The sequence below is a fragment of the Pseudomonas sp. KBS0707 genome, assembly GCF_005937945.2.
GTDB lineage: Bacteria > Pseudomonadota > Gammaproteobacteria > Pseudomonadales > Pseudomonadaceae > Aquipseudomonas > Aquipseudomonas amygdali.
This window is the reverse complement of sequence record NZ_CP041754.1, coordinates 2,101,055-2,562,427: the sequence shown is the minus strand read 5'-3', so window position 1 is coordinate 2,562,427 and position 461,373 is coordinate 2,101,055. Positions and strand designations below refer to the sequence as shown.

General features: G+C 58.7%; 374 protein-coding genes, 5 tRNA genes, 29 pseudogenes and 2 riboswitches (2 of these 410 only partly in view). Of the genes and pseudogenes, 166 read left to right on the top strand and 242 right to left on the bottom strand.

Annotated features, from left to right (window positions below; genetic code table 11):
• The 3 genes in view from ehuC to FFH21_RS12090 are tightly spaced (at most 3 nt apart) and all read left to right on the top strand, a layout consistent with a single transcriptional unit that may run on beyond the window.
• Window positions 1–659: the 3' portion of an ectoine/hydroxyectoine ABC transporter permease subunit EhuC gene (gene ehuC, locus FFH21_RS12100; protein WP_004667560.1), read on the top strand. The gene continues 19 nt to the left of window position 1, outside the view; only the last 659 of its 678 coding nucleotides appear in the window; its start codon lies off the left edge, out of view; its stop codon occupies window positions 657–659.
• Window positions 660–662: 3 nt separating this feature from the next.
• A complete protein-coding gene (gene ehuD, locus FFH21_RS12095) occupies window positions 663–1,313 on the top strand; it encodes an ectoine/hydroxyectoine ABC transporter permease subunit EhuD (RefSeq protein WP_011168471.1) in 651 nt (216 codons plus the stop codon).
• Window positions 1,306–2,103, top strand: coding sequence for an amino acid ABC transporter ATP-binding protein (locus FFH21_RS12090; protein WP_011168470.1), 798 nt, complete (start codon window positions 1,306–1,308; stop codon window positions 2,101–2,103). Before ehuD ends, FFH21_RS12090 begins: the two co-directional genes overlap by 8 nt.
• Before the next feature lie 67 nt (window positions 2,104–2,170).
• Here the strand turns inward: FFH21_RS12090 and FFH21_RS31035 are convergent, their stop codons facing one another.
• Both FFH21_RS31035 and FFH21_RS31030 read right to left on the bottom strand, forming a co-directional pair.
• The gene (locus tag FFH21_RS31035) at window positions 2,171–2,875 is read right to left on the bottom strand and encodes a methyl-accepting chemotaxis protein (protein ID WP_371217796.1); all 705 of its coding nucleotides are present in this window, start codon (window positions 2,873–2,875) and stop codon (window positions 2,171–2,173) included.
• Window positions 2,876–3,076: 201 nt separating this feature from the next.
• A pseudogene (locus FFH21_RS31030) lies at window positions 3,077–4,099 on the bottom strand (methyl-accepting chemotaxis protein); the annotation flags it as partial.
• A gap of 315 nt (window positions 4,100–4,414) precedes the next feature.
• Between FFH21_RS31030 and mexE the strand changes: the two are divergent.
• From mexE to FFH21_RS12055, 5 genes are all read left to right on the top strand, one after another.
• On the top strand, window positions 4,415–5,656 hold the full coding sequence (gene mexE / locus FFH21_RS12075) for a multidrug efflux RND transporter periplasmic adaptor subunit MexE (RefSeq protein ID WP_011168468.1): 1,242 nt from the start codon (window positions 4,415–4,417) through the stop codon (window positions 5,654–5,656).
• Window positions 5,657–5,668: 12 nt separating this feature from the next.
• Window positions 5,669–8,860, top strand: coding sequence for an efflux RND transporter permease subunit (locus FFH21_RS12070; protein WP_011168467.1), 3,192 nt, complete (start codon window positions 5,669–5,671; stop codon window positions 8,858–8,860).
• A complete protein-coding gene (locus FFH21_RS12065; RefSeq protein WP_011168466.1) occupies window positions 8,860–10,257 on the top strand; it encodes an efflux transporter outer membrane subunit in 1,398 nt (465 codons plus the stop codon). The genes FFH21_RS12070 and FFH21_RS12065 overlap by 1 nt, the downstream gene beginning before the upstream one ends.
• Before the next feature lie 143 nt (window positions 10,258–10,400).
• Window positions 10,401–11,495 (top strand): tetratricopeptide repeat protein, encoded by a 1,095-nt coding sequence (locus FFH21_RS12060; protein ID WP_019741181.1) that lies wholly within the window; start codon window positions 10,401–10,403, stop codon window positions 11,493–11,495.
• A 485-nt stretch (window positions 11,496–11,980) separates the two neighbouring features.
• A complete protein-coding gene (locus FFH21_RS12055; protein WP_004642509.1) occupies window positions 11,981–12,343 on the top strand; it encodes a histone-like nucleoid-structuring protein, MvaT/MvaU family in 363 nt (120 codons plus the stop codon).
• A 485-nt stretch (window positions 12,344–12,828) separates the two neighbouring features.
• Here FFH21_RS12055 and FFH21_RS12050 read toward each other — a convergent pair whose 3' ends face one another.
• On the bottom strand, window positions 12,829–13,437 hold the full coding sequence (locus tag FFH21_RS12050; RefSeq protein WP_041924528.1) for a DUF4946 domain-containing protein: 609 nt from the start codon (window positions 13,435–13,437) through the stop codon (window positions 12,829–12,831).
• Between the two features lie 101 nt (window positions 13,438–13,538).
• On the opposite strand from FFH21_RS12050, the gene gloA reads away from it, so the two are divergent.
• Window positions 13,539–14,060 carry a lactoylglutathione lyase gene (gloA, locus tag FFH21_RS12045; RefSeq protein ID WP_002553300.1) on the top strand — a complete coding sequence of 174 codons (522 nt, stop codon included), beginning with the start codon at window positions 13,539–13,541 and terminating at the stop codon, window positions 14,058–14,060.
• A 102-nt stretch (window positions 14,061–14,162) separates the two neighbouring features.
• On the opposite strand, the gene ahpF is transcribed toward gloA, so the two are convergent.
• The 3 genes from ahpF to FFH21_RS12030 all read right to left on the bottom strand — a co-directional run bounded on the left by ahpF (window position 14,163) and on the right by FFH21_RS12030 (window position 17,483).
• On the bottom strand, window positions 14,163–15,725 hold the full coding sequence (gene ahpF, locus FFH21_RS12040) for an alkyl hydroperoxide reductase subunit F (RefSeq protein WP_004658541.1): 1,563 nt from the start codon (window positions 15,723–15,725) through the stop codon (window positions 14,163–14,165).
• A 124-nt stretch (window positions 15,726–15,849) separates the two neighbouring features.
• On the bottom strand, window positions 15,850–16,413 hold the full coding sequence (ahpC, locus tag FFH21_RS12035; RefSeq protein ID WP_002553298.1) for an alkyl hydroperoxide reductase subunit C: 564 nt from the start codon (window positions 16,411–16,413) through the stop codon (window positions 15,850–15,852).
• A 110-nt stretch (window positions 16,414–16,523) separates the two neighbouring features.
• Window positions 16,524–17,483, bottom strand: coding sequence for a site-specific integrase (locus FFH21_RS12030; protein WP_011168463.1), 960 nt, complete (start codon window positions 17,481–17,483; stop codon window positions 16,524–16,526).
• Between the two features lie 176 nt (window positions 17,484–17,659).
• On the opposite strand from FFH21_RS12030, the gene FFH21_RS12025 reads away from it, so the two are divergent.
• The gene (locus tag FFH21_RS12025; protein ID WP_011168462.1) at window positions 17,660–18,670 is read left to right on the top strand and encodes a DNA-binding protein; all 1,011 of its coding nucleotides are present in this window, start codon (window positions 17,660–17,662) and stop codon (window positions 18,668–18,670) included.
• Window positions 18,671–18,680: 10 nt separating this feature from the next.
• Here FFH21_RS12025 and FFH21_RS12020 read toward each other — a convergent pair whose 3' ends face one another.
• The 3 genes from FFH21_RS12020 to galU all read right to left on the bottom strand — a co-directional run bounded on the left by FFH21_RS12020 (window position 18,681) and on the right by galU (window position 22,350).
• Complete coding sequence (locus tag FFH21_RS12020) at window positions 18,681–19,979, bottom strand: PAS domain-containing sensor histidine kinase (protein WP_011168461.1); 1,299 nt, start codon at window positions 19,977–19,979, stop codon at window positions 18,681–18,683.
• A 70-nt stretch (window positions 19,980–20,049) separates the two neighbouring features.
• On the bottom strand, window positions 20,050–21,408 hold the full coding sequence (gorA, locus tag FFH21_RS12015) for a glutathione-disulfide reductase (protein WP_004664951.1): 1,359 nt from the start codon (window positions 21,406–21,408) through the stop codon (window positions 20,050–20,052).
• Between the two features lie 102 nt (window positions 21,409–21,510).
• Entirely contained in the window at window positions 21,511–22,350 is an 840-nt protein-coding gene (gene galU, locus FFH21_RS12010) for a UTP--glucose-1-phosphate uridylyltransferase GalU (RefSeq protein WP_002553293.1), read from the bottom strand.
• A 396-nt stretch (window positions 22,351–22,746) separates the two neighbouring features.
• On the opposite strand from galU, the gene FFH21_RS12005 reads away from it, so the two are divergent.
• The gene (locus FFH21_RS12005; RefSeq protein WP_172680998.1) at window positions 22,747–23,028 is read left to right on the top strand and encodes a hypothetical protein; all 282 of its coding nucleotides are present in this window, start codon (window positions 22,747–22,749) and stop codon (window positions 23,026–23,028) included.
• A 55-nt stretch (window positions 23,029–23,083) separates the two neighbouring features.
• On the opposite strand, the gene FFH21_RS12000 is transcribed toward FFH21_RS12005, so the two are convergent.
• Entirely contained in the window at window positions 23,084–23,434 is a 351-nt protein-coding gene (locus tag FFH21_RS12000; RefSeq protein ID WP_002553291.1) for a hypothetical protein, read from the bottom strand.
• A gap of 166 nt (window positions 23,435–23,600) precedes the next feature.
• Between FFH21_RS12000 and FFH21_RS11995 the strand changes: the two genes are divergently transcribed.
• The 3 genes from FFH21_RS11995 to alkB are packed head-to-tail and all read left to right on the top strand — an operon-like array spanning window position 23,601 to window position 24,814.
• Entirely contained in the window at window positions 23,601–23,906 is a 306-nt protein-coding gene (locus tag FFH21_RS11995) for a DUF1883 domain-containing protein (protein ID WP_002553290.1), read from the top strand.
• A gap of 14 nt (window positions 23,907–23,920) precedes the next feature.
• Complete coding sequence (locus FFH21_RS11990; protein ID WP_002553289.1) at window positions 23,921–24,103, top strand: hypothetical protein; 183 nt, start codon at window positions 23,921–23,923, stop codon at window positions 24,101–24,103.
• A gap of 24 nt (window positions 24,104–24,127) precedes the next feature.
• The gene (gene alkB, locus FFH21_RS11985) at window positions 24,128–24,814 is read left to right on the top strand and encodes a DNA oxidative demethylase AlkB (protein ID WP_004664950.1); all 687 of its coding nucleotides are present in this window, start codon (window positions 24,128–24,130) and stop codon (window positions 24,812–24,814) included.
• Here alkB and FFH21_RS11980 read toward each other — a convergent pair.
• The 4 genes and pseudogenes from FFH21_RS11980 to gnd form a co-directional block, all read right to left on the bottom strand.
• Window positions 24,815–26,632 (bottom strand): annotated as a pseudogene (locus FFH21_RS11980) (glycoside hydrolase family 15 protein).
• 51 nt (window positions 26,633–26,683) lie between these two features.
• Window positions 26,684–27,493, bottom strand: a complete 810-nt coding sequence (locus FFH21_RS11975) for a Cof-type HAD-IIB family hydrolase (RefSeq protein ID WP_011168459.1) — start codon at window positions 27,491–27,493, stop codon at window positions 26,684–26,686.
• Window positions 27,486–29,019 (bottom strand): annotated as a pseudogene (zwf, locus tag FFH21_RS11970) (glucose-6-phosphate dehydrogenase). Before zwf ends, FFH21_RS11975 begins: the two are co-directional and overlap by 8 nt.
• A complete protein-coding gene (gnd, locus tag FFH21_RS11965) occupies window positions 29,019–29,993 on the bottom strand; it encodes a phosphogluconate dehydrogenase (NAD(+)-dependent, decarboxylating) (RefSeq protein WP_004664947.1) in 975 nt (324 codons plus the stop codon). The pseudogene zwf and the gene gnd overlap by 1 nt, the downstream one beginning before the upstream one ends.
• Window positions 29,994–30,308: 315 nt before the next feature.
• On the opposite strand from gnd, the gene FFH21_RS11960 reads away from it, so the two are divergent.
• Window positions 30,309–30,482 (top strand): DUF6026 family protein, encoded by a 174-nt coding sequence (locus FFH21_RS11960; RefSeq protein ID WP_011168458.1) that lies wholly within the window; start codon window positions 30,309–30,311, stop codon window positions 30,480–30,482.
• A 157-nt stretch (window positions 30,483–30,639) separates the two neighbouring features.
• On the opposite strand, the gene FFH21_RS11955 is transcribed toward FFH21_RS11960, so the two are convergent.
• The gene (locus FFH21_RS11955) at window positions 30,640–31,131 is read right to left on the bottom strand and encodes a GNAT family N-acetyltransferase (protein WP_004658555.1); all 492 of its coding nucleotides are present in this window, start codon (window positions 31,129–31,131) and stop codon (window positions 30,640–30,642) included.
• A gap of 635 nt (window positions 31,132–31,766) precedes the next feature.
• Here FFH21_RS11955 and glgA point away from each other — a divergent pair.
• The 10 genes from glgA to FFH21_RS11905 all read left to right on the top strand — a co-directional run bounded on the left by glgA (window position 31,767) and on the right by FFH21_RS11905 (window position 45,840).
• Window positions 31,767–33,365: a glycogen synthase GlgA gene (gene glgA, locus FFH21_RS11950; RefSeq protein WP_004658556.1), complete on the top strand. Its 1,599-nt coding sequence runs from the start codon at window positions 31,767–31,769 to the stop codon at window positions 33,363–33,365.
• A gap of 15 nt (window positions 33,366–33,380) precedes the next feature.
• The gene (gene treZ, locus FFH21_RS11945; RefSeq protein ID WP_011168456.1) at window positions 33,381–35,204 is read left to right on the top strand and encodes a malto-oligosyltrehalose trehalohydrolase; all 1,824 of its coding nucleotides are present in this window, start codon (window positions 33,381–33,383) and stop codon (window positions 35,202–35,204) included.
• Window positions 35,194–37,272 carry a 4-alpha-glucanotransferase gene (gene malQ / locus FFH21_RS11940; RefSeq protein ID WP_004664945.1) on the top strand — a complete coding sequence of 693 codons (2,079 nt, stop codon included), beginning with the start codon at window positions 35,194–35,196 and terminating at the stop codon, window positions 37,270–37,272. Before treZ ends, malQ begins: the two co-directional genes overlap by 11 nt.
• Window positions 37,269–40,052, top strand: a complete 2,784-nt coding sequence (locus tag FFH21_RS11935) for a malto-oligosyltrehalose synthase (protein WP_011168455.1) — start codon at window positions 37,269–37,271, stop codon at window positions 40,050–40,052. Before malQ ends, FFH21_RS11935 begins: the two co-directional genes overlap by 4 nt.
• A 17-nt stretch (window positions 40,053–40,069) precedes the next feature.
• Complete coding sequence (locus FFH21_RS11930; protein WP_011168454.1) at window positions 40,070–40,456, top strand: DUF2934 domain-containing protein; 387 nt, start codon at window positions 40,070–40,072, stop codon at window positions 40,454–40,456.
• Between the two features lie 158 nt (window positions 40,457–40,614).
• Window positions 40,615–42,798, top strand: coding sequence for a glycogen debranching protein GlgX (gene glgX / locus FFH21_RS11925; protein ID WP_011168453.1), 2,184 nt, complete (start codon window positions 40,615–40,617; stop codon window positions 42,796–42,798).
• A complete protein-coding gene (locus FFH21_RS11920) occupies window positions 42,795–43,808 on the top strand; it encodes an acyl-CoA dehydrogenase family protein (protein WP_004664940.1) in 1,014 nt (337 codons plus the stop codon). Before glgX ends, FFH21_RS11920 begins: the two co-directional genes overlap by 4 nt.
• 13 nt (window positions 43,809–43,821) lie before the next feature.
• Window positions 43,822–44,595, top strand: coding sequence for a PIG-L deacetylase family protein (locus FFH21_RS11915; protein ID WP_011168451.1), 774 nt, complete (start codon window positions 43,822–43,824; stop codon window positions 44,593–44,595).
• The gene (locus FFH21_RS11910; protein WP_004658565.1) at window positions 44,592–45,218 is read left to right on the top strand and encodes an SAM-dependent methyltransferase; all 627 of its coding nucleotides are present in this window, start codon (window positions 44,592–44,594) and stop codon (window positions 45,216–45,218) included. The genes FFH21_RS11915 and FFH21_RS11910 overlap by 4 nt, the downstream gene beginning before the upstream one ends.
• The gene (locus FFH21_RS11905) at window positions 45,187–45,840 is read left to right on the top strand and encodes a glycosyltransferase family 2 protein (RefSeq protein WP_002553273.1); all 654 of its coding nucleotides are present in this window, start codon (window positions 45,187–45,189) and stop codon (window positions 45,838–45,840) included. The genes FFH21_RS11910 and FFH21_RS11905 overlap by 32 nt, the downstream gene beginning before the upstream one ends.
• 7 nt (window positions 45,841–45,847) lie before the next feature.
• Here the strand turns inward: FFH21_RS11905 and FFH21_RS11900 are convergent, their stop codons facing one another.
• From FFH21_RS11900 to pcaD, 4 genes are all read right to left on the bottom strand, one after another.
• A complete protein-coding gene (locus FFH21_RS11900; RefSeq protein WP_041924785.1) occupies window positions 45,848–46,888 on the bottom strand; it encodes a dienelactone hydrolase in 1,041 nt (346 codons plus the stop codon).
• A 362-nt stretch (window positions 46,889–47,250) separates the two neighbouring features.
• Window positions 47,251–47,859: an FMN-dependent NADH-azoreductase gene (locus FFH21_RS11895; protein ID WP_011168449.1), complete on the bottom strand. Its 609-nt coding sequence runs from the start codon at window positions 47,857–47,859 to the stop codon at window positions 47,251–47,253.
• A gap of 74 nt (window positions 47,860–47,933) precedes the next feature.
• On the bottom strand, window positions 47,934–48,893 hold the full coding sequence (locus FFH21_RS11890; RefSeq protein WP_011168448.1) for a LysR substrate-binding domain-containing protein: 960 nt from the start codon (window positions 48,891–48,893) through the stop codon (window positions 47,934–47,936).
• A 79-nt stretch (window positions 48,894–48,972) separates the two neighbouring features.
• Entirely contained in the window at window positions 48,973–49,764 is a 792-nt protein-coding gene (gene pcaD, locus FFH21_RS11885; protein ID WP_011168447.1) for a 3-oxoadipate enol-lactonase, read from the bottom strand.
• Window positions 49,765–49,890: 126 nt separating this feature from the next.
• Between pcaD and FFH21_RS11880 the strand changes: the two genes are divergently transcribed.
• Window positions 49,891–50,247, top strand: coding sequence for an MmcQ/YjbR family DNA-binding protein (locus FFH21_RS11880; RefSeq protein ID WP_004658570.1), 357 nt, complete (start codon window positions 49,891–49,893; stop codon window positions 50,245–50,247).
• On the opposite strand, the gene FFH21_RS11875 is transcribed toward FFH21_RS11880, so the two are convergent.
• Window positions 50,242–50,676, bottom strand: coding sequence for a DUF1294 domain-containing protein (locus FFH21_RS11875; RefSeq protein WP_004664931.1), 435 nt, complete (start codon window positions 50,674–50,676; stop codon window positions 50,242–50,244). The two genes, FFH21_RS11880 and FFH21_RS11875, sit on opposite strands and share 6 nt — an antisense overlap.
• Window positions 50,673–51,503 (bottom strand): undecaprenyl-diphosphate phosphatase, encoded by an 831-nt coding sequence (locus FFH21_RS11870; protein ID WP_004664929.1) that lies wholly within the window; start codon window positions 51,501–51,503, stop codon window positions 50,673–50,675. Before FFH21_RS11870 ends, FFH21_RS11875 begins: the two co-directional genes overlap by 4 nt.
• Before the next feature lie 251 nt (window positions 51,504–51,754).
• Between FFH21_RS11870 and pnuC the strand changes: the two genes are divergently transcribed.
• Together pnuC and FFH21_RS11860 are read left to right on the top strand one after the other, a co-directional pair.
• A complete protein-coding gene (gene pnuC, locus FFH21_RS11865) occupies window positions 51,755–52,318 on the top strand; it encodes a nicotinamide riboside transporter PnuC (RefSeq protein WP_004664927.1) in 564 nt (187 codons plus the stop codon).
• Window positions 52,315–52,848: an AAA family ATPase gene (locus FFH21_RS11860; RefSeq protein ID WP_011168445.1), complete on the top strand. Its 534-nt coding sequence runs from the start codon at window positions 52,315–52,317 to the stop codon at window positions 52,846–52,848. Before pnuC ends, FFH21_RS11860 begins: the two co-directional genes overlap by 4 nt.
• Here the strand turns inward: FFH21_RS11860 and FFH21_RS11855 are convergent.
• Complete coding sequence (locus FFH21_RS11855; protein ID WP_011168444.1) at window positions 52,836–54,161, bottom strand: sigma-54 dependent transcriptional regulator; 1,326 nt, start codon at window positions 54,159–54,161, stop codon at window positions 52,836–52,838. The genes FFH21_RS11860 and FFH21_RS11855 overlap by 13 nt on opposite strands.
• A 327-nt stretch (window positions 54,162–54,488) precedes the next feature.
• Here FFH21_RS11855 and FFH21_RS11850 point away from each other — a divergent pair, with 327 nt between their 5' ends.
• Window positions 54,489–54,755 (top strand): hypothetical protein, encoded by a 267-nt coding sequence (locus FFH21_RS11850; protein ID WP_003315350.1) that lies wholly within the window; start codon window positions 54,489–54,491, stop codon window positions 54,753–54,755.
• Window positions 54,756–54,850: 95 nt separating this feature from the next.
• Here FFH21_RS11850 and FFH21_RS11845 read toward each other — a convergent pair whose 3' ends face one another.
• From FFH21_RS11845 to cobW, 4 genes are all read right to left on the bottom strand, one after another.
• Window positions 54,851–55,438 (bottom strand): VWA domain-containing protein, encoded by a 588-nt coding sequence (locus FFH21_RS11845; protein ID WP_004658576.1) that lies wholly within the window; start codon window positions 55,436–55,438, stop codon window positions 54,851–54,853.
• A gap of 77 nt (window positions 55,439–55,515) precedes the next feature.
• Complete coding sequence (locus FFH21_RS11840; RefSeq protein ID WP_004667550.1) at window positions 55,516–56,544, bottom strand: ATP-binding protein; 1,029 nt, start codon at window positions 56,542–56,544, stop codon at window positions 55,516–55,518.
• Window positions 56,544–60,308: a cobaltochelatase subunit CobN gene (gene cobN, locus FFH21_RS11835; RefSeq protein ID WP_041924784.1), complete on the bottom strand. Its 3,765-nt coding sequence runs from the start codon at window positions 60,306–60,308 to the stop codon at window positions 56,544–56,546. The genes FFH21_RS11840 and cobN overlap by 1 nt, the downstream gene beginning before the upstream one ends.
• Before the next feature lie 4 nt (window positions 60,309–60,312).
• Window positions 60,313–61,377: a cobalamin biosynthesis protein CobW gene (gene cobW / locus FFH21_RS11830; protein WP_004664916.1), complete on the bottom strand. Its 1,065-nt coding sequence runs from the start codon at window positions 61,375–61,377 to the stop codon at window positions 60,313–60,315.
• Between the two features lie 114 nt (window positions 61,378–61,491).
• Window positions 61,492–61,715, bottom strand: a riboswitch (cobalamin riboswitch).
• 58 nt (window positions 61,716–61,773) lie between these two features.
• A riboswitch (cobalamin riboswitch) is annotated at window positions 61,774–61,988 on the top strand.
• A gap of 94 nt (window positions 61,989–62,082) precedes the next feature.
• Here cobW and FFH21_RS11825 point away from each other — a divergent pair.
• The 4 genes from FFH21_RS11825 to cobM are packed head-to-tail and all read left to right on the top strand — an operon-like array spanning window position 62,083 to window position 64,195.
• Window positions 62,083–62,268 (top strand): CbtB-domain containing protein, encoded by a 186-nt coding sequence (locus FFH21_RS11825; protein ID WP_019741962.1) that lies wholly within the window; start codon window positions 62,083–62,085, stop codon window positions 62,266–62,268.
• Between the two features lie 10 nt (window positions 62,269–62,278).
• Entirely contained in the window at window positions 62,279–62,986 is a 708-nt protein-coding gene (locus FFH21_RS11820; protein ID WP_004664914.1) for a CbtA family protein, read from the top strand.
• Window positions 62,964–63,413 (top strand): cobalamin biosynthesis protein, encoded by a 450-nt coding sequence (locus FFH21_RS11815; protein WP_004658584.1) that lies wholly within the window; start codon window positions 62,964–62,966, stop codon window positions 63,411–63,413. Before FFH21_RS11820 ends, FFH21_RS11815 begins: the two co-directional genes overlap by 23 nt.
• 32 nt (window positions 63,414–63,445) lie before the next feature.
• Entirely contained in the window at window positions 63,446–64,195 is a 750-nt protein-coding gene (gene cobM / locus FFH21_RS11810) for a precorrin-4 C(11)-methyltransferase (protein WP_004658585.1), read from the top strand.
• An 83-nt stretch (window positions 64,196–64,278) separates the two neighbouring features.
• Here the strand turns inward: cobM and FFH21_RS11805 are convergent, their stop codons facing one another.
• Window positions 64,279–67,764 carry an indolepyruvate ferredoxin oxidoreductase family protein gene (locus FFH21_RS11805; protein ID WP_011168438.1) on the bottom strand — a complete coding sequence of 1,162 codons (3,486 nt, stop codon included), beginning with the start codon at window positions 67,762–67,764 and terminating at the stop codon, window positions 64,279–64,281.
• Window positions 67,765–67,948: 184 nt separating this feature from the next.
• On the opposite strand from FFH21_RS11805, the gene FFH21_RS11800 reads away from it, so the two are divergent.
• From FFH21_RS11800 to FFH21_RS11790, 3 genes are all read left to right on the top strand, one after another.
• Window positions 67,949–68,416, top strand: coding sequence for an Lrp/AsnC family transcriptional regulator (locus tag FFH21_RS11800; RefSeq protein ID WP_002553253.1), 468 nt, complete (start codon window positions 67,949–67,951; stop codon window positions 68,414–68,416).
• 493 nt (window positions 68,417–68,909) lie between these two features.
• The gene (locus FFH21_RS11795) at window positions 68,910–69,443 is read left to right on the top strand and encodes a DUF4880 domain-containing protein (protein ID WP_004664910.1); all 534 of its coding nucleotides are present in this window, start codon (window positions 68,910–68,912) and stop codon (window positions 69,441–69,443) included.
• A 101-nt stretch (window positions 69,444–69,544) separates the two neighbouring features.
• Window positions 69,545–70,681, top strand: a complete 1,137-nt coding sequence (locus tag FFH21_RS11790; protein WP_041924527.1) for a M14-type cytosolic carboxypeptidase — start codon at window positions 69,545–69,547, stop codon at window positions 70,679–70,681.
• Window positions 70,682–70,715: 34 nt separating this feature from the next.
• On the opposite strand, the gene FFH21_RS11785 is transcribed toward FFH21_RS11790, so the two are convergent.
• On the bottom strand, window positions 70,716–71,945 hold the full coding sequence (locus FFH21_RS11785; RefSeq protein ID WP_011168436.1) for an MFS transporter: 1,230 nt from the start codon (window positions 71,943–71,945) through the stop codon (window positions 70,716–70,718).
• Between the two features lie 106 nt (window positions 71,946–72,051).
• Here FFH21_RS11785 and FFH21_RS11780 point away from each other — a divergent pair, with 106 nt between their 5' ends.
• Entirely contained in the window at window positions 72,052–72,597 is a 546-nt protein-coding gene (locus FFH21_RS11780) for a TetR/AcrR family transcriptional regulator (RefSeq protein WP_011168435.1), read from the top strand.
• A 79-nt stretch (window positions 72,598–72,676) separates the two neighbouring features.
• Window positions 72,677–73,981 (top strand): leucine-rich repeat-containing protein kinase family protein, encoded by a 1,305-nt coding sequence (locus tag FFH21_RS11775; protein WP_004664905.1) that lies wholly within the window; start codon window positions 72,677–72,679, stop codon window positions 73,979–73,981.
• 20 nt (window positions 73,982–74,001) lie between these two features.
• On the opposite strand, the gene FFH21_RS11770 is transcribed toward FFH21_RS11775, so the two are convergent.
• Window positions 74,002–74,706, bottom strand: coding sequence for a YebC/PmpR family DNA-binding transcriptional regulator (locus tag FFH21_RS11770; RefSeq protein WP_002553245.1), 705 nt, complete (start codon window positions 74,704–74,706; stop codon window positions 74,002–74,004).
• Window positions 74,707–75,092: 386 nt separating this feature from the next.
• Between FFH21_RS11770 and FFH21_RS11765 the strand changes: the two genes are divergently transcribed.
• Window positions 75,093–76,673: a type VI secretion system Vgr family protein gene (locus tag FFH21_RS11765; protein WP_011168434.1), complete on the top strand. Its 1,581-nt coding sequence runs from the start codon at window positions 75,093–75,095 to the stop codon at window positions 76,671–76,673.
• Here the strand turns inward: FFH21_RS11765 and FFH21_RS11760 are convergent.
• Window positions 76,613–77,386, bottom strand: coding sequence for an enoyl-CoA hydratase (locus tag FFH21_RS11760; RefSeq protein ID WP_004667546.1), 774 nt, complete (start codon window positions 77,384–77,386; stop codon window positions 76,613–76,615). The two genes, FFH21_RS11765 and FFH21_RS11760, sit on opposite strands and share 61 nt — an antisense overlap.
• Window positions 77,387–77,478: 92 nt before the next feature.
• Entirely contained in the window at window positions 77,479–78,687 is a 1,209-nt protein-coding gene (locus FFH21_RS11755) for an acetyl-CoA C-acyltransferase (RefSeq protein WP_011168433.1), read from the bottom strand.
• Between the two features lie 174 nt (window positions 78,688–78,861).
• Between FFH21_RS11755 and FFH21_RS11750 the strand changes: the two genes are divergently transcribed.
• Window positions 78,862–79,341 carry an LEA type 2 family protein gene (locus FFH21_RS11750; protein WP_004664897.1) on the top strand — a complete coding sequence of 160 codons (480 nt, stop codon included), beginning with the start codon at window positions 78,862–78,864 and terminating at the stop codon, window positions 79,339–79,341.
• Window positions 79,342–79,530: 189 nt separating this feature from the next.
• The gene (locus tag FFH21_RS11745) at window positions 79,531–80,349 is read left to right on the top strand and encodes a glycoside hydrolase family protein (protein WP_004664896.1); all 819 of its coding nucleotides are present in this window, start codon (window positions 79,531–79,533) and stop codon (window positions 80,347–80,349) included.
• Window positions 80,350–80,386: 37 nt separating this feature from the next.
• Here FFH21_RS11745 and FFH21_RS30835 read toward each other — a convergent pair.
• Window positions 80,387–80,705: pseudogene (locus FFH21_RS30835) on the bottom strand (hypothetical protein); the annotation flags it as partial.
• Between the two features lie 551 nt (window positions 80,706–81,256).
• Here FFH21_RS30835 and FFH21_RS11735 point away from each other — a divergent pair.
• Window positions 81,257–81,499 carry a hypothetical protein gene (locus FFH21_RS11735; RefSeq protein WP_002553239.1) on the top strand — a complete coding sequence of 81 codons (243 nt, stop codon included), beginning with the start codon at window positions 81,257–81,259 and terminating at the stop codon, window positions 81,497–81,499.
• Complete coding sequence (locus FFH21_RS11730) at window positions 81,496–84,237, top strand: glycoside hydrolase family 3 protein (RefSeq protein WP_054073184.1); 2,742 nt, start codon at window positions 81,496–81,498, stop codon at window positions 84,235–84,237. The genes FFH21_RS11735 and FFH21_RS11730 overlap by 4 nt, the downstream gene beginning before the upstream one ends.
• A 16-nt stretch (window positions 84,238–84,253) precedes the next feature.
• Here the strand turns inward: FFH21_RS11730 and FFH21_RS11725 are convergent, their stop codons facing one another.
• From FFH21_RS11725 to FFH21_RS11715, 3 genes are all read right to left on the bottom strand, one after another.
• Window positions 84,254–84,904 (bottom strand): TetR/AcrR family transcriptional regulator, encoded by a 651-nt coding sequence (locus FFH21_RS11725; RefSeq protein WP_004664892.1) that lies wholly within the window; start codon window positions 84,902–84,904, stop codon window positions 84,254–84,256.
• A gap of 22 nt (window positions 84,905–84,926) precedes the next feature.
• Window positions 84,927–86,288 (bottom strand): MATE family efflux transporter, encoded by a 1,362-nt coding sequence (locus tag FFH21_RS11720; protein ID WP_041924525.1) that lies wholly within the window; start codon window positions 86,286–86,288, stop codon window positions 84,927–84,929.
• 140 nt (window positions 86,289–86,428) lie between these two features.
• Window positions 86,429–86,683 (bottom strand): hypothetical protein, encoded by a 255-nt coding sequence (locus FFH21_RS11715; protein WP_002553235.1) that lies wholly within the window; start codon window positions 86,681–86,683, stop codon window positions 86,429–86,431.
• A gap of 153 nt (window positions 86,684–86,836) precedes the next feature.
• Here FFH21_RS11715 and FFH21_RS11710 point away from each other — a divergent pair, with 153 nt between their 5' ends.
• A complete protein-coding gene (locus FFH21_RS11710; RefSeq protein WP_003400563.1) occupies window positions 86,837–87,154 on the top strand; it encodes a YqjD family protein in 318 nt (105 codons plus the stop codon).
• Window positions 87,155–87,242: 88 nt separating this feature from the next.
• On the opposite strand, the gene FFH21_RS11705 is transcribed toward FFH21_RS11710, so the two are convergent.
• Window positions 87,243–87,599: a hypothetical protein gene (locus FFH21_RS11705; protein ID WP_004658600.1), complete on the bottom strand. Its 357-nt coding sequence runs from the start codon at window positions 87,597–87,599 to the stop codon at window positions 87,243–87,245.
• A 267-nt stretch (window positions 87,600–87,866) separates the two neighbouring features.
• Here FFH21_RS11705 and FFH21_RS11700 point away from each other — a divergent pair, with 267 nt between their 5' ends.
• The 7 genes from FFH21_RS11700 (at window position 87,867) to FFH21_RS11670 (ending at window position 93,796) form a co-directional block, all read left to right on the top strand.
• A complete protein-coding gene (locus FFH21_RS11700; RefSeq protein WP_011168427.1) occupies window positions 87,867–88,937 on the top strand; it encodes a M4 family metallopeptidase in 1,071 nt (356 codons plus the stop codon).
• Window positions 88,938–88,958: 21 nt separating this feature from the next.
• Window positions 88,959–89,258: a protealysin inhibitor emfourin gene (locus tag FFH21_RS11695; protein ID WP_002553232.1), complete on the top strand. Its 300-nt coding sequence runs from the start codon at window positions 88,959–88,961 to the stop codon at window positions 89,256–89,258.
• A gap of 275 nt (window positions 89,259–89,533) precedes the next feature.
• A complete protein-coding gene (locus FFH21_RS11690) occupies window positions 89,534–90,163 on the top strand; it encodes a paraquat-inducible protein A (RefSeq protein WP_004664884.1) in 630 nt (209 codons plus the stop codon).
• On the top strand, window positions 90,160–90,774 hold the full coding sequence (locus FFH21_RS11685; RefSeq protein WP_041924524.1) for a paraquat-inducible protein A: 615 nt from the start codon (window positions 90,160–90,162) through the stop codon (window positions 90,772–90,774). The genes FFH21_RS11690 and FFH21_RS11685 overlap by 4 nt, the downstream gene beginning before the upstream one ends.
• On the top strand, window positions 90,767–92,446 hold the full coding sequence (locus FFH21_RS11680; RefSeq protein ID WP_004667542.1) for an intermembrane transport protein PqiB: 1,680 nt from the start codon (window positions 90,767–90,769) through the stop codon (window positions 92,444–92,446). The genes FFH21_RS11685 and FFH21_RS11680 overlap by 8 nt, the downstream gene beginning before the upstream one ends.
• Window positions 92,443–93,066, top strand: a complete 624-nt coding sequence (locus FFH21_RS11675) for a membrane integrity-associated transporter subunit PqiC (protein ID WP_004658604.1) — start codon at window positions 92,443–92,445, stop codon at window positions 93,064–93,066. The genes FFH21_RS11680 and FFH21_RS11675 overlap by 4 nt, the downstream gene beginning before the upstream one ends.
• Before the next feature lie 292 nt (window positions 93,067–93,358).
• Window positions 93,359–93,796 (top strand): helix-turn-helix domain-containing protein, encoded by a 438-nt coding sequence (locus FFH21_RS11670; RefSeq protein WP_002553227.1) that lies wholly within the window; start codon window positions 93,359–93,361, stop codon window positions 93,794–93,796.
• Between the two features lie 31 nt (window positions 93,797–93,827).
• Here FFH21_RS11670 and FFH21_RS11665 read toward each other — a convergent pair whose 3' ends face one another.
• Entirely contained in the window at window positions 93,828–94,739 is a 912-nt protein-coding gene (locus FFH21_RS11665; protein ID WP_004667541.1) for a LysR family transcriptional regulator, read from the bottom strand.
• 113 nt (window positions 94,740–94,852) lie between these two features.
• Here FFH21_RS11665 and FFH21_RS11660 point away from each other — a divergent pair, with 113 nt between their 5' ends.
• Entirely contained in the window at window positions 94,853–95,689 is an 837-nt protein-coding gene (locus FFH21_RS11660; RefSeq protein ID WP_004658605.1) for a pirin family protein, read from the top strand.
• 14 nt (window positions 95,690–95,703) lie between these two features.
• Window positions 95,704–95,850, top strand: a pseudogene (locus tag FFH21_RS11655) (LysR family transcriptional regulator); the annotation flags it as partial.
• Here FFH21_RS11655 and FFH21_RS11650 read toward each other — a convergent pair.
• The 6 genes and pseudogenes from FFH21_RS11650 to FFH21_RS11625 form a co-directional block, all read right to left on the bottom strand.
• The gene (locus FFH21_RS11650; protein WP_005731750.1) at window positions 95,847–97,376 is read right to left on the bottom strand and encodes a sodium:solute symporter; all 1,530 of its coding nucleotides are present in this window, start codon (window positions 97,374–97,376) and stop codon (window positions 95,847–95,849) included. The pseudogene FFH21_RS11655 and the gene FFH21_RS11650 overlap by 4 nt on opposite strands.
• Complete coding sequence (locus FFH21_RS11645; RefSeq protein ID WP_004664870.1) at window positions 97,373–97,633, bottom strand: hypothetical protein; 261 nt, start codon at window positions 97,631–97,633, stop codon at window positions 97,373–97,375. Before FFH21_RS11645 ends, FFH21_RS11650 begins: the two co-directional genes overlap by 4 nt.
• Window positions 97,634–97,769: 136 nt before the next feature.
• Window positions 97,770–98,300, bottom strand: a pseudogene (locus tag FFH21_RS11640) (phosphotransferase family protein); the annotation flags it as partial.
• Between the two features lie 38 nt (window positions 98,301–98,338).
• Window positions 98,339–99,097 carry a DeoR/GlpR family DNA-binding transcription regulator gene (locus FFH21_RS11635; RefSeq protein ID WP_002553219.1) on the bottom strand — a complete coding sequence of 253 codons (759 nt, stop codon included), beginning with the start codon at window positions 99,095–99,097 and terminating at the stop codon, window positions 98,339–98,341.
• An 80-nt stretch (window positions 99,098–99,177) separates the two neighbouring features.
• The gene (locus FFH21_RS11630) at window positions 99,178–100,581 is read right to left on the bottom strand and encodes an amidase (RefSeq protein ID WP_019740817.1); all 1,404 of its coding nucleotides are present in this window, start codon (window positions 100,579–100,581) and stop codon (window positions 99,178–99,180) included.
• Window positions 100,582–100,920: 339 nt separating this feature from the next.
• On the bottom strand, window positions 100,921–102,528 hold the full coding sequence (locus tag FFH21_RS11625) for a M10 family metallopeptidase (protein WP_004664861.1): 1,608 nt from the start codon (window positions 102,526–102,528) through the stop codon (window positions 100,921–100,923).
• Between the two features lie 513 nt (window positions 102,529–103,041).
• On the opposite strand from FFH21_RS11625, the gene FFH21_RS11620 reads away from it, so the two are divergent.
• Both FFH21_RS11620 and FFH21_RS11615 read left to right on the top strand, forming a co-directional pair.
• The gene (locus tag FFH21_RS11620; protein WP_004660593.1) at window positions 103,042–104,346 is read left to right on the top strand and encodes a sensor histidine kinase; all 1,305 of its coding nucleotides are present in this window, start codon (window positions 103,042–103,044) and stop codon (window positions 104,344–104,346) included.
• Window positions 104,347–104,683: 337 nt separating this feature from the next.
• Window positions 104,684–105,807, top strand: a pseudogene (locus FFH21_RS11615) (polysaccharide lyase family 1 protein).
• Window positions 105,808–105,909: 102 nt separating this feature from the next.
• On the opposite strand, the gene gspF reads toward FFH21_RS11615, so the two are convergent.
• The 7 genes and pseudogenes from gspF to gspG all read right to left on the bottom strand — a co-directional run bounded on the left by gspF (window position 105,910) and on the right by gspG (window position 114,026).
• Window positions 105,910–107,121: a type II secretion system inner membrane protein GspF gene (gspF, locus tag FFH21_RS11610; RefSeq protein WP_011168422.1), complete on the bottom strand. Its 1,212-nt coding sequence runs from the start codon at window positions 107,119–107,121 to the stop codon at window positions 105,910–105,912.
• On the bottom strand, window positions 107,121–108,539 hold the full coding sequence (gene gspE, locus FFH21_RS11605) for a type II secretion system ATPase GspE (RefSeq protein WP_011168421.1): 1,419 nt from the start codon (window positions 108,537–108,539) through the stop codon (window positions 107,121–107,123). Before gspE ends, gspF begins: the two co-directional genes overlap by 1 nt.
• On the bottom strand, window positions 108,536–110,872 hold the full coding sequence (gene gspD, locus FFH21_RS11600) for a type II secretion system secretin GspD (protein WP_011168420.1): 2,337 nt from the start codon (window positions 110,870–110,872) through the stop codon (window positions 108,536–108,538). Before gspD ends, gspE begins: the two co-directional genes overlap by 4 nt.
• On the bottom strand, window positions 110,872–111,420 hold the full coding sequence (gene gspM, locus FFH21_RS11595) for a type II secretion system protein GspM (RefSeq protein ID WP_011168419.1): 549 nt from the start codon (window positions 111,418–111,420) through the stop codon (window positions 110,872–110,874). The genes gspD and gspM overlap by 1 nt, the downstream gene beginning before the upstream one ends.
• 4 nt (window positions 111,421–111,424) lie before the next feature.
• A complete protein-coding gene (gene gspL / locus FFH21_RS11590) occupies window positions 111,425–112,597 on the bottom strand; it encodes a type II secretion system protein GspL (protein ID WP_041924523.1) in 1,173 nt (390 codons plus the stop codon).
• Window positions 112,594–113,589, bottom strand: a pseudogene (gene gspK / locus FFH21_RS11585) (type II secretion system minor pseudopilin GspK). The gene gspL and the pseudogene gspK overlap by 4 nt, the downstream one beginning before the upstream one ends.
• Window positions 113,577–114,026: a type II secretion system major pseudopilin GspG gene (gspG, locus tag FFH21_RS11580; RefSeq protein WP_004664843.1), complete on the bottom strand. Its 450-nt coding sequence runs from the start codon at window positions 114,024–114,026 to the stop codon at window positions 113,577–113,579. The pseudogene gspK and the gene gspG overlap by 13 nt, the downstream one beginning before the upstream one ends.
• 168 nt (window positions 114,027–114,194) lie before the next feature.
• Here gspG and gspI point away from each other — a divergent pair, with 168 nt between their 5' ends.
• The gene (gene gspI, locus FFH21_RS11575; protein ID WP_004660604.1) at window positions 114,195–114,587 is read left to right on the top strand and encodes a type II secretion system minor pseudopilin GspI; all 393 of its coding nucleotides are present in this window, start codon (window positions 114,195–114,197) and stop codon (window positions 114,585–114,587) included.
• Window positions 114,588–114,592: 5 nt separating this feature from the next.
• On the opposite strand, the gene FFH21_RS11570 is transcribed toward gspI, so the two are convergent.
• Window positions 114,593–115,027: a type II secretion system protein N gene (locus FFH21_RS11570; RefSeq protein ID WP_011168417.1), complete on the bottom strand. Its 435-nt coding sequence runs from the start codon at window positions 115,025–115,027 to the stop codon at window positions 114,593–114,595.
• Between the two features lie 147 nt (window positions 115,028–115,174).
• Here FFH21_RS11570 and FFH21_RS11565 point away from each other — a divergent pair, with 147 nt between their 5' ends.
• Together FFH21_RS11565 and FFH21_RS11560 are read left to right on the top strand one after the other, a co-directional pair.
• Window positions 115,175–115,594 (top strand): type II secretion system protein GspH, encoded by a 420-nt coding sequence (locus FFH21_RS11565; protein WP_050772261.1) that lies wholly within the window; start codon window positions 115,175–115,177, stop codon window positions 115,592–115,594.
• Entirely contained in the window at window positions 115,591–116,202 is a 612-nt protein-coding gene (locus tag FFH21_RS11560) for a type II secretion system protein J (RefSeq protein WP_004664836.1), read from the top strand. The genes FFH21_RS11565 and FFH21_RS11560 overlap by 4 nt, the downstream gene beginning before the upstream one ends.
• A gap of 76 nt (window positions 116,203–116,278) precedes the next feature.
• Here the strand turns inward: FFH21_RS11560 and FFH21_RS11555 are convergent, their stop codons facing one another.
• Window positions 116,279–116,923: a glutathione S-transferase gene (locus FFH21_RS11555; protein ID WP_011168415.1), complete on the bottom strand. Its 645-nt coding sequence runs from the start codon at window positions 116,921–116,923 to the stop codon at window positions 116,279–116,281.
• 42 nt (window positions 116,924–116,965) lie between these two features.
• Window positions 116,966–117,151: pseudogene (locus FFH21_RS11550) on the bottom strand (LysR substrate-binding domain-containing protein); the annotation flags it as partial.
• Between the two features lie 53 nt (window positions 117,152–117,204).
• Between FFH21_RS11550 and FFH21_RS11545 the strand changes: the two are divergent.
• The gene (locus FFH21_RS11545) at window positions 117,205–118,464 is read left to right on the top strand and encodes an IS256-like element ISPsy17 family transposase (RefSeq protein WP_004666928.1); all 1,260 of its coding nucleotides are present in this window, start codon (window positions 117,205–117,207) and stop codon (window positions 118,462–118,464) included.
• A gap of 63 nt (window positions 118,465–118,527) precedes the next feature.
• On the opposite strand, the pseudogene FFH21_RS11540 reads toward FFH21_RS11545, so the two are convergent.
• Window positions 118,528–119,244, bottom strand: a pseudogene (locus FFH21_RS11540) (LysR substrate-binding domain-containing protein); the annotation flags it as partial.
• A gap of 158 nt (window positions 119,245–119,402) precedes the next feature.
• Here FFH21_RS11540 and FFH21_RS11535 point away from each other — a divergent pair.
• The 3 genes from FFH21_RS11535 to FFH21_RS11525 all read left to right on the top strand — a co-directional run bounded on the left by FFH21_RS11535 (window position 119,403) and on the right by FFH21_RS11525 (window position 123,202).
• Window positions 119,403–120,968: an MFS transporter gene (locus FFH21_RS11535; RefSeq protein ID WP_011168413.1), complete on the top strand. Its 1,566-nt coding sequence runs from the start codon at window positions 119,403–119,405 to the stop codon at window positions 120,966–120,968.
• An 11-nt stretch (window positions 120,969–120,979) separates the two neighbouring features.
• Window positions 120,980–121,942 carry an LLM class oxidoreductase gene (locus tag FFH21_RS11530; protein ID WP_004664832.1) on the top strand — a complete coding sequence of 321 codons (963 nt, stop codon included), beginning with the start codon at window positions 120,980–120,982 and terminating at the stop codon, window positions 121,940–121,942.
• A gap of 81 nt (window positions 121,943–122,023) precedes the next feature.
• Window positions 122,024–123,202, top strand: coding sequence for an LLM class flavin-dependent oxidoreductase (locus tag FFH21_RS11525; RefSeq protein WP_011168412.1), 1,179 nt, complete (start codon window positions 122,024–122,026; stop codon window positions 123,200–123,202).
• A gap of 49 nt (window positions 123,203–123,251) precedes the next feature.
• Here the strand turns inward: FFH21_RS11525 and FFH21_RS11520 are convergent, their stop codons facing one another.
• From FFH21_RS11520 to FFH21_RS30830, 11 genes and pseudogenes are all read right to left on the bottom strand, one after another.
• Window positions 123,252–124,109, bottom strand: a complete 858-nt coding sequence (locus tag FFH21_RS11520) for a DUF6282 family protein (RefSeq protein WP_004664829.1) — start codon at window positions 124,107–124,109, stop codon at window positions 123,252–123,254.
• Window positions 124,106–124,879: a hypothetical protein gene (locus FFH21_RS11515; RefSeq protein ID WP_004664826.1), complete on the bottom strand. Its 774-nt coding sequence runs from the start codon at window positions 124,877–124,879 to the stop codon at window positions 124,106–124,108. Before FFH21_RS11515 ends, FFH21_RS11520 begins: the two co-directional genes overlap by 4 nt.
• 72 nt (window positions 124,880–124,951) lie before the next feature.
• Window positions 124,952–125,923, bottom strand: coding sequence for a nitronate monooxygenase family protein (locus FFH21_RS11510; RefSeq protein WP_011168411.1), 972 nt, complete (start codon window positions 125,921–125,923; stop codon window positions 124,952–124,954).
• Window positions 125,924–126,000: 77 nt separating this feature from the next.
• Window positions 126,001–126,363 carry an antibiotic biosynthesis monooxygenase gene (locus FFH21_RS11505; RefSeq protein ID WP_004660621.1) on the bottom strand — a complete coding sequence of 121 codons (363 nt, stop codon included), beginning with the start codon at window positions 126,361–126,363 and terminating at the stop codon, window positions 126,001–126,003.
• 40 nt (window positions 126,364–126,403) lie between these two features.
• A complete protein-coding gene (locus FFH21_RS11500) occupies window positions 126,404–126,886 on the bottom strand; it encodes a flavin reductase family protein (protein WP_004660622.1) in 483 nt (160 codons plus the stop codon).
• Window positions 126,887–126,963: 77 nt separating this feature from the next.
• Window positions 126,964–127,677 (bottom strand): RraA family protein, encoded by a 714-nt coding sequence (locus FFH21_RS11495; RefSeq protein WP_011168408.1) that lies wholly within the window; start codon window positions 127,675–127,677, stop codon window positions 126,964–126,966.
• Entirely contained in the window at window positions 127,661–128,851 is a 1,191-nt protein-coding gene (locus FFH21_RS11490; protein WP_011168407.1) for an isocitrate/isopropylmalate dehydrogenase family protein, read from the bottom strand. The genes FFH21_RS11495 and FFH21_RS11490 overlap by 17 nt, the downstream gene beginning before the upstream one ends.
• Window positions 128,848–129,876, bottom strand: a complete 1,029-nt coding sequence (locus tag FFH21_RS11485; protein WP_011168406.1) for a nucleoid-structuring protein H-NS — start codon at window positions 129,874–129,876, stop codon at window positions 128,848–128,850. The genes FFH21_RS11490 and FFH21_RS11485 overlap by 4 nt, the downstream gene beginning before the upstream one ends.
• A gap of 277 nt (window positions 129,877–130,153) precedes the next feature.
• A pseudogene (locus FFH21_RS11480) lies at window positions 130,154–131,059 on the bottom strand (LysR family transcriptional regulator).
• Window positions 131,060–131,391: 332 nt separating this feature from the next.
• Window positions 131,392–132,651, bottom strand: a complete 1,260-nt coding sequence (locus tag FFH21_RS11470) for an IS256-like element ISPsy17 family transposase (protein ID WP_004666928.1) — start codon at window positions 132,649–132,651, stop codon at window positions 131,392–131,394.
• Window positions 132,652–132,763: 112 nt separating this feature from the next.
• The gene (locus FFH21_RS30830) at window positions 132,764–133,054 is read right to left on the bottom strand and encodes a hypothetical protein (RefSeq protein ID WP_041924781.1); all 291 of its coding nucleotides are present in this window, start codon (window positions 133,052–133,054) and stop codon (window positions 132,764–132,766) included.
• Between the two features lie 185 nt (window positions 133,055–133,239).
• On the opposite strand from FFH21_RS30830, the pseudogene FFH21_RS11460 reads away from it, so the two are divergent.
• Window positions 133,240–133,365: pseudogene (locus FFH21_RS11460) on the top strand (integrase); the annotation flags it as partial.
• 7 nt (window positions 133,366–133,372) lie between these two features.
• Here the strand turns inward: FFH21_RS11460 and FFH21_RS11455 are convergent.
• From FFH21_RS11455 to FFH21_RS11435, 5 genes and pseudogenes are all read right to left on the bottom strand, one after another.
• Window positions 133,373–135,232, bottom strand: a pseudogene (locus FFH21_RS11455) (host specificity protein J); the annotation flags it as partial.
• A 55-nt stretch (window positions 135,233–135,287) separates the two neighbouring features.
• Complete coding sequence (locus FFH21_RS11450; protein WP_095211515.1) at window positions 135,288–135,692, bottom strand: tail assembly protein; 405 nt, start codon at window positions 135,690–135,692, stop codon at window positions 135,288–135,290.
• Window positions 135,658–136,254: pseudogene (locus FFH21_RS11445) on the bottom strand (replication protein P); the annotation flags it as partial. The gene FFH21_RS11450 and the pseudogene FFH21_RS11445, both read right to left, overlap by 35 nt.
• Entirely contained in the window at window positions 136,251–137,027 is a 777-nt protein-coding gene (locus tag FFH21_RS11440; protein WP_162885664.1) for a helix-turn-helix domain-containing protein, read from the bottom strand. The pseudogene FFH21_RS11445 and the gene FFH21_RS11440, both read right to left, overlap by 4 nt.
• Window positions 137,028–137,222: 195 nt before the next feature.
• The gene (locus tag FFH21_RS11435) at window positions 137,223–137,435 is read right to left on the bottom strand and encodes a Cro/CI family transcriptional regulator (RefSeq protein ID WP_041924519.1); all 213 of its coding nucleotides are present in this window, start codon (window positions 137,433–137,435) and stop codon (window positions 137,223–137,225) included.
• A 105-nt stretch (window positions 137,436–137,540) separates the two neighbouring features.
• Between FFH21_RS11435 and FFH21_RS11430 the strand changes: the two genes are divergently transcribed.
• Genes FFH21_RS11430 through FFH21_RS11420 form a run of 3 tightly spaced genes read left to right on the top strand, consistent with a single transcriptional unit; the run spans window position 137,541 to window position 140,090 of the window.
• Complete coding sequence (locus FFH21_RS11430) at window positions 137,541–138,401, top strand: S24 family peptidase (protein ID WP_011168402.1); 861 nt, start codon at window positions 137,541–137,543, stop codon at window positions 138,399–138,401.
• A gap of 46 nt (window positions 138,402–138,447) precedes the next feature.
• A complete protein-coding gene (locus FFH21_RS11425) occupies window positions 138,448–139,260 on the top strand; it encodes a hypothetical protein (RefSeq protein ID WP_041924518.1) in 813 nt (270 codons plus the stop codon).
• Window positions 139,261–139,262: 2 nt separating this feature from the next.
• Entirely contained in the window at window positions 139,263–140,090 is an 828-nt protein-coding gene (locus FFH21_RS11420) for a DUF3037 domain-containing protein (protein WP_041924517.1), read from the top strand.
• Between the two features lie 79 nt (window positions 140,091–140,169).
• On the opposite strand, the gene FFH21_RS11415 is transcribed toward FFH21_RS11420, so the two are convergent.
• Window positions 140,170–140,469 (bottom strand): DUF1654 domain-containing protein, encoded by a 300-nt coding sequence (locus FFH21_RS11415; RefSeq protein ID WP_041924516.1) that lies wholly within the window; start codon window positions 140,467–140,469, stop codon window positions 140,170–140,172.
• 337 nt (window positions 140,470–140,806) lie between these two features.
• Here FFH21_RS11415 and FFH21_RS11410 point away from each other — a divergent pair, with 337 nt between their 5' ends.
• The 5 genes from FFH21_RS11410 to FFH21_RS11390 all read left to right on the top strand — a co-directional run bounded on the left by FFH21_RS11410 (window position 140,807) and on the right by FFH21_RS11390 (window position 143,738).
• Window positions 140,807–141,208, top strand: a complete 402-nt coding sequence (locus FFH21_RS11410; RefSeq protein WP_003364229.1) for a helix-turn-helix transcriptional regulator — start codon at window positions 140,807–140,809, stop codon at window positions 141,206–141,208.
• A 590-nt stretch (window positions 141,209–141,798) separates the two neighbouring features.
• Window positions 141,799–142,137 carry a hypothetical protein gene (locus FFH21_RS11405; protein ID WP_041924514.1) on the top strand — a complete coding sequence of 113 codons (339 nt, stop codon included), beginning with the start codon at window positions 141,799–141,801 and terminating at the stop codon, window positions 142,135–142,137.
• Window positions 142,137–142,727 carry a hypothetical protein gene (locus tag FFH21_RS11400; RefSeq protein ID WP_011168399.1) on the top strand — a complete coding sequence of 197 codons (591 nt, stop codon included), beginning with the start codon at window positions 142,137–142,139 and terminating at the stop codon, window positions 142,725–142,727. The genes FFH21_RS11405 and FFH21_RS11400 overlap by 1 nt, the downstream gene beginning before the upstream one ends.
• A 1-nt stretch (window position 142,728) precedes the next feature.
• The gene (locus FFH21_RS11395; RefSeq protein WP_011168398.1) at window positions 142,729–143,040 is read left to right on the top strand and encodes a hypothetical protein; all 312 of its coding nucleotides are present in this window, start codon (window positions 142,729–142,731) and stop codon (window positions 143,038–143,040) included.
• Between the two features lie 59 nt (window positions 143,041–143,099).
• Window positions 143,100–143,738, top strand: coding sequence for a hypothetical protein (locus FFH21_RS11390; RefSeq protein ID WP_011168397.1), 639 nt, complete (start codon window positions 143,100–143,102; stop codon window positions 143,736–143,738).
• Window positions 143,739–143,770: 32 nt separating this feature from the next.
• On the opposite strand, the gene FFH21_RS11385 is transcribed toward FFH21_RS11390, so the two are convergent.
• Window positions 143,771–144,097: a hypothetical protein gene (locus tag FFH21_RS11385; RefSeq protein WP_041924513.1), complete on the bottom strand. Its 327-nt coding sequence runs from the start codon at window positions 144,095–144,097 to the stop codon at window positions 143,771–143,773.
• Between the two features lie 84 nt (window positions 144,098–144,181).
• Between FFH21_RS11385 and FFH21_RS30540 the strand changes: the two genes are divergently transcribed.
• Window positions 144,182–145,117, top strand: a complete 936-nt coding sequence (locus FFH21_RS30540; RefSeq protein WP_011168396.1) for a hypothetical protein — start codon at window positions 144,182–144,184, stop codon at window positions 145,115–145,117.
• A gap of 88 nt (window positions 145,118–145,205) precedes the next feature.
• Here the strand turns inward: FFH21_RS30540 and FFH21_RS11375 are convergent.
• From FFH21_RS11375 to thrS, 9 genes are all read right to left on the bottom strand, one after another.
• A tRNA-Pro gene (locus FFH21_RS11375) sits at window positions 145,206–145,282 on the bottom strand.
• An 88-nt stretch (window positions 145,283–145,370) separates the two neighbouring features.
• Complete coding sequence (locus FFH21_RS11370; RefSeq protein WP_002553165.1) at window positions 145,371–145,727, bottom strand: MerR family transcriptional regulator; 357 nt, start codon at window positions 145,725–145,727, stop codon at window positions 145,371–145,373.
• A complete protein-coding gene (gene ihfA, locus FFH21_RS11365; RefSeq protein ID WP_002553164.1) occupies window positions 145,708–146,010 on the bottom strand; it encodes an integration host factor subunit alpha in 303 nt (100 codons plus the stop codon). Before ihfA ends, FFH21_RS11370 begins: the two co-directional genes overlap by 20 nt.
• A gap of 3 nt (window positions 146,011–146,013) precedes the next feature.
• Complete coding sequence (gene pheT / locus FFH21_RS11360; protein WP_004667669.1) at window positions 146,014–148,392, bottom strand: phenylalanine--tRNA ligase subunit beta; 2,379 nt, start codon at window positions 148,390–148,392, stop codon at window positions 146,014–146,016.
• Window positions 148,393–148,420: 28 nt separating this feature from the next.
• Complete coding sequence (gene pheS, locus FFH21_RS11355) at window positions 148,421–149,437, bottom strand: phenylalanine--tRNA ligase subunit alpha (protein WP_003367019.1); 1,017 nt, start codon at window positions 149,435–149,437, stop codon at window positions 148,421–148,423.
• 104 nt (window positions 149,438–149,541) lie between these two features.
• Window positions 149,542–149,898 (bottom strand): 50S ribosomal protein L20, encoded by a 357-nt coding sequence (gene rplT, locus FFH21_RS11350; protein WP_002553161.1) that lies wholly within the window; start codon window positions 149,896–149,898, stop codon window positions 149,542–149,544.
• A 29-nt stretch (window positions 149,899–149,927) separates the two neighbouring features.
• Complete coding sequence (gene rpmI, locus FFH21_RS11345) at window positions 149,928–150,122, bottom strand: 50S ribosomal protein L35 (RefSeq protein ID WP_002553160.1); 195 nt, start codon at window positions 150,120–150,122, stop codon at window positions 149,928–149,930.
• A gap of 60 nt (window positions 150,123–150,182) precedes the next feature.
• A complete protein-coding gene (infC, locus tag FFH21_RS11340) occupies window positions 150,183–150,734 on the bottom strand; it encodes a translation initiation factor IF-3 (protein WP_170855886.1) in 552 nt (183 codons plus the stop codon).
• Entirely contained in the window at window positions 150,734–152,656 is a 1,923-nt protein-coding gene (gene thrS / locus FFH21_RS11335) for a threonine--tRNA ligase (protein ID WP_011168395.1), read from the bottom strand. Before thrS ends, infC begins: the two co-directional genes overlap by 1 nt.
• Window positions 152,657–153,016: 360 nt before the next feature.
• On the opposite strand from thrS, the gene FFH21_RS11330 reads away from it, so the two are divergent.
• Together FFH21_RS11330 and FFH21_RS11325 are read left to right on the top strand one after the other, a co-directional pair.
• Window positions 153,017–153,322 (top strand): hypothetical protein, encoded by a 306-nt coding sequence (locus FFH21_RS11330; protein ID WP_004662375.1) that lies wholly within the window; start codon window positions 153,017–153,019, stop codon window positions 153,320–153,322.
• A gap of 295 nt (window positions 153,323–153,617) precedes the next feature.
• Window positions 153,618–153,830 carry a cold-shock protein gene (locus tag FFH21_RS11325; RefSeq protein ID WP_002553156.1) on the top strand — a complete coding sequence of 71 codons (213 nt, stop codon included), beginning with the start codon at window positions 153,618–153,620 and terminating at the stop codon, window positions 153,828–153,830.
• Between the two features lie 66 nt (window positions 153,831–153,896).
• On the opposite strand, the gene FFH21_RS11320 is transcribed toward FFH21_RS11325, so the two are convergent.
• Window positions 153,897–154,244, bottom strand: coding sequence for an I78 family peptidase inhibitor (locus tag FFH21_RS11320; protein ID WP_005779800.1), 348 nt, complete (start codon window positions 154,242–154,244; stop codon window positions 153,897–153,899).
• Window positions 154,245–154,553: 309 nt separating this feature from the next.
• Here FFH21_RS11320 and FFH21_RS11315 point away from each other — a divergent pair, with 309 nt between their 5' ends.
• The gene (locus tag FFH21_RS11315; RefSeq protein WP_002553154.1) at window positions 154,554–154,748 is read left to right on the top strand and encodes a hypothetical protein; all 195 of its coding nucleotides are present in this window, start codon (window positions 154,554–154,556) and stop codon (window positions 154,746–154,748) included.
• 27 nt (window positions 154,749–154,775) lie between these two features.
• Here the strand turns inward: FFH21_RS11315 and FFH21_RS11310 are convergent, their stop codons facing one another.
• The 8 genes from FFH21_RS11310 to FFH21_RS11275 all read right to left on the bottom strand — a co-directional run bounded on the left by FFH21_RS11310 (window position 154,776) and on the right by FFH21_RS11275 (window position 162,167).
• Window positions 154,776–155,801 carry a nucleoside hydrolase gene (locus FFH21_RS11310; RefSeq protein ID WP_011168393.1) on the bottom strand — a complete coding sequence of 342 codons (1,026 nt, stop codon included), beginning with the start codon at window positions 155,799–155,801 and terminating at the stop codon, window positions 154,776–154,778.
• A 22-nt stretch (window positions 155,802–155,823) separates the two neighbouring features.
• A complete protein-coding gene (rbsD, locus tag FFH21_RS11305; protein WP_004644075.1) occupies window positions 155,824–156,228 on the bottom strand; it encodes a D-ribose pyranase in 405 nt (134 codons plus the stop codon).
• Complete coding sequence (gene rbsK, locus FFH21_RS11300) at window positions 156,225–157,145, bottom strand: ribokinase (protein ID WP_004665169.1); 921 nt, start codon at window positions 157,143–157,145, stop codon at window positions 156,225–156,227. The genes rbsD and rbsK overlap by 4 nt, the downstream gene beginning before the upstream one ends.
• A gap of 30 nt (window positions 157,146–157,175) precedes the next feature.
• Window positions 157,176–158,192, bottom strand: coding sequence for a LacI family DNA-binding transcriptional regulator (locus FFH21_RS11295; RefSeq protein ID WP_011168392.1), 1,017 nt, complete (start codon window positions 158,190–158,192; stop codon window positions 157,176–157,178).
• A 1-nt stretch (window position 158,193) separates the two neighbouring features.
• Window positions 158,194–159,186: an ABC transporter permease gene (locus tag FFH21_RS11290; RefSeq protein WP_002553148.1), complete on the bottom strand. Its 993-nt coding sequence runs from the start codon at window positions 159,184–159,186 to the stop codon at window positions 158,194–158,196.
• Complete coding sequence (locus FFH21_RS11285) at window positions 159,183–160,736, bottom strand: sugar ABC transporter ATP-binding protein (protein WP_011168391.1); 1,554 nt, start codon at window positions 160,734–160,736, stop codon at window positions 159,183–159,185. The genes FFH21_RS11290 and FFH21_RS11285 overlap by 4 nt, the downstream gene beginning before the upstream one ends.
• 53 nt (window positions 160,737–160,789) lie before the next feature.
• Window positions 160,790–161,710: a sugar ABC transporter substrate-binding protein gene (locus FFH21_RS11280; RefSeq protein ID WP_371217791.1), complete on the bottom strand. Its 921-nt coding sequence runs from the start codon at window positions 161,708–161,710 to the stop codon at window positions 160,790–160,792.
• Window positions 161,711–161,942: 232 nt separating this feature from the next.
• Entirely contained in the window at window positions 161,943–162,167 is a 225-nt protein-coding gene (locus FFH21_RS11275) for a YgdI/YgdR family lipoprotein (RefSeq protein ID WP_002553145.1), read from the bottom strand.
• 133 nt (window positions 162,168–162,300) lie between these two features.
• Here FFH21_RS11275 and FFH21_RS11270 point away from each other — a divergent pair, with 133 nt between their 5' ends.
• The 3 genes from FFH21_RS11270 (at window position 162,301) to FFH21_RS11260 (ending at window position 163,729) form a co-directional block, all read left to right on the top strand.
• A complete protein-coding gene (locus FFH21_RS11270) occupies window positions 162,301–162,552 on the top strand; it encodes a DUF1654 domain-containing protein (RefSeq protein WP_004662361.1) in 252 nt (83 codons plus the stop codon).
• A gap of 4 nt (window positions 162,553–162,556) precedes the next feature.
• Window positions 162,557–163,258 (top strand): endonuclease, encoded by a 702-nt coding sequence (locus tag FFH21_RS11265; protein WP_004665158.1) that lies wholly within the window; start codon window positions 162,557–162,559, stop codon window positions 163,256–163,258.
• Between the two features lie 234 nt (window positions 163,259–163,492).
• On the top strand, window positions 163,493–163,729 hold the full coding sequence (locus FFH21_RS11260; RefSeq protein ID WP_032704161.1) for a DUF6555 family protein: 237 nt from the start codon (window positions 163,493–163,495) through the stop codon (window positions 163,727–163,729).
• A gap of 77 nt (window positions 163,730–163,806) precedes the next feature.
• Here the strand turns inward: FFH21_RS11260 and map are convergent, their stop codons facing one another.
• The 4 genes from map to FFH21_RS11240 all read right to left on the bottom strand — a co-directional run bounded on the left by map (window position 163,807) and on the right by FFH21_RS11240 (window position 166,283).
• On the bottom strand, window positions 163,807–164,598 hold the full coding sequence (gene map / locus FFH21_RS11255) for a type I methionyl aminopeptidase (RefSeq protein WP_004665156.1): 792 nt from the start codon (window positions 164,596–164,598) through the stop codon (window positions 163,807–163,809).
• Window positions 164,595–164,852 (bottom strand): ParD-like family protein, encoded by a 258-nt coding sequence (locus FFH21_RS11250; RefSeq protein ID WP_002553140.1) that lies wholly within the window; start codon window positions 164,850–164,852, stop codon window positions 164,595–164,597. The genes map and FFH21_RS11250 overlap by 4 nt, the downstream gene beginning before the upstream one ends.
• 87 nt (window positions 164,853–164,939) lie before the next feature.
• Window positions 164,940–165,149: a hypothetical protein gene (locus FFH21_RS11245; protein ID WP_004662355.1), complete on the bottom strand. Its 210-nt coding sequence runs from the start codon at window positions 165,147–165,149 to the stop codon at window positions 164,940–164,942.
• A 102-nt stretch (window positions 165,150–165,251) separates the two neighbouring features.
• A complete protein-coding gene (locus tag FFH21_RS11240) occupies window positions 165,252–166,283 on the bottom strand; it encodes an Ldh family oxidoreductase (RefSeq protein ID WP_011168387.1) in 1,032 nt (343 codons plus the stop codon).
• A 255-nt stretch (window positions 166,284–166,538) separates the two neighbouring features.
• Here FFH21_RS11240 and FFH21_RS11235 point away from each other — a divergent pair, with 255 nt between their 5' ends.
• Window positions 166,539–167,567 carry a FecR family protein gene (locus tag FFH21_RS11235; RefSeq protein ID WP_004665154.1) on the top strand — a complete coding sequence of 343 codons (1,029 nt, stop codon included), beginning with the start codon at window positions 166,539–166,541 and terminating at the stop codon, window positions 167,565–167,567.
• Between the two features lie 228 nt (window positions 167,568–167,795).
• Window positions 167,796–168,188: a Fe2+/Zn2+ uptake regulation protein gene (locus FFH21_RS11230; RefSeq protein WP_002553137.1), complete on the top strand. Its 393-nt coding sequence runs from the start codon at window positions 167,796–167,798 to the stop codon at window positions 168,186–168,188.
• A gap of 33 nt (window positions 168,189–168,221) precedes the next feature.
• Here FFH21_RS11230 and FFH21_RS11225 read toward each other — a convergent pair whose 3' ends face one another.
• Window positions 168,222–168,410, bottom strand: a complete 189-nt coding sequence (locus FFH21_RS11225; protein WP_005779813.1) for a hypothetical protein — start codon at window positions 168,408–168,410, stop codon at window positions 168,222–168,224.
• A 243-nt stretch (window positions 168,411–168,653) separates the two neighbouring features.
• On the opposite strand from FFH21_RS11225, the gene FFH21_RS11220 reads away from it, so the two are divergent.
• A complete protein-coding gene (locus FFH21_RS11220; protein ID WP_011168386.1) occupies window positions 168,654–170,462 on the top strand; it encodes a monovalent cation:proton antiporter-2 (CPA2) family protein in 1,809 nt (602 codons plus the stop codon).
• 42 nt (window positions 170,463–170,504) lie between these two features.
• On the opposite strand, the gene FFH21_RS11215 is transcribed toward FFH21_RS11220, so the two are convergent.
• From FFH21_RS11215 to moaB, 3 genes are all read right to left on the bottom strand, one after another.
• A complete protein-coding gene (locus FFH21_RS11215) occupies window positions 170,505–171,431 on the bottom strand; it encodes a glycosyltransferase family 2 protein (protein WP_004665151.1) in 927 nt (308 codons plus the stop codon).
• A gap of 87 nt (window positions 171,432–171,518) precedes the next feature.
• Window positions 171,519–172,730, bottom strand: coding sequence for a gephyrin-like molybdotransferase Glp (gene glp, locus FFH21_RS11210; RefSeq protein WP_011168385.1), 1,212 nt, complete (start codon window positions 172,728–172,730; stop codon window positions 171,519–171,521).
• Between the two features lie 6 nt (window positions 172,731–172,736).
• Window positions 172,737–173,276: a molybdenum cofactor biosynthesis protein B gene (moaB, locus tag FFH21_RS11205; RefSeq protein ID WP_002553131.1), complete on the bottom strand. Its 540-nt coding sequence runs from the start codon at window positions 173,274–173,276 to the stop codon at window positions 172,737–172,739.
• A 75-nt stretch (window positions 173,277–173,351) separates the two neighbouring features.
• Between moaB and mobA the strand changes: the two genes are divergently transcribed.
• Entirely contained in the window at window positions 173,352–173,957 is a 606-nt protein-coding gene (gene mobA, locus FFH21_RS11200) for a molybdenum cofactor guanylyltransferase MobA (RefSeq protein WP_005753525.1), read from the top strand.
• Between the two features lie 97 nt (window positions 173,958–174,054).
• Complete coding sequence (locus FFH21_RS11195) at window positions 174,055–174,279, top strand: YgdI/YgdR family lipoprotein (RefSeq protein ID WP_002553129.1); 225 nt, start codon at window positions 174,055–174,057, stop codon at window positions 174,277–174,279.
• A gap of 77 nt (window positions 174,280–174,356) precedes the next feature.
• Here the strand turns inward: FFH21_RS11195 and FFH21_RS11190 are convergent, their stop codons facing one another.
• A complete protein-coding gene (locus tag FFH21_RS11190; RefSeq protein WP_011168384.1) occupies window positions 174,357–175,247 on the bottom strand; it encodes a pseudouridine synthase in 891 nt (296 codons plus the stop codon).
• 184 nt (window positions 175,248–175,431) lie between these two features.
• Here FFH21_RS11190 and FFH21_RS11185 point away from each other — a divergent pair, with 184 nt between their 5' ends.
• The gene (locus FFH21_RS11185) at window positions 175,432–176,286 is read left to right on the top strand and encodes a shikimate dehydrogenase (protein ID WP_004665147.1); all 855 of its coding nucleotides are present in this window, start codon (window positions 175,432–175,434) and stop codon (window positions 176,284–176,286) included.
• 3 nt (window positions 176,287–176,289) lie between these two features.
• On the opposite strand, the gene FFH21_RS11180 is transcribed toward FFH21_RS11185, so the two are convergent.
• The gene (locus tag FFH21_RS11180) at window positions 176,290–176,961 is read right to left on the bottom strand and encodes a TetR/AcrR family transcriptional regulator (protein WP_011168383.1); all 672 of its coding nucleotides are present in this window, start codon (window positions 176,959–176,961) and stop codon (window positions 176,290–176,292) included.
• A gap of 107 nt (window positions 176,962–177,068) precedes the next feature.
• Window positions 177,069–178,976 carry a 3-dehydroshikimate dehydratase QuiC gene (gene quiC / locus FFH21_RS11175; protein WP_011168382.1) on the bottom strand — a complete coding sequence of 636 codons (1,908 nt, stop codon included), beginning with the start codon at window positions 178,974–178,976 and terminating at the stop codon, window positions 177,069–177,071.
• Window positions 178,977–179,593: 617 nt separating this feature from the next.
• Between quiC and FFH21_RS11170 the strand changes: the two genes are divergently transcribed.
• Complete coding sequence (locus tag FFH21_RS11170; protein ID WP_005732573.1) at window positions 179,594–180,922, top strand: MFS transporter; 1,329 nt, start codon at window positions 179,594–179,596, stop codon at window positions 180,920–180,922.
• Between the two features lie 683 nt (window positions 180,923–181,605).
• On the opposite strand, the gene FFH21_RS11160 is transcribed toward FFH21_RS11170, so the two are convergent.
• The gene (locus tag FFH21_RS11160; RefSeq protein ID WP_004665144.1) at window positions 181,606–182,493 is read right to left on the bottom strand and encodes a DMT family transporter; all 888 of its coding nucleotides are present in this window, start codon (window positions 182,491–182,493) and stop codon (window positions 181,606–181,608) included.
• 260 nt (window positions 182,494–182,753) lie between these two features.
• On the opposite strand from FFH21_RS11160, the gene FFH21_RS11155 reads away from it, so the two are divergent.
• Complete coding sequence (locus FFH21_RS11155) at window positions 182,754–184,010, top strand: OprD family porin (RefSeq protein ID WP_004665143.1); 1,257 nt, start codon at window positions 182,754–182,756, stop codon at window positions 184,008–184,010.
• A gap of 252 nt (window positions 184,011–184,262) precedes the next feature.
• Here the strand turns inward: FFH21_RS11155 and pcaC are convergent, their stop codons facing one another.
• The 8 genes from pcaC to FFH21_RS11115 all read right to left on the bottom strand — a co-directional run bounded on the left by pcaC (window position 184,263) and on the right by FFH21_RS11115 (window position 191,291).
• Window positions 184,263–184,661, bottom strand: coding sequence for a 4-carboxymuconolactone decarboxylase (pcaC, locus tag FFH21_RS11150; protein ID WP_004665142.1), 399 nt, complete (start codon window positions 184,659–184,661; stop codon window positions 184,263–184,265).
• On the bottom strand, window positions 184,658–186,019 hold the full coding sequence (locus FFH21_RS11145; protein WP_004665141.1) for a 3-carboxy-cis,cis-muconate cycloisomerase: 1,362 nt from the start codon (window positions 186,017–186,019) through the stop codon (window positions 184,658–184,660). The genes pcaC and FFH21_RS11145 overlap by 4 nt, the downstream gene beginning before the upstream one ends.
• 24 nt (window positions 186,020–186,043) lie before the next feature.
• Window positions 186,044–187,393, bottom strand: coding sequence for an MFS transporter (locus FFH21_RS11140; protein WP_011168380.1), 1,350 nt, complete (start codon window positions 187,391–187,393; stop codon window positions 186,044–186,046).
• A gap of 86 nt (window positions 187,394–187,479) precedes the next feature.
• On the bottom strand, window positions 187,480–188,082 hold the full coding sequence (pcaG, locus tag FFH21_RS11135; RefSeq protein ID WP_004665140.1) for a protocatechuate 3,4-dioxygenase subunit alpha: 603 nt from the start codon (window positions 188,080–188,082) through the stop codon (window positions 187,480–187,482).
• An 11-nt stretch (window positions 188,083–188,093) separates the two neighbouring features.
• Entirely contained in the window at window positions 188,094–188,813 is a 720-nt protein-coding gene (pcaH, locus tag FFH21_RS11130) for a protocatechuate 3,4-dioxygenase subunit beta (RefSeq protein ID WP_011168379.1), read from the bottom strand.
• Window positions 188,814–188,938: 125 nt separating this feature from the next.
• Entirely contained in the window at window positions 188,939–189,868 is a 930-nt protein-coding gene (gene pcaQ / locus FFH21_RS11125) for a pca operon transcription factor PcaQ (protein ID WP_011168378.1), read from the bottom strand.
• Between the two features lie 52 nt (window positions 189,869–189,920).
• On the bottom strand, window positions 189,921–190,163 hold the full coding sequence (locus FFH21_RS11120) for a glutaredoxin family protein (protein WP_005732565.1): 243 nt from the start codon (window positions 190,161–190,163) through the stop codon (window positions 189,921–189,923).
• 57 nt (window positions 190,164–190,220) lie between these two features.
• Window positions 190,221–191,291, bottom strand: coding sequence for an acyltransferase (locus tag FFH21_RS11115; protein WP_004661601.1), 1,071 nt, complete (start codon window positions 191,289–191,291; stop codon window positions 190,221–190,223).
• 242 nt (window positions 191,292–191,533) lie between these two features.
• Here FFH21_RS11115 and FFH21_RS11110 point away from each other — a divergent pair, with 242 nt between their 5' ends.
• The 6 genes and pseudogenes from FFH21_RS11110 to FFH21_RS11080 form a co-directional block, all read left to right on the top strand.
• Entirely contained in the window at window positions 191,534–191,848 is a 315-nt protein-coding gene (locus tag FFH21_RS11110; RefSeq protein ID WP_002553118.1) for a YqjD family protein, read from the top strand.
• Window positions 191,849–191,852: 4 nt separating this feature from the next.
• A complete protein-coding gene (locus FFH21_RS11105; RefSeq protein ID WP_011168376.1) occupies window positions 191,853–192,245 on the top strand; it encodes a phage holin family protein in 393 nt (130 codons plus the stop codon).
• Window positions 192,242–192,604 carry a hypothetical protein gene (locus FFH21_RS11100; protein ID WP_011168375.1) on the top strand — a complete coding sequence of 121 codons (363 nt, stop codon included), beginning with the start codon at window positions 192,242–192,244 and terminating at the stop codon, window positions 192,602–192,604. Before FFH21_RS11105 ends, FFH21_RS11100 begins: the two co-directional genes overlap by 4 nt.
• 173 nt (window positions 192,605–192,777) lie before the next feature.
• Window positions 192,778–194,109 (top strand): deoxyguanosinetriphosphate triphosphohydrolase, encoded by a 1,332-nt coding sequence (locus tag FFH21_RS11095; protein WP_004661594.1) that lies wholly within the window; start codon window positions 192,778–192,780, stop codon window positions 194,107–194,109.
• A 165-nt stretch (window positions 194,110–194,274) separates the two neighbouring features.
• A pseudogene (locus FFH21_RS11090) lies at window positions 194,275–194,922 on the top strand (IS256-like element ISPsy17 family transposase); the annotation flags it as partial.
• A 259-nt stretch (window positions 194,923–195,181) separates the two neighbouring features.
• Window positions 195,182–195,556: pseudogene (locus FFH21_RS11080) on the top strand (response regulator); the annotation flags it as partial.
• Here FFH21_RS11080 and FFH21_RS11075 read toward each other — a convergent pair.
• Together FFH21_RS11075 and FFH21_RS11070 are read right to left on the bottom strand one after the other, a co-directional pair.
• Window positions 195,518–196,045 (bottom strand): annotated as a pseudogene (locus FFH21_RS11075) (glycoside hydrolase family 19 protein); the annotation flags it as partial. The pseudogenes FFH21_RS11080 and FFH21_RS11075 sit on opposite strands and share 39 nt — an antisense overlap.
• Window positions 196,046–196,104: 59 nt before the next feature.
• The gene (locus FFH21_RS11070) at window positions 196,105–196,434 is read right to left on the bottom strand and encodes a hypothetical protein (protein ID WP_050772289.1); all 330 of its coding nucleotides are present in this window, start codon (window positions 196,432–196,434) and stop codon (window positions 196,105–196,107) included.
• Between the two features lie 112 nt (window positions 196,435–196,546).
• Here FFH21_RS11070 and FFH21_RS11060 point away from each other — a divergent pair, with 112 nt between their 5' ends.
• The gene (locus FFH21_RS11060; RefSeq protein WP_230383578.1) at window positions 196,547–197,626 is read left to right on the top strand and encodes a tyrosine-type recombinase/integrase; all 1,080 of its coding nucleotides are present in this window, start codon (window positions 196,547–196,549) and stop codon (window positions 197,624–197,626) included.
• Between the two features lie 78 nt (window positions 197,627–197,704).
• Window positions 197,705–198,286 (top strand): annotated as a pseudogene (locus tag FFH21_RS11055) (Hpt domain-containing protein); the annotation flags it as partial.
• A gap of 82 nt (window positions 198,287–198,368) precedes the next feature.
• Here the strand turns inward: FFH21_RS11055 and FFH21_RS11050 are convergent.
• Complete coding sequence (locus tag FFH21_RS11050; protein WP_005732557.1) at window positions 198,369–198,713, bottom strand: YggL family protein; 345 nt, start codon at window positions 198,711–198,713, stop codon at window positions 198,369–198,371.
• Window positions 198,714–199,043: 330 nt separating this feature from the next.
• Between FFH21_RS11050 and dacB the strand changes: the two genes are divergently transcribed.
• Window positions 199,044–200,510 (top strand): D-alanyl-D-alanine carboxypeptidase/D-alanyl-D-alanine-endopeptidase, encoded by a 1,467-nt coding sequence (gene dacB / locus FFH21_RS11045; RefSeq protein WP_002553058.1) that lies wholly within the window; start codon window positions 199,044–199,046, stop codon window positions 200,508–200,510.
• A 52-nt stretch (window positions 200,511–200,562) separates the two neighbouring features.
• Here the strand turns inward: dacB and FFH21_RS11040 are convergent, their stop codons facing one another.
• Window positions 200,563–202,953, bottom strand: coding sequence for a diguanylate cyclase (locus tag FFH21_RS11040; protein WP_011168368.1), 2,391 nt, complete (start codon window positions 202,951–202,953; stop codon window positions 200,563–200,565).
• Between the two features lie 140 nt (window positions 202,954–203,093).
• A complete protein-coding gene (gene rlmKL, locus FFH21_RS11035) occupies window positions 203,094–205,346 on the bottom strand; it encodes a bifunctional 23S rRNA (guanine(2069)-N(7))-methyltransferase RlmK/23S rRNA (guanine(2445)-N(2))-methyltransferase RlmL (protein ID WP_011168367.1) in 2,253 nt (750 codons plus the stop codon).
• Window positions 205,347–205,936: 590 nt separating this feature from the next.
• Here rlmKL and rmf point away from each other — a divergent pair.
• Window positions 205,937–206,152 carry a ribosome modulation factor gene (gene rmf / locus FFH21_RS11030; RefSeq protein ID WP_002553055.1) on the top strand — a complete coding sequence of 72 codons (216 nt, stop codon included), beginning with the start codon at window positions 205,937–205,939 and terminating at the stop codon, window positions 206,150–206,152.
• A gap of 138 nt (window positions 206,153–206,290) precedes the next feature.
• On the opposite strand, the gene FFH21_RS11025 is transcribed toward rmf, so the two are convergent.
• Window positions 206,291–207,322: a quinone-dependent dihydroorotate dehydrogenase gene (locus FFH21_RS11025; RefSeq protein WP_004659287.1), complete on the bottom strand. Its 1,032-nt coding sequence runs from the start codon at window positions 207,320–207,322 to the stop codon at window positions 206,291–206,293.
• A 251-nt stretch (window positions 207,323–207,573) separates the two neighbouring features.
• Between FFH21_RS11025 and FFH21_RS11020 the strand changes: the two genes are divergently transcribed.
• Together FFH21_RS11020 and FFH21_RS11015 are read left to right on the top strand one after the other, a co-directional pair.
• Window positions 207,574–208,785: a CmpA/NrtA family ABC transporter substrate-binding protein gene (locus tag FFH21_RS11020; RefSeq protein WP_041924512.1), complete on the top strand. Its 1,212-nt coding sequence runs from the start codon at window positions 207,574–207,576 to the stop codon at window positions 208,783–208,785.
• Window positions 208,786–208,799: 14 nt separating this feature from the next.
• A complete protein-coding gene (locus tag FFH21_RS11015) occupies window positions 208,800–209,375 on the top strand; it encodes an ANTAR domain-containing response regulator (RefSeq protein WP_011168364.1) in 576 nt (191 codons plus the stop codon).
• A gap of 63 nt (window positions 209,376–209,438) precedes the next feature.
• On the opposite strand, the gene FFH21_RS11010 is transcribed toward FFH21_RS11015, so the two are convergent.
• Window positions 209,439–210,686, bottom strand: coding sequence for a glycoside hydrolase family 68 protein (locus tag FFH21_RS11010; protein WP_011168363.1), 1,248 nt, complete (start codon window positions 210,684–210,686; stop codon window positions 209,439–209,441).
• Between the two features lie 888 nt (window positions 210,687–211,574).
• Between FFH21_RS11010 and FFH21_RS11000 the strand changes: the two genes are divergently transcribed.
• From FFH21_RS11000 to cobA, 5 genes and pseudogenes are all read left to right on the top strand, one after another.
• On the top strand, window positions 211,575–212,786 hold the full coding sequence (locus tag FFH21_RS11000; protein WP_002553050.1) for a NarK/NasA family nitrate transporter: 1,212 nt from the start codon (window positions 211,575–211,577) through the stop codon (window positions 212,784–212,786).
• A gap of 7 nt (window positions 212,787–212,793) precedes the next feature.
• A complete protein-coding gene (locus tag FFH21_RS10995) occupies window positions 212,794–214,455 on the top strand; it encodes a bifunctional protein-serine/threonine kinase/phosphatase (protein WP_054073183.1) in 1,662 nt (553 codons plus the stop codon).
• 276 nt (window positions 214,456–214,731) lie between these two features.
• Window positions 214,732–215,937: pseudogene (locus tag FFH21_RS10990) on the top strand (NAD(P)/FAD-dependent oxidoreductase); the annotation flags it as partial.
• 20 nt (window positions 215,938–215,957) lie between these two features.
• Entirely contained in the window at window positions 215,958–218,678 is a 2,721-nt protein-coding gene (locus FFH21_RS10985) for a nitrate reductase (protein WP_011168360.1), read from the top strand.
• 10 nt (window positions 218,679–218,688) lie between these two features.
• Window positions 218,689–219,450 (top strand): uroporphyrinogen-III C-methyltransferase, encoded by a 762-nt coding sequence (gene cobA, locus FFH21_RS10980; RefSeq protein ID WP_005746075.1) that lies wholly within the window; start codon window positions 218,689–218,691, stop codon window positions 219,448–219,450.
• Window positions 219,451–219,537: 87 nt separating this feature from the next.
• Here cobA and FFH21_RS10975 read toward each other — a convergent pair whose 3' ends face one another.
• The 8 genes from FFH21_RS10975 to ppsA all read right to left on the bottom strand — a co-directional run bounded on the left by FFH21_RS10975 (window position 219,538) and on the right by ppsA (window position 227,631).
• The gene (locus FFH21_RS10975; protein ID WP_002553044.1) at window positions 219,538–220,572 is read right to left on the bottom strand and encodes an OmpA family protein; all 1,035 of its coding nucleotides are present in this window, start codon (window positions 220,570–220,572) and stop codon (window positions 219,538–219,540) included.
• Between the two features lie 105 nt (window positions 220,573–220,677).
• Entirely contained in the window at window positions 220,678–221,268 is a 591-nt protein-coding gene (gene sigX / locus FFH21_RS10970) for an RNA polymerase sigma factor SigX (protein ID WP_041924511.1), read from the bottom strand.
• Between the two features lie 82 nt (window positions 221,269–221,350).
• The gene (locus tag FFH21_RS10965) at window positions 221,351–222,175 is read right to left on the bottom strand and encodes a mechanosensitive ion channel domain-containing protein (protein ID WP_002553042.1); all 825 of its coding nucleotides are present in this window, start codon (window positions 222,173–222,175) and stop codon (window positions 221,351–221,353) included.
• Between the two features lie 2 nt (window positions 222,176–222,177).
• Window positions 222,178–222,426 (bottom strand): hypothetical protein, encoded by a 249-nt coding sequence (locus FFH21_RS10960; protein WP_002553041.1) that lies wholly within the window; start codon window positions 222,424–222,426, stop codon window positions 222,178–222,180.
• Window positions 222,427–222,512: 86 nt separating this feature from the next.
• Window positions 222,513–223,508, bottom strand: coding sequence for a zinc transporter ZntB (locus tag FFH21_RS10955; protein WP_002553040.1), 996 nt, complete (start codon window positions 223,506–223,508; stop codon window positions 222,513–222,515).
• Window positions 223,509–223,519: 11 nt separating this feature from the next.
• A complete protein-coding gene (gene rraA / locus FFH21_RS10950) occupies window positions 223,520–224,014 on the bottom strand; it encodes a ribonuclease E activity regulator RraA (RefSeq protein ID WP_011168359.1) in 495 nt (164 codons plus the stop codon).
• Window positions 224,015–224,101: 87 nt separating this feature from the next.
• Window positions 224,102–225,094 carry an alpha/beta fold hydrolase gene (locus FFH21_RS10945; protein WP_011168358.1) on the bottom strand — a complete coding sequence of 331 codons (993 nt, stop codon included), beginning with the start codon at window positions 225,092–225,094 and terminating at the stop codon, window positions 224,102–224,104.
• Between the two features lie 161 nt (window positions 225,095–225,255).
• Entirely contained in the window at window positions 225,256–227,631 is a 2,376-nt protein-coding gene (ppsA, locus tag FFH21_RS10940) for a phosphoenolpyruvate synthase (protein WP_011168357.1), read from the bottom strand.
• A gap of 205 nt (window positions 227,632–227,836) precedes the next feature.
• Here ppsA and FFH21_RS10930 point away from each other — a divergent pair, with 205 nt between their 5' ends.
• Window positions 227,837–228,655, top strand: coding sequence for a pyruvate, water dikinase regulatory protein (locus FFH21_RS10930; RefSeq protein WP_002553036.1), 819 nt, complete (start codon window positions 227,837–227,839; stop codon window positions 228,653–228,655).
• 53 nt (window positions 228,656–228,708) lie between these two features.
• Here the strand turns inward: FFH21_RS10930 and prpF are convergent, their stop codons facing one another.
• From prpF to FFH21_RS10900, 5 genes are all read right to left on the bottom strand, one after another.
• The gene (prpF, locus tag FFH21_RS10925) at window positions 228,709–229,890 is read right to left on the bottom strand and encodes a 2-methylaconitate cis-trans isomerase PrpF (RefSeq protein WP_004667523.1); all 1,182 of its coding nucleotides are present in this window, start codon (window positions 229,888–229,890) and stop codon (window positions 228,709–228,711) included.
• Window positions 229,891–230,008: 118 nt separating this feature from the next.
• Entirely contained in the window at window positions 230,009–232,600 is a 2,592-nt protein-coding gene (gene acnD / locus FFH21_RS10915) for a Fe/S-dependent 2-methylisocitrate dehydratase AcnD (protein WP_011168356.1), read from the bottom strand.
• A gap of 69 nt (window positions 232,601–232,669) precedes the next feature.
• Window positions 232,670–233,797, bottom strand: coding sequence for a 2-methylcitrate synthase (prpC, locus tag FFH21_RS10910; RefSeq protein WP_054088542.1), 1,128 nt, complete (start codon window positions 233,795–233,797; stop codon window positions 232,670–232,672).
• Between the two features lie 297 nt (window positions 233,798–234,094).
• A complete protein-coding gene (gene prpB, locus FFH21_RS10905; RefSeq protein ID WP_004664762.1) occupies window positions 234,095–234,988 on the bottom strand; it encodes a methylisocitrate lyase in 894 nt (297 codons plus the stop codon).
• Window positions 234,988–235,692 carry a GntR family transcriptional regulator gene (locus FFH21_RS10900; RefSeq protein WP_011168354.1) on the bottom strand — a complete coding sequence of 235 codons (705 nt, stop codon included), beginning with the start codon at window positions 235,690–235,692 and terminating at the stop codon, window positions 234,988–234,990. Before FFH21_RS10900 ends, prpB begins: the two co-directional genes overlap by 1 nt.
• Before the next feature lie 296 nt (window positions 235,693–235,988).
• On the opposite strand from FFH21_RS10900, the gene FFH21_RS10895 reads away from it, so the two are divergent.
• The 4 genes from FFH21_RS10895 (at window position 235,989) to pabB (ending at window position 240,476) form a co-directional block, all read left to right on the top strand.
• The gene (locus FFH21_RS10895; RefSeq protein WP_011168353.1) at window positions 235,989–236,540 is read left to right on the top strand and encodes an ATP-dependent zinc protease; all 552 of its coding nucleotides are present in this window, start codon (window positions 235,989–235,991) and stop codon (window positions 236,538–236,540) included.
• 4 nt (window positions 236,541–236,544) lie between these two features.
• Complete coding sequence (locus FFH21_RS10890) at window positions 236,545–238,080, top strand: inactive transglutaminase family protein (RefSeq protein ID WP_004659234.1); 1,536 nt, start codon at window positions 236,545–236,547, stop codon at window positions 238,078–238,080.
• On the top strand, window positions 238,080–239,057 hold the full coding sequence (locus FFH21_RS10885; protein ID WP_162885690.1) for an alpha-L-glutamate ligase-like protein: 978 nt from the start codon (window positions 238,080–238,082) through the stop codon (window positions 239,055–239,057). Before FFH21_RS10890 ends, FFH21_RS10885 begins: the two co-directional genes overlap by 1 nt.
• A gap of 75 nt (window positions 239,058–239,132) precedes the next feature.
• On the top strand, window positions 239,133–240,476 hold the full coding sequence (pabB, locus tag FFH21_RS10880; protein WP_011168351.1) for an aminodeoxychorismate synthase component I: 1,344 nt from the start codon (window positions 239,133–239,135) through the stop codon (window positions 240,474–240,476).
• Between the two features lie 117 nt (window positions 240,477–240,593).
• Here the strand turns inward: pabB and thrH are convergent, their stop codons facing one another.
• Entirely contained in the window at window positions 240,594–241,211 is a 618-nt protein-coding gene (gene thrH / locus FFH21_RS10875; protein WP_011168350.1) for a bifunctional phosphoserine phosphatase/homoserine phosphotransferase ThrH, read from the bottom strand.
• Between the two features lie 139 nt (window positions 241,212–241,350).
• Between thrH and FFH21_RS10870 the strand changes: the two genes are divergently transcribed.
• Window positions 241,351–242,085: a phosphoadenylyl-sulfate reductase gene (locus FFH21_RS10870; protein ID WP_011168349.1), complete on the top strand. Its 735-nt coding sequence runs from the start codon at window positions 241,351–241,353 to the stop codon at window positions 242,083–242,085.
• Between the two features lie 91 nt (window positions 242,086–242,176).
• Here FFH21_RS10870 and cysB read toward each other — a convergent pair whose 3' ends face one another.
• The 4 genes from cysB to FFH21_RS10850 all read right to left on the bottom strand — a co-directional run bounded on the left by cysB (window position 242,177) and on the right by FFH21_RS10850 (window position 245,771).
• A complete protein-coding gene (gene cysB, locus FFH21_RS10865; RefSeq protein WP_002553024.1) occupies window positions 242,177–243,151 on the bottom strand; it encodes an HTH-type transcriptional regulator CysB in 975 nt (324 codons plus the stop codon).
• Between the two features lie 159 nt (window positions 243,152–243,310).
• A complete protein-coding gene (locus FFH21_RS10860) occupies window positions 243,311–243,799 on the bottom strand; it encodes a universal stress protein (RefSeq protein ID WP_005746089.1) in 489 nt (162 codons plus the stop codon).
• A 76-nt stretch (window positions 243,800–243,875) separates the two neighbouring features.
• Window positions 243,876–244,796: a 5'-nucleotidase gene (locus tag FFH21_RS10855; RefSeq protein WP_011168348.1), complete on the bottom strand. Its 921-nt coding sequence runs from the start codon at window positions 244,794–244,796 to the stop codon at window positions 243,876–243,878.
• Between the two features lie 3 nt (window positions 244,797–244,799).
• Window positions 244,800–245,771, bottom strand: coding sequence for a putative 2-dehydropantoate 2-reductase (locus FFH21_RS10850; RefSeq protein ID WP_004659215.1), 972 nt, complete (start codon window positions 245,769–245,771; stop codon window positions 244,800–244,802).
• A 243-nt stretch (window positions 245,772–246,014) separates the two neighbouring features.
• Here FFH21_RS10850 and FFH21_RS10845 point away from each other — a divergent pair, with 243 nt between their 5' ends.
• Window positions 246,015–247,091: a 3-deoxy-7-phosphoheptulonate synthase gene (locus FFH21_RS10845; protein ID WP_011168347.1), complete on the top strand. Its 1,077-nt coding sequence runs from the start codon at window positions 246,015–246,017 to the stop codon at window positions 247,089–247,091.
• 85 nt (window positions 247,092–247,176) lie between these two features.
• Here FFH21_RS10845 and FFH21_RS10840 read toward each other — a convergent pair whose 3' ends face one another.
• Window positions 247,177–247,464 carry a GNAT family N-acetyltransferase gene (locus FFH21_RS10840; protein WP_004659209.1) on the bottom strand — a complete coding sequence of 96 codons (288 nt, stop codon included), beginning with the start codon at window positions 247,462–247,464 and terminating at the stop codon, window positions 247,177–247,179.
• A gap of 474 nt (window positions 247,465–247,938) precedes the next feature.
• Here FFH21_RS10840 and oprI point away from each other — a divergent pair, with 474 nt between their 5' ends.
• The gene (gene oprI / locus FFH21_RS10835) at window positions 247,939–248,190 is read left to right on the top strand and encodes an outer membrane lipoprotei OprI (protein WP_002553018.1); all 252 of its coding nucleotides are present in this window, start codon (window positions 247,939–247,941) and stop codon (window positions 248,188–248,190) included.
• 1,076 nt (window positions 248,191–249,266) lie between these two features.
• Here oprI and FFH21_RS10815 read toward each other — a convergent pair.
• The 3 genes from FFH21_RS10815 to FFH21_RS10805 all read right to left on the bottom strand — a co-directional run bounded on the left by FFH21_RS10815 (window position 249,267) and on the right by FFH21_RS10805 (window position 251,288).
• A complete protein-coding gene (locus FFH21_RS10815) occupies window positions 249,267–250,232 on the bottom strand; it encodes a L,D-transpeptidase family protein (RefSeq protein WP_002553017.1) in 966 nt (321 codons plus the stop codon).
• A 112-nt stretch (window positions 250,233–250,344) separates the two neighbouring features.
• Complete coding sequence (locus FFH21_RS10810) at window positions 250,345–250,626, bottom strand: hypothetical protein (RefSeq protein WP_002553016.1); 282 nt, start codon at window positions 250,624–250,626, stop codon at window positions 250,345–250,347.
• Window positions 250,627–250,682: 56 nt separating this feature from the next.
• Entirely contained in the window at window positions 250,683–251,288 is a 606-nt protein-coding gene (locus FFH21_RS10805) for an arylesterase (RefSeq protein WP_011168346.1), read from the bottom strand.
• A gap of 10 nt (window positions 251,289–251,298) precedes the next feature.
• Here FFH21_RS10805 and FFH21_RS10800 point away from each other — a divergent pair, with 10 nt between their 5' ends.
• Both FFH21_RS10800 and FFH21_RS10795 read left to right on the top strand, forming a co-directional pair.
• Window positions 251,299–251,982, top strand: a complete 684-nt coding sequence (locus FFH21_RS10800; protein ID WP_004664748.1) for an ABC transporter ATP-binding protein — start codon at window positions 251,299–251,301, stop codon at window positions 251,980–251,982.
• A complete protein-coding gene (locus tag FFH21_RS10795; protein ID WP_011168345.1) occupies window positions 251,982–254,498 on the top strand; it encodes an ABC transporter permease in 2,517 nt (838 codons plus the stop codon). Before FFH21_RS10800 ends, FFH21_RS10795 begins: the two co-directional genes overlap by 1 nt.
• Window positions 254,499–254,535: 37 nt before the next feature.
• Here FFH21_RS10795 and greB read toward each other — a convergent pair whose 3' ends face one another.
• The 5 genes and pseudogenes from greB to FFH21_RS10765 all read right to left on the bottom strand — a co-directional run bounded on the left by greB (window position 254,536) and on the right by FFH21_RS10765 (window position 258,184).
• Window positions 254,536–255,009, bottom strand: coding sequence for a transcription elongation factor GreB (gene greB, locus FFH21_RS10790; protein WP_004667519.1), 474 nt, complete (start codon window positions 255,007–255,009; stop codon window positions 254,536–254,538).
• Window positions 255,010–255,055: 46 nt separating this feature from the next.
• Complete coding sequence (locus tag FFH21_RS10785) at window positions 255,056–255,385, bottom strand: hypothetical protein (protein ID WP_004659197.1); 330 nt, start codon at window positions 255,383–255,385, stop codon at window positions 255,056–255,058.
• Between the two features lie 104 nt (window positions 255,386–255,489).
• A complete protein-coding gene (locus tag FFH21_RS10780; protein ID WP_019742433.1) occupies window positions 255,490–255,798 on the bottom strand; it encodes a hypothetical protein in 309 nt (102 codons plus the stop codon).
• 495 nt (window positions 255,799–256,293) lie between these two features.
• Window positions 256,294–256,656 (bottom strand): annotated as a pseudogene (locus FFH21_RS10770) (DoxX family protein); the annotation flags it as partial.
• A 106-nt stretch (window positions 256,657–256,762) separates the two neighbouring features.
• A complete protein-coding gene (locus tag FFH21_RS10765; RefSeq protein WP_011168344.1) occupies window positions 256,763–258,184 on the bottom strand; it encodes a transglycosylase SLT domain-containing protein in 1,422 nt (473 codons plus the stop codon).
• A gap of 181 nt (window positions 258,185–258,365) precedes the next feature.
• Between FFH21_RS10765 and FFH21_RS10760 the strand changes: the two genes are divergently transcribed.
• The 3 genes from FFH21_RS10760 (at window position 258,366) to FFH21_RS10750 (ending at window position 261,129) form a co-directional block, all read left to right on the top strand.
• A complete protein-coding gene (locus tag FFH21_RS10760; protein ID WP_011168343.1) occupies window positions 258,366–259,202 on the top strand; it encodes a TatD family hydrolase in 837 nt (278 codons plus the stop codon).
• 84 nt (window positions 259,203–259,286) lie between these two features.
• A complete protein-coding gene (locus FFH21_RS10755) occupies window positions 259,287–260,762 on the top strand; it encodes a methyl-accepting chemotaxis protein (protein WP_004664740.1) in 1,476 nt (491 codons plus the stop codon).
• Window positions 260,763–260,886: 124 nt separating this feature from the next.
• Window positions 260,887–261,129 (top strand): hypothetical protein, encoded by a 243-nt coding sequence (locus FFH21_RS10750; RefSeq protein ID WP_004659188.1) that lies wholly within the window; start codon window positions 260,887–260,889, stop codon window positions 261,127–261,129.
• A gap of 13 nt (window positions 261,130–261,142) precedes the next feature.
• On the opposite strand, the gene FFH21_RS10745 is transcribed toward FFH21_RS10750, so the two are convergent.
• The 12 genes and pseudogenes from FFH21_RS10745 to kdpF form a co-directional block, all read right to left on the bottom strand.
• The gene (locus tag FFH21_RS10745) at window positions 261,143–261,940 is read right to left on the bottom strand and encodes an acyl-CoA thioesterase II (RefSeq protein WP_041924508.1); all 798 of its coding nucleotides are present in this window, start codon (window positions 261,938–261,940) and stop codon (window positions 261,143–261,145) included.
• A gap of 121 nt (window positions 261,941–262,061) precedes the next feature.
• Window positions 262,062–262,823: a CHAD domain-containing protein gene (locus FFH21_RS10740; protein ID WP_011168341.1), complete on the bottom strand. Its 762-nt coding sequence runs from the start codon at window positions 262,821–262,823 to the stop codon at window positions 262,062–262,064.
• Window positions 262,824–262,847: 24 nt separating this feature from the next.
• Window positions 262,848–264,857 (bottom strand): DUF3488 and transglutaminase-like domain-containing protein, encoded by a 2,010-nt coding sequence (locus FFH21_RS10735; protein ID WP_004664734.1) that lies wholly within the window; start codon window positions 264,855–264,857, stop codon window positions 262,848–262,850.
• Window positions 264,854–265,837 carry a DUF58 domain-containing protein gene (locus FFH21_RS10730; RefSeq protein ID WP_038819861.1) on the bottom strand — a complete coding sequence of 328 codons (984 nt, stop codon included), beginning with the start codon at window positions 265,835–265,837 and terminating at the stop codon, window positions 264,854–264,856. Before FFH21_RS10730 ends, FFH21_RS10735 begins: the two co-directional genes overlap by 4 nt.
• Window positions 265,807–266,724, bottom strand: coding sequence for a MoxR family ATPase (locus FFH21_RS10725; protein WP_004664728.1), 918 nt, complete (start codon window positions 266,722–266,724; stop codon window positions 265,807–265,809). The genes FFH21_RS10730 and FFH21_RS10725 overlap by 31 nt, the downstream gene beginning before the upstream one ends.
• Before the next feature lie 393 nt (window positions 266,725–267,117).
• Window positions 267,118–267,396 (bottom strand): hypothetical protein, encoded by a 279-nt coding sequence (locus tag FFH21_RS10720; protein WP_002552999.1) that lies wholly within the window; start codon window positions 267,394–267,396, stop codon window positions 267,118–267,120.
• 96 nt (window positions 267,397–267,492) lie between these two features.
• Window positions 267,493–268,185: a response regulator gene (locus tag FFH21_RS10715; RefSeq protein ID WP_011168338.1), complete on the bottom strand. Its 693-nt coding sequence runs from the start codon at window positions 268,183–268,185 to the stop codon at window positions 267,493–267,495.
• Complete coding sequence (locus FFH21_RS10710) at window positions 268,182–270,845, bottom strand: sensor histidine kinase KdpD (protein WP_011168337.1); 2,664 nt, start codon at window positions 270,843–270,845, stop codon at window positions 268,182–268,184. The genes FFH21_RS10715 and FFH21_RS10710 overlap by 4 nt, the downstream gene beginning before the upstream one ends.
• Window positions 270,846–270,911: 66 nt before the next feature.
• A complete protein-coding gene (gene kdpC, locus FFH21_RS10705) occupies window positions 270,912–271,484 on the bottom strand; it encodes a potassium-transporting ATPase subunit KdpC (protein WP_004664723.1) in 573 nt (190 codons plus the stop codon).
• Between the two features lie 54 nt (window positions 271,485–271,538).
• A pseudogene (gene kdpB / locus FFH21_RS10700) lies at window positions 271,539–273,617 on the bottom strand (potassium-transporting ATPase subunit KdpB).
• A gap of 10 nt (window positions 273,618–273,627) precedes the next feature.
• Window positions 273,628–275,322: a potassium-transporting ATPase subunit KdpA gene (gene kdpA, locus FFH21_RS10695; RefSeq protein WP_011168334.1), complete on the bottom strand. Its 1,695-nt coding sequence runs from the start codon at window positions 275,320–275,322 to the stop codon at window positions 273,628–273,630.
• Window positions 275,323–275,324: 2 nt separating this feature from the next.
• The gene (kdpF, locus tag FFH21_RS10690; RefSeq protein ID WP_003406089.1) at window positions 275,325–275,420 is read right to left on the bottom strand and encodes a K(+)-transporting ATPase subunit F; all 96 of its coding nucleotides are present in this window, start codon (window positions 275,418–275,420) and stop codon (window positions 275,325–275,327) included.
• A 242-nt stretch (window positions 275,421–275,662) separates the two neighbouring features.
• Here kdpF and FFH21_RS10685 point away from each other — a divergent pair, with 242 nt between their 5' ends.
• The 6 genes from FFH21_RS10685 to FFH21_RS10655 all read left to right on the top strand — a co-directional run bounded on the left by FFH21_RS10685 (window position 275,663) and on the right by FFH21_RS10655 (window position 282,734).
• Window positions 275,663–275,926, top strand: coding sequence for a helix-turn-helix domain-containing protein (locus FFH21_RS10685; protein WP_004659166.1), 264 nt, complete (start codon window positions 275,663–275,665; stop codon window positions 275,924–275,926).
• Between the two features lie 80 nt (window positions 275,927–276,006).
• Entirely contained in the window at window positions 276,007–277,266 is a 1,260-nt protein-coding gene (locus FFH21_RS10680; RefSeq protein ID WP_004666928.1) for an IS256-like element ISPsy17 family transposase, read from the top strand.
• A gap of 340 nt (window positions 277,267–277,606) precedes the next feature.
• Entirely contained in the window at window positions 277,607–278,164 is a 558-nt protein-coding gene (locus FFH21_RS10670) for a fimbrial protein (protein ID WP_011168333.1), read from the top strand.
• A gap of 107 nt (window positions 278,165–278,271) precedes the next feature.
• Window positions 278,272–279,018, top strand: coding sequence for a molecular chaperone (locus tag FFH21_RS10665; RefSeq protein ID WP_041924507.1), 747 nt, complete (start codon window positions 278,272–278,274; stop codon window positions 279,016–279,018).
• 36 nt (window positions 279,019–279,054) lie between these two features.
• Complete coding sequence (locus tag FFH21_RS10660; protein WP_011168331.1) at window positions 279,055–281,571, top strand: fimbria/pilus outer membrane usher protein; 2,517 nt, start codon at window positions 279,055–279,057, stop codon at window positions 281,569–281,571.
• 47 nt (window positions 281,572–281,618) lie between these two features.
• A complete protein-coding gene (locus FFH21_RS10655) occupies window positions 281,619–282,734 on the top strand; it encodes a fimbrial protein (RefSeq protein WP_011168330.1) in 1,116 nt (371 codons plus the stop codon).
• Window positions 282,735–282,775: 41 nt separating this feature from the next.
• Here FFH21_RS10655 and FFH21_RS10650 read toward each other — a convergent pair whose 3' ends face one another.
• The 5 genes and pseudogenes from FFH21_RS10650 to FFH21_RS10630 all read right to left on the bottom strand — a co-directional run.
• Entirely contained in the window at window positions 282,776–284,308 is a 1,533-nt protein-coding gene (locus FFH21_RS10650; RefSeq protein ID WP_041924506.1) for a hypothetical protein, read from the bottom strand.
• Window positions 284,309–284,415: 107 nt separating this feature from the next.
• A pseudogene (locus FFH21_RS10645) lies at window positions 284,416–286,610 on the bottom strand (autotransporter outer membrane beta-barrel domain-containing protein).
• 321 nt (window positions 286,611–286,931) lie between these two features.
• Window positions 286,932–288,086, bottom strand: a pseudogene (locus FFH21_RS10640) (hypothetical protein); the annotation flags it as partial.
• Between the two features lie 20 nt (window positions 288,087–288,106).
• Window positions 288,107–289,210, bottom strand: a complete 1,104-nt coding sequence (locus FFH21_RS10635) for an IS5-like element ISPsy19 family transposase (RefSeq protein WP_004663854.1) — start codon at window positions 289,208–289,210, stop codon at window positions 288,107–288,109.
• A 60-nt stretch (window positions 289,211–289,270) separates the two neighbouring features.
• Window positions 289,271–290,167: pseudogene (locus tag FFH21_RS10630) on the bottom strand (hypothetical protein); the annotation flags it as partial.
• Between the two features lie 365 nt (window positions 290,168–290,532).
• On the opposite strand from FFH21_RS10630, the gene FFH21_RS10625 reads away from it, so the two are divergent.
• The 3 genes from FFH21_RS10625 (at window position 290,533) to xopAW (ending at window position 293,178) form a co-directional block, all read left to right on the top strand.
• On the top strand, window positions 290,533–291,282 hold the full coding sequence (locus tag FFH21_RS10625) for a response regulator (RefSeq protein ID WP_004661894.1): 750 nt from the start codon (window positions 290,533–290,535) through the stop codon (window positions 291,280–291,282).
• Window positions 291,279–292,304, top strand: a complete 1,026-nt coding sequence (locus FFH21_RS10620) for a HAMP domain-containing sensor histidine kinase (RefSeq protein ID WP_011168326.1) — start codon at window positions 291,279–291,281, stop codon at window positions 292,302–292,304. Before FFH21_RS10625 ends, FFH21_RS10620 begins: the two co-directional genes overlap by 4 nt.
• 115 nt (window positions 292,305–292,419) lie before the next feature.
• Window positions 292,420–293,178 (top strand): XopAW family type III secretion system calcium-binding effector, encoded by a 759-nt coding sequence (gene xopAW / locus FFH21_RS10615; RefSeq protein ID WP_004664711.1) that lies wholly within the window; start codon window positions 292,420–292,422, stop codon window positions 293,176–293,178.
• 45 nt (window positions 293,179–293,223) lie between these two features.
• Here xopAW and FFH21_RS10610 read toward each other — a convergent pair whose 3' ends face one another.
• The 8 genes from FFH21_RS10610 to FFH21_RS10575 form a co-directional block, all read right to left on the bottom strand.
• Complete coding sequence (locus FFH21_RS10610) at window positions 293,224–294,273, bottom strand: AI-2E family transporter (RefSeq protein WP_011168325.1); 1,050 nt, start codon at window positions 294,271–294,273, stop codon at window positions 293,224–293,226.
• A 91-nt stretch (window positions 294,274–294,364) separates the two neighbouring features.
• Entirely contained in the window at window positions 294,365–295,183 is an 819-nt protein-coding gene (locus FFH21_RS10605) for a DUF4892 domain-containing protein (protein WP_032707053.1), read from the bottom strand.
• 139 nt (window positions 295,184–295,322) lie between these two features.
• Complete coding sequence (locus tag FFH21_RS10600) at window positions 295,323–296,177, bottom strand: alpha/beta fold hydrolase (protein ID WP_004667514.1); 855 nt, start codon at window positions 296,175–296,177, stop codon at window positions 295,323–295,325.
• Window positions 296,174–296,983 (bottom strand): alpha/beta fold hydrolase, encoded by an 810-nt coding sequence (locus FFH21_RS10595; protein ID WP_019741835.1) that lies wholly within the window; start codon window positions 296,981–296,983, stop codon window positions 296,174–296,176. Before FFH21_RS10595 ends, FFH21_RS10600 begins: the two co-directional genes overlap by 4 nt.
• Window positions 296,984–297,102: 119 nt before the next feature.
• A complete protein-coding gene (locus tag FFH21_RS10590) occupies window positions 297,103–297,546 on the bottom strand; it encodes a hotdog fold thioesterase (protein WP_004664705.1) in 444 nt (147 codons plus the stop codon).
• Window positions 297,547–297,606: 60 nt separating this feature from the next.
• Complete coding sequence (sixA, locus tag FFH21_RS10585; protein WP_004658919.1) at window positions 297,607–298,062, bottom strand: phosphohistidine phosphatase SixA; 456 nt, start codon at window positions 298,060–298,062, stop codon at window positions 297,607–297,609.
• Window positions 298,059–298,403, bottom strand: coding sequence for a DUF4389 domain-containing protein (locus FFH21_RS10580; protein WP_004658921.1), 345 nt, complete (start codon window positions 298,401–298,403; stop codon window positions 298,059–298,061). The genes sixA and FFH21_RS10580 overlap by 4 nt, the downstream gene beginning before the upstream one ends.
• A 25-nt stretch (window positions 298,404–298,428) precedes the next feature.
• On the bottom strand, window positions 298,429–299,454 hold the full coding sequence (locus FFH21_RS10575; RefSeq protein ID WP_004658923.1) for an NAD(P)H-dependent glycerol-3-phosphate dehydrogenase: 1,026 nt from the start codon (window positions 299,452–299,454) through the stop codon (window positions 298,429–298,431).
• A 285-nt stretch (window positions 299,455–299,739) separates the two neighbouring features.
• Between FFH21_RS10575 and FFH21_RS10570 the strand changes: the two are divergent.
• The 5 genes and pseudogenes from FFH21_RS10570 to fabB all read left to right on the top strand — a co-directional run.
• Window positions 299,740–300,294: pseudogene (locus FFH21_RS10570) on the top strand (hybrid sensor histidine kinase/response regulator); the annotation flags it as partial.
• Window positions 300,295–300,348: 54 nt separating this feature from the next.
• Window positions 300,349–301,608: an IS256-like element ISPsy17 family transposase gene (locus tag FFH21_RS10565; RefSeq protein WP_004666928.1), complete on the top strand. Its 1,260-nt coding sequence runs from the start codon at window positions 300,349–300,351 to the stop codon at window positions 301,606–301,608.
• 50 nt (window positions 301,609–301,658) lie between these two features.
• Window positions 301,659–303,002: pseudogene (locus FFH21_RS10555) on the top strand (ATP-binding protein); the annotation flags it as partial.
• Window positions 303,003–303,280: 278 nt separating this feature from the next.
• Entirely contained in the window at window positions 303,281–303,796 is a 516-nt protein-coding gene (gene fabA / locus FFH21_RS10550) for a 3-hydroxyacyl-[acyl-carrier-protein] dehydratase FabA (RefSeq protein ID WP_002552989.1), read from the top strand.
• Window positions 303,797–303,806: 10 nt separating this feature from the next.
• Complete coding sequence (gene fabB, locus FFH21_RS10545) at window positions 303,807–305,030, top strand: beta-ketoacyl-ACP synthase I (RefSeq protein WP_002552988.1); 1,224 nt, start codon at window positions 303,807–303,809, stop codon at window positions 305,028–305,030.
• Between the two features lie 287 nt (window positions 305,031–305,317).
• Here the strand turns inward: fabB and FFH21_RS10535 are convergent, their stop codons facing one another.
• Together FFH21_RS10535 and htpG are read right to left on the bottom strand one after the other, a co-directional pair.
• Window positions 305,318–306,046: a dienelactone hydrolase family protein gene (locus FFH21_RS10535; RefSeq protein ID WP_011168321.1), complete on the bottom strand. Its 729-nt coding sequence runs from the start codon at window positions 306,044–306,046 to the stop codon at window positions 305,318–305,320.
• Between the two features lie 90 nt (window positions 306,047–306,136).
• A complete protein-coding gene (gene htpG / locus FFH21_RS10530; RefSeq protein WP_011168320.1) occupies window positions 306,137–308,044 on the bottom strand; it encodes a molecular chaperone HtpG in 1,908 nt (635 codons plus the stop codon).
• A 313-nt stretch (window positions 308,045–308,357) separates the two neighbouring features.
• On the opposite strand from htpG, the gene FFH21_RS10525 reads away from it, so the two are divergent.
• A complete protein-coding gene (locus tag FFH21_RS10525; protein WP_002552985.1) occupies window positions 308,358–308,618 on the top strand; it encodes a lipoprotein in 261 nt (86 codons plus the stop codon).
• Between the two features lie 108 nt (window positions 308,619–308,726).
• Here FFH21_RS10525 and brnQ read toward each other — a convergent pair whose 3' ends face one another.
• The 10 genes from brnQ to sdhC all read right to left on the bottom strand — a co-directional run bounded on the left by brnQ (window position 308,727) and on the right by sdhC (window position 321,857).
• Window positions 308,727–310,040 carry a branched-chain amino acid transport system II carrier protein gene (brnQ, locus tag FFH21_RS10520; protein ID WP_011168319.1) on the bottom strand — a complete coding sequence of 438 codons (1,314 nt, stop codon included), beginning with the start codon at window positions 310,038–310,040 and terminating at the stop codon, window positions 308,727–308,729.
• Window positions 310,041–310,411: 371 nt separating this feature from the next.
• The gene (gene sucD, locus FFH21_RS10515) at window positions 310,412–311,293 is read right to left on the bottom strand and encodes a succinate--CoA ligase subunit alpha (RefSeq protein WP_004664700.1); all 882 of its coding nucleotides are present in this window, start codon (window positions 311,291–311,293) and stop codon (window positions 310,412–310,414) included.
• Window positions 311,293–312,459 (bottom strand): ADP-forming succinate--CoA ligase subunit beta, encoded by a 1,167-nt coding sequence (gene sucC, locus FFH21_RS10510; RefSeq protein ID WP_011168318.1) that lies wholly within the window; start codon window positions 312,457–312,459, stop codon window positions 311,293–311,295. The genes sucD and sucC overlap by 1 nt, the downstream gene beginning before the upstream one ends.
• Before the next feature lie 208 nt (window positions 312,460–312,667).
• Complete coding sequence (gene lpdA / locus FFH21_RS10505; RefSeq protein ID WP_004664698.1) at window positions 312,668–314,104, bottom strand: dihydrolipoyl dehydrogenase; 1,437 nt, start codon at window positions 314,102–314,104, stop codon at window positions 312,668–312,670.
• Between the two features lie 170 nt (window positions 314,105–314,274).
• A complete protein-coding gene (gene odhB, locus FFH21_RS10500; RefSeq protein ID WP_011168317.1) occupies window positions 314,275–315,495 on the bottom strand; it encodes a 2-oxoglutarate dehydrogenase complex dihydrolipoyllysine-residue succinyltransferase in 1,221 nt (406 codons plus the stop codon).
• 41 nt (window positions 315,496–315,536) lie between these two features.
• A complete protein-coding gene (locus FFH21_RS10495) occupies window positions 315,537–318,368 on the bottom strand; it encodes a 2-oxoglutarate dehydrogenase E1 component (protein ID WP_004658941.1) in 2,832 nt (943 codons plus the stop codon).
• Between the two features lie 259 nt (window positions 318,369–318,627).
• The gene (locus tag FFH21_RS10490) at window positions 318,628–319,332 is read right to left on the bottom strand and encodes a succinate dehydrogenase iron-sulfur subunit (protein ID WP_004658943.1); all 705 of its coding nucleotides are present in this window, start codon (window positions 319,330–319,332) and stop codon (window positions 318,628–318,630) included.
• Window positions 319,333–319,344: 12 nt separating this feature from the next.
• Window positions 319,345–321,117: a succinate dehydrogenase flavoprotein subunit gene (gene sdhA / locus FFH21_RS10485; RefSeq protein ID WP_002552976.1), complete on the bottom strand. Its 1,773-nt coding sequence runs from the start codon at window positions 321,115–321,117 to the stop codon at window positions 319,345–319,347.
• 3 nt (window positions 321,118–321,120) lie between these two features.
• Window positions 321,121–321,489 carry a succinate dehydrogenase, hydrophobic membrane anchor protein gene (sdhD, locus tag FFH21_RS10480; RefSeq protein ID WP_003382006.1) on the bottom strand — a complete coding sequence of 123 codons (369 nt, stop codon included), beginning with the start codon at window positions 321,487–321,489 and terminating at the stop codon, window positions 321,121–321,123.
• Window positions 321,483–321,857: a succinate dehydrogenase, cytochrome b556 subunit gene (gene sdhC / locus FFH21_RS10475; RefSeq protein WP_002552975.1), complete on the bottom strand. Its 375-nt coding sequence runs from the start codon at window positions 321,855–321,857 to the stop codon at window positions 321,483–321,485. The genes sdhD and sdhC overlap by 7 nt, the downstream gene beginning before the upstream one ends.
• Window positions 321,858–322,219: 362 nt before the next feature.
• Here sdhC and gltA point away from each other — a divergent pair, with 362 nt between their 5' ends.
• Window positions 322,220–323,509, top strand: a complete 1,290-nt coding sequence (gene gltA / locus FFH21_RS10470) for a citrate synthase (protein ID WP_002552974.1) — start codon at window positions 322,220–322,222, stop codon at window positions 323,507–323,509.
• Window positions 323,510–323,573: 64 nt separating this feature from the next.
• Here gltA and FFH21_RS10465 read toward each other — a convergent pair whose 3' ends face one another.
• From FFH21_RS10465 to FFH21_RS10425, 9 genes are all read right to left on the bottom strand, one after another.
• Window positions 323,574–324,185, bottom strand: a complete 612-nt coding sequence (locus FFH21_RS10465) for an START domain-containing protein (RefSeq protein WP_054073122.1) — start codon at window positions 324,183–324,185, stop codon at window positions 323,574–323,576.
• Window positions 324,186–324,242: 57 nt separating this feature from the next.
• Window positions 324,243–324,500, bottom strand: coding sequence for a YkgJ family cysteine cluster protein (locus FFH21_RS10460; RefSeq protein WP_004664678.1), 258 nt, complete (start codon window positions 324,498–324,500; stop codon window positions 324,243–324,245).
• A gap of 94 nt (window positions 324,501–324,594) precedes the next feature.
• The gene (locus tag FFH21_RS10455) at window positions 324,595–325,236 is read right to left on the bottom strand and encodes a hypothetical protein (protein WP_019742127.1); all 642 of its coding nucleotides are present in this window, start codon (window positions 325,234–325,236) and stop codon (window positions 324,595–324,597) included.
• 116 nt (window positions 325,237–325,352) lie between these two features.
• Complete coding sequence (locus FFH21_RS10450; protein WP_002552970.1) at window positions 325,353–326,792, bottom strand: PLP-dependent aminotransferase family protein; 1,440 nt, start codon at window positions 326,790–326,792, stop codon at window positions 325,353–325,355.
• A 217-nt stretch (window positions 326,793–327,009) separates the two neighbouring features.
• Window positions 327,010–327,825, bottom strand: a complete 816-nt coding sequence (locus FFH21_RS10445; protein ID WP_011168312.1) for an OmpA family protein — start codon at window positions 327,823–327,825, stop codon at window positions 327,010–327,012.
• On the bottom strand, window positions 327,822–328,175 hold the full coding sequence (locus FFH21_RS10440; protein WP_004658957.1) for a DUF4398 domain-containing protein: 354 nt from the start codon (window positions 328,173–328,175) through the stop codon (window positions 327,822–327,824). Before FFH21_RS10440 ends, FFH21_RS10445 begins: the two co-directional genes overlap by 4 nt.
• A gap of 10 nt (window positions 328,176–328,185) precedes the next feature.
• Window positions 328,186–329,013 (bottom strand): ABC transporter substrate-binding protein, encoded by an 828-nt coding sequence (locus FFH21_RS10435; RefSeq protein ID WP_011168311.1) that lies wholly within the window; start codon window positions 329,011–329,013, stop codon window positions 328,186–328,188.
• A 119-nt stretch (window positions 329,014–329,132) separates the two neighbouring features.
• Complete coding sequence (locus FFH21_RS10430) at window positions 329,133–330,062, bottom strand: electron transfer flavoprotein subunit alpha/FixB family protein (RefSeq protein WP_004658959.1); 930 nt, start codon at window positions 330,060–330,062, stop codon at window positions 329,133–329,135.
• Entirely contained in the window at window positions 330,063–330,812 is a 750-nt protein-coding gene (locus FFH21_RS10425; RefSeq protein WP_011168310.1) for an electron transfer flavoprotein subunit beta/FixA family protein, read from the bottom strand.
• 519 nt (window positions 330,813–331,331) lie between these two features.
• On the opposite strand from FFH21_RS10425, the gene FFH21_RS10420 reads away from it, so the two are divergent.
• Window positions 331,332–332,987 (top strand): electron transfer flavoprotein-ubiquinone oxidoreductase, encoded by a 1,656-nt coding sequence (locus tag FFH21_RS10420; protein WP_005745246.1) that lies wholly within the window; start codon window positions 331,332–331,334, stop codon window positions 332,985–332,987.
• Between the two features lie 47 nt (window positions 332,988–333,034).
• Here the strand turns inward: FFH21_RS10420 and FFH21_RS10415 are convergent, their stop codons facing one another.
• On the bottom strand, window positions 333,035–333,928 hold the full coding sequence (locus FFH21_RS10415) for an AraC family transcriptional regulator (protein ID WP_011168309.1): 894 nt from the start codon (window positions 333,926–333,928) through the stop codon (window positions 333,035–333,037).
• A 179-nt stretch (window positions 333,929–334,107) separates the two neighbouring features.
• On the opposite strand from FFH21_RS10415, the gene FFH21_RS10410 reads away from it, so the two are divergent.
• Window positions 334,108–335,160, top strand: a complete 1,053-nt coding sequence (locus FFH21_RS10410; RefSeq protein WP_011168308.1) for an NAD(P)-dependent alcohol dehydrogenase — start codon at window positions 334,108–334,110, stop codon at window positions 335,158–335,160.
• Between the two features lie 11 nt (window positions 335,161–335,171).
• Here the strand turns inward: FFH21_RS10410 and FFH21_RS10405 are convergent, their stop codons facing one another.
• The 9 genes from FFH21_RS10405 to leuC form a co-directional block, all read right to left on the bottom strand.
• Window positions 335,172–335,981, bottom strand: a complete 810-nt coding sequence (locus tag FFH21_RS10405; protein ID WP_004664661.1) for an IclR family transcriptional regulator — start codon at window positions 335,979–335,981, stop codon at window positions 335,172–335,174.
• A 76-nt stretch (window positions 335,982–336,057) separates the two neighbouring features.
• Window positions 336,058–337,368, bottom strand: coding sequence for an MFS transporter (locus FFH21_RS10400; protein ID WP_011168307.1), 1,311 nt, complete (start codon window positions 337,366–337,368; stop codon window positions 336,058–336,060).
• Window positions 337,369–337,671: 303 nt separating this feature from the next.
• Window positions 337,672–338,850, bottom strand: a complete 1,179-nt coding sequence (dgoD, locus tag FFH21_RS10395; protein ID WP_255872618.1) for a galactonate dehydratase — start codon at window positions 338,848–338,850, stop codon at window positions 337,672–337,674.
• 23 nt (window positions 338,851–338,873) lie between these two features.
• On the bottom strand, window positions 338,874–339,509 hold the full coding sequence (locus FFH21_RS10390) for a 2-dehydro-3-deoxy-6-phosphogalactonate aldolase (RefSeq protein ID WP_005753318.1): 636 nt from the start codon (window positions 339,507–339,509) through the stop codon (window positions 338,874–338,876).
• Window position 339,510: 1 nt separating this feature from the next.
• Window positions 339,511–340,515, bottom strand: a complete 1,005-nt coding sequence (locus FFH21_RS10385; protein WP_011168306.1) for a 2-dehydro-3-deoxygalactonokinase — start codon at window positions 340,513–340,515, stop codon at window positions 339,511–339,513.
• Window positions 340,516–340,695: 180 nt separating this feature from the next.
• The gene (asd, locus tag FFH21_RS10380) at window positions 340,696–341,808 is read right to left on the bottom strand and encodes an aspartate-semialdehyde dehydrogenase (RefSeq protein WP_002552957.1); all 1,113 of its coding nucleotides are present in this window, start codon (window positions 341,806–341,808) and stop codon (window positions 340,696–340,698) included.
• A gap of 70 nt (window positions 341,809–341,878) precedes the next feature.
• Window positions 341,879–342,961 (bottom strand): 3-isopropylmalate dehydrogenase, encoded by a 1,083-nt coding sequence (leuB, locus tag FFH21_RS10375; RefSeq protein ID WP_004658980.1) that lies wholly within the window; start codon window positions 342,959–342,961, stop codon window positions 341,879–341,881.
• 147 nt (window positions 342,962–343,108) lie between these two features.
• Window positions 343,109–343,750 carry a 3-isopropylmalate dehydratase small subunit gene (gene leuD, locus FFH21_RS10370; RefSeq protein ID WP_005732380.1) on the bottom strand — a complete coding sequence of 214 codons (642 nt, stop codon included), beginning with the start codon at window positions 343,748–343,750 and terminating at the stop codon, window positions 343,109–343,111.
• Window positions 343,751–343,760: 10 nt separating this feature from the next.
• The gene (gene leuC / locus FFH21_RS10365; protein ID WP_002552954.1) at window positions 343,761–345,185 is read right to left on the bottom strand and encodes a 3-isopropylmalate dehydratase large subunit; all 1,425 of its coding nucleotides are present in this window, start codon (window positions 345,183–345,185) and stop codon (window positions 343,761–343,763) included.
• Window positions 345,186–345,330: 145 nt separating this feature from the next.
• Here leuC and FFH21_RS10360 point away from each other — a divergent pair, with 145 nt between their 5' ends.
• Window positions 345,331–346,200 (top strand): LysR family transcriptional regulator, encoded by an 870-nt coding sequence (locus tag FFH21_RS10360; protein ID WP_002552953.1) that lies wholly within the window; start codon window positions 345,331–345,333, stop codon window positions 346,198–346,200.
• 70 nt (window positions 346,201–346,270) lie between these two features.
• On the top strand, window positions 346,271–348,460 hold the full coding sequence (locus tag FFH21_RS10355) for a bifunctional diguanylate cyclase/phosphodiesterase (protein WP_011168305.1): 2,190 nt from the start codon (window positions 346,271–346,273) through the stop codon (window positions 348,458–348,460).
• 45 nt (window positions 348,461–348,505) lie between these two features.
• Here the strand turns inward: FFH21_RS10355 and FFH21_RS10350 are convergent, their stop codons facing one another.
• The 9 genes from FFH21_RS10350 to uvrB form a co-directional block, all read right to left on the bottom strand.
• Window positions 348,506–348,949 (bottom strand): Hsp20 family protein, encoded by a 444-nt coding sequence (locus tag FFH21_RS10350; RefSeq protein WP_011168304.1) that lies wholly within the window; start codon window positions 348,947–348,949, stop codon window positions 348,506–348,508.
• Window positions 348,950–349,078: 129 nt separating this feature from the next.
• A complete protein-coding gene (locus FFH21_RS10345; protein ID WP_004658988.1) occupies window positions 349,079–350,044 on the bottom strand; it encodes a tRNA-dihydrouridine synthase in 966 nt (321 codons plus the stop codon).
• 29 nt (window positions 350,045–350,073) lie between these two features.
• Window positions 350,074–350,535, bottom strand: a complete 462-nt coding sequence (locus tag FFH21_RS10340; RefSeq protein ID WP_004658990.1) for a thioesterase family protein — start codon at window positions 350,533–350,535, stop codon at window positions 350,074–350,076.
• A 318-nt stretch (window positions 350,536–350,853) separates the two neighbouring features.
• Window positions 350,854–350,929: transfer RNA gene (locus FFH21_RS10335), tRNA-Glu, on the bottom strand.
• Between the two features lie 46 nt (window positions 350,930–350,975).
• A tRNA-Ala gene (locus FFH21_RS10330) sits at window positions 350,976–351,051 on the bottom strand.
• A gap of 52 nt (window positions 351,052–351,103) precedes the next feature.
• Window positions 351,104–351,179 (bottom strand) — tRNA-Glu (locus tag FFH21_RS10325).
• Window positions 351,180–351,267: 88 nt separating this feature from the next.
• Window positions 351,268–351,343: transfer RNA gene (locus FFH21_RS10320), tRNA-Ala, on the bottom strand.
• A gap of 148 nt (window positions 351,344–351,491) precedes the next feature.
• Entirely contained in the window at window positions 351,492–352,973 is a 1,482-nt protein-coding gene (gene gltX / locus FFH21_RS10315) for a glutamate--tRNA ligase (protein WP_011168303.1), read from the bottom strand.
• A gap of 655 nt (window positions 352,974–353,628) precedes the next feature.
• The gene (uvrB, locus tag FFH21_RS10300) at window positions 353,629–355,644 is read right to left on the bottom strand and encodes an excinuclease ABC subunit UvrB (protein WP_011168302.1); all 2,016 of its coding nucleotides are present in this window, start codon (window positions 355,642–355,644) and stop codon (window positions 353,629–353,631) included.
• A gap of 379 nt (window positions 355,645–356,023) precedes the next feature.
• Here uvrB and FFH21_RS10295 point away from each other — a divergent pair, with 379 nt between their 5' ends.
• Entirely contained in the window at window positions 356,024–357,220 is a 1,197-nt protein-coding gene (locus FFH21_RS10295; RefSeq protein ID WP_011168300.1) for an amino acid aminotransferase, read from the top strand.
• Between the two features lie 235 nt (window positions 357,221–357,455).
• On the top strand, window positions 357,456–357,779 hold the full coding sequence (locus FFH21_RS10290) for a hypothetical protein (protein WP_005745232.1): 324 nt from the start codon (window positions 357,456–357,458) through the stop codon (window positions 357,777–357,779).
• Window positions 357,780–357,834: 55 nt separating this feature from the next.
• Here the strand turns inward: FFH21_RS10290 and FFH21_RS10285 are convergent, their stop codons facing one another.
• Window positions 357,835–360,174, bottom strand: a complete 2,340-nt coding sequence (locus tag FFH21_RS10285; RefSeq protein ID WP_011168299.1) for an acylase — start codon at window positions 360,172–360,174, stop codon at window positions 357,835–357,837.
• A gap of 203 nt (window positions 360,175–360,377) precedes the next feature.
• On the opposite strand from FFH21_RS10285, the gene FFH21_RS10280 reads away from it, so the two are divergent.
• The 3 genes from FFH21_RS10280 to FFH21_RS10270 are packed head-to-tail and all read left to right on the top strand — an operon-like array spanning window position 360,378 to window position 364,917.
• Window positions 360,378–361,550 carry an efflux RND transporter periplasmic adaptor subunit gene (locus FFH21_RS10280; RefSeq protein WP_011168298.1) on the top strand — a complete coding sequence of 391 codons (1,173 nt, stop codon included), beginning with the start codon at window positions 360,378–360,380 and terminating at the stop codon, window positions 361,548–361,550.
• Entirely contained in the window at window positions 361,551–363,521 is a 1,971-nt protein-coding gene (locus FFH21_RS10275; protein WP_004664640.1) for a MacB family efflux pump subunit, read from the top strand. It abuts the gene before it with no gap.
• A 7-nt stretch (window positions 363,522–363,528) separates the two neighbouring features.
• The gene (locus FFH21_RS10270; RefSeq protein WP_041924504.1) at window positions 363,529–364,917 is read left to right on the top strand and encodes an efflux transporter outer membrane subunit; all 1,389 of its coding nucleotides are present in this window, start codon (window positions 363,529–363,531) and stop codon (window positions 364,915–364,917) included.
• A gap of 403 nt (window positions 364,918–365,320) precedes the next feature.
• On the opposite strand, the gene FFH21_RS10255 is transcribed toward FFH21_RS10270, so the two are convergent.
• Complete coding sequence (locus FFH21_RS10255; protein ID WP_019742136.1) at window positions 365,321–366,955, bottom strand: hypothetical protein; 1,635 nt, start codon at window positions 366,953–366,955, stop codon at window positions 365,321–365,323.
• 183 nt (window positions 366,956–367,138) lie between these two features.
• On the opposite strand from FFH21_RS10255, the gene pvdM reads away from it, so the two are divergent.
• The 6 genes from pvdM (at window position 367,139) to FFH21_RS10225 (ending at window position 377,601) form a co-directional block, all read left to right on the top strand.
• Entirely contained in the window at window positions 367,139–368,533 is a 1,395-nt protein-coding gene (gene pvdM, locus FFH21_RS10250; protein ID WP_004667505.1) for a pyoverdine-tailoring dipeptidase-like protein PvdM, read from the top strand.
• Entirely contained in the window at window positions 368,526–369,806 is a 1,281-nt protein-coding gene (locus FFH21_RS10245; protein ID WP_004659020.1) for an aminotransferase class V-fold PLP-dependent enzyme, read from the top strand. The genes pvdM and FFH21_RS10245 overlap by 8 nt, the downstream gene beginning before the upstream one ends.
• 48 nt (window positions 369,807–369,854) lie before the next feature.
• The gene (locus FFH21_RS10240; RefSeq protein ID WP_004664631.1) at window positions 369,855–370,721 is read left to right on the top strand and encodes a formylglycine-generating enzyme family protein; all 867 of its coding nucleotides are present in this window, start codon (window positions 369,855–369,857) and stop codon (window positions 370,719–370,721) included.
• Window positions 370,722–370,790: 69 nt separating this feature from the next.
• Window positions 370,791–372,467, top strand: a complete 1,677-nt coding sequence (locus FFH21_RS10235) for a cyclic peptide export ABC transporter (protein ID WP_005753277.1) — start codon at window positions 370,791–370,793, stop codon at window positions 372,465–372,467.
• Window positions 372,468–372,774: 307 nt separating this feature from the next.
• Window positions 372,775–375,006 carry a TonB-dependent siderophore receptor gene (locus FFH21_RS10230; RefSeq protein WP_004667503.1) on the top strand — a complete coding sequence of 744 codons (2,232 nt, stop codon included), beginning with the start codon at window positions 372,775–372,777 and terminating at the stop codon, window positions 375,004–375,006.
• Window positions 375,007–375,195: 189 nt separating this feature from the next.
• Window positions 375,196–377,601 carry a TonB-dependent siderophore receptor gene (locus FFH21_RS10225; protein ID WP_011168295.1) on the top strand — a complete coding sequence of 802 codons (2,406 nt, stop codon included), beginning with the start codon at window positions 375,196–375,198 and terminating at the stop codon, window positions 377,599–377,601.
• A gap of 145 nt (window positions 377,602–377,746) precedes the next feature.
• Here FFH21_RS10225 and FFH21_RS10215 read toward each other — a convergent pair whose 3' ends face one another.
• The 5 genes from FFH21_RS10215 to FFH21_RS10190 all read right to left on the bottom strand — a co-directional run bounded on the left by FFH21_RS10215 (window position 377,747) and on the right by FFH21_RS10190 (window position 405,586).
• A complete protein-coding gene (locus FFH21_RS10215; RefSeq protein ID WP_011168294.1) occupies window positions 377,747–386,374 on the bottom strand; it encodes a non-ribosomal peptide synthetase in 8,628 nt (2,875 codons plus the stop codon).
• 1 nt (window position 386,375) lies between these two features.
• On the bottom strand, window positions 386,376–392,831 hold the full coding sequence (locus FFH21_RS10210; RefSeq protein WP_011168293.1) for a non-ribosomal peptide synthetase: 6,456 nt from the start codon (window positions 392,829–392,831) through the stop codon (window positions 386,376–386,378).
• Between the two features lie 14 nt (window positions 392,832–392,845).
• On the bottom strand, window positions 392,846–400,786 hold the full coding sequence (locus FFH21_RS10205; RefSeq protein ID WP_011168292.1) for a non-ribosomal peptide synthetase: 7,941 nt from the start codon (window positions 400,784–400,786) through the stop codon (window positions 392,846–392,848).
• A complete protein-coding gene (locus tag FFH21_RS10200) occupies window positions 400,783–404,193 on the bottom strand; it encodes a non-ribosomal peptide synthetase (protein WP_041924503.1) in 3,411 nt (1,136 codons plus the stop codon). The genes FFH21_RS10205 and FFH21_RS10200 overlap by 4 nt, the downstream gene beginning before the upstream one ends.
• A gap of 415 nt (window positions 404,194–404,608) precedes the next feature.
• Window positions 404,609–405,586 carry a TauD/TfdA family dioxygenase gene (locus FFH21_RS10190; RefSeq protein ID WP_004664616.1) on the bottom strand — a complete coding sequence of 326 codons (978 nt, stop codon included), beginning with the start codon at window positions 405,584–405,586 and terminating at the stop codon, window positions 404,609–404,611.
• A 296-nt stretch (window positions 405,587–405,882) separates the two neighbouring features.
• Here FFH21_RS10190 and FFH21_RS10185 point away from each other — a divergent pair, with 296 nt between their 5' ends.
• Genes FFH21_RS10185 through FFH21_RS10150 form a run of 8 tightly spaced genes read left to right on the top strand, consistent with a single transcriptional unit; the run spans window position 405,883 to window position 412,086 of the window.
• Complete coding sequence (locus FFH21_RS10185; RefSeq protein WP_011168290.1) at window positions 405,883–407,109, top strand: PepSY domain-containing protein; 1,227 nt, start codon at window positions 405,883–405,885, stop codon at window positions 407,107–407,109.
• Window positions 407,106–407,648 carry a hypothetical protein gene (locus tag FFH21_RS10180; RefSeq protein WP_004660192.1) on the top strand — a complete coding sequence of 181 codons (543 nt, stop codon included), beginning with the start codon at window positions 407,106–407,108 and terminating at the stop codon, window positions 407,646–407,648. Before FFH21_RS10185 ends, FFH21_RS10180 begins: the two co-directional genes overlap by 4 nt.
• Entirely contained in the window at window positions 407,645–407,977 is a 333-nt protein-coding gene (locus tag FFH21_RS10175) for a hypothetical protein (RefSeq protein WP_004664615.1), read from the top strand. The genes FFH21_RS10180 and FFH21_RS10175 overlap by 4 nt, the downstream gene beginning before the upstream one ends.
• Window positions 407,974–408,540, top strand: coding sequence for a DUF6162 family protein (locus FFH21_RS10170; RefSeq protein ID WP_011168289.1), 567 nt, complete (start codon window positions 407,974–407,976; stop codon window positions 408,538–408,540). The genes FFH21_RS10175 and FFH21_RS10170 overlap by 4 nt, the downstream gene beginning before the upstream one ends.
• A gap of 35 nt (window positions 408,541–408,575) precedes the next feature.
• A complete protein-coding gene (locus tag FFH21_RS10165) occupies window positions 408,576–409,508 on the top strand; it encodes a metal ABC transporter substrate-binding protein (protein ID WP_004660181.1) in 933 nt (310 codons plus the stop codon).
• Window positions 409,505–410,269 carry a metal ABC transporter ATP-binding protein gene (locus FFH21_RS10160; RefSeq protein WP_004664611.1) on the top strand — a complete coding sequence of 255 codons (765 nt, stop codon included), beginning with the start codon at window positions 409,505–409,507 and terminating at the stop codon, window positions 410,267–410,269. Before FFH21_RS10165 ends, FFH21_RS10160 begins: the two co-directional genes overlap by 4 nt.
• On the top strand, window positions 410,269–411,168 hold the full coding sequence (locus FFH21_RS10155; RefSeq protein WP_011168287.1) for a metal ABC transporter permease: 900 nt from the start codon (window positions 410,269–410,271) through the stop codon (window positions 411,166–411,168). Before FFH21_RS10160 ends, FFH21_RS10155 begins: the two co-directional genes overlap by 1 nt.
• Window positions 411,169–412,086, top strand: a complete 918-nt coding sequence (locus tag FFH21_RS10150) for a metal ABC transporter solute-binding protein, Zn/Mn family (protein ID WP_041924502.1) — start codon at window positions 411,169–411,171, stop codon at window positions 412,084–412,086.
• A 267-nt stretch (window positions 412,087–412,353) separates the two neighbouring features.
• Here FFH21_RS10150 and FFH21_RS10140 read toward each other — a convergent pair whose 3' ends face one another.
• The 4 genes from FFH21_RS10140 to FFH21_RS10125 form a co-directional block, all read right to left on the bottom strand.
• Entirely contained in the window at window positions 412,354–412,572 is a 219-nt protein-coding gene (locus tag FFH21_RS10140; protein WP_004660170.1) for an MbtH family protein, read from the bottom strand.
• 81 nt (window positions 412,573–412,653) lie between these two features.
• Window positions 412,654–414,066 (bottom strand): aspartate aminotransferase family protein, encoded by a 1,413-nt coding sequence (locus FFH21_RS10135; RefSeq protein WP_041924771.1) that lies wholly within the window; start codon window positions 414,064–414,066, stop codon window positions 412,654–412,656.
• 163 nt (window positions 414,067–414,229) lie between these two features.
• Window positions 414,230–427,240, bottom strand: a complete 13,011-nt coding sequence (locus FFH21_RS10130) for a non-ribosomal peptide synthetase (RefSeq protein WP_054088570.1) — start codon at window positions 427,238–427,240, stop codon at window positions 414,230–414,232.
• 96 nt (window positions 427,241–427,336) lie between these two features.
• The gene (locus FFH21_RS10125; RefSeq protein WP_004664605.1) at window positions 427,337–428,095 is read right to left on the bottom strand and encodes a thioesterase II family protein; all 759 of its coding nucleotides are present in this window, start codon (window positions 428,093–428,095) and stop codon (window positions 427,337–427,339) included.
• A gap of 316 nt (window positions 428,096–428,411) precedes the next feature.
• Here FFH21_RS10125 and FFH21_RS10120 point away from each other — a divergent pair, with 316 nt between their 5' ends.
• On the top strand, window positions 428,412–428,948 hold the full coding sequence (locus tag FFH21_RS10120; RefSeq protein WP_002552913.1) for an RNA polymerase factor sigma-70: 537 nt from the start codon (window positions 428,412–428,414) through the stop codon (window positions 428,946–428,948).
• Between the two features lie 72 nt (window positions 428,949–429,020).
• Here the strand turns inward: FFH21_RS10120 and FFH21_RS10115 are convergent, their stop codons facing one another.
• On the bottom strand, window positions 429,021–429,545 hold the full coding sequence (locus FFH21_RS10115) for an SgcJ/EcaC family oxidoreductase (protein WP_011168281.1): 525 nt from the start codon (window positions 429,543–429,545) through the stop codon (window positions 429,021–429,023).
• Between the two features lie 193 nt (window positions 429,546–429,738).
• Between FFH21_RS10115 and FFH21_RS10110 the strand changes: the two genes are divergently transcribed.
• Genes FFH21_RS10110 through FFH21_RS10095 form a run of 4 tightly spaced genes read left to right on the top strand, consistent with a single transcriptional unit; the run spans window position 429,739 to window position 434,382 of the window.
• Window positions 429,739–430,923 (top strand): sensor histidine kinase, encoded by a 1,185-nt coding sequence (locus FFH21_RS10110; protein WP_004664601.1) that lies wholly within the window; start codon window positions 429,739–429,741, stop codon window positions 430,921–430,923.
• The gene (locus FFH21_RS10105; protein WP_002552911.1) at window positions 430,920–431,588 is read left to right on the top strand and encodes a response regulator transcription factor; all 669 of its coding nucleotides are present in this window, start codon (window positions 430,920–430,922) and stop codon (window positions 431,586–431,588) included. Before FFH21_RS10110 ends, FFH21_RS10105 begins: the two co-directional genes overlap by 4 nt.
• Window positions 431,585–433,921 carry an ATP-binding protein gene (locus FFH21_RS10100; RefSeq protein WP_011168279.1) on the top strand — a complete coding sequence of 779 codons (2,337 nt, stop codon included), beginning with the start codon at window positions 431,585–431,587 and terminating at the stop codon, window positions 433,919–433,921. The genes FFH21_RS10105 and FFH21_RS10100 overlap by 4 nt, the downstream gene beginning before the upstream one ends.
• Entirely contained in the window at window positions 433,918–434,382 is a 465-nt protein-coding gene (locus FFH21_RS10095; RefSeq protein WP_004664597.1) for a response regulator, read from the top strand. The genes FFH21_RS10100 and FFH21_RS10095 overlap by 4 nt, the downstream gene beginning before the upstream one ends.
• A 7-nt stretch (window positions 434,383–434,389) precedes the next feature.
• Here the strand turns inward: FFH21_RS10095 and FFH21_RS10090 are convergent, their stop codons facing one another.
• Window positions 434,390–434,821, bottom strand: a complete 432-nt coding sequence (locus tag FFH21_RS10090) for a universal stress protein (protein WP_002552909.1) — start codon at window positions 434,819–434,821, stop codon at window positions 434,390–434,392.
• Between the two features lie 293 nt (window positions 434,822–435,114).
• Window positions 435,115–436,374: an IS256-like element ISPsy17 family transposase gene (locus FFH21_RS10080; protein ID WP_004663377.1), complete on the bottom strand. Its 1,260-nt coding sequence runs from the start codon at window positions 436,372–436,374 to the stop codon at window positions 435,115–435,117.
• 68 nt (window positions 436,375–436,442) lie between these two features.
• On the opposite strand from FFH21_RS10080, the gene FFH21_RS10075 reads away from it, so the two are divergent.
• Together FFH21_RS10075 and FFH21_RS10070 are read left to right on the top strand one after the other, a co-directional pair.
• The gene (locus FFH21_RS10075) at window positions 436,443–437,921 is read left to right on the top strand and encodes a glucosyltransferase domain-containing protein (protein ID WP_041924501.1); all 1,479 of its coding nucleotides are present in this window, start codon (window positions 436,443–436,445) and stop codon (window positions 437,919–437,921) included.
• 25 nt (window positions 437,922–437,946) lie between these two features.
• The gene (locus tag FFH21_RS10070) at window positions 437,947–439,449 is read left to right on the top strand and encodes a glucosyltransferase domain-containing protein (protein WP_011168277.1); all 1,503 of its coding nucleotides are present in this window, start codon (window positions 437,947–437,949) and stop codon (window positions 439,447–439,449) included.
• A gap of 19 nt (window positions 439,450–439,468) precedes the next feature.
• Here the strand turns inward: FFH21_RS10070 and FFH21_RS10065 are convergent, their stop codons facing one another.
• Both FFH21_RS10065 and dusA read right to left on the bottom strand, forming a co-directional pair.
• Entirely contained in the window at window positions 439,469–440,956 is a 1,488-nt protein-coding gene (locus tag FFH21_RS10065) for a glucan biosynthesis protein (protein ID WP_004659871.1), read from the bottom strand.
• A gap of 194 nt (window positions 440,957–441,150) precedes the next feature.
• Window positions 441,151–442,170: a tRNA dihydrouridine(20/20a) synthase DusA gene (gene dusA, locus FFH21_RS10060; RefSeq protein WP_011168276.1), complete on the bottom strand. Its 1,020-nt coding sequence runs from the start codon at window positions 442,168–442,170 to the stop codon at window positions 441,151–441,153.
• A gap of 101 nt (window positions 442,171–442,271) precedes the next feature.
• Between dusA and FFH21_RS10055 the strand changes: the two genes are divergently transcribed.
• Entirely contained in the window at window positions 442,272–443,399 is a 1,128-nt protein-coding gene (locus tag FFH21_RS10055; RefSeq protein WP_011168275.1) for a tyrosine-type recombinase/integrase, read from the top strand.
• 346 nt (window positions 443,400–443,745) lie between these two features.
• Here FFH21_RS10055 and FFH21_RS29940 read toward each other — a convergent pair whose 3' ends face one another.
• The 10 genes and pseudogenes from FFH21_RS29940 to FFH21_RS09985 all read right to left on the bottom strand — a co-directional run bounded on the left by FFH21_RS29940 (window position 443,746) and on the right by FFH21_RS09985 (window position 453,312).
• On the bottom strand, window positions 443,746–447,621 hold the full coding sequence (locus tag FFH21_RS29940; protein WP_168203951.1) for a calcium-binding protein: 3,876 nt from the start codon (window positions 447,619–447,621) through the stop codon (window positions 443,746–443,748).
• Between the two features lie 24 nt (window positions 447,622–447,645).
• Window positions 447,646–447,819 carry a hypothetical protein gene (locus FFH21_RS29935; protein ID WP_155007597.1) on the bottom strand — a complete coding sequence of 58 codons (174 nt, stop codon included), beginning with the start codon at window positions 447,817–447,819 and terminating at the stop codon, window positions 447,646–447,648.
• Between the two features lie 204 nt (window positions 447,820–448,023).
• On the bottom strand, window positions 448,024–448,347 hold the full coding sequence (locus tag FFH21_RS10025; protein ID WP_050772260.1) for a hypothetical protein: 324 nt from the start codon (window positions 448,345–448,347) through the stop codon (window positions 448,024–448,026).
• Between the two features lie 160 nt (window positions 448,348–448,507).
• Complete coding sequence (locus tag FFH21_RS10020) at window positions 448,508–449,302, bottom strand: DNA adenine methylase (protein ID WP_011168272.1); 795 nt, start codon at window positions 449,300–449,302, stop codon at window positions 448,508–448,510.
• 180 nt (window positions 449,303–449,482) lie between these two features.
• A complete protein-coding gene (locus FFH21_RS10015; RefSeq protein WP_011168271.1) occupies window positions 449,483–450,028 on the bottom strand; it encodes a glycoside hydrolase family 19 protein in 546 nt (181 codons plus the stop codon).
• A gap of 44 nt (window positions 450,029–450,072) precedes the next feature.
• Window positions 450,073–450,843 (bottom strand): annotated as a pseudogene (locus FFH21_RS10010) (phage late control D family protein); the annotation flags it as partial.
• A 727-nt stretch (window positions 450,844–451,570) separates the two neighbouring features.
• Window positions 451,571–451,759: a hypothetical protein gene (locus FFH21_RS30320; RefSeq protein WP_230851398.1), complete on the bottom strand. Its 189-nt coding sequence runs from the start codon at window positions 451,757–451,759 to the stop codon at window positions 451,571–451,573.
• A complete protein-coding gene (locus FFH21_RS09995) occupies window positions 451,719–452,105 on the bottom strand; it encodes a hypothetical protein (RefSeq protein ID WP_004663049.1) in 387 nt (128 codons plus the stop codon). Before FFH21_RS09995 ends, FFH21_RS30320 begins: the two co-directional genes overlap by 41 nt.
• Window positions 452,102–452,425: a phage holin, lambda family gene (locus FFH21_RS09990; RefSeq protein WP_003377395.1), complete on the bottom strand. Its 324-nt coding sequence runs from the start codon at window positions 452,423–452,425 to the stop codon at window positions 452,102–452,104. The genes FFH21_RS09995 and FFH21_RS09990 overlap by 4 nt, the downstream gene beginning before the upstream one ends.
• Before the next feature lie 527 nt (window positions 452,426–452,952).
• Window positions 452,953–453,312 (bottom strand): hypothetical protein, encoded by a 360-nt coding sequence (locus tag FFH21_RS09985; RefSeq protein WP_011168267.1) that lies wholly within the window; start codon window positions 453,310–453,312, stop codon window positions 452,953–452,955.
• 153 nt (window positions 453,313–453,465) lie between these two features.
• Here FFH21_RS09985 and FFH21_RS09980 point away from each other — a divergent pair, with 153 nt between their 5' ends.
• The 3 genes from FFH21_RS09980 (at window position 453,466) to FFH21_RS09970 (ending at window position 456,086) form a co-directional block, all read left to right on the top strand.
• Complete coding sequence (locus FFH21_RS09980; protein ID WP_041924499.1) at window positions 453,466–453,825, top strand: hypothetical protein; 360 nt, start codon at window positions 453,466–453,468, stop codon at window positions 453,823–453,825.
• A gap of 84 nt (window positions 453,826–453,909) precedes the next feature.
• Window positions 453,910–454,545, top strand: coding sequence for a hypothetical protein (locus FFH21_RS09975; protein WP_041924498.1), 636 nt, complete (start codon window positions 453,910–453,912; stop codon window positions 454,543–454,545).
• A gap of 281 nt (window positions 454,546–454,826) precedes the next feature.
• Window positions 454,827–456,086, top strand: a complete 1,260-nt coding sequence (locus tag FFH21_RS09970; protein WP_004663377.1) for an IS256-like element ISPsy17 family transposase — start codon at window positions 454,827–454,829, stop codon at window positions 456,084–456,086.
• Window positions 456,087–456,325: 239 nt separating this feature from the next.
• Here the strand turns inward: FFH21_RS09970 and FFH21_RS09965 are convergent.
• The 7 genes and pseudogenes from FFH21_RS09965 to FFH21_RS09930 form a co-directional block, all read right to left on the bottom strand.
• A pseudogene (locus FFH21_RS09965) lies at window positions 456,326–456,633 on the bottom strand (hypothetical protein).
• Between the two features lie 534 nt (window positions 456,634–457,167).
• Complete coding sequence (locus FFH21_RS09955; protein WP_011168266.1) at window positions 457,168–458,145, bottom strand: hypothetical protein; 978 nt, start codon at window positions 458,143–458,145, stop codon at window positions 457,168–457,170.
• 9 nt (window positions 458,146–458,154) lie between these two features.
• Window positions 458,155–458,643, bottom strand: coding sequence for a type VI secretion system tube protein Hcp (locus tag FFH21_RS09950; RefSeq protein WP_005739928.1), 489 nt, complete (start codon window positions 458,641–458,643; stop codon window positions 458,155–458,157).
• A 159-nt stretch (window positions 458,644–458,802) separates the two neighbouring features.
• Window positions 458,803–459,170, bottom strand: a pseudogene (locus FFH21_RS09945) (glycoside hydrolase family 19 protein); the annotation flags it as partial.
• A 6-nt stretch (window positions 459,171–459,176) separates the two neighbouring features.
• The gene (locus tag FFH21_RS09940; RefSeq protein WP_011168265.1) at window positions 459,177–459,971 is read right to left on the bottom strand and encodes a DNA adenine methylase; all 795 of its coding nucleotides are present in this window, start codon (window positions 459,969–459,971) and stop codon (window positions 459,177–459,179) included.
• 203 nt (window positions 459,972–460,174) lie between these two features.
• Window positions 460,175–460,720, bottom strand: coding sequence for a glycoside hydrolase family 19 protein (locus FFH21_RS09935; protein ID WP_011168264.1), 546 nt, complete (start codon window positions 460,718–460,720; stop codon window positions 460,175–460,177).
• A gap of 38 nt (window positions 460,721–460,758) precedes the next feature.
• Window positions 460,759–461,373: the 3' portion of a phage late control D family protein gene (locus FFH21_RS09930; protein ID WP_011168263.1), read on the bottom strand. 426 nt of this gene lie beyond the right edge of the window; the window shows 615 of its 1,041 coding nt (coding positions 427–1,041); its start codon lies off the right edge, out of view — the gene reads right to left on this strand; its stop codon occupies window positions 460,759–460,761.

Genomic DNA, 461,373 nt, shown 5'->3' with positions numbered 1-461,373 from the left:
CACTGCAAACCGCAGGTTTCATTGCCAGACAACTGGCCCACGGTGCCTGGATCACCCTGCAGATCACTGTGCTTGCTGAACTGCTGGTGCTGGTGCTCTCGTTTGTAATCGCCCTGATGCGCCTGTCGCCATTCAGGGCGTTACGCTGGTTCGCCACGGTATATGTCGAAGTGCTGCGTGGCATCTCGGCATTGGTGTTGCTGTTTTATCTGTTCTTCATCCTTCCGCTGTTCGGCATTCGCCTGTCACCCATGACCACGGGTGTGCTGGGGCTGGGGCTGACGTTTTCGGCGTATGGCGCGGAAATCATTCGCTCGGCACTGATCAACGTCAGCCAGGGTCAACGTGACGCTGTGCGTGCGCTGGATTTCGGGCCGATAAGCGCGTTTCGGCGAATAATTCTGCCGCAGGCCCTGCCGTTCATGATCCCGCCGATGGGCAACCAATTGGTCGAGCTGCTGAAAACCACCTCACTGGTTTCCCTCATTACCCTCACCGACCTGACCTTTACCGGCAGTCAATTGATCACCACGCTGGGCCAGCAAACGCTGATCTGGAGCATCGTGCTGGTCTGCTACTTCGTGATGGCCTGGCCGTTGAGCTGGCTGGTCAAGCGTTATGAGCAGCACGCCACCGCGTGGCGCACGGCCAGGGGATGAACGATGGAGTTTGATATCGCATTCGCCTGGTCGATTCTGCCGGAGCTGTTTCAGGGCTTGCTGGTGACCGTGCAGGTCGTGGTGCTGGGGTTCCTGCTCGCGGTTTTGCTCGGTCTGATCCTGGCCCTGACACTGCGCTCGCAGATAACCATCGTGCATCGCCTGAGCAAAGGCTACCTGAGCTTTTTCCGTAATACGCCTTTGGTGGTCCAGTTGTATGTGCTGTTCTTCGCGCTGCCGCTGGCGGGCATCACCTTCCCGGCCATAACCACCGGTGTGATAGGTCTTGGTTGCTATTACGCGGCCTACATTGCCGAAGCGTATCGCGGTGCCATCGATGACATCCCTGCCGGGCAATGGGAAGCCGCACGCGCGCTGGACTTCAGCCGTGGCGACACCTGGCGGCGCATTATCCTGCCGCAGGCGTTGAAACCCATGCTGCCGGTGCTCGGCAATTACCTGATCGGCATGTTCAAGGAAACGCCGCTTCTGGCGGTGATTACCATCCCTGAACTGTTTCAGGCTGCCAAGCAGATCGCCGGCATGACCTATCGATACAACGAACCGTACACAGTGATGGCGCTGATGTTTCTGGCGATCAGTGTGCCGACCTCGTTGCTGTTCAAATACCTGGAAAGGCGCAGCCATGTCTGATCTCGCACACACCGCAATCCCACCCGTCACCACTGCGCAGATACAGCTGAAACACGTGGTCAAGGACTTCGGCCGCAACCGGATCATCGACCATCTGGACCTGAGCATTCCTCAAGGTCAGAAAGTCGCCTTGATCGGCCCCAGTGGCTCGGGTAAATCAACGGTATTGCGCCTCATCAAGGGGCTGGAAAACTATCAGCAAGGCAGCATAGAAGTCGCAGGCGAAACAGTGCCCGCGCGCAAATCCCGATGGCACTGGCCCGGCGCGCGCAAGGCTCCGGTCGAACATCGGGTTGGCATGGTGTTCCAGCAGTTCAACCTGTTCCCACACCTCACTGTTCAGGAAAATGTCACCGAAGCGCCGTTACGGGTACTCAGACTGCCTCGCGAAGAGGCCCTTGGGCGCGCGCATCAATACCTTGGGCTGGTCGGGCTCGCTCACAAGGCCGATGCCTACCCGAGCCAGCTTTCCGGTGGTCAGCAACAACGTGTAGCGATTGCCAGAGCGCTGGCCATGCGCCCGCAGGTCATGTTGTTCGATGAAGTCACCTCGGCGCTCGACCCGGAGCTGGTCGGCGAGGTGCTGTCAGTGATTCGCTCGATTGCCCACGAATTTCAGATGACCATGTTACTGGTGACCCACGAGATGAAATTCGCTCAGGACATCGCTGACCGAGTGCTGTTCATGGAGGGAGGCCGCATCGTGGCAGACGGCACCCCGGGCGAAATTCTGCTGAATCCGCAAAACGAGCGAACCCGAAGGTTTTTGCAGTTGGTGGAGCAGCGCTGATTGCCAGCGCTGCTCTTTTTGCAGGGTGAGACTTTTGGGCCTCGCGACTTTTTGAAAGTGGCGGCAATCAGATCCGGAAGCGCGCAACCATGTCCTGCAGGTTGCTGCCCAGGCGCGCCAGTTCCACGGTAGACGCCGCGCTCTGCTCAGTGGCCGTGGCCGACTGATCGGCGATGTCCCGTACGCTGATGACACTGCGATTGATTTCGTCGGTGACGGCGCTCTGCTCTTCAGCGGCAGCAGAAATCTGTTGGCTCATCTGTTCGATGGTCCCAATCGAATGAGTGATTTCAAGCAGCGATTCTTCGGCCTGCCGCGCCAGCGCAACTGTGCCTTCGGTACGTTGACGGCTGGCATTCATCAGCTCCGATGCCGCGCCGGTGCCATCCTGCAAGGACTTTATCAGCGCCTCGATTTCAGTCGTGGATGACTGTGTACGCTGAGCCAGCGAGCGCACCTCATCGGCCACCACGGCAAAGCCGCGCCCCTGCTCACCCGCACGTGCGGCTTCGATCGCCGCGTTGAGGGCCAGCAGGTTGGTTTGTTCTGCGACCGCCTTGATCACATCGATTACACCGCCAATCTTGTCACTGTCCTGAATCAGGCGCTGCATGGCCTCGCCCAGTTGCCCCACTTCACCGGCAAGCTGGCTGATTTCACGCGTGGCGTGTTGCACCACGCTGCTGCCATGAGCAGCACGATCACTGGCCTGTCTGGCGGCCTGCGATGCATCTTCAGTGTTCTGCGCCACTTCCTGAACGGTAGACGCCATCTGATTCATGGCGGTCGCTACCTGATCGACTTCCAGTTTCTGCTGAGTGACGCCCGCGCTGGTCTGCTCGCTGACGGCTGAAAGCTCCTCGGCCGCCGTGGCGATCTGTGTCACACCATTACTGATACCGCCAATCAGGGTGCGCAACGATACGGTCATCTGGTGCATGGTGTTTTGCAGCAGGCCCAGCTCATCCTGGCGAGTGGTGCTGAGGTCATTGGTCAGATCGCCGTCGGCAATTCGACGCGCAGCGATCACCGTGGAATCGAGCGGACGAGTAATCTGACGGGTAATCAGGATCGCCGCGAAGATGCCCAGCAGCAATACGATCACCGCCACCGTGAGCAACTGGGTGACCGCGCTGTCTTTTTCTTTATTGGCACTGACCACCTGGCCCGCCATCAGCTTTTCGGTACTGGTGACGATGTCCATTGACTGCTGGCGAAGGCTGTAGCGAATCTGATCGCTCTGTTGCATCAGTTGCGAGATGGAGACCATCAACGATTTGTACTGTTGCAGTGCCCTGAGCGCTTCGTCCACTGCCGGGCCGGCCTTGTTCGGCAATTGGTTGCGCGCACTGCTCACCTGAGCGATCAGTGAGTCGGCGGCATCGAAGGTGATCTGCCTGTTTTCAGCGGTCGGGATACTGATATAACGGCGAAACACCAGGCGAAAACTGGTCATGCCATTGCGCAGGTCGCCGGCAATCTTTACCTGGTCGATACCGCTTTGATCCAGCGAGCGGGAAACGTCGTCGAAGGTCTTTTGCAGGAGTGTCTCGAAGCTTCCGCTTACCTGCTCGGAAATGGTGATCAACGGCTGCATGGCCTGGTCAATTTGCCGATTATTATCGACCAACTGATTGAACGTTTGTCTCAAGCCACCCACCTGATCGCGAATACCTCTGAGAATATCGGCATTGGCCGGAACAGTCAGAAGCTTCAGGCCGTCCTCGATGGTCTTGCCCAGGTTGTCCAGAGCGACCGTGTAGCCCTGCGAATTGCTCGCGTCAGGCTTGGCAGTATAGGCCTGCGCAGCGATCCTGAGGCTTAGCGCATCAGCCTTTACTTCAGAAACTTTGGCTGCCTTGCCCAGCCGCTCGATCAGCAGGTTGGTGCTGAGGTAGCCGATCGCGGTGACCGTCAGCACACCCAGTAGTATCAGACCGAAGCCTATACTCAGCTTTTTGCTGACCTTCAAATTGTCCAGCCATGTCGACTTCATCAAACTTTTCCTCGGGATTTATCGTAATAACCAAGGATCGACTGTTCGCTGGACAACTTGATAGCGGCGGCGATTGCAAAGATTGATCGAAGAGATAGCAATATGACATGAGCTTTTTGGCTCGCCATAAGGGGAGCATTCTCAGCCCCGAATGCCTGGCCACCATCCACCTTGCGGGTCATCCGGAGGCAGGTTTTCGAAGACCTATGGGTACTCATCATTGCCAGTGATAGTAACCTTCGGTTTATTCGATTCGTTAATAACACCCTGTGCGCAACAGAATCCGCCCATTCTTTACTATCGGCGGAACTTCCCATGCACCAGACACTCAGCCATCTGCGCTACCCCCTCACCGCCCTCGCCCTTATCGTTATCAGTGCTTGCGGCCGCGCGCCGGAAGCCACCAGTGCGCCTGGCGCAGCCAAGGTCAGCGTGGCCAAGGTGCTGGAGCAGCCGATCAACGAATGGGATGAATTCACGGGTCGTCTTGAAGCACCGGAAACCGTCGAGGTTCGCCCAAGGATGTCTGGTCAGATCGATCAGGTAGCGTTCACCGACGGTTCGCTGGTCAAAAAAGGCGATCTGCTGTTCCAGATTGACCCGCGCCCGTTCCAGTCCGAAGTTCGTCGTCTTGAGGCACAGCTGCAGCAGGCCCGTGCCGTTGCACTGCGCAGCGACAATGAAGCACAGCGCGGCGAGCGTCTGCGTACCAACAACGCGATTTCCGCCGAGCTGGCCGACTCGCGCACCACCTCGGCGCAGGAAGCCAAGGCCGGTGTCGCGGCCATTCAGGCGCAGCTGGATCTGGCTCGACTGAACCTCAGTTTTACCCGTGTTACTGCACCGATTACAGGTCGTGTCAGTCGCGCAGAAATCACCGCCGGCAACATTGTGACCGCAGATGTCACCGCGCTGACCAGCGTGGTCTCCACCGACAAGGTCTACGCCTACTTCGACGCAGACGAACGCGTGTTCCTCAAGTACACCGAGCTGGCCCGCAAAGGCCAGCGCGGCCAAACCACTCCGGTGTACCTGGGCCTGTCCAACGAAACCGGTAACCCGCACCTGGGCCAGATGAACTTTGTCGACAACCAGGTCAACCCCAGGACCGGCACCATTCGCGGTCGTGCGGTGTTCGATAACGCCGACGGTGATTTCACCCCCGGCCTGTATGCCCGTCTGAAACTGGTGGGCAGCGGCACTTACTCGGCGGTGCTGATCAATGACGAGGCGGTGGGCACTGATCTGGGCAAGAAGTTTGTGCTGGTGATGGACAAGGACAACAAACCTGCCTATCGGGCTGTCGAGCTGGGCCCGAAAATCGAAGGTCTGCGCATTGTGCGCAACGGTCTGGGCAAGGACGACACCATCGTCGTCAAAGGCTTGCAACGCGTGCGTCCCGGCCAGCCTGTGGACCCTGAAGTGACACCGATGGCCAGCGCCGACACCCTCGCAGCATTGCTCAAACAACGCCAGGCCCTCGAAGCCAGCAACCTGCCACAAGTGGCGCCCAAAGCGGCCGTCAAAATCGCCAGCGCCACTGCGCCGCGCGGCTAAGGGACTTGTCCGATGAACTTCTCCAAATTCTTTATTTCCCGGCCGATCTTTGCCGCAGTGCTGTCGCTGCTGATCCTGATCGCCGGTGCTATCTCACTGTTCCAGTTGCCAATCAGTGAATACCCGGAAGTAGTGCCGCCCACGGTAGTCGTGCGCGCCAACTTTCCCGGCGCCAACCCCAAGGTGATCGGCGAAACCGTAGCCGCGCCTCTGGAACAGGCCATCACCGGTGTGGAAGGCATGCTCTATATGTCGTCCCAGGCCACTGCCGACGGCAAGCTGACCCTGACCATCACCTTTGCGCTGGGCACTGAACTGGACAACGCGCAGGTGCAGGTACAGAACCGTGTGACGCGTACCGAGCCCAAGCTTCCGGAAGAAGTGACGCGCATCGGCATTACCGTGGACAAGGCCTCCCCCGACCTGACCATGGTTGTGCACCTGACCTCGCCGGACCAGCGCTACGACATGCTGTACCTGTCCAACTACGCTGTGCTCAACATCAAGGATGAGCTCGCGCGACTGGGCGGTGTCGGTGACGTGCAACTGTTTGGTATGGGCGACTATTCGCTGCGGGTCTGGCTGGACCCGAACAAGACGGCCTCACGCAACCTGACCGCCACCGATGTGGTCAATGCGATTCGCGAACAGAATCGTCAGGTAGCCGCTGGCCAGCTGGGCTCCCCGCCCTCGCCGAATGCCACCAGTTTTCAGATGTCGATCAACACCCAGGGCCGTCTGGTCACCGAGGAGGAGTTCGAAAACGTTGTGGTTCGTGCAGGCGCTGATGGCGAAATCACTCGTTTGAAGGACGTTGCACGCATCGAGCTGGGCTCCAGCCAGTATGCGCTGCGCTCGCTGCTGAACAACCAGCCCGCCGTGGCCATCCCTATTTTCCAGCGGCCCGGCTCCAACGCCATCGACATCTCCAACGATGTACGGGCCAGAATGGCCGAGCTGAAAAAGAGCTTCCCGGAAGGCATGGACTACAGCATCGTCTATGACCCGACGATCTTCGTGCGCGGCTCCATCGAAGCGGTGATTCACACCCTGTTTGAAGCACTGATCCTGGTCGTGCTGGTGGTGATACTGTTCCTGCAGACCTGGCGCGCTTCGATCATTCCGCTGGTGGCCGTTCCGGTCTCGCTGATCGGCACCTTTGCGGTCATGCACATGTTCGGTTTCTCGCTGAACGCGCTGTCCTTGTTCGGTTTGGTACTGGCGATCGGTATCGTGGTCGACGATGCCATCGTGGTGGTGGAGAACGTCGAACGAAACATCGAGCTGGGGCTTGAACCGGTCCAGGCCACGCACAAGGCCATGGCCGAAGTGACCGGGCCTATCATCGCCACTGCACTGGTGCTATGTGCGGTGTTCGTACCGGCAGCGTTCATTTCCGGCCTGACCGGGCAGTTCTACAAGCAGTTCGCACTGACCATCGCCATCTCGACAGTGATTTCGGCCTTCAACTCGCTGACCCTGTCGCCTGCGCTGGCCGCGGTACTGCTCAAAGGCCACGATGCGCCCAAGGATCGTTTCTCGCGTTTCCTCGACAGAATCCTTGGCGGCTGGCTGTTCCGCCCGTTCAACCGTTTCTTCGAAAAAGCCAGCCATGGCTACGTCGGCACCGTCGCCCGGGTTATTCGCAGCAGTGGTATCGCACTGTTGGTGTATGCAGGCCTGATGGTCCTGACCTGGCTGGGTTTCGCCAGCACGCCGACCGGTTTTGTACCCAGCCAGGACAAGCAATACCTGGTGGCCTTTGCCCAGCTGCCTGACGCTGCCAGCCTCGACCGTACCGAAGACGTCATCAAGCGCATGTCCGAGCTGGCACTTAAACAGCCGGGCGTGGAAAACGCGATTGCCTTCCCCGGCCTGTCGATCAACGGCTTTACCAACAGCCCGAACAACGGTGTGGTATTCGTCGCCCTCAAACCGTTTGAGGAGCGCAAGGACCCCAGTCTGTCAGCCAACGCCATTGCCGGCGCCCTGAACGGCCAGTTCGCGTCGATCCAGGAAGCGTACATGGCGATCTTCCCGCCACCTCCGGTACAGGGGCTGGGCACCATCGGCGGTTTCCGCCTGCAGATAGAGGACCGTGGCAACCTGGGTTACGACGAGTTGTACAAGGAAACCCAGAACATCATTGCCAAGAGCCGCAGCGTGCCGGAACTGGCCGGGTTGTTCACCAGCTATACCGTGAACGTGCCGCAGGTGGATGCCGCCATCGACCGCGAGAAGGCCAAGACGCATGGCGTTGCGGTCAGCGACATCTTTGACACCCTACAGGTTTATCTGGGCTCGCTGTATGCCAACGACTTCAACCGTTTTGGCCGCACGTATCAGGTCAATGTCCAGGCAGAGCAGCAGTTCCGTCAGGATGCCGACCAGATCGGTCAGCTCAAGGTGCGCAACAATCTGGGAGAAATGATCCCGCTGGCAACCTTCGTCAAAGTCAGTGACACCGCAGGTCCCGACCGCGTAATGCACTACAACGGCTTCATCACGGCAGAAATCAACGGTGCTGCCGGTCCGGGCTTCAGCTCTGGTCAGGCTCAAGCGGCGGTCGAGAAACTGCTGCGTGAAGAGCTGCCCAACGGCATGGTTTACGAGTGGACTGACCTTACGTACCAACAGATTCTTTCAGGCAACACGGCGCTGTTCGTCTTCCCGCTGTGTGTTCTGCTGGCATTTTTGGTACTGGCGGCTCAGTACGAAAGCTGGAGCCTGCCGCTGGCGGTGATCCTGATCGTACCAATGACCCTGCTTTCGGCGATTGCCGGGGTGATGATTGCCGGTAGCGATAACAACATCTTCACCCAGATCGGGCTGATCGTACTGGTGGGCCTGGCGTGCAAGAACGCGATTCTGATCGTCGAGTTCGCCAAGGACAAACAGGCCGAGGGAATGAGCCCGCTGGATGCAGTGCTGGAGGCATGCCGACTGCGCCTGCGTCCGATTCTGATGACGTCCTTCGCGTTCATCATGGGCGTAGTACCACTGGTGCTTTCCAGCGGTGCAGGTGCGGAAATGCGCCATGCCATGGGGGTCGCCGTGTTCTCCGGGATGCTGGGGGTCACGTTCTTCGGCCTGCTGCTGACGCCGGTGTTCTACGTGCTTATCCGTAATTACGTCGAACGCCAGGAGGCCCGCAAGGCCGCCAAGGCACAAAGACTGCAAAACCTGCCTGCGGAGATGCATTGATGAGCGCGTTTAAACTTTTCTTCCCGAGCCTGCTGGTCATGGCGCTGGCGGCCTGCGCCGTCGGCCCGGACTACAAGGCACCGGTTACGGTGCCAGCCCAACTGGCGTCCGCAGCCCAGGGCAACTATGACCGCAGCAAAGTGGACACCGTCTGGTGGCAGCAGTTTGAGGACCCTACCCTCAACAAACTGGTAGCCAGGTCGCTGGACGGCAACCGCGATCTGCGTGTTGCCTTTGCCCGCCTGAAAGCCGCACGGGCGATTCGCGATGACGTTGCCAACGACGCCATGCCGGTGATCACCAGCCGGGCCAGCAGTGACCTGGGCAAGGGTCAGCAACCTGGTGTTACTGAGCGGCGCGTCAATAGCGAGCGGTATGACCTTGGGCTGGACATGGCCTGGGAGGTCGACCTGTTCGGACGTATTCAGCGCCAACTGGAAGCCAGCGATGCCGATCAGGAAGCCGCCGAAGCCAACCTGTATCAGCTTCAGGTGACTCTGATTGCCGAGGTGGTCGACGCCTACGGGCAGCTACGCGGCGCACAGCTGCGTGAAGCCATTGCCCGCGACAACCTGAAAAACCAGCAGAGCTCTCAGGACGTGACCACCCAGTTGCGTGATGCCGGCGTGGGCAATGAACTGGACGTGGTGCGTGCCGAGGCACGACTGGCAGCCGTTGAAGCGACCGTGCCGCAGTTGCAGGCCGAACAGGTTCGCCAACGCAATCGTATCGCCACGTTGCTGGGCGAGCGCCCGGGAAACCTCAGCGTCGACCTGAGCCCGAGCAAACTGCCTGCTATCGCCAAGGCTCTGCCGATTGGCGATCCGACACAGGTGCTGCGCAATCGGCCCGACATCCGCGCCGCCGAACGCCAACTGGCCGCCTCGACCGCACGCATCGGCGTGGCGACCGCCGACCTGTTTCCGCGGGTCAGTCTGAGCGGCTTTCTGGGCTTTACCGCTGGCCGTGGGTCGCAGATCGGTTCGTCAGCGGCCAAAGCCTGGTCACTCGGCCCCAGCATCACCTGGGCGGCTTTCGATCTGGGCAGCGTCCGGGCGCAGATTCGCAGCGCCGATGCCGATGCCGAGGGCGCGCTGGCCAACTATGAGCAGCAGGTATTACTCGCCCTGGAGGAGTCGGAGAACGCTTTCAGCGATTACGACAAACGCCAGCAACGGCTGGTTTCGCTGATGCGCCAAAGCGATGCGAGTCGTTCCGCAGCCAGGCTGGCGTCAGTGCAGTACCGCGAAGGCACAGCGGACTTCCTGGTCCTGCTGGATGCCGAGCGCGAGCGTCTGGCGGCCGAAGACTCTCAGGCACAGGCAGAAATCGAGCTGTACCGCGGCATCGTGGCCATTTACAAGGCACTGGGTGGCGGCTGGCAACCTCAGGCCTGATACGCCAACAGGCCGTAAACCCGCCCCGCGCCCATTCAGGACGCGGGGCTTTTTTTGTCCGTAAGCCGACGGCATCATGATTGCCGTTTGACAGCTGCCACCCACTCCCCGAAGCTGCAACCCGTCAAGCATTGGAAATCGATATGCCCAGACTTTCTACCAAGGGGTTATCGCCTCAACCCACTACTCGACATCGCTGGCTGATCGGCGCAGCGGCTGCGGCAATGCTGGCGCTATCACTGGCTTTCTGGTGGTGGCGCTTGCCTGTTCAGACAGCTCCCGCCAGGTTGAGCCACACCTACGCTCAGGCACTGGAACAGGCACACGATGGCAAGCCCGGCGCTGCACGCGTGCTGTACCAACAACTGGCACGAACCGACCTGTCTGACGAGCAGCGCATCAACCTGCTCGCCGAATTGAGCGACTACCCCAGCCCTCAGGCCCTCAAATTGCTCGATGCCGCGCTGGGTGACCGATCCGCACAGGTGCGTGAAGCGGCTATCGATGTCAGCGTCAGACTGGTCTCCAACAGCCAGCGCAGCCTGCTGCTGGGCCCATTACTGGACGACGACGAACAATCCGTCAGATTCCGCGCCACCAGTGCCCTGCTCGGCCTGTCACCTGATGAGCTGGGCCTGTACTTTGCCGTGCTGCAGCAAAGTGCCGAGGCGTTTCAGGAGTCGCTAAAGAGCCAGCTGCAAAACGCACAAAATCAGTTGCAACTGGCCAGACTGTACCTGCAGACCGGCGACCTGGAGCCGGCAGTCGCCGCGCTGCAGAGGGCCACAGCACTGGACCCGGGCAATATCGAAGCGGCGCTGGCGCACATCGAGCTGCTGGACCGCAAGGGCCAGGCCGAGCAGGCACGCAGCCTTTTTGCACAGTTGCTGGAACATAATCCTGGTTCATCCATGCTTCAGCACGCGCTGGGCATGTGGCTGCTTAACCACGGGCAGGCAGAGTTTGCTGTGCTCAGCCTGGCAAAGGCTACAGAGCTGGCGCCTGATAACACCGACTACCGCTATGACCTGGCGGTTGCCCTGCATTCGTTGCACGAGCTTGAGGCGGCGCAGAGGCAGTTGACGCAGATTGTTCAGAGCCAGCCTGCGAACCGAAAGGCCAGAGTGCTACTGATTCAATACTGGAAAGAAAATGGTCAGTTGCAAAACGTGCAGATTCTGCTGGCAGAGCTCGAGCAGCAGAACCCCGACGACCCGGTGCTGCAACAGGGACTGTAGGGTCAGAAAGGCAAAAAAAGGCAGGCCAAGGGCCATCTTTTATGCCGCTACACGCCCTTTCATCCGCTGCCTTCAGACACTTCTGCTCTTTCCGCATCGGCCAGCCTTCATGTCTGTCAGATGTTTCTCCTTTTAAGCCGTCAAGTGTCGCATGGCTCGTTTTCCATCTGCGACTAATGTCGGAAATAACTTACACAACAGCTCGCCTGATAACGCCGGTTTCATCGCGTATATCCAACACCCTCCACCACGACTATTTAACGAATTTGAAAAAGGCTATTTTCTAACTGAAAAAAAAGGTGCATCATTTGCGGGCTACTGAGTTATAACTATCCTCTGTCTGCGCAATGACAAGCCGCAAAGGCCATGTTTCAGCATAGAAACCGCAGGTACAGGGCAGCATCGAGTGAGCGAATCGGCCAATCAGTTTTGTCTCATCGCTTTATAGGGCTGACAACAGCCATTACATTGTTGGAGTGTATTACTTGTCCAGACTTGCCGAGTTTCGAGCAGCAGAGAAAGCCCTTCAAGAACAGCTTGCACAGCTGGAATCCTTGAAGAATGACGCCGGGTTGAAGAAGGAAATCGAGTTCGAGCAAAAGCTCCAGGACCTGATGGGCACCTACGGCAAAAGCCTGCGTGACATCATCGCAATCCTTGATCCTTCAAGCGCCACGTCGCTGGTCGCACCCGTCGGACCAAAGCGTCGTCGTGCACGCGTGGTCAAGGTTTACCAGAACCCCCACACCGGTGAGCTGATTGAAACCAAGGGTGGTAACCACCGCGGTCTCAAAGCGTGGAAAGAGCAGTACGGTGTAGACACTGTTGATTCGTGGCTTCGCGCCTGATTAAAACTTTGTCAATTGAAGCCCTGCACTTGCAGGGCTTTTTTTATCGACCCATACGTCAACTGAGCGTCTGCACACTGCATCTGCCTGATCAAACGCCCATACACAGTTGACTGTCTGCCCGCCGCCGACATTCATATATATGATTAAGTGAACTGCTCGGTACATGTACTTCCAGCGCGTCAGGTATTAATACCGTTGAAATAATGACGCCAATAAAAATTCATCGATTATTCGATTCAGCGCACAGTTACAAACCTGAACAGTTGCTGAAATGTGTAGAGTAATTGTTCAGTTTATTCGGTCTAATGAGCGATAAGAGAATTTGTTACTGCGTGCTTCGCCGGATCGAAAATCGGCGGATGGCCGACACCGCGCAGCTTCACACTTTTTTCACATGGATTCTCGGATGATGAAGACCGCTAAAGGAATAGCGCCCCATGCCCGCCTCGGCGGGCTTCTTTTTGCCTGCGAAAAAGCAGGTATCACTGCGCATCGTCCAGACGCAAACTCTCGCGGATACGCAACGCCTCTTCCTTGTTGGCCGTGTACCCATCTGCCGATCCCGCGTAGGAAAGCGACCAGGCCATCTCTTTACTGGCAGCCGCTACCAGTGTCTGGGTCAATACATGTACGCCGTTCTGGGTGATCGTGCAGGTGGTTTCCAGTGCAGGCACGACGCTGAGCCGGCTCTCACGCACATGCGTGCAGACGCTCTGCAGGCCGCTTCGGGCAAAATTGACCTGAACCGACTTGCGCATCTCCAGCAATACACCCGGGACATTAACCTCATGCCCGGGCGTCAGGCGTGTCTGAGTCAGCTCCATGACCATCAGCGGGTTTCCACTTTGATCGTTTTTCACCCCGCGCTGTCTGACTTGCACGGACGGTTGCACGGGCTTGCCCGACTCGGTCGGCAGCGACTCTATCTCCCAGCCTGCGGGCCAGATGATCATTGCGTCGGCGGCGTGAGTCTGTGCGGCGCCCAGCAGCAGGAACAGGCACAGACCTGGCAAGGAGCATCGGTATTGCGAAAGGATCATGGTCAGGTCGCCAGAACAGTTGACCGGAAATTCTGAGCCTGTTGCCGGCATCGAGCAAGACCGAAGCGACGTTATCCGAACGAGGGTTTGGCACTGCCCGCCCTGCCCCGTATCATTTGGCATTATTTGTACATTCTGTTGGAGACACATTGATGAGCTTGCACGAACTCAACACACTACCGGGCGTTACGGCCGACCCTGAAGCGGCTACCCGGCAGTTTGTATTCAACCACACCATGCTGCGCGTCAAGGACATCACAAAATCGCTGGATTTCTACACCCGCGTGCTCGGCTTCAGCCTGGTTGAAAAGCGTGATTTCCCGGAAGCCGAATTCAGCCTCTACTTCCTCGCACTGGTGGATAAGGCGCAGATCCCGGAAGACGACAAAGCCCGCAACGAGTGGATGAAATCGATCCCCGGCATTCTCGAGCTGACCCACAATCACGGCACCGAGAGCGATGCGACAGCTTCGTACCACAACGGCAACAGCGACCCGCGTGGCTTTGGTCACATTTGCGTCTCGGTACCAGACGTGAAGGTTGCCTGCGAGCGATTCGAGACTTTGGGCGTCGACTTTCAAAAGCGTCTGTCCGATGGCCGCATGAACAGCCTGGCCTTCATCAAGGACCCGGATGGCTACTGGGTAGAGATTATCCAGCCAACCCCGCTCTGAGGCCTTGGTTGCCCTGAGTGATTGCTCCCGCTCGGGAACGATCACCCAGATAACAAAAAGCCCCGTGATCGCTCACGGGGCTTTTTGTTTAGCGCTGCCTGATCAGGCCGGTGCGGAGGTACGGATCAGGTGGTCAAAGGCACTCAGGGAGGCTTTGGCACCCTCGCCCAGGGCGATGATGATCTGCTTGTACGGAGTTACCGTCACGTCACCGGCAGCGAAGATGCCCGGCACCGAGGTTTCACCACGTGCATCGACCACGATCTCACCACGCGGCGACAGCTCGATGGAGCCTTTGAGCCATTCGCTGTTAGGCAGCAGGCCGATCTGCACGAAGATACCTTCCAGCGGCACGGTGATTTCTTCGCCGGTGGTGCGGTTCTTGTAACGCAGGCCGTTGACCTTCTGCTCATCGCCGGTCACCTCAGTGGTTTGCGCACTGGTGATCACGGTAACGTTGGGCAGGCTGTGCAGTTTGCGCTGCAAGACGGCATCGGCACGCAGTTGCACATCGAACTCCAGCAGCGTCACGTGTGACACGATACCCGCCAGATCGATTGCCGCCTCGACACCCGAGTTACCGCCACCAATCACGGCAACGCGCTTGCCCTTGAACAATGGACCGTCGCAGTGCGGGCAATAAGCCACGCCCTTGTTACGGTACTGCTGTTCGCCCGGTACGTTCATCTCCCTCCAGCGTGCACCGGTGGCAAGAATGACGGTCTTGGCCTTGAGGCTGGCACCGCTGGCAAATTTAACTTCGTGCAGCTCACCGGCCGCGCCCGGAATCAGCTTGTCGGCGCGTTGCAGGTTCATGATGTCGACTTCGTACTGCTTGACGTGCTCTTCCAGCGCAACGGCCAGTTTTGGGCCCTCGGTGTGCTGTACCGAAATGAAGTTTTCGATGGCCATGGTGTCGAGCACCTGACCGCCGAAACGTTCGGCTGCAACGCCGGTACGAATGCCTTTGCGGGCTGCGTAGACCGCAGCCGCCGAACCAGCAGGGCCGCCGCCGACTACCAGCACATCAAAAGCCTGTTTGGCGTTGAGTTTTTCTGCCTGACGCGCACCGGCACCGGTGTCGATCTTCGCGAGAATTTCTTCCAGGCCCATGCGGCCCTGACCGAACAGCTCGCCATTCAGATAGATGCTGGGCACCGACATGATCTTGCGATCTGTGACTTCGTCCTGGAACAGTGCACCGTCGATAGCGACATGCTTGATGCCAGGGTTCAGTACTGCCATCAGGTTCAATGCCTGGACAACGTCCGGGCAGTTCTGGCAGGACTGCGAGAAATAGGTTTCGAAATGGAATTCGCCTTGAAGAGCGCGAACCTGTTCGATCGTTTCCGCACTGACCTTGGGCGGGTAGCCGCCAACTTGCAGCAGTGCCAGGACCAGCGAGGTGAATTCATGGCCCATGGGGATACCGGCGAAACGCAGGCTGATATCGTGGCCAGGGCTGCTCAGCGAAAACGACGGAGTACGCGCATCGTTGCCACTGTCATTCAGGGTGACATCTTTGGAGACACTGATCACATCATTGAGCAGTGCAAGCATTTCCTGAGACTTCGCGCCGTCATCAAGGGACGCGACGATCTCGATGGGGCGAGTAACCCGCTCCAGATAGGATTTCAACTGGGCTTTAAGATTGGCGTCCAACATGTGGCGGCTTCCTGTTTCCAAAGGGTAGAAATAACAACGCCCAGGCGATTACCGCCCGGGCGTTTTTTGGGGCGATGCGGTTTACTTGCTCAAGAGCTCAACGCCCCCAGCCGATTCATGCGACTCAGATCTTGCCAACCAGGTCCAGGGACGGAGCCAGAGTAGCTTCGCCTTCTTTCCACTTGGCTGGGCAGACTTCGCCCGGGTGAGCAGCAACGTACTGAGCAGCCTTGATCTTGCGCAGCAGCTCGGAAGCGTCACGGCCAACACCACCGTCGTTCAGCTCGACGATTTTGATCTGACCTTCAGGGTTGATCACGAACGTACCGCGATCCGCCAGACCGGCTTCTTCGATCAGCACGTCGAAGTTGCGCGAGATAGTCAGGGTCGGGTCACCGATCATGGTGTACTGGATCTTGCCGATTGCAGGCGAAGTGTTGTGCCATGCAGCGTGGGCAAAGTGGGTGTCGGTCGAAACGCTGTAGATCTCGACGCCCAGCTTCTTGAACTCTTCGTAGTTGTCAGCCAGGTCTTCCAGCTCGGTCGGGCAAACGAAGGTGAAGTCGGCCGGGTAGAAGAATACGACAGACCACTTGCCTTTGAAGTCGGCGTCCGAAACGTCAACGAAAGCGCCGTTCTTGAACGCGGTAGCCTTGAACGGTTTTACTTGGCTGTTGATGATAGGCATCGGTATATCTCCTGATGGGTTGGATGGGTTGTTAATTCGATGGAGTGAAGCTTACGCATGATCAGTGACAATCGCTCATTGGCAAACCTGATGTCACTGATTGCTTTTCACTATGAAGGCAGCTTATCGATAGAAGAAACCTTCGACCCGTTCCCTGTCTCCAGGTTGCCCGGGAACGGCGCGGCGTCAATGTAGCGCATCGCCGACTTGATGTCCCTCCAGCCTACATAAGACATCAGTGACTTGAGGTCCCAGCCGTTGCTTTGCGCCCAACTGGCGAAGCCGCGGCGCAGCGAGTGACTGGTGTAGTGCTCGGCGGCAATGCCCGCACGCTGAAGAGCCTGACGCAGCAACGGGATAACGCTATTGGCGTGCAGCCCCTCCTCGCCAAGATTACCCCATCGATCCACCGCCCGAAACACCGGACCGCGCACCAGCGCCGCGCAATTGATCCACTCTATATAAGCCTGCACCGGGCACAGCCGCTGCAAGGCGGGCGTCTGATACGTTCTGCCCAGGTTATCGCGATCCCCCTTGCTGCGCGGCAGATAAAGGCTGATGCCCGAGTGGGCGATGGCCTTGACGTCCTGCACTTGCAGGCGACACAGCTCGTCGCTGCGAAAGCCGCGCCAGAACCCCAGCAGAATCAGCGCCGAGTCACGACGACAACGCAATAGGCGCGGCTGATCGTGTTGCGCCTCTGCATCACCTATCTCGATCTCCAGCCAGGCAATGACTTTCTCCAGGTCCTGCAACTGCAAAGGCTCGGCCTGTTTCTCTTGTGCCGGATGCAATGCACGAATGCCCTTGATGACCTTACGCACCATGGGCGCCTTGGTGGGATCGGCAAAACCCTGACTGGCATGCCATTGCGCCAGTGCTGACAGGCGCAGTTTCAAAGTGTTGACCGATAGCTTTCCGGCATGGCTGGCCAGGTAACGCGCCACGCTTTCGCTGGTCGCCGGCAGAAACCCGCCCCATGTCACTTCGAAATGCTCGATGGCCGCCCGATAACTGCGGCGTGTGTTGTCGCGAGTTGCGGCATCGATAAAGCGATCAACGTCATTCATGGCTCGAACCTGCGCGGTGTACCGGAAAGAGCGCCGAAAAATGAACTGACAACGCCCGACACGGGATAATACGCCAATATCCCGGGTTAATTAATTCAAAAAATGGCAAATTATTTCTAGTAATATAGTATGTAATTACAGGGTACATACCACAGCACGAAATCGTAGGGGGACACATGGCTCGGGGCGGCGTAAACAAGGCGTTGGTGCAGAAAGCAAGGGTTTCCCTGCTGTCCAGAGGTGAAAATCCCAGCATTGATGCAGTACGTATCGAAATGGGTAATACAGGCTCGAAAACCACGATTCACCGGTACCTCAAAGAGCTGGACGCCACGCATACGCCAGCGCCGGACATCAATGAGGAGTTGAGCGGTCTGGTAGCTCATCTCGCCCAGCGTCTTCAGGAACAGGCTCAGGAACGCATTGATCAGGCCTGCGACACGTATCAGGCTTATCGCGCCACCCTGCAGCAACAATTGGCGACGACTCAACAACAGATCAGCGAACTGCAGGAACATGCGCAGCAACGTAATGAGACTCTGGAACAGCAGGCTGCCGCCCTGCTTCGCACGCAAAATGACCTGCAAACCGCACAGACCGAGCACGCCAGACTGTCTCAGGCCAACCGGGATCTGGAGTCGCGCCTGCACGACAAGGACGGCCAGATCCACTCGCTTGAAGAAAAACATCAGCACGCTCGCGAAGCCCTGGAGCACTACCGCAACTCGATCAGAGAGCAGCGCGAGCAGGAACAGCAACGCCACGAAGGCCAGGTTCAGCAACTGCAAATGGAGCTTCGACAGGCACAGCAAGGCATCGCCATGCGCCAGGAAGACATCACACAGCTGAATCGTGACAACGAGAGATTACTGGCTGAAAACCGCAGCACCCTGCGTGAACTGCACGAACGAAAAGACCTGCTGAACCAGACCACTACTCAGGCTGCCGCCCTGGCAGAACAACAGCATCACGCCCGCACCCAATGCGCTCTGCTGGAAGAACGGTTAGGCAGCCTGCAGGAAGAGAGCTCCACGCTCAAACAAGCCATGACAGAGGTTCGGCAACAGAACCGGATGCTGGAACTGCTGCTGACCAAAAAGGAAGCAGCATTGGAAAACCTGCAGAACGGCCTCATCCAGCCAGATAAACCCACTACCCCCAGAAACAAGCCAAAAGGCAAGGCATGACAAGCAACACTCAGGCAGTCGTCATCGCGCAAGGCAAGAGCAGGTGAACCTGAGTGCCTTGACCTTCATGGCTTTTTATCTGCACATGCCCGCCCGCCTGCTTGATGAAACCGTAGACCATGGACAGCCCCAGCCCCGTGCCCTGTCCTACGGGTTTGGTGGTGAAAAACGGGTCGAACGCCCGGTCGATGACGTCTTGAGCCATTCCACAGCCGTTATCTTCTACACTGAGCCGTACGTAATCACCAGGTGCCAGCCCGTCTTTCTGAGCGGCAAGCGTTAACAGCTGGCTGCGCACCCGGAGCCGCCCTCCGACCGCAACAGCGTCACGCGCGTTGATCACCAGGTTCAACAAGGCATTTTCCAGCTGATGCTCGTCCGTGCACACACTGCTCAACCCCTCTTCCAGCTCGATATGCAATTGCGCGCGAGCACCCACTGTACCTCGCAACAGCTCTTCCATAGACCGGACCATGCGATTGATATCCACTGCCGTGACATTCAGCGACTGACGGCGAGCAAATGTCAGCAGCCTCCGGGTCAGCGCAGCCGCACGATTTGCGGAACTGGTTGCAGCGTCCAGATAGCGATCAATGTCCCCCACCCGGCCTGCCGCGACACGGAGCCGGATCATATCCAGAGCACCCATCACGCCGGAAAGCACATTGTTGAAGTCGTGGGCGATGCCGCCCGTCAACTGGCCAATTGCGTCCATTTTTTGCGCATGGCGCAAGACCTCTTCAGCCATTGCTCGCTCGACGATCTCGGCCTGCAACAATTCATTGGCAGTTGCCAGCTCGCGAGTGCGCTCGGCAACGCGCAACTCCAGACTTTCATTGAGTTCGCGCAGCGCCTCTTCAGCGTTGACCTGAGCCGTAATATCGGTATGAGTGCCCAGCCAGTGGGTGATGTGGCCCTGCGCGTCGCGCATGGGCAGTGCACGCGACAGAAACCAGTTGAAGGCACCGTCCTTGCCGCGCAGTGGAAAGGTATCTTCCCAGATCGAGCCCGTCGAAAAGCAGTACTGCAAACGCGCCAGCACACGTTCGCGATGCTCGGGATGCAGTAACGAACGCCAGCCCAGAGCCTTCATCGCCTCGAGCGACGTCCCGGTGTATGCGTACCAGCGCTCGTTATACCAATGGGCCTGCCCGCGAGGACTTGCAGTCCAGGCCAGCTGACTCATGTTGTCAGCCAGGGTTCTGAACTGATGCTCGCTTTCACGCAATGCATCAATGTGCAGCGCGATTTTACGATTCTGAACGGCCAGATGCAGGCGCATTCCGGCCGATGGTTTTTCTCTGTTCACGTCGGGATCCGTCCTTTTCAAGCCTTGTCCCGGAGCTCTTCCTGACCTCCGGGTATTGCGCTGCCTGACGTTAGCGTTTGGCAGGCGTGCGCATGGTTACAAACTCTTCTGCAGCAGTCGGGTGTACGCCGATAGTGTCATCGAACACCTGTTTGGTCGCGCCAGCCTTGATGGCAATTGCCAGACTCTGGACGATTTCGCCCGCATCCGGCCCTACCATATGGCAGCCCAGCACGCGGTCGGTTTTCGCATCCACAACCAGTTTCATCAAGGTGCGTTCCTGATCGTCAGTCAGGGTCAGCTTCATCGGCCGAAAACGGCTTTCGAACACCTGCACATCGTGACCAGCCTTGATCGCATCCTCTTCAGTCAGCCCGACTGTACCGATGTTCGGCAGACTGAAAACCGCAGTCGGAATGTGATTGTAGTCTACCGGGCGATACTGCTCCGGCTTGAACAGCCGACGTGCGACGGCCATGCCCTCAGCCAGCGCAACCGGAGTCAGTTGCACGCCACCGATGACATCGCCGATGGCCAGAATGGAAGGCTCGCTGCTCTGATAATGCTCATCGACCTTGATATAGCCATGCTCATCGAGCTTGATGTCGACACTGTCCAGCCCGAGGTTGTCGAGCATCGGCCGACGGCCAGTTGCGTAGAACACGCAATCGGTCTCGAGTGTGCCGCCGCCTTTCATGGACAATAGCAGGCTGCCGTCGGCCTGCTTGTCGATACGCTCGATATCGCTATTGAAGCGAATCGTCATGTGACGCTTGAGCAGTTCCTCATGAAGATGAGTACGGACCCCGCCATCGAAACCGCGCAAAAACAGCTCGCGACGATAGACCAGCGTGGTATCTGCACCCAATCCATTGAAGATCGAGGCAAATTCCACAGCAATGTAACCACCCCCTACGACCACAACTCGCTTTGGCAACGTCTTGAGGTAAAACGCCTCATTGGACGTAATGGCATGCTCGCGTCCTGGCACATCAGGCACCTGTGGCCAGCCGCCGGTTGCGATCAGAATGCGCTCGGCGCTGTAGGACTGGCCGTTGATCTCGACCCGCTGCGGGCCGACCAGCCTGGCGTGGCCTTCGAGCAGGGTAACGCCGCTGTCGACCAGCAGTTTGCGGTAGATGCCATTGAGGCGATTGATTTCGCGATCCTTGTTGGCGATCAGTGTGGACCAGTCAAAACTGGCCTCACCCAGCGACCAGCCGAACCCTTTGGCATGATCGAAATCTTCGGAAAAATGCGCTCCGTAGACCAACAGCTTTTTGGGCACGCAACCCACGTTGACGCAGGTTCCACCCAGATAGCGGCTCTCGGCCACGGCAACCTTGGCACCGAAACCGGCAGCAAAACGTGCCGCCCTGACGCCGCCGGAGCCGGCGCCAATTACAAACAGATCAAAATCAAAGGCCATCGATATCTCCTTGGCAGAGGCACAGCATAACCGCTTGGCGGCCAGTCAGAAATGACAAAGCCACCCGAAGGTGGCCTTGTCCCGAGCGTCATCAATCGAAAATCAATGCGCTTTGCCGGTTTTGTAAAAGTGTTCGAAGCAGAAGTTGGTAGCCTGGATGTAGCCTTCAGCGCCACCGCAGTCAAAGCGCTCGCCCTTGAACTTGTAGGCCAGTACGTTGCCTTCTGCAGCCTGCTTCATCAGGGCGTCGGTGATCTGGATCTCCCCACCCTTGCCTGGCTCAGTCTGTTCGATCTTCTCGAAAATATCCGGAGTCAGGATGTAGCGGCCGATGATCGCCAGGTTGGAAGGCGCATCTTCAGGCTTCGGTTTTTCAACCATGTTGGTCACGCGAAACAGGCCCGGCTTGATTTCTTCACCGGCGATCACGCCATACTTGTTGGTTTCCTGCGGATCGACTTCCTGAATGGCAATGATCGAGCAGCCATAATGCTTGTGCAGTTTGACCATCTGCGCCAGCACGCCATCACCATCAGGATTTACGCACAAGTCATCCGCCAGAACCACGGCGAATGCTTCATTACCAATCAGCGGACGACCGCTGAGAATGGCATGACCCAGACCTTTCATTTCAGTCTGGCGAGTGTAGGAAAAGCTGCACTCGTCGATCAGTTTGCGAATACCAACCAGGTACTTTTCCTTGTCCGTGCCCTTGATCTGATGCTCAAGCTCGTAGCTGATATCAAAGTGATCTTCAAGAGCACGCTTGCCACGACCGGTCACGATGGAAATTTCGGTCAGGCCTGCCGCGAGGGCTTCCTCAACACCGTATTGGATCAGTGGCTTGTTGACCACCGGCAGCATTTCCTTGGGCATGGCCTTAGTCGCTGGCAGGAAGCGAGTGCCGTAACCGGCTGCTGGGAACAAGCATTTCTTGATCATAAAAGTCCTTGGTAAGGGCTGTTGGTGTTAACGGCGCAGTCTAATCAGGAGGCGGTCACCTTACAATGCCCCGCCTTTGGCCGTACGATGCCATGATAGAGGAATCCTCAGGCAGATAGTTCCGCACTTCCTGGATATTGCCTACAGCCAATTGCAGACTGGACCATGCTCAAGTCACCGCCAAAGCCCGGCGTAACAGCCTTGTGCACGCTCTTTCGACGACCGAAGCATTTATGCTCTGCTCCCAGAGAGCTGCAACAGTGGCCAGCAAACGACGAGCTATTTATCGAGCTATCTATGATGAAAAACATGGCGGAACGATGGCACTTGTTACCAGTCCAACGTTCGCATTTGTCAATTCTCTGACCTTATCTTGAAGCGAAAAACATGATCAGAATCCTTTCCCTACTGTCCATTATTGTTGCGCTGGGCCTGACCGGCTGCGCAACCGCCTCCAACACTTACCTGAAAAACGGCAGACAGGGCTTGAGCATCGACTGCTCCGGCGAGGCGATGTCCTGGGCCAGCTGCTACGAAAAAGCGGACGCTTCCTGCGCGGGTAAAGGTTATGAAATTGTCGGTACGGACGGCACTCCGCAGCCTGCGGAAAGCGAGAAAACACTGGGTGTGGACGTAGGCAACTACAAGAGCCGCAGCGTGCTTGTAGTGTGCAAATAATCAAGCCTGCCGCCCTGTCCGAAGCGGACAGGGCCGGTTGAACCCGCCAGAGCGATCAGCCTGAAATGCACGCTTCGGCAGCGTTCTGAACATCCCTGAAGCGGATCGGCACGTTGGAAAGTCGTTCATAAACCTTGATCGTACTGCCACCCGAGCGGCTCTCGACATCGACGACCGCCGCAGGCGATTTGCTGAGCTTTTGCGCCACAATTACGCGCAGGCCATCATGACGAGGCTCGATAAGCGGCGGCTTGCGACTGCTGGCGATCTTGCCGACGAAGCAATCGGCATACTCCTTGGGGTTCTTGCCCGACATCACGTTCATGGTGGGGGGTGTATGTTCGATGTCATTTACTGTGGCACAGCCAGTCATTGCCAGAGCCAGGACTACTACAGCCAGTTTCATACAAAGCCTCCAAATAAAGGTGCTACGACAAGCTCGCGCGCAATTAAATCCCTACTGAGGCAATATTTGCCAGAAACACGGCAAATTAGTGTCCACCGACGTCAAATTGCGGGCATCACATGCTATCGTTTTGATTTTTCAGAAAAACCCTCATTCGGAGCCCGTCATGAAATTCGTACACCAGCGTGAGCATCTCAACGAGGACGACCTGGTCGTTATCGAGTGCTCGCAAACCTGCAATATTCGTCTGATGAACGATGCGAATTTTCGCAGCTTCAAAAATGGCGGTCGACACACCTATCATGGCGGTGCATTTGACACGTTTCCGGCCAAGATCGCCGCGCCGAGCACCGGTTTTTGGAACATCACCATCGATACCGCAGGCCGCAAGATAGATACCAATGCAGGCCGCAAACCGCCTTTCACCCACAAGATCAAGATCGTCCGGCGCTCTACCTCACGCCTGGGATGATGCAAGGAGTCACCGTGAACAATCCAGTCCCGCGCACCACTAAATTTGCTGTCAGCTACAAGCTCAACGGCGAACGCCGCTTCGAGTTCGCCCAACTGCAATCGGCCTCAACCGAAGAAGCCGAAGCCGCCTTGAAAAAAATGCACGGCCAGAGCGACGATCAAATCACTGACGTGAAGGTCAGCAAAGCGCTCTGATACCCGCAGGAGCTTGATCCGACCATGCAACGCAAAGGTGAAACTCCCGCCAATCTGGATCTGTTTGCCGACCAGACGACCCAGCCTGCAAGCAATGAGCTGATCGGGCCTGGGTCATGGCTGCTCAGAGGCTTTGCGCTGCCTGTCATGCCACAACTGCTGGACTCTCTTGAGGCGACACTGGCCCTTTCTCCATTCAGGCACATGCAGACCCCCAGTGGCTTGAGCATGTCTGCAGCGCTGAGCAGTTGCGGACAACTGGGCTGGATAACCGACCGTCATGGTTATCGATACACCGCAACCGACCCACAAACAGGCCTGGTATGGCCTGCGATGCCGGACGTCTTCATGCAACTGGCAAAGGATGCTGCGCACGCGGCAGGCTATGCCGAATTTATGCCCGACGCCTGCCTGATCAATCGATACATCCCTGGGGCGAAGATGTCTCTGCATCAGGACAAAAACGAGTACGACCATCGCTGGCCAGTGGTATCAGTGTCACTGGGTATACCGGCCACCTTCCAGTTCGGCGGCCTGCTGCGCAGCGACAAGACCCAACGCATATCACTGTTTCATGGAGACGTGGTGGTCTGGGGCGGCGAGGACCGGTTGCGCTTTCACGGCATCCTTCCCGTCAAACAGGCCGAGCACCCTCTGCTCGGCGAACAGCGGATCAATCTGACGTTTCGCAAGGCTGGCCGCGACGACTGATCATGCGCCTTCAAGCTCGCTCGATGTGCGAGCCAGTGCGGGGCACACCGCTCGATGCAGATTCAATGCGGTGTTGATAATGCCGATGTGACTGAACGCCTGAGGGAAATTGCCCAGCATGCGGCCGTCCTTCGGATCATATTGTTCCGCCAGCAGACCAACGTCATTGCACAGATCACACAGCCTCTCAAACAGCCGTGCAGCATCATCAGCCCGCCCCAGCAGCACGTAAGCGTCAGCCAGCCAGAACGAACACACCAGAAACGTCCCTTCGTGGCCGGCGACACCATCAACACTGCGCTCGTTGTCGTAACGCAGCAACAGGCCATCCTGCATCAGCGTGCGCTCTATTTGCGCGACAGTGCCGGTGACACGAGGATCTTCCGGCGCAAGAAAACCGGTCAACACAATTTGCAGCAGACTGGCGTCGACCTCTTTGGAGCCATACGTCTGCACGAAACTGCCAAGATCAGCATCGAAACCGCTGCGACAGACATCAGCATGGATTTCATCTGCCACACGCCGGTAGTGGCTCGCCAATGCACGATCCTCATCGTTTTCGGCAGCCTTGGCGATCTGAGTGGCGTTTCGGTCGAAGGCCACCCAGGCCATGACTTTTGAATGGGTAAAGTGACGTGGTTCTGAACGAATCTCCCAGATGCCCGCATCCGGCAGGTGCCAGATCTTTTCCAGATAGGGCATGACCACCTTGGAGATCGCCACGCTGCGCGGATGCTGCGGCATGCCGCCTCTCAGCGCCTGGATCATGGCATCGGCAACCTCACCATAAACGTCCAGTTGCACCTGAGTCGCTGCGCCGTTGCCGACACGCACCGGCAGCGAGTTCTCTTAGCCACTCAGCCACGGCAGCTCGTACTCCTGCAAACGTCGCTCACCGCCTACGCCGTACATGATCTGTATCTGTTCCGGGTTGCCGGCAACCGAGCGCAGCAGCCAGTCTCGCCAGGCAGTCGCCTCCTCGAAATAGCCCAGATTCATGAACGCCAGCAATGTCATGGTGGCATCGCGCAGCCAGCAATAGCGGTAGTCCCAATTGCGCTCGCCACCCAACTGCTCGGGCAATGAAGTGGTCACGGCGGCAACAATGCCACCGGTAGGAGCGTAAGTCATGGCTTTGAGAGTGATCAGCGAGCGCTTTACCTGAGCCGTCCACGGCCCGACGTCAGGGCAGCGATCAGAAAACTCCCGCCAATAAGCTGCTGTAACCTCCAGCGCCTGATCGGCATCAATCTGCGCAGCCAGCGGCTCGAACGACGCCTGATACGCCAGCGTGAAAACCTTGCGCTCGCCCTCATCGACGTGAAAACGGCTGGCGGTGTGATGATCCTGCGGGTGCAAGGCCACAGGGCTGCGCAGCACCAGCATTTCCGGCCCGGCCACGGCAGTCAGGGTATGTTCATCCTTGCGCTCGACCCAAGGCACACTGCTGCCGTAATCGAAGCGAATGGCGAGGTCCACGCCGAACTCGACACGCCCGGACAGCCCGACCACGATGCGCACCACATGACCAGTCGTCTTCATGGGCATGAAATCGATCAGCATGGCGCGACCGTCACGGGTTTCGAAAACAGTTTCAAGAATCAAGGTGCCGTCGCGGTAACGGCGCTCGACAGCGATGACCTCTGCAGTCGGCGCAATCTTCCAGCGGCCCTGATCGTCGTTACCCAGCAACGCGGCGAAACAGGCAGTCGAGTCGAAACGGGGGAAACACAACCAGTCCAGCGAACCATCACGGGCGACGAGCGCCGCTGTCTGACAGTTGCCCAGCAATGCATAGTCTTCGATCAGTGCAGCCATTCAGAAATGCCCGTCGTGATGATGATTCGTCCGCATGCGCAAACCGCTCGATCAAGCTGGAAGAATGTAACGCTCGATGGCGACAGCAACGCCGTCCTGCTCATTGCTATCTGTAACATGATCAGCCTGTCCCTTGACTGTCTGCTCGCCCTGCCCCATCGCAATCGACAAGCCAGCCTTATGGAACATCGCCACGTCGTTACCACCGTCGCCAATGGCCGCCGTGCGAGAAAGATCGACTCCCAGGTACTTTGCCAATGTAACCAGCGCGGAGCCCTTGTTGGCCTCCAGCGCAGTCACGTCGAGGTAGTATTTTTGCGAACGCGCAGCCAAGGCCAATTCTTCGATCTGCGGGTTGATGCGAGCTTCCAGAGTCTTCAGCAGCTCGAAATCAGCGCTGGCCGCAACGATCTTGTCGACGCGATCAAGGTATGGCTCGAAACTCTCGACCTGAACATAGCGGTACCCCAGTGCGTCGAGCTCATGATCAACGTAATCGGCGTGAGGATCGAGCAACAGCCATTGATCGTCGGCAAACACCCAGATCGCAACGTTCTGGCCGGTGAACAGCTCAAGACACATCCTGACCGCTTTAGGGTCAATGCGATGAGCCACCATCAGGCTGCCATCGGGATGAGTGATGGTGCCGCCATTGAATGCCACAGTGGGCAAATCCACACCCAGCGCTTCGATCACCTGGCGCATGGCCCTGGGCGGACGACTGCTGGCAAGCGTGAAGTGAATACCCACCTCGCGCAAGCGCCTGATCGCGTCGATATTGGCCTGGCTAAGGCTGTGATCACGGCGCAGTAACGTGCCGTCGATGTCGGACAACAGGAACTGTACGGGCAGTTCAGACATTCAATTCTCTCCATTCGCGGCCATCACGGCTCAGCAGCTCTTCACCCGCTTGCGGGCCATCCTTGCCAGCTTCGTAAAGCTGCACTTGCGGCTGCGCGGCCCAGGCGTCGAGGAACGGCTGCACGGCACGCCAGCCGTTCTCGATATTGTCGGCCCGCTGGAAGAGCGTCTGATCACCGGTCAGGCAGTCATAAATAAGGGTTTCGTAACCTGTGGAGGGCTGCATCTCGAAGAAATCCTTGTAGGCGAAGCCCAGCGCGATATCTTCCATTTTCAGTTCCGGGCCAGGACGCTTGGCAAACAGATCGAACCACATGCCTTCGTTGGGCTGGATCTGAATCCTCAGGTAGTTGGGCTTGAGGCGGTCGACTTCGGTGTCGCGAAATTGCGCATACGGCGCGGGCTTGAAGCAGATGGCGATTTCCGTGCTGCGAGCACTCATGCGCTTGCCTGTGCGCAGGTAGAACGGCACCCCGACCCAACGCCAATTGTCGACCATGACCTTGAGCGCGACATAGGTTTCGGTCGTGCTGTCGGGCTCCACGCGATCCTCCTGACGATAACCGACAACCTCCTTGTCACCCATCGCGCCTTTCGCATACTGGCCACGCACCGAGTTTGCCAGAGCCTCCTCCTGACTCCAGGGCCGGATCGCTCCAACCACCTTGGCCTTCTCGCCGCGAACGGCATCGGCACCGAAAGCGGCCGGCGGCTCCATGGCAACCATAAGCCAGCAACTGGAACAGGTGATTGGGCACCATGTCACGCAATGCGCCGGTGTGTTCGTAAAAACTGCCACGGGTTTTGACGCCTACGGTCTCCGCCGCCGTAATCTGTACGTGGTCGATGTAGTGGTTGTTCCAAAACGATTCGAACAGACCATTGGAGAAACGGCTGACCAGAATGTTCTGTACCGTTTCCTTGCCCAGGTAGTGGTCGATGCGGTAGATCTGCTTCTCGCTCATGACCTTGAGCAGGCAGCCATTGAGCTCGACCGCACTGGCCAGATCGGAACCGAACGGTTTCTCGATCACTACCCGGCGAAACCCGTCGCCGTTTTCCTGCAACAAACCTGACGAGCCCAGCCGCTTGGCTACTTCGCTGAAAAACCGGGGTGCGGTGGCCAGATAGAACACCGCGTTCGCGGTGCCGGTGCTCTCGATCTTGCTGGCGATGTCCTGATAGGTGGAGTCGTCGAGGAAATCACCCTGCACATAACTGATACGCTCGGCCAGCTTGCTCCACAGCGCAGGATCGAGTGGATCCTTGCCGCCACCGGCAACCTTCCCGGCGGCTTCGTCGCGAATGAAGTTCTCGAGCTTTTTCGCAAAGTCGGCATCGCTGATCGCATTGTGATCGACGCCGACGATGTGCAGCCCTTCATCCACCAGACCGTCGCGTGACAGGTTGTAGAGTGCCGGCATTAGCAGGCGCTTGACCAGATCTCCATGGGCACCAAACAGAAACAGGGTCGTGGGGGGCGCCACTTCGGCTTTTTGCTCGGCGCTGCCGCGCGACAGGCCCATTACTTGGGTTCCTTGTGGCCACCAAATCCGAAGCGCATGGCCGACAGCATTTTATCTGCGTAGGAACTCGCCTGACGTGAGCGGAAGCGCGCAAACAACGCACTGGACAGTACAGGAACCGGAACCGCCTGCTCGATGGCGGCTTCGATGGTCCAGCGCCCTTCGCCACTGTCGGCAACCGAACCGGAAAACGCATCCAGTTGCGGGTCTGTCGCCAGGGCATCAGCGGTAAGGTCCAGCAGCCAGGAAGACACCACACTGCCACGACGCCAGACCTCGGCGATATCAGCCGTGTTCAGATCAAACCGCTGCTCAGCTGGCAAATGCTCGGAGTTTTTCTGCTTGAGAAGATCGAAGCCCTCAGCGAAGGCCTGCATCATTCCGTACTCGATACCGTTATGGATCATCTTCACGAAATGACCGGAACCCGCAGGGCCGGAATGGATATAGCCACGTTCGGCGCGATCGTCGGTCGAGGTACGTCCTTTGGTGCGCTCGATCGAGCCAAGACCTGGTGCCAGCGTTGCAAACAGCGGATCCAGGCGCTCGACAACAGCAGCCTCGCCTCCAATCATCATGCAATAGCCGCGCTCAAGCCCCCAGACCCCGCCTGACGTGCCGACATCGACGTAGTGCAAGCCTTTTTCGGTGAGCTCCTGAGCGCGCCGAATGTCATCCTTGTAGAAGGTATTACCGCCGTCGATGATCACATCATCGGCGTCAAGCAACTGGCTGAGGGTCTGAATGGTCTCTTCGGTCGGCGCACCTGCCGGGAGCATTACCCAGATGGCGCGTGGCTTGTCGAGCGCATCGACCATTTCCTTCAGGCCTGCGACTGCAACCGAACCGTCATTGGCCAGGGCGTTGCGTGATGCCTCATCGCGGTCATACACAACAGTCGTGTGGCCGTTCAACATCAAGCGGCGTGCGATGTTGCCGCCCATGCGGCCCAGTCCAATAATCCCAAGTTGCATGAAGGTGCTCCTTAAATCGTAAAAAAGGTGCCGCACTTGCTGTCCAGCGCATCGACAGGTTGCGAGCATGCTGGTTAGTCAAGCGAGGCGGAACGTCGGTTCCCTTGCGAGAAGATGAAGGCGTTTACGCCCTCCTGTGGTGCATTTTGTCGCGATTAATAAACATTCGCGACAATTAAAAATAAAAAAGTTCCAAAATCATGCAAAAGAAATCAAAATCGGTGCCGATAGAGAGGGTAAGCAGCGGCGCTCATGGATTGAAAGTCATTGCCACGGACCTTTCTGAGGTTGAATCCGCCATTTGCGAGGTGAGCAATGGGCACTGTACTACCAGCACTTGCACCACAAACCCTGTATGTCACGATCCGCCGCGACGAATTGCGTGCATTGAAAGAAGAGCGCGAGCAGTTGCAGAAAAAGGTCGCTCATTTGAGCTTGATGCTGCAGCAACCCCACTTGTCTGCACCCGGCAAGATGCTTCAAGCCTGACTGCATTGCATCACCCCTTAAAACGCTTCAGGGCAAGCCCGATATTCTGGCTTGCCCACCTGATCTGCTCTCACAGTCTGCGCCCCTTCCCTGTCCGATTCTGCTGAACAGTTTTCCCTTGCACCCGACACGGCTGCACACAAACCTGCTGCGTACTTTATAGCGCCTTCTGCCAGAACATGGCACGCCCCATTTCAGGGCTCAACTGGTAATTGTCGAAACCGAGCTTCCTGTAGGCACCTTGAGCTACCTCATTGCCCTCCAGGACCTCAAGTGTCAGTTTGCAGCAACCTCGCTGGCGTGCAATCTCTTCCACCTTGAGCAACATTTTCTGGCTGATGCCCATACCGCGGTATTGAGCGACGACCGCAACGTCGTGAATATTGACCAGCGGACGACAGGCAAAGGTTGAAAAACCCTCAAAGCAATTGACCAGCCCTACCGGCTCTCCGGAAATGAACGCCAGCACACTGAAAGCGTAGGGACGTTTGGCCAGCTCGATAGCCAACTGCTGACGCGCATCGCTCGACAGCGGCCGACCTGTACCCATGACATCCATCGAATATTCGTTCAGCACAAATCCAATTGCATCAGCGTGCACGGGATTCGTGTAACTCGCTTGCAGTACCAATACCTCGGGGGCTTCCATTTCCATCCTCGTCAATTCAATAAAAGTGATTCTGTAAAATCAGTCAAAGGGTAACTCTTTCAGGCCAGCACGTTATTTCAAGCCAGCTCTGTGACTAGAGCGTCTAGCCCGATTCTATCCTGCCTCGCTGCAAAATGTTCCAGCGCGGATGTAGGAATTTTCTCGCCACGCCCACAGATTGACCGCCAGACGCACCCAGAAAAGGCGCGACGCACCGATGGGGCTCATGAGCACCTCCACTCACCCGCTTTTTTCGATAAAAAAGAAACGCATGAACTCGATTGTCGAACGATCCGACGACCGGTCATGCGCCCTCGGGACTCGAATTTAACCCATAAAAAAGCGCAACGACTGCCGGGCAGGCCCTTGCAGCGTGCCAACAAGCGCGGCTTCAAAGCCCTTGCCAGACATTCGCGCAGAATAAAGTCGAAACTTCTCCAAAACGCCCCGGTCAGGTGAATGGAGCATCTATGCTATTGGCTGACATCCGGTAATGGCGACATCACGCGGCTTTGTCACTACGCATGGTCCAAACGGGTATTGATCTTGCGTAGTGCACGTATGTGTACCCGGCCATAGGAAATGGCCAATAAAAATCAAGTGATGCACCAAGACTGTTTTAAGGGGAAAAATCGATGATTAGCGCCGCTGTCAAAACCCAGAAGGGAGAGAGTTTTAACCAGCCTGTCGGCGAGCTGACTCATCTGCCAGTCTTCTCTACCAAGAGCGTTCCTTTGCTGCAATTACCAACCTCGACAATTCAGCCTACGCCGACCATGTCTCAGGTCAGCAGACGCAAAGTGTTGTTCGTGACCTCGGAATTGGCCGACCTGGTGAAAACCGGTGGGTTGGGCGATGTATCCGCCGCATTGCCACGAGCAATGCGCCACCTGCATGACGTGCGGGTTCTTATTCCAGGTTATCCGCAGGTCATCAACAGCGGAAACCCGATCCATATCATCAGCCAGCTGGGCGGGCATGCTGCACTGCCACCTTGCAAGGTGGGTCGCATGGACATGAAAGATGGCCTTGTGATCTACGTGTTGATCTGCCCTGAGCTTTACGAGCGTGAAGGCACGCCTTACGCCGACAGCGATGGCCGCGACTGGTCCGATAACCATATTCGTTTTGCCCGTCTGGGGCTCGCGGCTGCCGAATTTGCGGCTGGCGAAGTGAAAAGCCAATGGTGCCCCGAGCTGGTCCATGCCCATGACTGGCCTGCCGGCCTGGCACCTGCTTATATGCGCTGGCGCGGGCAGTCCACGCCAAGCATCTTTACTATTCACAATTTGGCCTATCAAGGGACCGTGAGTACCGCTTCGAGTCGTGAACTGGGCATTCCAGATGAAGCGATCACCCCGGAAGGCATGGAGTTCTACGGCAAGCTGTCCTTCATCAAGGCAGGCATGGCCTTCGCGAGCCACATTACGACCGTGAGTGCAACCTATGCTCGGGAAATCACCACGCCAGAGTTTGGTTGCGGCCTGGAAGGTTTTCTGCAGAGCAAGGCTAACAAGGGTCAGCTCAGCGGCATCCCTAACGGAATCGACGAAAGCTGGGATGCAGCGACCGACGAACACCTGATCTGCCACTTTGCGCCCAACGAATGGACGCGCAAGGAAATCAACGCCGACTATGTGCGTGAGCTGTTTGAGCTGGATGCCTCGACCGGGCCCTTGTATGCAGTGGTTTCGCGCCTTGTGTATCAAAAAGGCCTGGACCTGACCATCGGGGTTGCCGAGCACATCGTCAACAACGGCGGACAAATCGCAATTATCGGTCGCGGCGAGCCCGAGGAAGAAGATGCCATGCGCGAGCTGGCCGCACGCTTCCCGGGGCGCATTGGTGTACGTATCGGCTTTAATGAAACCGACGCACGACGCATGTTCGCCGGCAGCGATTTTCTGTTGATGCCATCGCGCTATGAACCCTGTGGTCTGAGCCAGATGTACGCGCAACGCTTCGGCTCCCTGCCTGTCGCACGCAACACCGGCGGCCTGGCGGACACAATCGAGGACGGCGTGACCGGCTTCCTGTTCAAAGAATCAACCATCGAAAGCTACACCGAAGCCCTGAACCGCACGTTTCAGGTATTCGCCCACCGTGAGCTGCTCAACGCCATGCGCTGCCGTGCAATGGCTGCTCCCTTCAACTGGCATCAGGCAGTAGAGCCCTACGCAGATCTCTACCGTGACCTGTTGAAGAAAAACGTGAGCATTTCCAGCAACTACTAGTTTAAGGATCAATGGATGCCACTGCGTACAGACGATAACTGGCGCCACGGCGCCGTCTTGCTAGACCCCGAACACACCCGGTTTGCCCTCTGGGCACCGGATGCCAACTACGTAAATGTCGAACTCCAGGATGGCCAGGGTGTTCAGTCACTGGCCATGCTGCCCCAGCCGGACGGCTGGTTCGTCCTTGAGGCCCGCTGCGAAGCGGGCACTCGATACCGCTTCAAAATCGACCATGAACTGGAAGTGCCTGACCCCGCCTCTCGCGCGCAGGACGACGATGTTCATTCCCAAAGCTTCGTAGTGGACCCTCTGGCCTATTCATGGCAAAACACCTCATGGCAAGGTCGGCCGTGGCATGAGGCGGTGATCTATGAGCTGCACGTAGGTGCGATGGGCGGCTATGCTGCGGTGGAAAAACACCTGCCGCGCCTTGCGCAAATGGGTATTACCGCGATCGAGCTGATGCCGCTTGCGCAGTTTCCCGGTGATCGCAACTGGGGCTACGACGGCGTTCTGCACTACGCCCCGCAATCTTCCTATGGCACTCCGGAAGAGCTCAAACACCTGATCGATACAGCTCACGGTCTTGGCCTGATGGTGATACTGGACGTGGTGTACAACCACTTCGGCCCGGACGGCAACTACCTGGGAAGTTACGCCAAGGATTTTTTCCGCAGCGATCTGCATACCCCGTGGGGCGATGCCATTGATTTTCGCCGCCCGCAGGTGCGCGACTTCTTCGTCGACAATGCGCTGATGTGGCTGCTGGAATACCGCATCGACGGCTTGCGCATGGACGCTGTGCATGCCATTCGCGATGAAACGTTCCTGCCAGAATTCGCAACTCGCGTACGCGGCCAGATCGAGCCGGGCAGGCACGTGTGGCTGAACCTTGAGAACGAGTTCAACCAGGCCGGTCTTCTGGAGAAAGGCTTCGATGCACAATGGGACGACGACGGGCACAACACTTTGCACGTGCTGCTGACCGGTGAAACCGACGCCTATTATTCCGACTTCGCTCAGGAGCCTACGCAAAAGCTTGCGCGCCTGCTCAGCGAAGGGTTTGTCTATCAGGGCGAACAGACGCGGCATGGACACACGCGAGGAGAGCCCAGCGGCCACCTTGCGCCGACTGCCTTTGTATTGTTCCTGCAGAACCATGACCAGATCGGCAACCGCGCACTCGGTGAACGTTTGCCGCAGCTGTGCACGCCTGCTGCGCTGAGGGCCGCAACCGCCCTGTTGCTGCTTTCGCCGATGATTCCGCTGATGTTCATGGGCGATGAGTGGGCGGCCAGCGAACCGTTTCTGTTCTTCACCAGCCACCATGGCGAACTGGCCGATGCGGTGCGCGAAGGACGTCGCAAGGAGTTCGCCGACTTTGCCGCATTCGCCGATCCGGAAAAGCGCGAGCACATTCCCGACCCGAACGACATCAAGACATTCGAGGCATCACGTCCGGCGTTTTCGGCAGTTGATCTGGACACCGACAAAGGCCTGGATCACCGCAGCTGGGTCGACTTTTATACGCAGTTGCTGGCTTTGCGGCACAAGGAAATCATGCCGCGCCTGCCCGGTGCACGCTTCCTGAAAACCGATATTCTCGGCGACAAGGCAGTCAGTGCACGCTGGGTGCTTGGCGATGGCAGCGAACTGCGTATCGACCTGAACCTGAGCGAACAGGCTGTCGATGCTCCGCCGCAGCAAAATGCCCGGCAGATATTCTCCAGCGCCGCAAAATCGTCCGAACTTTCCCCGCAGGCCATCCTCAATCCTTACACGGCCATTGTCAGCCTGACAGCAAGTGATGTTCTGGAGGAACAGGATGAACAATGAGCAATTGGAGAGGCTTGCGACCGAGGCAGGGCTATCGGTGCATTGGGTCGATGCCAACGCTCGGCCGCAGACTGTCAGCCCTGATGTGCTGCGCAAGGTTCTGGCGGCGCTGGGCTATCCGGCCGAAAACGGCGAGGCTATCGATGCCAGCCTGTTAAGTCTGCAAAACGACAGCCACGGCAAAAGCGCCCCGCCGCTGCTGACGGTCGACGCGGACAGTAATCTGGATCTGTCCGAGTGGTTTGCGCCGCAAACGCCATTCACGCTGCACCTAGAAGACGGTTCATCGCTGGACGCCAGGCTAACCGCGTCCGGCGAACTTCCAGCGCTGGCACCGCCCGGCTATCAACAGTTGGAGATTGCCGGTCAACATCTGACCATCGCTGTCGCCCCTAAAACCTGTTTCAGCATGGCAATGGCCACCGATGCGCCGAAGCCACATGGCTGGGGTCTGACTGCTCAGCTTTACAGCCTGCGCCGCGAGGGTGATGGCGGTTTTGGCGATACGGAAGCACTGGAGAAGGTTGTTCGCGCTGCCGGAGAGCGCGGGGCCGACGCGCTGGGCATCAGCCCGATCCATGCAATGTTCGCCAATGATCCACACCGTTACAGCCCTTATTCGCCGTCCAGCCGACTGTTTCTAAATAGCCTGTATGCGTCGCCCGGTGCCATTCTGGGTGAACATGCATGGCGTCAGGCGATAGAAGACGCGCGCGTCGGCGACGAAATGAAGCAACTGGAAGCGCAGCAGTTGATTGACTGGCCTGCTGCTGCCCAGGCCAAGTGGAAAGCGCTGCACAAGCTGTATGAAGGGTTCAGTGCGGGTGATCACCCCTTGCACGAAGACTTCAACAGCTTCCGCCACAGCGGTGGCGAGGCCCTGGAGAACCACTGCCGCTTCGAAGCGCTGTGTGCCGAATCCGAAACGTTGAATATCGGCAGCAATTGGCATGAATGGCCGGAAGAGTTCAAAGACCCTCGTAGTGACGCCGTCGCAGCATTTGCCGAAGCGCACAGCGAGCACATCAGTTTTCATGCATTCGCTCAATGGCTCATCGCCTGCGGCCTGGAGCGTGCGCAGTCTGCCGCACGCAGCAGTGGCATGCGCATCGGCCTGATCGCCGACCTGGCAGTGGGTGCCGATGGTGCCGGAAGTCAGGCCTGGAGTCGTCAGGACGAGTTGCTGTCGGCTCTGACTGTTGGCGCACCACCCGACATTCTCAACCGTGCCGGCCAGAGCTGGGGGATTTCCGCGTTTTCACCGGACGGCCTCAAGCGTAACGGTTTTCGCGCGTTCATCGAGATGCTGCGGGCCAACTTCGCCCATGCCGGCGGGTTGCGTATCGACCATGTCATGGGCTTGCAGCGGCTATGGGTCATCCCTCAGGGGGCGCCTCCAAGTGAAGGCGCGTATCTGAATTTCCCGTTGGACGACATGCTTCGCCTGCTGAGTCTGGAATCCTGGCGGCACAAGGCGATCGTGCTCGGTGAAGACCTTGGGACTGTGCCTGAAGGTCTCAGCGACAAGCTCAGCGCTCGGGCGATTCTGGGCATGCGTGTGCTGCTCTTCGAACAGAACAACGGTCAGTTCAAGCCCATCCTTGACTGGTCGGACCAGGCACTGGCCACCACCAGTACCCACGATTTGCCGACACTGGCAGGCTGGCTCAGCGAGCTGGATATCGAGTGGAATGCCCAGCTGGGTCACATCGACGAGCAACATGAATCGCAATGGCGTGAAGAACGCGGGCGCGAATATGCAAGCCTGTGCCGAGCCTTGAGTCAGAACGTCGACAGCCTGCCGTCCGACAGCGAAGACCCTGAGCAGATCATCGACGCGAGCATCCGCTATCTGGGTCACACGCGCGCTCCACTGGTGCTGCTACCGATGGAAGATGCGCTGGGTGTCAAGGAGCAGGCCAACCTGCCCGGCACCATTGACAGCCACCCTAACTGGCGCAGACGCCTCCCCGGCGATGCGGCCTCCTTGCTTGATAACCCGAATGCTGCTCGACGACTGGAATTGCTCTCCCAATCCCGGCTGCAAGCTGCGGAGCGTGACCAATGACCCGTCCATTACAGCCTTTGCGCGCTACCCAGCGTTTACAATTTCATAAAGATTTCACGCTCGACGATGCGGTGCCACTGGTGCCCTACTTCGCCAGCCTGGGGATCAGCCATGTCTATGCCTCGCCGCTGCTCAAGGCGCGTGCTGGCTCAATGCATGGTTACGACGTCGTCGACCCCACCGTCATCAACCCGGAACTGGGCGGCGAGCCTGCCCTGCTGCGTCTGGTATCGGCCTTGCGCGAACACGGCATGGGGCTGATCCTCGACATCGTCTCCAACCACATGGCCGTCGGTGGTGCAGACAATCCCTGGTGGCTGGACCTGCTCGAATGGGGTCGTCGCAGCCCGTATGCCGAGTTCTTCGACATTCAGTGGAATTCGCCGGATCCGTTGCTGGAAGGCCAGTTGCTGCTGCCGTTTCTGAGCAGCGATTACGGCACCGTCCTGCAGGCCGGAGAAATCCCGCTGCGCTTCGAAGCCGAGCGCGGCATGTTTTATATCGAGCACTACCAGCATCATTTCCCGATCTGCCCGCTGACCTATGATTTATTGCTTCAGGCAGTCGAACACCCGCAATTGAAGGAAATGGGCCAGCGCTTCACTGCGCTTGCTCAATACCCGCAAGCCTACGAACGTGCACGTCAGGCCAGAACCGAGCTGGCCGAGCTGGCTAAAGATCCGCAGGTGCTCAAAGGCATCGAGCAGATCCTTGCGCACTTCGACTCCAGCAAGCCGGAAGGCTTTCAGCGTCTGCATCAGTTGCTGGAACGTCAGCACTATCGTCTGGCCAGCTGGCGTACTGCCGGTGATGACATCAATTGGCGGCGCTTCTTCGACATCAACGAGCTAGGTGGTTTGCGTGTCGAACGGCCGCAGGTATTTGAAGCCACCCACGGCAAGATATTCCAGCTGATTGCCGACGGCCTGGTTGACGGGTTGCGGATCGATCATATCGATGGGCTGGCCAACCCGCGCGGCTACGGCCGCAAGCTGCATCGCCGAGTAAAAAGCCTGCTCAAGCTGCGTCCTGCCGAGGCGCGCATTGATCATCTGCCTATTTTCGTCGAGAAAATTCTGGGGCCGGATGAGCCGTTGCGTGAAGACTGGAGCGTGGACGGCACGACCGGCTACGAGTTCATGAATCAGGTCTCGCTGCTGCAACACGATCCCATGGGCAAAGAGCCACTTGGGGAGCTGTGGAATCGACTGACGGAACGTACCGCTGACTTCGATCAAGAAGTGCTGGTGGCCCGGGATCTGGTCCTGCACGGCACACTGGCGGGCGATTTCGAGAACGTCGCGCAGTCGTTGCTGCAAGTTGCACGCAGCGACTTGATGAGTCGTGACCTCACGCTGGGTGCAATTCGACGTGCCCTGCTCGCGCTGATCGTCAATTTTCCGATTTATCGTACCTATATCTCGGTATGCGGCCGCTCGGCGCAGGACGACAAGTATTTCCAGCAGGCAATGGAAGGCGCTCGCACCACTTTGAACGAAGGCGACTGGCCAGTGCTGGATTATCTGGCACGCTGGCTGGGTGGCGAAGCGTGGCGCAAACTGCCACGCGGACCGTTGCGCAAGCTGTACAAGAATGCGTGTGTACGGTTCCAGCAACTGACCTCCCCGGTTGCCGCCAAGTCGGTTGAGGACACCTCGTTCTATCGCTCTGCAGTGCTGTTGTCGCGCAACGACGTAGGCTTTCATCCGCAGCATTTCAGTGCGCCGGTGGAAGACTTCCATCAGGTCTGCCTGGAGCGTCTGGAAAAATTCCCCGACAACCTGCTGACCACTGCAACGCACGATCACAAGCGTGGCGAGGACACACGTACACGCCTTGCGGTCCTGAGTGAATGTGCGCCGTGGTACGCCGAACAGGTAGAACGCTGGAGACAGCTGGCAGTGCCCCTGAAAGGCGAAGACCCGGCCATCAGTGCGGGTGACGAGCTGATGCTTTATCAGGCCTTGCTGGGCAGCTGGCCGCTGAGCCTGGAGGGCGAAGAAGCTCACCAGGAATACGCGAAGCGCATGGTGCAGTGGCAAGAGAAAGCCCTGCGCGAAGCCAAGCTGCAAAGCAGCTGGAGCGCGCCGAATCAGCCTTACGAAACGGCTTGCCGCGAATTTCTTGAACGTTTGCTGTTGGCTCCTGAAGCGCTCGCGTTGCGCCAGTCACTGAGTGCAACGGCCAATCGTATCGCGACCGCCGGGGCACTCAACAGTCTGGCGCAAACCTTGCTACGCTTGACCGTACCCGGTGTTCCCGATTTGTATCAGGGCACCGAGTTCTGGGATTTCAGCCTGGTGGATCCGGACAACCGGCGACCGGTTGATTATGCAGCCCGACAGAAAGCGCTGGCAGAAGATGCAAGCGCTGCCGACCTGCTCGATAACTGGCAGGATGGCCGCATCAAACAGGCGCTGATTGCGAAGGTTTTGAACCTGCGTGCCGAGCACCCAACGCTGTTCAGCGAGGGGCGTTATCAGCCTCTGGAAATAAAGGGTAGCCACGCCGGGCACGTGATGGCTTTTGCCCGGGAGACACAAGGAGTGCGCGCTATCATCGTAGTCCCACGCACAAGCAGTGAACTATTGGGTACTGCGCAAACTCCATTGATTAATGCTGCCAATTGGGGCGACACACGGATTATGCTTCCGTTTGCCGACTCTGGATCTGACTGGAAAGGACTCTTTTCCGACGGTGTCGCAACACACGTTCGGGAGATACCGCTCAGTGCAGCGCTTGAAAGATTTTCCGTCAATTTGCTTATTCAAACTATGTAATAGCTGGGAGTCTCAAGATGAGTGCCGACGAAAAAAGAATTCGCGATTTTGCTTACCAAATCTGGGAGTCCGAGGGTAAGCCCTCCGGACACGACGAGCGTCACTGGGAGATGGCGCGCAAGCTTGCAGAAGCAGAAGCCCTGGCACCTGACAAGTCCAGCGTGCGCAAGTCGAGCAAGCCCAAGCTGCCTGAAGTAGACAGCGCCAAGGGCGCGGCCAAGCCTGTGGCGAAGTCAGCACCAGCAGCAAAGCCAGCGGCCAAGCCCGCAGCTGAAGCCAAGCCAAAGCCAGCGGCCAAGGCGGCTCCCAAGCCTGCTCCCAAAGCCAAGCCGGCTACCGCTGCGCCAACTGATGCCCCAGCCAAGCCTGCTGCCAAGAAGCCACGCAAACCGTCGAATTCTTGAAACTCTTCTGGCCGGGCGCCAGTCCATTGTTGCAGGTCGCACTCTGATCGGAGATGAGGCCTGCTACACCCCCATACTTTATCGTCAATATTGAAGCCTTCGTGGCTTCGATAGCGGCCTTGGCCGCTCAGAAAATCATTCGACGTCAGGAAATCATCATGAATACGAAGTCCACTCCAACGGCAGAAGATAATTCAGCCCCGCAAGACAATCCAGGCAGCACCCCGTCTCGCATTCGTGAAGGACTTCCCTTTCCTCTCGGCGCCAGCTGGGACGGCCTGGGTGTCAACTTTGCCCTGTTTTCGGCCAACGCCACCAAAGTAGAGTTGTGCCTGTTTGACTCGACCGGTGAAATCGAACTGGAACGCATCGAACTTCCGGAATACACCGATGAGACGTATCACGGCTACCTGCCCGATGCGCACCCGGGCCTGATCTATGGCTATCGCGTCTACGGCCCTTATGACCCTAAAAACGGTCATCGCTTCAACCACAACAAACTGTTGATCGACCCGTATGCCAAGCAACTGGTCGGCGAATTGAAGTGGTCTGAAGCATTGTTCGGTTACACCATTGGTCATCCTGACGGCGACCTGAGCTTCGATGAACGTGACAGCGCGCCCTTTGTACCGAAGAGCAAGGTGATCGACGAGGCTTACACCTGGGGCCGCGATCAGCGAGTCGGTACGCCTTGGGACAAGACCATTTTTTATGAAACCCACGTGCGCGGCATCACCATGCGCCACCCGGAAGTTGCCGAAGAGCTGCGCGGCACGTTTGCCGGTCTGGGATCAGCTCCCGTTGTCGACCACATCCGCAAGCTGGGTGTGACATCCGTCGAGCTGCTGCCGATACACGCCTTCGTCAACGATCAGCATCTGCTGCAAAAAGGAATGACCAACTACTGGGGCTACAACAGTATTGCGTTCTTTGCGCCAGACCCGCGTTATCTGGCGAGTGGCAAGATTGCCGAGTTCAAGGAAATGGTTGCGCACCTGCATCATGCCGGGCTGGAGGTCATTCTTGATGTGGTCTACAACCACACGGCCGAAGGCAACGAGCTTGGCCCTACCCTGTCCATGCGCGGTATCGACAACGCCTCCTATTACAGGCTGATGCCGGACGACAAGCGTTATTACATCAATGACTCAGGCACCGGCAACACCCTCGACCTGAGCCACCCGTGCGTACTGCAGATGGTCACTGACTCCCTGCGTTACTGGGCTTCGGAAATGCATGTCGACGGGTTCCGCTTCGACTTGGCAACCATTCTGGGTCGCTACCACGATGGTTTCGACGAACGTCACAGCTTCCTGGTCGCCTGCCGTCAGGACCCGGTGCTGCGTCAGGTCAAACTGGTCGCCGAGCCTTGGGACTGTGGCCCAGGTGGCTATCAGGTCGGCGGTTTCCCACCAGGCTGGATGGAGTGGAACGACAAGTTTCGTGACACCGTACGTGCCTTCTGGAAAGGCGACGAAGGCCAATTGGCAGACTTCGCGGCACGCATGACCGCCTCCGGCAACATGTTCAACCAGCGCGGTCGGCGTCCACAGGCGTCGGTGAACTTCATCACCGCGCACGATGGTTTCACGCTGCACGATCTGGTGTCGTACAACGACAAGCACAACGAAGCCAACGACGAAAACAACCAGGACGGCAGCAACAACAACCTGTCCTGGAACCACGGCGTCGAAGGCCCGACCGAAGACGCGGAAATCAACACCCTGCGTCTGCGTCAAATGCGTAACTTCTTCGCTACTTTGCTGCTGGCGCAAGGTACGCCGATGATCGTCGCCGGTGATGAGTTCGCCCGTACCCAGCACGGCAATAACAATGCCTACTGTCAGGACAGCGAAATTGGCTGGATCAACTGGGATCTGGACGAGGACGGCGCAGCATTGCTCAAGTTCGTGACCCGCGTGATCAAGCTGCGTCAGACCTACCCGATCCTGCGCCGCAGTCGCTTCCTGGTGGGCGATTACAACGAAGAAATCGGCGTCAAGGACGTAACCTGGCTCGCTCCGGATGGCAACGAGATGAGTGTCGAGCAATGGCACGATGCCAATGGCCGTTGCCTGGGCATGTTGATGGATGGCCGTGCACAGGAAACCGGTATCCGTCGTCCAGGTGCCGACGCTACGCTGCTGCTGGTCGTCAACGCGCACCACGACGGGGTCAACTTCACCCTGCCGGAAGTGCCTGAAGGCACCCATTATGAGTGCCTGATCGACACCAATCAGGATGATGCACGCAGCAAGGAGCACTTTGCGTTCGGTTCGCAATATACCGTCACGCCGCGCTCGCTGCTGCTGTTCGAACTGAAGCGCGAAGACCAGCAATGATTGATGCCTTGAGTGAGTTTCTCGACTGGCGCAAGCACGGTTATGCCGATACGCGTGCGCTGGGCGAGTGCTTGCAGGCATTGGTCAACGAAGGTCTGGATCAGCTCCCCCTGCCTGCCAGCGGTCAGACACTTGAGCGCTGGCGGGCGCTGGCCTGCATTGCAGGCCATGACCTGGGGTTGTGCAAGTTGTACGAGGGGCATACCGACGCCTTGGCGATCATGGCGGAACTGGGTGCCCCGCCCCCCGAACAATTCAGCACCTGGGGCATGTGGGCGGCAGAGCCGCCGCAGGCACGGGTGAATATCAGCGGCACTGGCGATTCAATTCGTCTGAATGGCCGAAAAGCGTGGTGTTCTGGTGCTACGGCCTTGAGCCATGCATTGATCACCACATGGGATGAAGAACATCGCCAGCAACTGGTGGCGGTGCAACTCGACCAGCCCGGCGTGCATATGACCAGTGATGGCTGGCGCGCAGTTGGCATGGGCGCCACCGGCAGCGTCGAAGTCGTGTTCGAGCACGCTACCGGGCAAGCGATTGGAGCGCCGGGCGGCTACCTGAAACGGCCTGGCTTCTGGCAAGGCGGCATCGGCATCGCGGCGTGTTGGTATGGTGCCTCCCGGGCGATCGCCCAACGCTTGCTGGCACAGGTCGGCAAACGCGAAGAGCCACACGCTCTTGCGCACCTGGGTGCTGTAGATGTCGCGTTGCACGCAGCAATCGATGTACTGCGTGCCGCCGCTGCGCATCTGGATCAGGCCCCGGCTGAAAATGCCGAGGTGCTCGCCAGACGCTGTCGTGCCTACGTGGAGTACGCTGCGGAACTGGTCATTCAGCACGTGGGCCGCGCGGTAGGTGCGGGTCCTTACTGCAAGGACCCGCACTTCGCTCGACTGATCACCGACCTGCCGGTTTTTCTGCGCCAGAGTCATGCCGAGCAGGACCTTGCTGCACTGGGTCAATTGACGGGTAAACGGCTGCCAGCTTTACGCACGTGGTCACTATGAGAGCGTATCCATCATGAGCGAAGGCTTTCTAGTCAGCGACGACGAGTCTGGCCAGGGCACGCCTCTGGCTGCCTGGAACGCCTCCGGCAAACTGCGCAGCGTACCTGCGATTACGGCAGACCTGCTGGTGCCGAACAATTGCAGGGCGGTCATCACCGCCCCGCATCCGGACGATGAAGTACTGGCATGCGGCGGCTTGATGAGCCAGTTGGCGCAGCTGGAACGCAATCTGTTGTTGATCTCGGTCACTGACGGCACTGCCAGCCATCCGGGCTCCACGCTCTGGCCTGTCGATCGACTGTCTGCAATCCGGCCCCAGGAAAGCGCCGAAGCCTTGAATCGTCTCGATATTCCCCTTGAGCGTCTTGAGTGGCTGCGCTGCGGCTTGCAGGATGGTGCCGTGGCCGAGTCCGAAGATCAGCTGGCAGAGTTTCTTGAACGTCATCTGGGCCCTGCCGACGTAGTGTTCGCCACTTGGGCAGAAGATGGTCATGGCGACCACGAAGCCGTTGGCCGCGCCAGTGCAAGAGCCTGTGCGTCTACCGGGGCGCAGCTTTGCGAAGTACCGGTCTGGGCCTGGCACTGGGCTGACCCTGAAGATGAGCGTCTGCCATGGGACCGCGCACGCAAGTTGCTGCTGGACCCGGCGACCCTTGCTCGTAAACGCGATGCCGCTCAGGCGTTCGTCAGCCAATTGCAGGGTGACCCGACCATCGGTCTTGCGCCCGTTCTGCCAGCCGTTGTTCTGGAAAGACTGCTGCAACCGTTTGTACTGGTGTTTGTATGAGCGTCGAAGACGGCTATTTCGATGAACTGTTTCGCAACAACGATGACCCGTGGGCGTTCAAGCAACGCTGGTATGAGCGGCGCAAGCGTGCGCTGACACTGGCCGCGCTGCCCCGTGAACACTATCGCTCGGTATTCGAGCCTGGCTGTGCCAATGGCGAACTCAGTGCCGACCTTGCCGGTCGCTGTGACGCACTGGTGTGCTGCGACACGTCAAACCTGGCGGTGGATCTGGCACGCGAGCGTCTGGCAGGCCTGCCCCATGTGCGCGTGTTGCAGGCCCGTTTGCCAAAGCAATGGCCGCAGGGACAATTTGATCTGATCGTCTTCAGCGAACTGGGTTACTACCTCGACGTCGATGACCTGCACCGCCTGATCGACTGCGTTCTATCCTCGCTTTCACCTGACGGCCAGTTGCTCGCCTGTCACTGGCGTCCTGATATCGAGGGCTGCCCGCTGAACGCGCAGGCTGTACACGATATCCTTGCCGAACGCTTGGCCATGCACCGCCTTTTCAGTCATCACGAACAGGATTTTCTGCTGGACCTGTGGAGTCGTGATGGAACCTCCGTAGCAGAACAGGAATTCTCCGATGATCGGCATTCTGATCCCGGTGCACAATGAAGAGCAGCTACTCGATTTGTGCCTCGAAACGATAAAGCAGGCGGCTGAACACCCGGATCTCAAGGGTGAGCGAGTAGAGGTGCTGGTGGTTCTCGACAGTTGCACCGACAGCTCGGCAGACATCGCGCGAGCGCACGGGGTGATGGTCCTTGAGGTCTCGGCCCGCAACGTCGGACAGGCACGCGCCGAAGGAGCAGCTTTTCTCCTCGACCGAGGTGCGCGCTGGCTGGCCTGCACCGATGGCGACAGCACCGTGGCGAATGACTGGCTTGCCGAGCAACTGGCACTGGATGCCGATGCGGTATGCGGGACCGTCATGCCCGGCGATTGGAACAAGGATATCTCTGCGGCTGCGCAGGCGGCTTACCTCAAGCATTACCAGCACCGGGACGGCCATCGGCACATTCATGGTGCCAACCTGGGTGTCAGCTCAATTGCCTATATCAGTGCAGGCGGATTTCCGGCACTGGCCTGCCACGAAGACGTGCATCTGGTTCGCCAGCTGGAGCTGATCGGCGCGCGGATCGCCTGGAGCTGCCGCCCGCGGGTCACGACCAGTACCCGCCTGGACTCAAAAGCCAGAGGCGGGTTTGGCGACTTTCTGAGTTCGCTGAACGCCTGAAAAGCGCTTATTCGTGATGCGCTGTCTGCATACCTGAATGGTCAGGGTCGGCAGAATTGAGCGCCGTGCTGAAGAAGCGCACAGCTTCTGCGCTCAGGTTGCGGTGAATGTCTTCGCGGTCCACTCCGTCAGGGTCGTTGCACAGTAACGGTGCGCTCGAACGCTGTTCGTCACTGCACGGTGCCATAAAGACAAAGTGCCCTGCCCCCGCCAACAACTTATAGTCCGGTGCCTGCGGCAGTTTGCGCGCCAGCGCTTCGGCGTTGCGGTCGATGGCCAGCAACTGGTCGTCATCCCCGGCATACATCAGCACCGGTACATGCACATCGCCCAGCGTGTGACGGCCGAACATCAGGCTCAACGGGGCCATCAACATCAGCGCATCGACCCTGGGGTCAGCCTGGGCATGCAGGTCATCGCGGTCAGCGACCAGCTCCCCTTGAGTCTTGCAGGCGTCACGGTCTGTGGGGCGTTCGAGGCAATACTGGCGCAGGCGCTGTAGATCAGGCTGCGCGCCCGCAAGAATAAGCGCAGTTTCGCCACCCGCCGAATAGCCGATCACGCCCACCTGACGAGCATTGAGATAAGGGGCAAGCATAGGGTCGAGCAAGGCCGTGCTGATCGCTTCAGAGATCTGCAGCGGGCGACCATACAGGTTACTCAGGCTGCCCAACCGACTGTGATCACGATCATTGTCGCCAGGATGAACCACAGCAACCACCACAAACCCTTGGCGCGCCAATGATGTGGCCAGGTCATGCAACGCCAGCGGTGTACCGGTATTGCCATGAGACAGCAGCAGCAACGGGAACCGGCCCATTGCAATCGGCGCATTTTCGCCGGCCTCGACGCGATAGCCGTGCAGGGTGCTCCACTGCTCACTGGCGGTCGACGGGTAAAAAGCGATGGCCTGCACCGGCTGTGAATCCAGCGGGTCGGGGAAACTCAGCTCGTGATAGCCCGCGCTCCAGGCGTCATCGGCCTGAGCGTGAACCGCAATCAGGCTGTCGAGCAAGCAAACCAGCATCACTGCACAAAGACGTACCATCGAAAGGCCCAACCTTTGCAAATCCGGAGGCTCGCCCGGATAGTCCATTCAGCGCTTGTGTCGAGCATCGTGCTCCAGCGCGCCGCTCTCACCCAGATGAGAGTGTGTAAAACAGAAATAGTGCACAAGCCGGGCCATAAACCGCCCGTTCTTTTCAGCAATCGTGAAAAGCACCACAAAACTGCAAACACAGTGCCGCGAAGATGCAGTTTAGTCCTTGAATAGCCCGCTTACCTGTAAGGAAGCTGTCAAGGTTGAGTAAGCTCAAGACTGCGTGCATTTATGCGGCGCACAAAAAAACTCCACAACCCGGCGCACGTTGCTCGCGCGAGTTGTGGAGTCTTGTTCAGACCATCACCGACTCAGGCGGCGAACAGCTCGCTCTCGATATGTTGCTGCGCGGCTGTCATGGCGTTGGCACGCGGCTCTTCACCATAGGCCAGGCCGTGCGCACGAACAAATTGCAGGTCGGTGATACCGATGAACGCGAACAGCGCCTTGAGCAGTTCTTCGTGGCCAGCGCCGGTTGGCTGCCCGACGTGCAGGCCACCGGAAGTGGAAACGATAATAACCTTCTTGCCGCCACACAGGCCTTCAGGGCCGGCTTCGGAATAACGGAACGTGCGGCCGGCAACCATGATCCGGTCAAACCAGGCTTTCAACTGGGACGGGATAGTGAAGTTGTACATCGGCGCACCGATCACCAGCACCTCGGCGGCAAGAAACTGCTGCAAGGTGGCTTCATTAGTGTCGACTTCCTGTTGCTGGGACGCATCTCGGGCTTCTACAGGGGTACCCGCTGCGGCAAGACTGGCAGCAGAGAAATGCCCGAGGGCTTCGCTGGCGAGGTCGCGGTAGGTTACCTGGCTGTCGGCATGCGAGCGCTGATAGGCCTGAACGACCTCATGGGTCAACTGACGCGAAGCGGAATGATCGCCGAGGATGCTGGAATCGAGGTGCAATAAATTCATAACGTAGCTCCTTAAAGAAAATCGCCACTTAGCGATGAAGTGGCGAGCATCCTATCCTTGATCGCAATAGATGATTAGTGGTCTTGAATGCGACTGTTCGTTCTATGAAGAGAACAATAAAGCGAGTCGGGACTAAAGCTTAGCTCTTTGAACGAGGTTTCGAAAACATCCAGCAGCCCTCTGACCGCGGGAAGCAGCCCACGGCGCGAAGCAAACACGGCGTGCACGATGCCGCACTTTGGCCGATGCTGACTGAACAGTTCCACCAGGCGTCCGTCCTGCAAGGCTTCCCGGACAATCAGTTCCGGCAGTTGCGCCACCCCAACCCCTTGCAGGGCGGCCTGCAGCATCATGTCCAGATCCGAGCTGATCAGCCTCGGCGTGTGGCGAATTTCAGCATAGTGGCCGGAAGTAGTTTCCAGCAGCCAGCGATGCTCATGGCTTGAAGACGGCGTGTCGAGGCTGGGCAGTGTTGATAGCGCCTCGAGTGTCGATGTTGCGGACAGCCTGGCAGCCAGATCCGGGCGTGCGACCAGACGTTGAGCACTGTGCCCGAGCAACTTGACCACCAGCCCGTCGTCTTCCAGTGGCGGAAAGCGCACACGCAACGCGATATCGATGTTCTCCGTCAGCGGGTCGACGCGGCGGTTGGTGCTTTCGACCTGCACCTGAACCTTCGGGTGATCGGCCGCGAACCGGGCAATGGTCTCGTTGAAACCCATCGCCGCCAGTGCGGGAGGACAGCTGATCGCCACCCTGCCCTGCGGCTCGGACTTGGAACGCAGAATGGCCTCTTCAGCAGCCTCGGCTTCGACCAGCATTGCCACGCAGTGAGCGTAGTAATCGCGCCCGCTCTCGGTCACGGCGAACGTGCGCGTCGAGCGGTGAATCAGTCGTACACCCAGGCGCTCTTCCAGCCCGGCAATACGACGGCTGAGCTTGGACTTGGGAATCCCCAGCTTACGGCTTGCGGGCGCAAAGCCGAGGCATTCGACCACCTGAACGAAATAAAACAGATCATTGAGATCAAACACCCGGCCACCTCGCTTTCAGAGCCGCGAGTATGCAGCGCCACGGCAAGCCTCTCCATACCGGGTTTCAGATCCCGCCAGCTCACTCGGCCGTCAGGAATGCCAGCACCAGCACCGTAAATGATTCCCCGGCCTCGACACTGGATAGATGAGCCGCGTGCAATTCGATCATCTGCGAACCTTTAATGCGCTCGACCATGAAGCGCCCGTCCGCCGGGGTGGTTACCGCATCTTCAGTGCCGCAGACGACCAATACCGGCAACTGAATGGAGGCAATCTGCTCACGGAAATCTGCATCACGCACGGCAGCGCAATTAGCTGCGTAGCCCTGTGGCGATGTGCGGGCCAGCATACCGACAACCGTGTCGACCACAGCAGGCTCGGCATGCGCAAATGAAGGCGTGAACCAGCGCGCAACAGAAGCATCACGCAATGCAACCATGGCTGACTGCCCGTCACGCAGAACGGTTTCGATGCGAGGGTTCCAGATATCAGGGTTGCCGATTCTGGCTGCCGTATTGCACAGCACGACCTTGCGCAGGCGCTGCGGCGCATTGATCGCCAGCCACTGACCGATCAAGCCGCCCATGGACAAACCACAGAAAAAAGCCGTGTCTATGTGCAGCGCATCCAGCAACGCCAGCAAGTCGCGACCATTCTGCTCGATGCTGTAACTGCCCTCGCTGACCAGCGATTTGCCATGCCCGCGCGTGTCGTAGCGCAACACCTGGAAATGACGAATGAACGCAGGAATCTGGTTGTCCCACATATGCAGATCAGTGCCCAGCGAGTTGGACAACACCAGCACCGGCGCACCGGCCGGGCCTTCGAGCAGGTAGTTCAGTTCACCATCGGCGAGTTGCACGGCAGACATTCGAGACTCCGGAGAAGGACAAACCTGCACACTAATGAGTGTCGCAGCAGCATACAATCCGCTGATCGAATATCCGTGCGGCTATCGAACAGCTTACCGCTCGACGCCTCACTGAAGGAGCATTCCGTGAACAAGACCCGTAACAAAGAAGACATCGCCCGGTTCTGCCTGGACTTGCCAGGCGCCCGAGAGGATTACAAATGGGGCGGTGTGCGCGTATTTTCCGTTGCCGAAAAAAAGATGTTCGCGGTCATGGACCTGGTCGGCCAGGACCTTTCATTCAAGGTCCATCCGGAACTGTTTCTGGGTTACGTGGATCGGCCCGGCATACGGCCTGCGCCTTACCTGGCCCGCGCGCACTGGATCAGCGTGGCAGACCTGCACACACTGAGCGACGATGAAGTGCGTGATCTGCTGACCCGCTCCCACCAGCTTGTAGTCGGCAGGCTACCGAAACGACAGCAGATCGGCTTGAAACTATAAAGGCAACAGCTGTAAAAGCCGCTTGCCCAGAAACAGCCAGTCAAGCCACAGCACCTGATGCGCCAGCACGATCAGCCAGAACACGATCTGGAAAGATACCTTGCGGGTCTTGTGCCGAAACACCTGTTGCGCCAGCAATGCTCCGGGCCAGCCACCGAGCAGCTCGGTGGCATGCAGGACGTTCTCCGGCGTACGCTGACCGCCGCTTCCGGCCTGTCGCTTGTCATGCCTATAGAGCACAAACGCCAGCAGGCTCATGAATATCAAAGCCAGCGCCGGGATCAACGTGACCTGCCTGAACCCCAGCGACGCCGAGCCGTAGACCGGTAGCACACAGAGCAGCAGGAACGCTGACACCTTCAGGCGCAATTGCCGGACCGGTGCCCTGCCCCGACCGGCTGGCCGCTGCGGCTCGCGAGCCCGCGTCATGCCTTGGCCGATGCCCAGTCGATCCAGCCAAACTGCCAGGTCGCCAGAATCAGCAGGCCGAAGGCGATGCGATACCAGGCGAACACTGCATAGCTATGAGTTGCGATGAACTTGAGCAGCGCGCGAACTGCGATCATCGCGAAGATGAACGAGGTAATGAAACCGATGGCAAACACCGCGAAGTCGTCCGGGCGAAACATGTCCCGGTATTTGTAGCCCGAATACACGGCTGCACCGACCATGGTCGGCATGGCCAGAAAGAACGAAAATTCGGTCGCTGCCTTGCGTGACAAGCCGAACAGCAGGCCGCCAATGATGGTCGAGCCCGAGCGCGATGTGCCGGGGATCATCGCCAGGCACTGCACCAGCCCGACTTTCAGCGCATCGCTCCAGGTCATGTCATCGACGGTTTCGGTGCGCACAGTATGCTCGCGGCGCTCGGCCCAGAGCATGATCACACCACCCACGACCAGCGCCGTTGCCACGGTAATGGCATTGAACAGGTAATGGTGGATGGTATCGGCGAAAATCACGCCCAGCACCACGGCCGGCATGAAGGCGATCAGCAGGTTGAGGGTGAAACGCTGCGCTTGCTGTTGCTTCGGCAAGCCTGTGACAACGTCGAGAATCTTGCGCCGAAACTCCCAGACCACCGCTAGAATCGCACCCAGCTGGATGATGATATTGAAGGCCATGGCGCGCTCGCCGCCAAAATCGATCAGGTCGGCGACGATGATCTGATGCCCTGTACTGGAGATCGGCAAGAACTCCGTCAGCCCTTCTACAACACCCAATATCAACGCCTGAGCAGCGGTCCAAAGATCCATCATTCCCCCATGAAGCGATGCCGCAGGCTCGCTGTTTAATGTTGTCGTATAAAAAATGCTTGCCACTATGCCGTCGCGTGCCTGAACGAAGCTTGAAGAAAGTCGCGCAAATGCAAGGCGCGGAATACTAGCAGACCTCCGCGCACAAAGCCTGCTGACGTGCAGCCTGACGCAACACAAGCTCCACGCCGCGCGCAGAAGCGCATACAATCGCCGCCCCTGCCCCTCACAACCCTCACCAAGGAGCCGCCATGTCCGGGCTTGAACTCTTCGCTGCCGCCATTGGCGTTATCGCGGTCTGGCTGACAGTGAAGCAGAATCCCTGGTGCTGGCCAATCGGGCTGGTGATGGTGGTGATCTACATCTGGATATTCTTCGACGTGAAGCTGTATTCGGACATGCTGCTGCAGGTCATCTATGCAGGCTTGCAGATCTACGGCTGGCTGCAGTGGACTCGCCATGGCGACGGCCTGCTGGTCAAGGCTGTCACTGTGCTGCCGAGCCATTCAGTGCTTAAAGGGCTGGCGGTCGGCGCAGTCATCAGCCTCGCGCTGGGCGCTGGCATGGCGCATTTCACCGACGCCGCACAGCCCTGGCTTGACGCAGCACTCACGGGCTTCAGCCTGGTGGCACAAGTGTGGATGGCACACAAACGCGTTCAGTGCTGGCCGCTATGGATTGTGCTGGATGTGATTTTTGTCGGCCTGTTCATCTACAAAGAGCTGTACCTGACCGCTGCACTCTATGCGCTGTTCACCCTGCTGGCCGTGCAGGGCTGGCGCGAGTGGCGTAACGATCTGGCGCTGGCGCGATGAAAGTCCTGGTCCTGACCGGGCCTGAGTCCAGCGGCAAGAGCTGGCTGTCGGCCGAAATACAGAATCGGTTCGGCGGCCTGCTGGTCGGCGAATATGTACGTCATTTCATCGATCAACAGGGGCGCGATACCCACTACGCCGATATTCCGGCCATTGCTAGGGGCCAGCTGGACTGGGAGGATACTGCCCGCGCCAGCGAGCCGCACTTGCTGATACTCGACACACACTTGCTGAGCAATGTGCTCTGGAGCCGCACCCTGTTCGGCGACTGCCCGGCGTGGATCGAACAGCAACTGCTGAACCGCTCTTACGACCTGCACCTGCTGCTGTCGCCCGAGGGCGTGGACTGGATCAGCGACGGGCAACGCTGCCAGCCGCAGTTGCGCGAACGCCAGGCCTTCTTCGACAGCAGCCGGGAATGGCTGGACCACCATCGGCAGGCCTATAAGGTGCTGGGCGGTGACTGGCCGCAGCGCCGCGAACAGGCGATGGCGGCTGTCTCCCAGTTGCTAGGAGCTCAGCGAATCTGATGCTTGTGTAACAGCCGATAGAAGGTCGGTCGCGATATACCCAGCACTCTGGCCGCCACACTCAGATTGTCACTGTGGCGGGTCAATACGTCGCACAATGCCTGGCGCTCTGCACGTGATTTGTATTCTTCCAGCGTGCCCATGCTGCCAGCACTGTCCTCTTCGCCCAGCAAGCCCAGGTTTGCCGCTTCTATCTGTCGGCCTTCGGCCAGCAGCAGCCCGCGCCGTACCCGACCGGCCAGCTCCCGCACATTACCCGGCCAGTCGTGCTTGCCCAGCGCCACCAGCGCATCCTGGCTGAAACTGCGTGCTCGCCTGCCGCTGTCCTGACTGTAAAAATGGGCGAAATGATTGGCCAGCAACGCCAGATCGCCATGACGCTCACGCAAGGGCGCCACCCCGACCTGCAGCACATTGAGCTGGTAATACAGGTCTTCACGAAAGCGCTTTTTCCGCACCGCCGTTTCAAGATCCTCACGGGTCGCGGCCAGCACCCGCACATCCACTGCAATCGACTCACCGCCGCCCAGGCGCTCGATTTGCCGGTCTTCCAGAAAGCGCAACAGCGACGTCTGAGTTTCCAGCGGCAGATCACCGACCTCGTCAAGCAGCAGCGTGCCGCCGTCAGCAGCTTCAAGCAGCCCGATCCTGTGCGCTTGAGCACCATCAAACGCATCATCCTCATGACCGAACAGCTCGGCCTGGATCGAATGCCCGGTGAATGCACCGCAATCCACGACAACAAACGGTTTACCGCGTCGCTGAGACTGCACATGCAGGCTGCGTGCGATCAGCTCTTTGCCCGTACCTCGCTCGCCCCGAATCAATACCGGTGAATCGATAGGTGCCAGCCAGCTCAACAACTTGCGCAGCTCACGAATGGGCCGACTGTCGCCCAGCAGCTCGGCCTCGGCCTCGGAAAGCGCCAGCCCGCCTTGCGCTTCGGGGCGGCCAGCCGCGAACGCTTTGTCCAACGTGCCATGCAACCGCGCTGCATCGAAAGGAAGGGCGTGAAAATCGAAAAACCACTGGCAAACGAAATCGCCTATTTTTTCGCGTTGCAGATCGTTGGCTGACAGCACTGCAACCCAGCGCATGTTGCTATGGGCGACAAGCTCTTGAAGCCTGGGCAATTGTTCGAAATGACCGGACGTCAGGCGAATCAGGCCCACGTCACGATCGGGACTGAAGGTAGAACCTGAGGTGCTTTCCTGCACCGTCCATCCGGCATCACTCAAAGCAGGGATCAGAGGATGACAGTCGTCACCGCCGTCGATGATTAGCAGATGTCGCGTTGGGGCCGATCCATGCATGAAGTTTCCTTGGTGCCCGACGTGGAGTGGGATTTTTAAAAGCTTTCCATAAACAGCATGTTGGCGAGCCCAACTATCACCCTAGCAACTTTTTGACGCAGCGTTGTACCGTTTGGGTCTAACGCTCATAACCCTCTGTCACTAACGCCGTCGCTGCTGAAGGATGTTTATTTGCAAGGTCACGCGGGCGACCCTTGAAAAAAATTCGCATATTTTTCGTTGAAGGGTGTGACTCATGCCCCCTTGTCGTTCATCAACACAAGTAACCAGCCGGACGGTCAGCCCGCCGCCGTGACTGAATTGATATGGGCACTTGAGGAAAAAACCATGAACGCCCCACTGCGCTTCAACGATGCACTTCTGATCGCTGGACACGCTTTTGAACCCTTCCAGTGTGTTGCCTGGGCACCACAGGATGGTAACGGCGAACTGAGCCTGACGGTGATCGACCGCACCAGCAACCGTATCGGTCGCAAGCAGATCCCGAGCAGCACCTATTCAGACAAGCGGCAACTGGCCAGCGCTCTGGAACAGGCGCGTGCAGAAATCAGCAACGAAGGCTACGACCTTGAGCCTTGGACCATGCCAGCCTGACGCAGGTTTGAGCGTTGCCCGTGCACTGCAACTGACTGTCGTGCCAATGCTTCAGCGCATTGGCACGCAGTTCCAGAACTGCCAGACCTGATAGCTCAAACCGGTTTCAGCTCATCAATGTGCTGATAATCAGCCCCCAGGCTGGACGCCAGTTCCCGCGCCCTGCCCAAGCGGATCGGGCCTTTCTCGATATCGATCAACACACTCGCGCAATTGAATGCAGGCAGGACGGGTAACTGCTTGATCCTGCCATCGGTCAGCACCAGAACCCGCTGCTGCTCGGCCGGATAGCGTTTTTGCCGCTTTGCCAGCCATTCACCGGCCTGCTGAAGCGCCGCAGACAGTGGCGTGCCGCCGCCCGCACCCAGTGCATTCAGCCATGGACTCAATGCCGAGGACGCTTTCAGGCCCTGATGTTGCCAGCGTGGCGTGTCACCGCTGGCGGTCAGTAAGGCAAGACGCGCGCGGCGTCGATACGCATCGTCGAACAATTGCGACAACAGCCCCTTGGCCTGGCTCAACGCCTGATGGCGTCGTGTAGAAGCTGAAGCATCGACAATCACCAGCAATAACTCACTGGGACGGCTGCTGCGCGGCTGGCGAATCAGGTCCTTGCGGCTTTTCGGCCGACCGCGCAACAGTGTGGGCAACCATTGCACCGGGCCATCAGCACCGGCACGCATGGCCCCTTGTCTGCCAGTGGCCAGTCGACCAGGACGGGGAACGGCATCCGCCCCCTGCGCGATACGAGGGCGGATGCCTAAGGCTTTTTTGGCCAGCTCGGCACTTCGCGGCGTGCGCCGGTAGTGACGGCCTGGGCGGGCAGCTCGCCCCAGTTGCCCTGCCCGCTTTCAGGGTCGGCCTGCCTGCTGGACGATCCGGGCGGCGGCGCTTCCGGGTTTTGTGGTGGCGGGGCCGGCTCGCGCCGCCGATGACGCAAGGCAAACTCGGCGACCGCTTCGATGTCCTGTTCTTCAATTCGACCGGCACCACGCCATGCAGCATGGGCGCGCGCGGCGCGCAGCCAGACCAGATCGGCGCGCATACCGTCGACACCTGCAGCAAAGCATCGCTCGGTGATCATTGCCAATGAATGGTCATCCAGCTCGATACCTGCCAACAGCTGACGCGCCTGCTCACAACGAAGCTTCAAGGCGTCCTGCTGCGCTTGCCATTGCTGGCAAAACATTACCGGATCGCTGTCGAAATCCAGACGGCGACGGATGATCTGACTGCGCTCGGCAGGCTGGGTCTGGCCACTCAATGCGACGTTCAAGCCAAAGCGATCCAGCAACTGCGGGCGCAATTCGCCTTCTTCCGGGTTCATGGTGCCGATCAGTACGAAGCGCGCTGCATGGCGATGGGAAATACCATCCCGCTCGACCATATTGACGCCGCTGGCAGCAACGTCCAGCAACAGGTCGACCAGATGGTCGGCGAGCAGATTGACCTCATCGACGTACAGCACACCGCCGTCGGCTTTGGCGAGTACACCCGGGGAAAATTGTGCACGACCCTCGGCCAGCGCGGCGTCCAGATCCAGCGTGCCGACCAGACGCTCTTCAGTAGCACCCAGCGGCAAGGTGACGAACTGACCACTGGCCAGCACATCGGCCAATCCCCGCGCCAGCGTCGACTTGGCCATGCCCCGAGGCCCTTCGATCAATACGCCGCCGATGCGCGGGTCAATGGCGGTCAGGCACAACGCCAGCTTCAGGTCATCGGCACCGACCACGGCGGCCAGCGGAAAATGTGCAGTTTCGGTGATGTTCGGGTCAGGCAAGGTCATCAGTTCTCTTCTATGTCCAGGAGCAGGTCTTCCAGCGCCTGCTGATACTCGCCCGGCTCCTGCCAGAGGCCACGCTGCTGGGCTTCGAGCATGCGCTCGGTCATGTCGCGCAAGGCATCGGGATTGTGCTCGGCGAGGAAATCGCGCGTGGCCGGGTCAAGCAGATAGGCGTCGGCCAGCAGCGCGTACTGGTGATCATCGATCAGCTCGGTCGTCGCATCGAAGGCGAACAGGAAATCCACCGTGGCGGCCATCTCGAACGCGCCTTTGTAGCCATGACGTCTGGCCCCGTCGATCCATTTCGGATTCGCCGCGCGCGAGCGTATCACCCGGTTCAGCTCTTCCTTCAGGGTGCGGATTTTCGGCAGGTCCGGCTGGCTGTGATCGCCATGATAACTGGCGGTCTTCTGCCCGCTGAGGGTTTCCGAAGCCGCGAGCATGCCGCCTTGAAACTGGTAATAATCGTTTGAATCGAGCAGGTCGTGTTCGCGATTGTCCTGATTCTGCAGCACGGCCTGCACCTGAGACAGACGCTGGGCAAAGCGCTGACGTGCAGGCGTACCTTCATCGGCAGCGCCATAGGCGTAGCCGCCCCAGTTCAGGTAAACCTCGGCAAGGTCCTCACGGCTCTGCCACAGACGGCCATCGATCGCGCCCTGCACGCCAGCACCATAGGCACCCGGCTTGGCGCCGAAGATCCGCCAGCCCGCCTGACGTGCCGCTTCGTCTTCGCTCAACCCTTCTGCGATAAAACCTTGGCGCTCTTCTCGCACCCTGGCAGCCAGCGGGTTCAGGTCGTCCGGCTCGTCCAGCGCGGCAACTGCCTGCACCGCAGCGTCGAACAGCTTGATAAGGTTGGCGAAGGCATCACGGAAAAAGCCGGACACCCGCAATGTCACGTCCACTCGCGGACGGTCCAGCAGGCTGACCGGCAGAATCTCGAAATCATCGACCCGCTGGCTGCCCGTCGCCCAGACCGGGCGTACGCCCATCAGCGCCATCGCCTGAGCGATATCGTCACCACCGGTGCGCATGGTCGCCGTGCCCCAGACTGACAGCCCCAACTGACACAGGTGGTCGCCATGGTCCTGAAGATGCCTTTCCAGCAACAGGCTGGCGGACTGGAAACCGATACGCCACGCCGTGGTGGTCGGCAGATTGCGGACATCTACGGTAAAGAAGTTGCGCCCCGTGGGCAGCACATCCAGACGCCCCCGACTCGGCGCGCCGCTGGGGCCTGCCGGAACGAAGCGGCCGCTCAGTGCATCTAGCATGCCCTGCATTTCGCCGGGGCCGCAGGCGTCCAGACGCGGCGCGACCACTTCACGCAGGCTGTCGAGAATCAGTGCCAGATCATCGTCGACCGGCAGGTCATGCAGCGCTTCGCCTTGGGTCACGCGTTCGATGAGGGCAGCGGCGTAAAGCTCAAGCCGCTCACGCGCATCACCGGCAGTGCGCCACGGGTCACTGCTGACCACCAGCAACGCAGCGGGACGCGCGCCGGTCCAGGGCTCGGCCAGTTCGCAATCCAGCGGGTCAAAATCCAGACCGAACGCTTTGCTCAGCGCCCGTAACAGACTCGACTGCGCGCCGCGCCCGTCGCCGCGCGGGATGCGCAGCAGGGCCAGCAAGGTGTCGGTGCGCAGGCGGCCTTGCGGCGACTGACCGAAGATGTGCAGGCCATCGCGAATCTGCGACTCTTTCAGGTCACACAGGTAAGTGTCCAGACGCGGCAGCCACAGCGCCGCATCGGCGTCGCTGTCGAGGTTTTCGCCCAGAGCCAGCTCGCGATCTATATGGGTTTCACGGACCAGTTCGAGAATATCCCGTTGCAGCTCGCGCGCGCGGCGCGGATCCAGCAGTTGCGCCTCATAGAACTCGTCGGCGAGCAGTTCCAGATTGCGCAGCGGGCCATAGGTTTCCGCACGGGTCAGGGGCGGCATCAAGTGATCGATGATCACCGCCTGGGTGCGCCGCTTGGCCTGTGCGCCCTCGCCCGGATCATTGACGATGAATGGATAGATGTTCGGCATGGCACCCAGTACGGCGTCCGGCCAGCAGGTTCGGGACAGGCCGACGCCCTTGCCCGGCAGCCACTCAAGGTTGCCGTGTTTGCCGACATGCACCACGGCATGAGCGCCATACGCCTTGCGCAGCCAGAAGTAAAACGCCAGATAACCGTGGGGCGGAACCAGATCCGGGTCGTGGTACACCGCGCTGGGGTCGACCTGGTAGCCACGCGCAGGCTGAATGCCAACGAAGGTCAGGCCAAAGCGCAGCCCGGCAATCATAATTCTGCCACTGCGAAACATCGGATCGCTGTCCGGCGCGCCCCAGCGGGCATTCACGGCATCACGGTTTTCCTGCGGCAGCTCGTTGAACGCCGCCAGGTATTCCTCCAGTGCCATGCTTTGCTGGCAGGGCCGCAGGTCGATGCTGTCCAGATCATTGGTCACGCCACCCAGCAATTGCTGGATAAGCTCGGTGCCGCTGTCCGGCAACTGTGCCAGCGGATAACCCTCGGCCTGCATGGCGCGCAGGATGTTCAGCGCCGCAGCAGGCGTGTCGAGCCCCACACCATTGCCGATGCGCCCGTCGCGGGTCGGATAGTTGGCCAGGATCAACGCCACACGCTTGTCGCCGTTGGGCAGCCGCGCCAGTTCGATCCAGCGCCGCGCCAGTTGCGCGACAAAATCCATCCTGTCCGGCTGGGCGCGGTAACACACCACGTCCGACTGGCTGCGCTCGCTGCGCCAGGCCAGGTCCTTGAAACTGATCGGTCGACTGATGATCCGCCCGTCCAGCTCCGGCAAGGCAATGTGCATCGCCAGATCGCGCGCACCAAGGCCCTGTTCACTGGCCTGCCAGGCAGGCTCGTTGTCCTGCGCGCAGATCGCCTGAATGACCGGCACGTTGCGCCGAAACGGGCGCAGATGCGGCGCTTCCGGGCTCGACTGGGCAAAGCCTGTGGTGTTGAGGATCAGCTCGGTTTCAGCCTCGTCCAGCCAGTTCTCCACCTGAGTGAAACAGCCGGGTTCCTTGAGGCTGGCAACGGCAATGGGCAACGGGTTAATGCCGTGTGCCTGCAAGCGAGCGCAGAACTCGTCGATAAAACCGGTATTGGCGGCCTGCAAGTGCGAGCGATAAAACAGCAGCGCCGCGACGGGCTGCCCTGCAACCCAGTCGGCTTGCCAATCGGTGAGCTGCGCACTCGCCAGTCGAGGGTGGTAAATGGCTGTGCGTGGCAACGGTTGGGGCTCGGTCCAGGAATAGTCCCGGTCCAGCCAGTGACTGGCCATGCAACTATACATTTCCAGCGCATTCTGCAAGCCGCCCTGACGCAGAAACTGCCATAGCCGGTCGCGTTCTGCGGCAGGCACTGTGCTCAGGTCGCTCAGTTCAGGATCAGGGCGGTCATCACCGGGCACCAGAATGACCTGAACCCCGCGTGCCGCCAGCTCCATCAGCCGCTCGACGCCGTAACGCCAGTAACCGATGCCACCGTGCAGGGAAATCAGAATGACCTTTGCGTGGCGCAGCACCTCATCGACATACAAGTCGACAGAGGCGTGATTCTGTACCTGCATCGGGTTGGCCAGACGCAGGCTCGGGTAGTCGTCAGGGAGCTGCCGGGCAGCTTCGGCCAGCAGCGCCAGGCTTGAGTCTCCGCTACAGAGAATCACCAGCTCGGCCGGGGTCTGGCCCAGATCGGCAATGCTGTCGTCGTGTACGAAACCGCCGGGCTGGGTTCTCAGTAAATGCATGGGGTCAGCCGACAACTGCAGCGTTGAGCTGCGCTTGCAGGACCACGGCATCCAGCTCCTGACCAATCAGCACCAAATGCGTGGCACGCTCTTCGTCGGCGCGCCAGGCGCGGTCGAAGTGCTTGTCGAAACGCGTACCCACACCCTGGATCAGCAGGCGCATCGGCTTGCCGGGAATGGCCGCGAAGCCCTTCACGCGCAGAATGCCGTGCTGCACGACCAGTTGATTCAGTGCGTCGAGCAACAACTTTTCATCGGCCTGAGGCAATTTCAGGGAAATCGAATCGAAAGCATCGTGATCGTGGTCATCATGATCGTCATCGTCGTGATGATCATGGTGGGTCTTGCGACCATCGATGTGCAGCTCGGACTCGGCGCCAACACCCAGCAGTACGCTGATCGGCAGACGACCGCTGCTGGCTTCAATCACCTTGACGGCTGGCGGCAGTTCTTCGGCAACTTCGGCACGCACCGCTGCCAGACCTTCGGCGTCGATCATGTCGGCCTTGTTGAGGATGACCAGATCGGCGCTGGCCAGTTGATCAGCGAACAGCTCGTGCAGAGGCGACTCATGGTCCAGATTCGGGTCGAGTTTGCGCTGCGCATCGACCTGATCGGGGAACGCAGCAAACGTACCGGCCAATACCGCAGGGCTGTCGACGACAGTGATCACCGCATCGACCGTGCAGGCGTTGCGAATTTCCGGCCACTGAAAAGCCTGAACCAGCGGCTTGGGCAATGCCAGCCCCGAGGTTTCGATCAGGATGTGGTCCAGATCGCCACGGCGAGCGACCAGCTCGCGCATGACCGGGAAGAACTCTTCCTGCACCGTGCAGCACAGGCAGCCGTTGGCCAGCTCATATACCCGGCCGTTGGCCTCTTCTTCGGTGCAACCGATGGTGCACTGCTTAAGGATTTCTCCGTCGATGCCCAGTTCACCGAATTCATTGACGATGACCGCGATGCGCCGCCCTTCGGCGTTATCGAGCATGTGCCGCAGCAGGGTGGTTTTGCCCGAGCCGAGGAAGCCGGTGACAATGGTGACGGGAAGCTTGGCCAGTGTTTTCATCAGGTGCCCTTTGGCAATGCGGCGGGCAAACAGGACGAGAACCGCATGCCTGGCACACGGATCGGATCGCCACCGGATCACCCCGCCCGGTTGTAGTGAGAATTCGCAGGCCTTTTGGTCAGCCCGGTTCGAGGCAGGTCTCCTGGCTCACGGCGGCATGTGGCAGGCAATCAAGACCGTGCCGACACGCATTCATCGCGCCTTCCCGCCGTAGCAGTGGCTGTGCAATGAACCTCACCGTTTACAGTTGCGGGGGCAGCTGCGGCGTGTACCGCATTCCCGTCTTAGCTCCATGTGTAACGCTTTACGCATGGAGAACCTCGAACCGGCAAGGCTACGCAGTGACCGCAGACAGGTCAATCGTTCAGATTGACGATTCCCCGCCGCCCATGCTCTCCTGTACGCCTTGTTTCGGGTGCCCCTCACGGGGTGAAACGGGAAACCGGTGCGCTCACGCTGTCGAGCAAGTCCGGTGCTGCCCCCGCAACGGTAAGCGAGAGAAGGTCTTATCCACTGTGCTACGGCATGGGAAGGTGACCTTGCAGGCCTTGAACGCGCGACGTTTGAGCCCCTCGCGAGCCCGGAGACCGGCCCGACATCGTTGAATGACAAACCCGCGGTGGGCGGGCGCAGTTGAAACCTTCGGCGTCTGCCGGCAGGTTCCTTTGCGCGTGGCCCGCTTGCCAATCACCAAGAGGGATCGCCATGTCGACCATCAGCAGCAGCCATGCCGCCACTACCAGCTCCATACGCACTCAACGCCTGACAGCCGCCATCAGCGCTGCGCTGCTGGGTGCATGTCTGGTGTACTTCGCCGGTTTCTCGCACATCGCGGCCGTACACAACGCCGCACACGATACCCGTCACAGCGCTGCCTTTCCTTGCCATTAAGGACTCCACAATGTTCAAGCGAATCGCACAAACTGCCGGGTTCACGGGCCTGCTTGCGGCCCTGCTGCTGACCGTGCTGCAAAGCTTCTGGGTGGTGCCACTGATCCAGCAGGCCGAAACTTACGAAAACGCATCTGCCGAACAGGTCCATGAGCATGCTGACGGCGCGGCTGCCGAGCACAGTCATACGCATGACGAAGCTGCCTGGGAACCTGAAAACGGCTGGCAACGCGTGCTGTCCACCACGGGCGGCAACCTGGTGGTCGCAGTAGGCTTCGCCCTGATGCTTGCCGGGCTTTACACCCTGCGTGCGCCGGGCCGAACGGTGCAAGGCGTATGGTGGGGGCTGGCCGGTTTCGCGGTTTTTGTGCTGGCACCTACGCTTGGCCTGCCACCTGAATTGCCCGGCACAGCTGCCGCCGAACTGAGTCAGCGTCAGGCCTGGTGGATAGGCACGGCCGCATCGACTGCCGCCGGGCTGGCCTTGCTGGTATTTGGTCAGAACTGGCTGCTCAAAGCGCTGGGCGTGGCGATTCTGGTCGTTCCTCATGTGATCGGCGCACCACAACCACTGGTCCATCAGAGCCTGGCACCGGAGGCTCTGGAATCGCAATTCATGATCGCCTCGCTATTGACCAACGCGTTGTTCTGGGTCGCGATGGGGCTGATCAGTGCGTGGCTGTTCCGCAGAAACGATGCAGACCTGCAACAGGCCTGATTCACCGACCGTTCAGCCCGGCGCATCACTGGTGGCCGGGCTGGGTTGTCGGCGCGGTTGCTCCGCAGCGACTTTGCGCGAGCTGATCGAGAACAGCCTTCGCGTGATTGGCCTGGAGATCGCCAGCGTCACTGCGCTGGCATGTATCGATCTGAAAGACCAGGAACCGGGCCTGCTTGAACTGGCCGCGCAACTGGCAGTGCCGCTGGTGTTCTTCAACGCAACGCAATTGGTTGCGTGGGAGCTGCACCTCACCCATCGTTCTGCGCAGGTCTTCCAGACCACGGGCTGTCACGGGGTCGCCGAAGGTTCGGCACTGGCGCTGGCCGCGCAACTGGGAGACGGCACCGCCACCCTGCTGATCGAACGGCAGAAAAGCGCCAACGCCACATTTGCCTTGGCAATCAGCCCTGCACACAGCGGATAATCTCCCCGCGCTCATCCACTCCGGAGAATTCATTGACTGTCTATTTCATCGGTGCCGGCCCTGGCGATCCCGAGCTGATCACCGTCAAGGGGCAACGCCTGATTCGCACATGCCCAGTCATTATCTATGCAGGCTCACTGGTGCCGCTCGCCGTGCTGGAGGGGCATCAGGCCGTGCAGGTGACCAACAGCGCCGAGCTGCATCTGGAGCAGATCATTGAGCTGATAAAGACCGCGCATGCGCAGGGCCAGGACGTTGCTCGTGTGCATTCCGGCGACCCGAGCCTGTATGGCGCCATCGGCGAGCAGATCCGCCATCTGCGGGAACTGGGTATTCCATTCGAAATCATTCCCGGCGTCACCGCGACCGCTGCCTGCGCTGCGCTGCTGGGCGTCGAGCTGACCCTGCCGGATGTTTCGCAAAGCGTGATTCTGACCCGCTATGCCGACAAGACCTCAATGCCCAGCGGCGAGGAACTGGCCAGTCTGGCCAGCCACCGGGCAACCATGGCGATTCATCTGGGGGTGAACAACCTGCAGCGGATTGTCGACGAGCTCGTTCCACATTACGGAGCCGATTGCCCGATTGCCGTGGTACACCGCGCCAGTTGGCCGGATCAGGACTGGGCAGTTGGCACACTGGCGGACATTCACGACAAAGTGCAGGCCAAAGGCTTTCGTCGCACTGCATTGATTCTGGTCGGACGTGTGCTTGCCGACGACACGTTCAGCGAGTCCTCGCTGTACCGCGCCGGGCATGCACACCTGTTCAGACCGAACTGATATTGGCGAAGGCGGTACTCCCGGCGCTGAACACAGCGGATCACCCCGGTCGCTGCGACCAGTCGATGCGAAGCATCTCTCCGTCAGGCAGCCGCCTCGTACAACTTCGGTGCAACCACTTCGCCACTTTCCAGGCTCTTGCGCAGAATATCGGCCTGCAATGCCGCCGCTTTCATGGCGCTCTCCTTGATATAGCCATAACCACGAATTCGCTCCGGCAGACGTGCCAGGCTCAAGGCGGTATGGCGGTTCTGTGCTTGAAGATGCTGAAGAATCAGCTCGATGTCACGCACGTAACTGTCAATCAGCTCCCTCTCCTGTTTGCGCTCAAGGCTGTGGCCGAACGGATCGAGCGCTGTGCCACGGAGGAATTTGAATTTCGCCAGTACGTTGAAGGCGCGCAGCATCCAGGGGCCGAAACTGCGTTTGCGCGGCAGGCCGTTGTGCGGATCGCGTTTTGCCAGCCATGACGGTGCCAAGTGGAATTCCAGCCGATAATCGCCTTCAAACTGCGCTTCCAACTGGCGGGTGAACTCGCCGTTGCTGTACAGCCGCGCTACTTCGTACTCGTCCTTATAGGCCAGCAATTTGAAGTAGTTGAACGCAACCGCCTCAGAGAGCATCGGCTGCTGACCGGAAAACACGCGTGATTCGGTATCGCGCACACGTTGCAGCAACTCCACATAGCGCTTGGCATAGGCGCCGTTCTGATACGCCTTCAAGGTTTCGACATTGCTCTGAATACGCTGATCAAGGTCCATTGGCTGCAGCGGCTCGCTGACCTTCTGCTGCGGATTGACAAAGGCTTCGACCGCCGCAGGATCATGGGCGGTACGACGGCCCCAGAGAAACGCCTGCTGATTGAGATTGACCGCCACCCCGTTGAGTTCGATCGCCTTTTCGATGGCCGCCGAGGTCAGCGGAATCAGGCCCAGCTGAAACGCGTAACCGAGCATGAACAGGTTACTGGCGATGCTGTCACCCATCAGCCGAGTGGCCAGCGATGTGGCTTCGACGAAGTGGGTCTTAGCAGCGCCGACCGCCTCGATGATAGTCTGCTTCATGGCCTCGGCCGGAAAAACGGCATCCGGGTTGCGCGTAAACTCGGCAGTCGGCGTTTGCTGGCTGTTGACCACCGCGTGGGAAATCTTGCTGTCGAGCTTGGCAATCGCATCCGGCCCTGCCGCTACCAGCAGGTCACACCCCAGCAACAGATGCGCCTCCCCGGCCGCGATACGCACCGCGAACAAATCCTGCTGACGCGCTGCAATACGGATGTGGCTGACCACCGGGCCGAATTTCTGTGCCAACCCGGCCTGATCGAGCACGCTGCAACCCTTGCCTTCCAGATTCGCGGCATAACCCAGCATCGCACCGACGGTGGTCACGCCTGTTCCGCCAACCCCCGGCAACAGAATATTGAACGGTCGCTCCAGCGACGGCAGTACAGGTTCGGGCAAGCGAGCGAACGCCTCGACTTGCCTGGGCAATGCTGGCTTGCGCAGCTTGCCGCCATGCACGGTGACGAAGCTTGGGCAGAAACCTTCGACGCAGCTGAAATCCTTGTTACAGGCGCTCTGATCGATTTCGCGCTTGCGGCCCTGAGCCGTTTCCTTGGGCAGCACAGACAGACAACCGGATTTAACCCCACAGTCGCCGCAGCCTTCACATACAGCCGGATTGATCAACGCACGCTTTTCCAGATCCGGCATGGTGCCGCGTTTGCGACGGCGGCGCTTTTCAGTCGCGCAGGTCTGATCGTAGATGATCACCGACACGCCTTTGAACTCACGCAGCTCGCGCTGCACGCTGTCCAGATCACGCCGATGATGAAAGGTAGTAATCGGCGCGAAATCCTGTCGACTCGGGTACTTGTCCGGCTCGTCGGAGACCAGCGCAATACGCTGCACGCCCTCGTTGAACACCTGGCGGCTCAGTTGATCGACGCGCAGTACTCCGTCGATTGGCTGGCCACCCGTCATGGCAACGGCATCGTTGTAGAGGATCTTGTAGGTGATATTGACCTTGCAGGCCACGGCTGCACGCAGCGCCAGATGCCCGGAGTGAAAGTACGTGCCGTCGCCCAGATTCTGGAAGACGTGAGGTGTTTCGGTGAACGGTGCCTGACCGATCCAGGTCACGCCCTCGCCGCCCATCTGGGTGAAGGTATCAGTTTCCCGATCCATCCAGATGGTCATGTAATGGCAACCGATCCCGGCCAGGGCGCGACTGCCTTCCGGCACACGTGTCGACGTGTTGTGCGGGCAGCCGGAACAGAAATGCGGAGTGCGTTGGGTGTTGAACAGCGGAGCCTGAAGTGCCTGTTCCTTGTCGCTGAGAAACTGTAGACGTGCCTCGATCTGCGGGCTGCTGTAGAACGGAGCAAGACGCTTGGCGATGACTCTGGCGATCATCGCCGGGGTCAACTCGCTGAGGTTCGGCAGCAGTGAGCGGCCCTGTTCATCGAACTCACCGACCACCACCGGGCGGCGGTCCACGGGCCAATTGTAAAGCTGCCCGGTCAGTTGATCTTCGATGACACTGCGTTTTTCCTCGACCACCAGAATTTCGTCCAGCCCTTCGGCAAAGTCGTGCACCGACACCGGTTCCAGCGGCCAGCTCATGCCGACCTTGAGCACGCGAATCCCGACCCTGTCGCACAGTTCCTGATCGATACCCAGCTCTTCAAGCGCCTGACGCACATCCAGATAGGACTTGCCGGTAGTAATGATGCCCAGCCTGGGCTGCGCAGAATCGATAACCACCTTGTTGAGCTGATTGGCACGCGCGAAGGCCCTGGCCGCGTAGATCTTGTAGGTGTTGAGCCGCGCTTCCTGGGCCAGCGGCGGATCCGGCCAGCGGATGTGCAAACCGCCTTCCGGCAGTGCGAAATCTTCCGGAATGCGCGTTTTGACCCGCAACGGGTCAACCTCGACCACGGCTGAAGAATCCACGTTCTCGGCAATGGTCTTCATCGCCACCCAGCAACCGCTGTAACGCGACAATTCCCAGCCGATGATGCCGTAGTCGAGAATTTCCTGAACATTGCTGGGGTTGAGTACCGGGATCATCGAAGCGATAAACGCATGTTCGCTCTGATGGGCAATGGTCGATGATTTGCAGCCGTGGTCATCGCCCGCAAGAATCAGCACACCGCCATTGGCTGCAACGCCTGCCGAGTTGCCGTGCTTGAAGACATCCCCGCAACGGTCCACGCCCGGGCCTTTACCGTACCAGAGGGCAAACACGCCATCGTATTTGCCGTGGGGGAACAGGTTGACCTGCTGACTGCCCCAGACGGCCGTAGCCGCCAGTTCTTCGTTGATGCCCGGCTGAAAATGGATGGCGTTTTGTTGCAGGTAGTCCTTGGCGTCCCAAAGGCTTTTGTCCAGATTGCCCAACGGCGAGCCGCGGTAGCCGGAAATAAAACCGGCGGTATTCAGGCCCTGCGCTTCATCACGTTGTTTTTGCAGCATAGGCAGGCGAGTCAGGGCCTGTGTGCCGGTCAGGTACAGATCACCGGTGGCAAGCCGGTATTTATCATCCAGACGAATATCAGCCAGAGACATGCGGATACCTCTCTTGTTCTTGTCTTGTTCTTATAGGTGTCAGGCTTTTGCGCAGGGACGGTCCAACCCGGCAGCCTTGCCACTAGACTGCCAGCAGCAAAGAGGCTTTTTCTTTCTAAATGCATGCAAATCTGCTGATATTGAGCATGCTTTTTTCGACCAGAACAAAAAACAAGGTCAATTCATGCAGCCTAAATTGAGCCCCATCGATCGCAAGATTCTTCGTCTACTGCAACATGACGCCAGCCTGTCTGCGGCAGAAATCGCCGAACGGGTCGAGTTATCGCAATCGCCCTGCTGGCGGCGCATCCACCGGCTTCAGGAAGACGGAGTGATAGAACGCACTGTCGCCCTGCTCAGCACTCAGAAGCTCGGCCTGAGCATGACCGTGTTTGTCGAGGTCAAGCTGTCGGGCCATGGCCGGCGCTATCTGGCCGAATTCGAAGAAGCGATCATCGGCCACCCGGAGGTGCTGGAGTGCTACACCATGGCCGGGGGGATGGATTTCATGCTCAAGGTGGTTGCCCAGGACATCGCCAGCTATGAGCGCTTCCTGCGCGATCATTTGCTGCAGTTGCCGCATGTACATGAGGCCCATTCGAACATTGCCATGAGCACGGTGAAACGCACCACGGAGTTGCCGCTGGACTAGAGGGTGTCGGGTGGGAACTGAAAAGAAAAATCCGCCGAGCAGGCGCTGGCGGATTATCCGGGTCGATGAGGGCAATAAAAACATTTGACTTGCAAATGATAATGATTATTATTTCATCAGCGGGTCGCGAGATCCGCTGGATAATCTGGAAGTCTTAGGTCGGCTTCCTGATTATCTCCTCATCAGGCTAATCACGGTTTTTGACCCGGCTTTTTGCCGGGTCTTTTTTTGGTTCTTTCTTTTGGTTTCGCTGCTTCAGGCTAATGAAGTCTGGGTACTGCGCAGGTGTGTAGCAATGGCGCAGATCATAGCAAAGCAACCCTGATACGGGTCATGTTTTTGCAGCGAAAATGCCCGGATAAGGCATATAAAAAGTAAATGCTGCAACTTTTCACTTGAGAATGATTCTCGTATTCACTAGTCTACTCTTGTCACGGACGATGCCTGTCATTGCAAGGAACAATCCCCATGGAAGATCAGCGAGCGATACATCATGAGTAATCAGCTCCCTTCTTTGCTGCACCTCCCCGCCCGCCTGCCTGAGCCGCAACCCACGCCGCAGGTCATCGAACTCGGCCACCGGCTTGGCAAGCTTTCGCGCCGTACCCGGCAGATATTTCTGCTCAGTCGGCTCGACGGTCTGGCGTATGCCGACATCGCCCGTTTCATGGATGTCGATATCGCCCGGGTAGAGCGCGCGATGCTTCGCGCACTGGGCAAGGCACATCTTCAGAGCGCCGATGACAGCCGTGCCATTCAGGACCAGGCCAGCCGCTGGTATGTGCACTTGCAGAGCCCTGCTGCAACGGCCAGCGAACGCATCGAATTTCGCCACTGGCTGGACGCCGATGCTGCACACCTTTCAGCGTTCCAGAACAGCGAGCGCATGTGGCGTCAGTTGCAGGCACCCGCCCTGTTGCTCGGTGCGTCCGGCTGGCATCGGCGCAAGCGACGTGCCTATCTGGTGTGGTGCCTGCTGACGGCATTCATCTGCAGCCTGATGGTCACCGCCGAGGCTATTTCCTGACGCAAGGATGACCGCTGCGATGAAGTTTACGTCGCAAGGTGCCCGGTTGATCGGTGTACAGTAGCGGCCTGAAAAGGCATCTACGTAAGCAGGCACCTATCTTGACCCTCACGATCAGTTCAGATTTCGACAGTGGCAATATTCAGGTTCTCGACGCAAGCGACCCCGCGCATATAAGCCTGGCGATCCGGCCAGACACGCAAAGCGCGCATTTCCAGTGGTTTCATTTCAAGGCTGACGGCCTGATCGTCGGCCAAACCTATGGTTTCAGCCTGACCAATGCCAGCGAGTCCACCTTCAACAATGCCTGGACCGGCTACAACGCCGTAGCGTCCTACGACCAGCAGAGCTGGTTTCGGGTGCCGTCCGGTTTTGACGGCAAGGCACTGAACTTCAGCCTTGCGCCTGACCAACCGCAGGTCTGGTTTGCGTATTTCGAACCCTACAGCCGTGAGCGCCATGACCGGCTGATCGAACAGGCACAGGAAAAGGCCGGCGCGCACTTGCTGGCTGTCGGCAAAAGTGTCGAGGGTCGTGATATTCAGCTGCTGCGCAAAGGCGACAGTGCCGAAGGCAAGCGCAAGATCTGGATGATTGCCCAGCAGCATCCCGGCGAGCACATGGCTGAATGGTTCATGGAAGGCGTGATCGAACGCCTTCAGCAAAAAGACGACGTAGTGCTGCAGCAATTACTCGCCAACGCGGACCTGTATCTGGTGCCTAACGTCAACCCGGACGGCGCCTTTCATGGCCACTTGCGTACCAATGCCAACGGCAAGGATCTCAACCGCGCGTGGCAGGACAGCACTGAAGAACAAAGCCCGGAAGTCTTCTTCATCAAGCAGCAGATGGAAAAATACGGCGTGGACATGTTCCTCGACGTGCACGGTGACGAGGAAATCCCCTACGTATTCACCGCCGCGTGCGAGGGCAACCCGGGGTACACCGCGCATCAACGCCAGCTTGAAGAGCGCTTTCGCAGCCGTCTGTGCGAGGTTAGCGACAGCTTCCAGACGGTCTACGGCTACCCGCGCAGCGCGCCCGGCCAGGCCAATATGAACCTGGCGGCAAATGCCGTGGGCGAACGCTATAAATGCCTGGCGCTGACGCTGGAGATGCCGTTCAAGGACCACGATAACGCGCCGGACCCGGTAACAGGCTGGTCAGGCAAACGCTCCGCGCAACTGGCCGGGGATGTATTGACCGTGCTGGCCGAGATGGTTAACGACCTGCGCTGAAGGCTCCCGTCTGTCGGCAAGCCGAAATGCCCACTTAAACGTGGGCATTTTTGTTTTTGCTGGCTGTACGGCGCACGATCAAACTCGCCAATGCGATTAATGCCAGCGTGATCACCACTGCTCCGTAGACATTGCTGGTCATCACCAGCCCTGCCGAGTGGGCAAAGAACCCGGCAACCAGTGCCGGTATGCAGAAGGCCAGGTAGCTGAGTACCAGAAAGGCTGACATCAGCCCTCCCCGCTCATGGGCATGCGCGGTTGGCATGAGCATCCGCAGTGCGCCCAGAAAACTTGATCCGAAACCGATGCCCGCCACCACGGCACCGACGAAGAACAGCCACAACATGCCCAGGTTGACCGCCAGCAGAATGACCGCCACACCGAGCGGCAAAAAGCTTGCGCCTACCCACAATCCCAGCACCGGCTCGCGCTGACTCAAGCTAAGAATCGCCAGTGCGCCACTAAGCGTCAGCGCCGCAACCGCCAGGCCACCGTTGAGTGGCGAGTTCAAGCCAGTCGCCGCTGCCAGCAAGGATGGGCCCAGCGACAGAAAAAAGCCGCCCAGTGCCCAGGCTGCTATATCCACCGGCAGTACCAGCCATAACATGCGCCGCGACTGCTGCGGAACGTGCAGCGATGGCTTGAGGGATTGCCAGACGCCTGGCTGGCGGCTGACGGTTTCTTCCACTCGGCCAAGGTAAATCGCTTGCGCCACAAAGGCGGCCAACAGGAAGCAGTAACCCAGCACCAGTGGTAACGGCGCGAACTGCACCAGCAGTGCCGTGCCCAGTGCACCCACCGCCATGCCGAGCATGGGCGAGATGCTGTTGATCAGCGGCCCTTTGACTGAATCGCTGTCCAGCAAGGCAGCCCCCAATGCACTGGCAGCAAGTCCTGTAGCAAACCCCTGCAACAGACGCGCGGCCATCAGCCAGCTAACATCGCTGGCAAAAATGAACAGCAACATCGAAACGATTTGCAGCAGCAAGGCACCGAAAATCACCGGACGCCGCCCCAGGTAATCAGACAACGAGCCACCGATCAGCAAGGCGGCCAGCAGGCTGAATGCATACACTGCAAAAATCAGGGTGAGCACGCCGGACGAGAAGCCCCATGCCTCCTGATACAGGTGATAAAGCGGCGTGGGTGTGCTGGACGCGGCAAAGAAGCACAGTGTGGTGAAGGCCAGAAACCCGAGATGGCTTCGCGCCCGGCCATCAGACTTGAGGTCTGATAGCGTCGAACCTTGTGAAGGAAGGGACATGAATACGCTCTCCGCCAACGCAACCTGTTAAAGCCATAAATTAGCTTTTGCGGAGTGTGCGACGCAGGAGCGCTTAAAGCAAATACTTTGTGTTAAGGTCCGCCGTATGGCTATCAAAGAAGCAGTACGCACCGGAGGCCGCAGCGCCCGAGTGCAGGAATCCATTCACCGCGCGGTCCGCGATTTGTTGCTGGAGCATGATCGTTCGGCGCTCAGCGTGCCAATGATCGCGCTCCGGGCGGGCGTTACGCCGTCGACCATTTATCGCCGCTGGGGTGACTTGACCACCTTGCTGGCAGACGACGCCATTGAGCATCTGCGCCCTGATGCGCCAATAGATCAAGGCAGTCTGCACCAGGACCTGCTGACCTGGAGCGAAATGTATCTCGACGAAATGTCTTCGACTCCAGGTCGAGCCCTGATGCGCGATGTGGTCGCCAGCACCTCTGGCTGTGTCGGCAGGTGCGCGGCAATGGTCCGTGAGCAATTGCAGGTGATGATTGATCGTGCGACTGCTCGCGGCGAAGCCTCGCCGACCGCCGATGACCTGATTGATGCCATCGTTGCGCCGATGATCTACCGGATTCTGTATTCCGAATCGGCCCCCACGCCCGAACGCGTGCGTCAATGGGTCGAGCGCTGCCTGAGCTGAGGCAACACTTGCTGCAGTCAGTGGCTGAAACTCCCGTTATGATGCGCGCCTTGTCCGATATCAATGACCGAGCCTATTCATGCACACCCTCGCAGATCTACGCGCCGGCAAGCTGGCAGGTATCAAACGGCTTGACCTTTCCTGCGGCCTGAGCGAATTCCCGGTCGAGGTATTCGACCTGGCGGACACCCTGGAAGTATTGAACCTCAGCGGCAACTCGTTGACTTCGCTGCCTGACGACCTGTGCCGCCTTACCCGGCTGCGCGTGCTGTTCGCGTCAGACAACGCGTTCACGCACCTGCCGGAAAGCATCGGCCAATGCCAGCAGCTGCAGATTGTCGGCCTCAAGGCCAATCGCATTGAACAGGTCAGCGCCGCAGCACTGCCACCGCGCCTGCGCTGGCTGATACTGACCGATAACTGTATCGAGTACCTGCCTGATGAACTGGGCCGTCGCCCGGACCTGCAAAAGCTGATGCTCGCTGGCAATCGGTTACGTGCATTGCCCACGACCCTCGCTGATTGCCACAAACTGGAGCTGATCCGCATTGCGGCCAATCGCCTGACCGAGCTGCCGGACTGGCTGCTGAGCCTGCCTGCCCTGGCATGGCTTGCCTATGCCGACAATCCACTGTGCGCCGAGCACCGGGCCGAGCCGATCCGTCAGATCCCGTGGCATCAGTTGAGCATCGGTCAGCGCTTGGGCGAAGGCGCTTCCGGGATCATTCAGCAGGCGCTCTGGCAGCACGCAAACAATGAGCGAATGGCGGCAGTCAAGCTGTACAAGGGCAATGTCACCAGCGATGGCTCACCGCTCAATGAAATGGCCGCCTGCATCGCCGCTGGCCGTCACGCCAACCTGATCGAGGTGCTCGGGCAAATCAGCGGGCATCCCGATCAGCAGCGTGGCCTGGTCATGGAATTGATAGCGCCCGACTTCGGCAATCTTGCCGGACCGCCGAGCCTGGAATCCTGCACCCGTGATGTCTATGCCCGCGAAACACGCTTTTCGCTGCCGGTACTGTTACGTATCGCCGAAGGCATCGCGTCGGTCACTGCGCACCTGCATGCCAACGGCATCACGCATGGCGATCTTTATGGCCACAACATTCTTGTGCAGGAAGATGGCAACTGCCTGCTGAGCGACTTCGGCGCGGCGTCGTTTCACCCGTCAGCGGTACAGGGAAAGGCGCTGGAGCGCATCGAAACACGGGCATTCGGTATCTTGCTGGGAGAATTGCTGGAGCGTTGCGATGCAGATGAGCAGAACCAGAACGTCATCGAGGGGCTAAGGGCGCTTCAGGCGAGTTGCGTACAGACTGATTGCCAGCGACGACCGTCACTGGCGGAGATTCTTCTACAGATAAAAGCATGGAGCGCGTAAAGCGCTCCATTACACAGTGATCAGCCTGCAAGACCCACGTACACGTTCTGCACGTCGTCGTGATTGTCGATGGCTTCGAGAAACGCTTCGACTTCGGCCATCTGCTCCTCGGTCAGACCATCCACGGTGCTTTTCGGGCGATAACCCAATTGCGCCGACTGCACGGTGAAACCAAATTCAGGGAGCGCCTTGCAAACCGCATCCATGTCTGTGGATTCGGTCAGGAACAGCGTAGCGCCCTCCTCAGCCGACTCGAAATCCTGGGCACCGGCTTCGATTGCCGCCAGCTCCGGGTCGGCATCCGCTGCTGCAGGGACAGCCTCGATCATGCCCTGATACAAAAAGTCCCACGAAACCGAGCCCGCAGCACCCAACTGGCCCTTGCGGAACAGCACGCGAATTTCCGAGACCGTACGATTGATGTTGTCGGTCAGGCACTCGACGATCACCGGTACGCGATGCGGCGCAAAGCCTTCGTAGGTCAGACGCTCGAAGTTGACGCTCTCGCCCAGCAGGCCTGCGCCTTTCTTGATGGCACGCTCCAGGGTTTCGCGCGGCATCGAGGCCTTTTTGGCCTGTTCCACTACCAGCCGCAGACGCGAGTTCATGTCCGGGTCTGCGCCAGCGCGTGCGGCGATCATGATCTCCTTGGACAGCTTGCCAAACGTGCGTCCCTTGGCATTGGCTGCCGCTTCTTTATGCTTGACCTTCCACTGTGCGCCCATGTCTGCTCTCTTGATTCGCTAGGCACCTCGCCGCCTGCGTCTGCACGACTGACAGAACGCGGCGCTGGCAAGGCGCTGAAAAAGGGTCACCGGTAAATACCCTGTCCGGCGCGGCGCATTTTATACGCGATTACGGCAGATGAAACCCCCGCCGCGCACATTGCTCGAACGAACTCGCCAAGATGGCTGCCAATCGGGCCGACGGCAATCATCCGCTTTCCATCACTGCTTGTAGTCTTTTTCCGAAAAACCTTGCAGCAATGCTTTTAGGCCAAGGTATTCCGTAACCTGCGCACCCTGATTTCGAAGGTAGAGAGCCCCGCAGATGCGCAAGGACCTGCAAATGCCAATCATACTGGCGATTACCGACTGCCAGACGGATCTGCATGTCATCATGCTTCACCGGCCGTGATGCTCTCAATGAAGCGTATCGCTTCGATATCTGGCTGATCGGCGACCCTCTTCTGGATGTGCGCAGCCTGCTGCACCGAGAAGCGTTTTTGAGATTCGGTGAGCGTCGCAGCGGCGTGCATGGCCAGATCTGCCATGCGACCCGAATCCACAGCGGGGTTCGTGTGAGCCTTTATCACCTGATCCTGATGCCCAGCCTTGGCAAGCTTGCCGCCCATCGGCGCCGACGCATCTATCAGGATATTGCGCCTCCCAAGCTGATCGCTCAGTTGCTTGAAATACACGGCATTGGAGCAAACGCTTACCGGTTCGAGCACATGAGCGGTCTTTACCCGGCAAGACCGCTGCATATCCAGTACGACGAAAGCGATCTGCACCTGCTGCAACGCCTGTGCGAGGAAGAAGGCATTCATTTCCGTTTCGAACATCGTCAGAGCGGCCATCGACTGGTGTTCTCGGATGACTCTGCAAGCTTTCCGGCACAGCCGATACCCTTTCGCTTCAAGCGTCAGGAACAGTCAGGCACATCGACCGGGACGCTCTTGCACATGGCAGAAGTACTGACGCTTCCAAGCGCTTCGCGACAACTAGTCCGAGACCTGAAACAGACGCAGCCCCGCTCGTCAAAGCACGACGAGAACGCCAGAACACCCGCAGCCAATCATGCATTTCAACCGCCAGACGTTCGTGGCGCAATCAACCGGGAAGAGGCGCTGAGTCGCCAGCGCGGTATGCGCGAGCTGGAACGCCTGCGCTGCGAACGGCGCGAGGTCAGCGGGCACAGCAACCGCCCTGGCTTGCGCAGTGGCGAAGTCATTCAGGTGCTTGATCACCCGGAGCCATTGCTTAATGATCAATGGCTGCTGACCGAAGTGCTTCACGCAGGTCGGCAATTACAGGTGCTGAGAGGGGCCGCCGCCAAAGATGCCCTGGCAATCCTGCGCATACTCGCCGACGAGCAGCGCTCGTCACCTGCGGCCGCACAGCTGTCAGGCAATGGCTATGGCAACCGTTTCAAGGCCATCCCCTGGGCGATGCCGTTTCGCCCTTCAGTCAGACATCCTCGGCCGGCCGCCACGGGCGATCATATAGCCACGCTGCAAGACAACGCCACGTACGCAGAACAGCCCGGTTATCGACCGGTTCGTTTCGACTGGCAAGCACAACACCACGCAGACCGACCCAACCAGCGCTGGCCGATGGCGCTGGTCGCCTGCCGCGAGATTCATCACTTGCTACCTGGCTCACGCGTACTGGTCCGTTACCTGGACAATAATCCCGAGCGCCCGGTCATCTGCGCAGCCCTGTCACCAGCTGAACACGCGTCGCAAGACAGTCTGTGGCACGGCGACTTGTCTGCAGAACCAGCCGATTGCATTCGTCTTGCGAGCGGCGAGCACCTGCGCATTACAACAGACAGCGAGTTGATTGTTCGCGGGCAGACGGCAGAACTGCACATTGATGCACAGCACATCCTGATTCTGGGTCGCGTAGATCAGCAGTCCTTGAAATCCGGCTGGCGCTTGTCGATAAACGCATTCATGCCCTCCTTCTGATCGTGACTGGCGAAGGCTGCGTGAAACACCCGGCGCTCGAACCGGATGCCTTCGGCCAGACTGACCTCGAACGCGCGGTTGACGCTCTCCTTGACCATCATCGCCACCGGCAGGGACTTGCCGGCGATCACCGCCGCTACCGCGAGGGCTTCAGGCAGCAACTGTTCAAGCGGCAAAACCCGCGCAACCAGCCCGGCACGTTCGGCTTCGTGAGCATCAATCAGGCGACCAGTCAGGCACATTTCCATGGCTTTGGCCTTGCCGACAGCGCGGGTCAGACGCTGCGTCCCGCCCATGCCCGGCAACACACCGAGATTGATCTCCGGCTGCCCGAACCTGGCGTTTTCAGCCGCCAGAATAAAATCGCACATCAACGCCAGCTCACAACCGCCACCCAACGCAAAACCGGCCACTGCCGCCACGATGGGTTTGCGCCGCGCGGCCACCCGATCACTTTCGCGAAACAGATCGTCGAGGTAGATTTGTGGGTAGGACAGGTCGACCATTTCCTTGATATCGGCACCGGCCGCAAAGGCTTTTTCCGAACCGGTCAGCACGATGCAGCCGATGGCACTGTCTGCTTCGAACTGGTCGAGTGCGTGGTTCAACTCGTCAATCAACTGAGCATTCAATGCATTAAGTGCCTTGGGACGGTTCAGCGTAATCACGCCAACCTTACCTATAATCTCACTTAGAATTGTCTCGTAAGACATTGATAACTATCCTTTTAAATTAATAACCATGCACAGGCATAAAATCTAGAATCTACATTCGCAAAAAAACCGTAAGCCTTTGAATAAATTATCTAATCGATGATTTCAATGGCGACGGCGGTGGCCTCTCCGCCACCGATGCAAATCGCCGCCACCCCGCGCTTGAGCTGCCTGCGCTGCAAAGCCGCCAACAGCGTCACAATGATCCGCGCGCCCGAAGCGCCTATCGGATGACCCAGCGCGCACGCCCCACCGTTGACATTGACCTTCTCGTGCGCAAGGCCCAGTTCACTCATCGCTACCAGCGGCACGACTGCAAACGCTTCGTTGATCTCGAACAGATCGACGTCATCCAGCGCCCAGCCTGTCTTGCTCAGCAGACGCTGAATGGCGCCTATCGGTGCGGTTGGAAACAGGCCCGGCTGGTCGGCAAATGCCGCATGTGCGTAAAACACCGCCAAGGGCCGCAACCCTCGCCGCTGCGCCTCGGACTGACGCATCAACAGCAGTGCTGCGGCGCCATCGGAGATTGAGCTGGAGTTGGCTGCCGTAACCGTGCCGCCCTCGCGAAAGGCGGGCTTGAGCGTCGGGATCTTGTCCGGACGCGCCTTGGGCGGTTGTTCATCGTGAATGATCTGCCTGGACTCTTTACCCACGGTGACCTGCACCGGCACGATTTCTGCGTCGAAATGACCGTCGGCGATGGCCTCCTGCGCGCGGGCCAGTGACGCCAGAGCGAACCCATCCTGCGCCTCGCAACTGAACCCCTTCGACCCGGCGCAGTCTTCGGCGAAGGTACCCATCAGCCGACCCGGCTCATAGGCATCCTCAAGGCCATCCAGAAACATATGGTCCAGCACCTTGCCGTGCCCCATGCGGTAGCCATTGCGAGCGCGATCCAGTAGGTAAGGTGCATTGGACATGCTCTCCATCCCACCAGCCACTACCACCGCCGTGCTGTCTGCCATCAACAGGTCATGGGCCATGATTGCGGTCTGCATACCGGAACCGCACATCTTGTTGACCGTGCTGCACAGCGTCGCATTGCCTAGCCCGGCCCCGAGCGCAGCTTGTCGAGCGGGCGCTTGACCGAGGCCCGCCGGCAGCACACAACCAAACAGCACATGCTGCACGTCTGCACTTTCAATGCCTGCCCGCTCAACGGCCGCGCGGATGGCGATCGAACCCAGTTCTGTGGCACTCAGGCTCTGCAGATCACCCTGAAAACCGCCCATAGGCGTGCGCGCAGCGCTGACAATGACCACAGGGTCTTGACGAAGGGGTGTCCTTTCGATGGACATGATTATCTCCAGTCTTGTTTTTATAGGATCGGTCGAATCATCAACCTGCTGCCTTGCGGACGCAATGGTTGAAACAGGCAGATTAGCGGGTATCCCGGCATTGCGCCCGACAGGACGAATCTCTCATGGCAGACGAGGTCTGAAGATGACTGAACCCGACGCTGGAGCACACGAATGTCGCTACGCCCGATCCGCGCCCTGCTCTCAGGCCTGCTTATCCTTGGTTTGAGCGCGTGTGCACTCATCCCCCATCGAGACCCGCTGACGATCAACGTCGTCGGTATCGAACCCGTTCCCGGGCAGGGACTTGAACTGCGCATGGCGGTCACATTGCGGGTGCAGAACCCGAACGAAACCGAGATCAACTACACCGGCGTGGCGCTGGATCTGGACGTGAACGGTAAGCTGCTCGCCTCTGGTGTGAGCAACCAGAAAGGCACCGTAGGACGCTTCTCCGAAGCGGTGCTGGTGGTGCCGGTCAGCGTGTCGGCGTTCGCCGCCTTGCGCCAGGCACTGGGGCTTAGTCAGAGCCAGCGTCTGGACAATCTGCCCTATACACTTCGCGGCAAGCTGGCTGGCGGCTTGTTCGGTACGATGCGCTTCAATGACAGCGGCACGCTGGATTTGCGCCAGGCAGAGGGAGATCCCTGGTAACCAGTCATTACGGGTAGTAATGTCTGTCAGGGTTTGGCAGCGTAAACGGGGCGATACAGGTGGCATGCTTTCTGCTGGCTGACTGCTGAGCATGCTCCATGCCTCCCCACCCTCAAGGAAGATTTGCCAATGACCCCGCAGAACCCGTCAGCACGTTTTTTCCCGACCTTTCTGGCTCTTGTGACGCTGATGCTCAGCCTGTGCATGGCACCGACATGGGCTGCAGAAAAAAGCGCCAAGCGCGGCATTGCCTACGACATCGCCCTGCCCGCCGACCTGAGTGCGTTATCTTCGGGCGTGAGCTGGTGGTACAACTGGAGCCCCAAGCCCCACGACCGCCTGGCGTCCTACGACTACGCCTCAATGTACGGTGTGGATTTCATCCCGATGGTATGGAACGGCAACGTTGACGACGGTCAATTGAAGCAATACCTGCTGGCCCATCCCGCCATCCGCTATTTGCTGGTGATCAATGAGCCGAATCTGCTCGACCAGGCCAACATGACGCCCGAAGCGGCGGCCAGCTTCTGGCCGAGGCTGGAACAGATCGCTGCCCAGACCGGCGTAAAACTGGTGGGGCCAGCGATGAACTGGGGAACCATGCCGGGCTACGGCGACCCGGTGGTATGGCTTGATGCCTTCTACACAGCCTATCGATCGATGAATCAAAATCGCGACCCGCGCATCGATTACCTGGCTTTTCACTGGTACGACTATGGTTTGCCAGGAATGCTCGACCGGCTGTCGAAGTACGGAAAACCCTTCTGGGTCACCGAGTTCGCCAATTGGCACGCCCTGGATGACGGTGCGCAGATTGATACGGTCGAAAAGCAGAAGCAGCAGATGGCCGAGATGGTCGCCACGCTTGAGCAGCGCACGGACGTGTTCAGGTACGCCTGGTTCACTGGCCGGATGAACCCGGACCCGCACTTTTCCAGCCTGTTGAACAATGAGGGTAAGCTGACCGAACTGGGCCAATACTACCTCTCGTTGCCGTATAACGAGTGACACTGCGTTGAGTGACCACAGGGTCTTCACAGCTGGCAAGCGAGGCTGCGCCAATCTCGGTCAGGCCACTGATGATGTGCTGGGTATAAGGAAATGACTGATCGGGCTCCAGGACTCTTGCGGAGATCAGAAGCCCCTCCCTGACCAGCGTGTCGACCGCTCCCACACAAACGTGGATGGCCGGGGGCACGAGCGTACGCGCGCACCAGCTCCCGGTAGATCTGACCAAACGTAAGCTTTTGGGGTGTGCTCAAGCACAATCGCTTGACGATGCTCAAGATCGCGAGGTCAACGCGTGGACATTCGTAACTCACCGCATTTGCCTTTAACTTAATGACGCCTGACGCGCAAAACAGTGGACACCCGATACCGTTCTTCCCGACCTGCACAACACACGCTCAACCTTGAATAAAGCCGTTCACAAAGCGTCAATTTTTGCGCACTTTTTAGAACACTCTATTTATTGAAGCGCATTCAAAAACAATCATTGAGCCCATCAATACTTTATAGAACCGCCCTGAATAGACTATTAGTCGCTTGAGTTGAACGCACGTAAAAGCGTCAGAATGCAAAGCTTACCAGACCACTAAACCTAACTACAATTAGGTTTACTAAAAAGCAATTAAAACCTAAAAATTACAATTTTTTTAACAATTAAAACCAATTTAATAGCGAAAATAGCTATTTAAACCCGTAAAAATCATCACCCCAATTTTTTCGTCAAGAAAAACCTGATGAAGGCCAACTGACATCATTTAATAAAAATAAGGTTAGTAATACTTTATCTACCGGTGAACTTTTTACTGTCGCGTTGGACTTACTGTTCAGCCAAGCGATGTGTCATTGCGACAGCCGTCTGTTTTTCTCCTGCAAACCATTAATCGAGATGCAATCGATGACTAGAACCATGCTGTCTGTTTTCAGTGCAGTACTTTTGTGCGCGCACAGTGTCTGCGCACTGTCAGCGGACTCAACTTCCAGCACAAATACCGCTGTGTCCGATCAACAGATCCGGACGCAGGTGGAAGCCAAGCGCGACCAGTTATCAGGCGCTGACAAGATCAACCCGGCTCAACAACAGAGTTCGTCGTCCCTGCTCGAAGCGCCAGTGGACACCGACGACGCCCCTGCCCAGGCACAACGACCATGAACAACCTCAATCAACCGATCACATCGACCGGAAGGACACTTGCCTTGTCAGCCTTCAAACAGACGCTGAGCCTGAGCCTGCTGACGTTCAGCGTCACGCAGGCCAACCTTGCACTCGCCGCCGTGACCCCGGCGACCGGTAACGCAGTCGAAGCGCGCGTCAGCTCGATTCTCGACAACATGAACCAGTCGGAAAAGATCAACTTCACTCGCGTCGACGACGGCCACATGATCCCTTCCCTGCTCAAGTGGGGCATCAAGGGCACCGTGGCGTATGACTCCTCCATGGGCGTACACGTCAACAATGCCACGTTCGGTGCTCAGTACCCTTCGCAGTCGGCGCTGGCAGCGACCTGGAGCATCAACCGGGCCAAGGAATTCGGCCTGGCCATCGCTTATGAGACACGGATTTCCGGCGGCCAGCAGATGCTGTCGCCAGGCGTCAACCTGTACCGCACGCCCTACAACGGTCGTTCGGCAGAATATGTCAGCGGTGAGGACCCGTTCCTCGGCGCGGTACTGGCACCGGCCATTGTCAACGGCATTCAGGCCCAGGGTATCCAGGCCAGCGGCAAGCACTACCTGGCCAACGAGCAGGAAGCCAATCGTCAGGCAGTCGAAATCAAGGTCGATGAGCGCACCCTGCGTGAACTGTACCTGCCGGGCTTCGAGTCGATGGTGAAGAACGCCAATGTCGCCTCGATCATGTGCGGTTTCAACAAGGTCAACGGCGACTATGCCTGTGAAAACCATCACCTGATCACTGAAGTGCTCAAGGGCGAATGGGGCTATCAGGGCATGGTCATCAGTGATTTCAACGCCATTCACGATGCGTTCAAGGGCGCATGGGCCGGTACTGACATCGACATGCCATCCGGCCTGCAGTTTACCGAAGCCAAACTGCTGCCTTACCTGTGGAGCGGGCAACTGACCCAGAACGTGATCGACGACAAGGTCAAACGTAACCTGCGCGCCATCGTCAGCTACGACCTCCAGGAAAACCTCAACACCGCCAAGCCCCTGGAGCATCCCGAGTACGGCATGCGCGCTGCACTGAATACCGCGCGCGAATCCATCGTATTGCTGCGCAACGAAAACACCGCTGCGGGCAAACCGTTGCTGCCGCTGGCGCGCTCGGCGAAAATCGCTGTGATTGGCAACTGGGCCCACGATGTCCCTGCATCTCCTTTTGGCACTGCGAACTCGCCGCCCAACAGCTATGTAACCGAGCTGAGCGGCCTGCAGCAACTGGCGTCCAGCAGCTCCGATGTCACCTACCTCTCGGAAATGAGCCTGAATCCGGCCAGTTCGGTGTGGTATCAGCCAGCAACCGGCGACAACGGAATCAGCAACGCCGGGGTAAAAGCCGAGTACTTCTCCAACACCAACTCTTCCGGCGACCCGGCGCTAACGCGCGTGGAACCAGGCTTGAACCTGAACTGGACCACCGGCAGCAACGTCACCAACGCAGGCAGTACTGCGGTGTCTGGCTTCAGCCCGTCACCCGGGGCATTCTCGGCGCGGTTTACCACCACCATCAAACCAACCGTCTCGGGCGCTCAGGTGTTCAAGGTGCGAGCAGACGGCCCTTACAAACTGTGGGTCAACGATGAACTCGTTCTACAGAGCGATGGCGTGCCTTACTCCGGTGACGTAGTGAACGCGCTGACAACGTCGGGGAAAACCGCAGCATTGTCGGCTGGCAAGACCTACAGCGTGAAGCTGGAATACCAGCGTGTACAAGGCAACTTTATCCCTGTGCTGGGTAGCCTGACGGGCGTGCAGATGAGCTGGGCGTCGTTGCGTCCGCCAAAAGACCTGTCGAAATACGATGCAGTCGTGGTTGCTACAGGGAACACGTCCGAGAACGAAGGCGAAGGCTCTGACCACGGCTTCGATCTGCCCGATCAACAGGCTGAGCTGATCAGCTTCGTTGCCAAGGCCAACCCCAACACCATCGTCGTCATGCACGGCGGCGGCGTGGCCAACATGCAGCCTTGGGCAAACAAGGTGGGCGCTACGCTGCAAGCCTGGTTCCCGGGCCAGCAAGGCGGTCAGGCGGTGGCCGAGATCCTCTATGGCAAGGTCAACCCGTCGGGCAAGCTGCCGGTCACGATCGACAAGAAAATCGAGGATAACCCAAGCTATGCTTCCTATCCGGACCCGGCGGCCTATCGCGGCAACAACCCGCTGACCGAAATGACCTACAGCGAAGGCCTGTACATGGGTTATCGCGGCTATGACAAGAAACACGCCAAGCCGCTCTACCCGTTCGGTTATGGCCTGTCCTACACCACGTTCAGCTACAGCGACCTGAAACTGTCGACCAACGTGCTGACGCCAGGCTCGACAATCGACGTTAAATTCACCGTGACCAACACCGGTGACAAGGCAGGCTTCGAAGTGGCACAGCTGTATGTGCAGCCGGTCAAACCTGCGGTGGACCGTCCGGAGAAAGAGCTCAAGGGCTTCACCAAGGTGTACCTGCAGCCCGGCGAGAGCAAGACTGTCAGCGTACCGATAGACTCCCGCTCCCTGGCCTACTACGTCGACAAGACGGCAAGCTGGGACGTGGACGCCGGGAAGTTCAAGATTCTCGTGGGGGCAGACTCGGAGAACCTGACCCTCAACAGGACGCTGATCACCCTGTACCCGGAAAAACTGACCACTCGTGACAGCAACCCGCTGCCACTGCCACTGCGCAAGGCAGTACAGGTCAGCGCGGCACAGACTTACTGATGCACCCCGTCAAGGCTCAGGGATGAGCCTTGATGTCCCTGCCCAGACGCTGCACGTAGATATCGAAAACCGCCATGACATCGACGTCTTGCGGGCTTCTCAGCCACTGAATCTGCAAACCGTCCATGACCGAGAAGATTTCCTGGGCCAGGGCTTTGACATTGATGTCGGCACGCACCTCCTCCGCCTCTATCAACGCGTGCAAATGGCCGCGAGCATGCTCATGGGTCAGCTGGAATCGCTCGCGGTGCCATGTCCACGCAGGGTGCGACTTCGACAGGCTCTCGGTATTCATCAGCAGTGCCGCCTGACACTCGTCAGCATTCTCGATACTGAAGCTCATGCTCAGTTTCAGAAATTTCAGAAACCCTTCAAGCGTCGGTTCGGTCACCAGATCCTGGAAGCGTGACGTAACCCGCTGATCCCTGCGCTCCAGCAACGCAGCGAGCAAGGCTTCCTTGTTGGGGAAATGGTGCAGCAAGCCGACGGTGGTGATGCCGGCAAGCAATGCAACCTCGCGCATTGATGCGCTCGAATAGCCGTCCCTGGCGAAAACAACTGTGGCGGCATCCAGCAAAGCCTTTCTGCGCATGTCGCCCTTGGGCGCACGACGGCGCTTGGGCGCAGCTGTTTCTTCGGATTCATTCCCTGATTCTTCGATAACCATAAAAACCTGATAACGCCTTGATTCAATGTACCCCGATGCTGGAAACCGGGGTCCTGCTGGTGAAAAACCGCTTCGCTGTCAGTGAAGCCGTGGTGATGGAGATCAGCGCAATGATCGCATTACCGGTAAACATGCCAGGCAACGCACCGCTGCTGCCAAACCAGTGAATGCCGGCGAACACGAAGGGCACGGTACCCGCCGTTGCCCTGAGCCAGGCAAACACCGCTACCCACCATGATTTGTTCATGGTCATGAATACGGCGATGGCGACGAAATCCAGACCAATCAAAACCCAGAGACCGCCGCCCCACAAGCAAAAGGCCATGAACACAGCGCGGGCCTCGGCTCCCAGCTGGTAGAGATCGGCAATCATGCCGCCACACAGCACCAGCATCAACCAGACTGCCAGCCCGTAACAGACCACCAGCCGCCGGGTAAAGATGACCGCAGAGCGCACGCGATCGTCGCGGTTCGCACCAATATTCTGGCCAAGCACCGGGGCCAGCGCGCCAGGCAAAGCAAAAAAGGCGCAATACGAAAACTGCAGGACCCGATCCAGCACCGCCATGGCGGCCAGGGCGGAGGTGCCGAATGCCGAAAGCAAGGCGACAAGATAAGCCAAACCGACCGGCGTCGCCAGATTCGCCGCCATGGCAGGAAGCGCAAGCCTGAAGGTACGCACGGCATGCAGGCGCAGCAGTTTCAGATTGCGCGTGAAAACCATCCCTATGCGGCTGCGCACCCAATACAGCCCGATAGACGCGGAGACCGCTGCCGATATGGCAAAGGCGATGCCTGCGCCGTTCAACCCCAGGTCCAGCACAAAGATAAACAGCGGGTCTGCGACCGCCAGCGTGGCGGCCGCTGAGAGCACCACTGCCAGCGCCCGACGGTTATCACCGGTGGTTCTGAGCATCTGCGCCGACATCTGCATCACGGCCTGTAGCACGGTAAAAGGCAGTGTCAGCCAGATGAAACTGCGCGCCGCCTCGTAAGTGGCCGCCTCGGCCCCCAGCCAGTGGGTAATCGGCACCACCAGCGCCAACTGTGCGGCAGACGCCAGACCGGCGACCATGACCACCATCAGCATGAGGCTGCCGGTCAGTCGAGGTATGGACTTGACCGCGCGATGGCCGATGCGCTCCGACAACACCGAAGTCGCAGCGATGATCACACCGGTCACCAGCGCGCTGTTGAAAAAAATCAGCACCTTGGCGATGCCGACCGCAGCCAGAAGCACAGGGTCATGCAACATCGAGACATAGACCAGCGTCAGTATGTCGACAAGAAAAATCGCAAACAGGCTCAAGGCACTGGTACTGGCGGTGATGACGATGTGGCGCGCTACGCTGCCCTGGGTGAATCTTGCGCTGGCTTGGGCCATCAATGTTCTCAAAAGGCCTGAATCAGCCCGGCATGCAAGGCATTCCCATGCGGGGGCATGAGGAACGGAAATTTGTAATCGTCATGCCAACGCTGGCACGAGCAACGATCACCGCCAAATGCGAAGGCCGCTGTCGCAGGCTACTTGCTCGCCGCTACCAGACGGTTCACTTCACTGCGAACCATGTTGGCGTATTCCGGCGGGCTCATCGTGTCCAGTTCGGAACGTACCCATTCGGACCACTTGCCCTTGCGCTTCGCGCGCTCGCCCATCAAGCGTGCAGCTTCACTCTTGGCCTTGCCCAGATTGCTCTGCCAGAGGTCGAACAAACGGGATTTCTCGTCTTCAAGAGCGGTACGTTCGGGGAGCGGCCGATTGGCCAGATTGAAACTCATCACAGTCACCTACGGCTAAAAACGGCTGCATCTTACACCCGTAAGGGGCGTTACCTGCAGAGTCTTGCGTCGGCTCATTCAAGCAATTGCAACTTTTCAGGATGCGCGAGACTCCATTGATCACTGTTGCCATCACTTGAAAGGAAGATACCCATGGCTCGTAAGACCCCTGCTCAACAAGCTGCCGATCAAATCAAGGATCAGGCATTCAGTGACCTGCAGGCACTGATCGAAGAATCCGACAAATTGCTCAAGGAAAGCGCTGCGCTGGTCGGCGAAGAAGCAGAAACGCTGCGTGCACAACTGAGCGTCAAGCTGAAGCAGGCACTGGACTCGATGGCCAGCGTGCGCGACCGCACCAAACCAGTTGTTGAAGCGACCGAAACCTACATCGGTGGTCACCCGTGGCAAACCGTGGCTATTTCTGCTGGCTTCGGCCTGGTAGTCGGCCTGTTGCTGGGTCGTCGTTGATCGACAGCCGCTGATGCGAAGCATCGCGGGCCTGGGTACGGGCCCGCAATGCTTGATGCTGTTGTAACGATGGTGTAGGTCTGATGAATTACCTTAAGCGGGCGTGCTGTACCACCGACGGCTCGGCAAACCGGTGGGATTTGCTCACTTTGGCCTGCAACAACACGCGCTGTTCCTCGGCCTGGGCCTGGCTTTCATAAGGTCCGATCAACAATTGCTGCTTACCGTCGATGTCCACGATGACCGGGGCATAACTGCGTTCCAGCAGCCAGGCACTGGTATCGCTCACCGCTTCGCGCGAATTCATCTGAATGAACCACTGTGGCGTGGAGACCGGAGCAGTAACCGCCGCATCCTGGGCTTTTTCCCTGGCGGGCGCACGCGAGCTGCCTGCATCGCATCCGGCCAGAGCCAGTACCACTATCATCATTACCGTCTTGCGCACGTAGGTCTGCTCCTCGTCTGAAGTGGCGCGAGTCTAACATTCCCGCAACGCCCGTTGATGGACTGTGTCGAGGTGTCGCATGCCCGGCCAAAGGGCATTGGGCACTGGCCATGCGCTGTTCTCGCAACAATCAGTTATATTTTTTGCGATCACTGGTCATGTGATCAGCTATTTCTTTGCATATAAACGCAACATGAAGTGTCAAACGCCTGCGACCATGTTGACCGATGGCTTGCCGCCGTTGGTGCATTAGAACAGGAGTTCATCATGTACGACGACCGTAACCCCCTGCATTGCTTCATTCCGCCTTATATGCTCGAGCGTATGGCGCAGTCCCCCAAGACTCTGGTCAGCGCCCGAGCCATTGCCAATCTGACAAGCAGCTCGGCGTTCCTGGCATCACGACTTTCAGCCCGAACCATGCCCTCCATGCACGCGATCAAATCGCCTGACGGTCGAAAGCACCGCGTGATTCACGATGCCAAGGGAACCGACGATCTTCCCGGCGCTGTGGCTCGCAAGGAAGGCCAGGCCCCGACTGGTGACAAGGCAACCGATGAAGCCTACGACGGTTCCGGCGATGTCTACGATTTCTACGCAGAACTGTTCGAGCGTAATTCGCTGGACGACAGTGGCATGTCGCTGGTGTCTACGGTGCACGTCGCCGAGGTGGACTTCAATGGCGACCACGTACCGCTGAGCAACGCCTACTGGAATGGCAGCCAGATGGCGTATGGCGACGGCGACGATCTGGTCTTCAAGCGCTTCACCGGCAGCCTGGAAGTAATCGGCCATGAACTGACCCACGGGGTGCAGAGTTTCACCTCGAACCTGGATTACCGCGGACAGTCCGGAGCCCTCAACGAGCATTTCGCCGATGTCTTCGGCATGCTGGTGCGTCAATGGAAACAGGGCACCAGCGCCGCCGAGTCGGACTGGGTAGTCGGCAAGGAATTGCTAGTGCCCGCTCCTACACGACGGGGCATTCGCGACATGGAAAAACCGGGCACCGCCTATTCCAACGATCCGGACCTGGGCGATGATCCGCAACCGGCAACGATGGCCGACCTGTACACTGGCACCAAGGACCGCGGCGGCGTACACATCAATTCGGGCATCCCCAATCGGGCGTTCGTGCTGGTCGCCAAGGCGTTGGGCGGAAATGCCTGGGAAGTAGCGGGCAGAATCTGGTATGAAACGATGCTGGAGCTGGCCTCTGACAGTCAGTTTGTCGACTGCGCCAGAGCCAGCATAAAAATCGCCTCGGATTCACGCTTCGGCCCTAAAGCCAAAAAAGCCGTACAAGCGGCCTGGAAGGAAGTCGGGGTCAAGGTTTAGCCGAACACAAAGGTGCTTGAAATGAAAGTCTGTCTAGTGCAATCCGGCGGCTTTGCGGGTGCCGTCAAACGCTGTGAAGTCGATACGTCCACCCTTGAGCAGCCGGAAGCCGAGCAACTGCAGCGGCTGGTCAGTGACAGCGGCCTGAATCAGTCCAGCAGCGCGTTCAATGATCAGGCGCGGGATCTGAATCAGTACGAGATCACCATTGAGGATGAGGCCAGAGAAATCTGCCTCACGTTTGACGAACACAACGTGCCAGCGTCCGCCCGCCAGTTGCTAGGGTTCCTCAAGCAACGCGTAAAGCCCGGCAAGCTCTAGGACAGGCCTGTTTGAAAACAATACGGCGACCGGTGCCTTGCAGATGACTGTAAAAGGCATCGGTTGCTGACATATTCTCCACCCTTATTCCTGCATGTGCTCCCGCATGGAATAATGGCGCTATGACATGTGAACCACCCACCGCTATCGCGGTCAATGACGTGTACCAATACGTTGGCATGGACTGTACAAAAAAAAACGCTTCACACTGCCATTAACGAGGTATCTTTTCGTGCTTCGCGTTCTCACCCCTTACCTCTGCAGCAATGGCGTCGATGAGCACTGTGCATCCTACTGAACACTCTCCTGGCCTGATCATTTGCGAGCATTGCGACTCGCTGTACGAAGCGCAACCGCTGAAGCCCGGTGAAGCAGCGTTCTGCCTGCGTTGTGAGGCACTGCTCGGGCGCGGCCACCGAATGACCATCGAGCAGTTACTGGCACTGACCGTCGCTGCGGCCATGCTTTTTGTGTTCGCCAACCTGTTTCCGGTGATCAGCATCAGCATGAAGGGCCTGACCAACGAGGTCACGCTCTGGCAATCGGTTGAAGCCCTTGCTCAAGGGCGAATCACGATCATTGCGCTGGTCGCCGGCCTTTCGATTATCTTTGCGCCGCTTTTGCAGATCGCCTTGCTGTTCTGGGTGTTGGTACACGCGCACAAAGGCGTCATCGCGCCCGGCTTCAGGGCCTGCATGCGCGCTCTGGAACACCTGCGGCCGTGGAGCATGCTCGAAGTGTGCATGCTCGGTATTCTGGTGGCGATCATCAAGCTGTCCGGAATGCTCGACGTGCATCCCGGCGTCGGGCTGTGGGCCATGGCCATGCTGATGGTGCTGATTCTGCTGATCGCCAACAAGGACATCCGCAGGTTGTGGGATGAACTGGGAGTGCCGCCGCAATGAACGGCATTCCCTTCGCCCATGAACACAAGCTCTGCCTGTGCCATACCTGCGGTTACGCCTGCCAGGAGGACGCTACGCGCTGCCCGCGCTGCGACTCACCGGTACACAGACGCAAGCCCAACAGTATCAGCCGCACCTGGGCTTATCTGATTGCCGCACTGATCTTCTATATCCCGGCCAATGTGCTGCCGGTGATGTACACCAACCTGCTGGGCAACCGCAGTGAAAGCACCATCATGAGCGGCGTACTGGAGTTTTTTGAAAGCGGCTCCTGGGACATTGCCATCCTGATCTTTGTCGCCAGCGTTCTGGTGCCCTGTGTCAAATTTCTGGTGCTGGGCATGCTGCTGATCACGTGTCAGCGCCGCAGCACCTGGGCGATGCGCGAGCGCGCACGTCTTTACCGTTTCATCGAGCTGATCGGCTACTGGTCGATGCTCGATGTGCTGGTTGTGGCCCTTGTGGCGTCTCTGGTTCAGTTTCGCGAGCTCAGCACCATCGAGCCGCGGATCGGTATTCTGTTTTTTGGCTTGGTAGTGGTGATGACGATGTTCGCCGCCATGAGTTTCGATCCCCGGCTTATCTGGGACGCAGAGGTTGAAGATGTCTGACAATACCCTCCCCCCGTCTGCTTCAGTGCCACGCCCTGAAGTCAAACGTCGTCGCCTGCGCGTCTCGCTGATCTGGCTGGTGCCGATCGTTGCAGCGATCATTGGTGTATCCATGGCTTTGCATGACTGGATGAACATCGGCCCGAAAATCACCGTGAGCTTCCTGACCGCAGAAGGCCTTGAGGCCAACAAGACCCAGGTCAAATACAAAAACGTGATCATCGGCATGGTTACCGATATCACACTTAGTGAAGACCGTACCCATGTACTGGCCAGCATCGACCTGAACACCAGCGCCGCGCCGTTCACGAGAATCGACAGCCAGTTCTGGGTGGTGCGACCGCGCATCGGCGCGCACGGCGTAACGGGCGTCGACACGTTGCTCTCAGGCGCTTTCATTGGTGCCGACGCGGGCAGCTCCGAGGAGACCAAAACCAGCTTTACCGGCCTCGAAACACCGCCACCGGTCACTTTCGGTGAAAAAGGTAAGCGCTTCAAACTGCATACCGACGACCTCGGCTCTCTGGACATTGGCTCACCGATCTACTATCGACGCATTCAGGTCGGTCAGGTGGTTGGCTACGAGTTGTCCAAGGATGGTCGCGGGGTCGATATTCAGATCTTCATCAACGCACCAAATGATCAGTACATCACCACCGACACCCGTTTCTGGAATGCCAGCGGGGTCGACATCACGGTTGGCGCGTCAGGGGTGAAGGTCAATACCCAGTCGCTGACCTCGATCATCTCCGGCGGCATTGCCTTCCGCGAGCCCAACTGGAGCCCGGACTCGAAACTCGCCGACGAGAACGCCGAATTCAAGATATTCGATGATCAGGCCACCGCGCTGGCTCCGCCCGACGGCGAACCGCGCTATATCCGCATGCGCTTCAATCAGTCGCTTCGCGGGTTGACGGTCAACGCAGCGGTAGACTTTCTGGGCGTCAATATCGGCAAGGTGGTGTCGGTCGATCTGGATTACGACCCGGCGACCAAGACCTTCCCAGGTATCGTGGGTGCAGTGATTTATCCCAAGCGCCTGGGTGCGGCCGAGTCGAAACTGCAGGAACTCGGCGGCAAGGGCGATGAAGAGGAACAATCCGCCAGAGTGCTGGGAGCGTTTGTCGCCAACGGCCTTCGCGCTCAAGTGCGCAACGGCAACCTGTTGACCGGCCAGTTGTACATCGCCATGGAATTCGATCCCAAGGCACCGAAAGTGGCATTCAATGCCAAGGCCCGTCCGCTGGAAATCCCGACCGTACCGGGCAGCTTCGACAAGTTGCAGGAGCAATTGCAGGCGTTCGTCGAGAAGCTCAGCAAACTGCCGATCGACGAGCTGGCGAAGAATCTGAATGGCAGCCTGAGCGAGCTGCAGAAAACCCTCAAACAGGTGAACAGCAGTGTGCTGCCGCAGATGCGTGGCACCTTGCAGCAGGCTGAAAAAACGCTGGGCACCGCCAACGATTCATTCGCTGAAGATTCGCCTGCGCGTCAACAATTGGGCCAGGCGCTGGATGAAGTGCAGCGCACCGCTCGTTCGGTACGGGTGCTGACTGACTTCCTCAGCCGCCATCCAGAATCGCTGATTCGCGGTCGCACGGGCGATGCAGCCCCACGCTCGTTCAACGCCCCGTCCTCATCCCGAGCCATTGATCTGGAGCCAAAACAATGACCTTGCGCCTGAAACTGGCGGTACTTGCCGCAGCCCTGGGCCTGGGTGCCTGCACATCGACGCAGACCCACTATTACACCCTGATTGCGCCCATGGGCGCGGCCAGCAGCGTAGCGGCCAGACCCATGCCGTTTCAGTTCGAGATGCTGCCGGTCTTGATGCCGGTTCAGGTTGACCAGCCGCCACTGGTGGTTCGCCAGGGCAACGGCAGCCTTGCGATTCTGGACACCGAACGCTGGGGCTCGCCACTGGGCGACGAGTTTCACGATGCGCTGACGCCGCAACTTGAACGTCATTTCGGCAGCCGCGACATGGCCGGTCTGCCGAAAAACAGCGATCAACCGGTGCTTTCGGTCCGTACAGATGTACGCCGCTTCGAGTCGATGCCTGGCAATTATGCGTTGATCGATGTGGTCTGGACGCTCGGGCTTCGCGATGCAGGCGCTACCGCCGGCAGCAAGCGGCAGAGTCTGACCTGCAGCAGCGTGATTCGCGAACAGGCCGGGGAAGGCATGGAAAATCTCATTATCGCCCATCAGAAAGCCGTGTCCCGGTTAGCTGACAAGATCGCCGCAACTGCCGCCAGCTGGACCGCGCAACCTGCCTCCCGTTGTTTGTAGGTCGGTCGGGAGGTCCGGTTAAAGACCTCCCGGTTTCAGGAAATATCGCTGCTGTAAGCCTTTCAAAGCCGCCGTTTAAAAGCGTTCAAGTCCGTACAAAAATGTATCACCTCGTTTAATTCCTACGTACACTCTACCGCCCGTCTGGCACGTTAGTACCTGATCGGCCCGAATGCTCAGTTTTCCGGGTCTGTTGGAGTGCCTTATCGATCAGTGCCAGTAACGCTTGTTAACCCTGATGTGTGGCAACAAGCCTTTGGCTTGCAGCGGACAGTCTATCGAGGACAAACGGATGACAGGGATCGGAGCACGGCTGAAAAAGGAACGTCTGCGCCTCAAACTTTCGCAAAGCGCACTGGGCGCGATAGGTGGCGTGGAAACCAACGCTCAGGGCAATTACGAAAACGGTGTTCGCTCGCCTCGGGCAGACTACCTTTCCAGCGTCTCGAATGCGGGCGTGGATGTGGCCTACGTGGTGACCGGTCTCAGTTCACCCGCCGTCACGATTTCGAATAGCCAGGCCTGCGCTCCTCTCAACCGCGTTGTTGCTCGCCTGCACGGCAACCTGCACGACGTGACTCAGAACCTGTACCACGTGACCCGCTTGATTGAATCAAATGCAGGCGAAAGCAACGTCGACAGCGACCAGCTGGAAAACATCAAGAACGACGCAGAAGCCATTACGGTTGCGACCGTTCGGCTGATCTACATGACCTCGAAGTTGAAGTGACGCAGAGCATGTAGTGTGCCGCCAAGGCGGCTCATTGCGCCGCAAACGCCTTGTCCCTGAGTTTTTCCATGACCAGCGCTATGAATGCCGACACCGCAGGCGGCAGATGTTGCCGACTGGGATAAAGCACATGCAGACCATGACTGGTGCGCTGGTACTGCGTCAGTACCGGCACCAGTCTGCCATCGCGCAAATCCGAGCGGATGAGCGTCGCGGGCAATAGCGCAATACCAAGCCCTGCCAGGGTCGCTTTACGCAATGCCTGCGCGGTGTTGGCATTGAATCGGCTGGCCATCTGCACCTCATGCATCTTCGCGTCCGGCCCGAGCAACCGCCAGACAGTGCTCCCGCCGGGATGCGCCGTGCTGACGCAGTAATGCCCGTGCAGGCTCTGCAGCGAGTCCGGCATGCCGTGAGCAGCGATATAAGCCGGGCTGGCGACCATAGTGTCATGCCCCTCTTCGATCAATTGACGCCCTACGTAGCCCGAATCCTGCAAGGGGCCGCCGCGAAACGCGATGTCCAGCCGGTCAGCGATCAGGTCGGCGCGCTCATCGCTGAGCACGAACTCCAGCTGAACCCGAGGATATTCGGCAAGAAAATCAGCCACCCACTCCATCGAAAAGAAATCGAAGAAATCCGCCATTGCGGCGATGCGCAGCCGACCGCCAGGCTCTTCACGGCCTGAAACAAGCTGCTCTGCGGCATCCATCAAACCATCGACAGCGCCCACACAGCGTTCGTGGAAGTCCTCCCCTGCCTGGGTGAGGACCAGCTTGCGTGTCGACCGATGCAACAATCGAGTGCCCAGCTGTATTTCCAATTGCTGAACCTTGCGGCTGACCGTATTGGAAGGCATGCCCAGATGCCTTGCCGCCTGCGCAAAGCTGCCGCTGCGCACGACCTGCACAAACAGGGCGACATCGTTGAGGTCAAGCGCCACGGGGTTCATTCCTTCCATTTATGGATGAGTCCAAACCAACTATACCGACTAATCAAGCAATCCACAGAGGCTTATTCTTTGTGCTCAGGCATCAAGACCTAGAGGACAACGCTATGAACACTATCGTCAGCATTCAGCCACGCGCCATCACCCATCGCACCAGCGGCAAAAGCCGAGGGCCTATCACTCGCCTGATGAGCCCTGGCGATCTGGGTCAGTTATTGAAGCCTTTCGTATTTCTTGATCAATTCGGCTTCAAACACGAGCCGGGAAAAAAAGGCTTCGGCATGCATCCACACTCAGGAATTGCAACGCTGACCTATATGATCGAAGGCGAAATGGTCTACGAAGACACCACCGGTAAATCAGGCATATTGCCCAACGGTGGTGTGGAATGGATGAGCGCGGGCAATGGCGTATGGCATGACGCCCAGCCGGTAAGCGATGCGCCGATTACAGGCTTTCAGCTATGGATAGCCCTGCCCGCAGCGCAAGAGAATGGCCCTGCACACAGCGTTTATCTGGCGGCGTCGCAGGTTGCGCGGCAAGGCCCGGCACAGGTGCTGCTGGGGCGTTACGGTGCAGCACAAAGCAGCATACCTGCACCACAGGGCATGAATTATCTGGCCGTAAAACTGAAAGACGGCGAGCACTGGCGCTACACGCCGCCCGCAGGTCATAGCGTCGCCTGGCTGGCGATCAACGCCGGACACCTCGACGCAGGCGGCCCGATCAGCGCTGGCGAACTGGCTATTTTCGAGGAATCGGATCGCCCTATCGACTTCGTCGCAAAAGGCGATACCCATTTCGTGCTGGGGTCGGCAGTCAAGCATCCGCATGATCTGGTCACCGGCTACTATTCGGTGCACACCAGTAAGGCCGCGCTTAATCAGGGCGAACTGGAAATAGAGCGAATCGGCGCAGTGCTGCGCGAGCAAGGCAGGCTCTGATGAGCAGCCGCCTCCTGTTCAAAAACCGGCTACGTACTCATTTGGACAGCGGCGCACTGGAACCGATACTTGAGCCCAGGTGGCAGCGCCTCACCTGGCCGTATCTGTACTATCCAGAACGCCGCTACCTGCCCTCGCCGCTCAGGGCTTTTATCGACTAGCCCATAGCAGCAATCGGGCGCACGCCATGGCGCGCCGGTGCTGCCATGGCGAACAACTCATCAACGCGTCTGACCTCCTCCGCACTCGGCTTGATCGCAATGGCGCACGCGACAAAAATGCCCGCATTGAAGATCAGGCCGATGATGCCGCTGGTCAACGAACCCAGTGCCGGAATGTCATCGGGGTAAATTGTGGTCAGCACAATCGCGATAACAATACCGACCAGCATGCCGGCAATCGCGCCTTGCTTGTTGCCACGACGACTGAAGACCCCGAAGAACAGCGGCACGGCCAGTTGGATGATGCCCTGATAGGAAATCTGTGCCAGCAGTTGCAGGCGCGCGTAATCGAAGGTCAGGTACGCCAACAGCGACGCCGCCGCGATGAAAACCACCATGCCCACCTTGGCGAGAACAGTCTTCTCGCGATCACTGCGCGGCTTGCTCCAGGTCGCCAGATCGTTGGCAAACTGTGTACCGCACACCTGAACGCAGCCGTCGACATGGCCGATGCTGGCCGCCAGGACAATCATGATTGCCAGCCCCAGCAACCACGGCCCGCCGATATCGAACAGTGACAGGAACCAGCCATGCTGCGGATGCGCGGCCACGTTGGGGTCCTGACTGATTGCCGCGGCGAACAGCATCAGAATGCCGTAGAAGCCACCCACCAGCATGATGGTCAGGAGTGTGCCCTTCTTTACCGAACGCACACCGCTGGCGGTATAGATACGCTGAAAGCTCATGGGCCAGCACATCGAGCCGATCACCCCGGTAAAGATCAGGCTGAACATGTACATCGGGCCGTAAGTGCTGCCTGCGCCACCGGGGATCACCAGCATGCTGGCGGGCAGTTGCGACAGGTTGGCGAACGACGCCTGAGCACCGAACAGCAGGAAAATGCACAGCGCGGCACACAGCACGTAGGCAATCAGCCCCTGATACATGTCGGTCATGATCAGGCCGCGCATGCCCATGCTCACCGTCCAGTACTGCCGAATCAGGATCACCACCACCCCGACCAGCAGGCAAGTCGTCACGCCCCAACGGCCGAAACTGGCGAACTGAAAAAGAGTCGCGAGGGCCTGAATGCCCATCACCACCCAGGGAAATACCGAGATGATGCCAATGATCGAAGCAATGCGTTTGACCACCGGGCTGTTGAAGCGCATGCCCAGCAGGTCCGGCTGGGTGGTCAGGTTGAAACGCTTGCCCCAGGTCCAGGCACGATTGGCCATCAGGTACATGGCGGTCACGCCAAGCGTGGCGTAGACCATGCCGTAAAAGCCCAGCGCGCCACCGACAGACAGTGCAAAGAACGCAGTAAAAGTTGCACCCGGCCACCACGAGTTGGTGTAGCACATGGCGATGAACCAAGGACCGTAGGAGCGACCGCCCACCGCGTAGTCGGAAAAGCTCTCGCTCTTGCGATTGGTCGCGTACAACACGGCAATCATGCCCGCCAGGAACACGCCGATCAGGCCGAAGGTGATGTAAAGGTCCGAAACCATAGTCGTGCTGATCATTGCCCGTCCCCTTCTTGTGGAATTTCACCCAGCAGAGACTCGACCACGTACAGCATCCACAGGCCCAGCCCCATGAGCACGGCGATCAGAATCCAGTAGAAGATCGGCAGTGGCACACCGAGCACCAGCGCGGTGCTGCCACTGACCTTGAGGTAGAACGGCGGAAACAGCGCCATCATCAACAGCGCGAAGAAGTACAGGCCAAACACCAGATTTTTCAGGCGGCCGGGATTTTCAGAAGACGGAACGTTACTCATGGAGTGCTCCTTGAATTTCAGGATCTGGCTATGGATAAGTGATCGGATAAAACTCAAGCAGGAAAAGGAACACGCGGTCACCCGCTACTTTTTTATTATTGGAGTGCTTGTTACAGGTATGCCTGGAGAGGACGGGTCATGCCTGTCGCAACCAGGTTTCCCATTGCGAATCATTGATGATGCTGCGCGCGCGCATGTGCTTCCAGGTGCCGTACTTGTAAAAGTCGAAGTCCAGTTGCGACACGGCGTGCTGGACCATTGCCCAGGTTGACCATTTGATATCTGCCAACGCCTTGTTCAGCTTGATCCGCGCTACGGTTTGCGCGCTGACCTGACCGAAATAGTCCTCGATCAGCGCCAGTTCCATCTCGTCACTGAAAAACATCTCGCCGAACCACAGCGCCAGTTCGTAATGGCGATCGTTATTGGAGGCGTACTCGAAATCCACCAGGCGAATCTGACGCTCCGCGTTGAGCATGAAGTTGCCTGCCAGCGTGTCATTCATGCACGGTGCCAGGTCAATTCCGGAAGCTTGCAGCGCAGCTTTTGCGCGCTGATATTGCAGGCACAACCAGTCGTCATCCTGGGGCTTGATGCCCTTGAGCTCGGCCACTTGGTTCTGGTGCTCGGCAATCATGTCGAACACGGTCTTGGTCTGTTTCAGCAACAAATGCCGCCAGATCAGCTGCACCTGGCTCGATCAATTCAGGGATAGAGGGTGTCGACATGATCTTTCTCCAGGCGTGTCACAAACTCGTCGGATAACGCGCGATTGGTGACCAGGGTGGTGATCGCGGCGAACGGAAGAGTATTGATAAAGGTGCGATGACCGAACTTGCCATCATCAGCCAGCACAACACTGCGCGCGCAGTGCCTGACCAGCGTCCTGCGCAACATGGCTTCCGGCTCCTGGTAATCCATCAGCCCCAGGTCCAGATCAATGCCGCCGATACCCATGAAGGCGATGTCGTAATGAAACTGCCGGGCGAACTCCAGCGTGTGCGGCCCGATCAAGGCGTTGTCGGTACGCCGCACATCGCCGGGCGCAACCAGCACCTGATTGTCGCTTTGGTGCGATATCAACTGGGCGATGTCCAGCGAATTGGTGATGATCTTCAACTGGCTGAACCGCGTCAGTTGCTGGGCCAGCGCCAGCGTCGAAGTACCGGTGTCGAGGAAAATCGCCATGCCTTCGCTGACCAGTTGCGCAGCGCGGGCAGCAATACCTGCCTTGGCGCGGGGCTTGAGCCTGCTGCGTTCCTGCAAAGGCAGTTCTTCGCTGGATCTGGGCAGAATCGCGCCACCGTGAATTCTCCTTAATCGGCCCTCTTCTTCCAGATACTTGAAGTCGCGGCGAATGGTCTCTTCGGACACGAACAGCAATTGTGCAAGGTCCGACGCCTTGACACGCTGCTGTTGGGCGAGCAGGCGCATGATTTCGTCCAGGCGCGGCTGATTGAGCATGGGGGTGGCATTCCGTTGCAAAGTAAGAACTCCAGTGTCCGGGCCCGTTGGCCGTTGATCCGCAAGCAAGAGGGACATGGCTACTGCCCCAAAATCGGTGGCAAGTGTTGATCCCATGGCGCGATGGCTTCCACAGCGGCACAGAACTGCAGCACCTGAGCGTCGGCAAAGCGTGGCCCGACTACTTGCAGACCAATGGGCAGCCCGCCGGAACTCCACCCGCAGGGCAGGTTGGCCGCCGGGTTGCCGGTAATGTTGAAAGGGTAAGTAAATGGCGTCCAGCGCGCCCACGGCACAGCGCCGTCCTGCCCGACATAACCGGCCGGTGCCACGTCGTCGGCAGCAAACGGCAGAATCGGCAACGTGGGCATGATCAGCAAATCGTAATCTTCAAACAGCGCATGGACCTGATTGGCAAACGCAGCGCGCTGTTGGAGTGCCTGCAAGTAATCACTCAGGCTGTACTGGGCAGAACGCCTGATCAGATCGGCAAAGCCAGGGTCAAGCTGGTCCAGTTGCTGCGCAAGCGCTTTGCCATAAGCAATACCGCGCCCGGCAACCCACAGGGTTTCGAACGTCGCCAGCGGGTCCTGCCAGTTCGGTTTGAGCGTGCTGACCGTGACGGGCAGCGACCTGGCGATGTTGCCTACGGCGGCTTCGACCGCTGAGGCGATTTGCGCGTCGACCGGTGTGTCAAACAGCGTCGGGCAGAAGCCGATACGCAACGGACTCAACGGTTGGTCACACCGTGCCAGAAAGGACTCGTCAGGGGCTAGCAGCGCCTGGTGATCCAGCGGATCCGGCCCCGACAGGATATCGAACAGCAACGCGCTATCACGCACGGTTCGGGTAATCGGTCCGGCATGACTGAGCATCTCGGTGGCTGACCAGGGCCAGGTCGGAATGCGTCCCAGGGTGCCTTTGAGGGCGAACGCACCACAGAACGAGCCAGGTATGCGCACCGAGCCGCCACCATCGGAGCCCAGTGCGGCCGGCACCATGCGCGCCGCCACCGCAATCGCCGAGCCGGAACTGGAGCCACCACTGGTCAGTGCCGGGTCCCAGGGGTTACGCCCGTTGCCGAACACACGTGACGTACTCGCGCCGGTCCAGCCGAATTCGGTCGTCGCTGTCTTGCCCAGAATGATCGCACCAGCATTCTTGAGGCGGCGAATGATCGGTGCATCCTGGACCGGCACCGAGTCCAGAGCAGTCAACGAGCCACGCGTGGTGCGCAGTCCCGCTGTCGAAAAGAGGTCCTTGATGCCAAAGGGTATGCCGTGCAGCGGACCTCTTACCTGACCACGCTGCAGTTCGGCAGTCATCGTCCAGGCCTGTTCGAGCGCGACATCGGCGTATACGTCACCAAACGCATTGAGTGTGGAATTGTGGGTTTCAATCGTTGCCAGACATAACTCAGTCAAGCGTATCGGCGTCATGCAGCCTTTGCGGACGAGCGCGGCAGCTTCAATCACGGTAGGCATGGACGATGGCTGTGGCTCAATCAATGTAGATACCTCTTTATCAGTGAGATACTTCTACGCAATGCCCAGTGCCGACGACTGTCGGCGCATTACATTCAGCAGGGGCTGGCGCGTCAAGTGGGTTTTGTTGGATATATTGAATTTGTGGTTTTAAATTTTGTAACAGCACCGTCACGGTGCCAAAAAAAGCTCAAAACCCTGCGTCGCCCAATTGCGGTGCGCAGTTAAAACGGCGGGAAGAGGCAGGAGAAAGAAAGAAGGAGGCGATGGGCAAGCAGATAGAACGGCGCCTGTCCATGGCGCAGTCCTGTCATTGAAACCGGTATTTCAAGTCAGCGATCAAACCGCCAGATCGTGAGCATGGAACTCGGTTACACCGACCAGCTGGATTTCAAAGTCTGCATGCAAATCACCATTGACGTTACCGGACAGCACGTGGTCGGCGAAACGCAGCTGGCCCGCGCCTGTGAACTCGCCGCTGCCAATGAAGCTGAAAGCATCAAGGGCTTTGGTGTCCACGTTGGCATCCATCTTCAGGAAGCTCAGCTTGTCGCCCTGCTGGCTGTTGAAGTCGGTAATCACGTCGCTGGCGTGGCCTTTGCCCATTTCTGCCAGGTCATTGAACACAAAACGATCAGCGCCGCTGCCACCGGTCATGATGTCTGCGCCCAGACCGCCAACCAGCTTGTCATTGCCCGCGCCGCCGAACAGCACATTGTTCGCATCGTTACCGGTCAGGGTATTGTTGCGATCATTGCCCAGCAAAGTGAACTCGCCCTCACCTTTGAGGTGGACGTTTTCAAAGTTGGCCAGCGGGCCGGCATTCAGGTCGATCACTGTGGCAACCGGCGATGTGTTGTCATAGGTGATCTTGAGTGTATCGATGCCCTCATTGGCCTTCTCTTGCACCAAAGCGAGCTCACCAGCCTGATCAATAACGTAGGTGTCGTTACCCAGACCGCCAATCATGGTGTCCAGACCGCCACGACCATCAAGCACGTTATCCAGGCTGTTGCCGATCAGCGTGTCATTGAAAGCAGAGCCAATGGCGTTTTCAATGTGCGCACCGTAGGCAATCGCCAGCCCTGAGTTCATCAGCGTCGGGGCATCAGGATTCTGGTTGTAATCGAGGAACGCCTTGCCGATGGTGCTGAACTCACCCTCGTTGAGGTTGATCTTCACAAACGAAGCCTGATTGCTGGCATCGATCGTATCCTTGCCACCAGCGTCCCAGATCGTCTCGAACACCGACTGATCGGGTGCCCATTTGTAGACGTCATTACCGGTGTGATAGCTGGTGTTGGCACCGTATATGAACTGCATGGCCGCCACATCGAGCAACATCGGCGTGGTGGGTTTGAAACTGTAGTTGTTGGTGTAGCTCATGATGGTGTAACGGGCATCTTCAAACTTGGCATCGAGCAGAACATCGTTGTATTGCGAGGCTTCAAACGAATGTTTCAAACCCAATGCATGACCCGTTTCATGCATGAACGTCAGGTAATCATCCGTGCCTTTGGCAGGATCAGCCGCGTTGACTTTCGGCCCGATCCAGACATCACCGGACCGGCCCAGTGTGCCTGGCGCGTAAGCCTGGCCGTACTCAGTACTTTGCAGACTCTTGAAGCCGCCAAAACGAATGTCTCCGACATTGTCCGGGGTGTCCTGAACCTCGGTGAATTTGATGTCTGCCACTGCACTCCATGCACCCAACGCACTTCTTGCCGCCGCTGCCTGGGCATCGGTCAGTGAATAGGCATCGCTGGGCTCCTGAGAGCGACTGTAGTCAGTGGCATAGACGGAGTTGGCAGTATGAAAGCTGTAAGTGAGGTGAGTACCGGTTGAATCGCCTAACCAGAACGGCCCCCACAACAGGCTGGTGACTCTGTCGTCGGGAGACCCTTCGGGCAAAAGTTCGGCAGGACTTGAATCATTTGGACCGGGCATCAGCAATGCTCCTGAAGAATACACACGCTAGTGATTAACCAACGATCTTTGCCCACGCAAAAATCGCCAGGCAGTTTATTACATAACAGGCACACTATGGGCACAATAAGTTACAAGCGAACTACTTACGGATGCCGGACACGCATTGCCAACACCCGCAGACTTCTTATTACGAATGTACTTTTATAGCCATTATACGCCTCCTACTAATAGCGCTACATGAAACCTTCTTTAAACCCACGATTCCAACTGACCGGGTTCATTGCCCAAGCCGCCAATGAGCATTCACGGCAAAACGCGAAAACCCGATCAAGACCGGCAACGAAGGCGGTACAGTTGAGCTATCGTGTAACGGCTGTCGACGCGCTGGATGGTTCAGCGTTCGCGACAGGCACAGAACTGAAGCCTGACGCATCCGACCGGATCGCGTGCATTTATACGCTGTGTACCTTGCTGCCCTGTATAAATCATAGGCATCATAAGACCTTATCTCATCTGATCGCGGTGCGCCCCATGACCCACCACCCTGCGCCACTTCCTGCCAACGAAGAAGAACGAGTCCTGTCTCTTGAGCATCTCAGGATACTGGACAGCGCTCCCGAGCAGGACTTCGACGACATTGTGCTGCTCGCTACCACGCTGTGCGACGCGCCTATCGCCCTGGTTTCGCTGGTTGACCGGGAACGCCAGTGGTTCAAGGCCTGCATCGGCCTGGACGTAAAGGAAACCCATCGCGATCTGGCCTTCTGCGCACACGCAATCCTGCAACCTTCCGATGTGCTGGTCGTAGAAGATGCAACCACCGACCCCCGCTTCAGAGAAAGCCCGCTGGTGCTGGGCCCTCCTTATATCCGGTTTTATGCAGGTGCACCGATTCGCACCGACACGGGCCATGCGCTGGGCACGGTGTGTATAATCGATATCTGGCCGCGTGTTCTGACCGAACAACAACGTCTGGCCCTGCTGGCACTGGCCCGCCAGACCGCAGCCTTGATGCAATATCGCCTGCTTACACAACAACGCGACCAACATGCCGCAGAACTGGCCCTGGGACTCGAAAGCGCACAGAGTCAAAGCCTGGCCGTTGAACGCAATCTGCGCGAGTCACAGCGGGTATCGTCATTGGGAATGCTCACAGCGAGCATCGCCCACGACTTCAACAACCTGCTCCAGGCGCTGAGCGCCAGCCTGCAACTTGTCCGCATGCGCTCGCGCCGCCCAACTGATGTCGAGACGCTCAGTGACACGGGCCTGCGAGCTGTGGATCACGGTCGACAATTGGTCACCCGTTTGCTCGATAGCGTTCGTCAGGACGGCCCCGAGCTGATCTGCATTGATGTCAGCGAACGGATCGATGCCGCCCGTGATCTGTTATTGCGCTCGGCAGGCGACAATCTGGAACTGTCGTTCGACCTTAGCGCACAGGGCTGGGGCGTCCTGTGCGCCGAAGCGCAGTTGCACGCCGCCGTATTGAACCTCTTGGCCAACGCCCGTGATGCAATGTCAGGGTCTGGCAAGGTACATATCGCCACTCGACTGGAGTCAGTCAAGGAAGACCCACGATTGCCGGAAGGCGACTACCTGGTACTCAGCGTGGCTGATAATGGCCCAGGAATGGCCGCCGATCTCAAGGAACAGATATTCGAACCCTTCTTCACCACCAGACGCTCCGAACCAGGTGCCGGCCTGGGCCTTGTTCAGGTGCAGGAGTTTGCGGTGAACGCAGGCGGAGGCGCACGCGTCGAAACAGCACCTGAAAACGGGACGACCGTGCATCTCTATCTGAGAATACTGGGTCCGATCAATTCAACGAATTAAGCGCCCCACTACTTCACAGACGTCTGACGCGGCCTTGTTATTCATTAGATGAATAACAAGGCCGCATCAGACGCATTCACTTCATGAATTACATTACCATCATGGCGACAATAGCAATGTACTTATTGCGCGTTAGATGCCTGTAAAAAATAAACAGCACAGGTTCTCTTTTACAAAAAAATACACACACAACAATGGCGCTTTCCGATTCACGACTATATTCAATCAACAGCAAACATTCTGTTTGCGCTACTGCCTTGGCAACAGGATGTTTGCTGTGGGATACGCAGTTGCAATAACTGCACGTTGTACACACATTAATCAAGGAATAGATTATATGTTGAAGCCTCATGGTTTAACGCCGCTCGCATTGACGGGCGGCATTCTTGTATCGCTATTGTCTGTCAGCCTGTCTGCCCACGCCGATATCGCCACCGATATTGCCACTACCGGTTGGGCTACTCAAAACGGGGGCACCAAGGGTGGTTCGAGGGCAGCAGCGAATAACATTTATACGGTGAAAAACGCCGCCGAGCTGAAAGCCGCACTGGCTGCGTCGGCAGGCAGCAACGGCCGGATCATCAAGGTGACAGGGTGGTTATTGATGTCAGCGAGGACAAACCGTACACCAAAACCTCTGATATTAAGCAGCGCGCCCGCCTGGACATCCCCGGCAAAACCACGATTGTCGGCACCTCCAGCAGTGCCGAGATAAGGGAAGGGTTTTTCTACGCGAAGGAAAACGACGTCATCATTCGCAACCTGACCATTGAAAACCCCTGGGACCCAGAAGATGGCAACGCCGGCAACTGGAACTCGGAGTACGACGGTCTGACGGTCGAAGGTGCCAGCAATGTATGGATAGATCATGTGACGTTTACCGACGGCCGTCGTACCGATGATCAGAATGGCACGGCCAATGGTCGTCCAAAACAACACCATGATGGCGCACTGGACGTCAAGAACGGCGCCAACTATGTCACCATCTCGTATTCCGTGTTCCGGAATCACGAAAAGAATAACCTGATCGGTTCAAGTGACAGTAAAACAACCGATGACGGCAAACTGAAGGTGACCATTCACAACTCGTTGTTCGAGAACATTTCCTCTCGCGGGCCACGCGTGCGGTTCGGTCAGGTTCATCTTTACAACAACTACCACACTGGAAGTACCAGCCATAAGGTCTACCCGTTTGTATATGCCCAGGGCGTCGGTAAAGGTTCGAAAATCTTCTCTGAGCGCAATGTGCTCGATATCAGCGGCATCAGTGGTTGCAGCAAGGTTGCGGCCGACTATGGCGGCAGTGTCTACCGTGATAGCGGGTCGCTGGTAAACGGCAGTGTCATCAGCTGTTCCTGGAGCACCAGTATTGGCTGGACCCCACCGTACAGCTACACCCCTCTGGCGGCTGACAAGGTTGCGGCCGACGTCAAGGCCAAGGCCGGCGCTGGCAAAATCTGATACGCCGGTTGTACAGGACGATAAAAGACCCTCTCAATGAGGGTCTTTTATTGAGCAGGTTATCGCCGGACGAAGAGTCAGCCTTCATCAGGATCGCGCCCCTCAATTGACCAGTTGATTGATCTCGATGATCGGCAACATCACAGCCATAACGATCACCAGCACTACGCCGCCCATGATCACGATCATCAAGAGTTCGAGCAGCGCAGTCATGCCTAGGGCGCGGCGCTCGATATCGCGGGAAAGGGTCTGCGCAGCACGATCAAGCATCGGCGGTAACGACCCGGTTTTTTCGCCGCTGGCAATCAGGTGAATCAGCAGCGGCGGAAAGACCTTTTCCATCCGCAGTGCCACCGCCAGGTTGACGCCTTCGCGGACCTTGGACGTGGCTTCGCTCACCGCCAGACTGAGGCGATCGTTGGACAAGGTCTGACGCGCTGCGTCCAGCGCCCGCAGCAAGGGCACACCGGCAGCACCGAGAATCGCCAGGGTCGATGCAAAGCGTGCGGTGTTCAGCCCCAGTACGAATCGACCGATCAAGGGCAAGCGCAGGATCTGGCTATGCCATCTCAGGCGCGTAGCCGGGTTGCGCAGACAAATTCGCCAGCCCCACAACGCCGCCAACAATACGCCCAGACACACCAGGCCCCAGGCACGGATGAAATCACTCGCGGCCAGCATGGCCAGTGTCAAACCGGGCAGGTCCTGACGCGCCTGAGAAAACGCACTGACTATCTGGGGTACTACGTAGCTCAGCAGAAAAATCACGATGGCAATCGAGACCAGCCCCACTACGCCGGGGTAGATGAACGCCGTGAGAATCTTGCCTCTCAGGCCGTTGCGCTCTTCTATGTAATCGGCCAGTCGCTCCATGACCCGGGCCAGGCCGCCGGACTCCTCACCAGCCCCGATCAAGGCCCGGTAAATGTCCGGAAAGTCTCTAGGGCGGGCGGCCAGCGCTTCGGCCAGACGCATGCCACTGCGAACATCGGTGCGTATCGCGCCCAGGGTCTGAATAATGTGTTGGCGTTCGGCCTGCTCGACCGTGGCACCCAACGCTTCATCCAGCGGCAGCCCGGCACTCAGCAGGCTTGCCAGTTGTCGGGTCACCGAGGCAAGGTCAGCGTCCGAAAGGCGCATACTGAACAGCCCCCCTGCGCCATGACTGCTGGCCTGGCTGTCGATCTTTACCTGCAATGCAGTCAGTCCCCGCTGGCGCAGATCAGCCATCACCGCGTCCTGACTGTCAGCGTCCAGATGGCCGGATTCGATCGTGCCCTGCGCATCGGCAGCTTCATAGTGATAGCGGCTCATCAAGCGTCCCGTGTCACACGAATGATTTCTTCCGGAGCTGTGGTGCCATCGCGAACCCAGCGCTGGCCATCCTCGCGCATGCTGACCATGCCGGCATTGCGCGCCGCCCCCATCAGTGCCTGCATATCGGCACCTTGATGGATCAAACTGCGCACCTCATCATCAATACAGAACAGCTCGTGAATGCCGGTGCGGCCGCTGTAACCGGTGCCGCTACAGCGCTCACACCCCTGCGGGCGCCAGCAGCCTGACGCAGTCGGGTCGGGTTGTCTGCACTGCGGGCACAAACGGCGTACCAGGCGCTGCGCGAGCACGCCAAGCAGAGAAGACGCGAGGAGAAAGGGTTCGACGCCCATGTCGACAAGCCGGTTGATCGCCGATACCGAGTCATTGGTGTGCAAGGTGGCCAGCACCAAATGTCCGGTCAGTGAAGCCTGCACCGCGATCTGGGCGGTTTCCAGATCACGGATTTCACCGATCATGATGATGTCCGGGTCCTGACGCAGAATCGCGCGCAACGCCAGGGCGAAAGTCATGTCGATTTTGCTGTTGACCTGAATCTGACTGATACCCGGCAGGTCGTACTCCACCGGGTCCTCCACGGTCAGGATATTGCTGGTGCTGGCATCCAGCCGTGCCAACGCGGCATAGAGACTGGTGGTCTTGCCACTGCCAGTGGGCCCTGTGACCAGCACAATGCCATGGGGCTGGCGTATCAGGTTGTCGAGTCTGGTCAGCACATCAGGGGCCATGCCCAGGGTTTCGAGGCGCAGACGACCGGCCTGTTTGTCGAGCAGGCGCATTACCACCCTTTCACCGTGGCCGGTAGGCACGGTCGAGACGCGAATGTCGATGGGCCGACCGGCCACCCGCAATGCGATTCGACCATCCTGAGGCAGGCGCTTTTCGGCGATATCCAGCTGGGCCATGATCTTGATTCGTGACACCAGCGAGCCATGCAACGCCTTGCGCGGCGATACTACATCGCGCAGGCTGCCATCGACCCTATAGCGCACCACCGAATGGCTTTCGTAGGGTTCGATATGAATATCGCTGGCCTCGTCGCGAGCCGCCTGGGTCAGCAGTGCATTGATCATGCGAATCACCGGGGCACCGTCCTGAGCATCCAGCAGGTCGGTGATTTCCGGAATATCCTGCATCAGCCGGTTCAGGTCAGCGTCGTTTTCTGCAGCGCCCACCACCGCCGCCGCGCTGCCGGTATCGGCGTAGGCTGCGGCCAGAAGCCCCTCCAGTTGATGCGTGCCAACCTGTTCCAGACGCGCCGGACCGAACTGCCGACGGGCCTCATTGATTGCCCAGCCGGGAGTAGCGTCGCAGACGATCAGCAGCACACCCTCGTCAGTCTCACGCAAGAGAATGCGTTGCGCTCTGGCCCAGGCATAAGGCAGCGCACTCATGGCACAGGCACTGCGCGAATGACCGCCCGCGGCATCTGACCGGCAGCAGGCTGCAGGTCAGGAATCGCCTTTGCCGCAGAGGGCAACTGCGGCGCCTGCATGTCCGGCAGCATCCAGTTACGCTCGGGACGCAAATTACCCTGTGCGCGGCGCATGAATTCGTAACGGTTCAACGTGATGTTGCGCCCTGTGCCGCTGTCACGAATGATGTAGGGGCGCAGGAAGACCATCAGATTGGTTTTGCTGGTCGAACGCGCTTCGTTTCGAAACAGTACGCCGAGAAGCGGAATCCTCGACAGCCAGGGCACCGCTTCATCGCTCTGGTTGTACCCGTCCTGAAGCAGGCCACCCAACACCATGATCTGCCCGTCGTCCAGCAGGATGCTGGTATCGATGGCGCGCTTGTTGGTGACGGTGCCTGACGCCAGCGAGGCGCGCTGATCGACATTGCTGACTTCCTGATAGATGTCCAGCTTGACCGTACCGCCTTCGGAAATCTGCGGCCTTACATTCAGTTTCAAGCCGACTTCTTCGCGCTGAACAGTTTGAAACGGATTGTTGCTGGTGCCGCCACCGCCGGTTACATAACTGCCGGTGACAAACGGGATGGTCTGGCCGACGAAGATACTGGCTGCCTCGTTGTCCAGCGTCAGCAGGTTGGGAGTGGACAGCACATTACTGCCACCCTTGCTCTTCAGGGCGCGCGCGAGCACCTTCAGATCCAGCACTTCGCCAATGCCCGGAATGGTCACCGCGCCCCTCACCACGCCGACATTCAAGCCTGTGGGAAGCACGTCGATGCTGGTGCTGCCACCGGTATTCAAACCGCTGCCGCCAAGGTTGACCCCGCCAAAGCCGCCGCTGCCATTCAGGTTGCCGGTCTGCCACTGCACGCCGAACTGGTTCGCATCGTCCTCGCTGACCTCGACAATCAGGCTTTCGATCACCACCTGAGCACGGCGCTGATCCAGTTGATCGATGACCTCACGCAAATTGCGATACAGCGGCTCCGGAGCGGAAATCAACAGGGTGTTGGTGGTCGCATCAGCCTGAATGGTCACCCCTGCGGCACTGAACGCGGTGTTCTGTTCGGCTTGCTGACTACCGGCAGTGGCAACCGAAGGCGACGCGCTACTCTGGCCATAGCCGCTTCCGGCTACAGTCCTGGAGACAGGGCCTGCGCTGCTGTTGCCTTGCACGTCGTTCTTGTTACCGGTGCTGCCCATGCCACTGAGCATCGCCCGGGTGGTATCACTGGCACCGCTGTCACTTTCACCGGTCAGCAAGCCCCGCAAAGCCTGGGCCAGCTTTCCCGCCTGGGCATTGCGCAGGTACACAACATGCAGATTGCTCGGGTTGCTCTGGGCGTTGTCCAGCTTGTAGATCAGGTTGCGCGCCAGCTCGGTACGCTCCGGGCTGCCAGCACGGATAATGATGGCGTTGGAGCGGGGGTCGCCAATCACACTGATCTTCTGGGTCGCGTCGCCGCCCTGGGTATCCAGCAACTCGCTGACCATACTGGCGATGTCTACAGCGATACCGTTGTGCACGGTCACCACGTCAGTATCGATGGCACTGGGCGTGTCGATACCGTCGATGATCTGCGCCACTCGCACCAGGTTATCGGCGTAGTCGGTGACGACAATGGTGTTATTGCCGGGATAGGCGTTGATCGGGTTGTTCGGCGAAACGATAGGCCGTAGCACCGGAATCAGATTGACCGCATTTTCGTACTGCAAGCGAAACGTACGGGTCAGCATGCCGTTCCCGGAAGGTTTGTCGGCACTGTAAACAGGACCGCCAAGCAGTCTGGCATCGTCTTCAGGCACGACGTGAGCCACGCCGCCGACATCCACCACACTGAAACCCTGCATGCGCAAAGCTGCCATCAGCATTTCATAAGCCTGAGAGGCCGGCACCGACCCTTCGCTGACCAGCGTCAGCGTGCCCGTGACTTTTGGGTCCAGCAAAAACTGCTGGCCTGTGGAACGTGACAACGCCCGCACGACCGATTGAATATCGGCCTCGACAAAATTCAGTTGTATGAGCTGATCACCCAGCGCGCCGTGCGCAGCCCCTGTCCTGCGGGCTGGCGTATGGCCGCGAGCGGTGTTCGACAACGTGTGTTTCTGTCCTGGCGCGCCGCCCGGTTGCGCGCGCTGGCGATCATGTGCATCGCGGACGGGTAAGGTTCTGGCCAGCGGTTGACCCAGCTCGCTCTCTACCAGCCCAGGCGGCGCGGGCGATGTGGTGCTGCAAGCGCTCAGCGCCAGCAGGAAAAACGGTGCAACCCTGCGACAGGGCAACGTGCAGGTAAAGGCATACCATTTCATTAAGCTTCCTTTGCGCTCGGCGCCTGATCCATGCGAACAACCCCGGACAGATGACCTGTCAGGTCCTGAGCGTCTTCGCCTGCACGTTGCAGGCTGGCGTCCTTGATGTGTAACGAAAACAGTTGCGGCTGCTCCAGCAGCCAACCGATCACTGCGTCGGCTGGCGCGTGATCGAACGCCAGTTGCCAACGGTGCTCAGCCCCTTCACCGTCTTGCTCAAGCTGGCAATACGACCACAACCCGAAGGCTTCAAGGCTGCGCTGCAATGCTGGCTGCAGATCCTGCGGGCCTGTTCGGCGCTGCGGCACTCTCACCTGCTTGAGCAGCGTTTCGAGCGTCTCGGCCTGGGCGCTCAACACAGGATTTTGCGCCTGCCAATACGTGATTTTCTTCAGCGCAGGCTGAACCATCAGTAACCACGTCACCAGGCAGCACAACACCAGCGCGCCTATCGACAGTAGACGCGTCTCCCTGATCGACAGACCTGCCCTGGCAACACGCACACGCCCACTCAGTCGCCGCCAGCGGTCAACGTATGGCTGCCACATTCGGCTACTCAACGTCGCTCTCCGGCGTAGAAGCGGACGCATCGGCCGCTTGATCGGACATCTGGCTCAGGGTCCAGGTGAGATGATCGCGACTGGCTGTCAGACCCACCTGCGCCAGCGAACGCTGCAACGTATCGTCAACAGCAGGCTGGGCGTTATCGGGCAACAGTTGCAGCTGCAGGCGGCCATCTGAATAGGTCAGGCGCTGCACGCTACCTACAAGGAACGGCAGCGCTCCAGCGGCGCTTTTTACCAGCTGTTCGAATCCGCTGTTGGTGCCGGTGGCTGAACCGCTTTCAAGTGCCGCCACCTGCTGCCGGGCCTGCTGCAGAGGATTGAGAATGACCGGCAAGTGAGGAAAGGCCTGACTGACCCGCTGCACCATACCGGCCCTGAGTTGCTGTCCTCGGGCAGCCTCGCGAGCGGCGTACAGATTCAAGCCCAGCGCCCAAACCCCGACAGCCAGGCCGCAGCAGACCCATGCGGCGGTCCAGCCCGATGTCCTGACTTTCGCCGCCCCTATTCCTGCATGCAGGCTCCAGCCGGGTGACGGCCCGCTCAGGAGCAGGCCAGCCGATGTTTCCAGGCCTGCCGTGCCCTTGTCGTCCAGTCGGTGCAACTCGCTGCCGTTGGCCAGGTGCGCGTCAGGGGTCTCGGTCAGCCGCGGATGCACGCCACCTTGACCGGCACTGTGACGTAGCAGCCAGTGCTCATCCCGCAGCACGACACTGACTTGACCCGGTGCAGGCACAGGCAAGCCATAGGGCGCAGGGTAAAGGCCGCGCAACGACAGACGCGACTGACTCAGCAATCGGCTCAGACGTTCCAGCGCAGTTGCGGGCAACCAGCCCAGATAAACGGCCCCGTCAGAATAGCGCGGGCTGCTGGCGATGTGCATCAGCTCACTGCCGCCCAGTATCAGTCCCTGAGCGGCTAACAGCGCAGCGCTTCTGACCCGCGACGCAGTCAGCGGCGGCGTTTCGATCCGGGCCAGCAGACTGTCCAGCGGATGCAGAAACGCTTCCACCGGCTGCAGTGCACCGCCCTGCTTCAATTCCAGCAAATTGCTCAGGCCGCTTTCAACAGTCTTGCCCTGGCGGTCCAGCCGGACGAATAGCAGTGGCGTCTCCGGATTCAGTCGCTCCAGAGCAGGCAGGGCGATCCGCAACCGGCTCATACGCCGATCCGCGACCAGATAACATGAGGCACGCTGTCATCGCGCACATACAGCAAGGCCTCCATGCTGGCCTGACGTCCGTCTCTGCGCGCCTTGCCACGGAACACAAACCACTCGCTTGCTACTCCGATTTCAAGCCCGTCAGCCGCCTGGGTCGGCACCTGCATGCGAGCGATGATTTCCAGACGGTAGGCAAACCACTGTCCCCTGTCGCGCTCGGCCACCACCGTTTGCGCACTGGGCAATGACAAACCGGGCACCACCGCTGCCAGTACCTCGGCACTCGCTGTATTGCTGTTGACTCAGGTATTGGCGGGCAGAATGCACACGTAGAGTTTCAGCCGCTCCAATACCTGATCGCTCAAACCCTGCATCCCTTGCAGATCATCCAGGCTGCGCAGTGTCACCAATGATGCCGGGATGGGCTTGCGCGTCGCCGAAGAAGTCTCTCGCCCGCTTGCGAACATGCCGCTGACCTGGCCCGTTGCCGGAGTCGAAAAACGTGTGTATGAGCCAAGCACCCGCTGGCTGATGCTCTGGCAGAGAACATCACTGATGGAAATCATCTGACACAAGCGTTCGAAACTGCGCAGTTGACCGATTTCCAGCTGACCATTGCGCAGCAGGTTGCGCAGGTTGAATTTGCCCTGCTGGTCTTCCAGTTGTGCGTGAAAACCTTCTTCAGGTCGATCGGATGGACTCTGGCCGAGGGGCTGCGCCCACGCCTGGCCAGGATGAGTCGCCCGGCTCTTGCGACGTGAATCCCACAACAGCATGCGGCTCGCGTCCAGCCCGGCCATCAGCGCTGCGCTGTTCTGAATACGCGACTGCTCGGCTTCTACCGTGCGAATCATGACACTCTGACGGGTCAGCATACCGGCCGCGATGATCGCGACAATCGCGACGGTCAGCAGGGCACTGATAATTGCCCAGCCGTCTTGTCTGATTGCACTTGCCGGGTAAGTGCTCAGCGCCATGTTCAGAGCTGCCATGAGCCGATATCAGCATTGACACCCTCGCCATCGGGCTGACCGTCGGCACCCAGAGAAAAAAGATCCACCTCGCCGTTAACGCCGGGGTTCAGATAATGATAGGGGTGTCCCCACGGATCATTGGGTAGCCGCTCGACATAGGCGCGCCAGTTGTTTTTGTTGATGTTGGCCGGCCGCTCGACCAGAGCTTTCAGGCTCTGAGCCTGATTGGGGTAAGTGCCGTGGTCGAGGCGATAGAGCTTGAGCGCCTGCATCAGCCCTGCGATATCCTGCCGGGCAGCAGCAGCCCGCGCCTGGTCCGGACGGTCAAGAACCCTGGGCACCACAACAGCGGCCAGAATGCCCAGAATAACCACGACCACCATTATTTCGATCAGGGTAAAACCGTCCTGGCCGCGACGGCCTCCAGACCGAGGCTTGACGCGTGCGACATCCATATCCATATCCTTGATGATCCTCATCTGTCCCGCAGTGTAGACACCGCCGCGACGGGGCACGATAAATCTGCTCAACCCTTATGGTGAGCCATTCATGAACTGTCAGATGCTGGTCCGGTGCTATCGTTGTTGCCTGTATCGAGCAGGAGGATTTGCCAGGAGGCGCCCATGCTGCAACCGCACAAGGAGAAAGGCTTCACGCTGATCGAAGTGTTGGTGGCGCTGTTGATCATCGCCGTGGCAATGGCGGCTGCCGCGCGCCTGAGCGGGGTAATGACCTTTAACAACGGTGTGTTGCGCGACCGCGCCATTGCGCTGCTGGAGGCGCAGAACCAACTGGCCGAATTACGCATGATGACAAGGCTCAGGCCTGGTTTCACAACCCGCAAGTGCGATCAGGGCAGGCTCTCGCTGACCTGTGAACAGACGCTCAAAGCCAGTGCAGACGGAATGTTGATGCGGGTCAGTCTGCGAGTATTACAGCGGGACAACAAAGCGCCGCCACTGGCCCGCCTCGATACCATTATCGCCATCCGACGCCAGCCGAAAGAGTCTCCATGAGCGTTTCAACGACGCAGCAGGCTGGGCAACTCCGGCAGGCCTGCCAGGCTGGCGACCTTGAATCGTGTGCGCTCGGTACCCTGCTCGATCACTACTGCGTCACTCTCGATAGCCACCAGACGTACATCCTTGGCAAGCAACTCCCCCGCCAGATAGCTGCGCGCCGGTCTATCGTTGACAGTGAGAATCGCCACCGCGCCTTTGCTCCCGGTCATGACACCGGTGACCTTGATCCGGACCTGAAGTGGCTGGTTGGCGAACCACTGTCGGGCAGGACTGCCGACATTGGCAGTGGGAACGGCGCTTTCCGGCAACGGTGCGCGCACAGGCTCGGGCGCAAGCAGCAGCGACAACCAGAGCGCGATACCCGCCAGCGCTGCAATCAAGGCCGCCGATTGCACCAGGCGTGGTGCTGATAATGGATGAAACGAAAATGCCATGACTGAACCTCCTGTTCGTCTGCCGGGGCAGTCTACATCACTGCATCAGAATGCCTGGCACCTGCTTTGATCCGTATGCAAGCCTCATCAGGGAGCCACCGATCATGAGTATGGACACACAACGGGGGTTTTACCCTGATCGAGTTGATGGTGGTTCTGGTCATCATCGGCATTGTCAGCGCAACGGTGAGCATGAGTATCAAACCCGATCCTGCCGCTTTGCTGCGCAAGGATGCTGAACGCCTCGCACACATGCTGCACACTGCACAGATCGAGGCCAGGGTCGACGGTCGGCCAATCACCTTGCTGGTCGATGACAAAGGCTTTGGTTTCGCACGACGTGCCGAGCAAGGCCTGGACTACGACCGCTTCATGAACGACCCGCAGCTGCGTTTCAGAGCCTGGGAAACACCCTCCATACGCATCAGCGTAGACCCGGCGCAGCGAGTGGTGTCAGGTCCCGAATGGATCGTCGCGCCGCTGCGCATCCAGCTCTCTGACGGTGAACGATCCTTGAGCCTGCAGCGTAGCGCGCTGGGTCAACTGCAGGTGGTCAGCCCTCCATGAAGGTAAGGCAAAGCGGCTTCACATTACTGGAAGTGATGGTGGCTATCCTGCTGATGATCATCGTCAGCCTGATTGCCTGGCGTGGGCTGGAGAGCATGACTCGCACCGATATCCAGTTACGCGAAAGCACCGGGCACACCGAGTCGGTACTGCGAGCGCTGAACCAGTTGGAGCGCGACGTGGCCACGCGTGCAGGCGTCGAGCTGCAAAAACCGCTGCCTGGCGAAGAACCGGATCCGCAGGCAAAAACGTTGATACCCATCAGTATTCGCAGCGCGGAAAGGAACGGTATGCGCCTTGACGTCATTCGCAGTGCGGCCACGGCCGGTGAAGGACTACAGCGAATCCGCTGGTGGCTAAAGGACAACACGTTGTATCGCGCGGCCGCAGACAGCAGCAATCTCTACCCCCTACCCGCTCCCGATGAAGGAATAGCGGTGCTCGACCATGTCGTCGAGGCAAAAATAAGGGTCTGGAGAACTGTCGGAGGCTGGCAACCGCTCGACAGCCACAAGGAAGACAATCCCGACGGGCTGGAAATCGTGTTCACGCTACATACCCGTAATGGCGACGAGCGCTATCGAAAGGTGCTGGGGCCGCTGAATTAGCGAGCATTGCTTACAGGCGACTGAGGGACGATGGTTTGAATCCATTCTGGCGTCACGTCGTCAAAAGGGCCTGCTTCTACGCCTCAAGACGTCTCAAGCCACAATGAGGCCTTATCACTGCGCTGACCACCGGCTGGGCGTCGACCTGTAACAGCAGCTCATGAAAATCAGGCCGGGTGGTATGCAGATGCTCGCGCGCACCGCCCCATCTGGTCACGATGCAAGCCAGAATCTCAACTGCACCGGGATCATCACAACGCCAGAAGCCTGCATTAGCGAACAGATCCGCAAATGTCTCCCAGTTTTCATGCAACCGCGCACGGGTGCCGGTTTCGAGTAGCGTAGCCTGCGTTTCGTCGGAGCCCGACAGCCAGCGCTGCGGGTAATCGATAATCCCGATCGGGGCGTAGCAGTTGGCGGCGATGTAGACCAGCGCGCGAAGGGCTTGAGCGCGCAGGGCAGGCTTGCTGGGCAGCAACCCGGATTCGGGATGCTCCAGTCCCAGATGAATCAGAATTGCAGCGCTTTCGGTGAGCACCGTGCGATCAGCCAGGACCAGCGTGGGCACCTGCAGCAATGGATTGACCCGCCGCAATGCTTCCTTGCCTGGCCCCTCCTCCCACGCACAGGCCCTGAACAAGGTAAAAGGAACCGAGCAGCGCCAAAGCGCTGTCTCGATGGCTGCGGACCCCGAACCCTCTGTGCCAAAAAGCGTGTACATGCCAATGCTCCTTGTCAGGTGCTACATGCTCGGTCCGCGCAGTCACACAGACGCAGGAGCAAACAAATGGGCGTGCATAAAATCAATGAATACCCGCAGGCGCAGGGAAAGGTGCTTGCTCGATGGCCAGAGCAACCTGAAACTTCCGGTATGCACCGTGTAGTCGGTCAGTATTGGCACCAACTCGCCACTGCGAATGGCCGATGAAATCATGAAGTCTGGCAGGCAGAGACTGTCAGAAATTTTGTGTTCGGGCATAACATGTAGCTAGAGGTGCATGTATGCCGACCAAAAAGAAGTCCGCCAATGCAACAGCGAGGGAGTTGCCCTCGATTCCCCAAGAGCTGATCGAGCAGTTTGTTAAAGGCCCGATGAGCGCCGAAGCCATTCAAGACGCGTCCATGGCGTTCAAGAAGGCTCTGATCGAGCGTGCGCTAGGCGCCGAGCTGGGTCACCACCTTGGTTATCCTCAGGGCGCGGAGCGCCCTGAGGAGTCGACCAATCAGCGCAATGGCAAAAGCAGCAAGACGGTTCTGACCGACGACGGGCCGCTTCGCCTGGATATCCCCAGAGACCGCGATGGTAGCTTCGCCCCGATCCTGATTCCCAAGCACGAACGACGTTTTACAGGCTTCGACGACAAGATAATTGCCATGTACGCCCGGGGCATGACGGTGCGTGAGATCCGCGCTTTTCTATCTGAGCAGTATGGAACTGACGTGTCCCATGACTTCATCAGCTCAGTCACCGATGCGGTCATGGAAGAGGTGGGCGCTTGGCAGCAACGACCCTTGGAACCGATGTATCCGGTGATCTTCTTCGATGCGTTACGGGTCAAAATCCGGGACGAGGGGTTAGTGTGCAACAAGGCTATTTATCTGGCGCTGGGGGTATTACCTGATGGCACGCGCGACATTCTGGGTATATGGATCGAGAGCACCGAGGGTGCCAAGTTTTGGATGAAGGTGTTCAACGACCTCAAGACTCGTGGCGTTGAAGATGTTCTGATCGCCGTCACGGATGGCCTCAAAGGAATACCGGAGGCGTTGGGGGCGGTTTTTCCTGCCACGACGCTGCAAACCTGCATCGTGCATCTGATCCGCAACAGCTTGGACTATGCCGCTTGGGATAAACGTCGGGCACTGGCCAAAGCACTCAAGCCGATCTACCAGGCGATCAATGCCGATGTGGCTGAGCAAGAGCTTAACGCCTTTGAAGCGGGCCCCTGGGGCAAGCAGTATCCGACTGTAGTTGCTGCATGGCGTCGCGCCTGGGATCGGGTTATACCGTTTTTTGTTTTTCCGGCGGGCATTCGCAAAGTGGTTTACACGACCAATGCCATCGAGAGCATCAATGCCCAGTTACGCAAGATCATCAAGACTCGAGGGCACTTCCCGACCGATGAGGCTGCGACGAAACTGATATGGCTTGGGTTGCGCAACATCACCGCCAACTGGGGTCATGCGGCACACGACTGGAAAGTGGCAATGAATCAATTTGCGATCCTGTACGGAGACCGATTTACCAGACCGAGCTGGTAAAACAAGGGCCTGCCTGACGGCAGGCCCTAACCAGCCCGAACACAAAAAAACTGATACTCCCCGCAGGCAGGCAATTCCCAACCCCGCCCGCGCAACATCAACAAGAATTTCCGTCGTGTTGCACACCATCACCTGGGGCAAATCGAGATCATCGGCACCGGCCTCGCGACGTAGCGGCCAGTGTTCAAATTTGCCCGAAGAGGGAAACTTGTGCAACAGACAGGCGTGTCGACTCAAGTCTGCTGGATGTTGAGGTGTCCCGCGCCGGAAAAAATAGTCCGGAGCGCCGACGATTTTCAATTGAAAGCCCCCCATCCGCCTTGACATCAGGCCCGAGTCGCCGGGGTCTCCCGTGCGCAGTACGATATCAAAGCCTTCCTCGATGATATCGACCATGCGGTCGGAAAAATCGATGTCCAGTTCGATATCGGGATAGGTGCGCATGAACTCGATGATAACCGGCATGACCAGGCCGCTGACCAAGGGCAGGCTGATGCGCAATCTGCCTCTAGGCAGATCCCTGGCATTACTCAACTCCATTTCTGCCGTTTCAAGCTCCGACAGAATACGGCGACAGCGCTCCAGAAATATCGAGCCCTCCAGGGTCATGGCAATACTGCGCGTACTGCGATGAAAAAGCCTAACACCCAGGCCCTCTTCCAGACGGCCGATACTCTTGCCTACCCCCGACGATGAAATACCCAGGCGCTTTCCAGCCTGGGTAAAACTCCGTGTTTCCGCGACCAGAACAAACACCGCAATGCTACCGAGCGATTCCAATACCCACTCCTATTAAGGACAGCCCTGTCCTATACCTTCGGAACATAAGCCTGTTTTTGTTTGCAGACGCAACCCCTAATCTCCCGACAGGGCAACTGCCCTTGGATAAACGCGTGCAATGCACCGAAAACTGCGCACGCTTCACAGGGAAATTGCACATGACTTCAGCAAGCCAGGTTCAAGCATCGTCTGCTACCAGACGCTGGGGACAATTGTTTGCCGCCTGCCTGACAGGCATCCTGATTCCGTTGTGCTTCACTGGCCCTGCCGTGGTTCTGCCCTCGATAAACAAGGCGCTGGGCGGATCAGCCGTCGAGCTCACGTGTGTCATCAACGCTTACATCCTGACTTACGGCAGCGCCATGATGGCCGCTGGAAGCCTGACGGATATCTACGGCAGAAAACGCGTATGGCTGATCGGACTGGCGATATTCGTGCTGTCCACCTTTGCCATTCCGATGGCCTCATCCGTCGTGCAGATTGATGTATTTCGCCTGATTCAGGGGCTGGGCGGTGCAGCAGCGTTCGCTGGCGCAATGTCATCGCTGGCCCAGACCTTCCATGGAGCGGACCGCACCCGAGTGTTCAGCCTGCTGGGCACCACGTTCGGGATAGGCCTGGCCTTCGGCCATCTTGCGGCGGGCTCGCTGGTCGACTCGGCTGGCTGGAAATGGTCATTCCACGCAACGGCTCTTATTGGGGTTGGGGGGTTCTTTCTGGTGCTTTTCAGCGCTACAGAATCCAGAGCCCCCAATGCCACCGGCATGGACTGGCCAGGAGCGATCAGCTTTACCGCGGCACTGACCCTGTTCACCTACGCAATCCTGCTCGCCCCTGAAGACGGCTGGCCCCATCCACTGGTCATGGGCGGCATTATCGGTTCACTGTTGCTGTTCTGGATATTCATTGCAGTGGAACGGCGCGTGGCCAGACCCATGCTTGATCTGTCGCTGTTCAAGAGCGCGCGCTTTGTCGGCGTGCAGATTCTTGCGGCCAGTCCGGCATTTTTCTTTGTCGTGCTGATCATCATGTTGCCAGCACGCTTCATTGGTATCGACGGACTCAGCGCGCTGGAAACCGGACAGATGATGACCGCACTGGCCGCGCCCCTGCTGATCGTACCAATGCTTGCCGCACAACTGGCACGTCGCTTTACCTCCGGGCTGCTGTCCGGTATCGGTCTGCTGCTGGTGGCTGTCGGCCTGCTGTGGCTCGCGCTGGCGCTGGACAGCGGAGCAATCAAAACCGCCTTGCTGCCGATGGCCTTGATCGGCATCGGCATCGGTCTGCCCTGGGGATTGATGGATGGCATGGCGATCAGTGTGGTTGAAAAGGAAGGCGCCGGTATGGCTACCGGCATCTTCAATGCCGTACGCGTTTCTGCCGACGGCATAGCCATTGCGATCGCAGGCACACTGCTGGCCACGTTCATTCAGTGGGGCCTGTTCGATGCCCTGACGGGTGTCGCGCCTGATGTGGTGACAAACGCTGCCAACCGCGCCGCATTGGGCGATCTGCAGAATGCGATCAGCCTACTGCCCGGTCAGGCAGAACTGCTGCACCAACAGTACGCCACCGCGTTCCGCAATCTGCTGTTTATTCTCAGCGCCGCCACCGTGCTGACGGCAGTGGCAGTCTTTGCCCTGCTAGGTCGCGTGCGCGCTCATGACGAACCGCCACTCGAGCCATCCGACACGCTTGACCTGGCGGGAGAAGCCAAGTGAGCCCACATGAGATGACCGGAACACAGCGGCATCCTGCCTTTGCAAAGGTGTTCGCACCGGGCCATCTCACCTTCGGCCTGATTGCGCCGCTGGAAGGCTATCCCGACGCTGCAGCGCCGACCATGAAAAATCACATTGCCCTCGCAAAACAGGCCGACAAAGCCGGTTTTGCAGCACTCTGGCTGAGGGATGTACCGCTTCTCGACCCAGGCTTTGGTGACGCTGGCCAGATATTCGACCCTTTCGTGTATGCAGCACTGCTTGCTGCGGTGACCACGCAAATCTGCATCGGTACAGCCGGTATCGTACTGACGCTGCGCAACCCGCTGATGGTCGCCAAACAGGCCTGCAGCCTTGATGTGTTGCTGGAGGGACGCTTCCTGCTGGGGTTGTCGACGGGTGATCGGCCCGGCGAATACCCTGCATTCGGCGAGAATTTCGACACACGCGCAGAGCGCTTCAGAGAGGGGGTCGAGATGCTGCACGCCGTAACCGAGCACTCTTTTCCGGCCTTCACGTCGCGCCACTACGGGAAACTCAATGGCACGCTGGACCTACTGCCAAAACCTTTTTTCGGGCGGTTGCCGATGCTCGCCATCGGTCGCTGTCAGCAGGACATCAAATGGCTGGCCAACCATATGGACGCCTGGATATGGCATCAGAGTGGCTTCAACACCCTGCCCGACGTGATCAATCACTGGCGCGATGCCAACGAGCAAAAACGATTCAAGCCCTACGGTTATGCGACGTTCTTTGATCTGGAGGAAAACAAGGACGCGCCCATGAAAGTCGGCCGTGGCATCAGTACAGGGCGCAACGCCCTCATCGAGCTGTGGCAGCGTCAACGGGAACAGGGCGTTTCGCATGTTGCGCTGAACCTGAAACCACTGAGACGTCCGGCCACGGAAGTGTTACAGGAGCTGGAAGAGTATGTGCTGCCGTATTTTCCGACCCGACGCAGTGAGCATGCCTGAGCGAGTATTTCGCCTGCACGGCCACTGTCGGCAAAGGATCTAGCAGGGAAGAACGACATAAAACCGACCTGGGAGGTCATCATGCGCACTGAAAAAGCTTATCCGATAAAACCTAACCCGATGCGCAGCAGCCGCAACAAGATACAGCTGGGTGTTTTCTCCACTAACACCGAGGGCGGCTGCACCGTCACCAATGCGCCGGAACGCCTTCGCGGAGACGATTGGGCAGGTAATCTGGAAATCGCCCGGGTGGCCGACGATGCGGGGTTTGAAGCCTTCATACCGGTAGGCCGCTGGAAAGGTTTTGGCGGCACCAACAACACCGGCGGTGTCTGTTTCGAAACCTACACCTGGGCTGCCGGTATTGCCGCCCTGACCAACCAGATTGCCGTGTTCACCACATCGCACCTGCCCACGGTTCATCCGCTGTTTGCAGCCAAGCAGGCGGTGACCATCGATCACATCAGCAGCGGGCGCTTCGGGCTGAATATTCTGTGCGGCTGGTACGGCGCGGAAATGCGCATGTTCAACGGCCAGATGATGGAACACGACAAACGCTACGACTACGCGGAAGAGTGGCTGCACATCGCAAAAAATGCCTGGGAACAGCAAACACCGTTCAACTTCAAAGGAGAATATTTCAACATCTGCGACGCTATCTCGCAGCCCCAACCCCTCAACACTCCCTATCTGATCAATGCCGGCGGTTCACCGCGCGGCAAACGGTTTTGCGCCAAACACTGTGATGCCGCCTTCCTGATCGTCAAACACCTGGACGGTGAAGACGCCGTGCGTCAGCAGATTGCATCCTATAAAGACCTGGCGAAGCAGGAGTTCAAACGCGATATAAAGATATGGTGTTACGGCTACGTGGTGCAGAAGGACACGCAAGAGCAAGCGGACGCGTATCTGGACTATTACGCCAACCAACTGGGTGACGATGAGGGCTGCGATATCATCACCGGCGAGCTGGGCATTCAGACCGGTATTTTCACCCCGGAAGACGCCGTCCGTTTTCGCTTTCATTTCAAGGCAGGGTTTGCAGGCGTGCCGCTGGTAGGCACTCCGGAGCAGATCGTGGAACTGTTCAAGAAATATTCTGACTGGGGGATCGACGGCATCGCACTGACATGGCTGGATTACCACGAAGGCATAAAGGATTTCGTCAGAGAAACACTGCCATTGATGGAACAGGCGGGCCTGCGCGAAGCAATCACTGTCGAGGCAATCACTCCGAAAGTAGCTGCCGAAGTAGCCTGATGATGAGGACTCCTTGGCGTAGTTAGCCAGGGAGTCTTACCCGAACGATTTAAATGGCCAGCATGCGTTGTGGATTCAAAAGAGTCATCTCGGCACGACGCTCGCAACTCAAACCGAACGCGTCGAACCACTGCCCGCTCATCGACAGCCACTCGTGCACATCGACCTGACTGGTCTGCCCAAGGTCGGAGCTGTAGACCACATTGGGAACATGATTCAATACCTTAGTGAAATCCTGTCGGTCCTGATAGCCCAACAAGTAGGTCAGCGCCGTCTGTTCGATGTAGACGGATGGCTCACTGCCAATCACCGCAAGCTCGGCTGCTTTCAGACCGGTCAACGGGTTGGCAGGCTGATTGAGCATCAGCCTTGGCACACCGATGCGCAGTGCTTCCTCGATCAGCATCCTGACTTCATCGGCGTCGGCATGCCCTGTCGAGATGACCAGCGGATAGTCACGGGCCATTTTGAGAATATCCAGCGTCTGCGGCGTAAGGCGTCCGTTCTGCGCTGTCACTCTGGCAGGCTTGATGGGCTTTTCGCGCAACAGCGGATGGCTCAGGTTACGGGCCAGCGTGCTGGTATGCGTTCTGCCTGTGACGGTTGGCAAGTGAACAATGAAACGTCCAGGTTCATCGCCGCGCAAACAGAGGCTGCGCTCGACTACACGGTAGTCGATGCCGCCAGCGATCTCGTTCAGAACCACAGAACCGCTGACCGGAAAACCCTGATTGCGTGCTTCCCATGCCTGGGCAGCCGTGCACCCCAAGTGATTTTTCAATACGACCCGTCCCTGCACAGCAGCGTAGCGCCGGCCCGCCTCTATCGCGCCATGACGGCGAATGAACGCGTCAGGATTGGCGTGATAATGCACATCAATGAAGCCTGGCTCCTCGATCCGACTCATTGCACACACTCCGCTCTGGCGATCAGAAATGTATCGATGCTCTCCAGCACCCGGTCCAGATCATCCGCCAGCGGGCGCATCCCGCCATCCGGCACACACAGTGAGCGTTGTTTGTGGCCTTTGGTACGCAGCACATGACCCGCCCCCACCAGTTGCGACTTTTCGCCAAACACGCTCAGCACACGCCCTTTGTAATCGAGCAGGCACTCACTGATATCCAGACCGCTCAGTAGCCGGAATCCCAAGGTCAGACGCTGTCCCTGGGTTGATAGCGTTGCGTCATTCTCGCCGCCGGACGGGTGCTCATGTTTCTGGCCTTCAGGCAACACCAGATCGTCCAGCAGGCGTTTGGCTTGCTCGACATGCCCTTGTTCTGCCAGATCCGCCATACGTCCCAGCCTGGAATCCAGCAGCGCATCGGCTTTGGCGGGAGAAGAAAGCAGCAACAACGCAGGCGTCGACCGCAGTAATGAAGTGCCTGCCAACGCCTGTACCAACGCACCACCCAAGGCCACGCCGACGAGTAGATCCGGCACACCCCAAGGCTCTAGCGCGCTGACCCAGCGCTGGGTAAACCCGTCAAAGTCTTCGCCCGCCTTGACCGGCAGGGACAGGGAATCAAAAACCCTGACCTGATAACCCGCCGCAGTGAAATGCTCGATCAGCGGTTTGGCGAAGCCACCCGCGTCCCAGACCGGCATCACCGGTGAAAGAATGAATACGCTTGATTGCCCGACACCGAAGGTCTGGCAGGTGATGCAATGACTCATGGCTTTTGCTCCTGCAAAAATGACAAGACCCGCTGTTTCGAGCGGGTCCGGTCGTTGATCCATCCTGACGGGTCAGCGGGTCGTGCGCAGACGTTCAACACTGGTGGCATAGCCGCGCAGGGTTGACTCGATAATGAGCTGTGCGGGCAGCACCTCCTTGATCAGGTCCGCCACCTCGCCGGCCCAGATCGCCCTGATACTCACATCATCGGCCGCCAGTGCTGCTTCGTACTCAAGACGCAATTGATCGGCTGATGCAGCAAACGCCTGCTCCTCACCTACCCAACTGTCGGAAAATTTATTGGCGATCACTCGTCCGCTGTAGCCCTGCGGCCAGTCGATGCCGCGCACCTCATCGAAGATCCGGGTTCGCACCGTATCGCTCGCGACAGCCTGCACCAGGCGCTGTTTTACCCGTTCGGAAGGCAGTGCTTCCTGCGAAGCCAGAAAGCGCGTCCCCATCATCACGCCATCCATGCCGAGCGCAAGCGCAGCAGCCATGCCACGGCCATCGGCAATCCCGCCGGCACCGATAAGCACAACATCGTCACCCACCGCGTCGCGAACTGCCGGAAACAGCGGCAATGAAGCTCGGCGCAAACTGTGACCACCCGCCTCGGCGCCTTGCACGATCAGCGCATCGGCACCGGCGTCCAGCGCTTCTAGCGCCTGGTCGACGTCATGCACCTGAACGATGACTTTGGCGTTGGCCTGTTGAATGGGCCGGACGAAAGGACGTACATCACCAAACGACAACGCAACCACTGCCGGGCGGTACTCGAGAGCCAGCTGAAGCAATTCGAACTGCCTCGCCACGGTAAACATGACTAGGCCCACACCCCATGGTTGCTGCACGTCGTGCATCATCTCCAGTTCACGCGCCATCCATTGCGGATCGCCGTAACTGGCACCCACCAAACCCAGGCCACCGGCCCGGGAAACTGCAGCCGCCAGACGCCCTCCGGACGCCCCACCCATCGGTGCCAGAATCAGAGGATGTTCAATTCCAAGAAGAGAAGTCAGTGCTGTATTGATCGTGGCCATCGCCTGATACCTGTGAAAATCCGAGTGAATGTCAGACGAAGGCGACGTCTAAGCAGCCTTCGTCTGCAGCTAATGGATCAACCCGCTTTTTGTAATGCAATTTCAGGGGTGATGTACTCGGCCACGTTGTAGAGGTGGTATTCCCAGGTACCGGTTTCCTTTAACCGGGAGTATCGCAACAGAAACTCTTTGTCGATAAACAGCGACTCGAACTGACTGCGGTCACTCCATTGCGCCTGATTGATGACGGTCTTGCCGTCCGTGCTCTTCATCAATCGGCTCCATTTGAACGCACTGTAAGTACGTGCGACATAACTGACCGTTTCTTCGAGAATCTCGATAGCCAGGTTCTGAGCACCTTCATTGACCTGTACAACATTGATCAGATACACCGCCTTGTCATCGGTGACGGAGTGAGCATCGAACAATTCCATTTTCATAATCAGTTCCATTTATAAAAAGAAGTATAAGAACATGTAGTCAAGCCAGAAGCGGTGTTGAAGCCGCCGGTTTACCGTCTTGCCAGAGCAGCGGTGAAATCACCTCGGCCACTGCCGTTTTCTCGACCAGCCCGATAATGATCTCGTGAGTGCCGCAGGTCATTCGTTGGGCCACCGAACAGAAAAGCGTCGCCTGGGCGGTACGCAGATAAGGCACCCCCCGGTCCTGCTGCCAGTCTCCGCTTTCAAACCGCGCAGGCCCGTTGACTGCTCCGCCAAACACGCTGACCAGTTCAGCCTGCCCGGTTTGCAACAGATTGACCGAGAACTTTCCCCGCTCAAGTAAAGGCAGGTAAACACTGGCGCTGTGATTGATGCACACCAGAATGGACGGTGGGTCACTGCATACCGAACTGACGGCAGTGGCTGCCATACCGTAAGGCGTGCCTTCATGTTCGGTCGCCACAAGGGTGACGGTCGACGTCAGGCGGCGCATGGCTTTCTTGAAGGCAGCGACATCCATGTCGGGAGACTCGAGTGCGCTGTGTCGAGTGTGAGGTTCTGGCACATTTGCGTGTGCTGCCAATCGGGAAGCCTGATTCATGGCCGTTCTCCCATGCTGATTTTTTCAGCGTCCGTCAGCCAGGGCTGGTCGTAACGATAGGTGCTGCGGGCATTCTCCAGTGTCGAGCCCGTGGATATGGCCTCGATAATGCTGCGCTCAGTCTGCTCGACCGCCTGAGCACGGCGTACAACCTCGGCGGCCAGTTGCTGTGGAATAACCACGCAACCACTGCCATCACAGACCAGAAGATCACCGGGCCGGACAGTAACCCCATCAATGACCACAGGCACTTGTACCGCTTTGAGTTGTGCGCGGTTCTTGGCTGACTGCATGAAACGGCCACGACTGAACAACGGATAGTTGCACCTGATAACGGTATCGATATCACGTGCCACGCCATCGATAACAGTGCCTTTGATGCCGTTGGCCAAGGCGAAGTGGGTCATGATATCGCCCCATACCGTGCAGTCATGACGCCCGGCGTTGGAGCAAACAATCACCGCGCCGCAAGGCACCTGATTGATGTAGTTGGCCGCCCCCTTGAAGGTCGTTGGCGCATCGACCGCTTCGTACTGCACGGTGAACGCAACACCGACACAACGAGTGCCCGGCACTTGCGAAACAATACCCGGCAGCCCTCCATTGATCCCGAGACTGTCCAGTGCATCAGACAGCGAAGCGGTATCCAGATGTTCACATGCGTCCAGCACGGTTTGCGTATTTGCCACCGTTTCAAAGTGCGCTGACATAACGTTCTCCCTGAACTGAGGCCTGTTCGGCGCGGTAGCCGACAGAGCCGGCCTGCAACTCGATGCCCTGCAGGACAATCGCTTCGCCCACCTGGTCAGTGGTGTGGGAACCGCCAAGGTCGTAACTGCGAACGCCAGATTGTGAAACCAGGCTGACGGCGTGAGTGATACATGCCGCCTGGGCCGGGTATCCCAGATGTTCCAGCATCAGTGCAATGGCCATGAACATCGCGCTGGGGTTGGCCTTGTTCAACCCTGCATGAGCAGGTGCACTGCCATGTACAGGTTCGAAGTAAGCACCTGAATTGCCAAAGTTGCCGCTGGGCGCAAAACCCAGGCCACCCATTACGCCAGCACCCAGATCGGAAAGGATGTCGCCGAACATGTTCTCGGCAACAATCACTCCGAAGCGTTCGGGCCGTTGCACCATCCACAAGGCAACCGCATCGACATTTTCGATAACACCGGTTATGTCCGGATAACGCTGTGCGATTTCTTCGAAAATACCCCGTGCAAACGCACTGCTGTGCCGCAGCACCATCGGCTTGTCGACAAACGTGACCCGGGTGAAGTTGTTCTTGCGCGCGTAATCGAATGCGTATTCAAAAATACGAGTCAAACCACTTCGCGTCTGCAGGCGCAACGTGACGGTCGCATCCTCCTGCCCTTCCCGCTGCCACGGCGCGCCAAGTGCTTCGCGCTCTTCAAGCAAGGGCACCAGCGCATCCGGGACATGCCCGAAGTCCAGCCCCGCATAAAGACCTTCGGTGTTTTCTCTGATCACGACAAAGCGAAATCTGTCTTCACCGGTCATGTCAGTAACCGGGCGTACATTTGCGTACAGGTCCAGGTTCTGCCTGAGCTGAATGACCGGACTGACGTAGCGCCGGTTCCGGCCCTGAAGTGCCAGGGGCAGCTCTGCTTCCGCCTCTGCCAGCGGCTTGCTGGTTATTGCCCCCAGCAACGTTGCGTCACAGCTGGCCATGACTTCCCAGGTCTGGGCAGGAACCGTTTCACCCTCGCGCTTCCAGCATTCCCAGCCGATATCCGCCGGTATCAGATCAAACGGCAGGTGCAACGCTGCAATCACCGGAAGCGCCGCTTCCATGACCTCAATGCCGATACCGTCGCCGGGCAGAATGCATATACGCTTGCGGGATATTTGGGCGGTCATAGCGCAACTCCTTTTACGCTTTGCGACAGGTCACTGAAGATATTCGACAACGCCGCTCGCGGAGCAAGGCGCGCCACTTTGTCCTGTTGATGCATGACCTCGATCGCTCGGTACTCGGAGGTCAATTGAAAACGTTCAAGGGTGTCTGCCACCCGCTGACTGACATCGTAGGGGAAGTTGTAAGTGCCCAGAATGATATCCATCAGCGGGCTGGGCATATTGTTATGCGGTATCGAGTTGGCTGTGACAGCGGACAATTCGATCACCTTGACCAGGTCAAAACCGTGGCTGACGCCTATACGCTCCAGATAAGCCACCAGCATGCTCAAGTGAAGATTCCCGGCGCCTTTACCCATGCCGCAGATGGACGTGTCGATGTATTCAGCACCGGCCTCGATAGCCGCCGATGCATTCGCCAGCGCCAGCGACAGATTGTTATGGGCGTGAAACCCCAGTGGCACCAGCAACCGGCTTGCGAGGCGACTGAACAGCCGATGCACATCGGCTGGCAGCATATGACCGTTGGAATCCGCACAACAGATGATGTCCGCACCGGCACCCTCTGCACGAGCGGCCGTATCGAGCACGGCTCCCGGCGTCTGCGATGTCACATGCGTTACATTGGCGCTGACACTGAAGCCGTGATCCCGGGCCAGTGACAAGGTCGCCAGCCCTTCATCCAGTTGATCGTGGCGCAGACAGACACGAATCATCGAAACACCCTGCTCCTTGAGCATGACGAAGTCATCTACCTTGATGTTTTTAGGGTGAACCATAACCGCCAGCTCAATGCGTCCAGCGGCGGCCTGCGCAATGTTCTCAATAAAGCGTGCGCCTACATCACTGGTCAGCCCGTGCTCGCCCTTCGGCGCAAATGATCCCTTGCAGTAACCAATTTCACAGAGGTCGACGCCTGCATCCGCCAGGCCTGAAATAATAGCCCGAGCCTGGTCTTCCGTGAAGTTGAAGTTGTTTCGATAACCACCGTCACGCAATGTAACGTCGAGAATCTTTATGTCGGCCATGAGAATCTCCGGCTGTCCTTAGGGTGTAAACAGGGTGCTTGAGATGATCTTGCCACTGCCTCTATTCTTGTAGTTATCCAACAGCGCCGCACCTGCAAACATTGCCGAGCCGACACCTGAACGTCTCGGAGTTTCGAATCATTAACTTCTTAACTCGACATTGATCCTCGTCAAAATCGACCGCATTGTAAATTGTCGATATTTGATCAGGGGATGGGAATTTTTTCACCGTCACCTTATGTGTCTGCCGAAATAACGACTTCTAGCACTGGCCCGACTAGCGATAACAGCTTTCTACATAATTCATCGCGGCCTGAATGGAAGCCACCGCGCGCAAGTCTTCATGCACGCCCAGCCAGACATCAACCTCCAGCGGTGCCGACAGCTCTACCCGGCACAGACGAGAGTTTGCCCCTACCGCAAAACTTGGAAGCAAGGCAATGCCCACACCGGTTTCCGCGGCGCGAATTTGCAGTTCTACTGTTTTGGCTTCCAGCACGAAGGGGCGTTCACCGACAATATTTCTGAGTCAACCGTTCTGACTGTCGCTCATCAGTTCATTGTCGTAGGCAATAAACTCATAGTGCTCCGGGTGCCGCTCCTCCAGATAAAAACGTGCGCAATAAAATGAAAATGAGGCGGTCCCGTTACGTCGTGCGACGATGCCACTTTCAACCGGTCTGGAAAACCGTATGCACAAGTCAGACTGGCAACTGGATAACGACGAATACTGATGATCCCCCAGCAAGCGCAGCACAATGCCGGGGTGCATGGCACGAAACGCCCCCAGTTGCGGCACCAGCTTCTCGACCGCCACCGAGGGCGGCGCGCTGATGGTCACTTCCACACCCTGCACTACCTGCGCGGCAACAGCGAGACGGCCAATGGCCTGGGTCTGCGCCTCGATCTGCCGCCCGATAGCCGCCAGACGCCGCCCTTCATCAGTCAACTCGTACAACCGCTTGCGACGGTCGACAAGCTTTACATTCAGGGATTTTTCCAGCGAAGCGATACGCCGCGAAACAGTAGCGTGCTCCACACCCAGCACCTTGGCAGCGCCGCTCAAGGAACGGATGGCGGAAAACATCACGAAGTAATGCAAGTCCTCCCAGTCAAAACAGACTTTCGGTTTTCTGAACAGGTTATTAACGTCAAGGGAAACTGATCCATCCAATGGAGTCATTGTCATTCAAGTCATGTCCTTATACGGTTCGCGCGAATAAAAGTCTTCATTACGTATCGACGATGAGTAGTGGCAGACGTGCAGAACGATAAGGATAATGCTGATAACTTCCTCAGGCCCGAAGAGCGAGCGGGTGCCGCTGGGTAGTTTAGATTATTGGCGGGTGGGTATTGCGGAGAGGGGGTCGGATGTTTTGGGACGGGGGTGTCCGGAGTGAGGGTTTTGCTAGAATGACGGCTCTGAAACAGAGGTAAGGTTTCAAGGTACGAGTGGGAGTATCAGTTTTTTTGTGTTCGGGCTGGTTAGGGCCTGCCGTCAGGCAGGCCCTTGTTTTACCAGCTCGGTCTGGTAAATCGGTCTCCGTACAGGATCGCAAATTGATTCATTGCCACTTTCCAGTCGTGTGCCGCATGACCCCAGTTGGCGGTGATGTTGCGCAACCCAAGCCATATCAGTTTCGTCGCAGCCTCATCGGTCGGGAAGTGCCCTCGAGTCTTGATGATCTTGCGTAACTGGGCATTGATGCTCTCGATGGCATTGGTCGTGTAAACCACTTTGCGAATGCCCGCCGGAAAAACAAAAAACGGTATAACCCGATCCCAGGCGCGACGCCATGCAGCAACTACAGTCGGATACTGCTTGCCCCAGGGGCCCGCTTCAAAGGCGTTAAGCTCTTGCTCAGCCACATCGGCATTGATCGCCTGGTAGATCGGCTTGAGTGCTTTGGCCAGTGCCCGACGTTTATCCCAAGCGGCATAGTCCAAGCTGTTGCGGATCAGATGCACGATGCAGGTTTGCAGCGTCGTGGCAGGAAAAACCGCCCCCAACGCCTCCGGTATTCCTTTGAGGCCATCCGTGACGGCGATCAGAACATCTTCAACGCCACGAGTCTTGAGGTCGTTGAACACCTTCATCCAAAACTTGGCACCCTCGGTGCTCTCGATCCATATACCCAGAATGTCGCGCGTGCCATCAGGTAATACCCCCAGCGCCAGATAAATAGCCTTGTTGCACACTAACCCCTCGTCCCGGATTTTGACCCGTAACGCATCGAAGAAGATCACCGGATACATCGGTTCCAAGGGTCGTTGCTGCCAAGCGCCCACCTCTTCCATGACCGCATCGGTGACTGAGCTGATGAAGTCATGGGACACGTCAGTTCCATACTGCTCAGATAGAAAAGCGCGGATCTCACGCACCGTCATGCCCCGGGCGTACATGGCAATTATCTTGTCGTCGAAGCCTGTAAAACGTCGTTCGTGCTTGGGAATCAGGATCGGGGCGAAGCTACCATCGCGGTCTCTGGGGATATCCAGGCGAAGCGGCCCGTCGTCGGTCAGAACCGTCTTGCTGCTTTTGCCATTGCGCTGATTGGTCGACTCCTCAGGGCGCTCCGCGCCCTGAGGGTAACCAAGGTGGTGACCCAGCTCGGCGCCTAGCGCACGCTCGATCAGAGCCTTCTTGAACGCCATGGACGCGTCTTGAATGGCTTCGGCGCTCATCGGGCCTTTAACAAACTGCTCGATCAGCTCTTGGGGAATCGAGGGCAACTCCCTCGCTGTTGCATTGGCGGACTTCTTTTTGGTCGGCATACATGCACCTCTAGCTACATGTTATGCCCGAACACAAAATTTCTGACAGTCTCAATTATTAGTTCACTACACCCCACCTCGCCTATTACGCTGAATGCTACGAACCATGAGATCAGGACGCTTTGAAAGCCTTCAGGTCCATCTTGGCTTTAGCCATGAGGTCTGGAGTCATAGGCCTACCCTGATTATCTAAAAGCACTGGGGTGCATGCACAGCGACAGCGCACACGGTTATCCCCCTCTGCCCACCAATCAAGCATCTCCTGCCCGGTGAAGAGCTCACCATGCCTTTCAACATGATGTTCTCTGCTGGTGGGTGTCAGAGCCAACAGGTGCATGAATTTTACGGGTATGCCGAGACGCGCTGAATCAGAGATGTCGTTCTGTAGCTTGCGAATCCGCATTTCATGAAGTTCTGAATCAGAAATTCTACCGACCAAGATTGCGCTCCTCGTTAAGACCCTCATCAAGTTAATAGACCACTTAATCAACTCACGCCACCCTTCGGAATTCGATATGAGCCAGCGCCACCAAATACGGATAGGCGACTGCATCGACATAATGCGTACGCTGCCAGATGAAAGCGTGCATGCACCGGATGAACGACTTTGCTTGGAAAAAGGCAACGGTGCGCGCGGCGAAACTTTGGCAGGAGGAAAACTTTCGCCCCGCTCTCCCAGGCTATCTGTCCATCAGGATTCACGACTTGAGGCACCTTCGGTATCCACCACAGCACCGAAGTCGATGGCGTCAAACTTGCTCGGCTCGTGCTGAATGCACTCGAGCTGGTACTGGTGCCATTCTGGGCGCGTGATGTTGCGCACCAGAAACTGCATGGTTTTCAGGTCGTCGTATTCGAGTATCCAGCCGCATTCGGCTTCTGGCACCTCGCTGAAGCTGGCGGCGACAGTTACCCGCCGACCGGTGAGCGAGGTGATAACCCGCGCCTCGGTCTTGCCGCTGGGCAGGTTCACCCGCAGCTTGGCACCGGTCGGAAGATCGATGTCACGGTCAACGGTGATCACGCGCCCCGCCACTGAGCTGATCCGCCCGCCGTTAGCACGACCGGCCAACATAGGGTCAGCCACGGCAATGATCTGCCCTGTCTTCGGAATGCCGCCGTCAAGGCCAACACGAAAGGTCCCGCCCCTCGTCTGAGTCTGCTCGGTGATCAGCGCGTACTGGCCCGCGCGCTGCGCCTGGGCGAGCGATGTGCAGCCATAGGCCTCTACGGACAGTTCATTCACTGACCCGCTTTCGGCCAGCGCCACTTCATCGAATACCGGCTCTTTGTCCGTCGAAAAACTCTGGTCCGGGTTGTCCCAGGTCACCATTGCCAAGTTGTGGCGGTCGCGCGCCCGGGTGCCCGAATACTGGATTTCGCCGTTGTTGAGGATCTGCGAAGGGTTGTAGGTGTAGACCGGGTCGCCCGGCATGTCGGCGTTGAACGTGATCTGACTACCATCCCAGGTGCTCATACCATGAAAGATGTTCGACAGGTCTTGCAGCACGGCGTAGGCATCTGCCTGTTTTTGCAGGTAGATATTGCAAGTCATCCGCGGGTGCATGCCGCCCATGCCGTTTGGCACCATCTGGTCGCAATACTGAGCAATGCGGTAGAGGTTCCAGCGGTCCACCATCGTGGCATCGATCCGGTGCCCAAGGCCGTAGTAAGGGTTCAGCGCCAGGTCGTAACACACCCAGGCCGGGTTGTTCGTGTAGGCCTCTTTGAACGTGCCGTCCCATATCCCGTTACTGGTGCCTGCGCCAGACGTGGCATAGGTCCGCGTCTCCGGGTCGTAGTTGGCCGGCACGCGCACGATGCGCCCGCGCATCAGCACGGCAATCTTGGCGATATCGCCGCCGAACTGCTGGGCGTCATACTCAACACAGCCCACAGCGGTGAGTGGAAATTCCTGATCGCTGTCTACGACCTCGGCCACCGCCTCAACAAACATCGCGTCCTGAACCAGCGAGCTGTTGGCCTCTGGTGTAATCCGGCGAACGCGCATCGTCCAGCGGCTGCCCGCAGGCAGGTTTAGCCGATGACTGCGCTCATATTTGGTGACGTTCTTGCGGTCTACGTAGTCCGCCAGTACCTGAACAAAAGGCCCGCCGTCAGTAGCCAGGTCAATCGCATAATCGATTCGAACGCCGTTGATATTGCCGCTCTGGTCTTGCGACTGGAGCTGCGGCCAGCTGAAACGCACACGAAGCGCGTCAAGCACCGGATTGTTAATGGAGCGCAGATAAGGCGTGGTGCTGAGCAGCTGCTGGTTTACGTCGACTTCGTTGTTGGACTCGGCAATGCCCTCAAGGCGCTGCTGGTTCAGCTCTCCATTGCGAAACTGCCACTTCACGCCCGGGAAGTTGACAGTGCCGTCCTCGGCCACCAGCGGCGTTCCGTCGAGCTTCACTGAGCGCAGGCCGTCCACTGGGCCAACGATCGGCCCCCAGCTCCACAGGTAGACGATGCGAGCGGTAGCGATAGAAGCCGTGCTGTTCTCTGCAATCGTCGGCTGCTTCTGGCTCGACTCGCCGCCCTTGGCACCTTGAACGACGAGTTTGCGTGCTGCGCCCATGCGGATCTCCAGGCAATAAAAAACCCGCCGAAGCGGGTTGGTGTTTTGCGAATAGTTAAATTTGGTCTTGCGTGTAAATGCCGCCAGACTCGACGGCACCGCCTATCTCTCGTTCGCCGTAGAGCACGGGATAGGGATTGCCCTGAGCAACGGTGGTTACCGCGCCCCCAAAGCCATAGCTGGGGTTGTTTCCATCATCGTTATTGCTGCCGACGCTGGCGGTGGTCGTGGGAGAAAGCATCTGCACGACACCGCCCAGGCCGACGGCTGCACCACCAGCAAGAAGCGCCATACCAACACCGGAGCTGAGGCCGCCCGTAAAAGCACCAGCAACCACCAACGCCACACCGAGCACGACCTGAAACAGACCGGCCTGCTTGCTGCCTTGAATCAGCGGCACGATGCGGATAACCAAGTACCACGACGCCCGGGAACGATTCCGCGTGAAGCGTAGGTACAGGCCACGGTTCGCCGCGCCAGATCTTGCGGCACTGCTCGAGGTATTTCTGCTCAAAGCGGGTCATACCCAAGTCGCGAGGAAGAGTTTGCAGGCTCAGGAATCCAGCGGCGGCAGTGGCGTGATAGATCGCTGGGTGAAACCACTTACCGCGCCCTTCCATGCCTGGGTGCGAGTTGCGCAAAGCTTGGGAATAGGCGACCTCGACGCTGGGCAGGCCCAGCCCTTCCGGAGCAAAACACCAGCTGACGAACACACCCGGTGCGGGCACGAATGCCGATTTGCTGGCGCTGACCATGCGCATACCGTGGCGCAACTGATCCATCGACGTGATCCCGGAGCGCATGAACTCGGCCAACCACTCGAGCTTCGAGGCATCCATGATTTTCTGGTTGGGCCATGACTGCCGCCACGCGCCGCACGCACCTTGCAGCCGGAGAAACAGCTCATCGATAACCTGTTCCGTTGCCGGGTCAATCTCGACCGGGACGGCTGGCGCTGGGCAATAGGCTGGATCTGTTGTCCGGTTCTGGACCAGATAACCAGCTCGAACAGGGCCGCTCACAGGATCACCCCCTTGGACGCCCAGCCGCCGGTTGCTGTTGGTTCCTCATCCGGTGCGGGCAAAGTGCCGTTGGCGCGTTCCTTCACGAACCAGACCACAAGGCGGTGGCACCAACCAGCCGCAGTGTCCACAGTGTTGGGCTTGGCAACGAACCACCCCATGAACCCCTTGATCACCGCATCAGGGATATCGGTCGGCTTCACGCCAGCGATCTGGGCTTGGGCGATCAGGTAGCGACTGTCCGGTGCCCAGTCAGCGAACATGGCGAAGCGCTGACGATCATCGGTCGATTCCAGGGCCTGCTTGTCCTGATCAGCGATCACGTCCGAAATCTCGCGCGGCTGCTGCTGTTCGGTTAAGTGATGGTTCAGTAACGTATCGGGTGCAGCTGCTGCACCCCGTTCTGTTCCAGGTTGCACCCCGTTCTGTTCTGCGTTGCACCCCGTTGCGCCATCTGCACCCCGATCAGTACGGGGTGCAATATCTGCACCCCGTAATAGTTGAAGGTCGTACACCACTGGGCGGCGGTCGTGTCGGGTGATGTGGACTGCGGCGATTGCCTGATTGCCTCGCTTGATCCAGCCTTGAGACTCCAGGTCGTCCAGCTTGTAACGAACGGTCCGCTCCGAAAGCCCTGTCTCTCTTGCCAAGGTAGAAGCAGCTGGGAAAGCCCCTGTACCGCTTGTTCCCGCGTAGTTGGCGAGGCAAAGCAGCACATGGCGGGCGCTTGAGTCCTTCAGGGATTGTATGGGCAGTGTCATTGCCCAAGTCATTGCTTGAACGCTCACAGTGCTACTCCAATCGTTCTGTCTGTGTTGCCTTGCTCAGGTCTGATGTGCATAATCTGTCTCGCATAGTTTTTGAAGAAGCCGGTCTAGCCACCGGCTTTTTTTTGCCTGAAATTTGGTACTGGATGAATCAACAGCCCATCCGCTGTACTACCTGCCCTTCCCTCTTGAGCGGATAATTCAACTCATGCTGCTGGAATGTGCAGCTGACGTATTAGAGGGAAATGGGCGCTGTTCCTGTGCTCGGAAGCTGCCGTCAGGCAGCTCAAGAACGCGGATGTCGCGCTTCGCAGTCAAAGCTTTGTGAATGGCCGGAGCAGTAACCCGAAGAAGCCTGGCGGCTTCGGACTGCCCTTTGTCAGCCACGAACTTGTCGAGGGAAGTCTCAATCATGGGTCGTGCCTCTGTTATAGATGAGGCCGATGTTAACCATCTGTTAATTTTTAATCAATACCGATGGTTTCTTCTTATTTTTAACCGTTGGTATACATTCGCGCGATGACGAAGAAACGCATCCTCCCGCCCGAGCTGCTCGCCGAGTGCGCAGAAGCACACGACTTGTTCCTCTCGAAAAAAAACGAGCTGAAGCTGAGTCAGAAAAAAATCGCTGATGAGGCTGGCATGACTCCGGCTGCCGTGAACCTTTACTTCAAGGGCATCAATCCCCTGAATACGAGATTCGCAGCTGTGCTTTCGCGGATGCTCCAAGAGCCCGTAGAGCGTTTCAGTCCGCGCTTGGCAAAAGAAATCGCCGCGCTGACCAACGCTGCGAAGCCTGCTGCCTCCCAGTCATCGGTCGATATCGTCCAGCAAATGATTGCCAAGCACGGCAAAAATCTGCCAGCTGACGCGCGCCAGAAGATTGCCGATGCGGTAGAGGAAGTAGCCGCTAACGTCCCAATTGCAGAGGTCGCCTCCCGGCCTGGCGCGGTCGGTGATGAGGTGTCGATTGCTCACTACGATGTTCGTGCAGCCATGGGTGGCGGGCAGATACCCCATGATTACCCTGAAATGCTCCAAGACGTGCGTGTCAGTCCTCGGCATCTGCGCGAGATGGGGGTCGAGTTCGCGGAGCACTTTCACCTGAAAATGGTGACGGGCTGGGGGCAGTCGATGGCTCCAACGATCAAGCACCGTGATCCGTTATTGGTGGACATCAGCATCCGCGAATTTGCGGGGGACGGAATCTACATGTTTTCTTGGGATGGGCACCTGTATATCAAGCGCCTGCAATGGATGGGCGACGGTAAGATTAAGATGATTTCCGATAACACAAGGCATCCACCAGAGACAATCAAGGTCGACGAAACATTCATTCAGGCGCGGGTGCTTCTCGTCTGGAATGCTAACCTAGTTTAGCTCTATTAAATCTAGAGCGTCTTTTTACAAAAAATGGAATTTATTTATGACAGCTGATGTAGATGGAACCCCTGAACAAATGCCGGATGCTCAATCTGACGCAGCAGCCGAAGTGCGGCCTCAGATGTTTCAGAGGCAATTATTTCCAATTGCTGTCATTACTACGTATCCCAACGACCAGGGATCTGCCGACCTTGGAATGATAGGGCTTGCCGAAAATGGTAAGGATTACGCGATAAAAACTGTTACAGATGGCAATGGAATGGTGCCGGCATCTGAAGCATTTTGTTACCAACTCGCGCGACATATTTTAATAGGTACTCCCGATTTTGACGTCATAGAATTGCATGATGGATCACTGGCATTCGGCTCGGCCTGGGAAGGCGGCGTAGAAACACTTAAAGATCGAACTGAAATATTAAGGGTGCTTTCTGGTGAAATCCCAATCGTTGGGCTCAAAGCCTTTTTCAGCAAGGTCTATGCGCTTGATCTATTCGTAAACAACGTCGATAGACACTTTGGGAATTATATATTCCGGCCTAGTTACAGCGGGAAAATAGGTCTCGCTTTCGATTTTAGTCGTGCGTGGTTCGCGTTTAATCCGTTTGGATTTGAAGCAACTGAGCATTGCAACACTTTTACGGGTATCCACGCTATTAGGCAGTTTGGCCAGTACGACAAATTTGAAGCTGAAAAATGTCTTGACAAAATACTTTCATTGACGACAGGCGATATAGATACTATCATCTCTAACTTTCCTGCGGCATGGATGTCTGAACACAATAGGCAAGAGTTTCTGGGCTGGTGGGACTCCCACGCTAGAAAAGAACGTATTGACTTTTTGAAAGGAATGCTTTGATCATGATCACCTATGATTACTCTCTCATTAAGTATATGCCAAGCCTGAAGCGCGGCGAGATAGTAAATATCGGTTTAATTGTGTTCAATAAATCCGGTATCGATACCAGAATGCTCAGTGGCGCGGCAAAACTCCGCCTGCTTGATGGCTCATCAACTATTGATGATATTACTGAATTCGAGTATGTGCTTGAGCAAGCCAAGGGCCTATACAACAAACAAGAAGACATTGTAAATTTCTTGGGAATGTTTAAAAATGCATTCAAGCTGAGCCCGAAGGCAACGTTCGCAATTGATCATGCCGGACAGTATGAGTCTCAGGTTGCCAGGTTATTCAATGACTTGGTGAAACCATTTAGCGTTAGGGAATCAGTAAAAAAATCCTCGCGAATCCAAACCTTGTTGAAACATAAGTTTGAATCCATGAATTTACTTGCTAAGAGCGCTGACGAGCTCAGCTATCACAAGGTTGTTCAAAATTACAACTTTAGTGATAAATCTGGATTTACAGCTGATTTTTTATTGAAGAATGGAAAGTTTCATATAAGCGAAGTAATTGATTACAACGTGAATGACCTTTCAGCCAAATTCAAAGAAACGACTCTTAAAGTTATGACATTTATGGAGGGAAAAAAGCATCTAGGGCAAGACTCCGGGTGCTACTTCGTATATTCGGCATCTAGTGAAAGAGAGAAAGAAATACAGTCTCATTTAAATTTAGCAGAAGACTACAGCAGTTCAATTTTTAACATTGCATCAAAGCAAGAAGAAAAGACTTACCTTAATCTTATTTCAAGGTTAGCCGGTGTTGACGCGCCAATTTTCCACTAATAATTCAAGAGCTGTAAATTATGTAAATTTTATGGTTGCATAAAGAAGCCCGCCTGAACCGCGGGCTTTTTCATGCCTTTCAAAAAGGGGCCATCTCACCTCTGGTATCGTTAGTGTCAACGGGGCGATCCTCTGTCGTGATCGGCTCCCACCTCACAGTCACCGCACTGTCATCCTCAAAGGTCAAATCCAGCTCATCCGTAGCTGCTAACACTCCGATCACCTCCTCCCACTCCCTATCCCCGTCCGTATCCAGGCGATGAATCGTCACCCAGCGCTGAATTTGGGCGACTGGATGGTTGATCATTTCCGAAACTCGTAGGCCCAGACGTTCTACCCCGGACATCTCAATACGGCTTGCTGGTTTAGAGCTTCCCATTTTCCCCCCTCGATAAACTGTATATACATCCAGTAATGACGAAATCATAACGCACAGCCCCCGAAAATAAATTAACCATCGGTATTGACCTACAAATATACCGATGGTTAACTGCACCTGTCGAAACGAGCTAGCTGCTCATCAGGCCCTCTCGGATCGACCACAGGACTGGTGAAGCCGCCAGATAGCACGGGATCAGCGAAGTGATCTCCCAGCCCCGGATAACGGGACCGACTGGACGAAGCTCTTTACAGAGAACGGAATCACCTGTTGGACAGCATCACTGAAGCACCTGGCTTGCCGGGTGCTTTGGGATGACAACCACCGAGTAGACGTAATGGATACCACCATCGTATGCGGGGCATGGAGAGGCCACCTCGGCCGTGGTCTTGCGCCGCGAGAGTTGCAGTTTTTGTTGTCAGCCGCCCAGGGCTGCACCGCCAAGGAAATCGCCCGCACGTTCGGCATTGCGCCGGGCACGGTCGTTAAGCGGCTGTCGGTCGCCATGTTCAAGCTCGGCGTCAATCGCCAGACAGCGATGATCGCCGAGGCCATGCGCCGACAGATCATTTCCCCGCTCTGCCTGTTGTTCATGTCGGTGATCGTTCTGCACGCGGTGCTGGGCGATGAATCGATGAGGCGCGAGCGCAGAGCCCCCGAGTCACGCCGGGGCGGGTACGAACAGAAGATCAGCCGTAAGGGCTCGGACAAGCTGAGGCCAGTGGCGGCGATTTGCTGAGGAACAAACTAACGGACTGGCCTTGGCGACATGGTCAGGTTGGCAATCAACCGGAGAAACAGAAATGACAGAGGCTCAGTTAGCCGCGTTCAACGAACTGGCAGCAGCAGCGAAACAGGAGGACGAAGCACAGCGAGCATACGAGGAAACAAACACCGCGCTTGAGCTAGCGAGCGCTGTCCTTGACGGGGCTCGCATTGAGAGACACAGAGCTCAAGAAAAAGTTTTTCAGTCGGCTCGACTCCCGAATCAGGTCCCGGCTCGGGATTGAAGCCGGATTCAGCTCATTGGCTTTTGCCAGAACCAGCATTACGTCAGCCTGACGAAAACTGCCCGAACCCTGTCATAGCGCCAGGCTGCATCGGAATGTCGGCGGGACATGAAAAAAGCGTCTCCAGAGCAATCAGATTGTGGCGAAGCCCGGACGTCGATTGCAAAAAATGGTGCGGACCGACATTCCAATGCAGCTTCAAGCCTGCAGTACCCCTTCCCTAAATCAAACGACCGCATCGGCAGGTGCCAGGCCAGTCTCACGGCTGGGTTTGGTCACCCGCGCCTGTCATCTGACCAATGCGGTCAAGGAGCCTCCCATGCATCAGACAATCAGCCAGCGTCGTGCAATCCTCGAAGGCCTGCGCCAACGCTGCACCCTTTCCACTGCCGAGTTTTACGACAAGGTCGGCCGCAAGAACCCGGCAGCTCTGCCGCGCTTCACAGTCGTGCCGAACGGTAATAACGAGTTCGGAATCGTCGAGCGCTCAAGCGGTAATGTGCGCGGTGTTCTTCGCGGTCACAGTGCGGCTTGCAGGGCCGCTGAGCAGATGGAAGCCCAGCCAGTGCGCCAGCCGTCAATCGCCACTCACATGCTGCGCTGGACTGCTGCGATCGCCACCGGCCTCGCGTTGTTCGCCCTTTACGGTGCCAGCTGATGATCAGTCCAGAGCTGAGCACGATTCAGCGCAACAAAGAGCGGTCCGCCGTCCTCGAAGCTGAGGTAGCTGCATTCCTCAAGCGCGGCGGCGTGATCGAAACAAAAAAAGGCTTTCCGTCGAAGCCCAAGCCAAAGCAGTACGGGCGGATGACTCCCGCGCCCGTTCGCCCGCCTGCACCTAAGCACCGAACCAAGGAAGCTCTCCGCGCAGCGGCGCCGAAAGACGCGATTCAAGACAGGTGCCACGCCCGCGCCGAGCAGGTGGAAGTCGTCCGCAAGCTTGCCGAGACGATGACGATCACCGATGTCATGCGCGAAACCGGCCTGAGCATCTACAGACTTCGGAAAATGGCCCGCGTGCATGGCTTCGAATACAAGGCGTTCAGCCCGGCTTCCAACCTCATTCCGTATCAACACGATCCGGTAGCTGATGCGTTGAACGTGGTCCGGATCAAAGCGGCGCGCGACCGCGGTATATCGCGGAAGGCCGCCGTCGTCGAACTCGGAATGAGTAACACGATGATCAATCGGCTGATCCGTGAATTCAACATCGACTACCCGCTGCAAGGGCCAAGCCTAAGGAGCTGATATGGCACTGACCCCAAAGCAGCGGAACGAGCGAACAGCGCTCAAGCGGCAGAAGGCCGGGGAAGAGGAATTGCGGCTCAGGGTGCGGCCAGGCACGAAGCAGGCACTGAGTGAGCTGATGGCATGGGCTGGCATCGAGGAACAGGGCGAGGCGCTGACCTTGATGATTCACCACCTGCACAACCTCGGCCCGGGCGGCGCGCTTCCGATGCTTGAAATCCCGCGCCACGAAATCACCGTATCGCCAACCGTGGCGCACAAGCTACAGCTCGCCTACAACCGCGAAGCGCTGCGAATCTGCAGCGACGATTGAACCCCCACCCTATTTGCCACCACCGGACACGGAGGGCGGCGCATGCATGGAGAAACGCCATGACCAAGTCATCCTCCGCCGACAAAAAACCACGCAAAGTGCTGGCCTATTCGGTAGAAACCAACGACCCAGAAGAGTCAACCATTCAGTTCGCAACCTCTAACGCCGCCGCCCGCCGACAGGGCGCTGACGAGATAGGCACGGACTTCAGCGGTGTGTCTTGCCGTCGTGCGCAATGGGCTGACCAATACGCCGGCGTGCGTTACATCCCCGCACAGGCCTACATCGATGCGGGCTGGTGGTTCGATTGCAACCATTGTGGCACCCGCTGCGACAGCGATGCATGCAGGTGGGACGAAGAATCAGACACTGATATTCCACTTGATCTGGTTTTCGATGGCCGCGTTGTGTACTGCTCAGCAGAGTGCAAGACCGGGCACGACGCGGAAGTCAGCGCCCGAAACGCCAAGTTTGAGGCGTTCAAGGCCGCTGCTGCCGCTGCCCAGCCGGGAGTTACTTTTACCGCATTCACCGGCGGTTACCCCTACTGCGCCAACAGCGGCAAATTCACGTTTCCGGGTGCTCAATACGGCGGATCAGTCAGCGATACGGAAAACAGCACTGAACTGACGTGGTGGGTCTGCGCCGTCGATAAAGATGCGTGGGACCGGTTCATAACCGAGCCGAATGCCGCATAAACCAATCCGCTCGATCGTTGCATTTCGCGTTATCAGTCATTCATACGTCTGAACCAAAACTGAAGCTCATCCACTACAGTGGAAAGCTGGATCTGGTCATCAACGGAAAGCTTGCGAGCCTTGACTAGAAACAGACCTTGCCTATAAGGATCCTCTAGACCATCTGTGCTCATAAGCTGGTCGAGCTGACGAATCCAAACGCTTGAACTTTCGTCAAACTGAGATCGATCGAACCGATCCAAGCCCTGACGACACTCAAAGAAAGCCGTCGCAATAGACTGATCTTCGCCATTTGGGTGCGGCAGCATCAAAGCTGAACGGGCAGATGCAAATTTCTCTGCAGCGTAGCTGAAAGACATATTTTCTCCTTGATCCGACTGCATGTCGGGCAGCACACCAATACCCCACTTCAACGACTCACGCCACCCCGGCGAGGATGAACTATGTCCGCTCACTTACCGCGAATCGTCTGCCAGTTCAGCTGCGGTGCTGCCTCGGCGGTGGCCACGAAACTGGCTCTGGCCGATTACGGCGCAACTCATGACGTGCAGATCCTCAACGCCTACCTGGCGAACGAGCACCCCGACAACCGTCGATTTCTGGCCGATTGCGAAGCTTGGTTCGAGCAACCAGTGACGGTGCTGCGCGACGAGAAGTACGGCGCCGACATCATCGAGGTGTTTCGGCGAGAACGATTCATGAAAAACCAGTACGGTGCGCCCTGTACCAAACTGCTCAAGCGCCGACTTCTGGATACCTGGAAGCTGCCAGGTGACGTAATGGTTTTCGGGTATACCGCCGAAGAGGCCGACCGCCTAGAAGACTTCCGCGAGCGCAATCCAGACCGCCCGGTGATCGCTCCACTGATTGAACGAGGGCTCGGCAAAGAAGACTGCAAGGCGATGATCCAGAGAGCCGGTATCGAACTGCCGGTCATGTATCGCATGGGTTATGACAACGCCAGTGACGCAGCCTGGATTCGATTCCGAGTGACGCCAGAGCTGCAGGCAGTCATCAGTCGGTGCCGGGACAACGTGGCTTCGCCCTATCTCGTTCACCGGCGACCGGAGCGCCTGAAGCAAAAGCAGGCCCAGACCAAGGACCACTGGACGAAGATCGAAGAGCGATATTTGACACGCGCGTTCAAGGCAGCGCGAGAGGATGCTGGGTGCTACGCGGATTGGAGTGACGAGGAAATGCCGGGCTTTCATGAAGTGCGGGCGCTGTCACTGCACCTATACAAGAAAGCCGGAAAGGACGGGCAAAAGATCGCAGGACATGCGAGCGAGGATATGACGAAAAACTATCAGAAAGACCACGCCGAAATCGTCTGGTCGGAGGCAGTTCCCGACCTCGATATCAGCCAGTTTTCGAATTAATTTTGCGCAAGTTTTGCGCGGGTTTTGCGCAGGCCGGAAATTAAAAAGGGGATCATCACCGTAAGTGACTGATCCCCTTAACAAAATATGGTCGGGACGGAGTGATTCGAACACTCGACCCCTAGCACCCCATGCTAGTGCGCTACCGGACTGCGCTACGCCCCGACTAGGCGTGTATCTGTTTTTCAACCTGCGAAAACGTTGAGAAATATACCCTAAGCATTTGAATTTTGGAAGTATCCTGGTTGCTCAATTACGCTTTGAGCATAACCAGTACGTCTTCCAGCTCGGCAATCATCTGCCGGATCATCTGCTTGTACTGCTGGGTATCGTCCTTCGGTTCCCCGGTGGTAAGACGAAGTCGGGCACCACCAATGGTGAAGCCCTGATCGTAGAGCAAGCCGCGGATCTGGCGGATCATCAGCACGTCCTGGCGCTGATAATACCGGCGGTTTCCGCGTCGCTTGACGGGGTTGAGTTGAGGAAACTCCTGCTCCCAATAACGCAAAACGTGCGGTTTTACCGCGCAGAGCTCGCTGACCTCACCGATGGTGAAGTAGCGTTTGCCGGGGATCGGCGGTAGCTCATCGTTATGACTTGGTTCCAGCATATGCCTCAACTCGGGCCTTCAGCTTCTGCCCTGGACGAAAGGTGACCACACGGCGCGCCGTAATCGGAATTTCTTCACCGGTCTTGGGATTTCTCCCAGGCCGCTGGCGCTTGTCTCGAAGGTCGAAGTTGCCGAAACCTGATAACTTCACCTGCTCGTTATCTTCCAGAGCGTGCCTGATTTCTTCAAAAAACAGTTCGACCAGTTCCTTGGCTTCCCGTTTATTCAGGCCCAGCTCTTCGTACAGACGTTCGGCCATCTCAGCTTTCGTCAGAGCCCCCATACGCTACTTCCTTAACGTGGCGTTTAACCTCTCCTCAAGCGAGGTGAGGATAGCAAGTGTCGTTGCGTTTACCTCATCGTCATTAAGAGTGCGCGATGGATGCTGCCAGGTCAAGCCGACTGCAAGGCTTTTTCTATGTGGATCAATGCCTTTACCCTGGTAAACATCAAATAACCTGAGGTCTGTGAGCCACTCGCCTGCATTTTCACGAATAACGTCCAGAACCGCACTGGCCGAAACGTCGCGATCAGCCAGCAATGCCAGGTCGCGACGCACTTCCGGGAAGCGCGACAGCTCGTGGAATTTCGGCAGACGGCCTGTCGATACTTCAGCCAGAACCAGCTCGAAAACAAATACCGGACGATCCAGGCCCAGGGTTTTCGACAGTTCCGGGTGAATGGCGCCCAGGAAGCCGACTTCGCGACCATCACGCTCGATGCGAGCTGTCTGGCCTGGGTGCAAGGCGGGATGCTGGCCCGGTGTGAAGGTAAACTCACCCAGCGCACCGGCAAAACCCAGAACCGCTTCGACGTCAGCCTTGACGTCGAAGAAGTCGACCGCATCACGGCCTTGCGCCCAACCTTCCGGCAGACGGCTGCCGCATACCACACCCGCCAGCATCGGTTCTTGCTTCAAGCCGTCAAGCTGACCAACGAAGCGCAGGCCGCTTTCGAACATGCGTACGCGGTCCTGTTGGCGGTTAAGGTTGTGCTGCAGCGCTTTGACCAGACCCGGCCATAGCGAGGCACGCATGGCGGCCATGTCATTGGAAATCGGGTTGGCCAGCAACAGTGGCTTGGCACCCGGCGAGAACAGTTCGAACCATTTCGGGTCGATGAAGCTGTAGGTAATCGCTTCCTGATAACCGCGGGCAACCAGCAGGCGACGCAGCTCGGGCAGATCGCCCTTGGCTTCGGCCTTGGCCTGAGGAGCAAGACGGGCTTGCGGATAACGAACCGGCAGACGGTTGTAGCCGTACAGACGAGCCAGTTCTTCGATCAGATCGACCTCAAGGCTGATGTCGAAACGATGACTTGGCACTTCGACACGCCACTGCCCGTCGGCTTCGGTAGTCACAGCAAGGCCGAGACCTGTCAGCAGACGCTCGATTTCGGCGTTTTCAATGACCAGACCGAGCATCTGCTCGACACGACTGGCGCGCAACGTAACCGGAGCAATCGATGGCAAATGCTGTTCGCTGACCACTTCTGTTATCGGGCCAGCCTCACCACCGGTGATTTCCAGCAGCAGGCCAGTAGCCCGCTCCATGGCCTCACGGGCCAGTTCCCAGTCAACACCACGCTCGTAACGGTGCGAGGCATCGGTGTGCAGGCCGTAGGAACGCGCCTTGCCAGCCACCGAGATGGTGTCGAAGAAAGCACTTTCCAGGAAGATATCGCGAGTGCCGGCAGTCACGCCGCTGTGCTCGCCACCCATGACACCGGCAATTGCCAGAGCACGCTGGTGGTCGGCAATGACCAGGGTGTCGGCACGCAGGCTGACTTCCTGACCGTCGAGCAGAACGAGCTTCTCGCCCTCCTCCGCCATGCGCACACGAATGCCACCGTTGATTTCGGCCAGATCGAAAGCATGCAGAGGCTGCCCCAGCTCGAGCATCACGTAGTTGGTGATATCGACAGCGGCATCGATGCTGCGCACGTCGGAACGACGCAGACGCTCGACCATCCACAACGGAGTAGGACGCGACAGATCAACGTTGCGGATGACGCGGCCCAGGTAACGCGGGCATGCAGCAGGAGCCAATACTTCGACCGGGCGCACTTCATCGTGCACAGCGCTGACAGCAGCGATCTGCGGACGGGTGACGTCAGTGGCGTACAGCGCACCGACTTCACGCGCCAGACCTGCTACTGACAAACAGTCGCCACGGTTCGGGGTCAGGTCGACCTCGATGCTGGCGTCGTCCAGGCTCAGGTAGGCGCGAATGTCTTCACCGACCGGCGCATCGGCGGCCAACTCCATCAGGCCATCATTGCCCTCGCCGGCCTGCAACTCGGCAGCTGAACACAGCATGCCGTTGGACTCGACGCCACGCAGCTTGGCTTTCTTGATCTTGAAATCGCCCGGCAGCTCGGCGCCGATCATGGCGAACGGAATTTTCAGACCGGGTCGCACGTTCGGCGCGCCACACACTACCTGAAAGGTTTCGCTGCCATTGCTGACCTGGCACACGCGCAGCTTGTCGGCATCGGGGTGCTGTTCGGTGCTCAGCACCTCGCCTACGACCACCCCACTGAAAACACCAGCGGCCAGCGTGACGCTGTCAACCTCAAGACCGGCCATCGACAGACGAGCAACCAGCTCGTCGCGGGAAACCTGCGGGCTTACCCAGCCACGCAGCCATTGTTCACTGAATTTCATCCTGCTCTCCTGAAAGGTTCGTTACGACTTAGCGAAATTGCGCGAGGAACCGCAAATCGTTGTCGAAGAACAGGCGCAAATCATTGACGCCGTAACGCAGCATGGCCAGACGCTCTACGCCCATGCCGAACGCGAAGCCCTGAAACTCTTCAGGGTCGATGCCCGACATGCGCAGCACGTTCGGGTGGACCATGCCGCAGCCCATGACTTCAAGCCAGCCAGTCTGCTTGCAGACACGGCAGCCCTTGCCACTGCACATCACGCATTCCATATCCACTTCTGCCGAGGGCTCGGTGAACGGGAAATACGAAGGACGGAAGCGCACGGCCAGCTCTTTCTCGAAGAACACCCGCAGGAATTCTTCGATGGTGCCTTTCAGGTCGGCAAAATTGATGTCGCGATCAACCAGCAGACCTTCGATCTGGTGGAACATCGGCGAGTGGGTGATATCGGAGTCGCTACGGTACACACGGCCTGGGCAGACAATGCGGATCGGCGGCTGTTGCGATTCCATGGTGCGGACCTGTACCGGTGAGGTATGGGTGCGCAGCAGCATGTTCGCATTGAAATAGAAGGTGTCATGCATCGACCGGGCCGGGTGATGGCCTGGGATATTGAGCGCCTCGAAGTTGTGGTAATCGTCTTCGACTTCAGGGCCTTCGGCGATGCCGTAGCCAATGTGCGTGAAGAATTGTTCGATACGTTCCAGAGTGCGGGTAATCGGGTGCAGACCACCGGAGGTCTGGCCGCGGCCCGGCAGGGTCACATCGATGCATTCAGCAGCGAGCCTGGCAGTCAGTTCTGCCTGCTCGAACGATGCCTTGCGTGCATTGAGAACCTCTGTGACACGCTCCTTGGCAACGTTGATCAGCGCGCCGACTTGCGGACGCTCTTCAGCTGGCAGGTTCCCCAGGGTCTTCATCACCTGAGTCAACTCGCCTTTCTTGCCAAGGTAGTGAACCCGGATTTGCTCCAGGGCATTGATATCTTCGGCGCTTTGCACAGCCTCAAGAGCTTGAGAGACCAGCGCGTCCAGGTTTTCCATGTACAGACTCCAGATACAAAATAGGGGAAGAGCTGAAGGCTCTTCCCCTATTTATGACGTTTAACACCGACCCCGGAGAACCGGGGCCAGTGATTGTCGGGGACTTAGGCCAAGGTGGCTTTAGCTTTCTCGACAATCGCAGCAAACGCCGCTTTTTCGTTCACTGCCAGATCAGCCAGAACCTTACGGTCGATCTCGATGGACGCTTTTTTCAGGCCGGCAATGAAACGGCTGTAGGACAGACCGTTAACACGAGCACCAGCGTTGATACGAGCGATCCACAGAGCGCGGAACTGACGTTTTTTCTGACGACGGTCACGGTAGGCGTATTGGCCTGCCTTGATTACCGCTTGCTTGGCAACACGGAATACGCGTGAACGCGCGCCGTAGTAGCCTTTTGCAAGTTTCAGAATTTTTTTGTGACGCTTACGGGCAATGACGCCACGCTTTACACGAGCCATGAGTTACTTCCTCTATATCTTGATCAAAATTAACGAAGGCGCAGCATGCGCTCGACTTTTGCCACGTCAGACGGATGCAGCAAGCTGCTACCGCGCAGTTGACGCTTACGCTTTGTCGACATTTTGGTCAGGATGTGGCTCTTGAAAGCGTGTTTGTGCTTGATGCCGTTGGCGGTTTTCAAAAACCGCTTAGCTGCACCACTTTTAGTCTTCATCTTTGGCATGTTCGGATACTCCGCATTCAGTTGATAAATATAACCGCAAGGCCTGCCGTGCCCTGGTGGTTATTTCTTCTTTTTCGGGGCGATGACCATGATCAGCTGGCGTCCTTCCATCTTAGGATGCTGTTCGACGGAACCGTATTCGAGCAGGTCACCTTCAACCCGCTTCAACAGCTCCATACCCAGCTCCTGGTGGGCCATCTCACGACCGCGGAATCTCAACGATACCTTGGCCCTGTCCCCGTCACTCAGGAAACGTACCAGGTTGCGTAGTTTTACCTGGTAATCCCCTTCCTCCGTCCCTGGACGAAACTTGATTTCTTTAACCTGGATCTGCTTCTGGTTTTTCTTCGCTGCAGCAACCTGCTTCTTCTTCTCGAAGATCGATTTGCCGTAATCCATCACACGGCAGACCGGAGGAAGTGCGTCGGCAGAAATCTCTACCAGATCCAGCTTAGCCTCTTCGGCAATACGAAGCGCTTCATCAATCGAGACGATGCCAATCTGCTCGCCGTCAGCGCCAATTAAACGAACCTCGCGGGCCGAGATATTTTCATTGATCGGGGCCTTGGGTGCAGCTCGTTTATCTTGTCTCATTTCACGCTTAATAATAATTACTCCGTATCTTGGCGACCACGCCGGGAAACCGCTTGTGCGAGGAATTCAGCGAATTGGGCAACCGGCATCGAGCCAAGGTCAGCGCCTTCACGTGTACGCACAGCGACAGTTTGCATTTCAACCTCCCGATCTCCAATCACGAGGAGATAAGGAACCTTGAGCAAAGTATGCTCGCGGATTTTAAAGCCGATCTTTTCATTTCTCAAGTCGGACTTGGCACGAAACCCGCTTTCAGCCAGAGTTTTTTCCACTTCAAGGGCAAAATCGGCCTGTTTGTCAGTGATATTCATGATCACTGCCTGAGTAGGCGCCAGCCAGGCTGGAAACGCGCCCTCGTAATGCTCGATCAGAATTCCGATGAAACGCTCGAAAGATCCAAGGATCGCACGGTGCAACATGACCGGATTCTTGCGACTGTTGTCTTCCGAAACGTACTCGGCGCTCAAACGGATCGGCAAGTTGAAGTCCAGCTGCAAGGTGCCGCACTGCCAGACCCGGCCGAGGCAGTCCTTCAGGGAAAACTCGATTTTCGGACCGTAGAACGCGCCTTCGCCCGGCTGCAGATCATAGGGCAGACCAGCACTGTCGAGCGCAGAGGCCAGCGCCGTCTCGGCACGCTCCCAAAGCTCGTCGGAGCCTACACGCTTTTCAGGGCGAGTGGACAATTTGAGTTCGATGTCCTTGAAACCGAAATCGGCGTAGACATCCAGCGTCAGCTTGATGAATGCGGCAGATTCGGCCTGCATCTGATCTTCGGTACAGAAGATATGAGCATCGTCCTGAGTGAAGCCACGCACACGCATGATGCCGTGCAAGGCCCCCGACGGTTCGTTACGGTGGCAGGCACCGAACTCGGCCAGACGCATCGGCAGCTCGCGGTAGCTCTTCAGACCCTGATTGAACACCTGCACGTGGCAAGGGCAGTTCATCGGCTTGATCGCGTAGTCGCGGCTCTCGGACTCGGTGGTGAACATGTTGTCAGCGTAGTTGGCCCAGTGCCCGGATTTCTCCCAGAGCGAGCGATCGACCACTTGCGGGGTCTTGATCTCGAGGTAGCCATTCTCACGCTGCACTTTGCGCATGTACTGCTCGAGCACCTGATACAGGGTCCAGCCCTGCGGATGCCAGAACACCATACCCGGCGCTTCTTCCTGGGTATGGAACAGGCCGAGGCGCTTGCCGATCTTGCGATGATCGCGCTTTTCGGCTTCTTCGATGCGCTGAATGTAGGCAGCCAGCTGCTTCTTGTCAGCCCAGGCAGTGCCGTAGACACGCTGCAATTGCTCGTTCTTGGCGTCACCGCGCCAGTAGGCACCGGACAGCTTGGTCAGCTTGAACGATTTCAGGAAACGCGTATTCGGCACGTGCGGGCCACGGCACATGTCGACGTATTCTTCGTGGTAATACAGGCCCATGGCCTGCTCGTTCGGCATGTCTTCGACCAGGCGCAGCTTGTAGTCTTCATGACGGGCGGTGAACACCTCGATCACTTCAGCGCGCGGGGTGACTTTTTTGATGACGTCGTAATCTTTTTCGATCAGCTGCTGCATGCGCTGCTCGATCGCCGCCATGTCGTCAGGCGTGAAGGGGCGCTCGTAGGCGATATCGTAATAGAAGCCGTCGTCGATCACCGGGCCGATGACCATTTTTGCAGTCGGATACAACTGCTTGACCGCATGCCCGACCAGGTGAGCGCAAGAGTGACGGATTATTTCCAGTCCTTCCTGATCCTTGGGGGTGATGATCTGCAGGCTGGCATCGTTTTCGATCAGGTCGCAGGCGTCGACGAGCTTGCCGTCAACCTTGCCGGCCACGGTGGCCTTGGCCAGCCCGGCACCTATTGAAAGCGCGACATCGGCTACGGAAACCACATGATCGAATGAACGTTGACTGCCGTCGGGAAGAGTAATAGTTGGCATGGCGCCTCCTCTCCTAGTGGTGACCCCTACCAAAGGTCACGTGGGTTGGGATGAGCCAGTACGTGATCCGGTGGTATGCCTGCCTCACAGTGGCAGGAGCCTTGGGGCCAACCTTGAACCGGACCAGATGACTGGAATGTACGAAAAACCTGCCTGCGTCGCGTCCAAAGCCATCAGCCATGGGGACACTTGAAAATAACAGGACGCGCATCCTAGCATAGCTCGGCCGACACCGGACGTTCATATGCGTAAATCACGCCAAATAACACGTCACCTGAACTGGCTGGCTTGATGAGCGTCTTAACCAATCAGGATCCTGTACGTTTCCTTGTTCACTAAAGTCAGCAAAAGGAGAACACCATGAAGCTTTCCCGCCTGTCCGCACTCCTCGCCTGCGCCGCCGTCATGGCCCCTTGGGGCGCTCAGGCTGCCATGGAAAAAACCGTGCAAGACACGTTCACCCAGGAGTGCATCGCTGCGGCGAATCAGCACAAGCAAGATGCCAAGGCCGCGCAGGCTCATTGCGATTGCAGCGCCCGGGTAGTGAACAAGGAGTTTTCTCAGCAGGAAATCGAAGCATTGAGCAGTACCGATAGCGCTCCTGCCCCTGCATTGACGCAAAAACTGCAGAAACTGGTTGCCGAAAACTGCACCAAATCAAAATAAATCATTTTTTTAAACGCAGTAAAGCAGCTGCCTGAAATGCCGAGAGCTGCGCCCCGCCGCCAACCTGAAAGCCTTGCAGAGCGGGGCTTTCAGCATATCCCGAACAGTCTTGATGCAAGGCTGGCAGAGACATCATTTAGCCACTTTATGTGTATGACGCTTTGCATATGCAGCGACCCAGACTAAAGAGATCACCTTAGTAGCTGTCTTTTTTCGCATTTCGACTATGATAGGCCCGTGTGCCCAGTTGGCCTGAGCAGCACGTTATTGAAAATTATGTTTCTGGAGATACACCATGTCTAATCGCCAAACCGGCACCGTAAAATGGTTCAACGATGAAAAAGGCTTCGGCTTTATCACTCCACAGGGTGGCGGTGACGACCTGTTCGTACACTTCAAAGCGATCGAAAGCGACGGTTTCAAAAGCCTGAAAGAAGGCCAGACCGTTTCTTTTGTTGCTGCTAAAGGCCAGAAAGGCATGCAGGCAGAACAAGTCCGCGTTGACTGATTCATTCGGCGCATAAAAAACCCCGTCACTGACGGGGTTTTTTATGCGCCACAGAAAAGTGCCGACTCAACCGCAGTTGATGCGTGTCACCTTTCCCGAAGCGTCGGTATTGACGTTTACCCGCTCGGATCGGTATTCCAGCGTGACCATGTCGTCAGGCCCGAGAATGCGGGCATCCTGAGAACCGGTACGGGCGCGCACTTGTGACAGAAGATCGATGGACGCTGGCTTGCCGATTGCGAACTGGCCAAGCCCTGCGTCACAACGGCCAGGTATGGCGTTGGCGTTACTGGCGGATGCGGGAGCGTCTGCCTTGACGGACGCTTCAGCGCCCTTATCAGAGGACGTGCTGCTGCATCCTGCCAGCAACGACGCCACGACCACAAAACCCAATGTTGCGAACTTCCGGGGCATACACCCTCCTCTGCCAATAAAACATTCCAGACCTGTCCGACCGCACTCAGGCGCGTTGGTTGCACACCTCGGTTGAGAAGCCATCGGTAACCTGTTGATCTGCCTGGGCCGAGAGTCTGCCTTGGGATCACACAAGGCGCGCGGTGAAATCGTCACAAAACGTTTACAAACTATGGCCATAGACTCGGACTATCGGGATGAGATGTAAGTAGAAGTGTCAAAATGTGCGCGGGATGGTTTACTGCGAGAGACGCAAGCGCCGGGAAGCGAACAGCGTAGTGCGTGACCCTTTACTGGAGATCAACAGACATGACAGCCATAACTCTGGATGCAGACATCAAGGCCAGATGGCCTCAGGGCCACTGCTCGCACAGCCCCGGAAACCCGGAAGAGCTGATGATCATTGCCGTCGACCTGCTGATCAAGGAACTGGGCACCGAGGGCGCCCGCGCCTTCATCAGCCAGGTACTGAGCCGTTATGCCACGGCAGGGCTGCCGGTCTGATGCACCTGTTGCAGCCCGCGTGATGGGTTACTTCAGTCGCGCCAGACGCTCGGTCAGCAGATCGAAGAAACCCTGAGCGTCGCCATTCTCGACCCAGAATACATTCTGCGGCTGCTTGAGCGTGCCGTACCAGTCAGCCACCGTCTGGCCGAAACCAATGCCCTCGCGGGTGTCGACCGCAACGTTGATCTGCCGCCCGGAAAACAACTCGGGCTTGAGCAACCAGGCAATGACACTGGCGTCGTGAACCGGACCACCGGGCAAGCCGTAATGCTCCATGTCCAGTTTGACGTATTCATTGAGAATGCCGTCGACCAGCTTGCCGGCGTTATTGCCCAATGCGGCAATCTGCTTGAGGCGTTGTTCGCTGGTCAGGATCTTGTGGGTCACGTCCAACGGTACGTAAGTAAGCTTCACACCACTGGCCAGAACGATCTGCGCAGCATGCGGGTCAGCAAACAGGTTGAATTCGGCAACCGGCGTAATGTTACCGCCGTTGAAATGCGCGCCCCCCATGACCACCACTTCCTTGATGCCCTGGGTGATTTCCGGTGCCTGCACGAGCGCCAGCGCCAGGTTGGTCTGCGGACCGAGCATGGCGATAGTGATGCTGTGCGGCTTGGCCTTGCTCAAGGTGCGGATCAGGTAATCGACTGCATTACCGTCGGCCAACCCCTTGGCTGGCTCATGCACGGGCACGCCGGGCACCCCTTCCTGACCGTGAACGTTTTCGGCGTAGATAGGTGTGCGCACCAACGGTTTGGGCGCACCGGCATACACCGGCACTTCTTCACGCCCGGCCCATTCACGCGCCAGCCTGGCATTGCGCGAGGTCTTGTCCAGACGGACATTGCCGGCGACGGTGGTGATCGCCATCACGTTCAATTCTTCGGGTGACGCCAGCGCCAGCAGCAACGCAACGACGTCGTCCGCGCCAGGGTCGGTATCGATGATCAGATCACGCTTTTCTGCCGCCTGAACGGCAGCGCTACTCAGTATGGACAAGAGCAATGCTCCACGAATGAACTGTCTGGAAAACTGCATCAACGTCATATGAAACTCCCTTTCTTGATAGCTAGAACACAACTCCGGAAACCAGCGCCACATTACTGTACGGCTGGCATTCTCCGGTACGGATGATTGCCTTGGCCTTGCGGCTCAATACTTTCAGGTCCTCATGGCTTATCCAGCGCTGCTGACCCAATTGATCATCAAGGTTCAGGCTTTCGATGACCTGCAATGCGGGCGGCTTGACCTCGGCCATTTCGTTGGACAGCACATGGCTTTCGACCTGCATCTCACTCAGCACCACGTCCAGCACACTGACGAAATCAGGTACGCCGCGAGTCAGCGCCAGGTCGATCAGCTCGACGCCTGCCGGTACTGGCATTCCAGCGTCGACGATCATCAGGATGTCGCCATGCCCCAGCGACGCAATGACGCGAGACAGGGCAATGTTGAGTAGCGGGGTCTTTTTCATAGTGAATCGAATTCCTTTACTTCCTCGAACGTCGGGATGGACGGCTGGGCACCCGCGCGGGTCACGGATATGGCTGCCGCGGCCTGACCGAAGCGAATGGCCTGCGATTCACTCTGACCCGCCGCCAGTGCTGCGGCAAAACCACCGACAAAGGTATCACCTGCAGCGGTGGTGTCCACGGCCTGTACACGACGCGCAGGGATATGTTCCACGCCCGCAGCACTGGCGAACAGGGTTCCGCGTTCACCCAGGGTAATGATTACGTTGCGCGCCCCGGCCGCCAGCATGGCCGCTGCCGCTTCTTCAGCCGCCGCCGAGGAGTCGACAGTCACACCGGTCAGGGTCTGCGCCTCGCTTTCATTGGGGATCAGATAGTCGATCAGGCCATACCAGTTTGCCGGCAAAGGCTCGCTGGCCGGGGCAGGATTGAGAATGACGGTCTTGCCCAGCGCGCGGGCGCGGGTCAGGGTGTGGAAAACTGTTTCAGTCGGTACTTCAAGCTGGCAAATGACGATCCCGGAACCCGCCAGCAATGCGTCGAAACGCTCGATCAATGCCGGAGTGAGCCGACCATTGCCGCCGGCAACAATGACAATTGCATTCTGACTGCTGGCGTCGACCACAATCGAAGCGATCCCGGTGGATACGCCTTCAACGACCGTCACGGCCTGACAGTCGATATGCTCAGCCAGCAATGCTGCACGCAGTTGTTCCCCGTAGGCATCGGCACCCACACAGCCGATCATCGCCACACTGCCACCCAGGCGCGCTGCGGCAACTGCCTGATTGGCGCCTTTACCGCCAGGCACGGTGTCGAACGTTTCCCCGCTCAGCGTCTCGCCGGGGCGCGGCAGACGCTGGGCGCGGATGACCAGATCCATGTTCAGACTGCCCACTATCACTATTTTTGCTTGCATGGCTCATTAATCCGTTGCTGTGCGTGCGCGTCATTCATTGGACAAAGTGTTCGGCGCTGCCGTGGACTCGCGCACCACGACGCAAGGCGTCACGAGTCTTTTTTCGACAGGAACTGTATGCGGTGCGGCGATTCGGTTTAACAACATTTCGGCGGCGGTTTCGCCCAGTTGCATGATCGATTGCCCCACGGTGGTGAGGGCCGGATAGACGTAGCGGCTCATCTGAATGTCATCAAAACCGATGACCGACAAATCCTGAGGCACGCGAATCGAACGCTCGGCGGCAGCGCGCAGCACACCGATAGCGATGACGTCGTTGCCGGCAAAGATCGCTGTTGGCGCATGACCGGCCAGCAGCAGCTTCGCAGCCGCATGGCCAGCCGAACTGGTAAATTCGCTGTGCACCGCCCAATCCGGGCCGACCTCGACAGATGCCTGCTGCATGGCCCGCCGATAACCCGCCAGGCGCATCTCGGCAACCATGCTGTCACGCGGCCCGCCAATGCAGGCAATGTGACGATGCCCCAGATCAAGCAGATGTCGGGTTGCCAGCCAGGCACCCTGCTCGTGATCGATGCGCACCATGTCAGCTTCGATGCCTTGCAGCTCGCGGTCGACGATTACCAGCGGCGTGCGCACCTCGGTGAGGCCACAGGCGACGCTGGCATCACCCGCCACAGACGAGACAATCAACCCGTCAACGCGCTTTTCCAGCAAAACACGCACGTAACTGCGCTGTTTTTCCGGCTTGTCGTCGGAATTACAGAGGATCACGCAAAAACCGTTGCGCTCACAGTAGTCCTCGATGCCCCTCGCCAACTCGGCGAAATACGGATTCATACCGTTGGGAATCAACAGGCCGATAGTCGATGTGCTCCTGGCCTTCAGCGAACGCGCCACGGCGCTGGGCACATAATCGAGCTGCGCGATGGCCGCCTCGACCTTGAGCCTGACCGGCTCGCTCACCGGCCGGGTCTTGTTCAGCACATGGGAAACCGTGGTGTACGAGATTCCCGCCAGCGCCGCGACATCCTTGATAGTCGCCATATCAGCCCTGGCGCCGTGCCCGGTGACTGCGGTAGGTGTCCAGCACTACTGCGATCACAATCACCGCACCAGTGATGATGCGTTTGGTCGGCTCGGTCGCACCGATCTGCGCCAGGCCTGCGGCCAGTACCGAAATGATCAGCACGCCGAAAAAAGTACTGATGATCGAACCGCGCCCGCCCATCAGGCTGGTGCCACCGATCACGACGGCGGCAATCACTTGCAGCTCAAGCCCGGCACCGGCATTCGGATCAGCCGCTTCCAGTCGCGATATCTGAAACAGCGCCGCCACACCGGCCAACAGGCCCATCAGCGAGAACACCAGAATCTTGTAGGGTTTGGGATTGATACCGGCCAGACGCACCGCTTCTTCATTGGTGCCGATGCCGATCAGGTAGCGACCAAAAACGGTACGGGTCAGCACCGCCTGAGCAATGAAAATAACCAGCAGTGCGATGATGAAGGACGGCGCGATACCGAACGCGATCGGGTCAGACAGCCAGGCGAACGAATCACCGATATAAGCAGTGCGCGAATTGGTCATCTGGTAGGCCGCGCCACGAGCCATCTCCAGCACACCGAGGGAGACGATGAACGAAGGGATGCGCCAGGCAACGGTAATGGAGCCGGTAATCGTGCCTGCCAGGGTCGCGCAGGCGATGCCTAGCAAGGCGGCCGGGAACACACTCCAGCCCCAGCCCAGGATGGCCACACTCACAGCCGAAGCAGCCAGCGCCAACACCGACCCAACGGACAGGTCGATACCGCCGATGATGAGGATAAGCGTCATGCCGACCGACAGCACCATCAGGTCAGGGATCTGGTTGGCCAGCATGCTGAATGTCTGATAGGACAGAAAGTGATCGCTGAGCAGGGAAAACAGCACGATCATCACCAGCAGCGCACCCGCCAGCCCGATGTAGGTGCCAAGACCAAAGTAATTGCCGCCGCGACGGGCCGGCACGGTCAGCGTCGGAGAAGGAGTATTTTTCATGAGTCGTTCCTGGGCGCGGCGTCATTGAGCAGCGCGTCACGTTTCTGATAACCGGCGAAGGCAGCGGCAAGCAATTGGTCCTGGGTCCAGCTGTCGCGCTCGAACGTGTCGATCAGGCGACCGGCAGACAGCACACCGATACGATCGCAGATCAACATCAGTTCGCGCAGATCACTGGAAACCACCACCAGCGCCCTGCCCTGACGGGTCAATTCGGCCAGCAGCGCGTAGATATCGAATTTGGCACCGACGTCGATGCCTCGCGTCGGCTCGTCGAACAGCATCACCGGGCAATCACGTTCCAGCCAGCGACCGATCACGACCTTCTGCTGATTACCGCCTGACAGCTCGGAGACCAGCTGGTCCGGACTGGAACTGCGAATACGCATGGCAGCCACCTGGCGCTGCGCCAGCTTCAGTTCGTCATCGGTGTTGACCAGGCCTGCTCTGGAGATCGAATGCATATTACCCAGCGCAATGTTGGCGCTGATTGACTGCGACATCAGCAGTCCTTCGCTCTTGCGGTCTTCCGTGATCAGGGCAATACCGTGCTCCACGGCGTCCGAGGGTGAACGGATGGTGACGGCTTGCAGTGGCTGCCCAACTTCAATCGCACCACTGTCGGCAACATCTGCACCGTAGATCAGGCGCAGCAACTCGGTGCGCCCGGCACCGATCAGCCCGGAAATACCGAAGATTTCACCTCGTCGCACATCGAACGAAACATCCTGAACCTTGCCGGCACGACTGAGCCCCTTGACTGACAGCGCTACTTCGCCAATCTGCCGGGTGCCCATGTCCATGTGTTCGCCAAGTTCACGGCCGACCATCAACGTGACCAGTTGCTCGCTGTTGTAGCGGGCAATTGGCTCGACGCACACCAGCTTGCCATCGCGCAGTACGGCTATGCGCTGAGACACTCTGGCAAGCTCCTCAAGCCGGTGGGAGATGTAGATGATCGAGACACCACGAGCCTGCAGCCGCGTGATCTGCTCGAACAGCATTTCCACCTCGCGGGAGGTGAGCATGGCAGTAGGCTCGTCGAGGATCAGCACATGGCAGTCGCCAACCAGGTTGCGAGCGATCTCGACCATCTGCTGATGACCGATCCCCAAATCGCCGACCAGCGTATCGGGATCAATAGCGTCCAGACCCACCTGAGCCATAGCCTTGATCGCGTTTTCACGCAGGCGCTTGCGGTCGATCCAGCCAGCACGACGTGGCAGGTCGTCAAGGAACAGGTTTTCGGCAACGGTCAGGGCCGGCAGCAGGTTGAGCTCCTGCATGACCATGCGAACCCCGAGCTTTTCGGCCTGGGTACGACTCACAGGTTCATAAGGCTGCCCTTGAAACTCCATGCGCCCGGTAGTGGGCGTCACCAGGCCGCCAATGATTTTCGACAAGGTGCTTTTACCGGCACCGTTTTCCCCGGTCAGGGCCAGCACTTCGCCACGCATCAACGTCAGATCGACGTCACCGAGCACGGGTTGAGCGTAGGTTTTACCGATGCCACTGACCGAAAGAACAGCTGTCTGAACAGACGCTGACATACATTTCTCCCAGCGCCCGTCCTGCAAGGACGGGCACCTTTACGCGGCGTGGATCAAGGTTTGGTAACGAGTTCTACCGGCGTTTCGATGACGCCTTTTTCGTTGGTGTCGACCTTCTCGCCTTTGACCAGCTTCAACGCAGCTTCAATACCGAAGACCGCTTGTTTGGCTGCAAACTGGTCAGCAGTGGCCAGCACTCGGCCATCCTTGAGCATCGGTTTAATCGCGTTGATGTTGTCGTAACCCACCACTATGACCTTGCCAGCCTTGCCTGCTGCACGCACTGCAGAAACCGCCCCCAGCGCCATGCTGTCGTTGCCGGCCAGCAGGGCCTTCAGGTTCGGGTATTCATTGAGCATTGCCGAAGCAACGGCGTTGCCCTTGTCGATTTCCCAGTTGCCGGACTGTACAGACACAACCTTCATCTGCGCTTTGTCCATGGCATCCTTGAAACCGGCGGTGCGTTGCTGAGCGTTAGTGGTGGTCGGCACGCCTTCGATAATGCCGACTTCGTCACCGCTCTTGAGCTGCTTGGCCAGGTAGTCGCCTACCAGCTCGGCACCTTTGCGGTTGTCCGGACCCACGAACGGGATCATCAGGCTTTTGCTTTTGAGCACGTCGGGATCAAGCTGGTTGTCGATATTGACGACTTTGATACCGGCGTCTGTAGCTTTCTTGAGCACCGGCACCAACGCCTTGGAGTCGGCAGGCGCGATCACCAGGGCGTCGACTTTGGAGACAATCATCTGCTCGACGATACGAATCTGCGCAGAGGTGTCTGACTCGTCCTTGATCCCGTTGGAAATAAGGTCGAAGTCGGTGGCGTGCTCTTTCTGATAAGCCTTGGCACCGTCTTCCATGGTCAGGAAAAATTCATTGGCGAGCGACTTCATCACCAATGCGACCTTGGGTTTTTCAGGCGTCTGAGCGTATGCAGCAGAGAGGGGCATGACTGCCGTGACAGCAGCGAACATGGCGACAGCGAGAAGGCGTCCAGCAAATGGCAGCTTCATGAGTTCATCTCCGATCTTGTGATTATTGTTCGGGCGAACGACGCAGGGTCGATGCAATGCATCAACACGCAAACGTTTGCGAGGGATGAACTATGAAAAAACCCGCAGGGTTTGTCAATCCGTCGAAAATGAAATCTGTTTGTACTGCTCGCCCCCAACGCACAGGGAACGAGCATTAGCGTTCAGTCGGATTTCACTCCTCCGGTCTGACCGTAGCCACTTCGTCGGCCTTGATCCGGACTCTCTTGCCGGAGATGTCTTCAAACTCGTAGAAACCATCACGACTCTTGGTCTTGGGCATGTCCTTGGTGATGTATTGTGTGCCGTTCTGAAGCGTGACGACCGAAGGCGTGGAACAGCCTGCCAGCAGTACAGCAGTTGCGGCCAGTAACGGAAATGTCAGTGACTTGATATTCATACGCGACTCCGGGAGCGTTGGTTTTTCAAGACAATAGTGTGCCATTTCAAGCGCTTTATCTTACATAGATGTTGCGAAAGATCCGACACTGAAATACTGTATGCCCGTACAGCGAAAATCAGGAACCCTATCCGTGGCCAAACAAACCGCAGCGACCGCCTCCACTCCCGGCCCTTACGAGCGCATGGGCATGCGGGTACAGAAGATCATCAACTCGCCTACCGCGCAGAAATCCAGGGCTGCCCTGCTTTTTCGTCAACCGGATGAGTCAGAGGACGACTGGGCGCAGCTTCTTGAAGAAATAGCCGAGAACGACAACGTCACCCTCGCCTGGCGCGACGATGGTGGTGTGCAAATATTCTGGACGTTGCCGAAGGAAGACTGACGGCATGATGTTTCGATTCTCGACACTGCTTTGCACCACCCTGCTCATCACCGCTTCATTCAGCGCTCAGGCCCAAGCTCCGCGTACTTTCAGCGAAGCCAAGAAAGTCGCCTGGGGGTTATATGCACCACAATCGACCGAATTTTACTGCGGCTGTAAATACACCGGCAACCGGGTCGATATTGCTGGCTGCGGCTATGTCCCGCGCAAGAGCGCCAAGCGCGCCAGTCGCATTGAATGGGAGCACATTGTTCCAGCCTGGCAGATCGGCCATCTGCGCCAATGCTGGCAGAACGGCGGGCGCAAAAACTGCACAAAGACCGATGCCGTTTATAAACGCGCCGAGGCAGACCTGCATAACCTGGTGCCCAGCATCGGCGAAGTGAATGGCGACCGCAGCAACTTCAGCTTTGGCTGGATACCCGAGCAAAAAGGCCAGTACGGTTCTTGCCTGACGCAAGTGGATTTCAAGGCGAAAAAGGTCATGCCTCGCCCTTCCATTCGCGGCATGATCGCCCGCACCTACTTCTACATGAGCAAGCAATACAACTTGCGCCTGTCGCGTCAGGACCAACAGCTTTATCAAGCCTGGGACAAGACTTATCCGCCCCAGGCCTGGGAGCGCCAGCGCAATCAGCAGGTCGCCTGCGTTATGGGTCGGGGTAATGATTTTGTCGGCCCGGTAGACCTCAAGGCATGTAAATGAGGCTTGTTTCAAAACAGAAGATCTTCGTTTGGATGACCATTGGGTCATCCATTCATGCGTATGAGTGAATCCAAAACCACTCATCGGACAACTGGCAACCACATCTCGAAACAACGCGATTTTCGTTCTACGCTCTGAAGACAGCAACGTGACCGGAGAAGGCTTCTTGCGCATGCCCCACTGGAAAAATCACACTATTTTGATGGCATGCCGTCAGGCTTACGAGCAGGAAAGATGAATCATCAAACGGAATTTGAAATTCACTATCAGTTCAATGGCGAACCTCGTTGCTTTCTGCACCAGACCAGGCAAATGTGCCAGTGCGACGCATTGCACTGCGCAACGCTACACGCCGGCGTCGGCACAGTGAGTAACAATATGTCTGCTGGGCCGATAGGAATGGCGACCTTGCAAGCCGAGCGTTTTGGCGTAACAGAAGTAAGCTGGAAAAGATCTTCGCCGCAGTACTGAAACATCACCCCTGATCAAAAAAATGGCCTTTCGACAAGGCCATTTTTTGTGTACATAAATCGCCAGACCACTGACGTTTAAATGGCAGGATAATCGCCCGTCCCCTCAGGCCAGGGCGTCAGCAGTTCAAAACCGGTCGAAGTGACTGCAACCATATGCTCCCATTGCGCAGACAATGAAAGATCGCTGGTCAGAACCGTCCAGCCATCCGGCAGAGTACGAGTACCGGCCCTGCCGGCATTGATCATCGGTTCGATGGTGAACACCATGCCCGGCTTCAGCTTGAGGCCCTTGCCCTGAGCGCCGTAGTGCAGAACCTGGGGCTCTTCATGGTACTTGCGGCCAATGCCGTGCCCGCAATATTCACGCACCACACTGAAGCCTTCACGATGAGCGATGCTCTGAATGGCATAACCGATATCACCCAGCGTCGCACCCGGGCGCACTGCATGAATACCGGCGCGGGTTGCTTCGTAGGTCGTCTCGACAAGACGTTTTGCCAAGGGGCTGACCTCCCCGACCAGATACATACGGCTGGTATCGCCGTACCAGCCATCCTTGATGACCGCGACATCGATATTGACGATATCGCCATCTTTCAGAATATCGGTGGCAGAAGGTATGCCATGACAGACCACTGCATTGGGAGAGATGCAGGTGGTCTTGGTAAAACCGTGATAGCCCACATTCGCGGGAATCACTTTCAACTCCTTGACGATGTACTCGTTGCAGATATCGTCCAGCGCTTCGGTGCTCACGCCAGCCTTGACGTAAGGCGTGATCATTGCGAGTACATCGGCAGCCAGCCTGCCGGCTATGCGCAACTGCACAAGGTCCTGTTCGGTCTTGATACCGATGGCGCTGCTCATGAGGCCGCCTTGGAAAGGCTGGACGCAGAAAGCTCTGCAACGTTGAAGTTCGAAGCAGTCAGCACCGTGCCGCCTGCGTTCTCGATACGGATCAACATCTGGCAGATCTCGCTGTAATCCAGTGCCGGGTGCAATTCGGCAAGCATGCCGATGCGCATCCAGTGCTCAGCCTGCGCATTGATGGAGCGACTGAGCGCAACGCTGGCAGAGCGCAGGTTGGCGTGCATGTTTTCGGAAATCTTTACCAGACCCATGATTCACCTCAAATTTAATATATGAAGCATATACGTTACATATACTCACAATCAACCCGAGACGCATCATGGCCGCTACCAGCAGCACTATTCCATCGCGCTGGCCTGACGGAATTCGCCACTCGCGCGGGCTGCCGCAATGGCTATCGATACATCCTGCTCGTAGCCATTGAACTGACGCAGACCTGCCGCCAGCCGGAGGAAATCCTCACGCTGCATTTCATTGACGGTAGAGAGGGTACGATGCTGCTGAGCAACCGGGCTTTGTACTGACGTTTGCACTGACTTAAGGGACATGACAGACCTCATTCTTTCTTTACTGTTCATGCATACAGTATTTAGAACCGAGCGCCGACACAAGACTGACTGCGACGAATGGTCAGCGAATTTGTAAACGGCTCAACCGCCCGCCAGACCCTGCAAGCGCTCCAGATCAGCCTCAGCGATGTCGATACCGTGCGCCATCGACCGCGCACGCTCGCTGTAGCGTCGGTCCCCCGGCAGGCGCTCCTGCCCTGCCCCGTGAAGCTGCCTTACCAGTTCCTCGCTACGCAGTGCAAAATGCTGACCGCTGCCTTTGTCCGGATCGATGACGATCAGCAACTGACCTGTCCAGGGTGTCCCCGCGCCGGGATGCTTCGACCAGTCGAACTCGAAAGAGAAATTACCGCCTGTCAGCCCTGCCGCCAGCAGTTCGACCATCATCGACAATGCGGACCCCTTATGACCGCCAAAGGGCAGTAGTGCCCCGCCATCGAGAATGGCGCGAGGATCTTCAGTAGGCCGGCCCTCGCGGTCCACGCCCATACCCGCTGGTAGCAATCGCCCTTCCCGCGCTGCGATCTGAACATCACCATGGGCAATGGCGCTGGTTGCCAGGTCGAAAACAACAGGCTCGCCCCCCGCACGCGGTGCAGCGAAGGCAATAGGGTTGGTGCCTAACAGGGGCTGACGCGCACCGTGTGGCACAACGCAGGTCATACTGTTGACCATGCTCAGGGCGACCAGCCCCTGTTCGGCGAAAGGTTCGACATCCGGCCACAGCGCGGCAAAGTGATGAGAATTGCGTATCGCCAGAACCGCAATCCCGGCACTGCGCACTTTGTCGATCAGCAATGAACTGGCCGCCGCCAGCGCAGGCTGGGCAAAGCCGTTGCCGGCGTCGACCCTGACAAATGCAGCACCGACATCCTCGATCAACGGCACTGCCTTGCCATCCACCCAGCCGCTGTTCAGCGATGAGATGTAGCCAGGCATGCGAAAGATGCCATGACTGTGCGAGCCGTCGCGCTGAGCGCTGGCGCAGTTCTCGGCAAGCACATCGGCAACCTCCGGGGAGGTGCCGTGTGCAAGGAAGATCCGCCGCAACAAATCTGTCAGTTGCTGATATGAAACGGTCCGGGCCGGCTGATCGTTAGGGATGGCGGACATCTGAGACTCCTGTTCATGTCATGGCAAGGTACCGGGAACAACCACACGAAATAACAGCACCGAGAGTAGCGCTGCAGGCCCTGCAAAAAAACTCCCTGCGCACTGCACGTACTCGATTGTCGCGGAAAGGTTTCAATGAGAGCTGCTTGCATTCACAAGGAATTACGCTGTGCGTTGACGGGTAATATCCTGCAAATGTTCTCTCTCCCTGACATCCAAGGGTAGAATGCGCCGACGGTATAGGCCGGAGCGCCCATGAGCGACCCTCTTTTCAGCAAGGCAGAACACGACGCGATCACCGATGCCGCTGCGCATTGGTGCATGCGCCTGCACGCCGAAGACTGCACCGCCGCAGAACGAAAAGCGTTCGAGCAATGGCTGAAGGCCCATCCTCTGCATGCGATGGAGTATGAGGCGATGCGGGAAGTCTGGGACATTACCGGACAAATCGAACCGCTCAATCCGGCCCCGGCACTCCCGATTCAGGCTACACAGAACAACCAGCCCGTACTTCGTCGCAAGCGCCGCCTGGCACCACTCGCGGCTGCCGCGGCGGTCATTGCTCTGGCTGTGCCGGTCACCGGTTATGTGGGCTGGAATCAGGGCTGGCTGCCTGACACTTACGAGTCCTACAACGCCGATACCGCGACGCGTCTTGTGGTACTGGCAGATGGCAGCCGTGCCGAACTGAACCTCGGCACCGAGCTGACCTACGCCAACTACAAGGATAGACGCAGCGTCACGCTGAAAAAGGGTGAGGCGTTCTTTGAGGTCAGCCACGACAGCACGCACCCTTTTGTAGTCGATGCCGGCAAGGGCAGCATCAAGGTCACGGGCACACGCTTCAATGTGTGGATGTATCAGGACCAGGTACGTGTAACGCTGGTCGAGGGCTCGGTTCAGGTCAGCAGTGATCGCGCACATCCGTCGTCAAGCCATCATCTTGACCCTGGCATGCAGGCCAGCTACAAGGCAGGCGACGACGCGCCCCTGATCAGCCAGACCGACACAAAGGATTCGAGCCTGGCGTGGCGTAATGGCAAGCTGATCTTCAATGATCTGCCTCTCAGCCAGGCCTTGCCACTGATCAATCGCTACCTGCAAACGCCTATTCTGCTGGCCGATACCGCAACCGGTGCCATGCGCCTTGGCGGCAGTTTCAACACGCGCGACCTGTCCAGCCTGCTGGCCTCTCTGCCCAAGGTGCTGCCGGTTTATGTCACGCAGAACCAGAACGGCAACCCGGTGCTCAACCGCCGGATACCCGACGCTCCGAAAGGCTGAGCGCTCTCGCGCACCTGACTGACGCAGAGCGATTTTGTATCCGCCGATAGCCGGATCAACCGTCCCCTCGCGACTGCCCGATCTTCATCTACCCTGAAACGCACAGCGCTGCGGCCACCCCGTGCGTGTTGGCGTTTTTATTTTTTTCCATTGATAACTGAGGTTTTGCTGCGCTCGTTCGTCTTAGTAACTGAGATTGTTTAAAAAAGCCTGAAAAGGAGTTTGTGGATGTTCAATCGCCAAGGAATCACGACTCGCACCCTGCTGCGCCAAACAGCACTGGCTGCGCAGGCACAGTCGCCCGCTCTGGAGACCGAGCGGCCCGGAAACGAGCACATCCGACTGCTTCTGAAAAGCTTTGGTCTGCGTACCAGCCTGGTCAGGCTCAAGGTGCTCGATGCGCTTCTGGTATCGAGCGAGGAAGGCCAGCCATTGGGAGTACGGGGCGTGCACAGCCAGCTGCTCAGGCTTGATGTACCGCTGTCGTTTCTAAGTGTGCGCGAAGTGCTCAAGCGCCTGTGCGATGAAGGCGTGATTCATCTCAATGACGACAAGACCTACAGCCTGCACCCTCGTGCCCGACAATGGCTGGGTGATGCGAGCAAGGATGGTGCCCAGTAAAACGGGCCTCGTCATCCTTGCCACTTGCCGCGCTTACCGCTTGACCTTGCGGCGCATGATCCCGTTAAGAATCACGACCAGTACGGCCACGCTGATTGCGATGTACTGAAAGGTTTTTTCGGTGATGACACCGCTGTTTTGCAGGTGCGACAAGCCCAGCATGATCGCCAGAACGCCGAGGGCGATCAGAATCGAGTAAATCAAACGCTGCTTGTTGGTCATAACGGTTTCCTGAATGCTCGTGAGCGGGCAGTTGGCACTGCCTGTTTGCGCGCATAGCTTACGCCGATGCGCGACGAATGGCATCGTCAGCCTGCCCTGCTCCTCTCCTTCGCATCCTTCACACGCGCTCTATCAACCGCGTTGATTATTGTCATGCCGCGATGAACGTTGCCGTGTAAAACTCCCATGCTTTAATACCGCCCTGCTCAAACAGTGTGTTCAATTATTACCAAGGAGTTTTACATGCCCCATGAAGGCAGCCTGTTGCAGGCCGCAGTAGTGTTTCTACTCGCCGCCGTGCTGACAGTACCGCTGGCCAAGCGCCTGAAGCTGGGCGCGGTGATCGGCTATTTGTTCGCGGGAGTGATCATCGGCCCTTCGGTGCTGGGCTTGATAGGCGACACGGAGAGCGTCAGTCACATTTCAGAGCTGGGCGTGGTCTTGTTGCTGTTCATCATTGGTCTTGAGCTGTCGCCAAAGCGTTTATGGGTCATGCGCAAATCGGTGTTCGGCGTAGGCATGGCGCAGGTGTTGCTGACGGGCCTGGTCATTGGCGGGATCGCGTTGTTTGCCTTCGGCCAGTCGCTGAACACTGCGGTGATTCTGGGTCTTGGCCTGGCGCTGTCATCCACAGCCTTCGGCCTGCAGAGTCTGGCCGAGCGCAAGCAGTTGAATAGCCCGCATGGCCGGATGGCGTTCGCTATCCTGCTGTTTCAGGACATTGCAGCAATTCCCTTGATTGCCATGGTGCCATTCCTGGCCGGGGCCGATCACGCAATGGACACCGGCGAAAGCATCAACCACGGCCTGCGCGTGCTGGGCAGCATTGCCATTGTGGTGATCGGCGGCCGCTATTTGCTGCGTCCGGTATTTCGCATCGTTGCCAAGACCAAAATCCAGGAAGTCTCGACCGCCACTGCCTTGCTGGTAGTGATTGGTACGGCGTGGCTGATGGAACTGGTGGGCGTGTCCATGGCGCTGGGCGCATTTCTCGCCGGTCTGCTATTGGCAGACTCCGAATACCGTCACGAACTGGAAGCACAGATCAAACCGTTCAAAGGGTTGTTGCTGGGGCTGTTCTTCATCAGTGTCGGCATGGGTGCCAACGTCGGCTTGCTGCTCAGTTCGCCCCTCGCGGTGCTGAGCCTGACGCTGCTGTTGATCGGAATCAAGCTGCCGATGCTGTTCCTGATCGGTCGTACCGCTGGCGGTCTCAATAACCGCAGCGCGCTGCAATTGGGCCTGGTGTTGGCAGCCGGTGGCGAATTTGCCTTCGTGGTGTTCAAGATCGGCAGCGCTCAAGGGCTGTTCGAGGCCGGGCTGTACGACATGCTGGTGCTGACCATCACCTTGTCGATGGCGATCACGCCGTTGCTGTTCATTGCCTTGGCGCGCTGGATCAAACCCAGGATCAAGCCTGTCGAGGTGCCGGACGAGTACCGCGATATCCAGACCGACAAACCACGCGTGGTCATCGCTGGCATGGGCCGTATGGGGCAAATCGTAGCGCGGATCCTGCGGGCGCAGAAAATCCCTTTCATCGCTCTGGATACCGCTGTGGAATCGATCGAGTTTTCGCGCAGCTTCGGCAATGTGCCGGTGTTTTATGGCGACCCGCTGCGCCCGGAAATACTGCGTGCAGCCAAGGTTGATGAAGCGGAATACTTCGTCATTGCGACGGATGATCCGGACACCAATATCAAGACCGCCGAGTTGATCCGCAAGCTGTATCCGCACATGAAGATCATTGCCCGTGCACGTAACCGCCAGCACGTTCACCGGTTGATGGACATTGGCGCTCATGCCGTGCGTGAGACATTCTATTCAAGCCTGGAGATGAGCCGTCAGACCCTGATGGGGCTGGGCCTGACCGAGGCACAGGCCGATGCGCGCATCAGTCGCTTCAAGCGCCACGACGAACAGGTGCTGGCCGCACAACATGAAGTGTATGACGACGACGCCAAGGTTCTGCAGACCGCCCGTGAAGCCAGGGCCGACCTCGCGCAACTGTTCGAGGCCGACCGTCTGGACGAAGAAGCCGCGAAAAGCTGATGTGCCAGACGCCGGGCGCTCAGCGTCCGGCGCAGGGTTCGGTCAGGCGTAAGGACTGTCCCAATAGCGCTTGTACATCCCGAGTTTTTTCTTCACGCCACGGGGCAGGCGCTTCTCCTGCTTGCTCAGTTTGTAGGCCAGCAGCTTCAGCGCATTACGTACAAACGACATGGGCCACCAGAGAATTCGCCGGGGGCCGAGGAATTTAAGCTCGGACTTGACGTAACGCATGCCCTCGCCGCCGATGCCACCAAAGGTTTCGTAGATCCACGCTTCACGGGACTGGAACACACCGATATCAAAGTAACGGCAAAACTCCTCACGCAGGCTGTAGTTATGCGAATGACGGCATACAGCCGAACCTTCATAGGCTGCTTTCCAGCCAGCGATCAGCATTTTGGCGGTGACGTACATGTCTTCGGAAAGAATCACATGCCGGGGAAAGCCGCCAATCGCCCGCAACGCTTCACCGCGATAGGCCGCGAACGAGTTGGACATGAATGGCGTCTTGATGCCCAGCGTGCGTGCATCGGCCAGAGTCTTGATCTGCGACGTCGGAGGGTAATTGAACAACCGTGCATGCTGGGCCAGCAGGTTGGCGTTCTTGTGCGGCAATTGACGCCCGCAGACCGCGCCGACCTTGGGGTCGGCGAAAGGCAGCAGAATGTTGGCAATGGCATTGATATCTTCAACGTAGGCGTCTTGGGTCAGATAGACATAGACGTCGTAGTCGGGATGCAAATCGACCATCATCTGCCGGGTGCCACCGTGGTTGAAGTCCTTGCTGTCGATGCGCAATACGTTGGCACAACGGGCTTGCGCCAGCTCCAGCGTGCCATCTGAAGAACTGGAGTCGACGATCAGTGTATCGAAGCTCGCAGTCTGCGTAGCCAGCGAGTCCAGTAGACGTTCCAGATCCTTGCGTCCGTTGTAGGTCGGGATCACACAAGCCACTCTCAATGGCGCCATAACAATACTCCAGGGCGAAGTCCGGTTGCCCAACTTGTCAGCGATGTTGAGAGTAGCTCATGCGTGCCCGCCCAACCATTAATCCACTCAGCCCAGCACTTCACTCAACGGGATGAAGTTGACCCAGTCCCCTTCGGCCACGGTTGAGCCTTCACGCACTTCAATCAGGCCGTCAGCCCAGGCAGCGCTGCGCAATACACCCGAGCTCTGGTTGCGATAGGCCACGGCCCTGCCCTGTTCCAGACGCCCGCGCAGGTATTCGCGACGATTGCCCGGGCGCGTCCAGACGAACCCTGCGGGCACCGGAAACTGCAACGGCGCTACGTCAATCACACCTTGGCGACGCAGCAGGTAAGCACGCGCCAGCAAAGCGAAGGTGACCAGCGTGGAGGCGGGATTGCCGGGCAGGCCAATCACCGGTACGCCACGAAAATGCCCGAAAGTCAGCGGTTTTCCGGGCTTGATGGCCAGCTTCCAGAGCGTCAGTTCGCCTTCCTCACGCAATGCGTGACCAAGGAAATCCGCTTCGCCTACCGAGACGCCGCCCGTGGAGAGGATCAGGTCGACATCGTGCAGATTCGCCAGCGCAGCACGAGTCTTCGCCAGATCGTCCGGCAGGATGCCTGCATCCACGACCTCGCATTCGAGTCGCTTCAGCCAACTGCACAGCAACACCCGGTTGCTGTTGTAGATCTGCCCCGGCCCTAATGGCTGACCTGGTTCAATCAACTCGTCGCCGGTGGACAGCACCGCGACACGCACCCGTCGGACCACCTCAAGCTCGGCGAGGCCCAACGAAGCGGCCAGGCCCAATTCAATAGGACCAAGCCGCGTCCCGGCCGCCAGTACGGTGTCGCCGACGCGGGTTTCCTGCCCCTGTGGGCGAATGTTCTGCCCAACGCTCAGCGGCTCGCTGAAGCACACGCGCTGATCCGCCAGCACCTCGGCGTTTTCCTGCATCTCGACGCAATCGGCACCTTCAGGCATCGGCGCACCGGTGAAGATTCGTGCACAGGTGCCAGGTGCCAGCGGCTCGGGTGCCTGACCGGCAAAGATGCGCTGGCTGACCGTCAACGGCTCGCCGCTCCAGTCCGCTACGCGCAGGGCATAACCGTCCATGGCGCTGTTCGGCCAGGGCGGCAGATCCAGACTGGAGATCAGATCTACCGCCAGCACACGGCCTTCGGCATCGGCCAGCGGAACACGCTGGCGATCAGTGATCGGCGTGGCCTCGGCCATCGCCAGCAGCCGTGCGATAGCCTCTTCGACAGGCAGCAAGGTTTTCGGCTCGTTGTTCATCAGCACTCAACCACGAGTCGCACAGGGCTCGGCCTGCTTGAGGTGCGGCACGAAGTTGCAGGGCCGGAAGCGCGAATCCAGTTGCTGGGCGAGAATTCCGTCCCACGCCGTGCGTACCGCATTGGTGGATCCCGGCAGGCAGCACACCAGGGTGCCATTGGACAGGCCCGCCAACGCACGGGACTGAATGGTCGAGGTGCCGATATCCGGCACCGAAATCTGCCGGAACAGTTCACCGAAACCATCGACCTGCTTGTCGAGCAAACACGCCACGGCTTCAGGCGTGCTGTCGCGACCGGTAAAGCCGGTGCCGCCGGTGATCAGCACGACCTGCACCTGATCGTCGGCAATCCAGGTCGCTACCTGAGCGCGGATTTTGTACAGGTCATCCTTGAGCAGCACGCGCTCGATCAGGCCATGACCGGCATCGGTCAGGCGGTCGACGAACATTTGGCCCGAGGTATCGGTTTCACGGGTGCGGGTATCGCTGACGGTCAGCACGGCGATATTCAGGGGTACGAAAGGTGTGTCAGCCTTAGCTTTCATGGCCTCATCCAGTTGTTAAGGAAACAGGCCGGTGTTATATCACAGCACTCCTTTTGACTGCCCGCCGAGTGTTTGATGAATGTCCCTGCCGCACTGCCTCCCTGCTCTATTCTGCTCCTGGCCGGAGGTCGCGGGCAGCGCATGGGCGGGCGTGACAAGGGCCTGATCGAGTGGCAGGGCAAGGCGCTGATCGAGCACCTGCACCGGCTGACCCGGCCGCTGACCGACGACCTGATCATTTCCTGCAACCGCAACATCGAGCGCTATGCGCATTACGCCGATCAACTGGTGCAGGACGACGATGCCGATTTCAACGGTCCTCTGGCCGGAATTCGCGCCGCCCTGCCACTTGCCCGGCATAAGTGGTTGCTGGTTCTGCCCTGCGACGTACCTTTGGTCGATGAACCGTTGCTGCAAGCGTTGCGCGAAAAGGCTGTTGAATGCCCGGAGCGACCAATAATGGTGCGTGAAGGCCAGCACTGGCAGCCGCTTTTATGTATGATCCCAATCGCTCACGCCGCAACGCTGGAAGCCGCATGGCAGGCCGGCGAACGCAGCCCGAGACGGGCCCTGGAACCGCTGCAACCAGTCGCCCTGCAACTGGAAGCTGGCGATCCACGCCTGGCCAACCTGAATACTCCCTGTCTGTTGACCGGGATCAGCGAAAACTGTGGCAAGTGACTGGCTATTGAACTTGCTGACGGTGTATACGGAACTTTGCCGACGGTGTATCCGTCTGAGAGTTCAGTAAATCAAGAATCCATCTGGAGACACAGTAATGAAACAACGGACCCTTCCCGCTGCCTTCCTGCTTGCATTGAGCATTGCCTCCCTCGCCGGCTGCGCATCGCCCACTGTGATCACCTTGAACGATGGTCGTGAAATCCAGGCTGTCGATACGCCAAAGTACGATGAAGAATCGGGCTTCTACGAGTTCAAGCAACTCGACGGCAAGCAGACCCGCATCAACAAGGATCAGGTACGTACCGTCAAGGATCTGTGATCCGGGCGTCGTGTGACTGATTTGAAAAAACCCGCCGAGTGCGGGTTTTTTTTTGGCCGTCAGCCCGGCTTTACCGCTTACCAGTCGAGTTCAAGCAGGCTCTCGAACTGACGCTGTTTACCGCTGAGCGGGTCGATGAAGCGCAAGCCCTTGGCCAGCAGCTTCAGAGGGTTTTGATAATCGTCGACAGGGTTCTTTACCACGTCCGGGTAGAACGGGTCGTTGCAGATGCCCGCGCCCAGTGCCGCCATGTGCACGCGTAGTTGATGTTTCTTGCCGGTCACCGGATAAAGCCCGTACCGCCACAATTGATCCTGCCGTTCGAGCACCTCGATCTGCGTCCGGGTATTGCTCGCACCTGCTCCTTCCTGCATGCGAAAGAATGGTTCGCCTTCGACCAGACGGCTTTCGTGCAAACGTGGAAACTCCAGCCCCGGCAACGCTGGCGCAATGGCTTCGTAGAACTTGTCGATCTGCCGGGTGGGAAACAGCGCCTGATAAGCCGAGCGCGTCTGCCGGTTGGCGGAAAACAGCACCAGCCCGGCGGTGTGCCGGTCGATACGGTGCAGCGGCACCAGATCGGGGTTGCCCAGGCGATGGATCAGACGGCGCAGCAACGTCTGCTCGACGTACTCACCTGCGGGTGTCACCGGCAAAAAGTGCGGTTTGTCCGCCACCACCAGATGCTCGTCGGCGTACAGAATCGTTTCAAACACCGGGATCGGCGTTTCGTTGGGCACCTCACGGAAATAGTGAATGCGCAGGCCCTCGCGGTACGCAAGGTCAGGCGCGATGGCCTTGCCGTTTTCGTCCAGCACCCGTCCGCGGGCAATACGGTCCAGCCATTGTTCGCGGCTGATGGCGGTGAATTTCGCGCACAGGCAATCGAGCACTGTGGCCCACGCGCCTGGCGGCAGGTACAACGTGCTGGCTTGTTGCTGTGCGGCGCTGAAAACGGAATCGGGCATGTGCGGCGTGAACTCTGGCTGATCTGAAGCGGCTGGCCGTGGATTATCACTGATTAGGGCGATCACCGCACAATATCGCTGCATGGCAATCGCCTGCCACCTGCGGCACTATTAACCATCTGGTACATTCCGCTCAACACCTGCTCTGGACCGGGCAGTGGCACAAAAACAAGAGACGTATTCTATGACCCATGCTGAAAAAAAATCCGTTCTTGCCGGCCTGATCGGCTCGGGCATTCAGGCCTCGCGAACGCCCGCCATGCACGAGCACGAAGGCGACGCCCAGGGCCTGCGCTACTTGTATCGGCTGATCGATATCGACGCCCTGCAACTGGATATCAGCGCCCTGCCCCAGCTTATCGAAAGCGCACAAAACTGTGGCTTCACCGGCCTGAACATCACCTTTCCGTGCAAGCAGGCGGTTATCCCCTTACTGGACGAACTGTCCGCCGAAGCCCGCGGTATCGGCGCAGTGAATACCGTGGTGTTCAAGGGCGGCAAGCGTATCGGTCACAACACTGACTGCCTGGGTTTTGCCGAAGGCTTCCAGCGCGGCCTGGACAAGGCTCCACGTCAGCAGGTGGTGCAAATGGGCGCAGGTGGCGCAGGCGCTGCCGTGGCTCATGCGTTATTGAGCGCTGGCGTCGAATGCCTGACAGTATTCGAAGTCGAGCCGCAACGCGCGCAAGGGCTGGTGGACAACCTCAACGAGCATTTCGGTGCCGGACGGGCAAAGGTGGGTATCGATTTGCCTGCCGCTATGGCCGAAGCCGACGGCCTGGTCAATACCACGCCGGTCGGCATGGCCAAACTGCCGGGCACGCCGTTGCCGGTCGAGTTGCTGCGCCCTGAGCTGTGGGTTGCGGAAATCATCTACTTCCCGCTGGAAACCGAACTGCTCAAGCATGCCCGTGCGCTGGGCTGCCGCACGCTGGATGGCAGCACCATGGCGGTGTTTCAGGCAGTCAAGGCATTTGAGTTATTCAGTGGCCAGTCAGCCGATGCAGAACGGATGATGGCGCACTTCCATACGCTGTAAACCTCAGCGCTTGAGATAACGCAGCACAGCGTCGCAAATCATCGCCTTGTGACGCTGTTTGACCTCCTCGCTCCACAGCTCGATCTGGAAAATTTCGCTGAAGGTATGGCGGTTGGAGATCCGGTAGAAGCAGAACGAACTGATCATCAGGTGCAGGTCCACCGGATGAACACCATCGCGGAACAAGCCACTGGCCTCGCCGCGTCGCAGGATGCCATCGAGCGCCCTGATGATATTCTGGCTTTTGGCCTGGATCGAATCGGACTGTTTGACGTTCTCGCCGTAATGAATGTTTTCGATGCATACGATACGCACGAAATCGACGTTGCTGTCATGGTGATCGAAGGTGAATTCAACCACGCGATGAATCGCCTTGACAGGCTCCAGCTCACTCAGGTTCAACTCGCTCTCGGTGTTGCGAATCGCACCGTAGAGTTTTTCCAGCACTTCGACATACAGCTGCTCCTTGCTGCCGAAGTAGTAATAGATCATCCGTTTCGAGGTTTTAGTTCGCTCGGCGATGGCATCGACGCGCGCGCCTGTAAGACCGTGGGCAACGAATTCGGCGACAGCAGCCTGAAGAATATCTTCGCGGGTTTTTTCCGGGTTGTTCTTGCGGCCCTTGGGCGCAGTAGCGGCAGGTTCAACGGCAACGGCGGAGTCGATTTTTTTCATTGTTGGCTCATGACCACGGGTAATGCGCGAAGTATGAAGCTGACCGCAGGCAGAGGGAAGCTGCGAGGCATTCGCACCCTCGCAGCAGCTCTGCAGTCAGTCTTGCGTTACAGCCGCGCCTGACGCGCTGCCACATTGCGCGCCTTGGCCATCGCCGCCAGACGCACCGGCACGTTGGCCGCGCCATAGCCCACGTAGCCATTCTTGCGTTGCAGGATCTCGAAGAAGAAGCGCCCGTCGAAGGCGTCCGTGTAGACGTGGAACAGCTCGCCGCCCTGCGCATCGCGGTCATAGAGCACGTTGTAATAAGCCAGTTCGCTGAGAAACTCTTCATCGAAATCGAAGCGGGCTGCCAGGTCGTCGTAGTAATTGAGCGGGATATCCAGCAACGGCACCCCCGCTTCCTTGGCGCGGCTGACCTCGGCAAAGATGTCTTCACAGGAGAACGCAATGTGATGCACCCCAGAGCCGCGATAACTCGACAGCGCGTGGGAAATGGCCGTGTTGCGATTCTCGGAAATGTTCAGCGGCAGGCGCACGGTACTGCAACGACTGCGCAGGGCACGACTTTTCACCAGACCGTAGGGGTCGGGCAGCACCACTTCGTCATCGGCCTCGAAATCCAGGATGCTTTTGTAGAACAGTACCCAGCTGTCCAGGCTGTCGGCAGGCAGCGCCATGGCCATGTGGTCGATACGCTGCAAACCACCCTTGGCAACCGCTTGCGGGTCGACGACAAAATCGCTGTCGTAAATCGATTCTCCGGGCGCAGCGCTATCAACCAGATAGATCAGGCTACCGTCGGGCGCGCGGACTGAAGGAATCTCCCGCTCATTGGGGCCGACCAGCCCGCGATACGGCTGGCCTTTGAAGGCCCGCGCACGCTCCAGCGACTGATGGCCGTCATCGACGCGCAAGGCGGTGGCGCACAACGACGGCCCGTGGGCCTCGAAAAAGCTATGGGCAAAAGAATAGGGTTCGGCATTGAGCACAATCTTGATATCACCCTGCCCCAACAGACTGACCGCCTTGGAGCGATGCTGACCCAGCCTGGCAAAGCCCAGCCGTTGCAGCCAGCCCGAGAGGCGCGCGCCGTGGCTCTCATCGACCGCAAATTCCAGAAACTCGACGCCGTTGTAAGTGCTGGCAGCGGGCGGGTTGAAAAGTATTTCAGGAACAGCGGCTGGCTCGTCACGCGCCATCAACTGGCGGGTTTTTTCTTCCAGATAAAGCAGCGAACGCAAGCCGTCCGCCGCGTTGGCGCGAGTCGGGGCGGCACGGAAACCGTCGTTGAACACTTCCAGCGACAATGGGCCGGTGTAACCGCTGCGCAGGATCGGCGCGAGGAAACCGGCAAGATCAAACTCGCCCTGACCGGGGAAGCAGCGGAAATGGCGGCTCCACTCCAGCACATCCATGGCCAGAATCGGCGCGTCGGCCATTTGCACAAAGAAGATCTTGTCACCCGGGATTTGCGCAATCGCGCTCGGGTCGCCCTTGAGTGACAAGGTATGGAAGCTGTCGAGCAACACACCCAGAGCAGGATGATCAACCTGACGCACCAGGTTCCAGACCTGTTGCCAGGTGTTCACATGCTTGCCCCAGGCCAGCGCTTCATAACCGACGCGCAGGTTACGGGCACCGGCCCGCTCGGCCAGCAGGCTCAGGTCATCCAGCAGAATATTTTCGTCGCCCACCGAATCGGCAGACGCATTGCTGCAGACCAGCACCAGATCGGTGCCCAGTTCCTGCATCAGATCGAATTTGCGTTCGGCACGGTCGACATTGCGCTGCAGACGATCACGGCGGCAGCCTTCAAAATCCCGGAACGGCTGGAACAGGGTGATGGCGATCCCAAGATCGGCACATATCTGCCTGACGTTGCGTGGGCTACCGTCGTAATACAACAAGTCGTTTTCGAAAATTTCGACGCCGTCAAAGCCGGCTGCGGCGATGGCTTCGAGCTTTTCGGGCAGAGTACCGCTCAAGGATACGGTAGCAATTGAACGCTGCATGCTTTTCAGCTCCTGGATGAGCGCGACCTGTTTCGGTCGCGACTGGACAGCACCGCATTCCTGGCCTTTCCCGGCCTTATTCAGAGGTGCGAGTAAAGTATTTGCCTGTCAAAATACTACAGCAACATAAAGTGTACGAACCGGTTAGTTTTACGTTCGATTATCGAACAAAAGCCGTTTTACTCAATTGACGCTGTACCACGCAATGCTCAACATCAGCATCACATTGCAGGGTAGACCCGCAGTCAAACGTTTTGATCTTTTGCTTCATCAGCAGCAACCCATAACAATTCAAAAAACAGGAACATTGCTCATGTGCACCCTTCTCGCTTTGCTCGCCCGCTCGCCCGTCCGTCTCACCAGACGTCAGGTTCAACGAACTCGTCCGGCCAAAAGCCCCGCGCGGATCTGCGTCGCCTGAAACATTCCAACACACTTGCGCGGCCCAACCTGTAAATTGTCGGCCCGACGGATCGTCTCGATGAAAGCCTGAGTCAACAGGCCAGTCGAATCACGGTTCTACGACTTCACTTTACCTGCACAACGCCTGCATCGAGTCGACTTCTCAGTCCGACTGTTGCCAGCAGCACAGTCCTGGAACGGATGGTTAGAACATCATGCTTAACACCCAGACCAACCCTGTCGCCCAGGCCGCCCGTGCCGGGATGGGCGAAAAGATTCGCGGCGCACTCGCCGTGGGCAAGACGCGCTGGGGCATGCTCGCCCTGGTGTTCTTCGCCACCACGCTGAACTACATCGACCGAGCGGCGCTTGGCGTCATGCAGCCAATCCTCGCCAAGGAAATGAGCTGGACGGCGATGGACTACGCCAACATCAACTTCTGGTTTCAGGTCGGTTACGCGGTGGGCTTCGTGCTGCAAGGCCGCTTTATCGACAAGGTCGGCGTCAAGCGCGCGTTCTTCCTCGCGGTGCTGCTGTGGAGCCTGGCGACCGGCGCTCATGGCCTTGCAACTTCCGCTGTGGGCTTCATGGTCTGCCGGTTCATTCTCGGCCTGACCGAGGCTGCCAACTACCCGGCCTGTGTAAAGACCACGCGTCTGTGGTTCCCGGCAGGTGAACGTGCCGTGGCGACTGGTATTTTCAACGCTGGCACCAACGTCGGCGCAATGCTGACCCCGGCGCTGCTGCCGCTGATCCTTACCGTCTGGGGCTGGCAGGCGGCCTTTATAGCGATGGGTTCACTGGGGCTGATCTGGGTCATCATGTGGCGCCTGAAGTACTACAACCCCGAAGAGCATCCGACCGTCAGCAAGGCCGAGCTGGATTATATTAATCAGGAAGTCGAACCTGCGCCGGTCAAGGTGCCCTTCACCGGCATTCTGAAGATGCGCGGCACGTGGGCGTTCGCGCTGGCTTACGCGATTACTGCGCCGGTGTTCTGGTTCTACCTGTACTGGTTGCCGCCGTTTCTCAATCAGCAATACAACCTGGGTATCAGCGTGACGCAGATGGGCATCCCGCTGATCCTGATCTGGCTGACCGCTGACTTCGGCAGCGTGGGTGGCGGCATTCTGTCCTCCTGGCTGATCGGGCGCGGCATGCGTGCGACCACTGCGCGTCTGCTGTCGATGCTGATCTTTGCCATCACTATCTGCAGCGTGGTATTCGCCGCCAACGCCAGCGGCCTGTGGGTGGCGGTACTGGCCATCTCGCTTGCCGTGGGTGCGCATCAGGCCTGGACCGCAAACATCTGGAGCCTGGTGATGGACTACACGCCCAAGCACATGATGAGTACGGTGTTCGGCTTCGGCGGCATGTGTGCGGCCATTGGCGGTATGTTCATGACCCAGATTGTCGGTGCGGTGCTGACCGCCACCAATAATAACTACAACGTGCTGTTCACCATGATTCCGGCGATGTACTTCATCGCGCTGATCTGGATGTACTTCATGGCTCCGCGCAAGGTTCCGACGCTCAGCGAGTAATCGTCTGACACCATCACAAAGGCCCGGCTCACTCAGTGACCGGGCCTTTTTGCTATCGTCCCCACGCTTTGCGCAGAGTGACGAAAAGTGCTCTCCCGGACGCCTCTCGTGGGTCTGCGACCTCAGGTGGATTTAGGTTCGACTAAGGTCGCCTTTTCGCCCCTCCGCGACTCACTTAGTTATCCCAGACGCCGCTCGTTCCTCACGCTCCGCGTGGGAATGCAGTTCGTGACGCTCCGCGTCACACGGCGATTCTGTGGTTTCAGGTGGATTGGGGGTCGATTCAGGTCACCTTTTCGCCCCTCGGCGACCTACTTTGATGGGGCCAAAGTAGGCAAATCCCCTTGCTCCTGTTTCCGGCCCGACTTCGTCGGGTCCCTTCGCCCTGTCACTGATCCGGGGGCCGCCGCAACGGGCCATCCTTGGCCCGGTGCGGCTTGCTCGGCGTCCTGCCTCGCATCCCCCGGATCAGTGCCAGGACTCAGCCGTCACTAACGTCGCACTCTGCGTCGTCAGTGCCACCGCGATAAAAAAGCGCTTTATCTATGTAAAGTGATTGCGCGCAAGACACTACGTTGTGCTGCGGTACAGATGTGACGCGGAGCGTCACGAACTGCGTACCAACGCGGAGCATTGGCACGATAGTCAGTCAGATTTGTGTATTCGTGCGAAGGAACAGCTCATCACCCACCCTTGCGCCGCTGTTGCCAAGCCGCCGCCAGGCCGCTGAGGCAGATGATGGCGATACCGGCCTGTGCGGTCGGTGATGGCATGTGGTCGAACACCACGAAACCCAGCAGCCCGGCAAACACGATCTGGCAATAGCTGAACGGTGCGAGCATTGCCGGGGCGGCGAAGCGGAAGGCCTGGGTCAGCAGCAAGTGGGCCGACATACCACATGCCCCCAGCGCCAGCAGAAACGGCAGATGTTTAAGCGCAGGCACTTCCCAGAAGAACGGCACCAGCGCGCTCATCAACAGGGTATTGAACAGCCCGGCAAAAAAGTTGCTGGTGGTCGGGCTGTCAAACGGGCTGACCAGCCGCGTCAGGAGTAGATACAGCGCAAAACACAAGGCTGACGACAGCGGCAGCAGAATCGCCGGGGTAAACAGCTCGCCCCCCGGATGAATGATGATCATCACCCCGATAAACCCGACAACCACCGCAACCCATTGCCCGCGCGTCACACGCTCATGCAACAGCGGCACCGACAGTGCCGTGACCAGCAACGGCGCAAGAAAGTTGACCGCGGTCGCCTCTGCCTGCGGGATGAACATCAGGCTGCTGGTAAACAGCAGACTGGTGCCCAACAGCGCCAGCGCACGCAATGCCTGCAAGCCGGGACGCTTGGTACGCAGCACGCGCAACCCCGCCGATGGCATGAAGATGCAGGCCATGAGCAGCGTGTGCACCACGTAGCGCGCCCAGACCACCAGAATGATCGGATAGAAGCCGGACAGGTACTTGGAGAGTGTGTCGTGACTGGCGAACAGAAAAGTCGCCAGAAGAATGAAACCAATCCCTTTCAGTGGTTGGTTGACGCCGGACAAAGGCGTGCTGGCAGTGCTCATCGCGCTTCCTTGTTCAAGTTTCAGCAGCCGGACGCCGTGGCCGAAAACGCCAGAGCACGCCGCCTATGTTTACAGACCCGTATCTACAGACCAGTGAGCATCGCACACACGTTTGCAACGCCCTCCACAAAATGTTCGAACCGGTTCATTAACGTTCGATTATCGCCCGAAACAGTTATTTCACAATTGCACGGCACCTTCCGGCCTTTCACTATCGTAACCAGCTACACGACTCAATAACTACAAAAAAGGTCTGTTCCATGCGCGCCAATTCCTCCTGCAAACTCCTTTGCGGTCTGTCTGCGGCCATTGCTGCAAACCTGACACCCATCAGCGGCAATGCTGCCGGGTTCGTCGAAGACGCCAAGGTCAATCTGAACCTACGCAACTTCTATATCAACCGCAACTTCGTCGACCCGGCCAATGCGCAGAACTACGCCGAGGAGTGGACGCAGAACTTCATCCTCGATGCCCGCTCCGGCTTCACCCAAGGCACCGTTGGCTTTGGTGTGGATGCGCTGGGCCTTTACTCGCTCAAGCTAGACGGCGGCAAGGGAACGGGCGGCACGCAATTGCTGCCGATCCACAGCGATGGACGCCCGGCCGACGACTTCGGGCGACTGGCCGTGGCGGGCAAGGCGCGCTTCTCGAAGACCGAATTGAAGGTCGGCGAGTGGATGCCCGTGTTGCCGATCCTGCGTTCAGATGATGGGCGCTCGCTGCCGCAAACCTTTCAGGGCGGGCAAATCACTTCCAAAGAGATCGACGGGCTGACCCTGTACGGCGGCCAGTTCCGCGGCAACAGCCCGCGCAACGACGCCAGCATGGAAGACATGTCCTTGAACGGCCGCTCAGCGTTCACCTCAGACCGTTTCAACTTCGGCGGCGGCGAGTACGTGTTCAACGAAAAGCGCACCCAGGTCGGCGTGTGGTACGCCGAGCTTGAAGACATCTACCACCAGCAATATTTCAACCTGCTGCACAGCCAGCCGTTGGGCAGCTGGACGCTGGGTGCCAACCTTGGCTACTTCCAAGGCAAAGACGACGGCCAGTCGCTGGCCGGTGATCTGGACAACAAGACCTGGTCAGCGCTGCTTTCGGCGCGGCACGGCGGCAACACCTTTTATGTGGGCCTGCAGAAAGTCAGCGGCGACAGCGCCTGGATGCGCGTCAACGGTACCAGTGGCGGGACGTTGGCCAACGACAGTTACAACTCCAGCTTCGACAACGCCAGGGAGAAATCCTGGCAGTTGCGTCACGACTATGACTTCGCAGCCTTGGGCGTGCCCGGCCTGACCCTGATGAACCGCTACATCAGCGGCGACAACGTGCATACCGGCACCATCACCGACGGCGAAGAGTGGGCACGGGAAACCGAGCTGGCGTACGTGTTCCAGAGCGGCGCGTTCAAAAGCCTGTCGCTCAAATGGCGCAACTCCACCATGCGGCGTGACTACAACACCAACCAGTTCGACGAAAACCGTCTGATTGTCAGCTACCCGCTGTCGCTGCTCTAAAAACAAAAACGCCGCCACGGTTGATCACTCATCGTTATACAGAAATCTAACTGACTATCGTGCCGACGCTCCGCGTCGGCATGCAGTTCTGGACGCTCTGCGTCCTCTTTGTGACGCTACGCGCCACGCGCTGGTTCTGCGAGTCAGTGAGATTGAGGCCCGACTTCGTGATAAAACAGCGCTTTCATTTATGGGCAGTGAACGCGGGTAAGGCATGACATTTCGCTGCAGCACTCCTTGTTATGCGACTTTTCAATCCTCCTTCAACGACTCCACACCCATTTCATCCCATACCGCTTCGGCCAGGTGGAACGTCGCATTGGCCGCCGGAATGCCGCAGTAGATCGCGCTCTGCATCAGCACTTCCTTGATTTCCTCACGGGTCACGCCATTGTTTTTTGCGGCCTTCAGGTGCAGGCGCAATTCGCCCTCGCGATTCATGCCGATCAGCATCGCAATGGTGATCAGGCTGCGCGTGTGGCGCGGCAACCCTGGACGTGTCCAGATATCACCCCAGGCGTGACGGGTAATCATCTCCTGGAATTCTTCATTGAACGGCGTCAGTTTGCTCAGGCTGTTGTCGACATGCGTATCGCCCAGCACTGCACGGCGCACCTGCATGCCAGCTTCGTAACGTTCGTCTTCGGTCATCGGGAAATCCTTGTGTGTTCAGCCACGGCACGCTCGACCCATTGTCGGGCCTGGCCAAGGTAATGGGCCGGATCAAGCAGACGATCCAGCTCGTCGGAAGAAAACTGCTCACTGACTTGCGGGGTTTCGCCAAGTACCTGACGCAAATGCGCGCCCTGCTCTACCGCACGACGGCAGCACTGTTCTACCAGATGGTGGGCAGCATCGCGGCCGATGCGCTGAGCCAGCGCAATGCTCACTGCCTCGGCGAGCACCAGCCCTTTGGTGGATTGCAGATTGCTCGCCATACGCTCGGCATCGACCTGCAGACCGGGTAGCACCTGCAACGCTTGCTGCAGCGAACCGGAAACCAGACAGCACAGCTCCGGCAAAGTCTCCCACTCGGCATGCCACAGGCCCAGACTGCGCTCGTGCTCCTGCGGCATGGCGGCCAGCATCGTGGCGACCAGCCCCGGTGCGCGGGTGGCTGTGCTGATCATGACCGCAGCGCCAACCGGGTTGCGCTTGTGCGGCATAGTCGAAGACCCGCCCTTGCCCGGTGCCGAGGGCTCGAAGACCTCGCCCACTTCGGTCTGCATCAGCAAGCTCACGTCGCGCCCCAGTTTGCCGAGGCTGCCGGCGATCAGGCCCAGCAGACCGGCAAACTCCACAAGTCGGTCGCGCTGGGTGTGCCAGGGCTGCTCGGGCAACTCCAGTTGCAATTCACCGGCCAGCGCTTCGGCCACCGAAAAGGCCTGGTCGCCCAGCGCCGCGAGGCTGCCGGAAGCACCGCCGAATTGCAGGCACAACAGGCGCGGTTTGATCTCGTTCAAGCGCTGTCGATGGCGAGTCACCGCGCCCAGCCAGCCGGCGATTTTCATCCCCAGGGTAACCGGCGTGGCCTGCTGCAGCCAGGTGCGTCCAGCCAGCGGCGTGCCAGCATGACGCTGTGCCTGCTCAGCCATCGCGTCGGCCAGTAGGGTGAGATCACGCTCAAGCAGCACGATCGCTCGACGCAGTTGCAGAATCAGCCCGCTGTCCATTACATCCTGGCTGGTTGCGCCCATATGCACATAGCGCTCGGCCTCAGCACTGCGCGCGGCTATCTGTTTGCCCAGCGCCTTGACCAGCGGAATCGCCGAATTGCCGGCACTGCCGATGGCAATTGCCAGCGCGTCGAAATCGAACAGCCGTGCGTCGCAGCTCAGCTCGATGTCGGCGACCACCTCCGGCGGGATCAGGCCGACGCGTGCCTGTGCCCGAGCCAGCGCAGCCTCGAAATCGAGCATGCCCTGTACCCGGCCTTCATCCGAAAAGATCTCGCGCATTTCGGGTTGCATGAAGTAGGCATCGAAAAGTTGATTGCTCACTCTGTTCACATCACCACTCCAGATTGAAAGGTTTCAGGTAGCGTCCGAATGACTGACCCAGCCCTTGATCAGCACAGCTATCGCGGCCAGGGCAGCCGGGACCACCAGCGCCGTCAGCACCTGTTCGAAGCTCCAGCCCAGGCCCAGCAGTGTGGCACCGGCCCAGGCGCCGAGAATCGCGCCGAAGCGGCCGATCCCGAGCATCCACGACACGCCAGTGGCACGCCCCTGGGTGGGATAGAAACGCGCTGCCAGTGAAGGCATTGCCGACTGTGCGCCGTTGATGCACATACCGGCCAGCAGCACCAGCGTGGCCAACAAGGCGACATTGCCCAGACTCTGCCCGACCAGCCAGGCGAACACACCCGCCAGCGCATAGGCCAGACCAATGACCTTATGCGGATTGTAACGATCCATTGCCCAGCCGACCCCCACTGCACTCAGCACCCCGCCGAACTGGAACAGCGCACCGATGAACGCCGATTGCTCCATGCTCGCGCCACTGTCGCGCATCAACGTCGGCAGCCAGCTGGTCAACAGGTAGACGATAACCAGACCCATGAAATACGTCAGCCACAGCAACAGCGTGCCAGCGCTGTATGTACCGGAGAAAATCACTTTCAGCACGTTGCGGCTACTGACCGTTTTCTGCTCGGGAACGCTGAAATCGGTGATGCCAGCCAACGCATTCGGCGCAATCGGTGCCAGCACTTTGCGAATACGCTCCGCACCGCGATTGCGCACCACCAGAAACCGCGCTGATTCCGGCAGCCAGACCATCAGTACCACCGCCAGTATCAACGGCAGAATACCGCCCAGCATCAGCAGGCTGTGCCAGCCCATGCTCGGGATCAGTTTGGCCGACACAAACCCACCGCACGCCATGCCCAGATTGAAACCACAGAACATGCTGGTCACCAGCAGCGACTTGAGCCGCTCGGGCGTGTATTCCGACAACAACGTGGTGGCATTGGGCATCGCTGCACCGAGCCCCAGCCCGGTCAGAAGGCGTAATACCAGCAGTTGATCAATGTTGCTGCTGTAGGCAGACGCCAGGCTGAACAGACCGAACAGAAACACCGCAAACACCAGCACGACCTTGCGCCCGAACCGGTCGGCCAGCGGGCCGGAACCCAGCGCGCCGAACACCATGCCGATCAGCGCAGCGCTCATCACCGGGCCCAGGCTGGCCCGGTCGATGCCCCAGTCCTGGCTGAGCGCTGGTGCAATGAAGCCCATTGCGGCGGTATCGAGGCCATCGAGAAACACGATCAGAAAACACAGCGCAACCACCCGCCACTGATACCCGGACAGCGGTTGCGCATTGATGAAGGCCTGAACGTCGAGCGTACCCGGCACAGGCTGGCTGGCGGAAAGCGTCATGGAGATGTCCTTTTATTTTTATAAGGTCGCCTGCCGATGCAGGCGCCGGGAACGCACGCACACTGATACGCAAATCGACAACCGATTCAGAAATCGAAAAACACCGTTTCGCCTTCACCCTGCACGCGGATATCAAAACGATAGGCCGTTTGCCCATCATGCGTGCAGCGGCGCGCGACCAGCGTTTCGCGACGCGGCGGCTGCTCGATCAGATTGAGCACCGGGTCCTGAGCATTGGCCTGCGCTTCGTCGTCGAAATACAGCCGCGTCTGCAGATGAATATTGATACCACGGGCAAACAGCGAAACGTTGATGTGCGCAGCCATCGGCACCCCGGCCGCATTATGTGCCGAGCCTGGCTTGATGGTCTTCAGAATCCATTGGCCGTCGTCAGTGGTCGCCGTGCGGCCGAAGCCGTTGAACGGCCGCTCCGGGTCGAATTCGCTGTGATACGCGCCTTGATGGTCGGCCTGCCAGAATTCCAGATACGCATCGCGGATCAGATGACCGTTGCCGTCGAAGACATTGCCCAGCAGCACGATGTGCTCGCCCGGCGCGTCGGGCCTGGCCATCTCGTTCCAGATTTCCAGCTCGCGGGTCGGATTGCCGGCCACTTGCGGTGCCAGACCGATGTGCACGTACGGGCCAGCGGTTTGCGAAGGGGTTTCCTGCAGTAATTGAACGGGCATGTCGGGCCTCCTCAGCAGTTTTCGAAGTGTGTCTTGCGCTGGCCGCGCAACACGATGTCAAAGCGGTACGCCAGGCAATCCATTGGATTACCCATCCCCAGATCGAGCCTGGCAATAAGGCTCTGCACGGCGTCCGGGTTGGCGATGGCCTTGACAATCGGGCAGATAAGAATCAACGGATCGCCTTCGAAATACAGCTGGGTGACCAGGCGGGTGGTAATCGACGGGCCGCTGATCGACACATGAATATGCGCCGGACGCCAGTCGTTAGGGCCGTTGCGCCACGGGTAAGGGCCTGGCTTGACGGTGCGGAAGCTGTAATTGCCTTCGCTGTCGGTCAGCGCTCGCCCTACACCGCCAAAGTTGGGGTCGATGGGTGCCAGATAGGCATCGCGTTTGTGGCGATAACGCCCGCCGGCATTGGCTTGCCAGATCTCCACCAAGGTATGCGGAATCGGCTTGCCGTATTGATCACAGACCCGGCCAGCCAGCAGGATGCGCTCACCGATGGGCAGCCCGCCGTTGTTGAAGTTGAGCAGCAGATCGTTGTCGTGCTGACCAAACTTCAAATGCGAGAAATCCGGGCCCGTGGTTTCGGAAATGGATTGCGGGATACTGACCAGCGCCTGGCGCGGTGAGCGCAGGATCGAGGTCTTGTAATCAGGTGTCAGGGCTTTGGGGTGCCAGTTTCGGTCACGAATGACGAAGCGGCTATTGTCCGCGGCAGACATGGCGTTCTCCTTGTTTTTCTTATGGGCGCAGGCGTCGATCACTTGCGCTACAGGCTGCGGCGAAGTGTCGCGTGATCCATGCTTATAGAAAATTGAAATAAAACCGGTTATCCATAACCAAATGGTTATGCATACTGCGCTTTCCGGTAGGTCTCTCCGACGCCTCGCAGTTCATCCACACACCATTGCGCCGCGCGTGTCAGCGGCAGGGCCGGGTTGCTGCACAGGCCGACCGATCCGCCCGGCTCGCGAATACCCATGCCCAGCTCCACCAGCGTGCCGCCTTTCAACTCCAGTAATACGGCATCCAGCGGTGCTATCCAGATTGCATCGCTGCACTGCACATAGCGGCGGCTCAGGGTGAGCGAGAGGGTTTCAAGGCGCTGACGCGGCATGCGGATACCGCACTGTACGAAAAGACTGTCGGCAAACTTGCGGATGGTGGTGCCAGCCAGCGGCAACACCAGCGGGAACTGCTCCAGACTTTCAGGCTTGAGCGGCGCCGTCAGTAACGGGTGATCGTTGCGCACCACCAGCGTCATCGACTCGTTGTACAGATGCTCGAACGTCAGCCCCTGAATCTGCGGGCTGTCAGTCATGCGCCCGACCACGAGGTCCAGCTCCCCTACCCTCAGTTGCGACAGCAGGTAGGCACTGGGGCCGGTCATCACGCTGACGATCAACGCGGGGTGGCGCTCGTGCAGACGATGGACCACCTCCGGAACCAACAGGCTTTCAGCCGTGGACAGCACGCCCAACCGTGCGGTAACAGTTTCATGTTCACCCGAGCGCAGGCTACTGACACCTTCACGCAGGGCCTGGACGCTCGGCCCGGCGAAACGCATGAATGCCACCCCCGCCTCGGTCAGCGCCGCACCGCTCTTGCTGCGCACAAACAAGGTGGTGGCCAGCAGTGTTTCCAGCTCCTTGAGACTTTTCGACAGCGCGGGCTGACTGATTGCCAGTACATCGGAGGCACGCGCCAGGCTGCCCTGCCGAGCCACCTCGAGAAAGCACACCAGATGGCGAAATTTGATGCGGGTATCAATATTCAATGCGCGTCGGGTCCGGGGGATAAAGAAGAATGCAGCTCTACGACAATGCCGCTCAACGACTCAAAAACGAAGCTACCTGAGGCGCGTCAAATGGCCAGTCCAGCTCATCCCCGGTGTCGACTCGACGCAACACAGGGACGCGCAACTCGTAACGCTCGAACAGTTGTTCATCCTCGCAGATGTCGACCAGCTCAACCAGTAAGCCGTGCTCGATGGCGAACGGCAGTAAAACCGCTTCGGCAACCTCGCACAGCGGGCAGCCCAGGGTACTGAACAGCTGGCATTCGGGCGGCATGAATTGATCCTCGGCAAATCCTCTACAACCGAAAATTATTCTAGGCGCACCCCGCGATCACGTCGACACCCGGAAATGCGTCTTGCTGAACGCGTTGGCGCGGTCCAGTACCGGTTTCTCGAAACAACGGTAACCGACCCAGCCGTAACACACCGTTGCCGCCATCATCAGCAGCGCGAAAAACAGGTTGTCCAGATAACTTTCGGGCCAGGCACCGACCAGGCTCCACACCCGCCCGATCACCCCCAACACCAGCAGATGAGACAGATAGATCGTGTAGGACATGTCGCCCACAGCGACCAAAAACCCTGGCACAGCCAGTTGTCGACGTCGTTCGAGCAGGGCAAGGGTCAGTACCAGCAGGCCGAAAGTACCGCCGACCATGAGCATGCGCAGCAAGCCCTGACTGTCGTATAACCGGAAGTAACCGATCAGGGGCACGCCCAGCAGCAGCGCACCTCCCAGCGAGGCAAGGACGGCAGCGGTTGGCACGCGCGCGCTGTGCCGACCATAAAAGAACAACGCCAGCGCTGCGCCGAGAATGAATTCAAGGGCGTAGGGATGCAGGATGATCTTCAGTGCGGGCGAATAGTCCTGCCAGTCGGCCAGCACGTTGAACACGATGATGATCAGCGCCCAGCCGCCGAGCAGAAGCGGCACGCTGCGTTCACGAAACAACAGAAAGCCGGAGTACACGACGTAGAACCACAGTTCGAACAGCAGCGACCAGGCCACCATCACCAGCAGCACTTTATCGTTGGGCAGCAGCAGGAACGACATAATCAAGTTGGACGCCCCATGCCCGCTGTTGACCATGCCCGGCTGCACCAGGTACACCGCCAGCGTAATGAAAAAGTACAGCCAGTACGTGGGGTAGATCCGCGAAACCCTGTTGAACAGAAAGCGCCGGGCCTCGACCCCGCTCTGGAAACGGCCACGACTGACGATCACCATCACGAAACCGCTGATGACAAAGAACAGATCGACACCCAACTGAAAAAAATCGAGCATCGGCGGCAGAAGGATATCGCCACCGGAAAACTTGCTCTCTACCGACATCATGTGAAACAACACCACACCCAGGACAGCCATGCCCCTGAGCCCCTGCAGGGAATACAGCCGCTCCATGCCTCTCTCCATTCAGCTCTCATATCGCGCGCCATGTACGTGATCACGCGTGTGGAGCATAGCCAATGGCCAGAAATACGGAACCCCAATCTTCAACACGTCGCGGTTTTTCCTGACAGATACTTTTGGAGTAAGTGCAGCGGCAGCACGCAGCCTGATCGAACACCAGACGGCAATCGAAGTGAACCTTCAGGAATCACCTGTACTCGAAACATTCACACGCCCACCAAACGGAGAACATCATGGCCCGCCAAACTGCACAGAATGCTCAGGAAATCCTGAGAGCCGACTTCCAGGTACTGGTTGCCGACACTGAGAAATTGCTGGCGCATACCGCCTCTCTCGCTGGTGATCAGGCCGATGAACTGCGCGCCCAGATCCGCGAAAGCCTGCTGCGTGCCAAGGAAACACTGAAGACCACTGAAGATTCGCTTCGTGAGCGCGGTGAGGCTGCTGTGATCGCTACCGAAGATTACGTTCAGAACAACCCCTGGCAGTCAGTCGGTATCGCCGCAGGTGTCGGCTTTCTGATCGGTCTGCTGGCTACAAGGCGCTAACATCATGACTCTGGGAACGGAATCAGCACCGCCCGAGGGAACTCCGGGCTCTTCACCGCGGCGTCTTGGCGCTGCTTTCCTTGGCCTGCTGCACACGCACGTCGAGCTGTTCGGCATCGAATTGCAGGAGCAGAAGGCACATACCGTCAGCCTGCTGCTGTTCGCGGGACTGGCGCTGGTTTTCGGCCTGTTGCTGCTCACTGGGCTCTCGGCCTTGTTGCTGATCGTTCTGTGGGACAGCTATCGCCTGGCCGGTATCGTCGGCCTTTGCACGTTCTACCTGCTGGCCGCCATCTTCTGCGGGCTGCGCCTCAAGGCAGCGATTTTCGATGAGTCGTCGCCATTCCACGCAACCCTTGAAGAGCTGGCCAACGACCGCGAGCGATTGATGCCATGAGTGAACCCAAGTCGCACCAGAGCAATACCCGTCGAGAACTGCGCAAGGCGTTGATCCGCCTGCGCATGGAGATGCACCGTCAGGAAATTCGTCATGAGTCGACGCAACTGCTGCAGCCGTTGCAACGCTTTCGCGGGATCCGCCATGACTGGAAAAGCGCGCTCGGCTTTCGCCACGCGCCACTCTGGGGAGTGGGCTCGGTCGCCCTGCTGGGGTTTCTGAGCGGCAAACGTGCCAAGACCGGACGCACCAGTCTGCTGGGTCGCCTGTTGAAGCTCGGCATCACGCTGACGCCACTGATCAAGGTCGCCATGCAGAGTCGCGCCATCCAGAACCGCAACCGCAACCGCAGGCTCTGATTACGCCGGACCTTTTGCGTGATTCGAGCCTTGTGACAAATGCCTGCTCCGGTGCTCCGGGGCGGGCATTTGCTTTTTAACACACCCTGTTTCTGTCTGTCCGCGCGTCAGGCCTTGCGGCAGGCGTGCCGAACCGGGAAGCTACGGCCAACATTACTGACGGAGTGAACGCCTTGGATTGGCAAACCCTGCTTAACCGCGAACGACTTGGCAAGACACTGCACAGCCCCGAAGAATTAGGGCGCAGTCCGTTTCACAAGGACCATGACCGGATCATCTTTTCCGGTGCGTTTCGCCGTCTGGGACGTAAGACGCAAGTCCATCCGGTGTCCAGCAACGACCATATTCATACCCGCCTGACTCACTCGCTGGAAGTCAGCTGCGTCGGCCGCTCACTGGGCATGCGCGTTGGCGAAACCCTGCGCGCTGCGCTGCCCGACTGGTGCGACCCAAGCGACCTGGGCATGGTTGTACAATCCGCCTGCCTGGCACATGACATTGGCAACCCTCCGTTCGGCCATTCTGGCGAAGACGCAATTCGCAACTGGTTCAATCAGGCTGCCGGACGTGGCTGGCTCGACGCGATGAGCGAGACAGAGCGCAATGACTTTCTCAATTTCGAGGGCAATGCCCAGGGCTTTCGGGTGCTGACGCAGTTGGAGTACCACCAGTTCGACGGCGGTACCCGTCTGACCTACGCCACACTGGGCACTTACCTCAAATACCCGTGGACCGCTCGCCACGCAGACTCGCTGGGCTACAAGAAGCACAAGTTCGGCTGCTATCAGAGTGAACTGCCAATCCTTGAGCAGATCGCTGGCAAGCTGGGTTTGCCGCAGCTTGAGGAACAACGCTGGGCGCGCCATCCACTGGTTTACCTGATGGAAGCCGCCGACGACATCTGTTATGCACTGATCGATCTGGAGGACGGCCTGGAGATGGACCTGCTGGACTACGCGGAAGTGGAGTCACTTCTGCTTGGACTGGTCGGCGATGATCTTCCGGAAACCTATCGGCAACTGGGCCCTGGCGACTCACGGCGGCGCAAGCTGGCCATCCTGCGCGGCAAGGCCATCGAGCACCTGACCAACGCAGCGGCCAGAGCATTCGTCGAGCAACAGGACGCCCTGCTTGCGGGCACGCTGCCCGGGGATCTAGTGGAACACATGCACGGCCCGGCCAAACGCTGCGTACTGAACGCCAAGGACATGGCGCGCAAGAAAATCTTTCAGGACAAGCGCAAAACGCTGCATGAAATAGGCGCCTACACCACACTGGAAATCCTCTTAAACGCCTTTTGCGGTGCAGCGGTCGAACAGTTTGGCGGCAGGACGCCCTCCTTCAAGCACCGACGTATCCTCGACCTGCTGGGCAACAGCGCGCCGGATCCCAAGGCACCGCTGCATGCATCGTTCCTGCGCATGATCGACTTCATCGCCGGCATGACCGACAGCTATGCCAGTGAGATGGCCCGGGAAATGACTGGCCGCTCCGGACAGATTTAGCCTTGATAAGGCCAGCCGAGTACCTGCGCGCATGCAGATACAACGCTGGTCAGACCTGATGAGACTGTCAGAAATTTTGTGTTCGGGCATAACATGTAGCTGGAGGTGCATGTATGCCGACCAAAAAGAAGTCCGCCAATGCAACAGCGAGGGAGTTGCCCTCGATTACCTGATGGCACGCGCGACATTCTGGGTATATGGATCGAGAGCACCGAGGGTGCCAAGTTTTGGATGAAGGTGTTCAACGACCTCAAGACTCGTGGCGTTGAAGATGTTCTGATCGCCGTCACGGATGGCCTCAAAGGAATACCGGAGGCGTTGGGGGCGGTTTTTCCTGCCACGACGCTGCAAACCTGCATCGTGCATCTGATCCGCAACAGCTTGGACTATGCCGCTTGGGATAAACGTCGGGCACTGGCCAAAGCACTCAAGCCGATCTACCAGGCGATCAATGCCGATGTGGCTGAGCAAGAGCTTAACGCCTTTGAAGCGGGCCCCTGGGGCAAGCAGTATCCGACTGTAGTTGCTGCATGGCGTCGCGCCTGGGATCGGGTTATACCGTTTTTTGTTTTTCCGGCGGGCATTCGCAAAGTGGTTTACACGACCAATGCCATCGAGAGCATCAATGCCCAGTTACGCAAGATCATCAAGACTCGAGGGCACTTCCCGACCGATGAGGCTGCGACGAAACTGATATGGCTTGGGTTGCGCAACATCACCGCCAACTGGGGTCATGCGGCACACGACTGGAAAGTGGCAATGAATCAATTTGCGATCCTGTACGGAGACCGATTTACCAGACCGAGCTGGTAAAACAAGGGCCTGCCTGACGGCAGGCCCTAACCAGCCCGAACACAAAAAAACTGATACTCCCGACCTGATTGCCTCGCAAAACTCAGACAGGCCCTACATGCATGTCAGACGAGTCCTATCGCAGCTTTTCTTGCATCCCTCAATAATTACAGCCACTTCGAATGCCACTCCGGCTCGTCATCCATCCGCCTGCGATACTAACGGTCCGCACGCCGTCTGCGAGGCCTGAACGTCTCGCCAGGGCCTTTCCGGAAAACTCATGTCCACACACAGCCTGCGCATCCTCCTGGTGGAAGATCACCCGTTTCAACTGATCGCCACTCAGGTGCTGCTCAACAATCAGGGCTATTTTCTACTGACTCCCGCACTCACCGCCGCAGAGGCGATGGCTGCCATGCAACGCAGTCCGGAGCCCTATGGGCTGTTACTGTGCGATCAGTGCCTGCCGGATATGTCAGGCCTCGACCTGATCGACGAGGCAGCCCGTCAAGGCTTGCTGCATCAGGCCATTCTTCTCAGCGGCCTGCCTGATGTACAGCTTGAAAACCTGCAGCAGCTTGCCACGCAGCGCGACCTGCCCCTGCTCGGCTGCCTGAGCAAACCCCTGCATGGACCTGACCTCAGCCAAGCCATTCGTGCCGCCGTTGATGCGTTTGGTGATGGTCAGAAAATCGCCCTTGTCTGCCAGCGTGTTGAGCCCGGCCCGGTGCCAGAACCATGCCGCCGACATCGCGGCGTGCTGCGGCAGCTCGAGCAATTCGGGATGGTTGATCAGGTCCAGGCCCAGCGCTTCGCCGCATTCCTCGTAGTTGGCACGCCCCGTCACTTGGATCAGGCCCCGCCCACGGTAAAGCTGACCGTCGCCGTCGGCCTCGGGTGTGTTGCCAAGCCGCTCAGCCAGCTTGCCGGTGTCGTACTTCGACAGGTAGGCGCTACCGCCCAGCTCGCGCACGTAACGCAGCTGGCCGGACTCATGACCGACCTGGGCGATGAACGCCGCGATGCGCAGCGGGGTCACGATCTGGTACTTGCTCATCGCTGTGTTGAGGACGGGTACAAAAACGCCGGCTCTCTGGCCGGCGTTCGGGAGGATCTGCAGCAGCTGCTGCGCTGTGATGGACATTCGGTTTTCTCCAGGCAAAAAAATACCCGCTCGATGGCGGGTTCGGTGGCAGGTGTACGTCAGGCCAGTGGTTCCTCCACCAGCATCGGGGCTGCGGCGATCTCTGGAATTGCAGGCGCGACGGGCCAGACCGGGGCCTGATGCCAAGTAGGCTGTGCGGTTACCTTGCCCAGCGCGAACTTGTAGGCCTTCCACGCCTTGAGGACAGGCGCGAGTGCTTCTGCTTCCTCTTCTTCCTCCTCGGTTGCATCGCCTGCCTCGATGCCATAGCCCAGGGTTTCAATACGATCCTGAATGCGGGCGATCTGAAAAGCCGCGGCGCTGTTGCGTGCCGCAAGGTCTGCCTTCGCAAGGGCAAGCTCGCGCGCCGCCTGCTCGGCATCTTTCATTTTTTTCGTAATGAGCTGAGACCAGTCGATCACGCCGACTTTAGATACCGGTTCAGGTGAGGGTATCAGCGTTCACCCAACCGGAAGCGTTGCACTGCACGCAGGCCAATTCATGGAAAACGCCTTTCACCACGGTTCTGCCCTTACAGGTCGGGCACTGCCTAACTTCTGTTTGATGAGCCTTGAAGGCGGGGCCACCGGAAGAGTGTTCGGCTTGGGCAAGGACAAGGCGGCAGCGATCATGGAAGCTGTAGCCGCCAATCATGCAGACGTGCTGAAGCCGACATTGGCGCAACGAATCGCAGAGCCAGTTGCAGTGGACGACCGCACATTCGCTGATTGGCTCGGCGAGTACGAACTGATCTACACCGAAAGGGGCTTAAGCGCGCAAACGACCAGGAGCATGAAAAGCAGACTCAAGACCGTGAACAGTGCTTTCGGCGAAAAGTTCGTACGCAATATCCGGACAATGGATATCGCGACGTTTCTCGCCACGTTCTCCAAGGCCGGGAAAGCGCCGATGTCAAAAGCATATAGGTCGCTGCTGCGGGATGTCTTCAACGAAGCCATTGCTGCTGGTTGGTGTGACCTGAACCCAGTCGACGCGACAAAGCCTGCACGTTCAAAAGTGAAACGTGCACGCCTAAGTCTTGAACTCTGGAAAGCCGCTCACGCAGCGACTGACAGGCCCTGGCTAAAGCGGGCGATGGAGCTTGCACTTCTCACAGGGCAGCGCAGAGACGATATCGGATCGATGCTATTCAAGGATGAGCACGACGGTTTCCTGCATGTCATCCAGTCGAAAACCGGCGCTCGACTGCGGATCAGCACCAGCCTCAGACTTGAAGCAATCGGCCTCGATCTCTCAAGCGTTATCAAATCATGCAGAGACAGAGTGCTGTCGAAGCACTTGGTGCATCACACACGAACTGTTGCCGTCGCAAAAGCAGGCAACCCAATAAAGTTGAATACCCTGACGCTTGCGTTCGCCGAGGCAAGGGATAAAGGTGCGGCAGCTCTCGGCATTGACCTGGGTGCGAACCCGCCCAGCTTCCATGAAATGCGATCTTTGGCAGCGCGGCTTCATGCGTTAGAAGGCCGTGATCCTCAGAAGCTGCTGGGGCACCGCAACGCAGCCATGACAGAAATGTACAAGGATGGTCGCGGGTCTGAGTGGATTGACGTGGCGTAATTCTTTTTAGGGGTATATTGGGGAAGTTTTGGGGAGGATTTTATGGCCAATAAAATCAACCACTTACATAATCGTTAAGTCCTCGACTGCAACATGCCGGTCATGAACGGCTATGACATGACCACTGCAATCCGCGCGATTGAAGACGCAGACGGCCAGCCACGCTGTCCGGTCTGGGGCTTCACGGCCAATGCGCAGCCTGACGAGATCGAGCGCTGCCGCGCAGCAGGCATGGACGACCGCCTCTTCAAACCCATCAGCCTTTCGATGCTCAGCGAACGGCTGACAGCCGTTTCGCCGCTGGCGCGCACACCTCTGCCGTTCAGCCTCGACAGCATCAGCAACCTGACCGGTGACCGTCCGGAAATGGTTGAACGCCTGCTTGCGCAGCTACTGCAAAGCAATCACGAGGACCGGCTGTTGCTGGCCAGACTGATACCGGAAAACAATCGCAGGAAAACCCGCGACCTGGCCCACAGGATCAAAGGTGCCGCACGGATCATCAGCGCTTCAAGGGTGGTCGATGCCTGCGATGCACTTGAGCAGGCCTGCGAAGCGGACACGCCGGATGAACAGTTCCATACCTGTCAGCAGGTTGTCGAGCTGGCGATGATCGAGCTTGAGGACGCGCTGATTCTGCAGCAGGCGAAACCTGACTGAAGACGTTTCAAAGACGATTTAGCGAAGGGGAACAAGCGGGGGAAAAGCAAGAGAGGCAGGCGCTGGCCTGCCTCCCGTTACATCAGGCGGCCGGGTTGATTTCTTTTTCCGGGTACCAGACGTCGATCAGCGGGCTGACAGTGACTTCTGTCAGTTCACTGCGGCCTTTGAGCCAGGCTTCGACAGCAACACGCTGTTCTTCGCTGACCGAGCCACGCTTGCTCAGGCAAACCAGACCGAAGTCGTCGCCGCCCACATAACCAAGACCGTTGGCTTCCATTGCTTCTTTCAGAAAAGCGTCAAGGAAAGCATCAATTGCCTTGTCATCCAGCTCTTGCTTGAAGTCCAGGTTCAGTTCAAAACCCAATTCCTGGAACTCGTCCACACACAGTTTTTTGCGCAGACGGCGGGAGCGGTTAGTGGCCATGGGACAATCCTCATCAATAAATATCGGGCGGCACTTTACCAGCTTGACGATTTAAAAGCCCGACAATTGCGGTCTGTCATGGATATCCGGTCTTGCGACAGTGATGCAGGCCCAATCGATAAAAAATAACGTTTACCGGCCTGCCCCCCATCACAAGCCCGCCCTGCTTGGGGCATAATGCGGGTCGTTTCATGCGTGGCACTGTATGTTACAAAAAAAGCCCGCTACGCATTCACTACTATAGTTATCAACATCGCAGCGAAATAGTTACCGAGGGAATTCATCCATGCCCTCTTTTTTATGTCCCCCCTTGCAGTAGGGTTTTATTCAATGATCAAGTCGCTACGTCCATTGTTGCTCGCGTCAATTCTTTTGCCACTGGCTCTGCCCTCCTACGCTGCCGTCATCAACACCACGCTGCCCCCCAAGGTTCAACAGGCTCTGAAAGCCAGCAAACTCGGCGATGACGCGCTTTCGCTGGTGATGTTGCCGCTCAACGGGCCGGGCACGCCGACCGTGTTCAATGCCGACGTATCGGTCAACCCGGCCTCAACCATGAAGCTGATCACCACCTACGCCGCGCTGGAAATGCTCGGCCCTACCCACCAGTGGAAAACCGAATTCTTCACCGATGGCACCCTGAGCAACGGCGTGCTGCGCGGCAACCTGTACCTCAAAGGCGGCGGCGATCCAAAGCTGAATATGGAAAAACTCTGGCTGCTGATGCGTGACCTGCGCGCCAACGGTGTGCAACAGGTGACTGGTGACCTGGTATTGGACCGCAGCCATTTTGTGCAGCCGCAATTGCCCGAATTCAATGATGACGGCAACGATGATAACAAGCCGTTTCTGGTCAAGCCTGATGCGCTGATGGTCAATCTCAAGGCATTGCGCTTCGTGACCCGAAACGATGACGGCAGAATTCTGGTCTCGGTCGAGCCGCCGATTGCGACCATTCGCATCGACAACCAGGTGAAGGCGAGCGCATCAAAGCAATGCACCGGGGATGTGCGCTACAACCCGGTCACCCAGCCTGACGGCAGCGTCAATGTGACGGTGACTGGCCAGTTGGGCAACGGCTGCAATTCGCAGACCTACCTTTCGCTGCTTGACCATCCGACCTATGCGGCAGGCGCAGTACGGGCCATCTGGCAGGAACTGGGCGGCACTATCCAGGGCAAGGACCGCGTTGGCGTTTTGCCCGGTAATGCCAAGCTGCTGGCCAAGGCTTTTTCGCCGGATCTGGTGGAAGTCATTCGTGACATCAATAAATTCAGCAACAACACCATGGCCCAGCAACTGTTTCTGAGCCTGGGTGAAGAGTTCCGCAATGAAGCTGACGGTGACGACGGCAAGGCTGCCCAGCGCGTCATCCGCCAGTGGCTGGCGAAAAAAGGCATCACCGCGCCGCATCTGGTCATGGAGAACGGCTCCGGCCTGTCGCGTGCGGAACGTGTCAGTGCCCGTGAGATGGCCATTATTCTGCAGGCTGCGTGGCGCAGCCCGTATGCTGCCGAATTCATGAGTTCGATGCCGTTGGCAGGCATGGACGGCACCATGCGTAAACGTCTGAAGCGCACCCCATTGCTGGGTGAAGCGCACATCAAGACAGGCACGCTGAACACGGTTCGCGCTATTGCCGGCTTCAGCCGCGACAGCAACGGCAACACCTGGGCGGTCGTGGCGATCCTCAACGATCCGCGTCCGTTTGGCGCATCCTCGATACTGGACGAGGTACTGGTCGATCTGTATCGACAGCCGAAACTGACCAACACCACGGTCTCGATCCAGCAATAACCACCCGCCGCTTGTAACCAGCAGACCCGCTTTCGAAGCGGGTCTGTGTGCGTCAGATCTGCTCAGGCTCGACCCGATCGCGACCGGCCTGTTTGGCGGCATAGACACCCGAGTCAGCGCGCAACAACATTGTGTCGATCCCCTCACCGGCTCTCCAGCTGGCGATGCCGAAGCTGGCCGTCACAACCTGATCGACGCCTTCGATAACCTGGTTACGCAGGCCCTCGCGCAGGCTCAAAGCCAGTTGATACGCCTGCGAGCCCCGTGTGCCCGGGCAGATCACCATGAACTCTTCACCCCCAAGGCGGCAGAACACATCATCGCTACGCAGGCGCTGGCTGATCTTTTCCGAAATCGCCTTGAGCACCTGATCGCCTGCGGCATGCCCGAAACGATCATTGATGCGCTTGAAATGATCGATATCGAGCATGATGATCGACAGGTTACCGCCGTGCCGGTCGATCCTTTTCAGCTCGGCCTGCATGCGGTCCTGGAAATAGCGCCGGTTGTAGGCACCCGTCAGTACGTCGGTGACCGACAGCGCGCGCAACTCCTGTTCGACACGCTTGAGGTCGGTGATGTCGGACACAAAGCCGTGCCATAGCACGCTGCCATCTACCAACCGTTCTGGCGTGGACGCAGCGCGCAGCCAGCGCTGGCCCTTGCGTGGCAGGTCGACACGGTACTCCTTGCTCCAGGGTGTCAGATGCTTCGCGCTGGCCAGAATAGAGCTTCTGACGCGCGTCAGATCCGGTGGCTGGATACGTCGCAGAACGGCCTCGGAATCGCCCAGCAACTGCGCTTCATCGACTTCAAACAGCTCGCACATGCCAGCGCTGGCGTATCTGAAGCGCGCACTGCCGTCGATAGCCAGGTGATACTGATAAATGCCGCCAGGCACCTGCGAGCCAAGTTTTTTCAACAATTGCCCTTGTTCGGCAAGCGCTTCGTTGACGCGTTTGTGCTCCGTGACGTCGATGCACACCGCCAGATACCCGGTCCAGAGCCCCTGATCGTCGCGCACGGCGGTAACCAGCATGTTCACCACCAGGGTGCTGCCGTCACTGCGCTGCAGGGTCCACTCCTGCGAAGGGTGATGACCGTCTTGCACGGCGTCGAGAAACATCAGCCGGGAAGCGCTGATCGGGTGCCCGCGGTCCTTGCTCAATACACTCGCGCGGGCCTCCAGCTCGGCCGGCTGATAAAGGTCCATGAGGCGCAGCCTGCCCAGTACCTCTTCCTGAGAATAACCCAGCATTTTCTGCGCACCGACGTTGAACGTCTTGATCAGCCCATCCAGGTCGGTTGCAATGATCGCCACTTCGGTCGCGGCGTCCAGCACACTGCGCAATTGCCCGTGCGCCGCCCGTAACTGCTGCCCGCGCTGGCGCAACTCGCGGGTACGCTGCGCCACACGCTGCAGCGCTCGCTGACGCTGGCTGATCAGGCTGTAGAGCAACGCGCTGAGCATCAGGCTCAAAAGCCCGCCAAGCCACAGCACCCGGCCCGGCATCATGGTCTGATTGCTCTGGCTGAAGATTTCCGTAGGGCGAACCTCGACCAGATAATCCCTGTCACCGAGGCTCAGAAGGCTGCTGGCATACAAATGATTGCGTACTGCTACGACCGGCGACTGGTAAACCTGCTCAGGCTTTGCCGGCGAACTGAGGTCAAGCATGGTGACCGCAAGATTGTCCTGCTCCGCTGTGCCGATGCTCATCAATTGCGTCAGGCTGATCACTGCAGTGACATAGCCTCTCAATTCGGAAGGCGACTGGCCGATGGAGAACACCGGCGCCACCAGCAAAATTCCGTACGTGTCTGACGGGTCAAGGGCCAACAGGCTGATACGAGGCGTTGCAACAATGCGCTTGAGTAAACGCGCACGCTCAAGAGCGACATGACGTACCGGCTCCGAGGCTATATCAAACCCCGACGGTGTCGGAACTTTGCTGAGTGTCTGGATGAATCGAACCGGAAAATACTCGTTGCGTACAGTGGCGGTTTTCAACGCACCGTTTTCATCCATTTCACGTATGGCGTATCCGGCTGAGCCCTCCTCACGCGCCTGCTGTTCAAAAGCGGCCCGCTCCGCCAGCGTTACTTTCGGGTTCCAGGCGTAGGCCTGGGTTCCAATCAGCAATGGCGCGACAAAGCCGTCGAATTCCGATTGCTCGACCTGATGGGAAAAGATAAAGAAGCGACACAGGGTGTCTAGCCGAGTGACCTGCCGGTCCAGACGCTCCTGAAGACGACTGAAGCGCTCCGCAGCAAGCATGTCGAAACGCTGGCGCAATTGACGCTGGTACAGCTCATTGTCGGCCAGCGCCAACATGATGGTAAGTGCCGCTCCGACCATCAATGCCAAAACGGCTATTGGCCACGCTGAGAGCTGGCCGTTGATGAAACTCAGAACTCTGAGCCTGAACCGTTTCGCTGTCATACACAGAAACTCATGACGCCAACATGCTGAAGCGTCAAGCTGGCTATGACTTCTGTTATAGCTATTCGCCAGTAATTTTCATAGGGAGCGATGAGCAAACCTGTACAAAACTGTTACAGGCAAGCTCATCACACACCGTATCAGGCACGCGCCATGATTTTCCAGGCGCGGTGAATCTTGCCGTTGCGGGCAAAATCCTGGTCGATGGTTTGCGCGGTAATATCCTCGACCGCATAGCGCTGACTCAGATTTTCATCGAGCACGAACTTGCGGAAGTTGTTGGAGAAGTACAGCACGCCACCCGGGGCCAGACGCGCCATGGCCAAATCGATCAGCTCGACCTGATCACGCTGCACATCAAAAATGCCTTCCATGCGCTTGGAGTTGGAGAACGTCGGCGGATCGATGAAGATCAGGTCGTACTCGTCGCGATTGGCCTGCAGCCAGGCCATCACGTCCCCTTGCTCCAGACGGTTCTTGTCGGAGAAGCCGTTCAGTGACAGGTTACGCCGCGCCCAGTCCAGGTAAGTACGCGACAAGTCGATGCTGGTGGTGCTGCGCGCGCCGCCCTTGGCGGCATGCACGCTGGCCGTCGCGGTGTAGGCAAACAAGTTCAGGAAGCGCTTGCCGGAGGCCTCGCGCTGGATACGCATACGCATCGGACGATGGTCGAGAAACAGGCCGGTGTCGAGGTAGTCGGTCAGATTGACCAGCAGCTTGACGCCGCCTTCACTGACTTCCAGAAACTGGCCCTGCGCGCTTTGACGCTCATATTGTTTGGTGCCGCTCTGACGCTCGCGACGTTTGATCACCACACGGTTCTTGTCAATGTTCAGCGCCTGCGGAATGGCCGCCAGTGCATCGAACAGCCGGGCCGAAGCCTTTTCCGGATCGATGGACTTGGGCGCTGCGTATTCCTGAACGTGAACCCAGTCGTGATACAGGTCGATCGCCAGCGAGTATTCAGGCATGTCGGCGTCGTAGACGCGGTAGCGATCGATACCTTCGCGGCGCACCCATTTACCCATCAGCTTGAGGTTCTTTTGCAGGCGATTGGCAAACATCTGCCCGCCTTCGCTCAGGCGCGCCTGTTCGACCACCACCGGTTCCGGCTTGATCGGGTTGCCGTTCTTGTTGAGCTTTCTTTCAACAACTTCAACTTCGACAGGGTTCTCGCGCTCGATCTGACGCTGCTCGGGTGTGCGACGCTCGCCGGTCACGAACTGATCAGGCGTGACCTTGATCAGCAGCAATTTGCACGGCAAGGCACCGTTCCAGAACGAATACTGCTTGTGGCTGCGAATGCCCATGCGCTTGCCCAGGTCAGGCGCGCCGGTGAACACCGCAGCTTCCCAGTTAAGGCAGGCCTGACGCAGGCGCTCGCCCAGATTCTGGTAGAGATAAAGCAGGCTGGCTTCATCACCCAGGCGTTCGCCGTACGGAGGGTTGCAGATCACCAGACCTTTCTGGTTTTGATCCGGACGCGGTTCGAAGGTCGCGACTTCGCCTTGATAGACCTTGATCCAGTCGCTCAGACCTGCACGTTCGATGTTGTTGCGCCCAGGCTGGATCAGCCGCGGATCGGCCTCGTAACCGCGAATCCATGAAGGCGTTTTGGCCAGCCCTGCTTCTGCGCGTGCCAGCGCTTCGTCGTGCAGCTTGCGCCACAGCGCCGGAACGTGGCCGAGCCAGGCAGAGAAGCCCCAGCGTTCGCGTTTGATGTTCGGGGCGATGTCGGCGGCTATCATGCCGGCCTCGACCAGGAACGTACCGACACCGCACATCGGGTCAGCCAGCGCGCCGCCCTCGGCAGCAATGCGCGGCCAGCCAGCGCGGATCAGGATCGCGGCGGCAAGGTTTTCCTTCAGGGGCGCAGCACCTTGCTGCAGACGATAGCCGCGCTGGTGCAGGCTGTGGCCAGAGAGGTCGAGAGACAGAATTGCCTCGCCGCGATCCAGGCGCAGGTGCACGCGCAGGTCAGGGTTGATCTTGTCCACTGATGGCCGCTCGCCATCCGGAGTACGCAGCTTGTCGACGATCGCATCCTTGACCTTCAATGCACCGAAGTGGGTGTTATCGATGCCCGACCCGTGGCCACTGAACTCCACTGCGATGGTGCCATCGGACTCGAGATGATCCTGCCACTCGACATCGAGCACGCCGTGATACAGGTCTTCGGCATCCTTCATCGGGAAGCGCTTGAGCACCAGCAGCACGCGGTTGGCTAGCCGCGACCAGAGGCACAGCCTGTAGGCGGTCTCCATGTCGGCCGAGCCGCGAATGGCCGATGTGTGCTCGCGGGTCTCTTGCAGACCCAGTGCCGTAGCTTCCTCGGCAAGCAGTCCTTCGAGGCCTTTGGGGCAAGTAAGGAAAAGTTCGTAGCGATCCGACATGTGTATTCCAGGGCCTGAGCCGTCTGCGGCGGGCAACGCATTGCCCTGCCAGATTTGAACAGGCGTCTTTCGTGGAGAACGCCTGCGAGGCACGTGATGTGTGCCGGTCCACCGCATGATCCTGTCATGTCATTGCGGCAGTTTTCGGGAGTATTAGAACAGATATCCGCCAGGACGATGTCGGCAATAAAAAGACGTAATTAAAAAGTCACGCTGGAAAAGTCACATTTCTACCGTGCCCATCGCGACCCTTCGTCGCTTAACCAGCCAAGGCATTAGGCCACCATACGAGACTGACAAGCGATCTCATCTGGCTCGCAAACCCCTGCGTCAAAAGGGTTGCGCCAAACAATCAGTGTTTGAACAGACCATTGCTTATTGCTCGACAGACCTGAATATGACGTGCTTATGACAAAACGATCATTCACACCGACCTGTGCTTTGGTTAGAAATCGTCTCAGGTCATCTCTGCAACGGTTATGACATCAAGGCCCGCGACGCCGGCAGCGGGCACCAACGGCAGAAGATTCTGCCCGACCTCATCAAGGGGTCTCAGGGATATTACAGTCAACAGACGAGGGCATTACCCTATGAGAAGACTTAAGCGTGATCCGTTGGAAAGAGCATTTTTACGCGGATATCAATACGGCGTTCATGGTAAATCCCGTGAGCTTTGCCCTTTTACTCTACCGTCAGTACGCCAGGCATGGATCAATGGCTGGCGCGAAGGACGCGGCGACAACTGGGACGGTATGACCGGCACTGCGGGCATCCACAGACTCAACGAACTTCACGCGGTCGGATGAGGCGATTCAAAGACTTTCAGGCCTCTGTCGGGCCACCCACATGATTGACTGATTCACACCTGTACCATGCACGCCCGACCCGGGCGGCGGGCCAACGCCCAGGGGCTCTCTCGAGGAGCCCCTTTTTTTGCCTTCGATTCAGCGTACGGCCGGTGGCATTGCCGCAATGGCGTCCACCGATTCGCGAATCAGCGCAGGGCCCTTGTAGATGAAACCGGAATAGATCTGCACCAGACTGGCACCTGCGGCTATCTTCTCGGCGGCATGCCGGCCTTCAGTGATACCACCAGCGGCAATGATCGGCAGACGACCTGCCAGCTCACCGGCCAGCACCTTGACGATGTGCGTGCTTTTTTCCCGCACCGGCGCGCCCGACAGACCACCCGCTTCATCGCCATGCGGCAGCCCTTCCACGCCCTGGCGGCTGAGCGTGGTGTTGGTGGCAATCACCGCATCCATGCCCGACTCGATCAGTGCAGAGGCCACCAGCACGGTTTCTTCATCGCTCATGTCCGGGGCAATCTTGATCGCCAACGGCACGCGTCTGCCGTGCCGCTGCGTCAGTTCCTGCTGGCGCAGGCTCAGGGCCTGGAGCAGTTGCTTGAGCGAGTCACCGAACTGCAGACTGCGCAGCCCCGGCGTGTTGGGTGAGCTGACGTTGACGGTGACGTAGCTGGCGTGGGCATAGACCTTATCCAGGCAGATCAGGTAATCGTCCACCGCACGCTCGACCGGCGTGTCGAAGTTCTTGCCGATATTGATGCCCAGAATGCCGCGATACTTTGCCGCCTGGACTCGGGACACCAGGTTATCGACGCCCAGATTGTTGAAGCCCATGCGATTGATGATCGCCTCGGCATGCGGCAGGCGGAAAATGCGCGGTTTGGGGTTGCCCGGCTGTGGACGTGGCGTCACAGTACCGATCTCGACGAAGCCGAAGCCCAGCTGCGCAAAGCCATCAATGGCTGCACCGTTTTTGTCCAGACCTGCTGCCAGCCCCACAGGGTTGGGAAATTCCAGCCCCATCACACTGACCGGCAACTTCGCCGGGGACTTGCTCAGCAGGCCATTAAGGCCCAGCCGCCCGCCTGCACCGATCAGGTCCAGCGACAGGTCATGAGAGGTTTCCGGAGAAAGTTTGAACAGTAACTGGCGGGCCAGGTTATACATGGCGGGATGGGCTCGTGAGCAGCTGAATTCAGGGTGGCGATTATAGACGCGTGCAGGCCTGTCAGGCGAGGCGCGAGACAAACTTGTTGCTCACTCTTCCCCGGCGATGGCATATGCCTTGCTTGAAACCGCTATCGGCACTCACTCCAACGGCGGAGCGGTGCATGGACAACGGCGTCGCTTCGACACTTGCATTGCAATGGGTCGGACGACGCCTTTTTTCTGGACGGACCTTTGATGAAGCACGCGCGATGAACGAACGAACCGGTAATGCGCTGGACTGGGTGGCCGGTAGTGACGCCCCGGAAATGAACAGCCTGGACGTGGGCTTCATGGCATTGACCGACTGCGCCCCGCTGGTGGTTGCGGCCACTCAAGGTTTCGCCCAGCCATACGGCCTGAGCCTGAACCTCGAGCGTCAGACCTCCTGGGCCGGGCTGCGCGACAGACTGGTCAGCGGGCAGTTGCAGGCGGCACACAGCCTGTATGGTCTGATCTATGCGGTGGAACTGGGCATCAGCGGTGGTCCGGCGACCGACATGGCCATCCTCATGGGACTCAACCAGAACGGCCAGTGCATCAACCTGTCCCGCGAGTTGCAGCAGGCGGGCGTGATCACTCCTGAAGCACTGGACAAACGCGCGCACCAAAGCGGATCAAGGCTGACCTTCGCGCAGACCTTCCCCACCGGCAACCACGCCATGTGGCTCTACTACTGGCTGGCCAGCCAAGGCATCCATCCGCTCGATGATGTGACCAGTGTCGTGGTGCCACCCACGCAAATGGCGCAACACCTGCAGGCTGGGCGCATCGACGGTTTCTGCGTCGGCGAAACCTGGGGCGCCAGCGCCGTTCAGCAGCAACTGGGCTTCACCATGGCGACCAGCCAGTCGATCTGGCCGGACCACCCGGGCAAGGTGCTGGGCTGTACCCGTGAGTTCGTCGAGCAGAACCCCAACACCGCCAGAGCGCTGATCATGTCCGTACTGGAAGCGAGCCGCTTCATCGAGGAAAGCGACCATAATCGGCGCAGCACCGCACAACTGCTCAGCGGTGCGGATTATCTGGATACCTCGCCGGACTGCATCGAGCCGCGCCTGCTTGGCCACTACAGCGACGGCCTCGGCAATCACTGGCAGGATCCGCATGCAGTCAGTTTCCATGATCAGGGGCAGGTCAATTATCCGTGGCTGTCCGACGGCATGTGGTTCATGACTCAGTTCCGGCGCTGGGGCCTGTTGCGTGAAGACCCGGATTACCTGGCTGTCGCCAGCCGTGTCCAGCAACTGGACCTGTATCGCCAGGCAGCTGATGCGCTGGGCATCGACGCACCCACTGCAACCCTGCGCAGCAGTCAGTTGATCGATGGCAAGGTCTGGGACGGCAGCGACCCCGCAGGCTACGCGCGTAGCTTCAAGCTCCACTCGCTGGCCGCCAACGCGCCCGCTGTGGCCAGTCGTTGACGGAGAACGTGACCATGCTGCGTATCCTGCTTATCAATGACACGGCCAGAAAAGTCGGTCGCCTCAAATCGGCATTGATAGAGGCCGGTTTTGAAGTAATCGACGAATCCGGACTGATCATCGACTTGCCCGCCCGCGTTGAAGCGGTGCGCCCGGACGTCATCCTGATCGACACCGAATCGCCAGGACGCGACGTAATGGAGCAAGTGGTGCTGGTCAGCCGTGACCAGCCGCGGCCCATCGTGATGTTCACCGACGAGCACGATCCGGGCGTGATGCGCCAGGCAATCAAGTCCGGGCTCAGTGCGTATATCGTCGAGGGTATCCAGGCCCAACGGCTGCAACCGATTCTGGACGTGGCGATGGCCCGTTTCGAGAGCGATCAGGCGCTGCGTGCGCAACTGCATGCCCGCGATCAGCAACTGGCCGAACGCAAGCGCATCGAGCTGGCCAAGGAGCTGCTGATGAAAATGAAGGATTGCAACGAGGAAGACGCGTACACCCTGATGCGGCGTCAGGCGATGAGTCGCCAGCAAAAGCTGATTCAGGTGGCCGAGCAAATTATCGCGATGAGCGAGTTGCTGGGGTAAACGAGCGAAGAACGCCTGCTCGCACAGGCGTTCTTCCGCTACCAGGTTAATGCGTGCAGTCGGTCAGCTCAGCACCACGTTCTTCATCGCGGGGATGTAGCCGTAGTCATACACTTCCTGCACAAACGAGCGATCGCCCTCCAGTAGAATCCTCACCGTCGGTGCCTCGGTACCGCCAATGCGGTAATCCTCGCCAGAGGTGGGTACGCTGTCGATGAACGAGGTCACCAGACCGTTCGGCATCACACAGTGCGAGTAAGTCTGAAATGGCTGTGCGGGCGGATTGCCCAACACCAGGCCGGAAGCGTTCATCGGCCGGTAAGGCCCGAACAAATGCTCGCCGACAAACCCGTAAACACCATCCGGACCCGTAACACCATCGGCATAAGTAAACTTGTGGCTGATGGTGAACAAGTAATACTTGCCGTCCTGAAAGACATAATGCGGGCGTTCAGTCTGATCATTGACGCCTACTGCGGTGACCAGCGGCGGAAGTATTTCCCACTCATCGCCACTGAGGTGTTTCGCAACGGCCAGTCCGATACAGCCGACTTGAAATCTGGCACCGCTTGTTTCCTCATGACCTGGCGGAACAGGACCAAGTTCTGCGGCGCCTACTGTATGCGTGCCGCGTTCGCCGGCGACATTGCCTTCAAAAACCATGTACAACTTGCCATCATTGGGATCAATAAACGAACTGGGGTCGCGAAAGTTCCAAGTCGAGTTCTGCGCTTCGGTTTGATAATACTTGCCGTCGGCCTCGAACAGTGTTTTCACCTCCGTAAAGTCTTTCAATTCCACGCCCTTGTCGGACGTCACAATACGGCCACGTACTTTGGCAATTGCCGCACCCGGCGTTACACAGGTGTAGTACAGGTCGATATCGCCTTTATCATTCAACAGTACGGGTGTGCCCGCCCACTCCCGGGTGGTTGGCGACACACCTTCGGCCATTACCCGGCCACCAAAGATCCAGTCCTTTCCGGTGCGCGAGTACCAGTAGCACATGCGTGCCCGGCCATGACGATCTTCCCAGTCACGCTTGATGTCATAGCGGCCATTGGCACCGACATACTGCGGATCGTCGGGGTGGCGGTCAGCCGTCAGCGTGACGATCACCGACCAGCCGTTGACTGAAACCACGGTGCCGTCAAGCTCGCGCAACGGCATGGTGTCCCAGATGAATACGGTATCACTCATGACCGGAAAATCCGGGCTTACCAGAGGCTGCGTGGTAGTCGGATCATTTTCATTGACCTTCAGCGCATCAGCTCTGGACCAGATGGTGGGTGCGTAATTGATGTTACTCATGATGATGTCCTTTATTGGCGCCTGCAATGAAGCGCGAAGAGGAAGACAGCCCGGTCGGCGCGGCTGTATTGCCGGGAGGTACCCGGGATCGGTGTTTCAAGCCCTTGAGGGCAACTGAAAACCGGAAAAAGAGCGAGTAGACGATTACTTTTTAAAAAGTAAACATTTATCGAAATTGACAGGCAATTTGCAATTACAGATCGCCGCAGTGAAGAGTAAATTCATTTCCTGATGGATGAGCCGTGTTAATCACGGTGCAATGAATGCTGTCAGAGATACCGGGCAATGTAAATTAAATATTGAGACTGGTGTTATCGTACAACCTCAATAAACAGAATATTAACACTTATTGATCAGCGCTATTAAAACCGTCATACAAGCACGTCAAAACAGCATCACAATGACAGTACTTAACACCAAAACCAATGGCACCTGAAATAATAATACCGCCATTGAACTTTAATAAACTCTTCAATGGCCATGCGTGATCTTGCCCTTTCAGGCTGCAGACTGTCGCTCGCGGCGCGCCCTGTTTTACAGCGCTTTGCTGGCGAGCGCCCGCTTCAAGGTCACTGACCGGCCCTCGCCTGCTTCCCGGGAATCACCCAAACCCGCTCGCAGCTTGCGGCTAATCGCTTGCAACGCCATTGGCCCATCTCTTGCTTTAGCAATCGCACGGTAGCCAACGGCGGCTATCACCTTTTTACGACAAAGACGTCGCTCATCTCTTTCCGCTCACTTGGACAGAGAGGCGACGTTTTTGCGTTTTGGCCCCGGCGACGGGGCCGGTGGAGTCGCCGTCATTCGGAACACTCCACCACAGCGTCTGGAATACCCGTGTCGCGGTCATGGCCCGACTGACTAACTAGCAGATGATGAGGTGTACACATGGATACAAGCTTCTGGAAGGCAGGCCATAAACCGACCCTGTTTGCGGCGTTTCTCTATTTCGACCTGAGTTTCATGGTCTGGTACCTGCTTGGCCCGCTGGCGGTGCAGATTGCCACTGACCTGCACCTGACCACTCAGCAACGTGGCCTGATGGTCGCCACGCCGATTCTGGCGGGTGCCGTGCTGCGCTTTTTCATGGGCCTGCTGGCGGACCAGCTGTCGCCCAAGACCGCAGGCATCATTGGCCAGGTGATTGTCATCGGCGCACTGCTGGCGGCCTGGCAACTGGGCATTCACACCTACGGTCAGGTACTGCTGCTGGGCCTGTTCCTGGGTATGGCCGGTGCTTCATTCGCCGTCGCGCTGCCCCTGGCGTCGCAATGGTATCCACCGCAGCACCAAGGCAAGGCGATGGGCATAGCCGGTGCGGGCAACTCGGGCACCGTACTGGCAGCATTGATCGCGCCGGTACTGGCCGCCAGTTTCGGCTGGGGCAACGTATTCGGCCTGGCGCTGATCCCGCTGGTTCTGACCCTGATCGCTTTCACGCTTATGGCGCGCAACGCCCCGGAGCGCAGCAAGCCCAAATCCATGGCGGATTACCTAAAGGCGCTGGGTGATCGTGACAGCTGGTGGTTCATGTTTTTCTACAGCGTGACGTTCGGCGGCTTCATCGGCCTGGCCAGCGCCCTGCCCGGCTATTTCAACGACCAATATGGCTTGAGCCCGATTACTGCCGGTTACTACACCGCTGCCTGTGTCTTCGGCGGCAGCCTGATGCGCCCTCTCGGTGGCGCGCTGGCTGACCGCTTTGGCGGGATTCGCACATTGACCGTGATGTACGCCGTTGCGGCCATCGGTATCGCGGCGGTGGGTTTCAACCTGCCAAGTTCGTGGGCAGCACTGGCTCTGTTCGTTGCCGCGATGCTGGGCCTGGGTGCCGGTAATGGCGCAGTCTTTCAGCTGGTTCCGCAGCGTTTCCGCAAGGAAATCGGGGTCATGACCGGCCTGATCGGCATGGCTGGCGGCATCGGTGGCTTCCTGCTGGCAGCGGGTCTGGGCACCATCAAACAGAACACTGGCGATTACCAGTTGGGCCTGTGGCTGTTCGCAGGCCTGGCAGTGCTGGCCTGGTTCGGTCTGCTGAACGTCAAGCGTCGCTGGAGAACCACCTGGGGTTCGGCGGCTGTGACCGCGGCGCGAGTCTGAACCGCCGATGACGCTGCAACTGCAGTTCGCTCAATTCAGCGCCAGCGGTCCGCGCGCAGAAAATCAGGATGCTCTGCGCCTGGTGACTCCTGCTCCGACACTGGCCGCCAGCAAGGGCTATCTGTTCGCCCTTGCCGACGGCGTCAGCCAGTGTGCTGATGGCGCACTGGCTGCGCAGTCCACGCTACAGGCGCTGGCGCTCGACTATTACGCCACGCCGGAAACCTGGGGCGTGGCCCAGTCTCTCGACCGCCTGCTGCTGGCGCAGAATCGCTGGCTGCTGGCCAATGGTTTACTGACTACCCTCAGCGCTCTGGTGCTGCGCGGACGACGCTTCACCCTTGCCCATGTCGGTGACTGCCGGGCTTATCGCTGGCAGGCCGGTACGCTAAAGCGCATCAGTGAAGACCACGTCTGGGAACAGGCCGACATGCAGCATGTGCTCAAGCGCGCGCTGGGCCTGGACCAATACGTGGTCATGGACTATCTGGACGGAGAGCTGTGTGAAGGTGAGCGGCTGTTGCTGGTCAGCGACGGTATCTGGGCAACCCTTGGCGATGCAAGCATCCGCTCGATTCTGACTGAGCAGGACGACCTCGATTCGGCGGTGAAAACGCTGGTCAGCGCGGCACATCTGGCGGGCAGCCAGGACAATGCCAGCGCCCTGCTGATTCAGGTCGACAGGCTCGGCGAAGACGATCGGGGTGATACGCTACTGCAATTGCAGCAATGGCCACTGCCACCCGCGCTCAAGGCGGGCCAGATTTTCGAAGGCTGGACGGTTGGCAGCATCGTGGCGCAGTCGCGCCAGTCCATCCTTTATCGGGTGACCGATACCCACGGCCAACCGTGGCTGCTCAAGACCCTGCCAGCCAGCCGACATGACGAATCGGGTGCTGGCCAGGGGTTATTGCTTGAAGAGTGGTTTTTGCGCCGGGTTGCCGGGCGCTTCTTTCCCGAGGTCCATCCGTTGGCAGACCGTCAGCACCTGTATTACGTGATGCGCGAGTATTGCGGAAATACACTGGCCGATGTCTTCACGCGCAACGGGCCGCTGCCGCTGGCCCAATGGCAGGACCTCGCGACCCGACTGTTACGCGCTGCGGGCCTGCTGCATCGGCGCAACATCATTCATCGCGATATCAAACCGGAAAACCTGCTGCTGGCAGATGATGGCGAACTGTGCCTGCTGGATTTCGGCCTGGCTTACTGCCCAGGATTGTCAACTGGCAACGCTGACGACTTGCCCCGCACCCCGAGCTACATCGCCCCGGAAGCCTTCAACGGCGCTGAGCCGCATCCGCAGCAAGATCTGTATGCGGCAGGCGTCACGCTGTACTACCTGCTGACAGGCCACTACCCCTATGGCGAGATCGAAGCCTTTCAGCATCGCCGCTTCGGCACGCCGATCGCCGCCAGCCGTTATCGACCGGATCTGCCGCAATGGCTGAGCCAGAGTCTGGACAAGGCACTGCAAGCCGACCCGCACCAGCGTTACGAAACCGCCGAGCAGTGGTTGCTGGAAATGGAGCAGGCCGAGCATCGCCCGGTGGTAGCAAAACCGCGCCCGTTGCTGGAACGCGAACCGCTCAAAGTCTGGCAAACGCTGGCACTGATCTCGATGCTGCTCAATCTTCTGCTGGTGATCTGGCTCATGAGCCATCACTGAACCAGACCGCCCTGCTTCTGTGCAGCACTCCTCAACGCAGTGCAGAAATAGCCTGAGGCATCGACCGAAATCCCCTTTACGCAAGTGAATGCGAGTTGGCACAGGCGCTGCATTGTCTTGTGCAGATCATTCATAACGCGTAGCCCTCAACGATGAAGGCTGCGCCTCCCGATAGAACGGGACCGGACAAAGGCGTCCCCGTCAGGCAACTGGCGGGACGCCTTTTTTGTTTGCGCGAAACGTGTCGAGCACGCGCTGCAGTGACTCGGAGGCAAGATGAAAAAACTCAAACTGGTGATGATAGGCAACGGCATGGCCGGCGTGCGCACACTCGAAGAGTTGCTGAAACTGAGCGAAGACCTGTATGACATCACGGTCTTCGGTGCCGAGCCACACCCCAACTACAACCGCATCATGCTGTCCCCAGTGCTGGCAGGCGAGCAGAATTTCGAAGACATCGTGCTCAACGATCTGGCCTGGTACGAAAGCAACGGTATCCAGTTGTTGCTGAACCGTCGCGTGGTGAAGATCGACCGCATCAAACGCGTGGTAATCGCCGATGACGGCACCCAGGCCTCTTACGATCGCCTGCTGATCGCCACCGGCTCACGACCCTTTATTCTGCCGGTTCCCGGCAATACGCTGGAAGGCGTCATCGGCTACCGCGACATCGGCCACACCCGTCAGATGATCGATACCGCCGTCACACACAAACGCGCAGTGATCATCGGCGGCGGCCTGCTCGGGCTCGAAGCTGCCAACGGCCTGAGCCTGCGCGGCATGCAGGTCACTGTGATTCACAACGGCCAGACACTGCTGGAGCGCCAACTGGACAAAACCAGCGGGCTGATGCTGCAAGCCGCGCTGGAAAAGCGCGGCCTGGGTTTTCGCCTCAACGAACAGACCGAAGCCTTGCTCGGCGATGATCTGGGCCGCGTACGCGCGGTGCAATTCAAAAGCGGCGAGGTGATCGACACCGATCTGGTGGTCATGGCCGCAGGCATACGCCCCAACACCGAATTGGCCGAACAGGCTGGTCTGCCCTGCAACCGGGGCATTCTGGTCAACGATACCTTGCAGACCTACGACCCGCGCATCTATGCGATTGGCGAATGCGTCAGCCATCGCGGCATCGCTTACGGGCTGGTGGCGCCGCTGTTCGAGCAGGCCCGGGTGTGTGCCAATCACCTTGCCCAGTTGGGCTTTGCCCGTTATCCGGGGTCAGTGACCTCGACCAAGCTGAAAGTCACCGGCATCGACCTGTTTTCCGCCGGGGACTTTCTGGGTGCTGAAGGCACTGAAAGCATCACCCTCTCGGACCCCATCGGCGGTGTCTACAAAAAGCTGGTGATCAAGAACGACGTACTGGTCGGCGTCTGCCTTTATGGCGACACCGCGGACGGAAGCTGGTACTTGCAGCAGATACGTGATGGCCAGGGCATTGATGCCATACGCAATCACTTGATGTTCGGCAAACCCGCCGCGCCAGAGGCCGCCTGCGCATGACCAGCCTCGCCATTCAGACCACTCGGGTGACCGCGTCCACCTGCTGCTATTGCGGCGTTGGCTGCGGCGTGCTGATCGAGCATGACGGGCAGAATATCCTCGGCGTCAGCGGCGACCCGAAGCACCCGGCCAACTTCGGCAAGTTGTGCAGCAAAGGTTCAAGCCTGCACCTGACCGGGGACATCGAAGCGCGCGCACTGTATCCGGAACTACGCCTGAGCAAAGGCCTGGCACGCAGCGTCACCGATTGGGATACCGCGCTGGAGCACGCGGCCAACGTCTTCGCCGACAGCATCCGCGAGCACGGTTCCGACAGCGTCGCATTCTATATTTCCGGCCAGTTGCTGACCGAGGACTATTACGCGTTCAACAAGCTGGCCCGTGCACTGGTCGGCACCAACAATATCGACAGCAACTCACGGCTGTGCATGTCTTCGGCCGTGGCCGGCTACAAGCGCAGCCTGGGCGCCGACGCACCGCCTTGCAGCTATGAAGACATCGAACTGAGCGATTGCGTGATGATCGTCGGCAGCAACATGGCCTACGCGCACCCGATTCTGTTTCGTCGCCTGGAAGAAGCAAAAAGCCGTCGCCCGCAGATGAAACTCATCGTCATCGACCCACGGCGCACCGATACCTGCGAACTGGCGGACCTGCACCTGCCGATTCAGCCTGGCACCGACGTTGCGCTGTTTCACGGCATCCTCCATGTGCTGATCAGTGAAAGCCTGATTGATCCCGAGTTCATTGCCGCACACACACAGGGCTATGAGGCGCTGTCAGCGCTGGTACGAGATTACCCGCCTGAACGCGTAGCAAACCTCTGCGGCATTACCCAGGAACAGCTATACACCTGCGCCAGTTGGGTGGGTGAAGCTCCGGGCTTTCTGTCGCTGTGGTGCATGGGGCTGAATCAATCCACTGCGGGAAGCGCAAAAAACAGCGCACTGATCAACCTGCACCTGGCCACCGGGCAGATCGGCCGACCCGGTGCAGGCCCCTTTTCGCTCACCGGCCAACCCAACGCCATGGGCGGACGTGAAACGGGCAGCCTGTCCAACCTGCTGCCCGGCCATCGCGACGCAGCCAATTCCGAACACCGTGCGCAGGTTGCGCACTACTGGGGCGTCGACAGCCTGCCCGCCAAGCCCGGTTTGTCGGCCATCGAACTGTTCGAACAACTACAAAACGGTACGATCAAGGCTTTGTGGATTGCCTGTACCAACCCGGCACAATCACTGCCCGATCAGAACAGAATCCGACAGGCGCTGGAAACCTGCCCGTTTGTGGTACTTCAGGAGGCCTTCAAGACCACCGAAACAGCGCGCTATGCCGACCTGTTGCTGCCTGCCGCCAGTTGGGGCGAGAAAGAAGGCACGGTGACCAACTCGGAGCGGCGCATTTCCAATGTCCGCAAAGCCATTGCGCCCCCCGGCGAAGCGCGCTCCGACTGGGCAATCACTGTGGACTTCGCCCAACGTCTGCAAAAGCGCCTGCAACCCGATGCACCTGCGCTGTTCGATTTCCACACACCCAAGGCCTTGTTCGATGAGTTCAAAGGCCTGACGGCCGGGCGGGATCTGGATATGTCCGGAATCGACCGCCAGCTCATCGACCTCCATGGCCCGCAGCAATGGCCCTTCCCTCGCGGTGCAAGCGTGGGCACGCCACGCCTGTATACCGATGGTATTTTCCCCACTGACTCGGGCCGTGCGCAGTTTTTATCCGAGCCTTATATCGCCGCCAAAGAGCTGCGCGATGCTGACTACCCACTGACACTCAACACCGGCAGGCTGCGTGATCAATGGCATGGCATGAGCCGCACCGGCACCGCTGCGCGGCTGTTCGGGCATGTCAGCGAAGCGCTGTTGAGCCTCAACCCTCGAGACATGCAACGTTATGACCTGCAACCTGGCGATCTGGTCAAGCTGATCAGCCGACGCGGCGAGCTATTGTTGCCCGTCGGCGGCGATGACAGTGTTGCCTGCGGTCAGGCCTTCTTGCCGATGCACTGGGGCGACCGGTTTCTCAAGGGCGGCGTAAACGCTCTGACTCAGCCAGCCTTCGACCCGATCTCGAAACAACCGGAACTCAAGCATTCCGGGGTCAAAATCGAAAAAGCTCATCTGCCCTGGCAGTTTTTCGCCCTTATCGAGGGCAATGTGCAGCAGCAAATGGAAAGGCTGCGTCCCCTGTGCGACGTGTTTACCTACCTGAGCATGGGCCTTGCCGGACGCGAACGTCCTGCATTGATCATACGCGCCGCCAGCGCCGAAGCGCCTGATCCGATGCTGCTGCAGCACATTGACCAGGTACTGGGCCTCGATGAAGGGCCAGTCATGGCTTACGACGACCCCAAGCGCTCAATTGGCAAGCGGGTGCGTATCGACAACGGCCGAATTACTGCCATCCGCCTGGCCGGTGAAACGCTTGCCCGACACTGGCTCCAGGCGCTATGGCTGGAAGAACGCATTGATGCTTCGCTGCGGCGCTGGCTGCTGGCCCCGCTCAGTAGCGAGCCTGGCAAAGACTCGACGCAGGCCTTCGACAAGACCTTGTGCAACTGCATGAACGTCAGCCAGAGCGCAGTAAAGGAATGTATCGAGCGCGGCCTGGACCTGAATCAACTCAAGACACAACTGGGTTGCGGGACCCAATGCGGTTCCTGCGTGCCTGAAATAAAAAGACTGATCAACACCGTGGCGGTTACCCAATGAGGAGTGCAGCATGAGCGCAAAAGTATGGCTGGTGGGCGCCGGTCCCGGTGACCCGGAACTACTGACCCTCAAGGCAGTGCGTGCCTTGCACGAAGCCGACGTGGTGCTGATAGATGATCTGGTCAATACCGCAGTGCTTGAGCACTGCCCGAATGCGCGAGTGATCGCGGTCGGCAAACGCGGCGGTTGCCGTTCAACGCCACAAGCGTTCATCCATCGCCTGATGCTGCGCTATGTACGTCAGGGCAAATGCGTTGTGCGCCTCAAGGGTGGCGATCCGTGCATCTTTGGCCGTGGCGGTGAAGAGGCGCAGTGGTTGCAGGAACGCGGCGTCGCGGTGGAACTGGTCAACGGGATCACGGCGGGGCTCGCCGGCGCAACACAATGCGGCATTTCGCTGACCCTGCGCGGCATAAGCCGTGGCGTGACACTGGTCACTGCCCATACCCAGGACGACAGCAGCCTCAACTGGCAGGCCCTTGCACAAGGCGGAACTACTCTGGTGGTTTACATGGGCGTGGCAAAGCTGGCTGAAATTCGCGAGAGCCTGCTGGCTGGCGGAATGAGTGGCGAAATGCCGGTGGCGATGATCGAGAATGCTTCGCTGCCCTGGCAGCGCGAGTGCCGCAGCACGTTGAACGCAATGCAGCGCGACGCCAGCGCTTTCGAGCTGAAGAGCCCTGCCATTCTGGTGATCGGCGCGGTTGCTGCGTGCAGCAATGAGCTGCTGAATGAAACGCTGATTGATCACGCACAGCTGAGTGCTGGCTGACCGTGCCTCCTGAGTAGCGTCTGCCTGAGCAAATCGCAGGCAAAGAAAAGCCCGGCCTGAGCCGGGCTTTTCAGTACAAGCGGCTAATTACTTAGCTTGAGCTTCTACTTCTGCTTCTACGCGACGGTTAACTGCGCGGCCAGCTTCAGTTGCGTTGTCAGCAACTGGGCGGGATTCGCCGTAACCAACCGAGTTTACGCGGCTAGCGCCAACACCGTACTGGTTAACCAGAACCTGTTTAACGGCGTTTGCACGACGCTCGGACAGTTTTTGGTTGTAAGCGTCAGGACCGACGGAGTCAGTGTGACCTTCAACAGTGGTGGTGGTCTGTGGGTACTGCTGCATGAAGTCAGCGAGGTTCTTGATGTCGCCGTAGCTGTTAGGCTTGACTACGGATTTGTCGAAATCGAACTTCACGTCCAGCTCAACACGAACGACTTCGGCAACTGCTGGGCAGCCATCAGCATCAACAGTTACGTTGGCTGGGGTGTCCGGGCACTTGTCGACGTTGTCGCACACGCCGTCGTTGTCGCTGTCGGAGCACACTTCAGCTACTGGAGCTGGTGCTGCTTCGACTTTCTTGCTGCCGCCGCCGAAGTTTACACCGATACCGACGCTAGGCGCCCACTCGGTGTTGCCTTGGTCGATGTTGTACTGAGCTTCAACGCCTGCACGGGCATAGAAGTTGTCAGTGAAGTACAGCTTGGCGCCGCCGCCGATGTTGGCGAAGGTAGAACCGTCACGGCCGTTGCGAGCGTCTTGACCGATGCTTTGGTCAGAGAAACCGGCAGACAGGTAAGGACGCAGCATGTCGCCTGGGTTGTTGAAGTGGTACAGAGCGTCCAGAGCGGTGTTGGCGCCCTTGATGTTCTTGCCACTGTCGCTACGGACGTTGTGGACTTCGTCGTAGCCCAAACGCAGTTCAACATCGTCAGTCAGGAAGTAGCCAACGGAGCCGCCGAACAGGTTGCCGTCGTTTTTGAAGTTACGATCGCTGTCGTAGTATTCTTTCTTGGCGAAGCCTTCGATTTCGACCGCGCCTTGGCCTTGAGCCAGAGCGCCGAACGAAGTTGCGGCAACAATAGTACCAATGGCCAAGCCCAAGGTGTTTTTCAGTTTCATCCGTTAAATCCCCATCTGATGATTATTAAGCAGTCCCACACAGGGGGACAACTCAGCGGCGAGTCTACCAGACCTTGCCAGTTTGTTAGAGATATTTGCACCGTATTAAGTTTCGGCGATTCCCGCAAATTTCTCTCGTAATTTATCTAAAGCCCGCTTGTAACGCATTTTCGTTGCGCTCAAGCCCATGTGCATGATGTCAGCAATCTCCTGGAATTCAAGTTCTGCAACAAAACGCAGGACCAGAATCTCCCGATCGATCGGGTTCACATACACAAGCCAGCGATCAAGTCCGCCCCGCTCTTCAGGTTTGGGCGTCTTTTCTTCCGACGCTTCCTCAAGTGGATCCAGACTCAAAGCGTCCATCAAGCGACGCTTACGCCGTTCCTTTCTGTACTGCGTGATGCATTCATTGTAGGTGATGCTGTAAAGCCAGGTCTTAAATTTAGATTTACCTTCAAAATTTTTCAACCCATACAACACCTTAAGCATCACCTCCTGACAGACATCGTCAGCATCGCGATCGTTCCCTAAATAACGTGCGCAGACGTTAAAAAGTGTTCTCTGGTAACGACGCATCAATTCTTCATAAGCCCGCGTCACATTGAATAGCTCAACATTGGCGCGCGCGACCAGCTCCTCATCAGAGAGCTCGCGGGGATCGTAGCGCGTCGAAAACGGTTGAGGTTTATTCAAAACAAATCTTGCCGACAGTCAGGTCAGTGTCCGCCACGGCCTGTATCGGCAACCTGGCGGCATACATTAGCAGGTTAGCCGCTTAACGGCTGCTTACTCTCTGCTCGAGAAGGATGCGGTTGGAAAACGACACCAGCTCCCCCTCGTCTGTCAGCAACGTTGTCTTGACCGTACCGATTTCCTCGATCTGACCTTCCGTATCGCCCACCCGCACCTGCTGGCCCACCTGAAACAGCTCACGAACATAAATTCCGGCGATGATCTGCCCGGCAATCTCCCGACTGCCGAGGCCCAGGGCAAGCGCCACTGTCAGACCAACGGTAATCAAGGCAATCACAATAACGTGGTTCAGCAGGTCGGTCTTGACCTCAAGCTGGCTGATCGCAACCGAAATACTGATGATGATGACCAGGCCTTGAGCAATTCGTCCCAGGCCGGCGGAGTAGTCGATACCTACGCCTTCGGCTGCGCCGCGTACCAGCCCATTGACCAGTTGCGCCAGCAGCACGCCGACCAGCAAGACCAGCGCCGCACCAAATACCTTGGGCAGATACAGCGCCAACATGTCCAGCGTAGCTGAAACCCGCTGCAGCCCCAGCGATTCGGCAGCCGAGACGAGGAAAATCAGTAATACAAACCAATACACGATCTTGCCGATCAGCGTTGAGATCGGCACCTTGACGCCGGCGCGGCCGATGATCTTGGTCAGACCTGTACCGCCGACCAGACGATCCAGGCCCAGTTTGGCCAGCAGTTTGGAAAGCAGCGCGTCGAGCAGTTTGGCGACGACAAAACCCAGCAGCACCACAACAAGCGCGCCGAACAGGTTAGGGATGAAATTTGCGACTTTGGTCCACAATGCAGTCATTGCAGCAAGAAGGCTCTGGGTCCAGAGATTCAATTCCATGCTCAATCAGCCTTATCGATAGAACGGGCACCCGGAATGGTGCGGCGAGAAACAGGAGAGACGTGGGCAGAGCCGTTGTTCACGGCGATCATCAGTGCTTCTGACCAACGGCCCAGCAACCCGAACAATACACCAGCACCGACCTGGCGATTGGCGGTTTTCAGGACGCGTCCCAGACATGCGTCATCATCCCGGCTGGAGGATGAAGAATTGAGCATGTCGCGTAAAGATTCTTCAAACGGATCGTGCATCAGGCACCTCACGTAATGTCAGTCAAAGACGCGACGCGAAAACAACAAGTCACACACGCCCGTCAAAAACCCGGCCAAGCCCACGCTTATACCCAGCGCAATCGCTTGAATAGCCACCACTGCCCGACGGCCAGCGCGACAATCAGCGAGCACGCCACCAGAAAGCCGTATGAACTGTCAGAACCGGGTATGCCGCCGACATTGATACCCAGCAAACCGGTGAGAAAACTCATGGGCAGGAAGATACCGGTAATGATCCCGAAACGGTACATGGTGCGGTTCATGTGCTCGCGCAAGCGCCTGTCTTCGGACTCCAGCAGCAGCCCTACCCGCTCGCGGGTCAGCTCGAGCTCTTCCAGATAACGCGTCAGGCTGTTGTTCAGCTCATTCCAGTAATCGGCGTCGTCATGGGCGAACCACGACAGTTTGATCCGCGAGAGCTGGCCATAAATATCGCGCTGCGGCCCGAGAAACCGGCGCAGACCGGCTGCGCGTCGACGAATATGCAGCAGCTTGCCATGCTCGGGACTGTACCGTTCGTCGGCGTCGGTCTTTTCTTCCTCTTCATCGACCGATTCGGTGAGTTCGCCGACCAGATCCTGGACCTTGTCGGTCAGGTATTGCGCCAGGTACAGGATCAGCTCCGAGGCACTGGTGGGGCCTTTACCCTGCCCCAGCATCTCGATCAGTTCCTCAGTGGCCCGCAGAGGACGCAGGCGCAGCGAGATCACCCGCTGAGCAGCAGCAAAAATGCGCACCGATACCATGTCTTCCGGTTCGGCACCGGGGTTGAGGTTCACCCCCCGCAGAAACAGCAGCAACTCTTGCTCCGGCAACGGCAGCAGGCGCGGCCGGGTGTTCTCTTCAAGCAACAGGTCGCAGGCAAATTCGCTCAGACCACTACCGGTACGCAGCCAGGTATGGGTCTGCGGATGACTGCGATCCCAATGCAGCCACAGACTTTCCTGCGGCTGCAGCTCAAGGTCCTGCAACTCGGTTCGAGCGATGAAACGCGCCCCGCCTTTACCGTCCAGCACAAGGGCATGAACCAGCCCCCACTGCGCGTTTGCTTCATCGAACATGGATATTTCGCTTATTCCGGCATGGTCAGGGGTGAAGGGGAAATGATGACGCCATTGTTGTCGGCATACAGATACTCTCCCGGACGGAAGGTCACGCCACCGAAGGTGACCAACACATTCAGGTCACCGATTCCGCGTTTCTCGGTTTTTTTCGGATGGCTGGCCAACGCCTGAACACCCAGGTCGGTCTGCGCGATGACGTCAACATCGCGGATGCAACCGTAAATCAACATGCCTTCCCAGCCGCTTCTGGCCGCTTTCTCTGCCAGCATGTCACCGAGTAAGGCACAACGCAGCGACCCACCACCGTCGACCACCAACACCTTGCCCTTGCCCTTGCCGTCGAGCTCGACCTGCTCCTTGACCAGCGAGTTGTCTTCGAAACATTTAACGGTGACGATCTGGCCGCCAAACGAATCGCGACCGCCAAAATTGCTGAACATCGGCTCCACGACCTGAATCAGGTCCGGATAGGCGTCACACAGATCGGGGGTGATGTAGTGCATAAGGTCAACTCCTGTCTCGCGAATGGTACGGATCGGCCTGATGAATCAGACGCGACCGGCTGACGCTAACCATAGCGACTTTAACCGCTAACTGCCCACCGCCGCCTGAAACTCTACAACCTGTTCAGGAACAGACTGCCCGTTCAGCCACTCGATGACCCGCGGCCAGACCTGTTGCTGCGCGGCCTTGCTGACCAGCATGCGCACGTGGTCGAAGTCTTCGTCAAAACCGTGCTCGCGCCCCAGGCAAAGAAACTGCTTGTGCTGCGCTGCGCCAATCTGATCGAACAGTGTGCGACAGGCCCACACGGGGTCCTGATGATCGCCAGCCGCAGCAACGGCCAGCACCGGCACCTGAACCTCCTTCAGCCCGGCCCACCAGTTGTTGTCGCGCTCGCCAAAACGCCCGAACAGCCCGTGCCAGCGCAGGCTTTCCAGCACCAGCCCTATTGGCTCGTCTTCCGGCCCACGCTTGAAACGCGGCCCTGAAACATGTTCGAAGGACCTGAGCAACAGCCGCGCGGACCATTGCAGCGGCGGAATTTTCAGCGGCCAGTACGTGCGGCTGACCTGACTGCCGAATAGCGCCACCGACGCTGCAGTGTGCGGCCCCAGGTACTGGCCGCCCAAGGCCGCCGCCAGGGTTGTGCCGCCCAGCGAGTGCCCCATCCAGTGCGGTATCTGACCACTTTGCTCACAGACAAAAGCGGCAATGGCGGGCACGTCGAAACGGGCATAGTCAGCCACACAATTGGCGCGGTAGTTCTGGTTGCGTGCCGACAAACCGTGCCCGCGCATTTCCGGGATCCATACGTCATAACCGGCACGCGCCAGATACGGCCCCAGACCGATACCTTTGGGCGAATACCAGAAGCGCCGGTTGGAAAAACTGCCATGCAGCAGAATCACCGGGATACCGCGCATGTCGGGCTGATCGACCAGCCCCAGTCGGGTCACCACCAGTTCGACGCTGGGGTCGGGGCTGTTGGCTGGCTTGAGACGGTAGACGTCCTCGACAAGATCGCCGCGACGCTCGGCGCTGATCAAGGCAACGGGAAAAAGCTGGCTACTGCTTTGCATATCACTCTTTATCTGGCTTGACAGACGGGATGAAACATCGCGCTCCGGGGCTATCGCGGCACGCCATAAAAAAGGCGGGTTCCGAAGAAACCGCCTCTTTCAAACACCTGAAGCACATGACGGCTCAGGCCACCCTCGCGTCACACGAAGGCCGTGTCGCCTCAGACAGGTGCGTGCGCCTCGGCGAGGAAGAACCAGGTTTCCAGCACCGAATCAGGGTTGAGCGATACGCTCTCGATCCCTTGATCCATCAGCCAGCGCGCCAGATCCGGATGGTCGGAAGGGCCTTGGCCGCAGATGCCGATGTACTTGCCCGCCTTGTTGCACGCCTGGATGGCATTGGACAGCAGCTTCTTGACCGCCGGATTACGCTCGTCGAACAGGTGGGCAATCACGCCGGAGTCGCGATCAAGGCCAAGTGTCAGCTGGGTCAGGTCGTTGGAGCCGATGGAGAAACCGTCGAAATACTCGAGGAACTCTTCGGCCAGAATCGCATTGGACGGCAACTCGCACATCATGATGATGCGCAGGCCGTTTTCGCCACGTTTCAGGCCATTGGCGGCCAGCAGGTCGATGACCTGACTCGCCTCACCCAGCGTCCGGACGAATGGCACCATGATCTCGACGTTGGTCAGGCCCATCTCTTCACGCACGCGCTTGAGCGCACGGCACTCCAGCTCGAAACAGTCGCGGAAGTTCTCGCTGATATAGCGCGAAGCACCGCGAAAGCCCAGCATCGGGTTTTCTTCTTCAGGCTCGTACAGCTTGCCGCCGATCAGGTTGGCGTACTCGTTGGACTTGAAGTCCGACAGACGCACGATGACCTTTTTCGGCGTGAACGCGGCGGCCAGGGTGCTGATGCCCTCGACCAGTTTGTCGACGTAGAAACCGACCGGATCATGGTAACCGGCGATGCGCTTGTCGACGCTTTCCTTGATTTCCGGCGGCAGCAGCGAATAGTTGAGCAGCGCCTTGGGATGCACACCGATCATGCGGTTGATGATGAATTCCAGACGCGCAAGACCAACACCGGCGTTGGGCAACTGGGCGAAATCAAACGCACGATCCGGGTTGCCGACGTTCATCATGATCTTGAACGGCAGCTCTGGCATCGCATCGACCGAGTTGGTCTTGATGTCGAAACCCAGCTCGCCTTCAAAGATGTAACCGGTGTCGCCCTCTGCGCAGGAAACCGTTACGCCCTGACCATCCTGCAGCGTCTGGGTGGCGTTGCCACAACCGACCACTGCCGGAATGCCCAGCTCGCGCGCGATGATCGCGGCGTGGCAGGTACGACCGCCACGGTTGGTGACAATTGCGCTGGCGCGCTTCATGACCGGTTCCCAGTCCGGGTCGGTCATGTCGGACACCAGCACGTCACCAGGCTGGACCTTGTCCATCTCCGACACGTCCTTGATGATCCGCACCTTGCCTGCGCCGATGCGCTGGCCGATGGCACGACCTTCGACCAGCACCTTGCCGGTCTCCTTGAGCAGGTAGCGTTCCATGACATTGGCCGAGGCACGGCTTTTCACGGTTTCCGGACGAGCCTGTACGATGTACAGCTTGCCGTCGTCACCGTCCTTGGCCCATTCGATATCCATCGGGCACTTGTAGTGTTTCTCGATGATCATTGCCTGTTTAGCCAGTTCCGAGACTTCAGCATCGGTCAGGCAGAAGCGCGCACGATCAGCAGGCTCTACGTCGATCACCTTGACCGAACGACCAGCCTTGGCTTCTTCGCCGTAAATCATCTTGATAGCCTTGCTACCCAGATTGCGCCGCAGAATCGCCGGACGGCCAGCAGCCAGCGTGTCTTTATGCACGTAGAACTCGTCCGGGTTGACCGCGCCCTGCACAACCGTCTCGCCCAGGCCGTAGGCACCGGTAATGAACACCACATCGCGGAAACCGGATTCGGTGTCGAGGGTAAACATGACGCCCGCCGTTCCGGTTTCGGAACGCACCATACGCTGCACACCCGCCGACAGCGCGACCAGCTTGTGGTCGAAGCCCTGGTGCACGCGATAGGAAATGGCACGGTCATTGAACAGCGAAGCGAAGACTTCCTTGGCAGCGCGGATAACGTTCTCGACACCGCGAATGTTCAGGAAAGTCTCCTGCTGGCCTGCGAACGAGGCATCCGGCAGGTCTTCAGCGGTCGCGGAAGAGCGCACGGCCACCGCCAGGTTCGGATTGCCGGCTGACAGCTCGGCAAATGCAGTACGAATCTGGGCGTTGAGCGTCTCGGGAAACTCGGCTTCCATGATCCACTGGCGAATCTGCGCACCGGTGCGGGCCAGGGCGTTGACGTCATCGACATCGAGCGCGTCCAGCGCAGCATGGATCTGATCGTTCAGACCGCTCAGCTCAAGAAAGTCACGGTAAGCCTGGGCCGTAGTCGCGAAGCCGCCGGGCACTGAGACGCCAGCACCTGCGAGGTTGCTGATCATCTCGCCGAGGGACGAGTTTTTGCCCCCCACGTGCTCTACATCATGGACGCCGAGCTTATCGAGGGAAACTACGTACTCTACCAAGGTGATCTCTCCACTAACTGTGTTTGTTGTTGGGAAAAGCTCATTCACCCGAGCCACCGTTATGTGACCTCGGGCGTGTCTGGCCGGGCGCAGGCCCATGCCTTGAAACCGTGCCTTCAAAAAAGATGCACCTGCAGGCCCTCAGAGCCGGCAGGCACGCCTATGATAGCCAGAATTCGTCAACTGCTTAAGGCCTGGGTCAAAAATGAAACGATCTGCTTTCTTCATCTCGGACGGCACCGGTATCACCGCCGAAACCCTGGGCCAGAGCCTGTTGGCACAATTTGAAAACATTACATTCAACAAGTTCACCAGGCCCTATATCGACAGCGTCGAGAAAGCGCGGGCGATGGTACAACAAATCAATAATGCCGCCGACAAGGACGATGTGCGCCCGATCATCTTCGACACGATCGTCAATCAGGACATCCGCGAGATTCTTGCGACGTCCAACGGCTTCATGATCGACATCTTTTCGACCTTCCTTGCCCCGCTGGAGCAGGAGCTTAGTTCACACTCCTCCTATTCGGTGGGCAAATCGCACTCCATCGGGCATAACTCCAACTACATGGAGCGCATCGAGGCAGTCAACTTCGCGCTGGACAACGACGACGGCGCGCGGACGCATTATTACGACAAGGCCGACATCATCCTGGTTGGCGTGTCGCGCTGCGGCAAGACCCCGACCTGCCTGTACATGGCCATGCAATTCGGTATCCGGGCCGCCAACTACCCGCTGACCGAAGATGACATGGAGCGTCTGCAACTGCCTGCGGCACTCAAGGAACACCGCAGCAAACTGTTCGGCCTGACCATCGACCCGGACCGTCTCACCGCAATCCGTCACGAGCGCAAGCCAAACAGCCGCTATTCCAGTTACGCGCAGTGTGAATTCGAAGTGCGCGAGGTAGAGAGCCTGTTCCGCCGCGAGAACATTCCCAACATCAACTCCACCCACTTTTCAGTGGAAGAGATCTCTGCCAAGGTGCTGGTCGAAAAAGGTGTGGAGCGCCGCTTCAAATAACCATTGAAAGTAGCCGCATCAGCTGATTTTTGCAGCTGACTGTTTCAGTCGTTTTACTGTGGCACTCGCACCCAGCCCTCCATCAGCACTCTGGCGCTGCGGCTCATAAGGGCTTTGGTGACTTTCCAGTCAGCGCCTTCCTGAACAGCCTGCGCACCGACTCGCAGTGTGCCGGAGGGATGGCCGAAGCGCACCGCACTGCGCGCCTGTCCGCCAGCTGCCAGACTGACCAGCGTGCCCGGAATGGCGGCGGCAGTGCCGATGGCAACGGCAGCGGTGCCCATCATCGCGTGATGCAACTTGCCCATCGATACGGCACGCACCAGCAGATCGATATCCTTTGCCGCAACAGGTTTGCCACTCGATGACAGGTAATCGGCAGGCGCTGCTACAAAAGCCACCTTGGGTGTGTGCTGGCGCGTCGCGGCTTCAGCAATACTGCGAATCAGGCCCATGCGCACGGCACCGTGGGCGCGAATGGTTTCCAGACGGGCAAGCGCCTGCGGATCACCATTGATATCGCCCTGCAACTCGGTACCGCTGTAGCCTATGTCGGCGGCGTTGACGAAAATTGTCGGGATACCGGCGTTGATCATGGTTGCTTTCAAGGTGCCGATGCCGGGCACTTCAAGGTCGTCTACCAGGTTGCCGGTGGGAAACATCGAGCCGCCTGCGCCCTCTTCGTCCGCTGCCGGATCAAGAAACTCCAGCGCCACCTCCGCGGCCGGAAAGGTCACGCCGTCCAGTTCGAAATCGCCGGTTTCCTGTACCTCGCCGTTGCTGACGGGCACATGGGCGATGATGGTCTTGCCGATATTGGCCTGCCAGATACGCACGATGACGACGCCGTCTTGCGGCACACGACCAGCATCGAGCAGACCACTGGCGATAGCAAACGAGCCGACGGCCGCCGACAGGTTGCCGCAATTGCCGCTCCAGTCGATGAAAGGCTTGTCGATGGATACCTGGCCGAACAGGTAATCGACATCGTGGTCGGCCTTGGTGCTGCGCGACACAATGACCGTTTTGCTGGTACTGGACGTCGCCCCGCCCATGCCGTCGATCTGCTTTTCATAGGGGTCCGGGCTGCCGATGACTCGCAGCAGCAACGCATCCCGCGCCGATCCCGGAATCTGTGCAGCTTCAGGCAGGTCCGTCAGCCTGAAAAACACACCCTTGCTGGTGCCACCACGCATGTAGGTGGCGGGGATGCGGATCTGGGGTGAATGAGCCATGAATTCGTTGTCCTGTTCAAAGAGCGCTACGCGCTCAAAATCGGACGCAGAGCGTCCAGAACTGCATGCCCACGCGGAGCATGGGCACGATAGTGTTTTTCCGCGCGCTTATCGTTCCTCACGCACCAGTCGTAGCCTCTAGAAAATCCTGGGCAAAGCGCTGCAACACGCCGCCAGCCTCATAGATGGAGAGTTCTTCGGCCGTGTCCAGACGGCACGTTACCGGCACTTCCACACGTTCGCCGTTACGGCGCTGGATCACCAGCGTCAAGGTCGCGCGCGGTGTGCGCTGACCGACCACGTCGAATGTTTCGCTGCCGTCGATGCCCAGAGTCAGGCGGCTGGTGCCCGGTTTGAACTCAAGTGGCAGCACGCCCATGCCCACCAGGTTGGTTCGATGGATACGTTCGAAGCCTTCTGCGGCAATGGCTTCAACGCCCGCCAGCCTGACGCCTTTGGCGGCCCAATCACGGGACGAACCCTGCCCGTAGTCGGCACCGGCAATGATGATCAACGGTTGCTTGCGGGCCATGTAGGTTTCAATGGCTTCCCACATGCGCGTAACCACTCCCTCGGGTTCGATCCGGGTCAGCGAGCCTTTCCTGACCTTGCCGTCGACCACCGCCATCTCATTGACCAGTTGCGGGTTGGCAAAGGTTGCGCGCTGGGCCGTCAAGTGGTCGCCCCGGTGGGTTGCGTAGGAGTTGAAATCCTCCTCCGGCAGGCCCATTTTCGCCAGATATTCGCCCGCAGCACTGTCCAGCATGATGGCGTTGGACGGTGACAAATGATCGGTGGTGATGTTGTCCGGCAGCACGGCCAGTGCGCGCATGCCCTTAAGCGTGCGCTCCCCGGCCAGCGCGCCTTCCCAATAGGGCGGGCGACGGATGTAAGTGCTCATCGGGCGCCAGTCATACAGCGGCTCGACTTTCGGCCCGGTGTGTTCTTCGATGGCGAACATCGGAATGTAGACCTGACGAAACTGCTCCGGCTTGACCGACGCCTGCACAACGGCATCAATCTCTTCATCGCTCGGCCAGATGTCCTTGAGGCGAATCTCTTTGCCATCGGCCATCCCGAGTACATCGTTTTCGATATCGAACCTGATGGTGCCGGCAATGGCGTAGGCCACCACCAGAGGTGGCGAGGCCAGGAACGCTTGTTTGGCGTAAGGGTGAATACGCCCGTCGAAATTGCGATTACCCGACAACACCGCAGTGGCGTACAGATCGCGGTCGATGATTTCCTGCTGGATCATCGGGTCCAGCGCACCGGACATACCGTTACAGGTGGTACAGGCAAACGCCACGACGCCAAAGCCCAATTGCTCCAGTTCGGACGTCAGTCCTGCGGCATCCAGATACAAGGCCACGGTTTTCGAGCCGGGCGCCAGCGACGACTTCACCCACGGCTTACGCATCAGCCCCAGGCGGTTGGCATTGCGGGCCAGCAGGCCTGCCGAAATCACGTTGCGCGGGTTGCTGGTGTTGGTGCAACTGGTAATCGCCGCGATGATCACCGCGCCATCGGGCATCTGCCCCAGCACGTCTTCCCACTGCCCGGCAATACCTCTGGCAGCCAGATCCGCGGTGGCGACTCGCGCATGGGGGTTGGACGGCCCGGCCATGTTGCGCACCACGCTGGACAGGTCGAAGCTCAGCACGCGCTCGTACTCGACCTCCTTCAGGCTCTCCGACCACAAGCCGGTGTGCCGGGCATACAACTCGACGAGCTTGACCTGTTCGTCTTCACGGCCGGTCAGGCGTAGATAATCGATGGTTTGCGAATCAATGGAAAACATTGCCGCTGTCGCGCCGTATTCCGGTGCCATGTTGGAAATCGTCGCCCGGTCACCGAGGGTCAGGCTCGACGCACCCGCGCCATAGAACTCCAGATACGCGCCAACCACCTTCTGCTGACGCAGGTATTCGGTCAGAGCCAGCACCACATCGGTGGCGGTGATACCCGGCTGACGGCGTCCAGTCAGTTCGACACCGATGATGTCCGGCAGGCGCATCCACGAGGCGCGCCCCAACATGACGTTTTCGGCCTCGAGGCCGCCAACGCCGATGGCAATCACGCCCAGCGCGTCGACATGTGGCGTGTGGCTGTCTGTCCCCACCAGCGTGTCGGGAAAGGCTACGCCGTCGAGCACCTGCACCACCGGCGACATTTTCTCCAGGTTGATCTGGTGCATGATGCCGTTGCCCGGCGGGATCACTTCGACGTTCTTGAACGCCTGTTTGGTCCAGTCAATGAAGTGAAAGCGGTCTTCGTTGCGACGGTCTTCGATGGCGCGGTTCTTCGCGAACGCCTGCGGGTCATTACCGTCGGACTCCACTGCCAGCGAATGGTCGACAATAAGCTGCACCGGCACCACCGGGTTTACCTGCGCAGGATCACCGCCCTGCGAGGCAATTGCATCGCGCAGGCCGGCAAGATCGACCAGTGCGGTCTGCCCCAGAATGTCGTGGCAGACCACCCGCGCAGGGAACCACGGAAAGTCCAGATCACGCTTGCGCTCGATGAGCTGGGTCAAAGAAGCACTCAAGGTCGCAGGATCACAGCGGCGCACCAGGTTCTCGGCCAGCACGCGCGAGGTATAGGGCAGCGAGGCATAAGCGCCGGGCTTGAGCGCCTCGACCGCTGCGCGCGCATCGAAATAGTCCAGTCGGGTGCCAGGAAGCGTTTTGCGGAATTCACTGTTCATTGCGGGACTCGATCACGGAATGTTCGGAATGCGGGTGGGGAACTCGTCAGCGGTTCCCCTGCCCCCTTTTCAGCGCTGTTCGATGGGCACGAAGCTGCGCTGTTCGACACCGGTGTACTCGGCGCTCGGACGGATGATGCGATTGTTGGCGCGCTGTTCGAAAACGTGGGCGGCCCAGCCGGTCAGGCGCGAGCAGACGAAGATCGGTGTGAACAGCTTGGTCGGGATTCCCATGAAGTGGTACGCCGAGGCATGGTAGAAGTCGGCGTTGGGGAACAGTTTCTTCTGCTCCCACATGACCTTGTCGATGGCCTCGGAAACCGGGAACAGCACCGTATCGCCCACTTCGTCAGCGAGTTTCTTCGACCAGCCCTTGATCACCTCGTTGCGCGGGTCGGACTCCTTGTAGATCGCATGGCCAAAGCCCATGATCTTTTCCTTGCGTTCCAGCATGCCCAGCGTGCCTTTAGTGGCTTCCTCAGCCGAAGCGAAGCGCTGAATCATTTCCATCGCGGCCTCGTTGGCACCACCGTGCAGCGGGCCGCGCAATGTGCCGATGGCTGCCGTGACGCAGGAATACAGGTCCGACAGCGTCGACGCGCAGACGCGGGCGGTGAAGGTCGAGGCATTGAATTCGTGCTCGGCGTACAGAATCAACGACACATCCATGACCTTACGGTGCAGTTCGCTGGGCGCCTTGTCGAGCAAAAGGTGCAGAAAATGCCCGCCGATGGAGTCTTCTGCGGAGGTGCAGTCGATACGCTTGCCGTCATGACTGAAGCGATACCAGTAGCACATGATCGCCGGGAACGCTGCGAGCAGACGGTCGGTTGAGTCGCGCTGCTGATCGAAGCTGCGCTCCGGCTCCAGGGTGCCGAGCATGGAGGCACCCGTGCGCATGACATCCATCGGGTGAGTGTCGGCGGGTATGCGTTCCAGCACTTCCTTCAAGGCCTGCGGCAGATCGCGCAGGTCCTTGAGTAAGTCCATATAGGCAGACAATTCGGCTTTATCAGGCAGTTCGCCGTACAGCAGCAGATAGGCAACTTCTTCAAAGCGAGCTTCGGCGGCCAGATCGCGCACATCATAGCCGCGATAGGTCAGCCCGGCACCGGCCATGCCCACCGTGGACAACGCCGTCTGCCCGGCCACCTGCCCGCGTAGCCCGGCACCACTCAATACTTTTGCTTCAGCCATGGTTCTCTCCAATTTTGTTTTTTTGATGTTGGACTGACTCTGGCTATCGTGCCAACGCCGGAGTGCTCATCGTTGTACACAAATCCGCTTTTGATTCTGGCCGAAGGCTGTGGGAGCGAACTTGTTCGCGAAAGGGCAGGTATGATCGCCAAAAATGCATAGCCTGAAACACCGTATTCGCGAACAAGTTCGCTCCCACGCCCTTCGGGCAGAAGCCTGAAGCCCTGATTAAAGGCTCCCCAATACTTTTTTATAGCGCTGAGCGCTGAAGCGTGGGAACGATAGTCAGATGTGCTTTTACCCTTTCTTCTGCGCAAACAGCGCGTCCAGTTTTTGCTCGAATGTGTGGTAGTCGATGGCGTCGTACAACTCCATGCGCGTCTGCATGCTGTCGACCACGTTCTTCTGGCTGCCATCGCGACGGATTGCGCCATAAACATTTTCCGCAGCCTTGTTCATGGCACGAAAGGCAGAAAGCGGGTAAAGGACCAGCGACACGTCGGCCGCACGCAACTCATCGACGGTAAACAAGGGCGTAGCGCCAAATTCAGTGATATTGGCCAGGATCGGCACGCCTGCACGGTTGGCGAATTGCTTGTACATCTCCAGTTCGGTGATTGCCTCAGGAAACACCATGTCCGCGCCCGCTTCGATACAGGCCGCAGCACGCTCAAGTGCCGACTCCAGCCCCTCGACCGCCAGTGCATCGGTGCGCGCCATGATCACGAAACTGTCGTCAGTGCGTGCATCTACAGCGGCTTTGATCCGGTCGACCATTTCCTGCTGCGAAACAATTTCCTTGTTCGGGCGATGCCCACAGCGCTTGGCACCCACCTGATCCTCAATATGAATCGCAGCAGCCCCGGCCTTGATCATCGAGCGCACGGTTCGCGCTACATTGAAAGCCGAGGAACCGAAACCGGTGTCGACATCCACCAGCAGCGGCAGGTCGCAGACATCGGTGATGCGGCGCACATCAATCAACACGTCTTCAAGACCGGTAATGCCCAGGTCCGGAATACCCAGTGAACCTGCTGCAACGCCGCCGCCAGAAAGGTAGATAGCCTTGAACCCGGCACGTTTTGCGAGCAGCGCGTGATTGGCATTGATTGCGCCGACCACTTGCAACGGCTGTTCACTGGCGACCGCATCGCGGAAACGCTGGCCGGGAGTACTGTTGTTGTGACTCATTATTCACCTCGGTCGGGAGCCGCCTGAAAGTGGCGCTCAATGTTGCGTCTGGATGCACCGATATGGCGGCGCATTAACAATTCAGCCAGCTCACCGTCGCGATCAGCGATGGCATCGAGAATGCGGTGGTGTTCGGCAAAGGCCTGACGAGGCCGGTTGGGCGTTGTGGAATACTGGATGCGGTACATGCGCACCAGTTGGTACAGCTCGCCACACAGCATCTGACTGAGGGTACGATTGCCGCTGCCCTGAATGATCCGGTAATGGAAATCGAAATCACCCTCCTGCTGGTAATAGCCGATGCCCGCCTGAAATGCAGCATCGCGCTCATGGGTGTCAAGGACGCCCCGCAACTCATCGATCTCGGCCTGGGTCATACGTTCGGCGGCCAAGCGACAGGCCATGCCTTCCAGAGACTCACGGATCTCATAAAGCTCTATGAGCTCGGCATGGCTGAGCGCGACGACCCGGGCGCCGACGTGCGGCACGCGCACCACCAGTCGCTGCCCTTCGAGCCGGTGAATGGCTTCACGCAACGGCCCACGACTGATGCCGTAGGTGCGAGCCAGCTCCGGTTCGGAGATCTTGCTACCAGGGGCAATCTCGCCTTTCACAATAGCGGATTGAATGCGTCGAAAAACGTTCTCGGAAAGGGTTTCCGAATCATCAACGACTGCCATTGCCTTCTCGACCGCACCCAGCATTGTCGACACCTTTAGTCTTTTAAGACGAAAATCTAGCCATAAACCGCAAATCAGTCAAAATAAAATAGGTGATTGTCGACAATATATCAAATGAACGTGAAAGCCTCCTGCAGGAGAACCTGAACAGACATACAGGTTGATCGCTGGCAGCGCCAAGGCTTCATGCTAGAATGCGCCGCGTCCGCACAGCACGCTCAGCACCGAAGCGGCGACTGCGAACTGCCCGCCCTATCACCCTCAGGTCAACTCTATTTGCGCCCTGACCCTGAAGTTGTTCGCTCATCGCGCCAGGATTTATGAGACTGACTAGACTGCCCACACTGCTCTGCCTGCTGTTCTTTTCCGGCCTGCTGCTGCCCAGCGTCAGCCTGGCCGCCAACAAGACAGTCTATGGCCTCAACGAATACGCCAGCCTCATTGAAATCGACGTCGAGATTGCCGCCAAACTGGATACGGGGGCCAAGACCGCTTCACTGAGCGCCCGCGATATCAAGCATTTCAAACGCAATGGCGAAAGCTGGGTGCGCTTCTATATAGCCAGCGACAGCAAGCATATACACCCCATAGAACGGCCTCTGGCCCGGGTCAGCAAGATCAAGCGTCGCGCCGACGACGTTGACCCGAATGAAGAAAACAAATACTCGTCACGTCCGGTGATCAACCTCTATATCTGTATGGGTGAAGCTTTACGCAACATCGAAGTGAACTTGACTGACCGAAGTGCTTTCCAATATCCGCTTTTGATCGGCTCCGAAGCGTTGAAACGCTTCGATGCGCTGGTCGATCCAAGTCTTAAATATGCGGCAGGGAAGCCCGTCTGCGCTTCCGTCGCTCAAAACGCAGAGTAAACCCATGCGCTCTCTTACACTCCATCTGAAGATCCTGATCACTGCCCTTGTAACCCTGGGCATCGCGATCACGGCCTATCAGATACTGGCGCTCGGCATACCCGTCACCGAAGACGAAACCGATGACCTGTGGAACATCGACGCCAAAGTCGAATTCATCGCCAATCCAAAGGATTCGGTGAAGGTCCAGATGTTCGTACCGCCACTGGCCCACGACTACATCAGCCTCAATGAAAGTTTCATCTCGAACAATTACGGCGTCAGCGTCAACCGCGCTGACGGCAACCGCAAGGTCACCTGGTCTGCCCGTCGTGCCACCGGCAACCAGACGCTTTACTACCGCCTGGTACTGACCAAGCGCTACAGCGGTGAGAAACCCAAGGTCAAAGGGCCGATCTTTCGCGACAGCATGACCGTCGAAGGCCCCGAAAAAATTGCGGCCGAGGCACTGCTGGCCCCGATTCGCCAGCACTCTGCGGACGTGGAAACCTTCATCACCGAAGCCATCAAACGCGTCAATAACCTGAATGACGACAACGTCAAACTTCTGCTGGCGGGCGATACCTCAGCCTCCAACAAGGCCCGGATTACCGAGTTGCTGCTGTCGATTGCCCACGTGCCGCTGGAAAAAGCCCACACCATACGCCTCGATGCCGAACAGCAGACGCCGGAACTCTGGCTGCGCAGCTTCAATGGCAAGGAATGGCTGTACTTCAACCCGGACACTGGTGAAGCCGGTCTGCCGGATGATCGCCTGTTGTGGTGGACCGGTGAAGACGCCCTGGTCAGTGTCGAAGGGGGCAAGAAAGTGCAAGTCACGTTCAGCCTCAATAACAGTGAAATGAACGCCATGCGTCTCGCCAAACTGACCGACGCCAGCACAGACTCCGACTTCCTTGCCTATTCTCTCTACGGGCTGCCACTGCAAACCCAGCAGACCTTCATGGTCATGGTCATGATCCCGATTGGCGTACTGGTCATCCTGATCCTGCGCAACCTGATCGGCCTGCAGACACTGGGCACTTTCACGCCCGTGCTGATTGCCCTGGCGTTCCGCGAAACTCAACTGGGTTTCGGCATTATTCTGTTTACGGTGATCACCGCTCTGGGCTTGTCATTGCGCTCGTACCTGGAGCACCTGAAGTTGCAAATGCTGCCGCGCTTGTCGGTTGTACTGACCTTCGTTGTGGTGCTGATTGCGGCCATCAGCCTGTTCAGCCACAAGCTGGGGCTCGAACGCGGGCTTTCGGTGGCGCTGTTCCCGATGGTAATCCTGACCATGACCATTGAACGCCTGTCGATTACCTGGGAAGAGCGCGGCGGCAGCCACGCCATGAAAGTCGCGATCGGCACGCTGTTCGCGGCATCCTTGGCACACCTGATCATGAGCGTGCCGGAACTGACCTATTTCGTTTTCACCTTCCCGGCAGTGCTATTGATACTGGTCGGCTTCATGCTGGCGATGGGCAGATACCGTGGCTATCGCCTGACCGAACTGGTGCGCTTCAAGGCTTTTCTGAAAGAGGAAAAGACTAAATGATCGGCTGGTGGAAGACCTGGAAGGCGCTTGAGGCCCGCGGCATCATGGGCATCAATCGGCGTAACGCCGACTATGTACTCAAGTACAACAAGCGCAGCCTTTATCCGGTCGTCGATGACAAGATCATCACCAAGGAGCGGGCCATCGCGGCAGGCATTCACGTGCCGGAAATGTACGGAGTGATTTCCACGGAAAAGGAAATCGACCGGCTTGACGATATCATCGGCGCACACAGCGACTTCGTCATCAAGCCCGCCCAGGGCGCAGGCGGCGACGGCATCCTGGTCATCGCCGACCGTTTCGAGGAGCGTTTTCGCACCGTCTCGGGACGCATCATCAGCCACGCGGAAATCGAGCATCAGGTGTCCAGCATTCTCACTGGCCTTTATTCACTGGGCGGCCACCGTGACCGGGCGCTGATCGAATACCGGGTTGTTCCGGACCCGATCTTCAAAAGCATCAGTTACGAAGGCGTACCGGACATCCGTGTCATCGTGCTGATGGGCTATCCGGTGATGGCCATGCTACGCCTCCCGACCCGCCAGTCAGGCGGCAAGGCCAACCTGCATCAGGGCGCGATTGGCGTCGGTGTGGACCTGGCCACCGGCGTCACCCTGCAAGGCACCTGGCTGAACAACATCATCAGCAAACACCCGGACACCACTCACTCGGTAGACGGCGTGCAACTGCCCAACTGGGACGGTTTCATGAAGCTTGCCGCCGAGTGTTACGAGCTGTGTGGTCTGGGCTACATCGGTGTCGATATGGTACTGGACCAGGACAAGGGCCCGCTGATTCTGGAACTCAATGCCCGTCCCGGCCTAAACATTCAGATCGCCAATGACAGTGGCCTGACCCACCGCACCCAGGCCGTCGAGGCGCGCCTGGAACAACTGGCTCTCGAAGGACGCCAGGAATCCGCGCAGGATCGAGTCAGCTTTGTACAGGACCTTTTCGGCCACGTGCCCGGCATCTGAACGGACATACCGCTAGGACTGCCGCATCGGCAAGGCTACAATCGCCAGCCGCGTTTCCAAGACCGATATTCGACGATGCCGATCTGCTCGATACACCCCCTGCCCTACAGCGCCGACCCGATCGCGTTCTTTGCGCGAATCCGCGAAGCGCCAGGCGCGGTGCTGCTCGACAGTGGCAGGCCCGCCGCCGAGCGCGGCCGATATGACCTGCTCAGCGCCTGGCCGCTGCAGGAACTGACCGCTGCCGATGACGAGAATGGGGCCGCCTATCTCCAGCGGTTGCGCGACAGTCTCAAAGCGCTCGGCACAGCGCAATTGCCTGACGGGTGCGAACTGCCCTTCGCTGGCGGCCTGATCGGTTATCTGGGTTACGAGTTCGGTCGACGCCTAGAACCGCTGCCGGATGAAGCCGTCGACGACCTGCAACTGCCCGAAGCGCGCCTGGGGCTCTACGCCTGGGCGCTGATCAGTGATCATCAGGAGCAGACCAGTCAGCTGATTTTTCACCCGTCCCTACACGCAAGCGAGCGCAAACGGCTGATTGATCTGTTCTCTGTCTATATCCCTGAGCCGCACACGGAGTTCCGCCTCAGCCAGCCGTTTCAGGCCAGCATCAGCGCGGATCACTATCGACAGGCTTTCGAACATATTCAGGCCTACATCCAGGCGGGTGACTGTTATCAGGTCAACTTCGCGCAACGTTTTCAGGCGCAGTGTACGGGCGACCCGTGGGCCGCTTATTGTGCACTGCGAGCGGCTTGCCCGACGCCGTTCGCCGGTTACCTGAGCCTGCCGGGGCACGATGCAATCCTGAGCCTTTCTCCGGAACGCTTCGTGCGGGTCAGCGCCAGACAGGTCGAAACCCGCCCCATCAAAGGCACGCGGCCGCGCAGCCCGGACGCCACAGAGGATGCCGCGTTCGCCAACGAGCTGTTGGCCAGCGAGAAGGACCGCGCTGAAAACCTGATGATTGTCGACCTGCTGCGCAATGACCTGGGCCGCAGCTGTAGAATCGGTTCGGTAAAGGTCCCTGAGCTGTTCAGCCTGGAAAGCTACCCCAATGTGCATCATCTGGTGAGCAGCGTGACCGGGGAGCTGGCCGCTGGCAACGATGCACTGGACCTGATTGCGGGCAGCTTCCCTGGCGGCTCCATAACCGGCGCGCCGAAGATCCGCGCCATGCAGATCATTGACGAACTGGAACCGACCCGACGCAGCCTGTATTGCGGCTCGTTGATGTACCTGGACGTACGCGGCGAAATGGACAGTTCAATCGCCATCCGCAGCTTGCTGGTCAAGGATGGGCGCATTTCCTGTTGGGGCGGCGGCGGCATTGTGGCGGACTCCAGCTGCGAGGCTGAATATCAGGAAACCTTCACCAAGGTCCGCGTGCTGCTGAAAACGCTTGAGGCGCTCTGAGATCCTGCGCGATACGCCTACCTCGCTCCGACTATCGTGCCAATGCTCCGCGTTGGCATGCCTTTCTGGACGCTCCGCGCCGATCTTGCGCAGGAACCAGAAGTGTAAGCCCTGCGTCTAGAGCGCCAGATCCCGATTCGACGCCTTGATGAACTCTTTTTTCAGCTCATCAAAGGTATGCACCGCCGGAAACTGCGGAAACTCGCGGATCACGTTGTCGGGGGCATGAAACAGGATACCGGCATCGGCCTCGCCCAGCATGGTGGTGTCGTTGTAGGAGTCGCCCGCCACAATGATCCGGTAGTACAGGCTTTTGAACGCCAGTACCGACTGACGCTTGGGATCTTTCTGACGCAACTGGTAACTGACGACACGGCCGGTTTCATCGGTGATCAGGCGATGACATAGCAGGGTCGGAAACCCCAATTGGCGCATCAGCGGCTGCGAGAACTCGTAAAAGGTGTCGGACAGAATCACTACTTGAAAAAGCTCGCGCAACCAGTTGACGAACTCCACTGCACCTTCCAGCGGCTTGAGGATGGCGATCACTTCCTGAATGTCCGACAGTTTCAGACCGTGCTCATCGAGAATACGCAGGCGCTGATTCATCAGGACGTCGTAGTCGGGAATGTCCCGAGTGGTTGCGCGCAGTGATTCGATACCGGTTTTTTCGGCAAAGGCGATCCATATTTCCGGGACAAGCACACCTTCCAGGTCCAGACAGGCAATTTCCACAGCGCACTCCTCAAGGCTTTGACTATCAACGCAGGCAGCACTCTAGCCTCTGGTAACGGCCACTGAACAGCGGATTTTGTTACCATTGCCGCCATCACGAGCGCTTAAGCGCCACTCTTGCATTTTAGGAAGCCGCCTGATGAGCCAACCTTTCGACGTCGCTGAACTGGCGACGACCTATGCGAACAAGTCTGCACAAGACATTCTGAAACTGGCCTTCGAACACTTCGGTGATGAACTATGGATCTCCTTCAGCGGCGCCGAAGACGTCGTGCTGGTAGACATGGCCTGGAAACTGAACAAAAACGTCAAGGTCTTCAGTCTCGACACCGGGCGCCTGCACCCGGAAACCTATCGCTTCATTGAACAGGTCCGTGACCACTACAAGATCGAGATCGAAATCATCTCGCCGGACCAGAGCAAGCTCGAACCCTTCGTCAAGGAAAAAGGCCTGTTCAGCTTTTACCGGGATGGTCATGGTGAATGCTGCGGCGTACGCAAGATTGAGCCGCTGCGCCGCAAACTGTCTGGCGTCACAGCCTGGGCCACCGGCCAGCGCCGCGACCAGAGCCCTGGCACACGCAGCGCCGTTGCCGCACTGGAAATCGACAGCGCGTTCTCGACCGCCGAGCGCACCCTGTACAAATTCAACCCGTTGGCGCAGATGAGCAGCGAAGAAATCTGGGGCTACATCCGCATGCTGGAACTGCCCTACAACAGCCTGCACGAGCGCGGTTTCATCAGCATCGGCTGCGAACCCTGCACCCGCCCGGTAGTGCCGAACCAGCACGAGCGCGAAGGTCGCTGGTGGTGGGAAGAAGCCACACAGAAGGAATGCGGGCTGCATGCAGGCAACCTGATAGCGCGCAACTGACGTTGCGAGCGGCAAGCCTCAAGCTGCGAGCCTCAAGTCAAAGCGCGTAAGGCTCTGGCTCCGGCTTGTAGCCAAAAGCTTGCCGCTGCTACTAGTGCACCGGCAGTTCGACGTTGGCAAACAGCTCTTCCATTTCCTGTTTGTTGTGGCACTGAATCGCCTTGGCCATGACTTCGCGGGTCAGGTGCGGGGCGAACTTTTCGATGAAATCGCACATAAAGCCACGCAGGAAGGTGCCACGACGGAAAGCGATCTTGGTCACGCTGGACTCGAACAGGTCGCTGGCGTCCAGTACCACCAGATCGCTGTCGACTTCTTCGTCGACCGCCATCCTTGCAACAATGCCCACGCCCAGATTCAGTCTGACGTAGGTCTTGATCACGTCAGCATCCGCAGCCGTAAACACGACCTTGGGCACCAGTCCCCGATGACTGAACGCTTCATCGAGCTTGGAGCGGCCGGTAAAACCGAATACGTAAGTCACAATCGGGTACTCGGCCAGCAGCTCCAGGGTGAGCTTGGGCACCTTGGTCAACGGGTGGCCCTGTGGCACAACGACGCAACGGTTCCAGCGGTAGCACGGCATCATTACCAGATCGCTGAACTGCTCAAGCGCTTCGGTGGCAATAGCGAAATCGACCGTCCCGTCAGCGGCCATTTCGGCGATCTGCATTGGCGAGCCCTGATGCATGTGCAGGGCCACGTCAGGGTACTGCTTGATAAAATTACTGATAACCGACGGCAACGCATAACGCGCCTGAGTGTGAGTGGTTGCGATCGACAGTGTGCCCTTCTTCTCGTTGGAGAACTCCTGAGCAATCTGCTTGATGCTTTCGACCTTGCGCAGAATCTCGCCTGCGGTGGTGATGATCCGCTCGCCTGCGGGTGTCACGCGCGTCAGGTGCTTGCCGCTACGGGCGAAAACCTCGACGCCCAGCTCGTCTTCAAGCAGACGAATCTGCTTGCTGATGCCTGGCTGGGAGGTGTAAAGGCTCTGGGCCGTCGCAGAAACGTTGAGGTCGTGGTGCGCCACTTCCCAAATGTAGCGCAGTTGTTGGAGCTTCATATGTATCCCTCAAAGCAGATAAACCCTATAGGTATCAGCGACGGTATATAACTGGATTAATGGTGAGGCGAATAATTCTAGAACTTTTTATCACCTTTGTAAGGTGATCGCACGCTCGATTTCACTAAAACCACCAATTGAACCTTCCTTTCCCTACCCTCACTCCTTTTTCAACATCATCGGAACCATGTAGACCGGCACATCGGAAAATTGCAGGACCCTGGCAGCCGTTCGGCCTATCGATGTGCCCTCTTCTATCCTGCGGCTGTGACTGCCCACCACCAGCAAATCCACCTCCAGCTTGTGCGCCTGCTCGATAATCACACTGGCAGGTTCTCCCTGAACGACACGTATCGTACGGATCAGGGAGAGGTCCGCGTGGCCGTCCCCCAGCTCCTCACGAAACCCATCGAGCACTCGCTGCTCTATGGCGTCCAGAAACGTATTGACCCCCTTGCCACGAAGTTCTTTCAACGCCTCCTCGCCGAGATGACTCTGCAGTACCGACTCGGCGAACAGGCCCATCGGCTCAACGACATGGATTACATACAGCCCTGCGTTGAACGTTCGAGCCAGCGCCAGCGCGTGCTGCGTTACATAAGGCGCGTACAGACCAAGGTCTGTGGCATACAGCATCGAACGAACCATACAACCTCCCGAACAACCGGAATGGCGGAGATTGACTCAGCGTAGCAGCGCATCATCGGCTGCGACGACAGACTTCTCAGCTGCCGTCGGCAAGCGGCGTTAATTCATTGCTGATGCCATGCGGAACATGTCCGGTTGCCACCACTTCACGCGCCTTTTCGCAGTGACCGGGCTGATCGTCGAAAAACACATCGGCGGCAAATGCCTCAAGAAAAGCCGACTTCTGCAAGCCGCCGAGAAACAACGACTCGTCGAGACGAATGTCCCATTCGCGCAAGGTGCGGATCACCCGTTCATGTGCAGGTGCCGAGCGGGCCGTGACCAGCGCGGTACGAATCGGGCAGCTCGCGTCGGGAAACTCGCGCTGCAATTGGTAGAGCGCGGCGAGAAACGGCTTGAAGGGGCCGCCACGCAACGGCTCGCGCGCCGACTCACGCTCGCTGGCCTGAAAGGCAGCCAGGCCGCCGCTCTGGTAAACCCGCTCCGATTCGTCGGAAAACAACACGGCGTCACCGTCGAACGCGATACGCAGCTCGGCGCTGGCTGCACGTCGCGCACCGCCTGAAAGGATGGTCGCCGCAGCAAAACCGGCATCCAGTGCGCTGCGCACATCCTCGGCGTGGGTCGACAAAAACAGATGGCAGCCAAACGCCGCCAGATAAGGATAAGGACTGCGTCCGCCTGCAAAGGCAGCACGACTGATGTCCAGGCCGTAATGCTGGATCGAGTTGAAGACCCGCAAGCCGGTATCGGCGCTGTTGCGCGACACCAGCACCACTTCCACGCGCGCCCTGTCCGGGCTGGCATTGAGGCTCAGAAGTTTTTCAACCAACGGGAAAGCGTCGCCCTGTTCGAGAATCTCATCCTCGTGCTCAATCTGATACTTGCGGTAGGCCTCCACGCCGTCGGCCATATACACCTCGTGGCTGTCGCGAAGATCGAACAGCGCCCGCGATGAAATCGCCAGGACAAGCTTATGGCCATCAGCCTCTTTCATGAATCATTCCTCGTTTGCCGAGCGGTTGGCACGGTCAATAAATGCCAGTGCCTGATAAAGCGCCCGCACGCGGGGCATGTCAAACCCTGCGGCAAGCGCGGCTGCGAGGGGCCGGGCGTAAATGGCTTCAAGCTCCAGTGGCCGCTTCTCGACCAGGTCGTGATACATGCTGGGCCTGTAGTCCGGCATGCTCTGGGTCACGGTAAACAGATGCTGCGCGAAACCCGGCGGCAAGGCATGACCACAGGCCTGGGCACCCTGCACCACTTCATCCATCAGCGCCTGGATCAATGCCTGACTGTCAGGGTCGGTCATCAATTGGCTGGTACTGGTATGCAACAAGGCCGACAGACCGTTGTAGGGCACATTCCAGACCAGCTTCTGCCAGCGGGCCTGCCGCAGATTAGCCATGACAGGGGCGTCGATGCCGGCCGTCTTGAACAGCTCCGAGCAGGCTTCGACGACCGCCATGCGGCTCGCTTCGTCGCCTGCCGGGCCGCTGTGATAGCCGATACTGACCGCGCCGAAGGCTTCATGAGCGACGACGCCGGGCGCAACCCGGTTGACGCAGACGAAACATAGCCCGCCCAATATATGCAGGCTGTCGGGCAGCACGCTGCGCAACTGATCTTCGACGGCCAGACCGTTCTGCAGCAGCAACACTTTGGCGTCCGGCGCAGCAGCCTGGCTGATGATCGGACCCAGCGCGGCGTTGCCGGTGCTCTTGGTGCCCACCAGCAACCAGTCGCAAGGCGGCATGTCAGCCGCCGAGCGATAGGCTTGAACGGGCTTGAGATGCAAGTCGCCATGCACGGCACTATTGACCTGCAATCCCTCGCGCGCCACCGCCTCAAACTCGCTGCGCAGCAGAAAATGCACGTCGTATCCGGCACGCGCCAGCATCAGCCCGTAAAAGCCGCCGATGGCACCGGTACCTATAACGCCGACACGCGGACGACGGGAATCAACACTCATGACCTCTCCCTTGGCTGTCAGGTTATTTCGGGCCATACACTATCCGTCGCAGCGGATTGTCTTGCAATACAGCAGCGCGGCCCGGCGGGCAGTTACCCGTAACCTGCCCGATACCTCGTTTACTTATTGTCGAACAGCGCGATAACGCGCTAAGGTTCGGCTCCCCGCTGCGCTCAAACCTGCTGGGCACCGCCGCACGGGGTACCGTTGGCGGCCAGTACCCGCGACCTGATGAGTAACACGATGGCTGATTTACCGATTGACGACCTTAACGTTGCCTCCAACGAGACTCTGATCACCCCGGATCAGCTCAAGCGCGACATCCCTCTGACCGACGCCGCCCTGCACACCGTCAGCCAGGGCCGCGAGGTGATTCGCAACATCCTCGATGGCAATGATCACCGCCTGTTCATCGTGATCGGCCCCTGCTCGATCCACGACCTGAAGGCAGCCAAGGAATACGCCGAGCGCCTCAAGGCATTGGCGGCAGAAGTGTCCGACACGCTGTATCTGGTCATGCGCGTCTATTTCGAGAAGCCACGTACTACCGTGGGCTGGAAAGGCCTGATCAACGACCCGTACCTGGATGACTCGTTCAAGATCCAGGATGGCCTGCACATCGGTCGCCAGTTGCTGCTGGACCTGGCTGAAATGGGCTTGCCAACCGCCACCGAAGCACTGGACCCGATCTCCCCGCAGTATATGCAGGACCTGATCAGCTGGTCGGCCATTGGCGCGCGCACCACCGAATCCCAGACTCACCGCGAGATGGCTTCCGGCCTGTCGTCGGCAGTCGGTTTCAAGAACGGCACCGACGGCGGTCTGACCGTTGCCATCAACGCCTTGCAATCGGTCTCGAGCCCGCACCGCTTCCTCGGTATCAATCAGGAAGGTGGCGTATCGATCGTGACCACCAAGGGCAATGCCTACGGCCATGTCGTACTGCGCGGCGGCAATGGCAAGCCCAACTATGATTCGGTCAGCGTCGCCCTGTGCGAACAGGCCCTTAACAAGTCCGGCATTCGCCCGAACATCATGGTCGACTGCAGCCACGCCAACTCCAACAAGGACCCGGCCCTGCAGCCGCTGGTGATGGAAAACGTCGCCAACCAGATTCTGGAAGGCAACGAATCGATCATCGGCCTGATGGTCGAGAGTCACTTGAACTGGGGCTGTCAGGCGATTCAGAAGGACCTGTCGGAATTGCAGTACGGCGTATCCATTACCGATGCCTGCATCGATTGGGAAAGCACTGAAAAAACCCTGCGCAGCATGCACGCGAAACTCAAGGCTGTACTGCCCGCCCGCAAGCGCAAGTAACTGCCTGACCGATTAACCTGCAACAACGAAAACGCCGAGCATATGCTCGGCGTTTTTCATGCTGACGGTCAGTAAACTCGATGTATCAGAGCTTGGCCGCCTGCGACTGCAGGTCATGCAGTTCCATGTATCGCTCGACGTAAGAGCAGGACGGTATGACGGAGTAGCCGATGCTGCCTGCATAGTCCAGAGCCTCCTTGGTCAGGGCGGCGGCTATACCGCGTCCACGCAAGGCATCGGGCACAAAGGTCCGGTAGAAATCCAGCGTCTGCTTGCCGAGATCCATGTACGTCAGGTAGGCACGGTGGCCGTCGATAATGATTTCGAAATGGTGGCCGACTTCGTCATGGTGGATGGACAACGCCTCGCTCATCGCTACTCCTCGCGGGTCTTGGAATTTGACCCGTACCTTACCGGTCTTTTTCAGGCGAAGGAACATCTACGCCGCCCAGTGTCTGTTTTCGACACCGGATAAGAGCATTGCCGATCTCGACGTACATCACATTCAGATAGTAGGCACCATTGCCGGATATGCTCAAGCGCAGTCGGATTAAAAACGCCTAGAAATGCCCATGCACCGACCGACAGTCAGATATGTAAGGTTTTTGCAGATGTTCAAGCGAGTCCCGAGGAACCGCCGATACGGGCGGGGGGTCCAGTGAAAGTGGATAGTTTTTGTACAGAACGCTTGAGAAGTAACGCGGAACACTTTCAAAGCAGGGAATTTTAGCAGCTTCTTGCGCTGGGTCCGTTTACTTACTACAAACAATGGGTACTATGTACGCCGGTCGTTTTCTCATTTTCGAGAGATGACTAATTTGAACAAAATTCCTTGAAGGTGAACACGATGAACAACGTTCTGAAATTCTCTGCTCTGGCTCTGGCCGCAGTTCTGGCTACCGGTTGCAGCAGCGTATCCAAAGAAACCGAAGCTCGTCTGACAGCTACCGAAGACGCAGCAGCTCGTTCGCAAGCACGTGCCGACGAAGCCTACCGCAAGGCTGACGAAGCTCTGGCTGCTGCTCAAAAAGCTCAGCAAACTGCTGACGAAGCCAACGAGCGCGCTCTGCGCATGCTGGACAAAGCTAGCCGCAAGTAATAATCCCCCGGGATTATTGAAAGCCGATCCGGCAACGGGTCGGCTTTTTTTATGCCTGTTATCTGACTGGGTGACTTTGTTATCCCAGACGCCTCTCGTTCCTCACGCTCCGCGTGGGAATGCAGTTCGTGACGCTCCGCGTCACACGGCGGTTCTGCGATGTCAGGTGGATCGGGGTTCGACTCAGGTCACCTTTGTTATCCCAGACGCCGCTCGTTCCTCACGCTCCGCGTGGGAATACAGTTCGTGACGCTCCGCGTCACACAGCGGTTCTGCGATGTCAGGTGGATCGGGGTTCGACTCAGGTCACCTTTGTTATCCCAGACGCCGCTCGTTCCTCACGCTCCGCGTGGGAATGCAGTTCGTGACGCTCCGCGTCACACGGCGGTTCTGCGATGTCAGGTGGATCGGGGTTCGACTCAGGTCACCTTTGTTATCCCAGGCGCCTCTCGTTCCTCACGCTCCGCGTGGGAATGCAGTTCGTGACGCTCTGCGTCACACGGCGGTTCTGCGATGTCAGGTGGATCGGGGTTCGACTCAGGTCACCTTTGTTATCCCAAACGCCGCTCGTTCCTCACGCTCCGCGTGGGAATGCAGTTCGTGACGCTCTGCGTCACACGGCGGTTCCGAGACATCAGTGATATATGTTTCTAGCTCAGGTCACCTTTGCGCCCTTACGGCGCCCTACTTTGAGGGACCAAAGTAGGCAAAGTCCTCGCTCCTGTTTCCGGCCCGACTTCGTCGGGTTCCTTCGCCCTGTCACTGATCCGGGGGCCGCCGCAACGGGCCATCCTTGGCCCGGTGCGGCTTGCTCGGCGTCCTGCCTCGCATCCCCCGGATCAGCGTCAGGGCTCAGCCGTCACTAAGGTCGCACTCTGCGTCGTCAGTGCCATCGCGGTTGAAAAGCACTGCTCTGGCAGCGGCTGCGCGTAAGGCGTGGATGTTGTGCGGCAGCACAGATGTGACGCGGAGCGTCACGAACTGCATTCCCACGCGGAGCGTAGGCACGATGGTCATTCGCCTGATTTCGCAGAACCGTTGTGTAAGGCATAGCATTGGCGCGCGAACAGGTTGGACTACTGAAAAATCACAGGCTCTTCAGCACTCGCAGGCGCTTTGCCCGGTTCTGCGATTTCCACCGGCATGCCGTCTTCGGCCGCGACCACATCACGTACTACGTCCCAGTTCATGCGCAGGTTGTTGGCCAGGTCGTCACGTTTGAGCAGTGCATTGATGACCGCAGTGTGCTTGTCGACCACCGAAGGGTTGCCCAGGTCATCGACCGGTGTGTGTGCTTCAAGGTAAACCTTGCCGCCACTGATGCCGAATTTGTAGGGCTCGCTGATGATTCGCACGGTCGTACCGACCGGAGCCATGTCGGCCAGTTCCAGCACGTTGTTGTTGTACATGCGGAAACAGCCATGACTGGTGCGCATGCCAATACCGAACTTCTTGTTCGAACCGTGGATCAGGTAGCCGGAAAGCCCAAGACCGAATTTGAACGGCCCCAGCGGGTTATCCGGACCGGCAGGCACTACGTCAGGCAGCGGATCACCGTCGGCAGCATGCTCGGCCTTGATCGAGGCAGGTGGCGTCCAGGTCGGGTTTGGCGTCTTGGCCGTTACCTTGGTCACCCCGATGGGCGAACCCCAGCCTTCACGACCGACACCCAGCGGATAGGTGTGCACGACATTCTGCCCTTTGGGGTAGTAATACATGCGGTACTCGGCAAGGTTGATGACTATCCCTTCGCGCGGGCCCGGCGGCAGAATGAAGCGGGTCGGCAGCACGATGTCCTTGCCTGCACCCGGCAACCAGGGGTCAACACCAGGGTTGGCCGCGATCATTTCCAGATAACCCAGATCGTATTTTGTGCCCAGATCGGCAAAGGTGTCCTCGTATTTGGCCTTGATGACCTGCACCTGGCCCACGATGTCCTCGCCGGGCGGCGGCAACGGAAATTCCAGAGCATGGACAGAGCTCGCCGCGCACAGAGCAGCAAGCGACAGACAGCGGGTAACGGCTGGAATGCGCGACAACATCCGGGAAGATCCTTCGGGTAACGACTATAGAGATGGAAACAACAACTGAAGTGTACACCGGCACTTGCCGGATCGGGGATATCTGCGCCTGACCGGCGCGTTTCGGCGACAGCTAGAGTTCAGGCCAGATCGGATTCATGCCCCTGCGCTGCGCATCCATGATGGCCTTGCACAGCGGGCAAAGGCGCTCATCGCGCATGGCTTGCAGTTCGACGGCGCGCATCTGCGGCTGGGCAGGCAACAACGTGCCACACAACGTCCGGTCGATCGAGCCGCCCAGCTCCAATTGGCGAGCAATCAGATGGACGCGCACTTCCTGACAGGCGAACAGATCCAGCTGCTCATGGGGCTCAAGCATTTGATAGGCATACAGGGACCAGGCGGGACGCGGCATGGGGGGCTCCAGATCGGGGGCGCCACATTAGCCGAAAGCCCCCGTCCGGGAAAGCCTCAAAGCAGCGGTTTCAGGCTCGGCCAGACATTTTCCAGCAACTTGCCCTGAGCAGCCGCCGCCGGATGCAGACCATCAGCCTGCATCAGTTCGGGCACTCCGCCCACACCTTCCAGAAAGAAGTGCACAAACGGGACTTTTTTCTGCTCGGCCAGGTTGCTGTAAACCTCTTTGAACGCGTTGGTGTAACGCGGCCCGTAGTTGGGCGGTATCTGCATGCCCAGCAGCAACACTTTCGCACCGGCTGCCCGAGAGCTGTCGATCATCGATGAAAGGTTTTGTTGCAATTGAGCGGGCTGCTGGCCACGCAGTCCGTCGTTGCCACCCAATTCGAGAATAACCAGTTCCGGCTTATGCTCTGCAAGCAGCGCAGGCAAACGCGCCTGGCCCCCGGCACTGGTGTCGCCACTGATCGACGCATTGACCACCTTGTCGTCGAATCCCTCCTTGCTCAGACGCTGCTCCAGCAGGCTGACCCACCCCACGCGGGTATCCAGTCCGAAAGCCGCACTGATACTATCCCCAACGATCAATACCGTGCCCGCCAACGCGCCCTGTGACAGCAGCAGTAACCCCAGGCCAGCACTTAAAAACAACGCACGCATCGGATTCTCCATGAGTGAAAGTATTCTCAGTGCCCAAAGCCTCAGCAAAGTAGTCCCCAGCACCGAAGGTGACCTGACCATCCTGCACGAACTCTCCCTGGAACTAAACAAGGGCGACACACTGGCCATCGTCGGTGCATCCGGTTCGGGCAAATCCACCCTGCTCGGCTTGCTTGCCGGGCTTGACCTGCCCAGCTCCGGTTCGGTCATCCTCTCGGGCCGCAACCTGAGTGAGCTGGATGAAGACCAGCGCGCCAGAGTACGCGCCGAGCACGTCGGTTTTGTATTTCAGTCATTCCAGTTGCTCGACAGCCTCAATGCGCTGGAAAACGTCATGCTGCCGATGGAGCTTGAAGGCCGCAAGGACGCCCGCGAAAAGGCTCGCGACCTGCTTGAGCGCGTAGGCCTTGGCCAGCGCCTGACCCACACGCCTCGTCAGTTGTCTGGAGGCGAACAGCAACGGGTCGCCATCGCCCGCGCGTTTGCCGCCGACCCGGACGTACTGTTTGCCGACGAACCCACCGGCAACCTGGACAGCCACACTGGCGAGCGTATCAGCGACCTGCTGTTCGAACTGAACAAGGAGCGCAACACCACGCTGGTGCTGGTGACTCACGATGAGCGTCTGGCGCATCGCTGCCGCCGCCTGATCCGTCTTGAAGGGGGCCGACTGGTCGCCCCGCTGGAGCCTTGATGGCACGTTTGCCTTTTGCCCGTCTGCTAAGCCTCGCCGCCCGCCAACTGCTGCGCGATGCACGCGCCGGAGAGTTGCGGGTGTTGTTCTTTGCCCTTCTGGTAGCCGTGGCTGCCAGCACCGCCATCGGTTATTTCGGCGCGCGCCTGAACGGCGCAATGCTGTTGCGGGCAACCGAGTTTCTTAGCGCTGATCTGATTCTGGAGGGTTCCAGCCCGGCGCGCGCCGAGCAGGTCGAGGAAGGCAAGCGCCTGCAACTCAAGCATGCGCAGATCGTGATCTTTTCCAGCGTGATCGCCACCGATGCCGGTATCCAACTGTCCAGCATCAAAGCAGTGGATGACGCTTACCCACTGCGCGGCGAGCTTAAAAGCGCTGCGGACCTGTATCAGACCGAGCAGGCTGGCAGCGGCCCCAGGCCCGGTGAAGCCTGGGCCGAGGCGCGACTGTTTCCAGCCGTTGATCTGAAGGTCGGTGATGATATCGACGTCGGCTCGAAACCCCTGAAACTGACTCGGGTACTGACGTACGAGCCAGACCGTGCGGGCAACTTCTACAGCCTGACCCCGAGGGTGATGATCAATCTCCAGGATCTCGCCGCTACCGGCGTAGTGCAACCGGGCAGCCGAGTCAGTTACCGGGAAATGTGGAGCGGCCCGCCCGAAGCGCTGGCCGCCTACCGTAAAGCCATCGAGCCGACTCTGGAACCGCATCAGGAAATCAAGGACGCCCGCGATGGCAGTCAGCAGATTGGTGGCGCGCTGGGCAAGGCTGAACGTTATCTGAATATGGCGAGCCTGGTGGCCGTACTGCTGGCGGGCGTTGCCGTGGCGCTTTCGGCATCCAGGTTTGCCGCACGGCGCTTCGATGCCAGCGCCCTGCTGCGCTGTCTGGGCCTGTCACGCGGCGAGACCATGACCCTGTTCAGCCTGCAACTGGCGATCATCGGCCTGCTGGCCAGCCTGAGCGGCGCGCTGCTGGGCTGGCTGGCGCAATTGGGGTTATTTGCACTGCTGCAAAATCTATTGCCGGCCGCCGTACCTCCGGGCGGCCTTTTGCCTGCGCTGGCAGGCATGGGCACCGGGCTGGTGGCATTGGCCGGTTTCGCCCTGCCACCGCTGGCAGCACTGGGTCGCGTGCCGCCGCTGCGCGTGCTGCGCCGTGACATGCTGCCGATCCCCGCCAGCTCATGGCTCGTGTATGGCGCGGCGCTGTTCGCGCTGGGCCTGATCATGTGGCGCCTGAGCCTGGACCTGGTGCTGACCTTTGCCCTGTTGGGCGGTGGCGTCGTCGCCGCGCTGATACTGGGCAGCCTGTTGCTGCTGGCGCTTAACAGCCTGCGCCGCCTACTGGCCGGTGCGTCGCTGCCCTGGCGGCTGGGCCTGGGGCAACTGCTGCGTTACCCGCTGGCCGCTGCCGGTCAATCTCTGGCCTTCGGCCTGATCCTGCTGTCGATGGGTTTGATCGCGCTGCTGCGCGGTGAACTGCTCGACACCTGGCAAAACCAGCTGCCCAAGGACGCACCAAACTATTTCGTGCTCAATGTGTTGCCATCAGAGAAAGAAAACTTCGCCCAGACCCTGAGCAAGCTGTCCACCCACTCGGCTCCGCTCTACCCGGTAGTGCCGGGACGTCTGACCAGCATCAACGGTGAACCGGTGGGCAACTTCGTGACCAAGGACTCGCGTGGTGAAAACGCCACTCGCCGCGACCTGAGTCTGACCTGGGCCGCCGATTTGCCCGAAGGCAATACCCTGACTGCCGGTAACTGGTGGAAGGCGCTGCCGGCCTCAGGCCAGAGCGACGCGACGCCCGGGGTATCGATCGAGACCAAGCTGGCCGAAAGCCTGAAGATCAAGCTGGGCGACCGCCTGAGCTTCATTGTCGGTGGCCTGACGCGCGAAGCCGTAGTCACCAGTCTGAGGGACGTGAACTGGGATACCTTCCAGCCCAACTTCTTCATGATCTTCCAGCCCGGCACTCTGGCTGATTTGCCCACCACTTACCTGACCAGCTTCTACTTGCCGCCTGGCCAGGACAAACAGATTGTCGAGCTTTCGCGGGCCTACCCGTCGATCAGTATTCTGGGAGTGGAGGCCTTGCTGGCGCAGGTGCGCAGTATTCTTGATCAGGTCACGCTGGCCGTGCAATTCGTGCTGCTGTTTGTGCTGGCGGCCGGTATTGCCGTGCTGTTCTCAGGGTTGCAGGCGACCCTGGACGAACGCATCCGTCAGGGCGCGCTGCTGCGTGCACTCGGCGCAGAGCGAGCACTGCTGATCAAGTCACGGCGCATCGAATTCGGTTTGCTGGGGGCTGCCAGCGGCGTGCTGGCGGCGCTGGGCTGTGAGCTGGTGAGCTTCGTGCTGTACCGCTACGCCTTCTCACTGGAATGGCAGCCGCATCCGTGGCTATTGCTGCTGCCGGTAATCGGTGCCCTGCTGGTGGGTGGCGCTGGCATATTCGGCACGCGCCGCGCACTGAACGTCAGCCCGTTGACCGTACTGCGCGAGGGTTGAGCGCGACTGGCCGGACCACGACGCTGTGCGTCCGGCCTCACTGCTCATAAACAATCGAATTCACAAACCACAGCTTTTCGCCTTCCGGCGTGTTGACCAGCACCTCATCGCCCTCTTCCTTCTTCAACAGGGCGCGCGCCATGGGCGAGTCGATGGAGATGTAATCGTTGCGCCCGTAGATCTCGTCATACCCGACAATGCGAAATTTCTTGAGGTCGCCCGCTTCGTTCTCGATCTCGACCCAGGCACCGAAGAACACTCGCCCTTCCTGCTCCGGCGAATACTGGACGACACGCATGTCTTCAAGGCGCTTGCGCAGGTAGCGCACGCGCCGGTCGATCTCGCGCAGCAGTTTCTTGTTGTACTGGTAATCCGCGTTCTCGCTGCGATCACCCAACGACGCTGCCCAGGCGACCTTTTGAGTAATGTCAGGCCGGTGCTCTCGCCACAGGTAATCGAGTTCTTTCTTCAGGGCTTCATGCCCGCCCCTGGTGATGATCTTTGTACTCAAGACGTTTCTCCAGCCCTGCAAAAATCAGTTCGACAGGCATAAAAAGTCAGCGACGCGCCACCTCATGCTGGATGCAGCCGTCGTAATACACCTTGCTGACAGCATCAGGCTTCAAACGCGACTCGCTGTCGTAGGTCTGCTCGGTGATACGCAATGCCATGGGTCGCATCCACTGTTTGGCGAACTTGCGCGCCTGCAGCTTTTGCCGCGCCCCGTAACGGGTAACGCCTGACAGCTTGGAAGCCTGCGCACCACTGGCAATGGTCGAGCCCCAGCGACAAAGATAACGCTCGTTCTCCGTCGCGTTTCTGGCCTGAACGGAAAAAGCCAGCCCGGAAAGCGTCAGGCACGCCAGAGCACAATAGACCAAACGCATGCGGAAACCACCTAATCCTTTGATAAGGCGGCGATTTTGCCTGTCAGTTCACAGGCCGGGGGCCAGCAATATGCCTTCTATGCCAATTGAATACGTCCGCTGTTTCAACCCAGCGTAATCAGGCCCTGACGGGCAATACGCGTCAGCTCACAAATGAGCTGCTCGACGTCGTCAGCCTGCGACGATTGCACCACCGCCAGGTCGAACTCATCGTTGCCAAAGTGGCTCAACGACGAGTTCGTATCGACAAACTGAATTAGAAACGCACAGTTACCAGCGCCCCGACGAGGCCAGCCATCGAGATAGCGCAACAGCGTAGGCTGATGAGAGCCGCTCAGAAGGATTTTCGGGTTCTTGCGTGACAAGGCCGTGCTGATAGGGGAAAGACGAATGAGGGGGCGCAGGTTGTTCATGGTTATATCTCTGCCTCGCAAGATCCGCTGGGCAGCGGTGAGAGGCAACACCGAACCAACGTTTTAGCGGTATCTCGACAAGACCTGAGCCTTGCCAGGCGCCCCGCAAGTAGTTGTTAAATCGGCGCTTGAGCACGCATCCTAGAGAAACGCCCCATTCATTGTCAATTGTCATCCGTGACGCGAGCCTGCAAACGCACAAGGCCCGCCAGAAGCGGGCCTTGCAGGACAAGCATAGCCGGTTATCGGGAGATGACGCGGTCCAGCGACAACTTGCCTGCACCTTCGATAAGCACTGCCAGAGCGCCGCCGAGCAACGCCAGCGCATACTCATAACCGTTATTGGCCGATTGTGTTGAAAAAGTCGGCTTTCCCGAAACACTCGAATATTGATGATGAAAACACCTCAGTTGCACGCGGCTACGTGAACTCTGAGTGCTGAACGGTCTGCCAAAAATTCAGATTTCAATCTAAGGCGCGTACTTTTCTCCCGCGGAATTCAAAGCCGACTTTTTCAACAGAATCGGCCATGAAGAAACCGTTATGGATATGCACGGTAAAGATCGCTACCAGCAACAACAGGATCACCACTACCGCAGCCGGACGAGCCAGCAGCCCCAACAGCAGGCCCAGACCGCCAAAGAACTCGGCGCTGCCAGACATCAGCGCCATCAGATAACCCGGTGTCAGGCCCAGGCTTTCCATGTACTGCGCAGTGCCTTCCAGGCCATAACCGCCGAAGGCCCCGAACAGCTTCTGACTGCCGTGAGCGATAAAGGCAATACCGACAATAACGCGCAACAGGGTAAGGCCGTAACCGGCGCGAGTGTTGAGAACCGATTTGATCATTGTGTTCATGTGGGTAATTTCCGGGATTGATTAAGTGAAAGTGGCGCCATCATAATCAAATTTACTTATGTGAAAACCGCAAATAACAGCACGTAACAATCCAATAAGTCGATGATTAGCGTTTTAAGGCGGTTTTCGGCCCACTCTTTTCCAGCGAGTCTCGCTCGCGATCAAATGCCAGGTAATACTTGTTCACGCTGTTGACGAACGCAACGACGTTGGCACCGCCCTGCTCCATTGCCACGCGCTCGGTCTGGAAAAACCACTGATCTGGATTGAGCCCGCGCCGCCGCGCTTCCTCTCGCATGCCTTGCACACGCTCCGGCCCCAGGTTGTAGGCGGCCATCACAAACGCCATACGCTCGCGCTCGTTGACTCGGCTGCTGGAGAAATACTTGCGCTGGATCAGCGCCATGTAACGCGAACCTGCACGGATGTTGTCGTCAGCGCTCTGAATGCTCGGTACTCCGACGCTTTTTGCCGCCGACGGAGTGATCTGCAACAGCCCTGTCGCGCCACCACTGCCCTTGGCTGCCGGGTCGAGCTTCGACTCCTTGAACGCCAGGGCAGCGAGGTCCAGCCAGTCCATACCCTGCGCATCGGCGTGGCGTTGCAGCATCGGACGCAGTTGCTCAAGACGTTGCAGGTTGTTGCGTACCAGCGGGTTGTTGACCTTGTAGGTGTTTTTGTAAGCCTTGGCGAGCACCTGATCCTGCTGAGCCGAAGGTTTATAGCCTTTGAGGAAATCATCGATACTGGCCCGCAGCTGGGTTGCGTTGTCACGTACAAACCAGCTGATGTCGCCGTGGGTCTGCAAGGTCAGGCCGCGCTCGATACGCAACTTGGGCATGATCTTCGCCCAACGCTCGGCAATAGGCTGCTCGACCAGTGTCATCGGGTAAATACCGGCCTGGACCATCTCCAGCACATCTTCGACTGCCAGGCTAGGGTCGACCCATTCGATCTTGGCCAGCGGCAGCTTGCGCAGCTCCAGTTGCCGATTGACCTGATGCAGGGCCTCGTCGGCCGCGCTGCCGGTGGGCAGGCTCAGTGTATGTCCCGACAGTTGCTCCACACGCCGTACGTTGCGCTGGCCACGCGTGCCGACCAGCACCAGAGGCACATCATGAATGATCGGCGCACTGGCCTGAACACCTTTGGCTTCGCTGACATCAAGCAGTTCGCCAGGCGCGATCATATCGCCTTCGCCGCGCTGCAACGCTGTCAGTAACTGGTTCTTGGCCTTGGGTATGACTTTGAGTGTGACCTTCTGAGCGCCGCGCGAATGGCTGTTGAGGTACTGTTCGAAGGCTTGCAGGCGATGATATTCGATGCCGATTTCCTGACCCTTGACGTCACCTGAGCTGTTGCGGCTTTGATTGACCAGCACGCGCAGCACCTTGCTGCTGCGAATGGCAGGCAGATCGCGCACCTGCGCGTTGTGCTGCACGGCCTGTGGGCCAGTCTGACGAGCAGAAACCTGCAGCGGCAGCAGCGCCAACAGACACATAAAAGACACAAGCGCGGATCGGATCATTCACTTCCCCAGGGCAACGCCGGAAAAAAAACAGGAAAAAGGAAATCTTGAGGTCACGCAGCAGCATCGAACAGCGAAGGAAATCGTTGAACCATCCGGCTCAATCGCTTGAATACCCAGCGTTTTCTTATTGTGGCCGGAGCTCTGGTATGCTCGACAGCCTTCAGCTGGAGGTAGCACCATGCAACTCATCGACATCGGCGTCAATCTGACCAACGCAAGCTTCGCCTCGCAACGACAGGCGGTACTCGATCGCGCCTATGCCGCAGGCGTCGAGCAACTGGTGGTGACCGGCACCAGCGTCGAGGGCAGCGAACACGCCTTGCAGCTGTGTCACGAGCTGGATGAAAGCGCGCAACGCCTGTTCTGCACGGCAGGCATCCACCCGCACTCGGCGAGCGATTGGACCGGTGACACCGAGAAACAGTTGCATGCCCTGCTCAAGGAAAATCGCGTTCGCGCCGTGGGTGAATGCGGCCTGGATTTCAATCGCGACTTCTCGCCTCGTCCGCAGCAGGAAAAGGTTCTTGAAGCGCACCTGGCCATGGCGGTGGAACTGCAATTGCCGGTGTTTCTGCATGAACGTGACGCCAACCAGCGCCTACTGGAGATTCTGCGTGACTACCGCGACCGTCTGCCGGCTGCGGTGGTGCACTGCTTTACTGGCGAACGCGCCGCGCTGTTCAGTTATCTGGACCTCGACCTGCACATCGGTATCACCGGCTGGATCTGCGATGAGCGACGCGGCACGCATCTGCACCCGCTGGTGGGCAATACTCCTCGCGGCCGGCTGATGCTGGAAAGCGATGCGCCTTATCTTCTGCCACGCAGCCTGCGCCCGAAGCCGAAAAATGGCCGCAACGAACCCGCTTACCTGCCGGAAGTCTTGCGCGAAGTGGCTTTGCACCGGGGCGAAAGCCAGGAAGATCTCGCCCGTCACAGCACGGCCTGCGCGCGGGAGTTTTTCGATTTACCCACCCTGGAACAGATAACCGGCGAAAATCTGCAGCTTCCTTGACCCGCATCAAGGGTCTCTTTGTTGGCTGAGGCATCGTGATGGCATCTTGCTGCTACCTCACACGACCATCAAAGAAGACCGCTCATGGGCTCATGGCTTGGCAACCTGTCACTGAAATATAAATTCTGGGCCGTGAATGCGGTCGCCTTCGTCACAACCCTGTTGCTGGTGCTTTACGCCATGCAAGCAGAACAGCAGGCACGAGTAGATACGTCACGTCAGGCAGCGCAAGCTCAGGCCCGCTTGCTGGCCGCGTGGCCTGCCGACGCAGTGCTGCCCGCCAGTGATACGTTGCTGACTTACAACAAAGGTCAGACACCGACCTTCAATACCCTCGCGCTGCCGGAACTGGCTGACGCCCGCGACTGGGTTGCGCTGAATAAACCAGCCAACGACAGACTACTGGGCGGCGCGCAGATCTTCACCCATAGCACCGGCCAGCAGGTCGCGGTGCTGGCTTTTGCTCCGACCTTCCTGCAGGTATTTCAAGATCGCTTCAGCCATTACGCAGCCGCGGTTTTCGTGCTGATGCTGTTGATGCTCTGCGCCTCGCAACTGCTGATCCGTTTTCTGCTCAGCCAGCTCAACGCGCTCAAGGATGTGATGCTGCACGTCGAAAAAAGCGGCGATCTGGCGGCCCGCGTGCCTAACCGCAGTGACGATGAGGTCGGGCAGATGGCCAAGGCGTTCAATGCCATGCAGGCCGGGTATCAGCGGGTGGTCAATACAGTTTCGCAAACCGCAGGCCGACTCGATCAGGGTGCCGCGCATCTGGCTGCGGGCATGAAGGATGTGCGCCAGGGCATGCTCGGTCAGCAAAGCGAAACCGATCAGGTAGCCACGGCAATCAACGAGATGACCGCCACGGTCCATCACATTGCCCAGCACGCCACGGCCACACGCGACCAGTCGCAGACCGCCGACGCGTTGGCGGGCAGTGGCAAGGAAGTGGTCGACCGCGTGCAGGTATCCATCGCCGGGCTCTCCAGCGGCGTGCAACAGACCGCCGAAATGATCCAGCGCATGGCCCAGGACAGCCAGAAGATCAACGGCGTGGTCAACGTGATCCACAGCATTGCAGAACAGACCAACCTGCTGGCCCTGAATGCCGCCATCGAAGCCGCACGCGCCGGGGAAATGGGTCGCGGCTTTGCCGTGGTAGCCGACGAAGTGCGCAATCTGGCCAAACGGGTGCAGACCTCGACCGATGAAATCACCACAATGGTTTCGACCCTGCAAAGCGGCACCCGCGATGCGGTGGATTTCATGCAGGAGAGCTCATTCAAGGCCGATGAATGCGTGCAGCAGGCCAAGGAAGCGGGCGAAGCGCTGGCGGCCATTGCCGGTGCCGTGGCACAGATGCGCGAAAGCAATACGCAGATTGCCGTCGCCGCGCAGCAGCAAAGTCAGGTGGCCGAGGAAATGAACCGTGCGGTGGTGAGTATCCGCGATGTCACCGAACGCACGGTGGTGCAGACCGTGGACTCGGCCAGCACCAGTGACGAACTCGCCACGCTGGCGGGCGAGTTGAATGCTGCAATCGGCCAGCTCAAGTTGTAACAGGCTATCGCGGCGATAGACAGGCTTGAGTCGTCAGCGATCAGCAAGCGGGCCTATGCTTCAGGCATTGAACGGCGCTTTACGCACCGTCCTGAACAAGCGCTATCTTTAAGAGGACCGCAGCATGAACAAGCCACTTTCCGATCTGCAGCTCAATCAATGGCGTGACAACAACGACAATCAGGAGCACTCGGCCAGCCTGGCCATGTACCTGATTGCCGTACCATTGTTCATTCTGGCGGCCCTGCTGATACTCAACGGCCTGTTCTCCGAGAGCCTGCCATCGATTGCCATCGGCATTATCGGCCTGCTGGCTGCGCTGGGTTTTCAGCGCAAGGACGCCGCCCGCTCCGCCCGCAAATATTGACCTGCCTTGTCAGTCAGCCAAACACCGTCACCGTCTGGCGGCTGATTGCGATCAGTTCGCCGTCGGGGCTCCACAACGCTGCTGCGGTGTGACCATAGCCATCCCGGGCGTGTTCGATGACTGCGCGATAACTGCACCATTGCAGCGTATCGAGCAATGGCTGTGGCTGGACGAATTCGATGGTCCAGGTCAGCGAACTGCCCGGTGCGGGCTTGTTGAGGTGCGGCAATACCGCAGGCGGCCAGGTGTCGACCAGCGCCAGAATATGGGCCTCGCTCATGGGGCTGGCATGCGCCTCATCACGAAAACGAACATGACCACCAATTGCCGGTGACGGGGTATTGCTGAATGGCATGCCGCCCAGCGCCCAACGAATGTCCATGAAACGCAAGTAGTCGGGCATCACGCCCCTGGCAAAAGGCAGCTCCGGGCATTGTTCTACCGGCTTGAGCACTGGCGCGGCCTCTGCTGCAACCGCAATCATCGACTCACGAGGCGCGCCGAAGCTGCCTTGTATCAAGGTCATCACCTGACCGTTCTGCATGGCGCTCCCCGATACCTGACTGACAGCCTTGCCGTGACGCAGAATTTCAACGTCAAAAGCAATCGACACGCCCGGCTCGGCCGGCCCGACAAAGGTAATCGCCAGCGAGCGAACCGGGCGCCCTTCCGGCACCTCGGCACGCATCGCTTCATAGGTCAGCGCCGCCATCAACCCGCCGAAGCAGGCGCGCCCCTGGGACCATTCGGCAGGGATCGTGACAGCACGCGGGTCGCGACGCACCGCCTCGATCAATTCGGAAAAGGTCATGCTTACTCCAGCAAGTCGACATACAAGTGGATGGATGATAACCATCCTCTTAGTCAACGACATGCCGCATATTGGCCATTATTGCGGCCTGAATGACCTATTTCATAAAAAAGCCACTGCCTTAGAAACAGGCTTTGGCCAGCCGCTTGAGCGACGCCTCGGCCTTGCGCTCGGCACGCACGATGCCGATCTGCCAACCCGCAATGCACGGCGCCAGATCCGGCTGCTCGGCAGCCTGCGCCAGCCATTGCAAATGATCATGCCAGTCGCCCAGCTCGCCTTGTGCGGCCTTGAGCCGGGCCTGCATGTTTTTCGGCTGGTGGCTGAGTTCCGGGTACGCTTCGGCGGCGTAACGCACGCGTTTGATCAACAGGCGCAGGTCATGCCGATCATGCCCAGGCTCGGCGATGGCCACACGTAGCTTGCTCCATTGTTTGTCCATGCGCTTTTCGATGGTCTTGCGCAGGCCGCGCAACATTCCCTGACGCTGTTGCAAACGCAGTAGCTCCGGGAATTGGTCGATCAGCTTGAGCAGGCGGCTCAGTTCAGGCGACGTCGCAACCCTGGGGCAGGCATTTCCCAAGTACTGGTTGCGCTTGAAAGCGGCCTCGTTCAGGCCCTGCTCTTCAAGAAACGCGGCGAGCACCTGCATGTCACGCAAAGGCGTGGTCAGTTGCCCTACCGCTTTTGCGGCCTCTTCCAGTTCTGCGGCAGCCGGGTTTTCCCGCAGGGGCCGCAGTACGCTACGCAGACGACGCACGGTGGTACGCAAATCATGCAGCGCTTCGCTGTCCGTCGAAACCGCAAGGCGTGCCTGGCACGCGAGCAATTTGACATCCAGCGCCAGCACCTCGGCCACCAGATGATCCACCATTGAAGGCATGCAATTCCCCTTCGACACACTCATTCATGAATGCCTGTCCCTGACGGCTGACAACCTCCATGGCAGACGACGACGCAACGTGCTTAATGCATGCCTCAAGCGGCTGGCCGAAGCCAGCCGCCCGGCGTAGCGCTGCGCCTGAAATTCGCGGATGAAAGCTTCGATGGCCTCGGCATGCTGCGGAAAATACAGCACCGCTCTGCGGCAGAATGCGTCAGCGCCTTCACCCGGCATACGACGCAGACCATGACGGGCGAGCAAGCGTTCAAATGCGTTGAACACGCGCAGCTGCGAGTCGCTTTCGCGTTGCCAGGGTTTGAACAGCCATAACGCCACCAGCCCCAGTGAAAACAGGGTTCCCAGGACGAAAACCGGCGCTTGGAAGCCAGAAAACCAACGGCCGAGAATTTGTAACTGCTGTTGTCCCTGATAGCCCAGCACCCAACGCTGCCAGCCATAGTTGAGGTTATCCCAGCTCAGGCGTATGGCGTTGACCCAAGGCACATTGCGATAGCGTAACGCTGAATAGGGCGACTCCTGCAGAAAGGCTTCGTCTGCTGCCAGCGCTTGCTCCAAGCCCTGTTCGATACGCTGCGGTGCAACTGCTGCGGTGGGGTCGACACTGCGCCAGCCGATACCCGGCTGCCAGTATTCGACCCACGCATGCGCGTCGAACTGGCGCACGGTCAGGTAGTGCCCGTCGGGGTTCAGTTCGCCGCCTTGATACCCGGCCACGACACGCGCCGGAATACCCGCAGCGCGCAGCACAAAAGTCATTGCGCCGGCGTAGTGGGCGCAAAAACCCTGACGACTCGCAAACAGAAACTCATCAATGCTGTCATTGCCCAACGGTGCGGGCTTGAGGGTGTAGTGAAACGGCTGGTCGCTGAAATAACCCAGCATCGCGGCGACCATCGCATCCGCCGTAGTGTAGCGACGGCGCAGTTCAGCCGCCCACTGCCGGGCCTGATCATTCCCCTTGGCGGGCAATTGCAGGTTTTGGCGCTGGACCTGTTCGCTGGATTGCGGGTCGCGAATACTCAGCGGCCAGGAATTGACGGCATATAACAGCGATTGCTCGACGGGACGCCGGCGTTGCAGGCGGAAGTCGCTCATCTGCCGAACGTCCGGCAACGTGGTCTCGGCCACGTCGAGGCTCGGCAACCAGGGCCGACCGCTGGCTTCCATGACAATGCTGTAAGCCAGTGGATCGCCGCGCTTTTCCCACTGCGGGATCTGCACGGTCTGGGCACGTGCCGACTGTGACCAGCGCCGCCCATCGAACTGCTCAAGGGTCAGACCGCGCCAGTACAACTGATTACGCGCCGGTATCGGCCCTTCAAAACTGGCCCGAAATACCAGTGCCGGCGACTTGCTCAGCTCGGCCATGTCGCCCGGTGCCATGTTGTCGGACAGCCCAGTGACGCCCTTGTTGCTCGGTTGCGGCAACGACCAAAGCGGGTCCAGACGTGGAAAAAACAGAAACAGCACAAGCATCAACGGCACAGCCTGCGCCATCAGCTTGAACGCCAGCTTGAGCGTATCGGTTGATCTGCCAGCCAGATCCGCTTGCTGCAGACCAATCAACGCGGCCAGCAGCGCGCCGACCGGCAGCAGGCTGAAAAGCGCCCACAGCAGGTTGTCTTCAAACAGATAGCCGACCGCCACGCAAAAGAAACCGAGGAAGATCAGCACCCGAGCGTCGCGATGGTTGTTCATTTCCAGCATTTTCAGAACGAATGCCGCAACCAGTAAAGCCGCACCGGCATCCAGCCCGACAAGGCTGCCACGCGCCAGATACACGCCACCGGCAGTGCCCACCAGCAACCCTGACTTGATCCAGGTGCCGGGCAGCCGCGCGCGCATCCGGAACACCTGAACCCGCCAGCATGTGCAGCCCAGCCACAGAAGCGTGATCGATACCGGCACGTGCAGCGCGAACGGCAACACGACCAATGCCTGCGCCAATAGCAGCCAGGTAAGGCTGACACGCGGAATGGGTGCGGCTGCGAGCGCCTTATTCTTGTCACTCATGATCGATGACCATAAAGCGCCAACGCACGCAGGCAGGCTTCACGGTGCGCATCACCGCTGTCGACCGTGGACAGAAAACCTGGCAGGCGCAAGGCAAACGGCTGACGACGCTGGGACAGCTCCAGTACCCAATAACACAGGCGCGACAAACGCTCCTCGATATCGCCGCCCAGCGCCATGAAGTCCAGGCACAGGTCGTGGCCGCTCAAATCAGTGAAGTCCTTGACCAGCAACCCCTGACCTCGGGAATAGGCTTTCCAGTGCAGACGACTGAGGTTATCGCCCGGCTGGTAGCTGCGCAGCCCCTGATAATCATCGACACCGGCACCCTGAGTGGCCTGACCGTCGTCCTCGGCGTGGGGCTGCACGCCTTTTAGCAGCGGCATGGCACCCGACAGTGGCCGCGGATAGATCAAGGCGCTCTGCTCCAGATCCAGCCAGCTCCAGGCGCGGAAAATGCCCAGCGGAAACACACTCTCGACCCGCAGCCTTGGCGCATGCAGCCAGCCGCGCTTTTCGGCAGGCAGGGTCAGTTCCACATCGGTCAGCCCGCGAGGCAGTACATCGCCGGATTGCAGAGCTGTCGCAGTCCAACCCACGCCCAAGGCGTGGTGGGCCTGGCTGGCACTTTCCAGGCGCAGGCGCAATTGCACCGGTTCGCCGACAAACACTGAACGCGCCACACCCGCACTGAGAATCAAGCCGCTGAGGTTGCGATACGTGTGCAAAATGGCCAGCACGCCAATCGACAACAACAGAAAGGTCAGCCCGTAGGCCAGGCTGTTCTGATAATTGATCGCCACCAGCAGCATGAGCACGATCACGACCTCAAAGGTCATGCCGGTGCGCGTCGGCATGATGAAGATGCGCCGATGGTCGAGCGTGATGCGTGACGCCGGAGGAATTCGTCTTGCCAGCCAGCGTTGCCAAAACGGTTTGAGCGGCTCGATCAAAGCACCGGCACCTCGCGCAATAACCACTGCACCAGCGCCCCGCCGCCATGCCCGGTCGGGTCGCTGCGCTCGCGCAGCCGATGGCCGACCACCGACGGCAATACCGCCTGCACATCCTCGGGAATGACGTAATCACGCCCCAGCAACATCGCCCAGGCCCGCGCTGCGGCCAGAATCGCCAGGCTCGCCCTGGGCGACAGTCCATAGGCGAATTGCGGCTGGCTGCGGGTTGCCTCAACCAGTCGCAGCACATAGTCGACCAGTGCATCGCTGGCCCGCAACTGCCGTGCATGCGCCTGCAACTGGCCAAGCATGGCGTGGTCCAGAATCGGCTGCAGGCGCGGTAAAAGTTCGCGACGTGACTCGCCAAGCAGCAGCGCTTTCTCCGCCGCTCTCGCCGGATAGCCCATGGAGATGCGCATCAGGAACCTGTCCAACTGAGACTCGGGCAAGGCAAAGGTGCCACCAGAACTGAACGGGTTCTGCGTAGCGATCACGAAGAATGGATCGGGCAACAGACGTGTCGCGCCCTCAATGGAGACCTGCCCTTCTTCCATGGCTTCCAGCAACGCGCTCTGGCTCTTGGGCGTGGCGCGGTTGATTTCGTCGGCCAGCACCAGTTCGGCGAAGATCGGCCCGGGATGAAAGGTGAAATGCCCGCTGTCCCGATCAAATACCGAAGTCCCCAGGATGTCACCCGGTAGCAGGTCGGACGTGAACTGAATGCGCTGATAACTCAGGCCCAGAATTTTCGCCAGCGCATGGCTGAGCGTGGTCTTGCCCATCCCCGGCAAGTCTTCGATCAGCAAATGCCCGCCGCCGATCAGGCAGGTCATCGCCAGCCGTACCTGCACTTCCTTGCCCAGTACCACTTCATTGATGGCGCTCAGGCATGCATCGAGTTTTCTACCCATCGAAAGCCCCTTCCGGCAACTGCTTAATGACTGTGGGACTGCAAGCGATGCTAGTGTCCGAACACTTTAAGATGAGCGTAGGCCGTTTCGCTAGAGTCGGTAGGGATTTGATGTGATGCGAGCATACGGAGCGAGAGGTATCTGGACAAACACTGTGCGGAACGGGCGACGGTTCGCTAGTCCGCGAAGGCGATGTTGAGAGCGATATATCTCCTGCGAATTTAAGGCCCTTTTCGCGGACAAGTCCGCTCCCACGACTTGAACTACCGTAAGACGCTCCGCGTAAGCATGCCGTTTGCGGCTTTAGATTATCGTGCGACGCTCCGCGTCGGCATGCCGTTCTGGACGCTCTGCGTCCACGATGGCATGTACAACGCGGTGCAGGCTCAGCTATCAACGGCCAGCGCGGGACTCGCGGATGTAGAAGCGGGCTTTTTCGGCTTTTTCGGTGCAGCCTTCAAATGCTTCGAATTGTTGCTGGGTCTTGGCACCGGTCAGCAGCGACAGGGCCTTGGAGTAACTGACGGTGCCGGCGAAGCCTTCGGCCTTGGCCAGATCAAGCTCGTGCCAGGCAGCGTCTATCTGGGTGGCGCAGCTGTCTCGATACCCGGTCTTGCCAGCGCAACCTGCAAGAACCAAGACAAGCAATGGCAGACAGATAAAGGCTTTCATGGGGGTGTTACCTCAGGAGTGAATATGGAGTGTGCGGCTTTGACGGTTCGATGCAGTAAAAGTGCCGTGCCACGGGGGGATGGTCGCTTTTTTCATCTAGTGGTCGGCCATCAGACGATACCCTATTCCAGGCTCGGTGAGGATGAACCTCGGGGCGGTCGGATCGTCTGCCAGTTTCTGACGCAAATGCCCGACCACAATGCGCAGGTAGTGGCTGTCATCGGTGTGGGTAGGCCCCCAGATATCCTTAAGCAACTGCTGCTGGGTAATGACCCGCCCAGGGTGGCGTGCCAACTGCGCCAGCACCGCGTATTCCTTGCGCGTCAGCGCCACTTCCTGACCATCGAGCAGCACCCGGCGATAGGCCAGGTCGACGGTCAGCGGACCGAATTGAAGGGCCGACTCCGGCTTGTCGCTACCGGAAACCTGCCTGAGCAGCGCCCTGATTCTGGCCAGAAACTCCTGAATGCCGAACGGTTTGGTCACGTAGTCGTTGGCCCCTGCGTCCAGCGCCTGGACTTTCTGTGCTTCGCTGGCGCGTACCGAAAGCACCAGTACCGGCACCGCTGACCACTCGCGAAACTCGCTGAGCACTTGCTGACCGTCCATGTCCGGCAAGCCAAGATCAAGCACCAGCAAATCCGGCTTGTTCAATGCCGCCTGGGTCAGGCCATCCCCGCCGGTGGCCGCTTCGAGCACCTTGTAGCCCTGAGACACCAGACTGATGCGCAAAAATTTGCGAATCTGCGGCTCGTCATCAATGACCAGAATGGTTGCCGCCTGGCTCAAGCTGACTCCTCCATTTCCACATCGGGCTGCGCCTGCAACGGCAGGAACAAGGTGATGCGCGTCCCCTGCCCGTCAATGCCTTCCTCGACGCTGAGACGTCCACCATGCGCGCCAATCATGCCCTGACAGATCGCCAGCCCCAAGCCCGTGCCCTGCCCGCCCCGATCACCGCGTGCCGCGGTATAGAACATGTCGAAAATCTTCGCCCGTTCATCCTCCGGAATGCCCGGCCCTTCGTCACTGACCGAGAAGAACAGCTCGCTGTCGAGCACACCCGCCGCCACATGCAAGCGCCCGTCGACAGGTGAAAAGCGTGCAGCGTTTTCCAGCACATTGACCAGCGCCTGCTCGATCAGCGCCGCATGCACGTACAGCAATGGCAGCTCGCCGGTCACCTGGGTGCTGACCTGCAAGGGTGCCAGCACGGCGCGCAGCCGGTTGAGCGCACTGCCGACGATATCGGCAGGCGACACCCAGTCTCGTGCAAGTTTCAGCGCGCCATGCCCCAGGCGCGTCATGTCCAGCAGGTTCTGGATATAGCGATCCAGACGTTCGGCTTCGTCGCGTGTACCTTCCAGCAGCTCGCGGCGATCCTCCAGCGGGATGGCTTCGCCCAGCGCCAGCAGGCTGTCGATGCTGCCGCGCATGGACGTCAGTGGCGTGCGCAGGTCGTGGGACACAGAGGCCAGCAAGGCGCTGCGCAATTGCTCGGTTTCACCATGCAGACGCGCGGCTTCAAGCTCTTGCGCCAGTTGTGCGCGAGCCAGCGCCTGCGCCAGCGGCTGGGTCAGCGCCGCCAGCAGACGCCGGTGTTGCGCGGTGAACGACTGGCCTTCACGCGCACTGACACCCAGCAGGGCCAGTGGCCCTTCTTCCGCGGTAATCGGCCACCACCACCAGCGCCCGGACGGTAGCGTGCCGGTGCCGCTGCCAGCCGGTTGATCGTGCTGCCAGGCCCAGTCGGCGGAGGCACGTTCGGCTTCCGAGAAGGTCAGCGGCCCACCAGTCTCAACAACCAAACCGCCCTGACCGTCACGATCAACCAGGCACAGATACAATTCCTTCCAGCCGGAAAAATGCTGTTCGGCGGCATTGAGCACCGCTTTGCGATCCGTGGCAGCGGTCATCTTGCGCGACAGGTCGAGCAGTTCGCTGGTCTGTTCCTGAGTATCACGCAACGCCTTCAACTGCCTGCGCTGGCGCGCCGCAAGCTTGCCGGTCAGCGCCGACATCAGCAGGAAGAACAGCAGCGTCAGCACGTCTTCTTCGCGCTGGATGTTCAGGGAAAAACTCGGTGGAATGAACAGAAAGTCATAGGCCAGAAATGATAGCCCGGCACACGCCAGCGCCGGTCCCATGCTGCTGCCCACCGCAACCAGCAACACCGCCGCGAGAAAGATCAGGGAAATGTTGGGCAGCGCCAGCACGCCCGACACACCCCAGGCGACCAGACTGGCAAACAGCGTGGCGACAAAGGCCAGGCCGTAATCGAACCACACCACTTCGCGAGCCGGGCGTGCGCGCGGCGGTTGATCGGGTAGCTCTTCACTGTCGTCGAGCACTGAAATTTCCAACCCGTGCCCTTCACGCAACAAACGTGAGGCAACACCGCCGCCAAACACCCGGCGACGCCAGTGCCGACGCGACTGACCGACCAGCACCACGCTGGCACGCCGTTCAATGGCATGCTGCACCAGTGTTCTGGCAACCTCTCCGGCACGTAATGAAACCGCCTCGCCACCCAGCCGCTCGGCCAGTTGCTGAGCGCTTTGCAGGCGCGCGCGGGACTGCTCGTCGAGGGTTTGCCCGTCGTCCACATGCACGGCGCTCCACGGCAGGTGGCGACGCTGAGCAACCCGACTGGCGTGACGCACCAGGCGCTCGGCATGGGTATCACCGTCGATGCCCACCAGCATCCGCCCACGGACTGCCGGAGCCGACTGGCCCAATTGCCGGTAGCCCTGCGCCAGATCGTTATCGACCTGCGCCGCAGCGGTCTGCATGGCCATTTCGCGCAGCGCAGTGAGATTGGTTTGCGTGAAGAAAGCGTCGATGGCCGCGCGCGCCTGCTCAGGCACGTAAACCTTGCCGTCGCGCAGGCGCTCCAGCAGTTCGCGCGGCGGCAGGTCGATCAGCACCAGGTCGAAAGCTTCCTGCAACACCCAGTCCGGCAGCGTTTCGCGCACCTGCACCCCGGTGATACCGCGCACCTGATCATTAAGGCTTTCCAGGTGCTGGACGTTGACCGTGGTGTAGACGTCGATGCCGGCAGCGAGCAGTTCCTGAATGTCCTGCCAACGCTTGGTATGCCGACTGCCGGGCGCATTGGTGTGCGCCAGTTCGTCGACCAGCACCAATGCCGGTGCCGCCTTGAGCAAGGCATCAAGGTCCATTTCTTCGAGGGTCATGCCGCGGTATTCGGTGCGCAGCAAGGGCTGTTGCGGCACGCCATTGAGCAGCGCTTCGGTTTCCGCACGGCCGTGGGTTTCCACCACGCCCGCCACGACCCTGACGCCCTGACGCAACTGCGCATGGGCCGCCTGAAGCATGGCGTAGGTTTTGCCCACGCCCGGCGCGGCACCGAGAAAAACCTTCAGCCGCCCGCGCCCTTCGCGGGGCAGCTGGGCCAGCAGTGCATCAGCTCGACCGGAATCACTCACCTTGGTTACCAACCCTCTCTAATCATCTACAGCTTAGTGAATCTGCTGCGAACACGGCGCACTTTGTTACAACTGCGCGTTGCGCGGTGCAGACGGTAACTGATTCAGGCTCATATTCAAGGCCAATACGTTGACCACGGGCGGGCCTATCAGCGGACGTTGCGTATTGGCGTCGATCAGCGCCTGTACTTTCTCCAGCGGCAACTGGCGCGCCGCGGCAACGCGACCGGCCTGCCAGGCAATGGCTTCAGGCGAGAGATGCGGGTCCAGACCGCTGCCGGACGTGGTCAGCAAGGCCAGTGGCACCGGTTCCTGCGAGGCATTGGCCAGTTTCGCAACGTCCTCTTTCACGCGTGTCACCAGTGCCGGGTTGCTCGGCGCGAAGTTGCTCGCGCCACTGGCTACCGTCGCAAACGCGCCTGCCGAAGGACGCGACTGAAACCACTCATCACCGGTAAACGACTGGGCGATGAGTGCCGAGCCGCGCACTTTGCCCGCCGCGTCGTACACCAGGCTGCCATTGGCCTGCGCCGGAAACGCCACTTGCGCAACCCCGGTGACTACCAGTGGATAGGCCACGCCGGTGATCAGGCTCATCAACACGATCAGGCTCAAGGCCGGACGCAATACATTGGACATCTGCACATCCTCAATCAGGTGAGGCTGCACGCCGACCGGCGTGCAGCACAGGCTTCAAACAAGGCCGAGTGCGACCAGCAGCATGTCGATCAACTTGATGCCGAGAAACGGCACAACGATGCCGCCCAGGCCATAGATCAGCAGGTTGCGACACAACAGATGCGCCGCGCTGGCGGCCTGAACCCGCACGCCACGCAGGGCCAGCGGGATGAGCACAACGATGATCAGCGCGTTGAAGACGATGGCCGAGACAATCGCACTTTGCGGGCTGGCCAGTTGCATGACGTTGAGCACGCCCAGTTGCGGATAAATCGAGGCAAACAGCGCAGGCAGCACGGCGAAGTACTTGGCCACGTCATTGGCAATCGAAAACGTCGTCAGCGCACCGCGTGTGACCAGCAATTCCTTGCCGATCTGCACCACGTCCAGCAGCTTGGTAGGGTCGCTGTCGAGGTCAACCATTTTGGCCGCTTCACGTGCGGCCTGGGTGCCATCGTTCATCGCCATACCGACGTCCGCCTGCGCCAGTGCGGGCGCATCGTTGGCACCGTCGCCGCACATCGCCACCAGTCGGCCTTAGCCCTGCTCCTGACGAATCCGCTCCAGCTTTTTCTCTGGTGTGGCTTCGGCCAGCACATCATCGACACCCGCTTCAGCGGCGATGGCTGCGGCAGTCAATGGGTTGTCGCCAGTCACCATCACCGTGCGAATCCCCAGCTTGCGCAGCTCCTCGAAGCGCTCGCGAATACCCGGCTTGACCACGTCCTTGAGATGAATCGCACCCAGCAAACGACCGTTGGCGCAGACCAGCAGCGGCGTGCCGCCGGTCTTGGCAATCTTGTCGACTTCCCGCGCCAGGACAGGCGGCAGGTCGCTACGCTGCATGTTGATGAAGGCCAGCAGCGAATCCACCGCGCCCTTGCGGTACACATGGCCCTGATAATCCACACCGGACAGACGTGTATCGGCGCTAAACGGTACGGCGGTTACCGAACTCAGGGTGGGCTCGTTCATCGGGTGCAGGTTGCGCAGGAACTCGACGATGGATTTGCCTTCCGCCGTATCGTCGGCCAGCGACGCCAGCAAAGCACCCTCGCCCAGTTCCTTCGGGGTCACGCCGGGTGCTGCGTAAACGGCAGCGCAGCGGCGATTGCCGAAGGTGATGGTGCCGGTCTTTTCCAGCAACAGCACATGCACATCGCCCGCAGCTTCCACGGCGCGACCGGACTTGGCGATCACGTTGAGGCGCACCAGCCGGTCCATGCCGGCAATGCCGATGGCCGACAGCAGGCCGCCAATGGTGGTCGGGATCAGGGTGACCAGGAGTGCTACCAGAAACACCAGCGGCAGGCTGCCCCCGGCAAAGTGGGCGAACGGCTGCAAGGTGATGACCACCAGCAGAAAGATCAGGGTCAGGCCGATCAGCAGAATATCCAGCGCGACTTCGTTAGGGGTCTTCTGCCGCTTGGCACCTTCCACCAGCGCAATCATACGGTCCAGCGTCGATTCGCCGGGGTTGGTGCTGATGCGTATCAGCAGCCAGTCGGACACCAGCCGGGTGTTGCCGGTGACGGCCGAGCGGTCGCCGCCGGATTCACGAATAACCGGGGCTGACTCGCCGGTAATCGCCGCCTCGTTGACCGCCGCGATGCCTTCGATGACTTCGCCGTCGCCAGGGATCATTTCCCCGGCGTCGACACGCACCACATCGCCCTTGCGCAACTCGCTGGCGTTGATGGTGCGCAGGCTGCCGTTCTCATCACGAATGCGCGCCTTGAGCCCTTCGCTGCCGGCCTTGAGGCTGTCGGCGCGGGCCTTGCCACGACCTTCGGCCAGCGCTTCGGCGAAGTTGGCGAACAGCACGGTGAACCACAACCACAGGGCGATCTGCACGCAGACCGAAGTTGGCACCTGCGGGTTGGGGATGACGCACAGCACGGTGGTCAGAATGGCAGTCAGTTCCACCACCAGCATCACTGGCGAACGCTTGAGCTGGCGCGGGTCGAGCTTGACGAACGCCTGCACCAGCGCCGGACGCCACAGGGCAGCGATGCCGGTCTTGGCTGACTCGCTGGCGGCCTGAGGCTCGGCAGTTTTTACAGCATCACGTCTTGAAAAATCAGTAGTGCTCATGATCGGTTCCTCAGAAACCCAGGCTCAGGTGTTCGGCAATCGGTCCCAGTGCCAGGGCCGGCAGGAAGGTCAAACCACCCACCAGCAAAATGGTGACGGTCAGCAGAGTGACAAACAGCAGGCCGTGGGTCGGGAAGCTGTTCTGACCCTGTGGTGCGGTTTTCTTCATGGCCAGGCTGCCAGCCAGTGCCAGCACCGGCAGGATGTAACCAAAGCGGCCAATGAAGATCGCCAGGCTGAGCATCAGGTTGTGGAACACGGTGTTGGCACTGAAACCGCCGAACGCCGAGCCGTTGTTGGCCGTGGCCGAGGTGTAGGAGTACAGCAACTGGCTGAAACCGTGCGCGCCGGGGTTGCTGACCGCACCGGCCGGGCCAGGCAGGCTGGCAGCAATCGCGCCCAGCACCAGCACGCCGACCGGCATCACCAGCAGGGTGGCGACCAGCAGCCGGACTTCCTGCGCTTGCAGCTTCTTGCCGAGGTATTCCGGCGTGCGGCCAATCATCAGGCCGGAGAGAAATACCGCAATCAGTACGTTCAGCAGCATGCCGTTGAGGCCCACACCCACGCCGCCGAAAATCACTTCACCGACCATCATGTTGACCAGCGCAACCATGCCGGTCAGAGGGTTGAGGCTGTCGTGCATACCGTTGACCGAACCGTTGGAGGCCGCAGTGGTAGCGACTGACCACAGCACCGTGCCGGTGGTGCCGAAGCGGGTTTCCTTGCCTTCCAGCGGTGCGGTCTGCTCGACACCGGCGATGTTCAGGGCCGGGTTGGGCTGGTACTCGGCCCACAGCGACACCGCGCCGCCGATCAACAGCAGTGCCAGCATGCAGCCAAGAATCGCGCGGCTCTGGCGCATGTCCTTGACGTAGTGGCCAAAGGTGAACACCAGCGCTGCCGGGATCAGCAGGATCGACACCAGTTCGAACAGGTTGCTCCACGCCGTCGGGTTCTCGAACGGGTGCGCCGAGTTGACGCCGAAGAAGCCACCACCGTTGGTGCCCAGCTGCTTGATCGATATCTGGCTGGCCGCAGGGCCCATCGGCAGGCTTTGATCCGCGCCTTGCAGAGTCAGCGCATCAATGTAATGGCCGAAATTCTGCGGCACGCCCTGCCAGACCAGAAACACGGCCAGCACGATACTGATCGGCAACAGCCCATAGAGCGTGGCGCGGGTCATGTCGGCCCAAAAGTTACCCAGGCTCTGCGACGAGCGACGGCTGATACCGCGACATAGCGCGACCAGCACGGCGAGACCGGTGGCAGCGCTGACGAAGTTCTGCACGGTCAGGCCGACCATCTGGCTCAGGTAGCTGAGCGACGCTTCGCCGCTGTAGGCCTGCCAGTTGGTGTTGGTGACAAAACTCATCGCCGTGTTGAAAGCCAGCGACCATTCCATGCCCGGCAGTTGCTGCGGGTTGAGCGGCAGCGCGCCTTGCAGCATCAGCATCGCGAACAGCACGACAAAGCCTGCCAGGTTGAACGCCAGCAAGGCCCACATGTATTGCTGCCAGGATTGCTCGGTTTTCGGGTCGACGCCGGAAATTCGGTAGCAGGCCCGCTCGACCGGCACCAGCACCGGGCTCAGCCAGGTGCGCTCGCCTTCCATGATCCGATAGTAGAAACGCCCCAACCAAGGCGCGGGTGCCAGCAGCAGGACCAGAAAGGCCAGGATCAACAGATAATCGTAACTGTACATGATCACTCCTGACTCTGGTCGGCGCGCAACAGCGCCACCAGCAGATAGATGAACAGCCCGACTCCCATCAGCAGCGAGATACCATCCATAACGCTCATTGAAATTTCCCCCATCAGGCAACACCGATACGGCACAGGCCGCGTGGGGAGATTGTCCGCAGGCAGGGTGTAAAGGCGCGAGATCGACAGGCTGGTCGGGGCGTAAAGAAGCTGTAAAAAAGCGCTACAGCCTTGACGGCGCAAGGCCTTCGCGGGCCTCCAGCGCTGTCATTTATGTCAGGTTCGCGTTGGGGATTGCGGGGGTATCGTGGTGCGGCGATCTTCAGGAAAAGGACTTCACCATGCTTCGCGACAACGGAAAACCACCCGGCACCACGCCGCCCTCCCACACCACACCCGCCACTGTCCAGTTGACTGTCAAGGAACGACAAGTCCTGGAATGGGTGGCGATCGGCAAATCCGCGTGGGAGATATCCCGTATTCAAGGGTGCACGGAAGCGACCGTGCACTTTCATACCAGCAATATCCGCCGCAAGTTCGGGGTGACGTCATTGAAGGCGGCGCTGGTGATGGCGATCAGGCAGGGGGTTATTTTGGTGGAGTGATGCAGACATATAAAAAACATCAAGATGGAGACTGTCAGAAATTTTGTGTTCGGGCATAACATGTAGCTAGAGGTGCATGTATGCCGACCAAAAAGAAGTCCGCCAATGCAACAGCGAGGGAGTTGCCCTCGATTCCCCAAGAGCTGATCGAGCAGTTTGTTAAAGGCCCGATGAGCGCCGAAGCCATTCAAGACGCGTCCATGGCGTTCAAGAAGGCTCTGATCGAGCGTGCGCTAGGCGCCGAGCTGGGTCACCACCTTGGTTATCCTCAGGGCGCGGAGCGCCCTGAGGAGTCGACCAATCAGCGCAATGGCAAAAGCAGCAAGACGGTTCTGACCGACGACGGGCCGCTTCGCCTGGATATCCCCAGAGACCGCGATGGTAGCTTCGCCCCGATCCTGATTCCCAAGCACGAACGACGTTTTACAGGCTTCGACGACAAGATAATTGCCATGTACGCCCGGGGCATGACGGTGCGTGAGATCCGCGCTTTTCTATCTGAGCAGTATGGAACTGACGTGTCCCATGACTTCATCAGCTCAGTCACCGATGCGGTCATGGAAGAGGTGGGCGCTTGGCAGCAACGACCCTTGGAACCGATGTATCCGGTGATCTTCTTCGATGCGTTACGGGTCAAAATCCGGGACGAGGGGTTAGTGTGCAACAAGGCTATTTATCTGGCGCTGGGGGTATTACCTGATGGCACGCGCGACATTCTGGGTATATGGATCGAGAGCACCGAGGGTGCCAAGTTTTGGATGAAGGTGTTCAACGACCTCAAGACTCGTGGCGTTGAAGATGTTCTGATCGCCGTCACGGATGGCCTCAAAGGAATACCGGAGGCGTTGGGGGCGGTTTTTCCTGCCACGACGCTGCAAACCTGCATCGTGCATCTGATCCGCAACAGCTTGGACTATGCCGCTTGGGATAAACGTCGGGCACTGGCCAAAGCACTCAAGCCGATCTACCAGGCGATCAATGCCGATGTGGCTGAGCAAGAGCTTAACGCCTTTGAAGCGGGCCCCTGGGGCAAGCAGTATCCGACTGTAGTTGCTGCATGGCGTCGCGCCTGGGATCGGGTTATACCGTTTTTTGTTTTTCCGGCGGGCATTCGCAAAGTGGTTTACACGACCAATGCCATCGAGAGCATCAATGCCCAGTTACGCAAGATCATCAAGACTCGAGGGCACTTCCCGACCGATGAGGCTGCGACGAAACTGATATGGCTTGGGTTGCGCAACATCACCGCCAACTGGGGTCATGCGGCACACGACTGGAAAGTGGCAATGAATCAATTTGCGATCCTGTACGGAGACCGATTTACCAGACCGAGCTGGTAAAACAAGGGCCTGCCTGACGGCAGGCCCTAACCAGCCCGAACACAAAAAAACTGATACTCCCCGTTACATTTGCCCTTCGGATTCTCTGCCCGGACAGACAAGCACAGACCCATGAAAAACCCGGAACAACGTAAAAACTCAAGATTTTAAATGTATGACACTAATTTAGGAAATATCCTACACCTCCCGCCACTAACCAAAGTCCGCCAGAGACTTCGCAACTAACGCACCTGCTGTAAACTCCCACCCCGTCATGACGCACAACACAAACTGTCTATCAAGACACCATAAATAGTTACATTTCCACTCTTGTGACTTTAATACTTATAAGGTTTTTATCGTGAATAAAATGCTATCCGTACTAGGCCTTGCTCTGGCGACCACACTGACCGGCACTGTCGCATCCGCCAACTCCGGCACCATCCGTTTCGAAGGCAAGATAACCTCCACCACCTGCCCTATCGAAGTGGTCAATCCGGGCGATGGCTCTACCGGCAACCTGGTTAACATGGGCTCTATCGAGGCCAGCCGATTCACCGGCATCGATCAGGAACTCTCAGGCAAGAGCTTTGCCCTGCGCGTCAACGACAACGGCGGCAACTGCGGCCTGGCGAGTGGTAACCCGAATGCGGCCAAAGTCACCTTCACCGGTGACGCGGACACCAGCGGCGACTACTTCGGCGTCACCCCTACTGCCGACGGGGCAAAGGGCGTTGCGATTGTCATCAAGGACCAGACCGGGGTCTCGATCAAACCAGGCGACACGTCGGCGCCTTACACACTGGTCGAAGGTGGTGTCACCGACATGGTGTTCAACGCCTACTACCGTTCGACAGAAGCTAACGTTGAAGCCGGTGCTGCCTCGGCGGATGTCCAGTTTGTTGTCGCGATTAACTGATACATCGACCCACTCGCTCACTGTGTAAGGATCAATAGTCTTTTCACGTGAAGCATCTTCAATACGTTCAGGTCCGTTTCGGATCTGAACGTACAAGGTAACTTTTCATGATGTGCCAACAGTCTTTTAAAAGACCTGCCCTCGCGGGGTGCACGATGTTATTCATGTGCGCAGCCTATATACCTGCCAGCCAGGCAGCACTGACCGTCAACGCAACGCGCATAGTATTCGATGGCGACAAGCGCAGTACGTCGGTGGTCATATCCAATCCAAGTGATCGGCCGTTCGCGGTACAGACCTGGGTAAATACGGAGGCAGACGACACTGTCACCGTCGTTCCATTCGCACCTTCGCCGCCACTTTTTCGCCTTAATCCGGGCAAGGAACAACACGTACAGATCAATGGCCTGCCCCAAGACCTGCCCTCCGATCGTGAATCATTGTTCTACTTCAACGTGCAGGAAATACCTCAGGCCAACTCTTCGCAAGGCAATGTACTGAATATTGCCCTGCGTACCCGTATCAAACTGTTTTATCGCCCGGCTCTGCTGACTGACAACCCCACTGCCCGCCTCAAGGACCTGCAATGGTCGGTCCGGCAGATTGCCGGCAAGGCAGAGCTGACCGCCATGAATCCGCCCCCCTTTCATGTGTCGTTCATTCGCCTCGACGTCTCCGGCGGTGGCAGGACTGAAAAGGTCAGTGAAGTCGCCATGCTTGGCCCGTTCAGCTCTCGCCATTACAAGCTCAACGAAACGAAAGCGGTACCGGGCCTTCAGGTGGTGTTTGCCGCGATCAACGATTACGGCGGCTACAGCCAGCCGCTGACAGCTACGGCCACGCTGACTGACTGAAACAGCGCAAGCCCGCTTCATCCCAGGACATTGAACATGACCCTATTACCCGATTCCGGGTTCATACCAGTGCGCCTGCGCTTTATGCAGGTGCTGATTGTGTGCGGCAGCGTTACCGTTGTGCTGGAGCCGACCAGAGCGGCAACCGCCGTCAATTTCCAGCCCGGCTTCCTGCGTCAGGGCCAGGACTATGACAGTGCGGCCGCGGCCAGCGTGCTGAACCAGTTGTCAGCTGTCGAGAGCCTCGGGCCAGGCGAGCATTGGGTAGAAATCCACGTCAATATGCGCTATTTCGGCCAACGTCAGATCCGTTTCGATGCCGACCCACAAGGCAACGGCCTGCTACCCTGCCTGTCGCCGGAGTTGCTGGAGCAGATCGGCGTACGTCTCGGCAGTCTGGCCGACCCGGCCTTGTTGCAAGTCGCCTGTGTCGCGCTGGGGCAACTGATTCCGGACGCCAGGGTCGTACTGGACGGCGGCAGACTGCAACTGTCGATCTCGATACCGCAGATCGCCATGCGCCGCGATGCCAACGGGCGAGTGGACCCGGCGCTTTGGGATTACGGCATCAACGCCGCCTTCATCAATTACCAGACCTCGGCGCAACAGACGACCCACAGGGAGACAGGCACCAGCAGCAGCGCAGACCTGTACCTCAACACCGGTGTCAACCTGGGATCATGGCGATTGCGCAGCAATCAAAGCGTGCGTCAGGATGCACAGGGACATCGCGAGTGGACCAGAGCCTATGCCTATGCACAGCGCGACCTGCCCGGCACGCACGCAAACCTGACCCTGGGTGAAACCTACACCGGCGGCGATGTCTTCCGCAGCGTGCCGATCAAGGGCGGGTTGATCAAAACCGATCAGGAGATGCTCCCCGATTCCCTGCAGGGTTACGCACCGGTGATTCGTGGCGTTGCGCAAAGCAGGGCCAAACTGGAAGTGCTGCGCAACGGATACCCGATCTACTCCACATATGTCAGTGCCGGCCCCTATGAAATAGATGACCTGAACACGGCGGGCAGCGGCGAACTGGAGATCGTGCTGACCGAGGCCGATGGTCAGGTACGGCGCTTTACCCAACCTTACTCGACCATGAGTAACCTGTTGCGCGAAGGCGCCTGGAAATACAGCGCAGCCCTGGGCCGCTTCAACGGTGCCTACGCCACCGAGCATCCCTGGCTGTGGCAAGGCACGCTGGCCGTTGGAGCAGGCTGGAACTCAACACTTTATGGCGGACTTATAACCAGCGACTTCTACCACGCCGCTGCACTGGGCGTGTCACGGGACATGGGCACGCTGGGGGCGATGGCGTTCGATGTGACCCGGTCACGCGCCAGCATCGACCAACCCGGTCAGTCCAGCGTGCAAGGCATGAGTTACGCCATCAAGTATGGCAAGGCGTTCACTACCCGGACCAATCTGCGCTTCGCAGGTTATCGCTACTCCACCGAAGGCTATCGGGATTTCGACGAAGCCGTCAGTCAGCGCAGCAACGACGCTACGTTCACAGGCAGCCGCCGAAGCCGCCTGGAAGCTTCGGTTCATCAGAGAATCGGCTTACGCAGCAGCGTTGGTCTGACGCTGTCGCAACAGGATTACTGGGGCAGCGATATCGAACAGCGACAATTTCAATTCAATTTCAACACCCATCGTGCCGGGATCACCTATAACTTCTACGCCTCACAGTCACTGAGCGCAGCCAGTAGTAGCCGCGGCAACGACCGGCAGTTCGGCCTGAGCATCTCGATGCCCCTCGACACCGGCCATTCGAGCAATGCCACATTCGACCTGCAAAGCAGCGCCAATCGCCACAGTCAACGGGGCAGCCTGAGCGGCAGCCTCTATGAAAACCGCGTCAACTATCACGCCAGTCTGAGCAACGATGACGGCAAGCAGCAAAGTGCAGGCCTCGCGGCCGGCTATCAGGCGCCCTTCGCCAGCCTCGGCGCCGGTGTGACCCAAGGCAATGATTATCGAAGTGCATCAGTCAACGCCAGTGGTGCCTTGTTGCTGCATGCGGACGGCATCGAGTTCGGCCCGAATCTGGGCGACACCATCGCCCTGATCGAAGTACCCGATACACCCGGCGTTGGCATACAGAACGCTACCGGTGTCAGGACCAATAGTCGCGGCTACGCATTGATGCCCTATCTGCGTCCCTACCGCCATAACCCGATCACCTTGCAAACCGACCGACTGGGGCCCGAGGTGGAAATCGATAACGCCAGTACTCAAGTAGTACCTGCCAGGGGTGCCGTGATCAAGACCACTTTCGCTGCGCGCACGGTGACACGCCTGATCATCAATGCAACCACTGACGGTGGCAAACCGTTGCCATTCGGTGCCCAGGTGAGCGATGCGCAGGGCAACATTCTGGGCATCGCAGGTCAGGGCGGGCAGATTTTGCTGTCCACCGGCATGCAGGCACAAACCCTCGATGTCCGCTGGGGTGAGAAAAGCGACCCTCAGTGTCATCTGCACATAGACCCCGCCGGCATGCCTCTGGCCAAGGGCTACCGAATGCAAGACATGACGTGTGCCCAGTGACATCAGGTCTGAGCCATCCGCGACATTGTTATTTCAGGAATCCCCCCATGAACTCTGTATTGAACGCCCTGCTCCCCAGTCTGATCCTGTTGGGGACCAGCTATAGTGCTGCGGCTTATTCCGACGTACCGGATGACATACCGAGCAACGATTGCTATTGGATTTCCCCACCGGGAATAAAAGATTACCGGCGCGACATCGGCACGCTCTACGTCCCGAAAGACGCCGCAGTCGGCACCTTTATCGGCAGCATCGATATGCATCACACCACGCCAGACAAGGCAGGTCTGGAGGCGGCCTGCAGAAATGACGGCACGGCTCTTCTGGAATTCAATGCAACGGCTACGGTTCCGATATTTCCTGGCACGCTGGAGCCGATAAACGGGGAAGACCTCACAGGCAAGATACTGCAAACCAATATTCCGGGCGTCGGAGTGCGGATAAAACTGGGGTATCCGTATGACAGGAGCTGCAGCAATTGCTTCACGCCTGTAGGAGGAAGCGCCTCCGTTCCGTTCATCGGCCTCAACGACCACCAGAAAATGCTCACGAGCCTGCCTTTGGCTCATTTGCACAACTATGTAACGCTGGTCAAGACCGGACCGATCCCCTCCGGCCCCAATGTGCTCAATGGCACCGAACTGTTCTCCGGAAGCGTGACAACGCTTGGCAGGATCATGAAGTACGGGCTAACCGGCACGATACTTCAGGCACAGTGCAGCGTTGGTGCAGATCCGGTCAGTGCCGACCCGGTGCAGTTGGGTGAGTGGGAAAGCGCGGACTTCACCGGTCCCGGCTTCACCACACCGGCGGTGCCCTTCAGTATTGCGTTGAGTAACTGCGAGACCTACATGGACGCAGGCTTCGTGGCAACGGCGCATATCCAGCTCGATGGTGTCGAAGGCTCGGTTCCCGAGGGCCCTGTCGGCAGCGGGGTTTTCACCCTGACCAGCGACTCGGACGCCAAGGGCATGGGGATTCAGATTCTCAAAGGTGATGGCGTCACGCCCATGGAGCTGCAGACCGAAGTGCCAATGATGGTGATCACACCCGGTAACGTTGTGCTGAACTTTTACGCCCGCTTCTACCAGACACAGGCCAGCAGCGCGATCCGGCCGGGCAAGGCCAAAGGGGCCCTCAGCTTCACGATGACCTACAAGTAGCAATGCGCCGTGGACTGCCAACCTGGCGGTCCATGACCTCCTCAGGGGTACAACATTAGTCTGAGCGAAGGGAAAGACTGCCAGGAGAGCGTCTGGTCGAAACTCACACGCACCCGGACATCCAGCTGAGTATCGATATTAAATGCCTTCAAATCCGTTTTGCTGATAACACCGGCGTCGATTCTATCGGCCACCCGCGGCACCGGGTATTCATCCAGAACGTTAACGATCAACAACTCATCACCAGCACCGCTGACACCACGCACATCAATGGTGATGAACTGATCAGTGCCCATGAATGACCAACTGTCGAGCGTGAACTGTGCGTAGCCTCCATCGGGAATGTCCTGCAGGCTCAGAATCGCTCCGGAGACCTTGTCACACTGCACGACTGGAAAGCCTGTCATCCCCAGAATAGTCAGAGTATGCCGGTCCGAAAGATAAGGTGGGTCGGCGCTATTTTCGAACACCTCGTAGTACACCGGGATCGACTTGCCGAAATGCTGGGCAATCTGAGTGGAAGGCACGTTGAACAGCCTCGAGTCTGCTACCTCCGTAAGAAAGGAACCCACACTACCGGGCTCGGCCCACTGAACGCGGACGGTGTCACCGGGAGCAATCACGGCATCCTCAGGTATCGATACCACTGCGCCCCGATAAGCATTTACCGGATCGAGCGTACTGGCGCTTGGCCGGCCTGTGGCCTTCTGAACCTGAGGGGGTGGCAGCACACGGGGTACTGGCTGAGCGCACACCAGCAGCGAAACAGCCAGCGCACGGGGCCCGGCATTCCCCGAGCGATCCTTCAACTTGTAGGACACATAACGAATGCCATCGCCACTCTCTAGAACCATTTGCTTGTCGAAGGCAATACTAATCGTGCTACCGATATCGGACTCTACAAGCGGCAGGGTTCCGGTGTGCTCCGATCCCGTCGGCGTACTGCTCCAGTACCAGATAACGAGATCCCCGGGGCTCGGCGAAAAATACGCGGGCACTTCGGCCAGCACGGTGTCGTCATGAGTGTTCAGCCAGGCCGCGGTGAGACCGTCGCTGACGATTTCCTGCGGAAAAATCAGCGCCTCTTCGTCTGCGAATACCGGTGCCGTTTTATCAATGACAAAGGCCAGTGTTTCGGATTCAGTCAGCATCTGGTTCGCGGTCTCGACGCTATAACGGAGTCGATGCCGGCCTTCGCCAAGGCGTTGCTGCGCGATCATGATGAACAGATCGACAGGCTGTACAGGTCCGATCCAGACCTTCTCGTCCAGCAGCTCGTCATTCCAGTACACGCGCAGATACTCAGGGTAGTCCGGGCTGGGCTCGGAGTTTTGCCACTTGGGAAATTCGACCCGCAACGGCACGAGCCATGCACTGCTGGGAAGCAGATTGGGTTCGCCGCCGGGTACGTCAGGGAGGAGTTCGGCGATCAAGGGCGGCGCAAGCAGCACGCTCTTGCGCCATGAAGCCGGCCAGAAAAGGATTCTGATCCGTTCGATCCACTTTGAAATGACAGACATGAGCCGGGCCTCCAGCACGAGAAAGCGGTGGCCGACCCGTTTGCCGACCGCCATGCCCGTCAGTTAACACCCAGTTTTTTTCTGCGGATACTGGCACAAGTGATAGGACCGTTGGCGCATCAGCGCCATCGATCAAGCATCAGCCTCCCGCTTCGCTGTCGCTACCAGCTGTAACGCAAGCCTGCACCGGCGCCCCACGGCTGCTCGATGGCATCGCCATTGCTGTAATCGAAATCAGCATGCACCTGCAGGTTGTCAGACAGCGACACCGAAACGCCCGCACCCAATTCGCCACGGGAACCAGAGAGGTCGTTATTGAACATGTTGTCGTTGACCTTGACCTCGTTCCTGTTTACGAATTCGTGAGCCACGGCAACCCGCACGTAAGGTTGCAGCGTACGCCCCTTGCCCAGATCGAAACTGCGCCCCGCCGTCGTACCGATCTTGCCGAGCAGCGACCGGCTGCGGTCACCCTCAGCGCGCATACCATTGTCCAGTGCGTAGTCCTTGCCCTGAACGACCAGGCCCGCCAGTTGGCTGTAGGGTTCGAGAAAATAACCGTTGTCCAGTTTGATGTGCCGCCCCAGCTCCAGTGACGCGCCAACCCCCAGATTGTCGTAGTTGCCGCGCGTGCGGGAACCATCGCTGAGATTGACTCTGGCCTTGTTTTTGAACTGATTGAGTTTGATCACGCCATCGACGTAGTAGCCGCTCTCGCTGTCCAGCCAGGTGCTGTAAGCGCCCAGCGAGTAGCTGTCGACCTTGCCACTGGCACCGTGATCCAGGCTGAGGTCGGACGAGCTTTGCCCGATCATGACACCCGCCAGCCATTGCCCCGACCCCATAGGCAGCTTGCCATCTGCGCCAAGAGAAACACCGCTCTGAACCTGCTGATATCCGAAGCCCGAGGCGTCGGCAACATTGAATTTGTTGCCGTAGGTACGCATCCAGCCGCCGGAACGCGCCTGGTCCATGCGCAACTCACCCATGCGCGAACGTAACGTGCTCAACTCTCCGTACCAGACAGTCGGTGCGGTATTGAACAACGCCATGACAGTCTGTGCGCCCGGGCGATGGTTCGGGTGGCGGTGTCCAGATACCAGTCGTTTGCGCCATGCTTGATCAGGTCATAGGACCATGCCCCCAGATCCACGGCGCCGCCTGCCAGGGAAAAACGGGCATCGCCGGCTGCGGCATGTACTACGTGCAGAGAGGTGTCACTGAGAGGATCGGTACCGGTGCTGCCGATAAGCAAGGAATGGCTGCCGGTTGCATTGCCGGTGATATCCAGAAAGTCTGTGGCCGCGCCGCCGAAATCCACGTCCATCATGAACGTGCCGCTCCCTGACAGGCTTGCAAGTGACAAGGTGTAAAACGAGGCCGCGTCACCAAACCTGACCGACCCGCCATTCATGGACACGTTACCCACCTGGCTGTTTTCGACCATCGTCCACTGCCCCCCGCTGGCGAGCGAAAAACTGGCGACGTTCTGCAGACGTCCGGTCAGGGTGGCATTGTTTTGTAATACCAGACCGGCAGTACTGCCTGCGTCAGCGGATATGTCGCCCAGCAATTGACTGTTGTCGACGGTCATATTGGCTGTAGAACCGTTGATCAGCTCCAGTATCTTGCCGTTGCCGCCGGTCAGCGTGGAGCCATTTTTGACGAAAATAGTGGCAGTGGCAGGCGCCCCGGTGGGCGTTCCGACAATCAGTGCCGAATCCGTGACACCTTCGACCCGGGTCCCTTCCAGGGTCAATAGATTGCTTGAGGGTACGCCGGGATCGGCACGCATACGGATCCCATATTGCTGCCCGGTGATGGTGCTGTCGGACGCCTTCACAGTGGAGTCAAACATCTCCACGCCCCTGCCGTTGGTGCCCGTGGCCGTTACTGCGCTGCGCTCCAGTGTCAGATTGGCGAGCGAGCCGGCATTCACGCCACGATTGGTTGCCGTGATCGTGCTGCCGATAACCGTTGCCGTGGAGCCAACCAGTTGCGCAGAGTTATTGCCCATCCCCATACCATCCGCGCCACCCGTCAGCTGGCTTCCGGTAATCAAGGCATTTGCCCCGGTCAACGAGACTGCTGTGCCGGTAGCCGCGCTGACCTGACTGCCATTGAGTGTCAGCTGCGCACCGGTGACTGTGGATATTTGCAGGGTGGTCGCGCCATTGGCGGTCAGCACCCCATTGCTGCCCACCCGATAGCTGTCCAGCGGGGTCGTGCCATCAATGGTCACGGGGCCATTGACAGAGGTTTGCGCAAAGACAGAACTGCTGGACAGGAAGGGGGAGAGAAACGCCATGATCTTTAGTGTTCGTGAGAGCGGAAGCAGCGCGAATGGAGCATTCATTATGGTGTATTACCTGAATGAAACGGCGTTGAACCCCGTGGTCCTTGCCCGAACCTGGCCACGAGAAAGAGGCCGGAAGATTACGGGGATCAAACTGAATGCTCTGTAGGATGTTTCCTATGTAAATGTAGGGAGGTTCTGGTATTGAGGCTCTGCCAGTCGTTAATTTACGGGGAGGTACCGGTAAGCGTAGGCAAAATGCCCCCATACGCACAGCTTCATTAAACTGTTTGGGAGCAACCTGGGCCGGCGCAATAACTGAAAACACGGCGCGCAGAGGATCGCAGGCACCTTCTGCCTGTGATCCGTCTTTAAAGCCCCCTACACGATAGGACACGCTCCATTTGCATCGTACATACCCACCTCGGCAGTGGTTTCCAGTGAGGTAATGGTGGAGCCCTTCAGAGTGAACGAATACTTGATCTTCCCGCGCGCGTTTATGCCATGACCATCAAGGTCATAAGTGGGCAGAAGATGTGTCTGGTATGGCGTGACCAGCCAAGTAAAGCCCGTGACTGGATAATCGTCCCCCAACACAATATGTTCGGTCTTTTCGACACCTGAGATAGGCGTATCGTCTTTTGGATCCGACGGAAAAGCGTTCCAGTACAGAGTGACGGTATCGCCTGCCGCCAGATAGTTCGATAGATCAGGAACGACTACCCGCACACCTGGCTCTCCTGAGGATGGATTGGCAGGATCCTTATAGAGCGAGGTGCAATTCAGCCATCCGCCTGGACTGGTACCTTCAAAGACCGGGGCATCGGGAGTGATGACCACAGCACTCACGTTGACCCGCGTATCCGGCGATTGTTGCGTGTTCTCTGAGTCGGCGGCACGAATGCTGTAATGAACCGGCAAATCAGGGCGATTACCTTCAGATTCGATATAACTCCAGGGTATTTTGACCTCGCGCTCGTCTCCGGCCGCATCAGTGACTGCCACGGTGTATTGCACCTCACGCACATGGCTTGCGCCCCAGTAGAAATCTACAACTTCGCCCGGTAGAAGCGGGTCATAAAGTTTGAATATGACACTGGCATCCGTCTTATCGTCCTCCGGCGTCAGGGCATTCAGCTCGTTGGAAACTTCGCCGTAAACCTCGACCGGTAACAACTGATCGTTGATTGGATCAGGCCAGTCAGGATCAGGAACGGGAACGGGATCAGGCCCGATAGTGGAGAAATTGACATTGACACTGATGCTTTTCACTTCGGACGGAACAACGCCACGCAGGACTCGATAACTCACTGTAGTCGGCTGATCACCGCCAGTCGCTTGAACGTACTGATCACGCAACACCGTGTCAGGAACCCTGACCGAAAACGGAAACTGCGGGACCTCTCCCATGTACTCAAGCCACAGTACTGCTGTACCCCAGGTAACCTCGATACGATCGGTAGGCTTCCTGTTATCGAACGACTCGATCTGCACCTCGACGCCCATTCGTGCGTCAGGCAGGTTGATCAGATTATCCTTAGAGGGTGTAGACAAAATCATGTAGTGAGTCGGCGCGCGAGTATTCGAGCCTCGGCCAACCAAACCCATGCCTCGCTTACCGCAAAAAGGCGATCATGATGCATGATCAGTCGCCGAGCTCTCTCATTCCAGGCATGAGTTCGCTCCACTACCCATCGCTTGGGCATGACCACAAATCCAGTCTGAACAGGCTCCACGGAAAATAGATCGCCTTGTTCAGAGTGCCATTGCCCTGTTCTTCTGTTATTCGGGCCACGGATCACTTGAACATCGATAGCGTGCAGTTGATGGGTGCGCTGTGCCCATTTTCCTGCGTACGCACTATCAACAAAAAGCGTGCTCAGTGACGGATATTTTTCCTTCGAGTACGCCACCGCATCATCCGCCGCGTCACGATCCTGCACGCTTGCAGCACTGATACTGACAGCCAGCAGCAGGCCCAATGTATCGACAATCAGACTTCGTTTACGCCCCTTCACTTTTTTGCCTGCGTCGTAGCCGCTGTCACCGCCTTGAGGAGAACTGCGGGTCGACTGTGAATCCAGGATCGCTGCTGACGGGCTGTCAGCGCGTTCTTCCCGCTCACGCCATTGAGCTCGCAAGCGATCATGCATTTGCTCGAACTTGCCTTGAGCGCTCCACCGGCGGAACGTTTTGTAGACATTGTCCCAATGAGGAAAATCGCGGGGTAGCATTCGCCATGAGCACCCCGTGCGTACGACATAGCAACAGGCTTCCAGCAACGTGCGCCGAGAGTGAAGCGGTGGCACTCCTCGTCCGCCCTGGCTTTCAAACAGGTCGGCGACCAGTGCCCACTCGGTATCTGTCAAGCAACTCGGATATAGCTGCTCCGGCAGTTGGCGGCGGTGGGTTTCATTGTAGCCATAGGCTTTATTAGGTTCAGGTGACTGAAAACTTCCCTTGGCCCGCTGCTTTACACGCGTAATCCCTGCCATTTTCAACGCTTTTGCAAAGGTGTCGGGATGCGCAGTGATACCGGTTTCGGCGAAGAATACGAGCGCCAATTCGGCCTGGCTGGAATAGGGCTGTGCATGAGCGAGTTTCACCAGCACGGGATAGTGCTCGGCGGCAATCGAGCGAGGACGTCCGGTTTTAGGCATGGCTTGAGGGCTATTCAGACAAGGGAGTGAAAGTTTAATTTATTTTGTCTACACCCTCATAGGCAACGCCAGTGGCACCACCGGGTCCTTCAGATTGTCGGGCAGCAGACCCAACGCTACGTCGATACGCGTATAAGCAGACAGACGGCTGCGGTTAGTGGCTTTGTCAAAGAGGAAATAGGCGACGTAATAGGCCTCGTCCTTTGACCCTTCGATTGCCGAGACGGGAAATGTCACCGTGTTATTCGTCGCGTTGTCTACGCCGACAAATCCGATCGGGCTCGGAAGCCCAACCGGATCCACGGGTAAAACTCCGCTAACCCAATAAAAGGCTACCTTGTCGCCGGCCTTCCAATCGCCATAGTCAGGCAGTGTGCCTACCAGACCGCCCAGGTTGTTGTCGAGGAATTCCTGTGTCAACTGGGCAGTTGCCAGAACCATCGAACCAGGCTCTGACTGCCCGCCGGGCGGCGTGGTATCGACGATCAGCTTGAGCAGCGGGCTGACAGTCTCCTGGTCGTTCGGCTGCCTGATCCGATAGCGAAGACTGTAGACACCGTCTGCCGGTTTGGGGAATCCAGACGTAAGGGCGGTCAGCGGAATGTTGATCAGCTTCGGAAAGGTGCCAGCGGCCACTGGCGCAGTGACCGTATCTGTAAACACTTCCACGAATCCGTCGTCAGCCGGTACTTCACCCACTGCCCAATCGATGAAAAAGGTATCGGATTGGCCATCGTCAGTGACCAACTGCGCCCACTGGGCGAGAGTAACGTCAAGCGATGTACCGAGCAAAACGTCCTTGTTCAACGTCCCGTCCGTCGGGTCCACGATGTTGGCCACTTGCGCCACTGCGAGCTCTGCCTTGAGGTCCATACCGCGCTGACTGCGCGCCAGCCGGTACGCGATGCGCGCCGTCTTGCTTTGTTCAGGTGTCAGTATTGTTTTCGAACCGACCATAATGAGCACTCCTTTGCTACCGATTGCCGCCCCCCTCCCTTCACAGGAGCCCTGCGGCAGGTTGATGTGTGAAAAGCTCTCTCGATGAGCGCTTCTCTTTCAGCACACAGGTCATCCGGACCTGTGCTCCATCTGATTAAACGGTAGTTACCGGAGACGGGATACTGTCAGAACTACCAGTAGCAGGGCTGAGCCGGAAAGCACGTTCGACAGTTTTTGTATCAGGCTGGATACATTTCTGAAATGCCCCCGACATTCGATCACGTCACCCTTCCGCCGCAACTCCCGGCGAAGTAGCATGAGGAGCAGCGTTGATCTTCAACAGCGGCCGGACGACGGCGGCACACGCAGGCGACAGACGCACTATGCAAGCACTTCCCGACACCCCCCTGGATGCCACATCGACCGAACAACGCTGGAGCGTTCGCGCGCTGATTGTCGATGACGATGTGGCCATTCGCGAACTGCTCTGCGATTACCTGACGCGCTTCAATATCAACGCTCGTGGCGTCACCGACGGCACGCAGATGCGTCAGGCATTGACCGATGAAACCTTCGACGTGGTGGTGCTCGACCTGATGCTGCCCGGTGAAGACGGCCTGTCGCTGTGCCGCTGGCTGCGCAGCACCTCGGACATACCGATTCTGATGCTGACCGCACGCTGCGAACCGACTGACCGGATCATTGGTCTGGAACTGGGTGCCGACGATTACATGGCCAAGCCGTTCGAGCCGCGCGAGCTGGTCGCGCGTATTCAGACCATTCTGCGCCGGGTACGCGACGAACGCAGCGATCAGCGCACCACCATTCGCTTTGACGCCTGGCGGCTGAACAGCGTGCTGCGTCAATTGACAGCCGCCGACGGTCTGGTGGTGCCGTTGTCCAACGCCGAGTTCCGTCTGCTGCGCGTATTTCTCGAACGGCCGCACCGGGTGCTTAGCCGTGAACAGTTGCTGGACGCCGCCCGAGGCCGATCGATCGAGGCGTTCGACCGCAGCATCGATTTGCTCGTCTCGCGTTTGCGTCAGAAGCTCGGCGACGATCCGAAGAACCCGCAGTTGATCAAGACTGTGCGCGGTGAAGGCTATTTGTTCGATGCCAGGGAGCTGGGTTGATCCGCCGGTTCGACACGCTGTTTGCGCGCCTTTTCGGGGGCGCACTGCTGGCTATTCTGCTGGCGCATTTACTGGCTTTCATCTGGTTCACCCAATACGGCATGCGCCCTCCACCTGATGACCGCCCAGACGCGCAGCATTCGCAGGATGATCAAGGGCGACGTCATCGACCGCCACCGGGTGGCCCGCGGGTGCTGCTGTTCTTTCAGTTCGTCACCCTCATTGTTGCTGCATGGTATGGCGCCAAGGCACTGAGCCGCCCGGTACAGCGCCTGAGCGAGGCCGCCGAGCGCCTCAGTGAAGACCTGGACAGCCCGCCCCTTGAAATAAGCGGCCCGCAGGAAGCACGCCAGGCTGCGCAGACCTTCAACCTCATGCAGCGCAAGATCCGCGAACAGATGCAGCAGCGCGGGCGCATGCTGGCTGCGGTATCCCATGACCTGCGCACGCCCCTTTCGCGGCTCAAACTGCGTGTTGAACAGATCGAAGAGCCAAGGCTGCATGGCCAGATGACTCAGGACCTCAACGACATGATCAGCATGCTCGACGCCACGCTTGCCTACCTCAATGAACATCGGCGCAGCGAAGCGTTGCAGCAGTTCGACCTGCAGGCGCTGATCGAATCCCAGGCCGAGAATGCGCAGGACAATGGCGATGATGTGCAGTACCAAGGCCAGTGCAAGCCGCTCAGAACGCAACCGATGGCACTGCGTTCGTGTCTGCAGAACCTGGTCGACAACGCGCTTCGCTATGCCGGTAGCGTCCATATCGTGATCGAGGACAGCGCCGAACGCGTACGCATATCGGTCGTTGATCACGGACCGGGCATTGCCCCTGAATTTCACGAAGCGGTGTTTGAGCCGTTTTATCGCCTGGAAGGTTCGCGCAACCGCAACTCCGGCGGTATCGGCATGGGCATGAGCATCGCCCGTGAGGCTGCGCGAAGAATCGGCGGCGAGCTGACGCTTGCGCAAACACCGGGTGGCGGCCTGACCGCGATACTGAATCTGCCGCGCCTTTGACACATTCTGTATCACACCGCGTACAAAGCTTAAATCTCCAGGACAACTGACGCCCCGAGGCTGCAAAAGCCGGTACACCGCTACCGGACACATTTATCTCAGGGGAGTGAGACTCATGATCAACGGGATCAGCAGCAGCTTTTCCAGCTACACCAGCTCGACCAGTGCCACCGCCAGCACCAACAGCAAGAAGTTTCAGGAAGAGTTGCTGGCAAAACTGGACACCGATGGCGACGGCAGCATCGGCAAGGATGAGCTGAGCTCGGCCTTGTCGTCGAACAGCAAGGACGGCATTACTGTCAGCCTGAGCAAGGCGTTCAGCGATCTGGACAGCTATGACGATGACAGCCTGGATGCCGATGAGCTGGCCGCCATGACACCGCCACCGCCGCCACCCATGCAGTCGGTCGATGAGCAGGCAGAAGACCTGTTCGGCTCGCTGGACAGCGATGGCGATGGCGCGATCAGCAGCGACGAGCTGACCACCGGCCTGAGCAATGCGGGCAGCACGGCGAACAGCAACCAGGTGTTCGATGCACTGGACACTGACGAAGACGGCACAGTGAGCCTTGAAGAGCTGGTCGCCGGTATGCAACCGCAACAGCCCCCTGCCGGTATGCCGCCCGCGCAAATGAGCACCTCCGGCAGCACTGACGGCGCCAGCCTGTTCAGTACCCTCGACAGCGATAGCAACGACAGTATCAGCGCCTCCGAGTTGTCGGCCGCGTTGAAACAGAGTGACAACACCATTGATCAGGGCAACACCAACCAGATTGCGACTCAGGCCTTGAACAAGATGATCGCCGCACTCAGCGAAAAATATGACACCCAAAGCAGTAAGCCAGTCGGTAAGTACCTGAACACCGCTGCGTAAAGCGAGGCTCCGCCGCCCGTCCTGGTGCGGCGGAAACTTTCGCCGTCAGCGGCTGCTGCGGGCACGCTCGCTGCCGACCCAGTCGGTCAGCAGGCTATAGGCTACCGCCAGCAGGGTCGGGCCGATGAACAGGCCGATGAAGCCGAACGCCAGCAATCCGCCGAACACACCCAACAAGACAATCACCAGCGGCAGATTGCCGCCCCTGCTGATCAGGTATGGCTTGAGCACGTTGTCCACGCCACTGATGATGAACATCCCCCAGATGCCCAGAAATATCGCCATGCCGTACTCGCCCTGCCAGACCAGCCAGGCAGTGGCAGGCAGCCAGACCAGGGGCGGGCCCATCGGGATCAGACTGAACAGAAAAGTCAGAATACCCAGCACCAACGCGCCGGGAATGCCCGCGATCAGGAAGCCGATCAGCGCCAGTACCGCCTGGGCCGCTGCCGTACCGATGACCCCGTTGACCACGCGTTGCACCGTGCCAGCGACCAGATCCAGATAATACTGGGCGCGATCACCGATCAGACGCTCAAGCAGGCTGAGCACGAATGCGGCCAGGCGCGGACCGTCCCTGTAAAAGAAGAAGGCGAAGACGATGCTCAGGGTCAGTTCCAGAATCCCGCTGCCAATCTGCGCACTGCGTGCCAGCACCCAGTTACCGACCTGACCCAGATGCGGTTTGAGCGTCGCCATGAACGCCGCGCCTTGCTGATCGATGGTGGTCCACAGCGCTACCAGTCGTTCGCCCACCAGCGGAATACCCGCCAGCCACTGCGGTGGATCGGGCAAGCCGTCGACCTGAATATCCTTGATCAGGCCTGTAGCGTCACGCACATGGTCGGCGAGATTGAAGCCCAGCCATACCAGCGGCGCCGCGACCAGCAGCATCCAGCACAGGCACATCACCAGCGCGGCCAACGACTCACGGCCCTTGAACCAGCGGTTCAGCAAACGCATCAGCGGCCAGCTGGCAAACGCCAGCACCGCACCCCATATCAGTGCCGACCAGAAAGGTGCCATCACCCAGAGGCAGGCACCGAATAGCGCGAGCAGCAGAATCTGCACCAGTAAACGATCATTGTTGAACATGCGGCATCCACGAATAGGCTCGGAGGTCACGAGCATAAGGCTGAACAAGGCTGACGTCAGCCATTGTTCGCCATAACCTTACGCATCAGGGTTAGCGGATGACCTCGATCACCAGCCCCTGGCTATCGGCAGCGCCCGCTTCCAGACGCGCAGCGCGCACGCCCTTGGCCACCAGAGCGTCGCGCCATGCACTTGCACTGGGGCCGGAGACGGTTGCGCGCAGCGTGCTGTCCAGATTCAGACCGCGGGAAATCAGCGTGACCCAGGCTTCCTGTGGCTCGCCACCCAGCTTGGGCAGTACCAGCTTGCCCGTGCTTTTCAGTTGGCGCAGCAACGTGGCCGAGGTTGGCAGCAGTTCGCCCAGCGGCGCGGCGGATTCAAACTGCTCGACATGCAAGTAAGCCCTACGGTTGCCGCGGGTGATGCTGTATAGCGCGACCAGGGTTTCGCTCCGGGGCTCGGCCAGACGCAACAGCAGGTAGGCCTGCCGGTCGTCCGCGCCATACAGCTTGGCATTGCCGAACACCTCGTTGGCCCACAGACTGCTTTCTCCGCAGTCACGCGCCTGGCACCAGAACAGCAATTCTGCACCCTGCTGCTGCAAGGCTTCACGAGCGGCGGTAAAGGCGTCGTCGGATGCGTGCTCGGCAGGTAATTGATAAGTAACCGACGTCAGAGTGCCACGCGCACTGACCTGGCCATCGAAACGCAACTGACCGCTGATCTTGCGGATCGAGCCCATCGGGTAGACACGCTCAAGCTCGGCGGCAGGACGATAGTCTACGATTTCGGTATCGGTCAGACGGGGCAAAATCTCCAGATCACGACTGCCCGGCGCATCGGCAGCGAAAAGGACAGCGCTGAACAGCGACATGCACAACGCCGCAACGGGAACACTTGATAAACGCATGAGTGCTCTCATCGGCAGGCAAGCAGGGGGCGAGAATAAAAAAGATCGCCGACAAGGCGGTCGCGAGAGGCTGCGGATTGATCCATCACGGTTGACTCCTGTTTCAACCCGCTCAGCGTCGGCAGTTGCCGGTCTCAAGTCAAGAAGCAGCGAAAAAGCGATTGATACAGTGTGCAACAGAACGTGCTCCCTGCTCATCGTTCAGGTGCAAATGATGCCCGCCGGCCAGCCGTTCGACGTCAAAGGGCAGCGCTGACAACAGCTCCTGCCTTTGCGCCAGCATGCCATCGGAGGCAACCATCAATTGCGTCGGGCAACGAATGCCGTGAACGAACGCCATGGCCTGTTGATCTGTGAAGCGTATTGCGGAGGGCAAGGTCAGGCGGCTGTCGCTGCGCCAGGTGTAACCACCCGGCACCGGCATCAAACCCCGCTGAGCCAGCAGCTCAGCCGCCTCGCGACTGACCGCCACCACGCCTTTCATTCGCGCCTGAATGGCTCGATCCTGATCCTGATAAACCGGTTTTTTCTTGTTCGCCAGTTCGAGTTGCGCCTGCATGGCGGCACCCATTCGCTCGGCGGCGGATTCGGCCTTGCCCGTCAATGGCAGCAGACCGTCGATCAGCGCCAGGCGCGTGACCCGCTCGGGTAGCGAGCTTGCCAGCAACACAGAAATAATCGCGCCCAGCGAGTGCCCCAACAGGGCAAAGCGCTGCCAGCCAAGTTGCTCGGCAACTTGCAGCACGTCGAATGCATAATCAGCCAGTGCATAGGACGAGCCTGCAGGTCGGTGATCAGAATGACCGTGCCCCGCCAGGTCCAGCGCCACGACCTGTAGCCCCTCAAGACGTGGTGCGAGCCGGGCGAAACTGTTGGCGTTGTCGAGCCAGCCGTGCAGCGCGATAACCGGCTGACCGTCCTTGGGGCCGTACAGATGAGCCGCCAGCTCGATATGCCCCAGGCTCAGGCGCACTTCCTCCACCGCAACCGTCATGCACTGGCCCTGGAGGCGCTGCGGGCGTTCCAGCGAGCAAACAGCGTCTTGAGCAGCAACGCCGTTTCATCCGGTCGTTCAAGTGGAAACATATGCCCTCCGGGCATGGACAGGTATTCGCCTTCGCGCATGCGTCGGGCAAGGTAACCATGATGAGGCATGATCACCCGGCTGTGTTGGCCACGCACCATGGCCAGCGGTACCTTGAGCTGCCGCGATGGTATTGGGCTGGTGTGAGGAATGCTGCGGTAAATACTGATTTCCGTCGCCGGGTCAAAGCGCAGACGCAACTGCTCGCCATCCTGCTGCAGGCCGTGTTCAAGGTAAGCGGTCAGGCAGTCGGGATCGAAACGGCGAAACAGGGTCTTGCTGGCAAAATAGGTGCGGGCTGCGTCCAGATCGGCAAATGCCTCGCGACGGCCCAGTGTGCGGCCCGCTGGCGTGATGCGGTCAATGAAGCCCATACGTTTGGCTGCGCGGATGAACAACTGATCAGCCAGACCCAGCACCGGCGAATCCAGCATCACCACGCCACGGTAAAGCTGCGGACAGCGCAGCGCGGCATGCAGGTGCAGAACCCCGCCCAGCGAGTGCCCTACACCCCATACCGGGCCGGGCTGCTCACGCAGATGATGGATCAGCTCATCGACCAGGTTCAGCCAGTTGTCATCCACCGGAAAGCGCGGGTCGTGAGCATGCTGATCAAGGTGCGTGACGGCATATTCCGGTGCCAGCGCGCAGAACAGCTTTCCATAGGTAGCCGATGGAAAACCGTTGGCGTGAGCGAAGAACACGGGCTGCGACATACCGATACTTCCAGAGGCCGTACGAGCCGCAATTGTGCGCAGCCGCTTCAAGCAACAGCAATGACTGGAACTGCCATCGCAGATGGCACTCCGGCCATCCACAAATCAGGCGCATGAACTCAGCGGGCAGGCGGCTCCTGGCCATGTGGCACAACCGCCACGGTCAGACGCGATATGCAGCTCAGCTTGCCTTCTTCGGTGCTGATGCGGATGTCCCATACATGGGTGGTGCGGCCGATGTGCACGGGACGTACAACACCGGTTACACGTCCGGTACGCACGCCGCGCAGATGGTTGGCGTTGACCTCGAGCCCGACGCAGAAATACTTGCTCGGGTCGACAATCAGGTAGCTGGCCATCGACCCCAGAGACTCGGCCAGCACCACGGATGCACCGCCATGCAGCAGCCCGAAAGGCTGATGGGTACGCTGATCGACGACCATGCTGGCCGTCAGGGAATCGTCCGTGAACGATTCGAAGCGGATATCCAGCACCTCGCCAATAGTGTTTTTCTGAGCCGCCATAAGGGCTTCGATATCAGGAGCCTGACGCCATACACTCATGTTAAATCCTTTTTCAAAGTGGGCCGCGTTCGCGGTGGTTCATTACTCGAACAGACCGTTTCAAACGTGTCGAACGCTGTTGAGCTGCATTGCGCCAGCCAGCACGAACTCGCCTTCCAGCTCGGCCAGACTGGCGGTACTCATAGGCTCGGCCTGCTGCGGACTGCCGTGAGCCAGCACGCCGATCAATTCGCCCACCAAGGGTTGATGACTGACCAGCAGCACTTCGTCGACGCCCAGCTTGTCCAGCTGGAGCAACACCTCACGCGGGCTGCTGTCCGGCGTCAGCCAGGGCACCGTCACGACCGGGTCATTGAACCCCAGCGACTGACGTACCAGCTCGGCAGTCTGCTGTGCACGAACATAGGGGCTGGCGATGATCCGCTGCACCGACTTGTCACTCAGGTGCACTGCACTTTTGAGCACTTCTTCACGCCCGTGTGCCGTAAGCTCGCGTTCGGCATCACTGCGCGCCCGCGACTGCGCTTCGCCGTGACGCAATACCCAGACCTTCACAGTTTTGGCTCTTCGTCACGCACCGGATGCGGCGCTGGCGGAACATGATGAGCCGCCTCGCCTTCAGGGGCGCGCGGCGCTGGCCAGTCGGCGAAGGGCCAGGGCTTATGGTCGCTGTGAAACGTCCCGAAACGACCAATCTGGGCCAGGTACTGGCTGACACTGTCGCCGAAATTCATCAGGCCGCCATTCGGTGCGCCATAGATAAGGCGATAAACCAATTGCACCAGCACTACGCCCGCCAGAATGATCTGTGCAACGTGCCATACACCCAGAAACAGCAGCATCCACAGAATGCGCAGCAGGATCGATTCGTTATGCTGGATTTTCGACTCGTTCAAGACGTTCTCCCTGATCGGAATGAGTTCAATTAAAGCCGGTAATCGAAATGAAATCGACGTCCGTCTTGGGCTCGGCACGCATCAACGCCTCGATGACCTGACTGAGCGTACGGCCTTCAAAAAGAATCGCATGCAGCCCGGCGACCAACGGCATATAGACCTGAACCTCCTGCGCTTTGACCTTGAGCACCTTGAGCGTGTTCACGCCCTCGGCTACTTCGCCCAGACGAGTGACCGCCGCCTCCAGCGTCAGCCCCTGGCCCAGCGCAAACCCGACCTGATAATTGCGACTTTTGGGTGAGGAACAGGTGACGATCAGATCGCCCACCCCGGCCAGGCCGAGAAAGGTCATCGGGTTGGCACCCTGACTGACCGCAAAACGGGTCATTTCGGCCAGCGCCCGGGTGATCAGCATGCTCTTGGTGTTTTCGCCCATGTCCAGCGCTACGGCCATGCCAGCGATAATTGCGTAGACGTTCTTCAATGCCCCACCCAGCTCTACACCAAACCGGTCGTTGCTGGCATAGACCCGAAAAGTACGACCATGCAGCGCGGCCTGGACCTGCTGACACAGCGCCTCGTCTTCGCTGGCAACCACGGTGGCGGTCAACGCATGCTCGGCGATCTCCCGGGCCAGGTTGGGCCCGGACAATACGCCGATACGCGCCTGGGGAACGATCTCTTCGAGGATCTGGCTCATCAATTTGAAGCTCTGCGCTTCAATACCTTTGGTCAGGCTGACCAGCATCTTGCCGTTCAGGCGCTCGACATGGGGCGAGAGTACCGCGCGCAGTGCGCTTGAAGGCAGAGCGACGAAAATCAGCTCGCAGGCCTCAAGCGTGGCGGTGATGTCGGTTACCGGCTCGACTTCGGGCCGAACCTTGATGCCCTTGAGGTAACGGGGGTTCTCACGGTTGACGCGAATCGCCTGCGCCTGCTCCGGATCACGCATCCACTGGAGAACCTGATGGCCGTTCTCGGCCAGCAGATTTGCAATGGCAGTGCCGAAGCTGCCACCACCAAGAACCGCGACTGGTTGCTGTGTGGTCATAAAACTATCCATCCAGAGCCATGCAAGTGGCGATGCCAGCATTATACGGAGCGCCGCGGTATCGGCCAGCAACAAAGCTGATCTGTCGAGCATGCAGGGCGGCATGCGACAACAAGTTCGCTGGAAACGCGCGCTATCTCGGTTAACATGCGTGCACAGCATGAATTATCGAGACACCCGGCACTGCGCTGCACAGCCGGACCGGGTCGCGACCAACGGGCGAACAGGCATGGACGCATCAATCGAGTCACCAGCGCAAAGCATTGCGCGCAAGGCACGCAGCCGATGAAATTTCGGCACTGGGATATCAATACCCGCACTCAGATCATCAGCCTGGGCCCTGCCCTGTTGTTGACGGCTCTGCTGATCAGTTTTTTCACCTTCGTGCGTATTCAGGACTTGCGTCAGGAGCTCAATCACACCGGGCAGCTCATCGCCAATCAATTGGCTATGGCCGTCGAACCGGGTGTGGCGACAGGCGATATCGACGGGTTGAAGGCGTTGATGCGCGCCACCCTGTCCATGCCCAGCGTTCGCTATGTAGAGATTCAGGACAGCTCCAATACGGCCATGATCTATATAGATCAGCCCCGCGAAAACGAGCAGTTGGCACGGCAGATGGAAATATTCCAGGCCTCTGTCTACCCACAGCGCACAAAGGCTAACAGTCACCCCGCCACGTCGCCCAAAGGCAATCGCCAGGCACTTGAAAATACGTCGCAGAGCTATCTGGGACGAGTATTGGTCGGGATGTCCAATGAAGCCTTCAGTCGACGGCAACAGGAAATATTGCTCAAGGCCGGTGTTCTGGCGCTGGGCGCGTTGCTGTTCGCTTTTTTGCGAGACTGTCAGAAATTTTGTGTTCGGGCATAACATGTAGCTAGAGGTGCATGTATGCCGACCAAAAAGAAGTCCGCCAATGCAACAGCGAGGGAGTTGCCCTCGATTCCCCAAGAGCTGATCGAGCAGTTTGTTAAAGGCCCGATGAGCGCCGAAGCCATTCAAGACGCGTCCATGGCGTTCAAGAAGGCTCTGATCGAGCGTGCGCTAGGCGCCGAGCTGGGTCACCACCTTGGTTATCCTCAGGGCGCGGAGCGCCCTGAGGAGTCGACCAATCAGCGCAATGGCAAAAGCAGCAAGACGGTTCTGACCGACGACGGGCCGCTTCGCCTGGATATCCCCAGAGACCGCGATGGTAGCTTCGCCCCGATCCTGATTCCCAAGCACGAACGACGTTTTACAGGCTTCGACGACAAGATAATTGCCATGTACGCCCGGGGCATGACGGTGCGTGAGATCCGCGCTTTTCTATCTGAGCAGTATGGAACTGACGTGTCCCATGACTTCATCAGCTCAGTCACCGATGCGGTCATGGAAGAGGTGGGCGCTTGGCAGCAACGACCCTTGGAACCGATGTATCCGGTGATCTTCTTCGATGCGTTACGGGTCAAAATCCGGGACGAGGGGTTAGTGTGCAACAAGGCTATTTATCTGGCGCTGGGGGTATTACCTGATGGCACGCGCGACATTCTGGGTATATGGATCGAGAGCACCGAGGGTGCCAAGTTTTGGATGAAGGTGTTCAACGACCTCAAGACTCGTGGCGTTGAAGATGTTCTGATCGCCGTCACGGATGGCCTCAAAGGAATACCGGAGGCGTTGGGGGCGGTTTTTCCTGCCACGACGCTGCAAACCTGCATCGTGCATCTGATCCGCAACAGCTTGGACTATGCCGCTTGGGATAAACGTCGGGCACTGGCCAAAGCACTCAAGCCGATCTACCAGGCGATCAATGCCGATGTGGCTGAGCAAGAGCTTAACGCCTTTGAAGCGGGCCCCTGGGGCAAGCAGTATCCGACTGTAGTTGCTGCATGGCGTCGCGCCTGGGATCGGGTTATACCGTTTTTTGTTTTTCCGGCGGGCATTCGCAAAGTGGTTTACACGACCAATGCCATCGAGAGCATCAATGCCCAGTTACGCAAGATCATCAAGACTCGAGGGCACTTCCCGACCGATGAGGCTGCGACGAAACTGATATGGCTTGGGTTGCGCAACATCACCGCCAACTGGGGTCATGCGGCACACGACTGGAAAGTGGCAATGAATCAATTTGCGATCCTGTACGGAGACCGATTTACCAGACCGAGCTGGTAAAACAAGGGCCTGCCTGACGGCAGGCCCTAACCAGCCCGAACACAAAAAAACTGATACTCCCTTTTTTGCTGGCCCGCGGCCTGGCCTTGAGCCTGTCAAGACCCGTCAAGGAAATGGGCGAAGCCCTCAAGGCGATTCAGCAGGGCGACTACCATGTGCCCCTGCCGGTCAGCGACGATGCCGAGTTAGGCGCACTGGCGCGGCACATCAACAATCTGGCAGAGAACCTGCACCGCACCAGCCTTGAACAGCAGCGCTCGGTGGCGCAGTTGATCCAGACACGTGAGGAAGCCGAACAGGCCAACCGCGCCAAGTCGGATTTTCTGGCAATGATGAGTCACGAGTTGCGAACCCCCATGAACGGCGTACTGGGCATGCTGCAACTGATGGAAACCACGCGCATGACCGCTGAGCAAAGCGAGTATGCGACGCTGGCGACCGAGTCAACCGAGCATCTGCTACGGGTCATCAACGACATTCTCGATTTTTCCCGCATTGAACGCGATGCCCTGCAAATGGAAGGCATAGCGTTCAACCTGGCCGAACTGGTCAGTGCCTCGACCCACGCGTTCAACCACAGCGCGCTGCAACGCGAGCTGCTACTGGAACTGCATATTCAGCCTGGACTGGACACAGTGACCGTCACGGGCGACCCGACCCGGATCAGGCAGATCCTGGTGAATCTGATCGGCAACGCACTTAAATTTACCGAGCAAGGCAAGGTCAGCGTTGTCGCCCAATGGGCGATGCTCGACAATGACCAACTGCACTTTACCTGTGCAGTGCATGACAGCGGCATTGGTATCGACGCCGAGCGACTGGAGTCGATGTTCGATGCGTTCAAACAGGCCGACAGCTCGATTTCCAGGCGCTACGGCGGCACGGGGTTGGGACTGCCGATTGCCCGTACCCTTGCCGAACGCATGGGCGGCACATTGCGTGCCGAGAGCCAGGAGGGTTCGGGCTCTGTGTTCACGCTGCAAATCCCGCTGCCCGTTTCACGCGATGTTTCAGTGGATATCGCCAAGCCGCTGTCTGTACTCGATGCACATGGCAAGGAGCGCAGCATATTGCTGGTCGAGGACAACCCGGTGAATCGCACCGTGGTTCAGGCCATGTTGCGTAATCTGGGTTGCAAAGTCGACGTGGCGGTGGACGGCGCCGAAGCGGTGATGAAGGCAAGTGCGGGAAACCACGCACTGATTCTCATGGATTGCCGACTGCCGGTCATGGACGGCTATGAAGCCACACGTCGAATCAGGCAACTTTCCGGCCTGGAACGAATCCCAATCATTGCCCTGACTGCCAATGCACTGCAGGGTGATCGGGACGCGTGTTTACAGGCAGGTATGGATGATTACCTGGCTAAACCTTTCAAACACGCTGATTTATAGCAGGTTTTACACCGCTGGCTGCCCTTTGACGCACCTGTGACTGGCGATAAATGTTAAATTGCGGCAGTCTTGGCACGCAAATCAGCCAGCAAAATCGGCTGAATGACAAAATTCAGTGAACAGGTGTACCTTGATTTCCACCTGAGCTGTGACTTTCATTACAACGCAACAGTCTATGAGTAGGCTGCCGGACAGGGTTCTGGCGAATTGGTACGACAGGACCAGCGTTCTAGCCAGTGACGCCACAACCTGCCGCACGAGATTATTGAGGAGCTCGCATGACCAAACAACACGCCTTTACCCGTGAAGACCTGCTGCGCTGCAGTCGTGGCGAGCTGTTCGGCCCAGGTAATGCGCAACTGCCCGCCCCCAACATGCTGATGGTCGATCGCATCACACACATCAGCGACGAAGGTGGCAAGTTCAGCAAGGGTGAATTGGTCGCCGAACTGGATATCAACCCGGACCTGTGGTTTTTTGCCTGCCACTTTGAAGGTGATCCGGTGATGCCTGGATGCCTGGGCCTTGACGCCATGTGGCAACTGGTTGGTTTCTATCTTGGCTGGCAGGGCAACCCCGGCCGTGGCCGCGCCCTGGGCTCGGGCGAGGTGAAGTTTTTCGGTCAGGTGCTGCCTACCGCCAAAAAAGTCACCTACAACATTCATATCAAGCGCGTCCTGAAAGGCAAACTGAACCTGGCCATCGCCGACGGTTCAGTGAGTGTCGACGGTCGTGAAATCTATACCGCCGAAGGCCTTCGGGTCGGCGTGTTTACTTCCACTGAAAATTTCTAAGGGTACTCGCATGCGCCGCGTCGTTATCACTGGTCTGGGTATTGTTTCCTGCTTGGGCAATGACAAAGAGACCGTCACCGCTAACCTGCGTGCTAACCGCCCTGGCATCCGCTTCAACCCGGAATATGCCGAAATGGGTCTGCGCAGCCAGGTTTCCGGCTCCATCGACCTGAATCTGGAAGAACTGATCGATCGCAAGATCTTTCGCTTCGTCGGTCATGCGGCAGCTTATGCCTACCTGGCGATGAAAGACGCAATCACTGATTCGGGTCTTACCGAGGAACAGGTTTCCAACGTGCGTACCGGCCTGATCGCTGGCAGCGGCGGCGCATCGACCCTGAACCAGATGGAAGCGCTGGATACCCTGCGCGAAAAAGGCGTCAAGCGCGTCGGCCCTTACCGTGTCACGCGGACCATGGGCAGCACCGTTTCGGCCTGCCTGGCCACGCCGTTCAAGATCAAGGGCGTGAACTACTCCATTTCGTCCGCCTGCGCCACCAGCGCTCACTGCATCGGCAACGCTGTCGAGCAGATCCAGCTGGGCAAACAGGACATCGTCTTTGCCGGTGGCGGCGAAGAAGAGCACTGGAGCCAGTCGTTCCTGTTCGACGCAATGGGCGCACTGTCCACTCAGTACAACGAGACGCCGGAAAAAGCCTCCCGCGCTTACGACGCCAAGCGTGACGGTTTCGTCATTGCCGGTGGCGGCGGCATGGTCGTTGTCGAAGAGCTGGAACACGCTCTGGCACGCGGCGCTAAAATCTATGCCGAAATCGTCGGCTACGGTGCTACATCCGACGGCTACGACATGGTTGCGCCAAGCGGCGAAGGTGCAATTCGCTGCATGCAGATGGCCCTGGGTGATATCAACTCCGGCGACATTGACTACATTAATACCCACGGCACCTCGACTCCGGTCGGCGACGCCAAGGAAATGGAAGGCGTGCGCGAAGTATTCGGCGCCAAAGCTCCGGCGATCAGCTCCACCAAGAGCCTGTCGGGCCACTCGCTGGGTGCCGCCGGTGTTCACGAAGCGATCTATTGCCTGCTGATGATGGAAAACAACTTCATCGCAGGCTCTGCGAACATCGACGAACTGGACCCGGTAGTTGCCGACATGCCGATCCTGCTCAAGACGCGTGAAGATGCGAAGCTTGACCTGGTCATGAGCAACAGCTTCGGTTTCGGTGGCACCAACGCTACGCTGGTGTTGAAGCGCTGGGCAGGCAAGTAATACTGCCCTGGCAACAACAAAAAAGGCGCCCTTCGAGGCGCCTTTTTTATGAGTCGGGCAAAGTAGCTGGTGTTCTCCGACATGCCCAGGCGGAGAATGGGCACGATGATGCTCTCCGGTGTACCTACAACCTTCAGAACACCGCTCGTTCCTCACGCTCCAGCATGGGAATGCAGTTCACGACGCTCTGCGTCGAAAGAGGACGCAGAGCGTCCAGACCGGCACCCACGCGGAGCATGGGCACGATAGTGTTCCCCTGCACGCCCCAGGGGACGATAGGTGTTCCTTCAGCCGAACACTTCGCTCAACAAATCATGCATCGACTTGAACGCACGGCTCGACACTTTGGCGTCGTACATCATCATGCCGGGAACATTGGCGTGCGGGTCGGTGAAGGAATGGAATGCCCCACCGTAACTGTGCAGCTGCCAATCCACACCAGCGGCGTTCATTTCCTCTTCAAAAGCAGGCAACTGCTCTTTCGGCACCAGCGGGTCCGACGCGCCGTGGAGAACCAGCACCGAGCCCTTGATGTTCTTCGCATCAGCCGGGTTGGGCGTGTCCAGCGTGCCGTGGAACGAAATGGCGGCCTTCAGCTCGGCCCCGGTACGCGCAAGCTCCAGCGAGCAGCAGCCACCAAAGCAGAAACCGAATGTTGCGATCTTGCTTGAGTCCAGAGACACACCCGCCTGGCTCAACAACTGGTCGAGGCCTGCTTGCATACGCTTGCGCAACAACGCGCGATCGTCCTTGAGCGGCATCATGGCAGCGCCCGCCTCATCATTGTTACTCGGGCGAATCTGCTGACCGTAAAGGTCAGCCAGCAGCACCACATAACCCTTCGCAGCGACCGCTTTGGCGATATCTTCAGCGCCCTGGCTGACACCCATCCAGTTAGGCGCCATCAGCAGCCCTGGCTGTGCAGCGCTAGCTTTCGGGTCGTACGCAAGACGGCTTTCATAAGTCTGGCCATCGATCTGATAGACCACAGAACGAATTTCGATGTTGCTGCTCATTACTGACTCCTGATCGTTAGGGAGATGAAAAACGTGTCGCGGGAACTGAAACAAAAAACCCGCCGAGGCGGGTTTCTTGTCAACCGGCTATCAAACCGACAGTTCTACCAACAGCTTGTTCAGACGACGCACATACGCGGCTGGATCCTTGAGGCTGTCACCGGCGGACAGCGCCGCCTGATCGAACAGGATGTGCGACAGATCGCCGAAGCGCTCTTCGCTCTGCTCGGCATCCAGTTTGCCGATCAGCGGGTGAGCCGGGTTGAATTCGAAGATTGGCTTGGAGTCCGGAACCTTCTGACCGCTGGCTTCCAGAATCTGACGCATCTGCAGCCCCATGTCCTGCTCGCCAATGGCCAGAATCGCAGGCGAATCGGTCAGACGATGGGAAACACGCACCTCACTCACAGACTCACCCAGCGCAGCTTTCAGACGCTCGATCAGGCCCTCTTTGTCCTTGGCGATCTCTTCCTGAGCCTTCTTGTCCTCTTCGGAGTCAAGATTGCCCAGATCAAGGTCGCCACGCGCCACATCCACAAAGCCCTTGCCGTCGAAATCGCTCAGGTAGCTCATCAGCCACTCGTCGATACGGTCGGTCAGCAGCAGCACTTCGATGCCTTTCTTGCGGAAGACTTCAAGGTGCGGGCTGTTCTTGACCTGCGCGTAGGATTCGCCAGTGAGGTAGTAAATCTTGTCCTGACCTTCCTTGGCACGCGCCAGGTACTCGGCCAGAGAAACGCTCTGCTCACCGCTGTCGTCGGACGTCGATGCGAAACGCAGCAGACCGGCGATTTTTTCCTTGTTGGCGAAGTCTTCTGCCGGACCTTCCTTGAGGACCTGGCCGAAGTTTTTCCAGAAACCCTTGTACTGCTCGGGTTCGTTTTTCGCCAGCTTCTCCAGCATGTCCAGCACGCGCTTGGTCAACGCCGACTTCATCGAGTCGATGATCGGGTCCTTCTGCAGGATTTCGCGGGAAACGTTCAGCGACAGGTCATTGGAGTCGACCACGCCCTTGACGAAGCGCATGTACAGCGGCAGGAACGACTCGGCCTGATCCATCACGAACACGCGCTGCACATAGAGCTTCAGGCCGCGCGGTGCTTCGCGCTGATACAAATCAAACGGAGCACGCGCAGGCACGTACAGCAGCGAAGTGTATTCCAGCTTGCCTTCGACCTTGTTATGGCTCCAGCTCAGCGGGTTCTCGTAGTCATGCGCGACATGCTTGTAGAACTCCTGATACTCCTCATCCTTCACCTCGGTGCGCGGACGGGTCCAGAGGGCGCTGGCGCGGTTGACGGTTTCCCACTCCAGCGCCGGTACCTCCTCGCCTTCGGCTGCCGGAGCCTGCTCTTTGGGCAGCTCGATCGGCAAGGCGATATGGTCGGAGTATTTCTTGATGATGTTACGCAGGCGGTAGCCGTCAGCGAATTCCTCTTCACCGTTTTTCAGGTGCAGAACAATACGGGTGCCACGATCAGCCTTGTCGACGGTGGCGACTTCGAACTCGCCTTCGCCCTTGGAGGACCAGTGCACGCCTTCATTCGCTGGCGTGCCGGCACGACGGCTGAACACTTCGACCTGATCGGCAACGATGAATGCCGAATAGAAACCCACGCCGAACTGACCGATCAGGTGCGAGTCCTTCTTCTGGTCGCCCGACAGGTTTTTCATGAAATCAGCGGTGCCGGACTTGGCGATCGTGCCCAGGTGGGTGATCACGTCTTCACGGCTCATACCGATGCCGTTGTCTTCAAGCGTAACGGTCTTCGCGTCCTTGTCGAAGCTCACACGAATTTTCAGCTCGGCGCCGCCTTCCAGCAACTCCGGCTTGGACAACGCTTCAAAACGCAATTTGTCGACCGCGTCAGACGCGTTCGAGATCAATTCGCGAAGGAAAATTTCCTTGTTGGAATACAGCGAATGGATCATGAGGTGCAGCAGTTGCTTTACCTCGGTCTGGAAGCCCAGGGTTTCCTTTTGAGTTTCCACACTCATAATCATCAAACTCCGATCTGGATGGTATAAGCCGTCACGATCAGGCATAAGCCCGTGTGACAGCGGGTAGTCATCAAGGTGGGGGCTGGGTCGGGGATTTCAAGAGCCAATGATGCGCGGAGCGTGTTTCATGCGCCGGATACCGCACGCATTGCGTTGGTGGGTGCTCGCCAGAACTGTCCGCAATCGGCACAGCGCCATCGGCCTGTAACGACCGCGAAACAACGGCCTCCGATATTGTCATCACGGGTGGAACTTAACTCACGACGGCAGGCTCTTAGCCTCGTGAACACTCAATAAGGAGAAACACCCCATGCGTAAATCTTTAGCCTATGCCTTGATGCTTTCTGCCACCCTGGGCCTTGCCGCCTGTGACAAAAAGTCCGAAAACACTCAGCAAGATGCCAACAAGGCAGCTCAGCAGTCCCAGGAGTCGATGGAAAAGGCTCAGGAAAAAGTGAATGACGCGGCCAAGGAAAGCCAGGAAGCCGCTCAGAAGAACGCTGAAGCCGCTCAGCAGCGTACCAATGAGAACGCCAACAAAGCGCCAGAAGCAGCGCCAGCCACCAAGTAAGGCTGAAACGCTTACAGAACTAAAAAAGCCCGCTTAAAGCGGGCTTTTTCATTTAACTCGTTTCACTTGGCACGTAACGTCAGTTCGACATTGCATCGTGTACCGACTTCAAGCCAGCGCCTCGCTGCGCTTGCCCATGAGCCTGTCAACGGCTACAGCGCCCGCCAGCGTGATTACCGAGGGCACCAGCCATGCCAGGCCTTGATCACTCAGCGGCAGACTGGTCAGCACACCTGGCAGATAGTCAGTAAAACCGGCACCCTTCAGCGCGTCGATCAGGCCAAAGATGAGCGATATCAGCATCACCGGTGCAACAACCCGTCCCTGGCTCTGCCAGAGGCCTTTGCAGAAGCTCAGCGCGACCAGCACGATACACGGTGGATAGATAGCGGTGAGTACCGGAATCGAAAACTGGATCAGCTTGGTCAGCCCCAGATTGGATACCAGCAGCGAGAACACCGCCAGGATGATCACTAGCGTCCGGTAGGACAGCGGCAGCACCTTGGCAAAGTATTCAGCACAGGCACAGGTCAGGCCTACCGCAGTCACCAGACACGCCAATGAAATCAGCACGGCGAGAAAACCGCTGCCCAATGAACCGAAGGTGTGCTGCACGTAGGCATGCAGAACCGCCGCGCCGTTGCTTGCGCCTGCCGCGACCGCATGGCTGCCGGAACCCAGGCGAAACAGGCTGACATACACCAGCGCCAGCCCGACACCGGCAATGAGCCCGGCAATGATCGCGTAGCGCGTAATCAGACGGGGTGACTCGACACCACGAGAGCGAATGGCATTGACGATGACAATCCCGAAGACCAGCGCCCCGAGGGTATCCATGGTCAGATAACCATTGATGAAACCCTGGGAAAACGGCGCAACGGCATAGGCGGGCTCAGCCTCGCCTATTCCGCCTGCGGGTAATGCGAATGCCGCGATCCCCAGTACTGCAAGGGCGATAATCTTGAGCGGTGCCAAAAAGCGCCCGACCGTGTCGAGCAAGCGCCCCGGATACAACGAAACCCAGAACACCACCAGAAAATACGCCAGGCTGTAGAGGAACAACGCGACTGGAGTGTCACCGGTCAGAGGTGCCAGGCCGACTTCAAACGAGACGGTCGCGGTACGCGGGGTCGCGAACAGCGGGCCGACCGCCAGATAGCAGACGGCTGCGAGCGCCCCGCCGGCAATCTTGCCGATCGGGCTGCTCAGGGCATCCATTGCCCCCCCTACCCTGGCCAGAGCAATCACCGTAACGACCGGCAGCCCGACCGCCGTGACCAGAAAGCCCAGCGCCGCCATCCAGACATGTGGTCCGGCCTGCAGGCCGACAATAGGAGGGAAGATAATGTTGCCAGCCCCGACAAACAGGGCAAATGTCATAAAACCGAGTGCCAGGATGTCCTGGCCTTTCAACACTTTCATTACGAGGGACCACACGGAATCGAAATAAGGGATGGGACGTAACCCATGAATGGGGCAGACGCAGCCCGTCGGCGTAAGACGTGGCAGTACCTTGCGAAACGCCCCTCGTGAGGGCAACGCAAAAACGGCGGACAGGCTAGCCAACTTCGACCGAAAATGCACTGACTCAGGGCGCGCCAGCCGACGACGCACCGTTTGTTGGCGGATGGAAAGCCCAAGACAGTTGGAAATGCCGGCAATGAGAGGTCCAGGTGAACCAGACCGGGTAAGGCGAACCTTTTCAGGCGCCCAAACAAAAGCCACCCGAAGGTGGCTTTTGTCGATTGCTCGAATCAGGCAAGCGAGCTTACCTGATCAGCAAACAGTGAAGCTTACTTGGTTGGCCAGCCAGTCAGCTCGGCCAGGGCCTTGCCGATGTCTGCCAGGGAGCGCACGGTTTTTACACCAGCGTCCTGCAGTGCAGCGAATTTCTCGTCTGCAGTACCTTTACCACCCGAGATGATTGCACCGGCATGGCCCATGCGCTTGCCCGGAGGAGCAGTCACACCAGCAATGTAGGAAACAACCGGCTTGGTCACGTGTGCCTTGATGTAGGCAGCCGCTTCTTCTTCAGCCGAACCGCCGATCTCGCCGATCATGACGATCGCTTCGGTCTTCGGGTCTTCCTGGAACAGCTTCAGGATGTCTATGAAGTTCGAACCAGGGATCGGGTCACCACCGATACCTACACAGGTGGACTGACCGAAACCGGCGTCAGTGGTCTGCTTCACAGCTTCGTAGGTCAGGGTGCCGGAACGCGACACGATGCCTACCTTGCCTGGCAAGTGAATGTGACCTGGCATGATGCCGATCTTGCACTCGCCCGGAGTGATGACGCCTGGGCAGTTAGGACCGATCAGGATCACACCCAGCTCGTCGCACTTGACCTTGGCTTCCAGCATGTCGATGGTCGGGATGCCTTCGGTGATGCAGACGATCAGCTTGATGCCGCCGAACGCTGCTTCAAGGATGGAATCCTTGCAGAAAGGAGCCGGAACATAGATGACGCTGGCAGTAGCGCCAGTGGTGTCTACGGCTTCTTTCACAGTGTTGAACACTGGCAGGTTCAGGTGCGTGGTGCCGCCCTTGCCTGGAGTCACGCCGCCAACCATTTTGGTGCCGTAGGCAATGGCTTGCTCGGAGTGGAAGGTACCTTGCGAACCAGTGAAACCCTGGCAGATAACCTTGGTGTCTTTATTGATCAGGACGCTCATTACTTGCCCTCCGCGGCTTTGACAACTTGTTGAGCAGCGTCGGTCAGGCTGGTCGCAGCGATGATGTTCAAACCGCTTTCTGCCAGTACTTTAGCGCCCAGTTCAGCGTTGTTACCTTCAAGGCGAACAACAACCGGGATTTTCACGCCGACTTCTTTCACTGCACCGATGATGCCTTCGGCAATCATGTCGCAACGAACGATGCCGCCGAAGATGTTGACCAGTACTGCGGCGACGTTGGTGTCGGACAGGATGATCTTGAACGCTTCGGTAACGCGTTCCTTGGTGGCACCACCGCCAACGTCAAGGAAGTTTGCAGGCTTGCCGCCATGCAGGTTGACGATGTCCATGGTACCCATGGCCAGGCCAGCACCGTTGACCATGCAGCCGATGTTGCCTTCCAGCGCTACGTAGTTCAGTTCGAACTTGGCGGCGTGAGCTTCGCGAGGATCGTCCTGCGAAGGATCATGGAAGCCCTTCAGCTTTGGCTGACGGTACATGGCGTTGGCGTCGATGTTGATCTTGGCGTCCAGGCAGTGCAGATCGCCGTCAGCCTTGATCACCAGCGGGTTCACTTCCAGCAGGGCCAGGTCATGGTCCTGGAACAGCTTGGCCAGACCGGTGAAGATCTTGGCGAACTGAGTGACCTGCTTGCCTTCCAGACCCAGCTGGAATGCCAGATCGCGGCCCTGGAACGGCTGAGCGCCGACCAGTGGGTCGATCGTGGCCTTGAGAATCTTTTCAGGGGTGTCGTGAGCGATCTTCTCGATGTCCACGCCACCTTCGGTGGAAGCCATGAACACGATACGACGGCTGGAACGATCGACCACAGCGCCCAGATACAGCTCTTTGGCGATGTGGGTGCACGATTCGACCAGGATCTTGGTCACTGGCTGACCGTTGGCGTCAGTCTGGTAAGTCACCAGGCGCTTGCCCAACCACTGTTGAGCGAACGCTGCAGCGTCTTCCTTGCTGCGAACCAGCTTTACGCCGCCCGCTTTACCGCGACCACCTGCGTGAACCTGGGCTTTGACGACCCACTCGGTTCCGCCGATCTTGTCGCAGGCTTCTGCTGCTGCTTCCGGGGTGTCTACCGCGTAACCCTTGGATACTGGCAGGCCGTACTCAGCGAACAGCTGCTTACCCTGATACTCGTGAAGATTCATGCTTATTACCGTCTTCGTTTAGGTACTGCGCATTCGGTGCTGCACGTCAGCGTGCCGCACCACCTGTGACCGCTACTCCGGGTGAACTCCGCAAGTGCCGTGGGACACTCGTGAAGCCGCCTGAGAGGTCGAGTCCGGCGCAGATTCCGCGGTAAGCCCTGCTTGCAAGGCCAACGACGGGCACTGCGCCGTGGTTTCTCTTGTTGTCTCAGCGTTTCTTGCGATTCTGGATATGGATGGCGCCGCCATTCACAGCCAGTGCAGCTTCATGCAGCGCTTCGGACAGGGTCGGGTGCGAGAAGACCATCATGCCGATGTCTTCTGCGCTGCTGCCGAATTCCATCGCGATTGCGCCCTGCTGTACCAGTTCGGCAGCGCTTGGACCAATAACGTGAACACCCAGTACGCGGTCAGTCTTGGCGTCGGCAATGATCTTGACGAAGCCGCCGGTGTCGTTGGCTGCCATGGCACGGCCACTGGCCGCGAACGGGAACGTACCGACATTGACTTCAACGCCTTCGGCCTTGAGCGTCTGCTCGGTCTTGCCGACCCAGGCGATTTCCGGGTGGGTGTAGATAACCGACGGGATCAGGTTGTAGTTCATCTGAGCCTTGTGACCCTTGATGCGCTCGACAACCATGATGCCTTCTTCCGACGCCTTGTGTGCCAGCATCAGGCCACGCACCACGTCACCGATGGCGTATACGCCAGGAACGCTGGTGGTGCAGTAGTCGTCAACGTAGATGAAACCGCGCTCGTCCAGATCAACGCCGCTGTCCGATGCCAGCAGGTCAGTGGTCACTGGACGACGGCCAACGGCAACGATCAGACGATCAAAGGTAATCGACTGCTCGCCAGCGGCGTCGGTGTAGCTGACCACCACTTCTTCGCCTTCGACCTTGGAACCGGTCACGCGAGCGCCCAGCTTGATGTCCAGACCTTGTTTGGTGAAGGTTTTCAGCGCTTCCTTGGAAACTGCTTCGTCAGCTGCCGGAATGAACTTGTCCAGTGCTTCCAGAACAGTGACCTGAGCGCCAAGGCGAGCCCATACAGAGCCCAGCTCCAGGCCGATCACGCCAGCGCCGATGACGCCCAGACGCTGTGGAACCTGTTGGAATTCCAGAGCGCCGGTCGAATCGACGATGACTTTCTGGTCAACCGGAGCTGGCGGGATGTCGATAGGACGCGAGCCCGAAGCCAGAATCACATGGTCAGCTTCGATGATTTCAACGGTGCCGTCGGCAGCTGTCAGCTCAACCTTCTTGCCAGCCAGCAGTTTGCCGTGGCCTTGCAGAGTGGTCACGCCATTGGCTTTGAACAGGCTGGCAACGCCGCCGGTCAGGCCTTTGACGATAGTCGACTTGCGACCGATCATGGCCGGCACATCGATGTTCACTTCAGATGTCGAGATGCCGTGCACGCTGAAGCCGTTCTTGGCTTCATAGAACTTCCAGGAGCTGTCGAGAAGCGCCTTGGAAGGAATGCAACCAACGTTGAGGCAGGTACCACCGAGGGCCAGTTTGCCCTCCTTGTCCTGGTACTTCTCGATGCAGGCAGTCTTGAGACCAAGTTGCGCAGCCTTGATGGCGGCAACATAACCGCCAGGGCCTGCGCCAATCACTACCACGTCGAATTTCTGGGACATAACAAAGAGTTCCTCTTTAGCTGCGAGCTTTTAGCTGCAAGCTGCAAGTCGATCCGCGATCAGGCAAAAACGACTTGCGACCTATTAATCAGGTGAAACACACCAGCCCCGGCTGCACGCTTTATCGCTTCTGACTTGAAGCTTGAAGCTTGCAACCACGGGCTGCCTCATCAGATATCCAGCAACAGACGAGCCGGATCTTCCAGCAGGTTCTTGATGGTCACGAGGAAGGTTACCGCTTCCTTGCCGTCAATCAAACGGTGATCGTACGACAATGCCAGATACATCATCGGACGAATCACTACCTGACCGTTGACTGCCATCGGGCGCTGAAGAATGTTGTGCATGCCCAGAATTGCAGCCTGTGGCGGGTTGACGATCGGCGTCGACATCATCGAACCGAAAGTACCACCATTAGTGATCGTGAAGGTGCCACCGGTCATCTCGTCGATGGACAGTTTGCCATCACGGGCCTTCTTGCCGAAGGTGGCGATGCCGCCTTCAATTTCAGCCAGGCTCATGTGCTCGGCGTTACGCAGAACCGGTACAACCAGACCACGGTCGCTGGACACTGCAACACCGACGTCGGCGTAGCCGTGGTAGACGATGTCGGAGCCGTCGATCGACGCGTTGACAGCCGGGAAGCGTTTCAGCGCCTCGGTAGCAGCCTTGACGAAGAACGACATGAAGCCCAGACGTACGCCGTTGTGCGACTTCTCGAACAGGTCCTTGTACTTCGAACGCAGCGCCATGACTTCGGTCATGTCGACTTCGTTGAACGTAGTCAGCATGGCCATGTTCGACTGGGCTTCGACCAGACGCTTGGCAACGGTTGCACGTACACGAGTCATCGGCACGCGCTTCTCGGTGCGGTCACCAGCAGCGACAACCGGTGCGGCAGCGGCAGCAGGTTTGGCAGCAGGAGCAGCGGCTGGAGCGGATTTCTTCGCTTCAACGGCAGCGACCACGTCTTCCTTGGTGATACGGCCGTCTTTACCAGTGCCTTTGACGCTGGCCAGGTTGATACCGTTTTCTTCAGCGAGTTGACGCGCAGCAGGCGCAGCAATCGGGTCTTCTTCGCCAGCGGCAGCCGGTGCAGCGGCGGGTGCCGAGGCAGGCGCAGCAGCAGGTGCTGTAGCAGCAGATGCCGTGGCACCATCATTCAAAGTGCCAAGCACTTCGTTGGAGAGGACGATAGCGCCCTCTTCCTTGGTGATCGAGCCCATCACGCCGTCAGCTTCGGCCAATACTTCCAGAACAACCTTGTCAGTCTCGATATCGACCAGCATCTCGTCCCGTTTTACCGCATCACCCTCTTTTTTGTACCACTTGGAAATGGTGCCATCGGCAACGGATTCCGGGAAAGAGGGGGCTTTGATCTCGATAGCCATTATCTGTAATTCCTTAATTCGGTTTCTAATGCTCGAAGGCGTTAAACAGTGAAGGCATCTTGCAACAGTTTTTCCTGCTGCTCGGCGTGCATCGAAGCGTAACCACAGGCTGGAGCGGCAGAGGCGTCACGACCGGCGTACTCAAGAACGAGTTCACGTTTGTGGTTGCCCATGCTGCGGCGCAGATGGTGCTGACTGCTGTACCAGGCACCCTGGTTCATCGGTTCTTCCTGACACCAGACCACATGCTGCAGGTTGGTGTACGGCGCGATGGTTTCCATCAGGTCGTCTTCAGGGAACGGGTACAGCTGCTCGATACGAACGATGGCAATGTCTTCACGCCCTTCGGCACGGCGTTTTTCCAGCAGGTCGTAGTAAACCTTGCCGCTGCACAGCACCAGACGCGTGACCTTGGCCGGATCGAGGGCATCGATTTCCGGAATGACGGTCTGGAACGAGCCTTCGGCCAGATCTTCCAGGGTCGAAACAGCCAGTTTGTGACGCAGCAATGACTTGGGAGTCAGCACGATCAGCGGCTTGCGCAGCGGACGGATGACCTGACGACGCAGCAAATGGTAGATCTGCGCCGGAGTCGTTGGCACGCACACCTGAATGTTGTGCTCGGCACACAATTGCAGATAACGCTCAAGACGTGCCGACGAGTGCTCTGGCCCCTGCCCTTCGTAGCCGTGAGGCAACAGCATGGTCAGACCGCACAGACGGCCCCACTTGTGTTCACCGCTGGTGATGAACTGGTCGACAACCACCTGGGCACCGTTGGCGAAGTCGCCGAACTGCGCTTCCCAGATAACCAGTGCATCCGGCTGGGTGGTCGAGTAACCGTATTCGAACGCCAGCACGGCCTCTTCCGAAAGGAACGAGTCGTACAGGTCGAAACGCGGCTGACCGGAGTACAGATTCTGCAGCGGGATATAGGTCCCGGCGTCTTTCTGGTTGTGCAGTACGGCGTGGCGGTGCGAGAACGTACCGCGACCGATGTCCTGCCCTGTCATACGGATCGGGTGACCTTCGAACGCCAGCGTGGCGTATGCCATGGTTTCGGCGTAACCCCAGTTGATCGGCAAGCCACCGGCCTGCATCTTCTGACGGTCTTCGTAGATCTTCTGAACCTGACGCTGCACGACGAAGCCTTCCGGCAGTTCCATCAGCTTGGCGGACAGTTCCTGCAGGGTCTTGAGATCGAAGCGGGTGTCGTGACGCGCAGTCCAGGCGTGGCCCAGATACGGACGCCAGTCGACGAACAATTCCTTGTTCGGCTCCTTGACCAGGCTTTTCACTACGTGCAGACCATTGTCCAGCGCGCTGCGGTAATCATCGACCTTGGCCTGAACACGGGCCTCATCGAGAATGCCGGTCTTGATCAGATGCTCGGCATACAGCTCACGGGTGGTGCGCTGCTTGGTGATCTGCTGATACATCAGAGGCTGAGTGCCGCTAGGCTCGTCAGCTTCGTTGTGACCGCGGCGACGGTAGCAGACGAGATCGATCACGATATCGCGCTTGAACTGCATGCGGTAATCGATCGCCAGCTGGGTCACGAACATCACGGCTTCCGGATCATCACCATTCACATGGAGGATCGGCGCCTGGATCATCTTGGCAACGTCGGTGGCGTACTCGGTCGAACGCGAGTCCAGCGGGTTGCTGATGGTGAAGCCCACCTGGTTGTTGATGACGATGTGGATCGTGCCGCCCGTCTTGAAGCCGCGGGTCTGCGACATCTGGAAGGTTTCCATGACCACGCCCTGACCGGCAAAGGCCGCGTCGCCGTGGAGGGAAATCGGCAGAACCTTGTCACCGTTAGGATCGTTGCGACGATCCTGACGCGCACGCACCGACCCCTCGACCACCGGAGAAACGATCTCCAGGTGAGACGGGTTGAATGCCATGGCAAGGTGAACCTCACCGCCTGCGGTCATGACGTTGGAAGAGAAACCCTGGTGATATTTGACGTCACCGGAACCTAGTTCCACTTTTTTCTTGCCTTCGAACTCGTCGAACAGGTCGCGCGGGTTCTTGCCGAAGGTGTTGACCAGTACGTTCAGGCGGCCGCGGTGGGCCATACCGATCACGACTTCCTTGGTGCCATAGGACCCGGAACGCTGAATCAGCTCGTCGAGCATCGGGATCAGGCTTTCGCCACCTTCCAGACCGAAGCGCTTGGTACCCGGATATTTGGTACCCAGATACTTCTCGAGACCTTCGGCTGCGGTGACACGCTCGAGCAGATGGCTCTGGATATCAGCCGAGAACGCTGGACGGCCGCGAACACTCTCAAGACGCTGCATGAACCAGTTGCGCTGCTCGGAATCCACGATGTGGGTGAACTCGGAGCCGATGGTGCGACAATATGTCTGCTGCAACGCTTCATGAATTTCGCGTAGGCTCGCTTCCTCTTTGCCGATGAACAGGTCGCCGGCACGGAAGGTCGTATCAAGATCGGCATTGGTCAAGCCGTAATGATTGATCGACAGATCCGCAGGCGCAGGGCGCTGCCAAAGGCCCAACGGATCGAGCTGAGCAGCCTGGTGGCCACGCATCCGATACGCCTGGATCAGTCGCAGCACTTCAACCTGCTTCTTCTCGTGTTCGCTGCTCACACTGCCGGCGGACACCGGTTGAGCGCGGCGCTGGTTTTTGGCCAGCAACACGAAATGATCGCGAATAGTCGAGTGCGATACATCAGTGGCAGAGCTGCCGTCTGCTGGCAACTTCTGAAAGTAGGTGCGCCATTCTTCTGGCACAGCGTTAGGGTCGTGCAGGTAAAGCTCATAGAGCTCTTCCACATAGGCAGCGTTACCACCGGATAGGTGGGCACTGTTCCACATGCGCTGCATCACGCTTTCTTGCATGCTTGGTCACCCTCGGTAAGGGGACACCACCGGCGAAGACACCAGAGCAATCCTGAAATAGTCGTGTGCAGCGACTGTATCAAGTCACCAGGGATCACGCAGATAGTCCGGGTACCAGCCCGGATGCCCCTGCTGGTCTCATTTCTTCAAAATAAGAGCGGCAGCTTTGCGAGCTACTGCTCAGGTTAAAACTACGGCGCCGGTTGAAGCCTGCGCCGCAGCCACTTCAGTGCAACGGTGTAACAGATAAAACGATCAATCAGACGCCGCTTTGCAACAACATGTTGCGCACGTGACCGATAGCCTTGGTTGGGTTAAGGCCTTTCGGGCACACGTTGACGCAGTTCATGATGCCGCGGCAGCGGAACACGCTGAACGGGTCATCAAGCGAAGCCAGACGTTCATTGGTGCGGGTGTCACGGCTGTCAGCCAGGAAACGGTAGGCTTGCAGCAGCGCAGCAGGACCCAGGAACTTGTCGGGGTTCCACCAGAAGGACGGGCAGGAAGTCGAGCAGCAAGCGCACAGAATGCACTCGTACAGACCATCGAGCTTTTCGCGCTCTTCCGGAGTTTGCAGACGTTCGATGGCCGGAGCCGGCGTGTCATTCTGCAGGAACGGCTTCACCTTCTCGTACTGCTTGTAGAAGATGCTCATATCGACGACCAGGTCACGAATGACCGGCAAACCAGGCAGCGGACGTACGATCAGCTTGTTCTTGGCAACAACGGCAGACAGCGGCGTGATGCAGGCCAGACCGTTCTTGCCATTGATGTTCATGCCATCGGAACCGCACACGCCTTCGCGGCACGAACGACGGTAAGAGAAGCCTTGATCCTGTTCTTTGACCAGGGCGAGCACGTCCAGCACCATCAGGTCCTTGCCACCGGTATCGACCTGAAACTCCTGCATGAACGGCGCGGCGTCCTGCTCAGGGTTGTAACGATAAACACTGACTTGCAACATATCGGTCACCCCTTAATAAGTCCGAATCTTAGGTTCAAAAGTCGGAACAGTCTTCGGCGAGAAGTTCACGGCACGCTTGGTCACGCGCTTGTCACCCGGGAAATACAGGGTGTGGCACAACCAGTTCTCGTCATCGCGATCTTCAAAGTCTTCACGGGCGTGAGCGCCGCGGGACTCTTTACGATGCTCTGCGGCGATCGCCGTGGCTTCGGCAACTTCCAGCAGGTTTTGCAGTTCAAGCGCTTCGATACGGGCGGTATTGAATGCCTGGCTCTTGTCGTTGATCTTGACGTTGGCGATACGCACGCGCAGGTCAGCCAGCTGAGCAATACCCTTCTGCATGTATTCGCCGGTGCGGAACACACCGAAGTAGTTCTGCATGCAGCTTTGCAGCTCTTTACGCAGCGTGGCGACGTCTTCGCCGGTAGTGCGCTCGTTCAGGCCGGCAACGCGTGCCAGCGCAGCATCGATATCGGACTCGGAAGCACGGGCGTAGTCGATACCTTCGCTCAGCGCTTTCTCCAGGTGGATACCTGCAGCGCGACCGAACACAACCAGATCGAGCAACGAGTTGCCGCCCAGACGGTTTGCACCGTGAACCGATACGCAAGCCACTTCACCTACCGCGAACAGACCCGGAATGATCTGATCGACACCGGCGGCGTCCTGAGTGATCGCCTGACCATGAATGTTGGTGGCAACGCCGCCCATCATGTAATGGCAGGTAGGAACTACCGGAATCGGCGCTGTTGCAGGGTCGACGTGAGCGAAGGTCTTGGACAACTCCATAATGCCTGGCAAACGGCTGTGCAAAACTTCTTCGCCCAGGTGATCGAGCTTGAGCATTACATGGTCGCCATCCGGACCGCAGCCGTTACCGGCAATGATTTCCTTGACCATGGAGCGCGCAACCACGTCACGACCTGCAAGGTCCTTGGCGTTCGGAGCATAACGCTCCATGAAACGCTCGCCGTGCTTGTTGATCAGGTAACCGCCCTCACCACGGCAGCCTTCGGTGACCAGTACACCTGCACCGGCAATGCCGGTCGGGTGGAACTGCCACATTTCGATGTCCTGAACCGGGACACCGGCACGCAGTGCCATACCGATACCGTCACCGGTATTGATCAGGGCATTGGTGGTCGAAGAGTAGATACGACCTGCACCGCCGGTTGCCAGCACGGTAGCGTTGGCACGGATGTAGGAGGTTTCGCCGGTTTCAATGCAGATGGCGATGATGCCGACAAAGGCACCGTCCTGATTCTTGACCAGATCCACGCCGTAGTATTCGTTGAGGAATACGGTGCCAGCCTTGAGGTTGGCCTGATACAGGGTGTGCAGCAGTGCGTGACCAGTACGGTCGGCAGCAGCACAGGTACGTGCAGCCTGACCGCCCTTGCCGAAGTCCTTGGACTGACCGCCAAACGGACGCTGGTAGATGCGACCTTGTTCGGTACGGGAGAACGGCAGACCCATGTGCTCGAGTTCGAAAACAGCTTCAGGGCCTACGGAACACATGTATTCGATAGCGTCCTGGTCACCGATGTAGTCGGAACCCTTGACGGTATCGTACATGTGCCAGCGCCAGTCATCGTTCGGATCGGCAGAGGCAATTGCGCAGGTGATGCCACCCTGGGCAGAAACGGTGTGCGAGCGTGTCGGGAACACCTTGGTGACCACGGCAGTCTTGTGACCGCCCTGAGCGAGCTGCAGGGCAGCGCGCATACCGGCACCGCCACCACCAATGATGATGGCGTCGAAGGAAAGCGAATTTATGTTAGCCATGAATCAGATACCCCAAAGAATCTGCACGCCCCAGACGAAGTAGGCGAACATCAGAACGCCGCATACTGCCTGAAACAGAAAACGTACTGCAGTGGCAGACTTGCCCAGCGCCATCGGCGTCAGGTAGTCGGTCGCGATGGTCCACATGCCGACCCAGGCGTGAGCGCCAAGGGCAACGAGAGCCAGCAGACTGAAGATACGCATTCCGTTGTGTGCGAACAGATCATGCCATTGGGCGTAACTCAGACCCGGATGAAAGACCATGTATCCGATCAGGAATATGAAATAAGCCGCGAGCACGACCGCAGAAACACGCTGAGCCATCCAGTCATAGAGGCCCGAACGCGAAAGGTTGGTGACGTTGGTTACCATATCCATACTCCCGCCAGAAGAATCAGTACCACGGAAACCGCGATAACGATTTTGGAGCCCAGCTTGCCGCCTTCGAGCGTCTCGCCTACCCCGGAGTCCATGATGAGGTGACGGATACCGGCCACCATGTGATACAGCAGGGCAGACAGAAGCCCCCAGATGATCAGCTTGGCCAGCGGGCTGGTCAGACACGCCTTGACTTCACCGAACCCTTCTTCGGACGCCAGCGACTTGTCCATTGCATACAGCATGATTGCAATACCGACAAAGAGGATGACACCGGAGATGCGGTGAAGGATGGACGTGTAAGCGGTGACTGGGAGCTTGATGGTCCTTAGGTCTAGATTTACAGGTCGTTGGCTATTCACGGCTTTTTTTCACACTGAAGAGCCCCTAACAATCAGGGCAAGTTGTTGGGAAGTGCACTGGTCAGGTACCCACCACCCAGGAAGTGACGACCCCCTTGAAACAGGCCAAAAAGCCTTTGGCGGTCGGACGCCGAGTATAGACAGTTAGGTTACTAATGACAACGCGCAGACTTACCGCCAATGGCGCATTGCGTTGCCGGGACAAAAGGCGTAAACGGCAGGAAACGGTCTGAAAAAATCCACGGCGGGCCCTTGCGGAACACGACTTTAGGCAAATTGACTTTAGAATTTATCTCACTATAGTGATGCGGGCCCTGCGTGGGGGGCCTGTCTGATGATTTGAAGCATAAATAGGAGGCCACATGGCTGACAAAAAAGCGCAGTTGATCATCGAGGGCGCAGCCCCCGTCGAGCTGCCAATTCTGACCGGTACAGTGGGTCCGGACGTGATCGACGTACGCGGCCTGACCGCCACCGGCCGCTTCACATTTGACCCTGGCTTCATGTCCACGGCCTCTTGCGATTCGAAGATCACCTACATTGATGGTGACAATGGCATTCTGCTGCACCGCGGCTACCCGATCGAACAACTGGCCGAGCAGTCCGATTACCTCGAAACCTGCTACCTGCTGCTCAACGGCGAACTGCCGACCGCCGAACAGAAAGCCCAGTTCGTGGCCGTGGTCAAGAACCACACGATGGTTCACGAGCAACTCAAGACCTTCTTCAACGGCTTTCGTCGCGACGCCCACCCGATGGCCGTCATGTGCGGCGTAGTCGGTGCCCTGTCAGCGTTCTACCACGACTCGCTGGACATCAATAACCCGCAGCACCGCGAGATTTCCGCTGTACGCCTGGTGGCCAAGATGCCGACCCTGGCAGCGATGGTCTACAAGTACTCCATGGGCCAGCCCATGATGTACCCGCGCAACGACCTCAGCTACGCCGAAAACTTCCTGCACATGATGTTCAACACCCCGTGCGAGATCAAACCGATCAGCCCGGTGCTGGCCAAGGCGATGGACAAGATCTTCATCCTTCACGCCGATCACGAGCAGAACGCCTCGACATCCACCGTCCGCATGGCAGGCTCTTCGGGCGCCAACCCGTTTGCCTGTATCGCTGCCGGCATCGCCGCGCTCTGGGGCCCGGCCCACGGCGGCGCCAACGAAGCGGTACTGACCATGCTGGATGAAATCGGTGACGTGTCGAACATCGACAAGTTCATCGCCAAGGCCAAGGACAAGAACGACCCGTTCAAGCTCATGGGCTTCGGCCACCGCGTGTACAAGAACCGTGACCCGCGCGCCACCGTAATGAAGCAGACCTGCGACGAAGTGCTGAAAGAACTGGGCATCACCAACGATCCTCAACTCGAACTGGCCATGCGCCTCGAAGAGATCGCCCTGACCGACCCGTACTTCATCGAGCGCTCGCTGTACCCGAACGTCGACTTCTACTCGGGCATTATCCTCAAGGCCATCGGCATTCCGACCAGCATGTTCACCGTGATCTTCGCCCTGGCGCGGACTGTCGGCTGGATCTCGCACTGGAAGGAAATGCTCTCCAGCCCCTACAAGATCGGTCGCCCTCGCCAGCTGTACACCGGCAACGTGCAACGCGACATCGTCGCCCTGCAAGACCGCAAGTAAGCGCCACGCGCAAAAAAAGGGCTGCCATTGGCAGCCCTTTTTTGTGCGCGCTATCCGATGCACATCATGGGGTTTGCGCAGCACGCTCCCTGAGGGCTTTCAAGGTGTTGAACGGCGCATCGACAACGAACTTGTTGGCCAGCATAGAAGGCACACTGCCACCCGGCTCGGCGTGAACCTGATAGGTCACTTCAGTCTGGTTCGGCCCTTTGGGCACCATTTTCCAGAAGCCCTTGACCTCGGTTACGCGCACATAGCCCTTTTCTTCGGGGATGTACGAAGGCTGCTCTTCAAGATTACGGGTAACACTCCCGTCAGGGCCTTCCTGAGTGGTGATCAACAGCACGGAATCGCGAGGCGTCACTGGCCAGGGAGTGTTGAACTGGCTGTAGGTCCAGGTCTTGTTGCCTTCGTGCTTGAGCACTTTCTGTAACTTGCACTCATGAATCCAGGCGCAGGCGCCCGTGACATCCTCCTGAAGCGCGCGCAACTTGCTCACGCTGGCATTGATCAGCGCAATGCCCTGATAAGCCTTGTAATCAGACCCGGGCACGTCGCTCAACGAAACCTTGATGCCCTCCTGATTCTTGACCTCTTTCCACTCTTCAGCCTGCGCCGTTCCGGCAAGCATTACAGTCAAACCACAAGCAACAGCGATACGATACAGCGGACCCATTGTTTTATTCCTTGTTTTGAAGTTCCGACAAAGCACTAGCGCCCAAAAACCGCCCTTTCATGCAACTGCTGTAGCTTTCTCCCACCAGCCAATAAGGCGAATGGCATCCGCCTGATCAACTCCGCAGACATCTTCCGCCGCCTTGAACTGACTGCATACCGCAGGGCGCTCGGGCCTGCCGAACAAGGCGCACAGAAGCTCGACCGACAAGTGCAGGCATCGCTCACCTGCCGGTTTTCCATCGGGCATGCCGGGTATGGGAGACGTGATGGAAGGCGCTATGCAGCACGCACCACAATCGGAACGGCAGTCCATGACCAGACACCCTTACTGAAAAATAGAAAAAGAGGAAGAATATTAACCGTCAAAACATCTGTTTGAAAACGCCGTATCGGACGATAGGCAGGGCTTACTGCTTGAACTTGAAATCCAGCGCAGCACCTTCGACATCGCGACGGTTTTCGTTGCGCATCTGCAATTGCATTTCGTTGGTCAGCAATCGACCTTCAAGCTCAAAGGGGCCGGGGTTGGCCGAAGCCCCCTTGTCGCTGAACATCTGCGGCAATATCGGCTTGCGCTTGCTGGTGATCACATTGGCAGGCGGGTCCAGTTCCTTGACAAGCTCGGGCGGCAAACTCAGGTCCAGCTTTGGCGACTTCATTCGCACATCCTTGGCACTGGCCGTTTTGACATCTTTGGCGTTCTTGCGTTTGCTGACAGGCGCCTTGGCGGCCACTACTTTTGAAGACGACTTTTCAGAGGCTACCGCCTTGGTCACCGGAGGCGCTGAAGGTTGTGATTTTTCCTTGCCCACCACTACCGGAACCACCGGGACCCCTGGCATCAACTGATGCATGGTATCGGGCGCCTGTATCTGTTTTGCATCCGTCGCCACCGCCTCCACAGGGGCCTCGGTCTTCAAGCGCACTTCAGGCGAGACCGGAGCCGTAATAACCGTATCGGTTTTGGGCTTGGGCACAGACGGGTCCTGAGCATCACAACCACTCAGAAGCACAACGACAAGCAATCCCAGACAGCGAAAAACATTCATAGGCAAAAAGTCAGGCAAGACAGTCGCAAATAGCCGGAAAAGGAACACATGCTGTCCTTTAGAGGCCAACCTGACAAGCCAAGAGTTCAAAACAATTGACAAAAAATCTTTACAACTCAGTACACATGTACCGCTTCCTGACACAACTGCTTGGCCAGAATACCCAGCGTCATCAGTGCCCGCTCAGCCTCTTTGTTCCAAGGCATCCCGCAGTTGAGGCGGATGCAGTGATTGAACTGCTCGGTATTACTGAAGATCAACCCCGGCGCGATACTGATACCCTGCTCCAGCGCACGAACATGCAGCTCCTGAGTATTGACCCGGCCCGGCAGGCTGACCCACAGAATGAACCCACCCGCAGGGCGACTCATCTGCGTGCCCTCAGGAAAGAACTGCTGCACCGCCAATTGGAAGGCGCTGAGATTCTTGCGGTATTCCAGGCGAATGAAACGTAAGTGCCGATCGTAGCCGCCGTTTTCGAGGTATGCGGCGACCGCCATCTGCGTAACACTGCATGCAGAATGCGTGCTGAAAGTCTGCAGACGTTGAATTTCTGCCTGGTATTTGCCAGCGATGATCCAGCCGATGCGTACACCGGGCGACAGCGTCTTGGAAAAGCTGGAACAGTAAATCACCCTCCCCAGCCGATCGAACGCCTTGAGCGCCTTGGTCCTCCCGACTTCGAACATCAACTCACCGTAGACATCGTCTTCAACCACTTGAATATCGAAGTCCGAGGCCAGACGCAGCAGGTTCTTCTGCCGCTCCTCCGGCATGGTGCCGCCCAGTGGGTTGCTCAGGCGTGAAGTCAGTACCAATGCTTTGATTGACCATTGATTGGCCGCCAGTTGCAGGGCCTCCAGACTGATGCCGGTGGCCGGGTCGCTGGGGATTTCGATGACTTTCAAGCCCAATAGGTCGGCAAGTTGCAACAACCCGTAATAAGCAGGCGACTCGGCAGCGATCAGGTCACCCGGCCGGGTCAGCACGCGAAGAGTCATCTGCAGTGCATCCACGCACCCGTGGGTGATCACCACCTCGGACGGATCGACCACCACGCCGGCGTCGCGCATACGGATGGCGACCTGCCTGCGCAGCGGCTCGAAACCCGGACTGAACATATAGCTGAAGGCCCGCGGGCTGTGAAAACGCGTCACTTTCGCTAATTGCTGGTGCAGCGCGCGCACCGGCAGGTAGTCCACATGAGGCACAGCGGCGCCCAGAGCAAACACGCCCTCGCGTCGGGATTCCTCGAGCACTTGCTGGATGATACTGCTGCGCGTGACCAGACCAGGCCGCTCGACCCGCGCGATATCCGGGGTCGAAGCCGTAAGTGCCGGGGTTTGATGAACATAGTAGCCGGACTGAGGACGCGCCCGGATCAACCCTTGATCTTCAAGGTTCGCATAAGCCTGCAATACCGTCGCATGGCTGACATTGAGCTGCGAACTCATCTTGCGAACCGAAGGCACACGCTCGCCGGGTTGATACACCCCACGACGAATATCTTCGGCAAGCTGCTGGGCGATACGCTGATAGAGCAAAAGATTGGTCATGACACAGCCTCGAAAAGACCGGTGATTTATTGTTTTTAAAAATACAGATACGGAATAACCGGCACAGTCCAGAAGTGTACGGGAACAGTTTACGTTCAAGCCAGCGGTCACGACCGCTGCACGAAAATAAACGCGGCTGAAAACGCCATATGCAAAGCCTTTAAAGCCAAAAAAGCCCGAGGCCGTTTCCGGCGTCGGGCTTTTTGAAAAGTTTTTATCAGCGCGCTGCGCCTAACTGACCTTTTTCATCAGAAAAAACAATTTCCACACGGCGATTTTGCGCGCGCCCTCGCTCGGAGGCGTTGGCGTTCACCGGGAACTGCTGACCGTAGCCCTCGACATGTATACGTTTTTCATCGACACCCAGGTCCATCAGAACGTCTGCGACTGCTTGTGCACGATCCTTCGACAGCTTCAGATTCTCCTGACGATCACCTGTGCTGTCGGTGTAGCCCTCGATCCGGACCACTCGACGCGGATTGATCTGCAAAAACTGCACAACCTTGAGAATGGTGCGACTGGCCGAGCTTTTCAGCTCGGCGTGGCCGGCGTCGAACAGCACATCTCCCAACGTCATGACCAGCCCGCGATCGGTCTCGGTGGTGGCCAGACTGAGGATCTGATCTTCCAGCCAGCGCCCCTGCTGCTGGGCACTGGCCAGCTTGGCCTCACGCAGCGCCAATTGCAGACGCTGGCGCTCCATGTCCATTTTCGCCAGGCGCTCCTGGCTCAGCATCAAATTGCTGTGCTCACGCGCGATCTCGCTGTAGCGGCTGCTGAGGTAGGCGTAGTGAGCGACATCGGCACCGCTCCCCAAGTAACTGGACAGACGCTCGGCGCGAGCCAGAGATTCGCCAGCGCGAATCACATCCTTGGGCGCGCTGCGCAGCACATCGGTATCTTCCTTGACCTTCTGGAAATCGGCACTGGCCTGTTGCAAGGCCTGCCCGCTGTCCTGATGACCGGCACACCCGTAAAGGCCAGCCGAACCCAGCAACAGGCACACACTCAGTACACGCGGAAGACGGTTCATTGCGCCTCTCCCAGTTGCTTGCGTAACCGATTGAGGCGGGTATTCAACTGATTGACCTGCTCCTGACTCTTGAGTGTGAGCACTCGGGCCTCTGCCAGCCGGGCATCCAGCTCGGCCTGCTCGGCTTTCATGCGCGCGTCCTTGTAGGCGTGGGTCGCCATGGAGGCGCGAGCTTCGGCAAAGCGGGCCAGAGCGACTTCCATCTCGGGCTGATCATCACCCGCGCCAACAGCTTTGGCCTGTTCCAGCGCCTGCTCGGTCAGCTTGAACTGCTCGGTCGGTAGCGGGTCGCTGGCACAGCCAGCCAGCGTGGCGATGGCCATGACGGCGATTGAAAAACGAATACTCACAAAAACATCCCTACTTGTCTAGTGCGCTGGCGCTGGCAGGTTGCAACAGCTGGGCTTTCCACAACTCCAGGTTGTGCCTGATGACATCACCCGCAAGGCCGGAGGCGGCCGATTCTGTCATCTTTTTCGCCAGTTGTCCGCGCAACCATGGTTCGTTGCAGGCCGAATTGAACGACAACGCCAGATAAAACCCGGGTGTATCGACCGGCAAGGGTTGCGCAGCCAGGTCTGCTGAGAGACCCAGCGTCTGCACCATGACCATCCCGGCGTAACGACCGGCAAGCACGTAATCCACCTCACCCAGCGCCAGCTTCTGAAAAGCCGGGGTCAGGCCTGGCAAGCGTGTCAGGGTCAGATGCTGCTTGGCCGCAGCCTCGAATGAAGGCGTCAATCGGGTCTTTTCCGACATGGCACCAGGACGGTCGTGCAGCTCGGCCAGGGTATTGAACGGTACGCTGTGATCGTGGCGCGTCCAGACCATGATGTCGTTCTGCACAATTGGCGGATGGATGTAATCAAGCGACTCAAGTTGCGCTGCATTGAACGGCGCGTCCGCCAACAGATCCATGCGTCCGGTGCGCACCTCTTCAAGTGCCTGACTGCGTTTGCCGCCGTACAGGAACTCGACCTTGATACCCAGCTCACCTGCTGCCTGTGTGAGCAGATCGGCATTGGCATCCATCAGATGACGTGGATCCTGAGGGTCACGCCATAAATAAGGCGGCGCGTCCGGACTGCCGGTTACAATCAGACGCTCGCACTTGCCTGACGCGAATGAAAGCGTCGGCAGCATGACCAGCCCGAGAAAAAGCGAAGACAGCAGCCGGGGATGCACCATGAAAAGTCCTTTGATACCCGATAAAAAACCCGCTCGATCCGGGACTATGTACCGCAAGCAATCTGCCGGCACACAATCCCCGAACGGAACGGGTTCTCTTTATAGTGGAAGCGCGTGGCTTAAACCAGCTTCTCCAGCTCGGGAATGGCTTCGAACAAATCAGCCACCAGCCCGTAATCGGCCACCTGGAAGATCGGAGCTTCCTCATCCTTGTTGATCGCAACGATCACCTTGGAGTCTTTCATGCCGGCCAGATGCTGAATAGCACCGGAAATACCGACAGCAATATACAGCTGAGGCGCAACGATCTTGCCGGTCTGGCCGACCTGCATGTCGTTGGGCACAAAACCGGCATCGACCGCAGCACGGGAAGCACCCACTGCAGCACCGAGCTTGTCGGCCAGCGTGTACAGGTGCTTGAAGTTGTCGCCGTTCTGCATGCCACGACCGCCGGATACGACGATCTTGGCCGCTGTCAGTTCTGGACGATCGGATTTGGCCAGTTCTTCGCCAACGAAGCTGGACTTGCCCGCATCGTGAGCAGTCGAAACCGCTTCGATAGAAGCCGAACCACCCTCGGCAGCGACCGGATCGAAACCGGTGGCACGCACGGTGATGACCTTGATCGCGGCAGTGGACTGCACGGTGGCAATGGCGTTACCGGCGTAGATCGGGCGGGTGAAGGTGTCGGCCGAGACCACCGAAACGATCTCGGATATCTGGTCGACATCCAGCTGCGCAGCAACGCGAGGCAGGATGTTCTTGCCGTTGGAGGTTGCAGCGGCCAGAACGTGACTATGGCCCGCAGCCAGCTCCACGACCAGTGGCGCAACGTTTTCAGGCAATTGATGTGCATAGGCAGCGTTGTCGGCCACCAGCACTTTCGCCACGCCAGCAATTTTGGCGGCGGCATCGGCAACGGCACTTACGCCTGAACCGGCAACCAGCAAGTGGATGTCGCCGCCGATCTTCTGCGCGGCAGCCAGGGTATTGAGCGTAGCCGGGGCTACGGTCGCATTGTCGTGTTCAGCGATAACCAGGATCGTCATTTAGATTACCTTCGCTTCGTTTTTCAGTTTCTCGACCAGTTCAGCCACCGATTTGACTTTGATGCCCGCGCTGCGTGCAGCCGGTGCTTCAACCTTGAGGGTCTTGTTGGTCGAGGCCGTGGAAACGCCCAGTGCATCCGGGGTCAGCACTTCAAGCGGCTTCTTCTTGGCTTTCATGATGTTAGGCAGCGAAGCGTAGCGTGGCTCGTTCAGACGCAGGTCCGTGGTCACGATGGCTGGCAGGCTCAGGGAAACAGTCTGCAGACCGCCGTCGATCTCACGGGTCACGGCAACCTTGTCACCGGAGACTTCAACCTTCGAGGCGAACGTACCTTGCGGGTAGCCGCTCAGTGCGGCCAGCATCTGGCCGGTCTGGTTGTTGTCACTATCGATAGCCTGTTTACCAAGGATAACCAGTTGTGGCTGCTCCTTGTCGACCACTGCCTTGAGCAGCTTGGCCACGGCCAGAGAGGTCAGTTCTTCGGCAGACTCGACCAGCACGGCACGGTCTACACCCAGCGCCAGCGCAGTACGCAGTTGCTCCTGAGCAGTGGTAGGACCAATGGTGACGACCACGATTTCCGTTGCCACGCCCTTCTCTTTCAAGCGCACCGCTTCTTCAACAGCGATTTCGCAGAACGGGTTCATGGACATTTTGACGTTGGCAAGATCGACGCCGGAGTTGTCCGCCTTGACGCGAACCTTGACGTTGTAGTCGACCACTCGTTTGACAGCTACAAGAACCTTCATGGATTCCTCACTCTCCGGTGAAAAGAAGTCGCCTGGCGACACCAGGCGATCGATATGTGTCCTCAACAAGCAATCGCAATGCGTGCAGGCCGTCCGGACGACTTCAAAAAGCCATATAAAAGCCGGGAGTCACCCATCAAGCTGCGGCAGGGTGTGTAAAATGCGCCGTGCGACGTTGACCTGTAGCCTGCACCGCGTCTGCCTTATGCCTTTTGAGAGACTTCCTGCAACGCAGGCGCCTCGTTTCAGCCTACGGCAAACGCAAAACCGCCCGTATATTGACCGCAACGCCTTTTCCGGTCAATACGCCAAATCGGCCAGTTCCGAGTCTGGTGTCTTTGATTTATCTGGGCTGCGGGCAATTCAAACAAACGTTTGTATTGGACCCATGCAGTGGTGTAGATATAATGCGTGCCATTAAAAGACGGGTGGTGCCCAACACCTCCTGTGTCGGCCTGCAGCGACTCATAAAGCAGCGCCCATAAAAATACCGTGAGCCTTGAAAGTAGGAGATAGCCTGTGGAACGCGAATACATGGAATTCGACGTCGTCATCGTCGGAGCCGGCCCTTCCGGGCTTTCTGCCGCTTGCCGCCTTAAACAGAAGGCCGCTGAAGCCGGGCAGGAAATCAGCGTCTGCGTGGTGGAAAAAGGCTCCGAAGTCGGCGCACACATTCTGTCCGGTGCCGTGTTTGAACCGCGCGCACTGAACGAGCTGTTTCCAAACTGGCAGGAATTGGGCGCTCCGCTCAATACACCCGTCAAGCGTGATGACATCTACGTCCTGCGCGACGCCGAAAAGGCGCAGAAAATTCCGGACTTTTTCGTCCCCAAGACCATGCACAACCAGGGCAACTACATCATATCCCTGGGCAATCTGTGCCGCTGGCTCGCCCAGCAGGCTGAAAACCTTGGTGTGGAAATCTACCCGGGCTTTGCCGCTCAGGAAGCACTGTTCGACGAAAACGGCGTGGTACGCGGTATCGTTACCGGCGATCTGGGTGTCGACCGCGAAGGCAACCCCAAGGAAGGCCTGTACACCCCCGGCATGGAACTGCGCGCCAAGTACACGCTGTTCGCCGAAGGCTGCCGCGGTCACATCGGCAAGCAATTGCTCAAGCGCTTCAATCTCGATGACGAAGCCGATGTACAGCATTACGCCATCGGCCTGAAGGAAATCTGGGAAGTCGACCCGGCCAAACATGAACAGGGCCTGGTGGTGCACACCGCAGGCTGGCCGCTGGACGATGCCAATCCGGGCGGCTCGTTCCTGTACCACTTGGAGAACAATCAGGTGGTAGTCGGCCTGATCGTCGACCTGTCATACAGCAACCCGTACCTGTCGCCCTTCGACGAATTCCAGCGCTACAAGCACCACCCGGTCATCAAGCAGTACCTTGAAGGCGGCAAACGCATCAGCTACGGCGCACGCGCCATTGCCAAGGGCGGCCTGAACTCGCTGCCGAAGATGGTATTCCCTGGCGGCGCGTTGATCGGTTGCGACCTGGGCACCCTGAACTTCGCCAAGATCAAGGGCAGCCACACGGCAATGAAGTCCGGCATGCTCGCAGCCGATTCGGTGGCAGATGCCCTGTTCGCCGGCAAGGAAGGCGGCGACGTGCTGACCTCCTACGTCGATGCCTTCAAGGCCAGCTGGCTGCATGCAGAGCTGTTCGCCAGCCGCAACTTTGGCGTGGCGATCCACAAATACGGCGCGATCAAGGGTGGCGCCTTCAACTTCATCGATCAGAACATCTTTGGCGGCAAGCTGCCGTTCACGCTGCACGACACCACGCCGGACTACGCCTGCCTCAAGCTGGCAGCGGACTCAAAGAAAATCGACTACCCGAAACCCGACGGCAAGCTCAGCTTCGACAAGCTCAGTTCGGTATTCCTCTCCAGCACCAACCATGAAGAGGAACAACCCTGCCACCTGAAGCTGACCGATCCGAGCATCCCGATCAGCAAGAACCTGCCGCTGTACGACGAGCCGGCACAGCGCTATTGCCCGGCTGGCGTGTATGAAGTCATCACTAAAGAAGATGGCGAAAAGCGCTTTCAGATCAACGCGCAGAACTGCGTGCACTGCAAGACCTGCGACATCAAGGACCCTTCGCAGAACATTACCTGGGTTGCACCGGAAGGCGCTGGCGGGCCGACGTACCCGAATATGTAAGGCGGCGGCAAGCTACAGGCTTTGATCTTGCCGCTTGTAGCTTGCCGCTAAACCCTACAGCCCTCTTCTCCCGGACTGCGTTCAAAGTAGCGCTTGTATTCACGGCTGAACTGCGACGCACTTTGATAGCCGACCCTGAGCGCGACCTGCGACACATTCAGCCCGTCGGCCACCAGCAATTGCTGGGCCTTGAGCAGGCGCAGACGTTTGAGGTACTGCACCGGTGACAACAGGGTGCTGCGTTTGAAGTGCTCGTGAAAGGTCGAGGTACTCATATTTGCGCAACTGGCCAGCGTGTCGACATTCAACGCGTGATCATAGTGCTCATGCAGATAGGTCACCGCCGAGGCAATCCGTGCGAATTGCCCCTGCTGCTCGACCAGCGCACGCAATACACCTGATTGCGGTCCACGCAGCGCACTGTATAACACTTCGCGAATCCTTGATTGCCCCATCGCCTGACACTCCAACGGATCGTGCAGGCAACGCAGCAGGCGTTCGACGCTGTCACGCATCGCAGAGTCGATGCGTACCGAGGTCATCGACTCCGGGGTCTGCACCTGGCTTTCCTGGCCGCTGGCCGGTCCCATTGCTTGCACCAACTCGCCAAGCAGTACGCGATCGATGGCTACCGATACGCCATACAGCGGCTTGTCCGGGGTGGCGAAGGTCTCGCATTTGAACGGCACAGAAAGCGCCTGAATCAGGTAATGCCCGGTGCCATACTCAAACGTACGCGGCCCCAGGCAGGCGACCTTGCTGCCTTGCACGACGATCATCAGGCTCGGCTCGTAAATCTGCGGGCTGCTGGCGACATAGCCAAACGCCGAAAGCACGCGAACCTCGGGCAAATGCGTCGCCACAAAGCCTGGACGCATTGCCAGCGGCTGGATCAAGGAGACAAGCGTGGCATTGCCATCAATAACAACAGGTAACGTCATGGGAGCAGCCTGACAGAGAAACAGACAGCTGCATCATCGCAGATTTGCGCTTCATAGCCGACCCTGAAACGCCAGGCCGGAGGAATAGGCATGAAACACGTAGGATTCACCATAGCCACGAAGGGCACGTATCAGGACAATTGACCGCCTCTATTCCGTAACACCTTGCGAGGTCAAACATGTACACAGCTATCGGTTATGCCGCACAGTCCGCTACCGCCCCCCTCGCCCCGATGACCTTCGAACGTCGCGCTCCGCGTGCCGACGACGTTGCCATCGAAATCCTCTACTGCGGCGTCTGCCACTCCGACATTCACCAGGCGCGCAACGAATGGGGCATCGCCGTCTACCCGCTGATGCCTGGCCATGAAATTGTCGGTCGCGTCACCGCCACTGGCACCAATGCCAGCAAATACAAGGTTGGCGATCTGGTCGGTGTTGGCTGCATGGTCGATTCGTGCCGCGAATGCTCGGCCTGTAAATCGGATCTCGAACAGTATTGCCTGGAAGGTCCGACCATGACCTACGCCACGCCTGACCGCGTGGACGGCAGCAACACCATGGGTGGCTACTCCAACAGCATCGTGGTCGCCGAGCATTTCGTTGTGCGCATTCCAGAGAAACTCGACCCGGCTGCTGCTGCGCCAATCCTTTGCGCAGGCATCACCACTTATTCGCCACTCAAGCACTACGGTGTGAAGGCTGGCGACAAGGTCGGTATTCTGGGCATGGGTGGTCTGGGCCACATGGGCATCAAGTTCGCCAAGGCAATGGGCGCTGAAGTGACCCTGTTCACTCGCTCCGCAGCCAAGGCTCAGGAAGCACGTCGTCAGGGTGCAGATCATGTGATCGTGTCCACCGACGCTGAACAGATGAAAGCCGCTGCCGGTCATTTCGACTTCCTGCTCGACACCATTCCGGTCCAGCATGACCTGAACCCCTACCTGAAAACACTGCGCTTTGACGGCGTGCACATTCTGGTAGGTCTGATCGAACCGGTCGAGCCGCCAGTCCATGCAGCCCACCTGGTGATGAGCCGTCGCGTATTGGCCGGATCGCTGATCGGCGGCATCGCTGAAACCCAGGAAGTACTGGATTTCAGCGCCGAGAACGACATCACCTGCGACATCGAAATGCTCGATATCCGCAATATCAACGAAGCCTACGAGCGCATGCTGGCCGGTGACGTGAAATACCGCTTCGTGATCGACATGGCCACGCTGCAGGCCTGATTCACTACGAATCAGCCGCCGAGATCGGCCGAGAGTTCCGCTGCTATCTGCTTGATCAGCGGGACCAGCTCGGCCATCTTCTCCAGCGGCATGTAGGGCACGGTACTGGCGACACTGATGCCGGCAACGATCTGTTTGCTGGCATCACGTAACGGCGCTGCAACGCAACGGATCGACGGTTCGTTGTCCTCCAGATCGAACGCATACCCTCCCTGCACGTACTCTTCCCTTCGCGCCTGCAATTGCTCCCAGGTTTGCTGCTCATGAGCAGGCCACAGCGCATTCCTGCCACTGCTCGGCATGCTGGCGTCATACAAGCGCTGCCACTCCGGCAACCCGCTGTCCAGCAGCAACGCCTTGCCGATACCGGTTCGCACCAGCGGCATGCGATGCCCGACCCGTGAGCGCATTTCCGGGCCATTGCGACCAGGGTTCTTGTGCAGATAAAGCACGTCGTCCCCTTCCCGCACCGCCAGATGCACCGTATCGCCCGTCAGCTCCGACAGTCGATCCAGATATGGCCGGGCGAGAATTGCCAGTGGCACTTCTTCGCGCGCCTGAAACCCCAGCTCAATCAGTTTCGGCCCAAGCAGATAACCCACTTGAGGCACCACCCGAAGATAGCGCTCCTCGACCAGGCAACTGGCCAGCCGGTGCGTGGTACTGCGTGTGGTGCCGATCAGCCGGGCGATTTCCTTCAGGTCGCGTGCGCCACCGGCCACCGCCTGCACAACGCCAAGCCCGCGCGACAGAGTCTGGGTCCCTGTCGGCGCCGGTTCTTTGCCGGTAATTTTTTCAGGGATGATCGAATCGTTGTGCATGACAGGCCATTTTCATAAAGGGGGCGGATCGAAAAGCTGACGGCATTATCGCCGCCAGCGTCCAGATACGTCGACATCAGAGCTCGATACGCTCTACTTTGCCTACCAGCAGGATGTACGACAGCGCGCCCAGCAATGCCAGTACTGCAATGTAAGTGATGGCCGGCGCAAACGAGTCACCGGTTGCCAGAAAGCCGATCACGATCGGCGTGGCGATGGCGGCGAGGTTGCCGATGAAGTTGAACGTGCCGCCAGTGAGGCCCAGCAAGCGCGCCGGGGCCAGGGTCGATACCAGCGACCAGGTGATCGACGCCAGACCGTTGCCGAAGAATGCCAGCGCCAGAAAGGTGATAACCAACGGTGTGGAGTCAACGAAGTTGGCACCGATGATCGAGGTCGAGATCAGCAGCCCGGCAATGATTGGCAACTTGCGCGCAAAGCCCACGCTATTCCCGCGACGGATCAGCCAGTCGGAGAAGAACCCCGAACACAGCACGCCGACAAACGCCACGAGAAACGGCAACGACGCCAGTAGACCGGACTTGATGAAATCCATGCCGCGGTATTTCACCAGATAGGTCGGGAACCAGGTCAGGAAGAACCACAGCGTGGAGTTCAGGCAGAACTGGCCCAGATAGATCCCCCACAGCTTGCGCTTGCTCAACACAATGCCCAGGTCCAGCCAGCTGAAACCCTGCTTCTGTTTTTCGACATCCTTCTGGATGTCTACCAGACCGCCGCCCTCTTTGATCAGGTCGATTTCCTGCTGATTGACGCCTTTGAAGTCACGCGGCTCGCGATAGACCGTATACCAGATCAACGCCCACAGCACACCGACACCACCTGTAGCGACAAACACCATGTGCCAGCCATAGTGCGCCTGTAACCAGGCCAGCACCGGGGTCAGAAACGCCAGACCGACGAACTGCCCCGAGGTATAGACGCCAATGGCGGTAGCCCGCTCGCGCTCGGGAAACCAGGTGGTCACGACACGGCTGTTGATCGGATAGGCAGGTGCTTCCAGCGCACCGACCGCCATGCGCAGTACGAACAGCGCAATAAAGCTGGCCGCAAAACCAAGCATGATGGTCGCAATGGACCACAGCAGCAGCGCCGCGGTGTAAAGGATACGCGGCGGCACACGGTCCACCAGCCAGCCACCTGGCAATTGCATGGCGGCATAGGTCCAGCCGAACGCGGAGAAGATCAGCCCGATGTGAACCGTATCAAGGCCCAGCTCGGCGGTCAGCGCCGGAGCGGCAATCGACAGGTTGCTGCGGTCCAGGTAGTTGATCACCACCGTAATGAACAGCAGCACCATGATGAAGAAACGTTTGCGGGACGGCGTCACCAGGGATGCCGCACCCTCAAGAGTTCGAGTGCGCATGGAATGTAGCCTCTTGTTGGATTTATTGAGGTCTGTGTTTCGATTGGCGAGCTATCGTTCCCACGCTCCCGCGCTCAGTGCTATACAAATCCGCTTTTGATTCTGGCTGAAGGCCGTGGGAGCGAACTTGTTCGCGAAAGGGCCAGTGCATTCCCCAAAAACGCATCGGCTGAACTACCTTCTTCGCGAACAGGTTCGCTCCCACGCCCTCCGGGCAGAAGCCCGATCTACGGGCTTCTCAGGACTTATGTATAACGCTGAGTGCAGAGCGTGGGAACGATGGTTATGGGGATTTACTGTGCTCTACCACTCAGCAAAACTGCCATCGGCATGGCGCCAGATCGGGTTGCGCCAGCGGTGGCCGATGGCCGCGCGTTCGATGACATATTCTTCGTTGATCTCAATGCCCAGGCCCGGCCCGTTGGGAATCTTGACCATGCCCTTGTCGTAGTCGAAGACTTCCGGGTGCTTCACGTAATCGAGCAGATCGTTGCTTTCGTTGTAGTGAATGCCCAGGCTCTGTTCCTGAATGAAGGCGTTGTAACAAACCGCGTCCAGTTGCAGGCATGCCGCCAGCGCGATAGGTCCGAGCGGACAATGCAGCGCCAGCGCGACGTCATACGCTTCGGCCATATTGGCGATCTTGCGGGTTTCAGTGATGCCACCGGCGTGGGACGCATCAGGCTGGATAATGTCGACATAACCTTCGCTCAACACGCGCTTGAAGTCCCAGCGTGAGAACAGCCGTTCACCCAGGGCAATCGGCGTGCTGGTCAGCGGTGCCAGTTCCTTCAGTGCCTCATAGTTCTCGCTGAGCACCGGCTCTTCGATGAACATCAGCTTGTAGGCGTCCAGCTCCTTCATCAGCACCTTGGCCATGGGCTTGTGAACCCGGCCATGGAAGTCCACACCGATGCCCACATTCGGCCCGACCGCATCGCGCACGGCAGCCACGTTGGCCAGCGCCAGGTCGACCTTGTCGAAGGTATCGAGAAATTGCAGCTCTTCGGTGCCGTTCATTTTCACCGCAGTAAAACCACGTCCGACCGCTTCTTTCGCAGCCCGCGCCGTGTCGGCAGGACGGTCACCACCGATCCACGAATAGACCCGAATCTTGTCACGCACCTGACCACCGAGCAGGTCGCTGACGGAAACGCCCAAGGCCTTGCCCTTGATGTCCCACAACGCCTGATCGATGCCTGCCAGAGCACTCATGTGGATCGCCCCACCCCGATAGAAGCCGCCGCGGTACAGCACCGTCCAGATGTCTTCGATATTGCGTGGGTCCTTGCCGATCAGGTAATCGGAAAGCTCTTCCACTGCAGCGGCCACGGTGTGCGCGCGGCCTTCGACCACTGGCTCGCCCCAGCCGACAACACCCTCGTCGGTCTCGACCTTGAGGAAGCACCAGCGTGGCGGAACGATGAACGTGGTGAGTTTGGTGATTTTCATGGGTGCGGTTTCTCTTGTTGATTCTCTTATTGGATAGCGACTACCGGCGCCGGTCAGTCTGCAAGCGTTGCGCTGTGCTGCTTCCAGGCAGCCACATAGGCCTGGGCGCGCTCAGTAACGTCGGCGACGCTCATGCCTGGCTTGAATAGCCCGGAGCCCAGGCCAAAGCCTTTAACGCCGGCATCAAGGAACACCTTCATGTTGTCCGGCGAGATCCCCCCGACCGGCAACAGAATCGTGCCCTTGGGCAATACTGCCAGCCACGCCTTGACCACCGCGGGCGACATCTGCTCGGCAGGAAACAGCTTCAGTACATCAGCTCCTTCGGCCAGCGCGGCAAAGGCTTCGGTCGGCGTCGCCACGCCCGGTGAGAGGAACAGCCCGGCAGCCTTGGCGGCACGCAACACCTTGGCGTCGCTGTGCGGCATGACAATCACCTGGCCTCCGGCATCCTTGACCTGAGTCACTTGCTCCGGGGTCAGCACCGTTCCCGCACCGATCAGGCAATCGGCTGGCAGTTGCTGGCGCAACAAACGGATGCTGTCGAACGGCTGTGGAGAGTTGAGCGGCACCTCGATGACTCGAAACCCGGCCTCGTACAACACATCGCCAATCGCAGGCGCTTCCTCGGGACGCAGGCCGCGCAGGATCGCGACCAGACCGTTTTCCTTCAATGCTTGCTTGAGCATGTCAAACCTCTCGAATGTGTTGGGACGAGCGGCGCGCGATCAGGCCGGCTTGAACGGCGACCTGCCAGAGGCCGCGCTCGGTCGCCTGCTCGGCCAATGTCACCCCGGGAAAGCCACAAACGGCCAGCCCGCGCGCATAGCGCGTGCACAGCGAATCGCTACCGATGAGGATCACCGCAGGCAATTGTTCGTGGTTGTGCAGATGCAGCCTGGCGATGGCGCCCAGTTCATGGCCAATCAACAGGCCGGAAAGATAGTCAGGTTGCGCACTGGCAGCCAATTGCCCGGTAAGGCCGAGCGTTCGTGTGCTGAAAATCGTCGACAGCGGCACCGCAGAGCCCGCGTCGGACAGGGCAATCGACAAGCCGCGGTCAAACGCCTGCTCGTCGAACGCCTCCGAAGGCTGCATGGTGCGTCCCAGAATAGTGTGCGCGCAGAGCGCGGCGTAGACCTCGCCGGTCATGAAGGTGTCGAAGTGAACAATGCGACCCCGTTCTACCTGCACCCATTTGGAGTGGCTGCCGGGCAGACCGATCAGCAGAGGCTGGCTGCCCTGCCAGTCTTCGCGCCCTGCCAGCACACCCAGCACCTGGGTTTCTTCGCCACGCATGACGTTGGGCAGGGTCGAGCGCTGCAGGACGCCGGGGATGATGTGCACCGTCACGCCGCGCACGCTGCGTACCGTCTGCAACGCTGCGCTCAGCTCATTGACGCTGGCCGGCGTTTCCCGGTAGGCCGCCTCGCGCCAGCCCTGTGCGCTGCCGACCATGCCACAGGCAATCACCGGCAGGTCCGGTTGGGCGTCGAGCCAGTCGCCGCACGCCTGGTCAAAGGCCAGTTCGAAACCGTCACTGCAGAACTGCCCCGCGATCAGCCGCGGCGTGGTCGGCAACTGCATGATGCCCGCGCTCAATGCGCGCTGTTCCAGTACCTGGCCATGTTCGCCAAGTCGATAAGCACGAAGTGAGGTTGTCCCCCAATCGAGCGCGATCAATTGCGCCTGCATTGCGTCACCTGTTGTTTTTTTGGAAGTGAGTGCAGGACGACTATAAACCCGTTGTCACACTTATCTCAATATGTAAATTTCAATCCCACATATAGGGAAAAAAGACAGTCAATCAAAAGTATCAGGTATTAAAAAACCCGCCTTCCTTTCGGAAAGCGGGTTTGCTGTAAAACCGAAGCCTCAACGCTCCAGCAGGATTCTCAGCATGCGGCGCAGCGGCTCTGCCGCGCCCCACAACAGCTGGTCACCCACGGTAAAGGCACCCAGGTACTGCGAACCCATGTTCAGTTTGCGCAAACGGCCCACCGGAATACTCATGGTGCCGGTTACGGCAGTCGGGCTCAGCTCGTGCATGCTGGCTTCACGGTTGTTCGGCACCAGCTTGACCCAAGGGTTGTGCTGGCTGATCAAGCCTTCGATGTCCGCAATCGGCACATCCTTGTTCAGCTTGATGGTCAGCGCCTGGCTGTGGCAACGCATGGCGCCGATGCGCACGCAAATGCCGTCGACCGGGATAGGGCTTTTGAAGCGACCGAGAATCTTGTTGGTCTCGGCCTGGCCTTTCCACTCTTCGCGGCTCTGGCCGTTCGGCAACGCCTTGTCGATCCACGGGATCAGACTGCCCGCCAGTGGCACACCGAAATTCTCGGTCGGGAACGACTCGCTGCGCATGGCTTCAGCCACCTTGCGGTCGATATCCAGAATGGCGCTGGCCGGGTTGGCCAGATCATCGGCCACCGAGGCATGCACGGCGCCCATCTGCCTGATCAGCTCACGCATGTTCTGCGCGCCGGCTCCGGAGGCCGCCTGATAGGTCATGACGTTCATCCACTCGACCAGCCCGGCGTCGAACAGACCGCCCAGGCCCATCAGCATCAGGCTGACCGTGCAGTTGCCGCCGATATAGTTTTTGGTGCCCGCATCCAACTGCTGATCGATGACCTTGCGGTTCACAGGGTCGAGCACGATAACGGCGTCATCCTGCATGCGCAGACTGGAGGCGGCATCGATCCAGTAACCCTGCCAGCCGGCTTCGCGCAGCTTGGGGAACACCTCATTGGTGTAGTCGCCACCCTGACAGGTCAGCACTACGTCCAGGGTTTTCAGCTCATCGATGCTGTAGGCGTCTTTCAGTGGCGCAACATCCTTGCCCACCGAAGGCGCCTGGCCACCGACATTGGAAGTAGTGAAAAACACCGGCTCAATGAGATCGAAGTCCTGCTCTTCCCGCATCCGCTGCATGAGCACGGAACCGACCATGCCGCGCCAACCGATCAGACCTACACGTTTCATCGCAACTACACCTTGAATAAAAGTGGGACCACCGCTCTGAGCATGCACAGCAGGCGGCGGGCCAGAGAGATTACAGATTCCGCAGCGCGGCGACTACTGCATCGCCCATTTCCTGCGTACCAACTTTGACTTTGCCTTCCGACCAGATGTCGCCGGTGCGAATGCCCTGATCCAGTACCACGCTGACCGCCTTCTCGATGGCGTCAGCCGCATCGGTCAGGTTGAAGCTGTAACGCAGCATCATCGATACCGACAGAATGGTCGCCAGCGGGTTGGCAATGCCTTTGCCGGCGATGTCCGGCGCCGAACCATGACAAGGCTCGTACATGCCCTTGTTGGCGGTGTCCAGCGAAGCCGACGGCAGCATGCCGATGGAACCGGTGAGCATCGACGCCTGATCGGACAGAATGTCGCCGAACAGGTTGTCGGTCACGATCACATCGAACTGCTTGGGTGCACGCACCAGTTGCATGGCGGCATTGTCGACGTACATGTGGCTCAGTTCGACTTCAGGGTAATCCTTGGCGACCTGCTCGACGATTTCACGCCACAGCTGGCTGGACGCGAGTACGTTGGCCTTGTCCACCGAGCAGAGCTTCTTGCCACGCACCATGGCCATATCGAAACCGACCTTGGCAATGCGGCGGATCTCGCTTTCGCTGTACGGCAGCGTGTCGTAGGCCTGACGCTCGCCATTATCCAGCACCCGCGTACCGCGTGGCGCACCGAAGTAGATACCACCGGTCAGCTCGCGAACGATCAGGATATCCAGGCCGGCGACGATTTCCGGCTTCAGGCTCGACGCGTCGGCCAGTTGCGGATACAGGATCGCCGGACGCAGGTTGCCGAACAGGCCCAGTTGCGAACGGATTTTCAGCAGACCGCGCTCAGGACGGATGTCGCGCTCGATGGTGTCCCATTTCGGGCCGCCGACTGCACCGAGCAGCACGGCGTCGGCCGCACGGGCACGATCCAGGGTTTCATCGGCCAGCGGCACGCCGTGCTTGTCGATGGCCGCGCCACCGATCACGTCGTGGGTCAATTCAAACCCCAGTTGATACTTTTCGTTGGCCAGCTCCAGCACCTTGACCGCTTCGGTCATGATTTCCGGACCAATACCATCACCTGGGAGAATCAGAATCTGCTTGCTCATAACATCCTCGATTTTGTGCATCGGCGTCGTGAACAACGCCTGTTTATAACGCTCGCAGCGGCGAAAAATTTATCACCTGTCTTAAACACTTTTGCCAGCAAGGCGCAGGGCCCCTTGCTGGCAAACAGACAGGTTGCGATGAATCAATCAGTCGCGGAACAGCCACGGCTGACTGGCGCGGTGCCTGCTTTCGAAACTGGCAATGGCGTCAGCGTCCATCAGCGTCAGGCCGATGTCGTCCAGGCCATTGAGCAGGCAATGTTTGCGGAACGCATCGATTTCAAAGCTCAGCACCTTGCCGTCGGGACGGGTCACGGTCTGCGCCTGCAGATCAATGCTCAACTGGTAGCCGGGGCTGGCCTCGACCTGCTTGAACAGCTCGTCGACCTCGGCTTCAGACAGAATGATCGGCAACAGGCCGTTCTTGAAGCTGTTGTTGAAGAAAATGTCCGCGTAGCTCGGCGCAATAATCGCGCAGAAACCATACTCTTCCAGTGCCCACGGCGCATGCTCGCGACTGGAGCCACAACCGAAGTTTTCCCGGGCCAGCAGTACGCTTGCACCCTGGTAACGCTCATGGTTGAGCACGAAGTCATGGTTCAGCGGACGCTTGGAGTTGTCCTGATATGGCTGGCCCACGTCCAGATAACGCCACTCATCGAACAGGTTCGGGCCAAAACCCGTGCGCTTGATCGACTTGAGAAACTGCTTGGGGATGATCTGGTCGGTGTCGACATTGGCACGATCCAGAGGAGCAACCAGGCCATTGTGTTGGGTAAAGGCTTTCATGCTGGATTCCTCAGAGCTGGATCAAGTCGCGAACGTCAATGAAACGGCCATTGACCGCCGCCGCGGCAGCCATCGCAGGGCTTACCAGATGCGTGCGGCCGCCAGCGCCCTGACGGCCTTCGAAGTTGCGGTTGGACGTGGATGCGCAATGCTCGCCGGAACCCAGGCGGTCCGGGTTCATCGCCAGGCACATCGAACAGCCCGGCTCACGCCATTCAAAACCGGCTTCGATGAACACTTTGTCCAGCCCTTCCTTCTCGGCCTGTTCCTTGATCAGGCCCGAACCCGGCACCACGATGGCCTGCTTGATGGTCGCGGCCACCTTGCGGCCCTTGGCGACGTCGGCAGCCGCGCGCAGGTCTTCGATCCGCGAGTTGGTGCAAGAACCGATGAACACCCGGTCCAGCTGGATATCGGTGATCGGCTGATTGGCCTTCAGGCCCATGTACTTCAAGGCGCGCTCGATGGAGCCACGCTTGACCAGATCCGGCTCTTGCGCAGGGTCTGGCACGTTCTGATCGACGGCGAGCACCATTTCCGGCGAAGTGCCCCAGCTGACCTGTGGCTTGATCTGCGCGGCGTCCAGCCTGACCACGGTATCGAATACAGCGTCTGCGTCGGAAACCAGATCCTTCCAGGCCTCGACTGCCAGGTCCCATTCCGCACCTTTAGGGGCAAACGGACGACCCTTGACGTACTCGACGGTCTTTTCGTCGGTGGCAACCATGCCGACCCGCGCACCGGCTTCGATGGACATGTTGCAGATGGTCATGCGGCCTTCGATCGACAGGTCGCGAATTGCGCTGCCGGCAAACTCGATGGCGTAACCGTTACCGCCTGCCGTACCGATCTTGCCAATCACGGCCAGCACGATGTCTTTAGCCGTCACGCCGAACGGCAGTTGCCCTTCGACCGAGACCAGCATGTTCTTCATTTTCTTGGCCACCAGGCACTGAGTGGCAAGCACGTGCTCGACCTCGGAAGTACCGATACCGTGCGCCAGCGCACCAAATGCGCCGTGGGTCGAGGTGTGCGAGTCGCCGCAGACCACGCTCATGCCTGGCAGGGTTGCGCCCTGCTCCGGGCCGATCACGTGAACGATGCCCTGACGCGGATCGTTCATCTTGAATTCGGTAATGCCGTACTCGTCGCAGTTGTCGTCCAGAGTCTGCACCTGCAGGCGCGACACCTGATCTTCAATGGCGTCGATACCCCCCTTGCGTTCCGACGTGGTCGGCACGTTATGGTCAGGCGTGGCGATGATCGAGTCGATCCGCCATGGCTTGCGCTTCGCCAGCCGCAGGCCTTCGAACGCTTGCGGCGAGGTCACTTCGTGGATGATATGGCGGTCAATGTAGATCAACGCCGAACCGTCGTCGCGCTGCTTGACCAAATGCGAATCCCAGAGCTTGTCGTAGAGCGTTTTCCCGGCCATCGGACGTACTTCCTCATCAGCTTGTTTCTATGCCTTGGGCAATCGTGACGATGACCCCTTGGCTTGTGCGGTCATCGTATGGAATATGCTTAAATAACTCAAATTCATAATTTTCATACTTTGGATAACCAAATGGAATCCGACCATGGATCTCGCCAACCTTAATGCTTTTATTGCCATCGCCGAGACCGGCAGCTTTTCCGGGGCAGGCGAACGCCTGTACCTGACTCAACCGGCCATCAGCAAGCGCATTGCTGGTCTGGAGCAACAATTGAATGTGCGCCTGTTCGACCGCCTGGGCCGGGAAGTCAGCCTCACCGAGGCAGGACGCGCCCTGCTGCCACGTGCCTATCAGATTCTGAACGTGCTGGATGACACTCGCCGCGCGCTGACCAACCTGACCGGCGAAGTCACCGGGCGGCTGACTCTGGCGACCAGTCACCACATTGGCCTGCATCGCCTGCCCCCGGTATTACGGGCGTTTACCCGGACCTATCCAAAGGTCGCACTGGACATTCAGTTCCTGGACTCGGAAATTGCCTATGAGGAAATTCTTCACGGGCGCGCCGAACTGGCAGTCATTACACTCGCACCCGAACCGCATACGCTGATCCGCGCCGTGCCCGTGTGGGACGACCCGCTGGACTTCGTCGCGGCACCGGAACATCCGCTGGCCAACAGCGGCCCCATGAAACTGGAGGATGTCGTGCGCTATCCGGCAGTATTTCCGGGCGGTAACACGTTTACCCATCACATTGTCAGCGGCTTGTGCGAAGCCCAGGGCCTCAAGCCCAACATCGCGATGAGTACCAACTATATGGAGACCATCAAGATGATGGTCTCCATTGGCCTTGCCTGGAGCGTTCTGCCACGCACCATGCTCGACGAACAAGTGGCGCGCATTCCATTGCCGGGCGTGCAACTCAATCGCCAGCTAGGCTACATCCTGCATACCGAACGCACGCTATCGAATGCAGCAAGAGCATTCATGAAACTGCTCGATGCGCAGACATAGTAGGTAGACCATGCTGCAAACTGCAGACTGATCGCCCTATCGGTTCTTTCGATTAAAGGCTCGTGATCACATGTCCAACCCACCGGATAACTCCGTGCTGAAAGTCCCTGCACAGGCAGCCACCCCCAGCCTGCCGCCGACAGGCGCGGAGCGCGTCCTCCAGCAAACCCGGGACCGTCTGGAACTGGCGCTGGAACTGGCGCATATGGGCACCTGGGATCTGGACATTACCGGCAACCGGCTGCAAGCCTCGGCGCGTGCGTCTGCGCTGCACGGCATGGCGGCACTGCCCTTCGACGAGGATGGCCGACAGTTCTTCGGCAGCCTGCCCGCTGAAGAGCGACGACGCATGCGCGCAGTTTATGCTGCGGCACTGGAAAACCAGCAGGATTGCCTGCAGGTGACCTACCGTTTTCAGTTGCAAAACGGCACATCGCGCTTGCTTGAAAGCCGTGCACGAATCTATCGCAATGAACATGGCCAGGCCGTGAAGCTGTCGGGAACCGTGCTGGACATCACCCAACAGTGCGTCCAGTCAGCGCTGGAGGCCAGCGAGGAGAAGTTTGCCAAAGCATTTCACTCAAGCCCGGACTCAATCACCATCACTGAAATCGAGTCCGGCCGCTATGTAGAGGTCAATGACGGCTTCTGTCGCCTGACCGGCTTCAGCGCCCAGGAAGTCCTGGGCCGCACAGCCCACGAAATCGGTATCTGGTCCGACACTGTGCAGCGCGAATACATGATTGACGAACTACGCCAGAAAGGCCGCGTGCATCATCGGGAAATGAATGGTCAGGACAAGCACGGCGCGCCCTTGGTGCTGGACATATCGGTCGAGTTCATCACTCTGAACAATACCGCCTGCCTGCTGATGAACGCCCGAGACATCGGCCAGCTGAAAACCGCCCAAGCACAGGTTCAGCATCTGGCTTATCACGACCCGCTCACCGGGCTGCCCAACTGCGCGCTGCTGATGGACCGCCTCAGCCAGCAAGTCTCGCTGCTCCAGCACCAGAACCTGCGCGGTGCCCTGCTGTTTCTCGACCTGGACCATTTCAAGCACATCAATGACTCACTTGGCCACCCGGTGGGCGACAGCGTGCTGAGCATCATCGCCGCGCGCCTGGAGGCCAGCGTACGTCAGGAGGACACAGTGGCCCGCCTGGGCGGTGACGAGTTCGTGGTGCTCATCTGCGGGCTGGACGGCACCCGTGATGAAGTCATTCAGCAGGTCCGCGTGCTGGCCGACAACCTTCGCGAGCTGCTGGCCGAACCGATGTTCCTCGACGGTCATCGCCTGCAGGTTACGCCGAGCATCGGCATCGTTCTGATTCCGGACGATGGCCTGGCCCCTGCCGATTTGCTCAAACGGGCGGATATTGCGCTGTATCGCGCCAAGGATTCCGGACGCAATGCGTCACAGTTTTTCCATGTATCCATGCAGCAGGCCGTCAGCCAGCGCCTGCGTCTTGAAAACGACTTGCGGCTGGCGCTGACCCGCAACGAATTCCAGCTGCACTTCCAGGCCCAGATCGATTGCCGGGACCAGTACATTACCGGTGCAGAGGCACTGCTGCGCTGGGAGCACCCTGAATACGGGTTGCTGTCACCTGATCAGTTTGTCCAGATACTTGAAGAAAGCGGGATGATTCTGGAGGTCGGCAGCCATATTCTGGACGAGGCCTGCAAAACCGGAGGCCTGCTTTTAAAGCAGGGGCTGATCTCGAAAAACAAATTCCTGATGGGCGTCAATATAAGTCCGCGTCAGTTCCGCCAGAACGACTTTATCGAGCGCGTGCAACACAGCCTCAAGCAGCATCAATTACCTGCCTCCATGCTCAAGCTGGAAATCACTGAAGGCATCGTCATCCAGAACCTTGACGACACCATCCTCAAAATGCTCAGCCTGAAGGAATTGGGCGTGAGTTTTGCGATGGATGACTTCGGCACCGGCTATTCCTCACTGACTTACCTCAAGCGCTTGCCGGTGGATACGCTGAAGATTGACCAGTCCTTCGTTCAGGACGCCACCAGCGACCCCAACGACGCAGAAATCATCCGCGCCATCGTGGCCATGGCTCAGAGCCTGAACCTTAACGTCATCGCTGAAGGCGTCGAAACGCCGGAGCAACTGGCGTTCCTGGAAAGAGTGGGCTGTTACAACTATCAAGGCTACCTGTTCAGCGAACCACTGCCGGGTCCGCAGTTCGAGAACCTGCTGCTAAAACGGCAGTTTCAGGAAACTGCGTCTCTGGAGTGAAGACAGAAAAGGCGCCCGAAGGCGCCTCTTCTATAGGACAACTGATTAGCTGCCCAGTACTTTCTGGGTATTAAGCGGAATGCGCTTTGGTTTTGCCTCTTCCGGCACGTTGCGCACCAGGTCGATGCTCAACAGACCGTGAGACAGGTCGGCACCCTTTACCTCGATATTGTCGGCCAGCCTGAACGACAGCTTGAATTCACGCCGGGCAATACCCTGATGCAGATAGGTCAGGTTGTCGGCTTCCTGCTCGCGCTTGTTGCCGATCACGGTCAATACGCCCTTCTCGACCTGTAGCTCAAGGTCCTGCTCTTGCATGCCTGCTGCAGCGATCACGATCCGGTAATGATCATCGGTATGCCGCTCCACGTTGTAGGGAGGGTAGCCGCTGGTTGTCTCATTTCGTGCCGCCGACTCGAACAGGTCGTTGAAGCGGTCGAAACCCACTGAGTTGCGAAACAGTGGAGCCAGAGAAAATGCAGTAGCCATAACAATTCTCCTGTTTATCAGCGAGTGGTGTACGCGACCCGTTTTCGGCATCGCTTGATCAGCAAAATAGGGATACCCATTCACTTTTCAAGAGACTTTTTTCAGGTTTTTTTCGACCGTTCGTCGGGGTTAGCTTTCGGGTGAGCAGCCAGGCAGACAGCCCAGCATCACGCCGATGCGATCACAGTCGGTTTCGCGGCGTAGCGCATTGAACATCAGGGTCGCCTCAGGGTAGCTCTTGGTCAGCAGCACCAACCATTGCTTGAGACGACCCGGCGCCTGAATGAGCGTCATCTTGATCAGACAGGCCTGCCAGAAAGCGCGCAGCATGGGCTGCAACTCATCCCAGGTCATGGGCACGACCTCTTCACCCTTCTGTGCCGCAGCTATCTGCCTGGCCAGATCAGGGCGCGCCACCAGCCCGCGACCAATCATGATGTCGCGTGCGCCGCATATTTCCCGGCAACGACGCCAATCGTCAACGGTCCAGATTTCACCGTTGGCCACCACGGGGACCTTGACCACCTCCTGAATGCGTGCAATCCACTCCCAGTGCGCGGGCGGCTTGTAACCGTCGACCTTGGTGCGCGCGTGAACGACTATTTGCTCAGCCCCGCCATCGGCCAACGCCCGCGCGCAATCCAGCGCGCCATCGGTGTTTTCGTAACCCAGACGCATCTTGGCGGTCACTGGAATATGCCTGGGCACCGCACGACGCACCTGGCTGACGATGGAATACAGCAGTTCCGGCTCTTTGAGAAGAATTGCGCCACCACGGGAGCGATTGACAGTCTTGGCCGGACAACCGAAGTTCAGGTCCAGTACCGGTGCGCCCAACTCACAGGCGAACGCGGCGTTCTCGGCCAGACACACTGGGTCGGAGCCCAACAGCTGGAGCCGCAAAGGCGTACCTGCGTCGGTCTTCGCGCCTTTGTGGAATTCCGAAGCGTATTTGTAAAAGTAGTGCGCAGGCATCAAACGCTCGGACACCCGGATGAATTCGGTCACGCACCAGTCGATACCACCTACTTTCGTCAGGGCATCGCGCAGGATGTCGTCGACCAACCCCTCCATGGGCGCCAGAGCAATTTGCATCGGTCACACTCGAAAAAAAGTCCGGCAGTTTACTGCCCGGCGTGCGGATTGGGAACGGTGCCGTCAGGGATGGCTGCGCCATAGCCCTCGATGAACTCGGCGGGCATGCGCTTGGGCCGACCGCTGGACAGTTCGATGCAGACAAAGGTGGTTTGCGCGCGCAGCAACGTCAGGTTGTCGGCGGGTCGCTTGAGCTGAAAGCAACGGGTCATTTTCAGGCGGCGATCCCAATCGACGATCCAGGTCGCCAGTTGCAGTTCATCGTTCTCATAGGCACTGGCCAGGTAGTCGATCTCGTGTCTGACCACCGCCATGGCCCGGTCCAGACGCCGGTATTCGGTCAGGTCCAGGCCCAGATACTGCGAATGCCGCCAGGCACAGCGCTCCAGCCAGGAGACGTACACGGCATTATTGGCATGCCCCAGCCCGTCGATGTCTTCAGCGCCGACGTTCAGATCAATGACGAAAGGCGTTGCCCGGTCCCAGACCATGCGTGCTCCTGCTTGAGTGAATGTGATGAGCGGGAGTGTAGCGAAGTCAGGATAGTGGCGCGTCTGCTTTTGATTCTGGCCGAAGTCCGTGGGAGCGAACTTGTTCGCGAAAGGACCTGTACATTCCTCACGCTCCAGCGCTCAGTGTTATACACACGCCTGAATAAGCCCGGATAAAAGAGCTGAAACCGCAATTGCAGGCTGAACACATACCTGTGGGAATAAATAGAGGCAGGAAGGGCGATTTTTCAAACCCTGAAAAAACAAAAGGGCCATTCAATAATCGAATGACCCTTGGTCCCGCAGAGCGGGAAATCGTGGCGTCCCCTAGGGGACTCGAACCCCTGTTACCGCCGTGAAAGGGCGGTGTCCTAGGCCACTAGACGAAGGGGACGCAAAACCTTCAGTCAGGCTCATCGAACGATGAACCCTGGCGAATTTGGTGGAGCTTAGCGGGATCGAACCGCTGACCTCCTGCATGCCATGCAGGCGCTCTCCCAGCTGAGCTAAAGCCCCGGATTTATCGCCTCGCGGCGGAGATCAACGTTGAAGTATCACTCGGTGAAACTGGCGTCCCCTAGGGGACTCGAACCCCTGTTACCGCCGTGAAAGGGCGGTGTCCTAGGCCACTAGACGAAGGGGACAAAACCTTCTTACAAAACAAACGATCGCTGGATCCGCTTGTTTCACATCGTTCCAGAGCAGTGTAGCAGCGCTCTGAAACGCTAAATTTGGTGGAGCTTAGCGGGATCGAACCGCTGACCTCCTGCATGCCATGCAGGCGCTCTCCCAGCTGAGCTAAAGCCCCACATCAGTGGACGGGGCGCATACTAAGCGTGAGTGACAGGGCTGTCAAATTTATTTTTTACATTTTTCAAACTTTTTTGTCGGTAATACAACCACTTACCTTTAAACCCCCGGAAAACCGGGGGCGACTGACAGGAACAGGGAACGCCTCAGGCAATGGAGCCCAGCAGCTTTTCCCATTCCTTGTTTTCTTTCTTCGAAACGCCACCCAGCAAATCCAGGGCCTGACGCAGGCGGAAGCGGGTCAGGTCCGGACCGAGGATTTCCATCGCATCGGTCACCGAGACCGAATTGGCTTGGCCGGTAATCGCCGCAAACATAAGGGGCATGGCGTCACGCAGCTTGAGCTTGAGGTGCTCAACGACGGCCTGGATGCAACCCATGATCCGGTCTTTCTCCCACTGACGCAGCGACTCCAGCTTCCACAGGATCAACTGCATCACCTGACGGACCTGCTCCGGGGACAGCTTCTTGTGCTCGAACAGCTTCACATCGGGCGTAACGCCACCGGCGAAGAAGAACCCGGCCAGCGGAGCGACCTGACTGAAGGTCTCTACCCTGCCCTGCACGTGCGGTGCGATCTTCATCATGTAGTCTGGGTTCAGTGCCCACGTTTTCAACCGGCTGGCAAACTCCTCGACCGGCAGATCACGCAGCCACTGACCATTGAGCCAGGACAGTTTTTCGATATCGAAGATCGGCCCGCCCAGCGAGACACGCGACAGGTCGAAGTTGTCGACCATTTCCTGCAACGAGAACTTCTCGCGCTCGTCCGGCATCGACCAGCCCATGCGCCCCAGGTAATTGAGCATGGCTTCAGGCATGAAGCCCATGCGCTCGTAGAAGGTCACCGACGTCGGGTTCTTGCGCTTGGACAGCTTGCTCTTGTCCGGGTTACGCAGCAGCGGCATGTAGCACAGCTGTGGCTTGTCCCAGCCAAAGTACTCGTAAAGCAGGATCAGTTTGGGTGCCGATGGCAGCCATTCTTCGCCGCGCAGTACGTGGGTGATGCCCATCAGGTGGTCATCGACCACGTTGGCGAGAAAGTAGGTCGGCAGACCGTCGGTCTTCATCAGGACCTGCATATCCATGCGGTCCCACGGGATTTCGACTTCGCCGCGCAGCATGTCCGGCACGACGCAGACGCCTTCGGTCGGCACTTTCATGCGAATCACGTGGGGCTCGCCAGCGTCCAGGCGGCGCTGCACTTCTTCCTTGGAGAGCAGCAAGGCGCGGCCGTCATAGCGCGGGGTTTCACCCTTGGCCTGTTGCTCGGCGCGCATCTCGTCCAGCTCTTCGGCGGTGCAGAAACACGGGAAGGCGTGACCCAGCTCGACCAGTTGCTGCGCGTATTTCTGGTAGATATCGCCCCGCTCGCTTTGACGATACGGGCCGTGTGGACCACCGACATCCGGCCCTTCGCTCCATTCGATACCCATCCAGCGCAGTGCGTCGAAGATCTGCTGTTCGGACTCGCGGGTCGAGCGCAGTTGATCGGTGTCTTCAATGCGCAGAATGAACTCGCCGCCATGCTGTTTGGCAAAGCAGTAGTTGAACAGCGCAATGTAGGCCGTGCCGACGTGAGGGTCGCCCGTGGGCGATGGCGCGATGCGGGTACGAACGGTGGTCATGGAAAATCCCGAAATAGGTCAATCAAGCGCGGAATGTTAACAGGCTGGGGGCATGCGGCTCCAGCGTGAAAGGTAATCGCCGGAACACCTATCGTTCCGCACGCTCCGCGTGGGAATGCAGTTCGTGACGCTCCGCGTCACACGGCGGTTCTGTGGTTTCAGGTAGATTAGGGTTCGACTCAGGTCACTTTTTCGCCCCTCGGCGACTCACTTTGAGGGACCAAAGTGAGCAAAGTCCTTCGCTCCTGTTTCCGGCCCGACTTCGTCGGGTTCCTTCGCCCTGGCACTGATCCGGGGGTCGCCGCAACGGACCATCCATGGTCCGGTGCGGCTAGCCTGGCGTCCTGCCAGGCTAGCCCCGGATCAGCGCCAGGACTCAGCCGTCACTAAGGTCGCACTCTGCGTCGTCAGTGCCACCGTGATCAAAAAGCGCTTTTTCTATGTGCAGCGACTACGAGCGCCGATCTTGAATGTGCGGTGCGGCGCAGAGTTGTGACGCAGAGCGTCACGAATGGCATGACGACGCGGAGCGTCGCACGATAGTTTACCTATCGTTACCACGCTCCAGCGTGGTAACGCCGCTCTGGACGCTCTGCGTCCGATCTTGAGCGCATGGCGCGACGCAGGCTTGTGAGACAGAGCATCACCCCCTCTCTCAAACCGCCAGCAACCGCTCGCGCAATTTGCCAATCTCGTCGCGCATCTGCGCGGCGGCTTCGAACTCCAGGTCACGGGCCAACTGGTACATTTTTTCTTCCAGTTGACGAATGCGCTTGTTGATCTCGCTCGGCGAGCGCAGTTCGTTTTCGTAGCGAGCGTTTTCTTCGGCGGCCTTGGCCATGCCTTTGCGCTTCTTGCTGCGCGAGCCGGGTACCGTGGCACCTTCCATGATGTCGGCAACGTCCTTGAACACGCCTTTTGGGGTAATGCCGTGCTCATGGTTGAAGGCGAGCTGTTTATCGCGGCGCCGTTCGGTTTCGCCAATGGCGCGCTCCATGGAACCGGTGATGCGGTCGGCGTACAGGATCGCCCGGCCATTGAGGTTACGCGCAGCCCGGCCGATGGTTTGAATCAGCGAACGGTCGGAACGCAGGAAACCTTCCTTGTCGGCATCGAGAATCGCCACCAGCGACACTTCCGGCATGTCCAGGCCCTCGCGCAGCAGGTTGATCCCCACCAACACATCGAAGGTACCCAGACGCAGGTCGCGGATGATCTCGACACGTTCAACTGTATCGATGTCCGAGTGCAGGTAACGCACTCGCACCCCGTGGTCGCTGAGGTAATCGGTCAAATCCTCTGACATGCGCTTGGTCAGCGTGGTGACCAGCACCCGCTCTTCCAGCGCCGTACGTTTGTGGATTTCCGACAACAGGTCGTCGACCTGGGTCAGCGCCGGGCGAATCTCGATCTGTGGGTCCACCAGACCAGTCGGGCGTACTACCTGCTCGACGACACGTCCCGCGTGTTCCGCTTCATAGTTGCCCGGCGTCGCCGAGACAAAAATGGTCTGCGGGCTGATCGCTTCCCACTCGTCAAAGCGCATGGGCCGGTTATCCAGCGCCGATGGCAAACGAAACCCGTACTCAACCAGGGTTTCCTTGCGTGAGCGGTCGCCTTTGTACATCGCGCCGACCTGCGGCACGCTGACGTGAGACTCGTCGATCACCAGCAAGGCATCGGCAGGCAGGTAGTCGAACAGGGTCGGAGGCGGCGCACCGGACGGACGGCCCGACAGGTAGCGCGAGTAGTTTTCGATACCGTTGCAGTAGCCCAGCTCCAGCATCATCTCCAAATCGAAGCGGGTCCGTTGCTCCAGACGCTGGGCTTCCACGAGCTTGTTCTGAGTGCGCAGGTATTCAAGACGCTCCTGCAACTCGACCTTGATCCCTTCCATTGCCTCGATCAGCGTCTCGCGCGGGGTAACGTAATGGCTCTTGGGGTAGAACGTGAAGCGCGGCAGCTTGCGGATCACCTCACCGGTCAGCGGATCGAACGCCGACAGGCTTTCGACCTCATCATCGAACAGCTCGACGCGGATCGCTTCCAGATCGGATTCGGCCGGGTAGATGTCGATGACATCGCCACGCACCCTGAACGTCGCACGGGCGAAGTCCATGTCGTTGCGGGTGTATTGCAGGTCGGCCAGTCGTCGCAACAGGGCGCGCTGGTCCAGTTTGTCGCCACGGTCGATGTGCATGACCATGCGCAGATAGGTTTCCGGGCTGCCCAGGCCGTAGATGCACGACACCGTGGTGACGATGATCGCGTCCTTGCGCTCCAGCAGCGCTTTGGTCGCAGACAGGCGCATCTGCTCGATGTGGTCGTTGATCGACGCATCCTTCTCGATGAAGGTGTCCGACGACGGCACATAGGCCTCGGGCTGGTAGTAGTCGTAATAGGAAACGAAGTATTCCACGGCGTTGTTCGGGAAGAACGCCTTGAATTCGCCATACAACTGCGCGGCCAGGGTCTTGTTCGGTGCCAGGACCAGCGTCGGGCGCTTCACCTGAGAGATCACGTTGGCGATGCTGAACGTCTTGCCCGAGCCGGTCACCCCCAGCAAGGTCTGGTGCGCGAGCCCTGCGTCGATCCCTTCGACCAGTTGGCGAATGGCCTCGGGCTGATCGCCGGCTGGCTCAAAACGGGTAACGAGCTGGAACTCGGACATATCCTACCTCTTGGTTCATACGCGACTTGATTCGTACGCGACGGGATCGCGCAAAGGGCTCGCCTCACCTGAATGGACTGACAGGCCATGACGAAATCATCGCCAACGCCCGGTCCCGCTGGGAAAAGGCGTGCGATGTCTTGAAATGATGCTTACTAGATGGAGCCATATGCTGGCCTTTCAAGTCACGCACTTAAAGCATTGAGGCTCGAACGGGACGAACGTTCTGAAAATATGCACATAACCTCGAAAAAAGCCGCCCTGACCTGTCGCCCGGCGAGGGGATGCTCTCTATACTAAGCCCTGTTTGTGCACCGCTTTGGCGCATTCAGCCGCAGCGTGCATCCCTAACCCACTCTTCATCAAGAGCCGCCGCACAATGAGCCTGTTCTCCGCTGTCGAAATGGCACCCCGCGATCCGATCCTGGGTATCAACGAAGCCTTCAACGCTGACACCTGCACCACCAAGGTCAACCTTGGCGTAGGCGTCTACTGTGATGAAGAGGGGCGCATTCCTCTGCTGCGTGCCGTGGCTGAAGCTGAAAAGATCCGTGTCGCCCAGCACGCGCCGCGCGGTTACCTGCCGATCGACGGCATTGCCGCTTATGACCAGGCCGTGCAAAAACTGCTGCTGGGAGCTGATTCACCGCTGATCGCTTCAGGCCGTTTGCTGACCACTCAATCGGTCGGCGGCACAGGTGCCTTGAAGATCGGTGCCGACTTCCTCAAGCAACTGCTGCCCAACGCAGTGGTAGCGATCAGCGACCCAAGCTGGGAAAACCACCGCGCACTGTTCGAAACCGCAGGTTTCCCGGTGCAGAACTACCGTTATTACGACGCAGCCACCCACGACGTGAACCGCGCCGGCATGCTTGAAGACCTGCAGAACCTGCCGAACAACTCGATCGTCGTGCTGCACGCCTGCTGCCACAACCCGACTGGCGTCGATCTGAGCCTGGATGGCTGGAAAAAAGTGCTGGAAGTGGTAAAGGCCAAGGGCCATGTACCTTTTCTGGACATGGCGTACCAGGGCTTCGGTCAAGGCATTCAGGAAGATGCACTGGCTGTGCGCCTGTTCGCCGAGTCGGGCCTGACCTTCTTCGCCTCCAGCTCGTTTTCCAAGTCGCTGTCGCTGTATGGCGAACGTGTGGGCGCGCTGTCGATTATTACCGAATCGAAAGAAGAAACTGCCCGCGTTCTGTCGCAGGTCAAGCGCGTGATCCGCACCAACTACTCCAACCCGCCGACCCACGGCGCAATCATTTCCGCTGCGGTGCTAAACGACCCGGCACTGCGCGCCCTGTGGGAAGAAGAACTTGGCGAGATGCGCGTGCGCATTCAAGGCATGCGCAAAGCCATGGTCGAGCGGCTGGCGGATAACCCGACCGGTCAGGACTTCAGCTTTGTCGGCCGTCAGTGCGGCATGTTCTCCTATTCCGGCCTGACCGCCGCACAGGCACAACGCCTGCGCAGCGAATTCGGCATCTACGCGCTGGATACCGGGCGTATCTGCGTGGCGGCGCTGAACCAGAAGAATATTGATGCCGTGTGCGACGCAATCAAGAAAGTGCTGTAACCGCGCTGCCTATATCTTCTGTAGCGAACCTGTTCGCGAAGGCTATATTCCGTTCAATGCATCTCATGCAACTGTACGGCCCCCTTCGCGAACATCGCACCTCCCGTAGCCTCACACAACACCCAATCCTGCATCACCCTCCTTCAGCACCGTTCGGCAACTGAATCGAACGATCCATATGGCTACCTTTCGAAACCCTGTCAGACCATTTTCTGAAACAGATATCTAGGTACTCATGTCCATCGAACCGCAACGTCAGAAAGAACAGCCACCGGGCCAGCATACGCCCGCTGACCAGGGCGCAGACCGCAACGACCCGGCCATCGAGCCACAGGTTGCGGACGTAGAACCAGAAACGGAAAAAGGTGGAGGCCAGAATCAGGGCAAAAGCCCTGCTCCCAGCCAGTCTCAGTCTCAAGGCCAAAGCCAAAGCCAAAGCCAGTCATCCGGCGACAGCGCTTACGTGCCTGATCATGAGCCTGAGGAAAAAACCGAGGATCTGCGCAATCATCAGCCTACCCAGGGTGTTGACGCCGATATCGATACGCCCGGCGGCTGATCTCGACAGGCAAGCGCATTTGGGCCGCCCGGCCCAAACGCTTCTCCTGCCATGTTCAGCGGCTGCCCTCCTCGCTGATCACCTGCACCTGATACGCTGGATCAGCCTTGATTTGCTGTTCGGTGAACGGCAACTCACTCCACTGCTTTTTCGAAAACGCCTCGGTCTGGTCACTTGAGTGGGCCGACTGCGGGTTGCTCGATTCAGAAAATGCCAGCAGGCCTTGCGCTCTGGGCCCCTGCTCATCAAACGTCACTACCTGCAGATAGCTGGTGCCGCTCACCACCTCACGCTTGCCGTCCTTGCCAGCGATGGTCTGCATGGCGTTGTAGACGCCGAGCCCGGCCGGGCCACCGTGAATCGGAATGGGTTTGCCGCTGAGGCTGGAGACCTGAATGTCGCCCCATTTACTCTCGGGCGAAAGACCGGCCTTGGCCACCTCATCAACCGCCGCAAGCATGGCGGCGCGCAGTGCGCTGGCAACCTGAGGGTTTTCAATGGCCAGCCCGCTTGGCGTATGGATCGGGTTCTGCGGGTCGAACACCACACGCCAGCGCGAGGCAACGCCTTGCATGGATGTCATGATCCGCTGGAAGTACACGAACCCGATGCCACTGTTCAGATCAGCGCGTCCGTCCCAGGCTTTCAAGGCGGCGCACAACGGCGTCAGACGCGCTACATCATCACCCAGCTCCGAAGCACAGAACTTCAACAGATCCGGCAGCACTTGCCCGGCCTGATACACCTCGTTGTCCATGACCATCGCTTGCAGATTCTCGGCGCTGACCTTGCCAGCCTGTTGCAGGCTGCCCAGCCGATCCAGCGCAAAGCGCGCACGCTGACCGAGTGGCTGACCGTCCTGGCTGATCAACGGCGAAAATCCCTTCAGTGGTGCCGCGGGATTGACCATCCAGGCAGAGTCATTGGAATGCTGCACAAAGTCGCTACGCAACAGTTGCGGCTGGCGTGAGGACGGATAAATACCCGCCTGAGCCGCCTCCGCGGATATGTCCCAGTTACATTCACTGCGCGAGCCGTCGAGCACGATCAGCTCGGTGCCGATACGCGGGTCACTGCACTTGGCGAGCTTGGCGGCGTCCACGTTCGGTACTACCGAGAGGTTCATGTACAGCGCCTGCCCTTTGGCATCGACCGCCAGGGTATTGACCCACGGAATGCCCTGAATCTTGTGCAACGAATCCTGAAACGCCTTGAGGCTGTCAGCCTTGTCCATCGAATACCACTGCTGTAACACACGGTCGTTTTCCAGGTTGGCGTCACGCAGGCTGAAGGCGAACTTGTCATCCCAGTCCAGCTTGCCCGGCCACTGCACCACCGGGCCGAACTTCGAGGAATAAATGATGCGTGGCACATCCTTGAGGCTACCGTCCGGCTGCTTCACCTCGACGCTGACTTGCTGCTGGCCCATAGCGATGGATTTTCCATCCAGCAGGTAACGGGTCGAGTCTTTCGGGTCGAGCTGCAAGCGATGCAAGGTGAAGTGTTTCGACGTGTCGACGGTATGGCTCCAGGCCAGATGCCGGTTGAAACCGATATTGATCAGCGGCAGGCCCGGCAATGCGGCGCCCATCACGTCGAGCTTGCCAGGAATGGTCAGGTGCATTTGATAGAAACGCATGCCGCCGCCCCATGGAAAATGCGGGTTGGCCAACAGCATGCCGCGCCCATTGGCGGACAGCTCGTGCCCTACTGCCACGGCATTGCTGCCACGCTCCAGGGCAAAGCGCTGGTTGCGCACAGCGGCCAATTGCAGCGCCTGAACCTGCTGGCTATCAACCTGCAATGGCTTTTGCGCAGAAGGCGGTTTGGCACCGGCAAAGGCCTCAGTGAACTGCCCTACGCCGCCCTCGACCAGCAAGCGGCGAGTCAGGCGCAGCAAATCATCGGTACTGATCGGTCGAACCCAATCGGCTGCGCAAGGCCGCGGCAGCCCCTTGGTCTTCTGCTCATCCAGCGAGCGGTTGTAGCCGGCGACATAGCCCTGCATCAACTGGCGAATCTCGGGCGGCTGGGCTTTCCAGAAATCAGCCAGTGCCTCAGGCGTGTTGAGCCACTTGAACAGCAGGTCGCTGGCCATGTTGCTGCGTTGCTCAAGGGTCGCCTTGTCCGGCCCGAAATAGCGTGAGCGCTCGCCGTTTACGGTCACAACTTCGTTGGCCAGCAGGCACAGGTTGTCCTGCGCATACGCATAACCAATGCCGTAACCCAGACCGCGCTCATTGGCGGCGACGATATGCGGCACGCCAAAACCGGTACGCCGGATTTCGGCACGGGCGGCCTGATTATCCGCGGCAACCAGGGCCTGGGCAGGCAATATCACCGCGAAAGAAAGACCTGCAAACACAAAACCGCACAGGGGTCTGGAAATAATCACGCTGACTCCAACTCGACAAGACGACCCGAATTAGCCGCTCCCCTTAAACGAAGCGCAGACGCAAAATTTACTCGCGCAATGCAACCCGCAGCCGACGCTAAATTCCCGTCCTCATCCCTCGTTTAAAGGGCAGCTCTATATAAAGGCCCGCTCTGCAGCCGGCGTCCGTCGATCGGTTGATTTTCCCCACCCCAGGAACCTGCATGAAACGCTCTCGCCCTCCTCGACGCGCCCTTCTCGTGGCGCTGTGCCTGTTCCCGGTCATCGCCGTGTGTGCCTGGCAGATCATGCCCGACAGCAAAGGCCATGCAGCGACCGTGACGGTGACCCGCAGCAACATCGAAAACAGCGTGACCGCACTGGGCACCTTGCAGCCACGCAGCTATGTGGACGTTGGCTCGCAGGCCACCGGGCAGATCATGAAAATCCACGCGCAGGTCGGCGATCAGGTCAAGGAAGGCGACTTGCTGGTCGAAATCGATCCGTCGACACAAAAAGCCAGGCTGGACGCCGCGCGTTACGCCATCGAAAACCTCAAGGCCCAGCTTCAGGAACAGCGGGCGCTGCACGAGCTGGCCGAACAGAAGCAACAACGTCAGAAACGCCTTGCGGCGGGCGGTGCCACGCGTGCCGAAGACGTGCAGGCTGCGGAATCGGAATTTCGTGCCACCCAGGCACGGGTCGACATGTTCAAGGCACAGATCCTGGAAGCTCAGGCGGCGCTGCGCAGTGACGAGGCGGCGCTGGGCTACACGCGCATCTACGCCCCCATGAGCGGCACGGTGGTCGCACTGGATGCGCGCGAAGGTCAGACCCTGAACGCGCAACAGCAGACGCCGCTGATTCTGCGCATCGCCCGCTTGTCGCCCATGACGGTCTGGGCCGAAGTCTCGGAAGCTGATATTGGCCATGTCAAACCCGGCATGACGGCCTACTTCACCACTCTCAGCGGTGGCAATCGGCGCTGGAGCAGCACGGTGCGGCAAATCCTGCCGGTGCCGCCCAGACCGCTGGATCAAGCCAATCAGGGCGGCGGCAGTCCGAGCAGTGCGCGCAAGAGCGGCGGCGGTCGGGTTGTGCTGTACACCGTGCTGCTGGACGTTGATAACAGCGACCAGGCACTGATGGCAGAAATGACCGCACAGATATTCTTCGTCGCCGGCAGCGCGCAGAACACCCTGACCGCCCCGCTCGCAGCCTTGCAGAACGGTCCTCAGGCCGATGTGCAGATCGCGCAGGTGCTGTCCGCCAATGGCGAAGTGCAAAACCGTCAGGTACGCACCGGCATCTGCGACCGCCTGCGCGTGCAGGTGCTCGACGGCCTGAATGAAGGTGATCGCCTGCTGGTGCCGGCTTCTGTCGGCAGCGGGGGCTGAATGCAAACGCCGCTGATCGACCTGCGCGCCATTCGCAAATCCTACGGCGGTGGCGACAGCCCGCTGGTCAACGTTCTGCGTGGCATCGATTTATCGATCCATGCCGGGGAATTCGTAGCGATTGTCGGCGCCTCCGGTTCCGGCAAGTCGACACTGATGAACATCCTCGGCTGCCTGGATCGCCCGACCTCGGGTGAATACCTGTTCGCCGGGGAAAACGTTGCAGAGCTGGGCAGCGACGAACTCGCCTGGCTGCGCCGCGAGGCATTCGGTTTTGTGTTTCAGGGCTACCACCTGATCCCTTCCGGTTCGGCACAGGAAAACGTTGAAATGCCAGCCATCTACGCTGGCACACCCGCCGCAGAGCGCCACGCCCGAGCTGCCGCACTGCTCGACCGGCTGGGCCTGGGGTCGCGCACCGGCAACCGGCCACACCAGCTGTCTGGCGGCCAGCAGCAACGGGTGTCCATTGCCCGCGCCTTGATGAATGGCGGGCATATCATCCTCGCCGACGAACCCACAGGTGCGCTGGACAGCCACAGCGGTGCCGAGGTCATGGCGCTGCTGGACGAACTGGCCAGCCAGGGCCATGTGGTGATCCTGATCACCCATGACCGGGAAGTCGCAGCCCGCGCCAAACGGGTCATCGAGATCAGCGACGGCCTGGTGGTCAGCGATACCGCATGCGATCTGTCTGCGCCACGTTCAGCCAACCCCGCTGCGCTACAGGCCGTCGACCTGCGCAAGCGTCTGAGTGAAGGCAGCGGCAGTCGCGGGGCGTGGAAAGGCGAGCTGCTCGACGCGGTTCAGGCCGCGTGGCGGGTGATGTGGATCAACCGCTTTCGTACCGCGCTGACGCTGCTGGGTATCGTCATCGGCGTTGCATCGGTGGTGGTCATGCTGGCGGTCGGTGAAGGCAGCAAGCGCCAGGTCATGGCACAGATGTCCTCGTTCGGCTCCAACATCATTTACCTCAACGGCAAGGCCCCCAACCCGCGTGCACCCAAGGGCATCATCACGCTTGACGAGGTCGCGGCGCTGGGCGAGCTGCCCGAGGTAAAAATGATCATGCCGGTCAACGGCGGACAGGCCGGCGTGCGCTACGGCAACGTCGATCATTCCAGTTATGTCGGCGGCAACGACACGCACTTTCCGGCGATCTTCAACTGGCCGGTAGTGGAAGGCAGTTATTTCAGCGAAGCGGATGAGCAAAGTGCTGCCGCCGTGGCAGTGATTGGTTACAAAGTTCGCCAGAAACTGTTCGGCGAGCATACCGACCCTATTGGCCAGTACATCCTGATCGAAAACGTGCCGTTTCAGGTGGTCGGCGTGCTTGAGGAAAAAGGTGCCACTTCCGGTGACCTGGACAGCGACAACCGCATCGCCATTCCCTACTCGGCGGCCAGCATCCGTCTGTTTGGCTCGCAGGACCCCGAGTACATCACCATCGCTACGCGTGATGCCAACAACGTCAAACACGCCGAAGAAGCAATACGCAACCTGCTGCAACGCCTGCATAACGGCAAGCAGGATTACGAGCTGACCAACAACGCCGCGATGATCCAGGCTGAAGCACGCACCCAGAACACCCTGTCGCTGATGCTCGGCTCGATTGCGGCGATTTCGTTGCTGGTCGGCGGCATCGGCGTGATGAACATCATGCTCATGACCGTGCGTGAGCGCACCCGTGAAATCGGCATCCGTATGGCCACCGGCGCGCGGCAGAGCGACATCCTGCGGCAGTTCCTCACCGAAGCGGTGATGCTTTCCGTGGTCGGCGGGCTGGCCGGTGTCGTGCTGGCGCTGGGCATGGGCGCAGCCTTGTTGCTGAGCAAGGTGGCGGTTGCGTTCACCGTGCCGGCAGTGGCCGGAGCGTTTGCCTGCGCACTGGTCACCGGCGTGATCTTCGGCTTCATGCCTGCCCGCAAAGCTGCCCGGCTCGACCCGGTTGCGGCCCTTACCAGTGAATGAACAATCAATGAAGCCGAGCCTTTCCCTTTTGACCGTCTGCCTGTTACTGACCGCCTGCAATGCCCCGGCTCCGCGCCTGGACAGCGGCATTCAGCCACCTGCACGCTGGGCGTTTGCCCAGAGCGCTGCCGCCCAGCGCAGTGACGCCCACTGGTGGCAGCAGTTCGGCAGCCCGCAATTGAATCGCCTGATCGAACAGGCCAGTCGCGACAGCCACGAAGTCGCTGCAGCAATGGCTCGTGTGCGTCAGGCGCAGGCCAGCGCCATCATTGGCGGCGCACCTTTGCTTCCGGAGCTGGCCTTTGACCTGCGCGGCGAACGCAATAAGTTCGTGCGCAACAGCGACCGCAAGGCCAACCCTTCCGACGACAACAACACCAACAACTTCACCAGCGACCTGACCGCCAGCTATGAAGTGGATTTCTGGGGCGGTATCGCCGCCGGACGCGACAGTGCGCTACAAAGTCTGCGGGCCAGCGAATTCGATCAGGCGACAGTGGAACTGACCCTGCTCGGCAACGTCGCTGACCGCTATGCGCAAACCCTCGCGGCGCGCGAGCAAGGCCGGATTGCCGAGCTGAACCTGGCCAACGCGCAAAGCGTTTTGAGGCTGGTGCAGACCCGTTACGACTCGGGTTCGGCCACTGCACTGGAACTGGCGCAGCAGAAAAACCTGGTCGCCACCCAGCAGCGCGAACTGCCACGCGTTCAGCAACTGGCCAACGAGCAGTTGATCAGCCTGGCAGCGTTGCTCGGCCAGCCGGTACAGAATCTGAACCTCGGTGATCAGGCGTTCGCCACCCTGAACTGGCCGGACATCGGCCCCGGTCTGCCCAGCGAACTGCTGACCCGCCGCCCGGATCTGGCCAAAGCCGAAGCTGAACTGGCCGCGGCGCAAGCCAATGTCACGGTGGCGCGCGCTGCCATGCTGCCAAAGCTGACCCTGAGCGCCAGGCTCGGCACCGAAGCCACCCGCGCCGAAGACTGGTTGCGCGCACCGTTCAGCAGCCTGGCTGCCGGTCTGGTCGGGCCGATCTTCAATAATGGGCGTCTGGCTGCCGAGCGCGACAGGGCCACAGCTCGTCAGGAAGAGCTGCTGGAAACCTATCGCGGAGCGATCATCAACAGCTTCGCCGACGTCGAAAAAGCCCTGAACAGCATTCAAGGCCTGGACCAGCAACGCTACTGGCACGAAGAAGAACTCAAACAGGCGCAAACCGCTTTCAACATCGCCCAGAGCCGCTATGAAGAAGGTGCCGAGGACTTACTGACGGTACTGGAAACCCAACGCACGCTGTATCAGGCGCAGGACGTGAGCGTGCAGTTACGGCTGGCACGCTTGCAGGCGAGTATCGCGCTGTACAAGGCACTGGGCGGCGGCTGGCAGGTGCGCTGAGCGCATGATCCACTATCGTGCGACGCTCTGCGTCGACATGCAGGTCTGGACGCTCCGCGTCCTCTTTGCGACGCAGAGCGTCATGACCTGCATTCCCACGCTGGAGCGTGAGGAACGATAATCCCAACTATCGTACTGAAGCTCTGCGTCGGTCTGCGCAGATAACTCAATTATCGTGCGACGCTCTGCGTCCTCTTGCGACGCAGAGCGTCGAGAGCTGCATTCCCACGCTGGAGCGTGAGGAACGATAATTCCAACTATCGTACTGAAGCTCTGCGTCGGTATGCGCAGATAACTCAATTATCGTGCGACGCTCTGCGTCGCATGCCGTTCGGGACGCAGAGCGTCATGACCTGCATTCCCACGCTGGAGCGTGCGGAACGATCACCTCAACGACCGTTCGCTAAAACCACCTGTCCGGCAACAGATTGCGCGCATACCAAGGCCTGCGCGGCACGCGGCGTAGCAGGTTGCTCAATTTGTCATCCGCCGCAAAGGTAATACGCAGCGCAAGCTTCATGACTTCCGGGTCCATTTCCATGGTCGTGCCTGCTGCCTGCCCGGGCACGGTGCTGCAGCCGTGGGTTTCCGGCCCCAGCCACGGGTCGCTGACTTCAACCCAGCGGCCCGCCGCGAACCACGGCACGCCATTGACTTCCAGGCGCTTCACTTCACCCGGATGAAAGCGCTCGTGGGCGCGGAACCAGTCGTCGATGCGGTCGTCGATCCAGCCGTGAAACATCCAGAACACCGGGTTCACATGCGATGAAAACGGATCGGCGAGAAAGTCGTTTTCCGGCTCGAACCAGCGCTCGGCGAAGTCGTCCGAACGACGCGCCATGGGCACCGGCTGGCCGTTGGCGGGGTCGCGAGCGACGGAGGCCCAACGCATGTGCAACCAGTCGTGCAGCTCCAGCTCGACCTGCGACCCAAACTGCCCCAACGTCAGCTTCGACAGAAAGCGCGGGTCGCGGTACTGCGACTCCCAGACCTGAAAGTGCGTGTGAAACGTCTCGTGGCTTTTGATATCGCTGACCAGTTGCGTGTATTCCTCATCGCCCTGGGCCAGCCAGTTGGGCGGCAGCGAACAACCGTCGTGATTATCGAAATAACGTGCGAAACCCAACCGGTCACGCTCCAGCTCAGGCTGAGGCAACGGAAACCGCGGCCACGACGGCAGGTCCTGAATCTTGCGCGCCTGAATCAGCATGTGCCGGTGCATGTAAAAGAAGTCTTCACCCGAACCGTTGCGGTCCTTGTGCGGGCCACGCGCATCACGCTCTTTCTCGCGCGGCCCCGGCTGCCAGCCGATACCACGCAGGGCGTTGCGCTTGTCTTCGGGCAGCTTGTGCCATTTGTCCCGAGAGGCATGCCACAGCTGGTGAAACAAGCGATGCTCCTTGGAAACCAGCCAGGCCAGAAACGGCGGACTCAGGCCGACCCGCTCGCGCGCCTCAGGGAACACCTGCTTGATGGCAATCAGGCGGTTTTCCAGCTCCGGCAGGGCCAACGGCCGGTCCAGACGTTCGATACGTCCGCTCAACGTGCCGCTGCCCGCATTGCCGAACGCGCCCCAGACTTCATCAAGGGTCAGGCTGAATTCGTAATCCGCAGTGTCGCTGTGCGGATCATTGCCAGCATGGCCATCCATGACCCGCAGATACAGCTTTGCCGCGTTGGCCGGCTGCAGGTCGCCAATCACCCGGAAGCGTGGCTGTGCGTCGCTGCGCAATTGCTCCGGCGTATCGATATAACCGCGCAGGCCGCGACCGCGCGGGGCAATGTCGAGAAACATTTCCAGACCTTCAAGCGGCGCATCGGCCAGCCCGGCATCACGCCCTTCGAAACGCAGCGTCCATACCCCGCGCAGCTTGTCGGCCAGGCGCTGGGTAGACGTATCTGCGGGCCCGGCCGTGGCCTCGCCCGGTGTCACGGGTTCCTCGACACGGGTGAATTCCCGATGCGCATAATAGGCAGCCGGAACTGCCGCGCCGGTCAGCGCCAGCCCTGCTATGAACCCTCGTCGAGAAATCGTCATTACCCTACCTGTTCCAGCACCGAGACAGCCGTTATCCAAGCTAGAACGTAAACCCGGCAGACAAATTTAGCTCAGCGTCTGAATCCAGGATACGGCGCTAAATTTTTCGCCCATCCGCTCGTTCTCCACCAGATAGCAACAGCCCTTGCAGGCTGCGCAACGGTTAATCTGAACGAGACGGAAATGACAAGACCGCGTTGGAAAAAGGCTCTCTTCATCGGCCTGCCGCTGGCCCTGGCCATCAGTGCAGGCGCGGGTTTTCTGGCCTGGAATTACTGGTCGCCTGCCGGTTACCCGGTCAAGGTCATGAAGCAGGCCGACGACCTGCAAGAGCGGATCATTTCCTTCGACAGCCACATCACCGTGCCGATGAAATTCGGCAGCGAGGGCAATGAAGCCGACAAGGACGGTTCGGGCCAGTTCGATCTGGTGAAAACCGCACGCGGGCGCTTGTCCGGCGCAGCACTGACGGTATTCGGCTGGCCGGAAATCTGGAACGGCGACAATGCCCCGCATCGCCCGACACCCGGCTTTGTCGACGAAGCGCGCCACCAGCAGGAAGTGCGCTACAAGATCATCACCGGCATGGTTCGGGATTTCCCCAATCAGGTCGGCATCGCCTATACCCCCGACGACATGCGCCGCCTGCACGGCGAGGGCAAGTTTGCGATTTTTATCAGCATGCTCAACGCCTACCCGCTGGGCAATGACCTGAGCCTGCTGGACCACTGGACAGCGCGCGGCATGCGCATGTTCGGCTTCAGTTACGTCGGTAATAACAGCTGGGCCGACTCTTCACGCCCCCTGCCCTTTCTAAACGACACGCCCGACGCGCTGGGCGGCCTGTCGGAAATCGGCAAGCAGGCAGTGCAACGCCTCAACGACCTGGGCGTGATCATTGATGTCTCGCAAATGTCGAGCAAGGCGCTGGAGCAGGTCAGCCAGTTGAGCCGTACGCCAATGGTCGCCTCGCACTCGGCCCCGCGTGCGCTGGTGGACATCCCGCGCAACCTCAGCGACGAGGAAATGCAGCTCATCAAGCGCAGTGGCGGCGTGGTGCAGATCGTGGCTTTCCCGGCCTATTTGAAGCCGCTGACCCAGAAGACTCAGGACAAACTCAACGCCCTGCGCAAGGACTTCGACCTGCCGCCACTGCCCAACCTGGCCATGGCACTGATGCCCGGCGACGCGATTATCACGGTCTGGCCGGAACAGCGCTTCGGTGCCTACGCCAGCAAGCTGTACGCGATCCTTGAAGAAGAGCCCAAGGCCACGGTCAAGGATTTCGTCGACGCCATCGATTACACGGTCAGAAAGATCGGTATCGACCATGTCGGCATCAGCTCCGATTTCAATGATGGCGGTGGCGTAAAAGGCTTCAACGATGTCAGCGAGATTCGCAACGTGACCGCCGAGCTGATCGAGCGCGGTTACGCCGAAGCGGATATCACCAAGCTCTGGGGCGGCAATTTTCTGCGCGTCTGGGAGCAGGTGCAGGCTTCGGCGCGTCCGGACGCGAAACAAACCAACCTTTCGAATGCCGCTAGCCGAACATCAGGCGCTACCGCTCATGACTGACCGCAGAACCTTCCTCAAACAGGCCGGAGTGCTGGCCGCAGCCTTGCCACTGGGCTCCGGTCTTGCGTCAACGGCCCTGGCGTCCGCACCTGCACCGACTTCCACAGACAAATGGGCGCGCTTGAAACAGCTGTTCAATCAGGACCCGGATTACGTCCACCTTTCCAACTTTCTGGTCACCTCGCACCCCACTCCGGTTCGCGAGGCCATCGAACAGCATCGCGCGCGCATCGACCGCAACCCCGGACTGGCGATGGACTGGGACCTGAGGGAAACCGAGCGCTGCGAACATGAAGTTCGCGTCTGGGCGGGCAAGTACCTGAATGCCCAGCCTGGCCAGATCGCCCTCACCGGCAGCACCACCGAAGGGCTGGCGATCATCTACGGCGGTCTGCATGTGCGCCCGGATCAGGAGATTCTGACCACCGAGCACGAGCATTCCTGTACCCGCGACATCCTCAAATTCCGCCAGCAGCGCGAAGGCACTCAGGTGCGCAAGATTCGCCTGTTCAAAGACCCGGCGACCGTGTCGGCAGACGAAATCATCGGCTCCATTGCGCGCAGTATTCAGCCGAAGACGCGAGTGCTGGGCATGACCTGGGTGCAGTCCGGCAGTGGTGTGAAATTGCCTATCGGCGCCATCGGCGATCTGGTCGAGGAACACAACCGCAACCGTGACGACAAAGACCGCATTCTGTATGTGGTCGACGGCGTACACGGGTTTGGCGTCGAGAACCTGGATTTCCCGGACATGAAGTGCGACTTCTATGTCGCCGGCACTCACAAGTGGATGTTCGGCCCGCGCGGTACAGGCATTGTCTGCGCCCGCTCGGAGCAGGTCAAAGACCTCACCCCACTGATCCCGACGTTCTCGGAAGCCACCGGTTTCAGCACAATCATGACGCCCGGCGGCTATCACTCGTTCGAACACCGCTGGGCACTGAACGAGGCGTTCAAGCTGCACCTGCAACTGGGCAAAGCCGACGTGCAGGCGCGTATTCACGAGCTTAACAGCTACCTCAAGCAGCGCCTCAAGGCGCAGCCCAACGTCGAACTGGTGACACCGATGGACCCGGCACTGTCGGCGGGTTTCAGTTTCTTCCGGCTCAAGGGCCAGGAAAGTGACGAGGTGGCCGCCTGGCTGATGAAACAACGCATGGTCGTGGACGCCGTGAGCCGTGATGTCGGCCCGGTGGTGCGCACCGCGCCGGGATTGCTGAACAACGAGGCCGAAATCGATCGATTCATGGCCCTGCTCAGCCAGCGCAGCTGACGTGCACGCACTGAATCAACTGTTTTCCGCTTTCTATCGAGACCCGTCATGAAAAAAACACTGCTGTCCCTTTCCGCCCTGTTCGGCCTGTTGCTCTGCGGCACCACCCTCGCCGCCACGTCCGCGCCAGTACCCGCGCCCGGAAAAGTGTTCAAGGACTGCAAGGATTGCCCGGAAATGGTCGTGCTGCCTGCAGGCACTTTCACCATGGGCGCACCCGAGGAAGAAATGGGTCGCCAGCCGGACGAAGGCCCTCTGCATGACGTGACCTTCGCCAAACCGTTCGCCATCAGCCGCTTTCAGGTACTGAGTGGCGAATGGAACGCCTACATCAAGAGCTCCGGTTACAAGATGCCAGACGGCGATACCCGCCCTGGCCGCGAGTGCAAGGCCGGCAAGCCACGCTACCCGCTGACGGCGCGCCAGCCCGCCGTGTGCATGGACTGGAACGAAGCCAAGGCCTATGTCGAATGGCTGTCGAAGAAGACCGGCAAGTCCTATCACATGGTCAGCGAAGCGCAGCGCGAATACGCGGCACGTGGCGGCAGCAAGGGCTCTTTCCCGTTCCCGATGGATGAAGGCAAGCCCTACAGCATCGCCAAACACGCCAACACCTACGGCCCGGAAGACGGCTTCAGCTACACCGCGCCCGCTGGCAGCTACAGCCCCAACGATTTCGGCATTTACGACGCCCACGGCAATGTCTACGAATGGACCGCCGATTGCGAGACCAGCAACTACAACGGCGCACCCACTGACGGCAGCGCGTGGCTGGCCGGCGATTGCACCTGGAAAATGATTCGCGGCAATGACTGGACCGAAGCGCCGATCTTCTCCCGCTCCGGCAACCGCAACAGCCGTCAGCCGGATGTACGCGGCGACTGGCTGGGTTTCCGGGTCGCCCGCGACCTGTAACGGACTTCATGCGCGCCTGCGGCCTGCGACAGACGCGGGCCGCACTCACGGACACTGACGAGACACACCATGACCCGCAAAACTGAAAGCCTCGCCCGGGAAACCCTGAGAATCCTCAAGCCCTTCTGGTGGCTGGTGGCGCTGTCGACCGTGCTGGGGATTGTCAGCGGTCTGAGCGTCACCGGCCTGCTGGCCACCATCAACAATGCTATGAACATGCCCGGCGGCCCGGACACACAGACCGCACTGCTGTTCGCCGGGTTGTGTGTGCTGACCCTGGCCTGCTCGACACTGTCCAACCTGTCGACCAACTACGTTGGCCAGCGCGTGGTCGCCAACCTGCGCCGCGAGCTGGCCGCCAAGGTGCTGGTGGCACCCATCGAGCAACTGGAGCGTTATCGCTCGCACCGTCTGATTCCGGTGCTGCTCAACGACGTCAACACCATCAGCACCTTCGCCCTGTCGGTCGCACCGATGGTCATCTCGTTCACCGTCACCCTGGGCTGCCTGACCTATCTGGCACTGCTGTCCTGGCAGATTCTGGCGCTGACCGTGCTCACCGTGGTGCTCGGCACCGGCGCGCAGTACCTGGCCCATGCGTACGGCATGCGCAGCATTCTGGCGGCGCGCAACAGCGAAGACGAATTGCAGAAGCACTATCAGGCGCTGTCTGCGGGTGCCAAGGAGCTGCGCATTCAGCGCAAGCGTCGTCAGCACATGCTCGACGAGAAGATTCACGGTGCCACCGAGCACATCTGCCGCTCGAACATTCGCGCCGCCAACATTTTCGTCAGCGCGGAAACCTTCGGTTCGATGCTGTTCTTTGCCGTGATCGGCATCGCCATCGCCTTCCAGGCCATGTGGCCGACCACTGAAAAAACCGTGCTGGGCGGCTTCGTGCTGGTGATGCTGTACATGAAAGGCCCGCTGGAACGCCTGATTACCGCCCTGCCCGGCATCAGCCGCGCGCAGATCGCCATGCGCCGTATCGCCGAACTGTCGTGGAAGTTTTCCAACCCCGAACCCCACTTGCTGGTCAGCGACCGCCCCAATTCGCTGGCCAATATGCAAACCCTGGAACTGCACAACCTGCGCTATGACTACCCTCCGGTCGAGGGCAGCGACGCCTTTCATCTCGGCCCGGTCGATTTGAGCATCAAACAGGGCGATATCGTGTTCATCGTCGGCGAAAACGGCTGTGGCAAGACCACGCTGATCAAGCTGCTGCTGGGTCTGTACACGCCGCAACAGGGTGAAATCCGCCTCAATGGGCAGACCGTCACCCCGGAAAACCTGGATGACTACCGCCAGTTATTCACTACGATCTTTGCCGATTACTACCTGTTTGATGAGCCGTTGCAGGGGCAGGCCGCGCTGCCGCAAGACGCCGGCAAATACCTGGAACGGCTGGACATCGCGCACAAGGTCAGCATAAAGGACGGTGCCTTCACCACCACCGACCTGTCGACCGGTCAGCGCAAGCGTCTGGCACTGATCAACGCGTGGCTGGACGAGCGTCAGGTGCTGGTCTTCGACGAGTGGGCCGCTGATCAGGACCCGGCGTTCCGGCGCGTGTTCTACACCGAACTGCTGCCGGAGCTGAAGCAGCAAGGCAAGACCATCATCGTCATCTCCCATGACGACCGCTATTTCTACATCGCCGACCAACTGGTGCGCATGCAGACCGGGCAGATTCAGGTCGAGCAGGTGCAAAACGACACTTACGACAAAACCATTCCGGCCTGATTCATCCACGCCTCGAAAGCCCCGCCCGGCCAGTCCGCGAGCGGGGCTTTTTGTTACCCGACGAAGCCATACCCGCCCTAATCAGATAGCCAAGCGCCATCTTTTTTCCGGAATTGTGAAAAATTCATTAAATAAACGTTATTCGCTTTCGTTCTCATTAAGAGCGAATTGCGTGCACAGCCATCTCCCGCGCAGCGCCTTATAAAAAAGTTGCTCACGCCTGCCCCGTCGACGGCTGAACCCGACTGCGCAGACCTGAACAACGCTCTCAATCTCCTTGCCGATACCCACTGGAAAGAGCCAATTCATGCACAACCCGTCACGACTTACCCCGCTCAGCAAAGCGTTGATGCTCAGTCAGATGTTCCGCTCCCGGCCATCCATGGCGGCCATGGGCCTTGCGCTCTGTATGCCGGTGGCCAGCCAGGCACAGGAAACCGCCGCAGACGGTTCGACCACCACGGGCACGGTCAACCTGGCCCCGACCGCGATCGACTCGCAGTACCTGGGCACCGCCACTGACGGCACTGGCTCTTACACCACCGGCGCGGTAAGTATCGGCAAGGGCGCGCCACAGTCGCTGCGTGAAACACCGCAGTCTGTAAGCGTGGTGACTCGGCAAGTCATGGATGACAACAACCTCAACAGCCTGAGCAAGGTTCTGGAAGACACTCCGGGGATCACCTTCCAGTACCGTAACTTCGGCGGTCACGTGTATACCTCGCGCGGCTTCTCGCTGCTGGCGGAGAGCTTTCTGGTCGACGGCATTGGCGGCCAGGGCTATCAGATCACCGGCTGGATGCAGCCGGACATGGCCATCTATGACCGTGTGGAAGTATTGCGCGGCGCGTCTGGCCTGCTGGTAGGTGCCGGTCAGCCCGGTGGCGCGGTCAATCTGGTGCGCAAACGCCCGACCGCCGACAACAAATTTTCGATCACCACTCGCGCAGGTTCGTGGGATCAGTACCGCGTCGATCTGGATGGCAGCGGCAAGCTCAACGATTCGGGTACGCTGCGCGGGCGCATGGTCGCGGCTTACGATGACAGCGGTTCGTACCTGGATGGGCGCGACAGCCGCACCCCGCTGCTGTACGGCATCGTCGAAGCCGACCTGAGCGATGACACCACGCTGACCATGAGCCTGCGTCGCCAGGAACAGGTCATCAATGGCTACTCGATCTACGGCCTGCCGCGCTACAGCAACGGCCAGTCGCTGGGCCTGTCGCGCTCGACCAATCTGGCGCAGAAGTGGAACCGTCTTGAAAGCGACATGACCGAGGTCTTTACCGAAGTCGCGCATCGCTTCAATGAGGACTGGACCAGCCGCACGTCGCTTACTTACTCGCAGGGCGGTTTTGATCAGAACATTGCCTACGCACGAGGCGCAGTAAACCCAACGACGCTGGCGGGCTCCAATTTTCAGGGCACACTGTTTCGCAAGGACGAGGTCGACAGCGTCGGTCTGAACAGTCAACTGGAAGGTAACTTCAACGCGTTCGGCCTTGATCATCAGGTAACCCTGGGGGCTGACTGGTCAAAACAGGACGCCAACACGCATCAGGCGACCGTGACGAGACGCACCGCAGTCAACGTCTTTGATGTCGACCAGAGCGCTTTCGCCAAACCGGTCCGTCCGGCCTGGACCACCGACATCGACACCACCGAAGAACGCGCAGGCCTGTACGCCAACACGCGTATTCACCTGAGCGAGCCGTTGAGCGTGGTTCTGGGCAGCCGCCTGAGCTGGTATGACTACAAGTACGACGTCAAAACCGGCGCAGCCAACAGTTACGAATCCAAGCAGACTCAGGAATTCACCCCGTTCGCCGGCCTGATCTACGACATCAACGACAACTGGTCGTGGTACGCCAGCTATGCCGACATCTTCACACCACAAGCCAACTACGTAACCGCAGGCGGCTCGCCGCTGGACCCGGCCATTGGTTCCAACTACGAAACGGGCTTCAAGGGTGAACTGTTCGACAAGCGCATGAACCTGTCGATGGCGCTGTTCTACATCAAACAGAAAGATGTCGCCGCGCTGGACGTCAACACAACTCAGACCTGCCCGACCAGCTCCGACGGCTCCTGCTACCTGCAGGACGGCATCAGCCGTAGCAAGGGTGTCGACGTCGAAGCCAGCGGTGAAGTGTTGCCAGGCCTGCAAGTATTCGGCGGCTATACCTTCAACATGCTGCGTAACAATGGCGATGCAGATGTAGCCTACGAAACACCGAAACACATGCTGCGCCTCAACACCAGCTACAACCTGCCGGGCGCATGGAACCGCCTGACCCTGGGCACCGGCGTGTCGGCAGATTCGGGCTATGAAGTGCCGTCCAACAAACAGCTGGGCGTTTCTGGCAAGGCCATCTGGGATGCGCGAGCCTCTTGGAAACTGGACGAGAACTGGAAGGTGTCGCTCAACGCCGAAAACCTTTTCGACCGCAAGTATTACAGCACCTCGATCGCCACCGACCGCTCCAACGTCTACGGCGAACCGCGCAGCTATGTCCTGACCTTGCGGGGGGATTTCTGATCTGAGTCCAGGCTTTTGATTCTGGCCGAAGGCCGTGGGAGCGAGCCGGGCGACGCTTCATTTGTTCGCGAAGAAGTCAGTATGTTCTCCGAAAATGCATTGTCTGAACGACCGTCTTCGCGAACAAGTTCGCTCCCACAGGGATTTGCATTTATCCTGCACCCTCGATTTCAATGAGCCATCCTTCCCATGCCAACACCCTTCAGCCGTCTGCGCACAGGCCGCGTGAAAACGCTTGGCTTGCGTCTGGGCGGGCTGGTGCTGGCATTGGCTTTTCAGGGCGAGGCACTGGCTGAAGAGTTCGACTTCGATATCCCCGCACAACCCTTGAACAGCGCCCTTAAAGAGCTGGGTCGCCAGGGCGACCTGCAAATTCTTTACAACCCCGATGATGTGAACGGCAAGTTCAGCGGCCCGGTGCACGGCAGGTTGACGCCTGAACAGGCGGTCGCGGATCTGCTGAAACAGGCTGGTGTAACGCACAACCTCGAGGCCGATACGCTGACCCTCGGCAGCGCGGCGTCCGCGCACCCCATGAACCTCGGGCCGGTGGCGATCAAGGGCGACCCGTTCGGTATCACCACCGAGGGCAGCGGCTCGTATGCGACGACCGGCGTGAGCATCAACAAGACGTCACAATCGCTGCGCGAAACCCCGCAATCGGTCACGGTCATGACCCGTCAGTTGATGAACGACAAAAACCTCAACGGCCTCGACGAGGTGATGGCGCAGACGCCTGGCATCACCTTTTCGCAACGCAACTTTGGCTCTCATGTGTTCAGCTCGCGGGGCTTCGCGCTGGAAGACGAGAGCTACACCATCGATGGCGTTGCCGGTCAGGGTTACAGCGTGACCGGCTGGATGACCCCGGACACGGAGATCTACGACCGCGTCGAAGTGCTGCGCGGTGCTGCCGGACTGTTGATCGGCGCGGGCAACCCCGGTGGCGCGGTCAATCTGGTGCGCAAGCGGCCGACCGCCTTACCGCAGTTCTCGATCACCACCCGCGCCGGCAGTTGGGACCAGTACCGGGTCGATCTGGATGGCAGCAGCAAGCTCAACGATTCGGGCAGCGTGCGCGGGCGTTTTGTCACGTCTTACGAAGACCGTGGATACTTCATCGACGGCCTGAAAAAGACTGCGCCGCTGTTGTACGGCATTCTGGAAACCGACCTGAGCGAAGACACCACACTCACGCTGGGCCTGCGCCATCAAAGCGCGGATACCCACGGCTATTCGATTTTCGGCCTGCCCCGCTACAGCAACGGCAAGGCCATTGATCTGCCGCGCTCCACCTCCTTGGCCCAGGACTGGAACCGTCATCAGACCCGCACCGACGAAGTGTTCAGCGAACTGGAAACCCGCTTTGACGAAAACTGGAGCGGCACATTGTCTGCCACTCACTCCGATGGGGCTTTCGATCAGAAAGTCGCCTACGCAAAAGGCGCCATAGACCCTGCGACCCAGAGCGGTTCACGACTGGTCAGAACCCTGTTTCGCTCGGACACGCTGCAAAGCGACGGTTTCGACAGCCATCTGGACGGTCGTTTCGACGCCTTTGGCCTGACCCACCAGTTGACCATCGGCGGCAACTGGTCTGAGCAAAAACGTGATTCGCGCTATGCCACCGTCAACAGCAATCGGCCGCTGGACATCTTCAATCCCGATCACGACGCGATTGCTGAACCTGCGCGTCCGGCCTGGCGCAGCACCGACTACAGCGACAAGCGTTATGGCGTTTACAGCAACCTGCGCCTGAGCCTGACCGAGTCGTTGAGCCTGGTCATGGGCGGCCGGGTCAGCTGGTATGACTATCAGAGCCAGTCCGCAGGCGTGACTACTCGCGCTCAAGAGGAAAACCAGGTCACGCCGTTCGTTGGCGTGATCTACGATCTGAACCGAGACTGGTCGTGGTACGCCAGCCACACCGATATCTTCCTGCCGCAAAGCGGTTATAGAACGGCATCCGGCGCATTTCTTGACCCGGCCATCGGTGCCAGCCATGAAACCGGCATCAAGGGCGAGTTGTTCGACAAGCGCCTGAACGTGTCTTTCGCGCTGTTCTATGTGAAACAGAAAGACGTGGCGGTCGAGGACGATGCCAATGCGGGCCAGTGCCTGAGCAACGACGCTTACGGCACCTGCTATGTGAATGGCGACATCCGGCGCAGCAAGGGTATCGACATGGAGATCAGCGGTGAACCGTTACCGGGATTGCAGACCCTGGCCGGTTACACCTTCAACCTCACGCGCGGCAGCGACGGGAAATCGATTTCAGCAGAAACACCCCGGCACATGCTGCGCTTGTCCAGCAGCTACAACCTGCCCGGCACCTGGCGTCGACTGACCGTCGGCGGCGGTGTGTCGGCGCAAAGCGGCTACTCGGAGCACGAGTCGACCCAGCCCATAGACAACCCTGGCCGCGCCACCTGGGACGCACGCGCCTCATGGAAGATCGACGAACACTGGTCGGTGGCCCTCAACGGCAACAACCTGCTGGATCGCAAATACTACAAGGCAACCGGCGACATCGACCGCGGCAACTACTACGGCGACCCGCGCAACTACGTCCTGACGTTGCGCGGCGATTTTTAGAAGCCCGCGCTCGCGCCTTACAATCAAGACCGGACGCAGAGCGTCCAGAACTGCATGCGACGCAGAGCGCCGCACGATAGTCGCCGGACCAGACACCTATCGTTCCGCACGCTCAGCGTGGGAATGCCGTTCGTGACGCTCTGCGTCACACAAGCCGCTCGGCAAGCCCGTGCAGAAACACTTCCGCGAGCACCACGTTGTCATGCCGCTGATCAACCGTTGTCGAGCTGCGCAGCCCGTTCACCGAGCACTGTTCAAGCAGCACCGCTTCAGCCCGGGCAATCTGCCCTGGCGCACGGCTCTGCCCGGCCCACCAGCAATCGGCCTGTACGTTAAGCGTTTTCAGGGTAAATGCCTGGCTCAGTTGTGCGTTGGCTTCCAGTAGTTTGTAACCGGTTTCGATCTCGTCCTGAACGGCGATGTCCTGGAATATGCTGCGCAGGTTGTCGGCGTTCATGCCGGCCTCCAGCGCGACATGGTCGACCACCCAGTCAATCACCTCGCCCTCGCTGGACAGCGACTGCCGGGCGGTTTCGATAAGCCCCACAATCGACGCTTCCTGCAAGCCCGGCACAAACGCCTGCAAGCTTTTGATCAGGCTGCGGTAGTAGTTTTCGCCCTGTTTTTGCGTGGTGACTTCCGGCGCTTCTTCGACCCACTCCATCCCGACCGAGGCAGGCAACTGGGTGTCCACCAGCCCGAGAAAGCTCACCGTGTCGCCCTCACGCTCAAGTACATGCGCCACCTCGATGGCCAACGCGCCGCCCATCGACCAGCCCAGCAGGTTGTAAGGCCCGTGCGATTGAGTCATACGGATTTGCTCGACGTAGTAATCGACCATTTCCTGCCACGACGTATCAAACCAGCCCGGCACCACATAAGCCTTGTTGACCAGCCCGTAAACCGGTCGGCTGTCGCTCAATTGGCCAGCCAGAGGGTAATACGAGTAGGTGCCGCCACCGCCCGGTGGCAGGCAGAACAACGGCGCATTGTCCGATCGATTGGCGTTCATGACGATGACCGCCGATTTGACCTTAGCCTCATTGGTACGCATGAAATCGGCCAGCTCACCGAGGGTCTGCATCAACAGGAAATCATGCAGTTTGATGGAGACATCAAACGTCTCGCGAATCCTGCCTGCCAGCGAAACCGCCAGCAGCGAGTGGCCGCCCAGGGCGAAGAAGTTGTCGTTGAGCCCTACCCGTTCGACCTGCAGCACCTGCTCCCACAACGCGGCAAGACGTTGCTCGAATTCCGTACGTGGCGCGACGTGGCCTTGCTGTGAACGAGCCACGTCCGGTTTGGGCAGTGCCCGGCGATCCAGCTTACCGTTGGCGGTCAGCGGCATCACATCAATGAAGACAAAGTATGTCGGCACCATGTAATCCGGCACGTGAGCCTTAAGGTGCGTTTTCAGGGTTTCGCGCAGAGCGTCCGAATCCAGACCAGCATCAGTGCGCACCAGATACGCCACCAGCTGCTTGCCGGAAGGCCCGTCAATATCGATTACATTGGCTTCTCGCACACCGGCATGCTCATGCAGACGCGCTTCGATCTCGCCCAGCTCGATACGCAGCCCGCGAATTTTCACTTGATGGTCGATACGCCCGGCGTATTCGATAACGCCTTCGTCACGATAACGCGCCAGATCCCCGGTCCGGTAAAGACGCCCGCCCTGCTCGTCGAACGGGTCCGGCACAAAGCGTTCAGCCGTCAGCGCAGCGCGGTTGTGGTAACCCCGCGCCAGACCCACACCGCCCAGATACAGCTCTGCCGCAACGCCCTGCGCGGCAGGCAGCAATCCGTCGTCGAGGATATGGGTTTTCAGGTTATCGATAGGTCGACCAATCGGCACGCTGAGCACGTCGTCCGGGGTGCAAGTCCAATGCGTCACGTCGATAGCCGCTTCGGTCGGGCCGTACAGGTTGAACAAATCCGCCTGCGGCAGACGCTTGAGCACCTGACCGGCGAGTTCGGCAGGCAGTGCTTCGCCGCTGCACACCACACGACGCAAGCTGTTACAGCTTTCCACCTGAGGATGGGTGAGAAACGCCTGGAGCATCGACGGGACAAAGTGCAGCGTCGTGACCTGATGTTCGCGGATGGTCTGCACCAGCCGCTCCGGATCGCGATGATCGCCCGGCAACGCCACGGCCAAACGTGCTCCGGTCAGCAGCGGCCAGAAGAATTCCCACACCGACACGTCGAAGCTGAACGGGGTTTTCTGCAATACCGTATCGCTGCCATCCAGCCCGTAGGCCTTCTGCATCCAGTGCAAACGGTTGACCAGGGCGCGATGGCTGTTGCCGGCGCCCTTGGGCTTGCCGGTCGAGCCGGAGGTGTAAATCACATACGCAAGATTCAGCGGATGGCTGAGGTTGATCGGGTTGGCAGTGCGGTAACCGGCCAGCCAGTCGCCGTCCTGATCCAGGCACAGACTTTGTACTTTCGCAGGAACCGGCAGGCGCTGTAACAGCACGCTCTGGGTCAGCAGCAAACCAATGCCGCTGTCCTGCATCATGTAAGCCAGACGGTCCTCGGGGTAATCCGGGTCCAGCGGCACGTAAGCGCCACTTGCCTTGATGATTGCCAGCAAACCGACCACCAGTTCCAGACTACGCTCGACACAAATCCCCACCAGCACATCCGGGCCAACACCCGCCTCACGCAAGCGATGGGCAAGCTGATTAGCGCGGGCGTTAAGTTGCGCATAGCTCAGTTGTTCAGCCGCAAAAATCAGTGCCGGAGCGTCCGGCGTAGCCTGTACCTGGGCTTCGATCAGGCTGTGCAGGCAGTGCTCACCAGGGAAATCGGCAGCCGTGGCGTTCCAGTCGCGAACAATCTGCTGCTGTTCGTGATCATCCAACAGCGCCAGCTCACCAATCGCCGCCTGCGGATCACGCACCAATGCCTGCAAAACCTGGCTCAGATGCGCCGACAACTGCGCCATGTGCTGCTCGCTGAAATGCTGGCGGGCATAGCTGAAGCGCATCGACAGGGTTTCGCCCAGATTGACCACCAGAGTCAGCGGGTAATGAGTCTGCTCCTGGGTGTGCAGGCCGCCGAACACCAGCCCCTGCGGCGCGGACTGTTGCAGCGCTTCGGACACCGGGTAGTTTTCGAACACCAGAATGTTGTCGAACAGCGCCTCGCCAGCGCTGCGTGCCCAGCGTTGAATCTCGTACAACGGTGTGTGTTCATGCTCACGCAGGGCGATGTTCTTCGCCTGCACTTGCTGAACCCAGTCCGCCACCCGCTGTTCCGGGCGCGGGCTGGCGATTACCGGCAAGGTGTTGATGAACAGCCCTAGTTGCTCCTCAACACCCGGCAGGTCAGCCGGACGCCCGGCCACGGTTGCGCCGAAGGTCACGCTGGACTGCCCCGTGTAGCGTTGCAGCACCAGCAACCAGGCCGATTGCACCAGCGTGTTGAGGGTGACGCGCTGCTCGCGGGCAAACTCGCTCAACTGGCGGGTGCCATCGGCATCGATCAGTTGCAGGTAATCGCCATGCCCCTGCTCGCTCCCGGACGCTTTGAAGGCCTGAACCAGCCGGGTCGGCTCGTCCAGTTCGGCAAGCTGGCCGGTCCAGAAACGTTCACTGAGCGCAGCATCCTGGCGTTGCAGCCATTCGATATAGTCGCGATAACGACTGACTTGCCTCGGCAGCGTCTGGCCGCTGTAGCGTTGCAGCACCTCGCCCAGCAGGCGCGAGCTGCTCCAGCCATCCATGAGAATGTGATGGCTGGTGTAGATCAGTTGATGCGTCTGTTCGCCAGTGCGCAATACGGCCAGGCGCAGAAGTGGCCCCCGAGCCAGGTCGAAGCCCTGCTGGCGATCGGCATTCGCCCAATCGTCGATCCATTCGCCTGATTGCGCACGGGCATCCAGTTCGACAAACGGCATGCTGACATTGCGCAACACCACTTGCAGCGACTGCTCAAGATGGCTGACAAAGCCGCTGCGCAGTACTTCATGGGCATCCAGCGTGGCCTGCCAGGCGGCACGGAAACGCGGCACGTCCAGGCCACTGACCTCGACGCGCATCTGGTTGATGTAATTGCCCGCGTCCTGCTCGAACAGGGTGTGGAACAGCATGCCCTGCTGCATCGGTGCCAGCGGGTAGATGTCTTCGATCTGCGCCGCAGGGATTGGCAAATTGCTCAACTGCGACTGGCTCAGGCGTGCCAGTGGGAAGTCCGACGGCGTCACGCCTGCCACGCCTTCGCGGGTGCAATGCGCAATCAATTGTTGCAGTTCAACCGCGTATTCGTCGGCCAGCCGCTGCACGGTGTCGCGTTCAAATACCGCACCGCTGAAGGTCCAGCTCAGGCGCAATTCGCCGCCATACACCTGGCCATTGATGCTGAGCGGCGCAGCCAACGGTGCATCGGCGCTCTGCGACGCGCCGCTGCTCTCGGCCGAGGGCGTGAACAACGCGCCTTGTGCGTCGAAGCTGCCGTCGAACTGCCCGAGGTAATTGAACACGATACTGCCCAGCGGCAACGCTTGCAGGGTCTGCCGCGCCGATTCACTGCGCAGATAACGCAGGGCGCCGTAACCAATGCCCTTGTCGGGCACTGCGCGCAGCTGTTCCTTGATGGTCATGAGCGAATCGGCCAACGTGGCCTGCGGCGTGAGCCGGACCGGGTACAGGTTGCTGAACCAGCCGACCGTACGGGTGATGTCCAGCGTGTCGAAGAGGTCTTCGCGGCCATGCCCTTCCAGACGAATCAGGGCATGCGGCTGCGCGGTCCAGCGACTGACCACCCGCGCCAGCGCGGTCAGCAGCAGGTCGTTGATCTGCGTGCGATAAGCCGCCGGAGCGTCTTGCAGCAGTTGCCGGGTCTGCTCGCCATTCAGTTGCGTGACCACCGACAGCGCGTGCTTCTGTTGCTGACCGCCGTGCGGGTGATCGCAGGGCAAGGCGTCGCTGACGTCCTTCAACTGCGTCTGCCAATAATCCAGTTCCTGCGCCAGCGCAGGGCTTTGCGCGTAGGCCTGCAAGTGCTCGGCCCAGCTTTGCAGCGAGCTGGTTTTCGTCGCCAGCGCCAATGGCTGGCCTGTTGCGATGGCGACATACGCCTGTTGCAGATCTTCCAGCAGCACCCGCCACGACACGCCATCCACCACCAGGTGATGGATCACCAGCAACAAACGCTGCTCGCCCTGCGGCAAGTCGATCAGCACCGCACGCAGCAACGGGCCGTTTTTCAGGTCCAGACTGCGTTGTGCTTCATCGGCCAGTTCAGGCAAGCGCTCGGCACTGTCCAGTTCGTGGGTCCAGAGCAGGTCGCGAGTGTTCAGCGCACCGAATGTGGCTTGCCATTGGCCGTCTTGCTGGGTGAAACCCAGACGCAGCGCGTCGTGCTGTTCGATCAGCGCGGTCAGTGCAGCTTGAAGGTGGATTGCATCCAGCGTTTGCAGGGGCTTGAGCATCAGCGCCTGATTCCAGTGCTGACGCTCTGGGATATCCTGTTCAAAAAAACGTGCCTGAATCGGCAGCAACGGCAGCGAGCCACTGACCTGTTCGACCGCGGCAGCTGGTTTCTTCTGGATCAGTTTTGCCACCGAGGCCAACTGGCCGATGGTCTGCTTTTCGAACAACTGCTTGGGGCTGAGCTTGATGCCCTGGCGCTTGGCGCGAGCGATGATCTGCAGGCTGAGGATCGAATCGCCGCCCAGCTCGAAGAAGTTGTCAGTGCTGCCGACCTGCTCCAGTTTCAATACGTCCGCCCACACGGCGGCGAGCTTTTCCTCGATCTCGCCAACTGGCGCGGTGTAGCGCTGTTTGACCACGCCGGGTTTAGGCAAGGCGCGCTTGTCGAGCTTGCCGTTGGCGGTCACGGGCAGCCTGTCCAGCAGCATGATCTGCGCGGGCACCAGGTATTCGGGCAAGCGCGCAGCCAGTTGCTCGCGCAGGCTGTCGACACTGAGGCTCGCACCGGCCGCCGCAACGCAGTACGCCACCAGTTGCAGGCGTGTTTCGTCGCTTTCCAGCGGCTGCGCCAGCACCACGGCTTCGGCGACGTTTTCCAGGGTTTGCAGCAACTGGCCGACTTCCCCCGGCTCGACCCGGTAACCGCGGATTTTCACCTGATCATCCGCGCGCCCCAAGTACTCCAGCACGCCGTCCACCCAGCGCGCGCGGTCACCCGCACGGTACAGGCGCTGACCCTCGGCGTGCGGGTCCGGCACGAAGCGTTCGGCGGTCATCGCCGCACGGCCCAGATAGCCCTGCGCCAAGCCTTGACCGCCCAGATACAGCTCGCCTGCCACACGCTCGGCAACCGGGTTGAGATAGGCGTCCAGCACCCGCGCTTTGCCATTGGCCAGTGGTTGACCGACCGGCACACTGCGGCAAGCGTCAACGCGCTCGGCGACTTCATGGGTGAGGATGCCGACCGTGGTTTCCGTCGGGCCGTAGTGGTTGACGATCCGGCAGCCCGGTTTGAGCGCGCGGATTTGCTCGATCAACGCCCAGGAACTGGCCTCGCCACCCAGAATCAGCAATTGGCCCGGCAGCACGTCGGTCGGGTTGGCGGCTTGCAGCAGCCCCTGCAAATGGCTGGGTACGATTTTCAGCACTGCAACCTGATGCTCGGCCATGTAACGGGCGAAGCCATCAGGGTCGAACGCCTGCTCATGAGACAGCAGATGCAGCGGGCGCCCAGACGCCAGCGCACCAAACAGCAAGGTATGGCCCAGGTCTGCGGCGACAGTCGACACCATCGCCATGCTCGCCCCGTCATCCAGCGACAGGCGCCCAAGCACGCCCTGCACGTAGTTGGCCAGCGCGCCGTGGCTGATCACCACGCCCTTCGGCTGCCCGGTGGAGCCGGAGGTGTAGATGATGTACGCCGGTTGTTCGGCGATGACACGCACATTAAGCGTACTGCCATCCACCTCGGACCATAGCGCAGCATCGAAGACCAGCACCGGGCACACACCCAGTTGCGCGGCCTTGTCGTCGCCGAACGCGTGAATCAACAACGCCGCGCCGCTGTCACGAACCAGTTGCTGCAAACGCTCGGCGGGCTGTGCGCTGTCCAGCGGCAGGTAAACGGCACCGAGTTTAAGCACCGCCAGCAGGCTGACCACCCATTCCACAGAGCGGTCCAGGCACAGCGCAACGGTCACGCCCGGCTTGATGTCCTGCGCATGCAGGTAGCGGGCGAACTGGTTACTGCGTTGTTCAAGTTCGTCAAAGCTCAACACCTGCTGGCCAACGCGCAACGCGGTCTTGCCGCGCCCGATGTGCAGGCCCTGTTGCCACAGGCTGAGGAAGTCGCCGCAGGCAAAATCGGCGGTCTGTTCAGCAATCGGCAGCGACACTGCTTGCGGCTGATCGGCAAGTCGCTGGTCGGTGTCTGCAACCAGCGCTTGCAGTACAGCGCGTAGCGCCTCGGCCATGCGCTCGATGGTCGATGGCTCGAACAGGTCGGTGGCGTAAGTGAAATAACCGCGTATGCCGCCCGGCGTGTCGGTGAAGTCGAAGGCCAGATCAAAGCGCGCATCGCTGCTGCCAATCGGAAATTCATCGACAGTCAGGCCCGACACACGTTGCCCGCTGTCTTCGGCCGCCAGCACGTGCTGATTGATCTTGAACTGGAACAACGGGTTGTGGCCCAGATTACGCTCGGGTGCCAGCGCATCCACCAAATGTTCAAAGGGCAGTTCCTGATGCGACTGGGCACCGGTCACGACCTGTTTCACCTGAGCCAGCAACTGCGCAAAGCTCTGCTGTTCGTCCACCTGCACACGCAACACTTGAGTATTGATGAAGAAACCAATCAGGCCTTCCAGCTCGCTGCGGGTGCGCCCGGCATTGGGCGCGCCGATGCGAATGTCGGCCTGACCACTGAAACGCGACAGCACCACCGACAGTGCCGCCAGAGTCAGCATGAACAAGGTCTGGCCGCTATTGCGCGCCAGGCTTTTCAGTTGCGCGGACAATCGTTCCGGCACATCGACGCGCACCGTCGCGCCACGCTGGCTCGGTTGCAGCGAACGCTGGTGATCCAGCGGCAGGCTCAATAGCGGATGCTCTGTGCCCAACTGCTGCTTCCAGTAGTTCAACTGCCGCTCGCCCTCCCCGGCTTCCAGCCATGCGCGCTGCCAGATCGCGTAGTCGGCATATTGAATGGCCAGCGCAGGCAATTGCGCTGGCTGCCCGGAGACCTGAGCCTGATACAACTGCACAAACTCACGAATCAGCACTTCACCGGACCAGCCATCGGAGACGATGTGATGCATGCACACGGTCAGGACGTGTTCGGCTTCGCCCAGCTGAAACAGCCTGACCCGCAGTAATGTACCGCTGAGCAAATCGAAGGGCTTTTGCAGCTCGGCGCGCACCTGGTTTTCGATGTCGGCTGGCGCAACCGAGGCAAACTCAAGAGCGACTGTCGCCTGCTGAAGAATCTCCTGATAGAACGCGCCGTCCTCGGAAACAAACCGGGTGCGCAGGGTTTCGTGGCGCTGCACCAGATTGTCCAGCGCTGTACTCAATGCCTGCCGGTCCAGCGGGCCATTCAGACGCACTGCCATAGGCACGTTGTACGCGGCGTTGCCCGGTTCCATCTGCCAGAGAAACAGCATGCGCTGCTGGGCGTAGGACAGCGGGATACGCGCTACATCATGCCGGGTTACAGCGATGGGCAGCAGTTTGAAGCTCTGCCCGGTCTCGTGCATCTTGTTCAGAATCTGGCGGCGCTGTTCGACGGGCAAACCAACGAAACGCTGGGCGATACGCTCTGCTGCAGACTTGTCCATGTCAGATACCCGCCATTTCATTCATCATTTTTTCAATATCGGACAAGCCGTCCTCGGTCAGCGACAAACCGCTGCTGGCGAAAGCCTGAATAAATTCGTTCAATTGCGGTTTCTCGAAAATCAGGCGCAGCGGGATGTCGATCCCCAGGCCCGTGTGAATTCTGGAAATCAGTTGTGTGGCCAGCAGCGAATGGCCGCCCAGTTCGAAGAAGTCGTCGCTCAACCCGACGCGCTCGACTTTCAGCACGTCGGCCCAGATCGCAGCCATTTGCTGCTCCTGTTCAGTCGACGGCGCGACGTACTGGCGCTGCAACTGGCTGGCGTCTGGTGTCGGCAGGGCTTTGCGATCCAGCTTGCCGTTGGCGCTCAGGGGCATGCTTGCCAGCCAGACGAAGTGGGTCGGCACCATGTAATCGGGCAGTGTTTCCTTGAGATACACCTTGAGTGCATCACGCAGGTTATCGCCACTGTGCTCAGCCACCAGATAGGCTGCCAGCTGCTTGCCGGATGGGCCGTCAACGTCGATGACCACTGCTTCCTGAACGCTGCCGTGCTCCAGCAGGCTGGCTTCGATCTCGCCCAGCTCGATACGCAGGCCGCGAATTTTCACCTGATGGTCGATACGCCCGGCGTATTCGATAACGCCTTCATCGCGATAACGCGCCAGATCCCCGGTCCGGTAAAGACGCCCGCCCTGCTCGTCGAAAGGATCCGGCACAAAGCGTTCAGCCGTCAGCGCCGCGCGATTGTGATAACCCCGCGCCAGACCGATACCGCCCAGGTACAGCTCTGCCGAGACGCCCTGCGCGGCAGGCAGCAATCCGTCGTCGAGGATATGGGTTTTCAGGTTATCGATAGGTCGACCAATCGGCACGCTGAGCACGTCGTCTTTGGTGCAGGTCCAATGCGTCACGTCGATAGCCGCTTCGGTCGGGCCGTACAGGTTGAACAAACCCGTCTGCGGCAGACGCTTGAGCACCTGACCGGCCAGTTCGGAAGGCAGTGCTTCGCCGCTGCACACCACACGACGCAGGCTGTTACAGCCTTCTACCTGCGGATGAGTCAGAAACGCCTGGAGCATCGACGGGACAAAGTGCAGCGTCGTGACCTGATGTTCGCGGATGGTCTGCACCAGCCGCTCCGGATCGCGATGATCGCCCGGCAACGCCACGGCCAAACGTGCTCCGGTCAGCAGCGGCCAGAAGAATTCCCACACCGAGACATCGAAACTGAACGGGGTTTTCTGCAATACCGTATCGCTGCCATCCAGTGCGTAAGCCTTCTGCATCCAGTGCAAACGGTTGACCAGGGCGCGATGGCTGTTGCCGGCGCCCTTGGGCTTGCCGGTCGAACCGGAGGTGTAAATTACGTATGCCAGGTTCTGCGGGTGACTGAGGTTGATCGGGTTGGCGGTGCTGTAACCGTCAAGCCAATCGCCCTCCTGATCCAGACAAAGGCTCTGCACCTGAACCGGCAGGCCCTGTAGCAGCGCACTCTGGGTCAACAGCAAGCCAATGCCGCTGTCCTGCATCATGTAGGCCAAACGATCTTCAGGGTAATCCGGGTCCAGCGGCACGTAAGCGCCACCGGCCTTGATGATCGCCAGCAGACCAATGACCATATCCACGCTGCGCTCGACACAAATCCCCACCAGCACATCCGGGCCAACACCCGCCTCACGCAAGCGATGGGCAAGCTGATTAGCGCGGGCGTTAAGTTGCGCATAGCTCAGTTGTTCAGCCGCAAAAATCAGTGCCGGAGCGTCCGGCGTAGCCTGTACCTGGGCTTCGATCAGGCTGTGCAGGCAGTGCTCACCAGGGAAATCGGCAGCCGTGGCGTTCCAGTCGCGAACAATCTGCTGCTGTTCGGCAGCGTCAAGCATTGGCACCTCAGCAATACGCTGACCCGCATTGGCGCAAATGGCCTGCAACAGCGCGAGCCAGTGCCCGGCCATGCGCTCGATGGTGCTGCGTTCGAACAGCGCGGTGGCATAGGTCAGGCCCGCGCTCAAACCGCCATCGTGTTCGGCGGTGTTGAGGGTTAGGTCGAACTGCGCCGGATAGCTCTCGGACGTCAGCGCTTCGACCTGCAAACCGGGCAGTGCGCGCACCTCAGCACTGGCCTGGCTCTGGTGGTTGAACATCACCTGGAACAGCGGGCTGTGGCTGAGGCTGCGTTGAGGTTGCAAGGCCTCGACCAGCTGTTCGAACGGCAGTTCCTGATGCGCTTGAGCTTGCAGGGCCGCCTGTTTGACCTGTTGCAGCAGCTCGCTGAACGTGGTGTGCAGGTCGAATTCGGCGCGCAGCACCTGGGTGTTGACGAAGAAACCGATCAGGCCTTCGGTTTCCGCGCGGGTGCGGTTGGCAATCGGCACGCCGACACGAATGTCCGGCTGGCCGCTGTGGCGATGCAGCAAGGTCTGGAACGACGCCAGCAACAGCATGAACAGTGTGACGCCCTGTTGCCGCGCGACCTGTTTCAAGTCGTCGATCAACGCTGGCGCCAGCTCGACCGCCAGCCGCGCACCGGCGTGGCTTTGGACGACCGGGCGCGGATGATCGGCGGGCAATTCCAGAATCGGCTGCTGTTCGCCAAGTTGCTGCTTCCAGTAATCCAGCTGCCGCGCCTGTTCTCCGGCGTCCATCCAGTTGCGCTGCCACAGCGCGTAGTCGGCGTATTGCATGTCCAGCGCGGTCAACACCACCTCACGGCCCTGGCTGTAGCCTTCGTACAGGCGCACCAGTTCATCGACCATGATCGGCATCGACCAGCCATCGGAAACGATGTGGTGCTGGATCAGAATCAGCACATGTTCGTCAGTTGCAAGGTTCAGCAAGCGGACGCGCAGCAGCGGGCCCTTTTCCAGATCGAACGGGCGCTGCATTTCCTGCTGCACGCAGGCTTCAAGGGTTTGACCGGCAGGCACGGACTCGACCATCAGGGTCAAGGCACGCGGCGCATGGATGATCTGCACAGCCTGTTCGCCCTGCTGGCGGAAGGTAGTGCGCAGGGTTTCGTGGCGGGCAATCAATGCGCTGAAACTGTGCTCCAGCGCGGCAATGTCCAGCGAGCCGCTCAGACGCAGGGCCGCAGGAATGGTGTAAGCAGTGCTTTCTGGATCAAGCTGCCAGAGAAACCACTGGCGCTGCTGCGCGTAAGACAAGCCCAGCGGCTGGCTGCGGTCGGCCTTGATAAAGCGTGGCGCAGCATTGCCCTGCCCGTTGCCCGCAGCCTGGGCGAAAGCTGCCAGATCACGCGCTTCGAACAGGTCGCGCAACGACAGTTCGACGTCCAGTTGCTGACGGATGCGCGAGATCACCTGAGTGGCGAGCAACGAATGCCCGCCCAGTTCAAAAAAGTTGTCGCTACGCCCGACTTGCTCAACTTTCAGCACATCGGCCCAGATCGCCGCCAGTTGCTGCTCCAACTCGCCTTGCGGAGCGATGTAGGCCGCCTGCAACTGGCTGGCATCCGGCGCGGGCAGCGCCTTGCGGTCCAGCTTGCCGTTGGCGGTCAGCGGCATCTTGTCGAGGACGATGAAATGCGTCGGCACCATGTAATCCGGCAGATGCGCACGGAGCTCGGTTTTCAGCGCTTCGCGCAGGCTTTGCTGATCCTGATCAGGCTCAGCTGGGACTAGATACGCGGCCAATTGCCCGTCCACGGCCAGCACGATCACTTCGCGCACGGTCGGGTGCGCTTGCAGCCGCGCTTCGATTTCACCCAGTTCAATGCGGAAACCACGGATCTTCACCTGATGGTCGATACGCCCGGCGTATTCGATCACTCCGGCAGCGCGATAACGGGCCAGGTCGCCGGTGCGGTACAGGCGACCGCCGTCGCTGGAGAACGGGTCCGGCACGAAGCGTTCGGCAGTCAGCGCCGCGCGGTTGTGATAACCCCGCGCCAGACCCGCATGGCCAATGTGCAGTTCGCCGCTGCAACCTTGGGCGACCGGATTGAAATCAGCGTCCAGCACATACCAAGAGAGGTCTGGAATCGCCTCGCCAATCGGGCTGGTCGGGTTTTGCGTGTCGGCCTCGGTTATTGGCCTGTAGGTCACATGAACCGTGGTTTCGGTAATGCCGTACATGTTGATCAGTTGCGGTGCATGATCGCCAAAACGATCGAACCACGGCTTCAGGCTGGCCACGTCCAGCGCTTCGCCGCCGAAGATGACTTTTTCCAGCGACATCGGCGCAGGCGAATCACACGCCACACGCATCAACTGCTTGAACGCCGACGGCGTCTGGTTAAGCACTGTGACGCGCTGTTCCACCAGCAGCGCATGGAAGTCTTCCGGCGAACGGGTCACTTCGCGCGGCACGATCACCAGCCGACCGCCACGCAGCAGCGCGCCGAAAATCTCCCACACCGAGAAGTCGAAGGCGAAGGAATGGAACAGCGTCCACACGTCTTTTTCGTCGAATGTGAACCAGTCATCCGTGGCAGCAAACAGGCGCATCAGGTTGTGATGGGCGAGCAAGGTGCCTTTCGGTTTGCCGGTCGAGCCCGAGGTGTAGATCACGTAGGCCAGATTGTCCGGCGTGGTCTGGTTGACCGGGTTTTCCGTGCTGTAACCGTCCAGCGCATCCGCCAGATCCAGTGTCTGAACATGTGCAGGAATCGGCAGTTGGCCCAACAAATGTGCTTGAGTCAGCAACAGTTCGATACCGCTGTCCTGCATCAGAAAGCTCAGGCGATCCTGCGGGTAATCCGGGTCCAGCGGCACGTATGCACCACCAGCCTTGAGGATCGCCAGCATCCCTACAATCATGTCCAGACTGCGTTCAGCGGCCAGCCCCACGCGAACATCCGGGCCGACGCCCTGCTCGCGCAGTTTATGGGCCAACTGGTTGGCGCGGCTGTTGAGCTGTTGATAGCTCAATTGCTCGCCAGCAAAAGTCAGGGCGATGGCCAACGGCGTGCGCTCGGTCTGGGTTTCGATACGTTGATGGGCGCAATATTCACTTGGATAAACCGCAAGGTTAGGGTTCCAGTCGCGCAAGGCGTCTTGCCGTTCTTCGACGCTTAACAGCGGCAGATCAGCGATACGCTGGTTGGCGTCGCGGCACATGCCATTCAGCAGGTTGCACCAATGCCCGGCCATGCGCTCGATGGTTGCGGCGTCGAACAGGTCGGTGGCGTAGGTCAACGAAGCGGCCAGGCCGTTCGGGCGTTCGCAGGTGTCCAGGGTCAGGTCGAACTGCGCCGTGTGTTTGTCGGACACCTGATATTCCAGGCGCAGACCGGCCAGTTCGCGGGCCTCGTTGTGGCCTTCGCTCTGGTGGTTGTAGGCCACCTGAAACAGTGGGCTGCGGCTCAAGTCGCGCTGCGGTTGTAATGCTTCGACCAGTTGTTCGAACGGCAGGTCTTGATGGGCTTGGGCCTCGACAGCAGTCTGCTTGATCTGTTGCAGCAACCCGGCCACGGTGGTTTGCGTGTCGAAGTCGGCCTTGAGCACCTGGGTGTTGACGAAGAAACCGATCAACCTCTGGGTTTCGCTGCGAGTGCGGTTGGCGACGGGCACGCCGACGCGTATATCGGCCTGGCCGCTATAGCGGTGCAACAAGGTCTGCAACGACGCCAGCAACAGCATGAACAGGGTGATGCCCTGCTGCCGCGCCAGAGTCTTGAGGTCGTTCAGCAGCGCGGCATCCAGCTCGACATTCAGTCGCGCTCCGTCGTAGCTACGCAGCGCCGGGCGCGGTCGATCGGTGGGCAGTTCCAGAATCGGCTGTTGCTCGCCCAGATGTTGCTTCCAGTACGCAAGCTGGCGTTCCTGCTCGCCCATTTCAAGCCAGTTGCGCTGCCAGAGGGCGTAGTCGGCGTACTGAATCGGCAACGGCGTCAATTCGGCCTTGCGGCCCAGCGTGGCGGCCTGATAGCACTGCATCAGCTCGTCGACCATGATCGGCATCGACCAGCCATCGGAGACGATGTGGTGCTGGGTCAGCACCAGTACGTGCTCCTGCTCGCTCAGTTTGAGCAGCCTGACCCGCAACAGCGGCCCGTGTTGCAGATCGAAGGGCTGTTGCACTTCCTGATCGACATAACGCTCGACCGTTTCGCCAGCCGCCAGTTGATCAACGTCTAGCGCAAACGGCGACGCCGGATGCACCACCTGCAACGCCTCGTCGCCCGGCTGTTCAAACGTGGTGCGCAGGGTTTCGTGACGCTCGATCAGGTGTTCGACGCTACGCCGTAATGCCTCGACATCCAGCACACCATGCAGGCGCAGCGCCAGCGGAATGTTGTAGGCCGCGCTGTGCGGTTCCAGTTGCCAGATGATCCATTGCCGCTGCTGCGCATAGGAGAGCGCAGACGGGGCCTGCGTCTCCCGCACAGCGATCGGTGTGACCCCGTAGAGATTCACCCCCTGGCGCTTGAGCAGGACCGCCAGCGCCTTGCGTTCACGGGCGGACAGCGATTTAACGGAGTCAAGCAACTGTTGCACTGGGGTCTCTCCTGCTAAGCAATCAAATTATCAATTTCCTCCGCTGATAAACGTTTGAGTGCCTCCAGTGATTTAGTCAATTCGTCCAGCGCATGGTCACTTTCGCCATTTTTTTCGTGCAGCGTGGCGCAGAAGTCCGCCAGCACCGGCTGTTCGAACAGGTCCTTGAGGCCGACCTCGCGCTGCAACTGCTCGCGCACTCGCACCAGCATCTGTACCGCCAGCAACGAATGCCCGCCCAGCTCAAAGAAGTTGTCGCTACGCCCGACCTGCTCGACCTTCAGCACATCGGCCCAGATCGCCGCCAGTTGCTGCTCCAACTCGCCTTGCGGAGCGATGTAGGCCGCCTGCAACCGGCTGGCATCCGGCGCGGGCAGCGCCTTGCGGTCCAGCTTGCCGTTGGCGGTCAGCGGCATCTTGTCGAGGACGATGAAATGCGTCGGCACCATGTAATCCGGCAGATGCGCACGGAGCTCGGTCTTCAGGGTTTCGCGCAGGCTTTGCTGATCCTGATCAGGTTGGGCTGGGACTAGATACGCGGCCAATTGCCCGTCCACGGCCAGCACGATCACTTCGCGCACGGTCGGGTGCGCTTGCAGGCGCGCTTCGATTTCGCCCAGTTCGATGCGGAAACCACGGATCTTCACCTGATGGTCGATACGCCCGGCGTACTCGATCACTCCGGCAGCGCGATAACGGGCCAGGTCGCCGGTGCGGTACAGACGACCGCCGTCGCTGGAGAACGGGTCCGGCACGAAGCGTTCGGCAGTCAGCGCCGCGCGATTGTGATAACCCCGTGCCAGACCCGCATGGCCGATGTGCAGTTCACCGCTGCAACCCTGGGCGACCGGGTTGAAATCAGCGTCCAGCACGTACCACGACAAATCCGGGATCGCCTCGCCAATCGGGCTGGCCGGGTTTCGCGTGTCGGCCTCGGTTATTGGCCTGTAGGTCACGTGAACCGTGGTTTCGGTAATGCCGTACATGTTGATCAACTGCGCTGCTTGATCGCCGAAACGGTCGAACCACGGCTTCAGGCTGGCCACGTCCAGCGCTTCGCCGCCGAAGATGACTTTTTCCAGTGACATCGCCACAGGCGAATCACACGCCACACGCATCAACTGCTTGAACGCCGAGGGCGTCTGGTTGAGCACTGTGACGCGCTGCTCCACCAGCAGCACATGAAAGTCTTCCGGCGAGCGGGTCACTTCGCGCGGCACGATCACCAGTCGACCGCCATGCAGCAGCGCGCCGAAAATCTCCCACACCGAGAAGTCGAAGGCGAAGGAATGGAATAGCGTCCACACGTCCTTTTCGTTGAAAGCAAACCATTCGTCCGTGGCGGCAAACAGGCGCATCAGGTTGTGATGGGCGAGTAAGGTGCCTTTCGGTTTGCCGGTCGAGCCCGAGGTGTAGATCACGTAGGCCAGGTTGTCCGGCGAGGTCTGGTTGACCGGGTTTTCCGTGCTGTAACTGTCCAGCGCATCCGCCAGATCCAGTGTCTGAACATGTGCAGGAATCGGCAGGTGCCCAAGCAAATGCGCCTGGGTCAGCAACAATTCGATACCGCTGTCGTGCATCAGAAAGCTCAGGCGATCCTGCGGATAATCCGGGTCCAGCGGCACGTATGCACCACCGGCCTTGAGGATCGCCAGCATCCCTACGATCATGTCCAGACTGCGTTCAGCGGCCAGCCCCACGCGAACATCCGGGCCGACGCCCTGCTCGCGCAGTTTATGGGCCAGTTGGTTGGCGCGGCTGTTGAGCTGTTGATATCTCAATTGCTCGCCAGCAAAAGTCAGGGCGATGGCCAACGGCGTGCGCTCGGCCTGGGTTTCGATACGTTGATGGGCGCACTGCCCGGTCGGGTAATGCTGCACGCTTTGCGTCCAGGCAGTCGGCAGGGTCAACTCGCCGAGACGTGCCGTCGCGGATGTACTGAGGCTTTGCAGCAAGTGATCGAAATGCGCCGCCAGTTGCAGAATGCCTTCGGCACTGAAGTGTTGCCGGTCGTAACTGAAACGTACCGACAGCACGTCGTTGGCCTCGACCACCAGGGTCAGCGGGTAATGCGCTTGCTCCTGATTACGCAGGTCGCTGAACGTCAGACCGTCCGGCGCGCGCTGCAAGGCTTCAGACACCGGGTAGTTTTCGAATACCAGTATGTTGTCGAACAGCGCCTCGCCACTGTTACGTGCCCAGCGCTGGATGTCATACAGCGGCGTGTGCTCATGCTCGCGCAGGGCAATGTTCTTCGCCTGCACCTGCTGCACCCAGTCGCCGACGGTCTGTTCCGAACGCGGGCAGGCGATCACCGGCAAGGTGTTGATGAACAGGCCCAGTTGCTCCTCGACGCCCGGCAATTCAGCCGGACGCCCGGCCACCGTGGCACCAAAGGTCACGCTGGACTGACCGGTATAGCGTTGCAGCAGCAACAGCCAGGCGGATTGCACCAGCGTATTGAGGGTCACGTGCTGCTCGCGGGCAAACTCGCTCAAGCGCCGGGTGCCGTCGGCATCGATCAACTGGATGTAATCGCCATAGCCCTGCTGATCGGTTGATGTTTTGAAGGCTTGCAGCAAGCGGGTCGGCTCATCCAGTTCAGCCAGCTCTGCGGTCCAGAAGCGCTCGCTGACATCAGCGTCCTGATCCTGTAGCCACTGGATGTAATCGCGATAACGTCCCGCCTGTTTCGGCGGCGTCTCACCGCTGTAGCGTTGCAGCACTTCGCCCAGCAGCCGCGAGCTGCTCCAGCCATCCATCAAAATATGGTGACTGGTGTAGATCAGCTGCCACGCGTCGTCGCCAGTGCGCACTACCGCCAGGCGCAACAGCGGGCCGTGCGCCAGATCAAAACCCTGCTGACGGTCGGCCTGCGCCCAGTCGTCGAGCCAGTTTTGCGGCTTGCCACGCGCATCCAGCTCGACAAAAGGCAGTGTGACCTGACGTTGCACGACTTGCAGCGACTGTTCGCTCTGGCTGATAAAACAACTGCGCAGCACTTCGTGGTTGTTCACCGCTGATTGCCATGCGTTATGGAAACGCGGCACATCCAGCCCGCTGATGCTCACGCGCATCTGGTTGATGTAGTTGCCCGCGCCCTCATCGAACAGCGAGTGGAACAGCATGCCCTGCTGCATCGGCGACAGCGGGTAGATATCTTCGATCTCGCCCGCAGCAATCGGCAAGCCGTCGAGTTGCGTTTGAATGAGGCGCGCCAGCGGAAAGTCCGACGGTGTGACGCCCTGATGCCCGGCGGTGCAGTGGTCGATCAGCGTGGTCAGCGCCTGCTCGTAGCGGCGCGCCAGGGTATCGATGGTCGAGGCGTGGTACACCTCACGGCTGAAGCTCCAGTCCAGTTGCAACTGGCCATCGAACACCTGACCGTTGAGGCTCAGCCAGTTGCCCAGCGGGCCGTCTTCGCACAGCGCAGTGCCAGTTTTGTCGGCACTTGGCACGAACAACGCGCCTTGTTGTTCGTTGAAGCTGCCGTCGAACTGGCCCAGGTAATTGAACGTGACCCGTGCCTGCGGCAAGGCGGCCAATTGTTGCTTAAACGACGGCTCGCCGAGATGATGTAATACGCCGTAACCAATACCTTTGTTTGGCACGGCACGCAGTTGTTCCTTGATCCCGCACAGGCTCGCACCCGGCGCGATTTGCGGCGTGAGGCGAACCGGAAACAGGCTGCTGAACCAGCCGACGGTACGGCTAAGATCGGTGTCGTCAAACAAGTCTTCGCGGCCATGCCCTTCCAGCTGAATCAGCACCGACGGCTGCTGACTCCACTCGCACAACACTTGCGCCAGCGCGGTCAACAGCAGGTCGTTGACTTGTGTGCGGTACGCGGCAGGTGCGACTTTCAGCAGCTTGTGGGTCAGGTCCTTGCTCAACCAGGATGAGGCATGGGCAGCATCGCGATTGCGCATCGAACCTTCGGGCTTGTCGCGCGGCAGCGGTTGATCGTCGCCCTGTAAAGCGTGTAGCCAGTAATCGCGCTCGGCTGTCAGCGTTTCGCCGGTCGCATACTGTTGCAATTGCTCAGCCCAATGCTTGAGCGACGTGGTTTTCGCTGCCAACGCCACAAGCTGGCCTTTAGTCAGGGCGACGTAAGCCTGTTGCAAGTCTTCCAGCAGCACCCGCCACGACACGCCGTCGACGGCCAAATGATGAATCACCAGCAACAAACGCTGCTCGCCCTGCGGCAGGTTGACCAACAGCGCCCGCAGCAGCGGACCGTTTTTCAGGTCAAGACTGCGCTGCGCCTCGTCGGCCAGTTCAGGCAAGCGCTCAATGCTGTCCAGCTCATGAACCCACAGCAGGTCGCGAGTGTTCAGCGCGCCGAATGTGGCTTGCCATTGGCCGTCTTGCTGGGTGAAACCCAGACGCAGCGCGTCGTGCTGTTCGATCAGCGCGGTCAGTGCAGCTTGAAGGTGGATTGCATCCAGCGTTTGCAGGGGCTTGAGCATCAGCGCCTGATTCCAGTGCTGACGCTCGGGGATGTCCAGTTCGAAGAAGCGCGCCTGAATCGGCAGCAACGGCAGCGAGCCACTGACCTGTTCGACCAGCGCAGCAGGCCTTTTCTGGATCAGTTTTGCCACCGAGGCCAGCTGGCCGATGGTCTGCTTTTCGAACAACTGCTTGGGGCTGAGTTTGATGCCCTGGCGCTTGGCGCGAGCGATGATCTGCAGGCTGAGGATCGAGTCGCCGCCCAGTTCGAAGAAGTTGTCGGTGCTGCCGACTTGTTCCAGTTTCAGTACGTCAGCCCATACGGCGGCGAGCTTTTCCTCGATCTCGCCGACCGGCGCGGTGTAACGCTGTTTGACCACGCCCGGCTTGGGCAAGGCGCGCTTGTCGAGCTTGCCGTTGGCGGTCAGCGGCAGGCTGTCCAGCAGCATGATCTGAGCGGGCACCATGTAGTCGGGCAAGCATGCAGCCAATTGCTCGCGCAGGTTGTCGACGGTCAGGCTGGCACCGGCTGCCGCGACGCAATAGGACACCAGTTGCAGGCGCGATTCGTCTTCATCGACAGGCAATGCCAGCACGCTGGCTTGCGCAACCGAAGGCAGGTTCAGCAGCACCCGCGCCACTTCGGCAGGCTCGACACGATAACCGCGCACTTTGACTTGATCGTCGGCACGGCCGATGAATTCCAGCAAGCCCTGATGATTGCGACGCATGCGGTCGCCGCTGCGATAGGCGCGTGCGCCATTCTCTGCAAACGGGTCCGGCACGAAACGCTCGGCGGTCAGCGCAGGCTGACCGATGTAGCCCAGCGCGACACTGTCGCCACCGATGTACAGCTCGCCCGCCACCTGAGTGCCAACAGGGTTCAGCACATCATCCAGCAGGTAAGCACTGGCCCCCGGCAATGGCGCACCGACCGGCACCTTAGTGGATAGATATAAACCTTGTGGGAGCGAGCCGGGCGACGCTTCGCTTGCTCGCGAAAGCGGTAGTAGAGCCTCAGCCTTTTGCAAGCCTGTGCCGGCCTCTTCGCGAACAAGTTCGCTCCCACAGGGGATCGTGTCCACTTTCAATTCATGGGTCAGTACGCCAACAGTGGTTTCGCTCGGGCCGTAGTGGTTGATCACCCGGCAATCCGGTTTGAGCTGACGCACCTGCTCGACCAGCGCAGGCGAACAGGCTTCGCCACCGACGATCAGTGCATGCTGCGGCAACACATCGGCAGGCTGGCTGGCCTGCAACAGCGCGGCCAGATGACCGGGCACGATCTTCAGCACGCCAACCTGATGCTCGGCCATGTAAGCCGCGAAGGCATCAGGGTCGAAACCCAGCGCCTCAGTCAGCACATGCAGCGTGCGTCCTGAACACAGCGCGCCGAACAGCACGGTATGACCAAGGTCGGCGGCGATGGTCGACACCAGCGCCATGCTCGCCTGGGGAGCCAGTTGCAACTGCTCCAGCAGACCACGCACGTAAGAGGCCAGCGCGCCCTGGCTGACCAATACGCCCTTGGGCTGACCGGTGGAGCCGGAGGTATGAATAACGTAAGCCGCTGAATCGGCTGACAGCGTGATATCAGGACGACTGACCGGCAAGTCCTGCCACAGCGCAGGTGTCCAGGCCAGGCCCTCACAACCGGCAACATCCAGTGACGTCTGACGCACATCGCCTTCGGCACACAGCAGCACTTTGGCCTGGGCGTTGCTCAGCATCTGTTGCAGGCGCGCATCGGGGGCTTTGACGTCCAGCGGCATGTACACACCACCGGCCTTGAAGATCGCCAGCACCGCCGTAAGCCAGTCCAGCGAACGCTCCATCAACACCGCAACCGGCTGGCCTTCGCTAATACCCGTCCGGATCAGATGATGGGCCAGCTGATTGGCGGCCTGATCCAGTTCCAGTGTCGTCAGGCTGCGATCCAGACACCGAGCGGCCAGCGCATCAGGCTGCGTCCGCACCTGCTGGTCCCAGAGTTGCAGCACCTGAGGCGCTGCCTCGCGCACTTGGCGCGGTGGCTCGATTGCCAGTGCACCGAGGCTGAACAACGGCGCCTGCGGCGCATCGAGCAGGGTTTTGAACAGCGCAAGCATTTCGGGAATGAACCCTTCGACGGTGGCGCGTCGATACAGGTCGCTGGCGTAGGCCATGTCGCCATGAATCAGCGTGCCGTCGTCGGTGATGTCCAGCGCCAGATCGAAATGCGCGCCCTGCTCGTCGAAGGCGTATTCGCTGACTTCCAGCCCGGCCAGCTTGAGCGCGGTTTTCTGTTTGAGGATTACGTTCTGGTTGAACTTGGCCTGAAACAGCGGGTTGTGGCCCAGGCTGCGCTCGGGTGCCAGTTGATCGACCAGTTGCTCAAAGGGTACGTCCTGATGCGCCTGCGCGCCGAACGAGGTGTCACGGATCTGCACCAGCAGGTCAAGGTAGCTCAGGCGCTCGTCCACCTGGCAGCGCAAAACCTGAGTATTGATGAAGAAACCGATCAACCCTTCGGTTTCAGCACGGCCGCGGTTGGCGTTTGGCACGCCGATGCGGATATCACGCTGCCCGGCCTTGCGCGACAGAAACAGCGAAAAACCGGCCAGCACCAGCATGAACAGGGTCATGCCCTGCGTGCGCGCAAAGGCGTTGAGCTGGCGCGACAGATCAGCGCCGAAATCAAAGCGCAGGTGCTCGCCCTGATAGCTTTGTGTCACCGGGCGCGGGAAATCCTGCGCGGCGTCCAGCAAAGGTTGTTCGTCACCCAACTGGCTGCGCCAGTAATCCAGTTGCCGCGCGCCCTCGCCCGCCTCCAGCCAGCTGCGCTGCCAGATAGCGTAGTCGGCGTATTGCAGCGGCAGCTCTGGCAGCGCTGGTTCGCGACCTTCGCAATACGCCTGATAGCAGTGCACGAACTCCTGAATCATGACGTCCATCGACCAGCCGTCGGAGACGATGTGGTGCATGCTCACCACCAGCACATGCTCGTCACTGGCAAGACGGAACAGGTGCGCACGCAGCAACGGGCCTGTGCGCAAATCAAACGGCTGGCTGGTGACGGTAATAACTCGCAACGCCAGTTCGGCATCGCGCAGTTCGACATCAGCCAGACCGGACAAATCAATGCTGTCCAGCGCCACGGTCTGATCATGCAGCAGCACTTGCTGCGCCTGATCACCGTCGGTATGGAACACAGTACGCAGCACTTCGTGGCGCTCGATCAGATGATCAAAGGCGCGGCGCAATGCCGACTCGTTCAGCGGGCCTTGCAGACGCAGGCCGGTGGTCATCTTGTAGGCGTCGCTCTGCGGGTCGAGCTGCCAGAGGAACAGCAGGCGTTGCTGGGCGAACGACAGCGGAATCGCGCTGAAATCATGACGGCTGACCGGTACCGGCAACAGGCTGAAATCCTTGCCTTCCTGGCGCAAGCGGGCGAGGAACTGCTGGCGTTGTTCCAGTGGCAGGCCGACAAAACGTTTCGCGATGCGTGCAGCGGTGGTCCCGGTCATGCGCCAAATTCCTCCAGTGAGTCCATGAACTGGTCCATGTCGCTCCAGTCGTTATCCGTTGTGTTGTCGGTCAGCGCGGCCACTTCGAAGGCGAGATCGCTGAGCAGCGGTTTTTCAAACAGGGTGCGCAACGGCAGGCTGATGCCCAGTCGCGTCTTGATCCGGGCGATGACTTGCGCGGCAAGCAACGAATGGCCGCCCAGCTCGAAAAAGTGATCATCCAGACCGACCTGCTGTACGTGCAGGACTTCTTGCCAAATAGCAGCGAGGCAGATTTCCACATCGCTGTGCGGCGCGCGATAACGCGCCTGCAACTGGCTTGAATCGGGCGCTGGCAGTGCCTTGCGGTCCAGTTTGCCGCTGGGCGTGAGTGGCAACTCCGGGAGCAGCAATAAATGCGTCGGCACCATGTAATCCGGCAGGCTGGATTGCAACTGGCTCTTGATGCCCTGGCGCAGCGCCAGTTGCTCGGCATCGCCGTTCGCCATGACCTGCGGCACCACGTAAGCGACCAGTTGCGTGCTGCCCGCCAGCTCGACAGCCAGTACCACCGCTTCGCGCACGCCTGTGCATTGCTGCAGGCGCGATTCGATTTCGCCCAGTTCAATACGGAAACCGCGGATTTTCACTTGATGGTCGACCCGACCGACGTACTCGACAGCGCCGTCAGCGCGCAGCCTGGCGCGGTCACCGGTGCGATACAGGCGCTCACCGGGCACGAACGGATCAGCCACGAAACGCTCGGCGCTAAGGCCGGGCTGGGCGTGATAGCCCCGCGCCAGGCCGGGGCCGCCGATATACAACTCGCCCACTGCGCCCTGCGGCAGCAGATTCAGTTGATCGTCGAGCACGTACAGCCGTCGTCCCGCCAGAGCTCTGCCAATCGGCACACCGCGCCACGACACCTGTTCCGCAGTCAGTGCACTGCAATCGTGAATGCTCGATACCACCGTAGCTTCGGTCGGCCCATAGGTGTTGAGCAGGCGCACGTGCCCGAGCCCGGCCTTGTGCCACAGGCGCAGACCTTCGACAGCCATCGCCTCGCCGCCGACGTGAATCTGCCGCAGCGCGCCGTAATGCGCAGGCGGGCTGGCGGCAAAATCCTGAACCAGTGTCAGCCAGTAGGCTGCCGGCAAGTCCGCGAGGGTCACGCCGTGTTCGACGATGGCTTGATGGAAGGTGGTGCTGTCCCACAAACGCTTGCCACGCAAGACCACGGCCGCGCCGCGACACAGCGGTGGGTAGAACTGCTCGACGAAGCCGTCGAAGCTATGGGTGGCAAATTGCAGGACCCGGTCGCCTTCGCGCAGGTCGCTGTAGTTCGCGCCCAACGTTACAAATTCGGCCAGCGCGCCATGACTGATCGCCACGCCTTTTGGCCGACCGGTAGAGCCCGAGGTGTAGATCACGTAGGCCAGATTGGCCGGATCAACGGCAATGTCCGGGTTTTGCGGGCTGGCTGCCGCACTGCTCATCTGATCGATGCACAGGCACTGAATACCCGCCAGCTCAGGCAGCGTCGTCTTTTGCTGGCTGTGGGTCAGCAGCAGTTTCAGGCCGCTGTCCTGCAGCACATGACGTAGACGCTCGCTCGGCGCGCTCAGGTCCAGCGGCACATAGGCACCGCCTGCCTTGAGCACCGCCAGCAGCGCGACGGGCATGTCCAGCGAACGGCCCAGTGCCACGCCGACCAGCACGTCCGGGCCGACGCCTTGCTCACGCAGTTGCCAGGCCAGACGGTTGCTGCGCTCATTCAGTTCGGCGTAACTCAGGCTGGGCGCCTGGCCTTCACGGGCGAGGATCAATGCCGGAGCGCTCGGTGTGCGCTGCACTTGCGCTTCGAACTGGCGATGCGCGGGGGTTGTGGTGTCGGCTTTGGCTGCGCTGTCGATATCCAGCAACTGAGCGCGCTCATCGGTCGACAGCATCGACAGTTCGGCAACGGTTTGCAGCGGGTCGGCACAGACCGACGCCAGCAGGTTGCGCCAATGTGCGGCCAGACGAGCGATGGTCGCCTGGTCGAAAATATCAGTGGCGTAGGTGAAAGCGGCGTTCAGCTGCTCACCTTCGCCGCTGGTGGCAAGCATCAGATCACTGGCCGCGGCGTGCGAACGCTGGGCCAGTGCCTGTTGCTCGGCAGGCAGATTGGCCACGCGCAGGCCGCCGCTCAATTGTTTGTCCAGCAGGTCGGCAACCACCGGCTGGTGGTTGAACATCACTTGAAACAGCGGGTTGTGGCTCTGGCTGCGCTCGGGTTGCAAGGCGTCGATGATCGCGTCGAACGGCAACTCCTGATGCGCCTGAGCACCGGTCGAGGCATTGCGCACGGTGTGCAGCAAATCGACAAAGCGCGTCTGCGCCGTCACTTCACTGCGCAGCACTTGGGTGTTGATAAAACAGCCGATCAGCCCTTCGGTTTCGCTGCGGGTGCGGTTGGCGATCAGGCCGCCGACACGAATGTCGGTCTGCCCGCTGTAGCGGTGCAGCAGGCTTTTGAAGGTTGCCAGCAGGACTACGAAAAGGGTCACGCCCTGACGTTGCGCGAGGGTTTTCAGGTTACGCAGCAGCTCGGGCTCCAGCGCCAGTTCCAGACGCGCGCCATCATGGCTGGGCAGCGCCGGATACGGGCGTTCTGTGGGCAGCTCCAGTACCGGGTGCTCTTCGCCCAGATGGCTGCGCCAGTAATCCAGCTGACGTTCCTGTTCGCCAGCCTCCAGCCAGCTGCGTTGCCACAGCGCATAGTCGCGGTACTGCACGGGCAGCGGCTGAAAAGGCAGCGGTTTACCAGCCAGCAGCGCGTCATAGCCGCGCAGCCATTCGTCGATCAGCACGTTCATCGACCAACCGTCGGTGATCATGTGGTGCAGGTTGAGCAGTAGTAGGTGTTCCTGTTCGGCGAGGCGCAATACCTGCACGGTAAACAATGGCCCGCGCTGCAGGTCGAAGGTCTGCGCCGACTGTTCGGCCATCGCCTGCCGCGCACTCGCCCAGCGCTGTTCGTGAGGCTGCTGGCTCAGGTCGATCAGGCGGATGCTGACGGGTGTCGGCGACGCAACACGTTGAAACGCCCGGTCGCCTTCCTGACCGAAGGTGGTGCGCAGGCTTTCATGCCGCTCGACCAGCGCACTGAACGCTCGTTCCAGCAACGGCAGCTCCAGCGGGCCATTCAGGCACACCGACATCGGCAGATTGTAGGCTGCGCTGTGCGGGTCCAGTTGCCAGAGAAACCACATGCGTTGCTGGGCATAAGACAGCCCGTCACGCTCGGCCAGCCCTGCGCAGGAAGGGATCGGGAACAGCGAGAAATCCATGTTCTCCTTGCGCATGCCATCCAGAAACAGACGACGTTTTTCAAGGGGCAACTCGACAAAACGGCGAGCGAGTTTCTGGGCGTGTTCGGGGTTCATGGGTCGATCCTTGCTGAATGGGGCTGACCGTCGGGCGGGGTCGTATCAACAAGAACGAATTGGCGGGGAAATATTTAGAAAGGTTTGTTGTGGCGTGGAGCGACTCTTCAGGGTTAGGCACAAGTCCGCTTGTGCTTCTGGCCGAAGGCCGTGGGAGCGTCGCCCGGTCCGCTTCCACAAAAGCACCATTACTTGTGTTCATCAGTACCGGCGTCTACGCGGAGCATCGCACGGTAGTTAAAACCTTGTGGGAGCGAACTTGTTCGCGAAAGGGCAGGTACATTCTCCAAAAATGTACCGGCTGAACTACCGTCTTCGCGGACAAGTCCGCTCCCACAAAAGCACGATTACTTGAGTTCTGCAGGACCGGGGTATAACGCTGGCGCGGAGCGTTGGCACGGAAATCAATAAACAACTACTTATCCGAATGCCCCTGCGCCATGGCCACCACCACTTTGCGTTTGCCGGTGAACGGTGCGCGGGAGTGGGCGGTGAGCATGTTGTCGAGCATCAGTACGTCGTTTTCCAGCCATGGAAAGCTGACGGTGCAGTCGTCGAGCACGCCACGAATCTCGTCCAGCAGGCTTTCTTCGAGGGGTGAGCCGTCGCCGTAGTAAACATTGCGCGGCAGGTCTTCTTCATCCACGACATCCAGCAGGGTTTCGCGCACTTCCGGTTGCAGGTTGGAGATGTGAAACAGGTGCGCCTGGTTGAACCAGACGGTGTCGTGGGTCACCGGGTGGCGTGATATTGCCTGGCAGATCTGGCGGGTGCGCAGTTCGCCGTCGTCTTTCCATTCGCACTCGATGTTGTGCGCACGACAGTAGGCTTCGACCACGGACTCATCTTCGGTATTGAATACCTGACTCCATTCCACATCGAGCCCGTTGCCGTAGTTACGCACGTACATCAGCTTCTTTTCGATGAAGCGATCACGAATACGCGCCGGAATGCGCCGGTAGATCTCACGGCTGTCGGCAATCGGCGTTTCGCCACCGGTCTGCGCCGCGATCATGCTGTAGAACCAGATCTTCATCGGCCAGTCCAGCGTGTAGGCCTGCTCGTTGTGCAACGGGATGCTCTGATGCGCCGGGTATTCGGTGGAGGTATACACACCCTTGGTCACGTTACTGCGCGGCGTGGAGCCAAACTCGTAGTTGAGCAGCGGATCGCCGAAACCGGCAGCGAACTCACGAAACGCTTCCGCACCGCCGACGTCGAAGCCGCGAAACAGAATGCCGCCCGCGCTGTACAGGTGCGCGGCCACCAGTGGCTTGAGTTCGCCCAGCGCGTCCATCAAGTCCAGACCGGGTTCGGGTGCCTGTACCAGCATGGGCAAGCTGCCCGCCCCTGCAAGCAGCGGCCGGATATCCAAACTCAACGCATGACTCATGATGTCTCTCCCTTGATGGCAAAAGCGCCCGAGCCCCTGCGGCCTGGCGCAACACCAATGTCCAGATTGAACGTACTTCGCCACGAGAAAATTAGCCGTCCAAGCCCTTTTCCTGTGCCATACGGGGGATTCCGGTAGCTCTGAAACAATTTTTTTCATTTAAACGCAAAATATTCCTACAGGAATCTCATTCTCATTCGTCTTTAATTGAATGCGAGGCTTTATATCGCCCGCGCGTACAGACAGAAGGAGTCGCTTTGCGGCTGCTTTACATCGTGAATCGAGATTGTTTATCCATGTCGAAGAAGTCCCGTTCAAAAATCTGGTTTCTCGCCCACAGCTGGCTTGCCCTGCCCATCTGGTTCTTTGTGCTGATCGTCTGTGTGACCGGCACGCTGGCGGTCATCAGCAAGGAAATCATGTGGCTGGCCAACCCGGAGATGCGTGACAACCGCCCCTCCGACGACGCCCAACGCATGAGCTTCGAGCAGATTCGCGCAACCATCGAGCGCAACGAGCCGGACCTCATCGTCGGTACGATCATGCAGCCTGACGGCGATTACTTCGCCCTGAGCGTGTTCGTCACCTACCCGGACGGCCGCTCGGTGCCGGCTTACGTCAACCCTTACACCGGGGTGATTCAGGGCCTCACGCCGTCGTTCGACTTCCGCCGCTTCACCCGCGCGCTGCACGGTTGGTGGCTGGTGCCGTTCACCAATGGCTATTCGTGGGGCTGGTACCTGGTGTCGATTCTCGGCCTGCCCCTGCTCGCATCGCTGGTGACCGGGCTGGTGGTCTACAAGAAATTCTGGCGCGGCTTTTTCAAGCCGGTACGCTTCAGCCAGGGCCCGCGGATTTACTGGGGCGACCTGCATCGCCTCAGCGGCGTGTGGTCGATCTGGTTCATTGCGGTGATTTCCATCACCGGCACGTGGTTTTTGATTCAGGCGATTCTTGGCGATAACCAGATCAGTATCTCGAGCAAATCCCAGGTTGCCTCGATCATTCCACACAGCGCCGTGCCGCTGACTGCCGACGGCCGCCCGGCACCGACCATCAGTCTGGAAAAGGCCGTGGAAATCGCCAAGGAGCGAATTCCAGGTCTTGAAGCCAGCTTCATCACTCCGCCCTTCAATGCCTACAGCAACATGCAGGTTGGCGGGCGCAGCTGGTATCCGCTGATGTTTCAGACCGCCGAAATCAACCCGTACAGTGGCGAAATCGCAGCGTCACACCTGTTGTCGGACCGCAACAAGCTGGAGTTCGTCACCGAATCCATGCGCCCGCTGCACACCGGCGACTTCGGCGGTATCTGGATCAAGCTGATCTGGGCGTTCTTCGGCCTGCTGTTGAGCATGATGGTGCTCAGCGGGTTGCTGATCTGGAGCAAGCGCACCGCGCTGGCGACGCTCAATGCCCTCAAGCGTGAGTCCAGAACCAGCCCGGCCACCTTCACCCCGGCATCGACTCCGGACACCACCCGCTCGCCACTGGCGACCCGCACCCCGGAGAACAGCCTGTGAGCAAGGCCGCTGTTGCACAACCTGCATCGTCGCTGAGTCGTTTCTGGCACAGATGGCGTTTCCACATCAACGTGCTGCTGGTGCTGATTCCGCTGGGCTTCATGCCCAAGTACTTCTCCGACAACGCGCTGGATCGCGGCGATCAGGGCCTTGGCCAACGCGACGTCGGCGAGATTCAGGTCGGCCCGTGGAGCCTGCGTCTGGCCGAAGACCGTAACGAAGCCCCGCGCCTGTCCGGCCCGTCGGGCTACATGAAAAGCTTCAATGCCGCGCTGTGCAACGCCTGCATCGACCGGGTCAAGGCCACTTACCTGCGCATCGGCAAACCACGCAGCCTGCGCACCGCCGGGGTTATTTTCTTTGGCGGTGGCTACCGCATGAGTGCGTTCATGCAGATTCCCGAAAACACCAGCCCCGACTCAGACCTGTGGATCACCATGGAAGGCTGGGACGGCGCCGTGCATCAGACTTCCATTCCGCTGCAACAGGCTTCGCCCACCACCGTGGCGTGGCTGAAAAAACAAGGAGCCAAACCATGAGTGCCCGCCCTTCCCTGCGCTGGCTGACGGCCAGCGCCCTGTGCCTGCTTGGCTTGAGTGGCAACGCACTGGCGCACAACCCGATGTGCGAATGCAAACAGATCGACAACGAGCAGATTCGCTGCACCGGCGGTTTTTCCGACGGCAGTGGTGCGCCGGGCGTGACCCTCGACGTGATCGGCTATGACGAAACCATTCTGGTACCCGGCAAGCTGGGTGAGGATTCGACCGTGACCTTCAAGCGTCCGGCTTCCGAGTTCTATGTGCTGTTCGATGCCGGCCCCGGCCATGTGGTGGAAATCGATCAGGCGGACATCCCCAGCCCATGAGTGCGCCAACCCGACAAATCGTCCGCCCGGCCGGCGCCGGGCATGAAACCCTGTACGTCATGCTGCTGTGCCTGCTGATCCTCGGTGTCGCGGCCGGAGTCGTCAGCCTGCACCGTGATACTCAGGAAACACACAGCCTTGCCAGCCATCAACTTGATGCGCGACGTGACCTGACCGCTGCCGAACAAGGCATCTACGCCGACCTGCGCGTGACCCTCGACGAAATTCGCCTGCTGGCAACCGAACAGCAAACCCCTGTTACCCCGCAACAACTGGGTGACGAGGGCTTTGCGCCGTTCGCCCAGGACGCCAGTTCGGTGAGCCGTGGCGGTCACGCGTGGCAAATGTTCGAGCAGTCCTATCTGGGCCTGAGCCAGACGCCGAACGTGGCCGGCTCGTTTCTGATGCGCATCGATTCGGACAACCAGCCTGACATCTGGATCAACCGCAGCGCCTCGATCGCACCTGTCAGCGACCTCGGCGACAAAGCCCTGGTCGACGCGGGCTGGAAACAGGTCGTCGCGCAATTCGATGCTGGCGTAACCCGTCAGCACCCACACTGAAACTTCGCATTCCTTTGAAAGAAGACCGCTTGCCCATGCCTATTTCATTCAAACGCCGTCCCTTGCTGCGCGTCCTGTTGGCAGGGTTGTTTGCCGCCCTGCTGGCACCGTCCAGCTACGCCGCCGACCCGGCCAAGCGCCTGCGCATCGGCATCACGCTGCACCCGTATTACAGCTACGTGAGCAATATTGTCGGTGACAAGGCCGACGTCGTGCCGCTGATCCCGGCCGGTTTCAACCCGCATGCCTACGAACCGCGCGCCGAGGACATCAAGCGCATCGGTTCGCTGGACGTGATCGTGCTCAATGGCGTCGGCCACGACGATTTCGCCGACCGCATGATCGCCGCCAGTGAAACGCCGAACATCAAGACCATCGAAGCCAACGCCGACGTGCCGCTGCTGGCTGCCACCGGGGTTGCAGCACGCGGCGCAGGCAAGGTGGTCAACCCGCACACCTTTCTGTCGATCAGCGCGTCCATCGCCCAGGTCAACAACATCGCCCGCGAGCTGGGCAAGCTGGACCCGGACAACGCCAAAACCTACACCGCCAACGCCCGCGCCTATGGCAAGCGCCTGCGGCAGATGCGCGCCGACGCCCTCGCCAAACTGACCAAGGCCCCCAACGCCGACCTGCGCGTGGCCACGGTACATGCCGCCTACGACTACCTGCTGCGTGAATTCGGCCTGGAAGTGACAGCAGTGGTGGAACCGGCACATGGCATCGAGCCCAGCCCGAGCCAGTTGAAAAAGACCATCGACCAGCTGCGCGAACTGGACGTGAAGGTGATCTTCTCGGAGATGGATTTCCCGTCCACTTACGTCGACACCATCCAGCGTGAATCCGGGGTCAAGCTGTACCCGCTGTCACACATTTCCTATGGCGAATACACCGCCGACAAGTACGAGAAGGAAATGGCCGGCAACCTCGACACCGTGGTGCGGGCCATTCAGGAGTCGGGCACATGACTGTCGCGCAGAACCTCGACATCGTCAGCCAGGGGCCAGACATCGAGTTCAACCAGGTGAGCCTGACTCTGGGCCGCACAACGATTCTCGACCGCGTGCATTTCAACGTGTGCGCTGGCAGCGTACACGCGCTGGTCGGGCCGAACGGCGGTGGCAAAAGCTCGCTGATCAAGACCCTGCTCGGGCAGACACCGCATCAAGGCCAATTGAGCCTGCAATGGCCTGCCGCGCCGGGCCTGATTGGCTATGTGCCGCAGGCGCTGGAGTTCGATCGCGGCCTGCCGATGACCGTCGACGATTTCATGGCTGCCATGTGCCAACGACGCCCGGCGTTTATGGGCTTGTCGAAACACTACGCGGCAGCAATCGGCGATGCGCTGGAACGGGTCGGCATGCAGGACAAGCGCAAGCGGCGCATGGGCGCGTTGTCCGGTGGTGAGCGGCAGCGCGTGCTGCTGGCGCAGGGGCTGATTCCTGCGCCGCAATTACTGGTGCTGGATGAGCCGATGTCGGCTCTGGATGAAGCAGGGATTCAAGTCTTCGAGCGCCTGCTCGGTGACTGGCGCCGAAGCGGTATCACCGTGCTGTGGATCGAGCACGATCTGGATGCAGTACGGCGGCTGGCGGATCAGGTGACTGGGCTCAATCGCCGCGTATTGTTCGACGAGCCTGCCGCCACAGCACTGACGCCGGAACGCCTGCTGACGTTGTTTTCTGCTCATCCGCGCACTGCCGATGCTGTTAACGGGAGCGTCGCGTGATGGATTACGAAACGTTTCGTCTGTTCATTCAGGGCCTCGCCTCATCCGGCTATCTGCCGGAGGCGCTGGCTTATGGCTTTGTGGTCAACGCCCTGCTTGCGGGCCTGTTGATCGGTCCGGTGCTGGGCGGTCTGGGCACGCTGGTGGTGGTCAAGCGCTTTGCGTTCTTCTCCGAAGCGGTGGGCCATGCGGCACTGACCGGCGTGGCCATCGGCATTCTGCTCGGCGAGCCGTACACCGGGCCTTATGGCGCGCTGTTCGGCTATTGCCTGCTGTTCGGTATCGTCCTCAACTACCTGCGCAACCGCACCGGGCTGGCACCGGACACGCTGATTGGCGTGTTCCTCTCGGTGTCCCTGGCGCTCGGCGCAAGCCTGCTGCTGGTGCTGGCCGGCAAGATCAACGTGCACATTCTGGAAAACGTGCTGTTCGGCTCGGTACTGACTGTCAACGGCAATGACCTGCTGGTGTTGCTGATCGTTGGTTCGCTGGTCATGGACCTGAGCCTGCCGTTGTACAACCGCATCATGCTGGCCAGCTTCAATCCGCAACTGGCTGCGGTGCGCGGCGTGGCAGTGAAGGCGCTGGATTACCTGTTCGTGATTCTGGTCACACTGATCACCGTTGCCGCCGTGAAAGTCATCGGCGCAATTCTGGTCGGAGCGTTGCTGGTAATTCCAGCGGCAGCGGCACGCCTGTTGAGCCAGTCGCTGAAAGGCTTTTTCTGGATTTCAGTGGCCATCGCAACCGCCAGCACCCTGTGCGGCATTCTGCTGCCTATCGTCTTCGACCTGCCTGTGCCGTCCGGCGCGGCGATCATTCTGGTGGCTGGCGTTGCCTTTGCCCTGGCCGCCATCGCCCGCGGCACGCTGCCCGCCCTGAAAGGGAATATTGGATAAATGCCTACTTTACGTACATTGACCCTGGCGCTGGCCATGACCGGCCTGTTCAGCAACAGCCTGTATGCCGCCGACGCCAAAGCCGACAGTGCTCAACCGGTACGGGTGCTGGCCAGCCTGCCGATTACCTACGGGCTGGGGGAAATTCTGCTCAAGGACAGCGGTGTCATGCTGGAACGCGCTGCCGCGGCCAACCTGCCCGGCTCGCGCCAGACTGCTTACTTCACAGGGCGCGGTGCCGATGCATTGCGCGGCTTGGCGAACAACGCCGATGCGGTAATCGGCTTGCGGTCGATCTGGGCCGATGACCCGCTTTACCCGAACGCACGCCGCAGTAATATTCGCATCGTCGAAATTGATGCAGCCCGCCCGGTGGACGGTGGTTTACCGGGGATTGCCGTGCAGCCGGGCCAAGGCACTGACGGGCTGAACAGTCAGCCGTGGCTGGCGAGCAACAACATGGGGCGTATGGCCGATGTGCTGGCGGCGGACCTGGTGCAACTGGCACCGAGTGCGAAGCCGAAGATCGAGGCCAATCTGGCGGCGTTCAAGCAGCAACTGCTCAAGCTGAGTGCCAGCAGCGAAGCGGCACTGGCCGGTGCCGACAATTTAAGTGTGGTGAGTTTGTCAGACCGCTTCGGCTACCTGATCAGCGGGCTGAATCTGGAGCTGATCGACAGCCAGGTGCTGACCGACGAACAGTGGACGCCCGAGGCATTGAGCAAACTGAGCGCGACCCTCAAGGATAACGACGTGGCGCTGGTGCTTGATCATCGTCAGCCGCCAGAAGCGGTGAAGTCTGCAATTGAAGCGGCAGGCAGCACGTTGCTGGTGTTGGGGATTGATGGCGCTGATCCGCTGGCGGAGTTGCAAGGGGATATTCAGGGGGTTATCGAGGTGCTGGCTGGCAAGGGGTGAGCTTATCGTTGCTCACGCTCCAGCGTGGGGAATGCAGGTCGCGACGCTCTGCGTCGCACGATAGCCGCGCGGAGCATCGGCACGATAGTTGAGATTATCGTTCCGCACGCTCCAGCGTGGGAATGCAGGTTGCGACGCTCTGCGTCGCAAAGAGGACGCGGAGCGTCCAGAACGGCATGACGACGCGGAGCGTCGCACGATAGTCAAGGCTGTACCGGCCTCTTCGCGAGCAAGCTCGCTCCCACAGGACTTGTGTATAACACTCAATCAGGCCGTCTGGGCTTCCATTTTCTGGCGCAGGCTCAGGGGGCGCATGTCGGTCCAGACTTCTTCGATGTAGGCCAGGCACTCTTTCTTGAAGCCGCTTTTGCCAACGGTGCGCCAGCCGTTGGGGATGGCTTTGTAGTCGGGCCAGATCGAATACTGTTCTTCGTGGTTGACCACAACTTGAAAGACGCTGTCTTCCCGATCGAATACTGAAGTCATTGCTGCTCTCCGTGTTGGTTCAGTGCTGCTGTGCCAATTCATAGCAGCTATAGGGATTGAACGTATCGCTACGTCGAAAAATTAAAGCTGTGCGACAGCGGCGTTGAGTGCGCGACCAAAGATTTCGGCCACTTCGTCGACCTGCTCGGCGGTGATCACCAGCGGTGGCAGGAAGCGCACTACGCTGCCGTGTCGACCACCCAGTTCCAGAATCAGCCCGCGCTTGAGGCATTCGCGCTGGACCAGAGGGGCCAGACGGGCAAATACCGGCGGATGACCCTGCGCATCGCGCACACCGGCCGGATCGACCAGCTCGACACCCAGCATCAGCCCGCGCCCGCGAATATCGCCCAGTTGCGGGAAGTCACGCTGCAAGGCATGCAAGTGCCTGGACAGACGCGCGCCCATCGCTGTCGCGTGCTCGCAAATATTGTGTTCCTGAAGATAGCGCATTACCGCCGAACCGGTAGCCATCGCCATCTGGTTGCCACGGAAAGTTCCGGCGTGGGCGCCCGGCAGCCAGGTGTCGAGCCATGACCGATAAACCACCACCGCCAGCGGCAGGCTGCCGCCGATGGCTTTGGACATGACCACGACGTCCGGGATAATCCCGGCGTGTTCGAAGGCGAACATCTTGCCGGTGCGGGCAAAACCGCTCTGGATTTCATCGACAATCAGCGCCACACCGGCCTTTTCAGTAATACGCCGCACGCCGCGCAACCAGTCAAGGTCAGCAGGAATGACCCCGCCCTCGCCCTGCACCACTTCAAGAATGACCGCTGCAGGCAACTGCACACCGGCTTCCGGGTCGTTGAGCAGGTTCTCCAGATAATGCAGGTTGGCGCGCACGCCCTGTTCGCCGCCAAGCCCGAACGGGCAGCGGTAATCATAGGGGTACGGCAGAAACTGCACGCCTGTGCCGAGCAACGCGCCGAGCGGCTTTTTCGGCCCCAGGCTGCCCATCAGGCTCAACGCGCCCTGGCTCATGCCGTGATAACCGCCCTGAAACGACAGCACCGTGCTGCGTCCAGTGGCAGTGCGTACCAGTTTCAGCGCGGCTTCCACCGCATCGGTGCCGGTCGGGCCACAGAACTGGATCTTCGCGTCGTTGGCCAGTTGTTGCGGCAGCAGGCCGAACAGGTCCTGAACGAACTGGTCTTTGACTGGCGTGGTCAGATCCAGGGTGTGCAGCGGCAACTCATCACTGATCACCTGCTGAATCGCTTCGATGATCACTGGATGGTTATGCCCCAACGCCAGCGTGCCCGCGCCTGCCAGGCAATCGATGAAGCGCCGCCCTTCGACGTCCTCGACGTGAATGCCCTTGGCTCGCTTGAGCGCCAGCGGGATACGCCGCGGGTAACTGCGCGCATTGGATTCCTGGCGATTTTGCCGGGCCAGCAATGGCGACTCTTCGAATTGGTAGAGCGTTTCAGCCGCTGCCGGGGCAACCCGTGTCAACTGATCATCGATAAGCCTGGTAGCAACTGACATCTGTGCAACCCTCAATACGCTGGTTGAATGACCTGATGCATGACGGTTGGCCATGCGGGTTCAGGCGTTTATTCCTTCCCTTGAAAACGCGCCAGCGAGCTGCGGATTTACACCCGGTAACGAGTTTTTTATCCGCAACGCCAGCGCGCCGACGAGAGGCCGATCAGAGCCCTTCCAGTTCCGCCATCAAGTCCGCCAGACGGTCGAATTTCTGCTCGTCAACCTGCGCTCCGCCAAGGCTTTGCAGATGCTCGGCCAACGCCTGAACGGTGTTGAATTCGAACATCGCCCGCAATGGCACGTTGCGCTGCAACAGCTTCTGCGCACGGGTGACGACCTGGGTAGCGAGCAGCGAGTGCCCTCCCAACTCGAAGAAGTTGTCGGTAATGCCCACCCGCTCGACCTTGAGCACATCGGCCCAGATGGTCGCCAGTTGCTGCTCCATCTCGGTCTGCGGCGCGAGGTATTCCTGCTGCGCCTGACTGACGTCCGGCGCAGGCAAGGCCTTGCGGTCAAGCTTGCCGTTCGGCGTCAGTGGCATGGCCTCCAGAATCACCAGATGCGCAGGCACCATGTAGTCCGGCAGGCTGGCTTTGAGGTGGTTTTTCAGCTCGTCTCGCAGCGCATCGGGATCCTGCGTGGCAGCGCTTGGCACCAGATAGGCCGCCAGCACTTTGCCCAGCGGACCGTCGACGGCCAGTACCACCGTCTCGCGGATCGCCGAATGCTCCAGCAAGCGGGTTTCGATTTCGCCCAGCTCGATGCGATAACCGCGAATCTTCACCTGATGGTCGACCCGGCCGACGTATTCCAGCACGCCGTCCTTGCGCCGCCGCGCCAGGTCACCTGTGCGGTATAGACGCTCGCCCGGTGCACCGAACGGATGCGGCACGAACACCGGCACGCTGCGCGAGGGATCAGCGACATAACCACGACCGACCCCGGCCCCGGCCACGCACAGCTCACCCACTGCGCCCAGCGGCACGAGGTCCAGCGCCTCGTCGAGCAGGTACAGGCGGTTGTTGTCGGTCGGCGAACCGATCGGCAGATAAGCGCTGCGTGTGGACGCTGCATCAACGCGGAAGAACGCCACGTCGTCGGAACACTCAGCCGGGCCATAGGCATTCACCAGCCCGATCTGCGGGTAGCGTTGCAGCCACTGGCTGGCCAGCTCGGGCGGCATGGCTTCGCCGGTCGGCAGCATCCAGCGCAGGCTGTCGAGCGTTGCCTGTTGCTCGGCGAGCAGGCCGGTTATCAGCGACGGCACGCTTTCCAGCACGCTGATGCGCTGGGCCTGCACATGCGCCAACAAGGCCTGCGGGTCGCGGGCGATGTCGTTCGGCACAATGTCCACCCGCGCGCCAAACAGCGGCGCAGCGAGGAACTGCCAGACCGAGATGTCGAAACTCTGCGAAGCGGTCTGGGCGATGACATCTCTTTCGCTCAGGCTCAGGTACGGCACCTTGCTCAACTGGTTGTTGAGCATGCCGCGCTGCTCGACCATCACGCCCTTCGGCAGCCCGGTGGAGCCGGAGGTGAAGATCACGTAAGCGAGGTTGTCCGGTGCGCTGTAGCGGCCGGGGTTGTGCTGCGCTGATTCGCGCTGCTGCACAGTTTCCCAAACCAGCAACTGCGGACGAGCGGACTCGGTCAGCGCTTCAAGTAGCGCCCTGCCCTGTTCCAGACATTGCGCGCTGCACACCAGCAGCGGCGTGCCGCTCTGGCCGATGATGCCGCTCAGTCGCGAATCGGGCAGCGCCGGGTCCAGCGGCAGGTAACCGCCACCGGCCTTGAAGCTGCCGATGATCATGCCCGGCAGTTCAACGCCACGCTCGGCGAGCAAGGCAACCGGCTGATCGAAACTGACACCGGCCTCGATCAGGGCATGGCCCAGACGGTTGCTGGCAATATTCAGCTCGGCATAACTGAGCTGGCGATCCAGGCAACTGACCGCAATGCGCTGCGGATGTGCTTCGACCTGCGCTTCGAACAGTTCGACGTAGCTTTTATCCAGCGGGTACGCGTGCTCGCTCTGGTTGCAGTCCTCGATCAGGAACGTGCGCTCCTGCTCGCTGACCAGTGCCAGTTCGCTCATGTCGCCGTGGAAGCCCTCGATCAGCGCCAGCAGCAGACGCTTGAACTCGCCGAGCATGTTCTGCACGGTGGACTCATCGAAATAACGCTGGTCGTAAGACAGGTGCAGGCCCAGATCATCGCCCGGATAGCAGACGGCCGTCAGCGGATAGTTGGTGTGGGTGCGGCCGGAATCCGACGTGGCGTTGAGGCTTTGTGCACGGTCGAGCACCGAAACTTCCACCGGCGCATTCTCGAACACGAACAGGCTGTCGAACAGCGGCTGGCCTTTGGGCAGTTCGCTGTTCTCCTGAATGGTCACCAGCGGCAGGTATTCGTACTCGCGCAGTTGCATGTTGCTGTCCAGCAACTGGCTCAGCCACTGGCGCACGCTGCAACGCTGATCGTCGCCGGGCATGCCGACGCGCAGCGCGATGGTGTTGATAAACAGCCCAACGGTGCGCTGCATTTGTGGCAGCTCCACCGGACGACCGGCCACCGTGACGCCGAACACCACGTCGCGATCACCGCTCAGGCGCCGCAGGGTCAAGGCCCACGCTGCCTGGGCGAAGGTGTTAACGGTCAGTTGATGCTGCTGCGCCAGCTCGCGCAGTTGTGCGCCGTCGCCTTCATCGAGACGGGTATAGCAATCGCCCACGACCATGCCGCCGCTGTCGCCCGCATGTTCACGCAGGAACGGCCGGTCGCTGGGGATCGGCGTCGGCCGTTCGAAGCCGCGCAGGTTGTCTTGCCACCAGTCACGCGCCTGCGCCAGGCCACGGCGTTGCAGCCAGCCAATGTAGTCGCGATAACGCGGTGCAGGCGTCAGTTGTGCTTCACGACCTTCGCCCAGCGCAGTGTAGATATCGAAGAAGTCGTTCATCAGCAGCGAACGGCACCAGGCATCGATGAGGATGTGGTGGTTGCTCATCATGAACCAGTAGCGCGCTTCATCGACGCGAATCAGACGCAGGTGGAACGGCGGCTGATCGAGCAGGTTGAAACCGGCCTCGCGCTCGGACTTGAGCAAGGCCTGCAAACGCGGCTCCTGCTGGTCCTCCGGTACGTCACGCCAGTCCAGATAATCAATCGGCGTGCTACCCGGCTTGTGGATGACCTGCAGCATGGTTTCGCCGATGTCCCAGCAGAACGAGGCGCGCAGCGCTTCATGACGGGCGATCACCGCCTGCCAGGCCTGGGCAAAACGCTCTGGATCGAGCGCGCTGTTGATGCGATAGCGGTCCTGCATGTAATACAGGCCGGTGCCCGGTTCCAGCAGGGTGTGCAGCAGCATGCCCTCCTGCATTGGTGTCAGCGGGTAGACGTCCTCGATGTGCGTCGCAGCGACCGGCAGTGCGTCGAGTTGCGCCTGATCCAGATCGGCCAGCGGGAAGTCCGAAGGCGTCAGGCCACCGCTGCCATCGCTCAGGCAATGGGCAATCAGCGCCTGCAACCGGGCCAGGTAATCCTGCGCCAGCGCTTCGATGGCGGCGGGTTGATAACGCTCGGCACTGAAAGTCCAGCGCAGCAGCAATTCGCCGCCATACACCTGGCTGTCGATGCTCAGCTCGTTGGGCAGCGGCGCATGCGGATCGTGGGCCGCGCCCGCTGACTCTTCCAGCGGACGGAACAACGCATCGCTGGCGAAGCTCTGGTCGAACTGACCGAGGTAGTTGAAGGTGATCGGTGCCACCGGCAGCGCCTGCATGGCGGCTTTGCTGGCACTGTCGGCCAGATAGCGCAGCACGCCATAGCCCAGGCCTTTGTGCGGCACCTGGCGCAGCTGCTCCTTGATCGCCTTGATCGACTCCCCCGGCGCTGCATCGCCAGCCACTGCTGGCGTGAGGCGCAGCGGATAAGCGCTGGTGAACCAGCCGACCGTGCGGGTCAGGTCGATGTCGTCAAACAGGGTTTCGCGGCCGTGCCCTTCCAGCTGGACCAGCGTCGATGGTTGCCCGCTCCAGCGGCAGACCACTTGCGCCAGCGCCGTCAGCAGCAGGTCGTTGACCTGAGTGCGGTATGCGCTGGGTGCCTGTTGCAGCAGTTGTCGGGTACGTTCGGCATCCAGCCGCACGCTGACGGTTTGCGCATGACGATTCTGCTGGCCACCCTGCGGGTTGTGGCACGGCAACTGCGCCAAAGGACCGCCAAGCTGACGCTGCCATACGTGCAGCTCTTCACGTAACGATTCGTTACCCGCGTAGGCCTGCAAACGTGCGGCCCAGTCACGGAACGCACTGGTCTTGGCGGCAAAGCGCACTGGCGTTGCTTCGCTCAACTGTCGATAGGCCGTTTGCAAATCGTCGAGCAGCACCCGCCACGAAACGCCATCGACCACCAGATGGTGAATGACCATCAGCAGACGTTGCTGACCCTGCGGACCATCGACCAGCAAGGCGCGCAACAGCGGGCCGTTTTGCAGGTCGAGGCTGCGCTGGGTGTCGGCGTACAGCGCGGCACATTCGGCCATGTCGGCGACCTGCGCCTGTATCAACAGGGTTTCTGCCGTCACTGCACGGTGTTCAGCCTGCCATTTGCCGTTTTGCCCGGTGAAGCTCAGGCGCAGGGCGTCATGCTGTTCGAGCAGCGCCCGCAGTGCCTGCTCCAGCAGACGCGGGTCGAGTGCAGTGAGCGGCTCCAGCACCAGCGACTGGTTCCAGTGCTGACGCTCGGGAATCGGCGTGTCGAAGAACCAGTGCTGGATCGGCGTCAGCGCGGATGCGCCTTGCAGCAGGCCCTGTTCGGCCTGAATCAGTTCGCTGGCGGTCGCCACGGCGGCCAGGGTCTGCACGGTCTGGTGCTGGAACAGATCACGCGGGCTGAAATGAATACCCACCTGACGCGACCGGCTGACCACCTGAATCGACAGGATCGAATCGCCGCCCAGTTCGAAGAAGTTGTCGTTGAGGCCGACTTTCTCCACATTCAGCACCGCACACCAGATCGCTGCCAGCTGTTGCTCCAGTTCACTGGCAGGGGCTACGTAATGCTGACGATTGAGTTCCGGGTCCGGTGCAGGCAATGCGCGTCGGTCGAGCTTGCCGTTGGCGGTCAGCGGCATGCTGTCGAGCAGGATCAGGTGAGTTGGCACCATGTAATCCGGCAGTTGCGCCTTGAGGTGCGACTTGAGCGATTCACGCAATTGCGCCTGCTGCTCGTCGCCCTGCCCGGCCACATCACTGACCAGATAACCCGCCAGTTGCTTGCCCGACGGCGTGTCCAGCGCCAGCACCACGGCTTCGCGGATGGCTTCGTGTTCCAGCAAACGGGTTTCGATTTCCCCCAGTTCGATACGGAAGCCACGAATCTTCACCTGATGGTCGATACGCCCCAGATATTCCACCAGCCCATCGGCGCGCTGGCGCACCAGGTCGCCGGTTCGATACAGACGCCCGCCGTTGCTGGCAAACGGGTCGGCCACAAAGCGCTCGGCGCTCATGCCGGGGCGCTGATGGTAGCCCTGCGCCAGACCGGCACCGCCGATATACAGTTCGCCGCTCGCGCCCTGTGGCACCAGGGCCAGATCGGCGTCGAGAATATAGGCAACCCGCGCCCCGACCACACGACCGATCGGTACGCTGGCTTCGCCCTCTTCCAATTGCTGCGGGGCCAGGCTGGCCAACGGCATGACCACGGTTTCGGTCGGGCCATAGGCGTTGAACAACAGTTCCGGCTGGAAGACTGCGCGAATACGCTGCAAGTGTTCACCGGTCAGCGCTTCACCGCCGGTGATGCACATGCGCACCGGCAAGGTCTGGCCTTGAGTGGCCAGCCACTGCGCCAACTGGCTGCCATAGCTGGGGGTGAAGCCGAGAATATTGACCTGCTGCTGGCGAATCAGCGTGCAGATTTCTTCGGCATCCCACTGCCCTTGGGCGCGCAATACCACGCGCGCACCACTGAGCAGCGGCACCAGCAGACGCTCAGTGGCGGCATCGAAGTTGATCGAATAGAAATGCAGTTCGCAGTCATCGGGCTGCATGTCGAAGCGACGAATCACCGCCTGACAATGCATGGCGATTTCACCGTGGGACACCACCACGCCTTTGGGCTTGCCGGTCGAACCGGAGGTGTAAATCAGGTAAGCCTGATGCTGCGGCAGGCTGATAAACGGCAGTTCATCGGTTGAGAAAGACGCCAGCAGCGGCTGATCGTCTTCCAGGCACCAGCGGGCCACACCGGCAGGCAGCTCGCCCAGCGCGGCAAACAGCGCACGGTCGCTCAACAGCAGGCCGACGCCGCTGTCTTCGATCATGTAGTGCAGGCGTTCCAACGGATATTCCGGGTCCAGTGGCACGTAGGCACCACCGGCCTTGAGGATCGCCAGCAGGCCGACAACCATATCCAGCGAACGTGGCAGCGCCAGGCCGACGCGAACCTGCGGGCCGACGCCGCGCTGGCGCAGCATTCCGGCCAGTTGGTTGGCGCGGCCGTCCAGCTCGGCGTAGCTCAGGGTTTCCCCGGCAAAGGTCAACGCAGGCGCATCTGCGCGCAGCCGGGCCTGTTCGGCGAACAGGCTGTGAATGCACTGATCAAGCCGTTGTTCGCCGGCTTCGACGCCGAGGCTGTCGAGCAGTTGCTGACGTTCGGCGTCCTGCAACAGCGGCAGTTCACTCAGGCGCTGTTGCGGGTCGGCGAGCAGTGCTTGTAGCAGGTTCAGCCAGTGCTCGGCCATTTGCGCGATGCGCGGCTCGTCGAACAGATCGGTGCTGTAGGTCAGGCAGCAACCCAGGCGGTGATCCAGCTCGGTGACCTCCAGGTTGAGGTCGAATTTGGTGGCACGCGCATCGTTGACCAGATAGTCAACGGTCATGCCCGCCAGCTCGCGACTTTGCTGGAATTCCCAGCGCTGCACGTTGCACATCACCTGGAACAGCGGGTTGTAGGCCGCGCTGCGTGGCGGTTGCAGGGCTTCGACCAGATGATCGAACGGCAGGTCCTGATGCGACTGGCCTTCAATGACGGTGTGACGAACCTGTTCGAACAGCTGCGCAACGCTCATTTGCCCGTCAAGCTGCACGCGCAGCACCTGGGTGTTGAGAAACGCGCCAATCAGCCCTTCGCTTTCCGGACGGATGCGGTTGGCCACCGGCGCACCGATGCGCAGGTCATTCTGGCCGCTGTAACGGTAGAGCAGCACTGCCAGTGTGGCGGTCATGGTCATGAACAGGGTCAAGCCATTGCGGGCGTTGAACGCGCGGACTTTGGCGGCCAGTTCGGGATTCAGGTCGAAACGGTACAGTTCGCCCTGATGACTTTGTACCGCTGGGCGTGGCCGGTCAGCGGGCAGTTCCAGCAGCGGATGCTCGTTACCCAACTGCGCGGTCCAGTAATCCAGCTGGCGCTGGCGCTCGCCCGCCTCCATCCACTGACGCTGCCAGACACTGTAATCCAGATATTGCACCGCCAGCGGTTCCAGCGGCGACGGCTTGCCTTGCAGAAATGCTTCGTAGAGCAGGCCCAGTTCGCGAGCGAAAATGTCCATCGCCCAGCCTTCGGTGACGATATGGTGCAGGGTCAGAACGAAGTAATGCTCAAGATCAGCCGCCTTGACCAGACAGGCACGCAGCAGCGGACCGGTCTCCAGATCAAAAGGCTGATGCGCCTCGCTGTCGGCCAGTGCCTGAAGGCGCTGCTGACGAAGCTCGGCAGGCAGCGCTGAGTAATCCTGCCATTGCACGCGCAGGCCGGTCTGTTCACTGACCTTCTGGCACGCTACGCCGTTGACGCTCGGGAAGGTGGTGCGCAGGGTTTCGTGGCGCAGGATCAAGGCTTGCAGCGCGGCTTCGAAACGTTCGATATCGAGCACGCCGTTCAGGCGTGCCATGCCGCCGACGTTGTACGCTGGGCTGTCCGGTTCCATCTGCCAGAGGAACCACATACGCTGTTGGGAATAAGACAGCGGCACCGGTTGACTGCGGTCGACACGGGCGATCGGTTGCAGGCTGCTGCGTTCGCCCGACAGCTGAATGGTTTGAACCTGTTCGACAAACGCGCCCAGCTCGCTGGCTTCGAACAGCGCACGCAACGGCAAATCGATATCGCAGGCCTGACGCACGCGGGAAATGATCTGCGTGGCCAGCAACGAGTGCCCACCCAGCTCGAAAAAGTCGTCGCGCAGGCCGACGCGCGGCACGCCCAGCACTTGGCGCCAGACAGCGGCGATCTGCTTTTGCAGGTCGGTTTGCGGCTCGACATGCTCGCGAGTCTGCCATTGCGGCTCGGGCAAGGCGCGTCGATCCAGCTTGCCAATCGGGCTCAGCGGCATGCTGTCGAGGCGCACCAGCTGCGCCGGGACCATGTAATCCGGCAGTTCCAGAGCCAGCGCCGATTTGATGCGCTCGGCCTGAGCGTCCTGCCCGGCTTCGGCGGTGTAGTAACCGATCAGTTGCGGGCCCGCAGCGGTTTCGCGCACCAGCACGGCAGCATGACCAACACCCGGCTGGGTCAGCAGACGGGCTTCGATCTCCTGCGGTTCGACGCGGAAGCCACGCAGTTTGACCTGCTGATCCAGACGCCCAAGATATTCCAGCGCACCGTCAGCGGCCCAGCGCACCAGGTCGCCGGTGCGGTACAAGCGCTCACCCGGCTGGCCCAGCGGATCGGCGACAAAGCGTTCGGCGGTCAGGCCCGGACGATTCAGGTAGCCACGCGCCAAGCCGATGCCACCGATGCACAGTTCCCCGGCAACCCCACGCGGCAGCGGGTTGAGCTCGCTGTCCAGCACCCGGCACAGCACGTTACCCAGCGGACGACCAATCGGTGAACGCAGGCCGTCGCTAACCTGACATTGCCAATGGGTGACGTTGATTGCAGTTTCGGTCGGGCCATAACGGTTGTGCAGTTGTACGCCCGGCAGATGCTCCAGCACCCGGTTGCGCAGTTCGCTCGGCAACGCTTCGCCGCCAGAGAACAGGCGACGCAGGCTGGTGCATTGCTGCGCCAGCGGCTCGTCGACAAACAGCTGCAACAGGGGCGGCACAAAGTGCAGCGTGGTCACACCGTGCTCGTTGACCAGTTGCGCGATGCGATGCGGGTCGCGGTGTTCGCCGGGGCCTGCCAGTAGCAGGCGGCAACCGGTAATCAGCGGCCAGAAGCATTCCCAGACCGACACGTCAAAGCTGATCGGTGCCTTCTGCATCAGCACGTCGCTTTCATCCAGCCCATAAGTGTCCTGCATCCATTGCAGGCGCTCGACCAGTGCCGCGTGGGTGTTGCCGACGCCTTTGGGCTGACCGGTGGAGCCGGAGGTGTAAATCACGTACGCGAGATTGTCGCCGCTCAAATGCAGGCCCGGCGCGCTGACCGGCCAGCTGTCCAGGTGCAGCATGTCCATCGCAACCGTGCAGACCCCGTCTGCGCTCGGCAGGTCGCCGAGCAGATGGCTCTGGGTCAACAGCAGCTCAACACCGCTGTCTTGCAGCATGTAGGCCAGTCGTTCAATCGGGTAATCCGGGTCCAGCGGCACGTAGGCGCCCCCGGCCTTGAGGATTGCCAACAGACCGATCAACAGTTGCGGCGAGCGCTCGGCGGCGATTGCCACCTTGACGTCCGGGCCGACGCCCTTGTCGCGCAGGTAATGCGCCAGACGGTTGGCCTGGGCATGCAGGCTGGCGAAATCGAGGCTGCCGCCCTCCCACACCAACGCGATGCGTTCCGGGGTTTGCAGCGCCTGACGCTCCAGCATTTCAGGCAGCCAGACGTGTGCAGGCGTGCAGGCGGCAGCGCTCCACTGCGCCTGTTCGGACAGCTCGTCAGCGCCAAGTAATTGCACGTCGCCCAGCGCAACCTGCGCCTGCTGACTGACCTGGGTCAGCAACTGAACGTAGTGCCGCGCCAGACGCACGATGGTGTCGCGCTCGAACAGCTCGTCGGCGTAATCGAAGGACAGGTTGAGGCGACCGTTACGGTCTTCCTCGCTGTGAAGTTGCAGGTCGAACTTGGCCTCGCGGCTGTGCCACGGCAGTTCTTCGGCGAGCAGCCCCGGCAGGCGACGCAATGCGCCGAGGTCGCGTTGCTGGTGGTTGAACATGACTTGAAACAGCCCGTGTTCGCGGGCCTGCGGAAACGCTTCGACCAGTTGTTCGAACGGCACGTCCTGATGCGCCTGAGCGTCCAGCGCGGCCTGGCGGGTCTGGGCCAGCAGTGTGGAAAACGGCAGGCGCGGATCGAGTTGCGCACGCAGCACCAGGGTGTTGATGAAGAAGCCGATCAGGCCCTGGGTTTCATGACGAGGACGGTTGGCACCGGGCACGCCGATGCGAATGTCGGTCTGCCCGCTGTAGCGATGCAACAAGGCCTGGAAGCCCGCCAGCAAGAGCATGAACGACGTTGATTGCCAGGCTTGCGCGGTGTTGCGTACGGCGGCGCTCAGCTCGGCACTCAGGCGCAGGCTGTAACGCGAAGCGCTGTGCTGCTGATGTGCCGAGCGCGGACGATCAGTGCTCAATTCCAGGGTTGGCTGCTCATCGCCCAGTTGCTGCTTCCAGTAGTCGAGCTGGCGCTCGGCCTCGCCGTTTGCCAGCCATTCGCGCTGCCATTGGCCATAGTCGGCGTAACGCAGTGGCAGAGGTGCCAGTTCCAGTGGCTGCCCCTGAACAGCCGACGCATAGAGCCGCGAGAATTCGTCGATCAGCACATTCAGCGACCAGCCATCGGCAATGATGTGGTGCAGCGTGACCAGCAACTGATGCTCTTCCTCGTCCAGTCGCAGCAGCGTAACGCGCAGCAACGGGCCGTTTTGCAGATCGAATGGCAGACGCGCCTGCTCTTCGCGGATCGCCAGCGCACGCGTCTGGCGTTCGTCGCTCGGCAGGTCGCTTATATCCAGAGTGTCGAAATGGAACTCACCGGGCGCGTCGATGCGCTGCAGGGCGACACCGTCATGCTCGTAGAAGCGCGTACGCAGCGATTCATGGCGCTCGATCAGGCGCTGGAAGCTGGTACGCAACGCCGTGGTGTCCAGTTCGCCACGCAGGTACAGACCACCGGGAATGTTGTAGGCGCTGCTTTGCGGGTCAAGTTGCCAAAGGAACCACAGGCGGTTCTGTGCCAGCGATTGTGGCAGATGCTCGTTGCCGGGCAGGCGGACGATAGCGTTCTGCGTCTGGCTGTCGCCTTGCGATGCGGCGATTTGAAGCGCTTCGATCTGCGCCGCAAAGGCGGCCAGCGTCGGCGCCTCAAACAGCAGGCGCAGGTTCAGGTCGATGCCCAGCGTTTCACGCAAACGGGCCACTACCTGAGTGGCGACGATGGAGTTGCCGCCCAGCAGGAAGAAATGATCGTCGGCGCTGATCTGCTCACATTGCAAATGCTCGCACCAGACGCTGGCGATCTGAGCTTGCAGGTCCGATCCTGTGCTCAGGGTCCGGTTTTGATGCGTTGTATTGTTCGCGGGAAACACCGCGTAACTGTCCAGGCTGCCATCGGCCAGACGCGTGCGGCAGGCCGAACGTTGCAACTTGCCACTGGAAGTTTTGGGCAGAGCGCCCGGATTGAGCAACACCACAACGCTCGGCGCTTCTTGAAACGCCTCGGCAACGGCTTGGCGAATGATCTTGATCAGCGCCTCGGCGGACAGTATTTTCTGCACGCTGCGGCTCACTTCGGCAGCGATCCCAATGCCTTCGCTACCGTCCTGATTGACCGCAAATGCCGCAATACGGCCTTTGCGCACCACATCGACCTCGCGCTCGACGACTTTCTCGATGTCCTGCGGGTACAGGTTGTGGCCACGGACGATCAGCATGTCTTTCAAACGACCGGTGATGTACAACTCGCCATGCCGCTGAAAGCCCAGGTCGCCGGTACGCAGCCAAGTCTGGCCGTCATGCTGGACGAACGCCTTGGCGGTGGCTTCAGGGTTGCGCCAGTAACCGTGGGCGATGCTCGGCCCACTGGCCCATACTTCGCCGATACGGTTTTCGTCCAGCACTTGCAGGGTGGCGGGGTCGGCAATCAATACGCCATGCCCCGGCTGGCCGGTGCCGCAGCTCATGACTGGCTGACCGTCGCCCAACTCTGCCACATTGCGCGCCAGCGCCTGCGCATTCAAACGCAGCGAAGGAATGCCTTTGCCGCGTTTGCCACCCGCTACATATAGCGTGGCTTCGGCCAGCCCATAGGAGGCCATGAAGCTGTCAGGCGTGAAGCCGCAACTGGCGAACTTCTCGGCAAACGCATTCAGGCTGTCTTCGCGGATAGGCTCGGAGCCGGAATACGCCACGCGCCAGCGACTCAGGTCGAGCCGCTCCAGCGCCGAATCACTGACCCGCGCGCTGCACAGCTGGTAGGCAAAGTCGGGCCCGCCGCTGATGGTGCCGCCGTATTCGCTGATAGCTTCCAGCCAGCGCAATGGCCGCGTGAGGAAGTAAGCGGGGGCCATCAGGATGCACGGAACGCCACTGAAAATCGGCTGCAACAAGCCGCCGATCAGGCCCATGTCGTGGTACAGCGGCAGCCAGCTGACGATCACGTCGTCCGGATTGACGTCGATGCCGAAGCCATGACGAATCAACAGTTCGTTGGCAACCAGGTTGCCATGGCTGACCTGCACGCCCTTGGGCAAGGCGGTTGAGCCCGAGGTGTATTGCAGGAAAGCGATGTCGTCGGCCTGCAATTGTGGCCCCTGCCAATTGTCGGCAGACGCACTGTCCAGCGTATCGACGCAGAGCAGTTGCGGGGCATCGGCAGCAGCCAGCTCATCCATCTGCAGCAAGGCGGGCTGCAGGTCGGAACCGGTCAGTACCAGCCGTGGCTCGGCATCGGCGATGATCGACAGCAGCCGTTCCTGATGATGACGACGATTGGATTCCGGCGGGTAAGCCGGCACCGCAATGACCCCGGCGTACAGGCAGCCGAAAAACGCAGCGACATAGTCCGGCCCACTGTGAAACAGCAGAGTTGCCCGATCACCCGGCACGGCTTGACGTTGCAGCGCAGCAGCGATGGTCCGCGCGCGCAGGTCCAGGTCACGGTAGGTCAACACCAGTCCCTGGTCTTTCTCGTCGGTGAGGAAACGCAGCGCCAGCCGATCCGGCGTGTGCAAGGCGCGACGCTGAAGAGCCTGGGCCAGAGTGTCGGGGAGTTCAAACGCATCCATGATGGAGTTCCTGCTAGATTCGGCGTGCCAGATAAGATCTGAATTTCAAAAAAAGACACGCGCCCTGCAGAGAGGCCGCGCGCGAGGCAAACAGGGTCAACCGGCGGCCCGGTTCATTTGCCGTGAGGTGCTGTTGCGCCAGCGGGCCAGGTGCTGTTCGCAATAGCGCCGCAGCAGACGGAGCAGCTGTGTTTGCTCGTCGACCAGATAAAAGTGATGGCCCTCGAACATGTCCAAAGAGAATCCGGTGCGGGTCTCTTCCTGCCAGTCGAGCAGTTCCTCGACGCTGATGCTGTCCTGCTTGCCGCCAAATACATGGATCGGCACGCCGAGTGGCTCGCGCACGCCATACACAAAGCTGCCGCAGAGCAGAAAATCGGCGCGCAGGATCGGCAGCATCAACTGCATGAGCTCCTGATTGGCGATGACGTTTTCGCTGGTGCCCTTGAGCGTGCGCAGCCGATCGATCAGTTGCGCATCGGTCTTGGCGGCGACGTATTCGCTGACATCGCGGCGCACCGGACCAGCAGTCGCTGATGCGAACAGCGCCAGCGGTGCGGGCAGACCGCGCTCGCGCAAGGCGTGCGCCAGCTCAAAGGCCAGCAGCCCGCCCAGACTGTGGCCAAACAACGCATAGGGCTTGTCCAGCTCGGCGCTGATTTCGTCGGCCAGACGGTTGGCCAGTTGCACGATATCGGTCTGCAACGCCTCGTCCATACGCATGCCGCGACCGGGAGGCTCCAGAGGCCGTACATTCAGCCACTCCGGCAATTTGCGCCGCCAGGGGCTGTAGAACATCGCGCTGGCGCCGGAAAAAGGCAGGCAGAACAGCGTCAGGCTCACGGACGTACTCATATCTGAACCGTCCGTCTGTTGGCGCGGATGTGAAAGCGGCGTTGCGCGTGATCGAAGCGCATGGGGTTCTCCTGAGGTATTCCCTGGCCGCAACCGTGGTCGGGCCTGTCACCAATGAGAACGGATGGCGTCTGCAAATAATTAGTGGAGATGCGCGTCGCGAGAGCGCGCCTGACGAGGCCGCACTGTTAAAGTGCGCTGATTGGCTTTCGCATTTGACAATAATTATCATTAAGGCTAATTTGTTGCCCCATGTGACGGCGCTGCACCTCCTGCGGCCCTCCCCCTCAATTGTTCAAGCAGCAAGGTGAATTCCATGACGGAACACGTAATCACAAGTAAGTGCGACTCACCATTACTCCAGGCATTCGTCGACAACTACTTGCTGCTGGTCAAAATCGCGGCGCGCATCGTGGGTTGCCGGTCCCGGGCCGAGGACGTAGTGCAGGACGCCTTTTTCAGACTGCGCTCGGCACCTCAAGCCACGCTGACTTTCAAGGCCCAGCTCAGTTACCTGTTTCAGATCGTGCGCAATCTGGCCATCGATCATTACCGCAAACAGGCGCTGGAACAGAAATACACTGGCCCCGAGGCCGAGGGGCTGAATGTGGTCATTCAGGGTGCATCGCCGGAAACCTCGCACATCAACTTCTCCAGCCTGGAGAAAATTGCCGACGCCCTGACCGAACTGCCGCCCCGCACCCGCTACGCGTTCGAGATGTACCGTCTGCACGGCGTGCCACAAAAGGACATCGCCAAGGAACTGGGCGTGTCGCCGACGCTGGTCAACTTCATGATCCGCGATGCGCTTGTTCATTGCCGCAAGGTCAACGGTGCCAACGCTGAAGCGTGATAATTCAGAAAGACAAAAAAATCCGGAGCACTGGCTCCGGATTTTTTGTTTCTGCCTTGAATAGACAGTCGATCAACGGCTGACCTGATATTCAGGCTGTACTTCCGGCATGGCCGAAGAGTGGTGGTTGAGAATCTTCCACTCGTTGCCGATGCGGTGGTAAAGGAACGAATAACGCGCCTGTACCTTGGTTTTCTTGCCGTCTGCAGCCGTCAGAGTGAAGGTGTAGACACCGTTGTCCGCAGCGGCATCAGGCCCCAGACGACGAATCTCACGGTAGTTGATCTCGCCAACCGGTTTGAGCGCCAGGAAGTGATCGAAGTAGTCGGTGATCTCTGCCGGAGTAGCACGTACCTTATTGGAGACCGTTGGCTGCAATACTGCGTCCTGCGCATACAACGAGGCGACTGTCTTCGAGTTACCGGTCTGCAGGGCTTTATTCCAGCGGTCAAACAGACCGGCGATTTCCTTGTCATTCACATTGCTTGGCGTCTCGGCCACCATGCGGTAGGTGTAGCCGGACGGCTCGGCAGAAGCCTGAACCATCGGTGCACTCACAGCCAGCAACAGGGCCAGGGCGGTCAATTTAGTTTTCATCGCTACTCTCCTACGGGGTATCTGTTCAGGGATTCAGTGAGTGCCACTTTGCCCTCCCCGCCACTGCGCGCCATCGGCCAACCGGGGTTAACTGTGTATGCCAATCGGCAGATAGGCTTTATCTCCTGAAAAAGTTCTAATAGCGTCACTTCCGTTATGCCCGCGCGGGCATCCACCCTCGCTGGAGCTCCCCATGCAAAGCCCCCCCCATGACCCGGCAAGCGCGCTGGCAATCCGCAATCAGTATCGCCAGTCGCAAAGCCGCGCTGCTCGCCTGCGTCTGTTAGTGGATACCGGTCAGGAGCTGACCCAATTACCTCCCGAGGCCATGCGCCAGCGAGTGCTGCAGCGCGCCTGCGCATTCGTCGCCATGGACCATGGCCTGCTGCTGGAATGGGGCACCGACAACAATGTGCAGACCACCGCCAGCCATGGCAATGCCGACCGCCTGAGTACCCTTGAAACAGTTGCCGACCCGCTGGCCATCGGCCCGCAATGGCTGGAGCGCAGCGGTCCCGACTTGCCTTGTGTGCTGTTATTGCCGTTGCGTGGTGCCGACGAAGGCTGTTTCGGCACCTTGATGCTGGCCAACAGCGTAGGCATCAATGCCCCGGACAATGAGGACATCGAGTCCCTGCAACTGCTGGCAACGTTGCTGGCGGCACATCTGGAAAACAATCGACTGCTTGAAGCACTGGTCGTCAGAGAGCGCACCATGTCCGAACTGGTCCGCCAGTTGTTCACCGCTCAGGAAGACGAACGCAAACGCATGGCCTACGACCTGCACGACGGGCTGGCCCAGACACTCGCCGGTCTGCACCAGCGACTGCAGGGTTTTGCCGGTCGCTGTCCGGAACTGCCTGAACCGCTGGATGCCGACCTGCAAGCCATTCTCAAGCTGGCGCAGCACTGCGTCGGTGAAGGTCGGCAGTTGATCGGCGGTTTGCGACCAAGCGTGCTGGATGATTTCGGGCTGTTGCAGGCAGTCGACAAGGAAGCCGACCGGCTGCGTGAAGCGGGCATCGCCGTGCAGTGGACTTCGCGTTCCCAGGCACGCTTGCCCAGCCACCTGGAAATTGCGTTATTCCGCATCGCTCAGGAAGGCATCAACAATGTCTTCAAACACGCCGGAGCCAGCCGCGTAGAATTGGCGCTGGAACTGAGTAACGACAATGTTTCACTAAGCCTGGAAGACAACGGCCGGGGTTTCATCACCGAAAAGCCGCGTAACGGCAGTAGCGTTCAAAAGCTGGGCCTGGTGGCCATGCAGGAACGCGCCAGCCTTCTGGGCGGCCGCCTGACCTGCTTCAGCCGCCTTGAGCGCGGCACCCGGCTGCGCGCCATCGTCCCTTTTACCGCAGACAAGGCAACAACATGACTGACACTGTGCGACTGGTTTTGGCGGACGATCATGAAGTGACCCGCACCGGGTTCGTCTCGCTGCTGGCGGGGCATCCGGAATTCGAAGTGGTCGGCCAGGCCGCAGACGGCCAGCAAGCCATCGACCTGTGCCAGGAACTGCAACCGGACATCGCAATTCTCGACATTCGCATGCCAGTGCTCAACGGACTGGGCGCTGCGCGAATTCTCCAGCAGCGTATGCCGGACCTGAAAGTGGTGATTTTCACCATGGACGACAGCACTGATCATCTGGAAGCCGCGATCAGCGCGGGGGCGGTGGGCTATCTGCTCAAGGACGCCAGCCGCGACGAAGTAATCGCCGGTCTGCAACGTGTGGCCCGTGGCGAAGAAGCCTTGAACAGCACCGTCAGTGCGCGCCTGCTAAGGCGCATGACCGAGCGCAACACCAGTGGCGCAGCCCTGCCGGAATCCCTCACACCTCGCGAACGTCAGGTACTGGGACTGGTGGCGGGCGGCTTCAGCAATCGTGAAATCGGCGAAAAACTCGGCATTACTACCGGCACCGCCAAGGCACACGTGGAAAAGGTCATCGGCAAACTGGGTGCCTCGGACCGTACTCAGGCCGCCGTGCGTGGCGTGGCGCTGGGCCTGGTGAGCCAGTCGACGAGCGAGTGGCGATGACGACAACCGGAAGCAGTCGCTGGGAAGACCTTCCGTTACGCGGCAAGGCGCTGGTGGCCATTTCTTTACCGCTGGCGATTCTCATGTTCTCGCTGGTGCTCATCTATATCGCTGAACGCCAGACCGCTCAGGCAGAGGAAGATGTACGCCGTGTGCTGCTGGTGCAAGGCGACATCCAGACACTGCACACCCAGATCGCAGAAGGCGCGGCCAGCGTACGCGGCTACCTGCTGACTCATCAGGAAGACTTCCTGCCTGGCTACATCAACGCGCAGCCGCTGATCGGGGCGGCGTTGGCGCGACTCAACGACAATGTGCGCGATGAGCAGATGCGCGAACACCTCAAGGCCATCGAGCCGCTGATCAACACCAAGGTCGACGGCCTGGAAAAACTGCGCTCGATGAGCATGGAAGATCAACAAACCGTTGCCCGCATTCTGGTCGAAAACAAGTACGTGCTCGACCAGCTGCGCGAGCGGATCGGCATCATGCGCGAGCGCGAAGACGCCTTGCTCGCCGAACGCACCGAAGCGGCGGCCGCTACCCGCGAACGCCTGCTGCGCTCGACCCTGCTGGCAGCCGCCTGCGGAATATTCGGAGCCATTCTTGCCGTGCTGATGCTGTCCAAAGGCATCGTCGCGAGGGTGCATCAGGTGCAACGCAATGCTCAGCGGCTGGCGCTCGGGCACCCGTTGCTGCCCCAACCCCCGGAAAAGGACGAAATCGGCCAGCTCGGCACCCGACTGGTCGAAGCCGGCCAATTGCTGGCCGAACGCGAACGCGCGCTGCGCGACAATGAAGAACGTTTGCGGCTGATTATCGAAGGCGTGAAGGACTACGGCATCTTTGCGCTGGACCGCAACGGCTATGTCACCACCTGGAACGCAGGTGCCGAGCGCATCAAGGGCTACACAGAGCAAGAAATCATCGGTAAGCACTTCTCTGTTTTCTACCTGCCGGAGGAATGTCCGCAACACCCTGACATGGCATTGCGTGAAGCAACGGTCAACGGCCGCTACACAGAAGAAAGCTGGCGCAGACGCAAGGACGGCAGCCGTTTTTGGGCCAGCGTGGTGATTACCGCCCAATACGATGGCAATGATGAACTGCGCGGCTTTTCCAAGATCACCCGTGACATCAGTGATCGTCGTGTCGCCGAAATAGCCCTGGGTACGGCCCGCGAGGAAGCCGAGCGGGCCAGCCGGGCGAAAAGCGAGTTTCTCTCACGCATGAGCCACGAGTTGCGCACGCCCCTGAACTCGATTCTGGGCTTTGCCCAGTTGCTGGACATGGACTCGCCTGCAAGCCAGCGACCGCAAATCGGCCATATCCTGAGAGCCGGCCAGCACCTGCTGAAACTGATCAATGAAGTGCTCGACATCGCCAGAATCGAAGCCGGGCATGTGTCCCTGAGCCTGGAACCGGTATCACTGTCGAGCGTACTTGAAGAAGCGCTGGTGCTGGTCTCGCCGATGGCGGCTGATGCCAACATCGAATTGAAGGCGTTGCCGCAATTGCCTGACAAGCTTGGCGTGGTCGCGGACCGCCAGCGCTTGATTCAGGTGTTGCTCAACCTGCTGTCCAACGCCATCAAATACAACCGTCCCGAAGGTCAGGTGCGGATTGAAGTCGAGCAGTCGGACGAGCGCGTTACCGTGAGCGTAATCGATACCGGCTACGGAATTGCGCCAGAGCGTATCGGGCAGTTGTTCAAACCGTTCGAACGACTGGATGCCAACCCGAGCGTCGAGGGCACCGGGCTGGGGCTGGCGCTGAGCAAAAGCATGCTGGAAATGATGCACGGTACCCTGTCAGTGCAGAACACACCGGCTGAAGGCTGCCGCTTCATACTGGAGCTGCCACTTGTTCTGGTGCACGCCCCCACAGCTCCCCTGCCACAGACTGGCATGCCTTCTGACGCCGCCCCTGTCGCCCGCCTGCCTGCTCGCCCGGCTTATCACGGCAAGCTGCTGTGCATCGAAGACAACCTGTCGAGCATGGCCTTGATCGAGACGCTGATGCAGCGCAGGCCCGGTATCCAGCTGCTGTCGAGCATGCAGGGGCAGCTGGGGCTGGATCTGGCCCGCCAGCATGCGCCGCAGCTGATTCTGCTGGACCTGAACCTGCCGGACATCAAAGGCCTTGAGGTGCTGCATCGTCTGCGGCGCTTGCCGGCTACGGCCAATACCCCCGTCCTGATGATTACAGCTGACACCCGTGATAAAGCCAGTTGCGAACTGAAACAGGCCGGTGCAACGGCCATTCTGACCAAACCCATTCAGGTGCCGGTGTTTCTTGCCCTCCTGGACCAGTATTTACCGGAGCCAACATGACCGGAGATTTTCGCATTCTGATCATTGACGACCAGCGGCCCAACCTTGATCTGATGGAGCAACTGCTTGCCCGCGAGGGCCTGACCAATGTGCTGAGCAGCACCGAGCCGTTGCGCACGCTGGACCTGTTCAACAGCTTTGAGCCGGACCTGGTGGTGCTTGATCTACACATGCCCGAATTCGATGGTTTTGCGGTTCTGGAACAGCTCAACCGGCGCATTTCGGCCAATGACTATCTGCCGATCATGGTACTGACCGCCGACGCGACACGCGATACCCGACTACGCGCACTGGCGCTGGGCGCACGGGATTTCATCAGCAAGCCGCTGGATGCGCTGGAAACCATGCTGCGTATCTGGAACCTGCTGGAAACCCGCGCTCTGTATAAATCGCTGCGCAAGCTGGTGCCGCCGGAAAACATCGAGCTGTTGCGCCAGCCAAGGACGCTGACGCAGCAGTGAGGCGTCTTTATTTGATGAGTGTCACCGGCACCGACACTTCATGGATCACCCGCGTGGCTACCGAGCCCAGTAGCAGGCCGCCAAAGTTGCCTAGCCCGCGGGTGCCCATGACCACAGCATCACATCCCAATCGCTGAACCTCGGCTTCTACCTGCTCGGCGACGTTGCCCAGTTCGACATGGGCCTGGAACGGCACGCCCGCTGCGGTCAGCAGCGCAATCGCATCATCGAGCACCCGCTTGCCTTCATTGGTCAGCCCGGCCTTCACACCATCAATCATGTCGGGGGCCAGATAAAGGCTGTAATCAATGGGGCTGGCCTGCACATTGAGGATATGCACCTCAAGCGATTTGGTGAGGTCGCCAGACAATTCGATGACATAGCCCAAGGCACGCATGGCGTGCTCGGAGCCGTCGAAGGGAACCAAAACTTTGTGCATGTGCGCTTTCCTTGAAGGGGTATGCGATCAATATAATCCGTTGACTGGCAGGCAACCACTGCTGAAAGGCAGCTTGTTGATTCAGGGCAATGTGTGCTGGCCTACACCTCTGCGACCGCAACACACGATGGGCTGGAAGATGATTTGATTTGACGAAGGCATTTATTCTTCTAGAGTGAGTGCAGTAGTGCAAGCAACGACCGGCAGTGGCGGTATCGGTCTCATGGAACGAGGGAGTATCAGTTTTTTTGTGTTCGGGCTGGTTAGGGCCTGCCGTCAGGCAGGCCCTTGTTTTACCAGCTCGGTCTGGTAAATCGGTCTCCGTACAGGATCGCAAATTGATTCATTGCCACTTTCCAGTCGTGTGCCGCATGACCCCAGTTGGCGGTGATGTTGCGCAACCCAAGCCATATCAGTTTCGTCGCAGCCTCATCGGTCGGGAAGTGCCCTCGAGTCTTGATGATCTTGCGTAACTGGGCATTGATGCTCTCGATGGCATTGGTCGTGTAAACCACTTTGCGAATGCCCGCCGGAAAAACAAAAAACGGTATAACCCGATCCCAGGCGCGACGCCATGCAGCAACTACAGTCGGATACTGCTTGCCCCAGGGGCCCGCTTCAAAGGCGTTAAGCTCTTGCTCAGCCACATCGGCATTGATCGCCTGGTAGATCGGCTTGAGTGCTTTGGCCAGTGCCCGACGTTTATCCCAAGCGGCATAGTCCAAGCTGTTGCGGATCAGATGCACGATGCAGGTTTGCAGCGTCGTGGCAGGAAAAACCGCCCCCAACGCCTCCGGTATTCCTTTGAGGCCATCCGTGACGGCGATCAGAACATCTTCAACGCCACGAGTCTTGAGGTCGTTGAACACCTTCATCCAAAACTTGGCACCCTCGGTGCTCTCGATCCATATACCCAGAATGTCGCGCGTGCCATCAGGTAATACCCCCAGCGCCAGATAAATAGCCTTGTTGCACACTAACCCCTCGTCCCGGATTTTGACCCGTAACGCATCGAAGAAGATCACCGGATACATCGGTTCCAAGGGTCGTTGCTGCCAAGCGCCCACCTCTTCCATGACCGCATCGGTGACTGAGCTGATGAAGTCATGGGACACGTCAGTTCCATACTGCTCAGATAGAAAAGCGCGGATCTCACGCACCGTCATGCCCCGGGCGTACATGGCAATTATCTTGTCGTCGAAGCCTGTAAAACGGCGTTCGTGCTTGGGAATCAGGATCGGGGCGAAGCTACCATCGCGGTCTCTGGGGATATCCAGGCGAAGCGGCCCGTCGTCGGTCAGAACCGTCTTGCTGCTTTTGCCATTGCGCTGATTGGTCGCCCCCTCAGGGCGCTCCGCGCCCTGAGGGTAACCAAGGTGGTGACCCAGCTCGGCGCCTAGCGCACGCTCGATCAGAGCCTTCTTGAACGCCATGGACGCGTCTTGAATGGCTTCGGCGCTCATCGGGCCTTTAACAAACTGCTCGATCAGCTCTTGGGGAATCGAGGGCAACTCCCTCGCTGTTGCATTGGCGGACTTCTTTTTGGTCGGCATACATGCACCTCTAGCTACATGTTATGCCCGAACACAAAATTTCTGACAGTCTCTGGAACGATCAGTCAATGACTGCCCATTGGAACAAACGCCTCTCGAAACAGGCCACGCTGCTATTCATCCTGGCTGCCAACGTTTTCTATATTCTGCCGTTACTGCTTGCCAATGCGCCCTCTGCCGAAGATGACCGGATCTCAAGCAATGCTCAGGGGCAATGGGCAGAGCAAGGATATCCACTTGCCACCCTCGCCTATCGCGCGCTGACCTTTACAAACGGCGCACCCGAACTCTTCCCACTGCCACTGTTAATCGCTACAGCGCTGATTTCGTGGGCCATGTTCAAGTGGGTGCGTGACTGCTTTGCGACGCCCACAGTGATTGACTGTCTGGTGGTACTGCCGCTTTGGTACAACCCGTTCCTCCTGCAGAGCCTTTCTAGCCACTACGACGGCCCGATCATTGCGCTGGGCATCGCTTTGATCGTTTTCGCAATTGTTTATGACTCCCCCTCAATGGTCAGAAAACTGGCTATTCCAGGCCTGATGATCGCCTGCGCACTGGCGTCCAGTACAACAAGCCTCAATGTTTTCCTCGGCCTCTGTTGCGTTGAATGCATGAGAGCGCTGATACAACAGCGCATTCCGGGTTTCATTGGCAGGCTGCTGATGATCAGGCTGACGCAGTTGTTGTGCGGATTGTGCCTTTACGCGACGGTCGGCGCATACGACTTGCTGACAATGGACAGTCATTGGCTTGCGGAAATAATCAGGCGGCTGGCCCTGCTCCACCAGAACGTGGGATTTTTGTTCAACACAGGCACCACCTGGCTGGCTATCGCGCTTTTACTGGTTGCGCTACCTGGTTACGTCAGCCACGTACTCAATGCATTCAGGCGACCGAACGGCGTTGCCCGCAAGGCAGTCGCTGTCCTCTTTTACCTGAGCCTGCCTGTTGCACTCTTGCTGCTGATTCCCGGAACAGCCTTGTTGGCAAATGATTTCGCGGGCCGGGCCGGAACATTGACGGGATTCTCGACACTGCTGATCGCGCTTTTTTTCCTGATCAACACGCATGCCTGGAAACAGCATGATGCAGTGCGTCTGGTGCTGATCCTGCCGGTCGTGTGCATGCTGTCCTTTTCCTATGCCTACGCCAGAGTGCTGATCCTGCAGAAAGAGCTCGGCACTTATGTACTGTTCAGCCTTGCCTACGACATCGACACCCTGCCTGATCTGCAAAATATAGACACTTTTCACTTCGACAGTCAGCCACTTCAAAACTGGCTGCCAGCGGCCAGCGGAACCTTCGAAAAACTTCCTGCGATCAAATACATCATGAATGTCGACGAGCGCGCGACACCTGCAAGACTGCAACGCGTTGGTATCACTCGCGGTGAACGGCTGACATCGCCATGCACTGCGCAGGACCTGACGTCCAGTGCACCGATAGTTGATCGCACGTTCTACAGCATTAAGGTTCATCAGCAGACCGGCTGCATCGTCATGAAAAAAATTACAACCCCCGATACTTATATCTGGGAACCGTAACCCACTTTCCGCAGCGACACTTCCCATGCCCCCTATCAGATGGCTGAGTCAAGCACTTTCCTGGCAACACTCATATTGGCTACTGCTCGGGGCAAGCCTGCTGTACATAGTTCCGTTTCTCATGGCCGACCAGACTTACGCCGATGACTACTGGAGGTCGCAACTTGCACAGGGTCGCTGGACAGAACAAGGCCGCCCTGGCGTAGACCTGCTTTATATGGTGCTCGGTTTTTCGTCAGGCGCGATCAATCTGTTCCCGCTGCCGTTATTGCTGACCACTGGCCTGCTGGCGGTATCCCTGACCCGCTTGGCGCATCATTACTTTAGCCGCCCTACCGCGCTGAGCTGCCTGATTGTGTTGCCTGTTCTGTACAACCCCTTCTTCCTGCAGAACCTGTCTTACCAATACGACGGTCCAGGGATGGTACTGAGCCTGTGCCTGGCGGTGGAGGCACTGCTGCATTCGACCTGCAAGCCGTTGAAAAGCAGCTGGAAAGCGGCCTTATGGGTGGCTGCAGCGCTTGCACTCTATCAGCCGGCACTCAATGTTTTAGTGGGCCTGTACTGTATTGAGTTTATTCGCAGCGTCGAGGCGAGAAAGACGTTCAACGCCTTGTTCTCTTCACTACTGAGCCAACTGATCATCCTGGCAATGGGGCTTCTGATTTATGCGTGCCTGGCGATACCGTTCATCAAAGGCAGCCGCACGCATCTGCTGAATATAAATCAGGGCGCGTTACAGGAGTTAGATGACCGTATACAGTTTCTGGCTCAGCAAATAGCACTGCTCGTGCACGGTGAGTTACTTGAAATGACCGCCACGATTATCACCCTAGTTGCCACTGTGAAACTCATTTCCATCGCGACAGCCCTGCTGCAATATGCCGAGCCCCTCTGGCGCAGAGTGGGCGTGTTTTTCATATTTCTGGTCACCGCCCCACTGCTGATATTTCTTGTATCGGGTACAACCCTGATGCTCAAAGACTTCATCCCGGAGGCCCGAACCCTGACCGGTTTTTCGATACTGATTGTCGCAGCGCTCTATCTTTACGAACGTTCCTGCCCGCCGGAAACGCTGTTACCCAGACTGTTTATCGTCCTGCCACTGGCGGGCATGCTCTCGCTTTCGTTTGTCTACGGGAATGTTCTGAGCGCGCAAAAAGAGCTGGGCCAGCATGTTGCACGAAGCATTGCCTACGACATCGACGCGCTATCACAGTCGAGAACGCTGGAGCGTATACATTTGCGAGGGTTCTATTTGCAAAACTGGTTGCCCGCGGCGCAGTCGGCCTCAAACGTCTTACCGGTACTGGGTTACCTACTGAATACTCATTACCTGACGCTGCCGGAAGCACTGCCGAGAACCGGCATCATCAATGTCCATAAATATACCGAGCCGCCAGTCGGTGAACATCTTCAGCCCCCGGTGCTGATCAGGCCGCTTTATCGCGTTCACCTGTCTGAAAATACGGGTTATCTGGTACTCAAAAAAATCACCGAGCCGCAGGACTATCATCCAGAGCACTGACCGCATCGGGCCTCATCCGTCAGGATGGATGGTATTGGTACAGCCAGCTCTCGGTTAACGTCTGCTCACCCAGCCGCAGATACAGACGCATGTCTACCGGTTCCGCACCTTCTACCGTCAGGTCGAATTGCGCCCGCCAATGCCCCGCCATACCGTCAGGCACCGCCTCAGTAAAAATATTGGAGAAAGTCCCTCTTGAGCTGGACAACACCGCTTCCGGAAACGTATTGAACGGCACTTTTTCCAGAGTGCGGCCCTGAAATTCGACGACAAATTTTCGCACGCCTTGCGGCCGCGTCTGTCCGGGCCGGCCACCATTACCGAAGCGCGTCGCCACGCAATGTGCCAACTCACCGGGGTACGGCTCATCCGCCAGCCAGTGCAGACGATAACGCAGCCGGTAATCTGTTCCGGGGCCTGCCGGTTTTTCAGGCACCCACATGGCGACGATATTGTCGTGGATCTCATCGTCAGTGGGAATTTCAACCAACTGTACGGCGCCTTTCCCCCAATCGCCCAAGGGCTCGATCCACAGGCCCGGCCGCCGTTCATAATGCACGCCATCCAGGTAATGGCTGAATTCGCGATCCCGCTGCAGCAGACCGAAACCTCGCGGGTTATTGTCACTGAACGCAGATGCCATGGTTCTCGGCGGGTTGTTCAACGGTCGCCATATTCGCTCGCCTGCACCGGTCCAGATCGCCAGTCCGTCGGAGTCATGCACCTCGGGCCGCCAGTCAGCAGCTGTTTTCTTGGCCTGTTCGCTGAACCAGTACATCGAACTGATCGGCGCGATGCCGAACCTTTGCACTTCGCCGCGCATGAACAGTGCGGCCTCGACCTCCATCACCACCCCTTTGCCCCGCTGTATGGCAAAGCGATACGCCCCACAGATACTCGGCCCGTAAAGCAGTGCATAGACAACGACCGAGTCGGATGTATTGCTGTCCGGCGATTCAAACCAGAAGTGAGTGAAGTCGGGAAATTCTTCCGCACGCTCGGGCTGGGCGACATCCAGCGCGATACCCCGTGCGGAAAGTCCATATTGATACAGCTCGCCAATGGCACGAAAGTACGCAGCGCCGAGAAAAGCCGTCCAATCGTTATTACGCCAATCCAGTTTTTTCTGATGGCCTGTTCGACTTTCCTGAAAGCGAAACCCGGCAAAGCCAACACCCTGAGTCAACTGACGCGCAGGGCTGTCTTCGGGCATGTCGAAATACGCCTGATCGTAGAGAATTTCCCTGGCAGCACCCTTATCGACGACATAGAGCCGCACCGGCTTGGGGAAAAACTTCCCCGGGTGGAAAAAAGTGATCGGAAACTGGCCCGGTCCCTCCGCGAACAATGCGTACTCCGGCCTGAAACGAATCTTGCCGTGAGCGTCGTAGTCCAGTTTCGCCAGTACCTCCGCCGGAAGAGTTGACGGCACAATATACGGCTGTGAGGCGGCCTCTTTTGCGCGCTGCACTAAAAGATCAAACGAAAAGGGCTCGCTATCGCCCATTTTCAGCGGCTCGTCAGCCTGTGAGGAAGAAGGGATACCTGATACGAACAACAGAGCAGATATCGAAGAAAACTCGAGAAAGTTTCGTCGATTCAACATGGTGGGAAGTGACCTGGTGGGGGTAGATCTGGTGGGCGGTAGACCTGAGCATAGATCAGCCCGCCAAAGCCACCCGTTCAGCTCGTCCGATTAACTCAATGCCCCTCAAGGAACGCCGCTGCCTGATCCAGCAACAGCATGGGATTTTCGGCCTTGTGTATATCAACCGACAGCAACTGACGGAAACGCCGTGCGCCGGGGAACCCCAAACCAAGCCCGAGCATGTGCCGGGTGACATGGTGCATATTGCCACCGCTGGCAATATGCGCCGCAATATAGGGCCGCATCGACTCCAACGCATCGTAACGACTGATAACCAGCGCAGTGCTGTCGAACAACTGCTGATCAACATGCGCCAATAGATACGGGTTGTGATAAGCCTCACGCCCCAGCATGACGCCGTCGAAGGTCTGCAAATGTTCGCTGCACTGCTCCAGCGTCTTGATGCCGCCGTTGAGTACAATTTCCAGATCGGGGAAATCAGACTTCAACTGCGCGACCACGTCATAACGCAGCGGCGGAATATCGCGGTTTTCCTTGGGAGACAGTCCTTCGAGAATCGCGATACGCGCGTGAACCGTAAAACTCCCGCAACCCGCCTCCTGAACATTGCCAACGAAATCACACAGCTCGGCGTAGCTGTCGCGACCATTTATACCGATCCGGTGCTTGACCGTAACTGGAATACCAACCGCATCGCGCATCGCCTTCACGCAATCCGCCACCAACTCAGGATGCGCCATCAGGCACGCGCCGATCATGTTGTTCTGCACCCGATCGCTCGGGCAACCGACGTTCAGATTAACCTCGTCGTAGCCCGCCTCCTCAGCCAACCGGGAACAGGCAGCCAAGTCCGCCGCCGTGCTGCCGCCCAGCTGCAACGCCAACGGGTGCTCGGTCTCGTCATGACGCAAGAACCGCTCACGGTCGCCGTGCAGCAAGGCTCCGGTGGTGACCATTTCGGTGTACAGCAATGCATGCTTTGAGAGCTTGCGCATGAAGTATCGGCAATGGTGATCGGTCCAGTCCATCATCGGTGCAACAGAGAAGCGTCGGGACAGCGAAAACGCTGATTTTTCAATGTCTGCGGGGGTATCTCGTTTTTCACTGATCATAATTACTGGTCTTTTATACAGCCATTTTTACCCGTTTTTGCTTGTTTTTCATGGGCTTTTGCTACAATGTAGCAAATCGATTATGAAATGTAGCAAATGAAATGGGCACGATCACAACACGGAAACGCAAAGACAAAACCACTGGCTTCACTGCTCAGATTCGGATCAATAGGGTCGGTTTGCCAGTTTATCAGGAAACCCAAACCTTCGACCGTAAGCAGGTTGCCCAAGCCTGGATCAAGAAACGTGAAGCAGAGCTAACAGCACCCGGTGCGATCGAGCGCATAAACCGCAAAACCGTCAGCATCAAGCAGATGATCGACCGATACCTTGATGAGTACGAGAAGGTTCGCCCGCTGGGTAAGACCAAGCGGGCAACGCTTACGGCCATAAGCGAGAGCTGGCTGGGAGAGGTAGCCGATTCAGCATTGACCAGTCAGAAGCTGGTTGAGTATGCGCAGTGGAGAATGGCCAAGGAAGGCGGCGGAGTCCAGGCGCAAACCATAGGCAATGATCTGTCGCATCTGGGAGCGGTGTTGTCTATAGCAAAGCCAGCATGGGGGTATGAAGTCGCCCCTCACGCAATGTCGGATGCGCGGATCGTCCTGCGTAAGCTAGGCATGGTCAGCAAAAGCAAGGAGCGTACTCGGAGACCCACGAAAGACGAGCTCGATGCCCTTTTTACCCACTTTTTTGAGATGCAAATACGTAAGCCGTCCTCTATCAATATGCCTAAAGTATTGGGGTTCGCGATATTTTCCACGCGAAGGCAGGAAGAAATTACTCGTATTCGCTGGAACGATCTGGACGAAAAACGCCAGGCTGTGCTGGTCAGAGACATGAAAAATCCTGGACAGAAGATCGGCAACGACGTCTGGTGCCACCTTCCTGACGAAGCTTGGGCGATCCTGCAGAGTATGCCTAAAGGGTGCTCAGAGATTTTTCCCTATAACTCAGATTCGATCTCTGCCGCATTCACACGAGCTTGTAAGTATCTAGAGCTGAAAGATCTGCGCTTTCATGACATGCGACATGACGGAATAAGCAGACTTTTCGAGATGGACTGGGACATCCCTAGGGTATCGAGCGTCTCAGGCCATCGTGACTGGAATTCGCTACGCCGGTACACGCACCTGCGAGGACGAGGTGACCCCTACCAGGGCTGGGGGTGGCTCAAAAAGATTGTGAACGCAGAAGTTGACCTTGGCGTACGCGTAAAACAGCACTAGCACAGCAATAAACCTCGCGGCGACGTTCCCCCGGCGAACCAAAAAATTGAAGAAAGACTTTTATTTTAAAAGTCTTTTTAATCTTGCGTAAATTTGGCTTAACTATAACGCGATTCACGCAGTTAAAAGCGCTACACCTCATTTGTCCTGAGAATGGAATCCCTCCAAGTAGGAACCATGGCATCAGTTGGCAGAGATGAAATCAGCATATTCACTTTTCCTCTGACCATAAACGTCAAGCAAAGCTCGACCAATTTACTGATGCGCTTTTCAAACTTAACCTAACTGACTATATTGTGCAGCCTAGCTCCTTAGCACCTTCGCTGAAACTAGGCTGCAGCATATATTAACTTACGTGATCTACAACATTCTCATGGGAATTAATCCCAATCAAATCTATCAGCTGAGAATCTGTCATATTACTACCGTCTGAAAACTGAATCTGCTTAACACCATTGTTAGGATAAAGAAGACTGTAGTCCAGCACGACCTGATCTCCTTCGATGCCGTCGGTGATTATCAGACTGTTACCGGATGGGGTGGTTGTAACCGTCAATGACGCCGCGGTGATACCGACGCCGAACTTCAGAATAGGTGCCTCGCCGGCGGAATATGCGTTATCTATCTCAAGGTAGCCATAACCGGCATTGAAGATAAAGGTGTCATTGCCACCGCCACCGTGGATCACATCCTGGCCGCCCTTGCCATCAAAGGTCTGGGCGCGGGCCGATCCGTTCAGCGTGTCATTCCCAAGGGTCCCGGTCGAATTCTTGATTTCCAGCAGCTGATCCTTCATCGTGACAAGGTCCTCAAACGCCAAGGAGCTGCCGTCAGAGAACTCAGCTTTCTTAACACCATAGTTAGGGTAAAGAAGACTATAGTCCAGCACGACCTGATCCCCTTCTATGCCGTCGGTGATTATTAGACTATTGCCGGATGGAGTGGTTGTAACCGTCAATGACGCCGCCGTGATACCGATGCCGAACTTCAGAATAGGTACCTCACCGGCGGCATATGCGTTATCTATCTCTAGGTAGCCATAACCAGCCTTGTAGATAAAGGTGTCATTGCCACCGCCACCGTGGATCACATCCTGGCCGCCCTTGCCATCAAAGGTCTGGGCGCGAGCGGATCCGTTCAGCGTGTCATTCCCAAGGGTCCCGGTCGAATTCTTGAGCTCCAGTAACTGATCCTTCATCGTGACAAGGTCCTCAAACGCCAAGGAGCTGCCGTCAGAGAACTGGACCTTTTTTACTCCATAGTTAGAGTTAAGAAGGCTATAGTCCAGCACGACCTGATCCCCTTCTATGCCGTCGGTGATTATCAGACTATTGCCGGATGGGGTGGTTGTAACCGTCAATGACGCCGCCGTGATACCGGTGCCGAACTTCAGAATAGGTACCTCCCCGGCGGCATATGCGTTATCTATCTCCAGGTAGCCATAACCAGCATTGTAGATAAAGGTGTCATTGCCACCGCCACCGTGGATCACATCCTGGCCGCCCTTGCCGTCAAAGGTCTGAGCGCGAGCCGATCCGTTCAGCGTGTCATTCCCAAAGGTCCCGGTCGAATTCTTGATCTCCAGCAACTGATCCTTCATCGTGACAAGGTCCTCAAACGCCAAGGAGCTGCCGTCAGAGAACTGGACCTTTTTTACTCCATAGTTAGAGTTAAGAAGGCTATAGTCCAACACAATCTGATCCCCTTCGATGCCGTCGGTGATTATCAGACTATTTCCGGATGGGGTGGTTGTAACCGTCAATGACGCCGCCGTGATACCGGTGCCGAACTTCAGAATAGGTACCTCCCCGGCGGCATATGCGTTATCTATCTCCAGGTAGCCATAACCAGCATTGTAGATAAAGGTGTCATTGCCACCGCCACCGTGGATCACATCCTGGCCGCCCTTGCCGTCAAAGGTCTGAGCGCGAGCCGATCCGTTCAGCGTGTCATTCCCAAGGGTCCCGGTCGAATTCTTGAGCTCCAGTAACTGATCCTTCATCTCGACCAGATCCTCAAATGCCAAAGAGCTGCCGTCAGAGAACTGGACCTTTTTTACACCATAGTTAGAGTTAAGAAGGCTATAGTCCAATACGATCTGATCCCCTTCGATGCCGTCGGTGATTATTAGACTATTGCCGGATGGAGTGGTTGTAACCGTCAATGACGCACCCGTGATACCGGGGCCAAACTTAAGTATCGGAACATTACCCACCAAATAAGAGTTGTCAATCTCTAAATAACCATAACCACCATTATAAATAAATACATCATTTCCACCATCGCCTTTAACTGTATCACCACCACCACCACCACCACCACCACCACCACCACCACCATCAAAAACTACATCTTTATTGCCACTTGAAATAAGCTCGCTCTTTGCGCTACCAAAAACCCATTGATCAGCTGTTGCAACGAGAAAGTCAAAGCCATTACCATCACGACTTCCTGCAGACCTGAAACCATCCACAAGTAACTCTCCTGATCTGCCAGACGCTCCAAGCGCATGATAGAGTACAGTTAAAAAGTCATACGCTTCATCTGGATTTTTCTCATATATTTTTTGTACCTCCGATACTGCTGAGTCTACATTAAACGCGGCACCATCAACGCCAAAGCCCACCGAAACATCAGAAATTATTTTCAAGTAATCTTTTTTCTGAAGTATTAGCGCATCCGCAACATAACTCTTTAACGAAGAGTACATCTCCTCTAGCACAACAGCTGAGTTCAAAGCAGGATTATTTGTTGAAGCGTTATCTCCATACTTTTGAAAGAATTTTTCACCTAGAAAAAACTCTATAGAGCTTAATTTTCTAGCATCAAAAAAACCTCCACGACTGCCAGGATCTATGTTTGCACTTCCTGTCCATGAAAAAACAATATCATCAACAACCGACATACTGCCAGAGGTAGTAGAATCACTGTAAAACTTATCGACTAATAGCGCAAGACCACCACTAGAATCCAGCGCCATAGCTTGATGCAAGTCATGCGCAAAACCAAGGCCTTTAACGTTCGGAAGCCCTGCTATGTACTCATTAATAATAACGGGATCTTTCTCTACCGAATCCACAAAATTAGTAGCAAACCAAACATCATCTATAGCCAAAACCGAACCGTCAACCTTAGTATAACTACCCAGTTGCCTATGATCATTACCACCAGCATCTAAATTAGAAGAAACCTTATAATCAACATTTATACTCGCAACACCTACATCATACAATTTGTGGATTTCAGAAGCCTCAGAAATACCGTTAGAATTTGAGTCTATCCAGACACCAACCTTACTAAACAAACTGTCACTTGAACTGAAAACCCCATCGCCATTTGAGTCTAATTCTTTTAAGGCCTCAAATCCATTTGAAGCTCTGGCCCCGCCGACCAAAACCATTTGGTCACCGAAAAGCTCTTTACCATTATCGATTACTCCATTTTCATTCCTATCCCAAACCAATAGACCATCAGCTCCGGCAATCCATCCTGTCGCTTCGGCACGATTATCTGCGTTATGGTCGAAATGAGCACCTGAAGATACTGAAGTAGTGCTTACTCCATCTCCGTTCAGATCCAAGATTAAAGGCGAAGATGTATCTGAGGCACCATCAAACTTTTCTTGCAGCCCCTGGTAAAAGCCTTGAAACTTACTTCCAAGATCCTCAGCAATTTTACTTAAAAACTCTCCAGCATCTGATACTTGCTTTACTACTTGATCATACGCATCGCCTAAGGCCTTAGAAATATCATCCTGAAAGTAGTCCAAGGCTTTACCAATTGCCGCTAGGGACAACCCCAGACCTAGCGCCAACGGACCAAACGTAGCCCCGCCTATACCTGCAAGAACAACTCCAGTACCTAGAGTTGCCATAACAGCAAAACTTGATGCAATTCCTATTATGCCAGATGCCAACCCTAAAATTTGACTTGGCTGAATATTTCCTGACTCAGCAGCCTCGCCAAGCACCGCCACAGCGGTGGACGCTTGCCCAAGAGTTGCGGGCACACCCAAAATCGGATGCTTTGTAAGAAGTGAAACCACAGCTTTAGTCCCTGTCGCGGCTAAAGCTAACGTTTGCACATCAGTCATAGACGCGATGTTTTCGGAAGTACTTTTATATGTTGACTCAAGGGCATCATATACCGCCTGAGCGTCATCAACGCCCTTGCCGAACATGAAAGGATCAACAGTAATATTAACGTTTTGTTCTGATGCCATATCAACACTCCCTATAATAATTTTTTAACTTTTTCGCGCAACATATATCATCACAAGCAGCCCAACACCAACAACTACAAGAAAAAACTTCAGCACATAAAAACCCACGCCAAGGGGTTCCCCCTTTGACTCTTTTTCATTTTCATGCAACTGCATCAACAACCCCACCCCCACAAGAAGCGCGAGAAATATCGCCATCACATTACCGCCTCACATTAGTTTTCTTAAAAGCAACTATTAAACTGCAATCAGCCTAAAACATTTCCAAATACCAAGCCATAAAACAAGAAGCTACAGAGCTCGCACCTAAAGCGCAGCAGCCCGAGAACATCAAAGGTTTTTTTGACATTCAATATTTCGGAAAGCATATTACTTACAGAGACAAAAAGTAAATGGCACTACCTATAGATTTTGGTCATATTTTCTTTTTAGTAGCATTTGAGCGTCCGGAGCTGAACGAGCCTTTTGGTAGCTCTGGCTCATCATTTGCCGACGCATAGCAAAATCTGGATGAGTGACACGCTTCCCTTCTTTAGCGTCCTCTTTCCCTAAAGCGTATTGAACTGATCCAGTACCCCACGTTAGCCTCTCCGCAGCGACCGGCTGCGAAGCCATGAAAAGATCACCCATGAATTCGCCTAGCTGACGAATGTGAAGCGACAACAACTCCACCACTGCTTGAGGGGTTACCAGTATTGCATAGAGTATAAAAATCAATAAAAACATTGGCTTAACAGTTTCGCGAACACACTCAAATCCCAAAAACTCGCACAGTGGTACAGCTTGGTATGAGCCTAGAACTCAGCCTACGGCTTCCTGCCGATCACAACTACGCCTTAAACTGTAATGGCCAAGTAATACCTGATACCCACTTCTACACCGTTGGTCAGAACAAACCACCTAAAGCTTTCGGCTCCCAATTCATGATAACTAGTTCGCCTACCACATCGGTCCGTCCCCGCCGCTGGTTTGAGGAGGTGTACCTAATGTCAACCGTTTCAAAATGAAATTCTTCGAATACTCTGCGTATGTCAGGGTGATCGTTGATGCTGACCATCACTTTCCCTTTGCACGTCCGCATGAAATCAGCCATCCGCTCATAATTCTCGAAAGGATAGTCAACACCGTACCCTGCCGTTTGCCAGTAAGGCGGGTCCATGTAATGAAACGTTTGAGGCCGGTCGTAGCGCTCGGCGCACTCAAGCCACGGAAGGTTTTCCACGTACGTACCTGACAAACGCTGCCAGGCTGCGGAAAGGTTTTCCTCGATCCGCAGCAGATTGATTGCTGGACCCGTCGTTGCAGTCCCGAAAGTCTGCCCGCTGACCTTCCCTGCAAAGGCGTGATGCTGCAAGTAGAAGAACCGGGCGGCGCGCTGGATGTCGGTAAGGGTTTCGGGACGGGTCATCTTTTGCCACTCAAATACCTGGCGCGAGCTGAGTGCCCATTTGAACTGGCGGACGAATTCTTCAAGGTGGTTTTGGACGACGCGATACAGGTTCACCAGGTCTCCGTTAATGTCATTCAAGACCTCAACGGGAGCTGCCTGGGGACGCATGAAGTAGAGTGCCGCACCCCCAGCGAACACTTCGACGTAGCATTCGTGGGGTGGGAAAAGCGGGATGAGACGGTCGGCCAGGCGGCGTTTGCCGCCCATCCAAGGGATGATGGGTGTGGACATAGAAAGCAAGACCTTTACTGTATATATAAACAGGTGCTAGGCTCGCTCCGCTTTGTGCACGAAGCGGGAGCCTTGGCTGGACTTGCAGGGGTAATCTGCGGGAACGGTGACCGGCCGAGATGTTGACGCATCTCGACTGGTCGCTCTTTTTCAATCTGTTGCGTTATCTCTTCAGCTCAATCAGACCAGTACCTTCAGGGCCCGCTCGTAAAGCGCCTGACGGTCGGCAAGGCCATTTGTGCCACCATTGATCCGTTTGGTAATTGTCAGGAAGTCGCTTTTATCTGCGAAGGTATTGAGCCCAGCACGGTGCCAGAACCAAGCAGCTGACATGGCGGCATGCTCCGGAAGCTCGAGGAGTTCAGGATGCTCGAGCAGATCCAGGCCCAGGGCCTCTGCGCACGCGGCGTAGTTATCCCTACCCGTGATCTGAATAAGCCCCCTACCCCGATACAACTGACCGTCGCCATCGTCTTCTGACGTGTTGCCCAGGCGTTCGGCGAGCCGTCCGGTGTCGTATTTTTCGAGGTACGCATCACTGCCCAACTCGCGTACGTAGCGAAGTTGGCCAGACTCATGGCCCACCTGCGCCAGGAAGGCCGCGATACGAAGCTTCGTAACGATGGCATATTTGCTCATCGCAACGTTTAAGACAGGAACAAAAACGCCAGCTCGGGAGCTGGCGTTGGGGAGGATCTGCAGCAACTGCTGCACAGTAATCGACATTCAGACATCTCCTGAATAGAGGTGATTTGTGATGGAGGTTATGGTCAGAGCTGCACGACCTTGACTGGCTTTTTCTCTTTCTTTTTGCCTTTGGCTTTTGCCTTGCCCTTGTTGCCACCATTGCACTCGGCCGTGGTGGACCAGCCAGCTTGGGTAAATACCTGTTCGACCGAATCCGTCAGGTACTCGCCATCAAGCCCCTCCTTGAACCCCTGCACGCTGATCATGCGCTCCGCGAACAGGTCAGTACGCCCGACCATTTCAAGACGGATGCCTGCAGTGCTGCGGTTGAAAGCAGCAAGACGCGCTTTCGCGGCCTGCTCCGCTGCGGTTTTGTTGGGGTAGATATGCCGGTCGGTATGAACAGGCGGGAGACCGTCCGGGGCCGTTTCGTTGTTGAGGGTCACGATCTGGAGCTTCCCGGTCTTCTTGTCCTGATGCTTCGTCGACACGGCTTTGTGTGTCGAACGATCACCCAGTCTGAACTGCCATCGGCTGACGTCTTGGCGCGTGATGGCCAGAACGCCAAACGCTTTCCCGGATGCGCTGACTCCCTCTTGCCTGGGCATGACGAGCAACTTGCCGTCGGCGACCTTGGCCGTGCAGTCGTACTTTTTTGCCAGCCGTGTGATGAAGTGGTAATCCGACTCGTTGAGCTGGTCAGCCCGTGGGACCTTTGTCGCTACGTTGCAGGCTGAGGCCCAGCCATTGCGTGCGGCAATGTCGCTGACAATCTTGGACAACGGCACATCCTCCCAGCTACCGCTGCGGGTGGTCTTACCGCTTCCACGCATGCTGCTGGCCTTGCCTTTGATGTCATCGACGCCGCGTCATCAAGAACACGTCGCAACGAAGCAACTAGGTATTTTTCAATCTCCCAAGGGTCTGACATTCCAGACAGTTCGGGAGCAATCTGAGTGGGCAAAGACAAAATCAGGTCACGGAGCATACGACCGGCTGCAAAAGCAGCAGCGTCTACTACCGCTACTTCAACGAGAGACTTGTTCGCTTCAAGAAGAGTGGTTTCAGCGAGCCTCGCTTGGGCCAATGCCAAACGTGCTTTTGATTGCTGGTAGCCAACAACCATTGACGGCGACTCTGGCGGGTTAACCGGTTCGATAACATGCGAAATAGGACTGGGTTGAGCAGACGTACTCGCTGGCCGCCTTGAAGGGTCGCTGGTAATACCCAAAAACTGTTCGGTGGCATCGACATCAACTAACCCATCAGCGGTCTCAATCAGTCTTCCGTTTTGAGCAAGCTTGCCCACGTACTGTCGAGACCAGCCTTTGCTTTTTGCATAAGCAGTACGTGAGAGAAATGTCATGTAAACCTCTGTCAACTAAAGCGCTGTCAACTGTCAACCACTGTCAACCAACGTGGGAAAACTGTCCGCTAACAGACTTCCGCGAGTCCGCAGCCCCGTATGCCCCGAATACCCCCAGGGTCCCCCCTCTCTCGGAGCGCACCAAAACAGGCCATTCGACCCGAAACGCCGAGATCACGAGCCAGGGTGCGGGTGGCCGTGGGTAGGTCCACGACCTACTTGCTCTGGCTGCGCAGGATCTGGGCGTCGACCTGATCGGCACAGGTGTCGAGCAGCTTGATGGCCTGATCCTTCAGCTCCCAGACGTCGCCGTTCGAACGAAGGTCAGTCTCATCGGCGTTGATGCGTTCACAAGGAATCAGCTCAGGGGGTTCGATTCGAACCGCTGACGTTTTTGTGACCACCACCGGCTTTGCCGCGCAGGCCGTCAGGCAAAGGCTGAGAAGCCCAATCACGAACGGGCTTGCTGTTGCGCTTGAGGTCTTCAAATTCTTTCCTCGCCTGTTTGGCTTTGTTTTCGCTGGCCTTGATCCGTTGATTCAAGTCCTTCAGATAGGCAGCGTTACGTTGGGCCTCGGCGCGCAACGTGGTGATGGTGGCCTCGCTTTCGAGATTGGCGTCGAGTGCTTTCTTCTTGGCCGTTGCTTCCACTTCCACCTCGCCGCGCAACGCGACGACCCGGTACTGCTGAATGCCGACGAGCAGTACACCCACCAGCGCGATGATGATTGCAGCGGCGATAGCCTTCATAGGGAATCCACCTTCCGGCCTATGAAACGGGCCACCAATTCGCGAATGGCCGTAACGCCAAGAAAGCCAATCGTTCCACCTGCAGCTACCGATAAGCTCGGCGGCCAAGTCATCCACTCAATCAGGCTGGACGCGACCAGACTCAACGACCCGCAGATCAGCGCTTCGAATAAGATCCGGCGCTTACTGGTTTCTTTGGCGTCGTAGAGGATGCGCAATAGAGAAACGACGATGGCCATGATCATGCCCTGCCACAGTGGATTTGAAATGGCCGCCACGATCCTGGCCCACGTATCTGGTTTGTCGGGCATGGTGCGCATCCGGTTACCCCCCTTAGGGGTGAGCTGAAAAACAAAAAACCCGGCGCATTGGCCGGGTTTGATTGTTAGTGCGTGAGCCGCTATGCGGTCGCACCTATCGAAGATGACTACTTTTTACAGGTGGATTCCGGTGGCAGCAAGCCAGTATTAATGCCACCGACGAATATGTAGGCAACACAGCATCAACGCCCCGGCAATGTAGACGAATACCCTCAATCGGCCATTCGCTTTTTTGTACATGTCCCACTGTCCCACTAGCCCAAAGACATGTGGGACGCTTGAACGCCCCGAAAACAAAGCGTTGTCCCACTGTCCTACCTTTATTGTTATTTCTCCGTGTAAAGAGAGAATATTTAAACGCACGCTGACGCGCGCGTAGCGCGTGATAGTGCCCGCTACGCTACATGTGAGAATGCTGGTTAAAAGTGGGACAGTGGGACGGAGCAACGCAGACAGGGCTGTAACCCGTCCCACCATGTAGATAGGCAGTGGGACGAGGTAGGACAAGCGGGAAATGGCGAGAGCCCTCAAGCAGCCTTACCCCATAGCAGCCCTTGAATGCTCAGGTGTGCTTGATGCAGCCGGTCGTAGTAGGTCTGCCGACTGCAACCGCAGTGGGTTATTTTTTGATGCAGGAAACTGTCGCTGTTGCAGTAATGCTCACGCACGACCAACGCAAGCTCGGGTGCCAGGTGCTTGTTGACGATCAGCTCGATGTCGGCAGACTCATCCAGCAGCACTCGGCTGCCCCGCGTGCCGCGTATCAGCTCGCCCTTGTACTCCATCAACATGGCGATCATGTTCCCACCCGAAGTGGTTCCATCATGCGAAGGCGAATGTAGGTCTTCAGCCCATAATTTCAACATCGCATCAATTCGTTTAATCATCGAAACAAGGCTCATCAAACTTCTCGACAACCAGATCTGACGTCCGGCCCCAGTTCGCGGGCTTTTTGTATAGCCGAATGTACAAGAGCACCGGCTCACTCTGAGGTTGGGGATGTAGTCAGGCTGACCTGGCCAGATCTGGGTATCGAGAACATGATCATGCGCGTCACTGCTGTCGACCTGGGCGCACCGCAAGATGGGTCTGTGCGGCTGAGTCTCATCCAAGACGTTTTTGGTGTCTTCCTGAGCGTGTATGCAGATGGCTCCGAACGCCAGTGGACTAAGCCGACTTTCGACGCAACAGACATCACGCGCTACGACATTATCGATGCTCCGACAATTTTGACGACAAACCAGACCACTGGAAGCGTCCTGATTGTTGCGGAAAATCCTGGTGTTGCGCTTGACTACCAGTTCCAGGTTAAGGGTGGTGTTGATAGTGATTACGTCGACGCTGGAGCGATGCCTTTCACGCCTCTTTTCTCAACTGTGGCAGCGATGAGCACCGGGTGAACAGATGCGAACCTGGTGCTTTCTGGGCCATCTGCGGAGCTGTCTTCCATCACGCAGGAAGAGGTTCGTCAGGGGCTTGGTTTGATGCTGCTCGTCAGTGCTTTAGGCAAGGAATGGGTCTCGTATCAGAATGCGGTGGCAGGCAACTCGACCACAGTGACTTTGGGCCTGATCAACCGTGGGCTGTTCGGAACTAAGCCGCTGGCTCACCCTGCAGGAGCCCGTGCGTGGGCGGTTTCGGAAGGTTTCGGGGTTACCGACTGGCAGTCCGGTCGGAGTGAGTCTGTGTCGATAAGGATGCTTCCCAGAACGCAGACGGGAGTGCTCGATGTTGATGATGCTGTCGTGCATTCGTACAGCGTTGCCGGTGCCAACCTGGCCCCGTGGATGCCTGGGCGTGTGCGTGTGAATGGCGTCGAGGGTGGGCAGATTTCTGGTGTTGCGACGTTGACCTGGAGGAAGCGCGACGGCGCCGTGCCTGCTGTGGTGTTCAATGGCGACGACGTGAGTCAGGTGAGCGATTCGACGTATCAAGTAGTCGTTAAATCGGGGAGCAGTGTCGTCAAGACTGTCACCGGGATCACTGGGGAATCGTGGTCGTTTGCTGACGAGACGACTCTGAACGGCGGGGCTTACTACAGCAGCCTGACTTTTGAGGTCGTTGCTCAAAAGCCAGGGTTTTCGGACTCGCGTGTCAGCACAGTCAAGATCGATAGATGATCAGGCTTTCGCTGCAGTAAGGCGCTCTTTGAGTGATGGCCCACGGTAGAACGGTGGGTATCAGGGCTGGGAGTTGCTCAAGCGGATTGTGGATGCAGAGGTTGACCTTGGCGCACGCACGAACCAACGCTAGTGCAGCAATCAACTGTATTGCGGTACCCAATAAGGGCACCACCGAATAAAAGAAAGACCTTGATTTTCATGGTCTTTTCGTCTGGCGTAAATATAGAGACTGTCAGAAATTTTGTGTTCGGGCATAACATGTAGCTAGAGGTGCATGTATGCCGACCAAAAAGAAGTCCGCCAATGCAACAGCGAGGGAGTTGCCCTCGATTCCCCAAGAGCTGATCGAGCAGTTTGTTAAAGGCCCGATGAGCGCCGAAGCCATTCAAGACGCGTCCATGGCGTTCAAGAAGGCTCTGATCGAGCGTGCGCTAGGCGCCGAGCTGGGTCACCACCTTGGTTACCCTCAGGGCGCGGAGCGCCCTGAGGGGGCGACCAATCAGCGCAATGGCAAAAGCAGCAAGACGGTTCTGACCGACGACGGGCCGCTTCGCCTGGATATCCCCAGAGACCGCGATGGTAGCTTCGCCCCGATCCTGATTCCCAAGCACGAACGACGTTTTACAGGCTTCGACGACAAGATAATTGCCATGTACGCCCGGGGCATGACGGTGCGTGAGATCCGCGCTTTTCTATCTGAGCAGTATGGAACTGACGTGTCCCATGACTTCATCAGCTCAGTCACCGATGCGGTCATGGAAGAGGTGGGCGCTTGGCAGCAACGACCCTTGGAACCGATGTATCCGGTGATCTTCTTCGATGCGTTACGGGTCAAAATCCGGGACGAGGGGTTAGTGTGCAACAAGGCTATTTATCTGGCGCTGGGGGTATTACCTGATGGCACGCGCGACATTCTGGGTATATGGATCGAGAGCACCGAGGGTGCCAAGTTTTGGATGAAGGTGTTCAACGACCTCAAGACTCGTGGCGTTGAAGATGTTCTGATCGCCGTCACGGATGGCCTCAAAGGAATACCGGAGGCGTTGGGGGCGGTTTTTCCTGCCACGACGCTGCAAACCTGCATCGTGCATCTGATCCGCAACAGCTTGGACTATGCCGCTTGGGATAAACGTCGGGCACTGGCCAAAGCACTCAAGCCGATCTACCAGGCGATCAATGCCGATGTGGCTGAGCAAGAGCTTAACGCCTTTGAAGCGGGCCCCTGGGGCAAGCAGTATCCGACTGTAGTTGCTGCATGGCGTCGCGCCTGGGATCGGGTTATACCGTTTTTTGTTTTTCCGGCGGGCATTCGCAAAGTGGTTTACACGACCAATGCCATCGAGAGCATCAATGCCCAGTTACGCAAGATCATCAAGACTCGAGGGCACTTCCCGACCGATGAGGCTGCGACGAAACTGATATGGCTTGGGTTGCGCAACATCACCGCCAACTGGGGTCATGCGGCACACGACTGGAAAGTGGCAATGAATCAATTTGCGATCCTGTACGGAGACCGATTTACCAGACCGAGCTGGTAAAACAAGGGCCTGCCTGACGGCAGGCCCTAACCAGCCCGAACACAAAAAAACTGATACTCCCTAAATATAGCGTAAAGGCCAAGTCCGCAATCTGCTCCGCGTGATAGAAAACTTACTCCACCCGATCCGCCCTCCACAATAGAGCTTTCCCAGGCGCAATCTGGAGCAATTGAAATACGTTCTCAAGAGCCAGGCATAGAGCCGCCAATGAGCAAAATTGCGTGATCGATCAATAATCTTTACATAAAAAACAGCAACGTCATGCCAAGGAGAAATACTGTGGCTATTGCTTCTTTTCTAGAAAGCGCTAGGCCGATGAAAAACTGCACAATGACAACGACAGTGACTAATAATCCTCGTAAACCCGCTCTATTGTCCGAATCACTCTGAATCGGTGTAAAAGGCACATTATCCGGCAGTGGCTCAAGAGAACTAGGCTCCATCCAATCGTATTCAGAGCCTTGAAACAGCACATACATGAGCAGACTCGTAAAATAAATGGCATACAAAAAAAACGCAACAACAGACGCTTAAGCCTCATACCCATCACATCACAGACCCACTAAAATTACGCCCCGCGAAACCTATCTGCTAGGGCAGCGAGTACACCAAATCATCAGCAAAAAAATATTAGCGAAAGAAGAAAAGCAGCCGAAACTTAATCCCAGAACAGTCTGCAAAAGTCAAAACGACCACCCTCCTCTCTAACCAAGCCTAAGCTATATATTTCTCACCCGCACTGAGCGCAATCAGAAAAACAAGCAAAACACAGCAAGCAATGAACGGTATCATGAGAAGATACCTATAGCGCTTCGGAAGCCTGCTTAACTCTTGGACGTCTATCAAACCTCTTTTCGCATGCATCTTTGGCATAATTAATACCATAGAAATTATGCCTCCCCTCATGACCTTACCAAGCAAACCAGCATTTGACCAAACACGCTTATTATCCTCTACGCAAGAGCAATTCGAGAGACGACTTTCTATAGCCTCAACATATATATGAGCTATCAGCATTATAACAACCAATACCAACCCAATAGCCATTAATATAAAACCAGAAAATAAATCTATTTGGGCGCTAGTCATTTGTCATTTTCCCGTAAAGAACCTCTCCAAACTTTTCACCTTTCGACTCGCCAAACTCCCCTCCCCCCCAGCCGCCTACAGCCCCCCCAATCACGCCGCATGCAAGCGTGCCCATACCACCAGTTGGAATACCAATTGCGACGCAAGCTGTAGTGGCGAGTACTCCGCCTACATATCCACCAGCACCGGCTCCAAAAACGCTACCCAATAGCGAACCACCCTCAACATATTTCGCCTTACGACACTGTTCTTCACGACCCAGAGTACAAGCTTTATGAATGGCTAGTCCGGTAGAACCTACCTCAAGAGCAGTCCCGATGTAAGCTCCTCTTTTGATCCATTTAGCAGCTTTCGCCACGCCAGATACCTTGTCGGCATACCCTGGAATTTCTCCGGCATGCATATAGCTATTGGTTGAAAGCCCAAGCATTCTTTTAATGGAGCCTTCATTACGCAGTCCGGATCCATAGGACAGGAAATTATTCAGCAGCTTATCAAGCTTCATGAACAGCTCGGTTCGCTTGGCGTAGAAAGCGTCTCGCTGGGTCATCGTGCCGGACCCCATGTGATCCCGGTAAAGCTTTTCGATGTCTTGAAGCGTTTTTTTAATCACCTCCATATGCTTGGCCCAACCATCACTTGCAGCGCCTACCCCCATCGATGTGTAGGATATCGCCTGCTTGAGCAGCTCGAAATTCTCAACAAAAAAATCATCAGCTTCCACCCCATTAACCAGCAGTGCCCTATGCACCTCAGCAGCCTTGACCATTAGAAAAGCTTCTTGGGCAGTAGACAACGGAGTAGAAGCATCGCCGACGATGACCAGTTCACCAGGCAGGACAACGCCACCCGAGATGTGGGAGTTGAGGGCGACGAACTTGGCCTTCGTATTCTTTGGCAGCGCAAGGTTGGTTTTCAGAGATTCGAAGGTCTGCGCTCTGGAATTGACAAAAGTTCGTACTTCAGCCATGGTCGTGCCTCACGAATACTTTTTATTATTGATCCGGTCCCAACCGCCGGCCACGTTACCTCCTGCTGTGCCATCAACACGTTTCTGCAATGTGTAGGTAGTTTTGATGCGGCCGTAGTTGAGCTGCACGATTTCTATGGGAATACCTGAACTTGCGCTCTGTGTGTAGTCGGCGATGATAACTTCCTCAAGCACCACTTCGTAGTATTTGAGCTTGTCAGTGCCTGCGCGGCAGAGCACCAGCTTCACTTCCTTGAGGTGCTGGCCTGCACAGCTGGCTTCCATCAGCTTGCAACTAGCGCTGTCAAGGTATTTGGTGAAGGTGAAGTTGGTCATAGTCGTGCGACCAGATGAAGCGCCGCCCGCGGAACTAGCGGTTGCGGAGGTGCTTTGGCTGACGCCAAAGTTATAACCGATAATTTCAATCCATTTGCTGTATTTCTCGTCCAGAGCTTCGCCGGGGATGTCTGCGATCTGAATAAAGGCGTCGAAAGCCATCTTTTACCTCTCCTTGGTAGCCGTTTGCTACACGTTAATTGGCGTAAAGCTCCGATGTGACAGCAAATTACAGCATCAGTTCCCGCAGCAGAGTTGACTATAGAGTAGTGACTTGAGGTAGTTGTATGCCTATTTCAAGCCAAGAAGGCCTCCATCACTCTATGGGTGTGGATACATAACAGCGCACCGTCCGGTGCCAGCAGTATCAGCAGAACGCCGACTGCACTCCCACGCATTCAATGCACACTCTATGAGGGCGTGACGATCAGCCAGACCATTTGTGCCGCCGCTGAAGCGCTTGGTAATAGTCAGAAAGTCCCCTTGTCCGCGAGGTTGGAGCGGCGCCCGGGCCGTGCAACCGACATTGAGGCGTCGTCAGGCAGCTCCAGCAGCTCCGGATGATTGATTAGATCAAAGCCCAGCGCCTCGCCGCAATCCGCGTAGTTTGTTTTACCGGTGACCTGAATCAGCCCCCAGCCCAGATACAAGTGGCCGTCATCGTCAGGGGTGTTCCCCAGGCGAGCAGCCGGCCATCAGAACAAACCACCAAGCTCGGCAGGTTCCCAATTCATGATAACCAGCTCACCGCTGACATCAGCCTTTCCCTTTCTCTGGTTTGCCGTGCTGTAGCGAATGTCCACAACCTCAAAATGGAAACCCTCAAACACTCGTCGAATGTCCGGATGGTCATTGATGCTAACCATCACCTTCCCCTTACACCTTCGCATAAAGTCGGCCATTCGCTCGTAATTCTCAAATGGAAAATCCATACCGTACCCGGCCGTCTGCCAGTAAGGCGGGTCCATGTAATGGAAGGTGTGAGGCCGGTCGTAACGCTCGGCGCACTCAAGCCACGGCAGGTTCTCGACGTAGGTGCCCGACAAACGCTGCCAGGCAGCAGAAAGGTTCTCTTCGATCCGCAGCAGGTTGATGGCCGGACCGGTCGTCGCGGTACCGAACGTCTGCCCACTGACCTTGCCTGCGAAGGCGTGATGCTGCAGATAGAAGAAACGGGCGGCGCGCTGGATATCGGTGAGGGTTTCTGGGCGTGTCATCTTCTGCCACTCAAATACCTGGCGCGAGCTGAGTGCCCATTTGAATTGGCGGACGAATTCTTCAAGGTGGTTTTGGACGACGCGATACAGCGTCACCAGATCGCCGTTGATGTCGTTCAGGACCTCAACGGGGGCGGCCTGGGGGCGCATGAAGTAGAGGGCCGCACCGCCAGCGAACACTTCGACATAGCACTCGTGGGGTGGGAACAGCGGGATTAGACGGTCGGCCAGGCGGCGTTTGCCGCCCATCCAAGGGATGATGGGTGTGGACATAGAAAGCAAGACCTTTACTGTATATATGAACAGGTGCTAGGCTCGCTGCGCTTTGTGCACGAAGCGAGAGCCTTGGCTGGACTTGCAGGGGCAATCTGCGGGAACGGTGACCAGGCGTGGTGTTGACGCATCACGACTGGTCGCTCTTTTTCAATCTGCTGCAGTAATTCTTTGCGCTCAGGCTTGGCTGGCCAACAGCTCGTTCACGGAAGTGTCTTCAAGGCGCGCTCATAAAGCGCTTGCCGGTCGGCTAGGCCATTTGTGCCGCCATTGATGCGTTTGGTGATGGTCAGGAAGTCGCTTTTGTCCGCAAAAGTATTGAGCCCCGCCCTGTGCCAGAACCAGCCTGCCGACATCGCGGCGTGCTCCGGACGCTCGAGGAGTTCAGGGTGCTTGAGCAGATCCAAGCCCAATGCCTCACCGCAGGCCGCGTAGTTCGCCCGTCCCGTAATCTGAATGAGCCCCCTGCCCCGATACAACTGGCCGTCATCATCATCCTCGGGCGTGTTACCGAGGCGCTCGGCAAGCCGCCCGGTGTCGTACTTGTCGAGGTATGCATCGCTGCCCAATTCCCGCACATAACTAAGCTGGCCGGACTCGTGCCCGATCTGCGCGATGAATGCGGCAATGCGCAGCCTCGTGACAATCTGGTACTTGCTCATCGCCGTGTTGAGGACAGGAACAAAAACGCCAGCTCGGGAGCTGGCGTTGGGGAGAATCTGCAGCAACTGCTGCGTTGTTATCGACATGCGTTTATCTCCTGATGAAATGGTGCTGACCTGACCAGTTAAAGCCGTACGACCTTGACCGGTTTCTTCTCTTTCTTTTTGCCTTTGGCTTTTGCCTTGCCCTTGTTCCCGCCATTGCACTCAGCGGTGGTGGACCAGCCGGACTGGGTAAACACCTGTTCAACCGAATCGGCCAGGTACTCACCATCAAGACCTTCCTTGAAGCCCTGCACACTGATCATGCGCTCTGCAAACAAATCAGTGCGCCCGACCATTTCCAGACGGATACCTGCCGTGCTGCGATTGAAGGCAGCGAGGCGGGCTTTCGCTGCCTGCTCAGCAGCAGTTTTGTTGGGATAGATATGCCGGTCGGTGTGGACAGGCGGGAGGCCGTCCGGGGAAGCATCGTTGTTGAGCGTCACGATCTGGAGCTTCCCGGTCTTCTTGTCCTGATGCTTGGTCGAGACGGCCTTGTGTGTCGAACGATCACCCAGCCTGAACTGCCATCGACTGACATCCTGGCGCGTGATGGTCAGCGTGCTGAATTGTTTCCCGGAAGCGCTCAGCCCCTCTTGTCGGGGCATAACGAGCAGCTTGCCATCGGCGACCTTGGCAGTGCAGTCGTGCTTTTTTGCCAGGCGCGTGATGAAGTTGTAATCCGACTCGTTAAGCTG

Coding starts and splice junctions, on each gene's coding strand:
- ehuD (WP_011168471.1), top strand. CDS start 663: ATGGAGTTTGATATCGCATTCGCCTGGTCGATTCTGCCGGAGCTGTTT.
- FFH21_RS12090 (WP_011168470.1), top strand. CDS start 1,306: ATGTCTGATCTCGCACACACCGCAATCCCACCCGTCACCACTGCGCAG.
- FFH21_RS31035 (WP_371217796.1), bottom strand. CDS start 2,875: ATGGCGTCTACCGTTCAGGAAGTGGCGCAGAACACTGAAGATGCATCG.
- mexE (WP_011168468.1), top strand. CDS start 4,415: ATGCACCAGACACTCAGCCATCTGCGCTACCCCCTCACCGCCCTCGCC.
- FFH21_RS12070 (WP_011168467.1), top strand. CDS start 5,669: ATGAACTTCTCCAAATTCTTTATTTCCCGGCCGATCTTTGCCGCAGTG.
- FFH21_RS12065 (WP_011168466.1), top strand. CDS start 8,860: ATGAGCGCGTTTAAACTTTTCTTCCCGAGCCTGCTGGTCATGGCGCTG.
- FFH21_RS12060 (WP_019741181.1), top strand. CDS start 10,401: ATGCCCAGACTTTCTACCAAGGGGTTATCGCCTCAACCCACTACTCGA.
- FFH21_RS12050 (WP_041924528.1), bottom strand. CDS start 13,437: ATGCCGGCAACAGGCTCAGAATTTCCGGTCAACTGTTCTGGCGACCTG.
- gloA (WP_002553300.1), top strand. CDS start 13,539: ATGAGCTTGCACGAACTCAACACACTACCGGGCGTTACGGCCGACCCT.
- ahpF (WP_004658541.1), bottom strand. CDS start 15,725: ATGTTGGACGCCAATCTTAAAGCCCAGTTGAAATCCTATCTGGAGCGG.
- ahpC (WP_002553298.1), bottom strand. CDS start 16,413: ATGCCTATCATCAACAGCCAAGTAAAACCGTTCAAGGCTACCGCGTTC.
- FFH21_RS12030 (WP_011168463.1), bottom strand. CDS start 17,483: ATGAATGACGTTGATCGCTTTATCGATGCCGCAACTCGCGACAACACA.
- FFH21_RS12025 (WP_011168462.1), top strand. CDS start 17,660: ATGGCTCGGGGCGGCGTAAACAAGGCGTTGGTGCAGAAAGCAAGGGTT.
- gorA (WP_004664951.1), bottom strand. CDS start 21,408: ATGGCCTTTGATTTTGATCTGTTTGTAATTGGCGCCGGCTCCGGCGGC.
- galU (WP_002553293.1), bottom strand. CDS start 22,350: ATGATCAAGAAATGCTTGTTCCCAGCAGCCGGTTACGGCACTCGCTTC.
- FFH21_RS12000 (WP_002553291.1), bottom strand. CDS start 23,434: ATGAAACTGGCTGTAGTAGTCCTGGCTCTGGCAATGACTGGCTGTGCC.
- FFH21_RS11995 (WP_002553290.1), top strand. CDS start 23,601: ATGAAATTCGTACACCAGCGTGAGCATCTCAACGAGGACGACCTGGTC.
- alkB (WP_004664950.1), top strand. CDS start 24,128: ATGCAACGCAAAGGTGAAACTCCCGCCAATCTGGATCTGTTTGCCGAC.
- FFH21_RS11975 (WP_011168459.1), bottom strand. CDS start 27,493: ATGTCTGAACTGCCCGTACAGTTCCTGTTGTCCGACATCGACGGCACG.
- gnd (WP_004664947.1), bottom strand. CDS start 29,993: ATGCAACTTGGGATTATTGGACTGGGCCGCATGGGCGGCAACATCGCA.
- FFH21_RS11960 (WP_011168458.1), top strand. CDS start 30,309: ATGGGCACTGTACTACCAGCACTTGCACCACAAACCCTGTATGTCACG.
- FFH21_RS11955 (WP_004658555.1), bottom strand. CDS start 31,131: ATGGAAGCCCCCGAGGTATTGGTACTGCAAGCGAGTTACACGAATCCC.
- glgA (WP_004658556.1), top strand. CDS start 31,767: ATGATTAGCGCCGCTGTCAAAACCCAGAAGGGAGAGAGTTTTAACCAG.
- treZ (WP_011168456.1), top strand. CDS start 33,381: ATGCCACTGCGTACAGACGATAACTGGCGCCACGGCGCCGTCTTGCTA.
- malQ (WP_004664945.1), top strand. CDS start 35,194: ATGAACAATGAGCAATTGGAGAGGCTTGCGACCGAGGCAGGGCTATCG.
- FFH21_RS11935 (WP_011168455.1), top strand. CDS start 37,269: ATGACCCGTCCATTACAGCCTTTGCGCGCTACCCAGCGTTTACAATTT.
- FFH21_RS11930 (WP_011168454.1), top strand. CDS start 40,070: ATGAGTGCCGACGAAAAAAGAATTCGCGATTTTGCTTACCAAATCTGG.
- glgX (WP_011168453.1), top strand. CDS start 40,615: ATGAATACGAAGTCCACTCCAACGGCAGAAGATAATTCAGCCCCGCAA.
- FFH21_RS11920 (WP_004664940.1), top strand. CDS start 42,795: ATGATTGATGCCTTGAGTGAGTTTCTCGACTGGCGCAAGCACGGTTAT.
- FFH21_RS11915 (WP_011168451.1), top strand. CDS start 43,822: ATGAGCGAAGGCTTTCTAGTCAGCGACGACGAGTCTGGCCAGGGCACG.
- FFH21_RS11910 (WP_004658565.1), top strand. CDS start 44,592: ATGAGCGTCGAAGACGGCTATTTCGATGAACTGTTTCGCAACAACGAT.
- FFH21_RS11905 (WP_002553273.1), top strand. CDS start 45,187: ATGATCGGCATTCTGATCCCGGTGCACAATGAAGAGCAGCTACTCGAT.
- FFH21_RS11900 (WP_041924785.1), bottom strand. CDS start 46,888: ATGGTACGTCTTTGTGCAGTGATGCTGGTTTGCTTGCTCGACAGCCTG.
- FFH21_RS11895 (WP_011168449.1), bottom strand. CDS start 47,859: ATGAATTTATTGCACCTCGATTCCAGCATCCTCGGCGATCATTCCGCT.
- pcaD (WP_011168447.1), bottom strand. CDS start 49,764: ATGTCTGCCGTGCAACTCGCCGATGGTGAACTGAACTACCTGCTCGAA.
- FFH21_RS11875 (WP_004664931.1), bottom strand. CDS start 50,676: ATGACGCGGGCTCGCGAGCCGCAGCGGCCAGCCGGTCGGGGCAGGGCA.
- FFH21_RS11870 (WP_004664929.1), bottom strand. CDS start 51,503: ATGGATCTTTGGACCGCTGCTCAGGCGTTGATATTGGGTGTTGTAGAA.
- pnuC (WP_004664927.1), top strand. CDS start 51,755: ATGTCCGGGCTTGAACTCTTCGCTGCCGCCATTGGCGTTATCGCGGTC.
- FFH21_RS11860 (WP_011168445.1), top strand. CDS start 52,315: ATGAAAGTCCTGGTCCTGACCGGGCCTGAGTCCAGCGGCAAGAGCTGG.
- FFH21_RS11855 (WP_011168444.1), bottom strand. CDS start 54,161: ATGCATGGATCGGCCCCAACGCGACATCTGCTAATCATCGACGGCGGT.
- FFH21_RS11850 (WP_003315350.1), top strand. CDS start 54,489: ATGAACGCCCCACTGCGCTTCAACGATGCACTTCTGATCGCTGGACAC.
- FFH21_RS11845 (WP_004658576.1), bottom strand. CDS start 55,438: ATGCGTGCCGGTGCTGATGGCCCGGTGCAATGGTTGCCCACACTGTTG.
- FFH21_RS11840 (WP_004667550.1), bottom strand. CDS start 56,544: ATGACCTTGCCTGACCCGAACATCACCGAAACTGCACATTTTCCGCTG.
- cobN (WP_041924784.1), bottom strand. CDS start 60,308: ATGCATTTACTGAGAACCCAGCCCGGCGGTTTCGTACACGACGACAGC.
- cobW (WP_004664916.1), bottom strand. CDS start 61,377: ATGAAAACACTGGCCAAGCTTCCCGTCACCATTGTCACCGGCTTCCTC.
- FFH21_RS11825 (WP_019741962.1), top strand. CDS start 62,083: ATGTCGACCATCAGCAGCAGCCATGCCGCCACTACCAGCTCCATACGC.
- FFH21_RS11820 (WP_004664914.1), top strand. CDS start 62,279: ATGTTCAAGCGAATCGCACAAACTGCCGGGTTCACGGGCCTGCTTGCG.
- FFH21_RS11815 (WP_004658584.1), top strand. CDS start 62,964: ATGCAGACCTGCAACAGGCCTGATTCACCGACCGTTCAGCCCGGCGCA.
- FFH21_RS11805 (WP_011168438.1), bottom strand. CDS start 67,764: ATGTCTCTGGCTGATATTCGTCTGGATGATAAATACCGGCTTGCCACC.
- FFH21_RS11800 (WP_002553253.1), top strand. CDS start 67,949: ATGCAGCCTAAATTGAGCCCCATCGATCGCAAGATTCTTCGTCTACTG.
- FFH21_RS11795 (WP_004664910.1), top strand. CDS start 68,910: ATGAGTAATCAGCTCCCTTCTTTGCTGCACCTCCCCGCCCGCCTGCCT.
- FFH21_RS11785 (WP_011168436.1), bottom strand. CDS start 71,945: ATGTCCCTTCCTTCACAAGGTTCGACGCTATCAGACCTCAAGTCTGAT.
- FFH21_RS11780 (WP_011168435.1), top strand. CDS start 72,052: ATGGCTATCAAAGAAGCAGTACGCACCGGAGGCCGCAGCGCCCGAGTG.
- FFH21_RS11775 (WP_004664905.1), top strand. CDS start 72,677: ATGCACACCCTCGCAGATCTACGCGCCGGCAAGCTGGCAGGTATCAAA.
- FFH21_RS11770 (WP_002553245.1), bottom strand. CDS start 74,706: ATGGGCGCACAGTGGAAGGTCAAGCATAAAGAAGCGGCAGCCAATGCC.
- FFH21_RS11765 (WP_011168434.1), top strand. CDS start 75,093: ATGTCATCATGCTTCACCGGCCGTGATGCTCTCAATGAAGCGTATCGC.
- FFH21_RS11760 (WP_004667546.1), bottom strand. CDS start 77,386: ATGTCTTACGAGACAATTCTAAGTGAGATTATAGGTAAGGTTGGCGTG.
- FFH21_RS11755 (WP_011168433.1), bottom strand. CDS start 78,687: ATGTCCATCGAAAGGACACCCCTTCGTCAAGACCCTGTGGTCATTGTC.
- FFH21_RS11750 (WP_004664897.1), top strand. CDS start 78,862: ATGTCGCTACGCCCGATCCGCGCCCTGCTCTCAGGCCTGCTTATCCTT.
- FFH21_RS11745 (WP_004664896.1), top strand. CDS start 79,531: ATGCTCAGCCTGTGCATGGCACCGACATGGGCTGCAGAAAAAAGCGCC.
- FFH21_RS11735 (WP_002553239.1), top strand. CDS start 81,257: ATGCTGTCTGTTTTCAGTGCAGTACTTTTGTGCGCGCACAGTGTCTGC.
- FFH21_RS11730 (WP_054073184.1), top strand. CDS start 81,496: ATGAACAACCTCAATCAACCGATCACATCGACCGGAAGGACACTTGCC.
- FFH21_RS11725 (WP_004664892.1), bottom strand. CDS start 84,904: ATGGTTATCGAAGAATCAGGGAATGAATCCGAAGAAACAGCTGCGCCC.
- FFH21_RS11720 (WP_041924525.1), bottom strand. CDS start 86,288: ATGGCCCAAGCCAGCGCAAGATTCACCCAGGGCAGCGTAGCGCGCCAC.
- FFH21_RS11715 (WP_002553235.1), bottom strand. CDS start 86,683: ATGAGTTTCAATCTGGCCAATCGGCCGCTCCCCGAACGTACCGCTCTT.
- FFH21_RS11710 (WP_003400563.1), top strand. CDS start 86,837: ATGGCTCGTAAGACCCCTGCTCAACAAGCTGCCGATCAAATCAAGGAT.
- FFH21_RS11700 (WP_011168427.1), top strand. CDS start 87,867: ATGTACGACGACCGTAACCCCCTGCATTGCTTCATTCCGCCTTATATG.
- FFH21_RS11695 (WP_002553232.1), top strand. CDS start 88,959: ATGAAAGTCTGTCTAGTGCAATCCGGCGGCTTTGCGGGTGCCGTCAAA.
- FFH21_RS11690 (WP_004664884.1), top strand. CDS start 89,534: ATGAGCACTGTGCATCCTACTGAACACTCTCCTGGCCTGATCATTTGC.
- FFH21_RS11685 (WP_041924524.1), top strand. CDS start 90,160: ATGAACGGCATTCCCTTCGCCCATGAACACAAGCTCTGCCTGTGCCAT.
- FFH21_RS11680 (WP_004667542.1), top strand. CDS start 90,767: ATGTCTGACAATACCCTCCCCCCGTCTGCTTCAGTGCCACGCCCTGAA.
- FFH21_RS11675 (WP_004658604.1), top strand. CDS start 92,443: ATGACCTTGCGCCTGAAACTGGCGGTACTTGCCGCAGCCCTGGGCCTG.
- FFH21_RS11670 (WP_002553227.1), top strand. CDS start 93,359: ATGACAGGGATCGGAGCACGGCTGAAAAAGGAACGTCTGCGCCTCAAA.
- FFH21_RS11660 (WP_004658605.1), top strand. CDS start 94,853: ATGAACACTATCGTCAGCATTCAGCCACGCGCCATCACCCATCGCACC.
- FFH21_RS11650 (WP_005731750.1), bottom strand. CDS start 97,376: ATGATCAGCACGACTATGGTTTCGGACCTTTACATCACCTTCGGCCTG.
- FFH21_RS11645 (WP_004664870.1), bottom strand. CDS start 97,633: ATGAGTAACGTTCCGTCTTCTGAAAATCCCGGCCGCCTGAAAAATCTG.
- FFH21_RS11635 (WP_002553219.1), bottom strand. CDS start 99,097: ATGCTCAATCAGCCGCGCCTGGACGAAATCATGCGCCTGCTCGCCCAA.
- FFH21_RS11630 (WP_019740817.1), bottom strand. CDS start 100,581: ATGCCTACCGTGATTGAAGCTGCCGCGCTCGTCCGCAAAGGCTGCATG.
- FFH21_RS11625 (WP_004664861.1), bottom strand. CDS start 102,528: ATGCCCGGTCCAAATGATTCAAGTCCTGCCGAACTTTTGCCCGAAGGG.
- FFH21_RS11620 (WP_004660593.1), top strand. CDS start 103,042: ATGACCCACCACCCTGCGCCACTTCCTGCCAACGAAGAAGAACGAGTC.
- gspF (WP_011168422.1), bottom strand. CDS start 107,121: ATGAGCCGCTATCACTATGAAGCTGCCGATGCGCAGGGCACGATCGAA.
- gspE (WP_011168421.1), bottom strand. CDS start 108,539: ATGAGTGCGCTGCCTTATGCCTGGGCCAGAGCGCAACGCATTCTCTTG.
- gspD (WP_011168420.1), bottom strand. CDS start 110,872: ATGAAATGGTATGCCTTTACCTGCACGTTGCCCTGTCGCAGGGTTGCA.
- gspM (WP_011168419.1), bottom strand. CDS start 111,420: ATGTGGCAGCCATACGTTGACCGCTGGCGGCGACTGAGTGGGCGTGTG.
- gspL (WP_041924523.1), bottom strand. CDS start 112,597: ATGAGCCGGTTGCGGATCGCCCTGCCTGCTCTGGAGCGACTGAATCCG.
- gspG (WP_004664843.1), bottom strand. CDS start 114,026: ATGGATGTCGCACGCGTCAAGCCTCGGTCTGGAGGCCGTCGCGGCCAG.
- gspI (WP_004660604.1), top strand. CDS start 114,195: ATGCTGCAACCGCACAAGGAGAAAGGCTTCACGCTGATCGAAGTGTTG.
- FFH21_RS11570 (WP_011168417.1), bottom strand. CDS start 115,027: ATGGCATTTTCGTTTCATCCATTATCAGCACCACGCCTGGTGCAATCG.
- FFH21_RS11565 (WP_050772261.1), top strand. CDS start 115,175: ATGGTGGTTCTGGTCATCATCGGCATTGTCAGCGCAACGGTGAGCATG.
- FFH21_RS11560 (WP_004664836.1), top strand. CDS start 115,591: ATGAAGGTAAGGCAAAGCGGCTTCACATTACTGGAAGTGATGGTGGCT.
- FFH21_RS11555 (WP_011168415.1), bottom strand. CDS start 116,923: ATGTACACGCTTTTTGGCACAGAGGGTTCGGGGTCCGCAGCCATCGAG.
- FFH21_RS11545 (WP_004666928.1), top strand. CDS start 117,205: ATGCCGACCAAAAAGAAGTCCGCCAATGCAACAGCGAGGGAGTTGCCC.
- FFH21_RS11535 (WP_011168413.1), top strand. CDS start 119,403: ATGACTTCAGCAAGCCAGGTTCAAGCATCGTCTGCTACCAGACGCTGG.
- FFH21_RS11530 (WP_004664832.1), top strand. CDS start 120,980: ATGACCGGAACACAGCGGCATCCTGCCTTTGCAAAGGTGTTCGCACCG.
- FFH21_RS11525 (WP_011168412.1), top strand. CDS start 122,024: ATGCGCACTGAAAAAGCTTATCCGATAAAACCTAACCCGATGCGCAGC.
- FFH21_RS11520 (WP_004664829.1), bottom strand. CDS start 124,109: ATGAGTCGGATCGAGGAGCCAGGCTTCATTGATGTGCATTATCACGCC.
- FFH21_RS11515 (WP_004664826.1), bottom strand. CDS start 124,879: ATGAGTCATTGCATCACCTGCCAGACCTTCGGTGTCGGGCAATCAAGC.
- FFH21_RS11510 (WP_011168411.1), bottom strand. CDS start 125,923: ATGGCCACGATCAATACAGCACTGACTTCTCTTCTTGGAATTGAACAT.
- FFH21_RS11505 (WP_004660621.1), bottom strand. CDS start 126,363: ATGAAAATGGAATTGTTCGATGCTCACTCCGTCACCGATGACAAGGCG.
- FFH21_RS11500 (WP_004660622.1), bottom strand. CDS start 126,886: ATGGATGTCGCTGCCTTCAAGAAAGCCATGCGCCGCCTGACGTCGACC.
- FFH21_RS11495 (WP_011168408.1), bottom strand. CDS start 127,677: ATGTCAGCGCACTTTGAAACGGTGGCAAATACGCAAACCGTGCTGGAC.
- FFH21_RS11490 (WP_011168407.1), bottom strand. CDS start 128,851: ATGACCGCCCAAATATCCCGCAAGCGTATATGCATTCTGCCCGGCGAC.
- FFH21_RS11485 (WP_011168406.1), bottom strand. CDS start 129,876: ATGGCCGACATAAAGATTCTCGACGTTACATTGCGTGACGGTGGTTAT.
- FFH21_RS11470 (WP_004666928.1), bottom strand. CDS start 132,651: ATGCCGACCAAAAAGAAGTCCGCCAATGCAACAGCGAGGGAGTTGCCC.
- FFH21_RS30830 (WP_041924781.1), bottom strand. CDS start 133,054: ATGCGGATTCGCAAGCTACAGAACGACATCTCTGATTCAGCGCGTCTC.
- FFH21_RS11440 (WP_162885664.1), bottom strand. CDS start 137,027: ATGACTTGGGCAATGACACTGCCCATACAATCCCTGAAGGACTCAAGC.
- FFH21_RS11435 (WP_041924519.1), bottom strand. CDS start 137,435: ATGATTGAGACTTCCCTCGACAAGTTCGTGGCTGACAAAGGGCAGTCC.
- FFH21_RS11430 (WP_011168402.1), top strand. CDS start 137,541: ATGACGAAGAAACGCATCCTCCCGCCCGAGCTGCTCGCCGAGTGCGCA.
- FFH21_RS11425 (WP_041924518.1), top strand. CDS start 138,448: ATGACAGCTGATGTAGATGGAACCCCTGAACAAATGCCGGATGCTCAA.
- FFH21_RS11420 (WP_041924517.1), top strand. CDS start 139,263: ATGATCACCTATGATTACTCTCTCATTAAGTATATGCCAAGCCTGAAG.
- FFH21_RS11415 (WP_041924516.1), bottom strand. CDS start 140,469: ATGGGAAGCTCTAAACCAGCAAGCCGTATTGAGATGTCCGGGGTAGAA.
- FFH21_RS11410 (WP_003364229.1), top strand. CDS start 140,807: ATGGATACCACCATCGTATGCGGGGCATGGAGAGGCCACCTCGGCCGT.
- FFH21_RS11405 (WP_041924514.1), top strand. CDS start 141,799: ATGCATCAGACAATCAGCCAGCGTCGTGCAATCCTCGAAGGCCTGCGC.
- FFH21_RS11400 (WP_011168399.1), top strand. CDS start 142,137: ATGATCAGTCCAGAGCTGAGCACGATTCAGCGCAACAAAGAGCGGTCC.
- FFH21_RS11395 (WP_011168398.1), top strand. CDS start 142,729: ATGGCACTGACCCCAAAGCAGCGGAACGAGCGAACAGCGCTCAAGCGG.
- FFH21_RS11390 (WP_011168397.1), top strand. CDS start 143,100: ATGACCAAGTCATCCTCCGCCGACAAAAAACCACGCAAAGTGCTGGCC.
- FFH21_RS11385 (WP_041924513.1), bottom strand. CDS start 144,097: ATGTCTTTCAGCTACGCTGCAGAGAAATTTGCATCTGCCCGTTCAGCT.
- FFH21_RS30540 (WP_011168396.1), top strand. CDS start 144,182: ATGTCCGCTCACTTACCGCGAATCGTCTGCCAGTTCAGCTGCGGTGCT.
- FFH21_RS11370 (WP_002553165.1), bottom strand. CDS start 145,727: ATGCTGGAACCAAGTCATAACGATGAGCTACCGCCGATCCCCGGCAAA.
- ihfA (WP_002553164.1), bottom strand. CDS start 146,010: ATGGGGGCTCTGACGAAAGCTGAGATGGCCGAACGTCTGTACGAAGAG.
- pheT (WP_004667669.1), bottom strand. CDS start 148,392: ATGAAATTCAGTGAACAATGGCTGCGTGGCTGGGTAAGCCCGCAGGTT.
- pheS (WP_003367019.1), bottom strand. CDS start 149,437: ATGGAAAACCTGGACGCGCTGGTCTCTCAAGCTCTTGAGGCTGTGCAA.
- rplT (WP_002553161.1), bottom strand. CDS start 149,898: ATGGCTCGTGTAAAGCGTGGCGTCATTGCCCGTAAGCGTCACAAAAAA.
- rpmI (WP_002553160.1), bottom strand. CDS start 150,122: ATGCCAAAGATGAAGACTAAAAGTGGTGCAGCTAAGCGGTTTTTGAAA.
- thrS (WP_011168395.1), bottom strand. CDS start 152,656: ATGCCAACTATTACTCTTCCCGACGGCAGTCAACGTTCATTCGATCAT.
- FFH21_RS11330 (WP_004662375.1), top strand. CDS start 153,017: ATGAAGCTTTCCCGCCTGTCCGCACTCCTCGCCTGCGCCGCCGTCATG.
- FFH21_RS11325 (WP_002553156.1), top strand. CDS start 153,618: ATGTCTAATCGCCAAACCGGCACCGTAAAATGGTTCAACGATGAAAAA.
- FFH21_RS11320 (WP_005779800.1), bottom strand. CDS start 154,244: ATGCCCCGGAAGTTCGCAACATTGGGTTTTGTGGTCGTGGCGTCGTTG.
- FFH21_RS11315 (WP_002553154.1), top strand. CDS start 154,554: ATGACAGCCATAACTCTGGATGCAGACATCAAGGCCAGATGGCCTCAG.
- FFH21_RS11310 (WP_011168393.1), bottom strand. CDS start 155,801: ATGACGTTGATGCAGTTTTCCAGACAGTTCATTCGTGGAGCATTGCTC.
- rbsD (WP_004644075.1), bottom strand. CDS start 156,228: ATGAAAAAGACCCCGCTACTCAACATTGCCCTGTCTCGCGTCATTGCG.
- rbsK (WP_004665169.1), bottom strand. CDS start 157,145: ATGCAAGCAAAAATAGTGATAGTGGGCAGTCTGAACATGGATCTGGTC.
- FFH21_RS11295 (WP_011168392.1), bottom strand. CDS start 158,192: ATGGCGACTATCAAGGATGTCGCGGCGCTGGCGGGAATCTCGTACACC.
- FFH21_RS11290 (WP_002553148.1), bottom strand. CDS start 159,186: ATGAAAAATACTCCTTCTCCGACGCTGACCGTGCCGGCCCGTCGCGGC.
- FFH21_RS11285 (WP_011168391.1), bottom strand. CDS start 160,736: ATGTCAGCGTCTGTTCAGACAGCTGTTCTTTCGGTCAGTGGCATCGGT.
- FFH21_RS11280 (WP_371217791.1), bottom strand. CDS start 161,710: ATGTTCGCTGCTGTCACGGCAGTCATGCCCCTCTCTGCTGCATACGCT.
- FFH21_RS11275 (WP_002553145.1), bottom strand. CDS start 162,167: ATGAATATCAAGTCACTGACATTTCCGTTACTGGCCGCAACTGCTGTA.
- FFH21_RS11265 (WP_004665158.1), top strand. CDS start 162,557: ATGATGTTTCGATTCTCGACACTGCTTTGCACCACCCTGCTCATCACC.
- FFH21_RS11260 (WP_032704161.1), top strand. CDS start 163,493: ATGAATCATCAAACGGAATTTGAAATTCACTATCAGTTCAATGGCGAA.
- map (WP_004665156.1), bottom strand. CDS start 164,598: ATGAGCAGCGCCATCGGTATCAAGACCGAACAGGACCTTGTGCAGTTG.
- FFH21_RS11250 (WP_002553140.1), bottom strand. CDS start 164,852: ATGGGTCTGGTAAAGATTTCCGAAAACATGCACGCCAACCTGCGCTCT.
- FFH21_RS11245 (WP_004662355.1), bottom strand. CDS start 165,149: ATGTCCCTTAAGTCAGTGCAAACGTCAGTACAAAGCCCGGTTGCTCAG.
- FFH21_RS11240 (WP_011168387.1), bottom strand. CDS start 166,283: ATGTCCGCCATCCCTAACGATCAGCCGGCCCGGACCGTTTCATATCAG.
- FFH21_RS11235 (WP_004665154.1), top strand. CDS start 166,539: ATGAGCGACCCTCTTTTCAGCAAGGCAGAACACGACGCGATCACCGAT.
- FFH21_RS11230 (WP_002553137.1), top strand. CDS start 167,796: ATGTTCAATCGCCAAGGAATCACGACTCGCACCCTGCTGCGCCAAACA.
- FFH21_RS11225 (WP_005779813.1), bottom strand. CDS start 168,410: ATGACCAACAAGCAGCGTTTGATTTACTCGATTCTGATCGCCCTCGGC.
- FFH21_RS11220 (WP_011168386.1), top strand. CDS start 168,654: ATGCCCCATGAAGGCAGCCTGTTGCAGGCCGCAGTAGTGTTTCTACTC.
- FFH21_RS11215 (WP_004665151.1), bottom strand. CDS start 171,431: ATGGCGCCATTGAGAGTGGCTTGTGTGATCCCGACCTACAACGGACGC.
- glp (WP_011168385.1), bottom strand. CDS start 172,730: ATGAACAACGAGCCGAAAACCTTGCTGCCTGTCGAAGAGGCTATCGCA.
- moaB (WP_002553131.1), bottom strand. CDS start 173,276: ATGAAAGCTAAGGCTGACACACCTTTCGTACCCCTGAATATCGCCGTG.
- mobA (WP_005753525.1), top strand. CDS start 173,352: ATGAATGTCCCTGCCGCACTGCCTCCCTGCTCTATTCTGCTCCTGGCC.
- FFH21_RS11195 (WP_002553129.1), top strand. CDS start 174,055: ATGAAACAACGGACCCTTCCCGCTGCCTTCCTGCTTGCATTGAGCATT.
- FFH21_RS11190 (WP_011168384.1), bottom strand. CDS start 175,247: ATGCCCGATTCCGTTTTCAGCGCCGCACAGCAACAAGCCAGCACGTTG.
- FFH21_RS11185 (WP_004665147.1), top strand. CDS start 175,432: ATGACCCATGCTGAAAAAAAATCCGTTCTTGCCGGCCTGATCGGCTCG.
- FFH21_RS11180 (WP_011168383.1), bottom strand. CDS start 176,961: ATGAAAAAAATCGACTCCGCCGTTGCCGTTGAACCTGCCGCTACTGCG.
- quiC (WP_011168382.1), bottom strand. CDS start 178,976: ATGCAGCGTTCAATTGCTACCGTATCCTTGAGCGGTACTCTGCCCGAA.
- FFH21_RS11170 (WP_005732573.1), top strand. CDS start 179,594: ATGCTTAACACCCAGACCAACCCTGTCGCCCAGGCCGCCCGTGCCGGG.
- FFH21_RS11160 (WP_004665144.1), bottom strand. CDS start 182,493: ATGAGCACTGCCAGCACGCCTTTGTCCGGCGTCAACCAACCACTGAAA.
- FFH21_RS11155 (WP_004665143.1), top strand. CDS start 182,754: ATGCGCGCCAATTCCTCCTGCAAACTCCTTTGCGGTCTGTCTGCGGCC.
- pcaC (WP_004665142.1), bottom strand. CDS start 184,661: ATGACCGAAGACGAACGTTACGAAGCTGGCATGCAGGTGCGCCGTGCA.
- FFH21_RS11140 (WP_011168380.1), bottom strand. CDS start 187,393: ATGACGCTTTCCGCCAGCCAGCCTGTGCCGGGTACGCTCGACGTTCAG.
- pcaG (WP_004665140.1), bottom strand. CDS start 188,082: ATGCCCGTTCAATTACTGCAGGAAACCCCTTCGCAAACCGCTGGCCCG.
- pcaH (WP_011168379.1), bottom strand. CDS start 188,813: ATGTCTGCCGCGGACAATAGCCGCTTCGTCATTCGTGACCGAAACTGG.
- FFH21_RS11120 (WP_005732565.1), bottom strand. CDS start 190,163: ATGCCGCCCGAATGCCAGCTGTTCAGTACCCTGGGCTGCCCGCTGTGC.
- FFH21_RS11115 (WP_004661601.1), bottom strand. CDS start 191,291: ATGGAGCGGCTGTATTCCCTGCAGGGGCTCAGGGGCATGGCTGTCCTG.
- FFH21_RS11110 (WP_002553118.1), top strand. CDS start 191,534: ATGGCCCGCCAAACTGCACAGAATGCTCAGGAAATCCTGAGAGCCGAC.
- FFH21_RS11105 (WP_011168376.1), top strand. CDS start 191,853: ATGACTCTGGGAACGGAATCAGCACCGCCCGAGGGAACTCCGGGCTCT.
- FFH21_RS11100 (WP_011168375.1), top strand. CDS start 192,242: ATGAGTGAACCCAAGTCGCACCAGAGCAATACCCGTCGAGAACTGCGC.
- FFH21_RS11070 (WP_050772289.1), bottom strand. CDS start 196,434: ATGAAAGATGCCGAGCAGGCGGCGCGCGAGCTTGCCCTTGCGAAGGCA.
- FFH21_RS11060 (WP_230383578.1), top strand. CDS start 196,547: ATGGAAAACGCCTTTCACCACGGTTCTGCCCTTACAGGTCGGGCACTG.
- FFH21_RS11050 (WP_005732557.1), bottom strand. CDS start 198,713: ATGGCCACTAACCGCTCCCGCCGTCTGCGCAAAAAACTGTGTGTGGAC.
- dacB (WP_002553058.1), top strand. CDS start 199,044: ATGATCAAGTCGCTACGTCCATTGTTGCTCGCGTCAATTCTTTTGCCA.
- FFH21_RS11040 (WP_011168368.1), bottom strand. CDS start 202,953: ATGACAGCGAAACGGTTCAGGCTCAGAGTTCTGAGTTTCATCAACGGC.
- rlmKL (WP_011168367.1), bottom strand. CDS start 205,346: ATGTCGGATCGCTACGAACTTTTCCTTACTTGCCCCAAAGGCCTCGAA.
- rmf (WP_002553055.1), top strand. CDS start 205,937: ATGAGAAGACTTAAGCGTGATCCGTTGGAAAGAGCATTTTTACGCGGA.
- FFH21_RS11025 (WP_004659287.1), bottom strand. CDS start 207,322: ATGTATAACCTGGCCCGCCAGTTACTGTTCAAACTTTCTCCGGAAACC.
- FFH21_RS11020 (WP_041924512.1), top strand. CDS start 207,574: ATGAACGAACGAACCGGTAATGCGCTGGACTGGGTGGCCGGTAGTGAC.
- FFH21_RS11015 (WP_011168364.1), top strand. CDS start 208,800: ATGCTGCGTATCCTGCTTATCAATGACACGGCCAGAAAAGTCGGTCGC.
- FFH21_RS11010 (WP_011168363.1), bottom strand. CDS start 210,686: ATGAGTAACATCAATTACGCACCCACCATCTGGTCCAGAGCTGATGCG.
- FFH21_RS11000 (WP_002553050.1), top strand. CDS start 211,575: ATGGATACAAGCTTCTGGAAGGCAGGCCATAAACCGACCCTGTTTGCG.
- FFH21_RS10995 (WP_054073183.1), top strand. CDS start 212,794: ATGACGCTGCAACTGCAGTTCGCTCAATTCAGCGCCAGCGGTCCGCGC.
- FFH21_RS10985 (WP_011168360.1), top strand. CDS start 215,958: ATGACCAGCCTCGCCATTCAGACCACTCGGGTGACCGCGTCCACCTGC.
- cobA (WP_005746075.1), top strand. CDS start 218,689: ATGAGCGCAAAAGTATGGCTGGTGGGCGCCGGTCCCGGTGACCCGGAA.
- FFH21_RS10975 (WP_002553044.1), bottom strand. CDS start 220,572: ATGAAACTGAAAAACACCTTGGGCTTGGCCATTGGTACTATTGTTGCC.
- FFH21_RS10965 (WP_002553042.1), bottom strand. CDS start 222,175: ATGGAATTGAATCTCTGGACCCAGAGCCTTCTTGCTGCAATGACTGCA.
- FFH21_RS10960 (WP_002553041.1), bottom strand. CDS start 222,426: ATGCACGATCCGTTTGAAGAATCTTTACGCGACATGCTCAATTCTTCA.
- FFH21_RS10955 (WP_002553040.1), bottom strand. CDS start 223,508: ATGTTCGATGAAGCAAACGCGCAGTGGGGGCTGGTTCATGCCCTTGTG.
- rraA (WP_011168359.1), bottom strand. CDS start 224,014: ATGCACTACATCACCCCCGATCTGTGTGACGCCTATCCGGACCTGATT.
- FFH21_RS10945 (WP_011168358.1), bottom strand. CDS start 225,094: ATGCAAAGCAGTAGCCAGCTTTTTCCCGTTGCCTTGATCAGCGCCGAG.
- FFH21_RS10930 (WP_002553036.1), top strand. CDS start 227,837: ATGAAACGATCTGCTTTCTTCATCTCGGACGGCACCGGTATCACCGCC.
- prpF (WP_004667523.1), bottom strand. CDS start 229,890: ATGGCTCATTCACCCCAGATCCGCATCCCCGCCACCTACATGCGTGGT.
- acnD (WP_011168356.1), bottom strand. CDS start 232,600: ATGAACAGTGAATTCCGCAAAACGCTTCCTGGCACCCGACTGGACTAT.
- prpC (WP_054088542.1), bottom strand. CDS start 233,797: ATGGCTGAAGCAAAAGTATTGAGTGGTGCCGGGCTACGCGGGCAGGTG.
- prpB (WP_004664762.1), bottom strand. CDS start 234,988: ATGAGTCACAACAACAGTACTCCCGGCCAGCGTTTCCGCGATGCGGTC.
- FFH21_RS10900 (WP_011168354.1), bottom strand. CDS start 235,692: ATGCTGGGTGCGGTCGAGAAGGCAATGGCAGTCGTTGATGATTCGGAA.
- FFH21_RS10895 (WP_011168353.1), top strand. CDS start 235,989: ATGAGACTGACTAGACTGCCCACACTGCTCTGCCTGCTGTTCTTTTCC.
- FFH21_RS10890 (WP_004659234.1), top strand. CDS start 236,545: ATGCGCTCTCTTACACTCCATCTGAAGATCCTGATCACTGCCCTTGTA.
- pabB (WP_011168351.1), top strand. CDS start 239,133: ATGCCGATCTGCTCGATACACCCCCTGCCCTACAGCGCCGACCCGATC.
- FFH21_RS10870 (WP_011168349.1), top strand. CDS start 241,351: ATGAGCCAACCTTTCGACGTCGCTGAACTGGCGACGACCTATGCGAAC.
- cysB (WP_002553024.1), bottom strand. CDS start 243,151: ATGAAGCTCCAACAACTGCGCTACATTTGGGAAGTGGCGCACCACGAC.
- FFH21_RS10860 (WP_005746089.1), bottom strand. CDS start 243,799: ATGGTTCGTTCGATGCTGTATGCCACAGACCTTGGTCTGTACGCGCCT.
- FFH21_RS10855 (WP_011168348.1), bottom strand. CDS start 244,796: ATGAAAGAGGCTGATGGCCATAAGCTTGTCCTGGCGATTTCATCGCGG.
- FFH21_RS10850 (WP_004659215.1), bottom strand. CDS start 245,771: ATGAGTGTTGATTCCCGTCGTCCGCGTGTCGGCGTTATAGGTACCGGT.
- FFH21_RS10845 (WP_011168347.1), top strand. CDS start 246,015: ATGGCTGATTTACCGATTGACGACCTTAACGTTGCCTCCAACGAGACT.
- FFH21_RS10840 (WP_004659209.1), bottom strand. CDS start 247,464: ATGAGCGAGGCGTTGTCCATCCACCATGACGAAGTCGGCCACCATTTC.
- oprI (WP_002553018.1), top strand. CDS start 247,939: ATGAACAACGTTCTGAAATTCTCTGCTCTGGCTCTGGCCGCAGTTCTG.
- FFH21_RS10815 (WP_002553017.1), bottom strand. CDS start 250,232: ATGTTGTCGCGCATTCCAGCCGTTACCCGCTGTCTGTCGCTTGCTGCT.
- FFH21_RS10810 (WP_002553016.1), bottom strand. CDS start 250,626: ATGCCGCGTCCCGCCTGGTCCCTGTATGCCTATCAAATGCTTGAGCCC.
- FFH21_RS10805 (WP_011168346.1), bottom strand. CDS start 251,288: ATGCGTGCGTTGTTTTTAAGTGCTGGCCTGGGGTTACTGCTGCTGTCA.
- FFH21_RS10800 (WP_004664748.1), top strand. CDS start 251,299: ATGAGTGAAAGTATTCTCAGTGCCCAAAGCCTCAGCAAAGTAGTCCCC.
- FFH21_RS10795 (WP_011168345.1), top strand. CDS start 251,982: ATGGCACGTTTGCCTTTTGCCCGTCTGCTAAGCCTCGCCGCCCGCCAA.
- FFH21_RS10785 (WP_004659197.1), bottom strand. CDS start 255,385: ATGCGTTTGGTCTATTGTGCTCTGGCGTGCCTGACGCTTTCCGGGCTG.
- FFH21_RS10780 (WP_019742433.1), bottom strand. CDS start 255,798: ATGAACAACCTGCGCCCCCTCATTCGTCTTTCCCCTATCAGCACGGCC.
- FFH21_RS10765 (WP_011168344.1), bottom strand. CDS start 258,184: ATGATCCGATCCGCGCTTGTGTCTTTTATGTGTCTGTTGGCGCTGCTG.
- FFH21_RS10760 (WP_011168343.1), top strand. CDS start 258,366: ATGCAACTCATCGACATCGGCGTCAATCTGACCAACGCAAGCTTCGCC.
- FFH21_RS10755 (WP_004664740.1), top strand. CDS start 259,287: ATGGGCTCATGGCTTGGCAACCTGTCACTGAAATATAAATTCTGGGCC.
- FFH21_RS10750 (WP_004659188.1), top strand. CDS start 260,887: ATGAACAAGCCACTTTCCGATCTGCAGCTCAATCAATGGCGTGACAAC.
- FFH21_RS10745 (WP_041924508.1), bottom strand. CDS start 261,940: ATGACCTTTTCCGAATTGATCGAGGCGGTGCGTCGCGACCCGCGTGCT.
- FFH21_RS10740 (WP_011168341.1), bottom strand. CDS start 262,823: ATGCCTTCAATGGTGGATCATCTGGTGGCCGAGGTGCTGGCGCTGGAT.
- FFH21_RS10735 (WP_004664734.1), bottom strand. CDS start 264,857: ATGAGTGACAAGAATAAGGCGCTCGCAGCCGCACCCATTCCGCGTGTC.
- FFH21_RS10725 (WP_004664728.1), bottom strand. CDS start 266,724: ATGGGTAGAAAACTCGATGCATGCCTGAGCGCCATCAATGAAGTGGTA.
- FFH21_RS10720 (WP_002552999.1), bottom strand. CDS start 267,396: ATGAAAGCCTTTATCTGTCTGCCATTGCTTGTCTTGGTTCTTGCAGGT.
- kdpC (WP_004664723.1), bottom strand. CDS start 271,484: ATGTCCAATGTATTGCGTCCGGCCTTGAGCCTGATCGTGTTGATGAGC.
- kdpA (WP_011168334.1), bottom strand. CDS start 275,322: ATGTACAGTTACGATTATCTGTTGATCCTGGCCTTTCTGGTCCTGCTG.
- kdpF (WP_003406089.1), bottom strand. CDS start 275,420: ATGAGCGTTATGGATGGTATCTCGCTGCTGATGGGAGTCGGGCTGTTC.
- FFH21_RS10685 (WP_004659166.1), top strand. CDS start 275,663: ATGCTTCGCGACAACGGAAAACCACCCGGCACCACGCCGCCCTCCCAC.
- FFH21_RS10680 (WP_004666928.1), top strand. CDS start 276,007: ATGCCGACCAAAAAGAAGTCCGCCAATGCAACAGCGAGGGAGTTGCCC.
- FFH21_RS10665 (WP_041924507.1), top strand. CDS start 278,272: ATGATGTGCCAACAGTCTTTTAAAAGACCTGCCCTCGCGGGGTGCACG.
- FFH21_RS10660 (WP_011168331.1), top strand. CDS start 279,055: ATGACCCTATTACCCGATTCCGGGTTCATACCAGTGCGCCTGCGCTTT.
- FFH21_RS10655 (WP_011168330.1), top strand. CDS start 281,619: ATGAACTCTGTATTGAACGCCCTGCTCCCCAGTCTGATCCTGTTGGGG.
- FFH21_RS10650 (WP_041924506.1), bottom strand. CDS start 284,308: ATGGCGGTCGGCAAACGGGTCGGCCACCGCTTTCTCGTGCTGGAGGCC.
- FFH21_RS10635 (WP_004663854.1), bottom strand. CDS start 289,210: ATGCCTAAAACCGGACGTCCTCGCTCGATTGCCGCCGAGCACTATCCC.
- FFH21_RS10625 (WP_004661894.1), top strand. CDS start 290,533: ATGCAAGCACTTCCCGACACCCCCCTGGATGCCACATCGACCGAACAA.
- xopAW (WP_004664711.1), top strand. CDS start 292,420: ATGATCAACGGGATCAGCAGCAGCTTTTCCAGCTACACCAGCTCGACC.
- FFH21_RS10610 (WP_011168325.1), bottom strand. CDS start 294,273: ATGTTCAACAATGATCGTTTACTGGTGCAGATTCTGCTGCTCGCGCTA.
- FFH21_RS10605 (WP_032707053.1), bottom strand. CDS start 295,183: ATGCGTTTATCAAGTGTTCCCGTTGCGGCGTTGTGCATGTCGCTGTTC.
- FFH21_RS10600 (WP_004667514.1), bottom strand. CDS start 296,177: ATGACGGTTGCGGTGGAGGAAGTGCGCCTGAGCCTGGGGCATATCGAG.
- FFH21_RS10595 (WP_019741835.1), bottom strand. CDS start 296,983: ATGTCGCAGCCCGTGTTCTTCGCTCACGCCAACGGTTTTCCATCGGCT.
- FFH21_RS10590 (WP_004664705.1), bottom strand. CDS start 297,546: ATGAGTGTATGGCGTCAGGCTCCTGATATCGAAGCCCTTATGGCGGCT.
- FFH21_RS10575 (WP_004658923.1), bottom strand. CDS start 299,454: ATGACCACACAGCAACCAGTCGCGGTTCTTGGTGGTGGCAGCTTCGGC.
- FFH21_RS10565 (WP_004666928.1), top strand. CDS start 300,349: ATGCCGACCAAAAAGAAGTCCGCCAATGCAACAGCGAGGGAGTTGCCC.
- fabA (WP_002552989.1), top strand. CDS start 303,281: ATGACCAAACAACACGCCTTTACCCGTGAAGACCTGCTGCGCTGCAGT.
- fabB (WP_002552988.1), top strand. CDS start 303,807: ATGCGCCGCGTCGTTATCACTGGTCTGGGTATTGTTTCCTGCTTGGGC.
- FFH21_RS10535 (WP_011168321.1), bottom strand. CDS start 306,046: ATGAGCAGCAACATCGAAATTCGTTCTGTGGTCTATCAGATCGATGGC.
- htpG (WP_011168320.1), bottom strand. CDS start 308,044: ATGAGTGTGGAAACTCAAAAGGAAACCCTGGGCTTCCAGACCGAGGTA.
- FFH21_RS10525 (WP_002552985.1), top strand. CDS start 308,358: ATGCGTAAATCTTTAGCCTATGCCTTGATGCTTTCTGCCACCCTGGGC.
- brnQ (WP_011168319.1), bottom strand. CDS start 310,040: ATGAAAGTGTTGAAAGGCCAGGACATCCTGGCACTCGGTTTTATGACA.
- sucD (WP_004664700.1), bottom strand. CDS start 311,293: ATGAGCGTCCTGATCAATAAAGACACCAAGGTTATCTGCCAGGGTTTC.
- sucC (WP_011168318.1), bottom strand. CDS start 312,459: ATGAATCTTCACGAGTATCAGGGTAAGCAGCTGTTCGCTGAGTACGGC.
- lpdA (WP_004664698.1), bottom strand. CDS start 314,104: ATGTCCCAGAAATTCGACGTGGTAGTGATTGGCGCAGGCCCTGGCGGT.
- odhB (WP_011168317.1), bottom strand. CDS start 315,495: ATGGCTATCGAGATCAAAGCCCCCTCTTTCCCGGAATCCGTTGCCGAT.
- FFH21_RS10495 (WP_004658941.1), bottom strand. CDS start 318,368: ATGCAAGAAAGCGTGATGCAGCGCATGTGGAACAGTGCCCACCTATCC.
- FFH21_RS10490 (WP_004658943.1), bottom strand. CDS start 319,332: ATGTTGCAAGTCAGTGTTTATCGTTACAACCCTGAGCAGGACGCCGCG.
- sdhA (WP_002552976.1), bottom strand. CDS start 321,117: ATGGCTAACATAAATTCGCTTTCCTTCGACGCCATCATCATTGGTGGT.
- sdhD (WP_003382006.1), bottom strand. CDS start 321,489: ATGGTAACCAACGTCACCAACCTTTCGCGTTCGGGCCTCTATGACTGG.
- gltA (WP_002552974.1), top strand. CDS start 322,220: ATGGCTGACAAAAAAGCGCAGTTGATCATCGAGGGCGCAGCCCCCGTC.
- FFH21_RS10465 (WP_054073122.1), bottom strand. CDS start 324,185: ATGGGTCCGCTGTATCGTATCGCTGTTGCTTGTGGTTTGACTGTAATG.
- FFH21_RS10460 (WP_004664678.1), bottom strand. CDS start 324,500: ATGGACTGCCGTTCCGATTGTGGTGCGTGCTGCATAGCGCCTTCCATC.
- FFH21_RS10455 (WP_019742127.1), bottom strand. CDS start 325,236: ATGAATGTTTTTCGCTGTCTGGGATTGCTTGTCGTTGTGCTTCTGAGT.
- FFH21_RS10450 (WP_002552970.1), bottom strand. CDS start 326,792: ATGACCAATCTTTTGCTCTATCAGCGTATCGCCCAGCAGCTTGCCGAA.
- FFH21_RS10445 (WP_011168312.1), bottom strand. CDS start 327,825: ATGAACCGTCTTCCGCGTGTACTGAGTGTGTGCCTGTTGCTGGGTTCG.
- FFH21_RS10435 (WP_011168311.1), bottom strand. CDS start 329,013: ATGGTGCATCCCCGGCTGCTGTCTTCGCTTTTTCTCGGGCTGGTCATG.
- FFH21_RS10430 (WP_004658959.1), bottom strand. CDS start 330,062: ATGACGATCCTGGTTATCGCTGAACACGACAATGCGACCGTAGCCCCG.
- FFH21_RS10425 (WP_011168310.1), bottom strand. CDS start 330,812: ATGAAGGTTCTTGTAGCTGTCAAACGAGTGGTCGACTACAACGTCAAG.
- FFH21_RS10415 (WP_011168309.1), bottom strand. CDS start 333,928: ATGACGTTACCTGTTGTTATTGATGGCAATGCCACGCTTGTCTCCTTG.
- FFH21_RS10410 (WP_011168308.1), top strand. CDS start 334,108: ATGTACACAGCTATCGGTTATGCCGCACAGTCCGCTACCGCCCCCCTC.
- FFH21_RS10405 (WP_004664661.1), bottom strand. CDS start 335,981: ATGCACAACGATTCGATCATCCCTGAAAAAATTACCGGCAAAGAACCG.
- FFH21_RS10400 (WP_011168307.1), bottom strand. CDS start 337,368: ATGCGCACTCGAACTCTTGAGGGTGCGGCATCCCTGGTGACGCCGTCC.
- FFH21_RS10390 (WP_005753318.1), bottom strand. CDS start 339,509: ATGCTCAAGCAAGCATTGAAGGAAAACGGTCTGGTCGCGATCCTGCGC.
- FFH21_RS10385 (WP_011168306.1), bottom strand. CDS start 340,515: ATGCAGGCGCAATTGATCGCGCTCGATTGGGGGACAACCTCACTTCGT.
- asd (WP_002552957.1), bottom strand. CDS start 341,808: ATGAAACGTGTAGGTCTGATCGGTTGGCGCGGCATGGTCGGTTCCGTG.
- leuB (WP_004658980.1), bottom strand. CDS start 342,961: ATGAGCAAGCAGATTCTGATTCTCCCAGGTGATGGTATTGGTCCGGAA.
- leuD (WP_005732380.1), bottom strand. CDS start 343,750: ATGAAAGCCTTTACCCAACACAATGGCCTGGTTGCTCCTCTGGATCGT.
- leuC (WP_002552954.1), bottom strand. CDS start 345,185: ATGGCCGGGAAAACGCTCTACGACAAGCTCTGGGATTCGCATTTGGTC.
- FFH21_RS10360 (WP_002552953.1), top strand. CDS start 345,331: ATGGATCTCGCCAACCTTAATGCTTTTATTGCCATCGCCGAGACCGGC.
- FFH21_RS10355 (WP_011168305.1), top strand. CDS start 346,271: ATGTCCAACCCACCGGATAACTCCGTGCTGAAAGTCCCTGCACAGGCA.
- FFH21_RS10350 (WP_011168304.1), bottom strand. CDS start 348,949: ATGGCTACTGCATTTTCTCTGGCTCCACTGTTTCGCAACTCAGTGGGT.
- FFH21_RS10345 (WP_004658988.1), bottom strand. CDS start 350,044: ATGCAAATTGCTCTGGCGCCCATGGAGGGGTTGGTCGACGACATCCTG.
- FFH21_RS10340 (WP_004658990.1), bottom strand. CDS start 350,535: ATGGTCTGGGACCGGGCAACGCCTTTCGTCATTGATCTGAACGTCGGC.
- gltX (WP_011168303.1), bottom strand. CDS start 352,973: ATGACCACCGTTCGTACCCGCATCGCGCCATCGCCCACGGGCGACCCT.
- uvrB (WP_011168302.1), bottom strand. CDS start 355,644: ATGTCCGAGTTCCAGCTCGTTACCCGTTTTGAGCCAGCCGGCGATCAG.
- FFH21_RS10295 (WP_011168300.1), top strand. CDS start 356,024: ATGAGCCTGTTCTCCGCTGTCGAAATGGCACCCCGCGATCCGATCCTG.
- FFH21_RS10290 (WP_005745232.1), top strand. CDS start 357,456: ATGTCCATCGAACCGCAACGTCAGAAAGAACAGCCACCGGGCCAGCAT.
- FFH21_RS10280 (WP_011168298.1), top strand. CDS start 360,378: ATGAAACGCTCTCGCCCTCCTCGACGCGCCCTTCTCGTGGCGCTGTGC.
- FFH21_RS10275 (WP_004664640.1), top strand. CDS start 361,551: ATGCAAACGCCGCTGATCGACCTGCGCGCCATTCGCAAATCCTACGGC.
- FFH21_RS10270 (WP_041924504.1), top strand. CDS start 363,529: ATGAAGCCGAGCCTTTCCCTTTTGACCGTCTGCCTGTTACTGACCGCC.
- FFH21_RS10255 (WP_019742136.1), bottom strand. CDS start 366,955: ATGACGATTTCTCGACGAGGGTTCATAGCAGGGCTGGCGCTGACCGGC.
- pvdM (WP_004667505.1), top strand. CDS start 367,139: ATGACAAGACCGCGTTGGAAAAAGGCTCTCTTCATCGGCCTGCCGCTG.
- FFH21_RS10245 (WP_004659020.1), top strand. CDS start 368,526: ATGACTGACCGCAGAACCTTCCTCAAACAGGCCGGAGTGCTGGCCGCA.
- FFH21_RS10240 (WP_004664631.1), top strand. CDS start 369,855: ATGAAAAAAACACTGCTGTCCCTTTCCGCCCTGTTCGGCCTGTTGCTC.
- FFH21_RS10235 (WP_005753277.1), top strand. CDS start 370,791: ATGACCCGCAAAACTGAAAGCCTCGCCCGGGAAACCCTGAGAATCCTC.
- FFH21_RS10230 (WP_004667503.1), top strand. CDS start 372,775: ATGCACAACCCGTCACGACTTACCCCGCTCAGCAAAGCGTTGATGCTC.
- FFH21_RS10225 (WP_011168295.1), top strand. CDS start 375,196: ATGCCAACACCCTTCAGCCGTCTGCGCACAGGCCGCGTGAAAACGCTT.
- FFH21_RS10215 (WP_011168294.1), bottom strand. CDS start 386,374: ATGGACAAGTCTGCAGCAGAGCGTATCGCCCAGCGTTTCGTTGGTTTG.
- FFH21_RS10205 (WP_011168292.1), bottom strand. CDS start 400,786: ATGACCGGGACCACCGCTGCACGCATCGCGAAACGTTTTGTCGGCCTG.
- FFH21_RS10200 (WP_041924503.1), bottom strand. CDS start 404,193: ATGAACCCCGAACACGCCCAGAAACTCGCTCGCCGTTTTGTCGAGTTG.
- FFH21_RS10190 (WP_004664616.1), bottom strand. CDS start 405,586: ATGAGTCATGCGTTGAGTTTGGATATCCGGCCGCTGCTTGCAGGGGCG.
- FFH21_RS10185 (WP_011168290.1), top strand. CDS start 405,883: ATGTCGAAGAAGTCCCGTTCAAAAATCTGGTTTCTCGCCCACAGCTGG.
- FFH21_RS10175 (WP_004664615.1), top strand. CDS start 407,645: ATGAGTGCCCGCCCTTCCCTGCGCTGGCTGACGGCCAGCGCCCTGTGC.
- FFH21_RS10170 (WP_011168289.1), top strand. CDS start 407,974: ATGAGTGCGCCAACCCGACAAATCGTCCGCCCGGCCGGCGCCGGGCAT.
- FFH21_RS10165 (WP_004660181.1), top strand. CDS start 408,576: ATGCCTATTTCATTCAAACGCCGTCCCTTGCTGCGCGTCCTGTTGGCA.
- FFH21_RS10160 (WP_004664611.1), top strand. CDS start 409,505: ATGACTGTCGCGCAGAACCTCGACATCGTCAGCCAGGGGCCAGACATC.
- FFH21_RS10155 (WP_011168287.1), top strand. CDS start 410,269: ATGGATTACGAAACGTTTCGTCTGTTCATTCAGGGCCTCGCCTCATCC.
- FFH21_RS10150 (WP_041924502.1), top strand. CDS start 411,169: ATGCCTACTTTACGTACATTGACCCTGGCGCTGGCCATGACCGGCCTG.
- FFH21_RS10140 (WP_004660170.1), bottom strand. CDS start 412,572: ATGACTTCAGTATTCGATCGGGAAGACAGCGTCTTTCAAGTTGTGGTC.
- FFH21_RS10135 (WP_041924771.1), bottom strand. CDS start 414,066: ATGTCAGTTGCTACCAGGCTTATCGATGATCAGTTGACACGGGTTGCC.
- FFH21_RS10130 (WP_054088570.1), bottom strand. CDS start 427,240: ATGGATGCGTTTGAACTCCCCGACACTCTGGCCCAGGCTCTTCAGCGT.
- FFH21_RS10125 (WP_004664605.1), bottom strand. CDS start 428,095: ATGAGTACGTCCGTGAGCCTGACGCTGTTCTGCCTGCCTTTTTCCGGC.
- FFH21_RS10120 (WP_002552913.1), top strand. CDS start 428,412: ATGACGGAACACGTAATCACAAGTAAGTGCGACTCACCATTACTCCAG.
- FFH21_RS10115 (WP_011168281.1), bottom strand. CDS start 429,545: ATGAAAACTAAATTGACCGCCCTGGCCCTGTTGCTGGCTGTGAGTGCA.
- FFH21_RS10110 (WP_004664601.1), top strand. CDS start 429,739: ATGCAAAGCCCCCCCCATGACCCGGCAAGCGCGCTGGCAATCCGCAAT.
- FFH21_RS10105 (WP_002552911.1), top strand. CDS start 430,920: ATGACTGACACTGTGCGACTGGTTTTGGCGGACGATCATGAAGTGACC.
- FFH21_RS10100 (WP_011168279.1), top strand. CDS start 431,585: ATGACGACAACCGGAAGCAGTCGCTGGGAAGACCTTCCGTTACGCGGC.
- FFH21_RS10095 (WP_004664597.1), top strand. CDS start 433,918: ATGACCGGAGATTTTCGCATTCTGATCATTGACGACCAGCGGCCCAAC.
- FFH21_RS10090 (WP_002552909.1), bottom strand. CDS start 434,821: ATGCACAAAGTTTTGGTTCCCTTCGACGGCTCCGAGCACGCCATGCGT.
- FFH21_RS10080 (WP_004663377.1), bottom strand. CDS start 436,374: ATGCCGACCAAAAAGAAGTCCGCCAATGCAACAGCGAGGGAGTTGCCC.
- FFH21_RS10075 (WP_041924501.1), top strand. CDS start 436,443: ATGACTGCCCATTGGAACAAACGCCTCTCGAAACAGGCCACGCTGCTA.
- FFH21_RS10070 (WP_011168277.1), top strand. CDS start 437,947: ATGCCCCCTATCAGATGGCTGAGTCAAGCACTTTCCTGGCAACACTCA.
- FFH21_RS10065 (WP_004659871.1), bottom strand. CDS start 440,956: ATGGGCGATAGCGAGCCCTTTTCGTTTGATCTTTTAGTGCAGCGCGCA.
- dusA (WP_011168276.1), bottom strand. CDS start 442,170: ATGATCAGTGAAAAACGAGATACCCCCGCAGACATTGAAAAATCAGCG.
- FFH21_RS10055 (WP_011168275.1), top strand. CDS start 442,272: ATGGGCACGATCACAACACGGAAACGCAAAGACAAAACCACTGGCTTC.
- FFH21_RS29940 (WP_168203951.1), bottom strand. CDS start 447,621: ATGGCATCAGAACAAAACGTTAATATTACTGTTGATCCTTTCATGTTC.
- FFH21_RS29935 (WP_155007597.1), bottom strand. CDS start 447,819: ATGGCGATATTTCTCGCGCTTCTTGTGGGGGTGGGGTTGTTGATGCAG.
- FFH21_RS10025 (WP_050772260.1), bottom strand. CDS start 448,347: ATGTTTTTATTGATTTTTATACTCTATGCAATACTGGTAACCCCTCAA.
- FFH21_RS10020 (WP_011168272.1), bottom strand. CDS start 449,302: ATGTCCACACCCATCATCCCTTGGATGGGCGGCAAACGCCGCCTGGCC.
- FFH21_RS10015 (WP_011168271.1), bottom strand. CDS start 450,028: ATGTCGATTACTGTGCAGCAGTTGCTGCAGATCCTCCCCAACGCCAGC.
- FFH21_RS09995 (WP_004663049.1), bottom strand. CDS start 452,105: ATGAAGGCTATCGCCGCTGCAATCATCATCGCGCTGGTGGGTGTACTG.
- FFH21_RS09990 (WP_003377395.1), bottom strand. CDS start 452,425: ATGCGCACCATGCCCGACAAACCAGATACGTGGGCCAGGATCGTGGCG.
- FFH21_RS09985 (WP_011168267.1), bottom strand. CDS start 453,312: ATGATTAAACGAATTGATGCGATGTTGAAATTATGGGCTGAAGACCTA.
- FFH21_RS09980 (WP_041924499.1), top strand. CDS start 453,466: ATGATCATGCGCGTCACTGCTGTCGACCTGGGCGCACCGCAAGATGGG.
- FFH21_RS09975 (WP_041924498.1), top strand. CDS start 453,910: ATGCTGCTCGTCAGTGCTTTAGGCAAGGAATGGGTCTCGTATCAGAAT.
- FFH21_RS09970 (WP_004663377.1), top strand. CDS start 454,827: ATGCCGACCAAAAAGAAGTCCGCCAATGCAACAGCGAGGGAGTTGCCC.
- FFH21_RS09955 (WP_011168266.1), bottom strand. CDS start 458,145: ATGGCTGAAGTACGAACTTTTGTCAATTCCAGAGCGCAGACCTTCGAA.
- FFH21_RS09950 (WP_005739928.1), bottom strand. CDS start 458,643: ATGGCTTTCGACGCCTTTATTCAGATCGCAGACATCCCCGGCGAAGCT.
- FFH21_RS09940 (WP_011168265.1), bottom strand. CDS start 459,971: ATGTCCACACCCATCATCCCTTGGATGGGCGGCAAACGCCGCCTGGCC.
- FFH21_RS09935 (WP_011168264.1), bottom strand. CDS start 460,720: ATGTCGATAACAACGCAGCAGTTGCTGCAGATTCTCCCCAACGCCAGC.